Raw genomic sequence first — 367,923 nt, forward strand, 5'->3', positions numbered from 1 at the left:
TCTCAAGGAGTTTTCCGTTTCGACTGCGCCGGAAGTGGGGCGAATTATAGAGACTCAGAATCTGCCGTCAACCCTTAATTTCGCTTTTCTTTCAATAACTTGCAGATAGGCCAAAAAACATCCAACTCCCTCTATATAGAAGAAAGATTCAGCATCCCCTCTATATAGAGAGAAACCATCAGAGCACTCCATCCTCTTTCATCGCAGCCACTGCTCCAGCCCCAAGACCCAGCACCCGCTGCAAAACGTCCAAGGTGTGTTCGCCCAACAAAGGAGGCGCAAGGCGATACTCGACAGGCGTCCGCGACAACCGGATCGGGCTGGCCACCTGCGGCACCATCCCCGCCAGCGCGTGAGGCAGCTCAATAGCCAACCCGCGAGATTTCACCTGCGGATCCTCGAACACCTGCGCCAGATCATTGATCGGCCCACACGGCACACCTGCCTGCTCCAGCTGAGCCACCCACTCTGCGGTCGTCTTGAAGACTGTCGCCTGACGGATCAGCGGAATCAGCACAGCCCGGTTCGCCACTCGCAGTTTATTAGTCGCGAAACGCGGATCGTCCGCCCACTGCGGCCGCCCCGCCACCTCGGCGAACTTGCGGAACTGCCCGTCATTACCCACCGTGAGAATGAAGTCACCGTCAGCCGTAGGAAAATCCTGATACGGCACGATGTTCGGATGCGCATTCCCCAGCCGCTTAGGCGCCGTGCCCGTCGTCAGGTAGTTCATCGCCTGGTTGGCCAGACACGCAACCTGTACATCCAGCAGCGCCATATCGATATGCTGCCCACCACCATCGTGATCACGATGAGCAAGCGCTGCCAGGATCGCCACGGTCGAATACAGGCCAGTCAGGATATCCGTAAGCGCCACACCCACCTTTACCGGCCCGGCACCCTCATCACCTTCCGGTCGCCCGGTCAGGCTCATCAGCCCGCCAAGACCCTGGATCATGAAGTCATAACCCGCACGCTTGGCATACGGCCCGGTCTGACCGAAACCGGTGATCGAGCAATAGATCAGATCCGGATTGATCGCCTTCAGCGACTCGTAATCCAGGCCATAAGCCGCCAGACCACCCACCTTGAAGTTCTCGATCAGGATGTCGGACTTGGCTGCCAACTCCCTTACCAGCTTCTGACCCTCGGGACGCGTGAAGTCGATCGTCACCGATTGCTTGTTGCGGTTAGCCGACAGGTAATAAGCCGCCTCGCTGGTGTTCTCACCATAGGCGTCTTTCAGGAAGGGCGGCCCCCAGGCACGAGTGTCGTCACCATTACCCGGGCGCTCGACCTTGATCACTTCCGCCCCGAGATCGGCCAGGATCTGACCAGCCCATGGGCCGGCCAGCACTCGCGATAAATCCAGTACCCGCAGATGCGACAGCGCGCCCATGGTCGCTCTCCTATTAATAGAACGCCTGCAGGCCGGTCTGCGCACGACCGAGGATCAGCGCGTGAACGTCGTGAGTACCTTCATAGGTATTCACCACTTCCAGGTTGACCAGGTGACGGGCCACGCCGAATTCATCGGAGATCCCGTTGCCGCCCAACATGTCACGCGCCATGCGGGCGATCTCGAGAGACTTGCCGCAAGAGTTGCGCTTCATGATCGAAGTGATTTCAACCGCAGCAGTGCCTTCGTCCTTCATGCGGCCCAGACGCAGACAGCCTTGCAGTGCCAAAGTGATCTCGGTCTGCATGTCAGCCAGCTTCTTCTGGATCAACTGAGTGGCGGCCAGCGGACGACCGAACTGTTGACGATCCAGGGTGTACTGGCGAGCGGTGTGCCAGCAGAACTCGGCCGCGCCCAGCGCGCCCCAGGAGATGCCATAACGTGCGGAGTTGAGGCAGGTGAACGGACCTTTCAGACCACGCACGTCCGGGAAGATGTTCTCTTCCGGCACGAATACGTTGTCCATGACGATTTCGCCGGTGATCGAAGCCCGCAGGCCGACCTTGCCATGAATCGCCGGAGCGCTCAGGCCTTTCCAGCCCTTCTCCAGAACGAAACCACGGATGTCGCCGGCATCGTCCTTGGCCCAGACCACGAACACATCGGCGATCGGGCTGTTGGTGATCCACATCTTGGCACCGGTCAGGCTGTAGCCGCCGTCGACTTTGCGTGCACGCGTAATCATCGCGCCCGGGTCGGAGCCGTGGTTCGGTTCGGTCAGACCGAAGCAGCCGATCCACTCCCCGGAAGCCAGTTTCGGCAGGTACTTCTGCTTCTGCGCTTCAGTACCGAATTCGTTGATCGGCACCATCACCAGCGAAGACTGCACGCTCATCATCGAACGATAGCCAGAGTCGACACGCTCGACTTCACGGGCAATCAGGCCATAGCTGACGTAGTTGAGGCCACTGCCGCCGTACTGCTCGGGAATAGTCGCGCCCAACAGGCCTACCTCACCCATTTCACGGAAGATCGCCGGATCGGTCTTCTCATGGCGGAAGGCTTCCAGAACACGTGGCGCGAGGCTCTGCTGGGCAAACTGCTCGGCCGTGTCGCGGATCATGCGTTCTTCTTCAGTCAGCTGTTGATCCAGCAACAGGGGATCGATCCAGTTGAAGCTAGCTTTACCGCCCATGAGTGAGTCCTCGCAAATCGGGTGAATTAACGTGGCATTGATCCTAGGCCCGCTTCGCCATCCCGGCAAACGAGGATTTCGCATCCTGTTGTGCTAATTTCTCACTCCGAAACGTCGCGAAATGCCAATTAAGCGATGTATTAGTGAGGTTGACGTACATGCGCCGCAAGATACCCAGCACCACCGCCCTGATCAGCTTCGAGGCTGCCGCCCGTCACGAGAGCTTTACCAAGGCCGCCGAAGAACTTTCCCTGACACAGGGCGCCATTTGCCGACAGATCGCCAGCCTCGAGGACTTCCTCAGCGTCGAACTGTTCCGACGCTCCCGTCGCGGGGTGAAGCTGACCGAAGCGGGTCTTTCCTACAGCCGTCGAGTAGCGACCCAACTCGATGCCGTTGAGCGCGACACCCTGTCGGTGATGGGTCAGCAAGGCACCAATGTGATCGAGCTCGCCGTGGTACCCACCTTCGGCACGCAATGGCTGCTGCCAAGATTGAAGGACTTCCAGCTCAAGCACCCGGAAGTGACGGTCAACCTGACCAACCGCACCCGCCCGTTCCTGTTTGCCGACACTGACTTCGATGCCGCCATTTACTTTGGCGATGCCGACTGGTCCGGTACCGAATCCCACAGACTGATGGGCGAGAATCCGATGCCGGTATGCAGTCCCGCCCTGCTCGGCAACAAGACGCATCTGACACCCGATGAAATCGCCGATCTGCCGCTGCTCCAGCAAACCACCCGCCCCTATGCCTGGCGACAGTGGTTCAACTCGCAGCACCTGAACATCCCCCGCGACATGACAGGTCCGCGCTACGAGCTATTCTCCATGCTGGCCCAGGCGGCCATGCACGATATGGGCATCGCGCTGATCCCACCATTCCTCATTCAGCGCGAACTGGCCGAGAAACGTCTGGTGATTGCCAACCCGAACGCGCTCTCCAGCATCAAGGCGTATTACCTGATGATTCCGGAGCGAAAGGTCGAATCGGCGTCACTCAAGGCTTTTCGCGACTGGCTGGTTAACCAGGCACACAGCTACAACCTAGAAGGATGAAGGGTTACAGCGTTTGCTAACCCCGTAGTCAGGAAAATCAAAGCCCTACAGATATAACTATTTGTCGCAAATAGACAGACTGTATCCGAAAGTCGTACAGACGTCCCACAAGCGCCTGCCGACGTGGCTTTGAGCCCTCATTCGCGACTCATTGCGACCTATTCACGTCACCGATGAGAAAATTCTTCAAATTCATCCAGACTCCTTGAAAGGCACGGCCTGCAAGGGATTCAACTGGCCATCTGCGACATTCGGTCACGGGATGACTTGTAGTTAATTTTCCGTCACCCGTCATAATCCCTTGAAGGGCATAAACTTCGCCTGCAAAATGCCGCGCCCCGCCCTGATTTGGCGGGATCGTGCTGATCGGCCGCCCCAGTCGCACCATCCGTAGTGCATGGGTTTACTCAATAAGATCACGCAGGAGATTTGACGTGCACATTGGTGTTCCTCTCGAAACCCAGACCGGTGAAACACGGGTTGCTGCAACCCCGGAAACCATTAAAAAGCTGATCAGCCAAGGTCATAAGGTCACTGTGCAAACCGGCGCCGGCGTTAAAGCCAGCGTTGTCGACAGTGCCTATGAAGCGGCAGGCGCAACCATTGGCAGTGCCAATGACGCGTTTGGCGCCGAGCTGATTCTCAAAGTGGTCGCGCCAAGCGATGCCGAACTGACGCTGATCAAGCGCGGAACGGTGCTGGTGGGCATGCTCAACCCGTTCAACAACGACACCATCGCGAAGATGGCCGAGTGCGGGATTACCGCGTTCGCCCTGGAAGCGGCGCCACGCACCTCCCGGGCCCAGAGCCTCGACGTGCTGTCGTCCCAGGCGAACATTGCCGGCTATAAGGCGGTGCTGCTGGCCGCTCACTACTATCCGCGCTTCATGCCGATGCTGATGACCGCTGCGGGCACCGTGAAAGCGGCGCGTGTGCTGATTCTGGGTGCTGGTGTGGCCGGGTTGCAGGCAATTGCCACGGCGAAACGTCTGGGTGCCGTCATCGAAGCGTCCGACGTACGTCCGGCCGTGAAGGAACAGATCGAATCCCTCGGCGCCAAGTTCGTCGACGTGCCTTACGAGACCGATGAAGAACGCGAATGCGCGGTCGGCGTCGGTGGTTACGCGCGCCCGATGCCGGCGAGCTGGATGCAGCGTCAGGCCCAGGCCGTGCACGAGCGCGCCAAGCAGGCGGACATCGTCATCACCACCGCACTGATCCCGGGCCGCAAGGCACCGACGCTGCTGAGCGCGGACACCGTGGCGCAGATGAAACCCGGCTCGGTGGTCATCGACCTCGCTGCAGCCCAGGGTGGCAACTGCCCGCTGACCGTGGCCGATCAGGTCGTGATCGAGAACGGCGTGACCATCGTCGGCCCGACCAACCTTGCCGGTGAAGTCGCCGCAGACGCCTCGGCGCTGTACGCACGCAACCTGCTGGACTTCCTGAAGCTGGTCTTCACCAAAGAAGGCCAGTTCGAAGTGAACCTCGAAGACGACATCGTCGCCGCGTGCCTGATGTGCCGCGACGGCCAAGTCATCCGCAAAAACGCCTAAGCAGGGATTCAGACGATGGAAGAGCTTATCTCCCCCGGTATCTACAACCTGATCATCTTCGTGCTGGCGATTTATGTCGGTTACCACGTGGTCTGGAACGTTACACCCGCACTGCACACGCCGCTGATGGCGGTGACCAACGCCATTTCGGCGATCGTGATTGTCGGCGCCATGCTCGCCGCCGCGCTGACCGTCACTCCGCTGGGCAAGACCATGGGCACCCTCGCCGTGGCACTGGCCGCGGTCAACGTGTTCGGTGGCTTCCTGGTCACCCGCCGCATGCTTGAGATGTTCAAGAAGAAAGCCCCGAAAGCAAAAGAAGAGGCGCCTAAGTAATGAGCATGAACCTCGTCACGACGCTCTACCTGATCGCGTCGATCTGCTTCATCCAGGCCCTCAAGGGCCTTTCGCACCCGACCACGTCGCGCCGCGGCAACCTGTTCGGCATGCTCGGCATGGCGCTGGCAATCCTCACCACCGTCGGCCTCATCTATAAGCTCGGTGCTGAGCTGGCGACTGCTGGCATCGGTTACGTGATCGTCGGCCTGCTGATCGGCGGCACCGCCGGTTCGATCATGGCCAAACGCGTTGAAATGACCAAGATGCCGGAACTGGTTGCGTTCATGCACAGCATGATCGGTCTGGCAGCGGTGTTCATCGCCATTGCTGCCGTGGTTGAGCCGCAGTCGCTGGGGATCGTCAAGCAACTGGGCGACTCGATCCCGGCGGGTAACCGTCTGGAGCTGTTCCTCGGCGCAGCCATCGGTGCAATCACCTTCTCCGGTTCGGTGATTGCCTTCGGCAAGCTGTCGGGCAAGTACAAGTTCCGTCTGTTCCAGGGCGCACCAGTACAGTTCAGCGGTCAGCACAAGCTGAATGCGGTACTGGGTCTGGCGACGCTGATCCTCGGCGTCACCTTCATGCTGACCGGCAACCTCGCCGCGTTCGCACTGATGCTGGCCCTGGCGTTCGTCATGGGTGTGCTGATCATCATCCCGATCGGCGGCGCCGACATGCCGGTGGTGGTGTCGATGCTCAACAGCTATTCCGGCTGGGCAGCGGCGGGTATCGGCTTCTCGCTGAACAACTCGATGCTGATCATTGCCGGCTCCCTGGTGGGTTCAAGCGGTGCGATCCTCTCGTACATCATGTGCAAGGCGATGAACCGTTCCTTCTTTAATGTACTGCTCGGCGGTTTCGGCAATACAGTAGATGCCGGCCCTGCCGGTGAGAAGGAAGCCCGTCCGGTGAAATCCGGTTCGGCTGACGACGCGACCTTCCTGCTGACCAACGCTGACACAGTGATCATCGTTCCGGGTTACGGCCTGGCGGTGGCCCGTGCACAGCACGCGCTGAAAGAGCTGACCGAGAAGCTGACTCATCACGGCGTGACCGTGAAGTACGCGATCCACCCGGTGGCCGGTCGGATGCCTGGACACATGAACGTACTGCTGGCCGAGGCAGAAGTGCCGTACGACCAGGTGTTCGAGATGGAAGACATCAACTCCGAGTTCGGCCAGGCCGACGTGGTGCTGGTGCTCGGCGCCAACGACGTGGTCAACCCGGCCGCCAAGAACGATCCGAAATCGCCGATCGCCGGCATGCCGATCCTCGAAGCGTTCAAGGCCAAGACCATCATCGTCAACAAGCGCTCGATGGCCAGCGGCTATGCCGGTCTGGACAACGAACTGTTCTACCTGGACAAGACCATGATGGTGTTCGGCGACGCGAAAAAAGTCATCGAAGACATGGTCAAAGCGGTCGAGTAACCCTCGCCGGCAACACCGAACGCCCCGACTTGTCGGGGCGTTTTTGTTTGCGCAAAACGTCGGACAATTTGCCGCGTTGTTGCAGATCCGGTAACGGTGTTTTACTTGAAACCCGCTAAATAGACGCCTCGTTTGCGACCTTGGTAGCGGGACAGGCGCTCGCGAAATTCACTAGACTGCGCATCCTGCTACTCGCTGCCCGAGAAAATAATCCATGTACCGTGACCGTATTCGCCTGCCTTCGTTGTTGGATAAAGTGATGAGCGCCGCCGACGCCGCTGCGCTGATTGAGGACGGTATGACCGTCGGCATGAGCGGCTTCACCCGCGCCGGCGAAGCCAAGGCCGTGCCGCATGCGCTGGCCGAGCGAGCCAAGGTCACGCCGCTGAAGATCAGCCTGATGACCGGCGCCAGCCTGGGCAACGACCTCGACAAGCAACTGACCGAAGCCGGCGTGCTGTCGCGGCGTATGCCGTTCCAGGTCGACAGCACCTTGCGCAAGGCGATCAACGCCGGCGAAGTGATGTTCATCGACCAGCACCTGTCGGAAACCGTCGAACAACTGCGCAACCAGCAACTGAAGCTGCCGGACATCGCCGTGATCGAAGCCGTGGCCATCACCGAACAGGGCCACATCGTGCCGACCACCTCGGTGGGCAACTCGGCGAGCTTCGCGATCTTCGCCAAACACGTGATCGTCGAGATCAACCTGGCGCACAACGCCAACCTCGAAGGTCTGCATGACATCTATATTCCGACCTATCGTCCGACTCGCACACCAATTCCGCTGGTAAAGGTCGACGACCGCATCGGCAGCACCGCGATCCCGATCCCGCCGGAGAAGATCGTCGCCATCGTCATCACCCAGCAGTCGGACTCGCCGTCCACCGTGTCGTCGCCGGATGTCGATACCAAAGCCATCGCCGATCACTTGATCACTTTTCTCAAGCAGGAAGTCGACGCCGGGCGCATGACCAACAAGCTCGGACCGCTGCAGGCCGGGATCGGCAACATTGCCAACGCGGTGATGTGCGGGCTGATCGATTCGCCGTTCGAAGATCTGACCATGTACTCCGAAGTGCTGCAGGACTCGACCTTTGACCTGATCGACGCCGGCAAGCTGAGCTTCGCCTCCGGTAGCTCGATCACCCTGTCGGAGCGGCGCAACAGCGACGTGTTCGGCAACCTGGAGAAGTACAAGGACAAACTTGTTTTGCGTCCGCAGGAAATCTCCAACCACCCGGAAGTGGTGCGGCGCTTGGGCATCATCGGCATCAACACGGCCCTTGAGTTCGACATCTATGGCAACGTCAACTCCACCCATGTCTGCGGCACGCGGATGATGAACGGCATCGGCGGTTCGGGCGACTTCGCGCGCAACGCACACCTGGCGGTGTTCGTGACCAAATCGATCGCCAAGGGCGGCGCGATTTCCAGCGTGGTGCCGATGGTCAGCCACGTCGACCATACCGAGCATGACGTCGACATCCTGGTGACCGAGGTAGGCCTGGCCGACCTGCGCGGCTTGGCGCCACGGGAACGCGCCCGGGTCATCATCGATAACTGTGTGCACCCGGATTTCCGCCAGGCGCTGAACGACTACTTCGACAAAGCCTGCGCCATTGGCGGCCACACCCCGCACATCCTGCGTGATGCCCTGAGCTGGCACATCAATCTGGAAGAAACCGGACGCATGCTGGCGGTGTAATCCGCACAGATTTTCCGCTGGCGCAAACACAGTTTCGCCAGCGGGATTGTGAAAACCACCGCAACTGTCAAAAACTGTACTGCTGTACCGGTCTTTTCCTACGGCTTTTGCCTACTCGAATCATCGAATTGGGTAAAAATGCACCAAATAGGCGCAGACAGGTACAGTTTGCGCAATTTTGACCCGTACACCCCCTATAAACAGTTAACTGGTCACTCACAATACAGGTGAACTGTATCTAGAGAGTCTGGCCAAACGAGAGGATCATGGGCACCAGTTAAACCACTACCTAATCCCGCCACAAGCGGAAGGATGTCAACCATGGAACGTACACTCAGTTCCGAACTGTTCTTCGAAGACAAAGCTGTAAACACCCAGGCTTCCCTGCCTCTGCGCGTTATCGCCAACCTGATGCTGTGGCAGCGCCGCATCTCCAGCCGCCACCAACTGGCTCGTCTGGATTCGCGTCTGCTGGCTGACGCCGGGATTAGCGAAGCACAACGCTACGAAGAGCTGAGCAAGCCGTTCTGGCGCTAAGCAGCGTCGCTGGCTCTGGTCGCTAGACCCACCGCCAGCAACCCGAATTGAACACACAAGACCCGTCGCGGGAAACCGCGACGGGTCTTGTCGTTTCAGGGCCTGAAAATAGCCAATACAGCGGACCAACTGGGAGACAGGTACAGTTTCAATAAAAACCAAATTGAACCAGTACAATTATGTGCCGGTGTATCTGTTTCTGCATCTGCTTCCGGCTCAACATGACTTTCCGCCTCCACTGGAAAAGGAAATGGTCATGAATGACTTACAGGATGTTTCGGCAATTTCGAGCCCCGCCCCTGTTCGGCGTCCACTGCTGCGACGCCTTCTAAAGCTGCTCTGGGAGGGTCTTGAGCGCGCCAGGACGCGACGCCTGCTGGCTCAACTCGATGGACGGGATCTTGCAGACCTCGGTCTCAGCCATGCCGATCGATTGAATGAAATGGAAAAACCCTTCTGGCGCTAGCACTCTGCCCTCTGTGCGAATCTGGCGCGCGAGCCTAATATCCATGCAGAACGTGGCGAATGCTGTGCGACTGGCGTCTGACCTTCAGACACCGAGCCACCTCTCAATACGGTTTATCCACAGGAGTTCTCCCATGTCCCGTCTTCGTCTACTCAGCGCCGCCGCCCTGCTGGCCGTAGCTGCCAACGCCAGCGCCACCAGCTTTATCGTGACCACCGACGCCGTGGTTGGCGCGCTCAAGTCCTCCTCCGACGCCACTTCCGACGTCACCTCGTCCTTCCGTGACGACAAGATCGTGCTCGCCGCCCGTGACGACGCTGCCAGCTTCGTGGCCAGCGAAGGTGAAATCCGTGGCGTGAAACTGGAGAGCGCACTGGATCACATCCGTCATCAGGCTCCGCAACTGAACGCGACCGACGCACAGCTGGCTCAGGCCATTCTGACGATCTAAGCGACAGGGGCATCTCGGGACACGCCGCTAGTGTCCCGATGTTTCGGCGCTGGCTCTAGTCCGGGCATTGCGCTAGCCTTGGGACTCGCCAACAGCTGCCGAGTCCCATGCGTTTTCTTTCAAATCTGCTTATCCCTTCTGTACTGTTCACCGCCTGCTGGACTCCTCTGGCAGACGCCTTCGATGTGTCCACACAAAACACCGTTGTCAGCGTCTGGGCCACCGGCATGGTGTCTTCCGCGCCGTTCGACCGTAAACTGATCATCGCCGCGCACGACGATGCTGCAGCGTTCGTTGCCAGTGACGGCCAGATGCGCGGTGCACAGCTCGAATCCGCCCTGCATTACCTGCGCAAGAGCCGGCCAAAACTTCATGTCAGCGACCTTGAACTGGCACAGGCAATTCTCGTCCAATAGTCATCCCTGTCTTTTCGGAGTCGTTCCATGCGTAGCCCGCTGATTGCTGCCGCCCTTGGCCTGCTGTTGTTGGCCGATATGGCCCAGGCGCACACCCTGGTAGCCACCAGTAACATCATCGTCCGAGCGTCCCAGCGCACCATCGATTTCACCTCCGACACCACCACGTCGATTCGCGATTCGAAAATCATCCGCGAAGCCCACGACGACGCCGCCAGTTTCGTGGCCAGCGATGGTGATATCCGTGGTGCAAATCTGGAAGCCGCCTTCAATACCTTGCGCACCCGCGTGCCGGAAGCTCGCGACGCCAGTGATCAGGTACTCGCCGAAGCCATCCTCGCACTGTGAAGTCACTCGGCGCCTGGCTGCTGGCCGGGGCGTTGTTGCTGCTTGGCAACAGCGCCCACGCCGGCCTGCAATTGCGGCTCAAGACCGACGGCCTGAGCCCCGCCCAACAACAGGCCAGCCAGGCGCTGCTCGATGAAGCCATGCAGGCATTGCCGCCAAGCTTCATCGAACGCCTGGACCGGCGCATCGATGTCGGCTGGACCGACGACATGCCCGGCAACGCCTACGGCCAGGCGACGCTCGTCTCCGAGCTGGACCTGAACCGCAAACTGCTCGCCAGCCTCACGGATGGCAGCGCGGCCACTCAAAAAACCAATCGCCCCCACGGCACCGTTCGCCGGGAACTGCTGGCCACGGTGCTGCACGAAATCACCCATATTTACGATCGCGCGCGCTTGTGGCCAGCGGCCGAACGCACGTTGATCCAGCGCTGCACCCGGCGCAACAACAGCGCCGGGCTGATCGGCATTCCCGATGAATGCCGTGGCCAGAACGGTCGTCGCTTCACCCTCAGCGATGATCCACGCTTGCTCGACCTCGCCGGCTGGCAGCAATACGTCGGGCGCCGGGGTGAGCGAGAACAGCACAACCGGCAGATCGCCCGCAGCCCCGACCTCTACGAAATCTCCAGCCCGAAGGAGTTTGTCGCGGTCAACATGGAGTATTTCCTCCTCGACCCGAGCTACGCCTGCCGTCGCCCGGCGCTGTATCGCTATTACCAGGAGCACTTCGGCTGGGCACCGCCAGCAAAGGATGAATGCGCCAAAACCTTCGCTTTCCTCAATGCCGGCAACGACTTTGCCAAACAGCCCCTGGGCCAGGTCGATCCGGAGCGCGTGTACGCGGTGGACTACCTGTTGGCCGAAGCCAACCAGAACTGGGTCAGCCGTTGGGGCCACAGCATGTTGCGTCTGGTGATCTGTGCACCGGGCCGACCACGCGGGCCGGACTGCCGACTGGATCTGGATCAGCATCTGGTGCTGTCATACCGCGCCTTCGTCGGCGACGTGCAGCTGTCGAGCTGGGACGGCCTGGTCGGCAAGTACCCGTCGCGCCTATTTGTGTTGCCGCTGGCGCAGGTGATCGACGAATACACCAAGACCGAACTGCGCAGCCTGGCGTCGGTGCCGCTGAATCTCTCGCGCAGCGAAATCGAGGGCGTGGTCGAACACGCCGCCGAAATGCACTGGAGCTACGACGGCAATTACTTCTTCCTCTCCAACAACTGTGCGGTGGAAGGCCTGAAACTGCTGCGCAGCGGCAGCAACAACGCCCGGCTCACCGGCCTCGACAGCATCATGCCCAACGGTCTGCTGGAAGTGCTGAAAGGGCGAGGCCTGGCCGACACCAGCGTGCTCGATGATCCGAAAGAGGCATTGCGCCTGGGTTATCGCTTCGACTCGTTCCGTGATCGTTATCAAGCGATGTTCGACGTTTTGAAGAAGCAATTGCCGATCAAGCAGACAACCGTTGAAGAATGGCTTTCGCTGTCTGCCGAAGAGCGTCGTCCATGGTTCGAACGGGCCGACCTGCGCACCAGCGCCGCGCTGTTGTTGCTGGAGCAAGCCAGTTTCCGCCGCCAATTGCTGTTGGCTCAGGATGAGGTCAAGCAACGTTACCTCGGCGCCCGGGAGCTGGAAAACGGTGGCATGGACAAGGCCAACGCGACCTTGCAGCAAATTCTCGCCAACAGCGGCTTTCTCAGTCGACCGGCAGAATTGCTCGACTCCCGAGGTTATGGCCTGCCGCAACCGAGCGAATTCAGCCGACTGGAAGCAGAAAGCAGCCAGCGGCAGAAACAGTTGCTGGCCCTGACCGGCGATCTCGATAAGGAAGTGCGCGCATTGCTCGAGCCCAAACGAGCGGCCGAGATTGCGGCCAGCGAGGCCAACGTGAAGCAGATCGGCGAGCATCTGCGCAAACTGCACAAAGCCTCCGGCGGACTGGAATTGCCCTGAAAAACAACGGCCCTGAAAACAAAAGACCGCAGCCTGTGAAGGCTGCGGTCTTTTTTATTGCCTGACGATCAGTACAGAACGCCATCCAACACTTCGTAAACGACCCCGCTGCCCACTGCGATCAGCACGATGTCACCACCAGCCCGACGCCATTCATAACCCGGGTAATACGGCAGGCGACTCAACGCCCGGTTATCCAGCCGCTCGCCGTAATAGCCATGGGGCAGCGGCCGGCCACGGACCAGATGGATGCCTGGAGGCGGCGGCGCACCGCGCACGAAGTAGCCATGATTGTCGCGGATCACCTGACGCACCGGGCCGAAGTCCCGAGGTGGCGGGCCGCCGCGATGGTTGCTTTGCCAATCATGGTGATCACCACCGCGATTGTCGTAGTGGCCCTGCTGAGGGCCGCCGTGGTCGTGATCGTCGCGCGGATCGGCGCTGGCCAGCAGCGGCGTCGCGCTGATCATCAGTACGCCCAAACTGGCAATCAGACGTTTCGGCATTTTCATCGGGTCTTTCCTCACTGCACTGACAGCAAAAAGGGGCTCAGAACGTGGTTCTGAACCCCTCGGTCTTGCTTGGTTAGTCTGTGCCGCGAGGCTCTAATTCCTCTGTATCAGGAACTTTACCTTCAGCTGACGCGAGCCTTACGCACGCCTTCGGACAGCGCCGAACACAGGCTCAGTACGCCGTCGATGGCCTGGTCCGGTGTGGTCGCATTGGCGATGTGATCGATCAGCGCCGAGCCCACCACCACACCATCGGCCAGACGTGCGATGGACGCCGCCTGCTCCGGCGTGCGGATACCAAAACCGATGCTGATCGGCAGATCGGTATGACGACGCAGACGCGCCACCGCTTCCTCGACGTGTTCCAGCGTCGCCGCACCGGCACCGGTCACACCGGCAACCGACACGTAGTAAACGAAGCCGGAGCTGCCGTTCAACACTTTTGGCAGACGCGCATCATCGGTGGTCGGGGTGGTCAGGCGGATGAAGTCGATGCCTGCAGCCTGGGCCGGGTCGCACAGCTCCGAGTTGTGCTCCGGTGGCAAGTCGACCACGATCAGGCCGTCAACGCCAGCCTCTTTGGCTTCGGCAATGAAGCGCTCGACGCCGAACTTGTGGATCGGGTTGAAGTAACCCATCAGCACCAGCGGCGTGTCGCTGTTGTCCTTGCGGAACTCGCGGACCATTTGCAGGGTTTTGATCAGGTTCTGTTTGGCACCCAAGGCACGGATGTTCGCCAGCTGAATCGCCGGGCCATCGGCCATCGGGTCGGTGAACGGCATGCCCAATTCGATCACGTCGGCACCGGCTTTCGGCAGGCCTTTGAGGATAGCCAGCGAAGTGTCGTAGTCCGGATCACCGGCGGTAACGAAGGTCACCAGTGCAGCGCGATTCTGTTCTTTGAGTTCGGCAAAGCGGGTTTGCAGGCGGCTCATCAGTGTTTCTCCTGCTTGGATTGCTCTTGTTGAGAGTGTTCCATGTGGTGCATGACGGTCTGCATGTCTTTGTCGCCGCGGCCGGACAGGTTGACCACCATCAGGTGATCCTTCGGCAGTTTCGGTGCGCGTTTGAATACTTCAGCCAGGGCATGGGCGCTTTCCAGTGCCGGGATGATCCCTTCCAGACGGCAGCACTGGTGGAACGCAGCGAGGGCTTCGTCGTCGGTCACCGAGGTGTACTGGACGCGGCCGATGTCATGCAACCACGCGTGTTCAGGGCCGATGCCCGGATAGTCGAGGCCGGCGGAAATCGAGTGGGCGTCGATGATCTGGCCATCGTCGTCCTGCAGCAGGAAGGTACGGTTGCCGTGCAGCACACCCGGTACGCCGCCGTTGAGGCTGGCCGCGTGTTTGCCGGTCTCGATGCCGTAACCGGCGGCTTCGACGCCGATGATCTCGACGCTCTTGTCGTCGAGGAACGGGTGGAACAAGCCCATGGCGTTGGAACCGCCGCCGATGCACGCCACCAGGCTGTCCGGCAGGCGACCTTCCTGAGCTTGCAGCTGATCGCGGGTTTCCTTGCCGATCACCGCCTGGAAGTCGCGAACCATGGCTGGATAAGGGTGCGGACCAGCCACGGTGCCGATCAGGTAGAAGGTGCTGTCGACGTTGGTCACCCAGTCACGCAGCGCTTCGTTCATTGCGTCTTTCAGGGTACCGGTGCCGGCGACTACCGGGATCACCTCGGCGCCCAGCAGCTTCATGCGGAACACGTTGGCCTGCTGACGTTCGATGTCAGTGGTGCCCATGTAGATCACGCAGTCCAGACCGAAACGCGCAGCCACGGTGGCGGTAGCCACGCCGTGCATGCCGGCGCCGGTCTCGGCGATGATGCGTTTCTTGCCCATGCGCCGCGCCAGCAGGATCTGGCCGATGCAGTTGTTGATCTTGTGCGCGCCGGTGTGGTTCAGCTCTTCGCGCTTGAGGTAGATCTTGGCGCCACCGCAGAACTCGGTCAGGCGCTCGGCGAAATACAGTGGGCTCGGACGTCCGACGTAGTCGCGCTGGAAGTAGGCCAATTCCTCTTTGAACGCCGGATCTTCCTTGGCCGCTTCGTATTCGCGGGCCAGATCGAGGATCAACGGCATCAGGGTTTCGGCAACGTAACGGCCGCCGAACGAGCCAAACAGGCCGTTGGCGTCAGGGCCGTTACGCAGATCGGAGGTGTTCGAAGTCTGGGTCATGGTTCGCTCCAGCGGATTTCACGAGAAGACAATGGCGTTCACTCTACCCCTGACCTTCCAGGCTGAAAACCGATAAGATCGCCACAACCTGTCAGGAAAACTCACAGATATCATGAGCCATGACCTTCCCCCGCTGAACGCCCTGCGCGCCTTCGAAGCCACCGCCCGCCTGAACAGCGTCAGCCAGGCTGCGGAGCAACTGCACGTCACCCATGGCGCGGTCAGCCGCCAGCTCAAGGTGCTTGAAGAGCATCTCGGCGTCAGTCTTTTCGTCAAGGACGGTCGTGGCCTGAAACTCACAGATGCCGGCATTCGTCTGCGCGATGCCAGCGGCGAAGCGTTCGACCGCTTGCGCAGCGTTTGCGCCGAACTGACCCAAAGCACCGCCGATGCGCCGTTCGTGCTCGGTTGTTCCGGCAGTCTGCTGGCACGCTGGTTCATTCCGCGATTGGGGCGCTTGAACGCCGATCTTCCGGATTTGCGTCTGCACCTGTCGGCCGGGGAAGGCGATCTCGATCCACGACGCCCGGGGCTGGATGCATTGCTGCTGTTCGCCGAACCGCCATGGCCGGCAGACATGCAAGTGTACGAGCTGGCCAGCGAGCGCATCGGCCCGGTCATGAGCCCGCTGTTCAGCGGCTACCAGCGCCTGCAATCGGCACCGCCCATTGCCCTGCTCGACGAACCCTTGCTGCACACGACTTCACGCCCGCAAGCCTGGCCAATCTGGGCGCAGCAAAGCGGCCTCGACGCCAAGGCGTTGAAGTTGGGGCAAGGTTTCGAGCATTTGTATTACTTGCTGGAAGCGGCCGTCGCCGGGCTGGGTGTGGCGATCGCGCCGGAACCGCTGGTGACCGAAGACTTGAAGGCCGGGCGCCTGGTCGCGCCGTGGGGTTTCAGTGAAACCCCGGCGCAACTGGCATTGTGGCTACCCAAGCGCGCCGCAGACGGGCGCGCCCGGCAATTGGCGCAGTGGCTCAGGAACGAGCTGCGCCAGGCGGATCACTCGCCGCGCTTGAACAGCAAGTAAGCGGCCAGCAGACCCAGTGCACCGACCGCTACACCGGCGGTCGTCCACGGATGTTCCTGCGCGTAATCACGGGTGGCGATCCCGGTCTCGCGGGTTTTGACTTTGACTTCTTCGTAGGCATCGCTGAGCAGGCTGCGCGAGTGTTTCAGCGCGCTTTCAGCGTTGCTTTTGAGCGCCTTGAGGGTCTTGCGCGACTCGTCAGAAGCGTCGTCCTTCAGGCTTTCCAACGACTTGAGCAGACTCTCGATCTCCGCTTCCATGCTTTGCAACGAGGCTTTGCGTAACGAGGTGTTGGCCATGGTGGCTCTCCTGCATTGGTGATGAGTGGCGTGTGTTGTTTGGGACTTCACGGGTTCTGGAAAGTGCAGAAAATCTGAACTTACCGTCGTCCGGATCGCCGAAATCAACACGGCAAATCGCTGCTAGGCTCAATTGCACACTTCAAGGAGAACGCCATGAGTGACCATCACACCTACAAGAAAGTCGAGCTGGTCGGTTCGTCCACCAGCAGCATCGAAGACGCCATCAACAACGCATTGGCGGAAGCCAACAAGAGCATCAAGCATCTGGAATGGTTCGAAGTGACCGAAACCCGAGGCCACATCAAGGACGGCAAGGCGGCGCACTTTCAAGTGACCCTGAAAGTCGGGTTCCGGATTGCCAGCAGCTGAGTTTGGTCTACGCTTCTGAACTTGCGCGCTGGCCGAGTGCCATAGGAATGGCAAAGCGCTACAAGGTGAGCGCATCGGGCGAACGGCTCGATGCCTGCCTTTTTTAATCCGACCAGGGAGTGCGACCGATGAAGAAGTTCATGTTGGCGGTAGGTTTGTTGAGCCTTGCGGGTGGTGCGTTTGCTGCCGGCAAGCCCTGTGAAGAACTGAAGGCTGAAATTGCGGCCAAGCTGGATGCCAAGGGTGTATCCGGGTATTCGCTGGAGATCGTCGACAAGGGTGCGGCCAGTGGCGGCAAAGTCGTCGGCACCTGTGAAGGCGGAGCCAAACAGATCGTCTACACCCGCGGCTGATCACGCCGAAAAAACAAAAGCCGACGCAATGCGTCGGCTTTTTTGTGCACAGCTATCGGGGCTCAGCCCTTCATCACCTGCGCGAGCAGCTCGTAGGAATGCAGGCGATCGGCGTGTTCGTACAGGTCGCAGGTGAAGATCAATTCGTCAGCCTGGGTCTGTTCGATCAGCACTTCGAGTTTCGCGCGGATTTTCTGCGGACTGCCGACCATCGCCAGACCGAGGAAATCCCCCACCGCCTCACGCTCGTGGGGCAGCCACAGGCCGTCCATGGTTTTCACCGGCGGGCGCTGCACCAGACTTTGCCCACGCATCAGCGCGAGAATTCGCTGGTACACCGAGGTCGCCAGGTAATCGGCCTGCTCATCGGTATCGGCCGCCACCAGCGGCACGCCGAGCATCACGTACGGTTTGTCGAGTACCGCCGATGGTTTGAAGTGATTGCGGTAGACGCGAATCGCCTCGTGCATGAAGCGCGGTGCGAAATGCGAGGCGAAGGCGTAGGGCAAACCGCGCTCGCCGGCCAGTTGCGCACTGAACAGACTGGAACCGAGCAGCCAGATTGGCACATTGGTGCCGGTGCCCGGCATCGCGATCACGCGCTGATCCGGGGTGCGCGGGCCGAGGAAGCGCACCAGCTCAGCCACGTCTTCCGGGAAGTCATCGGCACTGCCGGAGCGCTCACGGCGCAAGGCACGGGCGGTCATCTGATCGGAACCCGGCGCACGACCCAGGCCGAGGTCGATGCGCCCCGGATATAGGCTTTCAAGGGTGCCGAACTGCTCGGCGATCACCAGCGGCGCGTGATTGGGCAGCATCACGCCACCGGAGCCGACCCGAATGGTCGACGTGCCGCCGGCCAGGTAGCCCAGCAATACCGAGGTGGCGGAACTGGCGATGCCGTCCATGTTGTGGTGCTCGGCGACCCAGAACCGCGTGTAGCCGAACTTCTCGACGTGCTGCGCCAGATCCAGCGAGTTGCGCAGCGACTGGGCCGGGCTGCCGTTCTCGCGCACCGGCACCAGGTCGAGGGTGGAAAACTTTACGTCGGACAGTTGCTTCATAAACCTGCATCTCCGATTGAGGGCGCAGGTTTGTTCTTGGCGAACGCAAACCTGCCCAATTCATAAGCGTGTTCTGTGCAATAAGGGCATATACCCGAGTTTCAATAGCCGATCCGAAATTTCCTACTAAAAAAGTCAACGATTCACTTGGGCTGAACTTTGTTCCGGCGTCTATCCTCAGAAGCCTTGCAGGCAAAAACCACGACGGCGCGGCGTTTCGCGCCCGAATTGAAGGAGGCACACATGGCTATCGTGAAGAAGGCATCCGCGCATTGGGAAGGTGACCTGAAAACCGGCATCGGCTCGATTTCCACCGAAACCGGTGTCCTGCGCGAAGCACCCTACGGCTTCAAGGCCCGCTTCGAAGGCGGCAAGGGCACCAATCCGGAAGAACTGATCGGCGCCGCCCATGCGGGCTGTTTCTCCATGGCGTTCTCGATGATTCTCGGCGACGCCGGGCTCAAGGCCGACAGCATCGACACCCAGGCCGAGGTCACGCTGGATCAGGTGGATGGCGGCTTTGCGATCACCGCGGTGAAACTGATCCTCAAGGCAAAAATTCCGGGAGCGACCCAGGCGCAGTTCGAAGAGCTGAGCAACAAGGCCAAGGAAGGTTGCCCGGTGTCCAAGGTGCTGAATGCGAAGATCAGTCTCGACGCGTCGCTGGTTGGCTGACGGATTGAGCCGGATCAGAACCCGCCAGGCAAAAATGTGGTCGAATAAATGACAGCAGCCTTCGCGCATCTTCGTGCGCGCTGCTTCGATGGAGCTTCAACCATGAAACGTTTTGCCTTGGCGGTTATCTGTGGCGTGCTGGCAACGTCGGCCTTCGCAGCGCCCAAAGACTGCGAAGAACTCAAGCAAGAGATCGAAATCAAGATTCAGGCGAACGCCGTGCCCTCCTACACCCTGGAGATAGTCTCGAAGGAAGAGGCTGAAAAACACGACATCGCCATGATCGTCGGCACGTGCGACAACGGCACCAAAGCCATCATCTATCAGAAGAACGACCGCTGATACGCCTCAAATGATGCAGTTGACTTCGCGGTCTTCGGCGACGATTTCCCGCTTGTCGTTGTACAGGCGGGCACTCGGGGTAAACGCCAGCGAACGGCCTTCGAGCAAGTAACGCTGGCCCGCCTCGAAATGATCGTAGCGGATGGTCAGATAGCACAGCCGCTCAACGGGGCCGGTCATCAGGCTGCCGCCTCCGCCGAACACTTCAAAGTCAAAGCGCACCCGCAGCTCGTGGCTGCCGGGCGTAACCTGGAAGAAGCGCCCGTCAGTCAGTCGCCGGTTGTCGAGACGTTCGGCCATCAGCAGTTTTCCGCCGGGGGTCGGCGTGGAGAATTCGACCCAGGCCATGTTCGGGTCGACGGGGGGCAACGGTGTCTGGCAACCGGCGAGTACGCCTGCGGCCAGCAACAGCATCAACGTGCGCATGATGGATGTCCGTGAGTTCGGACATCCAGCATAACGCCGATCAGGTTCGCTGGCAGCCTGCCGGCGTGCCCTGGCCCACTACGTTGCGTTGTTGGTCATAGAGCTTGGCCCACGGACGGAAACCGATGCTTCCCGCCTGCAACTGATAACGCTGGCCGGCGTTGAAATCCTTGAATTTCACGTTCAACTGACAATCGCGCCACAACGGCTCGGCATCCGGGCCGATGTTGGTCGCTTCGACCGGGAATTGATAACGCACCGTCAGCTCATGACTGCCGGGCTGCACTTCGAAGTAACGATGATCGACGGCCGCCTTTTTGTCGACCTCCAGCGCCTGCAACGCCGTGTCCTGTTGCCGGGCATCCAGATCGATCCAGGCTTGCGAGGGATCAGGGGACGGCATTCCGAATCCGGCACAACCGGCCAGCGTCAGCACGCTTCCTGTCAGTATCAACATGCGCATAGCGGAGCTCCAATGGGCGGGATAGTCTTGGGCAGACTTTCCGGGGGATTTCTTATTTTGATCAGGCCGCTTCCATGCCATGGGTTACTTGATCGCGTTTTGCGGGTTTTGTTTCCGGGTGTGATGATTTTGTTGCTCAACGGTTGCACAAGCCTGAGATATTACAGCCAGCTGGCCAGCGGTCAGTTGCAGCTTTTGCGGGCGCGGGAGCCGGTGGCCAAGGTGATTGCCGACCCGACTCGCGACGCCAAACTGCGCACTCACCTGGCCCAGTCCCAGAAAGCCCGGGCCTTCGCCAGCGAACACCTGCACCTGCCGGACAACCAAAGCTATCGCCTCTACGCCGATATCGGTCGGCCGTTTGTCGTGTGGAATGTGTTCGCCACCCCGGAGTTTTCCCTGAGCCCGCAGAACCATTGTTTCCCGATTGCCGGTTGCGTGGCCTACCGCGGCTATTACAGCCAGAGCGCGGCGCGGGGCGAAGCCGCGATTCAGCGCCTGCAAGGCATGGACGTGTCGATCGGCGGCGTCGAGGCCTATTCGACCCTGGGCTGGTTCAACGACCCGATCCTCAATTCGATGATGGGCTGGGGCGACGAGCGTCTGGCGACGCTGATCTTCCATGAACTGGCCCACCAGCGTTTCTATGTGAAGGACGACACCGAGTTCAACGAGTCCTTCGCGACCTTCGTCGAGCAGGAAGGTACGCGGCAGTGGCGAGCGTTTCGGGACTTGCCCCCGGAAAACGACTCGAAGCTCAAGCAGCGCGATCAATTCATTCAACTGATCCTCGATACCCGTTCACGTCTTGAAAAACTCTATGCACAACCGCTGGCGACGGCGCAGATGCGCGAGCGCAAGGCGGCGGAGTTCGAACGCTTTCGACACGATTATCGAGCAATGCGCGATCGCCAGTGGGCTGGAGACAAACGCTATGACGCCTGGGTCAATGCGCCGTTGAACAACGCACGGCTGTTGCCGTTCGGACTGTATGACCAGTGGGTGCCGGCGTTTGCGGCGTTGTTCAGGCAGGTCGGTGGGGATTGGGTCAGGTTTTACGCAGAGGTCGAGAAGTTGGGTGGTTTGCCAGTCGTTGAGCGTAAGTCGGCTCTGAGAGTGCTGGCAGGCTCTTAAACCTACAGCGGCTTTTTGTCCCCATCGCGAGCAAGCTAGCTCCCACAGGAAACCGGGTTCTAATACTGAAACGCGGTCACTGTGGGAGCGAGCTTGCTCGCGATGGCTGACTCATCAGCGCTGCAAAAACGCCTGATGCAGCTCGGCCAGCGTCTCGAAGTGATACGCCGGCGCTTCCGCGCTCAGCTCTTCATGACTGCCGAAACCGTAACCCACCGCCGCCGCGTCCAGCCCGTTGCTGCGAGCACCGATCAGGTCATGCTTGCGGTCACCGATCATCAGCGTATTGGCCGGATCCAGCCCTTCTTCGGCCATCAGGTGGGCAATCAGCTCGACCTTGTTGGTGCGGGTGCCGTCCAGTTCGCTGCCGTAAATCACCTTGAAGTGTCTGGCGAAATCAAAGTGCCGGGCAATTTCCCGGGCGAACACCCACGGCTTCGACGTCGCGATATACAGCTGCCGGCCTTGGCCGCTCAGGGTTTCCAGCAACGGCGTGACGCCGTCGAACACCCGATTCTCGTACAGGCCGGTGACTTTGAAGCGCTCGCGATAGAAATTCACCGCCTCCCAGGCTTTCGCTTCATCAAAACCATAAAACTGCATGAATGCCTGCAACAGCGGCGGGCCGATGAAGTGTTCCAGTTTGGTCAGGTCGGGCTCGTCGATGCCGAGCTTGCTCAAGGCGAACTGGATGGAACGGGTGATGCCCTCACGCGGGTCGGTGAGGGTGCCATCGAGGTCGAACAGTACGGTCTGGTAATGCATGAAAAATTCCGGGCAATAGAGAGAAAAATCAGAGCTGGTCGTAGCCTTCAGCCAGATGCAGGTCCTTGAGCTTCACGTAGTTCGCCGCGCTGTAGGTGAAAAAGGCGTTTTCCTTGTCGGTCAGCGGGCGAACCTGTTTCACCGGGCTGCCCACGTACAGAAAACCGCTTTCCAGACGCTTGCCCGGTGGCACCAGGCTGCCGGCGCCGATGATCACGTCGTCCGCGACCACCGCGCCGTCCATGACGATGCTGCCCATGCCGATCAGCACGCGACTGCCGACGGTGCAGCCATGCAGCATGACCTTGTGGGCGATGGTCACGTCATCGCCGATCAGCAGCGGAAAACCGTCCGGGTTGAACGGGCCGGCGTGGGTGATGTGCAACACACAACCATCCTGCACGCTGGTGCGCGCGCCGATGCGGATGCGGTGCATGTCGCCGCGGATCACGGTCAGCGGCCACACGGAGCTGTCTTCGCCGATTTCGACGTCGCCGATCACCACCGCCGAGCCGTCGACAAAAGCGCCTTTGCTCAAGCGTGGGGTGTGATTCTGGTACTTGCGAAGGGACACGATTAGTTCTCTCTCTGTCGCCGATAGCTGCGGTGGGTGTCGATTGTAATTAAGATGGGCGCATGTTTCTTCCAGCCAAGGTGCCAACCGTGAGCGTGAACAACCCTCTTCTGCAGTCCTACGACCTGCCGCCGTTCTCCGCGATCCGTGCCGAACACGTGCAGCCGGCCATCGAAACCATTCTGGCCGACAACCGCGCCGCCATTGCCGAAATCCTCAAGACCCAGGGCCAGAACCCGACCTGGGCCGGGCTGGTGCTGGCGATGGACGAACTCAATGATCGCCTGGGCGCTGCCTGGAGCCCGGTCAGCCACCTCAATGCCGTGTGCAACAGCGCCGAACTGCGTGAAGCCTACGAGTCGTGCCTGCCGGCATTGAGCGCCTACTCCACCGAAATGGGCCAGAACCGCGAGCTGTTCCAGGCCTATGAAGCCCTGGCCAACAGCCCGGAAGCCACCGGTTTCGACGTGGCGCAGAAAACCATTCTGGAACACGCCCTGCGCGATTTCCGCCTCTCGGGCATCGACCTGCCGGAAGCCGAACAGAAGCGCTACGCCGAAGTGCAGAGCAAGCTGTCCGAGCTGGGCAGCCGCTTCTCCAACCAGTTGCTCGACGCCACCCAGGCCTGGACCAAGCACCTGACCGACGAAGCCGCCCTCGCCGGCCTGACCGATTCGGCCAAGGCGCAAATGGCTGCCGCCGCGCAGGCCAAGGGCCTCGATGGCTGGCTGATCACCCTGGAATTCCCGAGCTACTACGCGGTGATGACCTACGCCCAGGACCGTGCGCTGCGTGAAGAAGTCTACGCTGCCTACTGCACCCGTGCGTCGGATCAAGGCCCGAACGCCGGCCAGAACGACAACGGCCCGGTGATGGGTGAAATCCTCGACCTGCGTCAGGAACTGGCCAAGCTGCTCGGTTTCTCCAGCTTCTCCGAGCTGAGCCTGGCCACCAAAATGGCCGAGTCCAGCGATCAGGTGCTGAGCTTCCTGCGCGACCTGGCCAAGCGCAGCAAACCGTTTGCCGCCCAGGATCTGCAACAGCTCAAGGCTTACGCCGCCGAGCAGGGCTGCGCCGATCTGCAAAGCTGGGACAGCGGTTTCTACGGTGAAAAACTCCGTGAACAACGCTACAGCGTCGCCCAGGAAACCCTGCGCGCGTACTTCCCGATCGACAAGGTGCTGGGCGGTCTGTTCGCTATCGTTCAGCGTCTGTACGGCATTGAAATCGCCGAACTGAAAGGCTTCGACACTTGGCACCCGGACGTGCGCCTGTTCGAAATCAAGGAAAACGGCCAGCACGTCGGCCGCTTCTTCTTCGACCTCTACGCTCGCGCCAACAAGCGCGGCGGCGCGTGGATGGACGGCGCTCGCGACCGTCGCCGCACCCTCGACGGCGTACTGCAAAGCCCGGTGGCCAATCTGGTGTGCAACTTCACCCCGGCCGACAGCGGCAAACCTGCGCTGCTGACCCACGATGAAGTGACCACCCTGTTCCACGAATTCGGCCATGGCCTGCATCACCTGCTGACCCGCGTCGAGCATGCCGGCGTGTCCGGTATCAACGGTGTGGCGTGGGACGCGGTCGAGCTGCCGAGCCAGTTCATGGAAAACTGGTGCTGGGAGCCGGAAGGCCTTGCGCTGATTTCCGGCCACTACGAAACCGGCGAGCCGCTGCCACAGGATCTGCTGGAAAAAATGCTCGCAGCGAAGAACTTCCAGTCCGGACTGATGATGGTGCGTCAGCTGGAGTTCTCGCTGTTCGACTTCGAACTGCACGCCACCCACGGTGATGGCCGCAGCGTTGCCCAAGTGCTGGAAGGCGTGCGCAACGAAGTCTCGGTAATGCGTCCTCCGGCCTACAACCGCTTCCCGAACAGCTTTGCGCACATCTTCGCCGGCGGTTACGCGGCGGGTTACTACAGCTACAAGTGGGCGGAAGTGCTGTCGGCGGATGCCTTCTCCAAGTTCGAAGAAGACGGCGTGCTGAATGCCGACACCGGCCGCGCCTTCCGAGAAGCGATCCTGGCCCGCGGCGGCTCGCAGGCGCCGATGGTGCTGTTCGTCGACTTCCGTGGCCGTGAGCCGTCGATTGACGCACTCTTGCGCCACAGCGGCCTGAGTGAGGACGCGGCAGCATGAGTGAGGCACCCGTGAAGACCAAAAAACGCTTTATCGCCGGGGCCGTCTGCCCGGCGTGCAGCGAGCCGGACAAGCTGATGATGTGGAGCGAGGACGATGTCCCGCACCGCGAATGCGTGGCGTGCGGCTACAGCGATACGCTGAATGCCCAAGGGCTGTCGGTGCCGAAAGAACTGGGCACGCGGGTCAACACCAGCGCGCTCAAGCCGGCACCGGACAAGACGGTTCAGGCGGTGCAGTTCTTCCCGAATCCGAAGCTGAAGAAAAAGCCCGACGAGCAGCACTGATCCAGAACCACCTTCTGCCGAATCCCGGTGGAAGGTGGTATTGGCTTAACACCTGTTCCCCGCACTTGCTTCGTAGGCTGGCCTTTTGCGCCACGCCTCGAAGGAAGCTGCCATGCCCGACACCAATCCCCTCCTGCAACACTGGACGCTGCCACCGTGGCCAGCGATTCGCGCCGAGCACCTGCTGCCGGCCGTCAACGGCATCATTGCCGACAACCAACGAATCATCGCCCAGGTGATCGCCAGTCAGACCGAACATCCCGGCTGGGATGATCTGGTGCTGAGCATCGACGAAGCCGACGCGCGCCTCGGCGAAGTCCGCTCGATTCTTGAAACGTTGTCGATGGTCAGATCCGACGATGCGGTCTGGCTCGTGGAAAGCGCCAAGGCGCATCTGGCGATCAATCAGTATCGGTCGGATAAAGCCCGCAATCGCCGGTTGTACGAGACCTATCAGCGTTTGGCGCAGAGTTCGATAACCGGCAGTTTCGATGAGGCGCGCAACATTGCACTGGCGCGGATTCTGCGCCGATTCAAGCAGTCGGGCATCGAGCTTCCTACTGAACAGCAACAGGAGCTGGCGCGGTTGAACCGCGAGATCGGCGGGTTGGAGTACGTGTTTCTGGACAACCTCGAGCGCTGGGCCGAGGCGTGGAGCAAGCGTGTCGACGATATTGCGCTGCTTGCGGGCCTGTCGCCGGCGATGAAGGATCGGCTGGCACTCGCCGCACGCCAGGCCGGCCATGACGGCTGGCTGATCCGCCTGGACCAGAACACCTGCCAGCATATTCTCAAATACGCCGAGAACCGTGCCTTGCGAGAGGAATGCTACGTTGCCTACATGACCCGCGCCTCCGATCGGGGCCCACTGGCCGGCCGCTTCGATAACGGCCCGGTGCTGAAGAAACTGCTCGCCCTGCGCCAGCAGAAAGCCCGTTTGCTCGGCCATGAAAACGCCGCGCAACTGAGCCTGGCCAAAAACAGCGCCGGGACGACCGCATGGGTCAGTGGCTTTCTCCAGCGTCAGGCGGCGCAACTGGCACCTGCCCTCGCGCAGGATATAGCGCAACTGGCAGCCTTCGCGCAGCAACGCGGGATCGACCGGGTTCAGCCGTGGGATGAAGATTTCCTCGCCGAACAATGGCGCCAGCAGCAGTTTCCCGGTGCGCTGGAAAACCTGCGGGATTACTTCCCGCTCGAAGGCACCCTGCGCAGGCTCTTTCTGTTCTGCGAACGGATGTTCGGGATCCGCATCGTTGAGCGGTCCGGCGGCGGCCACTGGCATGACGATGTGCGCCTGCTGGAGATCAGCGAGCATGAGCAGGTCATCGGCTACATCTACCTCGACCCGTTTCATCGCGACAACGCGGTGGACTTCCCCGGCACCTCTACGCTACGCAACCGCCGGATCAACGCCGAAGGTCGCCCGGCGCTGCCGATTGCCCTGCTCTACAGCAACTTCACACCGGCCACCGACACCCATCCGTGCCGGCTCGAACTCGACGATCTGCGGGTGCTGTTTCATGAATTCGGCCATTGCCTCCAGCACGTGCTGACGCGCTCGCCCCATCACAGCCTGTCCGGCATCCTGCAACTGGGCCATGAAGCGGCGGAGTTTTCCGGGCAGTTGTTCGAGCAGTGGTGTTTGTCGCGGGAGTTTGTGCTGTGGCTAGGCGCGCATTTTCAAACCGGCGAACGCCTTAGCACCGGACGGGTGGACGCGGCACTGTCAGTTGCTCAGGCCCACTCCAGCCGGCAACAGGCCTTGTTGCTGATGGGGGCGATGATCGATTTCGAGCTGCACCTGACCCACGGCGACGGACGGTCGGTCGAGGAGGTTTGCAACGATGTGCAGCGCAGCCTGGCTCCTCTGCAACTGCCGGGCGATCACCGGTTTGCCAATGGATTCGATTACATGGTGACCCAGTACGACGCTTCGGTTTACGCCTACGTCTGGTCGGGCGTGCTGGCTGAAGAAGCGTTCAAGCGCTTCAGCCGGGACTGGGTGTTCAACGCGCAAACCGGTCGTGAGTTTCGCGCAACGTTCTTTGCGCCCGGCGCGGGGCGTCCGTTGCTGGACGCCGTGGAAGCGTTCATCGGCCGGCCGGTAGCCGGCCTCGTTGACGGGGAGGCCGGACGAGTTACTTCAGATTGACCGTCTGAAACCAACTCTTCATCGAGCACGTGGCAAACGCGCTGGTGCTGCAATCGCCATTGGCCAGCGCGGTGCGCAACTTGTCGACATCGGCCTGCATCACGTAGCGCACGCTGTCCCGGAAGTGTCCACTCTCACCAAAGCCGCCCTGGGTCATTTCGTTCAGGGCGTCTTCCTTGCTCCAGCCCTGCACGACGATCCGGTACATCGCCGCCATCAGGCCGGTGCGATCGGAGCCGTGCTTGCAGTGCATCAACACCGGGCCGTCGGCTTCGGCGGACTGGATGGCACGCAGGGTCTTGAGCACATCACTGTCGTCCACGTGATTGGTGCGATAGGGCAACTGCACCTGATGGATACCGGGGGCTTTCAGCCAGCTGGAATCCGCTTCCGGCAGGAAGTTGATGACCGTGGCCACCTTCAGGTTGTTCAGCAACGGTACCGCGCCGCCATCCGGGAGCGCGCTGCGGTACAGCGTGGGCGACATCTGGAACAGGTTGTATTGCACCTCTACCGGCTGTGCCCACTCGACGGGACGGGAAGCCGGGGTGTCCGCAGCCTGAGCGGGAATCCAGCTGAACAGCGCAAGCAGCGACAAACAGAATGCGGAGGAAAAACGCGTCAGGAACATGCTTTACGGCGACCGTGTGGGTTTTGTCAGTGAAGGCCGCAGCTTGCGAGCCTCGCAGTCAAATCCCCGTGAGGCGCTTGTAAAAGAATCGTGAATACACCGGTTCCCTTGGTCGAAAAGCGGTCTTTTTTTGGCTGAATCGGTTCATCCGGTTGCTTAGCCTGCTACCATTTGTCACATCATGTTGCAGACGCGTCCCCCTTCTCCCGGTCATTCCGGCCACGTCGCAGCCCGAACATTCTTGAGCCGTTCGCAGAAACGGCTGACAACCATCAATGCCTGATGAGGTGCATCCCCATGTCTGATGAAGATCGAGACAACCCGCGGCGTGAGTTTTTGCGCAAATCCCTGACCCTGATTCCGGTCGTAACCCTCGCCGGCAGCGGTCTCGGCAGCACGGTGCTGCAAGCAGCGCCCGAAAGCGCGCCTGCCACAGCCCCGGCAAAATCGGCCGCCGTTGCAGCCAGCACTTATCAGCCGAACTACTTCACCGCCGAAGAGTGGGCGTTCATCAATGCCGCCGTTGCGCAGTTGATCCCCAACGATGCGCAAGGCCCAGGTGCACTCGAAGCTGGCGTGCCGGAATACATCGACCGTCAGATGAACACCCCGTACGCCGCCGGTGCTCTTTGGTACATGCAGGGCCCGTTCAATGCCGACGCCGCGCCAGAGATGGGCTGGCAGAGCAAACTGGTGCCAAAAGAGATCTATCGCCTCGGCATTGCCGCCACGGATCAGTGGGCAAAATCCCTCAACGGTAAAACATTTGCCGAGCAAGACAGCGCTACCCGAGACGATCTGCTCAAGCAGCTTGAAGCCGGAAAACCGCAATTCGACGCGGTTCCGGCGAAGATTTTCTTCAGTCTGCTGCTGCAAAACACCAAGGAAGGGTTCTTCTGCGACCCGATCCACGGCGGCAATAAAGGCATGGTCGGCTGGACCATGATCGGCTTCCCCGGCGCCCGCGCCGATTTCATGGATTGGGTGGAACGCAACGAGCAGTACCCCTTCCCGGCAGTTTCGATTCGCGGCGAGAGGGCGTGAGCATGGCAACGGTAATGAAGAAGGTCGACGCAGTGATCGTCGGTTTCGGCTGGACAGGCGCGATCATGGCCAAGGAGCTGACCGAAGCGGGACTCAACGTGCTGGCGCTGGAACGCGGGCCGATGCAGGACACCTACCCGGACGGCAACTATCCGCAGGTAATCGACGAACTCACCTACAGCGTGCGGAAAAAACTCTTCCAGGACGTTTCCAAGGAAACCGTCACCATCCGCCACAGCGTCAACGACATCGCCCTGCCGAATCGCCAACTGGGCGCGTTCCTGCCGGGCAACGGCGTGGGCGGCGCCGGGTTGCACTGGTCGGGTGTGCACTTTCGGGTCGACCCGATCGAACTGCGCATGCGCAGTCACTACGAAGAGCGCTACGGCAAAAGCTTCATCCCCAAGGACATGACCATCCAGGACTTCGGCGTCAGCTATGAAGAGCTGGAGCCGTTCTTCGATTTCGCCGAAAAAGTCTTCGGTACCTCCGGCCAGGCCTGGACCGTGAAAGGCCAACTGGTCGGCCAGGGCAAGGGCGGCAACCCGTACGCGCCGGATCGCTCGAACCCGTTCCCGCTGGAAGCGCAGAAGAACACCGTTTCCGCACAGCTGTTCGGCAAAGCGGCTACCGAAGTCGGTTACAAACCCTACAACCTGCCTTCCGCCAATACTTCAGGGCCGTACACCAACCCCTACGGCGCGCAGATGGGCCCGTGCAACTTCTGCGGTTTCTGCAGCGGTTATGTTTGCTACATGTATTCCAAGGCGTCGCCGAACGTGAACATTCTGCCGGCGCTGAAGCCGCTGCCGAATTTCGAACTGCGGCCCAATGCCCACGTCCTGCGGGTCAACCTCGACAGCACGAAAACCAAAGCCACCGGCGTCACCTACATCGACGGCCAGGGTCGCGAGATCGAGCAACCGGCGGATCTGGTGATCCTCGGCGCGTTCCAGTTGCACAACGTGCGCCTGATGCTGCTCTCCGGCATCGGCAAACCCTACGACCCGGTCAGCGGTGAGGGTGTGGTCGGGCGCAACTTCGCCTACCAGAACATGGCCACGATCAAGGCGTTCTTCGACAAGGACACCCACACCAACAACTTCATCGGTGCCGGCGGCAACGGCGTGGCGGTGGATGATTTCAACGCCGACAACTTCGATCACGGGCCGCATGGCTTCGTCGGTGGCTCGCCGATGTGGGTCAACCAGGCCGGCAGCCGACCGATCGCCGGCACCTCCAACCCGCCGGGCACTCCGGCCTGGGGCAGTGCGTGGAAACGCGCGACCGCCGATTACTACACCCATCAGGTGTCGATGGACGCCCACGGCGCGCATCAGTCCTACCGTGGCAACTACCTCGATCTGGACCCGGTGTACCGCGATGCCTACGGCATGCCGCTGCTGCGGATGACGTTCGACTGGCAGGAAAACGACATCAAGATGAACCGCTTCATGGTCGAGAAAATGGGCAAGATCGCCGAGGCCATGGGCCCGAAAGCCATCGCCGTGATCGGCAAGAAAGTCGGCGACCACTTCAACACCGCGTCGTACCAGACCACCCACCTCAACGGTGGCGCGATCATGGGCACCGATCCGAAGACCAGCGCGCTGAACCGCTATCTGCAGAGTTGGGACGTGCACAACGTGTTCGTCCCGGGTGCCTCGGCGTTCCCGCAAGGCCTGGGTTACAACCCGACCGGCCTGGTTGCCGCGCTGACCTACTGGTCGGCGAAAGCGATCCGCGAGCAATACCTGAAAAACCCCGGCCCGCTGGTTCAGGCTTAAGGAGCGATGACCATGAAGACTCTCGTTATCGCAACTCTGGCGCTGCTCGGCAGCACTGCCGCCCACGGCGCCGAAGTTGATCAATCCTTGATCAAACAAGGCGAATACCTTGCCCGCGCCGGTGACTGCGTGGCCTGCCACACGGCCAAGGACGGCAAGCCGTTCGCCGGCGGCCTGCCGATGGAAACCCCGATCGGCACGATCTACTCGACCAACATCACTCCGGATAAAACCGGCGTCGGTGACTACAGCTTCGAGGACTTCGACCAGGCCGTGCGGCATGGCGTGGCCAAAAACGGCAGTACCTTGTACCCGGCGATGCCGTACCCGTCCTACGCCCGTATCAGCGAAACCGACATGCAGGCGCTCTACGCCTACTTCATGCACGGCGTGGAACCGGTGGTGCAAGAGAACAAGGCCAGCAATATCCCGTGGCCATTGAGCATGCGCTGGCCGCTGATGGGCTGGCGCTGGCTGTTCGCGCCGAAGGTCGAGGACTACAAAGCCGCGTCGGACGATGCCGTCGTCAGCCGTGGGGCGTATCTGGTGGAAGGCCTCGGACATTGCGGCGCCTGTCATACGCCACGGGCCCTGACCATGCAGGAAAAATCCCTGAGCGCGGCCGAAGGCAGCAGCTTTCTGTCAGGCAGTGCGCCGCTGGAAGGCTGGATCGCCAAGAGCCTGCGCGGCGACCACAAGGACGGTCTCGGCAGCTGGAGCGAGGAACAACTGGTGCAGTTCCTCAAGACCGGTCGCAGCGACCGCAGCGCGGTATTCGGCGGCATGAGCGACGTAGTCACCCACAGCATGCAGTACATGACCGACGCCGACCTGACCGCGATTGCCCGTTACCTGAAATCGCTGCCGGCCAATGATCCTGCCGACCAGCCGCACCAGTACGACGAGAAAGCCGCCAAGGCCCTGTGGAACGGGGATGACAGCCAACGTGGCGCGTCGGTGTACATCGACAACTGCGCGGCGTGCCACCGCACCGACGGCCATGGCTACACCCGGGTGTTCCCGGCGCTGGCAGGCAATCCGGTGCTGCAATCGGACGACCCGACCTCGCTGATTCACATCGTGCTCAAGGGCGGCACCCTGCCTGCAACGCACACGGCGCCGTCCACCTTCACCATGCCGGGTTTCGCCTGGCGCCTGTCGGATCAGGAAGTGGCGGATGTGGTGAGCTTTATTCGTGGCAGTTGGGGCAACAAGGGCGCGCCCGTCAAGGCCGCTGATGTCGCCGAATTGCGCAAGGACGATATGAAGCAAACCTCGAACGATGACCTCGGCCAGGTGACACAGCACCACTGACTGTTCGCCCAACGGCACTAGTCAGATCGACAGCGCCTCGATACTGTATATGTACACAGTATCGAGGCGCTGCCATGTCCACCTCTCTTCCTCCGCGCGGTCGCGGCACCGCCACCAACCCGCACAACCGCTTCGCGCCGAATCGTTCGGTGGCCGAGGATGACGGCTGGTTTCAGGAAGTGCCTTTGACCCAGGGCACCGAAGTCAGCTTCGAGACCGCGAAGACCATCATCACCCGCAACACTTCGCCGGACCTGCCCTTCGACCGTTCGATCAATCCCTATCGCGGCTGCGAACATGGCTGCATTTATTGCTACGCACGGCCCAGCCACGCCTATTGGGACATGTCGCCAGGGCTGGATTTCGAAACCAAACTGATCGCCAAGACCAATGCCGCCCAGGTGCTGGAAGAACAGCTCGGGAAAAAAGGCTATCAATGCGCGCCGATCAACCTTGGCTCCAACACCGATCCCTATCAGCCGATCGAACGTGAACACCGGATCACCCGCCAGACCCTCGAAGTGCTGCTGCGCTACCGGCATCCGGTGACCATCGTCACCAAGGGCTCGCTGATCCTGCGTGATCTCGATCTGCTCACCGAACTGGCACAACAGCGGCTGGTGGCGGTGATGATCAGCCTCACCACCCTGGACGACGAACTCAAACGCATCCTCGAACCCCGCGCCGCCGCGCCCAAGGCCCGGTTGCGGGCAATCCGGGTGATGCGCGAGGCGGGGATTCCGGTGGGCGTGCTGTGTTCGCCGATGATTCCGATGATCAACGACAGCGAAATCGAAAGCCTGCTGACCGAAGCCCACGCGGCCGGCGCCCAGAGCGCGGCCTACATGATGCTGCGCCTGCCACTGGAAGTGGCGCCGCTGTTCGAGGAATGGCTTGAAGCGCACTACCCGCAACGCGCCGCCCATGTACTGAGCCTGATCCGCCAGAGCCGTGGCGGCGAGCTCTACGACAGCCGTTTCGGAGCCCGGATGCGCGGCGAGGGGCCGTTCGCCGACCTGCTCGCCCAGCGCTTCGCCAAAGCACTGAAACGCCTCGGGCTCAATCACCGCGAAGGCTTCAACCTCGATTGCACGGCCTTCTGTCCGCCGGGTCGCCAGATGGCGCTGATTTAGGGACAATTGGCCTATGGTTGAGAGGAAGGAATGCTTGGCCAGGTTTACGCCGGTCACGTTTTTTGTGACCTGGAACACACGTTCTAGAGCGCTTGATTCAGTTTGATTTAAGTTTCGGCGGTTACCTTGTTCATCGAGTGACTGAAGGGTCGGGATGACCCGGATGTTCTAAACAGCCACTGGCTTCACACCGGAATACACGGGAAAGACTCCCCGAATCCGCCAATGAGGATGAATCATGAGTGACAAGGATAAACAGCCGTTGGCTGCGTCGGCGCAAGCCGCCCCTGTGGCGGAATCCGCCGATGCAGCGTTGAAGCATATCGTTGACGGCTTTTTGCATTTTCATCATGAGGTCTTTCCGCAGCAGGAAGAACTCTTCAAGAAACTCGCCACGGCCCAGTCGCCACGGGCGATGTTCATCACCTGCGCCGACTCGCGCATCGTGCCCGAACTGATCACCCAGAGCTCGCCCGGCGATCTGTTCGTGACCCGTAACGTCGGCAACGTCGTTCCACCCTACGGCCAGATGAACGGCGGCGTTTCCACCGCCATCGAATACGCGGTACTGGCCCTTGGCGTGCAGCACATCATCATCTGCGGCCACTCCGATTGCGGCGCCATGCGTGCGGTGCTCAACCCGGACAGCCTGGAAAAGATGCCGACGGTCAAAGCCTGGCTGCGCCACGCCGAAGTCGCGAAAACCATGGTGCAGGACAACTGCAACTGCGCCAACGAAAAAGAAAGCATGCCGATCCTCACCGAGGAGAACGTCATCGCTCAACTGCAGCACTTGCGTACCCATCCTTCGGTAGCCTCGCGCATGGCGAACGGTCATCTGTTCATCCATGGCTGGGTCTACAACATCGAAACCAGCGAAATCAAAGCTTACGACGCGGATCAGGGTTGCTTCCTGCCACTCGACGGCAGCCATCCGATTCCGGTGGCGACGCCCAAAGCGCGCTTCTAAATCCTCCTAAAAATCTGTGTGGTTTGACGCCGGCCGCTGTTTCAGCGGCCCGGCCTTGCCATGCCTGAAGAAAACTTCGGGAGTATCGCCATGCGTGCGGCTCAATTGAAAGCTGTGTTGCCACGGGAGCTGCTCGCTTCAGTGGTTGTGTTTCTGGTCGCCCTGCCGCTGTGCATGGGCATCGCCATTGCGTCAGGGCTGCCACCGGCCAAAGGCCTGATCACCGGGATCATCGGCGGTCTGGTGGTGGGCTGGCTGGCGGGTTCGCCGTTGCAGGTCAGCGGGCCGGCGGCGGGTCTGGCGGTGCTGGTGTTCGAGCTGGTGCGCCAGCACGGCATCGAAATGCTCGGGCCGATCCTGCTGCTCGCCGGTTTTTTGCAACTGGTGGCTGGACGGCTGAAGCTCGGTTGCTGGTTCCGGGTCACGGCGCCAGCGGTGGTGTACGGCATGCTCGCGGGGATTGGCGTGCTGATTGTGCTGTCGCAAGTGCATGTGATGCTCGATGCTTCGCCGAAACCCTCTGGTCTGGACAACCTAACCGCATTCCCCGGCGCGGTGGCGCAGGCCTTGCCGTCCCTTGGCTGGCAGGCCGGGTTGCTCGGGCTCGCAACCATCGCCGTGATGTGGCTGTGGGAGAAATTCCGCCCGCATTCGCTGCGCTTCATTCCGGGTGCGCTGCTCGGCGTAGGATTGGCGACAGGCGCCAGCCTGTTATTGGCGCTGCAAGTGAAGCGGGTTGAAGTACCGGCGAATCTGGCCGAAGCCATCGACTGGCTGAAACCGGCGGACCTGCTCAGCCTGGCTGACCCGACGCTGCTGATCGCCGCGTTCGCCGTGGCTTTCATCGCCAGCGCCGAAACCCTGCTCTCCGCCGCCGCGGTGGATCGCATGCACAGCGGCCCGCGTTCGGACTTCGACCGTGAGCTGTCGGCGCAAGGCGTCGGCAACATGCTCTGCGGTCTGGTCGGCGCGCTGCCGATGACCGGGGTGATCGTACGCAGTTCGGCCAACGTCCAGGCCGGCGCCACCACACGCTACTCGACGATTTTCCATGGCCTGTGGCTGTTGGCGTTCGTGCTGTTGCTGTCGAGCGTGTTGCAGAGCATTCCGGTGGCGAGTCTGGCGGGCGTTCTGGTCTACACCGGTTTCAAACTGGTGGATCTGAAGGCGTTTCGTGGTCTGGGGCGGTATGGCCGGATGCCGATGTTCACCTACGCCGCCACGGCACTGGCGATCATTTTCACCGACTTGCTGACCGGCGTACTGATCGGTTTCGGCCTGACTCTGGTGAAACTGGCGTTCAAGGCCTCGCGCCTGAAAATCAGCCTGATCGATCTGCCGCAGGACGGGGAAATGGAGTTGCGTCTGGTGGGCGCGGCAACGTTCCTCAAAGTGCCGGCACTGACTCAGGTGCTGGGCAGCATTCCGCCGGGCACGACGGTGCACGTGCCGCTCAACAATCTGAGCTACATCGACCATTCATGTCTGGAACTGCTCGAAGAGTGGGGCCGGGCGAATGCGGCCAAGGGGGCGAAACTGTTGATCGAGTCGCGCGGGTTGAAGCGACGGCTCGAGGGGCGGATCCGCACCACCACCGGGATCGGTGCAGCAGGCTGAAAACATTTGGGGGAACAGAGCAATCTGTTCCCCCAATCGTTTGCGCACAGATCAAGCCGCAGGCTGATCCAGCTCCAGGCCCACGCCCAGACGACGGCTCATGCACGGCCAGCGTTTCCACGCCGCACCGGTGTCCGGGCTGCTGAGTTTCTCGCGGTAGGCTTCCACCGACTCCAGCGCAAAACTGTCGTCGTCGAGCATGCTGTCCACCGCGTGATGCACCACTTCGTCGAGTTGGTTGGCAAATTCCTCACCGATCAGCTGGTGAGCAATCAGATTGGCGACCGTCATGTCCAAGGGGATCAGTGGCTGGCCGAAATGCTTGATGTACAGGTCGTTGACCTCTTCGACAAAACGGTGCGCCAGATAGGCCTCGTCCAGCAGACTGTCCAGGCCCACGGGCGGCTGGATGAAGTACTGCTCGGCGATTTTCAGCACCGGTTTGATCTGCGACTCGATTCCCGCTTCCCTGGCGACTTCATTGGCTGCATCCAGCAGGTCTGGCACTTCGTCGATGTAGGCGGCGACAAATCGCGTCAGCACGCCGTTGGCGTCGGTTTCCGGCAACTGGATGGCCGGGTGCAGGTGTTGCAGTTGGGCTTCCAGCTGACGGGTCAGCTTTCCGGTTTCAATCTCGTGTTGTCGGGCTATGTGGATCTGCTCGCGCAATGCGGCGGTGTTCATGAAAACTCCAGGAAACAAGGCAATGAAATAGGGAAGACATAACTTAGCTGGCTTACGAAAAATGCTAAGACGCATTTGTCATAATTATTTCATCCTTGATGCAACGGCGTTATATCGGTTTGCCACCACTCGTCTGCATCCTTCTCCATTCGTGCCCTGGAACGCAAGTGCCAGCTGTTTCATTCGATTTACGTGCGCACATTGCATTTTTCAGCCGCTGTCTATACTCGCCAGTGAATGGAGTTAGCTGATGACGCCCGACTGCACCCGCAGCAAGGCCCGGCGATTCAAGTTCGTAGTCTGATGCAGCCGATCCCTTGCCGCAGGCGAAAGCCGGCGGGATAACAAGAACGATAAGGGGAACCCGCAATGATGCGACATCCACACGTCTGGATGGGCCTCCTGTTGTGGTCGATTTTCAGCCCGGTGCAAGCTGCCTGGACTGTGAATATGGCGCCTGGAGCGACTGAAATCAGTCACGCAGTATTCGACCTGCACATGACCATTTTCTGGATCTGTGTGGTGATCGGGATCATCGTCTTCGGCGCCATGTTCTGGTCGATGATGGTGCACCGCCGTTCTACCGGGCAGGTCGCCGCAAAATTCCACGAAAGCACCACCGTCGAAATTCTCTGGACCGTCGTCCCGCTGCTGATTCTGGTGGCGATGGCCGTTCCGGCGACCGCGACCCTGATCAAGATGTACGACACCAGTGAGCCGGATATCGATATCCAGATCACCGGTTATCAGTGGAAGTGGCACTACAAATACCTGGGCCAGGATGTCGAGTTCTTCAGCAACCTGGCCACGCCCGCCGAGCAGATCCACAACAAGGAAGCCAAGGGCGAGCACTACCTGCTCGAGGTCGACAAGCCGCTGGTGCTGCCGACCGGGGCCAAGGTGCGCTTTCTCGTGACCTCCGCCGACGTGATCCACTCCTGGTGGGTGCCGGCCTTCGCGGTCAAGCGCGATGCGATCCCCGGGTTCGTCAACGAAGCCTGGACCCGCATCGACAAGCCCGGCCTCTACCGTGGCCAGTGCGCCGAGCTGTGCGGCAAGGATCACGGCTTCATGCCGATCGTGGTCGACGTCAAGGAGAAGGCCGACTACGAAAAATGGCTCGCCGAGCGCAAGGCCGAAGCGATGCAACTCAAGGAGCTGACCAGCAAGGAATGGACCCTCGACGAACTCAAGGAACGTGGCGACAAGATCTACCACACCACCTGCGTCGCCTGTCACCAGGCTGAAGGCCAGGGCCTGCCGCCGATGTTCCCGGCCCTCAAGGGCTCGAAAATCGCCACTGGCCCGAAAGAGGCGCACCTGAGCCTGGTGTTCCACGGCAAACCGGGCACCGCAATGGCGGCGTTCGGCAAGCAGCTGTCGGAAGTCGATATCGCAGCGGTCGTGACCTACGAACGTAACGCCTGGGGCAACAACAAGGGCGACATGGTCACGCCAAAAGAAGTGCTGGAGCTGAAACAGGCGGAAAGCAAATGAGCCGGTCTATTGCGTACTTCGTGAACCGGTCGGGGCCCTGCGCCCCGGCCTGCCCAGTCCACTCACTTGAAGGAGACCGGCCATGAGCGCTGTCATCGATGACCACGGTCATGCCGACCACGACCACGCCCACGGCCCCGCCAAAGGCCTGATGCGCTGGGTGCTGACCACCAACCACAAGGACATCGGCACGCTGTACCTGTGGTTTGCATTCTGCATGTTCCTGCTCGGCGGCTCGTTCGCCATGGTGATCCGCGCCGAGCTGTTCCAGCCCGGCCTGCAGATCGTCGAACCGGCGTTCTTCAACCAGATGACCACCATGCACGGTCTGGTGATGGTGTTCGGTGCGGTGATGCCGGCATTCGTCGGCCTCGCCAACTGGATGATCCCGTTGATGGTCGGCGCGCCGGACATGGCCCTGCCGCGGATGAACAACTTCAGCTTCTGGCTGCTGCCGGCGGCGTTCCTGCTGCTGGTCTCGACCCTGTTCACCCCCGGTGGCGGGCCGAACTTCGGCTGGACGTTCTACGCGCCGCTGTCCACCACCTATGCCCCGGAAAGCGTGACGTTCTTCATCTTCGCCATTCACCTGATGGGGATCAGTTCGATCATGGGCGCGATCAACGTGATCGCCACCATCCTCAACCTGCGCGCCCCCGGCATGACCCTGATGAAAATGCCGCTGTTCGTCTGGACCTGGCTGATCACCGCGTTCCTGCTGATCGCGGTGATGCCGGTGCTGGCCGGGTGCGTGACGATGATGCTGATGGACATCCACTTCGGCACCAGCTTCTTCAGTGCCGCCGGCGGCGGTGACCCGGTGCTGTTCCAGCATGTGTTCTGGTTCTTCGGCCACCCCGAGGTGTACATCATGATCCTGCCGGCCTTCGGTGCCGTCAGCCAGATCATTCCGACCTTCTCGCGCAAGCCGCTGTTCGGCTACACCTCGATGGTCTACGCCACGGCGAGCATCGCGTTCCTGTCCTTCATCGTCTGGGCGCACCACATGTTCGTGGTGGGCATCCCGCTGGTGGGCGAGTTGTTCTTCATGTACGCGACGATGCTGATCGCGGTGCCGACCGGGGTGAAGGTGTTCAACTGGGCCAGCACCATGTGGCAAGGCTCGATGACCTTCGAGACACCGATGCTGTTTGCCGTGGCGTTCGTGATCCTGTTCTCCATCGGCGGTTTTTCCGGGCTGATGCTGGCCATCGCGCCGGCGGACTTCCAGTACCAGGACACCTACTTCGTGGTCGCGCACTTCCACTACGTGCTGGTGCCGGGGGCGATCTTCGGGATCTTCGCGTCGGCCTATTACTGGCTGCCGAAATGGACCGGCCACATGTACGACGAAACCCTGGGCAAGCTGCACTTCTGGCTGTCCTTCGTCGGCATGAACCTGACGTTCTTCCCGATGCACTTCGTGGGCCTGGCGGGCATGCCCCGGCGGATTCCGGACTACAACCTGCAGTTCGCCGACTTCAACATGGTGTCGTCGATCGGCGCGTTCATGTTCGGCGCCACGCAGATCTTCTTCCTGTTCATCGTGATCAAGACCATCCGTGGCGGCGAACCGGCTCCGGCCAAACCGTGGGATGGCGCCGAAGGTCTGGAATGGAGCGTGCCGTCACCGGCGCCGTATCACACCTTCACCACGCCGCCGGAAGTGAAATGAACCCTGTAGCCGTTGAGGACCGCCACCATGGCTGACTCGATCTCGATGAAGAAGCTGGTCACCCGACTGCTCGGCGTGGTGGTGGCGATGTTCGTCTTCGGCTTTGCCCTGGTGCCGATCTACGACGTGATGTGCAAGGCGTTCGGCATCAACGGCAAGACCGCCGGGCAGTACGAAGGCGAGCAGACCGTCGATGCTTCGCGGCAGGTGCGGGTGCAGTTTCTGTCGACCAACACCGCCGACATGCCGTGGGACTTCTACCCCAAGCATGACGAACTGACGGCCAACCCCGGCGCGGTGAACGAGATGATCTTCATCGCGCGCAATCCCACCGACAAACCGATGAGCGCGCAAGCGGTGCCGAGCATCGCGCCGAGCAATGCGGCGGCGTATTTCCACAAGACCGAATGCTTTTGCTTTACCCAGCAGGTGCTGCAGCCCGGTCAGCAGATCGAGATGCCGGTGCGTTTCATCGTTGACCGCGACATGCCCAAGGACGTGAAGCACCTGACGCTGTCCTACACGCTGTTCGATATCACCGCCCGACATCCTCCGGTGGCTGCAAACACTGGCGGTTAAGCGTGCCCGATAAGGAGAACAATAAATGGCAACTCATGAGCACTATTACGTCCCGGCCCAGAGCAAGTGGCCGATCGTGGCCACGGTGGGGATGTTCGTCACCGTGTACGGTCTGGCGACCTGGTTCAACGATCTGAAGGCAGCGCGTCCGGAATCCCACGGCCCGCTGATCTTTTTCGTCGGCGGGCTGTTGCTGGCGTACATGCTGTTCGGCTGGTTCGGCACGGTGATCAAGGAAAGCCGCGCGGGGTTGTACAGCCCGCAACTGGACCGCTCGTTCCGCTGGGGCATGAGCTGGTTCATCTTCTCCGAGGTGATGTTCTTCATCGCCTTCTTCGGCGCGCTGTTCTATGTACGGCACATCTCAGGCCCGGCACTCGGCGGCGAAGGCACCAAAGGCATCGCGCACATGCTCTGGCCGAACTTCCAGTTCACCTGGCCGCTGCTGCACACACCGGATCCGAAACTGTTCCCGCCGCCCAAGGAAGTCATCAGCCCCTGGGGCCTGCCGCTGATCAACACCATCCTGCTGGTGAGCTCCAGCGTGACCATCACCATCGCCCACCACGCGCTGAAGAAAGGTCATCGCGGCGCGCTGAAACTGTGGCTGGCGATCACCGTGCTGCTGGGCTGTGCGTTCCTCGGCTTCCAGGCCGAAGAATACATCCACGCCTACCACGAACTGGGGCTGACACTCGGTTCGGGCATCTACGGCGCGACGTTCTTCATGCTCACCGGTTTCCACGGCGCCCACGTGACCATCGGCACGATCATTCTGTTCGTGATGCTGATGCGCATCATGAAGGGCCACTTCGACAACGAACATCAGTTCGGCTTTGAAGCGGCGAGCTGGTACTGGCACTTCGTCGATGTGGTGTGGATCGGCTTGTTCATCTTCGTTTACGTGCTCTGAGGAACAGAGCTACCAAGGCGCGTGCGACACCAGTTGGCCGCTGTAGAAACCCCAGGCGATCAGGCCGACGGTGACGGCGGCCAATGCCACCCGAACACTCAAGGCGATCACCAGCCGATTCGAGCTGCTGTCGTCCTTGACCAGGAAAAACAGGCCGCTGAACAGGCTGACCACCGTGGCAATCAGCATCAGGACGATGGCTGCTTTGAGCATGGGAAGAACTCCGGGGGAACAAGCGATGCATCTGAGTATAGCGATCGCACTGACTGATTTTCTGGCGCGGCCATGAAGCGCTTCCGGCCGGGCGTGGTGCCGACACTGGTGGTCGGCCTGCTGCTGCCATTGCTGATTTCGCTGGGCTTCTGGCAACTGGGCCGGGGCGCGGAGAAAACCGCCCTGCTCGCCAGCTACGCCGAGCGCCGCGCCGCCGAACCGATGGCCAGTACCGAGTTGCTGCACAGCGCCGATCCGGCGTTTCGCCGGGTCCATCTGCACGGCCAGTTCGACGCCGCCCACAGCCTGTTGCTGGACAACCGTCAACGCAACGGCAAGGTTGGCGTCGAATTGCTGCAGCCGTTTCAGGATCAACGCAGCGGCCAGTGGCTGCTGGTCAATCGCGGCTGGCTGCCGTGGCCGGACCGGCGCACGGCACCGCAATTCAACACGCCGGCCGACGCCGTGAATGTCGATGCCTGGGTGTATGTCGCCCCCGGCGCCACCTTCCAGCTGCATGCCGATCCGGTCAGCAGCACCTGGCCGCAAACCGTCACCGCCGTCGAACCCGCGAAGCTGTGGAAAACCCTCGAACGCGACGGCTTCGCCTACGAATTACGCGCCGAACCCGGCCCGGCCAGCTATCAGGCCGACTGGCCGGTGGTTGCCATGGGCCCGGAAAAACACCTCGGTTACGCCGTGCAGTGGTTCGCCATGGCCACCGCCCTGCTCGGTCTTTACCTCTATCTCGGCTGGCACAACACAAAGGAGAAACACCATGGGAGCGGCCATGAATCCACCCAGCATGTCTGAAGCAAAAGCCCCGGCCAGTCGCCGGCGCGGACGCATCCAGCTGCTGCTGATCGTGCTCGGCGTGGTCGGTCCGATGATCCTCGCCACGGGCATGTACAAGTTGCAGTTCTGGGTGCCGGAAGGTCGCAGTTATCACGGCGAACTGATCGGCAACGGCCAGACCCGCGCCGACCTCGGCATTCAGGCTGACGAAACCCGCTGGCAGATGCTGGTCACCGCGCCGAAGGACTGCGCGGTGGACTGCCAGCAACTGGTGTACCTGGCGCGGCAGATCCAGATCGGCCTGGGCCGCGAAGCCGGGCGCGCCAGCCACGCCCTGGCCGCTGCGCAACCACTGGGCGCCGACTACGAAGCCAAGCTGACCCGCGAATACCCGCAGCTGCAACGCTACCCGCTGGACGCAGCCACCTTCAGCAAGGCCACGGGCGACAAGGCCACGCCGCAGCTGTGGATCATCGATCCCCACGGCAACCTCGTGCTGCGCTACGACCCGAGCGTCAAGGGCAAGGATCTGCTCAACGACCTGCGCCACCTGCTGAAACTGTCGAACATCGGATAAGGGCATCGTCATGGCCAAACCTGGATTTCGCCTCGCGCTGTTTGCCACCCTGCTGGCACTGATCGTGGTGCTGCTCGGCGCCTACACTCGCCTGACCCACGCCGGCCTCGGCTGTCCGGACTGGCCGGGCTGCTACGGCTTCATCAGCGTGCCGAAAAGCGAAGCCCAACTGGCCCATGCCGAACTGCATTACCCCGATTCACCGGTGGAAGCGCATAAAGGCTGGAACGAGATGATCCATCGATACTTCGCCGGCACCCTCGGCATGCTGATTTCGGTACTGGCCGGGCGCGCGTGGGTCAATCGTCGTCATCCGGGGCAACCGCTGAAGCTGCCGCTGTTTCTGTTGGCGGTGGTGTTCGCCCAGGCGGCGTTCGGCATGTGGACGGTGACGCTCAAGCTTTGGCCGCAAGTGGTGACCGGGCATTTGCTCGGTGGCTTTGCGACCCTGAGCCTGCTGTTTCTGCTGACGTTGAGACTGTCCGGCGTACTGCCGGCGCTGACCGTGCCCAAGCGCCTGCAATATTGGGCGACTGCCGGGTTGCTGCTGGTGATCGGCCAGATCGCGCTGGGTGGCTGGGTCAGTTCCAACTACGCGGCGGTGGCCTGCATCGACTTCCCGACCTGCCACGGCCAATGGCTGCCGCCGGCGGATTTCGCCAACGGCTTTCACCTGACCCAACATATCGGCCCCAACTACCTCGGCGGGCAACTCGACAGCGATGCACGCACGGCGATTCACCTGACCCACCGCATCGGCGCGTTGCTGGTGACGGTCGTCCTGCTCGGCCTGGCCTGGCAACTGAAAATCGTGGGTATGACCCGACTGGCCGGGCTGGTGCTGATCGCCCTCGGCGCGCAGATCACCCTCGGCATCAGCAACGTGCTGTTTCATCTGCCGCTGCCGGTGGCCGTGGCGCATAACGCTGGCGGCGCAGCGCTGCTGCTGACGATGGTGCTGGTCAACTACCACGCGCGGACCAGCCTGGTTCGGGTCAAGCAGCCGATGATCGCGCGCTGGCGCCTGAGCCCGCGCAAACACTCAGCGGCGCCCATCACTATTAAAGGAGAGACGCCATGGCGATTCTGATCGGCGAACGTCCGGCGCAGGCACTGTGGCGTGATTACCTCGAGCTGACCAAACCGAAAGTCGTGGTGCTGATGCTGATCACCTCGCTGGTGGGCATGTTTCTCGCGACCCGCGCAGGCGTGCCATGGACGGTGCTGGTGTTCGGCAATCTGGGGATCGCGCTGTGTGCCGGTGGCGCGGCGGCGGTCAATCATGTGGTGGACCGGCGCATCGATGCGGTCATGGCGCGCACCCATAAACGGCCGCTGGCCGAGGGCCGGGTTTCGCCCACGGCGGCGCTGACGTTTGCGCTGGTGCTGGCGTTGCTCGGCCAGGCCTTGTTGCTGACCTTCACCAATCCGCTGACTGCGTGGCTGACCCTGGCTTCGCTGCTCGGCTACGCGGTGATCTACACCGGTTTCCTCAAACGCGCGACGCCGCAGAACATCGTCATCGGCGGCCTTGCCGGCGCTGCCCCGCCGCTGCTCGGCTGGACCGCCGCGACCGGCCACGTCAGCGCCGAACCGTTGCTGCTGGTGCTGATCATCTTCGCCTGGACCCCGCCACACTTCTGGGCGCTGGCGATCCACCGCAAAGAGGAATACGCCAAGGCCGACATTCCGATGCTGCCGGTCACCCATGGCGAGCACTACACCAAGGTGCACATTCTGCTGTACACCTTCGCCCTGCTGGCGGTCAGTCTGCTGCCGTATGTGATCCACATGAGCGGCCTGCTGTACCTGATCTGCGCGCTCGGTCTGGGCGCCAGGTTTCTGCAATGGGCCGTGGTGCTGTACCGTGGCACTCGGCCGCACGCGGCGATCAACACCTTCAAGTACTCTATCTGGTACTTGTTTCTGCTGTTCATCGCCCTGCTCGTAGACCACTACTTACTGTTGAACCTATGACTCGAACCCAGAAAACCGTCTTCATCCTCGTCGCCGTGATCGCGCTGATCCTCGGCCTGACCGTCAACAAAGTGCTGAGCGGCAAGGGCCAGGGCGACCCGACCGCGCTGATCGACGCCGGCATCATCCTGCTGCCGCAGAGCCGCAACCTGCCGGACGTGACGATGACCAATCAGGACGGCCAACCGGTCACGGTCAACGAGCTCAAGGGCAAGTGGAGCCTGCTGTTCTTCGGCTACACCTTCTGCCCGGACATCTGCCCCACCACCCTCGCCCAGCTGCGCCAGATCAAAAGCGAACTGCCGAAGGATGCTGTGGATAAATTGCAGATCGTATTGGTCAGCGTCGACCCGAACCGCGACAACCCTGCGCAGTTGAAGCAGTACCTGGGCTACTTCGATCCACAGTTCATCGGCCTGACGCCGAAGTCGATCGATGAGCTGCAGAAGGTGGCGAACGCGGTGAGCATTCCGTTCATTCCGGCGGACACCAGCAAGCCGAATTACACGGTGGATCACAGTGGGAACCTGGCGGTGATCGGGCCTGATGGTACGCAGCGCGGGTTTATTCGGGCGCCGCTGAACAACGCCAAGCTGGTTGCGCAGTTGCCGGTAATGCTTAACCGCAAATAAGATCACCACAGTTCAATGTGGGAGCGAGCTTGCTCGCGAAGAGGCCAGCACATTCAACATCTGTATTGACTGACACATCGTTTTCGCGAGCAAGCTCGCTCCCACAGGGGACGGTGTTTCAAGCACAAAAAAGGGGCGCATTGAATGCGCCCCTTTTTTTGCAGCAAACCCGATCAGAACGCCGGCAACACCGCACCTTTGTACTTCTCGGTAATGAATTTCTTCACTTCCGGGCTGTGCAGGGCGGCGGCCAGTTTCTTCATGGCGTCGCTGTCCTTGTTGTCCGCGCGGGACACCAGGATGTTCACGTAAGGCGAGTCGCTGCCTTCGATGACCAGCGCATCCTTGGACGGATCGAGCTTGGCTTCCAGCGCGTAGTTGGTGTTGATCAGCGCCAGGTCGACCTGGGTCAGCACGCGCGGAATGGTCGCGGCTTCCAGTTCACGGATCTTCAGGTCTTTCGGGTTCTGGGCGATGTCCTTGACGGTCGACAGGATGTTGGTCGGATCCTTCAAGGTGATCACGCCGGCCTTGGCCAGCAGCAACAGCGCACGGCCGCCGTTGGTGGCGTCGTTCGGGATCACCACGTTGGCGCCGCTTGGCAGCTCTTCGATTTTCTTGAATTTGCTGGAGTAGGCGCCCAGCGGCTCCAGATGCACGCCGGTCACGGAAACCAGGCTGGTGCCCTTGGCCTTGTTGAATTCATCGAGGTACGGCTGGTGCTGGAAGAAGTTGGCGTCCAGACGCTTCTCGGCCACCTGTACGTTCGGCTGAACGTAGTCGGTGAAGACCTTGACCTTCAGATCCACGCCTTCTTTGGCCAGTACCGGCTTCACGAACTCGAGGATTTCCGCGTGCGGCACCGGGGTAGCCGCAACGGTCAGGGTTTCGTCGGCGTGGGCCGAGAACGCTGCAACGGCAGCCAGGGCAACGATCAGTTTTTTCATTCAGCTAACTCCTTTTTACGGCGCCCGTCTGGCGCCTGCCAGCGAATGGCCGGCTCATGTCATTACAAAACCGGTTATTTGCGCGAGAAGTGCACGACCAGTCGGTCGCCAACCATTTGCAGCACTTGCACCAGAATCAGCAGCAACACCACGGTCACGATCATCACGTCGGTCTGGAAACGCTGATAGCCGAAACGGATCGCCAGGTCACCCAGGCCACCGGCGCCAACTACACCAGCCATTGCCGTGTAGGAAACCAGTGTAATCGCCGTCACGGTAATCGCTGCGAAGATGCCCGGACGGGCCTCCGGCAGCAAGGCGTTCATGATGATCTGGCGGGTGGTCGCGCCCATCGACTGGGTCGCTTCGATGATGCCGCGATCGACTTCACGCAGGGCGGTTTCCACCAGCCGCGCGAAGAACGGGGTCGCACCCACTACCAGCGGCGGAATCGCACCGGCCACGCCCAGCGAGGTGCCGGTGATCAGCACGGTGAACGGGATCATCACGATCAACAGAATAATGAACGGCAGCGAACGCAGGATGTTCACCACCAGCGACAGCATCGCGTACACGCCTTTGGCTTCGAGCAACTGACGCGGGCTGCACAGGAACAGCAGCACGCCCAGCGGCAGGCCGAGCAGCACGGTGAACAACAGCGAACCGCCGAGCATCATCATGGTGTCGCCAGTGGCGAGCCAGATTTCGTACCAGTCGATATTGGTGAAGAAACTCATCAGGTCTTCCATTAGCGCAACACCTCCATGTGAACGTCAGCGGCGGTGAAGCGGGCGAAGGCCGCTTCCATGTCGCCACCGGTGACGGCGAGGGTCAATTGCCCGTAAGGAATGTCTTTGATGCGGTCGATACGACCGGCCAGGATGCTGTAGTCCACACCGGTTTCCCGGGCGACGGTACCGAGCAACGGCGCGTAGGTCGCTTCGCCCTGGAAGGTCAGACGCACGATGCGGCCCGGCACGTGAGCGAAGTCATCGCGCTGCTCGCTTTCGTCGATCTGCTCGCTTTCCTGAACAAAACGCTTGGTGGTCGGGTGCTTCGGATGCAGGAACACATCGGCCACCGAACCTTGCTCGACGATCACGCCGGCATCCATCACGCCGACCTGATCGCACACGCGGCGGATCACATCCATCTCGTGGGTGATCAGGACGATGGTCAGCTTCAGCTCGCGGTTGATCTCGGCCAGCAGTTGCAGGACCGACGCGGTGGTCTGCGGGTCAAGGGCGCTGGTGGCTTCGTCGCACAGCAGGATTTTCGGCTTGGTCGCCAGAGCGCGGGCGATGCCGACGCGCTGCTTCTGACCGCCGGACAGCTGGGCCGGGTACTTTTTGGCGTGATCGGACAGACCGACCCGCGCCAGCAACTCGGCCACACGCTGGTCGATCTCGGCGCGGGACAGTTCACCGGCCAGGGTCAGCGGCAGCGCGACGTTGTCGGCCACAGTCTTGGACGCCAGCAGGTTGAAGTGCTGGAAGATCATCCCGACCTGCTGACGGAAACGGCGCAGGCCGTTGGCGTCCAGCGCGGTGACTTCTTCGCCGTCGACGATGATCTTGCCGCCACTGGATTGCTCCAGGCGATTGATCAGACGCAGCAGGGTACTTTTTCCCGCACCGGAATGGCCAATCAGGCCGAACACCTGACCGTTCTCGATGGAGAAGCTGGTCGGGTGCAGCGCGGTGATGTCCTTACCGGCGACGCGGTAAGTCTTATGGACGTTTTGAAACTCGATCACGTAGCGAACCTTGTGGGGCGCGTTGGAAAAGGATCAGCGGTTAGCCGGGCGCGCATTTTAGCCTGTCCGTATAGAGGTTATTAGCATTTATTCCGCATTCAACCTTTCATTTGGCAATAACGCGATCAAAGGTCATAAAAAAGGAACGGCCAAAACCCTCATCAGTCACTAGTTAAGCGACTTGAAACTCCGGGCGCCGTGCCCGGGAACCACTCAAGAGCCTCGGCAACACCGGGGTCAAACGAGGAGTTTACGTCTGATGAGCAGCAAAAAACCTGTCCCTTCCAAAAGTGAGCTGGCCGGAACCGACACTCCGGATCGCGCCAACACCAACGCCAAACTCGACAGCCTGGAAAAATTTCGCTCCGACGCCACCGGCCAGGCCCTGCGCACCAATCAGGGCGTGAAGGTCGCGGACAACCAGAACACCCTCAAGGCCGGTGCTCGCGGGCCGTCGCTGCTGGAAGACTTCATCATGCGTGAAAAGATCACGCACTTTGACCATGAGCGGATTCCCGAGCGCATCGTCCACGCTCGCGGCACCGGCGCCCATGGTTTCTTTCAGAGCTACGAGAACCATTCGGCGCTGACCAAGGCCGGTTTCCTGCAGGATCCGGGGAAGAAAACCCCGGTGTTCGTGCGTTTTTCCACGGTGCAGGGGCCTCGCGGCTCCGGCGACACCGTGCGCGACGTGCGTGGTTTTGCCGTGAAGTTCTTCACCGACGAAGGCAACTTCGATCTGGTCGGCAACAACATGCCGGTATTTTTCATACAGGACGCGATCAAGTTTCCCGACTTCGTCCACGCCGTAAAACCCGAGCCGCATAACGAGATGCCCACTGGCGGCTCGGCTCACGACACTTTCTGGGACTTCGTGTCGCTGGTGCCGGAATCGGCGCACATGGTCATCTGGGCCATGTCCGACCGGGCCATCCCGAAAAGCCTGCGCAGCATGCAGGGCTTCGGCGTGCATACCTTCCGGCTGATCAACGCCGAGGGCAAATCGCGCTTCGTCAAATTCCACTGGCGCCCCACCGCCGGCACCTGTTCGCTGGTGTGGGACGAGGCGCAGAAGCTCGCCGGTAAAGACACCGACTACCATCGGCGCGATCTCTGGGAGGCCATCGAGACCGGGGACTACCCGGAATGGGAACTCGGCGTACAGGTCATCGAAGAGGAAAACGAGCACGACTTCGATTTCGACATCCTCGACCCGACCAAACTGATTCCCGAGGAAATTGTTCCGATCACGCCGTTGGGCAAGATGACCCTCAACCGCAATCCGGACAACTTCTTCGCCGAGACCGAACAGGTTGCGTTCTGCCCCGGCCATATCGTGCCCGGGATCGACTTCTCCAATGACCCGCTGCTGCAAGGCCGGCTGTTTTCCTACACCGACACGCAGATCAGCCGACTCGGCGGGCCGAACTTTCATGAGCTGCCGATCAACCGCCCGGTCGCACCGTTCCACAACGGACAGCGCGATGCACAGCACCGTACGGTGATCGACAAGGGCCGCGCGTCTTACGAACCGAATTCCATCGATGGCGGCTGGCCCAAAGAAACTCCGCCGGCCGCGCAGGACGGCGGGTTCGAGAGCTACCCGGAGCGTATCGACGCCAACAAGATCCGTCAGCGCAGCGAGTCGTTCAGCGACCACTTCTCCCAGGCGCGGCTGTTCTTCAAGAGCATGAGCAAGCACGAGCAGGAACACATCATCTCGGCCTACAGCTTCGAACTGGGCAAGGTTGAACGCGAGCACATTCGGGCGCGGCAGGTGAACGAGATCCTGGCCAACATCGATCTGGAACTGGCCAAGCGCGTGGCGCAGAACCTTGGCTTGCCGGCACCGGCCAAAGGCACGGTCGACGTGCCGAAAACATCACTGGATCACTCGCCATCGCTGAGTCAGGCCAACCTGTTGCCGGAGAACATCAAGACGCGAAAAGTCGCCATCCTTGCGGCCAACGGCGTCGATGGTGCGGCGATTGATGCTATGAAGAAGGCACTGGCGGCAGAAGGTGCGCACGCCAAACTGCTCGGCCCGACCTCGGCGCCAGTGAAGACTGCCGATGGCAAAAGCCTGGCGGTGGATGCGTCGATGGAAGGTTTGCCTTCGGTGGCGTTCGACGCGGTGTTCGTGCCGGGTGGCGCGGCGTCGGTCAAGGCGTTGAGCGGTGACGGCGTGGCGTTGCATTACCTGCTGGAGGCGTACAAACACCTGAAGGCGATTGCGCTGCATGGCGAGGCCAAACAGTTGCTGGATGTGCTGAAGCTGGAGGCGGACGCGGGGTTGATCGAGGGCAAGGATGTGAAGGCGTTGACCCAGCCGTTCTTTGCGGCGATCGGGCAGCATCGGGTCTGGGATCGTGAGGCGAAGGCCAAGGCGATTCCGGCCTGAAAAAAACCGCAGCCTGCTAAAAGCAGGCTGCGGTCAATTCAGGGTTTGCGCGGGCTCAGAACCATCTGCGCCGGCACCGTGCGCAGAATCTGTTTCTCGATCTTCAGATCGAAATCCGGATCGAGCTTCTTCACGCGCTTCGTGATCAACGTCGCCAGCCACGGGTAATCATTGGTGCGCGGGGCCTGGATGCTCACCGCACAGTCGTAATTCACCACATCGGCGGCGATCGCATCCAGTTGGCGGCGAAGTTTGCGGCTATCGGTGATGTTCAGCGCGACCGTGGTGCTCTCGGCGGTCGGATCGATCACCTTGGCTTTGGGCTTGGCTTCAGCGGCCTGGAGTGCTGCTTCGGCTTTCTCCAGTTCGGCCTTGCGCGCTTCAGTGATCGCGCCATTGACGCCACCGGTCAGCGCCGGGGCCTTGGGCATCAGCACGCGGGCACGGGCCAGCGCGGTTGCGGCCGCATTCACATCGCCCTTCTGCAGAACGATCTGGCTGCGACGCAGATAAGCCTCGGCCAACTGACGCTGGTATTGCTCAAGGGATTGATCGTTGGGTGTTTCGGCCTGCAAGGCTGCCAGTTGGTCTTCGGCAGTGGCCAGTTCGCTGCTGGCCAGGCTTTGCTCCAGCTGTGCGATGGCCGTGGCCCGCGCATCGGGGACTTCGGCCACCGGCGGCGTGCTTTGGCAGGCGCCCAGCAGCACTGAAAAGGCCACAAGGAGCAGATAACGGGAGGCGAACGGCTTCATTCCTGCGACTCTCTATTTGCGCAAAAAACGAGCAAGTCTACACCCCTCGACGGGGCAGAACAAAACTCAGCAGAAACAGTGCGGCCGCCGTCACAACGATTGACGGGCCGGCCGGGGTGTCCTTGAACCAGGACAGCGCCAGCCCGCCACACACGGCGAGCATGCCCAGCACGCTCGCGCCCAGTGCCATCTGCTCCGGCGAACGGGCGTGACGTTGTGCCGCAGCCGCCGGGATGATCAACAGCGAAGTAATCAGCAACACACCGACGATTTTCATCGCCACTGCGATCACCACTGCGATCAACAGCATCAGCGCCATGCGCAGACCGGCCACCGGCAGGCCTTCGACTTTGGCCAGTTCTTCGTGCACGGTGATCGCCAGCAACGGCCGCCACAGTGTCACCAGCAGCACCAGCACCGCCGCGCTGCCGCCGAGGATCCACGCCAGATCGGTCGGGCTGATCGCCAGCAGGTCGCCGAACAGATAGGCCATCAGGTCGATCCGCACTTCATGCATGAAGCTTAGTACCACCAGCCCGAGAGAGAGCGTGCTCGGCGCAAGAATGCCCAACAGCGTGTCAGACGCCAGTGGCTGACGCTGTTGCAAGGTCACCAGCAACACCGCCAGCAGCAGGCAGCCGACCGTGACCGCGACGGTCGGGCTGACATCCAGCAGAAAGCCCAGGGCTACGCCGAGCAGTGCGGCGTGGGACAGCGTATCGCCGAAATAGGCCATGCGCCGCCAGACCACGAACGAGCCCAGCGGCCCCGCGACCACCGCCAGCGCCAGACCTGCAAGCAGGGCGTAGAACAGAAAATCAGCCATGCTTGCAGCTATCTCCGTGAACGTGAGGTTGAGCCGACAGGGGCCCTTTGACCACCGAACCGTGCAGGTCGTGGGCGTGGTCATGATGGTGGTGATAGATCGCCAGGCTCGGCGCATTGTTGCCGAACAGCTCGACGAAGGCCGGATCGCCACTGACTTGCTCGGGATGCCCGGAGCAGCAAACGTGACGGTTGAGGCACACCACCTGATCGGTGGTGCTCATCACCAGATGCAGATCGTGGGACACCATCAGCACGCCGCAGCCGTGACGGTCACGGAGACGGGTGATCAGGCTGTACAGCTCGGCTTGCCCGGCGACATCGACGCCTTGCACCGGCTCGTCGAGCACCAGCAGTTCCGGCTCGCGCAACAAGGCACGGGCCAGCAGCACGCGCTGCATTTCACCGCCGGAAACGCTTTGCACCGGGCTGTCGATGACGTGCTCGGCACCGACTTCCTTGAGCGCCGCCAGCGCACGCGGGCGATCGACGCCCGGCACCAGCCGCAGGAAGCGCAGCACCGACAACGGCAAGGTCGGGTCGACGTGAAGTTTTTGCGGCATGTAGCCGACGCGCAGTTTCGGCTTGCGCCAGACGCTGCCGCTGTCAGGTTTCAGCAGCCCGAGCACGGCGCGCACCAGCGTGGTCTTGCCGGCGCCGTTGGGGCCGATCAGGGTGACGATCTGCCCCGGTTCGACGCTCAGGTGAATGTTGTCCAGCACGTTCTGCCCGGCAAACCGGACCGCCACCTGCTCCAGACGGATCAGCGCATCGCTCATCAAGCCCCCCGGCAACCGGAGCAGAGGCCGACCACTTCGACGGTCTGGGCCTCGACGATGAAGCCGACGTCCTTGGCGCTGTGGACGATGGCGTCGCTGATGGTTTTTTGCTCAAGTTCGATGGCGGCATGGCATTCGCGGCAGATCAGGAACTGGCCCTGGTGCGAATGTTTCGGGTGAACGCAGCCGACGAAGGCGTTGAGCGAAGAGATGCGGTGCACCAGACCGTTTTCCAAAAGGAAATCCAGCGCCCGATACACGGTTGGCGGCGCGGCACGGCGGCCGTCCTGCTCGCTGAGCACCGCCAGAATGTCGTAGGCACCCAGCGGCTTGTGACTCTGCCAGACCAGTTCCAACACCCGCCGGCGCAACGCGGTCAGGCGCAAGCCTTTTTGTGCACACAGGGCATCGGCCTCGGACAGCGCGCTGTGAACGCAGTGCGAGTGGTCGTGGGGACGGCTGGCAATCGGTGTAATAGGCATGAGCGGCGACGAGTTTGGTTAGAGACGTTATTATGTTACCCGTTCTCGCCTCATTGAGTGGTCATCGTGTCCCGACTTTTTTCTGTTTTTGTCGTATTCATCACCGGTTTTCTGCTGATCGGTCCGGCTCAGGCCGAGGTCAGAGTCCTCACCAGCATCAAGCCCCTGCAACTGATTGCCGCTGCGGTGCAGGACGGCGTGGCGATTCCGGAAGTGCTGCTGCCGCCGGGGGCTTCGCCGCATAACTACGCGTTGCGTCCGTCCGATGTACGCAAGGTGCAATCGGTGGACCTGCTGTACTGGATCGGCCCGGACATGGAAGGTTTCCTGCCTCGCGTGCTGAACGGTCGTACGCTGCCGAGCGTTGCCGTGCAGGACCTGCCGGGCATGAAGTTGCGCCGCTTCGCCGCAGACAGTCATTCCCACGCTGAAGAAGCCGACGAACACGATCACGACCATCGCCCGGGCAGCCTCGATGCGCATTTGTGGCTATCGCCAGTGAACGCGCGGGTTATTGCCGACAAGATGGCTGCGGACCTGAGTGCCGCCGACCCGGCCAATGCCGAGCGCTATCAGAGCAACGCCAAGGCGTTCGATGAGCGTCTGGATGCACTGGATCAGCGCTTGAAGAAACGTCTGGCCAGTATTGAAGGCAAACCCTACTTCGTCTTCCACGAAGCCTTCGACTACTTCGAAGATGCCTACGGCTTGAAACACACCGGCGTGTTCAGCGTTGCGGCAGAAGTACAGCCCGGCGCCCAGCATGTGGCGGCAATGCGCACGCGTTTGCAGGAAGTCGGCAAGACCTGCGTGTTCAGTGAGCCGCCGCTGCGTCCACGTCTGGCCGAGACCCTGGTGGCGGGCCTGCCGGTGAAGCTGGCGGAACTGGATGCGTTGGGCGGCTACACGCCTGCGACGGCTCAGGGTTATGAGCAAGTGCTGGAGAAGCTGGGGAATGATCTGGCGGGATGCCTGGAATCGCTCTGATACAAAAAAACCGCAGCCTGCACAGGCTGCGGTTTTTTCTTTTACAGGGCGAAAGGTAGCGGTGTGCTGACCGTCTGACGTTGGGCCAGACGCTGCTCGAACTCTTTCGGATCGTGGATCAGCACGTCCTGCCCGGCGAACGATTCCGCCGCGATCAACCGCGACAGCCAGAACCGCACGCACGCCACCCGCAGCATGGTCGGCCAAAGTTCAGCCTCGGCCGCCGTGAACGGACGCAGTGCCGCGTAGGCACCAAGGAACGCCCGCGCCCGAGGGCCGTCGATCAGGCCGTCGTCATCGGAACACCAGTCGTTCAGGGCAATCGCCACGTCATAGAGCATCGGGCCGGAGCAGGCGTTGTAGAAGTCGATCAGCCCGGTCAGGTGCGTGCCTTCGAACATCGCATTGTCGCGGAACAGGTCGGCGTGGATGTTCGCCCGTGGCAGCGCGAGAATTTTCTCTTTCTGTTGGGTGATTTCGTCCAGCGCGGCTTGCAGCAGAGCGCGCGGCTCGTCGCTCAGGTGCGAAAGAAACTGCGTGCCCTCTTCCAGCATCCAGTCCAGGCCACGATCGGTCTTGCGCTTGATCATGTTGTCGCCCTGGGTCGCCAGGTGTAGGTGCGCCTGCAACTCACCGACCTGCGCGCAATGCTGGGCGTTGGCCTGCTTGATGTGCTTGCCGGCCAGGCGCGGTTGCAGCAGTGCCGGTTTGCCTTTCAGCTCACGCAGGGCCACGCCATCAGTGGTGCGCAGCGCGTAAGGCACCGGCAGATCGGCTTCGTGCAACACGTCGAGCAGGTCGATGAAGAATGGCATTTCCTGCACCGGACCGCGCTCGACCAGGGTCAGGACGAACTCGCCCTTTTCCATGCTGATAAAGAAGTTGGTGTTTTCGCTACCGGCGGCGATCCCCTGGAAATCGAGCAGACGGCCGAGCCCGTAAGGGGCGAGAAAGGTTTCCAGCTCGGGCCGAGCCAGGGGGGTAAACACAGACATGGTTAAAAACTGCTCAGTTCTGGCGCCGCCATCAAACGGCGCCGATTAAAAGTCAGGAAACTTACTTCCAGGTAAAGATTTCCCACGACGGAATCAGCATATCCGGCTGGTCGGACCGGATGTAGTTCACGTCCGAACCATCGGCGCGCACCAGGAAATAGGGCTTGCCGCCCTTCGGTGTGACCTTGATCGCATACACGAATCCACTCCGGCTGTATTCCTGAATGACCTTGTCGCCTTCCGTGTGCGTGCTAATGGTAACTTCCGGCTCCGACGATGGCGCATCATCCGCCGCGATCGCGGCCAGCGGTGAGACAGCAATCAGACTGACCAGCAGCAAGCGATTTAACGTACGCATGATAACCTTGTCCCTTTGTCGTCAACGGTCCCGCTATTCTAGCGCCGGGCCCGCCGAAAAGGTTGATTCTGCTCATGAGCCAAGCCCCCCTCGTCCTGGTGGACGGTTCGTCTTACCTGTACCGCGCCTTTCACGCGCTGCCACCGCTGACCACCTCCAAAGGCCTGCCGACCGGTGCGGTCAAAGGCGTGCTGAACATGCTCAAGAGCCTGCGCAAGCAGTATCCGGACAGCCCGTTCGCCGTGGTGTTCGACGCGAAGGGTGGGACATTTCGCGATGAGATGTACGCCGAATACAAGGCCAACCGCCCAAGCATGCCCGACGACATGCGCGTGCAGATCGAGCCGCTGCACCAGAGCGTGATCGCCCTCGGTTTCCCGCTGCTGTGCGTCGAAGGCGTCGAGGCCGATGACGTGATCGGCACCCTGGCCCGCAGCAGCGCGGCCGCCGATCGCCCGGTAATCATTTCCACCGGCGACAAGGACATGGCGCAACTGGTCGACGGCCACATTACCTTGGTCAACACCATGTCCGGTAGTTCGATGGACGTGGAGGGCGTGAAGGAGAAATTCGGCGTCGCTCCCGAGCAGATCATCGATTATCTGGCCCTGATGGGCGATTCTTCCGACAACATCCCCGGCGTTCCCGGCATCGGTCCGAAGACCGCGTCCGGCCTGCTGATGGGCGTCAACGGTGGCCTGACCGAGCTGTATGCGCAGCTCGACATCGTGCCGACCCTGCCGATTCGCGGGGCCAAGACCCTCCCGGCCAAGCTCGAAGAGCACAAGGAGATGGCGTTCCTCTCCTATCAACTGGCGACCATCAAGGTCGACGTGCCGCTGGATATCGGCCTCGACGACCTGCAAATGGGCCCGGAAGATTCGGCCAAACTGCTTGAGCTCTACACCCTGCTGGAGTTCAAGAGCTGGATCAACGATCTGGAGCGGGACGCCAAGCGTCTGGAACTGAGCGCTGCCACCGAGCCTGCGCCGGCCGGCGATCTGTTCAGCGCGCCTGCGGAAGAAGCGCCTGCCGCTCCGGCTGAAGCTGCGTACGAAACCATCCTCGATCAGGCGCGATTCGACGTCTGGCTGGAAAAGCTGAAGAACGCCAAGCTGTTCGCCTTCGACACCGAAACCACCGGCATCGATGCGCAACAGGCGCAACTGGTCGGTCTGTCCTTCGCGGTGCAGGCCAACGAAGCGGCCTATATCCCGCTGACCCACTCTTACATCGGCGTGCCGGAGCAGCTGGATCGCGACACCGTGCTGCGCGCACTCAAGCCGATCCTCGAAGACCCGAACAAACTCAAGGTCGGCCAGCACGCCAAGTTCGACATGAACATCCTGGCCAACTGCGCCATCGGCGGTGATCAGAATGAAGGCATCACCGTTCGCGGAATCGCCTTCGACACGATGCTTGAGTCCTACGTGCTCAACTCCACCGCCACCCGTCACGACATGGACAGCCTGGCGCAGAAGTACCTGGATCACACCACCGTGAGCTTCCAGGACATCGCTGGCAAAGGCGCCAAACAGCTGACCTTCGACCAGATCGCCCTGGAACAGGCCGGGCCCTATGCTGCCGAAGATGCCGACGTGACCCTGCGCCTGCACCAGACGCTGTTCGAGAGGCTGAGCGCCATCCCGAGCTTGGCCAGCGTGCTGACCGATATCGAGATCCCGCTGGTGCCGGTGCTTGCTCGCATCGAGCGCCAGGGCGCGTTCGTCGACGCTGAATTGCTCGGCATCCAGAGCATTGAACTGGGCAACAAGATGGTCGCGCTGGAGCGTGAAGCCTTCGAGATCGCCGGTGAAGAATTCAACCTCGGCTCGCCTAAGCAACTGGGCGTGATCCTCTACGAAAAACTTGGCCTGCCGGTGCTGAAGAAGACCGCCAAGGGCCAGCCGTCCACCGCTGAAGAAGTGCTGGCGAAACTGGCCGAAGACGATCACCGCTTGCCGAAAGTGCTGATGGAACACCGTTCCATGAGCAAGCTGAAAAGCACCTACACCGATCGCCTGCCGGAGCAGATCAACCCGCGTACCGGGCGTATCCACACCTCATACCATCAGGCCGTCGCGTCGACCGGTCGCCTGTCGTCGAGCGATCCGAACCTGCAGAACATCCCGGTGCGCACTGCCGAAGGCCGACGCATCCGTCAGGCTTTCGTTGCGCCGAAAGGTTACAAACTGCTGGCGGCGGACTACTCGCAGATTGAACTGCGGATCATGGCCCACCTGTCTCGCGATGAAGGGCTGATGAATGCCTTCCGTAACAATCTGGACGTGCACACCGCCACCGCGGCCGAAGTGTTCAAGGTCGAGCTGAATGAAGTGAGCTCAGACCAGCGCCGTGGCGCCAAGGCGATCAACTTCGGCCTGATCTACGGCATGGGTGCGCAGAAGCTGGGCAAGGACATCGGCGTCGACACCAAGACCGCCAAGGCCTACATCGACACCTACTTCGCGCGCTACCCGGGCGTTCGCGAGTACATGGATCGCACCCGCGCCCAGGCTGCGGATCAGGGCTTCGTGGAAACGATCTTCGGTCGTCGCCTGTATCTGCCGGACATCAACTCCAATAAGCCGCAGGAGCGCGCTGCCGCCGAACGCACGGCGATCAACGCGCCGATGCAGGGCACCGCGGCGGACATCATCAAGAAAGCCATGGTGGCGGTGGATAACTGGCTGAGCGCTTCCGGGCTGGACGCCAAAGTCATCCTGCAGGTGCACGACGAACTGGTGCTGGAGGTTCGCGAGGATCTGGTCGATCAGGTTCGCGAAGAAATTCGCGTGCACATGAGCGAAGCGGCGAAATTGGACGTGCCGTTGCTGGTGGAAGTGGGGGTTGGCAACAACTGGGACGAGGCGCACTGAGGCCTCTGGGTCGGGGTTTTGCCGCGACCGAGCGTCGCGGCAAAGGCATCGAAAAGCGCTTAGGCCTGATCGTTCTTGAGCTTATTCCAAAGTTTTTTGAAAAGATTCTGAACTAATCTTGCGACAGGGCACTCAGAGATACTGAATGGCTGGTGAAGCCCTTCGATGCTCCTATGTTGTGTTAAGTGTTGGCAGATATCTGAACCCCGCCCTAGCGGTTCGGAACTTAAACCCCGGAACTTCTCCCTCCCCATATGAAGTCCGGGGCTTTTTTTGCCTCAAAACTGCCTGTGGCGCCGCCAGACTGCGTTAAAAGCGGGGCTAAAAATGCTCATTTAGGTCCCCTAAACTCCGCTTTTTAGCCCCGCTTTTGCCTTGCCTGGCAGCACCACAGACAGTTTTGAAATCCCCTTATTCTGCCTCGGTCGCTGCTTCCGCGCCTTTGTCTGGCAGTTCCATCCAGCCCGCCAACACAGTGTAGGCCTCTTCCAGGCCCATGCGTTTCGGGGCGGAGAACAGCTGGATCGTTACCTGATCGCCCCAACCCTTGCGGATTTCCGACTGCACCTTGAGCAGCGTGTTCTTGGCTGCGCCGTAGGTCAGTTTGTCGGCCTTGGTCAGCAGGATGTGCATCGGCATGCCCGCCGCAACGGCCCAGTCGAGCATCAGCAGGTCGAAGTCGGTCATTGGATGACGGATGTCCATCATCAGAATCAAACCCTTCAAACTCTCGCGGCCACCGAGGTAAGCCTCAAGGTGACGCTGCCAGTGTTGCTTGAGCGGGATCGGTACTTTTGCATAACCGTAGCCCGGGAGGTCGACCAGACGCCGTTCATCGTCTAGCTTGAAGAAGTTCAACAGCTGTGTGCGACCCGGGGTTTTCGAGGTACGCGCCAGGCTGGCGTGAGTCAGAGTGTTCAGCGCGCTGGATTTACCGGCGTTGGATCGACCGGCGAACGCCACTTCGAAGCCTTCGTCGTCGGGGCACTGATCGACTTTGGCGGCACTGAGCATGAACGTGGACTGTTGGCACAGGCCGAGGATGGGATTCTTGAGTTGCATGGGATTTCCGATGTGGGCGGCGCCGGGATTAGGCGCGGAACGCGGTGTCGCTTCCGTTTCAGTGACGCCAGTATATAATGCCGCAGATTTTGTGTGTGCTTTGTCCCAGCGAAGGATGAAGTTCACGAGAGCGACAGACCTTGATTGCGCATTAGAACGCAGAACGCTCTCAACCCTGAAAAGGTCGTTTTATGACGAAATGGCTGCTGGCTGCCGGAGTCTTGATGCCGCTTTACAGCGCACAGGCTACACAGGATCCGGAAGCCGTGTACAACCGTGTTTGTGGAGCCTGTCATTCCGGCCAACTACCCATGGCGCCCAGAAGAGGCGATCAGGAAGCTTGGACGCCGAGGTTGGCGAAAGGTATGGAGACGCTGGTGCAACACGTGACCCAGGGTTTCAAGGCGATGCCGCCGCGTGGTTTGTGCATGGACTGCAGTGCCGAGGATTACCAGGCCCTCATCCTCTGGATGAGCGAGAGTAAGCCCGGTCCATAACTCTTAACCCTTAGCCGTAGTTGGATTAGCTGATGAACAAACTGATCGTGAGTCTGCTGTTGACCGTGGGAATCTCAGGCTTCGCCCATGCTGCCGGTGATGCAGCCGCAGGCCAGGCAAAAGCCGCCGTATGCGGCGCCTGCCATGGCCCGGATGGCAACAGCATGGCGCCAAACTTTCCAAAGCTGGCCGGACAGGGTGAACGCTACCTGACCAAGCAATTGCACGACATCAAGTCGGGCAAGCGCACCGTTCTGGAAATGACCGGCCTGCTGACCAACCTGAGCGATCAGGACCTGGCCGACATCGCCGCTTACTTCGCCAGCCAGAAAGGCAGCGTCGGCGCTGCCGATCCGAAGATCGTCGCTCGCGGTGAAGCCCTGTTCCGTGGCGGCAACCTCGAGAAAGGCCTGCCAGCCTGCACCGGTTGCCACTCGCCGAACGGCGCCGGCAACGCAGCCGCCGGCTTCCCGCACCTGGGTGGCCAACACGCTCAGTACATCGCCAAGCAACTGACCGATTTCCGCAAGGAAGAAGCCGGCCGCAGCAACGACGGCGACGCGATGACCATGCGCACCATCGCCCGCAAGCTGAGCGACGAAGACATCGCGGCAGTCTCCAGCTACATTCAGGGCCTGCACTAAGACGCGTGATTCGAGCGTCGCGTGCGATGGCCAACGCCTGCCACGTTAACGCTCGATTAATCCGTCGCAGCAAGTATAAAAAGGGTGGCTTTGGCCGCCCTTTTTTGTGGCCGCTGCCGTTACACTACAGAACTCATGCCCGCCAAGATCTGTCTGAAAACAGGTCGCGCGAGGCGACCAAAATTGTCCAGGAGTAAAGCATGCGTAATCTGATCATCAGCGCCGCCCTCGTCGCTGCCAGCCTGTTCGGCGTGACGGCCCAGGCCGCCGAAGCCCCTGCTACCCCTTACGTCGAACTGAGCAACCCGGTACCGGTCGCCGTGCCTGGCAAGATCGAAGTGGTCGAGCTGTTCTGGTATGGCTGCCCGCACTGCTACGCGTTCGAGCCGGTGATCAATCCGTGGGTTGAAAAACTGCCGTCCGACGTCAACTTCGTACGCATTCCTGCGATGTTCGGCGGTCCGTGGGACGCTCACGGTCAGATGTTCCTGACTCTGGAAGCCATGGGCGTCGAGCACAACGTGCACGCTGCCGTATTCAACGCGATCCAGAAAGAACACAAGAAGCTGACCGACAAGAACGACATGGCCGACTTCCTCGCCACTCAAGGCGTGGACAAGGACAAGTTCCTGGCGACCTTCGATTCGTTCGCCATCAAGGGGCAGATCGTGAAAGCCCGCGAGCTGGCCAAGAAGTATGAAATCTCCGGTGTTCCAACCATGATCGTCAACGGCAAGTACCGCTTCGACATCGGCTCCGCTGGCGGCGCGGAACAGGCACTGAAACTGGCTGACCAACTGGTAGCCAAAGAGCGAGCGACCAACAAGGCAGCCGCCAACTAAGCGCGGCAATCGCCATGCGCCGCTGGGGAACCGAACGGGTCGTTGGCCTGCATGATCCGCAGGTCAACGAGCATCACCTGGAATCGACGGGCCTGCCCGCAGACAGCCGTCTGCGCTTGCTCAGCTTCAATATTCAGGTCGGCATCAGCACCGAGCGCTATCGGCACTACCTGACCCGCAGCTGGCAGCATCTGCTGCCGCACCCCGGGCGCTCCACCAATCTGCAAAAGATCGGCAATCTGCTCGGCGACTTCGATCTGGTCGCCCTGCAGGAAGCCGATGGCGGCAGCCTGCGTTCAGGCTACGTCAATCAGGTCGAACACCTGGCCCAGCTCGGTGCCTTCCCCTACTGGTATCAACAACTCAATCGCAACCTTGGCCGACTGGCCCAGCACAGCAATGGCGTGCTCAGTCGCCTGCGGCCGTGGGCGATCGAGGACCACCCGCTGCCGGGTCCGAAAGGACGCGGGGCAATTCTGGTGCGTTTTGGCGAAGGCCCGGAAGCGCTGGTGGTGGTGATGATGCACCTGGCGCTCGGCGCCCGGGTGCGCAGCATGCAGCTGGCCTACATCCGCGAGCTGATCGGCGGCTACAAGCACCAAGTGCTGATGGGCGACATGAACACCCACGCCAGCGATCTGCTGCAACACTCGCCGTTGCGCGACCTCGGCCTGCTGGCCCCGCAACTCGAAGCGACATTCCCCAGCTGGCGCCCGCAGCGCTGCCTGGACCATATTCTGCTCAGCCCGACCCTGACCCTGGAAAAGGTCGAAGTGCTGGCACAACCGATTTCCGATCACCTGCCGGTCGCGGTAGAGATTCGTCTGCCGGGTTCGCTCACGGCCGATGCATTGCCCGCGTTGAGCACTGCCCTTCGCGGAACCCCTGAATGAGCGACGAAGCCCAGCGCTGGAAAGAGAAATACCTCAAAAGCATCGAACAACAGGAAAAGCTCGAACGTCGATGGGACGCCCGGCTCGACCTGCTGCGCCGTGGCTTGGTGCGCAGCACCCTGGCGGCGGAAGGCACCGACCGCGTGGTCGATCAGTGCATGAAAGAAATGCGCGACGTGGTGCGCACCGATGACATGGACGCCGGCCTCGCCGCCCTGCTGCCGCGCCTGGAAAAAGCCGTGCTCGATTCCGAGCAGCGCCGGGAAACCCGGATAGAACAGGTCAGCACCGCACTGACTGCGCTGGTCACTCAGTTGCAATCCCTCCCGCTGCCCCGCGATGTGGCCCAGCCGCTGAAGAAATTCGCCAAGCAGCTGGACGGCCGGGTGAGTCAGGCAAGGGAAATGCCGCTGCTGCTCAGCGAACTCAGCGGCTTGCAGGGCAAGGCCCTGAGCCAGCTGGAAACGCCGGCAGAACCGGGACGCCCCGGATTGTTGCAGCGCCTGTTCGGCAGCCGCGACAACGAGGAAGTGCCTGCGACGGCGACCCTGCCTGCCATGGCCGCACCACCAGCACACACAGAGCAACCCCCCGTCACGCATCTAACCGCGCCCTTGCAGGAAGCGCCTGTCACGACCGCCGAACCGGTCGCCCCTGCGCCCGTCAGCCAAGCGCCGGTTGCCGCCCCCGTGGCCGAACCCGCGAAAACTCCAGCGCCAACCCCCGAGTATCATGCGGAGCCGGAGGTGGTGGCCTTCGAGCCGGCCAGAATCCTCACCGAATCTCCCTCCGCCCCCAGCGAACCAGAACCCGCCGAGCCAGAACCGGAGCCGCAGCCCTTCACGCCTCCACCGGTTTTCGCGCAGGCAGTGCCAACAGCCATCAACCCGGACGAACTGATCCACCCCGGCGATACCCCGCCGCCCGTGATCCTCGACAGCCTGCCCCTGCCCGAGCCCATCGCCCAGGCATTGGCCGCAATTGATCCGGAGCAATCCGAACACGACATCCTCTACGCCCTGCCGGACTCGCCGGAACCGTCCTACAGCTCGGTCGCCAAACACATCGAAGACACGCTGATCGGGTTGCTGGACGACCTGACCTTGCCGGAGCGCCACCGCCCGCAAGCCGAAGCGATGCGCGACCGGCTGAAAAATGGCTTGAACTGGTACGAACTGTTGCCGATCCTCGACGATCTGGCGACCTTGATGCTGGCCATTACCGACAGCGGCCAGCACGAATTCGAAACTTATTTGCAGCAACTCAATGAACGCCTCGAAGCCTTCCAGAGCAACTTGCAGGCCGCCAGCGAAGGCCACGCTGACAACAGCTCCGCGGCGCGGGCGATGGACACGCAGATCCGCGAACAGGTCGACGGCTTGCAGAACAGCGTGCAGGAAGCGGCCGATCTGGATGACCTTAAACAGGTGCTGGAAAACCACCTCGAAGGCCTGCTCGGCACGATGGATCAGCATCAGAAGCAGCGTGACGCCCGGGAGCAGGAAGTCGCCGGACGCCTGAAAAGCCTGGCCGAGCGCGTTGCGCACATGGAGCAGGAAGCGCTGGGCTATCGCGAACACCTTGAAGAGCAGCGCCAGAAAGCCCTGATCGATCCGCTCACCGGCCTGCCCAACCGCGCCGCCTGGACCGAACGGCTCGAACATGAAATCGCCCAGTGGCAGCAGCACGGCAACACCCTGAGCCTAGCCATGCTCGACCTCGATCACTTCAAACGTATCAACGATAACTACGGCCACCTGGCCGGCGACAAGGTGTTGAAGATCATTGCGACGGTGCTGCGCAAACGCCTGCGTGGCAGCGATTTCATCGCTCGTTTCGGCGGCGAAGAGTTTGTCCTGCTGCTTCCGGCGACCCCGCCGGCCGTCGGCGCCAAACTCCTGGAAACCCTGCGCGCCTCCATCGAAGCCTGCCCGTTTCACTTCAAGGGCGAGCGCGTCACGATCACCGTTTCCATGGGTCTTGCGGCGTTCCGGCCGGGAGAGCACAGCGATCTGGTACTTAAAAGAGCCGATCAGGCGCTTTACCGGGCGAAAAATGCAGGGCGTAACCGGGTGGAGCTGGGCTGACGCAAATGTTCCATATTGTTTAAATCAGCCCTTTAAGCGTCGAAGCGCAAGGCGATACGTTACACTGTTGCATTATCGTCTTGCGTGTACTGCCCTCTGCCATGAAATTTTTTACCCTCGTCGCGTCGCTGATCCTCCTGGCCGGTTGTGCCAGCGGCCCGCGTTTTGACACCAGCCATCCTTCGGTCAATCACGACAGTCGCGTGCAGTTCGTGATCGTGCACTACACCTCCGCCTCGCTCGAACGCTCGCTGCAGTTGCTGACCCACGGCGAAGTCAGCAGCCATTACCTGATTGGCGACGACAAAAACGGCACTATCTACAAGCTGATGGACGAGAACCTTCGCGCCTGGCACGCCGGCGAAAGCGAATGGCAAGGCCGTACCTGGCTCAACTCCAGCTCGATTGGCATCGAGATCGTCAATCCGGGCTTCAAGGACACACCGACCGGTCGCCTCTGGTATCCCTACAGCGAAGCCCAGGTGCAATCGCTGATCGTTCTGCTCAAGGACATCAGCAAGCGCCAGGGCATCAGCTCGCGCCACATCATCGGCCATAGCGACATCGCCCCGCTGCGCAAGCTCGACCCGGGGCCGCTGTTCCCCTGGAAGCGTCTGGCGGCCGAAGGATTGGGGCTCTGGCCCAACGAACAAGCCGTGGCACGCCAGCAGGCGCAGTTCGACGCCGAGCTGCCGAGCATCACCTGGTTCCAGAGCCAACTGACGCGCCTGGGCTACTCGACGCCGCAGACCGGCGAGCTGGATGTGGCGACCCGGCATGTGCTCGCGGCCTTCCAGATGCACTACCGCCCGACGCGCTTTGACGGCACGCCAGATGCGCAAACAGCGGCGTTGCTGCTGGTGTTGAATCAGACAAAATAATGACGCCCGCCCGACGGTCAGGGCGAAAACGCAATCAGCAGCTATAACTCATTGGTAATTCTTCGGATATCCATGATGGTTGCTACCCGAGAGACGCTGCGTAGCTGGTTTTATCGCCCCTGGTTTCTGGCGATGATCGCGGCTGTCCTCAGTGCGAGCCTGCTGATCACCGGCGGGCTGTTCGTGGCCATGCGCCAGGTCGAACAAAGCGAAAGCCAGGAAATGAACGCCCAGGGCGAGCGGTTCCTGGCGCGTCTGGAGCAACTGTTCGGCCAATTGCGCGAAAGCCTCGACGACCTCGAAGCCCAACCCTTGCGCAGCTGCGACGACGAAATGATCGCCACGTTGCAGCAAGTGACGTTCAACTATCGCTTCGTCTATGAAGCGGCCTACATGGACGCCACGCGGATCTGCTCCAACCGCCCCCGCCAGGAAGGCCTGTCGGTGATCCGCCCGCCGGACATCAAAGGCCCGACCTACAGCTACTGGCTGAATACCACCACCGAACCCGATGAAAACCGCGCAGCGCTGATGCTCGGGCGTGGCAACTTTCGCGTCGCTACTTCGCGCGGGCATTTGACCGACATGGTCGACCTGTCGCCCGGCAGCAGCCTGTTGGTGGTGCTGGATCACGGGTCCCGGGCGATTCCGGTACTCGGCGTTCCACAAGCCTGGCCACCCACTGAACCCTGGCCGCCGAAAACCCCGAACGCGCTGCAAGTCACCCAGTCGCACCTGATCTACCGCATGCCCACCGATAACCCGGAATACCAACTGGTGCTGATCAGCCCGCGGTCGGGCATGCACATTCCGGAGCTCTGGTGGTGGATGGTGCCGTTCTGTCTGGTGCTCGGTTCGCTAGTGGGCGTTCTGGTGTTCTGGATCGTGCGCCAGCGCCAGTCGCTGGACGCCGAGTTGCACGGCGCGATCCGCCGGGGCGAGTTGCAGGTGCTTTATCAGCCGATCTTCGATCTCGACAGCCGCAACTGCGTCGGCGCCGAAGCCCTGCTGCGCTGGCGCCGGCCGGACGGCACGCTGACCAGCCCCGACCTGTTCATCCCGATGGCCGAGAACACCGGGCAGATTCGCCAGATGACCGATTTCGTCCTGCAACGCTTGCTCGAGCAGTTGGGCCAGTTGCTGCGGGCCAATCCGCAGCTGTACATCTCGGTGAACCTGGCCGCCTGCGACGTGATGGTGCCGCGCATCGGCCAGGTCATGGCTCGACTGCTGACGTTGCACCGGGTCGCGGCACGGCAGATTGCTTTCGAGGTGACCGAACGGGGCCTGATCGATGTGGTGGTGGCCCGCGAAAATCTGCAGGCGCTGCGGGATGTCGGCCATCAGGTGCTGATCGACGATTTCGGCACCGGCTATTGCAGCCTCGCCTACCTGCAAACCCTGCCGGTGGACTGCCTGAAGATCGACAAGGCATTCATCGACGCCCTCGGCCATGACGCTGCCAGCAGCGGTGTCGCGCCGCACATCATTCACATGGCCCAGGCACTGGACCTGAAGGTGATCGCCGAAGGCATCGAATACGAATCCCAGGCCGAGCTGCTGAGCAGCGAAGGGGTGAAGTTCGGTCAGGGCTGGCTGTTCGCCCACGCCTTGAGCGCGGTGCAGTTCATCGAACTGATCACCCGTGGTCGTCGGCTCGCCGGCCGCCGGATCGACGACGAGGCCTAGACCGCCAGCGCCATGTAGAACTGCGTGCCCTGCCCCGGCCGCGAGTAAACGCCCATCCGCCCGCCGTGCAACTGGACGATTTCCTTGCACAACGCCAGTCCCAGCCCGGCCCCGCCCTTTTTCCTGCCGACCTGGACGAACGGTTCGAAGATCCGCCCTTGCTGACCGTAGGCAATCCCTTCGCCGTTGTCTTCGACGCTGATGATCACCCGCTCGCCATGGCGCCGGGCCTGCAAGCGGATGAGCCCGTCGCGCGCCGTGTGGCGCAAGGCGTTGTCGATCAGGTTGTCGAGGACTCGATCGAGCTGCGCCTGATCCGCCTGCAAACGAGGCAGCGGGCCCTGCGCTTCGACCTGCAGGGTAACGCCCTTCTGCGCCGCCGAATCGGCGAACCGCAAACGCGCCTGCTCCAGCAGATCCTCGATGGAACACGGCGCCAGCGTGAGCTTCTGCAAACCGCTCTGATAGCGCGAGAAATTCAGCAGATCGTTGATCAATTGCATCAGGCGCTGCATTTCTTCGTTAACCGTGTCGAGCAGGTCGGATTCACGCGACTCCTGAGGAAACTTCGCCCGCTCGCGAAACAGCCCGAACGCCATGTGCATGCCCGTAACCGGGGTGCGCAATTCGTGGGACGCACGCAGCACGAATTCGCTGCGCACCCGTTCGAAGGCGCGCTGTTCGGTGACGTCGTGCAAGACCATCACGGCGCCGAGGATATGCCCCTGGGTATGGCTGACCGGCGTCAGGCTGTAGGTCAGCAGGCGCGATTCGCCATCGACCTCGATGCTTAAATCTTCCGGTGCCCGCTCAAGCGTGCCGCCGCGCAACACCAGTTGCAGTTGTGCATCCAGCTCCGGACGCTGAAGCGCCGTGCCCAGGCCCTCGCCGAAACGGTCGCTGTCCCAGCCCAATTGCCGCTGGGCTACCGGGTTCAAGTGTTCCAGATGCCCCTGACGGTCGATCATCAGCAGGCCGTCATCGATGCTGTCGAGTACCGCCTGCAGGCGTTGCTGGCCGGCGAGCAATTCGTCGACGTTGGTCGCCTGGTGTTCGCGCAGGGCTTCAGCCATCAGCCCGAAGCGCCGGGTCAGCAGATTGATTTCCATCGCCGAGGACACCGGCAGCGTAACTTCGAAATTGCCCTGACCAATGTTGTCCGCCGCTTTGGCCAGCGCCTCGATCGGCGCACCAAAACGCCGGGCAATGCCTTGGGCGGTGATAAAACCGATGATCAGCACCGCCAGCCCCACCAGCCCGAGCAAGCCGGAAATCAGCAGCGCCCGGTCACGGGCAGCGTGCTGGACGGCGTTGATGTTATCCAGCGCGTGTTTGTGCTCGGAGATCAAACCGTTACGCAGGGTGTTGAATCGCTCGCGCAAGTCGCCACCGCCACTCAGGGCGGCGCCCGGATCGCGGGACAGGTCGAACGCCTCAAGGAAAGTCAGGTAATCGCTTTTAGCCTGACTGAACCCGTATTGGCGATTGTCGTTTTTCTGCTCCTGGGCGATGCCCTCGTCGAGCAATTCGAAATAACGTTGTTTGGACGCTTCGAACGCCACGGGATCGGGCTTTTCGGCAAGCATCATGATCAATTGATCGCCGAGGGTCTGGCGCAGCTTGAGTCCCAGATCGAGGGTGACGAAGTTGTTGCGGATCAGCGCCTCCTGAGTGCCGGCCATCTGCATCACGCTGACCAGCCCGAGCATCAGCCCGAGCAAGGCCACGGTGATCAGCGCGGAAATGCTCAGGAACAAGCGGGTCCGCAACTTCATCGCCAGTTTCATCGGCGGGTGCTCACAGGTTGTACTGCTTGCGCTTGCGATACAGGGTCGAGGCGTCGATGCCCAGAGTCTTGGCGGCCTGATCGAGAGTGCCGGCAGTCGCCAGTACTGCGCCGATGTGGGCTTTCTCCAGCTCATCGAGGCTCAACGCAGCGCCAACCCGTGGCGCGTTGTTGGCCGGTTGCTCGGCCATGCCGAGGTGGCTGATTTCCACCCGCTCCTGCGGGCAGATGATGCTCGCCCGCTCGACCACGTTGCGCAGCTCACGGATGTTGCCGGGCCAGCGGTAGCCCAACAGCGCTTCGCGAGCCTCGTCGCTGAAACCCCGGGCCGGACGCGCGTATTCCTTCACGAAGCGAGCGAGGAAACGGTCGGCCAGGGTCAGAATGTCCTCAGCCCGCTCGCGCAGCGGCGGCAGATGCAGGGTGATGACGTTCAGGCGATAGAGCAGGTCTTCACGGAAACGCCCGTCGCGCACCATGTCCTCAAGATTGAGGTTTGTGGCGGCGAGGATGCGCACATCGGCGCGGCGGGTGACCGGATCCCCTACCCGCTCGTATTCCTTGTCCTGAATGAAACGCAGCAACTTGGGTTGCAATGTCAGCGGAAAGTCGCCGATCTCGTCGAGAAAGAGCGTGCCGCCATCGGCCTGATTGACGCGGCCCAAGGTGCTTTCGCTGGCCCCGGTAAACGCGCCGCGACTGTGACCGAACAGCTCGCTCTCCATCAGCTCAGCCGTCAGCGACGGGCAATTGATGGTGACGCAGGATTTCTTCTCGCGCTTGCTCCAGCCGTGAATGGCTCGGGCCAGCTCACCTTTACCGGTTCCGGACTCGCCGAGGATCAGAATGTTGGCGTCGGTGCCCGCCACTTGCCGCGCGGTTTCCAGTACGACTTTCATCGCCGGGCTGTGGGAATCGAGACCGTCCTTGGGTTTGCGGATTTCACCTTCCAAGGCTTCCAGACGCGCCGATAGCTGGCGCACTTCTAGCTGCTTGGCAGTCGCCAGACGCAATTGATCCGGGCTGCACGGCTTGACCAGATAATCGGCAGCGCCGGCCTGAATCGCGTCCACCGCCGTGTCGACGGCCGAATGAGCGGTGACGATCACCACCCGCATCCATGGCGCTTGAATGCGCATCTGCGCCAATACATCGAGGCCGTTGTCTTCGCCCAGACGCAAATCGAGGAAGCACAGATCGAACACCTGACGTTGCAACAGCGCGTCAGCCTGGGCCGCACTGTTGGCGGTGGCGACGGTATAACCTTCGTCTTCTAAGCAGTAACGAAAGGTTCGCAGGATGGCGGATTCATCGTCCACCAGCAGAATGCGGCCTTGGTGCTCAGTGGCTGATTCCATTTTTCCTACGCTCCATAAGTGAATGTCTTGGGTTAGTCCCGGAAAAATCGGGCAAGTTGCATGGTTGATTCTGATCGATTCCGGTCATAGCAGGGTAGCTCTCTCCTGCCCTCACGGCTAATCCGCTGATTTTGTTGATTTTTTAAACATCGCACAGTTTCAAGGCGGTTTCCTGCCTCCTTTTCTGACATCCGCACCCTGCCCTCAATTCAAAAAGAATGATTTCTCCTACGAAATAATCGTGCATTACGCACGACCCTGCGCGGGTCATCGTGCAGGATGCGTCGTCAGGAATTTTCACACCATCTGTAACTATCTGATTTTATTGGATTTTTTCAAAAAAAAAAGCTGGCATGCAGGCTGCAATACCTCTCTCAGCCCGGGCAGAAATGCACTGCCCCAACCGAATAAGAGTGAGGAACCCAGGATGACTCGCCCACGTGCCGCCCAAATGCGTATCTCGCCACTGCACTTGCAGCAGGCCCTGTTTGGCGCACTTGCGCTGTTGATCACGCTGATTGCCTGCCAGCAATACCTGCGCTGGGAGCACAGTCAGCAACCTGAGCCCCTGATTTCCATGCAACACGCGACGCAGACGCACTTCAGCGCCGTCAGCAGCAGCCAGGCCGACAACGGCGCGATGCGCATGATGGACGTCGACCAGCCACAGCCACTGGGCGACATGCCCCGTGAAGAACGCTGGGTTTTCTGATCAACGAATCTGGGCGCCCCCGCGCCGAGACCGGCAACACCCCTAAATAGAAGCAAGGAGAATCACCATGTTGAGCTGGGCAATCACATTCCTGATCATTGCCATCATCGCTGCAGTACTGGGCTTCGGTGGTATCGCGGGCACCGCCACGGGTATCGCCAAGATTCTCTTTGTCGTGTTCCTGGTGATGTTCATCGCTTCCTTCTTCTTTGGCCGTCGCGGTCGAGGTTGAACATGAAGGGTTTAAAGACACTGGCAGCCGCCCTGCTCCTGGGCGGTAGTGCCATGGCGATGGCGGCCAATGACGGCCAGGCGCGGGTCAACGAACTGTTGAGTTCCGACCCGCAATACAGGGAAACCTGGGAAGGCGTGGTGAAGAAGGAAGAACGCCTGCCGGAATGGGTGATGAACCTCTCCGGCGCGCCGGACCAACAGATGAACGCCGTGACTGAAGATGGCGATCAGTATCTGGTGGGGCCGCTCTGTGAATCGCAGGACAAATGCCTCAACCACCGCCTGATCGTCGCCTTCAGCTTCGACAAGAAACACGCTTACGCCATGCTGGTCGATGTGCCCGAAGGACTGCCGGCCGACAAGTCGCCAACGCGACATGCCACCTACCGCTTCCTCGGCAAGCCCGACCAGGGCATGCAGGATCTGTTGATGGAAACGCTGAAGAAAGATCCGAACTGGTATTGAACATGAGGGCAGCTGAAAGGCTGTCCTCCATTGCACCCGCCCGAGGAAGGCCGGTGCATGACCAGGGGGCCGGGACGTTCTGACTGTTGCAGGGTCGGAGTGACCTACGGGTACAGGGAGTGCCTGCGATGAGGGCCGGGTCAGGGTAAAAGCTGCGACGCAAGTTCGCCAACCGGAGCGGTTCGACGGACTTGCGCTGAGCTTTCAACGTGACAAAACGTTGATCCAGAGCGTTCTGCTCGTCTTTTTTATCGCTCACACTGCGTGCGAAAGCATTTCGCGGTGTTTCTTCGCGACCGTATATCGAGAAAGAGTCGATCCAGTAAGTGGGACTTTTAGTTTCCTAACGTAGGCTTTTTCCTAAATTTTTCGTCGAAATCACTCGTTCAAAAAATAACCAACCTACGCTGTAATGGCCGGTTCACGGCACTTATGCCTGCCGAAATGTCGTATTCGAACCGGTTGGGACGCCAGTTTCATTTAAAAAAGCTCATGCCGATTCGGCATAGGGTAGGCGTTTACGGCATTAGACGGCGCAACCTTGCATCGGAATAGTTGCGCCTTTTTTCGCCTGCCGGAGAGCCGTAAACACACGGCCCGGGGCACCTTATACGGAGGCAGATGCACAAACTTTTCCGCTAAAGAGCGTTCCAGTTCCTGCATGTGCCTGAGTCAAACGCAAGTAAGGGTAAAGATAATGAAGAAGGCAAAGCTTAGCCTCGCCTGGCAGATCCTCATCGGTCTGGTGTTGGGGATTGCAATCGGTGCGTTGCTCAACCATTTCAGTGCCGAGAAGGCCTGGTGGATCAGCAACGTCCTGCAACCGGCAGGCGATATCTTTATCCGTCTGATCAAGATGATCGTGATCCCGATCGTCATTTCTTCCCTGATCGTCGGCATTGCCGGCGTGGGCGACGCCAAGAAGCTCGGGCGCATCGGCCTGAAGACCATCATCTACTTCGAAATCGTCACCACCATCGCCATCGTTGTCGGCCTGCTGCTGGCCAACCTGTTCCATCCGGGTGCCGGCATCGACATGAGCACCCTGGGGACTGTGGACATCTCCAAGTACCAGGCGACCGCCGCCGAAGTGCAGCATGAACACGCGTTCATCGAGACCATCCTCAACCTGATCCCGTCGAACATCTTCGCGGCCATGGCCCGCGGCGAAATGCTGCCGATCATCTTCTTCTCCGTACTGTTCGGTCTCGGTCTGTCGAGCCTGCAGTCGGACCTGCGCGAGCCGCTGGTGAAGATGTTCCAGGGCGTCTCGGAAAGCATGTTCAAAGTCACCCACATGATCATGAACTACGCGCCAATTGGTGTGTTCGCTCTGATCGCGGTGACCGTGGCCAACTTCGGTTTCGCTTCGCTGCTGCCGCTGGCCAAGCTGGTGATCCTGGTTTACGTCGCCATCGCCTTCTTCGCCTTCGTGATTCTGGGCCTGATCGCCAAGATGTTCGGCTTCTCGGTGATCAAGCTGATGCGCATCTTCAAGGATGAGCTGGTGCTGGCTTACTCCACCGCTTCCTCGGAAACCGTGCTGCCACGCGTGATCGAGAAGATGGAAGCCTACGGCGCACCGAAAGCCATCTGCAGCTTCGTAGTACCGACCGGCTACTCGTTCAACCTCGACGGTTCGACCCTGTACCAGTCCATCGCCGCCATCTTCATTGCCCAGCTGTACGGCATCGACCTGTCGATCAGCCAGCAACTGCTGCTGGTCCTGACCCTGATGGTGACCTCCAAAGGTATCGCCGGCGTGCCGGGCGTGTCCTTCGTGGTACTGCTGGCCACTCTGGGCAGCGTCGGTATTCCGCTGGAAGGTCTGGCCTTCATCGCCGGTGTCGACCGTGTGATGGACATGGCGCGTACTGCTCTGAACGTGATCGGCAACGCCTTGGCGGTACTGGTTATCGCGCGTTGGGAAGGCATGTACGACGACGCCAAGGGCCAGCGCTACTGGAACTCGCTGCCGCACTGGCGCAGCAAGGAAAAACTGCCGGCCGGTGACGTTTCCAACAACTGATCCCCGCCCGCCAGGCACCCTGACAAACCCCGGAGAAATCCGGGGTTTGTCGTTTCTGGCGACCCCGCTATCATTCGCCGCATCTTCCGGGGGATTTGACTGATGCTTAATGGCCTGTGGCTTGGCTTCTTCATCGTGGCAGCCGTTTCGGCGCTGGGGCAATGGCTGATCGGCGGCAACGCCGGGATCTTCGCGGCGATGGTGGAAAGCATTTTTGCCATGGCCAAGCTGTCGGTCGAAGTCATGGTGCTGCTGTTCGGCACGCTGACCCTGTGGCTGGGTTTCCTGCGGATCGCCGAGAAGGCCGGGATCGTCGAGTGGCTGGCCAAAGCGCTGGGCCCGCTGTTCCTGCGACTGATGCCTGAAGTGCCGGCGGGGCACCCGGCCATCGGCCTGATCACCCTTAACTTCGCCGCCAACGGTCTGGGCCTGGACAACGCCGCCACGCCGATCGGCCTCAAAGCCATGAAGGCGCTGCAAGAGCTCAACCCCAGCTCGACCATCGCCAGCAACGCGCAGATCCTGTTCCTGGTGCTCAACGCCTCGTCCCTGACCCTGCTGCCGGTGACGATCTTCATGTACCGCGCCCAGCAAGGCGCGCCGGACCCGACGCTGGTGTTCCTGCCGATCCTGCTGGCCACCAGTTGCTCGACCATCGTCGGCTTCCTGTCGGTGGCGTTCATGCAGCGCCTGCGGGTCTGGGACCCGGTGGTGCTGGCTTACCTGATTCCCGGCGCGCTGATCCTCGGCGGCTTTATGGCGTTGCTCGCGACGATGTCGGCCACTGCGCTGGCGGGCCTGTCGTCGATCCTCGGCAACCTGACGCTGTTCGGCCTGATCATGCTGTTTCTGGTGATCGGCGCGTTGCGCAAGGTGAAGGTCTACGAGGCGTTTGTCGAAGGTGCGAAGGAAGGTTTCGACGTCGCCAAGAACCTGCTGCCATATCTGGTGGCGATGCTCTGCGCGATCGGCGTATTGCGCGCATCCGGCGCGCTGGACTTCGGCCTCGACGGCATTCGCCATCTGGTGGAGTGGGCAGGGTGGGACACGCGTTTCGTCGATGCGCTGCCGACTGCTATGGTCAAACCGTTCTCCGGCAGCGCCGCCCGGGCGATGCTGATCGAAACGATGAAGACCTCGGGCGTGGACAGCTTCCCGGCGCTGGTGGCCGCAACCATTCAGGGCAGCACCGAAACCACGTTCTACGTGCTGGCGGTGTACTTCGGCGCGGTGGGCATCCAGCGCGCCCGGCATGCCGTCGGTTGCGCGCTGCTGGCCGAGCTGGCGGGCGTGCTCGGCGCTATCGGCGTCTGCTACTGGTTCTTCGGTTAAGGCTCAAGGCCGGGCAGGTGGGGCAACTTTCTGCCCTTGCTCCACCGCCCAAGCCACCACCTTCGCGGTGAGGCGATCACTGGCCTGACCGAAGCCGGCCACCACCGCAGGGACTTTCACATCATTGAGCGGCTGACGCTCTTCGAAGCGGCGGCTGGCGAGAATCCGCTGGTCGTATCCGCGCACCAGCAGCGCATCGACCCGCACCACCACGCTGGCCTGCGTGCCCTGATACTCGGTCTGAAACGCCTGCAGGCTGCCGCCCAGTTCAAGATCCGCCTGAAAGTTGCTGTCGTCGGTGCTCAACAGCGATACCCGGCCATCGCGCTGGAATCCATCAAGCAACCGGTTACGCATCAGCACCGGCGCCGGATCGCTCCAGCGCGAGGCCTTATACGTGCTGATCACGTCACCCTGGGGAATCACTGCGATGCCCGGCCGGTTCAGCGCTTCGCTGGCCTGCAGTTTGTTCAACCGTAGCGACCAGTGCTGCATAGATGCCGAACTGGCCGAGGCGGGCGCCTGTGCGGCTGGCAAACGGTAGACATCCAGCGGCTCGGACTTGGGCAGGATCGAGCACGCACTGATCAGCGTGAAGCCGGCGAGGAGGGCGAGGCGAGTCAGCTTCATGGCGTGAACTCCTTGTTCTTGTCACTGCCCAGCAGGTAACCGCTGGGGTTGGCCTCCAGGCGTTGGGAAATGGCGCGCAGCGAGTTCAGGGTTTCACGCAGTTCGCGGATCGCCGGGGCCAGACCGTTAAGGCCCTGCATGCCGCTGTCGAGGGAGTTCTGGTTCTTGCTCAACAGGCCGTTGATGGTGGCGCTGCTTTGCTCCAGGGACTTCATCGCCTGTTCGGCACTGCCCAGCGCCTGTTTGCCCTGATCGTTGAGCAAGCCATTGGCGTTGCGCATCAGCGCCGAAGTCTGTTCGAGCATGTTGCCGGCCTGTTTGCCCACCGTCGCCAGTTGCTGCATGGCCTGACGCAGATCGCCGCGCTGATCGTTGATCGAGCCGGTGGTCTGCTCCAGATGCTCGAGGGTTTTGCTCACGCGCTCGATGTTGTCGGCGGAGAACATCTGATTGGCGTTACTCAGCAGCGTGCTGACTCCGCTCATCAAGTCGTTGCTGTCATTGAGCAGCCGCGAGATCGGCGAGGGCGAGGCGACGATGGTTGGCAGATTTCCGTCATGGCCCTTGAGTTTCGGGCTCTCTGGCGTGCCACCGCTGAGCTGGATGATCGAGGTGCCGGTGATCCCGGCCAGGGCCAGTTTGGCTTGGGTGTCTTCCTTGACCGGCGTGTCGCCCGCCAGACGAATCCGCGCCAGCACCCGGCGCGGGTCCTGCGGGTCGAGGCGCAGGCTGACCACATCGCCGACCTTGATCCCGCTGTACTGCACCGGGCTGCCCCGGGACAGGCCACTGACCGCCTCGTTGAAGACGATTTCGTAATCCTTGAACTCGGTGTCGACGCTGGACTTGGCCAGCCACAGACCGAAGAGCAGGGCGCCCGCTACCACAATCACCGTGAACAGGCCGATCAATACATGATGGGCTCGGGTTTCCATGTCAGACCTCGTTGAGCTGTTTGGCGGCGTCCAGCGCCGAGCGGCCGCGAGGGCCGTGGAAGTATTCGTGAATCCACGCGTCGTCGGTTTCCGAGACCACGTCGATGGGACCGGCCACCAGCACTTTCTTCTGCGCCAGTACCGCGACGCGGTCGGTGATGGTGTAGAGCGTGTCGAGGTCGTGGGTCACCAGAAACACGCTCAGGCCCAGCGCATCGCGCAGGGTCAGGATCAATTGGTCGAACTGCGCGGCGCCAATCGGATCGAGGCCGGCGGTGGGTTCGTCGAGAAACAGGATGTCCGGGTCCAGCGCCAGCGCCCGGGCCAGTGCCGCGCGTTTGATCATGCCGCCGGACAGCGAGGCCGGGTACTTGTCCGCCGCCGACAGCGGCAGCCCGGCCAGCGCCAGCTTCACCGCCGCCAGATGCTCGGCGTCGTCGCGGCTCAGGCCGGCGTGTTCGATCAGGGGCAGGGCGACGTTCTCGGTGACGGTCAGCGACGAAAACAGCGCGCCTTTCTGGAACAACACACCGAAACGCCGCTCGATCAGCGAACGCTCATGCTCCGGCAGGCTCGGCAGGTTCTGGCCGAACACCTTGACCATGCCTTCGCTGGGCCGGCGCAAGCCGACGATGCTGCGCAGCAACACCGATTTACCGCTGCCGGAGCCGCCGACCACAGCCAGGATCTCGCCTTTGTACAAGTCGAGGTCGAGGTTCTCGTGCACGCTCTGGCTGCCGAAGCGATTGCACAGCCCACGGACTTCGATCACCGCCTCGGAGGGCGCGCGGGGTAGACGACTCACCAGCCCATCTCCATGAAAAACAGCGCGGCGACCGCATCGAGCACGATCACCACGAAAATCGATTGCACCACACTGGAGGTGGTGTGGGCGCCGACCGATTCGGCGCTGCCGCTGACCTTGAAGCCCTCCAGACAGCCGATGGCGGCGATCAGGAACGCGAAGATCGGGGCTTTGACCAGGCCCACCAGGAAATGTTGAATCCCTATGTCGCTTTGCAGCAGCGACAGGAACATCGCCGGCGAGATATCCAGCGACACCGCGCAGACCACCGCGCCGCCAACGATCCCGCAGATCATCGCCAGAAAAGTCAGCATCGGCAGCGCCACCAGCAACGCCAGCACCCGCGGCACCACCAGCAATTCCATGGGATCGAGGCCGAGGGTGCGAATCGCGTCGATTTCCTCGTTGGCCTTCATCGAGCCGATCTGCGCGGTGAAGGCACTGGCGGTGCGGCCGGCCATCAGGATCGCCGTGAGCAACACCCCGAATTCGCGCAGAAAGGCGAAGCCCACCAGGTCCACGGTGAACACGCTGGCACCGAAACTGGCCAGCACCGTCGCCCCGAGGAACGCCACCACCGCGCCCACCAGAAAGGTCAGCAACGCGACGATGGGCGCAGCGTCGAGGCCGGTCTGTTCGATGTGCGCGATCATCGGCGTGATCCGCCAGCGCTTGGGCCGGAACAGGCTACGAGCGATGGTTTCGAGGATCAGGCCGACGAAGCCGAGCAGCTGCAGGGTGTCCTTCCAGACCGTGTCGACGGCCCGGCCGATGCGCGTCAGCAATTGCACGCTGACGCTGATTTCCGGTTCCTTGATCGGTACGCAGAAGTCGGTCAGCGAGCGATACACGGTCTGCAGCAAGGCGCGGTCGGCGCTGGAAATCGTGCAGTCGGGGTGTTCGGCGGACTTGCCCAACCGCTCGGAGCCAAGCAGTTCCACCAGCAGCGACGCGCCGGCGGTGTCGAGGGCGCCGAGGCCGTTGAGGTCGATAGGGGTGTTGGCGTCGTACTGGCCGTGGAGCGTTTCGCTCAGTTGCTTGAGGTCGGCGTAGTGGGCAAGCGTCCAGTCCCCGGTCACCCGCAGGCGGGCAGGGGTGATCGAGGTGTCCAGGCGGGCACTGCCGGTCATTGGGCTGCTGGTCATAAGCTCCGTGCTTGTTCGGCTGAATACGCTGGCATACGTAATAGCACGAACACGGTTACTTTTCTTTGGTCGGTGTGCTGTCCGTGACCTCGAAGCGCAGCACGCCAATCACCTGACCGTCTTCGGTCAACACCCGCACCTGCCATTTGCCCGCCGGGTTACCGGGGAAGTTCTGCTTGTGCGTCCAGGCCCGGTAGCCTTCCTTGCGTCCGCCGTGGATGTCGAGGGCGATGCGGTCGACCTCTTTGCCGTTGAACTGCCAGACGTGATAAATCCGCTCATCGAGCCCGCGCGGCGCGTTGATCGCGGTGTAGGCGTAGAGCCCGCCGCCACGGATCTGCTCGGCGCTGACTTCCTTGAGGCTGGCCCCCGGAACCCGGTCCTGCACCTGGGTGCTGATCGCCACGTCGGTCATCCACAACGTCGCCGGCGGTACCCACGAACGCAGGACCCAGCCCACGCCGCCGATGCCGACCGTGATACACAGGATCGCCAGCGCGTTGCGCACGGTGCGGATCGGGAAGATCGACGCCAGGCTCGGGAACGACAACACCACCGCAATCCCCAGCGCCCATTTGAAGCTCTGCGAAGTGGTCAGGTGCATGATCACCGGCAGCGCGGTGAGCAGGGCGGCGAACAGGGTCAGGGTATGCAGCGCAAGGAACGCCCAGCGCCGTGGCGCCAGCCATTTGTAGTAGAGCGGGTCGACGATCGAGATCAGCGCCGCGATGCACAACAGCCCGGTGAAAAACAGCTGGCCGCTGTTCCAGGTGGTGGTGATGAAGAAGAACGGCAGGACGAAAAACAGACTTTCCTGGTGGATCATCTGCGTCGCGTAACGCAGCAGCGGCTGGGGGATTTCCCGTTTGAAGATCCGCGTGAACAGTCTGGTCAGGCTGTTTTCCAGCATCAGCCAGATCCAGCTCAGCAGCATGATCGTGGTGATCCAGCTCGCGAGCCCCTGTTGCCGGTCGACCAGAATGAAGCTGCCGACCCCGGAGATGAAACCGCCGAGCGCGATGACCCCGGGGTAGCGCTTCATCAGTTCGAGAATGCGCTGGATCAGGAGGGTCAATTTAGACATTTGGGCGGTTCACGACAGTCGAGGAAAAAACCCCGACAGAGTACCGCCCGCCGGGCCGCGTGGCGAGGCTGCCGGTCAGTCTGGATGCACGGATTTGCGCCGATGCAGGCGCCAGCCAAGCAGGGTCAGCACCACCACGCCCAATCCGCCTGCCAGCAGCCACAACACCTGATCGTCGCTGATCAGCGGTTTCTCGATCCGCAGATAACCCGGTTGCAGCAGCAACTCGCGCATGGCCTTGTTCGCAGCCTCCAGCGTCACGCCTTGCAGTTCCCGCGCAGGATCGGCAAAACGGCCATCCTCGTAGTCGCCCAAGGCGCTCCAGTAATAGTCGGCCATGGCGCTGGTGCCTTGTACGGCCCACGCCTGATGGGCGATGGCGGCTTGTTTCAAGCGATTGAAGGTGTCGGCGTCGAGGCCGTTTTTCAGCAGGTCGGCTTTGAGGTCTTCCAGCACTTGTTCGGCTTCGGCGATATCACCGCGATCCAGATCGGCGTTAAGGCTCATGAAACCCACGCCGCCGAACACCTCGCGCTCGGCCCACGGCCCGTAGGACAAACCGTGGTTCAGGCGCAATTGGCGGTACAGCGCCCACTCCAGGTACTCCTTGAGCAGGTCGAAGGTTTCGTCGTACTGATCGTCCAGCACCGGCTCCGGCACCAGCCAGTGCAACTTGGCGCTGTTGCCGATGAAGCCGCGAGTGATCGTGCGTTCGTGAGCGGCGCTGGCGCGGATGTCCGGCAGCGGACGGTGTTCGCTCGGGTCGACCGCTTCCAGCGCGCCCCATGCCCGCTCCAGATAGGCCGGCAGCAATTTATCGAGGTCACCGACGACGATCAGGGTCATGTTGTTCGGTGCGTACCAGGCCTTGCGCACCTTCTCCAGCTGCTCGCGGGTCAGGCCATCGACCTCGGCCCGCTGCGGGCATTTGAGGCCCAGTTCGACCGCCAGTTGATTGCTCGCGGTGTGGCCCAGATCCTGCCGGTCGAGGAAGCGTTGCAGCCGGGTGTAATGGCCGCCGTCCTCACGCTCGACCACCCGTTTGGCGGCGTTGATCGCGTTGTCGTCGAAGCGGGTCTGGGTCAGCAGGTCCAGCAGCAGGTCGAGGACCTTGCGCTGGTTTTTCGCCGGGGCTTCGATGACGAACGTGGTGTCGGCGTTGCTGGTGAAGGCGTTCCAGTCGCCGCCGAGGGCTTGCATGCGTTCTTCGAGACCACCTTCGCCGGTGGCGTCGATGCCGCTGAACAGCAAGTGCTCGAGCAGGTGCGGCAACTCTTTTTCATTGCAGTCGAAATCGTCCAGACCGACGCCGATCACCAGCCGGATCGCCACGTGCCCACGCTCGGTGCCGGGCTTGAGCAGCAATTGCAGACCGTTGGGCAGCGCATAACCTTCGACCTGAAAGCGATCCAGGGCGAAGGCGGGCAGGGAACCGAGCAACAGACAGGCGAACAACAGGCAACGCATAACGAGCTTCCATACGGCTGAATTGGAGATCCGTGTCGTCAGTCCGACCGCGAGGCCGAACCTTGAGTTACTGACTGACCACAACCCCAGACGTTCAAGGCGAATGCGTGATGTCCGCCATATCGTCCGCCGCCAGCGCGCCGGTATCGGAAGTTTCCAGCACTACATAGGCGCTGCTGCAGAACAGCGAGTTCAGGCGTTTCATGTCGGCAATCAACTCCAGGTGCAACGAACTGGTCTCGATACTCTGCACGATCTTACGTTGCAACCGGCTGACATGGGCATGGGCCAGACGTCGTTCCTGTGCGCGAAAGCGACGTTTCTCACGCAGCAACTGGCGGGCGCTTTCCTTGTCGCCGCTGAGGAACACCGACAGCCCGAGCCGCAGGTTGGCGATCAATTGCTGGTGCAGGCCGGCCAGCTCTTCCAGCCCGTCTTCGGAAAACGACCGACGCTGCGAAGTCTTCTGCTGCTGCACTTTGCGCAGCATGCGTTCGATCAGGTCGCTGGCCAGTTTGAGGTTGATCGCCAGTTCGATGATCTCCGCCCAGCGCCGACTGTCCTGCTCGCCTAAATCTTCGCGGGGCATCTGCGCGAGATACAGCTTGATCGCGCTGTACAGCGCTTCGACGTCATCGGTCAGCTTGCGCATTTCCTGGGTGACGGCGGTCTGCTTGCCGCGCAGTACGTCGAGGGTCGCGTCGAGCATGTTGTCGATCAGGTCGCCCATGCGCAGGGTTTCCCGGGCGGCGTTGGCCAGTGCCAGGCTCGGCGTGACCAGGGCGGTGGCGTCGAGGTGACGCGGCTTGGCGGTGCCGTTGACCTCCGGGCGCTCCGGCAGCAGCCAGGCGCACAGCCGCGCCATCGGCCCGACGCTCGGCAGCAGGATCAGACAGCGCGCGGTGTTGTAGAGCAGGTGGAAGCCAATGACCATTTCCTGCGGGCTGAAATCCAGGCTGTCGATCCAGTGCACCAGCGGGTCGAGCACCGGAATGATCAACAGCAGCCCGATCAGCTTGTACAGCAGGCTGCCCAGCGCCACCTGCCGGCCGGCGGCGTTCTGCATGCTGGTGCTCATGAACGCCAGCACGCCGCTGCCGATGTTGGCGCCGATCACCAGACCGATCGCCACCGGCAGACTGATCACCGCAGCGCCGGCGAGCGTGGCAGTCAACAACACGGCCGCCAGGCTGGAGTAGGAAATCATCGCGAACAGCGCGCCGACCAGGGCGTCGAGCAGGATATCGCCGGTCAGCGACGCGAAAATCACCTTCACCCCTTGGGCATGGGTGATCGGCGCGGCGGCCTCGACGATCAGTTGCAGCGCCAGGATGATCAGCCCCAACCCGATGGCCACACGGCCCATCTGCCCGAGCCGGGTCTGCTTGCGCGAGAGAAAGAAAATCACCCCGATGAAAATCAGCAGCGGCGACAACCACGACAGGTCGAACGTCAGCACCCGCGCCATCAGCGCCGTACCGACGTCGGCGCCAAGCATGGTGGCCAGGGCCGGGGTCAACGCCATCAGGCCCTGACCGACAAAGGACGTCACGAGCATGGCGGTGGCGTTGCTGCTCTGCACCATCGCGGTCACGAGGATGCCGGCGACAAAGGCCAGCCAGCGTCTGGACATGTTCTGGCCGATCACGTGGCGCAGATTGGTGCCGTACACCCGCAGGATGCCGGTTCGGACGATGTGCGTGCCCCAGATCAGCAGGGCCACGGCAGAGAGCAGATTGAGCAGGGTTAGCATGCAGACCCCCTGTAATAGCAGCGCCCCAGAGGGGCAAGTTGACGGTACCGCGCAATTTCTACGTTCTGATACTTAAGCTGTAGTTGGCTAACGGTCTGGGCGCCAGCATTGCACAGCTAAAGCGGGGATTGAAACAAAAGTGTCATGAAAACAGGTTCATGCAGCCATGAAAAAAGGGCCCGAAGGCCCTTTGATCTGTTGCGCAGCGTTCGGGTTACTGACCCGGAATATCCTTGCGCAGTTTCACCGGATCCTGTTGTTTGCGTTTTTTCGCGATGGCGGTGCGCATCTTGATGTTGATCGCTTCGACCGCCAGCGAGAACGCCATGGCGAAGTAGACGTAGCCTTTCGGTACGTGCACGTCGAACGATTCGGCAATCAGCACGGTGCCGACCACCAGCAGGAACGACAGCGCGAGCATTTTCAGCGACGGATGCTTGTCGATGAACTCGCTGATCTTGCCCGAAGCCAGCATCATCACCAGTACCGCAACGATGATCGCCGCGACCATGACCGGAACGTGGGACACCATGCCGACGGCGGTGATCACCGAGTCCAGCGAGAACACGATGTCGATGATCGCGATCTGGATGATGGTGTAGAGGAAGTTACCGCCCTTGCCGCCAGGCGTGTCGTCGCTTTCGTCTTCACCTTCCAGCGCGTGGTACATCTCCTGGGAGCTTTTCCACAGCAGGAACAGGCCACCGAAGAACAGGATCAGGTCGCGACCGGAAATGCCCTGGCCGAACACTTCGAACAGGTCGGCGGTGAGGCGCATGACCCAGGTGATCGACAGCAGCAACAGGATCCGCGTGATCATGGCCAGGCCAAGACCGAAGATCCGGGTGCGCTGCTGCATGTGTTTGGGCATGCGGCTGACCAGGATCGAAATCATGATGATGTTATCGATGCCCAGAACGATTTCCAGGGCGGTCAGGGTGAAGAAGGCAACCCAGATCTCAGGGTTGGTCAGCCATTCCATGTGTATTCCTTTGAGCGAGTGTTAAACCAGGACGCCAGCAATCAGCTGGCGTCCTGGTGAGTTTGGTACCGTTACAACGTGCTGAACAGCGGGAAAGTGCCCAAAAGCAAGGCAGCTACCAGTATGCACAGGCAGACCAGCACTGCCCACTTCAGGGTGAAACGCTGGTGATCGCCGAACTCGATGCCCGCCAGTGCGACCAGCAGGTACGTCGACGGCACCAGTGGGCTCAGCAGGTGAACCGGCTGACCGACGATCGAGGCACGGGCCATTTCCACCGCAGTGATGCCGTAATGGCTGGCCGCTTCGGACAACACCGGCAACACACCGTAGTAGAACGCGTCGTTCGACATGAAGAACGTGAACGGCATGCTCACCAGCGCCGTGATCACCGCCAGGTACGGGCCGAGGAAATCAGGGATCACCGCCAGCAGGCTTTTCGACATGGCATCGACCATGCCGGTGCCCGACAGGATACCGGTGAAAATGCCCGCCGCGAAGATCAGGCTGACCACCGACAGCACGCTGCCGGCATGGGCGGCGACGCGATCCTTCTGCATTTGCAGGCAAGGATAGTTGACGATCATGGCAATACTGAACGCCACCATGAACAGTACCGGCAGCGGCAGCAGGCCGGCGATCAGGGTGCACATCAGGGCCAGGGTCAGCAGGCCGTTGAACCAGATCAGTTTCGGACGGCGGGCATCCGGGAATTGCGAGACGCTGATTTCGCTGTGATCGATTTCGTCGCCGATCAGGTGCAGCTCACCCAGACGCGCACGCTCACGTTTGCCGTAGAAGTAGGCAATGATCAGGATCGCCACCACACCGGCAGCCATCGCCGGGATCATCGGTACGAAGATGTCCGACGGGTCCACGTGCAGCGCACTGGCGGCACGGGCAGTCGGGCCACCCCATGGGGTCATGTTCATCACGCCGCCGGCGAGGATGATCAGACCGGCCATGATTCGCGGGCTCATGCCGATGCGGCTGTACAGCGGCAGCATGGCGGCCACGCAGATCATGTAAGTGGTCGCGCCGTCACCATCGAGGGAAACGACGAGCGCCAGTACGGCGGTGCCGACCGAAACTTTCAGCGGGTCGCCCTTGACCAGTCTGAGGATCTTGCGCACGGCCGGGTCGAACAGGCCGGAGTCGATCATGAGGGCGAAATACAGAATCGCGAACATCAGCATCACGCCGGTCGGCGCAAGCTTGGTAATACCTTCGAGCATCATCGGGCCGATCTTCGGGGCGAAGCCACCGAACAGGGCGAACAGGATCGGGATGATGATCAGAGCGATCAGCGCAGACAGGCGCTTGGTCATGATCAGGAACATGAACGTGATGACCATGGCGAAGCCAAGGAAAGTCAGCATGGGAATACTCCAGGCGTAGCGCGGCTAGGTAAGTGAGCGGATCGGGCGGATCAGCGCAGAACGGGAAGCACGAGGCGTACGGGCGGAGTTGCAGCGAGGAGGCGGGTTGCAGAGGACATCAGAATCACCATTGTTGTTGTTAATTGGGCCTGTCGTGCGAGCGATCACACGCGTTGGCCAACCGGTCTGTTGCCGGCAGTGGGGGCGATCCTAATCGGGGAACCTTTCAGCTACCTTTCGCCCAAGAAAGCTTTGGGCGAACGGCCAACCGGCCGTCGGATGCGGGCTAGAGTCAATGAACACGGGAAGCGGAGGGCAGGACTATGACTGAGTTGCACAGCGGTGGCTGCCATTGCGGACATATCCGCTATCAGTTCAGCGGAGCGTTGCACGACATCGCCCACTGTCATTGTTCGATCTGTCGAAAGGTCAGCGGCGGCATCGTCACTACCTGGATCACTCTGCCGGCGGCGAACTTCCAGTGGCTTGCCGGGACGCCTTCGCGCTATGACTCGTCGACCAGTTGTGCACGGTTCTTCTGCCCGAACTGCGGCGCACAACTGGCGCTGGTGACGCTGCTCAGCCCCGAGAGCATCGATCTGACGGTAGCCACGCTGGATCATCCAGAGCAGGCCGCCGCCGAGCGGCACATCTGGACCGACAGCCAGTTGCCATGGCTGCACCTGGACGAGCATCTGCCGGGCGAGCCCGAAGAAACCATCTGATTAAAAAATAGACAGATCCAGCGGCCGCATCGCGCCCATCCAGATTGCGTGTTCGGTGTGATCGAGCAAGTCATCGCCGGTGTCCGGGTGCAGGAACACCACCAACCCTTTGCGATTGAGCGCCAACCACGGCAGCACGTCACCGATCAGCTCCGGGCCGAAGGCCAGCTGGCAGCTCCAGTCCGGATGCGGGCCGACCGGACGTTCATGCACGCGCCCCATCTTCAATGGAAACAGCGCTGCCGCCTGCTCACACAGCGCCCGCGCCTGTTCGATCGTGCTGGCGTCGTAATAAACGTGGGCGTGATAACCCTTGATCGTGTGCATCGCAAACCCTCTGAATCGGTTCGAACCCTCGGCGTTGCCCGTATGTCACACGCCATACAAGGGAAAACAAAAGGGACCTCAGCCATGAAAAATGCCGAAACCCCGGCGGTAAAAGTGGTGCTCTATGGTGCCATGAGTAGCCTGGGCAGTGCGTTGATGGCTGAACTGCTGCGCCGCCAGCACGAAGTCATCGCGATCCTCGACGATCTGACGGCGCTCGCGCCACGGCCGGGGCTGCGCACAAAAAGCGGCGACCTGCTCGATGCCGAGCGGGTCAATCAGAGCGTGGCCGGCAGCTCGGCGGTGATCTGCCTGCTCAATGCGCCGGGCTTGCCGCTGAGCAGCGATCATGTTGAAAAATCCGTGGTGCTCGGGCCGGTGGAACAAGTGCTGGCGGTGGATGCGTTGATCGATGGATTGCAAGCGGCGAACGTCTCACGGCTGTTTGTTATCGGCGAATTCGAATCATTGGACGATCCGGAAAACGCCGACCCACTGCAACGCCACGCCGCCGAAGAAGTGCGCGAAGCCCTGCAAAGCAGCCCGCTGCACTGGACGCTGGTGAATGCACCGCGCAGCGTCGCCGGGCTGACGATCGAACATTTCAGTCAGGTCGGCCGCACGCTTGAACCGGGTCTGGCCGAACCGCTGGAACGCCTGAACCGGGTGGCGGTGGGGATTGCCGATGAGCTGCGGCTGAATCTGCATCTGCGTCAGCACGTGGATTTTGTCGCCGCCTCTTGATCCGTTACACAGCAATCGAAGGCAACGGCAGCCCGGCCAGGGATTCGGCGCTGCTTGCCTGTTCGGCCATCAGCCAATCCACGAACGTCTGGATCAACGCGCCCCGGCGTTTGCGCTGCGGCAGCACTACGTAATAACCGAGGCGCGACAGGGTGGTTTCGGCGATCGGCCGGCACAACAGCCCTTGGGTGAGCAAGTTATCCACAAGGTGACGCCAGCCGATCGCCACACCCTGACCGCCAATCGCCGCTTGAATCAACAAGGTGTAATTGTCGAACCGCAACTGACCAGGCGCCGGGGGCGTGCTGATGTTCAGCGCGCGAAACAGACCGCTCCAGTCGAACCAGTTGCTGCTGTTTTCCCCGCGCAGGTGCAGCAGCGGAAATTCCATAAGTGCCTGGGCCGGCAAGGGCAGGGGACGATCCTTGAGCAGTTGCGGGCTGCACACCGGAAACACTTCTTCGCTGAACAGCCAGTGACTTTCGCCCTGTTTGAAGCGACCGTCGCCGAACAGCACGGCAACGTCGATATCCGGGCGCAGCATGTTGTGATTGCGCTCGCTGGTGACCAGGCTCACGTCCACCTGTGGATAAGCTTCATGGAAACGATGCAGCCGCGGCATCAGCCAATACGCAGCGAAGGCGAAATCGGTGGCGACCTGCAGCACCTCATGTTGCTGCTGCGTGCTGATCGCGCTCAATCCTGCGTCGATATTCTGCAAACCGAGGGTAACCTGCTCGAACAGGATCGAGCCGAACTCGGTCAGTTCGATGCCTCGGTAGATGCGGTCGAACAGCCGCGTTCCTAGCTGTTCCTCCAGCCGTTTGATCTGCTGACTGATCGCCGGTTGCGTCGTGCCGAGCTCAACCGCCGCAGCGGTAAAACTGCGATGACGGGCCGCGGCTTCGAAGGCGCGCAGCAGGTCCAGCGACAAATCACCGAGAGCTTCATACATAAGCTGTGCTTATCCTAGTCATTGTCCGGCGCGGGCTTTACCGGATATTGCGTGGAATCCATGCTCGATCGCAGCAATGTCGCATAAATATTCACTATGGAATGCCGCGATCACATGAAGCGCAAGAACATTCTTTTCATCATGGCCGATCAAATGGCCGCGCCAATGTTGCCGTTCTACGGCCCGTCGCCGATCAAACTGCCGAATCTCAGCCGCCTCGCCGAACAAGGCGTGGTGTTCGATGCCGCGTACTGCAACAGCCCGCTGTGCGCACCGTCGCGTTTCACCCTGGTCAGTGGCCAGTTGCCGAGCAAGATCGGCGCCTATGACAACGCCGCCGATTTCCCTGCCGACATTCCGACCTACGCTCACTACTTGCGCCGCCTCGGTTACCGCACCGCGCTGTCGGGCAAGATGCACTTCTGCGGGCCCGATCAACTGCACGGTTACGAAGAGCGCCTGACCAGTGACATTTATCCGGCCGACTACGGCTGGGCGGTGAACTGGGACGAACCGGATGTGCGGCCGACCTGGTATCACAACATGTCTTCGGTGTTGCAGGCCGGCCCGTGCGTGCGCACCAACCAGCTCGATTTCGACGAAGAGGTGGTGTTCAAGGCTCAGCAATATCTGTTCGACCATATTCGCGAGGACGGCGACCAGCCGTTCTGCCTGACCGTGTCGATGACTCACCCTCACGACCCGTACACGATTCCCAAGGCGTTCTGGGATTTGTACGACGATGCGGATATCCCGCTTCCGACGACGCCGGATCAACACTCACTCGATCCGCATTCCCAACGTTTGCTCAAGGTTTACGACCTGTGGGATAAGCCGCTGCCTGTGGATAAGATTCGCGATGCGCGACGCGCTTATTTCGGCGCCTGTAGCTATATCGACGCCAACGTCGGCAAACTCCTGCAAACCCTCGAAGATTGTGGGCTGATGGACGACACCGTCATCGTGTTTTCCGGTGACCATGGCGACATGCTCGGCGAGAAGGGCCTTTGGTACAAAATGCACTGGTACGAAATGGCCGCTCGCGTGCCCCTGTTGATAAGTGCACCCGATCAGTTCAAATCGGGCCGTGTCAGCTCTGCCGTCTCCACCGCCGACCTGTTGCCGACCTTTGTCGAACTGGCCGGGGGCAACCTGGAACCGAATCTGCCGCTGGACGGCCGTTCGTTGGTGCCGCATCTGCAAGGGCAGGGCGGTCACGACGAGGTGTTCGGCGAATACATGGCCGAAGGCACCGTCAGCCCGCTGATGATGATCCGCCGTGGCGCCTTCAAATTTATCTACAGCGAAACCGACCCTTGCCTACTCTTCGATGTGGATAACGACCCACGCGAGCAGGAAGAACTCAGCCAATCACCGCAACATCGCCAGCTGTTCGACGATTTTCTCGCCGAAGCACGTGCCAAGTGGGACATACCGGCAATCCACCGCGAAGTCCTCGAAAGCCAGCGTCGCCGGCGTTTCGTCGCCGAGGCACTGACGATCGGCAAGCTGAAGAGCTGGGATCACCAGCCGCTGGTGGACGCCAGTCAGCAATACATGCGCAACCACATCGACCTCGATGACCTGGAGCGCAAGGCCCGTTATCCACAACCCTGCCAAAACCAATAACGTTAAGGGGAAGTCCATGGTCAAGTTATCCACAGTCGTGACGATCAGTCTGCTGGCACTGGGCAGCGCATCCGCGTTCGCCGAGAGCTGCGACACGGTGAAAATGGCCGATCCCGGCTGGAGCGACATTGCCGCGACCAACGCCATCACCGGGTTTCTGCTGGATGGCATGGGCTACAAGGCCAAGGTCGACACCCTCGCCGTGCCGATCACCTTCGGCGGCTTGAAGGATGGCCAGGTCGACGTGTTCCTCGGCAACTGGATGCCGGCGCAGCAGGGCTTCTACGACAAGTTCGTGGCCAGGGGCGACGTCACCCAACTGGCGAAGAACCTCGACGGCACCGAATTCACCCTGGCCGTACCGGATTACGTGTGGGACGCGGGTGTGCATAACTTTGCCGACCTGAATAAGTACGCCGATAAATTCGAGAAGAAGATTTACGGCATCGGCTCCGGCGCGCCGGCGAACATTTCGCTGCAAGAGATCATCAAGAAGAACGACTTCGACCTCGGCCAGTGGAAGCTGATCGAGTCCAGCGAACAGGCGATGCTCGCCGAAGTGTCCCGGGCGGTGAAGAAGCAGAAATTCGTCACCTTCCTCGGCTGGACCCCGCACCCGATGAACGTGCAGCTGAAAATGCATTACCTCAAGGGCGGCGAGAAGTACTTTGGCGACACCGGCAGCGTCTACACCCTGACCCGCAAGGGCTACGCCGAGGCTTGTCCGAATGTGGGTAAATTGCTGACCAATCTTTCGTTCACTCAGGAGATGGAGAACAGCATCATGGCCGAGGTGGTGAACAAGAAGGTCAGCAATGCGGAGGCGGTGAAGGCCTGGATCAAGGCGAATCCGGCGGTGCTGGACAAGTGGCTTAATGGGGTGAAGACCGTGGACGGCAAAGATGCGTTGCCGGCCGTTAAAGCCAAACTGTAACTGCGCGGGCCGATCGTTCCCACGCTCTGCGTGGGAATGCCGCAATGGACGCTCCGCGTCCCGGGCTGCGTACAATGCGCAAAATTTCACCCGAGAGGATCCATGGCCCTCCCCAGCCGTCGCTCACTTTTCCCCTTCCTGACCTGGCTGCCCCGGCAGACCCGTGCCAGCGTCGGGCGGGACCTGGTCGTCGGCCTCAGCGGGGCGATTCTCGCGTTGCCCCAGTCGATTGCCTACGCGCTGATTGCCGGTCTCCCACCGGAATACGGGCTCTACGCCGCGATCGTTCCGGTATTGATCGCCTGCCTGTGGGGCTCGTCGTGGCATCTGATCTGCGGCCCGACCGCAGCGATTTCGATTGTGCTGTTCGCCAGTGTCAGTCCGCTGGCCGTGCCTGCGTCGCAGGACTACATCACCCTGATCCTGCTGCTGACCTTCCTCGCCGGGATTTTCCAGTGGCTGCTCGGCCTGTTGCGCTTCGGCGCGCTGGTGAATTTCGTCTCACACTCCGTGGTGCTGGGTTTCACCCTCGGCGCGGCTGTGGTGATTGCCATCGGTCAATTGCCGAATCTGCTGGGGCTGGATCTGCCGGCCAAGGCCACGGCGCTCGCAAGTCTGATGGATCTGCTGCGTCATCTCGGGGCTGTGGATAAACCGTCGCTGGTCCTTGGTGTGGCCACGGTGGTGGTCGGTGCGTTGCTCAAACAATGGTTACCGCGTTGGCCAACGCTGTTGATGACCTTGGTCCTCGGCAGTCTGGTGGTGTGGCTGTGGCCGGCGATGTTCGGTCATGTTCAATTGGTCAGCGCGTTTGTCGGGCGCTTGCCGCCGTTCAGTGGATTGCCGCTGGATATGGACCTGATCCTGCGCCTGCTGCCCAGTGCCGTGGCGGTGGGCATGCTCGGGCTGGTCACCAGCCTGTCGATTGCCCGTTCGATTTCCGCGCGCTCGCAACAGTTGCTCGATGCCAATCAGGAAGTCCGCGCGCAGGGCCTTTCGAACATTGTCGGGGCGTTCTTTTCAGGATCGTTGTCCGCCGGCTCGTTCACCCGTTCCGGGCTGAGCTACGAGGCCGGGGCCTGTTCGCCGCTCGCCGGAGTGTTTTCGGCATTGTGGGTGGCGTTGTTCGCGATTTTCGGTGCCGGGCTGATCGCGCACATTCCGATTCCGGCCATGGCCGGCAGCATTCTGCTGATCGCCTGGGGACTGGTGGATCATCGCGGCATTCGCGCGTTGCTGCGGGTCAGCCGGGCGGAATTCGTGGTGATGAGCCTGACCTGCGTCGCCACGTTGCTGCTTGAGTTGCAGACAGCGATCTATGCCGGCGTGCTGGCCTCGCTGTTTTTCTACCTCAAACGCACTTCGCAACCGAGGGTGCAGCACTGGCGCGATGGCGAAGACGATGTGCTGCGGGTCGGCGGGTCGATCTTTTTCGGCGCCAGCCACTACCTGCAAGTACGCCTGCAACGGATGCACGGCGCGCGAGTGGTGATCGAGGCGCAACAGATCAACTTCATCGACTATTCAGGCGTGGAAATGCTCCATCAGGAAGCGCGGCGCCTGCTGCGCCAGGATCGCAGCCTGACCTTGCGTCAGGCGCGACCGCAGGTGGTGGAGGAGTTGCGCAAGCTCGAAGGGCCGGAGAAATGTCCGATCCGCTTCGAAGATTGAATAATAAAACCATTGTGGGAGCGAGCTTGCTCGCGATGGCGTTCTGTCTGTCACATTGATGCTGGATCTGGCGACGTCATCGCGAGCAAGCTCGCTCCCACAGGGTTTATTCCGCCAACTGCCGACGCAATTCCGCCAGAACCGGCGCCGTGTCCGGGCGCACACCGCGCCACAGGAAGAAGGCTTCGGCCGCCTGCTCGGCCAACATGCCCAAGCCATCCATCACCACACCTGCGCCGTGCTCGCTGGCCCAGCGGCAGAACGCGGTCGGTTCCTTGCCGTACATCATGTCGTAGCACAGAGTCTTGCCAGGTTCGATCAGGCTTGGCGCAATCGGCGGCACGTCGCCGGTGAGGCTGGCGGAGGTGGCGTTGATGATCACGTCCACTGGCTCGCGCAACCAGTCGTAACCACTGGCCGACACCGGTCCCAGATCACAGAACAGTTCGGCCAGCAGCTCGGCCTTGTCCACTGTGCGGTTGGCGATGATCACCGAGGCCGGCTTTTTCGCCAGCAACGGCTCCAGCGCACCGCGCACCGCACCACCGGCGCCGAGCAGCAGAATGCGTTTGCCGGTGAGGCTGAAGCCGGCGTTGACCGTCAGATCCCGCACCAGCCCTGCGCCGTCGGTGTTATCGCCGAGCAGGCTGCCGTCGGCCAGTTTGCTCAGGGTGTTCACCGCACCCGCGCGTTCGGCGCGGGCGGTCAGGCTGTTGGCCAGGCGATAGGCATCTTCCTTGAACGGCACGGTCACGTTGGCGCCGCGACCTTCCTGGAAAAACGCCGTGGCGCAGCCGGAAAAGTCCTCGAGCGGCGCCAGCAGGGTGCTGTAGTCGAGGCTTTGCCCGGTCTGTTCGGCGAACAGTTTGTGAATCATCGGCGACTTGCTGTGGCCGATCGGGTTACCGAAAACAACGTAACGATCCATCGGAAATCCTCAGGCCTGGGCCAGCCAGTCGCGATCTTGCAGGAAGTACTCGGTCAGGCGCGCTTCTTCGCTGCCCGGCTCGGCTTTCCAGTCGTAGGCCCAGCGCACTTGCGGCGGCAGCGACATCAGGATCGACTCGGTGCGCCCGCCCGATTGCAGGCCGAACAGGGTGCCACGGTCGTAAACCAGGTTGAACTCGACGTAGCGGCCGCGACGGAATTCCTGGAACTCGCGCTGCTTGGCGGTGAAGGCGTCGTTCTTGCGGCGCTGCACGATCGGCAGGTAAGCGTCGATGTACGCATCGCCGATGGCGCGCATGAAGGCGAAACTGGTGTCGAAATCCCACTCGTTCAGGTCATCGAAGAACAGGCCACCGATGCCGCGCGGCTCGTGGCGATGCTTGATGTGGAAGTAGGTGTCGCACCAGGCCTTGTAGCGCGGGTAGACGTCCGGGCCGAACGGCGCGCAAGCCTGTTCGGCAACGCGGTGCCAGTGGATGCAGTCTTCTTCGTTGCCATAGTACGGGGTCAGGTCGAAGCCACCGCCGAACCACCAGACCGGTTCTTCACCTTCCTTCTCGGCGATGAAAAAGCGCACGTTGGCGTGGGACGTCGGCACATGCGGGTTGTGCGGGTGGATCACCAGCGACACGCCAAGGGCTTCGAAACCACGCCCGGCCAGTTCCGGCCGATGGGCGCTGGCAGACGGTGGCAGGCCACTGCCGAAGACGTGGGAAAAGTTGACGCCGCCCTTTTCGATCACCGTGCCGTTCTCGATCACCCGGGTCCGACCGCCACCGCCGGCCGGACGGGTCCAGGCGTCTTCGACGAAGCGCGTGCCGCCGTCTTCAGTTTCCAGCGCGGCGCAGATGCGGTCTTGCAGGTCGAGCAGATAGGCCTTTACGGCGTCGGTGCGGGTCGTCATGGCTTCACCTTGGATCGGGCGGAACTGCGCGGCGCCCCGCGCAAATGGGCGCGTAGCATACCATCGCAAACCGGCACGCCGCAGTTGACGAAGATCAAGCATGAGCGTTCGATAGGGACCTTCCCAAATGACCCAAGGAGTAGGCAGATGGCCAAGCGAATCCAGTTCCGCGCCCACGGCGGCCCCGAAGTGCTCGAGTACGTTGACTATCAACCGGCCGAACCCGGTCCGCAGCAGGTTCGCGTGAGCAACAAGGCCATCGGCCTGAACTTCATCGACACCTACTACCGCAGCGGCCTGTACGCGCCACCGGCGTTGCCGTCGGGCGTGGGTGCGGAAGGCGCCGGTATTGTCGAGGCCGTTGGCAGCGAGGTCACCCGGTTCAAGGTCGGTGACCGCGTAGCTTATGGCAGCGGTCCGCTGGGTGCATACAGCGACGTCCACGTCCTGCCGGAAGCGAATCTGGTGCACCTGCCGGACGCCATCAGCTTCGAAACCGCCGCCGGCGTGATGCTCAAGGGCCTGACCGTGCAGTACCTGCTGCGCCAGACCTACGAACTCAAGGGTGGCGAAACCATTCTGTTCCACGCAGCGGCCGGGGGCGTCGGTTTGCTCGCCTGCCAATGGGCCAGAGCCCTGGGCGTGAAGCTGATCGGCACCGTCAGCTCGAAAGCCAAAGCCGATCTGGCCAAGGCCCATGGCGCCTGGGAAACCATCGACTACAGCCACGAAAACGTCGCCCAACGGGTGCTGGAATTGACCGACGGGAAAAAAGTCCCGGTGGTCTACGACGGCGTCGGCAAGGACACCTGGCCGGCTTCGCTGGACAGCGTGGCACCCCGTGGCCTGCTGGTGAGCTTCGGCAATGCGTCGGGGGCGGTGGACGGCGTGAACCTGGGGATTCTGGCGGCGAAAGGTTCGCTCTACGTCACCCGGCCGACCCTGGCGACCTACGCCAACAACGCCGAAAACCTGCAGCGCATGGCCGACGAACTGTTCGGGATGATCACCAGCGGCAAGCTGAAAGTGGATATCAGCCAGCGTTATCCACTGGCTGACGCGGCGAAGGCGCAGACCGAGCTGTCGGCGCGGCGCACCACGGGCTCCACTGTCCTGCTGCCCTGACCACCGATGACCTCGGCCCATCTTCATGACGGTGCCGGGGTCTGTTCCAGCGTCACAAAAAACGGCGTCTTGCCGGTCAGGGTGGTTTCGAATTTCTGACGAGCAAGACGCTTCACTTCCAGCCCCAGCACACCGGGCAACCTGAGCAATGCGCTGGCCTGTCCTTCGAACTGCAACGCTTCTTCAATGACGCTTCGTGTGTCGGCTGTCAGTGCGTCCTCGGCGAGGACCAGACGCATGCGTGCCCCCTCGGGCCGTCGATCAATCTGCACCTGGACATCGGTGGCCTGCAATGGCGGCAAAAGCTGCCGGAGTACCTGCAATACCTGTGACTGTGTGATGAGCGCGCCACCCAGTTTGATCGATGTCTCGACCCGCCCCTCAAGCGCCAGCACCGGCATGGAACTGCCACAGGCACACTTCGTCACTGTGCGCAGGATTCGCCCACGATCCCCGATCCGGTAGCGCAACAGCGGCACGTGATCGGGCAGCAGTGGCGTCAGCAGGAACTCACCGGGTTGCTCTTCAGCCACAGCTTGGAGGGTCAGTGGATCAACCACTTCGAGCAGCATGGCGTCGGCATGCAGGTGATAAAAACCGTGCTCCAGATGGGCACATTGAAAACCGATGGGGCCGGTCTCCGTCGAGCTGTAGCCCAACGAGCGAATGTTGAGCATCGGCCAGTCCCGGGCCAACTGGCCGCGCAGCGTTTTGCTGCAGGGTTCTCCAATGTAATAAAGCCACTTCAGGCTGCCCAATTGCATGGCGCCGACTTCTTTATGGTTGAACAACGCGGCGGCGAAGGAGGGTGTGCATATCAACGCATCCACCTTGTGTGCCTCAATCAGCTCAGCAACGCGTTGCACGCCCATCTGTGAACCGGCAGGCAACAGGCGTGCGCCAATTTGCTGGACGATGGCCGACGCGTATTGAAAGGCACCCTGCATTTCCCCGGCCGTCAGGCAGTTGATGACCACCTCAGGGCGTTCGTCCGTCGCACCGAACATCCGTGCCCCCAAGGGCACGATTGCAGCGTTGAACGCCCAGGAATGGCTGATCTGTTTGCGATTGCCGGTGCTGCCTCCCGAGGTCAGGGTCAGTCCGCCGCCCGGCGCTCGATGTGAAGCTTCACCGAGCGCGGAAAACAGCCCGCCGCCGGAACCGTCTTCCACCGCCAGAACCGGCAGCCGATGCAGATCGGACAAGTTCTGTACTTCCAGGATTCGCGGATACAGCGCACGGAACCACGGCAGAGAACGGGCGTGAGCCAATTTTCGTACGAAGGCCTCGGCCGATACATCCGTGACGAGTTCATTGCTCATGGCCGCGCCCTCCCTGACGAATGCCCAGCTCATCGAATCCGCTACGGACGGCGTTCGCCAGAGACTCCAACTGGTGCTGACTGTGGCTCGCGCTGATGGCCAGACGCAAAATCGCCTCGCCCTTGGCCACCACCGGAAACAGCGCGGTAGTGACCGCCGTACCCTGCCGGCGCATATGCTGCGCCAGGCTGATCGCATCTCTCTCGGCCCCGACGCGGACAAAACGAATGGGGGACGCGACGTGATGATTGCCCAGCACTGGCCCCAGCAAACGGTCGATCGTGGCGATGTTTCGCCACAGCGCCACCTGCAATTGACCCAGCTCCGGCGACAAATGGATTTTCCCCGAAGCGACTGCCGCGCCCACCCCGCCAACGGACAATGGTCCGCCAAACGTGTAGGTCGATGCATGGCGCCTAATCATCTCGGCATCCGCTTCGGTGCGCACAGTGATCGCCCCGCCGGTTGCGCCGAACGCCTTGGACAACGACGACAGCAGGATCAGCCGGCCACGCTGTCGTTCTTCCGCCGCGTCCAGCGCGTAACCACCTCCGGCCACGCCATGGATCGAGGTACCGTGGGCGTCATCCGCATAGAGATAACCGTCGAAACGCTCCGCCAGTTGCAGCAGCCGGTTGATCGGGTAAACACCACGCATCGAACCAATGCTGTCGGTCAGGATGATGGGCGTATTACCCGCCGCGACCGCCGTTGAGCACGCTTCCTCCACCTGCTCTACATCGCTGCAATCGCGGCGCTGAATCGGGCCGAATTGCCAGAGAATGCCTTGCAGCACTTGCATCGAAGCATGAGCGGCACGATCGACAATCCAGCAGGGGCCACGACGCACGGGATACGAGGGCATCTCACCGGAGCCGAGCAGCGGCAGACAACCGAGGTGCGCACTGCCCACGGAGTTGAAGGTTACCGAATGCCCCTGAAATATCCGGTTCAGCAGTTCATCCAGCTCACGCATGGGTGGCAACAGCGCCCGGGTTCGTGCGGCGGCGAACTGCACGCCGAAAGACTCCGCGGCGCTCACCGCTCCTTGGATCAAGCGAGGATCACACTCCAGCCCCAGATAAGAACACGAGAGGAACTCGGTCAGCCGCTCGCCGCTTTCGAGTTCGATCTCTTTGCCTTCACGTTTAGCCAGTTTCAGACCATTGAGCCCGGCATCGAATAGCTGTTGCTGATCATCACGCGCTTGCCGGACACGGTTTTTGACCCAATTGACGGTCGGTTGAAAAGTGTTCATCGGGATACCTGCAAAGAGGGTGTGCGGCGATAAACCTGGACATGCCAGAGCTGGGTTTTTTCTCGCGCAATGTCTGCCTGGTAGTGCTGGGTGATATCGCAGAAACCTGCGCAATCGGGTCGCACCACATGCAAATGCCCCCGCATGACCACTTGTGCGTTTTCTGCCAGGGCCGGGGCCAGGCGCTGCAAAACGTTCTTGCCGGCAACTTCGGGCATGAAAGAAGGCACGTCCGACAGCGATACAAAATCGATGGCGGTTTCCCCGGCAGCGCAGTCGAGGATGTCGGTCTGCACCACGCGTAACTCGCACTGCTGAAGTCCCTCATGGGCCCGCTGGAAAATTGCCGGATCGCACTCCAGCGGAAAGCCTTGTGGATAACGCAGCTCACCGAAAAACAGCATTTGCAGGAAAAAGCTCTCGCGGACCACCTGAGTGGTGAACAACGTATGGAAAATTTCCAGATACGCCGCGCGGGAACTGATCCCCAGGTTGTTGGGTGGAAACGCGCCCTTGTACAACAGCGAATTGAGGACTGCTGCGTTTCCCAGCAAAGCGATCACGGCTTTCCAGCGCTTGAGGGGAAAGCGGTTTCGGTAATATTCCGTTTGTTCATCAAGCTGACTGAACTGAAAAATGCCCCGACCGGCCTTGCCGGTAAACAGTCCAGTGATCTTCGCCAACCGCTTCAGGGTCTGCTCGAATGCGCCCATGTAAATCGGCGCTTCCCAACGTCGGGACTGGAAGAACGCCGACAGCCACTGACGATCCGCCGACGGTAAAACCAGTTGCTGGAAAATGGTGCGGCGTCGCGCCCGCATACTTTCCATCCGATAGCCCATGAACGCCATGAACGACTCGTGATCGGTCTGTTCCAGCAGGGCAAAACGCAATCGGGTCAACGCCAGTTGCGGCGCGCTGATATCGGTACAGGTCATGCGTGCCGGGGCGGCGGCCAGCAGCGGCAAAAGCCGGCCGCCGCATCCGGCGATACCCAGCACGTGCCTGGCACTTCTGGGCAGGATCGCGTACTCAAGTGCGGTGTCCTCATCCCCCAGCGTGTAGTTGAGCCGGTCAAAATAATCAGCCATGTCTGCCCCCAGCCTTCTGATCTGGACATGGGCGGGCGGCCTTCATTGGTTGTCCAGCGCATGGAGGAAGTCATAACGGGGCGCTAGCCCGTTTTGCCAGGCCTCGAACTGCTCATAAACCGCCTCGAGCATGTTGCCGGTCAGGCGCAGGCTGGTTTCCATCACAGTGGCTATCGCATCCCAGTCTTCCTGACGCTTGCAGGTGCGCTGCAACATGACTTTGATTTCGTTGAAGTGCTCGATGTCTATGTCGGAATGCGCAATGAAGAAAGTCAGTTGAGCGGGTTTGAGCGCCAGTGTTTCACTCAGGCTATCAATGAGAGGAGTAATGAACTGGTAGGCATTTTCTGCCCAATAACTATAACCAAGCCGTTGTAGGGGGTTACCGGTAAAGGAAATCCAGTATAAGTACGCGATCAGCACATCGGTGGTCGGAAGTGCTGGCGGAATATCGAAAATTTCATTCTTTAAACCTAGACTCATGACATCATGCAGTGCCATTTTTTCATGACCGACTTCCTGTGCCGCATGTTCAAAACAGAACTTGGCATACACCGGATTATCCGCATGTCTAACACCCACCAGTCCTTGATTTCGCGCATTGTGCGCCGTGTAGTGAAAAGTCTGGATCATGTAGATCGCATATAAGGCTTTTGAAACGCTACCTTCGCGGATGGCATTCACCAGCCGCGAACTTTCCAGAATATCGGCCCATGACTTTTCGATTCGCTCATCGAGCAGGCTTAATTGTTGTTCAAAACTGAGAGGCGAGTTCATCTACTGGGTTCTCCAATGGGTTGGCGAGCAGGTGGGCAGACTGTTGAAGTGCTGTGAGGATTTGCTGCCATTGAGCCGAGAGCAGCCAGTAATCGCCGCGTTGGCGTTGTTCGATGCGCAGGGCGTCGGTGGTGATGGGCGTCAGGCCGAAGCGCTGGAACAGTCGCCGCTGTGGTGATCGGCAGAGCGCGGTAACGCCCTCATAACCCCGCGTGACCGCCCATTCCGTGGCAGCCGCCAGCAGGCCGTTGATCGACATGGGGAACTGATTCTGCGAGTGGCTGATCAAGCGGCTGAACTCGACATGGCGCGACAGCGTCGTGGCGGGAGACAGTTGCTGCTGCGCCAGTGAGGCCCATTCGAACGGCGCAGGGGTCACTCTCAATACGGCCGTGGGCCTGTCGTGCTGATACAACAAAAAGTGGGTACTGCGCGAAATAATCGCCAGGCGTGTTTCAAGAGACCTGGCTCTGGGTGTCAACATGTAGTGCTGCAATCGCAGCCGAAAATGACGGGAAACAAACCGTTCAAACTCTCGTGTGTCTGATCCTGCTTCAAGAATAACGACGCGATAGTTTTCATGACGCCTTTTAAAGGTCGTCTGAATCTCTTGCAGATAATCCGTTAATTGCGAATCCCTGATATCCATTTCTTCTCCGCAGCCGTTAACTTTTCGAAGTTTTCTGAGCGCATTGAAATAATGAATGGTTTTAGAAAAATCGCCACTGTGTGGCTTCTGAGAATAACGTCGGAAAAATTACAACAATTGAATACTTAAAGATTCATCTGACGTAGAAAGGAAAAATTCAAACAAAACGCGGGGCTATAAATTCAGCTAAATGAAGGAAAAGTCGCAGGCACGCGTAGTACTCCTCGCCATGAAAGCCGAGGAGTACTCACATGATTAACCAAGGGTGATATCAGGCCGGGCGCACGATATTGCCGGTGGCCAGATCCCGAATGAGGCTCGGGTTCTTGCGACCGCCAAGCGCTCCGCCGAGTACCAGATCGACCTGGCCTCGGAAATATTGCTCGACCCGCAAGCGACTCTTCGCCGCCGGCCGCCCCTGCGGATTGGCCGACGTGGAAATCAACGGCCCTACCAGCGAGCACAGATCCCGCACCTGCGGATGATCGCTGACCCGCAGCGCCACGGTGTCATGCACCCCGGTCACCCACTCCGGCAACAGGTTCTGATGCGGCACCAGCCAGGTGTTCGGCCCTGGCCAGGTGCTGGCCATGCGGTCGATCCAGTCCTGGGGGAAATCCTCGAACAGGAAATCGAACTGACGAATGTTGTCGGCGACCAGGATCAAGCCCTTGTCCACCGAACGGTTCTTGATCGCCAGCAGACGATCCACCGCTTCTTCATTCCAAGGATCGCACCCCAGCCCCCAGACGGCTTCGGTTGGATAGGCAATCACCGCCCCGGCGCGAATCTCTCGTGCGGCTTGTTGCACACGCCAACTGTTGACCATGAAAAACTCTCCGCAAACAGGTTTCGCGCAGTTTACCGATCTTCAATGTAAAACCTAGCTCACGCGCGCAAACCAGCGGCCGTTTTCGCACACCGCGCGGCCATCCATCTCCAGTTCTGTGAGTGCCGCCAGCACTTTGGGCAGCGCCCAGCCACTGCTGTCGGCCAGGCCCTCGCTGGTGTGCGGCGCCGCGTGCAGCAAGCTCAACAACGGGTTCTCCGGATTCGCTGCGGCGGTGGAAACCGGCAGATGCTGCCAGCCGCGCAGGGCTTCGAGAATGTGCTCGATGGTTTCCACCAGCACGGCGCCGTCACGGATCAACTGATGACAGCCCCGGGCGCCGGGGTGGTGGATCGAGCCCGGAATGGCGTACACCTCGCGCCCCTGTTCCGCCGCCAGCCGTGCAGTAATGAGCGAACCGCTGGCAACGCTGGCCTCGACCACCAACACGCCAAGGGACAAACCGCTGATGATCCGGTTGCGCCTGGGGAAGTTGCTCGCCGTCGGCCCGGTGTCCAGAGGGAACTCCGAAAGCACTGCACTGCCGGACGCAATCATCGCGTCCGCCAGCCGTCGGTTGCGCTGTGGATAAAAGTTTTCCAGACCGGTACCGAGCACGCCGACCGTTTGCCCGCCGACGTCCACAGCGGCTTGATGCGCCGCCGCATCGATGCCCAGCGCCAGGCCGCTGGTGATGACGAATCCGGCCCTCGCGAGGCTGCGGGAAAACGCAGCGGCAGTGTCCATGCCCGGGCGAGAGGCGCGGCGACTGCCGACCATTGCCAGTTGCGGTTTTTCCAGAATCCGTGGGTCGCCAGCGACGAACAGCAAGGGCGGCGGGTCGGGAATCTGCGCCAGCAAGGCCGGATAATCCGGGTGATCCCACATCAGCAAATGTTGACCCGGACGCTCTAGCCAGCGCAATGCGTGGCTGGCGCCGTCGCGAACTTCAGGGCAGCGTCTGGCCTCGGCGCTGGCCGCCGGCAATCCTAACGAGCGCCAGGCGCTGGCCGGTGCGCTGATCGCCTTCGAGGCGCAGCCGAAGGCTTCGAGCAGTTTGGTGAAACGCTTGGGACCGACTTCCGGCAAACGGTGCAGGCGCAGGCGCGCTTCCAGTTCCGCCGGGGAAACCGACGGAGAGACAGGCATCATCATGGATCATCCTTGATCGTTATAAGGCCCGAACCTTTCGGAACAAGCTGTGGATAACTCTGTTGGTAACTTGTGAAGCCAGCTAAGGATTTCGCACCTTGTCCAGCACCGCCAGCGAGCGCGATGCGTTCAGCACGAGGCCGTAACTGAGTTTGTCGTAGGTGCGGAACACCATCAGCAATCCGGCACGTTCATCCGGGATTTTCAGCGGCTGGCCGGTGATCCGGTCACGCACGGTTTCCCCGGTTTTCATCACCACAAGCACGTTGCCCTCGGCCAGGCCGTCGCGTTTGCCCTTGTTCAGGGTCACCACGTCCATCGCGCCGATCTGTGTGACGCCGCGCGGCACATCGATGATCAGGCCGTTGATGTCGGTGGTGGGAGCGCTGGGCATGAAGGTCGAGTTGATCGAACGCTCTTCGCCGCTGAACAAGCGGTCGCCGAGGCGCACTTCCTGGGTCGTGCGTTGCAGGGCGAGGGTGGCGACGTCACCTTCAGTGGCGACAATCTCACCGCCGCCGATGTCGTCGGCGTTAATCCCCAGAAACTCCTTGCTCTGCGGATCGGTGTAGACCTTGCCCTGGCGGAAGATGCCGTAGACCGGCTGGTTTGGGTCGAAATGGCCACGGGCGAAGATCCGGTCGCCGGTGCCACTGAGCACCCGTTCGGCATCGCCAGCGACGATGTACGGCGCCTTGTCGAAGTCCTCGACCTTGTCGACGATGCGGTTGCTCAGCAGAAAGCTGTTGATGGATTTGAGCGGAATGCTCGGAATCGCCTCGGCTACCGGACTGGTACGGATGCGTGGCGACAACTTGATGGTGCCGCGCGACTCGCCGCGATTGACGGTCAGGCGCGGCTGACCATTGACGTAACTGAGCGTCAGCGTGTCGCCGGGGTAGATCAGGTTGGGGTTTTCGATCTGCGGATTGGCCCGCCACAGCTGCGGCCACTGCCAGGGTTCGCGCAAATATTTACCGGAGATGTCCCAGAGCGTATCCCCCGAAACCACCGTGTATTGCTGTGGAAAACCTTCCTTGAGTTGCACTTGCCCGTGCGCGGCGCCGGCCGAGGCCAGAAACAGCAGGGCGAGTAGTGATTTCCTCATGCGGTGAATCCCTTTATTATGTGCGTTCGCGTGAAACGCCAGAGCCCCCGTGGCTCGCTCCCTGCTCTATGCTGAAAATCAAGGAGCTACGTTTCACAACGGTAGCCTGCATCTTCGGACCCGCCAGGCCATCGCCCGACTTTACCTCACACGTGCAGCAATCAAGCTTATGGCCATTTTGAACATCCTCGAATTTCCGGACCCGCGTCTGCGCACTATCGCCAAACCTGTGGCTGTAGTGGACGACGAAGTGCGTCAGCTGGTCGATGACATGTTTGAAACAATGTATGAAGCGCCGGGCATCGGCCTTGCCGCGACCCAGGTCAACGTGCACAAACGTATCGTCGTGATGGACCTTTCCGAAGACCGCACCGAACCGCGGGTGTTCATCAACCCCGAGTTCGAATCGCTGACCGACGAAATGGAGCAATACCAGGAAGGCTGCCTCTCGGTGCCGGGTTTCTACGAAAACGTCGACCGCCCGCAGAAGGTCAAGATCAAGGCTCTGGACCGTGACGGCAAGCCTTACGAACTGATCGCCGAAGGCCTGCTCGCGGTGTGCATCCAGCACGAATGCGACCACCTCAACGGCAAGTTGTTCGTCGATTACCTGTCCACGCTCAAACGCGACCGGATCAAGAAGAAACTGGAAAAGCAGCACCGCCAGAACGCTTGATGCCCCTCTCCAAAGGCTTGCTGCGGCAAGCCTTTTTCTTTTTATGAGACTCCCCCCATGACTGAGCCATTGCGCATCGTTTTTGCCGGCACCCCGGAATTCGCCGCCGAACACCTCAAGGCCCTGCTGGACAGCCCTTACGAGATCGTTGCGGTCTACACCCAACCGGATCGCCCGGCCGGTCGTGGGCAAAAACTGATGCCGAGCCCGGTCAAACAGCTCGCTCTGGAAAACAATATCCAGGTGTTGCAGCCGCCGACCCTGCGCAACGCTGACGCTCAGGCCGAGCTCGCTGCGCTGAAACCGGATTTGATGGTGGTGGTCGCCTACGGCCTGATCCTGCCGCAAGCGGTGCTGGATATTCCGCGCCTGGGTTGCATCAACAGTCACGCCTCGCTGCTGCCACGCTGGCGCGGTGCGGCGCCGATCCAGCGCGCCGTGGAAGCGGGCGACGCCGAGAGCGGCGTGACCGTGATGCGCATGGAAGCCGGCCTTGATACCGGGCCGATGCTGCTTAAAGTCGTGACCCCGATCAGCGCCGAAGACACCGGCGGCAGCCTCCACGATCGCCTCGCCGAAATGGGCCCGCCAGCCGTCGTGCAAGCGATTGCCGGCCTGGCCGCTGGCACCCTGGAAGGCGAAGTGCAGAACGACGAACTCGCCACCTACGCGCACAAACTGAACAAAGACGAAGCACGCATCGACTGGAGCCGTCCGGCCGTTGAGCTGGAACGTCTGGTCCGCGCTTTCAATCCATGGCCGATCACCCACAGCACGCTTAACGGCGAAGCGCTGAAAGTCCTGGCGGCGACACTGGCCGAAGGCAAAGGCGCACCGGGCACCATCCTCAGCGCCAGCAAGGACGGCCTGCTCGTCGCCTGTGGCGAACAGGCGCTGTGCCTGACTCGCCTGCAATTGCCCGGCGGCAAGGCGCTGAACTTCAGCGATCTGTTCAACAGCCGTCGTGAGAAATTCGCCACCGGCACCGTGCTGGGCGCAGCGGTGGACGCGCAATGAACCCGCGTCTGGCCGCCGCCAAGGCACTCGCCGCCGTCCTGAGCGGCAAGGCTTCGCTCAACAGCTCCCTGCCGACGCAACTGGACAAGGTCGAGGATCGCGACCGCGGTTTCACCCAGGACCTGGCGTTCGGCACCGCCCGTTGGCAGCCACGTTTGTCGGCGCTGGCGGAAAAACTGCTGCAGAAGCCGTTCAAGGCTGCGGACGCCGATGTCGAGGCATTGCTGCTGGTCGGTCTCTATCAACTGCTCTACACCCGCGTCCCGCCGCACGCCGCCATTGGCGAAACCGTCGGTTGCGCTGACAAGCTGAAAAAGCCGTGGGCCAAAGGCTTGCTCAACGCCGTGCTGCGCAATGCCCAGCGCGAACACGAGGCGATCTTCGCCGAACTGGAGCGCGATCCGGTGGTGCGCACCGCCCACCCGCGCTGGCTGCAAAAATCCCTGAAGGCCTTCTGGCCTGAGCAATGGGAAGCCATCTGCGAAGCCAACAACGCGCATCCGCCGATGATCCTGCGAGTCAACCGCCGTCATCACAGCCGCGATGCCTACCTCGGTCTGCTGACTGAAGCGGGAATCGCCGCGCAGCCGTGCACCTTCAGCCGCGACGGTATCGTGCTGGAGGCCGCTGCCGACGTGCGCAGCCTGCCGGGTTTCGCCGAAGGCTGGATCAGCGTGCAGGACGAAGCTGCGCAACTGGCCGCCGACTTGCTCGACCTCGCGCCGGGCCAGCGAGTGCTGGACGCCTGCTGTGCGCCGGGCGGCAAGACGTGCCACATCCTCGAAGCCGAACCGGCACTGGCCGGCGTGGTCGCGGTGGATCTGGAAGCCAAGCGTCTGGTGCGGGTGAAGGAAAACCTCGAACGCCTCGGTCTGAACGCCGAACTGATCGCCGCCGATGGTCGCGACACGACAGCGTGGTGGGACGGCAAACCGTTCCAGCGCATCCTGCTCGACGCGCCGTGCTCGGCCACCGGCGTGATCCGCCGTCACCCGGACATCAAGCTGACCCGTCAGGCCGACGACATCGTGGCCCTCGCGCAACTGCAAGGCGAGTTGCTCGACGCGATGTGGAAAACCCTCGAAGTGGGCGGCATTCTGCTCTACGCCACCTGCTCGACCTTGCCGACCGAGAACACCGAAGTGATCGCCGCGTTCCTTGAGCGTACACCGGGTGCCCGGGAGCTGGATCTGGCCACCGCCGCCGGGATCAAGCAGCCCCATGGTCGCCAATTGCTGGCCCAGCAGGGCGGGCATGACGGGTTCTACTACGCCAAGCTGATCAAGATCGCTGCCGCGCGCGGCTAAACGGATTCAATGGAGTGACTGGATGAAAATCATCATCCTCGGTGCGGGACAGGTCGGCGGTTCGCTGGCTGAACATCTGGCCAGCGAGGCCAACGACATCACGGTGGTCGACACTGACGGCGACCGTCTGCGCGATCTTGGCGACCGCCTCGACATTCGTACCGTGCAGGGCCGTGGCTCGTTGCCGAACATTCTGCGTCAGGCCGGTGCCGACGACGCCGACATGCTGGTGGCGGTGACCAACAGCGACGAGACCAACATGGTCGCCTGCCAGGTCGCCCACACTCTGTTCCACACCCCGACCAAGATTGCCCGGGTGCGCGAAGCGTCGTACCTGACCCGCGAGGAGCAACTGTTCCAGAACGAGGCAATTCCGGTCGACGTGCTGATCAGTCCCGAGCAGGTCGTCACCAACTACATCAAGCGTTTGATCCAGCATCCCGGCGCCTTGCAGGTGATCGATTTCGCCGAAGGCCAGGCACAACTCGTCGCGGTGCGCGCCTACTACGGTGGGCCACTGGTGGGTCAGCAACTGCGCCAGTTGCGCGAGCACATGCCGAATGTGGAAACCCGAGTGGCCGCGATTTTCCGTCGTGACCGACCGATTCTTCCCCAGGGCGATACGGTGATCGAGGCCGACGACGAAGTCTTCTTCATCGCCGCCCGTGAGAACATTCGCGCCGTCATGAGCGAAATGCGCCGTCTCGACGAAACCTACAAGCGCATCGTCATCGCTGGCGGCGGGCAGATCGGCGAGCGGCTGGCCGAGGCCATCGAAAGCCGCTATCAGGTGAAGATCATCGAGATGAACCCGGCGCGCTGCCGCTATCTCTCCGACACCCTCGACAGCACCGTGGTGCTGCAGGGCAGCGCGTCGGATCGCGACTTGCTGCTGGAAGAAAACATTGCAGACGCGGACATCTTCCTCGCGCTGACCAACGATGACGAAGCCAACATCATGTCGTCGCTGCTGGCCAAGCGTCTGGGCGCGAAGAAGGTGATGACGATCATCAATAACCCGGCCTACGTCGACCTGATCCAGGGCGGCGACATCGACATCGCCATCAGCCCGCAACTGGCGACCATCGGCACCTTGCTGGCCCACGTGCGGCGCGGCGATATCGTCAGCGTGCATTCATTGCGCCGGGGCGCGGCGGAGGCCATCGAAGCGGTGGCCCATGGCGATTCGAAGTCGAGCAAGGTGATCGGCAAGGCCATCGAAAACATTGCACTGCCGCCAGGCACCACCATCGGCGCGATCATCCGCGATGAAGAAGTAATCATTGCCCACGACGACACGGTGATCGCAGCAGGCGACCATGTGATCCTGTTCCTTGTGGATAAAAAGCATATTCGCGATGTGGAGAAGCTGTTCCACGTGGGCCTGAGTTTCTTCTGACCGACCAAGAGGCGAGACCGATGATCGAATCCCTGGAAAAAATGCTCGCCAAGGGTGTGGATAACTCGCTGCTGCGTTTCGGCCTCGGCAAGGGTTATCTGGATCTGGGGGAGAACGCGACGGCAGCCGAGCATTTGCAGCGGTGTGTCGGCTTCGATCCGAAATACTCGGCGGCGTGGAAACTGTTGGGCAAGGCGCATTTGGCGCTGGGTGACGTGGCGTCCGCACGGCAGGCGTGGGAGCAAGGGCTGGAAGCGGCCCGGGCCCATGGCGACAAGCAGGCGGAGAAGGAAATGACGGTGTTTCTGAAGAAGCTGGACCGGCAGAAGCCGTAACGACTGTGGATAACCCGTTTTGACAGGTTATCCACAATTGCACATCGCCGATCAGTACCAGCGCGCCTCACCCGGCGGACGCTTCTTGAAGCGCTTCATGCTCCACATGTACTGGCTCGGATAAGCCGCCACATAACGCTCGACCACCTGACTCATCGCTGCGCAGGAGGTTTCGGTGTCTGTGCTGTACATGGCTTCCGGCGCGGCTTCCAGTATCACCTTGTAGCCTGAACCGTCCGGTAGACGCAGCGCATGCAGGAACACCCCGACGGCTTTGCCACCGGCGAGCATGTTCGGCACGAACTTGCTGGTCAGGGCCTGAGTGGCGAAAAACGGCACGAAGATCCCGGCGGATTCGGCCGGTTCCGGGTCCGCTGGAATCCCCACCTGACCGCCCTTGCGCACTTCCTTGATGACACTGAGGATGCCTTCCTTGGTCGACGCGGCGACTTTGTTGCCCAGTTGCACGCGCTGTTTGCGCAGCAATTCATCCACAGCCTTGAGCTTTGGCGGCCGGTAGAAAATGATCGGTTTGCACTGGCTGCAATAGAAATGGTTGAGCACTTCCCAGTTGCCCAGGTGGCTGGTGATGCCGACCACGCCCTTGCCCGAAGCCAGCGCTTCTTTCAGCACCTCGAGCCCTTCGACTTCGCGCACCAGGTCGATGGAACGCTGAGCCGGCCAGATCCAGGCGCAGGCGCTTTCGGTCAGGGACTTGCCGATGTCTTTCAAGGTCTGGCCGACCAGACGTTCACGTTCGGCCGGGTCCATCTGTGGAAAACATTTGGCCAAGTTGATCCGCACCACGTCGCGGGAACGGTTGGGGGTTTTCCACATGATCCAGCCGATCGCCGAACCCACGGCCTGCACGGCCCGCCACGGAAGCAAGGCAAACAGCCGCAGAGCGCCAACCAGCATGGCGCCTTTAAACTTTTCCACAGGTCACTCCTGATCTTGTGCTGTGCGCGAGGCGGCCATTCTAACCGGCGTTGACCAGCTGCGCGTAGCGGTCGCAGTCCTGAGTGTGGTCCATGACCATGCCCGAAGCCTGCATCAGCGCGTAGCAGATGGTCGGGCCGACGAAGGTAAAACCGGCCTTTTTCAGGCCTTTGCTCATGGCCACGGCCTGCGGGGTGATGGCCGGGACTTCGCTGCGATCCTTGAAATGATTGATCACCGGCCGGTTATCCACAAACGACCAGAGGAAGGCCACCGGGTCTTCCAGCGCCAGCCACGCCTGGGCGTTGCGTCGGGCGGCATTGAGCTTGAGGCGGTTGCGTATGATCCCCGGATCGAGCATCAATTCATCGATTTCCGCGTCGCTCATCTGCGCCACGCGCTGTACATCGAAGCCGAACAACACCTCGCGATATCGCTCGCGCTTGCGCAGCACGGTGATCCATGAAAGCCCGGCCTGGAACCCTTCGAGCAAAAGCAACTCGAACAAACCCTGCGCATCGCGTAGCGGCGTACCCCACTCCTGATCGTGGTAAGCCATGTACAGCGGATCTTCGTTGCACCAAAAGCAGCGTGGCATAAGGCTCCAGGGGGTGGAGGTGCGACTGAATCGGGTATACTCCCGCTCTTTAAATCGCAGCCCAAGAAACAGGTGAATTTCGTGAGCCAGCCTACGCCAGCCGTGCGTACCTTCCAAGACTTGATCCTCGCGCTCCAGCAATACTGGGCCGAGCAAGGTTGTGTGGTACTTCAGCCCTACGATATGGAAGTAGGCGCCGGCACTTTCCACACCGCGACATTCCTGCGCGCCATCGGCCCGGAAACCTGGAACGCCGCTTACGTGCAGCCAAGCCGCCGTCCGACTGACGGCCGTTATGGCGAAAACCCGAACCGTCTGCAGCACTACTACCAGTTCCAGGTAGTCCTGAAGCCGAACCCGGACAACTTCCAGGAGCTGTACCTGGGCTCCCTCAAGCATGTCGGCCTAGACCCGCTGGTCCACGACATCCGCTTCGTCGAAGACAACTGGGAATCGCCGACCCTCGGCGCCTGGGGTCTGGGCTGGGAAGTCTGGCTGAACGGCATGGAAGTGACCCAGTTCACTTACTTCCAGCAGGCGGGCGGTATCGAGTGCTACCCGGTGACCGGCGAGATCACCTACGGTCTCGAGCGTCTGGCCATGTACCTGCAGGGCGTGGACTCGGTCTACGACCTGGTCTGGGCTGACGGTCCGTTCGGCAAAGTGACCTACGGCGACGTGTTCCACCAGAACGAAGTGGAGCAGTCCACCTACAACTTCGAACACGCCAACGTCGACAAGCTGTTCGAACTGTTCGACTTCTATGAAAGCGAAGCCAAGCGCCTGATCGAACTCGACCAGCCGCTGCCGTTGCCAAGCTACGAAATGGTCCTGAAGGCTTCGCACACCTTCAACCTGCTGGACGCGCGCCGGGCGATCTCGGTGACTGCACGTCAGCAATACATTCTGCGCGTTCGCACCCTGGCGCGTTCCGTCGCCCAAGCCTACCTGCTGGCCCGCGCCAAGCTGGGCTTCCCGATGGCAACCCCGGACCTGCGTGACGAAGTACTGGCCAAGCTGGAGGCTGCACAATGAGTGCTCAAGATTTTCTGGTTGAACTGGGCACCGAAGAACTGCCACCCAAAGCCCTGAACACCCTGGCCGAAGCGTTCCTGGCCGGTATCGACAAGGGCCTGCAAGCGGCCGGCCTGAATTACGAGACCAAAACCGTCTACGCCGCGCCGCGTCGTCTGGCTGTGCTGATCACCGCGCTGGCCACCCAGCAGCCGGATCGCAGCATCAACCTCGACGGCCCGCCACGTCAGGCCGCGTTCGACGCCGAAGGCAACCCGACTCAAGCGGCACTGGGCTTTGCCAAGAAGTGCGGCGTCGAGCTGAGCGAAATCGACCAGAGCGGTCCGAAACTGCGCTACAGCCAGAACATTGCCGGCAAGCCGACCGCCAGCCTGCTGCCGACCATCGTCGAAGACTCGCTGAACGACTTGCCGATCCCGAAACGCATGCGTTGGGGTGCGCGCAAGGAAGAGTTCGTGCGTCCGACCCAGTGGCTGGTGATGCTGCTCGGCGACCAGGTCATCGACTGCACGATCCTCGCGCAGAAGGCTGGCCGTGAATCCCGTGGCCACCGTTTCCACCACCCGGAAAGCGTGCGCATCGGTTCGCCATCGAGCTACCTGGCCGACCTGCGTGCCGCGTACGTGCTGGCCGACGCCAACGAGCGTCGCGAAATCATCAGCAAGCGCACCGAAGAGCTGGCGACCCGCCAGGAAGGCACCGCGATCGTGCCACCGGCGCTGCTCGACGAAGTGACTGCACTGGTCGAGTGGCCAGTGCCGCTGGTGTGCTCGTTCGAGGAGCGCTTCCTCGACGTGCCACAGGAAGCACTGATCACCACCATGCAGGAGAACCAGAAGTACTTCTGCCTGCTGGATGCCGACGGCAAGTTGCTGCCGCGTTTCATCACTGTGGCCAACATCGAATCCAAAGACCCGCAGCAGATCATCGCCGGTAACGAGAAAGTGGTTCGCCCACGTCTGACCGACGCCGAGTTCTTCTTCAAGCAAGACAAGAAGCAGAAGCTCGAAGCGTTCAACGATCGCCTGCAGAACGTGGTGTTCCAGGAAAAACTCGGCAGCGTCTACGACAAGGCCGAACGCGTATCGAAACTTGCCGCGTACATCGCCGCACGCATCGGCGGCAACGCTTCGTGGGCTGCCCGCGCAGGCCTGCTGTCCAAGTGCGACCTGGCCACCGAAATGGTCGGCGAGTTCCCGGAGATGCAAGGTGTCGCCGGTTACTACTACGCCCTCAATGACGGCGAGCCGGAAGACGTCGCCCTGGCGCTGAACGAGCAGTACATGCCGCGCGGTGCCGGCGCTGAACTGCCTGCCACTCTGACCGGTGCGGCCGTGGCCATCGCCGACAAGCTCGACACCCTGGTCGGCATCTTCGGCATCGGCATGCTGCCGACCGGCAGCAAAGACCCGTATGCCCTGCGCCGTGCGGCACTGGGCGTGCTGCGGATCCTGATCGAGAAACAATTGGATCTGGACCTCAACGACGCCGTTGCTTTCGCCGTGAATGCGTTCGGTGCCAAGGTCAAGGCTGCCGGCCTGAACGACGCGGTGCTGGAATTCATCTTCGACCGTCTGCGTGCGCGTTACGAAGATGAAGGCGTGGATGTCGCCACCTACCTGTCGGTGCGTGCCCTGAAGCCGGGTTCGGCGCTGGACTTCGACCAGCGTGTGCAAGCGGTTCAGGCCTTCCGCAAACTGCCGGAAGCGGCAGCGCTGGCGGCGGTGAACAAGCGTGTGTCGAACCTGCTGAGCAAGGTGGAAGGCTCGGTGCCGACCGACGTCCAGGCCAAGTACTTCGACAACGCCAACGAGTTCTCGCTGTACTCGGCGATCCAACAGGCGGACCAGGCTGTACAGCCAATGGCCGCGGCGCGTCAGTACAACGAATCGCTGGCACGTCTGGCCGCCCTGCGCGAGCCGGTGGACGCGTTCTTCGACGCGGTGATGGTCAATGCCGAAGACGCCAATGTACGGGCCAACCGTTACGCGCTGCTGGCGCGCCTGCGTGGCCTGTTCCTGGGCGTTGCCGACATTTCGCTGCTGGGTTGAGGGATTGCTGTTGAAACTGCTGATTCTCGATCGGGACGGAGTGATCAATTACGACTCCGACGCTTACATCAAGTCGGTGGAGGAGTGGATTCCGCTGCCCGGCTCGATCGAAGCGATTGCGCAGTTGAGCAAGGCCGGCTGGACGGTGGCGGTCGCCACCAACCAGTCGGGCATTGCTCGCGGCTACTACGACCTCGCCACCCTCGATGCCATGCACGCGCGCCTGCGCGAACTGGTGGCGGAGCAGGGCGGTGAAGTCGGGCTGATCGTGTATTGCCCGCATGGGCCGGACGAAGGTTGCGACTGCCGCAAGCCGAAACCGGGGATGTTGAAAACCATCGCGCAGCATTACAACGTCTCGCTGACGAATGTCTGGTTCGTCGGCGACAGCCTTGGTGACCTGGAGGCCGCCAAAGCCGTCGATTCACAGCCCGTTTTGGTAAAGACCGGGAAAGGCGAAAAGACTCAGGCCAAGACCTTGCCGGTGGGCACCCTGATTTTTGACGATCTCGCGGCGATTGCCGCAGAACTTATCCACAACTAGAGTGCTTCTGAAGTTCCTGACCAGGGATTGATCGGGAGTGCGCTTGAACAGTCGGGCATTGCCCGTAACGGTAAACGTCGCCATGTCGATACTGCAGGCCATCAGAATCTTCCTCTTTTACCTGCTGCTGGGCACCACGTCCTTGCTGTGGTGCAGCCTGAGCTTTTTTATCGCGCCCTTTCTGCCGTTCAAGGCGCGCTATCGCTTTATCAACGTGTACTGGTGCCGTTGCGCCTTGTGGTTGACCAAGGTGTTCCTCGGTATCCGTTACGAAATCAAAGGCGCGGAAAACGTGCCTGACCGGCCCTGCGTGATTCAATCGAACCACCAGAGCACCTGGGAGACGTTCTTTCTCTCCGCTTATTTCTCGCCCTTGAGCCAGGTGCTCAAGCGCGAATTGCTGTATGTGCCGTTCTTCGGCTGGGCGATGGCCATGCTGCGGCCGATCGCGATTGACCGCGACAACCCGAAAGCCGCCCTCAAGCAGGTTGCGGCGAAAGGTGACGAGCTGCTGAAGGACAATGTCTGGGTGCTGATCTTCCCTGAAGGGACTCGCGTGCCGCACGGCACCATTGGCAAGTTCTCCCGCAGTGGCAGCGCATTGGCGGTGAATGCGGCGCTCCCGGTGCTGCCGATTGCACACAATGCCGGCAAGTTCTGGCCGAAAATCGGTTGGGGTAAAAAGTCCGGCGTGATCACTGTGGTGATTGGTGAGCCGATGTACGCCGAGGGCAGTGGCCCCCGCGCCATCGCCGATCTGAATGATCGGGTGCAGGCGTGGAACGAGAAGACCCAACGGGAAATGGGTTCCCTGCCCCCAGCCCCAGAGACACCGGCTGCGAACGATCAGATCGCTGTCTGAGATTTGTGGATAACCTGTGTACGGTTTGTTCGCAAAGTCCCCAATTATCAAATTAAGTGACTGATTTACTTATATATTTCCGAAGCTGATAAAACACCGTAAAAGGTGCATAAGTTTTTTTCGGAAGTAAGGAAACCGGCTGATATAGCCGGTTTTTTTATGCCTGCTCTTCAGCGATCAGCGGCAGCTCCAGACGGAACGTTGTGCCTTGATCGACCACGCTCAGGCACTCGATCCGGCCACCATGGTGATCCACCACGGCTTTGACCATCGACAACCCCAGCCCCACGCCGTCGATGCCCTGTGCAGAAGAAAAGCGCCGGTACTGGCTGAACAGGTCGGGCAGTTCCTCTGCAGCGATGCCTTTGCCTTGATCGGTCAGTTCACAACGCATCCAGTCGTCGTGGCAACTGACTCGCATATCAACCGAGGATCCAGCAGGGCTGTACTTGATCGCATTTTCCAGCAGATTGAACAGTGCGCGGGTCAACAAGCCCTGATCGGCCAGAATCAGCCGCTCATGTGATTGTTCGTCCATGTCGCTCAAAAGCTCGATGCGTTTTTGCTGGGCGATGGGCAGCGCCTGATCCAGCACATCCATCACCAGCATCCCGAACAGGCTCGGTTGAAACTGATACGCCTCGGATTCAGCCCGGGCCAGCAGAACGAAGCCGTCGGTGAGCTCCAGCGCCCGACGTACCTGGCGCTCAATCTGTTCGAACAGCGGCGAATCCGTTCCCGTCTGATGCCGGTGTACCTCGAGCAGGGCAAGAATCGCCGAATGAGGGGCACGCAGGTCATGGGACAGAAAGCGCAGCAACACACCGCGCTGTTCCTCGGCGGCGCGCTCGGCGCTCAGGTCGGTGAGACTCAGGAGCCAGCCGATCGGCAGGTCGCCATCGACCGGTAACAACGCGGCGCGCTCCAGGCGCAGGCTACGTTCCTTGTGGTCACGAAACTCCAGCAGAGGCAGCTCGGATAGCGGCGGGCGTGACTCTGTGGACAACTCCGGATAGCCCAGGCTCGCCAGTTGATCGAGCACATCCTCACCCACCAGATTGTGATCGAACAGGCTCCGGGCCTTGCGATTGCCCAACAAGACTTGCCCCCGTGGATCGCTGATCAGCGTTGCGACCGGCAGATACTCCAGCCCGTCGGCAATGAATCGGCGGGTATCGCGGGTACGGCTCATGGCTTGCTCAAGCGCCATGATCTGCCCCTGCAAGCGATCGGCGCTGGGAAACTGCGCCCGGCGCCGTTCGGGAAAGACTTTCGGTTCACTGTCCAGCCGCGCCAGCTCCCAGCCGAAGTAGGTCAGCACCACACTCAGGCGGCGCCAGTTCCAGATCAGATAACCGAACAGCATGCCGAGCGCCGCAGGCGTCGGCGACCACCAACGCCGCATTTCAGCCAGGCCTGCACTGGTCAACAGCACGCAGGCAATTCCGCCCAATGTCAGCCAGAGCGCCAGACGCGGACGCCACAGCAGCAATCCAAGTACACACGCGACCATGGCTACCGAGAGTCCCGCGCCCATCAACGGCGCCGGGTCATGCAAATTGATCTGCGCGCGCCAGGAAAGCAGTGCAGTCAGCGGCAACAGCACTAGACTTATCCACACCCACTCGCGCACCAGTTGCCGGAACAATCGCTGAACCTGGCTGGGTACGCGGCTTTCGTGTCGGCGCTGGTTATTCATGGGAAACAGGGCAGGGCGGGTTGAATGGTTTCATAGGCGGCCGGTCTGAGGACGTAGACCCGAAGAATCATAGCGGCTCCCCCCACGGCGTGCCGCTTACTTTCACTGCATGGAGTGAGCCGATCCGGTCGGCACCCATTGCCCGAGCGACAAGGAACCACCGCGTATGCGCGTTGCGATACTGGACGATGAACCCGCCGAACTGCGCCGGGTCGAGCAGACCCTGCAACAAATGGCCGAGGCCGGAGGACAGCCCTGGTCACTGCACAGCTTCGAAAGCGGAGAAGACCTGCTGCGACAGCTGCGCCGCGAAACCTTCGACCTGCTGATCCTCGACTGGCAACTGCCCGACCTCACCGGCCTGGCGCTGCTGCGCTGGACCCGCGAACACATGGAAGCCCCGCCAGCGGCCATCATGCTCACCAGCCGCGACGGTGAAAGCGATATCGTCCAGGCCCTGAATGCCGGGGCCGACGATTACGTCAGCAAACCGTTTCGACCCAATGAATTGAAGGCCCGTGTAGCGGCGGTGCTGCGCCGACACAGCCTGCAACGTAACGCCCCGACCGAAGTCCTGCGTTTTAATGACCTGGTGTTCGACGATGCCGAACTGACCGTCACCCGCGACGGGAAACCGATCGTCATGACCGAGCGCGAGTATCGTCTCGCTCATTGCCTGTTCAGCAACCTTGGGCGGCCTCTGTCACGGGATTACCTGTACGAACGATTCTGGCCCCATGAGGAGATGTCGACATCGCGACCGCTGGACACTCATATCTATCGCCTGCGCAACAAGCTCGGGCTGACGGCGGATCGGGGTTGGCAGTTGTTGACGATTTATGGGTATGGGTATCGGTTGGAGAGTGTGGCGGCAGGGGAGTGAATCGCAGGCAATAAAAAAGGCCAACGCTTGTGCGTTGGCCTTTTCGTTGGCGCTAACCGGGATCAGAAATCCAGGTTAGACACCGCCAGAGCATTGCTCTCGATGAAGTCACGGCGAGGTTCGACCGCATCACCCATCAGGGTGTTGAAGATCTGGTCTGCGCCAATGGCGTCTTCGATGGTGACTTTCAGCATGCGGCGCACGCTTGGGTCCATGGTGGTTTCCCACAGCTGATCCGGGTTCATTTCGCCCAGACCTTTGTATCGCTGAATGGTGTGGCGCTTGGTACTTTCGGCCATCAACCAGTCCAGGGCTTCCTTGAACTCGGTGACCGCTTTCTTGCGCTCGCCACGCTGGATGTACGCGCCTTCGTCGAGCAGGGTGCTCAGTTGAGCGCCGAGGGTGACGACGGTCTTGTAGTCGTTGCTGCCGAAGAAGTCGCGGTTGAAGGTGACGTAGTTCGACAGGCCGTGGGAGATCAGTTCGACCTCTGGCAGCCAAACGCCACGTTCACGGTCTTCGCGCAGGCTGGCCTTGTAGACCAGGCCCGACTTCTCGACAGTGCGCAGACGGACTTCGTACTGGGCCAGCCAGTCTTGCATCTTCACGTGGTCGCCGAGCATTTCCAGGCTGACGGCCGGCAGGTAGATGAAGTGCTCGGTCAGCTCCTGCGGGTACAGGCGCGACAGACGCTTGAGGGTCTTCATCACCATGCGGAAGTCATTCACCAGACGCTCCAGCGCTTCGCCGGAAATGCCCGGGGCGTCTTCGTTCAGGTGCAGGCTCGCATCTTCCAGGGCCGACTGCGTCATGTACTCTTCCATGGCGTCGTCGTCTTTGATGTATTGCTCTTGCTTGCCTTTCTTGACCTTGTACAGCGGCGGCTGGGCAATGTAGATGTAGCCGCGCTCGATCAGCTCCGGCAGCTGACGGAAGAAGAAAGTCAGCAGCAGGGTACGGATGTGCGAACCGTCGACGTCAGCATCGGTCATGATGATGATGTTGTGATAGCGCAGCTTGTCGATGTTGTACTCTTCGCGACCGATACCGCAGCCCAGCGCGGTGATCAGGGTGCCCACTTCCTGGGACGAGATCATCTTGTCGAAACGTGCTTTCTCGACGTTGAGGATCTTGCCCTTCAGTGGCAGGATGGCCTGGGTCTTGCGGTTACGTCCCTGCTTGGCAGAGCCGCCCGCGGAGTCACCTTCCACGAGGTACAGTTCGGACAGCGCAGGATCTTTTTCCTGGCAGTCTGCGAGCTTGCCCGGCAGGCCGGCGATGTCCAGCGCGCCCTTGCGACGGGTCATCTCACGGGCCTTGCGCGCCGCTTCACGGGCACGGGCGGCGTCGATCATCTTGCCGACGACCAGTTTGGCTTCGTTCGGGTTTTCCAGCAGGAAGTCGGAGAAGTACTTGCCCATTTCCTGTTCGACAGCGGTCTTCACTTCGGAAGACACCAGCTTGTCTTTGGTCTGGGAGCTGAACTTCGGATCCGGCACCTTCACCGAGATGATCGCGGTCAGGCCTTCACGGGCATCGTCACCGGTGGTGGCGACTTTGTGCTTCTTCGCCAGACCTTCCTGCTCGATGTAGTTGTTCAGGTTACGCGTCAGTGCGGAACGGAAGCCCACCAGGTGGGTGCCGCCGTCGCGCTGCGGAATGTTGTTGGTGAAGCACAACAGGTTCTCGTTGAAGCTGTCGTTCCACTGCAGGGCGATTTCCACGCCGATGCCGTCTTCACGCTGGATGTTGAAATGGAACACCTGGTTGACCGCAGTCTTGTTGGTGTTCAGGTATTCAACGAACGCACGCAGGCCGCCTTCGTACTTGAACAGTTCTTCCTTGCCGCTGCGCTCATCCTTGAGGACGATGCCGACACCGGAGTTGAGGAAGGACAGTTCACGAATGCGCTTGGCCAGGATGTCCCAGCTGAAGTGAATGTTCTTGAAGGTTTCGCTGGAAGCCTTGAAGTGAATCTGGGTACCGGTGGTTTCGCTGTCACCAACGATCGCCATCGGTGCCTGAGGTACGCCGTGGACGTAGGTCTGTTCCCAGATCTTGCCGCTGCGACGAACAGTCAGGACCAGCTCTTCGGACAGCGCGTTCACAACCGAAACACCTACACCGTGCAGACCGCCGGATACCTTGTAGGAGTTGTCGTCGAACTTACCGCCAGCGTGGAGGACGGTCATGATGACCTCGGCAGCGGAAACGCCTTCCTCTTTGTGCACGTCTACCGGGATGCCACGGCCGTTGTCTTTAACGGTGATGGACTCATCCGGGTGGATGATGATGCTGATGTCGTCGCAGTGGCCGGCGAGGGCTTCGTCGATCGAGTTGTCGACCACCTCGAACACCATGTGGTGCAGACCGCTGCCATCGTCGGTGTCACCAATGTACATACCGGGACGTTTGCGCACGGCATCCAGGCCTTTCAGCACTTTAATGCTCGATGAGTCGTACGTATTTTCTTCGCTCAATGCCTTCACTCCCGATGGTCGTGGGTCTGGGTGATACGGCCCTGTTCCACGTGGAACAGAGCGACTGGCGTTTCCGTCTGCCAGCCTTCCCTCAATAATTCGTGATCTACACAGGTGATAAAAACCTGGCAGCGTAAGTCTTCCAGCAAGCGGCACAGCGCGCGACGGTGGCTCTCGTCCAGTTCGGACGGCAAGTCATCCACCAGATAAATACACTGGCCGCGTCGGGCCTGGCTCACCAGATGCCCCTGGGCAATCCGCAATGCACAGACCACCAACTTCTGCTGACCCCGAGACAAGATGTCCGCGGCGTTGTGTGCGCCCAATCTAAGACGCAAGTCAGCCCGTTGTGGCCCGGCCTGGGTATGACCCATTTGCTGGTCCCGTAGCACGGATCCGGCGAGTACAGCGCTCAATTCCCGGTCCTTGTCCCAGCCTCGGTAATAGCTGAGCGTCAAACCTTCGAGCTCAACCAGTTCGCTCAAGGTTTGTTCAAAGACTGGTTTCAAGGCTTTGATGTAAGCGCGGCGGTATTCATCGATTTCAGCGCTGGCCTGGCACAGTTCCCTGTCCCAAACCGCTTGCGAAACGGCGTCAAGTGTACCATGCCGCAGCCAGGAGTTTCTCTGGCGCAAGGCCTTCTGCAAACGCTGCCAGGTGGCCATGAACCGCGGCTCGACGTGGAACACACCCCAGTCGAGGAACTGCCGGCGAATCTTCGGCGCGCCTTCCAGCAGGCGAAAGCTGTCGGGGTTGATCAACTGCAGCGGCAGGATTTCCGCCAGTTGTGCGGCGCTGCGCGCATTCTGACCGTCAATGCGAATCTGGAACTCACCCTGACGGTCGCGGGAAATCCCCAATGCGCTGTGGCCACCCTCGGCGAGTTCGACCTGACCGAATACGGTGCAGGCAAGCTGCTCATACTGAATGACCGGCAACAGCCGCGTGCTACGAAACGAACGGGCAAGCCCCAGCAGGTGAATGGCTTCCAGAACACTGGTTTTGCCGCTGCCGTTGGCGCCGTAAAGAATGTTGATTCGGGGAGAGGGGGAGAAGGTCACCGGGTGCAGATTGCGCACCGCGGTGACCGAGACGCGACTTAGCGACATCCAGAGTCAGCTGATTACAGACGCATCGGCATGACAACGTAAGCCGAATCGTCATTGTCGGACTCTTGCACCAGCGCACTGCTGTTGGAGTCGGACAGGATCAGACGAACCTGCTCGGTGGTCATCACGCCCAGCACGTCGAGCAGATAGCTGACGTTGAAACCGATTTCCAGGGAGCCGCCGTTATATTCCACGCCTACTTCTTCTTCCGCTTCTTCCTGCTCCGGGTTGTTGGCCTGGATCTTCAACTGACCGCTGGCCAGTTGCAGACGGATACCGCGGTATTTCTCGTTGGACAGAATCGCGGTACGGCTGAACGCTTCGCGCAGCGCCTGACGATCGCCCAGTACCAGCTTGTCGCCACCTTTTGGCAGAACGCGCTCGTAGTCCGGGAACTTGCCGTCGACCAGTTTCGAGGTGAAGGTGAATTCACCAGTGGTGGCACGGATGTGGTGCTGACCCAGGACGATGCTGACGTTACCGTCCGGCTCGGTGAGCAGACGCGCCAGTTCGAGAATACCTTTACGCGGCACGATCACCTGATGGCGTTCCTGCTGACCGATGTCGGCCTGCATCGAGCACATGGCCAGACGGTGACCGTCAGTAGCCACGGCACGGATCACACCAGTCGAGACTTCCAGCAACATGCCGTTGAGGTAGTAACGCACGTCCTGCTGGGCCATGGCGAAACTGGTGCGTTCGATCAGGCGACGCAGCTTGCTCTGTTCCAGGCTGGTGGTCAGCGAACCCGGGCCTTCTTCCACAGTCGGGAAGTCGTTGGCCGGCAGGGTCGACAGGGTGAAGCGGCTACGGCCGGCTTTCACCACCAGCTTCTGCTCGTCGACCTTGATGTCGATCAGCGCATCGTTGGGCAGGCTCTTGCAGATGTCCATCAGCTTGCGCGCCGGCACGGTGATGGAACCTGTTTCAGCCGGCTCCTCGAGTTGCACGCGACCGACCAGCTCGACTTCCAGGTCGGTACCGGTCAGCGACAGTTGCTGGCCATCGACAACCAGCAGCACGTTGGACAGTACCGGCAAGGTCTGTCGGCGCTCGACGACGCCTGCGACCAGTTGCAGGGGTTTCAACAGGGCTTCGCGTTGAATGGTGAAATGCATGGTCTAGTCCCTTGCCTTAATAAGCTGCGCTGGTGTTCATCAAGTGGTCAGTGTACGCAGCAGGTTCTTGTAGTCCTCGCGGATGTCCGCGTCGGATTCCTTAAGTTCGTTGATCTTGCGGCAGGCGTGCAACACGGTCGTGTGGTCGCGGCCGCCAAACACATCGCCGATTTCCGGCAGGCTGTGGTTGGTCAGTTCCTTGGACAATGCCATGGCCACCTGACGCGGACGAGCGACCGAACGCGAACGGCGTTTGGACAGCAAGTCGGAGATCTTGATCTTGTAGTACTCGGCGACGGTGCGCTGAATGTTATCCACAGAGACCAGTTTGTCCTGCAGCGCCAACAGGTCTTTCAGGGATTCGCGAATCAACTCGATGGTGATGTCGCGGCCCATGAAGTGCGAGTGGGCGATCACGCGTTTCAGCGCGCCTTCCAGCTCACGGACGTTGGAGCGAATGCGCTGGGCAATGAAGAACGCCGCATCGTGTGGCAACTCGACTTTGGCCTGGTCGGCCTTCTTCATCAAGATCGCTACGCGGGTTTCCAGCTCCGGCGGCTCGACGGCAACCGTCAGGCCCCAGCCGAAGCGGGATTTGAGGCGCTCTTCAAGGCCTTCGATTTCTTTCGGGTAGCGGTCACTGGTGAGAATGACCTGCTGGCCACCTTCAAGCAGGGCGTTGAAGGTGTGGAAAAACTCTTCCTGAGAACGTTCCTTGCGGGCGAAGAACTGAATGTCGTCGATCAACAGGGCGTCCACCGAACGGTAGAAACGCTTGAACTCGTTGATCGCGTTCAGTTGCAGCGCCTTGACCATGTCGGCCACGAAACGCTCGGAATGCAGGTACACGACCTTGGCATTCGGGTTCTTCTTTAATAGATGGTTACCCACCGCATGCATCAAGTGCGTCTTACCCAGACCCACGCCACCATAAAGGAAGAGCGGGTTATAGCCATGCTTCGGGTTGTCTGCCACTTGCCAGGCCGCCGCACGGGCGAGCTGGTTGGATTTACCTTCAACGAAGTTTTCGAAGGTGAAGGTGCGGTTCAGGTAGCTGGTGTGCTTGAGCGCGCCTTCGACCTGCACGGTGCGCTGTTCGGCGCGCACCGGGGCCTGTTGCGAAGCGGCACCGGCCATCGGATCAAAGCTGTCGCGGGACGGCTCTTCACTGATTTCTTCGGTTTTCTGCGTCGAGCGCTTGGTCGGTGCAGGCGTCGGGGCTGGCGCTGGTGCGCTGGCCGGCGCGCTATTGGCCTGAGCCTGGGACACTTGTGCAGCAGCCAACGGCGCATTCGGCGCGGCACGCGGCGCCGAACTGCGTTTGCTGCCTATTAATAAGGAAAGCGACGGTGCCAGACCGTTGCCATGCTCATCCAGCAGTTCAAGGACGCGCCCCAGGTACTTTTCGTTGACCCAGTCCAGAACAAAACGGTTCGGTGCGTAGACGCGCAACTCGTCGCCTTCGGCTTCGACCTGTAGTGGACGGATCCAGGTGTTGAATTGTTGGGCAGGCAGCTCTTCGCGCAAAAGCTCCACGCACTGCTGCCAAAGTTCCACTGACACGGATATCCCCTAAGTTGAAAGCCGGTGAGGCAAAAACAAGCGGCCATTGTAGCGGCCAGTCGTCCACTTATCCACATGCAGGTTGCCCGGTGGACATGATTTATCAATGCGTTAAACGCAAAAAAGGCGACCGACGGTGTGTGCATAAGCTCTGTGGATAACCCTATCTGAGCACACTGGACAACTGGGGGCGAAAGTCAGTGGATAACCAGCCTGTGGATAACCAGCTATTCCACACACAGGTTATCCGATAGCGCAGCACAGGCTGAACACGGTTTTCCACTGTAGTTGTCATTCTCTGTACATCGCTTGAAACAAGGCCTTGAGCCAGTTATCCACAGAGAGCGGTGTGCCTAGCTTTTACAAGCTTTACAGAAAAGCTTTAAATAATTCCCTTCTTTATTTTTATCTTTGGCAGACGAGTAATCAGGTCCTGGCACCTCCGAAGATCTATTTATAAGGAAACGTTGGTTGGAAATTGACCTATTGGCTTGCTTTCTCTAGAATCCCCGGTCTCTTAAAACGGGGGCCATTCCGGCCCGTTGTGGACGAACCAGGTAACACGACATGAAACGTACTTTCCAACCAAGCACTATCAAACGCGCTCGTACCCACGGTTTCCGTGCTCGCATGGCTACCAAGAACGGTCGTGCCGTACTGTCGCGTCGTCGCGCCAAAGGCCGCGCACGTCTGGCAGTTTGATAATCCGGCACTGGAGGTGAGTCAGGACTTCAGTCGGGAAAAGCGTCTGCTTACTCCCCGGCATTTCAAGGCAGTCTTTGACTCCCCTACCGGCAAGGTTCCGGGGAAAAATCTCCTGCTCCTTGCGCGCAACAACGATCTCGATCACCCCCGTCTCGGGCTGGTTATCGGGAAAAAGAGCGTCAAGCTCTCCGTCGAGCGCAATCGCCTCAAACGTCTTATGCGCGAATCGTTTCGCCTGCACCAGGATTCACTGGTCGGCTGGGACATCGTTATCGTCGCGCGCAAAGGTTTGGGTGACGTAGAAAACCCCGAATTGATTCAGCATTTCGGCAAACTCTGGAAACGTCTGGCACGCAACAAGCCGGTACCAGCAGTCAAAACCGAAACTGTAGGGGTAGACAGTCCAGATGCGTAAACTGGCACTCGTTCCGATCCAGTTTTATCGCTACGCCATTAGTCCCCTGATGGCCAGTCACTGTCGTTTCTACCCCAGTTGTTCTTGCTACGCGTATGAAGCCATCGAAAATCATGGCCTTCTGCGCGGTGGCTGGCTGACCTTTCGTCGTTTAGGTCGCTGTCATCCGTGGAATCCCGGTGGTTATGACCCGGTTCCACCTATCCCTACCTCCCGTTCTTCTTCGATGGCCGAGTAATCATGGATATCAAACGCACGATCCTGATCGTCGCCCTGGCAATCGTGTCCTACGTCATGGTCCTTAAATGGAACCAGGACTATGGCCAGGCTGCCCTGCCGACTCAGAATGTTGCTTCCAGTACGACTACATCCGGTTTGCCGGACACCGCCACTGGCAATAATGCTGCTGCCAATGACGATATTCCGCGCGCCGCAAGCGATACCAGCGCACCTGCCGAAACGCCGGTCGCCGTCAGCAAGGATCTGATCCAGATCAAGACCGACGTGCTCGATCTCGCGATCGATCCACAAGGTGGCGATGTTGCCCAGCTGACCTTGCCGCTGTATCCACGTCGTCAGGATCGTCCGGACGTTCCGTTCCAGCTGTTCGACAACGGTGGTGAACGTACTTATCTGGCACAGAGCGGTCTGATTGGCACCAACGGTCCGGATGCAAACCCGGCCGGTCGTCCGATCTACTCCTCGGAGAAGAAGACTTATCAACTGGCTGACGGTCAGGACCAACTGGTCGTCGACCTGAAGTTCAGCAAGGACGGCGTCAATTACATCAAGCGTTTCACTTTGAAACGTGGCCTGTATGACGTGACCGTGACCTATCTGATCGACAACCAGAGCGCTCAGCCTTGGTCCGGTTCGATGTTTGCCCAGCTGAAACGCGATGCAAGCGCCGATCCTTCGTCGACCACTGCTACCGGTACCGCGACTTACCTGGGCGCCGCCCTGTGGACAAGTTCCGAGCCGTACAAGAAAGTGTCCATGAAAGATATGGACAAAGGTCAGCTCAAGGAAACCGTCACCGGTGGCTGGGTAGCATGGCTGCAACACTACTTCGTGACTGCATGGGTTGCTCCGAAGGGCGAAAACAACATCGTCCAAACCCGTAAAGACAGCAAAGGCAACTACATCATCGGTTACACCGGTCCTTCGTTGACCGCTGCACCGGGTGCGAAAGTCGAAACCAGCGCTGTTCTTTACGCCGGTCCGAAAAGCCAGGCGGTGCTGAAAGAGTTGTCCCCAGGTCTGGAACTGACTGTCGACTACGGCATTCTGTGGTTCATTGCCCAGCCAATCTTCTGGCTGCTGCAACATATCCACAGCATCGTCGGCAACTGGGGCTGGTCGATCATCTTCCTGACCATGCTGATCAAAGGGATCTTCTTCCCTCTGTCGGCCGCCAGCTACAAGTCGATGGCCCGCATGCGCGCCGTGGCTCCGAAACTGGCTGCACTAAAAGAGCAACATGGCGATGACCGGCAGAAAATGTCGCAAGCCATGATGGAGCTGTACAAGAAAGAGAAGATCAATCCGCTGGGTGGCTGCTTGCCGATCCTGGTGCAGATGCCGGTTTTCCTTTCGCTGTACTGGGTTCTACTGGAAAGCGTGGAAATGCGCCAGGCGCCGTTCATGCTGTGGATTACCGACCTGTCGATCAAGGATCCGTTCTTCATCCTGCCGATCATCATGGGCGCGACCATGTTCATCCAGCAGCGTCTGAACCCTACACCTCCGGATCCGATGCAGGCCAAGGTGATGAAAATGATGCCAATCATCTTCACCTTCTTCTTCCTGTGGTTCCCGGCGGGTCTGGTGCTGTACTGGGTTGTGAACAACTGCCTGTCGATTGCCCAACAGTGGTACATCACGCGTAAGATCGAAGCGGCGACGAAAAAAGCCGAGGCGTAACTTACTCTGTGGATAACACCACTCAAAACGCCCCCTAGTGGGGCGTTTTGCTATCTGCCATTTTTGTCTGGATACCGGTTTATGAGCGCACCTCGTGAAACCATCGCAGCCGTCGCTACCGCCCAGGGCCGTGGCGGCGTGGGCATCGTTCGAATTTCCGGGCCACTGGCCAGCGTTGCGGCCAAAGCCATCAGCGGCCGCGAGCTGAAGCCACGGTTTGCCCACTACGGCCCGTTCTTCAGTGACGATCAACAGGTGCTGGATGAGGGTCTGGCGCTGTATTTCCCCGGGCCGAACTCGTTCACCGGCGAAGACGTACTGGAACTGCAGGGCCACGGTGGCCCGATCGTCCTCGACATGTTGCTCAAGCGTTGCCTGGAACTGGGCTGCCGCCTGGCCCGTCCCGGTGAATTCAGTGAACGCGCCTTCCTCAATGACAAACTCGACCTGGCCCAGGCCGAGGCAATTGCGGACCTCATCGAAGCCAGTTCTGCACAGGCGGCCCGCAATGCCTTGCGCTCTTTGCAGGGTGCGTTTTCCCAGCGTGTGCATAGCCTAACCGAACAACTGATCGGCTTGAGGATTTACGTCGAGGCGGCCATCGACTTCCCGGAAGAAGAAATCGACTTCCTTGCCGATGGCCACGTCCTGAGCATGCTCGACAAGGTTCGTGACGAGTTATCCACCGTCTTGCGTGAAGCCGGGCAGGGTGCATTGCTGCGTGATGGCATGACTGTGGTGATTGCCGGTCGTCCGAATGCCGGCAAATCCAGCCTGCTAAACGCATTGGCCGGTCGTGAAGCCGCGATCGTGACCGAGATCGCCGGCACCACCCGGGATATCCTGCGCGAACATATCCACATCGACGGCATGCCGCTGCACGTTGTGGACACCGCTGGTCTGCGTGATACCGATGACCATGTGGAAAAGATCGGCGTTGAACGAGCGTTGAAAGCCATCGGCGAAGCTGATCGAGTGCTGCTGGTCGTCGATGCCACAGCGCCAGAGGCCGCCGATCCGTTCGCCCTGTGGCCGGAATTCCTTGAAACCCGGCCAGATCCGGCGAAGGTCACGCTCATCCGCAACAAAGCGGATCTCACCGGTGAACCCATTGCCCTGGAAGTCAGTGACGATGGCCATGTGACGATCAGCCTGAGCGCCAAGTCTGCCGGTGAGGGGCTGGACCTGCTACGAGATCACCTCAAGGCCTGCATGGGCTATGAACAAACATCGGAAAGCAGCTTCAGCGCACGTCGCCGGCACCTCGAAGCCCTGCGTCATGCCAGTGACGCCCTGGAACATGGACGTGCCCAACTGACGTTGGCGGGTGCTGGCGAGCTGCTGGCCGAAGACCTGCGTCAGGCCCAGCAGTCTCTCGGGGAAATCACCGGCGCCTTCAGCTCCGATGATCTGCTGGGACGGATCTTTTCCAGCTTCTGCATCGGTAAATAATCCTTCCGTTGTCCACAGACAGGTCCGTTCGCGACCTGTCTGTCCTTCCTCTTTGAATTCCCTTCCTCCAGTGCCGGACAGATTTCTGTACCTGAGCGGATTTTCCGTGTCCGAGATTCCTTCATTCATCCGATTTCTGTGGATTAAGCCCTGTGAATAACTGCCGCTGAGGGCAGTTGATAACAGGGCCTGAAAACTGAACATAACTGCCTCTGTGGATAACCACCTCATTCATCCACAGGCTTACACGGGTTATCCAAGGGCCTCATGGCGACATGGCCACAGGGTTTTGAATCTCTGTACACATTGAAAATAAAGGCCTGCAGAAATCTATCCACAGAAACCATGGGCAGTAAGAATAAGCTTTAAAACAAAGGTTTTATAAATTTCTCTCTTTTTTATTCTTTTAACCGCGAGCTCTCCACAGCTGGTTAAATTTTGTGCAAAGGGTTCTTTAGGAAGGGCGAAGTCCCTATACTTGCCGACCAGGTCCAGAAACCTGATCTCAAACTATTCCTGAATTACCTACTTAAGCAGGCACGAGGTGCGTGGTGGATTTCCCTTCCCGTTTTGAAGTGATCGTCATCGGCGGCGGTCATGCCGGTACCGAGGCAGCACTGGCCTCAGCACGCATGGGTGCAAAAACCCTTCTGCTGACGCATAACGTGGAAACCCTCGGGGCCATGAGTTGCAACCCGGCCATCGGTGGCATCGGCAAAAGCCATCTGGTCAAGGAAATCGACGCCCTCGGCGGCGCGATGGCCATGGCCACCGATCTGGGCGGTATCCAGTTTCGCGTATTGAACAGCCGCAAAGGCCCGGCCGTACGGGCAACCCGTGCGCAAGCCGACCGTATTCTTTACAAGGCCGCTGTCCGCGAAATTCTGGAAAACCAGCCGAACCTGTGGATATTTCAACAAGCCGCTGACGACCTGATCGTCGAGCAGGAACAAGTACGCGGTGTCGTTACGCAAATGGGTCTGCGTTTCTTCGCGGATTCCGTGGTGTTGACAACCGGTACGTTCCTGGGCGGACTTATCCACATCGGTTTGCAGAATTTTTCCGGCGGTCGTGCCGGTGATCCACCATCGATCGCCCTGGCGCATCGTCTGCGTGAACTACCGCTGCGGGTCGGTCGCCTGAAAACCGGCACGCCACCGCGTATCGACGGCAAATCTGTGGATTTCTCGGTGATGACCGAGCAGCCAGGCGATACGCCGATCCCGGTAATGTCGTTCATGGGCAACAAGGAACAACATCCACGGCAAGTCAGTTGCTGGATTACTCACACCAACGCCCGCACCCACGAAATCATTGCCGCGAACCTCGACCGTTCGCCGATGTATTCCGCAGCCGGCGAGATCGAAGGCATCGGTCCGCGTTATTGCCCGTCGATCGAAGACAAGATTCATCGCTTTGCCGACAAGGAAAGCCATCAGGTGTTCATCGAGCCGGAAGGCCTGACCACCCATGAGCTGTATCCGAACGGGATATCCACAAGCCTGCCGTTCGACGTGCAATTGCAGATCGTGCAATCGATTCGCGGCATGGAAAACGCGCACATCGTGCGTCCGGGATATGCGATCGAGTACGACTACTTCGATCCGCGCGACCTGAAGTACAGCCTGGAAACCAAAGTGATCGGCGGTCTGTTCTTTGCTGGCCAGATCAACGGCACCACCGGTTACGAAGAAGCCGGCGCCCAGGGTTTGCTGGCCGGCGCGAACGCTGCACTGCGTGCGAAAGGCAAAGAAGCCTGGTGCCCGCGTCGCGATGAGGCGTACATCGGGGTATTGGTCGACGACCTGATCACCCTCGGTACCCAAGAGCCGTACCGCATGTTCACTTCTCGTGCCGAGTACCGCCTGATCCTGCGTGAGGACAACGCCGACCTGCGTCTGACCGAAAAAGGTCGCGAACTGGGTCTGGTCGATGACGCGCGTTGGGCGGCGTTCTGCAAGAAACGCGAAAGCATCGAGCTCGAAGAGCAACGCCTGAAAAGCACCTGGGTTCGCCCGGGCACTCCGCAGGGCGATGCGATTGCCGAGAAATTCGGCACGCCGCTGACTCACGAATACAACCTGCTCAATCTCTTGAGCCGTCCGGAAATCGACTACGCTGGTCTGGTCGAAGTGACCGGGCAGGGCGCGGAAGATCCACAGGTCGCCGAACAGGTCGAGATCAAGACCAAATACGCCGGTTACATCGACCGTCAACAGGACGAAATCGCCCGTCTGCGTGCAAGTGAAGACACGAAACTGCCTGTGGATATCGATTACACCAACATTTCCGGTCTCTCCAAGGAGATCCAGAGCAAGCTTGGCGCGACTCGTCCCGAGACGCTTGGCCAGGCTTCGCGGATCCCGGGTGTAACCCCGGCAGCGATTTCGCTGTTGATGATTCATTTGAAAAAACGCGGCGCGGGCCGTCAGTTGGAGCAAAGCGCTTGAGTTCTAAGGTCACTTCGCAACACGCCGAAGAGTTATCCACAGGAGCCCGCGAGCTCGGTGTCAATCTCACTGAAAACCAGCACGAATTGCTGCTGGGTTATCTGGCCCTGTTGATCAAATGGAACCAGGCTTACAACCTGACCGCCGTTCGCGATCCGGACGAAATGGTTTCCCGTCACCTGCTAGATAGTCTCAGCGTGATGTCGTTCATCGAAAACGGTCGCTGGCTGGATGTCGGCAGCGGCGGCGGTATGCCGGGGATTCCTTTGGCGATCCTGTATCCGGACTCGCAAGTGACCTGTCTGGACAGCAACGGCAAGAAAACCCGCTTCCTGACCCAGGTCAAACTCGAACTCAAACTGGATAACCTCCAAGTTATCCACAGTCGCGTCGAAGCATTCCAGCCTGCACAGCCGTTCAACGGGATCATTTCCCGGGCCTTCAGCAGCATGGAGAACTTCACCAACTGGACTCGCCACCTCGGCGACGCCGATACGCGCTGGCTGGCAATGAAGGGCGTCCATCCGGCCGATGAGCTGGTAGCATTGCCGGCAGACTTCAAACTCGATAGCGAACACGCCCTGGCCGTACCCGGTTGCCAAGGCCAACGCCATCTGCTGATACTGCGCCGCACGGCATGATTGGGAACACAAGCAAGAATGGCTAAGGTATTCGCGATAGCGAACCAGAAGGGTGGTGTGGGCAAGACCACCACCTGCATCAACCTCGCAGCATCCCTGGTCGCGACCAAGCGACGGGTGCTGTTGATCGATCTCGATCCACAGGGCAACGCCACCATGGGTAGCGGTGTGGATAAACATGGCCTGGAAAACTCGGTCTACGACCTGCTGATCGGCGAGTGCGATCTGGCTCAGGCCATGCACTATTCGGAACACGGCGGTTATCAACTGCTGCCGGCCAACCGCGACCTGACGGCGGCCGAAGTGGTGCTGCTGGAAATGCAGATGAAGGAAAGCCGTCTGCGCAGCGCGCTGGCGCCGATCCGTGAAAACTACGATTACATTCTGATCGACTGCCCGCCGTCGCTGTCGATGCTCACATTGAACGCACTGGTCGCCGCTGACGGGGTCATTATCCCCATGCAGTGCGAGTACTTTGCGCTCGAAGGTTTGAGCGACCTTGTGGATAACATCAAGCGCATCGCCGAGCTGCTGAACCCGAACCTGAAAGTCGAAGGCCTGCTGCGGACCATGTACGACCCGCGCCTGAGCCTGATGAACGACGTCTCGGCCCAGCTCAAGGAACACTTTGGCGATCAGCTGTACGACACGGTGATCCCGCGCAACATCCGTCTGGCTGAAGCCCCGAGCTACGGCATGCCGGCGCTGGCCTACGACAAGCAATCGCGTGGCGCGCTGGCCTATCTGGCCCTGGCGGGCGAGATGGTTCGCCGTCAGCGCAAAAATTCACGCATCGCCGCTGCCCAGCCAACTTAAGGAATCCCCATGGCCGTCAAGAAACGAGGTCTCGGACGAGGACTGGATGCACTGCTGAGCGGTCCGACTGTCAGCTCGCTGGAAGAACAAGCGGCGCAGGCTGACAGCCGTGAGTTGCAGCACCTGCCGCTGGACCTGCTGCAGCGCGGCAAGTATCAGCCACGCCGGGACATGGATCCGCAGGCGCTGGAAGAGCTGGCGCAGTCGATCAAGGCCCAGGGCGTGATGCAGCCGATCGTGGTTCGCCCGATTGGCGGTGGTCGTTTTGAAATCATCGCCGGCGAACGTCGCTGGCGCGCCAGTCAGCAGGCCGGCCAGGAAACCATTCCTGCCATGGTCCGCGACGTGCCGGATGAAACCGCGATCGCCATTGCGCTGATCGAGAACATCCAGCGCGAAGATCTGAACCCGATTGAAGAAGCGGTGGCCCTGCAGCGCTTGCAGCAGGAATTCCAGCTCACCCAGCAACAGGTCGCCGAGGCTGTGGGTAAGTCCCGGGTCACGGTGGCCAACCTGTTGCGCCTGATTGCGCTGCCGGAAGTCATCAAGACCATGCTGTCCCACGGCGACCTGGAAATGGGTCACGCCCGTGCATTGCTCGGTCTGCCGGACAATCAGCAGGTGGAAGGGGCGCGACATGTTGTCGCACGCGGCCTCACCGTGCGCCAAACCGAGGCACTGGTTCGTCAGTGGTTGAGTGGCAAACCGGAGCCGGTCGAACCGTCCAAACCCGACCCGGATATCGCTCGTCTCGAGCAACGTCTGGCCGAGCGCCTAGGCTCTGCGGTGCAGATCCGCCACGGCAAGAAGGGAAAGGGTCAGTTGGTGATTGGTTACAACTCCCTCGACGAGCTTCAAGGTGTGCTCGCACACATCCGCTGAAACAATTCCTCTTGTAGCGCGCAGTCGGAAATCACTACCTGACAGTTGAATAGGGGCAGAACCGCCCCTATACTCTGCGCGCATTTTGTCGGCACAAATTATGCCAAGTTATTGAATTTCGGCAGCCGACCATTGGAGAGCAATAGTGATGGAAACCCGCAAGCCAAACCGCCTGCCGTTCCATCGCCTGGCGGTTTTTCCGGTGTTAATGGCTCAATTTGTCATTTTGCTCATTGCCGCTTTGGCGCTCTGGCAATGGCACGGAGTCGTTGCCGGATACTCGGGACTTTGCGGAGGCCTGATAGCCTTGCTGCCCAATGTTTATTTCGCTCACAAGGCATTTCGGTTTTCCGGCGCCCGAGCAGCCCAGTCCATCGTCCGGTCTTTCTATGCCGGCGAGGCAGGCAAACTGATTTTGACGGCAGTGCTGTTTGCACTGGTGTTTGCAGGTGTGAAGCCACTGGCGCCGATCGCTGTATTCGGCGCCTTCGTGCTGACTCAGTCGGTCAGCTGGTTCGCTCCCCTGCTGATGAGAACAAGACTTTCGAGACCTTAGGGCGTTTGAGGCAACCATGGCAGAAACAACCGCTTCGGGCTATATCCAGCACCACTTGCAGAACCTGACCTTCGGTCAGCTACCCAACGGCGGCTGGGGCTTTGCCCACACCGCAGCAGAAGCCAAGGAAATGGGCTTCTGGGCTTTCCACGTCGATACCCTCGGCTGGTCGGTCGCGCTGGGTCTGATTTTCGTTCTTCTTTTCCGCATGGCGGCCAAGAAGGCGACTTCCGGTCAGCCGGGTGCACTGCAGAACTTCGTTGAAGTCCTGGTCGAATTCGTCGATGGCAGCGTGAAAGACAGCTTCCATGGCCGTAGCCCGGTGATCGCACCGCTGGCACTGACCATCTTCGTCTGGGTGTTCCTGATGAACGCCGTCGACCTGGTACCGGTCGACTGGATTCCTCAGCTGGCCATCCTGATCTCCGGCGACCACCACATCCCGTTCCGCGCCGTGTCGACTACCGACCCGAACGCGACCCTGGGCATGGCGTTCTCGGTTTTCGCACTGATCATTTTCTATAGCATCAAGGTCAAGGGCCTCGGCGGCTTCATCGGCGAGCTGACCCTGCACCCGTTCGGCAGCAAGAACATCTTTGTTCAGGCCCTGCTGATCCCGGTGAACTTCCTGCTGGAATTCGTGACCCTGATCGCCAAACCGATCTCCCTGGCTCTGCGTCTGTTCGGCAACATGTATGCCGGCGAGCTGGTGTTCATCCTGATCGCTGTGATGTTCGGCAGCGGTCTGCTCTGGCTGAGCGGCCTGGGTGTTGTCCTGCAGTGGGCGTGGGCTGTGTTCCACATCCTGATCATCACCCTGCAGGCGTTCATCTTCATGATGCTGACCATCGTCTACCTGTCGATGGCGCACGAAGAAAACCATTAAGACCAGTCTCGACTAGTCTGATGTCCTTCCCGGTCAAACGGGAAGGGGCTCCTCACGGGGCGCCATGAAACGATTTGTTTTACCGCTTTAATCTAAAAAACCTAAACCATACGACGTAAAAGTCGGGAGGAAAGATGGAAACTGTAGTTGGTCTAACCGCTATCGCTGTTGCACTGTTGATCGGCCTGGGCGCACTGGGTACCGCAATTGGTTTCGGCCTGCTGGGCGGCAAGTTCCTGGAAGGCGCAGCGCGTCAGCCAGAAATGGTTCCAATGCTGCAAGTTAAAATGTTCATCGTTGCCGGTCTGCTCGACGCCGTAACCATGATCGGTGTTGGTATCGCTCTGTTCTTCACCTTTGCGAACCCGTTCGTTGGTCAAATCGCTGGCTAATCATTCGGATTTCCGAGTGATTTGGTGTGATGGACAACGTAACTGCGAGGTGTTGGCGTGAACATTAATGCGACCCTGATTGGCCAGTCCGTTGCGTTCCTGATTTTTGTACTGTTCTGCATGAAGTATGTATGGCCTCCGGTCATCGCTGCTCTGCACGAACGTCAAAAGAAGATCGCTGATGGTCTGGACGCTGCCAGCCGTGCAGCTCGCGACCTGGAGTTGGCCCAAGAGAAAGCGGGTCAGCAACTGCGCGAAGCGAAAGCTCAGGCAGCTGAAATCATCGAGCAAGCCAAGAAACGCGGTAACCAGATTGTCGAAGAGGCCGTTGAAAAGGCCCGTGTCGACGCTGACCGTGTGAAGGTTCAGGCTCAAGCCGAGATCGAACAGGAACTGAACAGTGTCAAAGACAAGCTGCGCGCCCAAGTGGGCTTGCTGGCTGTCGGCGGCGCCGAGAAGATCCTGGGTGCCACAATCGATCAAAACGCGCACGCAGAGCTGGTTAACCAACTGGCTGCTGAAATCTAAGCGAGGGCGATCATGGCAGAACTGACCACGTTGGCCCGACCTTACGCTAAGGCGGCCTTCGAGCACGCTCAGGCCCACCAGCAACTGGCCAATTGGTCAGCCATGCTCGGCCTGGCTGCAGCGGTGTCACAAGATGACACCATGCAGCGCGTGCTCAAGGCCCCGCGACTGACGAGCGCAGAAAAGGCCGCCACGTTCATTGACGTGTGCGGCGACAAGTTTGATGCCAAGGCACAGAACTTCATCAATGTCGTTGCCGAAAACGACCGTCTCCCGCTTCTGCCGGAGATCGCCGCTCTTTTCGACCTGTACAAGGCCGAACAAGAGAAATCGGTAGACGTTGAAGTGACCAGTGCTTTTGCATTGAACCAAGAACAGCAAGACAAACTCGCCAAGGTTCTCAGTGCACGACTCAACCGGGAAGTGCGCCTGCAAGTTGCGGAGGATGCTGCCCTTATAGGTGGTGTCGTTATCCGCGCCGGCGACCTGGTTATCGATGGCTCGATTCGCGGCAAAATCGCGAAACTTGCCGAAGCATTGAAATCTTGAGTTTGAAGGGGCAGCAGAGCAATGCAGCAACTCAATCCTTCCGAAATAAGTGAAATTATCAAGGGCCGCATCGAAAAGCTCGATGTGACCTCCCAAGCCCGTAACGAAGGCACTGTCGTCAGCGTATCTGACGGCATCGTGCGGATTCACGGTCTGGCCGACGTCATGTACGGCGAGATGATCGAGTTTCCGGGCGGCGTCTACGGTATGGCCCTCAACCTGGAGCAAGACTCCGTAGGTGCCGTTGTACTGGGCGCATACACGACTCTGGCTGAAGGCATGAGCGCCAAGTGCACCGGCCGCATCCTCGAAGTTCCGGTTGGTAAGGAACTGCTGGGTCGCGTTGTCGACGCACTGGGTAACCCTGTTGACGGCAAAGGTCCACTGGGCAACACCGAGACCGACGCGGTCGAGAAAGTTGCTCCGGGCGTGATCTGGCGTAAGTCGGTAGACCAGCCTGTACAGACTGGCTACAAGGCTGTCGATGCCATGATCCCTGTCGGCCGTGGCCAGCGTGAGCTGATCATCGGTGACCGTCAGATCGGTAAAACCGCTCTGGCGATCGACGCGATCATCAACCAGAAAGACAGCGGCATTTTCTGCGTCTACGTGGCAATCGGTCAGAAGCAATCGACCATCGCCAACGTGGTTCGCAAGCTGGAAGAAAACGGTGCACTGGCTAACACCATCATCGTTGCAGCGAGCGCTTCGGAATCTGCAGCACTGCAATTCCTGGCTCCGTACTCCGGTTGCACCATGGGTGAATTCTTCCGCGACCGCGGTGAAGACGCGCTGATCGTTTATGACGATCTGTCCAAGCAAGCAGTGGCTTACCGCCAGATTTCCCTGCTGCTGCGCCGTCCACCAGGCCGTGAAGCTTACCCAGGCGACGTGTTCTATCTCCACTCCCGTCTGCTGGAGCGCGCATCCCGCGTTTCGGAAGAGTACGTAGAGAAGTTCACCAACGGCGCAGTGACCGGCAAAACCGGTTCCCTGACCGCACTGCCGATCATCGAAACCCAGGCTGGCGACGTTTCCGCGTTCGTTCCGACCAACGTGATTTCCATCACCGACGGTCAGATCTTCCTGGAATCGGCCATGTTCAACTCGGGCATCCGCCCTGCAGTGAACGCCGGTGTTTCGGTATCCCGTGTGGGTGGTGCCGCTCAGACCAAGATCATCAAGAAGCTGTCCGGTGGTATCCGTACCGCTCTGGCTCAGTACCGTGAACTGGCGGCATTCGCCCAGTTCGCTTCTGACCTGGACGAAGCGACCCGCAAGCAACTTGAGCATGGTCAGCGCGTTACCGAGCTGATGAAGCAGAAGCAATACGCACCGATGTCGATCGCTGACATGGCGCTGTCGCTGTATGCCGCTGAGCGTGGGTTCCTGACTGACATTGAAATCGCCAAGATCGGCAGCTTCGAACAAGCGCTGATTGCTTTCTTCAACCGCGATCACGCCGACTTGATGGCGAAGATCAACGTTAAAGGTGACTTCAATGACGAAATCGACGCTGGCCTGAAGGCTGGTATCGAGAAGTTCAAGGCCACCCAAACCTGGTAAGCCGCAGCGGGAGCCGCAAGGCTCCCGCTTGCTAACCTGATAGGTGTTACATGGCAGGCGCAAAAGAGATTCGCAGTAAGATTGCGAGCATCAAAAGCACGCAAAAAATTACCAGCGCCATGGAAAAAGTGGCGGTCAGCAAAATGCGCAAGGCACAAATGCGCATGGCTGCTAGCCGTCCTTATGCGGAGCGTATCCGCCAGGTAATTGGGCATCTGGCCAACGCCAACCCGGAATACCGCCACCCGTTCATGATCGATCGCGAAGTAAAGCGCGTCGGTTATGTCGTCGTGAGCAGTGACCGTGGTCTGTGCGGCGGCTTGAACACCAACCTGTTCAAGGCCCTGGTCAAGGACATGGCGGTAAACCGCGAAAACGGCGTCGAGATCGATCTGTGTGTCGTTGGTAGCAAGGGTGCGGCCTTTTTCCGCAACTTCGGCGGTAACGTCGTTGCAGCTATCAGCCACCTGGGTGAAGAGCCGTCGATCAATGATCTGATCGGCAGCGTCAAGGTGATGCTGGATGCCTATCTGGACGGCCGTATTGACCGCCTGTCCGTGGTATCCAACAAGTTCATCAACACCATGACGCAACAGCCTACCGTGGAGCAGTTGATTCCACTGGTGGCGACCCCGGATCAAGAACTCAAGCACCACTGGGACTACCTCTACGAACCAGACGCCAAAGAGCTGCTTGACGGCTTGATGGTGCGTTACGTGGAGTCGCAGGTGTACCAGGCGGTGGTCGAGAACAACGCGGCTGAACAGGCTGCGCGGATGATCGCGATGAAGAACGCTACCGACAACGCCGGTGATTTGATCAGCGATTTGCAGCTGATCTACAACAAGGCGCGTCAGGCTGCGATCACCCAAGAGATCTCGGAAATCGTCGGCGGCGCTGCCGCGGTTTAACGGTTCAAATATTCAGAGGATCCAGCTATGAGTAGCGGACGTATCGTTCAAATCATCGGCGCCGTTATCGACGTGGAATTTCCACGCGACAGCGTACCGAGCATCTACGACGCCTTGAAGGTTCAAGGCGCCGAAACCACTCTGGAAGTTCAGCAGCAGCTGGGCGACGGCGTGGTTCGTACCATTGCGATGGGCTCCACCGAGGGCTTGAAGCGCGGTCTGGACGTCAACAACACTGGCGCAGCCATCTCCGTACCGGTCGGTAAAGCGACTCTGGGCCGGATCATGGACGTACTGGGCAACCCGATCGACGAAGCTGGCCCGATCGGCGAAGAAGAGCGCTGGGGTATCCACCGCGCCGCTCCTTCCTTCGCTGAACAAGCCGGTGGCAACGAGCTGCTGGAAACAGGCATCAAGGTTATCGACCTGGTTTGCCCGTTCGCCAAGGGCGGTAAAGTCGGTCTGTTCGGTGGTGCCGGTGTAGGCAAGACCGTAAACATGATGGAACTGATCCGTAACATCGCCATCGAGCACAGCGGTTATTCCGTGTTCGCCGGTGTGGGTGAGCGTACTCGTGAGGGTAACGACTTCTACCACGAGATGAAGGACTCCAACGTTCTCGACAAGGTAGCCCTGGTCTACGGTCAGATGAACGAGCCACCGGGAAACCGTCTGCGCGTAGCGCTGACCGGTCTGACCATGGCCGAGAAGTTCCGTGACGAAGGTAACGACGTTCTGCTGTTCGTCGACAACATCTATCGTTACACCCTGGCCGGTACCGAAGTATCCGCACTGCTGGGCCGTATGCCTTCGGCAGTAGGTTACCAGCCGACCCTGGCTGAAGAGATGGGCGTGCTGCAAGAGCGCATCACTTCGACCAAGCAAGGTTCGATTACTTCGATCCAGGCCGTATACGTACCAGCGGACGACTTGACTGACCCGTCGCCAGCGACCACGTTTGCTCACTTGGACGCCACCGTCGTTCTGTCCCGTGACATCGCTTCCCTGGGTATCTACCCGGCGGTAGACCCACTGGACTCGACTTCGCGTCAGCTGGACCCGAACGTGATCGGCAACGATCACTACGAGACCGCTCGTGGTGTTCAGTACGTGCTGCAGCGTTACAAAGAGCTGAAGGACATCATCGCGATCCTGGGTATGGACGAGCTGTCGGAAGCCGACAAGCAGTTGGTAAACCGTGCTCGTAAGATCCAGCGCTTCTTGTCGCAGCCGTTCTTCGTGGCTGAAGTCTTCACCGGTGCTTCGGGTAAATACGTTTCCCTGAAAGACACCATTGCTGGCTTCAAAGGCATCCTCAACGGTGACTACGACCACCTGCCAGAACAAGCGTTCTACATGGTCGGCGGCATCGAAGAAGCGATCGAGAAAGCCAAGAAACTGTAATCCAGGCGCCCGGCAACGGGCGCTAATTTAGGTTGAGGCAATCAGATGGCTATGACAGTCCATTGCGACATCGTCAGCGCGGAAGGAGAAATCTTTTCCGGCCTGGTCGAGATGGTGATTGCGCACGGTGCTCTGGGTGATCTTGGTATCGCTCTGGGCCACGCGCCGCTGATCACTAATCTGAAGCCAGGTCCGATCCGCCTGATCAAGCAAGGCGGGGAAGCCGAGGTGTTCTACATCTCCGGTGGTTTCCTCGAGGTTCAGCCGAACATGGTCAAGGTGCTTGCCGATACCGTGCAACGTGCCGCCGACCTGGATGAAGCTCAGGCTCAAGCAGCTCTCAAGGCTGCCGAAGCTGCTCTGCATGAGAAGAGCGCAGATTTCGACTACGGAGCTGCATCCGCACGTCTGGCCGAGGCTGCAGCTCAGCTGCGCACCGTCCAGCAGATCCGCAAGAAGTTTGGCGGTTAATCCGTCAGCCACTTGTTGTGCGATTGATAAAAAAGGGTAGCCTCGGCTACCCTTTTTTCTTTTCAGAATTCCCGAAACCCGGTCGCAGTTGCTGACCACCCAGGATTGGTAGCCAGTCATGTCTCTTGAAATCGTTATCCTCGCGGCCGGCCAAGGCACCCGCATGCGTTCCGCGCTGCCAAAAGTGCTGCACCCGATTGCCGGCGACTCCATGCTCGGTCATGTTATCCACAGTGCCCGTCAACTTGATCCACAGCGCATTCATGTCGTCATCGGCCATGGTGCCGATGTCGTGCGGGAACGTCTGGCCGCCGACGACCTGAACTTCGTGTTGCAGGACAAGCAACTGGGCACCGGTCACGCCACAGCGCAGGCGGTTCCGTTCATCACGGCCGATACCGTACTGATTCTCTACGGTGATGTACCGCTGATCGAGGTCGAGACTCTGCAACGGTTGCTCAAGCACGTAGTGCCAGGACAGATGGGTTTGCTCACCGTCGAACTGGACGACCCCACCGGGTACGGCCGTATCGTGCGCAACGCCGACGGCAAGGTTGCCGCCATCGTCGAGCACAAGGATGCCAGCGAAGCGCAACGGGCAATTACTGAAGGCAACACCGGCATTCTGGCGGTGCCTGCCAACCGCCTGGCGGACTGGATGAGTCGTCTGTCGAACAACAATGCTCAGGGTGAGTATTACCTGACCGACGTGATTGAAATGGCAGTCAGCGACGGCCTGACGGTCGCCACCGAACAACCTCAGGACCCGATGGAAGTGCAGGGCGCCAACGATCGCAAACAGCTGTCCGAGCTGGAGCGTCACTATCAGTTGCGCGCCGGTCGTCGTCTGATGGCTCAGGGTGTGACCCTGCGTGACCCGGCCCGTTTTGATGTGCGTGGTGAAGTGACTGTCGGTCGCGATGTGCTGATCGACATCAACGTCATCCTCGAAGGCAATGTGGTTATCGAAGACGACGTGGTGATCGGCCCTAACTGCGTGATCAAGGACAGCACCTTGCGCAAAGGCGTGGTGGTCAAGGCCAACAGCCACATCGAAGGTGCGGTGCTGGGTGAAGGAAGCGACGCCGGCCCGTTTGCCCGTCTGCGTCCTGGCACTGTGCTGGAGGCCCGCGCCCATGTGGGTAACTTTGTCGAACTGAAAAACGCGCGCATGGGCGAGGGTGCCAAAGCCGGACACCTGACCTATCTGGGCGATGCCGAGATCGGTGCGCGCACCAATATCGGCGCCGGCACCATCACCTGCAACTACGATGGCGCGAACAAGTGGAAAACCGTGTTGGGCGAGGATGTGTTCATCGGCTCCAACAACTCGTTGGTGGCGCCTGTGGATATCTCCGCCGGTGCAACCACCGCAGCCGGTTCGACTATCACCCAGAATGTGGATAACGCCCAATTGGCTGTCGGCCGCGCGCGGCAGAAGAACATCGATGGCTGGAAGCGGCCGGAGAAGATCAAGAAGAACTGAGTTATCCACAATGCTCGAATAAAAAAGACCGCAATCAGCGGTCTTTTTTATGGGCGCCGACTTGACGATTTGCAGCTGATAGGTTTTGATTGCGTCCGTTATCTTTCGAATCGAAACTTATTAGCCCATGTCGAAACGCAATACACCTCAGCGCCGTCATAACATTCTGGCTTTGCTCAATGAGCAGGGCGAAGTGAGTGTGGATGAACTGGCCAAGCGCTTCGAAACTTCGGAAGTTACGATTCGCAAGGATCTCGCCGCCCTGGAAAGTCATGGCCTGCTGCTGCGCCGTTATGGCGGAGCAGTCACCATGCCGCAGGAACTGGTGGCGGATACCAGTCTCAACGTTTCCAAATACAAACAGGCGATTGCCCGCGCTGCCGTCACACGCATCCGCGAGCACGCCCGCATCATCATCGACAGCGGCAGCACCACCGCCGCCATGATTCCCGAGCTTGGCCAGCAGCCAGGCCTGGTGGTGATGACCAATTCCCTGCACGTGGCCAACGCCCTGAGCGAGCTCGAACACGAGCCGGTACTGCTGATGACCGGCGGTACGTGGGATCCCCACTCGGAATCCTTTCAGGGTCAGGTCGCCGAGCAGGTACTACGCTCTTACGACTTTGATCAGTTGTTTATCGGTGCCGATGGCATCGACCTGGTGCGTGGTACCACCACTTTCAATGAATTACTCGGCCTGAGCCGGGTGATGGCAGAAGTGGCGCGGGAAGTGATCGTGATGGTCGAGGCCGACAAGATCGGCCGCAAGATTCCCAACCTGGAGCTGCCATGGAGCAGCGTCCATACCCTAATTACCGATGATCGCCTGCCCCTCGAGGCACGCGCTCAGATTCAGGCTCGCGGTATCAACTTGATTTGCGCGACTGTCAGTCAGGAGAAATAAGCATGTGTGGAATTGTCGGCGCGGTAGCTGAACGTAACATCACCGCCATTCTGGTCGAAGGCCTCAAACGCCTCGAATACCGGGGTTATGACAGTGCCGGTGTTGCGGTGTACACCAATGACGGCACCCTGGAACGCACTCGTCGTGTGGGCAAGGTCAGCGAACTCGATGGGGCTCTGGCCGAACATCCGCTGGTAGGCCGTCTCGGCATTGCCCACACCCGTTGGGCCACTCACGGTGCGCCAAGCGAGCGTAATGCCCACCCGCATTTCTCCGGCGACGTCGCTGTCGTGCACAACGGCATCATCGAAAACCATGAGGCGCTGCGTGAACAACTCAAGGCACTGGGCTACGTGTTCACCTCGGACACTGACACCGAAGTCATCGCCCACCTGTTGACTGAAAAACTCAAGGCGTTGCCCGACCTGACCGACGCTCTGAAGGCCGCGGTCAAGGAACTGCATGGCGCTTACGGTCTGGCGGTTATCCACGCACAGCAGCCGGATCGACTGGTTGCTGCCCGCAGCGGCAGCCCGCTGGTAATCGGTCTGGGCCTGGGCGAAAACTTCCTGGCTTCCGACCAGCTTGCCCTGCGTCAGGTCACCGACCGTTTCATGTATCTGGAAGAGGGCGATATCGCCGAAATCCAGCGTGACAAGGTGCAGATCTGGGATGTGACCGGCAAAGCCGTCGAGCGCCAGACTGTCCAGTACACCGATGGCGCCGAAGCCGCCGATAAAGGCGAATTCCGCCACTACATGCTCAAGGAAATCCACGAGCAGCCATCCGTGGTGCAGCGCACCCTGGAAGGTCGCCTCAGCCCGAACCAGGTGCTGGTGCAGGCGTTCGGCCCACAAGCTGCCGAACTGTTCGCCAAAGTGCGCAACGTGCAGATCGTTGCCTGCGGCACCAGTTACCACGCCGGTATGGTTGCCCGTTACTGGCTCGAAGAACTGGCCGGGATTCCATGCCAGGTCGAAGTCGCCAGTGAGTTCCGCTACCGCAAGGTGGTGGTGCAGCCGGACACGCTGTTCGTCACCATTTCCCAGTCCGGCGAAACCGCCGACACCCTGGCCGCCCTGCGCAACGCCAAGGAATTGGGCTTCCTCGGCAGCCTGGCGATTTGCAACGTCGGCATCAGTTCGCTGGTGCGCGAATCCGACCTGACCCTGCTGACCCAGGCCGGTCGCGAAATCGGCGTGGCTTCGACCAAGGCCTTCACTACGCAACTGGTCGGTCTGCTGCTGCTGACCCTTTCTCTGGGGCAGGTGCGCGGTACTTTGGGCAACGGCGTCGAAGCCACGCTGGTCGAAGAGCTGCGCCGTCTGCCAACCCGTCTGGGCGAAGCGCTGGCCATGGACAGCACTGTGGAAAAAATCGCAGAGCTGTTTGCCGAGAAGAACCACACTCTGTTCCTGGGCCGTGGCGCGCAATTCCCGGTGGCGATGGAGGGTGCCTTGAAGCTCAAGGAAATCTCTTACATACACGCCGAAGCCTACCCGGCTGGCGAACTGAAACACGGTCCGCTGGCGCTTGTGGATAACGACATGCCCGTAGTGACCGTCGCACCTAACAACGAGTTGCTGGAAAAGCTCAAGTCCAACCTGCAGGAAGTCCGCGCCCGCGGCGGCGAACTGATCGTGTTCGCCGACGAAAAAGCCGGGATGACCAACGGCGAAGGCACCCACGTGGTGCAGATGCCGCACATCCACGACATCCTGTCGCCGATCCTCTACACCATTCCGCTGCAACTGCTGTCGTACTACGTTGCTGTGCTCAAGGGCACTGATGTGGATCAGCCGCGCAACCTGGCGAAGTCGGTGACGGTGGAATAAGTTATCCACAGTTGATCACCCCATAAAATCGCAGCTTCGGCTGCGATTTTTTTATCCGGATCGAGGGCACCATGGATCGCTTCCAGGAAATGCAGGTCTTCGCCATCGTCGCCCAGGAGCAGGGTTTTTCCGCTGCCGCCCGACGTCTGGGTTTGTCGGCGGCCAGCGTGACCCGGGCGGTGGCGGCGCTGGAGCAGCGGATCGGTACGCAGTTGTTGATCCGTACGACCCGCAGAGTGCATTTGAGCGAAGCGGGTCTGCGTTATCTGGAAGACTGTCGGAGAATTCTCGCCGAGGTGCAGGAAGCGGAGGATTCCGCTGCCGGTAGTCATACCCAGCCCCGTGGGCAGTTGACGGTGACGGCGCCGGTTTTATTCGGCGAACAGTTCGTCACACCGGTGATGGCGCGTTATCTGACGCAATACCCCGACGTTTCCATCAATGCCCTGTTGCTCGACCGGGTGGTGAACATGGTCGAGGAGGGTGTCGACGTCGCTGTGCGTATCGGCGAGTTGCCGGACAGCAATCAGCATGCGATCCGGGTCGGTGAGGTGCGGCGGGTGATTTGCGGCTCGCCGGAGTACTTTGCGGTCCATGGCCGGCCGACCCATCCACAGGCCTTGGTCGGGGCGCCCGTGGTGGCGACGTCGGCGATCGGCCAGCAGCGCAGCTGGCCTTTCATGGAACACGGTGAACTGATTGGCGTAAAACCGGAGCCGCGTCTGGTGGTCACCGCCAATCAGGCTGCGATCACGGCAGCGTCGCTGGGTCTGGGCCTGACCAGGGTGCTGTCTTATCAAGTAGCCAGCAAGGTCGCTTCCGGCGAACTGGAAATCGTCCTCGACGAATTCGAACTGCCTGCGCTGCCGATCCATGTGGTGTATCAGGGCGGGCGCAAGGCGCCGGCGCGAGTGCGCAGTTTTGTCGACTTCATGGTGAAGGCATTGCGTGAACATCCCGCCCTGAAAAATGCGGCTTTATTTCATCCCAAGAAATAATGGATTGCGTTTGCTGGTGATTCTGTTGTTTTCGCGATAGGTGGAAGATGGCTGCCACGGCCGCCGTCCATCCTGAACGGCGCATTCGTTCAGCGGAGTCGACCATGCAAGCGATCAAACTCTACAACTTCCCGCGTTCCGGCCACGCCCATCGCGTCGAGCTGATGTTGTCCCTGCTGCAATTGCCGACCGAGCTGGTGTTTGTCGATCTCGCCAAAGGCGAGCACAAACAACCCGGTTACCTGGCCATCAACAGCTTCGGGCAAGTGCCGGCCATTGATGACAACGGCGTGGTGTTGGCCGACTCCAACGCGATTCTCGTCTACCTGGCCCAGAAATACGGCAATGGCCGTTGGCTGCCAAGCGACCCGCTCGGCGCGGCGCACGTACAGCGCTGGTTGTCGGCCGCTGCCGGGCCGATTGCCTTCGGACCCGCCGCTGCTCGCCTGATCACGGTGTTCGGGGCGAAGTTCAACGCCGAGGAAGTCATCACCCGTGCGCACAATTTTCTCAAGGTGATGGATCAGGAACTGGGAAAATCCCCGTATCTGGTGGGTAGCGAGCCGACCATTGCCGATGTCTCGGCCTACAGCTACATCGCCCATGCGCCGGAAGGCAATGTGTCGCTGGACGACTACGCCAACGTTCGCGCCTGGCTGGCGCGTATCGAAGCACTGCCCGGTTTTGTCGGCATGCCGCGCACCGTCGCCGGCCTGCAAACCACCGCCTGACTTTGATCATCCACACTGCGCCGCCGGTGCAGGGGAGAGGCCGAGATGGAACGTTCACCGTGGCACGCTGGCGAGCAACAATTGCAGGCCCATGTCGGCGTTGCCGAACGCATGGCGGAATTCGGGCGTAAGGTGATTCGCACCTGGATGCCGGATCAGCACCGTCAGTTTTATCAGCAATTGCCTTTCATGCTGTACGGCGCGGTGGATGCCGAGGGTCGTCCCTGGGCCAGTATGCTCGAGGGCGAACCGGGGTTCGCCCACTCTCCCGAGGCGACGCAACTGCAGTTCGCCAGTCTGCCGGCTGCCGATGATCCGGCGCAGTTGCAGGTCGGCGCCGCGATTGGCCTGCTTGGCATCGAGCTGCACACCCGCCGACGCAATCGGCTCAATGGTCACATCGGCAGCCTTGGGGCAGACGGTTTTGCCCTGACGGTGGATCAGTCGTTCGGTAACTGTCCGCAGTACATTCAGTTGCGCCAGTTCGAGCGGGTGCCGCTGACGGATCCACAGACCCGCAAAGCCGAACACCGTGACAGCCTCGATGACGCCGCCATCGCGCTGATCGAAAGCGCCGATACCTTCTTCGTCGCCAGTTACGTTGATGTCGACGGCGAACGTTCGGTGGATGTTTCCCACCGCGGCGGTCAGCCTGGTTTCGTACGGATCGAAGGCAATCACCTGACGATTCCGGATTTCGCCGGCAACCTGCATTTCAATACCCTTGGCAATCTGCTGCTCAATCCCCTGGCCGGGTTACTGTTTATCGACTTTTCCACAGGCGATGTGTTGCAGCTCAGCGGTCGCACCGAAGTGATTCTCGAAGGGCCGCAGATCGAAGCTTTCCAGGGCGCCGAACGGTTGTGGACTTTCGAGGTGGAGAAACTGGTTCGGCGTCCGGCGGCACTGGCTCTGCGCTGGCGCTTTGACGGTATGTCGCCCACCAGCCTGCTGACCGGCACCTGGGCCCAGGCGGATGCGCGGTTGCAGGCGCAGGCGCTGGGGGATGCCTGGCGTCCGATGCGTGTGACACGGATTGAAAAGGAAAGCCGCCACATCCGCTCGATCTATCTGGAGCCGGACGATGGCGCGGGGCTGCCGGTGTTTCTGGCCGGGCAGCACCTGCCGCTGCGGTTCAACCTCGATGGCGAGGTGCACATTCGCACTTACAGCCTGTCGGGCGCGCCATCCGATGATTTTTTCCGGATCAGCGTGAAACGCGAAGGGCGGGTGTCGACCCACCTTCACGAACAGATTCGCGTAGGTGATGTGCTTGAGGCGCGATCGCCCCAGGGGCATTTCACCGTCGCGGCGCTGGAGCGCAAGCCATTGGTGCTGCTCGCCGCCGGGGTCGGTATCACGCCGTTGCTGTCGATGCTGCGTGAGGTGGTGTATCAGGGCCTGAGGACACGGCGGATTCGCCCGACATTGTTTGTTCAGAGTTCCCGCAGCCTCGCCGACCAGCCGTTTCGCGCGGAGCTGGACCGGTTGCTGGAGGACGCCGGTGACGCCGTGAAGGTGCTGCGAGTGCTCAGCCAGCCCGAGGATGATCTGGTGCAAGGCGAGGATTTCGACGTCCGCGGCCGTATCGATGGCGATCTATTGCGCAATCTGCTGACCGACGAGGACTTTGATCAGGTCGACTTTGTGCTCTGTGGCCCCGGCGGTTTTACACAGGGGATCTACGACACTTTGCGTGAACTGGATGTTCGGGACGGGCAAATCCATGCCGAAACCTTCGGCCCTTCGACTCTCAAGCGCCAACCCGATCCGGATGCGATCGTGATCGAGCAATTGCCCGCTGCGACCACGTCGGTGCCGGTGGTGTTCGAGCGTTCGGCCAAGGAAGCGCGCTGGCAGCCTGATGGTGGCAGTTTGCTGGAACTGGCGGAAAGCCGCGGCCTGCGTCCGGAATTCAGTTGCCGCGGTGGCTCTTGCGGCACCTGCAAGACGCGGCTGATCAGCGGCGCAGTGAATTATCCACAGCCTCCGGCCGAGGTGCCGGAGGAGGGGCAAGTGCTGATCTGTTGTGCGGTGCCGGCGCAGAGTGCGCAGCCGCTGGTGCTGGATCTGTAACGGATCAGGCGTACGACAGCGCCTTTTCCGCCAGCAACTCTTGATACAGCTCGGTCCACCTGCGGCCCATCTCATCGGCTGTGAATAACTGCCGGTAGCGGGCTTCAGCCTTGAGACCCATCTCGGCGGCGCGGGCCGGGTTTTCCCACAGGGTGCGCATCGCTTCACGAAAGGCCTGTGGATGACGCGGTGGCACCACCAGTCCGGTTTCGTTGTGGATGTTGATGTAGCTGGTGCCGGTGCCGATCTCGCTGGAGATCATCGGCTTGCCGTACATCGCGCCTTCCAGCAGCGAAATGCCGAACGCTTCCGAGCGCAGGTGTGACGGGAAGACGATGGCATAGCTCAGTTGCAGCAGGGCGACCTTGTCTTCATCGCTCACACGGCCGAGAAAGTGGATGTTGCGCAGGCCCAGCGCGGCGGACTGAGCGTGCAGTTCCTGCTCAAGCGGGCCGGCACCGACGATCACCACCGGGTAGTCCACGTCTTTCAAGGCCTCAAGCAGGATGTGCAGGCCCTTGTAATAGCGCATCACTCCGACAAACAGGAAAAATTTATCCCCAAGCTGCTGGCGCCAGCGGTTCATGCGCTCGATGTCGGGCTGTGGATAACCCGCCTTGTTCAAGCCATAGGGGATGACACGGGTCTTGTCCTGGAATTGCTGCAACACATCGCTGGTGTGCAGATAGTTCGGCGAAGCCGCGATAATCCTGTCGGCGCTGGCGAGAAAACGATTCATCAGCGGTCGATAGAGTTTGAGCAGGTGCTTCTGGCGAATGATGTCCGAATGGTACGTCACCACCGTCGGTTTGTTCACGCCGCTGGCGAAATGCACCAGATCCATGAACGGCCACGGGAAGTGGTAGTTGATCACGTCGGCTTCGGCGGCCAGTTCGCGAAACTGTTTGAACACGCTCCAGGAAAAACCGGTGGAGGCGAACTGGATGTCGAGTCTGGCCCGATGCACCTCGTGCTCGCCGAGACGTACCACTGCCGGCTCGGGATTGGCGCTGAGGGTCAGGATCTGGCCGTCGATGCCGTGCTGGGCGCCACTCTCGCAGAGTTGAAAGATGACTTGTTCGATACCGCCGACCGAGTCAGGCAGGTACGTCTTGAAAAAATGCAGAACCCGCATTCAACCTCCCATGGCCTGGTGGTAGGCGCCGGCCGTGGCCTGCGCGCAACGCTTCCAGGAAAAAAGCCGAGCCTGCTGCAATCCGGCTTCCCGGCATGCCTGCCAGTGCGCTTGATCATCGATCAGTCGGCTCATCACATCGCGCAAGCCGTCTGCATCATCAGCTTCAATATAGTTACCGGCGTTCCCCGCCACTTCCGGCATGGCCGAAGAGCGGGTGAGCACCACCGGCGTGCCGCTGGCCATCGCTTCCAGTACCGGCAGGCCGAAACCTTCATACAGCGACGGAAAAATCAGCGCCCGGGCACCGGCCAGCAATTGCGCGACTTGCTCATCGGGCAAATAGCCGAGCAGGCACACGTGCCCGCAAGCCAGCGCCTGCCGCAATTCTTCACTGAATTGATCGCGCTGCCAGCCGGCCATGCCGACGATCAACAGTGGAAAACGCTGGCGCATCAGATCCGGCAAACGCGCGTGGGCGCGGAGGGCCAGGTTCAGGTTCTTGCGCGGCTCCAGAGTGCCGACACACAGGAAATATTCCCGGCACTCGACCGCATGGGCCTTGAGCACCGCATCGATGTCTTTCGGCTCGCGCGGATGGAAGCGCTCGGCGAAACCCAGCGGCGCGACCACAAAGCGCTCGGCAGGCAATCCGAAATGATCCCGGGCCTCGTCAGCGATGGCTTGAGAGTCGGTCAGAATGATCCGCGCCTGGCGTACGCCGTCGGTGAGCCTTCGCTCGATTTCCCGCAGTCGTGCCGGTGGCTGGGTTTCGGGGAAATGCAGGTGCGTGAGGTCATGCAGGGTCATCACGGTCGGGCCGTCGAAGGCCAGCGGCCACAGACTCGGTTCGTGATACAGATCGACGGGCTGCGCGGGGCCTTGATCGAAGCGTTTCTGTTCCAGCCAGCGGCGCGCCTGATAGGCACCGGGGATCTGCCGCAACAGCGGCGTCAGGCGCGAATAACCGGGCATCGCCGCTTCCGGCAGCTGCGAACTCCAGCCCCAGCCATGGAAGAGTGCCACTTCAACATCGGTTTCATCGTGCAAGGCATTCACGAGTTCAGCCACGTAATGGCCGATGCCGGTGCGCGGTGCCTGGAGGATTCGGGCGTTAAGGGCTATGCGCATGTTGCCTCGCTGGCACCTGAGGCGCCTCCAGCACATGGCACGCGGTACGCTCGACCAGTTGGGCGCTTGCTTCGCGCCAGCCGATCCATTGCCATTCGCTCACATCGCGGGTAGCCGGGAATCGACCGCTGCGCTCAAAGGATTGCACCAGATCGGCGAGGCTTTGCGGCGACTCCAGATCGAAATACGCCATGAACTCACCGCCGATCTCGCGAAACACCGGGATGTCGCTACCCATCGCCGGCAACCCGCGCTGCATGGCTTCCACCAGCGGCAGCCCAAAGCCTTCGACGAACGACGGAAACACCAGCGCGCTGGCATGGGCATAGGCGTGTTCGAGACTGGTGTCGCTCAAGTCGTTGAACATGAACAGGCGCCGGTTCAGCTCGGGATGATGGCGGATCCGGGCCAGCAGTGCGTCACACTTCCAGCCAATGCGCCCGGCGATGCACAGCCGGACTTTCGAGCCGTTCGCCCAGGCATGGTCGAAAGCGTCCAGCAGGTAGTCGTGGTTCTTGCGCGGCTCGATGGTGCTGACCATCAGGAACACCGGCTCCGGCGTGGCGAACAGCCGCTGCAGACGCGATTCGACGGCGGCTTCGACACTCTGCAGATCCAGCTCCGAACCGAGGTGAAAAAAGTCGAACCAGTGTTTCCCGGCCTGTGCCGATCCGAGGCGACGTTGCAGTTCTGCACGGACCTGATCGCGCACGGTGGCGGAAATGGCCATGAAACCGTCGGCGTTGCGGGCGATCCAGTTGAACCACTCGCTGTACACCTCGACCAACCGCGTGTCGTAAAACTGCGGGTGGGACAGTGGAATCAGGTCGTAGATCACCGCCACGATGCCCAGACCTTCATGCTTGAGGTGCTCGGCGTGGAGGAAAAAGTCCGAGTGCCAGGACGAATCCAGCAACACCAGATGATCGCCAGGCTGGTGGTGCAGCGGCTCACAGCGTCGATCCAGTTGATAGCGATTGATCTGCTCGACCAACCGCAGCGGTATCCCGAATGCACCGAACGAGGTGAGGCGATAGCCGACGTACAACAAGCGTCGTGCCAGCTTTGTGCGGCAACGTGTGTCCAGCCGCTGATGCAGTTGCCAGAAACGATGGGCCAGCCGTTCCAGACGTTCGCCAAGCGTTGCGATCGCATTGAACAGCGGTGAGTCCAGCGGCGCCAGGCGCGTCACACGGTACAGCTTGCCCTTGAGCAGGATCACCGGCACGCATTCGACCCCTTCGGCGCTCGGCGGCAGCTGTTTGATGACATTGCGCACCACCCGCTGAATCCCGGAATTGACCTTGGGGTGTTTGAACACATGGGTGCATTCGACCAGCAGCCGGGTCATGGTGCGCGCTCTGTCAGCACAGATCCGCTATGTCGGGTTATCGAGGCCTTGGCGTCGAGCCACGAGCAGCCGACAAAGTTTTCCTGCCGGCCGTTGATCACATGAAACACCAGGCCATAGTCGCGCCACTCGAAGTTCCGATCCATATGAGAGTCCAGGCGCGAAAGGCTCAGCGATACCGAGTAATTACCCTTGCCCAGCCCCATCACGAAGGCAAAGCGATAAGTGAAACGCTCTCCGGCGTGCAGATCCGTCAGGGCCTTGTCCAGGCGATGGGTATTGATGCCATACATCATCTGACCCAGGCGATCCTTGATAAGAAAGCCGAGCACCATTCGTTCGATGTCGGTGCGAACCTCGACCTGTACTTCCAGCACCACCGGCTGACCGACCTCCGCAGCTTCGATGGAGCGCTCCTGTTCATCCAGCAGGCGCACCCCGAGAATGACGGCCTCACCAGTGCCGGAAACAGTTCGCACCTCGCCGCCGGAGAGCATTTCCTGACGCACGACCTGGCCTTCGCGTTCGGCCATCAGGGCGTTGTAGTAATCGAGCACCACTTCCGGCTTGTCGTACATGGCCATCTGGCCATCCTTGAGCAGGATCGCCGAGTCGCAGATCGACTGGATCGCCGAGCGGTCGTGGGACACGATCAGCAATGTCGTGCCCGCCTTGCGGAAGCTGCGGATGCGATCGAAGCTCTTGTGCTGAAAGTAGGCGTCACCCACCGACAGCGCCTCGTCGACGATCAGGATGTCCGGTCGCCGTGCGGTTGCGACGCTGAAGGCCAGGCGCATCTGCATGCCGCTGGAGTAGGTGCGGACCGGATGGTCGATGGCCTCGCCGATTTCGGCGAAATGTTCGATGTCGGGCATCAGCGCTTCGATTTCGTCGACCTGCAGGCCCAGCAGTTGTCCGGCCATGATTGCGTTCTGGCGGCCGGTAAAGTCCGGGTGAAAGCCCATGCCCAATTCCAGCAATGCGGCGACGCGACCTTCAATTTCAATCTTGCCGCACGTGGGTTGAGTGGTGCCGGTGATCATCTTCAGCAAGGTGCTTTTACCCGCACCGTTGGCGCCGACGATGCCCACCGCCTCGCCGGAGGCGATTTCGAAGGCGACATCCTGCAGCACCCAATGCTGGTGGTGGCGCAGGGGCGAAAACGGGATCAGCCATTCTGCCAGGCGACTCCAGCGTGTCGGGTATTGCTTGTAGGCCTTGCCCAGGCCGGTGACGCGAATATGTCCCATCAGAGTTCATCCACCATTTCACCGACACGCCTGCGAAACAGCCGCAGGCCGATCAGGCACATCACCAGTGCGGTGATGAACACCGGCAGCAGCGAACTCCAGACGGGCCACTGCCCATACAGGAACAGGTTCTGATAGCTGGCGATCAGGTTGGTCAACGGGTTGAGTTGCAGCAGACGCTGAACCCACTCCGGCAGGATGCTCATCGGGTACACGATCGGCGTCAGCCAGAACCAGAACTGCAGGCAGATGGCGAAGAGCTGACCGACATCGCGAAAGAACACATTCAACACGCCGAGGATCATGCCCAGCCCGGCGCAGAACATCATTTGCAGCGCAATCAGGGGGATCAGCGCCAGCAGCGCCATGCCCGGCCAGCGCCCGGTGATCAGAAGAAACCCGAGGAACAGGCCGATGATGATGGCGAAGTTGATTGCCGCGTTGCAGAGCACAATCACCGGCAGGCAGATTCTGGGGAAGCTGATTTTCTTCAGCAGGTTGGCGTTGTCCAGAAACATGGTCTGGCTGCGCAGGGTGATTTCAGAGAACAGCCCCCATGCCAGCAGGCCGGCACAGAGGTAGACGCTGTAGGCCATGCTGTCATCCACACCCGGCAGGCGTGCGCGCATGATGTGGGAAAAGATCACGGTGTAGACGATGATCATCGACAGCGGGTTGAACACTGGCCACAAGGCACCGAGCAGTGAATTGCGATACCGCGATTGAAACTCTCGCTGCACGCTGCCGAGTATGAAACCTCGATAGTCATGCAGCGAGCGATACAGGGAAAGCAGCATTTAAACCGTCCTGCCGTACTGGTCTTCGAAGCGGACGATGTCGTCCTCTCCCAGGTATTCGCCACTTTGCACTTCGATGATCACCAGGTCGATCACGCCGGGGTTCTCCAGACGGTGCTTGTGACCGGCGGCGATGAACGTCGATTCGTTCTTCGCCACCAGGGTCGTGCCGCTGCCGTTGTTGGTGACCTTGGCCATGCCTTCGACCACCACCCAGTGTTCGTTGCGGTGATGGTGCATCTGCAATGACAGCTTGCCGCCGGGCTTGACCACGATGCGCTTGATCTTGAAGCGCGGGCCTTCCTCGAGCACGGTGTAGGTGCCCCACGGACGGCTGACCGTACGATGCAGGCGATAGGCTTCGTGGGATTTGTCCTTGAGCTGTTTGGCCACGCGCCGCACATCCTGAGCACGGTCGGCATGGGCTACCAGCACGGCGTCGGCGGTGTCGATGACGATAAGGTCCTCAACACCGACGGCGGCCACCAGCCGGCCTTCGCTTTGAACGAAGTTGTTGCGGCTGTCGATGAAAATCGCTTCGCCGCTGGCGCGATTGTTATCAGCATCGGCCGGAACCAGCGCCGCTACGGCACCCCACGAACCGATGTCGCTCCAGTCGAAACCGGCGGGTACCACCACGACTTTCTCCGAACGCTCCATCAAGGCGTAGTCGATGGAGATGTCGGTGATCTCGGCGAACAGCTGCGGCGACAGTTCCTGTTGCAGGCAGCCGACGGTTTCCACCGGTTCGCTGGCGGCCATGCAGGCGCGCGTCTGTTCCAGCAACTCGGGGGCGTGCAGCGCCAGCTCGGCGATCAGGGTCGCGGTGGTGAAACAGAACATCCCCGAATTCCACAGGAAGTTGCCGCTCTCCAGGTAATGGGTGGCGGTTTGCAGGTCGGGCTTTTCCACGAAGCGCTGCACTTTGGCTGAGCCTTTTGCATCCAGTGGGGCGCCGGTCTCGATGTAGCCGAAGCCGGTTTCCGGGGCGGTCGGCACCACGCCGAAGGTCACCAGATAACCGTCCTTCGCCAGGTTGACCGCGTGTTCGACCGCGCTTTTGAGCGCGTCTTCGTTGACGATCAAATGGTCGGCAGGCATCATCACCATTATCGCTGCATCACCGTGCAGGGCTTGCAGCGACAGCGCTGCCGCCGCGATGGCCGGCGCGGTGTTGCGCCCGGTGGGCTCGAGCAGAAAGTGCCCGCGATGGCGTGAAAGGCGCGCGGCCTGATAGTGATCCTTGCTCTGGAAGTAATACTCGCGGTTGGTCACCGTGACGATGTCGCCCCAGCCATCCAGCAGCGCAGCGGCGCGCCGGTAGGTCTTGCCCAGCAGCGACTGGCCGTCGGGCAGGGTCATGAACGGCTTCGGATGGCCCTCGCGGGACACCGGCCACAAACGGGTGCCGGCACCGCCGGACAGAATCACGGGGATCAGCATGGCCTACTCCTTGGCGACGCGTTTCATGTCCGCATCCATCATCATGCGGATCAGGGTGTCGAGGTCGGTCTTCGGTTTCCAGCCCAGCACGCGCTGGGCCTTGGCCGGGTTGCCGAGCAGCACTTCGACTTCGGCCGGGCGGAAGAACGCCGGGTCGATCTTCACGTAGTCGCGGTAGTTCAGGCCTACGTGATCGAAAGCAATCCGGCACATCTCGCGCACGGTGGTGGTGACGCCGGTGGCGACCACGAAGTCGTCGGGCTTGTCCTGCTGCAGCATCAGCCACATGGCCTCGACGTAGTCACCGGCGAAACCCCAGTCGCGCTTGGCGTCGATGTTGCCCAGGGCCAGCTCCTGCTGTTTGCCCTGCTTGATCCGGGCAGCTGCGTCGGTGACCTTGCGGGTCACAAACTCGATGCCGCGCAGTGGCGATTCATGATTGAACAGGATGCCGCTGCTGGCGTGCAGGTTGAAGCTTTCGCGGTAATTCACGGTGATCCAGTGGCCATAGAGTTTGGCCACGCCGTACGGGCTGCGCGGGTAGAACGGGGTGTTTTCGTCCTGCTGCTCGGCCTGGATCAGGCCAAACATTTCGCTGGTGGATGCCTGATAGAAACGCGTGTGCGGGCTGAACTGGCGGATCGCTTCGAGCAGGTGGGTCACGCCCAGACCATCGACGATCCCGGTGGTGACCGGTTGGTCCCAGGAGGCGGCGACGAAGCTCTGGGCCGCGAGGTTATACACCTCGTCCGGCGCCGACTTGATCACCGCGCGCTGCACCGAGCAGGCGTCGGCCATGTCGCCGTCCAGGTAAACGATGTCAGCCTCGACGCCCATCTCGCGCAGACGCCAGCGCGAATCGCTGCTGCGTCGCGCCACCAGGCCGTGAACCTTGTAACCCTTGTCGAGCAGCAGTCTGGCCAGATACGCGCCGTCCTGGCCGGTGATCCCTGTGATCAATGCACTTTTTGTCATTCTTGTCGTACTCGCGTCTCCCAGTCGGACAGGATCGCCCGCAGGGATTGTTGTGTAGTGATTTGCGGCGTCCATCCTGTGGTCCCGGCCAGCCGTTGGTGGCTGCCGCAGACGCGACGCTGATCCGCACGTCGCATGCGCGCCGGATCCTGAACCAGTTGCAGCTCGACCTCGGCCAGGTCGCCCATTTGCTCGATGAGGCTGCGGATACTTTGCTCATGACCCGAGCAAATGTTGTAGACCTGCCCCGGCGTGCCTTTTTCCAGCAGCGCAAAATAGGCCGAGATCACGTCGCCGACGTCGAGGAAATCGCGGGTGACATCGATGTCGCCGACTTCCAGTTGCGGCGCCTGCAGGCCTTGCTTGATGCGGTTGATCTGCCGTGCGGCGCTGGCGATGACGAAGCTGTCTTTCTGCCCGGTACCGATGTGATTGAACGGGCGCGCCACCAGCACCGGCCAGCCTTCGCTGAGGCCCCATTGCAGGCTGAGGAATTCGGCTGACAACTTGCTCACCGCATAAGGATTGCGCGGGCAGGGTGGTTGTAGTTCGGTGATCGGCAGCGCGGGTTCTTCAACCTGGCCGTAGACGTCGCCCGAACTGACATACAGGAACGTGCCGCTGAAGCCACGGGTCTTGAGTGCCTGCAACAGGTTCAAAGTGCCGAGCAGGTTGATGTCGAAGGTGCGTGCCGGGTCGCGGAAAGCTTCCGGGACAAAGGTCTGGCCAGCCAGGTGAATGACCGCATCGGGCAATTGCGGCCACAGATCGATGAGGCTGTCCGGTTTTGTCAGGTCATAGGCCGAGGCGGCAGGCAGCAGCTGCCACGACGCGCTTTCCCCTTGCAGACGTGACTGGATGTGTTGTCCCACGAACCCGCTCAGGCCCGTGATGAACAGACTTTTTTTCAAACAGCGACCCCTTGGTCTTTAACTTTCACCTCTTCCCACAGGCTTATGGGAAATGTACTGCCGGATTTCAGGAAAAGTTCGGCAGGATGTCAGGTGAAGTCATTGTTGTAGTTGTTTGGCTGCCAATCTGTGCCAATTGCGCGGCAATTTCAACCGGCCAAACCGTGACTGGTCAGTTCTCGTCAGCGTAGCCGGGTTTTTCTCGCCGGGCGGTTCCCGAATCCTCAACGGATGTGTTTAGAATGCCCCTCGTCGCGGTTCCCCGAACGCTGCCGGAATGGGTGTGCAACCGGGTGAATCTGACCACTAAAACAAGAACGAAGACGTGCCCCGGAACGCTGGACGAGCATCGGCCCTGCCGACTTGATCCAATGCCAGGCCGTCATAGCGTGAAGTTGCCGGGATGGCGGTTTCACCGTGGGATGCCATGAATTTCATTCTCTACTCGGACGTCAACGACCGCTCCATCAGCCAGAGTCTCGGGCGTCCCGAATACAGCTATTACTTCGTGCTCAAGGCCTATCGCCCGGTGCTCGAAAGCCTCGGGCAGGTGCATGTGGTGTCCACCACCGCCGAGGTCGATCCGCTCTATCGACAGCTGCTCGCCGCTGGTGAGCGCAGTGTGTTCCTGTCGTTTACTCCGCCGCAAAACACCCCGACCGATCTCGAGTGCCCGACGATCTGTGTGATCGCATGGGAGTTCGATTCGATCCCGGACGAGTCGTGGGACGACGATCCGCGTCACGACTGGACGCAAATGCTCGCACGACAAGGACGGGTCATCACGTTGTCGAGCCACACCGCCCGGGCGATCCGCCGCGCCATGGGCGAAGATTTTCCGGTACTCGTACTGCCGACGCCATTGTGGGAAAACTTCGCCGCCATTCGTGAGCAACATGTCAGTGCGCCGATCAATACCGGCGCGACCCTGGCGATCAAGGGCTGCATTTTCGACAGCCGCACGCTGGGCCTTTGCGCCGATGATCTGTTGCCCAAGCCTCTGACTGCCGAACAACTGGCTGAAATCGAGGCGCTGCGCCCGCCACCGCTGACGTTCAAACGACGCCTGGTCATTGCCCGCCACTATTTGCGTCTTTGGTGGCTGGGCGCGGGCGAAGAACGGGTGAAATTCCTGCATCACTGGTACTGGGAAGGTGTGCAGGATCTGCTGCCGGACAGCGCACATGCCTGGCTTGAAAAACGCCTGCCGGCGATCGCCGCTGCGCCTGCGGTGGCTGTGGCCGAGCCCCCCCCGCTGGATCTGCCGGACACCTCCTCCGTGGTCGAAACCACGGTAGACGGCGTGGTCTACGTCTCCGTGTTCAACCCCAAAGACGGTCGCAAGAACTGGCACCATCTCATCACCGCGTTCTGCTGGGCCTTTCGCGAAACGCCCGACGCGACGCTGGTGCTGAAGATCACCCAGAACGATCTGGCGTCCTACTACAGCGAACTGATGACCCTGCTCGCCCAACTGACACCGTTCGCCTGCCGGGTGCTGGTGATGCACGGTTACCTGGACGACGCGCAGTACGCGCGGCTCTACCAGGCCGCCAGTTTTTACGTCAACGCTTCACGCTGCGAGGGCCTGTGCCTGCCGCTGATGGAGTTCATGTCCAGCGGCAAACCGGTGATCGCACCGGACCACACGGCCATGGAAGACTACATCGACGACACAGTGGCCTTCGTCGTCCGGTCCAGCGAAGAGCTGACGATCTGGCCCCAGGACACCCGGATCATTTACCGCACGCTGCGCTATCGACCCGACTGGGCTTCGCTCAAAAGCGCCTACGAGAACAGCTACCGGATGGCCAAGGCGCAGCCGCAGGATTACGCGCGCATGTCCGCCGCCGCTGTCGAACGCATGCACGACTACTGCGCATTCGCCCCGGTGCAACGGCGCATGGCGGACTTTTTCGGCCTCGTGCCATTGGCCGCTGATGCCGCCCCCGTGACGGACAACGCCTCATGCTGATCATCATTCATTCGGAAACCAACCAGCACACCATCGCGCAAAACCTCGGCCGTTCGGAGTACAGCTATTACTTTGTGCTCAAGGAGTACCGCCCGGTGCTCGAACGCCTTGGGCGCGTGGTGGAAGTCGTCGACCCGGCGCGCGAAGTCGATGCGTTGTATCTGGAATGCCTGGCCCGTGGCGAGCCTTGTGTGTTTCTGTCGTTCTCGCCGCCGCACCGCACGCCGATCCACCTCGCGTGCCCGACGCTGCCGGTGTTCGCCTGGGAATTCAGCACCATCCCCAACGAACCCTTCGACAACGAGCCGCGCAACGACTGGCGCACGGTGCTTCGAGCCTGCGGGGCGGCGATCACCCATTCCAGCTACACGGTCAATGCCGTGCGCGAGGCCATGGGCGCCGATTACCCGATTGTCGCTGTCCCGGCGCCGGTGTGGGACCGTTTCGCAGCCCGAGGCGCGCAGCTTCAGGGTCAGCCCTCGACCGGACCGGTGCGCCTGACGATCAAGGGGCTGGTCGCTGATAGCCGGCAGCTCGATCTGGACGCCTTCGGACCAGAACATCTGCGCCGTGGCGCGGGCATCGATTTCCAGGCACCGGTGTGCGAGCAGGAGTTGCTGCTGGACGGGGTCGTCTACACGTCGGTGTTCAATCCCGGTGACGGGCGCAAGAACTGGGAAGACATGCTGAGCGCATTCTGCGTGACGTTTCGCGACGTCGAAGACGCGACGCTGGTACTCAAGCTCACGCACCACGATGCCGAAGAAGCGCTCGGCGACATTCTTCATCACCTGTACAAAAACCAGTCCTATCGCTGCCGCATCGTGCTGATTTATGGCTATCTCGCGGACGCGGACTACGAGCGACTGGTACAGGCCACCCGTTACGTGGTGAACACTTCCTACGGCGAAGGTCAGTGCCTGCCGCTGATGGAATTCATGTCCTGCGGCAAGCCGGCCGTGGCACCGCGTACCACGGCGATGATCGACTACCTGAGTGCCGACAACGCGTTCCTGGTCGAGTCCACCGATGAACTCACCGCCTGGCCTCACGACCCGCGCAGGGCATTCCGTACGCTGCGCTACATGACGAACTGGGCGTCGGTCTGCGTGGCTTACCGCGACAGCTACGAAGTGGCGAAACACAATCCGCAGCGTTACGCACAAATGGCTGCCCGGGCCGTCAGCAGCCTGCAGGGCTTTTGCAGCCAGGCGGTGGCCGAGCAGCGCCTGCAGGTTTTTCTCGCGCAGTTGTTCGAGCATCAGGCATCCGCGGGCACCGAGGTGCCCCAGGCATGAGCGACAAACGAATCCTGGACATCGAAGTGCTGCGGGCGATCGCGGTGCTCGGTGTGCTGTTTCATCATTTGCAGGGCAGCCTGTTCACCGACCCGGTGCCACTGCTGGAAAAAATCCACGCCTGGGCGCAGCCGTGGTGGGGCGTCGATCTGTTTTTCGCGATCTCCGGATTCGTCATCGCCCGCAGCCTGATCCCGGCGTTGCGAGGTTGCACGACCCGTCAGGAGTATTGGGAGCAGACGCGCAACTTCTGGTTGCGCCGGGTTTTTCGTCTGTTGCCGTCGGCGTGGTTGTGGCTGGCGCTGATGTTGCTCGCGTGCCTGTTTCTCAATCGCTCCGGAGCGTTTGGTACGCTGCACGCGAACCTGCAGGCGACACTGGCGGGCGTGTTGCAGTACGCCAACTTCCGTTTTGCCGACAGTTTCTTTCATTACGAGTACGGCAGCAGTTTCGTGTACTGGAGCCTGGCGCTGGAGGAGCAGTTCTATCTGCTGTTCCCGCTGTTGATTCTGGTGTGCCGCAAGCATCTGGTCTGGGTGCTGCTGGCGCTGGTTGCGGTGCAATTGTTCACCCTGCGCACGCCGATACTGATGGTGATCCGCACCGATGCGCTGGCCCTGGGTGTGTTGCTGGCGATGTGGAGCGTGCAGCCGGGCTATCGCCGGTGGGAGCCGACTTTCCTGCGCCGCCCGTGGGCCGGAGTGGGCGCGCTGTTCGTGCTGGGACTGCTGTTGAGTTACATGGCCACCGACCGTTTCACCTTCGTTTCTTACCGCATCGGCTCGATTGCCGTGCTCGGTGCGTTGCTGGTGTGGATCGCTTCGTACAACCGCGATTACCTGCTGCCTGCCGGCAGGCTGCAACGGTTGATGGCATGGGTCGGCAGCCGTTCCTACGGAATCTATCTGATCCACATTCCGGCCTATCAACTGGTGCGTGAGCTGATCTTCCGCTTGCAGGAGGCGGGAATGCCCAGCCCTGCCGGTCACCCGATCATCACGCTGTTGCTGGCGTTCGGTCTGATCGTGCTGCTCAGCGAGCTTAACTACCGTCTCATCGAAATGCCGATGCGCAATCGAGGCGCTGCCCTGGTGCGGCGCCTCGGTACATCGCGAATCGCCGTCCCATCCTCTGGAGCCACCTCATGCTGAGCCTTTTGAAGAAACTCACGGCGTCGACGCCGGCACCGATTCCTGAGCAGCCAGCTGCCGGGAAGGTCGATTCGTACATGCTCGGCCTGCACGACGCGATGCTCAGCGGCTGGTTCAACCAAGAAACCGGTGAGCTGTTCAAAGGCTTCCCGGTGACCGCCGACGACACTCTGCTGGACGTTGGCTGTGGCGACGGTGGCAACGTGCATTTCTGCGGCATGCGCGGGGCGAAGATCATCATTGCCGACATCGACGGCGCCAAGGTCCAGGCGACCCGCCAGCGTCTGAGCGATACGCCGGCGCGTGGCGTCGAATGCCATGTCACCGACTGCAATCCGTTGCCGATCGCCGATGGCACCGCCACTCGCGTGGTGTCCACTGAAGTCATCGAGCATGTCGAAGACCCGGCGCAGTTTCTCGCGGAACTGGTGCGTGTCGGCCAGTCGGGCGCGCTGTATCTGTTGAGCGTGCCGCACCCCAGCTCCGAAGACCTGCAAAAGGACATCGCCGCGCCGGAGTATTTTCAAAAGCCCAATCACATTCGCATCATCAGTGAGGAACAGTTCAAGGCGATGGTCAGCGAGGCGGGGCTCGAGATCATCAGCCACAGCCAGTACGGCTTTTACTGGTCGATGTGGATGTTGCTGTTCTGGGAAGCCAAGGTCGATTTCAGCAACCCGGATCACCCGCTGCTCAATCATTGGGCCGAGACCTGGCAAGCGGTGCTCGACTCGCCGCGCGGTGCGCAGATCAAGCAGGCGCTGGATGCGGTGGTGGCGAAAAGTCAGGTGATCATTGCCCGCAAGCCCTGAACGCTTTTGTGTAACCTTGCAGCCTGATGTCTCAGGGATCTGCAAGGTATGCGCTTTATCATCGGGTGGTCAGCCCTGGTGGCTGTGTTGTTGCTGTGTGCTTGTGAACGACAGGACGCAGTGCCGCTCGATCAGCAGCTTTACGTCTGGCAACGGCAATGGACGCCAGCCCATGAACTCGCCCTGAACGACAGTCGCAACGACTTTTCGACGTTGCGGGTGTTGGCGTTGCAGGCTTTCCCGAATGCCGGATGGAGTCGGGCGCGCGTCGATTCCGAGCTGCTGAAGCGCGATGCCCGGCCGTTGATTGCGGTGATTCGCCTCGACGGCCAGCTCAAGGCGCTCGATACGCAAGCGGTCACGGCGCAAATCCTTCAAGTGCTCGCTGACTGGCAAGGCCAGGGACTCACGCTTGCCGGGGTCGAGATCGACCATGACGCCGGCAATGCCCGACTGCCCGCTTACACCGAATTCCTTACTCACTTGCGCGGCGCATTGCCGGTCAACCTGCCCTTAAGTATTACTGCATTGCCGGCGTGGCTCGACAGTCCGCAATTGCCGGCGCTGCTGGCGACCGTCGACAGCAGTGTGCTGCAGGTGCATGCCGTCAGCGATCCGCGTCGCGGTCTGTTCGATCCCGAGCAGGCGCAGCACTGGGCCAAGGCCTGGGGGCGGGTGACCGAGAAACCGTTTTATCTGGCGCTGCCGGCCTATGGCGTGGCGTTGTTGGCGGATGCCGAGGGCGCCCCGGTGGTGGAAAGTGAGGTGCCGCTCGAGCGCGGTGGCCAGCGACGCGAATTGCTCGCCGATCCGCAGCAACTGGGCCGACTGGCCAATGAGTTGCGCGAGGATCGCCCGGAGCATCTGGCCGGTCTGATCTGGTTTCGTCTGCCGCTGGCCAGCGACCGCAGAGCCTGGAGCCTGAGCACGTTACGTGCGGTCGCCCGAGGTGATGCGTTGAGCAGCCAGCTCGGCCTGACGTTTACCGAACAGAACGGCCTGCAAGACATCGCCCTGCGTAACGTAGGCAACCTCGACAGCGCCTGGCCTGCTCGCATCACCATCAAGGCCCGGGGCTGCGAAGGCGCCGATGCGCTCGCCGGTTATGCGTTGCAACAGACGGCGGATCTGCTTACCTTCACCCGCCTGCGCGACGGCCGATTGCCGGCGGACGGGCAGCGTGCGATCGGTTGGGCACGCTGCGCAAATATTGATCAAGGAGGTTCGCATGTTGACCCGTAACTGGCCCCGCCATCTGCTTTGCCTGAGCCTCAGCCTGCCGCTGGGCTCGGCGCTGGCCTGCGGCCCGGATTTTCCGATGCGTCTTCTCGACGATCGCGGGCAATCGCTGGCGGAAATGCCGGAGGGCAACTTCAGGTTCGAGATCAGTCGCCTCGGCAAAACCATTGCCGGGCTGAAAAACGTCACCGCCGCTACCCACAATCCGGATGACATCTACGCCGAGGCGCCGGAACCCGCCGAGGTGCGCGACAAGGCCGAGCAGATCGGCCTGACGCCTGAACAGCAAGCGCTGGTCAAACAACTGCGCAGCCTGACCGATGCGCGTCAGGTTGAAGTGCAGGGCGCGAGCCTGCCGGCGGAACTGCGTCTGTATGTGGCGGGCGCTGTAGCGTTCGGTGCCGGTGACCATCAGTTGGCTGTCGAGTATTTCCGTCAGTTGCTGGCGTTGCCGGCTGATCAGCGCGCGTTGCGCAGCACCTGGGCAGCTTATTCGCTGGGCCGGGCGTTCTTTGCCATGAGCAGCGAAGCAGGCGATGCGCTTGAAGCGTTGGAAAACGCCATCGAAGCTTTCCGTCAGACGCGGCAGCTGAGCATCGACGGTTTCAGCGATCCGCTGGAACTCGGCGTGGCCAGCCTTGGCGAAGAAGCGCGAGCGCTGCGCACGGCGGGCAGTTGGGACAAGGCCATCGAACTCTATGCCACGCAAAACCTGCATGGCTCGAACGTCGGCTACACCTCGTTGAAGCTGTTGATGAACGATCTGGCGGAAGAGCCCGAAGACCGACTGGAAAAATTGCTGCGTGGCAAAGCCGTGCAGCAACTGGTGACCGCCTCGCTGATCAGCCGGATCGGCTGGTCGTTCGGCGATGAGCCGCCGAACGAGAAAAAACTGATCAAGGTGCTGCAAGCGAGCACGCGGGGCAGCCTCGATAATGCTGATCGCCTGGCGGCTATGAATTATCAACAGGGCGATTACGCCAGCGCCAAGGCGTTCCTCGAACACGCTGGCGACAGCGGCCTGGCGTGGTGGCTGCGGGCGAAACTGGCCGTGCGCGATGGCGACAAGAGCGCGGCGGCTGCGGCCTATGCGAAAGCTGCGCAGGCGTTCCCGCAGGACGAGTCCTGGGGCGAGCGGCGCACCGCCGACTGGAATCTCGAAACCGTGCAGCCGAAATGCCGGGTCGAGGGTGAAAGCGCGATTCTGGCGCTGCAACGTGGCGAGTATCTGCAGGCCTTCGACCAGTTGTATCGCAGCCAGAGCATTTACTGGTTCGACGCTGCGACCGTGGCCGAGCGAGTGCTGACGGTCGAAGAATTGAAAAACTATGTCGATACCAACGTCCCGGCACCGCCCGCGCTGAGCCAGCAGGATCGCGACAATTACGTGCCGCTGCCGGTGGCCGCAAGTCTGCGAAATCTGTTGGGGCGGCGTTTGTTGCGTGAGGGGCACTACGAAGAAGCGGTCGGTTATTTCGACAGCGCGGATCTGCAGAACAAGGCCCGGCTCTATGGTGAGCAACGCATCAAGGCCGATTCGGCATGGTGGCCGACCAAGCGTGCCAGCGCGCTGTTCAATGCCGCGTGGACGGCTCGTGAGTGGGGAATGGACATTCTGGGCTACGAAATGGCCCCGGATTACGCGACATTCGGTGGCAACTTCAGTCTGGAAAGCACTGAGCTGAAAGTCGGGCCGCTGGTCAGCGAGGCCGAAGTGCAACGTCAGAAGGCCAGTGAAGCGCAGCCGGATGAGCGTTATCACTATCGGTTTGTCGCCACGGCGCTGGCCAGTCGTGCGGCGGATAATCTGCCGCACACCAGTCAGGCGTTCGCCGCCGTGTTGTGCTCGGCGGCGGGCTGGAACAGCAGCCTGGAAGAGCAGAGCGCGTTGTACAAACGCTATGTCGATGAAGGGCCGTACGTACTGTGGGCCGTGGATTTCGGCCATCAGTGTCCTTACCCGGACTTCGAAAATGCCGACAAGCGCTACGTCACTCAGGTGACAGACTCGGTGCGTTCGACACTGCGGCCGTACAAGTGGCCGGTGCAGATCGGCGCGATCGTGGCCTTCACCGCGGTGGCGTTGTTGCTGATTACCCGCCGTCAGCGCAAGGCCCGCAAAACCTAAGCCTGCTGGACGAAGGTCAGGCGCACCGCAAAGCCGATCAACAGGCTGCCGAACAACCATTGCTGCACTCGTTGGGCCGTCGGGCTGTGTTTCAGCCAGCGGCCCAGCGCGGCGCCGGTCAGGGCGTAGGCGCTGTCGAACAGCAGGCCTGCGCCCACCAGCATCGCGCCGAGCAGCGCAAACTGCGTCAGCACCGGTGCGCCATCCGTCACGATGAACTGCGGCAGCAACACCGAACAGAACAGCAACGCTTTCGGGTTGAGCAGGTTGGTCAGCAAGCCGCGACGGATAGCTGCGTACCACTGCGCATGGCTGTCCGTTACGGTGTCGGCGTTCAAATCCGGCAACAGCGTGGTGCGCAGGCATTGAATGCCGATCCACAGCAAATACGCCGCACCGGCAATCCGCACGGCATCGAACGTCCACGGCGACGCCTTGAACAGCGCCGCCAACCCCAAAGCGGCTAACGCGACGTGGCAACCTCGGGCAATCGCCAGGCCCACTGCCGTGGCCAGCGCTGCGCCGCGACCCTGGCGCGCGCCGGTCTGCAACAGCAGGATCATGTCCGGGCCGGGGAGCAGATAGACCACCGCCAACGCCAGGAAAAACAGCCAGAGACTCGCCATGTCGCACCCCTTTCGTTGTCGATTCGGTCGCCTCAGTCTAGGGCCGAATGGCAGGGCAGGTGGTTGCGTAGTCAGCTTTTAAAGGCCTCTGAATTGGCATAATCTGCGCTATTTCACCGCGCAAACCATCGGGATCTGCCAACCATGAAACTGGATGCCTTCGATCGCAAGATTCTCGCCGCGCTGCAACGGGACGGGCGCCTGAGCAACGTGCAACTGGCCGACGAGATCGGTCTGTCGGCATCGCCCTGTCTGCGCCGGGTGCGGATGCTCGAAGAGGCCGGGGTGATTCGCGGTTATCAGGCCAATCTGGACCGTGATGAAGTGGGGTTGGGGCTGACGGTGTTTGTCGGGGTCAAGGTCGAGCGGCACAACGACGAACAGGCCGAGGCGTTTCACCGGGCGGTGACGGCGTTGCCGGAGGTGATATCGGCGTTTCTGGTGTCCGGGGAATCGGACTTTCTGCTGCAGGTGGTGGTGCCGGATCTGCGCGCCTATGACCGCTTTCTCACCGGCTGCCTGTTGAAGTTGCCGGGAGTGAGCGATATCCGCAGCAATTTTGCGATCCACACAGTGAAGACGCCCGGCGCATTGCCGCTGGGGCATCTGCCGTCCTGATACTTCCCGCATTGCGCGGGAAGTATTCGCACAGTGCTTACATCTGCGTTGCCATCCCATCGACATTCATCGCCGCCTGACGCAACGCTTCGGAGCGGGTTGGATGCGGGTGGCAGGTCAGCGCGATGTCCTCGGCCGAGGCGCTGAATTCCATGGCCACGCAGAACTCGCCGATCATCTCACTGACGCTCGGGCCAACCAGATGCACACCGAGGACCTCGTCGGTGCGCTCATCGGCGATGACTTTGGCAAAACCTTCGGTCTCGTGATTGATCTTCGCCCGGCTGTTGGCAGTGAACGGGAATTTGCCGACCTTGTACGCCCGGCCTTCGGCTTTCAGCTGCTCTTCGGTCTTGCCGACGCTGGCCAGCTCCGGGCGGGTGTAGATCACGTTGGGAATCAGGTCGTAATTGACCTCGCCGGCCTTGCCGACGATCTGCTCGATACAGGCCATGGCTTCGTCTTCGGCCTTGTGCGCGAGCATCGGCCCGGACGTCACGTCACCGATCACCCAAACGCCGGGCGCTTCGGTGCGATGCTGTTTGTTGGCGAGCATGCCGCGTTTGTCGGTGCTCAGGCCGACATTTTCCAGGCCCAGGCCCTGGGTGTACGGACGGCGACCGATGGCCACCAGCACGTAATCGGCTTCGAGGATTTCCGCGCTTCCGCCAGCGGCGGGTTCGACGCTGAGCTGCACGCCATTGGCCGAGGAGGTGGCGCTGGTCACTTTCGAGCTCAGCTTGAAGCTGATGCCCTGTTTGCTCAGCGAGCGTTGCAGGGTCTTGCCGGCTTCGCCGTCGACACCGGGGCAGATGCGGTCGAGGAATTCCACCACCGTCACCTGCGCGCCGAGCCGGCGCCAGACCGAACCGAGTTCGAGGCCGATCACGCCTGCGCCGATCACCACCAGATGCTTGGGCACTTCGCTCAAGGACAGCGCACCGGTCGAGTCAAGGATGCGCTTATTGTCGATCTCCACGCCGGGCAGGGGAGTGGGCTCGGAGCCGGTGGCGATGACGATGTCCTTCGCGGTGAGCTCGATCCTGCTGCCCTGATCGCCGGTCACGCTGACTTTTCCGGGGCCGTCGATGTAGCCCCAGCCCTTGATCCAGTCGACCTTGTTTTTGCGAAACAGAAACTCGATGCCTTTGGTCAGGCCGCTCACGCTTTCATCTTTCTGCTTCATCATCTGCGCAAGGTTGAGCGTGGGTTTGACCTCGATGCCGAGGTTGGCGAACTCCGCGCCCAGCGCCGCTTCGTAGAGCTCGGACGCATGCAAAAGCGCCTTGGACGGCATGCAGCCGACGTTCAGGCAGGTGCCACCCAGCGTGGCGCGGCCTTCGACGCACGCGGCCTTGAGGCCCAGCTGGCCGGCGCGGATCGCTGCGTTATAACCGCCGGGGCCACCGCCCAGAATCACCACGTCATAGTTGCTCATGCTCTTACTCCTGGCTGAAGGATGCGGATCGGTAAAAGTAGTTCGCACTGAAAATTACGAACGTAATATGTGCGTTTCCAGACATTTCGGTCAAGGCTTCAGGCAAGCGACAGGTTGCGCATCTTTGAATGGCGCAAATGAGTACAAATATTTCACGACTTTCGTCATATCGTAACGATATGTGCAGTGAGCCAAGGGTTTTGGGGGGATATGCAAGTCGATCTGGATGAAGGCACGCCGGTGACCGGATTGCCGCGCTTTCAGCAAGCGGCGACGCAGGGCCGGCGCTTGCGTCGCCTGGCGATCGGTCTGGGCGTGTTGGCCGGGGCAGGGTGGGTGCTGGCATTTTTTGTCGAGCTGTTTGCACCGCAATCGCTCTGGCCCGCGTTGCTGGTCAATCAGAGCGCGGCGTTGCTGGTGCTGGTGGCCGGGCTGCAATCGGCGTGGTGGGTGACGCAATGGCGGGCGCGGGTGATCAATCCCGTCGTGGCGGTTACGGCTGCCGAAGAACCTGCGCCGGAAGGCTGGTACGAACGGCTGCTGGATCGCATGAGCCAGCGCAGTCTGCACCTGCTCGGGCAAATCGGCGCGGCCACATTGTGGCTGGGCGGGTGGTCGTTGCTGGCGCTGTCAAGCATCGAGCAAATGTGGAATCTGACGCTGCCGGCGACGGGTGTGGGGTTGTCCGCCACGGTGGGCGCGGCCATCGCGATGCTGATGGCATTCGCTCTGTTGGTGCTGGAGCGACAGCTAGCGCAGGAAAACCCGGCGCAATGGCCCGAGGCCGGAGCGTTGGCGCAACTGACGCGGGTGGCAATCATCAGTCTTGTTCTGGGCGCGTTGTGCCTGTTGTTCGCCAGTGACAGTGCAATCTGGCCGGTGCGTCTGGCCGTATTGATCGGCATTCTGCCGGGGCTGGTTGCCCTGGAATTGCTGTTGCGTGCGCTGCTGTCGCTGTTCAGCCCGCGCCGCGAACAACTCGAACCGGTGTTGCTGGCCCGCAGTTTCGTCGCCGATCTGCTGCGCTGGCCGCCACAACCTCTGCTCGCGTTGCAGCATGAATTGCACAACCGCTTCGGCATCGATCTGCGTCAGATCTGGGCCTTCAGTTTCATGCGTCGCGCGTTCTTGCCGGTGTTGTTGCTGGTGGCGGCGGTGGGCTGGCTGCTTACCGGTCTTCACGAAATTCCGATGCAAAGCCGTGGGATTTACGAGTGCTTCGGCAAGCCGGTGCAGGTGTTCGGCCCGGGGTTGCACGCCGGTTTGCCTTGGCCGCTGGGGCGTGTGCTGAACGTTGAGAACGGCGTGGTACATGAACTGGCGACCAGCGTCGGTGAAAACCCGGCACCCGTGCAGTTGGACCCGGCAGAAGGCCCGGCGCCACTCACCGCGAATCGTTTGTGGGACGCCAGCCACGTCAATGACAAGTCCCAGGTAATCGCCAGCAGCCGTGGCGATCAGCAGAGCTTTCAGATCGTCAACATGGACGTGCGCTTCGTCTACCGCATCGGTCTGAGCGATCAAGCCGCGCTGGCCGCCACTTACAACAGCGCCGATGTGCCCACGCTGATCCGCAGCACCGCCAGCCGGATTCTGGTGCATGACTTTGCCTCGCGTACCCTCGACGGATTGCTCGGTGAGGACAGGACCGGGCTCGCCGAAGAAATCGGCCGCGCCGTGCAAAGCGATCTGCAGAAACTCGACAGCGGCGTGGAAATTCTCGCCACGGTAGTCGAAGCGATTCACCCGCCGGCAGGGGCGGCCAATGCCTATCACAGCGTGCAAGCGGCACAGATCGGCGCTCAGGCGTTGATCTCCCGCGAGCGCGGTGCCGCTGCCGAAGCGAGTAACCAGGCACAGTTGCAGGCCAGCCTCGCTCGGGATCAGGCCAGTGCCAACGCCCACGAAATCAACGCCACGGCCCGGGCGGCGGATCTGAAATTCAGCGCCGAACAAAAGGCCTACGCCAGCGCCGGCCAGGCCTTCGTGCTGGAGCAATACCTCAGCCAACTCAGCCAGGGTTTGAGCAAAGCCAAACTGCTGGTACTCGACCATCGCCTGGGCGGCAGCAGTAACGCACCGACCATCGACCTGCGTACGTTCACGCTGCCGGCAGATCCGGCGCGCAACACCGCTCAGCCAGGAGCCACCCATTGAGCCAGTCGCACACTCACGATCACCATGACCACAGCGGCCACGATCATGCTCATGGCGGCGGTCATCACCATCACGGGCATCATCACCATCACCACGGTGCGCCGGAGGAGGCGGGGCCTTTTCCATGGAAACGCATGGGCTGGGCAGCGTTGCTGGTGGCGTTCGCCATCGCAGCGGCGAGCCTGGTGCAAGTGCGCTCCGGTGAGGCCACGGTCATCACCCGGTTCGGCAATCCATCCCGTGTGTTGCTGGAACCGGGTCTGAGCTGGCGCTGGCCGGCACCGTTCGAAGCGGCGATTCCGGTGGATCTGCGTTTGCGCACGACCTCCAGCGGCTTGCAGGACGTCGGCACACGCGACGGTTTGCGCATCATCGTTCAGGCGTACGTGGCCTGGCAGGTGCAGGGCGATCCCGATAACGTGCAGCGCTTCATGCGCGCCGTGCAGAATCAGCCGGACGAAGCGGCGCGGCAGATCCGGACGTTTGTCGGCTCGGCACTTGAAACCACGGCCAGCAGTTTCGATCTGGCCAATCTGGTGAATACCGATGCGAGTCAGGTTCGCATCGCCGATTTTGAAGCGCAGTTGCGCCAGCAAATCGATCAGCAACTGCTCGCCACTTATGGCGTACGGGTGGTGCAGGTAGGTATCGAGCGTCTGACATTGCCATCGGTGACCCTCACTGCAACGGTCGACCGGATGCGCGCCGAGCGTGAAACCATCGCCACCGAACGCACGGCCATCGGCAAGCGTGAAGCGGCGCAAATCCGCTCCGCCGCCGAACGCGATGCGCGCATCGTGCAAGCCGATGCCACGGTGAAAGCCGCCGATATCGAAGCCCAATCGCGAGTGGAAGCGGCGCAGATTTACGGACGTGCTTACGCCGGTTCGCCGCAGCTGTACAACTTGCTGCGTTCGCTGGACACCCTCGGCACCATCGTTTCGCCAGACACCAAACTGATCCTTCGCACCGACGCCGCGCCATTCCGGGTGTTGGTAGACGGTCCGCCGAATCTCGACAGCAAAAGCGGATCGCAGCCATGAATGAAGTTCCACGTGGAACACATTCGCTGAACAGTCCGTGGATTCAAGCGGGACGTCTGGCGTTTTTCGCGCTGTACGCGGTAACCGTGCTGGCGGCATTGGCCTGGGCATTTTCCAATGTCCGGCAGATCGACCCGCAAAATCGCGCGGTGGTTCTGCATTTCGGAGCGCTGGATCGGATTCAGAATGCCGGGTTGTTATTGGCCTGGCCGCAGCCGTTCGAACAGGTGGTTTTGTTGCCGGCGGCGGATCGGGTCATCGAGCGACGGGTGGAAAATCTGCTGCGCAGCGATCAGGCCGTGCAGGCGGATCGCGTCGCCACCTTCGCCACACCGCTGAGTGATGCGCTGGCTGGTTCCGGCTATCTGCTCACGGGCGATGCCGGTGTGGTTCAACTGGATGTGCGGGTGTTCTACAAGGTCACCGATCCCTATGACTTCGTACTGCAAGGCGAACATGTGCTGCCGGCGCTGGATCGATTGGTGACGCGAAGCGCGGTGGCGCTGACGGCGGCGCGGGATCTGGACACCATTCTGGTGGCGCGGCCGGAGTTGATCGGCGCTGATAATCAGGCCGCCGAACGTCGCGAACGGTTGCGTGGCGATCTGGTGCAAGGCATCAACCGCCGTCTCGCCGAGTTGAAGGCGAGCGGGCAGGGCATCGGCATCGAAGTGGCTCGGGTCGATGTGCAATCGAGTCTGCCGGAGCCGGCAGTCAGTGCGTTCAACGCCGTCCTCACTGCCAGCCAGCAAGCCGACAAAACGGTCGCCAATGCCCGCACCGAGGCCGAGAAACTCACCCAGTCCGCCAACGAACAGGCCGACCGAACGCTGCAAGTCGCCCACGCTCAAGCCGGTGAGCGCCTGGCCAAAGCCTCCGCCGACACGGCGACGGTGTTGAGCCTGGCGAAGGCGCAACAGCAGGGCACTGACCCGCAAATGCTGTTGCGTCTGTACCGCGAGCGGATGCCGAAGATTCTCGGTCAGGCCGGTTCGGTCACCACGGTCGATCCAAAAGACGATTCACGCCTGATCATTCAGGGAGCCAGCAAATGACTGCCACCACCTCATCTCCGAGCCTGTTGTCCTCGGCCGAACAACGACGCGCCGCGCGCCAGTTGACCCTGGCGATGCTCGCTCTCGGCTTGCTCGGTCTGGGGCTGATCTGGCGCTGGTTGATGCCGGAACAGACGGGCGTGAGTCAGCTGTTGCTCGGATTTGCTTCTTTATTAGTCGCGGTCCCAGTGATGCGTTCTGCATGGTTCAGCCTGCGTTATCCGAGCCTGCACGGCATCACCGATCAGTTGATCGCCCTGGCGATGATCGGGGCCTGGGCCACGGGCGATCTGCTCACCGCTGCGCTGTTGCCGATCATCATGATCTTTGGCCACGTGCTGGAAGAGCGCAGTGTGATCGGTTCCCAGGAAGCGATTCATGCGCTCGGCCAACTGACGCGCAGTCATGCGCGCAAGGTGCAGGAGGACGGCTCGATCATCGAGGTCGACAACGGCACGCTCAAGGCCGGCGACAAAGTCGAAGTGCGCGCCGGGGATCGGGTGCCGGCGGACGGTCGGGTTTTATCCGGCCAGGCCAGCCTCGATACGGCGTCGATCACCGGTGAGTCGGTGCCGGTCGAGGCGGGCGTCGGCATGGCGGTGTTCGGCGGCGCGATCAACCTCGACGGGTTGCTGCGAATTGAAGTGACCCGTACCGGTGATGAATCGACTCTCGGCAAAGTCATCGCGCTGATGCAGAACGCCGAACGCTCCAAGCCACCGATCACTCGTTTGCTCGAACGCTATGCCGGCAGTTACATGGTGTTGGTTTTGTTGCTCGCGGCGGTGACCTGGTTCATCACCAACGATGCACAGGCGATGCTCGCGGTGCTGGTGGCGGCATGCCCATGCGCTCTGGTGTTGTCAGCGCCGGCCACGGCGATTGCCGGGGTGGCGGTGGCGGCGCGGCACGGGATTCTGATCCGCAGTTCGGCGTTCCTTGAGGAACTTGCCGATCTCACTTCGCTGGTCGTCGACAAGACCGGCACCCTGACGTACGGCACGCTGCGCTTGCAGTCGATCAACAGCCCGCGAGCAGATCACGGGTCGGTGATGGCGCTGGCTGCCAGCCTGGGTGCGGCGAGCAGCCATCCGGTCAGCCGCGCGCTGGCCGGACTGGTCAGCGCGGAACAGGTGCTGGTGCTGACCGATATTCATGAGCGGCAGGGGTTGGGCGTGGTCGCTGGGACGGAGCAGGGCGAGGCCGCGCTTGGGCGCCCGGAGCTGTTTGCGCAGTTGGGCATCCCGACCACGGCGATCCCGGAACACGACGGCCCGATTGCCGGGCTGGCATTGAACGGTGAGTTTCTTGCCTGGCTGTTGCTGGCCGACACCGTCAAACCGGAAGCGCGATTTGCGCTGAGTGAACTGCGCGACCTTGGATTGGGACGACAACTGCTGTTGACCGGTGACCGGCAAAGCGTTGCGCAAACCCTGGCCAAGGATGTCGGTCTGCACGAAGTCGAAGCCCAGGCGCTGCCCGAAGACAAACTCAACCGAGTGCTCAAGGAAATCGAAAACGGCTTCCGGCCGATGGTGGTCGGTGACGGGATCAACGATTCGCTGGCGCTCAAGGCGGGCGTCGTCGGGGTGGCGATGGGCGCGGGTGGCGCGGACATTGCGCTGGCGTCCGCCGACATCGTGCTGATCGGCAGTGACCTGCGCCGGCTCGGCACCTGCGTGCGTCTCAGTCGTCAGTGCCGACGGACCTTGCAGGTGAACGTGATCATCGGTCTGGGCTGGACGCTGGCCATCGTGGTGTTTGCCGCCTTCGGCTGGCTCGGTGCGGCGGGCGCGATGATCGCTGCGTTGCTGCACAACCTGAGCACGTTGCTGGTGCTGGGCAATGCCGGGCGCCTGCTGCGTTTTCAGGAACCGCTGCTGAAGCTGAAAGCGTCGGACTGATCATTTTTCGAACTGTGCGCCGCTCTCGCAGTCATTTGAGAAGGCGCACTGAAACAGGGATGACAGCGCGGTGACAGCCGATGTGGCTGATAGTCGGCGACTATCAAATCGATAGCCTGCTAATTTTCAAGGATGGTCTACCCTCAGATCAGACGTCTGAAACCAGGGGGATATTCCATGCTCGCGCAACTTCCACCGGCCTTACAGAATCTGCAGCTTCCGCTTCGCCTGCGACTCTGGGACGGCCATGAATTCAATCTGGGCCCGACGCCCAGCGTCACCATCGTGGTCAAGGACCCGCAGATGGTTACCCAGTTCACTCACCCAAGTCTCGATGCATTGGGTGCGGCCTTCGTCGAGGGCAAGCTCGAACTGGAGGGCTCGATCAGCGAAGTCATCCGGGTGTGCGATGAGTTGAGCACGGCGCTGCTCAATGAAGACGAAGACAGTCAGCCGGTGCGCACGCTCCACGACAAGGAAACCGACGCCAAGGCCATCTCCTATCACTACGACCTGTCCAACGCGTTCTACCAGCTGTGGCTGGACAGCGACATGGCGTATTCCTGCGCGTATTTCGAAACCGGCAGCGAATCCCTGGAGCAAGCCCAGCAAGCCAAGTTCCGGCATCTTTGTCGGAAGCTGCGTTTGCAGCCAGGCGATTATCTGTTGGACGTCGGTTGCGGCTGGGGCGGATTGGCGCGTTATGCCGCCCGCGAATTTGGCGCCAAGGTCTTCGGTATCACCCTGAGCAAAGAGCAACTGGCCCTGGCCCGCGAGCGAGTCAAAGCCGAGGGGCTGGAAGACCAGATCGAACTGCAACTGCTCGACTACCGCGATCTGCCCCAGGACGGGCGTTTCGACAAAGTGGTCAGCGTCGGCATGTTCGAACACGTCGGCCACGCCAATCTCGCCGAATACTGCAAAACCCTGTTCGGCGCAGTGAAAGAGGGCGGTCTGGTGATGAATCACGGCATTACCGCTAAGCACACCGATGGCCGTCCGGTGGGACGCGGCGCCGGGGATTTCATCGAGAAGTACGTATTCCCCAACGGTGAGCTGCCACACCTGGCGATGATCTCGGCCGAGATCAGCGAAGCGGGCCTGGAGATCGTCGACGTCGAGAGTCTGCGCCTGCATTACGCGCGCACGCTGGACCACTGGAGTGAACGGCTGGAGGACAACCTTGAAGCCGCCGCGAAACTGGTGCCGGATCAGGCGCTGCGCATCTGGCGTCTGTACCTGGCGGGCTGCGCTTACGCATTCGCGCGCGGCTGGATCAATCTGCACCAGATCCTCGCCGTGAAGGCCCATGCCGACGGCAGCCATGAACTGCCGTGGACGAGGGACGACATCTACAACCCTTGAGCCTAGAGAATCGGTGAAATAAGCCGGGCGATCCGCATGCCGACCTGTTGCAGGCGGTGGATCTCCCGGCTTTCTTCTTTGGCGACTTCGTAGGCCTGGGCGAAGTCATCGTTGAGCATCTGTTCTACGCTGGCGGCGAATTCGCTGTCGACGGTCAGCAGCATCACCTCGAAATTCAGCCGGAACGAACGGTTGTCCAGATTGGCGCTGCCGATGGCGCTGATTTCGCTGTCGATCAACACCACTTTCTGATGCAGGAAACCCGGCTCGTAGCGGAATACCCGCACGCCGGCGCGTACCGCTTCGAACGCATACAGGCTGGAGGCGGCGTAAACGATGCGGTGGTCGGGACGCGAAGGCAGCAGCAGACGCACGTCGACTCCGCGCAGAACTGCCAGGCGCAACGCCGCGAAAACGGCTTCGTCGGGAATGAAGTAGGGGCTGGTGATCCACACGCGCTCGGTGGCGGCGTGGATGGCTTCGACGAAGAACAGCGAGCAGGTTTCGTAGGCATCCGCCGGGCCGCTGGCGAGCAATTGGCAAAGCACGCCGTCCTCCGGGTACGCGTCTGGCAGGATCAGCGGCGGCAATGACCGCGCGGCCCAGAACCAGTCTTCGGCAAATGACTCCTGCATGCACGCCACCACCGGGCCGCGCACCTGGACGTGGGTGTCGCGCCACGGTGCCAGCGGTGGTTTTTCACCCATGTATTCGTCGCCGACGTTGTGACCGCCGACAAATCCGATCAGCCCGTCGACTACTACGATCTTGCGGTGGTTGCGGAAATTCACCTGGAAACGATTGAGCCAGCCGCTGCGGGTGGCGAACGCTTTGACCTCGACGCCGCCGTCGCGCAGCGCCTGCACGTAGCTGTGGGGCAGGGCGTGGCTGCCGATACGGTCGTAGAGCAAATGAATCACAACGCCTTCGGCCGCTTTCTTTAGCAGCAGGTCACGCAGGCGCTGGCCGAGACGATCATCGTGAATGATGAAAAACTGGATCAGCACCGCTTCACGTGCTTGGTCGATTGCGTGGAAAATCGCCTCGAAGGTGGCTGCGCCATTGATCAGCAATCGCACTTCATTGTTGGCCAGGCACGGCATGCGCCCCAGTTTCGGCATCGCGCGCAACGAGTCATAAGCATTCGAGGCGCGGGCGGTCAGGGCTTCTTCCACCCACGGCCGCCAGTTGAGTTCGGAAATCGCCTGGCGCATCTGTTCGTTGGCCTGGCGGCGGGCCTTGATGTAACCATCGAAGGTGCTGCGGCCGAACACCAGATAAGGGATGAGGGTGAGGTAGGGAATGAAGATCAGCGACAGCGCCCAGGCGATCGAGCCTTGGGCGGTGCGTACGGTCAATACGGCATGGATCGCGGCGATCGAGCCGAGTGTGTGTATCAGGGCGATCAGATAACCGAAAATGTGCGGTCCGAAATAATCCATGGGGCAACCTTGCTCCTGAAGATTCAATGCTTAACAGACCATGTTCCATGGCGATTGTCGCTATTTGTTTTCAAGCCGCCAGCGCCCGCCATGAACCGAAACAGGCGGCCGGCGTCTAACGGCCACTACTGATCAGGAGTTTTTCAATGAACGTTCGTCTGCTGGGTTTGGCGCTGGGCCTGGGTTTGGCCTTGCCGGTGGTTGCTCAGGCGCAAATGCTGCAGCCGGGGTTGTGGGAAATGACGTCGAGCAATGTGAAGGTCGATGATCAGGTGATGGATGTGCAATCGATCCTTGGCCAGATTCAGGGCCAGATCACCCCGCAACAACGGGCTGAACTGGAGAAGCAGGGGATCAACATCGGTGGCAAGGGTATCCGCGCCTGCCTGACGCCGCAGCAGGTGGCGACCAACGATATTCCGCTGGCGGATCCGCAGTCGGGCTGCAAACAGCAGATCACCGAGCGTGTCGGCAATCAGTGGAAATTCCGCTTCAGTTGCCCCAAAGCCCAGGGCACCGGCGTCGCGACGTTCCTCAGTGACCGCGAGTTCACCACCGTCGCCAATGGCACCTTCAATGCCATCGGGATCAACCAGAAGGGCAGTCTGGAAACACGGGCGGTCTGGCTGGGTCAGGATTGCGGCACGGTCAAACCGAGAGCGTAACGTCACCATCGAAACCGCCTCCACATCGAGTGGAGGCGGTTTTTTTTCAACGCATGAACCGCAGCGGCAATCCCTGGCAGTTGTCATGGATTCGTTGGTCATGCCATGCAATCTGCCCCGATACCATCGTCGTGCTGACCCGATGCCGGAAGCTGCGCTGAGCGAAGGGCGTCCAGCCGCATTGCGACAGAACCGGTTGGCGTGACACCGCGACACCCTTGGGCTCCGGTTGCACCAGCACCAGATCCGCCCAATACCCCTCACGCAAGTAACCGCGATCCGGAATGGCAAACAGATCCGCCACCCGGTGGCTGGTCTTCGCCACCAGCGTGGTGATCGGCAAGACGCCAACCGCCACCAGTTCCAGTAACGCTGGCAGTGCGTGCTGCACCAGTGGCAGTCCCGACGGTGCCTGTTCATACGCTTGCTGTTTTTCCGCCCAGGTGTGCGGTGCGTGATCGCTGCCGATCACGTCCAGTCGATTGCTCAGCAGTGCCTGGCGCAGGGCGTCGCGATCGCTCTGGGACTTGATCGCCGGATTGCATTTGATCAGGTTGCCGAGGTTCGGATAGTCACGGTCATCGAACAGTAAATGGTGCAGGCAAACTTCGGCGGTGATGCGTTTTTGCGTCAGCGGTTTGTCTTCGAACAGGGCCAGCTCGCGGGCCGTGGTCAAGTGCAGGACGTGCAGGCGGGTGCCATGACGTCGGGCCAGATCCACCGCCAGAGACGACGAGCGAAAACAGGTGTCGGCATTGCGGATCTGCGCATGGGCATCGGGTGGCAAATGGTTGCCGAAGCGTTCGCGCAGATTCGCTGCGTTCGCATCGATGCTCGGTGTGTGTTCACAGTGGGCCAGCAGAATCGTCGGCACTTCAGCGAACAGACGCTCGAGGGTGTGGGGGGCGTCCACCAGCATGTTGCCGGTGGACGCGCCCATGAACACTTTGACCCCGGCCACCTCGCTCGGATTTAGCGCTGCGACCGTGTCCAGATTGTCGTGACTGACACCAAAGTGAAAACCGTAGTTGGCCACCGAATTGATCGCTGCCCGGCGCTTTTTGTCGGCCAGCGCTTCGAGGGTCAGAGTGGCAGGGCTGGTGTTGGGCATGTCCATGAAACTGGTGATGCCACCGGCCACGGCTGCACGGGATTCGGTATGGATGCTGCCCTTGGCCGGCGCACCCGGCTCACGGAAATGCACCTGGTCGTCAATCATTCCCGGCAGCAGCCATTGGCCGCTGGCGTCGATTTCCCGGCTCGCGTTTTCACCTTCGATGCTGCCGGCGATCTTGACGATGCGCCCGTTGCTGACCAACAGATCGGCGTCGAATTCACGCCCCTCGTTCACCAGCCGCGCATTGCGAATCAGCACACTGCTCATGGTTCAGAACTCGTTCTGCAGGGCTTTGTAGCCGCGCACCAGGTCGACGTTGGTACGCGCCACGTCTTCGGAAAACTCCGAAGCGCTGACGCTCACCGGCGGGAATTGCGAGAGGTCGGTGCCCGGGCCGATGCGGGTGGTGGAGGGCACGTAGAACGCGTCCGGCAGATCCCGACCGTCGACCACCGAGTTGTGCCGCACCACGCAACCGTTGCCGACCACGCAGTTGAACAGCACGCTGTTGAAGCCGATGAACACCCGGTCGCCGACCGTGCACGGGCCGTGCACGATCGAGCGGTGGGCGATGGAGCTGAATTCGCCGATGGTCACCGCCGCGCCGGATTTGGAGTGGATCACCACGCCGTCCTGGATGTTCGAATTGGCGCCGATGGTGATCGGTTCCATATCGCCCGTGGCGTCCACTTCATCAGCGCGGATCACCGCGTATGGGCCGACGAATACGTTTTCACCGATCACCACTTTGCCGCAGATGATCGCGGTTTTATCGACGTAGGCAGACTCGGCAATCTGCGGCAAATCACCGGAAGGATTTTTACGGATCATGGTTGGCTCAGGGCTTCGTAAAGAGTGTTGAGGTTGTATTCGAACAGCCCGGTGAAGGTGCTGGCCGGACCGCTGGCGGCGAGGGCGTCGGAGTACAGCGTGCCGCCGATGTGTGCGCCGCTTTCGTCGGCGATCTGTTTCAGCAGGCGGGCGTCTTTGATGTTTTCCATGAACACCGCTTTGACTTTGGCTTGGCGAATCTGGGTGATCAGCGCGGCGACTTCGGCAGCGGAGGGTTCGCGTTCGGTGGACAGACCTTGTGGCGCTATGAAGTCGATGCCGTAGGCCTGACCGAGATAACCGAAGGCATCGTGGCTGGTAACGATCTTGCGGTTGTCCGGCGGCAGTGAACCGAGCTTGGCTTTCGCTTGGGCGAGGAGGGCGTAGATCTGTTTCAGGTAGGCCTGGCTGTTGCGCTCGTAGTCGGTTTTGTTTGCCGGGTCAGCAGCGATCAGCGCCTTGGTGATGTTGGCGACGTACAGCTCGGCGTTCGCCAGGTTGTGCCAGGCGTGAGGGTCGGGAACGGTTTCGCCGTCCTCATCCAGCGAGCGCGGAATCACGCCACGGCTGGCGCTGATCACGGTGGCCCTGGTATCGGTGCTGGCAACCAGCCGATCCAGCCAGGGTTCGAAACCCAACCCGTTCTTTACGATCAGTTTCGCCTTGAGCAGGGCCTTGGCGTCATCCGGCGTCGGTTCGTAAGTATGGGCATCGGCGTCAGGGCCGACCATGTTAGTGATCTGGATATGCTCGCCGCCGACCTGATGCACCATGTCGGCAAGGATGCTGAAGCTGGTGACCACCGGCAGTTTTTCCGCCGCCGATAATGACATCGACAGCATCAGGCTGAACAGCACGAGTAGAGCGCGCATCGGGAAACACCTCATTGGGATGTGAGCAAAGGCGGGCGGCGCAACAGACCGTGAACCGGTCCGAACACCACGGACAACAGGTAACCGCCACCGGCGACCAGCACGATGGCCGGACCGCTGGGCAGCGAGTAGTAGAACGACAGCAACAGGCCGAGCCCTACCGAGGCGCAACCGATGAGCGCGGCGATGGCGATCAGGATCGGCAGGCGCCGGCTCCAGAAGCGAGAGGCGGCGGCGGGCAGCATCATCAGGCCGACCACCATCAAGGCACCGATAGCCTGAAAACCGATCACCAGATTGAGCACCACCAGCGTCAGGAACACGCCATGGGCGACGGGGCCCAGTCGGCTTACCGTGCGCAGGAAAAACGGATCGAGCGTGTCGAGTAGCAACGGTTTGTAGATCAGCGCCATCGCCATCAAGCTGAGTGCCGATACCCACAACATGCCGTTGAGGGTCGGCCCGTCCACCGCCAAGGCTGAGCCGAACAGGAGGTGCAGCAAATCGAGTCGCTTGCCGGCGATGCCGAGAATCAGCACGCCGCTGGCCAGCGAGATGGGATAGATGGCCGCGAGGCTGGCGTCTTCGCGTAGGCCGGTGCGTCGGGTGATCCACGCGGCGAGTCCGGCCATGCTCAGGCCGGCACCGAGCCCGCCGAGGGTTAGCGCCGGCAGACTCAACCCGGCGAACCAGAACCCCAACGCGGCGCCGGGGAGGATGCCGTGGGCAACGGCGTCGCCGATCAGACTCATCCGGCGCAGGATCAGAAACACGCCCAGTGGTGCTGTGCTGCACGCCAGGACCAGACCGCCGAGCAGGGCCCGGCGCATGAAGACGAACTCGTGGAACGGTTGCCATAAATGGCTGAGCGTGAGCATCAGGCCACCTGCGTGTGAGGCGTTTGCTGGATGAGATCGACGCTGCTGCCGAATGCGCAGCCGCTCGGTTTGATCAGCAAGGTCTGTGGAATGTGTTGGCGCACGGCGGCGAGGTCATGGCAAACCACGACCAGGGTTCGCCCTTGTTCATGCCAGGCATGCAGGTGTTGCCACAACAATGTCTGACCCAGTTCGTCGAGCGCGGCATGGGGTTCGTCGAGCAGTAGTAGCGGTGTGTCGGCCAGACTCAATCGGGCGAGCAGGGCGCGTTGCAGTTCCCCGCCGGAGAGGGCCATCAGGGGACGATGTTCCAGTCCGCTCAGGTGCCAGTCTTCCAGTGCGGACTCGAGACGTTGGGCCCTGAGTTGCGATGACAGTCGGCGTCCCCAGAAACCGGCTGCCACCAACTCTTGAAGACTGATCGGGAACTGTCGATCCAGGTGCTGTTGCTGAGGCAGGAAGGACAAACCGCTTTGGCGTGGAACACCCAACTCGACCTTGCCGGCCAACGGTCGCTGTAATCCGGCGATGACTTTGAGCAGGCTGCTTTTGCCGCTGCCGTTGACGCCGATGATTGCCGTCAGGCTGCCGTTTTCCAATCGGAGGTCGAGGGGCGCAGTGAGCGGTTGGCCGGGTGTTCCCCAGCTCAGGTTGTGGCAGCGAATCATGGCTGCTCCCGGCGCCAATGACTCTCGGCGACGGCATCGTGAGCATGAAGGCTTTCGGCGTGGATGACTCGTACGTGGAATTCGCTGACACCGGGTGAGCGGCGCAGTGCGAGGTTCAGGCGTCGTGCAGCGTCTTCGCAGAACATCAGGTTCTGGCCATTGGCGAGGGCGAAGGCTTGTTCGTCGGCGCGTTTCACAGCGGTTTGCACGGCGGTGCCGAGGGCTGCTTCGGCGTCGTTGATGATGGACGTCAGGGGTAGTTCGTCGACGAATTCATCCAGGTGCAAATGCAACTGGGCAGTACTGCGTTGGCTGTGAGGTGTGGCCACGATGCCTCGGGTCGAGCCCAACCACGCCAACACATCGGCGTGTTGCAGCGGTTTGTTGGCGAAGTCGTCGACGAATTGTTGCTGGATCAACTGCCTCGCCAATGCGGCGGAACAAGGGCAAGTTGATGAATACGCGACGTCGATTTTCAGTTCCACGTGGAACACTTTGTTTTTTAGCTGGGCTGAAACAGTGACGGGATAAGTTTTCCATCCTGCCAAAGGACTGACCAGTGCCGGCCTTCTCAGCAGTAAATCGGTGTGGATATTGAGATAGGCGGCATCAGACAGATCTTCGTGGCTGTCGAGAAAACGCTGCAGAACTTGACGCAAAAGAGCGGGAGAAAGGTTCTGCTGTTCCAGCGCTTCCATCCCCAGATAGAGCCGTGACATGTGAATGCCGCGTGCGTCTCCATCATCCAGGCTGACGCCTGCATCCGCTTTGGCAGCCAGTCGTTGGCCTTCGATAAACACAGGTAATGCGATGCCGCACATCCCCACCCATTCGAGTGGCAGGGCCTGGCGGGCGGCTTGAGCCGCGACATCCGGCAAAGTCAGCGCGTTCATGAGCAGTTCCATCATGGTGATTGAATTTGATGTTACATTATAACAATTCAAACCACGATGCCTTTTTCATGAACAGGCTTTCATATGCACAGACGCCACTTGCTCAACCTGATGCTGGCCAGCGCGGCCTTTGTTTTGCCTTTCTCGGTGTCCGCTACGCAGATACGCAATGCGCGGCTCTGGCGTTCGGATGACAAGCTTCGGCTGGTGTTCGATCTGAGTGGTCCTGTGAGCTACAAGACGTTTACCTTGAGTGCGCCGGAGCGGTTGATCATCGATTTGAGTGGTGCCAGCCTGGATGGCGATTTCAGTCAATTGGCGTTAGCCGGCACTCCGATTCGCTCAGTTCGCTCCGGGCACTTTGGTCAAGGGAACACCCGGATCGTGCTGGATCTAAGCAGCCCGGTTCAGCTCAATTCATTCTTGCTGGCGCCTCAGGATGGGCAAGGACATCGCCTGGTTTTGGACTTGATGAGTGCATCATCGGGGCTGCCTGCGAGCGTTCCACGTGAAACACCCCAGGAAAAATCTCACCCCAAGCGCGACATCATGGTGGTGGTCGACCCAGGGCATGGCGGGAAAGATCCGGGTGCAATTGGCGCCAAGGGCGAGCGCGAAAAGGATGTGGTGCTGTCCATTGCGCAGATGCTCGCGCGTCGACTCAAGCGAGAGAAAGGCTTTGATGTGAAGCTGGTTCGTAACGACGATTTCTTCGTCCCGTTACGCAAGCGTGTGGAAATCGCGCGTCAGCACAAAGCCGACATGTTCATCTCGGTGCACGCCGATGCTGCGCCGCGTCTGACCGCCTCTGGCGCGTCGGTGTATTGCCTGTCCGAAGGCGGCGCAACATCTGCCACCGCGCGGTTCATGGCGCAGCGTGAGAACGGTGTGGATCTGCTCGGCGCGACCAGCCTGCTCAATCTCAAAGACAAGGATCCGATGCTCGCTGGCGTGATCCTCGACATGTCAATGAACGCAACCATCGCCGCCAGTTTGCAACTCGGAAGCACAGTGCTGGGCAGCCTGGCCGGCATCACCACGCTGCACCAAAAGCGCGTGGAACAGGCTGGATTTGCCGTTCTGAAATCGCCGGATGTGCCGTCAATCCTGGTGGAAACCGGGTTCATTTCCAACGCACGGGACAGTCAGCGCTTGGTGACTGCGCGTCATCAGCAGGCCGTGGCAGACGGTTTGTTTGAGGGATTGCAGCGCTATTTCCAGAAAAATCCCCCCGTCGACAGCTATATGGCCTGGCAACGAGAGCAGAAAGGATCGCGGGTTTAGCAGCCGGTGATCCGGCTGCAGGTGAACTTGGCGCTGCTGCCGCCGGAGCTGGAGAACCGATTGATCGTCGTCCAGCCCACGCGGCGATTGTAGCCAACCCAGGCTTCCCCATCCGATGCGATGCCAGTGAAGAACGTCAGTTGCCCGTAGCGGCTGTTGGTTTGTGCCCAGTAGCGGTTGCCTGCTTTCTCGAATCCGCGCAGGTAAATCGTGCTGCCGACCGTGTTGACGCTATAGGCGTTGCCGTTGCCATCGATGCACGCCAACAGGTTCGCGCTGCGCGTGCAATTGGCGAGCCCCGGCACTTGTGCTTCGGCAGTCAGCGTCAGCAATGCCAGGCAGATAAACGAGTATTTCAGCACGGTTTTCATGACGTAACTCGGCGACGACCTGATTGCAGCTTCCGGCCCTTTGTCACTTTGAGCAAGAAGAGAGTGGATTGATTTTGTTGTTATACTATAACATTAATCGGACAAGGCTTTCCGTGGCTTCCTTTTCAAGCGTCCGCTTCCCTGGTGATCTCATCGAAGCCCAAGAACGCTCGCCCCCGAGAGCCTCCAGCGCTGTTTAGCGACCGTCTGATGAGGTTTATCCAATGTCTTCCCGACTTCCCGTGACCGTTTTGTCCGGCTTTCTCGGTGCCGGAAAAAGTACACTTTTGAATTACGTACTACGTAACAGAGACGATCTGCGCGTCGCCGTTATCGTTAACGATATGAGCGAAATCAACATCGATGGCGGCGAAGTCCAGCGTGATGTCAGCCTGAACCGTGCTGAAGAGAAGCTTGTGGAAATGAGTAACGGCTGTATCTGCTGTACGTTACGCGAAGACCTGCTTGAAGAGGTCAGCCAGTTGGCCCGTGAAGGCCGCTTCGACTATCTGCTGATCGAATCGACGGGAATCTCCGAGCCGTTACCCGTGGCAGAGACATTCACCTTCCGTGATGAGCAGGGGCAAAGCCTTGCCGACATCGCACGCCTCGACACCATGGTCACTGTAGTCGACGGTATGAACTTCCTGCCGGACTACCAGGCTGCTGAGAATCTCGCCTCCCGTGGCGAATTCCTCGGTGAAGAAGATGAGCGCTCGATTACCGACCTGCTGATCGAACAGATCGAGTTCGCCGACGTCCTGTTGATCAGCAAGATCGACCTGATCAGCAGCCGCGAGCGGGAAGAGCTGATGGCCATTCTCAGACGCCTCAACGCTCAGGCCGAGATCATCCCGATGGTCATGGGTGAGGTACCGCTGGAGAAAATTCTCAATACCGGTCGCTTCGACTTCGAAAAGGCCGCCCAGGCCCCGGGCTGGTTGCAGGAACTGCGTGGGGAGCATGTGCCGGAAACCGAAGAATACGGCATCGCCTCCACGGCCTATCGGGCGCGCCGGCCCTTTCATCCGCAGCGTTTCTTCGACTTCATCGATCGTCCTTGGGTAAACGGCAAACTGCTGCGCTCCAAGGGCTTCTTCTGGCTGGCCAGCAAACCCACCGACGCCGGTAGCTGGTCTCAGGCAGGTGGTCTGATGCGCCACGGTTTCGCCGGGCGCTGGTGGCGCTTCGTGCCGAAAGAACAGTGGCCGCAGGATCAGGAAAGTACCGCCGCGATCATGGAAAACTGGATCGCCAGCGTAGGCGATTGTCGCCAGGAGCTGGTGTTTATCGGGCAGAACATCGATTTCGCACAGCTGTCGTCGGAACTTCATGATTGCCTGCTGACCGATGCGGAAATGGCGCTCGGTACTCAAGGCTGGCTACAACTGCCCGATCCGTTTGGCTCCTGGCACGACGAGGTCGCCTGATGCTCGCCCTGAAATCGCTGCCAGGCAGCACGCGCCATCAGTCTTTCGGCCAGACCCCGCAGGTACTGGCGGACATTCTTGACGACGAGACCAACCTCGCGGTCTGGCAGCGCCAGCTTCCGCTGCACATTGCCGAATTTGCAGACTTGTTGCTGTCTCTGAATGAGCCTTACGCCGAGGCGCTGTGCCTGGAATTGCCGGACGAAGAAGCAGAACCGGATCTCACCGGACTGGCCAGCGGCTTTCGCGATCTGGAGGGCTACGAAGGGTTTATCGCCGATCTGAAATGGTTGGTCAGTGCCTTCGCCTGCCTGCTGGGCGCGCGGCGGATCGGCTTACGCCTGCGGGTATTGGACAAAGCCATGTGTCCGCGTTTTCACGTCGATCATGTGCCGGTGCGATTGATCACGACGTACGCAGGTGTCGGCAGTGAATGGCTAAGGGAAGGGCAGATGGATCGTCGGCAACTGGGACAGCCGCAAGCCGAGCCGCAGGAAACGTCACGGATTCAGCAATTGAATCGGGGCGAAGTGGCATTGCTCAAGGGCGAAAAATGGCACGGCAACGAAGGTTTCGGGCTGATCCATCGCTCGCCGCAACCGGCGCCGGGTGGGCGGCGGCTGATGCTGACCCTCGACTGGCTCGGATAGCGCCTCAGGGCTTGAGCCATTTCCCCTGGCTCTGACCCTCGCAATAGGGCTGCAAATACGCCGCATCGGTGGCCACGCCGTAATAGTGGATATCCTGGCGATAAGGCATATTGGCGACTTGCGCGTTGCTGCACACGCCGAATGCGCCGGCGGGGCACTGGTCGACGTATTGAACCTCGACTTTCTGCCCGGCCAGGGTCGGCTGGCAGAAGCCGTCGTTGAACAGTTTTTCCGGGATGTTGCGGTTCTGCTGGCAGACTTTCACGTCGAGCCGCTCCGCCTGACTGTGTACCACGCAGGCCTGTGCCAATACCTCGCCCGACACCAGCGTCAGCAGCAACGACCATCCCATCCACCGCATCTTCGACCTCCAGAAAACCTTGATCATGTTGCAGAACATTCCCACCCACGTCATCGCCGGCCCGTTGGGCGCGGGCAAGACCAGCCTGATCCGCCAGCTCATGGCCCAGCGCCCGGCGGGCGAGCGCTGGGCGGTGCTGATCAACGAGTTCGGCCAGATCGGGCTCGACGCTGCGCTGTTGACCCGCGACGCCGATGGTATCGCACTGGGCGAAGTGGCCGGGGGCTGTTTGTGTTGCGTGAACGGTGCGCCGTTCCAGATTGGTCTGGGGCGTTTGTTGCGCAAAGCGCGGCCGGATCGCCTGTTCATCGAGCCCTCGGGGCTCGGGCATCCGGCGCAGTTGCTGAAGCAATTGAACGAGGCGCCGTGGCAAGGCGTACTCGCCGTACAACCTTGCGTGCTGGTGCTGGACGCCCAAACCCTCGCTGCGGGCAAACCGCTGCCGGACGCGCAGCAGGAAACCTTGTCCAGCGCAGGCCTGCTGCTGTTGAACAAGGCAGAAAGCCTCGACGAGCCCACGCGCGAGCGAATCACCCGACAGTTGCCGCCTGTCCGACTGATCTGGACGCAGCAGGCAATGTTGCCGCTCAGCGACTTACCGGGTCTGGCGGTACAGGCGCAAGCAGGTGTGGATAAGTTGATCGTGCCCCAAGGGCTGGCGCAGATGCCGGCCATCTGGAGCGATCCGGCGTTGCCGATCTGCCTGAGTCAGGCCCAGGAGGGTGGTTGGAGCATCGGTTGGCGCTGGCATCCGAGCCAGGTGTTCGATGTGTCGGGGATAACCCAATGGCTGAAAAGCCTGAACTGGCGCCGGGCCAAACTGGTGATTCACAGTTCGGACGGCTGGCAGTCAGCCAATGCGCTGGACAATGCCGAGCCCAGCTGGCTGCCCAGTGAATGGCGCAAGGATTCCCGGATCGAACTGATTTTCGACGAACCGCAGGCGGACGATGAATTACAGGCTGCGCTGGCCCGGTGTCGGCTTCAGGCGAGCTGATTCAAGGCTTCCACTTGGTGTGTTCCTGACGCCACTGGCTCAGCTCGATCACTTCACCACGCGGCTTGGTCACTTCCACCACGGGCGGCGTGTCATCAAATGGCGCCGGGTAGGGCGCCAGTTCGATCTGGGCGCTGTGCGCACCGAACTGGGTGATGGTGCCGTTGTGCCGGGTTTCGCCGGTCACGGTGAATTCGAAATTGTAGACCCGGGCCAGACGTCGCCGACCACTGGCGTCCTTGATCAAGCCGATCTTCTTCAGCGCCACGTTACCGTCGAGCAACTCGACGCCGACATTCACGCAATGCTGTTTGACCCGCTCCAGCGCTCGCTCGCGCAAGCCGTGGTTGTGCCAGAGCCACGCACCGGCGACGGCGAACAGCATCAGCACGAAAATGTTTTCCAGGGTGAGCATCAACACGAAACTCCAAATGATGGCGTCAGCTTAACTGCGTCGCCGGTCTGTCGTACAGGCTGCGTTTCGTCGCATACTGCGCGGCTTGAATTTCAATCGTTTTACGGAAAAACCCGAATGAAACGTACGCCTCATCTGCTCGTCATCCAGTCCCATGTGGTGTTCGGCCACGCCGGCAACAGCGCTGCGGTTTTTCCGATGCAGCGGGTCGGGGTGAATGTCTGGCCGCTCAATACGGTGCAGTTTTCCAACCACACGCAGTACGGCCAGTGGGCCGGCGAAGTGCTGGCGCCGCACCGGATCCCCGAACTGGTCGAAGGCATCGCCGCCATCGGTGAGCTCGGTAATTGCGACGCGGTGCTGTCAGGTTATCTCGGCAGCGCGGCGCAGGGCCGGGCGATTCTCAGTGGTATTGAGCGGATCAAAGCGGTCAACCCGAAAGCCCTTTATCTGTGTGACCCGGTGATGGGGCATCCGGAAAAGGGTTGCAGCGTTCCCGCCGAGGTCAGTGATTTCCTGCTGGAAGAGGCCGCTGCCGTTGCGGATTTCATGTGCCCGAACCAGTTGGAGCTGGACAGCTTCTCCGGGCGCAAGCCGCAGTCTCTGTTCGATTGCCTGGCGATGGCGCGGGCGCTGCTGGCACGCGGGCCGAAAGCGGTGCTGGTCAAACATCTGGATTATCCGGGCAAACCGGCGGATGGTTTTGAAATGTTGCTGGTGACGGCCGAGGGCAGCTGGCACCTGCGGCGTCCGCTGTTGGCGTTTCCGCGTCAGCCGGTCGGTGTGGGCGATCTGACGTCCGGTCTGTTCCTGGCGCGCGTGCTGCTCGGGGATAGCCTGGTGGCGGCGTTTGAATTCACCGCAGCAGCGGTGCATGAAGTGCTGCTGGAAACCCAGGCCTGCGCCAGTTACGAGCTGCAACTGGTGCGGGCGCAGGACCGGATTGCGCATCCGCGGGTGAAATTCGAGGCCACGCCGATCAGCCTCTGATACCGCGTCGGCTTCAATCGCGAGCAGGCTCGCTCCCACGGATAAAACATCACCTGTGGGAGCGAGCCTGCTCGCGATAGCGGTCGTCAGATCGCTAAAAATCTCAGGCGTCGCCCTTGATTTCCTGATAGCGCTTTTCCAGCTCCTGACGGATCTGCCGGCGTTGCTGCGCCTGCATGTAGCGGCGTTTGTCTTCACTGTTCTGCGGTTGCAGCGGCGGTACGGCAGCGGGTTTGCGCTGATCGTCCACCGCGACCATGGTGAAGAAGCAGCTGTTGGTGTGGCGCACCGAGCGCTCGCGGATGTTCTCGGTCACCACTTTGATGCCGACTTCCATCGAGGTGTTTCCGGTGTAGTTCACCGACGCGAGGAAGGTCACCAGTTCGCCGACATGGATCGGCTCGCGGAAAATCACCTGATCCACCGACAGGGTCACCACGTAGCGGCCGGCATAGCGGCTGGCGCAGGCGTAGGCCACTTCGTCGAGGTATTTGAGCAGGGTGCCGCCGTGGACATTGCCAGAGAAGTTGGCCATGTCGGGGGTCATCAGTACCGTCATCGACAGCTGGGCGTTTCCGGGTTCCATAACGTTCTCACGGGTCAAGGCAGGGTTGCTGGAAAAAACACCTCTGCGGGTGCCTGGTCGCTTTTCAAAAGCACCGTTATCGGGACGCCAGGCAACTGGCCGCCGTCACGCCCGAATCGATCTGTTTCCATATATTGCACCGCCTTTCAGCCGGAAGTCGCGGTGTTACCCTGCAAAAGCGCCTCCCCAAGGGCGTTTCCTACACCCAAAGCGGATTTTTACTCAGCTCGCCCAGACATTTCCCATGCCTGCGTGAGCCTCGTCATTCAAGGAGCCCACACCATGCATGCCATCAGCTTTATTCAGGATCTGGCGGTGATCATGTTGGTCGCAGGTGTGGTGACCGTGCTGTTCCACCGCTTCAAGCAGCCGGTAGTGCTCGGCTACATCGTTGCCGGTTTCATCATCGGCCCGCACACGCCGCCGTTCGGCCTGATCCACGACGAAGAAACCATCAAGACCCTCGCCGAGCTGGGGGTGATTTTCCTGATGTTCTGCCTGGGCCTGGAGTTCAGCCTGCGCAAGCTGTTCAAGGTCGGCGCCACGGCCTTCATCGCGGCGTTCCTCGAAATTGTCCTGATGATCTGGATCGGCTACGAAATCGGCCGCTGGTTCGACTGGAACACCATGGATTCGCTGTTCCTCGGCGCGATACTGGCGATTTCCTCGACCACCATCATCGTCAAGGCGCTCAACGACCTGAAGATGAAGAACGAACGCTTCGCGCAGCTGATCTTCGGCGTGCTGATCGTCGAGGACATTCTCGGCATCGGCATCATCGCCTTGTTGTCGAGCATCGCGGTCAGCGGCACGGTGAGCTCCGGCGAAGTGTTTTCCACGGTCGGCAAGCTTTCGCTGTTCATGATCGTCGCGCTGGTAATCGGCATTCTGCTGGTGCCGCGACTGTTGGCCTACGTGGCGAAATTCGAAAGCAACGAGATGCTGCTGATCACCGTGCTGGGCCTGTGTTTCGGCTTCTGCCTGCTGGTGGTCAAACTTGAGTACAGCATGGTGCTCGGGGCGTTCCTGATCGGCGCAATCATGGCCGAGTCGCGGCAACTGCTGAAAATCGAGCGCCTGATCGAGCCGGTTCGCGACCTGTTCAGCGCGATCTTCTTCGTCGCCATCGGCCTGATGCTCGATCCGATGATCCTTCTGCAATACGCGTGGCCGATTGCGGTGATCACGGTCGCCGTGGTGCTGGGCAAGATGCTGTCCTGCGGCCTCGGGGCGTTTATCGCCGGGAATGACGGACGCACCTCACTGCGGGTCGGGATGGGGCTTTCGCAGATTGGCGAATTCTCTTTCATCATCGCGGCGCTGGGGATGACGCTCCAGGTCACCAGCAACTTCCTGTATCCGGTGGCCGTGGCGGTTTCGGTGATTACCACGTTGCTGACGCCGTACCTGATCCGGGCTGCCGATCCGCTGTCGATCAAGCTGTCTGCCGCCATGCCGCAGCGCCTCGGTCGAGTGTTCGGGATGTACGGCGAATGGTTGCGCAGCATTCAGCCGCAGGGTGAGGGCGCGATGCTGGCCTCGATGATCCGGCGGATCCTGCTGCAGGTCGGGGTCAATCTGGCGCTGGTGATCGCGATCTTCTTTGCCGGCGCTTTCTTTGCCGGACGTCTCTCGATCTGGATGCAGGACTGGATCAGCGATCCGAGCTGGCAGAAGGCGTTGATCTGGGGCGGGGCGCTGCTGGTGTCGTTGCCGTTCCTGATTGCGGCCTATCGCAAGCTCAAGGCGCTGTCGATGCTGTTGGCGGAGATGGGCGTGAAGCCGGAAATGGCCGGGCGTCACACACAGCGAGTGCGCCGGGTGATCTCCGAAGTGATCCCGATTATCTCGCTGCTGGTGATTTTCCTGCTGTTGGCAGCCTTGTCGGCCAGTATCTTGCCGACCAACAAGTTGCTGGTGCTGATCACCGTGGTCGCGGCCGCCGTGGCGGCGCTGCTCTGGCGCTGGTTCATCCGGGTGCACACGCGGATGCAGGTGGCCCTGCTGGAAACCCTCGACAACCACAAGGAGCCGTCGGGGCACTGACCACCCAATGGGAGTGGGGCGTTTCAGCTTTCCAGCCAGACGTCCCGCGCCCAGTGCCAGACCGATTCCCAGGACTCTTCGGTGATCAGTTCTTCTTCGCCCGACCACAGCACCACGGTGCCGTCTTCTTCGACGCAGTAGTAGTCGTCACCGTCCTGGCAGATCGGGATCAGGTCGCGCGGCACGCCGGCATCCCAGGCATTGGCGGCAACGTCCGGCAGGTAGGTGTGGGATTGCGGGTCGGTGACGGTCACCGGCTCCAGGCTGCCGTAAACCACGTCGCTGACGGTCAGCAGAAACTCTTTGAAGACGAACGGGATGTTGATGAAGAGTTCTTCTTCGATTTCCACCAACTGGTCTTCGTCGGGCAACTCCAGGGGAACCGGTACGGGTTCGTTGGCTTCGCGCAGTTGTTCGATGATTTCTTCCACGTCCGGGATCCTCTTGCTTGAATGGCGCGGTTTATATGGGGCGGTTTATACAGTAGCTCGCTATAGATGCAACCGCGAAATAGAAAACCCCGGCCGAGGCCGGGGTTTTCATTACTGCGGGTAAAACGTCGGAGGTGATCAGCCGTTCTGGCGGATACCGGCGACCAGCCAAGGCTGGTTGTCGCCCTGAGGACGTTCCATGTTCCAGCTTTCGCTGAACACTTCGCCCTGCTGGTCGAAACGCGAGGTCTTCGACACGCCGTTGAAGGTCAGGGTAGCGATGGTCTTGTCCGCACGGTCATCCACGCCATCCAGTTGTACCTGGAGGTTATCGATGAAGGTGGACTGGAAGGCATCGCCCAGTTCCGCGCGCTCGCGCTTGAGGAACTCGAACATTTGCGGGGTCACGAACTCGGCGATCTTGTCCATTTCGTTGGCGTCCCAGTGCTGCTGCAACGCCTGGAAGTGGCTGCGGGCGGCTTCGAGGAAGCGCTGTTCGTTGAACCAGGCCGGCGCGTTGATCACCGGACGGGCGGCAGCAGGCGCGGCCGAACCACCGAAGATCGAACCCATGGCTGCTGGTTTCTGTTCGAACACTTCACGCTGCATCGGTGCGCCGGCCGGAGCGAACTGCTCCTGCTGCTTGCGACGACGGGCGGCGATGAAGCGGAAGATCACGAACGCGATCACGGCCATGATCAGGATGTCGAAGAACTGCATGCCTTCGAAACCGCCGCCCATGAACATGGAAGCGAGCAGGCCACCGGCCGCGATGCCGGCCAGAGGGCCGAGCCATTTCGAAGCACCGCCGGCCTTGGCCGCAGCGCCCGCGGCACCGGCAGCACCAGCGGTCGCCGCAGCGCCGCCCATGCCTGGGGAAGAAGGAGCCATCTGGCTGGTCTGGTGCGTCGGCGCAGCGCCGGCGCTTTTGCCACCACCAAAGCGCTTGGCGTTGGCGTCGAGGCTCATCGTCAGGCCGATGCACAACGCCATGGCGATGCTAAGAAAACGTTTCATAAAGGGAATTCCCGTTTGTGGAGACACGCGCGCCATGTTGCACAGCTGAAGTGTTACTGGCTAGCGAGAGAGTGTTTCGGGCTTTTGCCTGACAGGTTACGTTCAGCTCGGTCGGGGCAATAAGGCCATGTACTTTTGTCTGTAGGAAAAGGAGATAGGTTCAGCAGGAAATGGATCAGCGCCGCAAGGCCAGCATCACCACACCGGCGGTGATCAGGCCGATACCGCCCCACTGGCGCAGGTCGAGTTTCTCACCCAGCAAGATCACACCGAGCACCGCCACGAAGACCACACTGAGCTTGTCCACCGGGGCGACCAGCGATGCCGGTCCGACTTTCAACGCGCGGAAGTAGCACAGCCACGAAGCACCGGTGCCCAGGCCCGACAACAGCAGGAACAGGTAGCTCTTGGCGGAGATCGATCCCAGGGACTGATATTGGCCCGTGGCGTACAAAATCAAGGCCAGACTGACCAATACGACGATTGTACGCAGTAAGGTAGCGAAGTCGGAGTTGACGTTTTCGATGCCGATCTTGGCGAAGATGGCCGTCAGCGCGGCAAAGGTGGCCGAGAGCAGGGCCCAGAACGTCCAGGAAGAAAAGAAGCCCGAGCCCATGGATGTTGCCTCCAGTGTTCGCTCCCGCGCCGGGCGCGGGAACGAACGGTGACTTATATGGCTTCCAGCTTCGCGTACCCGAGCATCAGCCACTTGCTGCCTTCGGCGAAGTTCACCTGCACCCGTGCCTGGGCGCCGGCGCCTTCGAAGTTGAGAATCACACCATCGCCGAAGATCGAGTGACGGACGGCCTGGCCAAGGCTCAGGCCGGTTTCCGGAATCTCGCTGCCGCTGAACAGGTTGCTGCCGCCCATCGACTGGTTGCCGCCGAACGGTCGGCTGACGCTGTTGGACAGGCGCACTTCCTGAATCAAACCTTTCGGTACTTCCCGTACAAAACGCGACACCTTGTTGTAGGTTTCGCTGCCGTACAGGCGTCGGGTTTCAGCATAGGTCATCACCAGATTCTGCATCGCCCGGGTAATGCCGACATAGGCCAGACGCCGCTCTTCCTCAAGGCGTCCCGGCTCTTCCAGGCTCATCTTGTGCGGGAACAGGCCTTCTTCCATGCCCACCAGGAACACGTAAGGGAATTCCAGACCCTTGGCGCTGTGCAGGGTCATCAACTGAATGCTGTCTTCGTGCTCGTCGGCCTGAGTGTCGCCGGCCTCCAGCGAAGCGTGACCGAGGAACGCCGCCAGTGGCGTCAGCTCTTCGTCTTCTTCGGTGTTCTCGAAGTTGCGCGCGGCGCTGACCAGTTCCTCAAGGTTTTCCACCCGGGCCTGGCCTTTCTCGCCTTTTTCCGCTTCGTGGTAGGCGATCAGTCCCGATTGCTCGATGACGGTCTGGGTCATCAGGTGCAACGGCATCTCGGCGCACTTGGCGGCGAGGTTTTCGATCAGTTCGATAAACGCGCCCAGCGCACCGGCGGCGCGACCGGTCAGGCCCTTGTTGGCCACCAGCTGGCGCATGGCTTCCCACATCGACACATCGCTGTGGCGCGCATGGTCGCGGATCGCTTCGACGGTTTTCTCGCCGATGCCGCGAGCCGGGACGTTGATGACCCGTTCCAGCGCCGCATCGTTGCCACGACCTTCCAGCAAGCGCAGGTAAGCCATGGCGTTCTTGATTTCCGCCCGCTCGAAGAAGCGCTGGCCGCCATAGATGCGGTACGGAATGCGTTCGCGCAGCAAGGCTTCTTCCAGAACGCGCGATTGGGCGTTGGAGCGGTAGAGAATCGCGATATCGCTGCGAGCCAGGCCGGTTTTCAGCGCGCTTTCGATGGTTTCGACAACGTAGCGTGCTTCATCGTGTTCGTTGAACGCGGCGTAAAGGTTGATCGCTTCGCCATCGCCGCCGTCGGTCCACAGCTCTTTGCCCAGACGCCCGGTGTTGTTGGCGATCAGGGCGTTGGCGGCCTTGAGGATGCCGGCCGTGGAGCGGTAGTTCTGCTCCAGACGGATGGTCACCGAGTCCGGGAAGTCGGAAGAGTACTGGTGGATGTTCTCGATTTTCGCGCCGCGCCAGCCGTAGATCGACTGGTCGTCGTCACCGACCACCATCAGGCTGTCGCCGCCCTTGCCCAGCAGACGCAACCAGGCGTACTGCACGGCGTTGGTGTCCTGGAATTCGTCCACCAGAATGTGTCGGAAACGCTTCTGGTAGTGCGCCAGCAGGCCCGGGTGGTCGCGCCACAGGTCGAGGGCGCGCAGCAGCAGTTCGGAGAAATCGATGACGCCGGCACGCTGGCAAGCCGCCTCGTACGCTTCATAAATGCCGCGCATGGTGGCCAGGAACAGATCGCCGCTGGCCTGAATGTGTTGCGGACGCAGACCTTCGTCTTTCTGCCCGTTGATGAACCACTGGGCCTGACGGGCCGGCCAGCGTTGCTCGTCCAGCCCCAGCTCGCGGATCACCCGCTTGACCAGTCGTTGCTGGTCGTCGCTGTCGAGAATCTGGAAAGTCTGGCTCAGCCCGGCTTCCTGCCAGTGCGCCCGCAACAGGCGGTGCGCCAGGCCGTGGAAGGTGCCGACCCACATGCCGGCCGGGTTGATGCCCAGCAATTGCTCGATGCGGTGACGCATCTCGGCAGCGGCTTTATTGGTGAAGGTCACCGACAGAATCGAGTGGGGCGAGGCGTTCTCGACCTGGATCAACCAGGCGATACGGTGCACCAGCACTCGGGTTTTGCCGGAGCCGGCACCGGCCAGGACCAATTGACGACCAACGGGAGCCGCTACGGCCTGGCGTTGGGCATCGTTGAGGGAGTTCAGCAGAAGGGAGAGATCATCGCGCATCGGGGCATTCTAGGGTGCGCCGCAGGCCCGGGCAAACCGAGCTTTGCATTAGCCGATGAAAGTGCCGCCCGTGACGACCGGTCGGTCACCGGCTACAGGCGTTGGCCCGCCTGGCGTCGGGGCTTTGGAGGGTGACGAGCGGTGGAAAAGTTTCGGTGAAATTATGATCTGGAGCAGTTTGGCAAGTGGTTCGGCTTGTGTATGCTCCGTCCACGTTTCCGGGCGCATGCTCACACTTATAAGAACAAGAACGTTGCCTATGACCCTCAGCTTCGACCTGTCGGGCCCCTCCGTGGAGCCTCGGGTGATCCGCAAGCATTACGCCACCCAGATGGCGGTCGAGCGCACGCGCCTTCTTTATCAGGGTTCGCTGTTGCCCACCCTGTTCATGTTGATCAATGGTCTGGTCTGCGCCGGTCTGCTCTGGAGCCCGCAGCGTTACTTCGTGGTCAGCGTCTGGCTGGTGTGGCTGCTGTCGCTGGTGGCGTTGCGAGTAATTCAGGTCGCCGCGTTCGATTCGGCGATTCCCGATCGCCAGGCCCAGCCGATCTGGGGCCGGATGTTCCTGCTCGGCTCGACCATGACCGGCCTGACCCTGGCCGGCGCCGGCATCGCTCTGGTCCCCGCCGACAATTTCATGCAGCAGGCCTGGGTGTTCGGCCTGATCGGCGCCGCGACCCTGTCGGCCAGCGTGGCCTACGCCGTGAGTATTCCGGCCTTCCTTTCCTTTACCTTGCCGTGCCTGCTGCCGGCCATCGGCTACCTGTTCTGGGGCGGTGACGAACTGGCGCGCGGCTGGGGCTGGCTCGGGCTGATCCTGCTCGGCTCGCTGAGCGTGGTGGCGTGGCAGGTCAATCGGCTGATCGATCGTGGTTTGCTGCGGCGCTTTCAGAACCAGCACCTGATTGAACACCTGCAACAAGCGCAAACCCGCAGCGAACAGCTCAATCAGGAGCTGGCGAAGGAAATCGAGCACCGGCGCTGCGCCGAGGGCAAGCTGCGTGAAGCACAGGTCGAGCTGGAAGACCGGGTCGCCCAGCGCAGCCGGGAACTGGACGTCGCCAACCAGGCCCTGAGCAAGAGCGAGGCGCGCCTGGCCCTGGCGTTGAAAGCCAGTGAGCTGGGGCTGTGGGACTGGAATCTGCAGACTGACGAAGTTCACCACACGCAGATTCAGGAACTGTTCGGCCTGGACCCGGAATACGTCACCGGGCTGCTCAGGCATCTGCGGCCACGCTTGCACCCGGAAGATGTGCCGCCACTCAAACGGGCGTTGATCGAGCATCTGAAGGGGCGCACCGAGGATTATCAGATCGAGTACCGCGTGCGCCATGGCGACGGCCACTGGGTCTGGATCGAAGACCGTGGGCGAGCGGTGGAGCGCGACGAGAACGGGCGGGTCATCCGCATGGTCGGCACCCGCCGCGACATCAGTGTCAGCAAAAGCCTGGAAGCCCAGCAGCAACTGGCGGCGACGGTGTTCGAGGCTGCCAGCGAAGGCATTGTGATCCTCGACCCGAATTATTCGCTGATCGCCATCAACCAGGCCTTCAGCCGGGTTACCGGTTACGACATTGATGACATGCTCGGGCGCAACGTCGTCGAACTGCCGTGCAGCCGCGATGCCCGCCGGCACTACGTCGCGATCCGCCACGCGCTGGAGCAACACGGCAGCTGGCAGGGCGAACTGGTGGAAACCCGCAAGAACGGCGAGCTGTATCCGCAATGGCTGCAATTGAATGCCGTACGCGACAGTCGGGGAAATGTGAGCCATATCGTCGGCTTCTTCGCCGATCTGTCGGCGCGCCGTGAATCCGAAGAGCGCATGCGCTACCTGACCCACTACGACGAGCTCACTGGCCTGGCCAACCGCTCGCTGTTCCGCGAACGCCTGCACGAAGCCCATCAGCGCGTGCGCCAGGGCGGGCGCCGGAGTCTGGCGCTGCTGCATATCAATCTGGATCGCTTCAAGCTGCTCAATGACAGCCTCGGCCACGAGATCGCCGACCAGTTGCTGCAAAAAATGTCCCGTCGTCTGGTCAACGCCTTGCCGGAGGCCGACACCATCGCCCGGCTGTCCGGCGACGAGTTCGCGGTGCTGTTTGACGCCTATGGCAACCTGTCGAGCCTGGCGCGGGTCGCTACGCGACTGTCGACCAAGCTGCGACTGCCGTTGACCGTGGAAGGACATGAACTGGTGGTCAGCGCCTCGATGGGCATCAGCATGCTGCCGGACAACGCCCGGGAGATTTCTGCGCTGGTCAGCCAGTCGAACATGGCCATGCAACATGCCAAGCACCTGGGCGGCAACAACTTCCAGTTCTACACCGACAGTCTGCAGGCCAGCACGCTGGAGCGGCTGCAACTGGAAAACCAGCTGCGCAAAGCCATCGAGGAAAAGCAGCTCAACGTCTTCTATCAACCGAAACTGTGCCTGGCGACCGGTCGTCTCAACGCGGCGGAAGCGCTGGTACGCTGGGATCACCCGACCATGGGCCGCGTACCGCCGGGGGATTTCATCGGTCTGGCGGAGGAGACGGGGCTGATCGGGCCGATCGGCGAATTCGTCCTGCGCCAGGCCTGCTGGCAGGCGTGCGAATGGCAGCGTCAGGGGCTGGCGCCAATCCGGGTTTCGGTGAACCTGTCAGTGCATCAATTGCGCCAGGGCAAACTGGTCAGTCTGGTGCGTCAGGTGCTGGAGGAAACCGGCCTGGCACCGCACTACCTCGAACTGGAACTGACCGAAAGCCAGCTGCTCGACAGCGTCGAACACATCATCGCCACGTTCCAGCAGTTGCGGGATCTGGGGGTGAAACTGGCGATCGACGATTTCGGCACTGGCTATTCATCGCTGAGCTATCTGAAGCGGATTCCGGTGGACTACGTGAAGATCGATCAGGCCTTTATTCGCGGGTTGGGCGAGGGCAGCGAAGACGCGGCGATTACCCGGGCGATCATTGCGATGGCTCACGGGCTGTCACTGAAAGTTGTCGCAGAAGGTGTCGAGCGATCCGAGCAACTGGCGTTTCTGAAAGCTGAAGGTTGCGATGAAGTGCAGGGCTATCTGATCAGTCGTCCGGTGGAGGCGGTCGGCCTTGCCGCGCTGCTGCGTGAACAGGAAAAACCGCTGTAAAGGGCTACATGCAGCGCATGTCGCCTGATCCGGGGGGATCGAGTTACGCATTGAGCAGGCAAAAAGCCGATTCATGTAGTATAACTACAAGCTTGCTACATCCCCGGCATCTGGCCAAAGCACATCTTTCCATAACAAGAGTCCAGCCCCTTGAATCTGCTGCAACACATCGCCCAGTCACGTCACCTGTTACGCAAGTCGGAGCTCAAGGTCGCCGACCACGTGCTGCTTGACCCTGCGGCAGTGATGCACAGTTCCATGGCCGACCTGGCTCACAGCGTCGGCATCAGCGAGCCGACCATCGTGCGCTTCTGCCGGGCCATCGGTTGTTCCGGTTTCCAGGATCTGAAGCTCAAGCTTGCGCAAAGCCTCGCGGCCGGCGCCAGCTTCGGACAGTTCGCGATCCATGAAGACGACTCCGTCGCCGACTACAGCCTGAAGATTTTCGACACTACGTTGCACACGCTGATGGAGGTTCGCGAAAAGCTCGATCCTCTGGAGCTGCAACGGGCGGTGACGCTGATGTCCCAGGCCCAGCGTGTCGAGTTCTACGGTTTTGGTGCGTCGGGCGCGGTGGCGGCGGATGCGCAGCACAAGTTCTTTCGTCTGCTGCTGACGGCGGCGGCGTATTCCGACCCGCACATGCAGGCGATGTCGGCGGTGACGCTGAAGCCCACCGACGTGGCGATCTGCATTTCCCAGTCCGGCCGCTCCAAAGACCTGCTGATCACCGCCAACCTCGTTCGCGAGAGTGGTGCGTCGCTCATTACCTTGTGCCCGAGCCAGACACCGCTGGCTGAGCTGTCGACCGTCAACCTGGCGATCGACGTTCACGAAGACACCGAAATCTATACACCGCTAACCTCGCGTATCGCCCACCTGGTGGTGATCGACGTACTGGCGATGGGCGTGGCCATGGCGCGCGGGCCGAGCCTGGTCAACCACCTCAAGAGCGTCAAGCGCAGCCTGCGCAGCTTGCGGCTGTCGCCAAAGTCGGTGAAAGCGCTGGATGACTGATTGTCGTCGGGTGACGGCAATCTTCATCTGCCTGTAACCCTGACGAAGCCAAACCGTCATCCCCCGGGCCTATCGTGAAACTCCCGTAATCGCCTTGGGAGACTCGAAATGGCTCAGCCTTACGAAGAACGCAACAGCGCCGCGAAAACCCGTCGTCAGCAGGAAGACCAGCGCCGCATGGAGTTTCGCCGCGCTATCGAAGATCGCTTCGAACTCCGCCAGCTTCAGGCCGAAATCGGCGATTTTCCCGAGGACATCAATCACTGGCAGGCAGCGCCGGCAGCTTCCCGTCGAAGCGCTCAACCAGCGCGCTGATCTGCACCCGTTCGCTGCGGATAAACGCCAGGAAGGCGTGGGCCACCGGTGACAGCCGCTTGGCTTTAGCTTGCACCAGGCACCAGCTGCGAAACAGCGGCAACTCTTCGACCGGCAGCTCCACCAGGCCGCCGGTCGCCAGCTCCAGGTTCAGGGCGTGGCGCGTCAACAGCGCCAGGCCCAGACCCGCCACCACGCATTCACGCTGGGCCTCGGCCGACGACACTTCCTGGGTCTGGGTGAAGTGCACGCGCTTCTCCTTGAAATACTCTTCGCAGGCCAGTCGTGTACCCGAACCGGGTTCGCGGATCAGCAGGGTGTACGGTTCAAGATCCTGCAAGCGCAGCGGGCCCATGTGTGCCAGCGGATGATCCGGACGTGCCACGGCGACGATAGGGTTGTTCAGAAACGGCAGGAACTCCAGGCCCATGTCCTGCGGCACCATCGACATGATCACCAGATCGTCGCGGTTGTCGGAGAGGCGGCGAATCACCTGGCCACGGTTGACCACCGTCAGTTGCAGGTTCACTTCCGGGTGCTGGCGCTTGAACGCTGCGAACAGGTGCGGCACGAAGTATTTGGCGCTGGATTCCACCGCCAGCTTCAACTGGCCCTGCAGCGAGCCCTGCATGTCCGACAGCTGCATGTCGAGGTTTTCCAGCCGGCCAAAAATGTCCCGGCTGGCGCGCTGAAGTGCTTCCGCCGCTTCGGTCATGTAGAGTTTTTTGCCCACGTAATCGAATAATGGCTGCCCGATCAGCTCTTCGAGCTGACGAATCTGTAGGCTGACGGCCGGTTGTGTGAGCGACATTTCCTCGGCGGCGCGGCTGTAGGAGCGTAAATCACACACTTCGTTGAAGATCTGCAATTGACGTAATGTCATACGCATCAAGGACTTACGCATTTTCTACCGACTCTGGCCGCGGACTGATGCGCTGACTATAAGTCTTTACTTATGCCTGACCCAATTTTTATTCATTTTTGTTAATCCCTTGTCAGCGCTAGTGTGGAGCCGAGACCAGATTGAAACATTTGGTCACGTGCCGACCTGGGTCTAGCAGGTCGTGGTGCCACCGGCTCAAGGGAACCTCCAAGTGATAACAAAGATCCTGATCGCCAACCGTGGTGAGATTGCCGTACGAATCGTGCGTGCCTGCGCCGAGATGGGCATCCGCTCGGTCGCGATCTACTCCGACGCCGACCGGCATGCCTTGCATGTGAAGCGTGCGGACGAGGCCCACAGCATTGGTGCCGAGCCGCTGGCCGGTTACCTGAACCCGCGCAAGCTGGTGAACCTGGCCGTGGAAACCGGCTGCGATGCACTGCACCCCGGCTACGGTTTCCTCTCGGAAAACGCCGAGCTGGCAGACATCTGCGCCGAACGCGGTATCAAATTCATTGGCCCGTCGGCGGAAGTCATCCGCCGCATGGGCGACAAGACCGAAGCGCGCCGCAGCATGATCAAGGCCGGTGTGCCGGTCACGCCGGGCACCGAAGGCAACGTCTCGGGCATCGAGGAAGCATTGAGCGAGGGCGACCGCATCGGTTACCCGGTGATGCTCAAGGCCACTTCCGGTGGCGGCGGTCGCGGTATCCGTCGCTGCAACAGCCGCGAAGAACTCGAACAGAACTTCCCTCGAGTGATTTCCGAAGCCACCAAGGCCTTCGGTTCGGCGGAAGTGTTCCTGGAAAAATGTATCGTCAATCCGAAACACATCGAAGCGCAGATCCTCGGCGACAGCTTCGGCAACGTCGTGCATCTGTTCGAACGTGACTGCTCGATCCAGCGTCGCAACCAGAAGCTGATCGAAATCGCCCCGAGCCCGCAACTGACCCCGGAACAGCGCGCCTACATCGGCGACCTGTCGGTGCGTGCGGCCAAGGCCGTGGGCTACGAGAACGCCGGCACCGTGGAGTTCCTGCTCGCCGAGGGCGAGGTGTACTTCATGGAGATGAACACCCGGGTGCAGGTGGAACACACCATCACCGAAGAAATCACCGGGATCGACATCGTCCGCGAACAGATTCGCATCGCCTCCGGCCTGCCGCTGTCGGTGAAACAGGAAGACATTCAGCATCGCGGTTTTGCCCTGCAATTCCGGATCAACGCCGAAGACCCGAAAAACAACTTCCTGCCGAGCTTCGGCAAGATCACGCGCTACTACGCCCCCGGCGGCCCTGGCGTGCGCACCGACACGGCGATCTACACCGGCTACACCATTCCGCCGTTCTATGACTCGATGTGCCTGAAACTGGTGGTCTGGGCGCTGACCTGGGAAGAGGCGATGGACCGTGGTCTGCGCGCCCTCGACGACATGCGTCTGCAAGGCGTGAAGACCACCGCCGCGTATTACCAGGAAATCCTGCGCAACCCGGAATTCCGTAGCGGCCAGTTCAATACCAGCTTCGTTGAAAGCCACCCTGAACTGACCAACTACTCGATCAAGCGCAAACCCGAAGAGCTGGCCCTGGCCATCGCCGCCGCCATCGCCGCCCACGCAGGCCTGTGAGGAATAGAACAATGACTAAAAAGATTTTCGTAACCGACACCATCCTGCGCGACGCTCACCAATCGCTGCTTGCCACCCGCATGCGCACCGAAGACATGCTGCCGATCTGCGACAAGCTCGACAAAGTCGGCTACTGGTCGCTGGAATGCTGGGGCGGCGCGACCTTCGACGCCTGCGTGCGTTTCCTGAAGGAAGACCCATGGGAGCGTCTGCGCCAACTGCGCGCCGCGCTGCCCAACACCCGTCTGCAGATGCTCCTGCGCGGCCAGAATCTGTTGGGCTATCGCCATTACAGCGATGACGTGGTCAAAGCGTTCGTCGCCAAGGCCGCGGTCAACGGCATCGACGTGTTCCGCATCTTCGACGCGATGAACGACGTGCGTAACCTGCGCGTGGCGATCGAAGCGGTGAAGGCTGCCGGCAAGCACGCCCAGGGCACCATCGCCTACACCACCAGCCCGGTGCACACCATCGACGCGTTCGTCGCTCAGGCCAAGCAAATGGAAGCCATGGGTTGCGACTCGGTGGCGATCAAGGACATGGCCGGCCTGCTGACCCCGTACGCGACCGGTGAGCTGGTGCGTGCACTGAAAGCCGAGCAGTCGCTGCCAGTGTTCATCCACTCCCACGACACCGCCGGCCTGGCAACCATGTGCCAGCTCAAGGCCATTGAAAACGGTGCCGACCACATCGACACCGCGATCTCCAGCTTCGCTTCGGGCACCAGTCACCCTGGCACCGAATCCATGGTCGCTGCGCTCAAGGGCACCGAGTTCGATACCGGTCTGAACCTGGAGCTGCTGCAGGAAATCGGCCTGTACTTCTACGCCGTGCGCAAGAAGTACCACCAGTTCGAAAGCGAATTCACCGCCGTCGACACCCGTGTTCAAGTCAACCAGGTGCCGGGCGGAATGATTTCCAACCTGGCCAACCAGTTGAAAGAGCAGGGCGCTCTCAACCGCATGGGCGAAGTGCTGGCGGAGATCCCGCGCGTACGTGAAGACCTCGGCTTCCCGCCGCTGGTGACCCCGACTTCGCAGATCGTCGGCACCCAGGCGTTCTTCAACGTGCTGGCCGGCGAGCGTTACAAAACCATCACCAACGAGGTGAAGCTCTACCTGCAAGGCGGCTACGGCAAGGCGCCGGGCACCGTGAACGAGAAGCTGCGTCGTCAGGCCATCGGCAGTGAAGAGGTGATCGACGTACGTCCGGCCGATCTGCTCAAGCCGGAAATGACCAAACTGCGTGCCGATATCGGCGCACTGGCCAAGTCCGAAGAAGACGTGCTGACCTTCGCCATGTTCCCGGACATCGGTCGCAAGTTCCTCGAAGAGCGTGCCGCCGGCACCCTCACCCCGGAAGTGCTGCTGCCGATCCCGGAAGCGGGCAAGGTGGCTTCGGCCGGTGGCGAAGGCGTACCGACCGAGTTCGTCATCGACGTCCACGGCGAAACCTACCGTGTGGACATCACCGGTGTCGGCGTGAAGGCCGAAGGCAAGCGTCACTTCTACCTGTCCATCGACGGCATGCCGGAAGAAGTGGTGTTCGAACCGCTCAACGAATTCGTCGGCGGCGGCAGCAGCAAGCGTAAGCAAGCCTCTGCACCGGGTCACGTCAGCACCACCATGCCGGGCAACATCGTCGATGTGCTGGTCAAGGAAGGCGACACCGTCAAGGCCGGCCAGGCCGTGCTGATCACCGAAGCGATGAAGATGGAGACCGAAGTCCAGGCGGCGATTGCCGGCAAGGTCACCGCCATCCACGTTGCCAAGGGCGACCGGGTGAACCCGGGCGAAATCCTGATCGAGATCGAAGGTTGAGATAACGGCCTCGATACAACGCTTTAAACCTCGGGGGAGCATGTGCTCCCCTTTTTTTTGCTCTCAAAGTGCTGCCGCAACTTGCGGCAGCAGCCCGTTCGGACTCAGAACGCCATTCGCCACTGCCCCGATACGCCGTGGTTTCGGCTGTCGGTACCGATCTCACCCGACAAGCCAACACCGAGTGTGTGATTGGCCGAGACGGCCAGATCAAGCCCGGTATCCAGCGTCAGGCTGTTGCGATCCAGCTCTGCGCCGTAAACGGTGTAGTCATGGCCGCCGGTGACCAGACGTTGCCGGGTGCTGGTGTAGGTCTCGCCATAAACGTGTTTCCACCCCGCGCTGAGTCGTGGCGTGAGGCGCATGCCGTTATCCAGCGTGCTGACTTTCGCCATGCGCAGGCCGACGGTGGTGTTGAAGTTGCCTTGGGATTGAGCGTGAACCTTGAGCGCCGCCGCTCCGCCTTTTTCGGTGTAGCCGTCGCGCTGGTAGCGTTGGTAACCGAGGCTGGCAAATGGCTCGATGCTGACGTTGGCCCGACCCAGGTTGTATCCCGACTCGATGAACGCTTGCTGGGTAGTGGCCTGGTAGTTGCCTTTCAGTCGGTCATGGAAGCGGCCGAACGCGACTTCGCGGCGGGTACTGCCTTCATGGTTGCTCCAGGCTGCGCCGAACCGAAGTGATAACGGGCCGGTCTGGCGCAAGGCGTAGGCGCCGAGGTGCCAACTGTCGAGGTCGCCGTCCAGTTCCTTGCTGTCCATGCGCGTGTCGGAGGTGCCGCCCATCAAGCCCAGTCGCCATTCTTCGTCGAGGCGCCAGTCCGCACCGAGCAGCAACCCTTTGGTGGAATGCTGCATGGGCTCTACATCGCGATCCAGTTTCCCGCTATGGCCGAGGGCCTGCAGCCAGACCCTGCCGCTCTCGGCGTTTCCGGCTGCGTGGCGGGGTGCGTTTGGTTGATTGTCATGCAGGTTATCGAGCTGGTGCATGGCCGACAGCAGGCTGGCGCTGACTGGTGTGACGCTGCTCAGGGTGGCCTTGGCGAGGTTGGCGTTGCTGCCGCCGGCCAGTTGATCGAGGGCGAGGGCAGCCGTGGTTTCGTCGGCAGCGAGCAGGGCCGCAACGGCTGCGTTGCCCGGTGGTGAAGGGGTGTCCGTTGGCGGCTGGTCAACCACTTGGGTTTGTTGTGCTGCGGGCGTTTCGGCCAGAACCGGTTCCGGTAAGGGCACTGGCTTTTCCAGGCTTTCTTCGAGCGCGCTGCCGCTTTGCGTCGTGGCGACTTTCTCGCCGGGAATGTCATCGGGTGCAGGAAGGGGTGAAGCTGGAATCTCAGTGCTGACCGGAAATGTTTCTGGCGTCGGAGCGATACTTTCTGCAAGCAGTGGCTCTGGAGCGAGGCTGGGCGGAGCAGGTGTTTCTTTCTTCTTGCGCGCAGGCTTGGGTTTCACTTCGTTCACGACGGGCGCGTCGGGCTCCGACTGCTCCGCCAGCGAAAACTCTACGCAACCGACTGCCAGCGCAACCGCGAGGACAAGATGTTGGAGCTTGTATTTGCATTGAATGGGCATTCAGTTCGTCTCATGTGAAAAGAGAACAAACTGTAAAAGTCGATGCCGGTCCACCGATGCCGGGCAATTCCGAACCGTGTGCAGGCGATGACGTCTGCTTTTGTAGCCCGGGCGCTGGCAGGTAATGAACCCGCCATGATTACCCGATCGACCAGACGCCTTTACCTACAACTCCCGCTGAAATCCGGATTGGCGAAATTTCAAAAACTCATCTGCCACTGCCCGATCAATCCGTGATTACGGCTGTTACTGCCAATCTCGCCGCTGTATCCCAGCCCCAACGTATGCCGCGCGGAAATGCCCAGATCCAGCCCCGCTTCCAGCACCAGGCTGTCTCGATCCAGCGAGCTGCCATCGACGCTGAACGCCGTGCCGCCGACCACAAATGCCTGACGGGTCGAGCTGCTGACATCGCCATAGGTGTGCTTCCAGCCGGCGGCCATGCGCGGGGTCAGGCTCATGCCATTGTCCAGCGAGCTGAGGTGCGCCAGGCGCAGGCCGAAGGTGCTGCTGAAGTTGTCCTGAGTCTGGCTGTCGACCTGCAACGCCGCCGCGCCGCCCTTTTCCTGATAGCGGTCGCGGTGATAGCGCTGGTAGCCGAGGCTGGCGAACGGTTCGGCGCTCAGCCGGCCAGTGCCCATGGCGTAGCCGAGTTCGGCGAAGGCTTGCTGGCTGTCGGCGTCGTAATCGCCCTTGGGACGATCGCTGAAACCATTGAACGCGATGGTGCGCTTGCTTTCGCCCTGATGGCCGCTGTACGCCGCGCCCAGGCGCAGGGCCAGCGGGCCGTTTTGATGCAGCGCATAAACGCCGGCATGCCAGCTCTCGACATTGCCGTCGACGCCGGTGGCGTCCAGGTCGGTCTTCGAATAGCCGCCGAGCACGCCCAGACGCCACTGCGGATTGAGTGCCCAGTCGGCACCGAGCACGCTGCCCTTGGTGCGTTGTTCCAGACCGCTGCTGCCGTGTTCGCCATCCAGTTTGCCGTAGCCGCCGATGGCCTGCAGCCAGAGCCGGCCCCGGGCGTTCGGATCATTCAGGTTTCGCGCTTCGGACGGTACGCCGTTGGCGGCGAGGATCGGTGTCTCACGCTGATCGAGGCCGACCCTCAAGCCTGGACTGCCACCCATTTGCTGCATCGCCGAGAGCATGCTGCTGCCGACCTGGCTGCTGGCGCCGAGGGTGGCGCTGGTCAGGTTGGCATTGCTGGCGCCGGCCAGTTGCTCGATGGCTGCACCGGCACTGCTTTGAGTGGTGTTGAGCAAGGCGTTGTACAGCGCATTGTTCTTGCCGATCGAGGCCAGGCTGTTGGCGGCGCTGCTGCCGTTGCCGGTGGCGGCGAATTCATTGAACGCCACGTCATTGCGGGTGTAGGTCAGATCGACCTGAGTCGGTGTGTAAGCGAGGGTCGGCGTGAGGAACGCGTAGTCACTGGTCACCGCGCCGAACGTGCCGTTGACCCGCGCAGCCTGCAGCACAGTGTAATGGCTCTGCCACGGATAAGTGCCGCTGCCGGGATTGACCGCCAGCGTTGCGCCGTTGAGGTTGGCCGTGCCGCCGATCTGGACCGGCGCGCTGCTGCCATCGGCGTTGACGCCATAGGCGAGGGTGGATGCGCTGCCCATGTTCAAGTCGTGCACGATGGTTGCGGTGCCGAGGCGGGTGTCGGTGCGCAACGTGCCATTGACGTTGAGGTTGCCCACCGAGCCACCGCCGGCATACACACCGCCGGCGTCCACGGTCAGGTTGCCGGCGATACCGCCCTGGTTAATCAGGGTCGCACCATTGCGCACGGCACCGCCGTCGCTGAAGTCGCCGCTGCCGGTCAGTGTCCAGGCGCCTTGCTTGACCTCCAGCCATTCAAAGTTGCGGCTGGCACCGAAGCTGCCGCCCGCCGCATCGTCCATCACTACGCGGTCATAACCGCTGCCGCCATCGACCACGCCGACAAAGCGGCTGCCGTTGCGCAGTGTCAGGCTGTCATTGCCGCCACCCAGGTCCAGCGCCAGGCCGTTGCTGCCGCTGATGGTGCCGCCGTTGATCACGTTGTCGGCGAACTCACCGACGAATTTCACGCCGAAACCGTCGAGACCCTGGATGGTGCCGAAGTTCTCCAGCGTGGTGGCCGCCAGCCCCGAACCGCCGCTGCCGTCGTCCACCAGAATGGCGCTGTTGGCACCGCTGATCAGGGCGTCTTTGGCGTTGAGGATGTAGCCGCCGCCCAGCGCAATGCCTTCGCTGCCATTGGCGAAACCACCCTTGTCCACACCACCGGCGCCGACGCCCTGAATGGTGCCGTAGTTTTCGATGTGGGCGATCTTGTCGATGTCCACACCGTCGCCGTCGCCGTTGGGTTGCAACCCGGAATAGGCGCCAGTGATGATGCCGTGGTTGATCACCGTGCCGTCGCCATCGGAACCGAAACCGGAGCCGTTGCGCCCGGTGATCTGCCCGTAGTTGACCAGCGTCGCCCCCAGGTCGGTGGTGATGCCATGACGACCACCGGAAATCACGCCGTAGTTGGTCACGCTGACACCCGTCGCGGTGTCGATATCGATGCCGTCGAACTTCTGATCGGCGTTGTGCGAGTCGCCAGTGGAGATCTCGCCGTAGTTGCTGATGGTCGCGTTGGCGCCGGTTTTCATGCCGTCGCTGGCATCGCCACGAATCAGCCCGCCCGCGCGGTTGATAATCGTAGTTTTGGCCCCGTTGCTGCGCAACGCATCCAGATCCAGGCCTTGGCCGGTGGTCGAGCGAATGGTGCCGCTGTTGTCGATCAGCAGGCTGCCGCTGACGAAGTTGCTGTCGATGCGAATCGCATCGTTGGAGCCGAGAATCTGCCCGCCGCTGCGGTTATAGATGGCGTAGTTGCGTGCCTGGGTCAGGTCGCCGCTGCTGTCGATGGCCCGGCCGCCCGTGGAGATGATCTTCCCCGAATTGTCGATGATCACGCCTGCACCGCTTGTGCCGTCCTTGAGGCTCACAGCCTTGCCGCTGTTGGTGATGCTGCCCGGCGCCGAAATCGTCAGCGTGTCGTTACCGCCCAATGTCTGCGACGCGGTGGTGGCGGTGTCGATCTGCACGGTCTTGCCGTGGGCGGCACTGGTGGCGATCAGCAGGGCAATGGCAAACGACAGGCGCTGGGGCGGGAAGGGCATGGAAGAACGTCCTTTTTGTTATAAGCGGGGCGTTCTGTATAGCGGAGGGTTTTTACAGAATGATGTACGGCCTATGTGCATTCTTTTGCAGTTCAGGCCTCAGATTTGGACGTTCGTCTGCAATTCATTGCAGATCTGATGGTGGTGCAGAGTCGAAATCGCAGCCTTGGACATCGCTTGAATGAGATGCCACAGGCTGCGCTCTTTTACGTTCACTGGCTCAACCGCGGCACTCAACCAACCCCTTCACCTGCCCATCCGCCGTCTGATTCTCATCGCTCAACCAGCGTTCGAACCCCGCCGCAATCGCCGGCCATTCCGAGTCCAGAATCGAGTACCACGCGGTATCGCGGTTCTGGCCTTTCACAACCATGTGCTGGCGGAACACACCTTCGAAGCTGAAGCCCAACCGCTCGGCCGCGTATTTGGAGCGGGCGTTGCCGTTGTTGCATTTCCATTCGAGGCGGCGGTAGCCGAGGGCGAAGGATTCCTTGGCCAGCAGGTAGACCGCCTCGGTGCTTTTCGGCGAGCGCTGCATCGGGGCGCCAAAGGTGACGTGGCCGATTTCGATACGGCCTTGGGCCGGGACAATCGACATCAGGCTGAGGATGCCTTGCACCTGGCCGCTGACGCGGTCGATGACGCTGAAGAAATATGGGTCGCTGTGGGCGGCGTGGTTGTTCAGCCAGTCATTGAAGGCGCTGCGCTCCGGAAACGGGCCGTAGGGCAAGTAATCCCAGAGTTTTGGATCGGCGCCGGGGCCTTGCAGGGCATTGAACAGGTCGTCGCCGTGGCGTGCCGGGTCGAGTTTTTCCAGGCGGATGAAGCGGCCTTCGATCAGGGTGGTGGAGGGCGGCGGCACGCCTTTCCAGTCGGCGAGAGAAATCGTCATGCGCGTGGCTCCTTAAATGGCTTTGCGAAACTGGATGAAACCCGGGCGCTCGGCGATGCGCTCGTAGAGCTGGATCGCGGTGGCGTTGGTTTCGTGGGTCAGCCAGTGCACCTTGCAGCAACCGTCGGCCTTGGCCGTGGCGTACACATGTTCGATCAGCAGACGACCGACGCCGGTGCCACGGGTTTGCGGCTCCACCAGCAGGTCTTGCAGGTAGCAGGAGTTTTCGATGCTCCAGTTCGAACGATGGTAGATGAAGTGCACCATGCCCACCGCTTTGCCGTCGGCCCAGGCGAGGGCGGCGTGGGTCGGTTCGTTCGGGTCGAGAAAACGCTGCCAGGTGCTTTGGCTGACGGCGTCCGGCAACTCGGTGTTGTAGAAGCGCAGGTAGGCCTGCCACAGCGGCAGCCACGCCGCGTGATCGGCGGCGCTGACCGGACGGATGTCGATCTGACTCATGGTGATTTCCTTAACGCATCAAGTGAGCGAGGGTTTGATCGTTGATGTCGGGGCTGGCGGCCAGGCCTTCGCGCACGCCGGCGATATCTTCGGCGCTACGGTTCTGGCTGAGCTTGCGCTTGCCTTCGAGCCGGTCGATCGGAATGGCGAACCCGACGATGGCCTTGAGCATGCCGTCGATGTAATCGGCCGGGGCATCGTCGACCGACCAGGGCTGGGCGCGGCCCGCCTCATGGCGATTGGTGAGGGTGCTGACGATGTCCAGCAGGCGACCACCATCGCTGAAGGTTTCTGCATGACCGTAGGCGTGTACGGCAACGTAGTTCCAGGTCGGCACGACTTTGCCGTGTTCGGCTTTGCTCGGGTAAAAGCCCGGGCTGACGTAGGCATCGGCACCGGGGAAAATCACCATCGCTTCGGCGCCGTCACGCAGGTCTTTCCACTGCGGATTGGCCTTGGCCAGATGCCCGTACAGCGTGCCGTTCGGACCTTGTTCGCGATGCAGCAACACCGGCACATGACTGGCCTGCAAGCCTTGTTCGCCATGGGTGACCAATATGGCGAGGCGGGTGGCGAGGATCAGTTCGTGCAGTTGGGGCAAGTCGTCGATGGCGAAAGCGCGGGGCGTGTACATGGAGAAAATTTCCTTGGCGAATGCCTGCATCGTAGGCAGGCTATTGGTCTGTTGTAAGAGCCATTGATGACCAATTTCATAGGTCCATTGCCATGCCCGATTCGACAACGCTGTCGCTGCCGTTCAACCCTGCCGGTATCGAACTCGACCGCCGCAAAGGCCTCAGTCGTCAGCTCTACCAGGCCTTGCGCCTGCGGGTGCTCGACGGGCGCCTGGCCAGCGGCACGCGACTGCCTGCCAGTCGCGATCTGGCGGCTGCGTTGGGGATTTCCCGTAACAGCGTGGTACGTGCCTACGATCAACTGTACGCCGAAGGTTTCATTGAAGGCCGGGTCGGGGACGGCACTTATGTGGCGCAGTTGCCGCAATCGGTGGCGCCGGCGAAAAAATTATCCACAAAAGTATCCACAGGGTTTTCAACAGGCTTACCCACAACCTTATCCACAATTTCGGACAATTCCACTGGGTATTTATCCAGCAAAGTTATCCACAGCGGCGCGTTGCAGCGGCTTGGGCAGAACCATTTACCGACGCCACCGAGCGGTCCGCCGCGAGCATTCCGGGTCGGTGTTCCGGCGTTCGATCTGTTCCCGTTCGACGTCTGGGCCAAGCTGAACGCGGCGTTTTGGCGCAAACCCGATTTGCAGCAACTGTGTTACGGCGACCCGGCGGGCGATGCGCGCTTGCGTGGTCTGATCGCCGCTTATTTGCGCAGTTCGCGCGGTATGCAGTGTTCGGCTGAGCAAATTGTGATCACCAGTGGCGCGCAACAGGGAATCAGCCTTTGTGCACAGTTGCTGGTGGAGCCGGGCGCCGGCGTAGGCATTGAGAATCCCGGCTATCGCGCTGCGGGTCATGCGTTCGCGCTGGCCGGTGGTCGATTGCACGGTATTGCCGTGGACGAAGAGGGGATCGACTGCGCGGCTTTGGCGGCTGCCGAAGATTGCCGAGTGGCTTATGTCACGCCGTCTCATCAATACCCGACCGGGGTGGTGATGAGCCTGGCGCGCCGTCTGGAACTGCTGGCCTGGGCCGAGCGCACCGGCGGCTGGATCGTCGAGGACGACTACGACGGCGAATATCGCTACACCGGCGCGCCCTTGGCCCCGCTGGCTGCGCTCGACCGCCAGGGGCGCGTGTTGTACGTCGGCACTTTCGGTAAAGTCGCGTTCCCGGCGCTGCGCCTGGGTTATCTGGTGTTGCCGCCGGGGCTGGTGGAAGCCTTTGCCCAGCGACGCGCGGTGGATGTCCGGCACTCCGAAGTGAGCACTCAAGCGGTGATGGCCGAATTCATGGCGGCCGGGCACTTCCAGCGGCACATTCGGCGGATGCGTCGGGCAGCCCTGAGTCGGCGTAACGCCCTGATCAACGGTTGGCCGCACGGATTGGCGGGTGTTGGCGATCTGCCGGCGGTGTCGGCCGGGCTGCATCTCACCGTGGCGGTCGACAGCGTGGCCCGCGAACAACAGCTGATCGAGCAGGCCGCCAGCGTGGAAGTGGAGGTCCACGGCCTGAGTAAATACTGGCTGCCGGACTCGACGACCCCGATCGATCAGCGCGCCGGACTGGTGCTGGGTTTTGCGGCGGTACCGGAGCCGGCGATCGAGTCGGCACTGGCCCGTTTGCGCGAAGTCTGGCGCCCTTAACCGTCTTTCGGTTGAGCCTCCGCCTGCGATTTCAGGAACAGATCGCGCACTTGCGGATCGACGATACGCCGTAGTGCGTTGTCGACGGCATCGAAGGTGTTGAGTGCCTGCCGGGTTTTGTCATCGAGCGTCTGCAGATAGGCATCGGCCGGTTTCAGGTGGGCGGTGGTGTACAGCTCATCCGCATCCCCGAGCTGGTCGTAGTGGAAATGCGCCACCCACAGCGGCTTGTCAGCGTTGTTCCTGTCGAGAATCCGGTACTCCTGAAAGTAGTCCCCGCGATAACGGGTACGAATGCGCCCGCGAGGGTCTTTGCTGACCTTGACCTGCCCGTTGTCGTTCAACCAGTGGAAATAGGTTTCCCTAGGTTTGCGGTGTTTAAGCATGGCCGCATAGACCGCAATGCCTTCGGCCTGTGTGCGGATGGCACCCGCGCGCAGGTTCGGGATGAGGGAGGCCACGGGCCAGGGATCCTTCCTGGCGTTTTTTCTTCGGGTAATGGCGCTGTCGACGTCATTGGCCGCTTGCTTGAGCCGCGCGACTTGCTGTTCGAACATGTCGCGGATGTCGGCGGGAATGCGCCCTGGTCGCTTGGCATCCTCGCGGGTCTTGCTGTTGAACCGGTCGATGTCCGCTTCAAGCTGGATGGCCGATGAAAGAAGGTCCTCGTCATCCTTGGGCACCTTCGGGTCAGGCCGTCGAGTGGAAAGTTTGACGAACGCGACCTCTGCGCTGGAGTCGCTGCCCGGGGCAGTGGAAGCCTGCTCGTCCACCTCTGGGCGGGGGCGGCTCTTGGAGACCTTCACTTTGGACTGTGATGTGGAGGGCTGGGGTCTGGACTTGACGGGTGCCGGTCGTTCCTCAGGTTCAGGCAGTTCCGTGGTCAGTCGATTGCGAGCCAGCAGGTGGAACTCGCCGATCAGCTCGCGAACCCTTTCGAGTCGGGCCTGGACGAACTGGCCGGGATGGTCGGCTGGCAGCCGTTCGACACGTTCACCGAGGCTGGCGAAGAGGTCGTTCCATTGCGACAGGCGTTCGATACGCGCTGGCTGCCCGTCTGCGGTGATCGCTGTCTTGTTCAGCAGGATCAATTCGTGACCGGCGTCGGCAGCCGTGGCCGTGATGATCCCGATGGCAGCACGGGCGGCATTCATGGCGGCCCCCGGCTGTTCCACGACACAGCGTTCGTAGGACATGCCGATTTCATTGGCTTTGAGATCGAGCGGGCTGAAATCCGGCAGCAGCAATTCCAGTCGGGTGGCCACTTCTCTGGCCTTGGCCGAGTGGCTGTTCAAGACCTGCAGCGAACGGTCCAGGGTCTGCAGGCTGACAATCATTTCGTCGCTCATCGCGGTGGCGACGGTGGCTATTTCGATCTGTTTGTTTCGCGGTATCGCTGTCTGGTTGATTGCGCTGTCGACGAATATTTGCGTGGTCTTGGCATAAGTCCGCATCTTCACTCGCAGCCACGAGCCCAAACAGCGGTGCTGACCCAATGTAAGGCTCATCAGTTTGGCCTGGTGTACCGAGCCGCCGCCCCCCGCCTCGCGCCAGATTTCGAGTTGTTCCAGGGCCTTGGTGTAGTCATTGCCCAGCTTCGTGGCCCGGTCCAGATAAATGGACGCGGAGTGCTCGAATCCGGCTTCGCTGATATCCCGTGGAAGGGCGACCAGCGCTCGCAGCAGCTGTGTTTTCGCTTCGGTTTCGCCTGCTTCAAATTGCTCAAGCTCAGTCCACGCTGCGTCCATGATCTGTTTTTTGGATCGACGGAATGCCTCGATCCGGCTTTTCGGCATGCCGCCGCGCAAGCGCAGTTTCGGGTCCCAGTGCCATTGTCCGGCAGTCTCGTCGTATTTCAGCGCCATGCCGATACGCTTTGGGTCGGCCGGGTCAACGATGTGAACCGGCTCGTCTGGCCGGGCGACCACTTCAAACCAGCGCGTGCCGACCTGGGCGCACGTCTTGCCGTCGAGGGTGTAGAGGTGAGTGACCGACGAGGCTCGTTTACCGTTCAAGTCAGGTGCAGCGATCCTGAAACGGTCGAGCATCGCGATGAAGCGTGCGCTGGTGCCAGGTCGCAACAGCGTCCCCTGTTCGAGCTGAGTGAAATGCCCGACAGGGACTTCGCCGGTGACAACCAGCGGATCGAGGGTGACGGACGGCGCGACCGCTGGCGCAGGTTGCGGCGTCCTCGCGGACTCCACGCTCTCCGACGCCGCTTGCTCGAACTCGTACGATTCACTCCGGCGCGGCGACCAAGAGCGGTTGCGTCGTACCACGGCGTGCTGAGTCATGATGATGCCGAGGGTGAGCAGGACATCGGCGGTGGATTGCCAGGCCACCAGATTGTCGTCGCGTTCATGAGCATCAATCGCCTGCTGAATCTGCGTGATGGTCTGCCAGACCCAGACAGCCGTACCAGCTGCGCCGCTCATGAAGTTCGCGGCGACGCTGAAAATGGCCCAGCCGCTGTCCGCCAGAAGTGCCCAGCGGCGCTCACGGTTGGACTGTGACTGACGGTTCGCAAGCTCGACCAGTGCCTGACTGTTCGCCGTATACAGCGAAGCCAGGATGTCGCCGTCGAGCGGCGCATTTTCCAGTTCGATCGGGCCGGTCAGATCCAGATGCATGAACGGTTCCGTGGCGAGTTGGGTGACGATCCACGGCGAGGGCAGACCTACCGGGAAGGCGTATTGCGAGTACTCGAAACTCTGGGCCGCGCTGCCCAGCCAGGCGAGTACCGAATTGCGCAGTTCGCCCGCCTGATACAGTGCATACATCAGGTTCTGCAACGAAGCGAACTGCATCAATGGGGTGTCCAGCAGCGGTCGGTACAAAAGACAGGGACCGTGTGCGTGATCTCGCGGACAAATGATGAACATGTTGGCGACCACGTCCGAGCGCCGGCTCAAGCGGCGACGCGGGACGAACGCCAGAGGCCGGATGGTCACCGGATGTTCGGCCACCGGCAGTTTGCGGTTGATGGCATCCATCAACTGGCAGACATAGGCATAGCCACGCTCATCGACTGCACCCTGGCGCCTGAGTTTGCACTCCAGCGCGAGCATCGGCAGAAGCGTCGGCAGCTGGCGCAGATAGCGGGTCCGGTGCGCGGCCGAACGGATCGGGTCATCGATCAGTGCGCGTTTGATCAATTGCGGATAGTCACCGCCGATGTCGATCTTTTCCGCGATGGCGCTCAGAAAGTCCACCGTCAGCCAGTCAGGTAAGGTTCGGCCATCGTCGAAGGCGATCGTGGCCTGATAGGGCGCGGTATTTTGCAGGGCGAATTCGCCGAGGGTTTCGTGTACCCGGTCAAACGGGTTGGGCAGCGTGAAGCCGCCGGTTTCGAGGCTGTTCGTCACCGTGATTCGCAGCTGTTCCAGAGGCAGGTCGGCGGCGCCTTCAGCGCTTTCGTCGGCAATGATCGCTTCACGCATCCGGCGTTCGGCGTAGGGTCTGATCAGGGGAATGTCGTCTTCCCTGAACGCGCCATTCCCGGCTTCGTTGCGCAACGTGCCGAGCTCGGCGACGTAGCGACTGTAGTCCTGAAGGTCATGCGCCGATCCATCGAGCAACCAGTCGGGAATGGCCTCTTCCAGCTGGTCGAGTCGAGCCCGCTCAAGTGGGCTGAATCGACTGCGGCGCTGGCGCCCGGAACCGGCGTGGGCACTGATCGACCGGCTGGCGGGATCCAGTGCCTCGATCGCGCCGAGCTGGTTGCTGATCTGCGCCTGTGCAACGGCATCGAAGATGTTTCCTTCGGGCTCGATCAGGCGCCATTTCAAGGAGCGATCGGACAGCTGGGGATCGAGTCGCTGCGGCAATGTTTCTCCCAGCGCGGTCAGCGAGTCGAATGATTCATAGCCATCGGCAACGGTGTACATCAGGATCCGGTTTCGTTTTTTGACGGTGGCGGTCAGCACGAGAGCCCCGGCGACAAGCAGGTGTGTGCTGTCCTCACCGTCGACGAGTTCGATGTCCATCAGGCAGGCTTTCAGTCCGACGAAATCGTTGGCTGCGGTCGAGCGTTCACTCCGGTCCGGATGCTGCGCGACAAATCGTGCCAATGCGCATGCATCGGCGTCCCAGCCGCTGGCCGACTGCACATTCGCCGCTGAGCACAACTGATCGGACAGCTCTTGCCAGCGTGGCTGGCCATTGGCGGACTCGTTCCAGTAATCGAGCTGGCGCTGCTGATACTCGAGGAACAGAAAAGGTGCGAGGTCGTTCACCAGCGCAGTGATGTCGTCCATGCTCACCGGCAGAAGAGTGGGAGGAACTGCGTTGGGTGTTCGGGTCAGGAAGTGCTCGCCTTCGATGTAATCGGCCGTGGTCTTGTGCAGGCAGTGCTGGATGAAGGCATGGGTCAGCGACTCGAAGGCGAAGACCCTGGCGGTGTTCTGTGAAGTGTCGGTCTCGCGCAGAGGCGTCGCGAGCATGCAGCGATCCGGATCGATGTGTTGGTCGGGATAGCTTTTGTTCAGTCCTTCGCGCAACAACGTCGAGGCGACTTGATGCAGCGAGTAGCCCTGGCCGGTCAGTTCGACCAGCCGGCTCTGTTTCAGCAAAGGAGGGGAAACGTCTGGGGCGGCGGCAGATTCAGTCATGTTCATGTCCACGGGAAAAAACCGGACACTAGAATCCTGGCCGCGCTGCGATGCGGTACATAGATCTTGCAGGCAAAAAAAGACCCGCGGCTGCGGGTCTGGTCGGGTTGCAGCGCTTCAGGTACCGGACTTGATCTTGGTCCACGCCCGGGTCCGCGCCCGTTCCGCATCGCGCGGCAACGGTTGCAGGGTGTAGAGCGTGTTCATCGCCGCATCGGTCGGGTACAGATTCGGGTTGTTGCGAATCGCCGGGTCGACCTGCGCGGTGGCGTCCTTGTTCGGGTTCGGATACCCGACAAAATCGCTGACCGGCGCAATCACCTGCGGTTGCAGCAGGTAGTTGACGAAGGTGTAGGCGTCCTGCGGGTTCTTCGCCCCTTTCGGGATGGCGAGCATGTCGAACCAGATCGGCGCGCCTTCCTTCGGCAGGCGCATGTCCACCACCACGCCGTTCTTCGCTTCCTTGGCGCGGTTGGCGGCCTGGGAGAAACTGCCCGAATAGCCGACGGCGACGCAGATGTCACCGTTGGCGATATCGGCCATGTACTTGGACGAATGGAAGTAGGTCACGTACGGGCGAATCTTCATCAGCAGCGCTTCAGCCTTGGCGTAGTCCGCCGGGTTCTTGCTGTTGGGATCGAGGCCGAGGTGTTGCAGAGCCAGCGGCAGGATCTCCGACGGCGAGTCGAGAAGGGCCACGCCGCATTGCTTGAGCTTGCTGATGTTCTCTTCCTTGAAGATCAGGTCCCAGCTGTCCACCGGCGCGTTGTCGCCCAGCGCGGCCTTGACCTTGGCCGGGTTGAAGCCGATCAGGATGGTGCCGTACATGTAGGGCACGGCGAACTGGTTGCCCGGGTCGTTGGCTTCGATCAGCTTCATCAGTTTCGGATCGAGGTGGTCCCAGTTCGGCAACTGGCTGCGATCCAGCGGCTGGAACACCCCGGCCTCGATCTGCTTGGCGAGGAACACGTTGGACGGCACCACCACGTCGTAGCCGGAGTTGCCGGTCAGCAGCTTTGCCTCCAGCGCTTCGTTGGTGTCGAAGATGTCGTAGACCAGTCTGGTCTGGCTGTTCTGCGCCTTGAAGTCTTCCAGTGCCTTGGGAGTGATGTAGTCGAACCAGTTGTAGACGCGCAGGGTGCGTTCTTCCGCGTGTGCGGCGCCGCTCAGCAGCGCCGCGCACAACGCTGGCGCGATGAGGTGCTTGAGTTTGCTCATTGTTCGAAACCTTCAAGCACGTTCACCGCGTTGATGCCGATTTCTTCCACCGCGTAGCCACCTTCCATGACGAACAGGGTCGGTTTGCCGAGGGCCGCGATGCGTTTGCCCATCGCCAGGTAATCCGGACTGTCGAGCTTGAACTGCGAGATCGGGTCGTCCTTGAAGGTGTCGACACCCAGCGATACGACGATGATGTCGGCACCGTAGTTGTCGATCTCCTGGCAGGCCTGATCCAGCGCCGCGCTCCAGACGTCCCAGCCGGAACCGGCCGGCAGCGGATAGTTGAAGTTGAACCCTTCACCGGCGCCTTCGCCGCGCTCATCCTCGTAGCCGAGGAAGAACGGGAATTCCGCTTCCGGGTGGCCGTGGATCGAGGTGAACAGCACGTCGCTCCGCTCGTAGAAAATCGATTGGGTGCCGTTGCCGTGGTGGTAGTCGACGTCGAGGATCGCGACCTTCTTGTGGCCCTGATCGAGGAATGCCTGCGCAGCGATGGCGGCGTTGTTGAGGTAGCAATAACCGCCCATCAAATCGCCTGCCGCGTGGTGTCCCGGCGGACGGCACAGAGCGAAAGCGCCACGGGCGCCACGCTGGATTTCGGCTTGTGCGGTCAGCGCCACTTGCGCCGCGCTGTACGCCGCTTGCCAGGTGCCGGCGGTGATCGGCGCGCCGCCGTCAAAGCTGTAATAACCGAGCTGGCCGTGCAGGCTGGTCGGTTTGACCTGACGCAAGGTGCGCGCCGGCCAAGTGTAGGGCAGCAAATCGCCGTCGGTGTTGAATTCGGTCCAGCGCGCCCAGGCACCTTTGAAGAAGTCGAGGTAGTCGCGGCTGTGAATGCGCTCGATCGGCCCGAGGCCGAAATCCTTCGGCGCCTCGACCGGGCCGAGGTTTTGGTTTTTCACCCGTTGCAGTACGTGGTCGGCGCGCGACGGCATCTCGAAGCAAGGCTTGAGCTGCCCGTCGATCAATTCACAGCGGCCATGGTGCAGGTGGTGATCGTCAGAGTAGATCGTCAGCATTTGTTGTTCTCCGCAGGGGCTGATTCGGTTGATCACAGTGTTGCGGCGTGGGCCGAATCGGAGAACGGCCAGAGAGGCCAAAAGGGGATCGATGTGGCCAAAAATACTGACCTGATATCGCCCCTCGACGGTTTAACCGTGTGGCCGGAACTGACTCGGCGCCACGCCGCTCCAGCGCACGAAGGCATGGCGGAAGCTCGCGGTCTCGCTGAAACCCAGGGTTTCGGCGATGCGGTAGATCGGTAGCTGATCCTCGCAAAGCATCTGCTTGGCCCGCTCGAAACGCAGTTCGTCGAGCAGCTCCTGATAGCTGCAGCCCATGTCCTTCAGATGCCGGCGCAGCGTGCGCGGTGAACAGTTCATCTGCTGCGCCAGACCTTCCAGCCCCGGTGCGGCATTGAGTTGCGCACTGAGCAACTGGCGGATCCGCCCCAGCCACGCCTGACGGCCAGTGAACTCGGTGTTCTGTTTGCGGCAACGCTCGGCCATGGCCTGGTGGGTGATGATGTCGGCCAGCGGCAGCGGTTGATCGAGCCAGCGCCGGTCGAAGGCGAAGGCGTTGTCCTTGGCGCCGAAGTGCAGGGGGGCCTTGAAGTGTTCGGCGTAGCTGTCGCGATAGTCTGGCGCGGCGTGTTCGAAGCGGGTGGCGAGCAGAGGCAGCGGATGGCCGAGCAGGTCATCGCAGATGACTTTCAGCGACACCAGACAGAACTCGGCATTGAACACCGCCATTGCCGGGCTCTCGCGATAATCGGCGGCGACGAACCAGACACGCTCGCCGTCGTCTTCCAGGCTCAGTTCGAAAAGTGTTCCCAGCAGCGCCGGATACCGGATCGCCAGCCGCAAAGCGTCACCGAAGGTGGCACAGGTCAGCAGCGCGTAACCGAGGATGCCGTAGCAGGAAACGTGCATGCGCCGGCCCAGTTCCAGACCGATGTCATGCTTGAGCGCGACCGCGTTGGCGCAGACCTGCATCTCCTGATTGGTGGTGATGCGGGTGTCGGCCCGGCTCAGATCCGCCGCGCTGATGCCGCTGCCGGCCAGCAGCGCTTCGCTGGACAGGCCTTGATCCCTGAAGGTGTTGAGCACCAGGGAGACGGCGTTGAGGGTGGTGAGGTGGGAGTGGAGCATGGGGGCGTCCCGAGCGAAATACATATCCTTGAAAGCAAATTACATACCAGAAATTGATCTCGATTGTTTGTGGTAGTTAATGTTTATGGAGACGGCCACTTTTTTGTTCGTCATATATAGGGTCATGGCTCCCGCCTGTTTAACTTAATGCGAAATAGTTGTTTTGGCGACTGTCAGAAGTAACAGGTTTTTAAGTATGTGGGTGCCGTTTGTCGATTAGTTGCTAATTATCTTTATTTAAGTCTTTTTGTTTGATTTGTGTTTGTCTGGGTCTACGCTAAGTTTGTAGTCGTAATGTGTGGAATATTTCACAAAGGAGAGTGAGGAAATGAATTCGAAAAACAAAGAAGTCGAAGATCGTCGTACTTATATTGAAAACGTATTGGAAAAATACGGAAAAGGAAGGAATCCTGTAGGTGAGGGGAGCATGAAAGGGACGCTGGATGACCAGCCTTTTGAATCTGAGGCCGACTCATGGGTGGAGCATGCAGACAAAAACGGAAAGAGGTTACTGCTCCTGTTCAAGAGCAATCACTCCGGTATTAATCTGGAGGTCGATCAATCAGCTTTATCCTCGGTTGTGTATGATTTTCGTACGGGTTATGGCGATTTTTTTAATTTTCTTCTTGGTAATGATCCCAGTCGTTGGGATGCGGACACAGCAAAGCTTTCTAATGTGTCCTTTGACGCCAGCACAGGAAGGCTTCAGTGCGACGTTGATGCGACTCTTTGGCGCGGTGATCCTCCGAATCAGGAAACAGCAAAATTAAAGGCAAAACTCCTTGTGGTTAAACCCGTGAAATAGTCGATACCCCTCCATCGCAGTACGGGGTGGTATTGCTGATCATCATTGGTCCAGGCGCTGATTCACTGTAACAGCAGCACAGCAACCTTGGTCAATTGCACGGTGGGTTGTAGTTAAACGCGGCCGGCAGGGAAGTAGCTTTCACGACGCCGCCCTGATGCTCCAGACGTTTGAACGGATGACGGCGGAAAACTGCGCACTTTCGCGCAACGGGTCGGCGCCAGCAGGTATTTGTTTTATAAGCTCTATATATAAACTCACTTCTATTAGGGATTGCATAATGGAAAACTCAAAGGGAACAAAAATTACACTTGATGATTTCAAAGAACTGAAGGCCGGTACTGCAGTTGGAAGCCTTTCTGTTCAAGTTGATGATGTCAAGGTCTCCATGCAGGCGCGCGCAGGCAGGGATGGAGAAACTATATTTTTAGAGTTTAAAGATTCCAGGGGAACGAACGTCATCATGATCGGTGTCAGCCGAAGTTATTTAGGGCAGTCTATCGAGGTTCCTAAATTTTTTCTTTACTATAAAGGCAATGGCACCGGCTGGACAGCGGACAAAGGCAGTTTGTCCATACGTGAAGAAAACAGTTCGAAATACAGTATTCGCTTTGATGCTACCGCAACGGCGCAATCGGTTCGGCTGATTTACGGCGAGGCCGAGGTAGAGTTTCGGTAGGATTTTATTGTGGCTGCTGAGTTATGGAGAGGAACGGTTTTTCCGATAACAAGTGTTGCGCATTTTCGATAAAAATGGTGTTTCGATATGGGTGTAAATCTACTTTACTTCTTCCGGATGTATTTTATTCCTCCCGTCGCGATACGACGGGGGGAATTATTTGAAGGTTTAAATCAGCTCGCCGCACAGGTCTAGCTCGACCAGTCGCCGCACTTCAGCTGTCTCAAGACCCGCACCGAGCAATCCGTTCAACTTGCCGAACGCTGCTTCGCGAGTCATGCCGCCACCGGACAGCACGCCTACACCACGCAAGCGGCTGCCGGCTTCATACACATCCAGTTCCACACCACCTTCATGGCACTGCGTAACCGCAACCACGACCACGCCGTTGTCCCGCGCCCGGCCAAGGCTGGCGAGGAACTCCGGGTTGTCGCTTGGCCCGGTGCCGCTGCCGTAGCACTCCAGCACCAGACCCTGAATGCCGCTGTCGAGCAGGCTGTCGATGATCTCGGCGCCGATTCCCGGGAACAGCGGCAACACCGCCACCTTGGCCAGTTGTTTGGGCTGGTTGTAGTTCAGCGCGGCCGGCAGGGAGGTGGCTTTCACGCCGCCGCCCTGACGCTCCAGGCGTTTGAACGGATGACGGCCGAAGCTGCGCACTTTCGCGCAACGGGTCGGGGCCAACAGTTCGCCGTGGAAATACAGATGCACGCCCGGCGCCAGACCGTGGCCGAGGGCGACCAGTGCGCCGCTGAGGTTTTCCCAGGCGTCGCTGTCGGTGACGCCGGCCGGCAGCATCGAACCGGTGAAGCACACGCGGGCATGCAGGCCGAGCAGCTGAAAGCTCATGGCGGCGGCGCTGTAGGCCAGGGTGTCGGTGCCGTGCAGGATCAGCACGCTGTCGCAGCCTTGCACATCGACGGCGTCGACCACCGCTTCACGCAGTTGCTGCCAGTAGGCCGGGGTCATGTTGGCGCTGTCGATCAGCGGCGACATCTCGCGAAAGCGCCACTGCGGCACCACCAGCTCAGGCTGACTGTGCAGGTACTCGCGCATCCGCGCTTCGAAACCGGAGGCCGGGGCCAGGCCGTTGGCGCTGGCCTGCATACCGATGGTGCCACCGGTGTACAGCACCATGACGTGCTGGGCGGCAGGGTAGGTCGAGGAATTCATGGGGAGTTCTCCTGAACGAGGACAGCATGCGGTCGAGCATGACGCCGACCGCCGCTTGTGTCACGCCGGGCGCAAGACCTGCGCCCGGTTTTTACCCGATCAGCGTTGCGCTGCAGGGATGCCTTGCGGCTGAGCGTTGGCCTGAGTGTCGGCCGACGGATTGGCAGGCCAGGCGTTCAGGTCCAGGTCCAGGTCGCTGAACTTGCTGGAGTCGAACACCGGCTGGCTGACGCCGGCACGGCGCTGCGCGTCATAGTCGCGCATCACGCGCATGCCGACCTTGAACAGCATGGCCAGGGCCACCAGGTTGACGAAGGCCAGGCAGGTCATGGTGATGTCGGCGAAGGCGAACACGGTCGACAGGTCTTGCATCGAACCCCAGACCACCAGCGCCAGCACCAGGCCGCGGAACGTCATCAGTGCAGCGCGGTTGCGGGTGAGGAACTGCAGGCTGTTTTCGCCCAGGTAGTAGTTGTAGAGGATGCAAGTGAAGACGAACAGCGACAGCGCGACGCTGACGAACATGCGGCCCCAGTCACCGACCACGGCGGCCAGCGAGTTCTGGGTCAGGACGATGCCGTCACCTTCGAAGCCCGGGGTGTAGAAGCCCGACAGCAGGATCAGCAGCGCGGTGCAGGTGCAGATCACGAAGGTGTCGAGGAACACGCTGAAAGCCTGAACCACGCCTTGAGCGCCCGGGTGCTTCACGGCAGCCACCGCGGCGACGTTCGGCGCACTGCCCAGGCCCGCTTCGTTGGCGAACACGCCACGCTTCACGCCCATCACGATTGCGCTGCCGAGCAGGCCGCCGAAGGCCGGATCGAGACCGAAGGCGCTCTTGAAGATGGTTTCCAGCATGGCTGGCACGTGTTCGATCTGGGTGCCGATCACGTACAGGGTCACGCCGATGTAGGCCAGGGTCTTGATCGGTACCAGCAGGTCGGACACCGAAGCGATGCGCTTGATGCCGCCGATGAAGGTAATGGCCAGCAGCACCGCCAGGACGATACCGGTGTGTTGCGGATCAAAGGCAAAGGCGTTTTGCAGCGAGTGGGTCACGGTGTAAGACTGCAAGCCGATGAAGGCGAAGCCGTAGGTCACCAGCAGCAGAATCGAGAACACCACCGCCATGCCTTTGAGTTTCAGGCCGTGCTGGATGTAGTAAGCCGGACCGCCACGGTACAGGCCGTCGCCATCGGCGCGCTTGTAGACCTGGGCCAGCGTACATTCGAAGAAGCTGCTGGACATGCCGACCAGAGCGGTCACCCACATCCAGAACACTGCACCCGGACCACCGAGGGTCACGGCGATGCCGACACCGGCGATGTTGCCTGCACCGACGCGGCCGGCGAGGCTGAGCATCAGGGCCTGGAACGAGCTGAGTTGCCCGGCGCTGCCTTTGAGGCTGTCGCGGAACACCGCGAACATGTGGAAGAAATGGCGCAATTGAACGAAACGCGAGCGAATCGTGAAGTAGCTACCGAGCCCGACAATGAGCACGATCAGTACTTTCCCTGAGAGGAAGTCGTTGATGACTTCGAGCATGGATTTTTCCTCGCTGTTTATTGTGTAAGCAAATGCTGGATGGTCGGAAACATCGCGTTACACCGGTGTGCGCGCGGCACAACAGGCGAGGCGAGGGTTTCGTCCCGGATCCATATCGCGGGTTTGTTATTAGTTCGGGTTTCGCATGGGTTATGGCCTCGTTACCGACGACCGCTCACGCGAAGAGGGGCGGCACTATACCGATCAGTGCGGCGCCCGTCTGCACGGTTGTGGTGCAAGCGACGAAACGAAGCTTTGAAACACCCGACGTTACCGGCGTCGGGTTTGTGTGAAAGCTGATTTGCGGTCAGCTTCCATACATACGGTTCTCAGGTTCAAACAGTTAAAAAAAAGGGCTTGAGGAATGATCCCCAAGCCCTCAAAAGGTGAGAGGTGTCTAGTCCCTCGACCTGGTGAGCGGTGCTACAAGTAACGCGTCGGATCAGGCCTTCAGAGGCACCAGACGCGGAGCAATCATGTTTTCCGGGCGCAGGATGTCGGCGAGCATGGCTTCGTCGAGCAGACCTTCTTCGCGCACCAGTTCCAGCACGCCGCGGCCGCTTTCAAGTGCGATACGGGCGATGCGGGTGGCGTTTTTGTAGCCAATGTACGGGTTCAGTGCGGTGACCAGACCGATCGAGTGTTCGACCAGTTCGCGGCAGCGCGCTTCGTTGGCGGTGATGCCGACGATGCAGTGCTCGCGCAGCATGTCCATGGCGCGTTGCAGCAGACGGATCGAGTCGAGGATCTTGAAGGCGATCAGCGGCTCCATCACGTTCAGTTGCAGTTGGCCGCCTTCGGCTGCCATGGTCAGCGCCAGATCGTTACCGATGACCTGGAATGCCACCTGGTTCACGGCTTCCGGGATAACCGGGTTGACCTTGCCTGGCATGATCGAGCTGCCTGGCTGACGCGCCGGCAGGTTGATTTCGTTGATGCCGGTGCGCGGGCCGCTGGACAGCAGGCGCAGGTCGTTGCAGATCTTCGACAGCTTGACCGCGGTGCGCTTGAGCATGCCGGAGAACAGCACGAAGGCGCCCATGTCGGAGGTGGCTTCGATCAGGTCGGCTGCAGGAACCAGCGGCTGACCGCTGATCAGCGCCAGACGCTGTACGGCCAGGGCCTGATAGCGCGGGTCGGCGTTGATGCCGGTACCAATCGCGGTGCCGCCCAGGTTCACTTCGGTCAGCAGTTCCGGGGCCAGCGTCTTCAGACGGGCCAGGTCTTCACCCATGGTGGTGGCGAAAGCACGGAATTCCTGACCCAGGGTCATCGGCACGGCGTCTTGCAGCTGGGTACGACCCATCTTCAGGACGTGGTTGAATTCTTCACCCTTGGCCGCGAATGCCTGAATCAGGCTGTCGAGGCTGGCCAACAGCGCGTCGTGACCCAGCAGCAGACCCAAACGGATCGCGGTCGGGTAGGCGTCGTTGGTCGACTGCGCCATGTTCACGTCGTCGTTCGGGTGCAGGTACTGGTACTCGCCTTTCTGGTGACCCATCGCTTCCAGAGCAATGTTGGCGATCACTTCGTTGGCGTTCATGTTGGTGGAGGTACCGGCGCCACCTTGAATCATGTCGACCACGAACTCTTCGTGGAAGTCGCCGCGGATCAGACGTGCACAGGCTTCGCTGATGGCAGCGTGCTTGGCTTCGCTCAGGTGACCCAACTCGCGGTTGGCGTCAGCGGCGGCCTGTTTGACCATTGCCAGACCGACAACCAGCTTCGGGTAGTGCGAAATCGGAACGCCCGAGAGGCGGAAGTTGTTCACCGCTCGCAGGGTCTGGATGCCGTAATACGCTTGAGCAGGGACTTCGAGGGCGCCAAGCAGGTCGTTTTCTGTGCGGAATGATGCAGCGGAGGACATGATAGAAATCATCTCGATATGGACCCGGTCTGTGCCGGAACGCTGCGAATGCTAGGCTTGTGGGAATTTTTGGGCCAATGCTGTTAAACACTGCCCTATGCACATTCGGCATAATGCCCGTGTGACGCCGCGTGCGCGGCAGACGTGTGACCTGTTTTGGTGCGTGTCCGGGAGGACGTGATGAATCTGGAAAGCAAATGGCTCGAGGACTTCAGTGCTCTGGCCGCCACCCGCAGCTTCTCGCAGGCGGCCGAACGACGCTTCGTGACCCAGCCGGCTTTCAGTCGGCGGATCCGCAGCCTGGAAGCGGCGCTGGGCCTGACGCTGGTCAACCGCTCGCGTACGCCGATCGAACTGACGGCGGCGGGGCAACTGTTCCTGGTGACCGCGCGCACGGTGGTCGAACAGCTCGGTGAAGTGCTGCGCCATCTTCATCATCTGGAAGGCGGGCAGGGCGAAGTGATCCAGGTCGCGGCGGCGCACTCGCTGGCACTCGGCTTCTTTCCGCGCTGGATCGCGCAACTACGCAACGAGGGCCTGAACATCGCTACCCGGCTGGTGGCAACCAACGTCGGCGACGCGGTGCACGCGCTGCGTGAGGGCGGTTGCGATCTGATGCTGGCGTTCTATGACCCGGACGCAGCCATGCAGATGGACCCGGAAATCTTCCCGTCGCTGCACCTGGGCCAGACCGAGATGCTTCCGGTGTGTGCGGCGGACGCCAACGGTAAGCCGCTGTTCGATCTGGAAGGCGAGGGCAGTGTGCCGTTACTGGCCTACAGCGCCGGGGCGTTTCTCGGGCGCTCGGTGAACGGGTTGCTGCGCCAGCGTCAGCTGCGCTTCACCACGATTTATGAAACCGCCATGGCCGACAGCCTGAAAAGCATGGCGCTGGAAGGCCTCGGCATTGCCTGGGTGCCGCAACTGAGCGTGCGTGCCGAATTGGCCCGGGGCGAACTGGTAGTCTGCGGCGGCCCGCAATGGCATGTGCCGCTGGAAATTCGCCTGTACCGCTGCGCGTTGGTACGCAAGGCCAATGTGCGGTTGTTGTGGCGCAAGCTGGAAGGCGGAGCGGCGAGCAGTAATACCTGATTGAAAGAAGCAGAGGCGCAAGTTGTCTTGCGCCTCTGTCTGGGGCTTGTAATTTCTACAGGACGATCAGAAGTGCCACGGGTGTGAATCAATCCCAGTCATTATCATCATCGGGACGTGGCGTACTTTTTCTGATGATCGGCGCGTTTAGATAGTTACGAATGTTCTCTCGGTTTTTATCGCTAAAACGGTTGGCATTGCTACGTAATGGTGAGGATGCAGCGCTCATGATCGTTTCGCTCCACCAACCGTTGTAAAGAATCTCGCTGTCTTCATGGGTTGCACCGAACATGTGGCCTGTTTCGTGAGCAGGGGTCATGTCACTTGTTGTTGAAGCTATACCGGCGTAGCCTTGGGATTGGGAAATTCCCAGTACGCTGCTGGTTATATCATTACGGGTCAGCAATAAATATTTGTTGAATCGTGTATGCGATTCGTCCAGGAGGAGAGCGCCGAAATGTGTTTTTAACTTTTCTTTCCAGGCGTCCAGAGAAACAGCGGCGGAGATGTTTTTATAATAAAAGTCACTCAGGGTCTTTGCTTCTGACGGGCTGAACATATTGACCGTTATCTTACGGCCGGAGAGGTTCTGGATTTCATCGGAAAACCAGGAGAAATGGGTTTCGTACAGTTTGTATCTGCTGTAGCTCGACAAGTCCTCATGGATGAAGACATTCAGTGTTAAAGGCTGGTTGATCATGTTCAAATCCTTTTGATGTTTTTAATTGCTTGATAGTTGTGAGCGGGTGGGATGGTTTCAGCTATTCTGCTATTAGGGTTTTGCACGTGTTTTCAATATGCATTTGTTGTTGTGCAATATCCGTGTTTTTTGTCTTTGGTTATTTTTTCTTTGATTTTTAAGTGTGTGGTGGGCTGTATATCATTTAATTTCTATTGTGGCTTTTAGGAAAGTTTTGAATTTTATTGCATGAGGTCATGAGGAAGTTTAAGTGCGCTCTCCATTCAATCTATTGATCCTGCTTCACGCATGAAAATCGAAGAAATATTCTTGAATCTCGAGTCAGCAAAATGTGTGGTTCCGGGCAGATGACAGATGGTCGCCACGGGGGCTGTTTATTGCTTTCTTTGCGGTATACTGCGCGGCCTTCGGCCGGTTCGTCCGGCCATTTTTCCTACAACAAGCCACGCATCCTGCGTGGCTTGTTGTTTTTGACGCGCCTGCGGGCGCCCAGAGAGAAGAGGCGCGACGATGAGTGCACTGGTTGGCGTGATCATGGGCTCCAAGTCCGATTGGTCCACCCTTAGCCACACCGCCGATATGCTGGAAAAGCTCGGCATCCCTTACGAGGTCAAGGTGGTTTCCGCCCATCGCACCCCGGATCTGCTGTTCCAGTACGCCGAAGAGGCTGAAGGCCGCGGCATCGAGGTGATCATCGCCGGTGCCGGTGGCGCAGCCCACCTGCCAGGCATGTGTGCGGCCAAGACCCACCTGCCGGTCCTGGGCGTACCGGTGCAGTCGGCGATGCTTTCGGGCGTCGACTCGCTGCTGTCGATCGTGCAGATGCCGGCCGGCATTCCGGTTGCCACCCTGGCCATCGGCAAGGCGGGCGCGATCAACGCAGCGCTGCTGTCGGCGAGCATCCTGGGCGCCAAGCATCCACAATTCCACGCGGTACTGAAAACCTTCCGTGCCGAGCAGACAGACAGCGTCCTGGACAATCCAGACCCACGTATTGCCTGAGGTTGTTGAGATGAAGATCGGTGTAATCGGTGGCGGCCAGTTGGGTCGCATGTTGGCCCTGGCGGGCACCCCGCTGGGCATGAACTTCGCTTTCCTCGACCCTGCGCCGGACGCTTGCGCCGCTGCGCTGGGCGAACACCTGCGGGCCGATTACGGCGATCAGGATCACCTGCGTCAGTTGGCCGATGAAGTCGATCTGGTGACTTTCGAGTTCGAAAGCGTCCCGGCTGAAACCGTGGCCTTCCTGTCGCAATTCGTGCCGGTCTACCCGAGCGCCGAAGCCCTGCGCATCGCTCGCGACCGCTGGTTCGAGAAGAGCATGTTCAAGGATCTGGGGATTCCGACTCCGGCGTTCGCCGACATCCAGTCGCAAGCCGACCTGGACACCGCCGTCGCATCGATCGGCCTGCCGGCCGTGCTGAAGACCCGCACCCTGGGTTACGACGGCAAGGGCCAGAAAGTCCTGCGCAAGCCGGAAGACGTGGTCGGTACGTTCGCCGAGCTGGGCAGCGTTGCCTGCCTGCTGGAAGGCTTCGTACCGTTCACCGGCGAAGTGTCGCTGATCGCCGTGCGTGCCCGTGATGGTGAGACGAAGTTCTATCCATTGGTGCACAACACCCACGACAGCGGCATCCTCAAGCTGTCCGTTGCCAGTACCGATCACCCGTTGCAGGCCCTGGCCGAAGACTATTCCAGCCGCGTGCTCAAGCAGCTGAACTACGTCGGCGTGATGGCGTTCGAGTTCTTCGAAGTCGACGGTGGCCTCAAGGCCAACGAAATCGCCCCGCGCGTGCACAACTCCGGGCACTGGACCACCGAAGGCGCCGAGTGCAGCCAGTTCGAAAACCACCTGCGGGCCGTTGCCGGTCTGCCGTTGGGTTCGACCGCCAAAGTCGGCGAGAGCGCGATGCTCAACTTCATCGGCGTTGTACCGCCGGTCGAGAAGGTCATCGCCATCGACGATTGCCATCTGCATCACTACGGCAAGGCCTTCAAGGCCGGGCGCAAGGTCGGTCACGCCAACCTGCGCTGCAAGGACAAGGCGACCCTCGAGCAGCAGATCCTCAAGGTCGAAGCGCTGATCGCCGAGTAACGACAGTTTCATCTGGCAGCGGCGGAACAATTAAGGGGCCGCCGTTCTCTCATGGCAGGATGCCAAAGTCTGACTAGGCTTTGGCATATCTATTATTCAGAGGGAAATGCCATGGGAATTATCGGAACCATCTTTATCGGCCTCATCGTCGGCCTGCTGGCGCGGTTCCTGAAACCGGGCGATGACAGCATGGGCTGGATCATGACCATCCTGCTCGGTATCGGCGGTTCGCTGGCAGCCACTTACGGCGGTCAGGCCCTGGGCATTTATCAGCCGGGTGAAACAGCAAGCTTCATCGGCGCGCTGGTCGGCGCGATCGTGCTGCTGGTGATCTACAGCCTGATTAAAAAGAACTGATCCAAAGCGACAAAGCCCTCTCTGCCAATCCGGCGGGGAGGGCTAGAATGCTCGGCGATTTAGCGTTCCCTCCCTATTCGAGCATCCTTTACCGAGCACCTTCATGCGCCGTCTTTTGTTGACTCTCCTTTTGCTGGGCAGCGGTCTGGCCCACGCCGGCGAACTGCCGGAAACCGACTGGCTGGAACTGATGCCCAAGTCGGACCAGAAAGCCCTCGAGGCCATGCCTGAAATCGACCACAACTCGCCGGAAGCCACCGGCACCTTCACCGAGAAGGGCGGGATGAAGCAGGCCAAGGGTTTGCCGGCGGTGATGTATTCGACCAAGACCGTGGCGTCGATGAACGATAAGCACATCCGCATCGGTGGTTATCCAGTGCCGCTGGAATCCGACGCCAAGGGCCGCAGCACGCTGTTCTTCCTCGTGCCGTACCCGGGCGCATGCATCCATGTGCCGCCACCGCCGCCGAATCAACTGGTGCTGGTGCGTTATCCAAAGGGCTTGAAGCTGGATGACATCTACACGCCGCTGTGGGTGACCGGCACGCTGAAGATCGAGAAGGTCAGCAATGATCTCGCCGACGCGGCGTATGCGCTGGAGGCGGACAAGGTGCGGGTGGTGCAGGAATCGGATCTGTAATTCAGACCCGCAAAAAAACGCAGCCTCAGGGCTGCGTTTTTTGTTTTCAGAGCGGCTGGCTGCCGACGCTGACGCCCATGGTGTGGCTGGCATCCGGTGCCAGGTTCACCACATCGTCCATCACATTCGCGGTTTCGATGCAGAGCATGCGCTGCCAGCCGTCGTTGTCCATGTCGCTGAACGCGGCGGCGCGGTCGATCCACGGGTTCCAGATCACCGCCGTGCGTGAGCCGGTAGCGGTCAGCACGATGCGCCGTTCCCAGGCCGGATCGACGATGCTCAGTTGCGGCGGAGCGTCGAGGTAGATGCGGTCGGTTTCCCCGGCAAAACGCAGGTCGCCTTGCTGGGTGTGAGTCTTCCAGTCGTCCAGGGTCTCGATGTAATCCAGGCCATCCACGCCTTCGACGCGCACGTTGCGCACATCGCTGACCGCGAAATAGCTGTGCAGCGCCTGGCTGATGCTGACGGTGTCTGCACCACGGTTGTGGCTGGTCAGGCTGATGTGCAACTGATCGTCGAGACGCAGGGTCAGGGTCAGGTCGACCTGATGCGGCCAGCCCGGAAAACCGCCTTCGGGGTAGGGCAGCTTGAACTCTACCTTGAGGCTTTCACCTTCGGTTTCGATACCGCCCAGTTCCCAATCCATCGCCCGGACAAATCCGTGGGCGGCGGCCGGTTCTTCGCTGACGCGCATCGCCTGCACGCTCTGCGGGTTGCGGGCGAAGACGCCGAACCACGGCCAGCACACCGGCACGCCGGCGCGGATGCTCTTGCCGGTCTTGAACACGGCCTTGTCGTTCAGCCAGATCAGCGGCGGCTGGCCGTCCACCTGATAACTGAGGATGTGCGCGCCTTGCTGGGCCACCAGCACTTCGGCCTGACCGTGGCGGATGCGCCAGCAGTTCAGTTCATCCAGTTTCACGGCTTCAACGTTGGGCGTGTTCATGGGACAACTCTCGATCAGCAACTTGGACGACTATCGACCGTGAAACGGCCGCGAGGTTTAACGTGCGCGTGGCGGAACCGAACGGGTGCGGCCACTGCCATCGATGGCAACGAACACGAACACCGCTTCGGTCACTTTACGCCACTCGCTGGACAGTGGATCGTCGCTCCACACCTCGACCATCATCTGGATCGAGCTGCGGCCGATTTCCAGGGTCTGGGTATAAAAGGACAATTGCGCGCCGACAGCCACCGGCACCAGAAACGCCATGCGATCGATGGCCACGGTCGCGACACGGCCGCCGGCAACACGGCTGGCCATGGCAGTGCCGGCCAGGTCCATCTGCGCCACCAGCCAGCCGCCGAAAATATCGCCGAAGCCGTTGGTTTCGCGGGGAAGCGCGGTGATTTGCAGGGCCAGGTCGCCTTGCGGGATCGGATCTTCTTGTTCGAGCTCTATCATGCCGGGGGTGCCTCTGACCCGTGACTCTTCGTTGGGTATTGCTGGTGGTAGCCGTCTTCGGGAAAAACGATTCAGCACCGAACATACTACGTTCGTCACGTTTTCCATCAGGCGCCTAAGGAGAAACTCTGCGAAACCGGCTAATCCCGAGCAAGGGTCGGGCCAACGACGTTTTCGCACAGCAACCCCTTACAAACCGGAGCAAGGTTGCGAGTATATCGGTCGGTAGACTCCGCGACGACCGTCCGGTTCTGATTTCGACCGGCAAATACGCGCCTCTATGTGCTTTTTCGAACAATTTGCTATGGTGCCGAACCTGCCCGAGCCACAGCCAGCGTTGTTGTGGCGGCAGATCCGACTATAAGAGAAGACCTTGCCATGACCACAGCGCCCTCGAGCCTCGCGCAGCCCGACCAACCCGCACGACCGTTGACCCGCAATGACTACAAGACTCTGTCGCTATCGGCCCTGGGGGGCGCGCTGGAGTTCTACGATTTCATCATCTTCGTGTTCTTTGCCACCGTGGTCGGCAAATTGTTCTTCCCGGCCGACATGCCCGAGTGGCTGCGCCTGATGCAGACCTTCGGCATCTTCGCCGCCGGTTATCTCGCACGGCCGCTGGGCGGGATCGTGATGGCGCACTTCGGCGACCTGCTGGGGCGCAAGAAGATGTTCACCCTGAGCATTTTCATGATGGCCGTGCCGACCCTGATCATGGGCCTGCTGCCAACTTACGCGCAGATCGGCATGTGGGCGCCGATCCTGCTGCTGTTGATGCGCGTCATTCAGGGCGCGGCCATTGGCGGTGAGGTTCCGGGGGCATGGGTCTTCGTTTCCGAACACGTACCCGGCAAGCACATCGGCTACGCCTGCGGCACCCTGACCAGCGGCCTGACGGCGGGCATCCTCCTCGGTTCGCTGGTCGCCACGGCGATCAACAGCATTTATACGCCAACGGAAGTTTCGGATTACGCCTGGCGGATCCCGTTCCTGCTGGGTGGCGTGTTCGGTCTGTTCTCGGTCTACCTGCGCCGCTGGCTGCACGAAACTCCGGTGTTCGCCGAACTGCAACAGCGCAAGGCCCTGGCCGAAGAAGTGCCGCTGCGCGCCGTGCTGCGTGACCATCGTGGGGCAATCGCGGTGTCGATGCTGCTGACCTGGCTGCTGTCCGCCGGCATCGTCGTGGTGATCCTGATGACCCCGACCGTGCTGCAAACGGTCTATCACTTCTCGCCGACCACCGCGCTGCAATCCAACAGCCTGGCGATCGTATTCCTGAGCCTGGGCTGCATCATTTCCGGCGCACTGGCAGATCGCTTCGGTGCCGGTCGGGTGTTCGTGTTCGGCTGCCTGGGCTTGCTGGCCAGTTCCTGGACCTTCTATCACAGCCTCGCCGATCACCCGGACTGGCTGTTCCCGCTGTATGCGCTGACCGGTTTCCTGGTCGGCACCATCGGCGCGGTGCCATACGTGATGGTGAAAGCGTTCCCGCCGGTGGTGCGCTTCAGCGGTCTGTCCTTCTCTTATAACGTCGCCTACGCCATCTTCGGTGGCCTGACGCCGATGGTGGTCAGCCTGCTGCTGAAAGAAAGCGCTATGGGGCCTGCCTACTATGTGGCGGTGCTGTGCGGGATGGGGATCCTGGTCGGCGCGTGGCTGTGGAGCAAAGGTCGCTAAGCCAACTTCACACGTTCGGTTACAACTGAAAGGCCAGCCTTCCGACAGGGATGCTGGCCTTTCATCCAATTGTCATATTTCAGCCATAGAGTGTTCACACGGCCTGCTGATACTTGGCCCCGACTTAACACACCCTATCTGCTAGGAGTAAGGCATGAAACTGAAGCGTTTGATGGCGGCAATGACTTTTGTCGCTGCTGGCGTTGCGACTGCCAACGCGGTTGCCGCTGTTGACCCTGCTATCCCGAGCTACACCAAGACCACTGGTGTGTCGGGCAACCTGTCCAGCGTCGGCTCCGATACCCTGGCCAACCTCATGACCCTCTGGGCTGAGAACTACAAAAAAGAATACCCGAACGTAAACATCCAGATTCAGGCCGCTGGCTCCGCCACCGCGCCACCTGCGCTGACTGAAGGCACCTCCAACCTGGGCCCGATGAGCCGCAAGATGAAGGACACCGAACTGGCTGCCTTCGAACAGAAATACGGCTACAAGCCAACCGCTATCCCGGTTGCCGTGGACGCCCTGGCTGTTTTCGTTCACAAGGACAACCCGATCCAGCACCTGACCATGGAACAGGTTGACGCGATCTTCTCGTCCACCCGTCTGTGCGGCGCCAAGACCGACGTGAAAACCTGGGGTGACCTGGGCGTGACCGGCGACCTGGCCAACAAGCCGGTTCAACTGTTCGGTCGCAACTCGGTATCCGGCACCTACGGCTACTTCAAGGAAGAAGCCCTGTGCAAAGGCGACTACAAGCCTAACGTCAACGAACAACCAGGCTCGGCTTCGGTCGTGCAGTCGATCAGCTCCTCGCTGAACGGCATCGGTTACTCGGGCATCGGCTACAAGACCGCCAGCGTGAAAACCGTTGCTCTGTCGAAGAAAGGCAGCACTGACTTCATCGAAGACACCGAAGAAAACGCCCTGAACGGCAAGTACCCGCTGTCGCGTTTCCTGTACGTGTACGTCAACAAAGCCCCGAACAAGCCTCTGGCCCCGCTGGAAGCCGAATTCGTGAAACTGGTTCTGTCGAAACAGGGCCAGGAAGTGGTAGTGAAAGACGGCTACATCCCGCTGCCAGCCAAGGTTGCTGCAAAAGCACTGGCTGACCTGGGTCTGCAGGAAGGCGGCGCTGAAGTCGCAAAAAAGTAACAAACTGAGTCAGGGGTGAACCCCGCCTGACTCACGTGTGGGGCCCGGCCCGCAAGCGGCCCGGCCCCCACACTCCCCGAATTCTTCTATCCACTGCCAGTGCCCTGCTGGCGGCGGATTTGGTGCGTCACTGCATTGTCATCTTTCTGTCATACAGGATCGCTAGGGTGTGCGCATGAATGATCTGGCCAATTCCAAAATGACTACGAACCCTCCCAAGCGCATTGATTTCAATACGCCTGAGTTGCAACGCAAGCGCCGCATTCGCGCGCTCAAGGATCGCTTCACCCGCTGGTACGTCCTCGTCGGCGGTCTGGCGGTGCTGGCAGCCATCACCCTGATCTTCTTCTTCCTCGCCTACGTGGTCGCGCCGCTGTTCAAAGGTGCTGACCTGAGCGCGAAAGACGCAATCACCCCAGCCTGGATGCAGGACGCCGGCAAGCCGCTGATGATTTCGCTCGAAGAGCAGAATCAGGTGGCCATGCGCGTTTCCGACAAGGGCCAGGCGCTGTTCTTCGACATCGACAGTGGCGCTGAATTGAAGCGCGTCGATCTGCCTTTGCCGGCAGGCGCCAGTGTGACCTCCATCGGCGAAGACCAGCCGGGCCATCCTCTGGTGGCCGTGGGCCTGTCCAACGGTCAGGCGCTGGTGTTCCGTCACACTTATAAAGTCAGCTACCCCGACGGCAAGAAAACCATCACCCCGGCCATCGAGTATCCGTATGGCGATGCACCGATCGCGCTGAACGAAAGCGGCGGTGCGCTGGAGCACGTCAGCCTCAACGCCACCGATTCGACCCTGATGCTGGTCGGTTCTACCGGTTCGCAACTCAATGTGCTGTCGCTGACCAGCGAAGAAAACATGATGACCGGCGAAGTCACCAACGAGCAGAAGCGTATCGATCTGCCGCAGATGACCGAGCCTGTGAAAAACATCTTCGTCGACCCGCGTCAGCAGTGGCTGTACGTGGTCAACGGGCGTGCCCAGGCCGATGTGTTCAGCCTGCGCGACAAGAGCCTCAACGGTCGTTACAAACTGCTGGAAAACGGCGAAGCCGAAGTCACCGCCGCCACGCAACTGGTCGGTGGTATCTCGCTGATCGTCGGTGACTCCAAGGGTGGTCTGGCCCAGTGGTTCATGGCCCGCGACACCGATGGGGAGCTGCGCCTGAAGCAGATCCGCACCTTCCAGATGGGCACCACGCCAATCGTTGAAATTTCCGCCGAAGAACGTCGCAAAGGCTTCCTGGCCCTGGATGCCAGCGGCAAGCTCGGCGTGTTCCACAGCACCGCGCACCGCACCTTGCTGGTCGATCAGGTGGTTGAAGGCCAGGGCCTGTTCGGCCTGTCGCCACGCGCCAACCGCGTAATCGTCGAAGCCGGCGGCAAGCTGCAACCGTTGCTGCTCGACAACCCGCACCCGGAAGTCTCGTGGAGCGCGCTGTGGAGCAAGGTCTGGTACGAGAACTACGACGAGCCTAAATACGTCTGGCAATCGACCGCCGCCAACACCGATTTCGAACCGAAACTGAGCCTTTCGCCACTGACCTTCGGCACCCTGAAAGCCGCGTTCTACGCGATGCTGCTGGCTGCACCGCTGGCCGTCGCCGCTGCGATCTACACCGCGTACTTCATGGCGCCGGGCATGCGCCGCAAGGTCAAACCGGTGATCGAGCTGATGGAAGCGATGCCGACGGTGATCCTCGGTTTCTTCGCCGGCCTGTTCCTCGCACCGTATGTGGAAGGGCACCTGCCGGGCATTTTCAGCCTGCTGATGCTGCTGCCGATTGGCATTCTGATCGCCGGTTTCACCTTCAGTCGTCTGCCTGAATCGATCCGCCTGAAAGTCCCGGACGGCTGGGAAAGTGCGCTGCTGATTCCGGTGATCCTGTTCGTGGGCTGGCTGTCGCTGTACATGAGCCCGTTCATGGAGAACTGGTTCTTCGGCGGTGACATGCGCATGTGGATCTCCCACGACCTGGGCATCACCTACGACCAGCGCAACGCTCTGGTGGTCGGTCTGGCCATGGGCTTTGCGGTGATCCCGAACATCTACTCGATCGCCGAAGACGCTGTGTTCAGCGTGCCGCGCGGCCTGACCCTGGGCTCGCTGGCCCTCGGTGCCACGCCGTGGCAGACCATGACTCGCGTGGTGATCCTGACCGCCAGCCCGGGCATCTTCTCGGCGCTGATGATCGGCATGGGCCGTGCGGTCGGCGAAACCATGATTGTGCTGATGGCCACCGGCAACACCCCGGTCATGGAAATGAACCTGTTCGAAGGCCTGCGCACCCTGGCCGCCAACGTCGCGGTGGAAATGCCGGAGTCGGAAGTCGGCGGCAGCCACTACCGCGTGCTGTTCCTTTCGGCGCTGGTGCTGCTGTTGTTCACCTTCGTCATGAACACCCTCGCGGAACTGATTCGTCAGCGTCTGCGCAAGAAATACTCGTCGCTTTAAGCAAAGGTAGAAGTCTGTGAAACAGAACTCCCTGAAAGGATGGTTCAAGAGCGGCGCCCCTGGCGTCTGGATCAGCGGCGGCGCGGTGTCCATCGCGGTCATCATGACCATTGGCCTGCTGGCGGTGATCGCCGTGCGCGGTCTGGGTCACTTCTGGCCGGCGGATCTGATCCACGCCAGCTATGACGTACCGGGCCAGGGCCAGCATCTGGTCGTGGGCGAAGTGGTGCAGAAAGAAGAAGTGCCACGCGCCCGTCTGAAGAGCGCCGGCCTGCCGGTGCCGGACGAAGGTCCGGAATTCATGACTCGCGAGCTGATCAAGGTCGGCAACCGTGACCTGAACGGCAACGACTTCACCTGGATCGTCGGCGAGTGGCTGACCAACCAGACCACGCCGGTGGAACTGATGGCGCTGGAGCGTCGTGAGTGGGGCAACTTCTACGGCTACCTGGTCAACGTCAAACAGGACGGCAAGGTGATCGCCGAAGGCGAAGCGGCCTGGCCTGAACTGCAAGCGCGGATCAACCGTGTGAACGGCCTCGCCTCGCAGCTCAAGTCGCTGGAAAAAACCGACATCGGCGCGATCAACGCCGGCCTCGAGCGCATCCGTCTGCACGGTCGCAAGCTGGAGCTGGAAGGCAAGCTCGACGCCACCGCGCAAGCGGACATGGAATCCGAGCGCGCCGAGCTGAACGCCCGTTATCAGGACATCGAAGCCCGTCTGGCCGACCTGCACGCGCAGTTCAACCGTGACGCTTTGACCGCTCGTGATGCCAACGGCAAGGAAATCGAAATCGGCCTGGGCAAAGTGGTTCACGCCTATCAGCCGAACGCCATGGGCACGATGACCAAGATCGGTTTCTACTTCAGCAAGGCCTGGGAATTCCTGTCCGATGACCCGCGTGAAGCGAACACCGAAGGCGGGATTTTCCCGGCGATCTTCGGCACCGTGATGATGACCCTGATCATGGCGATGATCGTGACCCCGTTCGGCGTGCTGGCGGCGGTGTACCTGCGTGAATACGCCAAGCAGAACACCCTGACCCGGGTGATCCGGATCGCGGTGAACAACCTGGCGGGTGTTCCGGCGATTGTTTACGGCGTGTTCGGTCTGGGCTTCTTCGTCTACGTGCTCGGTGGCTCGCTCGACCGTCTGTTCTTCCCTGAAGCGCTGCCGGCACCGACCTTCGGTACGCCGGGTCTGCTCTGGGCTTCGTTGACCCTGGCGCTGCTGGCGGTGCCGGTGGTGATCGTGGCAACAGAAGAAGGTCTGGCGCGTATCCCGCGCACCGTGCGTGAAGGCTCGCTGGCCCTCGGCGCGACCAAGGCTGAAACCCTGTGGAAGATCGTTCTGCCGATGGCCAGCCCGGCCATGATGACCGGCATGATCCTCGCCGTGGCTCGCGCCGCCGGTGAAGTGGCGCCGCTGATGCTGGTGGGTGTGGTGAAACTGGCGCCGTCGCTGCCGGTGGACGGCAACTACCCGTATCTGCACCTGGATCAGAAGATCATGCACCTGGGCTTCCACATCTACGACGTCGGCTTCCAGAGCCCGAACGTCGAGGCCGCGCGGCCGCTGGTGTACGCCACGGCGCTGCTGCTGGTGCTGGTGATCGCCACCCTGAACCTGTCGGCGGTGTACATCCGTAACCACCTGCGCGAGAAGTACAAGGCGCTGGACAGCTGATCGCCGTCACAAGAATTGAAGGGCTGCCGGCCTGTATACCGGCAGCCAACCGAACCGAATTTGTTAGCACAGGGGATCTCCCATGCAGCACGAAACACATACCCACGGCATCAACATGTCTGCCCTGGGCCGCGACAAGCAGAGCCTGAACCTCGAGCAGGAAACCGTGGCCATCGAAGTGCCGGGCCTGAGCCTGTTCTACGGCGAGAAACAAGCGCTGTACGACGTCAGCATGAACATCCCGAAACAGCGCGTGACCGCCTTCATCGGCCCGTCCGGCTGCGGCAAGTCCACGCTGCTGCGCACCTTCAACCGCATGAACGACCTGGTGGACGGCTGCCGCGTCGAAGGCGCGATCAACCTGTACGGCAACAACATCTACCGCAAGGGCGAAGACGTGGCCGAGCTGCGTCGCCGGGTCGGCATGGTGTTCCAGAAGCCTAACCCGTTCCCGAAAACCATCTACGAAAACGTGGTCTACGGCCTGCGCATCCAGGGCATCAACAAGAAGCGCATCCTCGACGAAGCCGTCGAGTGGGCACTGAAAGGCGCGGCCCTGTGGGACGAAGTGAAAGACCGTCTGCATGACTCGGCCCTCGGCCTGTCCGGTGGTCAGCAACAGCGTCTGGTGATCGCCCGGACCATCGCCGTGGAGCCGGAAGTGCTGCTGCTCGACGAACCGTGCTCGGCCCTCGACCCGATCTCGACCCTGAAAGTCGAAGAGCTGATCTATGAGCTCAAATCCAAGTTCACCATCGTCATCGTGACCCACAACATGCAGCAGGCGGCGCGGGTGTCCGACTACACGGCGTTCATGTACATGGGCAAACTGGTGGAATTCGGCGACACCGATACCCTGTTCACCAATCCGGCCAAGAAGCAGACCGAAGACTACATCACCGGTCGTTACGGCTGACAGTTGCGGGTTATTCACAGAATTGACGCTGCGGCCCGCCGCACCTTACCGGACGCTCCAAGGACGCCAACATGATTAGTAAAGAAGGCCTTACCCATCACATTTCCGCGCAGTTCAACGCCGAACTGGAAGAAGTGCGCAGCCACCTGCTGGCCATGGGCGGGCTGGTCGAGAAGCAGGTCAACGACGCGGTCACCGCGCTGATCGAGGCCGACTCGGGCCTGGCCCAGCAAGTGCGCGAGATCGACGACCAGATCAACCAGATGGAACGCAACATCGACGAAGAATGCCTGCGCATTCTGGCCCGTCGTCAGCCGGCGGCGTCCGACCTGCGTCTGATCATCAGCATCTCCAAGTCGGTGATCGACCTGGAGCGCATCGGCGACGAAGCGACCAAGATCGCCCGTCGTGCGATTCAGTTGTGCGAAGAAGGCGAAGCGCCGCGCGGTTACGTCGAGGTTCGCCACATCGGCGACCAGGTGCGCAACATGGTCCGCGATGCGCTGGATGCGTTTGCCCGTTTCGACGCCGATCTGGCTCTGTCAGTGGCGCAGTACGACAAGATCATCGACCGCGAATACAAGACCGCCCTGCGTGAGCTGGCGACCTACATGATGGAAGACCCGCGCTCTATCTCGCGGGTCTTGAGCATTATCTGGGTGCTGCGTTCGCTGGAGCGGATCGGCGACCACGCGCGCAACATCTCGGAGCTGGTGATTTACCTGGTGCGCGGCACCGATGTGCGCCACATGGGCCTCAAGCGCATGAAGGAAGAAGTTGAAGGGACAAGTGGCGAAACCGCTAATGTTCCGGGCGATGCTGACGATAAGTAAGATTGCCTGAGAAAAGCGCCCGGCCCTTTGGCCGGGCGTTTTTGTTTCTGCTTTTCATAGGCAGAAGCGAATTAAAAAGCAGCACCCGCGAACGAAAAGTCCCGGCGTGACTGAAGAGTTTTGGCAATGTGCCATCAGCCAGCGTTATGCTTGCCGGGATTTTAATAGGGGTGTTGGATGAGCAAGATCAGTGTGTTGGTCGTGGACGATGCATCGTTCATTCGTGACCTGGTGAAAAAGTGCCTGCGTAATTACTTCCCGGGGATCCGCACCGAGGACGCCATCAACGGCAAGAAGGCCCAGGCCATGCTGGCCAAGGAAGCCTTCGACCTGGTGCTGTGCGACTGGGAAATGCCGGAAATGTCCGGCCTCGAACTGCTGACCTGGTGCCGTGAGCAGGACAACCTCAAGACCATGCCATTCATCATGGTCACCAGCCGGGGCGACAAGGAAAACGTCGTGCAGGCGATCCAGGCCGGTGTCACCGGTTACGTCAGCAAGCCGTTCACCAACGAGCAACTGCTGACCAAGGTCAAGCAGGCCCTGAACAAGGTCGGCAAGCTCGACACCCTGATGAACAGTGCCCCGACCAAGATGAACTCGGCATTCGGCAACGACTCCCTGAGCGCATTGACCGGTGGCAAGGCCGCGGTCTTCGGTTCCGCACCGACTGCTGCGGCAGCCAATCCGTTTGCCAAGCCTGCCGCTGCGGCCCCGGCACCTGCCGCCGCGCCACAGCGTGGCCTGCTCAACAGCCCGCCCGTGAAAGCCCCAGCCTCCAGCGCTCCGACCGGCGGTCGCGGTCAAGGCCAACTGCGCCTGCCAAGCGGCACCCAGCAATGCGTGATCAAGGCCCTGAGCATCAAGGAAGCGCTGCTGGTGGTGAAACGCACCGACACCCTGCCGCAGATCCTCGACAGCGCCGTGCTGGACTTGGAGCAGGGCGACAACGCCGAAATCGCCCGCCTCAACGGCTACCTGCACGCCGTCGTCGCTCACGAGCCGAAACCCGACAGCGACTGGTTGCAACTGACCTTCCGCTTCGTCGACCAGGACGCGCAGAAGCTCGACTACATCTCCCGCCTGATCGCCCGCGGCACGGCGCAGAAGCACTTCGTTCCGGGCGCTTGATCTTCGTCGCCTGACATTGATCGTTCCCACGCTCCGCGTGGGAATGCCTCAAGGGACGCTCTGCGTCCTCACGCATGGGACGCAGAGCGTCCCGGGCTGCATCCCCACGCAGAGCGTGGGGACGATCATCTCCTGCACCTGCCAATTTGAAACATCTGTCGACTAGCCTGGTCTGCTTCAGCTGCTAGGCTCATTCCCAGGCCTTACTCGACAGAACTTTTGCCCATGCCCCTGCGCCTGCTGTTTTTCTGTGGTCTGTTCATGGCCTCCACCTCGACTGTGGCCATGACGATCTACAAATCCACCGATGCCAACGGAGTGGTTTCGTACAGCGACCGTCCGAGCAAAGGCTCCCAGGTGTTCGTGTTTCAGGACCGGATGGTCGAGCGCCTCGAGCGCCAGGTCTATCTCGACATCAAGAAGCAGAAGGGCGCGGACGTGGTGTTCGTGCGCAACGACCTGTACGCGCCGGTCGAGGTTGCACTGGCGTTTACCGGGATGAGCAACGTGCGCGGCGCACCGGCGCAAACGATCCGTCGGGTGCTGCCGGCGCGCAGCAATACGCGGCTGGCGTTGCTGACGGCGGTGTCCGGTGGCAAGCCGCTGGTGTATACGCCGATGTTCCAGTATTCCCTCGGTGACCCAGCTGGCGCGGCTCAGGGCTATCGCTATCCGTTTCCGTGGCGTGGCGGGCCGTTCCGTCTCAGTCAGGGCGCCAATGGCGATTACAGCCACTTCGGGCCGAAGAACAAGTACGCGATGGACATCGCCATGCCGGTCGGCACGCCGATCATTGCGGCGCGGGCCGGGGTAGTGGTGAAGACCGAGAATGCCCAGAATGGGCGCGGCACCGATCCGTCCGGCAACTTCGTGCGGATCCTGCACGACGACGGCACGATGGGCGTGTACCTGCATCTCAAGCAAGGATCGGTAAGTGTGCGCGAAGGGCAGCGAGTGACGGTGGGCAGTCCGCTGGCGCTGTCCGGCAACACCGGCAACAGCAGCGGCCCGCATCTGCACTTTGTGGTGCAGCGCAACACCGGGATGGGGCTGGTGTCGATTCCGTATCAGTTCAACCGGCCGCTGGGGGCGTTGCCCAACTTTGCGTTGGGCAAGCAGTAAACCCCGTCAGTCGAGCATCAGCACCTTGGCTAGAATGATCTTCGGACCTTTCATCTTCTTGATGATGATCCGCAGGCCTTCGACTTCCAGCACTTCCTCCTCTTCCGGCACCCGCTTCAGGGTTTCGTAGATCAGCCCGGCGAGGGTTTCGGCTTCGATGTGGTCCAGGTCGATCCCCAGCAGGCGCTCGACCTTGAACAGCGGCGTATCGCCTCGTACCAGCAACTTGCCTGGCTGGTAGGCGAGGATGCCGCGCTCGGCCTTGCGGTGTTCGTCCTGGATATCGCCGACCAGCACTTCCAGCACGTCTTCCATGGTCAGGTAGCCGATGATATTGCCGTCGGCCTCTTCGACCACAGCGAAGTGCGAGCCGCCCTTGCGGAACTGCTCCAGCAGCTGCGACAGCGGCATGTGCCGCGATACGCGTTCCAGCGGGCGGGTCAGTTCGGCGAGGTTGAACGACTCGGGAATGTGATCCAGCGCTGCCAGTTCCAGCAGCAGGTCCTTGATGTGCAGCAGGCCGACGAATTCCTTGCGCTCGCTGTCGTACACCGGATAACGGCTGAACTTGTGGCGACGAAACATCGCCAGGATTTCTTTCAGCGGGGCGTTGAATTCGAGGGTGATCAAGTCTTCCCGGGAGTTGGCCCAGTCGACCACTTCCAGCTCGCCCATTTCCACCGCCGAGGCAAGCACACGCATGCCCTGGTCGCTCGGATCCTGGCCACGGCTCGAGTGCAGGATCAGTTTCAGTTCTTCGCGGCTGTAATGGTGCTCGTGATGCGGGCCGGGTTCACCTTGCCCCGCAATGCGCAGGATGGTGTTGGCGCTGGCGTTGAGCAGGTAGATCGCCGGGTACATGGCCCAGTAGAACAGGTACAGCGGCACCGCCGTCCACAGCGACAGCAGCTCGGGTTTGCGGATCGCCCAGGATTTGGGTGCGAGTTCGCCGACCACAATGTGCAGGTAGGAAATGATGAAGAACGCGGTGAAGAACGAGATGCCTTTGACGACTTCGGCCGACTGCACACCCACCGCGCTCAGCAGCGGTTCGAGGATGTGCGCGAACGCCGGCTCACCGACCCAGCCCAGGCCCAGGGAGGCGAGGGTGATACCGAGCTGGCACGCCGAGAGGTACGCATCGAGCTGACTGTGCACCGTGCGCAGGATGTGTCCGCGCCAGCCGTGCTGCTCAGCGATGGCTTCGACCCGGGTCGAGCGCAGTTTGACCATGGCGAATTCCGCCGCAACGAAGAAGCCGTTGAGCAAAACCAGGATCAGAGCGAAAAGAATCATGCCGAAATCGGCGAATATTGTTGCGAGGGACAAGCCAGGGGAAGGGTCCATGATGGAGTTTTGCGGGTTCCGTGTGATTCGAAAGAAAGAAAAATCCGCACCTGAAAGGCAGGCGCAAGTCAGCCAATGTAGCGGCTGACCTGGCGATTGCCTAGTCCGGCATTACTCAGCGGCGCTGATGACCCGTGCCTGAGCGACCTGCGCCGGGGCGAAATGGCAGGTGAACGTGCTGCCATGACCGGGCACGCTGCTGATCTCCATCCGTGCGCGATGGCGCAGCAGCACGTGTTTGACGATGGCCAGGCCCAGGCCCGTGCCGCCGGTGTTGGAGTTGCGGCTGGAGTCGACGCGGTAGAAGCGTTCGGTCAGGCGCGGCAGGTGTTTGCTGTCGATGCCGATCCCGGAATCCTGCACGCTGAGATGCGCGCCCTGATCGTCGCCCCACCAGCGGATGCGGATGTTGCCTTCGGCCGGGGTGTATTTGACGGCGTTGAACACCAGATTGGAAAACGCACTGCGCAGTTCCGCCTCGCTGCCCTTGAGCAGAATGCTGGTGTCGGCTTCCAGGGTGATGCGCTGATTTTTCGAGCCGGACAACTGCTGCGCGTCGCTCTTGATCGACTGCAGCAGAGTGTCGATGTGCACCGGCTGGTTGTCCGACGGGTAATCGGTGGCTTCCAGTTTGGCCAGCAGCAGCAAGTCGTTGAGCAGGGTCTGCATGCGCCCGCCCTGTTGCTGCATCTGCTGCAGGGCACGGCTCCAGCGCGGATTCACTTCCTCGACGTTGTCGAGCAGGGTTTCCAGGTAGCCGCAGATCACCGTCAGCGGGGTGCGCAGCTCATGGGAGACGTTGGCGATGAAGTCTTTGCGCATCTGTTCCAGCTGATGGATGCGCGTGACGTCGCGCACCAGCATCAAGTGTTCGTTGTTGCCGTAGCGCGTGAGGTACAGCTGGATGCGCACGCGATCGTTGGTCGGCGAGGGGATTTCCAGCGGTTCGGCGTAGCTTTCCTGCTCGAAGTATTCCTTGAAGCGCGGATGGCGAACCAGGTTGGTCACCGGTTGGCCGCTGTCCTGCGGAGTCTTGAGGCCGAGCAGGGTTTCGGCGGCGCGGTTCCACCATTCCAGGTTGCCGTCGCTGTCGAGCATGATCACCGCGTCTTTCAGCGCAGCGGTGGACTCCTGAACGCGGTCGATCACCGCTTGCAGACGCCCGCGTACCCTTTGATCGCGGCGTTGCAGATGGTAGATGCTGTCGAACACCTCGCCCCACAGACCGTAGCCGTCGGGCGGAGCTTCATCGGGTTGGTGCAGGCGCAGCCATTCGTGCAGGCGCAGCAGTTGCTTGAGCGTCCAGGCCAGGTACAGGCCCAGTCCCGCCGCCAGACTCCAGCCGTAGTAGCCGGTGATCAGGCCGATCACCAGGCAGCCGGTGACCAGCAACAGCATGTGGCGAATCAGGGTGCCATGCCAGTTTTGGTTCACGGAAAATGCGGTCCTTGTCTACGGTGAGGGCTCGGCTCAGGCCTTGGTGGAGAACCGGTAGCCGGTGCCGCGCACGGTTTGTACCAGATTTTCGTAGGCGTCGCCGAGGGCTTTGCGCAGGCGCCGGATGTGCACGTCGACGGTGCGCTCTTCAACATAGACGTTGCCGCCCCAGACCTGGTCCAGCAACTGGCCACGGGTGTAGGCGCGTTCCTGGTGGGTCATGAAGAATTGCAGCAGACGGTATTCGGTCGGGCCCATCTCGGCCGGACGGCCATCGATGGTCACGCGGTGGCTGATCGGGTCGAGCAGCAGGCCGCCGACTTCGATCGGCGCTTCGCCATCGGTCGGGCCGGCGCGACGCAGCACCGCCTTGAGGCGTGCCACCAGTTCGCGTGGGGAAAACGGTTTGGTGATGTAGTCGTCGGCGCCGACTTCCAGGCCCTGGATCTTGTTGTCCTCTTCGCCCTTGGCGGTGAGCATGATGATCGGGATGTCCCCGGTCAGCTCGTCACGCTTGAGGCGGCGGGCCAGCTCGATGCCGGAGGTGCCGGGCAGCATCCAGTCGAGCAGGATCAGGTCCGGTTTACGGTCGACGATGATGGCGTGGGCCTGCTGCGAGTTCTCTGCCTCGAGGCAGTCATAGCCGGCCATTTCCAACGCAACGGCGATCATTTCGCGAATGGGCGCTTCGTCGTCGACGATCAGAATGCTCCTGCCAACCATGCCTTAATCCTCTTGTCATTTAACTGTCTTGCGCCGCATTAGATAACGGAATTATTGCAGTCGTGTGACAGTATTTTAGTCCAGCGGCGATTGTGCAAATCCTGAACTAAGCTCTAAGTCCGAATCCTGACAACCACAAGAGAAGGTTTCCATGACTCAAATGACTGCTTCCTTTAAGGCTTTGCTGATGGCTGCCGCCCTGACTCTGCCTGGACTGGCAATGGCGGCCGAGCCGGCCATGATGAAAGACGGCATGATGGTCGATCACAAAGGCATGACGCTTTACACGTTCGACAAGGACAGTGGCGGCAAGTCGATGTGCAACGGCGATTGCGCCAAGAACTGGCCGCCACTGATGGCGCCGGCAGATGCCAAGGCTGAAGGTAAATGGACGGTCATCAAACGTGATGACGGCATGATGCAGTACGCCTACGACGGCAAGCCGCTGTACACCTTCGTGAAAGATGCCAAGCCGGGCGATATGACCGGTGACAAGATGAAGGACGTGTGGCACGTGGTTCACGAGCACAAGTAAGCCACTGGCAGTGAAGCTGGATCGCGGCCCGCAGGCATTGCCTCGGGCCGCGATTCCTTGAGATCAGCGCAACGCGTAATCCAGCACGATCCCGACGAAAATCGCCAACCCGGCCCAGTGGTTGTGCAGGAACGCCTTGAAGCAGCGCATCCGGTCCCGGTCGCGGGTGTACCAGAATTCCCAGGCGTAGCACCCGGCCGCTACCAGCAGGCCGAGGTGGAACCAGATCCCCAACTCGAATTTCGACCCGGCCAGCACCAGACAGCCCAGCGACAGCGCCTGCAAGGTCAGGATGATCACCCGGTCCGCCTCGCCGAACAGGATCGCCGTGGATTTCACGCCGATCTTCAGGTCATCGTCGCGGTCGGTCATTGCGTAATAAGTGTCGTAGCCCACCGTCCACAGCAGATTGGCGATCCACAGCAGCCAGGCGGTTGCCGGCAGCTCACCGGTTTCGGCGGTGAACGCCATCGGCATCCCCCAGGAAAACGCCGCGCCCAGCACCACTTGCGGGTAATAGGTGTAGCGCTTCATGAATGGATAAGTGAAGGCCAGCGCCAGACCGCCCAGCGACAGCCAGATCGTTGCGGCGTTGGTGCACAGCACCAGCAGGAAACTCACGCCCATCAGCAGGGCGAAGAACACCAGCGCCTCTTTCGAGCTGATCTTGCCGGCAGCAATGGGCCGCTGCGCGGTGCGTTTGACGTGGCCGTCGACCTTGCGGTCGGCCCAGTCGTTGATCACGCAGCCGCCGGCACGGGTCAGCACGACGCCGAGGACGAAAATCACGATGTTGGCCAGGGATGGCGAGCCTTTGCCGGCAATCCACAGCGCCCAGAGCGTCGGCCACAGCAGCAGGTAAATGCCGATCGGCTTGTCCATCCGCGTCAGCTGGATGAAGTCCCAGGCGCGCGGGTTCAAGCGATTCAGGGATTTGAGCAGGCTTTGGTACATCAGCAGTTCTCCGGACGGGCGCGGACGGCTTCCCACAGCTTAGGCAGGAAAATCTCCGCCACCAGTACGCTCAAGGCACCACGGTCGAAACGCGAACGCCGTCCCCACAGGCCGGCAGCCCGGGAACCTTCGGGCAGCCAGTGTTCCGGGTAGTGGCAGACTTCGATGGCGCGACGCTGGAAGGCGTGATCGCAGAACAGCAGTTCGCCCAGCGAGCGGCTGCCCAGCTCATCCATGTGCAAGCCGTCGCCCTGCAAGGCACTGCGCGACGCCACGCTGCGGGCGAACACCCAGGCCTCGCCATGCCCGCGCAGATACACCTCGCGCACCCAGCCTTCGCTGCCTTCGGCCAGATCCAGGGCGGCGCATTCGTCGTCGCGCAGGGTCTGCCAGCCTTCGAACAGCGGGGTCACGCTGAAGCCGTCATCGGACAGACGAGTCAGTCGGCGGGTCAGTGAGCCTTCGTCGAACAGCCAGTCGAGCGTGGATGTGTCGGGGAGGGGGGTCAGTTCGCTTTGCGGGCGCCACAGCGGAGCGTTTGTGTGTTGCACAATGAGTCATTATTGGCAGCAAATGAGGCGGCGAGCTTACCATGCCGCACCGCGTGTTTGATTGATCCGGGTCGCCGCTGCGCCGAACAGGCTTGCATCTGCCCGGCCCGATCAGTACAAAACGCCCTGAGCCGGACGGCAGCGCTGCACCATCGACCGTCCGCGCCGGCTAAAGCCTGAACCCTGAGGAAGTACCTGAATGAAAAAGTGGCAATGTGTGGTCTGCGGCCTGATCTACAACGAAGCCGACGGCTGGCCGGATGACGGCATTGCGCCGGGCACCCTGTGGCAGGACGTGCCGGAAGACTGGCTGTGTCCGGACTGCGGCGTCGGCAAAATGGACTTCGAAATGATCGAAATCAACTGAGAAAACACTGAGGAGTAGGGCATGAGCGCACCTGTCGTAATCGTTGGCACCGGGCTTGCGGGTTACAACCTGGCCCGCGAGTTTCGCAAACTCGATGGCGAAACCCCGTTGCTGCTGATTACCGCCGATGACGGTCGCTCCTACTCCAAGCCGATGCTGTCCACCGGCTTCGGCAAGAACAAGGACGCGGACGGCCTGAGCATGGCCGAACCGGGCGCCATGGCCGAGCAATTGAAGGCCGAAATACGCACGCACACCCGTATCAGCGGCATCGATCCGGGCCACAAGCGTTTGTGGATCGGTGAGGAAGCGGTGAGCTATCGCGACCTGATCCTCGCCTGGGGCGCCGAAACCGTGCGTGTGCCGATCGAAGGCGATGGCGGGGATCTGGTGTTCCCGATCAACGATCTCGAAGACTACGCGCGCTTTCGTGCCGCAGCCGCCGGCAAGCGCCGGGTGTTGCTGCTCGGCGCCGGGCTGATCGGCTGCGAGTTCGCCAATGACCTGATTCTCGGTGGCTACGAAGTGCAACTGGTTGCACCGTGCGAACAGGTGATGCCAACCCTGCTGCATCCCGCGGCGGCGGCAGCGGTGCAGGCCGGGCTGGAAAGCCTCGGCGCGCGTTTCCACCTCGGCCCGGTGCTGACCCGCCTGCAAAAAGTCGCTGACGGGCTGGAAGCGCACCTGTCCGACGGTCAGGTTGTCCCGTGCGATGTGGTGGTCTCGGCCATCGGCCTGCGCCCGCGGATCGATCTGGCAGCGGCAGCCGGCATCCAGACCAATCGCGGCGTGGTGGTCGATCGTCATCTGCAAACCTCTCACGCCAACATTTACGCTCTGGGCGACTGCGCCGAGGTCGACGGGCTGAATCTTCTGTACGTCATGCCCCTCATGAGTTGTGCGCGAGCGCTGGCACAGACTCTGGCCGGCAACCCGACCGTGGTGAACTACGGGCCGATGCCGATCACCGTGAAAACCCCGGTCTGCCCGTTGGTGGTTTCCCCGCCGCCACGGGGCCGCGAGGGTGTCTGGACGGTCGAAGGGCAGGGCGCCGACATCAAGGTGCTGTGCCACGACGCCGAAGGACAATTGCTCGGTTACGCCCTGACCGGCGCGGCGGTGATGGAAAAACTCGCGCTGAACAAACAGCTTCCGGCCTTGCTGGCGTAAATACCGGTCGTTCTGTCGGAATCACCCCGCTTTTGCCCCCACAAAGGTCTCGGGGAGACTGGCGCAGCCCTTAACCGCGTGCCATCCTCACTCCCGTCTGCCGCAGAGTAGAGCCTGCGGCGCCTTGGGCGCTGTTCCAACGAGAACAGCACGGACATAACAACAAAAAACCGTCAAAGGGGCTTCACTAATGCGTAAACCAGAACTCGCCGCTGCAATCGCTGAAAAAGCGGATCTGACCAAAGAGCAGGCCAACCGCGTTCTCAACGCCGTTCTCGAAGAAATCACCGGCGCCCTGCACCGCAAGGACAGCGTCACGCTGGTGGGCTTCGGCACCTTCCTGCAACGCCACCGCGGTGCCCGCACCGGCAAAAACCCGCAAACCGGTGAACCGGTGAAGATCAAGGCCAGCAACACCGTTGCGTTCAAGCCAGGCAAATCGTTGAAAGACAGCGTCAATCCATAATCGCGGCGCACTCCCTGAACAGCGGGGAGAGCTGTAGTGAAAAAATGGGCACTCCGATTGCGGTCGGGTGCCCATTTTTTGTGCCCGATGATTTCGTCCGGATCAGGCCGAAAAGAAGTACCGGGTCAGGTGAAAGAAGATCGGCGCTGCGAAACAGATCGAATCCATCCGGTCGAGCATCCCGCCGTGGCCCTTGATCATCGTGCCCCAGTCCTTGGCGCTCAGGCTGCGCTTGATCGCCGACATGACCAGGCCGCCGAGGAAGCCCATCACCACGATGACCAGCGACATCAGCAGCGATTGCCAGAAGCTGAACGGTGTCATCCAGAACATGCAGCCACCGATCAGCGTGGCGGACAGGCCGCCGCCGACCAGCCCTTCCACGGTTTTTGACGGGCTCACCAGCGGCGCAACCTTGCGTTTGCCGAAGAGCTTGCCGAACACGTACTGCAGCACGTCGCTCATCTGCACCACGAACACCAGGTAGAACAGCAGCAGGGCGTTCTGGCCCTGAAACCCCTGCAGGTCGAGCAACAACAGCGCCGGCGCATGACTGATGCAGTAAATGCAGATCATCACGCCCCACTGAATCTTCGCCGTGCGCTCCAGAAAGCCCTCGGTGTCCTGGCTCAACACGGCAATCGCCGGCAGCAGCAGAAACGCGTACACCGGCACCAGCAGCGTGAACATCGAATACCAATGGGTGCCGATCAGCAGGTATTGCAGCGGGATCAGAATGAAAAACGCCGAGAACAGCGCGTTGTGGTCACCGCGCGCGGTGGGCGTCAGGGTGATGAACTCGCGCAGCGCAAACAGCGAAATGAAACCGAACAGCACCACCGTCGCGTTGGGGCCGAGCAGCCAGGACACGAAGAAAATAATCACCATCCCCCACCACGCGTTCACGCGCTGGTTGAGGTTTTCGATGGTCGCGATCGAGCTTTCGCTTTTGGCGCGTCTGGCGAGTACGCCGCCAACCAGCGAAGCCACCGCCAGCAGTGCAGCGATGGCCGCGAAGAACCACAGGAACTTGGTTTCCAGACTCATTTCGACAACCTCACGATGGCGTCACGCGCCCGTTCCAGAAACGCCTGTTTTTCCTCGCCGGCAATTCTTTGCAGCGGATCGCCGATGCGGATCGTGCAGATGATCGGCAGCGGCACATGTTTGCCTTTTGGCATCGAGCGATGCAGGTTTTCCAGGTAGATCGGCACCAGATCGACCTCGGGAAAGGTCTCGGCCAGACGGAAGATTCCAGACTTGAATTCCCCCGGCAGCGCCTGCGTGGAGCGCGTGCCTTCAGGGAAAATGATGATCGAATGACCGGCCCGCACCACATCGAAGATGGGCTCCAGTACATTGGTGCCCGGCGCCGGATTACGCTCGATCAGCACCGCGTTCAGGCCTTTCTGCGAGATGTACGACAGGAAGCGGTTCTTGCCCCAGTAGTCGGCGGCCGCCACCGGTTTCACGTTCAACCGCGCTTCCGGCGGCAGTGCGGCGATGATCGCCAGGGTGTCCATGTGGCTGGTGTGGTTGGCGTAGTAGATACGCTGGCGCGTGAGGTCCGGCGGGCTTTCCCAGCGGGCGGTCACACCGATCAGGAAACGCAGCACCGAAATCAGCGCATTACTGATCCACATGGGCATTCCCCTTCAGTTGTCTGGCGATGGCCAGGGTGCGCGTCACGCAGGTGGCGACGGAGCCAAGGGCGACGATCACCAGCGCAATCAGCAAAGCGTAGTGGGTCGCGTAGTAAATGGTTTCGAACACGTTCAACAGCAACGCCACGGTCATCACCGCCATCCGGTGCTGCTTGGCCATCGGCCCCATGAAGTTCTGCGTGAGCCCGAGTGAACCGCCGAACACCCGGACATACGCTGTCAGCGCAGCGGCCAGTGCGGCAAACCAGCCGAGGTCGGACTGGCCGATGGCAAAACCCAGCCCGACGATCAGCAGGCTGTCGGCGACCCGGTCTGGAAACTCGTTGTACAGACTGCCAACGGCTGATTGCTTGCCGCCTTCAATTGCCACCATCCCGTCGAACAGATTGCACAGCAGCCGCAACTGAATGCCGACGATGCAGCAGAGCGAACCGGCCACGCCGTTGTCGATGTTCAGCGTCACCGCGCCGAACAGCGCGAAGAGCATGCTGATGACGGAGATCTGGTTGGGGGAGATGTCCCGCTTGACCAACTCATCCGTGAAGCGTCTCGCCCAGCCCGCCGAGCGGGTCTTGATGGGTCGTCTGTTTTCATCCATTTGCCAATGTCCGTATCAGTGGTAAGCCGTCAATTGATGACTGAGGCTGGCAATATAAAGGCACGTTCGCAGCATGAAATATATTGATGTAAGAACAGTCCGTGACATTTGTCAGAACAATCCACATCGAAAGTGTGTGCTTAAGCAGGGCGATGGCTTGATGAATTGACGGCGACTTGCGTGAAGTCCTGCAATTGTGCGGGCAAAGAAGTCTTGTGAAGTATGCAAAGTGTCGGATGACATCAGATTGATGGCACTTTTATTGTTACCTGTTGTCCTCCGGGATTTGTTTAAAGATGCACGTCTGTTTTCGGAAGATTCCTACTTTATTTTCTTTCCAGTGTTGTCATGCTTTCGTCGGTATTTTGGAACGCGCGTTCAGGGAGGCGTCGGCGGGTTTCAGGCAACCGCTCTGGGACGCCGGTTACGCCGCGGTTTCAAAGGGTTTGGCGATATAAGCGGATATCAGGGAAACCCCTGACACATATAGGGCGATCTCCTACAGCGCCCAATGAACAGTTCGTCTTGTTGTTTAATCAGATGCTTGCTAGTGGCCATCATAGTGATTACGATGCGCCCACTTGAAAGAGCACACACTCAATTGGATGAGTCTTCTCACTGCTCTTCGATACTGTCCCCGCGCCGCTGCAACTCCAATAGGCGCACGACCGTAATCCAAACAAAGGCCATGGATGTCCTACTCAAGCAAACTTTCCGCCCATTACCTCGAACTCGCTAAAGTCTCTGTTTCCAAAGAGAATTTTGCGGGCGAAGACGTTCGCTTTTCGAGCGAATTCGAGGCGCTGGAAAGCGAGCTGGCCAAAGCCTCGTCGATGCACGAAAGCGGGCAGATCGACTGGCTGAAAATTCGCGAAAACAGCGAAAACCTCCTGCGTACCCAATCCAAGGATTTGCGGGTCGGCGCCTGGCTGACGTGGTCGCTGTACCAGCGTGAATCCTTCCCCGGCCTGCTCGCCGGCCTCGGTTTGCTGCACCACTTGTCGGAAAACAACTGGGCCGAGGTTCACCCGCTCAAACCCCGCACCCGGGCCGCCGCCATTGGCTGGCTGGTGCCGCGCCTTGAGCAGGTGATTACCGAGAACATCGCGATCAAGGAACAGCTGCCGATGTTCCGGCAACTGTCCGAGCACCTGTCAGGTCTCGACGCCGCCTGCACCGAGCATCTGGGCGATGACGCGCCGCTGTTGCTGCCGCTTTCCCGCCGCCTGAAAACCATGATCCAGCGCGCCGCCGACAACCAGCCGGCACCCGGCGTGGTGGGCGCGGCGGTGGCGCAGGTCAAGCAGGCCGCCAGCCAGTTGCTGGCCCCCGGGGCGCCGATCGACAACGAAAAAGAAGCCCACAAGGCGCTGCGAGCCCAGCAGGAAAGCGCCCGCCCGTTGTGCGCCTGGTGGCTCAAGCAGAAAGCCACCGACCTGCGCGCCCTGCGCCTCAACCGCACCTTGCTGTGGATGACGATCGACGCGGTCCCCGAGCGTAACGCCGAGCAGATCACCGTGCTGCGCGGGTTGCCGGTCGACAAGCTCAAGCAGTATCAGGACCGTTTCGATCAGGGCAAATACGCCGACCTGCTGGTGGAACTGGAGGCGAGCCTGGCGAAGGCGCCGTTCTGGTTCGATGGCCAGCGAATGGTCTGGGAATGTCTCCAGAACCTCAACGCCGAGCTGGCCATGCGCGAAGTGGAAATCCACTTCGCGCTTTTGATTCAGCGCCTGCCCGGCATCATCGAGCTGCGTTTCCATGACGGCGCGCCGTTCGCCGATCCGTCCACCCGGGCGTGGATCGCCGGCAACGTCATGCCGCACCTGCAAAGCGCGAGTGCGCCGCGCAAGGTCGAGACCGAGAACGTCGAAACCCAGCCAGCCTGGGAAAAGGCCCTCGAAGAAGTTCAGCCGATCCTGCGCAAGGAAGGCCTCAAACCGGCGGTGCAGATCCTCAAGCAGGGCCTGCAATCGGCGCACGGCGGGCGCGAGCGCTTCTTCTGGCAGTTCGCCCTCGCGCGGCTGTGCTTCCTGGCCAAGAAATACGAACTCGCCAAGAACCAGCTCGAAACCCTCGATCAGACATTACAGGACTCAGGCCTGCACGCCTGGGAGCCCGATCTTGCATTGGAAGTGCTGCACCTGCTGCACAGTTGCTGCGAGTTGTTACCGCAGAACCATGCCGTACGTGAACGCAAGGAAGAGATTTATCGCAGGCTGTGCCACCTCGATCTCGAAGTGGTACTCGAATAGGCCCCAGGGCCACAACCGCAAGGAGAAAAGCCATGGCCAAAGAAGGCTCGGTAGCCCCCAAGGAACGCATCAACGTCACCTTCAAACCCGCCACCGGCGGTGCTCAGGAAGAGATTGAACTGCCGCTGAAGCTGCTGGCAATCGGTGACTACACCCACCGCAAGGACGATCGCAAGATCGAGGATCGCAAGCCGATCAGCATCGACAAGATGACCTTCGACGAAGTGCTGGCCAAGCAAGAGCTGGGTCTGACGCTGAGCGTGCCGAACCGTCTGCAGGAAGATGGCGAGGCCGACGAGCTGGCTGTGCAACTGCGCGTCAACTCCATGAAGGACTTCAACCCGGCCAGCCTGGTCGAGCAAGTGCCTGAGCTGAAAAAACTGATGGAACTGCGCGACGCGCTGGTGGCCCTCAAAGGCCCGCTGGGTAACGCACCTGCGTTCCGTAAAGCCATCGAAGGCGTGCTCGCCGACGACGAATCCCGCGGTCGCGTACTCGGTGAGCTGGGCCTGAACGCCGCAGCCCCGGACGCTTGAGACTCCAGCAGCCAAGGAAGCCAACACAATGAGCACTAGCGCAGCACAACAGAACGCCGCAGAAAACGGCGAGTACAGCATCCTCGACAGCATCATCGCCGAAACCCGCCTGACGCCGGACGACGAAGCCTACGACATCGCCAAGCGCGGTGTGTCGGCGTTCATCGAAGAGCTGCTCAAGCCGCAGAACAACGGTGAGCCGGTCAAGAAAGCCATGGTTGACCGCATGATCGCCGAGATCGATGCCAAGCTCAGCCGTCAGATGGACGAAATCCTGCACCACCCGGACTTCCAGGCGCTGGAATCGTCGTGGCGTGGCCTGCAACTGCTGGTCGACCGCACCAACTTCCGCGAAAACATCAAGATCGAAATCCTCAACGTCTCCAAGGACGACCTGCTGGACGACTTCGAAGATTCGCCGGAAGTGATGCAGTCGGGCCTGTACAAGCACATCTACACCGCTGAATACGGCCAGTTCGGTGGTCAGCCGGTTGGCGCGATCATTGCCAACTACTACCTGTCCCCAAGCTCGCCGGACGTGAAACTGATGCAGTACGTTTCCAGCGTAGCCTGCATGTCCCACGCACCGTTCATCGCCGCTGCCGGCCCGAAATTCTTCGGCCTGGAAAGCTTCACCGGTCTGCCGGACCTGAAGGATCTGAAAGATCACTTCGAAGGCCCGCAATTCACCAAATGGCAGAGCTTCCGTACCTCGGAAGACTCCCGCTACGTTGGCCTGACCGTTCCGCGTTTCCTGCTGCGTAACCCGTACGACCCGGAAGAGAACCCGGTCAAATCGTTCGTGTACAAGGAAAACGTTGCCAACAGCCACGAGCACTACCTGTGGGGCAACACCGCTTACGCGTTCGGCACCAAGCTGACCGACAGCTTCGCCAAATTCCGCTGGTGCCCGAACATCATCGGCCCACAGAGCGGCGGCGCCGTTGAAGACCTGCCTCTGCACCACTTCGAAAGCATGGGCGAAATCGAAACCAAGATTCCTACCGAGGTTCTGGTTTCCGACCGTCGTGAATACGAACTGGCCGAGGAAGGCTTCATCTCCCTGACCATGCGTAAAGGCTCCGACAACGCGGCGTTCTTCTCCGCAAGCTCGGTGCAGAAGCCGAAGTTCTTCGGCATCAGCGCAGAAGGCAAGGCTGCAGAGCTGAACTACAAGCTCGGCACCCAACTGCCGTACATGATGATCGTCAACCGCCTGGCTCACTACCTGAAAGTGCTGCAGCGCGAGCAACTCGGTTCGTGGAAAGAGCGTACCGACCTCGAGCTGGAACTGAACAAGTGGATCCGCCAGTACGTGGCCGACCAGGAAAACCCGAGCGCCGAAGTACGTGGCCGTCGTCCGCTGCGCGCTGCGCAAGTGATCGTCAGCGACGTTGAAGGCGAGCCGGGCTGGTACCGCGTCAGCCTGAACGTGCGTCCGCACTTCAAGTACATGGGTGCCGATTTCACCCTGTCGCTGGTTGGCAAGCTGGACAAAGAGTAAGAGCGACTCATGGACGGATACGGCAGCCTTTTCGAACGCCTCAACGGCGACGCGGAACTACGCAAGGGCAGGAGCCTCGAGGCTTCGGCCATGGCGTCGGTGGCTGCCCATCTGGCCAAAATGCTCAGCACCCGGGCCGGCAGCGTGCAAACGCTGTCCGACTACGGGTTGCCCGATCTCAATGACATGCGCCTGAGCCTGCACGACTCCCTGAGTCAGGCCCGCCTGGCCATCGAAAGCTTCATCGAAGCCTACGAGCCGCGCCTGAGCAACGTGCGTGTCATTTCCCTGCCGCGTGACCACGATCAGCTTCGCCTGGCCTTCAGCATCGAAGGCCTGCTGGAAGTCGAGGGTTTCAAGCGTCAGGTCAGTTTCGCCGCGCGCCTGGATGGCAGCGGTCAAGTGAAGGTCAACTAAGGAGAACCCCGATGTCTGGCAAACCAGCAGCACGCGTATCCGACCCCACCGCTTGCCCGCTCCCCGGCCACGGCACCAACCCGATCGCCGCCGGTTCCGGCGACGTGTTCTTCGACGGCCTCCCGGCGGCCCGCCAGGGCGATGCCTCGGCGTGTGGCAGTGCATTGGTCGGCGACCTTGCGACCACCGTTCTGATCAACGGCAAACCGGCCGCAACCGTAGGGTCGGTCGGAGCCCATGGCAACAAGGTCACTGCCGGGTCCGGGACGGTAATCATCGGCAATTCGCATTCGCCTGCACCGTTTTCGGGGCTTGTCGCCCTTGCGGTCGCCGCTGCTCTGGATTACCGACTGGGTCTCAAGTCGGGTGGCAACTCGGTTCTGACGCCGCTGGAGATACCGGACTTCGATGAGCTGAAATCCGGACCATCGAAAAACCGTGAGCTGGTCGACTTCGTCGTCGAGAACCGCATGGATGCGGCAGACAGTGTGAAGCTGGAAGTGCTGGACGGCGAAAAGCCGGTCTACACCGAAGCCAATACCACCCCGTTCCTGCCCCCTGGCAAGCATCTGTGGCAATGGGATGGGTACGATACTGCCGGCATCCTCGACACCAAAACCCTGAAAAGCCCGAACCTCAAACTTCGTCTGACCGCGACCGGAGCGGGCAAGCAGCAAGTCACCGAAGTTAAGCTCGCGTGTTCGGCTGAAGAGGTGAAGTGGGTCGACGTGCGTATTGATCGCAATGCCAAGACCGTGGAAGTGACGCTGCGCCCGAGCTTCTCGGAGGGTGGCAGCAGTGGTTCTACGCCTGGCCTGGTGCCTACGCCGTTCAGCACTTTGCTGGATTGGGCGAAGGAAGGCATCGAATTGTATTGGTCACGCAATGGTACGCGCGGTGGTGGCATTGCCGAAGGAATCACGACCAGCAAAGGGGTCTACAAAGTCACGGTCAAGGCCGAGGTCAATGTCGAGCCCAAGGCCGGGAACTTCCCGTTGATTGACTCGTTGTCCAAGGATTTTGGTCGTTCGACCAGTCTGGCAATTGCCCGGAAGGTTTACCACAACGCTGGCTATGCCTTTGACCAACTCGTCAAGCGTCAAGGCCTTGCGGCTGCGGATGCTGCCAACTATGCGCAGGAAGAGTTCAAAGAGACCTCAGCCCATGAATTCGGGCATCTGATTCTCAACGAATACGGTGGTGGGCTGATCCCGAACTACTCGTGGACACACAAAGAAACCTCAACGTTGATGCAAAACCCCAAGGCAAACCACCCGACACCGAGCACGGGTGAGGTGGATGTCATGCATTACTTCAGCAGCTACACCCAGACGTCCACCAACCTGCAGAAGCGCATGGCTGCTTCTGAACAGGACGTGAAAAGCCTGCTTTGGCTGGCCAGGGTTGAATTCGATGACTAGGTTCGCCGGTTTCATCCTGCTGTTTGTTTCCTTGTACGGCTGCGCGGCGCAGCAGGTCTACAACAACCATGTGTACATGGAGAACCGTTGTGGCCAGCCACTCGAGATGAAGGTTTCCAATAGCTCAAACATGCACTCACTGGATCGCAACCTGACAGTTGCAGCAGGCGCTCGTGCGCTCGTGGCGAGTTTTGCCTCGTACGGTGAAGACGTGATCGAACAGATCCCGAGCAACTATCAGCTGACCATCGACGACGCTGCGGGCAGTAAATCCATTGACGCCACTCAGTTGAAACAGCGCCTGGCAGTTGTCGAGAAAGTTACTGAAGGAACCCAGCGCGAGTGGACGATCCGTGAGGCTTCGATCTGCCCATGAAGCTGTCAGGAATCATGTGCATGTTGGGCTGGTCCGGGCCTTTCGCGTTTTTGGCCACGTTGACTGCCTGCGCTGCTCAACGGGTCTATCGCAATGACGTGTACCTGCAGAACACTTGTGGAGTACCGCTGGAGCTGACGTTGGCAAACGACTCCAACTACGACGATCAACCACGCAGCTTCACGTTGGCTCCGAATGAGCGCAGCTCCGTCGCCAACTATCAATCCTTCGGCGAAGACGTATCAGGTCAGATCAGCGACCGATACAGCCTGAAGCTTAAAAGTCCGGCCGCGACTAAAACCATCGACGCGCAGACATTACGAAAAGCCTTGGCGAGCATAGAAAAAATAGAAGAAAGGGGTGTTCGCTCATGGACGGTCGATAACGGGGCTTTCTGCCCATGAAGCGCTTTTTTCGGATCGGCTCCAAGAAGCTCAGTGCCTGGCAATGCCTTGTAGCTTTTCTCAGCTCGGTCGGTTTGCTGACGATTCTGGTCGGCCTTGCGTTGTTGTTGCGAATGGAGCGCTCCACCGGGCCCAAGCTGTTCGCCCATCCCAATGCGCTGTGGATTGGGGCCGAGGATGGCGGGGTATTCGTTGAAATTACCAGGAACGAAGCGCCGGATTATTACGTGGAGATTCGTCACGAGAGTGGCGGTATGTGGACTGAAGGCTGGGTTCGGTACGGCACCCGAGACAGTTATCCGCTCAGCGCCGCAGCTGTCGGCGGCTACGATGGCGTCGAGCTCTATCTGTACACGGGCGTCGCGATCACGCCGCAAAAACAGGGAATTGCGCAGCGATGAATATCTACGTGCGCCTTGCTCTGTGTCTGGTGATTCACGCGGTGGGATGCGTGGCCTACGTATTTCTGAACAACGCAGTCGTTGTGGCCTACAAGGCGTTTAACGGCGGATTTACTACCCGTGGGGTGGCGATCGGTATTGCTCACTACATGTTCATTTACATCTTTTTCGGGGTGAACGCGCTGGCCGCGATTATCCCGAAACTGTGGGCCAAGCTGGGCCTGCTCGCACTAATGGTTGCCTGGATTCTATTCATGATGGTGCCCGACAACCCGTTGCGGGCGCTGTTCTACACCGTGGCTCAGGGCGGGGTGACGTTGCTGGCGATTCTGGCCACGCAGGTCATTGAGCTGCGCCTGGAAAAGCGCGCGTTGATGCGGCAGGCATTGCCTGCGATTGCTTCGCAGGACGTGGTTTCGAAGATGAGGGCCTGCCCGTGATCGGTGTATCGAACGAGATGCCCATTCTCAGCCGCGCGCAGCTGGGTTTTTTCATGGGTGCCTTGTGGACGCCATTCTTGGCCATGCTGGCGTTTTCATCCTATGGCCTGTGGATTGGCGATTATTCGACATTCGATTCGTCCGAGACCCACTGGGTGTATCTGTTGTGGTTCGGCATGCCCGGACTGTTGTTGTTTGCGCTGTGGGTATCGCGGGCCGCGAAGAGCCGCAATGAGCAGCAGGCGCTGCGGATGGTCTGGTTGGCGCCGTTGAAGTTCATCCCTTTCTACGCGGTGCCATGGATGCTTTATGGCTTGTGCAGCCTGGTCGTCGGGCCGTTCGACAATGCTTTCATGGCCTACGGATGGATCCTGCTCGTGCCGTACCTCCTGATCGGCGGTTACGTGTGTGCCGGCGTGACGGTTGCGCTCTACAGGATATTTTTTTGATGAGTTCCACTACCAGGCAGGTAACCCGTGTCCTTTAACCACTACTACCAAAGCGAACTCACCGCACTGCGCCAACTGGGCCGCCGTTTCGCCGAGCGTAGTCCGGCGTTGGCGCCGTTCCTGGGGCAGGCCGGGCGGGATCCGGATGTGGAGCGGTTGCTGGAAGGCTTTGCGTTTCTGACCGGGCGGCTGCGCCAGAAGCTCGATGACGAGCTGCCGGAGCTCAGCCATTCCCTGATGCAGCTGCTGTGGCCGAACTACATGCGCCCGCTGCCGGCGTTCAGCATTCTGCAGTTCGATCCGCTCAAGCGTTCGGGGCCGGCGCTGAAGGTCGAGCGGGATACGCCGATTGAAAGCGTGCCGATCGAAGACGTGCGTTGCCGCTTCCGCACCTGCTACCCGACCGAAGTCATGGCGCTGGATCTGGCCGCGCTGAACTACTCGGTGAAGGGCGACGGTTCGCTGCTCAGCTTGCGCCTGGAGATGAGTGCCGACGGCCACCTCGGCGAGCTGGAACTGAGCAAGCTGCGCCTGCACTTTGCCGGCGAGCGTTACATCAGCCAGATGCTCTACCTGAGCCTGCTGCGCAACCTCGACGGCATCGAACTGATCCCGCTCGACGGCGCTGGCAAGCCTATCGATGGCGTGAGCGGCAAGCCGATGGCGTTCAAGATTCCGGGCGACCGCGTCAAGCCAGTGGGCTTTGCCGAAGAAGAAGCGTTGATCCCGTATCCGCTGAACACCTTCCGCGGCTATCGCTACCTGCAGGAATACTTCGCCTTCCAGGACAAATTCCTGTTCGTCGATGTCCACGGTCTGGACATCCTCAAGGCGCTGCCGGAAGACACGCTCAAGCAGATGCGCGGCCTGGAATTGCGCTTCGACATCCGCAAGAGCGGCATCATGCGCATGCGTCCGACGACGGATAACGTGAAGCTGTTCTGCACGCCGATCGTCAACCTGTTCAAGCACGACGCACTGCCGATTCGCCTCGACGGCAAGCAGGACGAGTACCTGCTGTTGCCGGCGGAATTCGATCTGGAAAACTGCGGTGTGTTCTCGGTGGAAACCGTGACTGGCTGGAAGCCCGGCGGCCTCGGCTATCAGGAATACGTGCCGTTCGAATCCTTCGAGCACGACCCGAGCTTCGACGTGCCCAACAGCCGTCCGCATTACAGCATCCGCCAGCGTTCGTCGCTGCTGCACGACGGCCTCGACACCTACCTGAGCTTCGGTATCCGCCACACCGAAGCCCATGAAACCCTGTCGATCGAACTGGTCTGCACCAACCAGAACCTGCCGCGCAAACTCAAGCTCGGGCAGATCTGCATGGCCTGCGAAGAGACCCCCGAGTTCCTGAGTTTCCGCAACATCACCCCGGCCACTTCCAGTTTTGCGCCGCCGCTGAACCGTGACTTCCTGTGGAAGCTGATCAGCAACATGTCGCTTAACTATCTGTCGCTGGCCGACGTCAATGCACTGAAGGTGATTCTCGAAACCTACGACCTGCCGCGCTACTACGACCAGCACGCGGAGAAGGTCAGCAAACGCCTATTGGGCGGTCTGAAACTGATCAAGCATCACCACGTGGACCGGTTGCACCGTGGCCTGCCGGTGCGCGGTTTGCGCACCGAACTGACCATCGACCCGGAAGGGTATATCGGTGAGGGCGACCTGTTCGTCTTCGCCTCGGTTCTCAACGAGTTTTTCGCGCTTTACGCCAGTCTCAATTCATTCCACGAGCTGCGGGTAAAAAGCACACAGGGAGAGGTGTACCAATGGACACCACGTATGGGCCTGCAGCCCCTGCTTTAAGCGGGCTGACGAAGGTAATACGCGAGTACTCGCTGTTTCAGGCCGTGCTGCTGGTGATCGACCGGCTGCGCGATGCGCACCCGTACCTGAGCGAAGACGACCTGTACGACCAGCTGGAATTCCAGGCCAACCCGAGCCTCGGATTTCCGCGCAGCGATGTCGATCGTGTCGAGTTTTTCGAAGAGCACGGGCAGATGCGCGCGCGTCTGCGCTTCAACCTGATCGGCCTGGTCGGTTCCGGCTCGCCGCTGCCGGCGTTCTATGGCGAGCAAGCCCTGGGCGACAGCGAAGACGGCAACCCGACGCGCAATTTCCTCGACCTGTTCCACCATCGCCTGCAACGGCTGATGCTGCCGATCTGGCGCAAGTACCGCTATCGCGCGAGCTTCCAGAGTGGCGCGGTCGACCCGTTCTCGTCGCAGCTGTTCGCCCTGATCGGCCTCGGCGGTGACGAGATCCGCAAGGCCAAGGAACTGAACTGGAAGCGCCTGCTGCCGTACCTCGGCCTGCTCAGCTTGCGGGCGCACTCGGCGGCGCTGATCGAAGCGGTGCTGCGGTACTACTTCAAGCACGAAGACCTGGTCATCGAGCAGTGCATCGAGCGCCGCGTGGAGATCCTCGAAGAACAGCGCAACCGCCTCGGCTTCGCCAACAGCGTACTGGGTGAAGACCTGGTGCTGGGCGAACACGTGCGCGACCGCAGCGGCAAGTTCCGCATTCACATCACCGAACTCGACTGGGAGCGATTCCACGAATTCCTGCCCATCGGTTTCGGTTACCAGCCGCTCTGCGCGCTGGTGCGGTTCACCTTGCGTGACCCGCTCGATTACGACATTCGCCTGGTGCTGCGCCCGGAAGAAATCCGCGAGCTGCGCATTGGCGAGAAGAACGACTGTCGCCTGGGGTGGACCAGTTGGCTGGGCTGCGAAAAAGCAGACGGCGTGGTGACCCTGGGCAGCAAAATTCATTAAGGACGTGAGCCATGATCAACGTAGACCTGCAACAACTCATCCAGGCGCTGGACGCCGAAACCCGTCGCGATCTGGAGCGTTCGGCCGAGCGCTGCGTGGCCCGTGGCGGCAGCAAGATTCTGGTCGAAGACTTGCTGCTCGGCCTGCTGGAGCGCCCGAACGGTCTGCTCGCGCGCGCATTGCAGGATGCCGACGTTGATGCCGGCGAACTGAGCGCCGCCCTGCAATCGCGGGTCGAGCACAGCGCTTCGCGCAACCCGGTGTTCGCTCCGGAGCTGGTGCAGTGGCTGCAAGACGCGCTGCTGGTGGCCAACCTTGAACTGGGCCAGACCTCGGTCGAAGACGCGGCGCTGATCCTCGCGCTGCTGCGCAACCCGATGCGTTACGCCGGCAGCCGCTACCAGCCGTTGCTCGCCAAACTGAACATCGATCGCCTGAAAGAATTTGCCCTGTCGCAACAGCCTCAGGCAGCGGCCAACGGCAAACCGGCCGCCCAGGGCGAATCGCTGCTGGAGCGCTTCACCCACAACCTGACCCAACAGGCCCGCGACGGCAAACTCGACCCGGTGCTGTGCCGCGATGGCGCGATCCGCCAGATGGTCGACATCCTCGCCCGTCGCCGCAAGAACAACCCGATCGTGGTCGGTGAAGCCGGTGTCGGTAAAACCGCCATCGTCGAAGGCCTGGCCTCGCGCATCGCTGCCGGCGAAGTGCCGCAAGTGCTCAAGGGCGTCGAGCTGCTGTCGCTGGACATGGGCCTGTTGCAGGCCGGCGCCAGCGTCAAAGGTGAATTCGAGCGTCGTCTGAAAGGCGTGATCGACGAGGTCAAAGCCTCGCCGAAACCGATCATCCTGTTCATCGACGAAGCCCACACCCTGATCGGCGCGGGCGGCAATGCCGGCGGTTCCGACGCGGCCAACCTGCTGAAACCGGCACTGGCGCGCGGTGAACTGCGCACCATCGCCGCGACCACCTGGGCCGAGTACAAGAAATACTTCGAGAAAGACCCGGCGCTGGCCCGTCGTTTCCAGCCGGTTCAGTTGCACGAACCGACCGTGAGCGAAGCGGTGACCATCCTGCGTGGCCTGGCTCAGGTCTACGAGAAGAGCCACGGCATCTACCTGCGCGATGACGCGGTGGTTTCAGCAGCGGAACTGTCCGCCCGTTACCTGGCCGGTCGGCAACTGCCGGACAAGGCTGTCGATGTGCTCGACACAGCATGCGCCCGCGTGCGCATCAGCCTCGCCGCTGCCCCGGAAAGCCTGGAACGCCTGCGCGGCGAAATGGCTGAAGGTGGCCGTCAGCGTCAGGCCCTGCGCCGCGATGCCGAAGCCGGTCTGCTGATCGACCACGAAGCGCTGGATGCACTGGAAGCGCGCCTGGACGAAGCCGAAGCGGAAATGGTCGCACTGGAAACTCTGTGGACCGAGCAGAAACAACTGGCCGAGCGCCTGCTGGAACTGCGTCAGCAACTGGCCAAGGCCCGTGAAGCTGCGGCGGTCGAGCCGGTGGTCACCGTTGAAGAAGACGCCGAAGGCACGGTGATCGAAACCGTTGCTGCTGAAGTTGAAGAAGGCCAAAGCGTCGAAGCGCTGGAAGCGCAACTCAACGAAACCCACAGCGCCCTGACCGCCGCTCAGGTCAAGGAGCGTCTGGTCAGCTTCGAAGTCTGCCCGCGTCTGGTGGCCGAAGTGATCAGCGCCTGGACCGGCGTGCCGCTGGCGCAACTGGCCCGCGAACACAACGCCAAGGTCGCCAGCTTCGCCACCGACCTGCGCACCCGCATCCGTGGTCAGGAACAAGCCGTGCACGCACTGGATCGCTCGATGCGCGCCACCGCTGCCGGCCTGAACAAGCCTGACGCACCGGTCGGCGTGTTCCTGCTGGTCGGCCCGAGCGGCGTCGGCAAGACCGAAACCGCCCTGACGCTCGCTGACCTGCTGTACGGCGGCGACCGTTTCATCACCACCATCAACATGTCCGAGTTCCAGGAGAAGCACACGGTTTCCCGCCTGATCGGTGCACCGCCAGGCTACGTCGGTTACGGCGAGGGCGGCATGCTCACCGAAGCCGTGCGCCAGAAACCGTACTCGGTGGTGCTGCTCGATGAAGTCGAGAAGGCCGACCCGGACGTGCTCAACCTGTTCTACCAAATCTTCGACAAAGGCGTGGCCAACGACGGCGAAGGTCGCGAGATCGATTTCCGCAATACGTTGATCCTGATGACCTCGAACCTAGGCAGCGACAAGATCAGCGACCTCTGCGAAGACGGCGCGCGTCCGACCGCCGAAGTGCTGGAAGAAACCATTCGCCCGGTGCTCAGCAAACACTTCAAACCGGCCTTGCTGGCGCGAATGAAAGTGGTGCCGTACTACCCGGTCGGTGGCCCGGTGCTGCGCGAGCTGATCGAGATCAAACTCGGTCGTCTGGGCGAGCGCCTGAACCGTCGTCAGCTGGACTTCAGCTGGTGCCAGAACCTCGTCGATCACCTGTCCGAGCGCTGCACCCAGAGCGAAAGCGGTGCGCGCCTGATCGACCACTTGCTCGACCAGCACGTACTGCCGCTGGTGGCCGACCGCTTGCTCGACGCCATGGCCACCGGTGAAAGCCTCAAGCGCGTGCATGCGACGCTCGACGGTGAAGCCAGCGTGACCTGCGAGTTCGCCTGAGGTGAGTGTGATGTTCACTCAAGTGCCGCAGCCACTGCTCTATGCCGAAGCCTTGCTGGCGCAGTTCGCCAGCCTGTCGCGCGCGGCGGACGGTGCTGCGCTGCTGGGTGACTTCGTGCGCGGTCTGGCCGGGCTGAGCGGTTGCGAACTGACGCAGCTGTACTTGCTGGACGCCACGCACACGTCGCTGGGAATGAACGCCGAATGCCTCGACGGCGTGCTGCAACCGCGCAGCGCGGCGAGCCTGCCGGCGGATTACAACGGCGAGCAACTGTTGCAGTTCGCCCTGTGCCAGAACCGCGTGGTGAGCTTCGACGACCTGGGCGGCAGCCTGCAAGAAACCAGTTTTCTGCCGGCGTCGTCCACGCCGTGGCAGTCGCTGTTGTGCGTGCCGCTGGTCAATCAGCAGAAGGCTGTCGAAGGCCTGCTGCTGTGCGCCAGCCGTCGCCACATCAACTTGCAAGGATTCGCTGATTCCCTCGGCCAGCTCGGCTCGTTCGTGCTTGGTCAGCTGCATCTGCTGCAGCGTCTGCGCCAGCCAGTGGATGCGGCGGCGCCGGTCGTGCGCAGCCTGCCGAGTGCCAGCGGCTACGGCCTGATCGGCAAGAGCGCGGCGATGCGCCAGACCTATTCGCTGATCAGCAAAGTCCTGCACAGCCCGTACACCGTGCTGTTGCGTGGCGAGACCGGCACCGGCAAGGAAGTGGTCGCGCGGGCGATCCACGATTGCGGCCCGCGCCGGTCCCAGGCCTTCATCGTGCAGAACTGCGCGGCGTTCCCGGAAAACCTGCTGGAAAGCGAGCTGTTCGGCTACCGCAAAGGTGCGTTCACCGGTGCCGATCGCGACCGCGCTGGGCTGTTCGATGCGGCTAATGGCGGCACCCTGTTGCTCGATGAAATCGGCGACATGCCGCTGTCGCTGCAAGCCAAGTTGCTGCGCGTGTTGCAGGAAGGCGAGATCCGTCCGCTGGGTTCCAACGACACCCACAAGATCGATGTGCGCATCATCGCCGCGACGCACCGCGATCTGTCGGTGCTGGTCAGCGAAGGCAAATTCCGTGAGGACCTGTACTACCGCCTCGCGCAATTCCCGATCGAGTTGCCGGCCCTGCGCCAGCGCGAAGGCGACATCCTCGACCTGGCCAAACACTTCGCCGACAAGGCCTGCACCTTCCTGCAACGTGATCCGGTGCGCTGGTCGGACGCGGCGCTGGAACACCTGTCCGGTTACACCTTTCCCGGCAACGTGCGTGAACTCAAAGGCCTGGTCGAGCGCGCGGTGCTGTTGTGCGAGGGCGGCGAGTTGCTCGCCGAGCATTTCTCGCTGCGCCTGGAATCGGCGCCGGCGCCGGAAGACCACTGCGGCCTCAATCTGCGCGAACGACTGGAAGCGGTCGAACGCAATCTGTTGCTCGATTGCCTGCGCAAGAACGACGGTAACCAGACGCTCGCCGCCCGCGAACTGGGCCTGCCGCGCCGCACGCTGCTGTACCGGCTCGGCCGCTTGAACATCAATCTGGGTGATTTCGATGGGTAGGCGAAAGTCCGTCGGATTCACCTCGAACACCTATTTCAGCGCCGCCCGAGAGGGTCGGCGCTTTGTGCTTTGTCTACACCTGGAGACCCTCTGATGTCTGTTCGTCACTGGCACGCTGTCCTGCTGACCCTCGTCGTTCTATGCGGCCTCGGCGGTTGCAGCGGCAATTACAAATTCAACGATAACGATTACCGCCCGTTGGGTGATCCGCAGGCGGTCAATCGCGGCAAGTGACCGCAAGGAGCATCAAACATGGAATTGGTTTTCGAAATGCTGAACACCAAGCAGTTCGTGCCCACCGAGCTGTGCCAGCGGACCTTCAAACAGGCCGGTGGCGTGATCGGGCGGGGCGAGGACTGCGACTGGATCATCCCTGACCGCAAGCGTCACTTGTCCAATCATCACGCGATCGTCAGCTATCGCGAGGGCACCTTTTTCCTGACCGACACCAGCAGCAACGGTGTTCAGGACGGTGACAGCGGCGCACGCCTGCACAAGGGCGAACCGGTGCGCATCGAGCACGGCAGCACCTACGTGTTGGGCGACTTCGAGATTCGCGCGCGCCTGGTGCGCGACCCGGCGACGTTCGACGGTGAAGTCGGCCTGCCACGTGCCGCCGGCAGCATCATTCCGGACGACGCGTTCCTCGACCTCGACCCGCTGAAGTCGCTGGAGCAGCAGGAGCGCGTGTACTCGGAATTCGAGGAAATGCTCGCACCGGTCACCGACCCTGAAGACTCCCGTCAGCGCGCCGATTACGCGCGCATCGACATGGAAAGCCTGATGGTGCCGGAGCTGATCGTCGAGCCCACACCTGAGCCAGCACCGGCACCGAAAGTGGTCGAGCGTCAGAGCGAAACCTTCTGGGATAAATTCGGCGCGGCCCTCGGCGTGAACGTGAAGAACCTCAGCCACGACGAGCGTGAAGCCCTGGCGCTGAATGCTGCACGTCTGCTGCGCCAGAGCGTCGGCGGTCTGCAACAGAGCCTGCGCACCCGTTCCGAGCTGAAGAACGAGTTGCGTCTGGCCCAGACCACCGTGCAAGGCACCAACAAGAATCCGCTGAAATTCGCCGTCGACCCGAGCGAAGCGCTGGACATCCTGTTGCAGCCGAACAAGCCGGGCCACTTGCCGGCCGAGCAGGCGATCTCCCGTGCGTTCCGCGACTTGCAGGCGCATCAGGTGGCGCTGCTGACCGCCAGCCGCGCAGCGGTGCGCGGCACTCTGGAGCATTTCTCGCCGGAGCAACTGACCCTGCGTTTCGAGCGCGACAACAAGCCGTTGCTCGCCACCGCTGGCGGGCGCTGGAGAGCGTTCAACCGTTACCACCATGCGCTGCGTCAGGACGACGACTGGAGCGAGCGCCTGCTGGCCCGCGACTTCGCCCAGGCCTACGAAGAACAGATCCGCCTGATCTCCACCCTCCACACCGACCACCAAGGATGATGCGCATGTCTCGCCGCTCGACCGCTTTTTTCAAGACGCTGACCGCGCTCACCCTGTTGGTGCTGCTCGCCGGTTGCTCGTCGCTGTCGCCGTATTCGAAAGTGACCAAGATCAACCTGAAGTTGACCGGTAGCGATCAGCTGAACCCGGACCTCAACGGGCGCCCGTCGCCGATCGTGGTGCGCCTGTTCGAACTCAAGCACCCGGTGACGTTTGAGAACGCCGATTTCTTCAGCCTCTACGAGCGCGCCAAGGAATCCCTCAACCCGGATCTGGTGGCCAGCGAAGAACTCGAACTGCGCCCGGGTGAAACCGTGGAGCTGAAACTCAGCGTGGAGGAGGGCAGCCGCTTCATCGGCATCCTCGCCGCCTACCGCGACCTGCCGGAAACCAAATGGCGCCACACGTTCCCGATCACGCCGCTGGAAGTCACCGAAGCCGATCTGACCCTGGATCAGGCCGGTATCCGCAAGACCAACGAAGTGCTCGCCAAGGCGGATGACTGATCATGAATACCCATAAAGTCATCTGGCAGGAAGGCATGCTGCTGCGTCCGCAGCACTTCCAGCACAACGACCGCTACTACGATCACCAGATGAAGACCCGCACGCAGTTGCTGGGCGGCTACACCTGGGGTTTCCTGAACCTTGAGATCGACTTGCAGTTCCTCAACATGGGCAAACTGGTGATCAGTGAAGCCTCGGGGATCCTGCCGGACGGCAGTCTGTTCGAACTCGGCGGCAACACCGAACCGCTGGCGCTGGACGTGCCGCCGAACACCGGCAACATGCCGATCTACCTGGCGCTGCCGCTGGTCACCGGTAACCACATCGAGGCCCGTCGCCCGGAGCAGTCCGATGTGCTGGCGCGCTACACCGCGTATGACGCCGAAGTCGCCGACTCCAACGCCGGTGACGATTCCGCCAGCCAGGTCAGTTGCGGCCGCCCGGACTTCAAGCTGTTGCTCGGCGAGCAGCAGAGCGACCAGGCTTACGTGAAGCTGAAGATCTGCGACGTGCTCGATACCACGCCGGACGGCGTGATCAGTCTCGACCCGGACTTCGTGCCTACCTACATTCAGGCCCACGCCTCCAGCTACCTGCTGTCGTGCCTGAAAGAAGTGATCAGCATGCTCGGTCACCGGGGCGACACCATTGCCGAGCGGATTCGTTCGAACGGCAAGGTCGGCGGCGCGGAGATCGGCGACTTCATGATGCTGCAACTGATCAACCGCACCGAACTGCTGCTGCGCCACTACCTGGGCCTGGAGCAGGTTCACCCGGAAGAGTTGTACCGCACGCTGCTGACCATGCTCGGCGATCTGGCGACCTTCTCCAGCGACAGCAAACGACCGCGCCTGGACAGCCGTTACTCCCACGCCGACCAGGGTGCGAGTTTCCGCAAACTGATGGAGTCGATCCGTCAGGTGCTGTCGATGGTGCTGGAACAGCACGCCATCGAACTGATCCTGCAAGCGCGTCAGTACGGGATCATCGTGTCGCCGTTGCACGACCACAAACTGCTGGGCTCGGCGTCGTTCGTGCTGGCAGCCAGTGCCAACTGCGACTCCGAAGAACTGCGCAACCGCTTGCCTGCGCACCTCAAGGTCGGCCCGGTGGAGCGCATCCGCCAACTGGTCAACCTGCACCTGCCGGGGATCAAGGTCAAACCGTTGCCGGTGGCCCCGCGGCAGATCGCGTTCCACTCCAACAAAACCTATTTCATCCTCGAACTCAGTTCCGAAGACCTGGCGCAACTCGAGCGCTCCGGCGGCTTCGCGTTCCACGTGTCCGGCGAATTCGCCGAGCTTGAACTGAAATTCTGGGCCATCAGGAACTGACCGACATGATCAAGGACATGGAACACAACCAGGACGACAAAACCGTCCTGCTCGACCGTCAGGGCCATGGCCCGGCGGCGAGTCCGCTGACCGACTTCGCTGCGCCACCGCGCTTCGAACAACTAGAAGAACGGATGATCTACGCCGCGCGCCTGCGCCCGGCGGAGGCCTTCAACATCAGCCTCAATTCGCTGGTGGCGGCGTCGTCCGAACTGCTGTCGGAAGTGGTGCGCCTCAAGCACAGCGAAACCCGCGAAGATCTCTACGCGCTCAACGAGCGTCTGACCGCCGGGCTCAAGCTGTTTGAAGTGCGCGCCCTGCACAACGGCGCCGAAAGCAGCCAGGTGATGGCTGCCCGTTACGTGCTCTGCACCGTGGTCGACGAAGCCGTCGTGACCACGCCTTGGGGCAACGAAAGCGAGTGGTCGCAGATGAGCCTGCTCAGCAGCTTCCACAACGAAACCTTCGGTGGCGAGAAGTTCTTCCAGCTGCTCGATCGGCTGTCGAAAAACCCGGTCAAGCACCTGCCGATGCTGGAGCTGATGTACCTGTGCCTGTCCCTCGGTTTCGAGGGCAAGTACCGCGTGCAGGCGCGCGGCATGCTGGAACTCGAAGGCATCCGCGACGCCCTGTACCGGCAGATCCGTCAGTTGCGTGGCGACGTGCCGCGTGAGTTGTCGCCGCAGTGGGAAGGCCTCAACGATCAGCGCCGCAACCTGGTGCGCATCGTGCCGGCGTGGATGGTGGTGCTGTTCACTTTCGTCTGCCTGGTGATGATGTATTCGGGCTTCGCCTGGGTCTTGGGCGAGCAGCGCGACACCGTTCTGCAACCTTATCAGCCGCTTGATCCGGCCGCGGTCCAGCCGCAGTCGCAGCCGTAAACAGGGACGTGTGATGAAAAAGTTTTTCAAGAAAGTCGGCGCCTTCCTGCGCCAGACCTGGGTCTGGACCCTGCTGCTGGTGCTGTTTGTGGCGCTGCTGGTGTGGTTCGTCGGCCCGCTGTTGGCGGTGGATGACTACAAGTTCTGGGAAGGCTCGACCTCCCGGTTGCTGACCATCAGCGTGCTGTTCCTGATCTGGGGCCTGACCATGGTCTTCGTCAGCTGGCGCGCCGGTATCCGCAAGAAAGCCGTCGAAGAAACCGAAGACGGCCAGGACCGTATCCGTCGTGACGATCTGATCGAAGAAGAGCAGAAAGAGTTGAAGGAGCGTTTCAAGGACGCCCTGAAAACCCTCAAGACTTCGAGCCTGTATCGCGGCCGCAGCGAGCGCTGGCGCAGTGACCTGCCGTGGTACTTGCTGATCGGCCCGCAGGCCAGCGGCAAGACCAGCCTGCTGGACTTCTCCGGGCTGGAATTCCCGATCAACAAGATCGACCGCAAGCTGACCCGCGACACCCACGGCACCCGTCATTGCGATTGGTACTTCGCCGATCACGGTGTACTGATCGACACCGCCGGACGCTACCTGACACAGCCGGATTCGGAAGTCGACGGCAGCGCCTGGACCACCTTGCTGGAACTGCTGCGCAAGCGTCGTCGCGGCCGACCGCTGAACGGCGTGCTGGTGACCATTCCGGTGGAAACCCTGACCAGTGGCAGCGAGCAGGACATCGACACCCTGGCTCGCCAGGTGCGTGCGCGTCTGCAAGACGTCTATCAGAAGCTGCACGTCGATGTGCCGGTGTATCTGGTGCTGAGCAAGGCTGACAAGCTGCTGGGCTTCGACGAGTTCTTCGACCAATTGACCCGCGAAGAAAGCGATCAGGTGCTGGGTACCAGTTTCCGCAAGGATCAGGTCGGCACCGACGTGGCTGTGCTGCGCGGCGAGTTCGAAGAGCTGCTGCGTCGTCTCAACAGCCAGGTGATCATGCGCATGCACTCCGAGCGCGACACCCAGCGCCGTGGCCGCATCCTCGACTTCCCGCACCAGATGGGCCAGATCGGCGAGCGCCTGTGCCTGTTCGTCGACATGGCGTTCACCGGCAACCGCTACCAGCGTGCGACGCAACTGCGTGGGTTCTACCTGACCAGCGCACCGCACCTGACCCACGAAATGGATTCGACCACCGCCGGTATCGGCGCGAGTCTGGGCATGAGCGCCGGCGTGTTGCCGACGCTGCGCAGCGGTCGTTCGCGTTTCATCCATCACCTGCTCAGCCGGGTGATTTTCCCGGAGGCCGATCTGGCCGGTCTGGATAAGCGCGAGCGCAGCCGCATCCATTGGGGCCAGCGTGCGTTGTACGTCGGTGCACTGGGCGCGCTGGTGCTGTTTGGCATGCTCTGGGCCGGCGGTTTCTCGGCCAACTACGAGCGTCTGGAAAACCTGCGCAACCTGGCGCAGAACTGGACCCAGCAACGCACGGCGCTGTCGCCACGCGATGACGCGATGGGCGCGCTGAAAACCCTCGACACCAGCTACGCCGCCACCCGGGTGTTCCCGAACAAGAGTGACGTGTCTTACCACGAGCGTGTCGGTCTGTATCAAGGCCAGGACGTCAGTCCAGTGGTCAAGGAAGCTTACGAGCGCGAGCTTGAAAAGCAACTGCTGCCACGCGTTGCCACCCTGCTCGAAAGCCAGATCCGCGCCAACATGAAGGACCGCGAAAAGCTGATCAACAGCCTGCGCGCGTACCTGATGCTGAACATGAAGGATCGTCGTGACGCGGCGTGGCTCAAGGACTGGATCGCGGCTGACTGGTCGCAGCGCTACACCGGAAACACTGCGGTGCAGAACGGTCTGAACACGCACCTTGAGCGTCTGCTGCAGCAGCCGTTTATCTATCCGCTCAACGAGCAACTGGTGACCCAGGCGCGTCAGGTGCTGCGCAGCGAATCGCTGGCGACCGTGGTTTACCGCATGCTCCGCGAGCAGGCTCGCAACCTGCCGGATTACCGTTTCAGCCAGCACCTCGGGCCGCAGGGCTCGCTGTTCATCGGCACCGAATACGTGATTCCGGGCTTCTACACCCAGACCGGTTATCAGCAGTATTTCTCGGTACAGGGTTCGGCGCTGGTCACCGACATCCTGCGTGACAACTGGGTACTGGGCGAAGGGGCGGGCATCAGCGACATGGATCTGCGTCGCCTGATGGTCGAGCTGGAGCAACTGTACTTCCGCGACTACGCCAACTACTGGAGCGAGGCCGTTGGCCAGGTGGCGCTGCCGCCTATCAGTGATGCCGGTGAAGGCGCCGAACAACTGGCGGGCCTGACTTCGGCCAACTCGCCGGTGCTGGCGCTGCTGACCGAAGTGCGCGAGAACACCCGCTTCCCTGCTGCTCCTGAGCCGGTGGATGAAGCCGGTGACGCCGCCGATGCGTTGGCGGGGCAGAAGGGCAAACTGGGCAAGGTCGGCAAACTCGCTTCCGCTGTTGCGGACAAGGCTTCGACCATGAACGTGGCGAAGAACCTGCCGGACACCGCCAAGAAGTCCCTGCAACGTCGCTTCGAGCCGCTGCACAAGCTGCTCGACGACAACAACGGCCCGGCTGCTGACCTGACCCCGGCATTCACCGCGCTCAACGACCTGCAACTGCAACTGGCGGGCCTTGCCCGTTCCAGCACGCCGGAGCAGGCCGCGTTCGAACTGGCCAAGACCCGCATGAGCGGTCAGCGTGATGCGCTGACCAACCTGCGCAATGCGTCGGGTCGTCTGCCGCGTCCGCTGAGCGTGTGGTTCAACGTGCTGGCCGAAGACTCGTGGCGCCTGGTGCTCAACGATGCCTACCAATACCTGAACGGCCGTTATCAGAACGAGCTGTACAGCGTGTATGGCAAAACCATCAGCAAGCGTTACCCGTTCAGTGCGTCGAGCACCAGCGACGTGGCGATCAGTGATTTCCGCGAGTTCTTCCGGGCTCAAGGCACCATCGACCGCTTCTTCGACAACTACATGCGTCCGTTCGTCAGCGGTGATCCGGGCAACTACCGGATGCGCAGCATCGACGGTCGCAGCCTGCCGGTGTCCAAGGTCTTCCTAGACCAGATGGCGGCGGCACTGAACATTCGTCAGAGCTTCTTCTCGATCAACCCGGCCGAACCGACCGTGCAGTTCAAGCTGGAGCCGTACACCCTCGATCCGGCGGTCAGCCGTTCCGAGTTCAAGTTCGGCGACAAGACCATGGAATACCGCCACGGTCCGATCCTGCCAATGACCTTCAAGTGGCCGACCGATGCTGAAGACGGCCGCACCAGTCTGGTCATGGACAAGATGGCCGGGCGCCCGATCGGCATCGAGAAGAACTCCGGCCCGTGGTCGCTGTTCCGTCTGTTCGACCTGATGCAGACCGAGTACCTGACCGGTCGCGACGTGCTGGTGCTGAAAGCCGATGTGGGTGGCCTGCGCGCCAACTACCTGCTGACCAGCCAGCGCACGCCGAACCCGTTCGACATGGGCGTGATGCGCACCTTCCGTATGCCGGTGCAGCTCTGATGCTGGTGGCCAGTCCCTGGCGCAGCGCGGCGCGAACCGACCCGGGCAAGGTGCGGTCGCGCAACGAAGATGCCTTCCTCGACACCCCGCAGCATGGGCTGTGGGTGGTCGCGGACGGCATGGGCGGTCATCAGGGTGGCGACATCGCCAGCCAGTTGATCGTCGCCAGCCTGGCTGAACTGCCGCAGCACGAAGACTTCGACAAACGCCTCAAAGCCATCCGCCAGTGCCTGCACTGGCTGAACCGGCGCCTGGGGCAAGAGTTGACCGTCACCGCCGGGCGTCACGACAGCATCATGGGCAGCACCGTCGTGGCGCTGCTGGTGGACGGCAATCGCGCGGCCTGCATCTGGGCCGGCGACAGCCGTTGCTACCTGTGGCGCGGGCAGCGGTTGTATCAGCTGTCGAAGGATCATTCGCTGCAGCAGCAACTGATCGACGAGCAACAGATGAGCGTCGAACAGGCTGCGGCGCACCCGGCAGCCCAGGCCTTGACCCGGGCGGTGGGTGCGGCGGAACAACTGACCCTGGATGTGCTGGAACTCGAAGTCTATCCGGGCGATGTGTTCCTGCTGTGCAGCGATGGTTTGTATCAAGGCCTGAGCAGCGATGCCCTCGGCAACGCCCTCAGCCTGGCGGCGCCGCATGTGGCGCTGGAACGTCTGTTCGACGGCGCCCTGCGGGGCGCCGCTCGCGACAATCTGACTGCCGTGGTGATCCGCCAATGACTGAAATCGAATCCTCAGTCGACGACTTGCTGATGAGCGAAGAGCAGGCCAACAACCTGACCTATTTCGCTTTTGCAAAGCAGCACAACGCCGAACCCGCGCTGGCGCCTACACGGGCCAGCGTCGGCGAACTGCCGGATGTTCTGGCAGGCCGCTACCACCTCGAGCGTCTGCTCGGGGCCGGTGGCATGGGTGCGGTTTACCGGGCACGGGATCTGCTGCACGAACAGTTCGGCGATCCCGATCCTTACATTGCGCTGAAAATCCTCAGCGAAGAATTTGCCGAGTCGCCGGACGCCAGTGCCTTGCTCTACAGCGAGTTCGCCCTGACCCGACGCCTGCGTCACGACAACGTGCTGCGACCGCACACGTTCGAAGTCGACACCGATTGCCAGCGGGCCTTCATCACCATGGAACTCATGCGTGGCCTGACCCTGGACAAACTGCTCTGCGAGCGGCCGCTGGGCCTGCCGTGGAAAGAACTGCGCGACATCGCGCTGCCGTTGCTCGACGCGCTGGCCTACGCCCACCGTCGCGGCGTGCTGCACGGTGACATGAAACCGAGCAACGTCATGCTCTGCGAAGACGGCGTGCGCCTGTTCGACTTCGGTCTCGGGCAAGCCGAGGAGGGCGTCCTGCCTGGCCTGCCGCACCTGAGTCGCGAGCGCTTCAACGCCTGGACCCCGGGCTACGCCGCCCCCGAACTGCTTGAGGGACAACCGCTGTCGGCCAGCGCGGACGTGTACGGCGTGGCCTGCGTGATCTATGAACTGGCGGGCGGCAAACACCCGTTCCGCCGCTTGCCGTCGACTCAGGCCCGTGACGAACACCTGGATCGCGAACTGCAAGCCCCGGCAAATCTGCCAACACACTGCTGGCCAGCGCTGCGCACCGCGCTGGCCTTTGACGCGGCAGAGCGCACCATTACTGCCGACCAATTGCGTGACGCCTTGGGCGCCACTTCGTCCTGGTTGCAGCGTTTGCGACTGCGGGCGTAACGGATGACATTCGAACAGGGAGCACACTATGTTCAATCCAGCTAACGAAACGCACTTCAGCCTGACCGTTGAAGATTACGTAGGCGACCTGCAAGTGCTGTCGTTCACCGGCACCGAAGGCATCAGCCAGCCGTTTCGCTTCGACCTGGAACTGGTCAGCGAAAACCCGGACCTGGACCTGGAAAAACTTCTGCACAAACAGGCCTTCCTCGCCCTCGATCCACAAGGCTCGGGCATCCACGGCCAGATCTACCGCGTTGCCCAGGGCGATGCCGGCAAGCGCCTGACTCGCTACAAAGTCTCCTTGGTGCCGCAGCTGCAATACCTGCATCACCGCACCAACCAGCGCATATACCAGCAGATGTCGGCGCCGAAAATCATCGCGCTGATCCTCGACGAGCACGGCATCAAGGGCAACGCCTACAGTTTCCAGCTGAGCCAGCCGTGCCCGGATCGCGACTACTGCGTGCAGTACGACGAAACCGATCTGCACTTCGTCCAGCGTCTGTGCGAAGAGGAAGGCATTCACTACCACTTCCAGCACAGCCAGAAAGGCCATCTGCTGGTGTTCGGTGACGACCAGACCGTGTTCCCGAACCTCGGCCAACCGACCGCGTACGTACAGGGCAGCGGCATGGTCGCCGAAGAACCGGTGATCAAAGGCTTCAAGCTGCGTCTGGAAACCCGCACCAGCCGCACCACCCGCCGTGACTACGATTTCGAAAAGCCACGCCTGCAAATGGAAGCGGCGTACAAACCGGACGGCGCTCTTGATAGCAAAGACGCCGAACCGGATCTGGAAGACTACGACTACCCCGGCCGCTTCATCGACCGCGCCCGCGGCAAATTCCTCAGCCAGCGCGCCCTCGAACGCCATCGCGCCGACTACCGTCAGGCCGAAGGTCGCGGCGACCAGACGAAACTGGTCAGCGGCCACTTCATGGAAATGTCCGACCACCCGCGCAGCGAGTGGAACGACTTGTGGCTGCTCACCGAAATCTTCCACGAAGGCAAACAGCCGCAAGTCCTCGAAGAATCGGTGACCAGCGACACCACCGACAACAAGGACGACTTCCACCAGGGCTACCGCAACACCTTCCTCGCCACCCCGTGGGACGTGTTCTACCGCCCCGCCCTCGAACACCCGAAACCCCGCGTCCTCGGCAGCCAGTCCGCCATGGTCACCGGCCCCAAAGGCGAAGAAATCCACTGCGACCAGTACGGCCGCATCAAGGTGCAATTCCACTGGGACCGCGAAGGCCTGGCCGACGACAAAACCAGCTGCTGGCTGCGCGTCTCCAGCTCCTGGGCCGGCGACCGCTACGGCGCCATCTCCATCCCGCGCATCGGCATGGAAGTCCTCGTCACCTTCCTCGAAGGCGACCCCGACCAGCCCCTCGTCACCGGCTGCCTGTACCACAAGGAAAACCCGGTGCCCTACGCCCTGCCGGCGAACAAAACCCGCAGCGTCTTCAAAACCCTCAGCTCCCCGGGCGGCGGTGGCTACAACGAACTGCGCATCGAAGACAAAAAAGGCGCCGAACAAATCTTCATCCACGCCCAGCGCGACTGGGATGAAAACGTTGAGCACGACCAGAAGATTCGGGTCGGGAATGAACGTCACGACACCGTGGTGAAGAACAGCTACACCGAGCTGAAGGCTGAAGAACATCGCACCACCATTAGCGACCGCAAGATCGAAGCGAAAGCCGACGATCACCTGACGGTAGGAGAAAGCCAGCACATCAAACTCGGTACCGCCCAGTTGACCAGTGTGGGGAAAGAGATCCACCTGAAGTCTGGCGACAAGATGGTGATTGAGGCCGGCACCGAACTGACGATTCTGGGCGGTGGGAGCTTTATCAAGCTCGATGGCGGTGGTGTGACGGTGGTTGGGCCGGTGGTGAAGATCAATGCCGGAGGCTCGGCGGGAAGCGGTACGGGAATTGGCATTCTGGCACCGGTCATTCCGCTGATTGCGGATCAGGCTAGGGCGGGGAACACACTGAAGTCCGGTACTGCCAATAGTCCGAAGTATGACGAACAAATCCGTTTTGTGACCGGGCTCGGTCAACCCATAAAGTCTGTGAAGGCAGCGATTATTGTCCCTTCGTCGGTCGCTCCTAAAATCTCCAAAAGCAACACAGATGGTCTGCATCCGCGTGTGGTGACTGACAGCGAGGAAACCGCTGAGGTCCATCTGATGTGGGACGAACTCATCGTGCCGGAAGGCTCCGACGATTACGAAGCGAGTAGAAATAAATGAGCGCACCCGTTGCTACATTCAAAACCAATAACCAAAGCTGCTCCGTTCAAGACATCACGTTGAAATGCGACAAGCTGTGGACGATGGGGCAGCAAGAGGCTATCAGCCGACTGAGTGTCTCAGAAAAGAGCTGGTTTTCTTCGTCGAGCAAAATGGTATTGGTGGGTGACTTCAGCGCACGAGCCGCGCGCATTGCAGCAGCCTATGCTGAGTTTTACCTAGAGCGTGGTGAGGACGGCAAACCTGACTTGAAGGGACGCTTTTACTGGATGGGATTGGCAGCTTTCGCGAGCAAGCAAGTCATGTGTGGTCTCGATTACATTCCTTCGGAACCGTACCTGACAGGCATAGTGCCGTTGCCATTTCAGATCCCCTACAAAATAGGCAAAAATGGCCTCGGCATGGGCAACTTTTGGCTGTTTCAGGATATTTTTGTCTGGCATTGGTTCTATAAAAAATATCCGGAGCAATTTAATGACTGTGCCCCGAAGCGAAACGCGAAGAGCTGCGATGCGCAAGTTCAGATGAATATCGATGAGTTGCCTTGGGCGGATAAAGCACTACCTGTTCTGAAAAATCTGGGACTGACTCCTGACATCACTGCAGGCTTCAACCTTATAAAAAAATCCGAGACGACATCTGATCCGGTTGCGAAACGAAATATTCAACAGCAATCACTATTGGCAATTGCTGATCATGAACAAAGAAGAATTCTTCAACCGCTTATCTATAACGGCTTTTTGTTTCAGAAAGTTCTGCAGACACAAGCTGCCGCTGAGGGTGCACCGTTTGTACCGTTGCGGGTTGCTTCTTTCAGTTCTGCCTGCGATGTAAATAATAAGGAGTTGCGGGTTCAGATGACTAAAGGGGACTTGTTTAACGAGTCTGATCGAATGGAGTTTATTCTGGAAATTGCAAAGCAATACCATAAAATGATGGGACAAAAGAAAGATTATATGGAGCAGCAAATAGAGACGATTTCTACCTGGAAAAGCCGAAAATGAAATTTTACGGGTTGTTGTTTTTTTTATTGCTCGCTGCATGCGGTGACTCAGACAAAGTAGGGACTGTTTCCATGGCAAACAAAACCCAGTTAATCAGTGTTGAGATTGGTGAGGAGATAAGCAATCTACTTTCTAGTTCTCCTGTGTCTTTTTCAAAAGAGTGCATTTCTGATGTGGATATGTGCTGGTATAAAGTTAAAAAGTCATTCGGTGATGAAGACCTTCCATCAGTCGAGGTGAATAAATCTCTGCGTCTAGACCAGGTTGCGAGTGTCAGTACTGCAGTAGATGGTGAGGTAGGCACTACTGTGGAGAACCTCGACTTATCAGTTCGGAGTCTCCTGGATGGAAGCAAGCATGATGAGTATCGAGCGTTTCTATACGATCTCATAAAAGATATAAAGAAGGCGGGCTGGGTACACTATTACGCACCTTCTGATCCTAGAATTTCCGGTAGTCAAATTGGCAAGATTAATTCAGCTGATGAAGTCATGGGTGATAGCGTATTAAGTCATCCGTGGCTGGATCCGAACTATAATCTGGATCATGAGCGATGGTTGAAAGTCGGTAAATTCTACAATTGGCATTTTTATAAGGATGGCAATCATCTTACGTTGCAAGCATGGCGGCGAGACTCTGATGATGCTCCTGATGAGCGCGGAACGTATTTGGTAAGTTTGAGCTTCACCACCGAGCGTGAATACTGGAGTGCTGCTTTCACCGAGGCTGAAGATAAAAAGCGTTGGAAAGAGCTGCTGCCAGCCAAGATGAAAGAATATGCTGCTATTCGGAAGTCCCGAGAAGACAAGGCGGAAAAGGCGGGTATTGAAATTGACTCAAGCTATCAAGATCCAACCATCAAAGCATTGAAGTAAGTTGGAAGGAGACGGGCTGTATTCTTCCTGTCTCCTTTAAACTCCCCGCCCTCAAGGAACGCGCTCAGGACCCGGAATGCCAGCCCCCTCTTTCTCTCTTCGCCCCGCGATGGTGCTTTGGCTGTATGCCGCCGCGATCGTGCATGTGCTCGCCGGCCTCACGTTGACCTGGGCCGGTCATTCCGGATTACTCGACGGCTATCTTCATACCCTCGAACTCGCATTCTGGGGCGCCGATGCGGTTCCTGCCGCCGGTCACGAGCAGCAGGTGTGGTGGCTCGCACTGTTCGGCGCGACGCTGCAAAGTTATTCGCTGTACATGCTCGCGTTGGTGCACCTCGGCAACCGTCTTAAAGCTCCCGCAATTTGGGGGTGGTTGTTGGCTGGCGTGCTGTTATGGGCGCCGCAGGACATGTGGCTTTCAGCGCAAAAACAGGTCTGGTCGCATCTGTGGCTCGACGGTTTCGCGCTGCTGGTGCTGTTGCCGCCGCTGATCTGGTTGCTGCGCCATGATCGTCGGAAATCCCCACCAAAAAGAACCGTGAGCAAGTCCAACCCCTTTGCCGGCGGCGCCTACAAACGTGTGCTGATCACCGGGGGCACCGGGTTTATCGGTGAAGCCGTAGTCAATCAATTACTCGACGCCGGTCATACGGTCAGCGTGTTGGCGCGGGATCCGTTGAAAGCGGCAAACCTGTTCGACGGTCGCGTCCGCTGTGTGCGGTCGTTGAGCGAACTTGGCCGCGACGAACCCTTCGACGTGGTGATCAACCTCGCCGGCGCACCGGTCGCCGGCCCGCGCTGGAGCCCCGAGCGTCAAGCGCAACTGCTCGCCAGTCGAGTCGATACCACTGAAGCCTTGATGACTTGGCTGAAGCACACAAGCCACAAGCCGGCGCTGTGGATTCAGGCCTCGGCCATAGGTTTCTACGGCGTGCGCGATGCCAGCGAATGCCTCGATGAACAGGCCAGCAAGGGTGACGGTTTCATGGCCGAGCTCTGTGCACGTTGGGAGGCTTCGGCGCAACCCGCGACGCAGTTTGGCGTGCGCCAGGTGGTGCTGCGCCTCGGCGTGGTGTTCGGGCCGGGCGGTGCGTTGTTGCCATTGCTGATCCCGTTCCGTCTGGGTTTCGGCGGTCGCATGGGCGACGGTCAGCAGATCATGAGCTGGGTGCACCGCGACGATGTGATTCAGGTAATCGCTCGATCATTCCACGATGAAAATTTGCGCGGCACCTACAACATGGTCGCGCCGGAAACGGTCAGTCAGGCAGCGTTCGCCGAGAACGTTGGCAAGGTCCTCAAGCGCCCTGTGTGGTTCCACATTCCAGCCGCGCCGGTGCGTGCGTTGGCCGGGGAGATGGCTCAGTTGTTCTTCGACGGTCAGCGTGTAGCGCCGCAGCGTTTGAGCGAGGCGGGCTACACGTTCCGCTATCCGACCCTCGACGCCGCGCTGCGCGATCTGGCCTGAGGATCGCCCATGAGCAAGCCCCTGATGTACCTGTTGGCCGGCAACGGCAGCGCCGCCAATTGGTGGGATGACGCGCTGCCGCATTTTCAGCGTTACGACGTGGTGCCGCTGGAGCTGCCGGGCTTCGGCGCCAACCCGCAGCCGCCCTGCGAGGATCTGGCGGCTTATGCGCAGACCTTGTTGGCGATGACGCAAAAGGGCAGCGCGATCATGGCCGTCGGGGTCAACGCGTTGCTGGTGCTGCATGCGCTGCAACGTCGGCCCGGGCACTTTTCTCGCAGTGTTTTGCTGGCGCCGGTGGGCGCCTTTTTGTGGCAGCGCCGATTGCCGGCGCTGATGTCACCGCTGCCAATCCGCAGGTCCATTCATTGGCTACTGTCGAACAAACCCACGCTGTTTGCGCGCAAGTTCTCCAACCAGACCTGGACGCCCGCGCAGTATCAGCGCATGGGCGCCGGTTATGCGCGTTGCCGTGCGTTTGTGCCGCACTGGGATCTGATCCGTGCCGACACCGCGCTGCCATTGCTGGAGTGGATCACCGACCCGGTCGAGCTGGTCTGGGGCGATCAGGACAAGGTGCTCGGCATCGAGCAAGCGGCGGCATGGTCGGCGATTCTTGCGCGCGCAGATCTGACCATCAGCCTGAAACCCGGTTGGGGCCATTACCCGTGGATCGACGCGCCCGCGCAGTTTGCGCAGTGGCTGGAGTCGGGCGAGCGCGGCTTCGTCGCGCACACCAAGGGCGGGCGTTTGCGTCTGGCGGAACTGGCCCGGCAAGCGGTGCCGGCGGCGCTGACACTCAACGATTGCAACGACCCGCGACTACCGACCTTCCTCGCCAGCCAACCACAGGCGACCTGGGCGGTGCGTTCCTCCAGTTACGGCGAAGATCAGGCCGACTCGGCGAATGCGGGTTTGAGCACGACCTATCTGCACGAGCCGGCCGCCAACGTGCCGGCGCGCATTGCCGCGCTGACTGCCGAAGGTGTCGAGGAAGTGGTGGTGCAGCGCTTCATCACGCCGCAGGTGTCGGGCATCGCGTTTGTGCGTCATCTGTCGGTGGAACTCGAATGGGTTGAAGGTCATCTTGAGTCCCTTGCCGACGGCCAGATCAGCCCGGACCGAGCGACGCTTTCGCGGCTCGGCGATGCCTGGCGCAGCGGCACGTTCACGGCCGCCCACGGTTTGACCGAAGACGTGCTGTGGCGCTTTCTCCAGGACATCTTGCGGGTGTTCCACTACGTGCCCGGCGATGTCGAATGGGCCTGGGACGGTACGCAACTGTGGCTGCTGCAATACCGGCCGATCAGCGATTACGGCTGGCGCCGACACCTGACGGCCGCCAACATCGCCGAGATCCTGCCGCCGCAACCCAGTGTGCTGGTGGAGTACGCCCAGCGCCGGGCCGCTGCGAGCATTCCGGCGATCATGGCCCGTTGGGATGCGCGGGTGTTGCAGGACAACGAACCGTTCACGGCTGTATTTGGCGGCGCGTCCTACATCAACAACGACCTGTTTCTCGCACGGTTGGCCGACTGGGGCATCAGCGCCAGCAACTATGCCGGTGAAGTCGGCGGTGCGACCCCGCATCTGCCGTGGCGACCACTGCGGATGTTGCGTTCGCTGCCGTTGTTCCTGCGCATGCAGCGTATCGCACGCGGACATTTGCTGAGCCTTGAACATGGCTTGCAGCGCTTCGACCGGGAGCTGACCGACCTCGTCGCCCAAGGTGCTGACGGTCAGCAACTGGCCGACTGGTTCACGCGGTTTTATGTGTTCGTGGTGCAGGGCAATCTGTGCATCGCCACGGCGCTGGCCAGCAGCGGCGGGGACTGGCTGGGCCGACCACCCACCGCTTACGACAACCTGGAAAACAGCCCTCATCGGCTGCCGTGGGAGACCGATCCGGCCACACCTCGACCCGCGTCGAACGCGCTGCCCTTACAGGCCTTCCCGCAATGGTCAGGGCTGATTCGCCTCGCGCATTCAACCGGCCTGCCGGGCCTGCGTGGTTACTACCTGCAAGTGCGCGAGTGGTATCGCGACAACCTTATGCGCATCTTCTTCCGCCTGCATCACGCCATGCCTTTGGTGGATCGCGAACACTGGTTTGCACCGCACCCGGACATCCGCACGCGCGACGGCAGCTTCTGGCAGGACGGCCGCGAAGGTGCCGAACAGGCCACCGGGTTCATGATTTACCCGGGGCAGGTGCGCGGCATTCTTGGCGAAGACATCTTGCTGGAAGACACCCTCGATCCCGGGCGTCACGCGCACTATCAGGCAGCGCGGGCAGTGATTGCGCGGATGGGTGGGCGGTTGTCGCATGGTTCGACGTTGTTGCGGGAACTGCGCAAGCCTTCGGCGGTGATGCCGCAGGTGGATCTGGCGTGGATCGGGTGCGAAGTGTTGTATCGGGATGGTGAATTGGAATTGATGAATTCGAAGGATGTGAAGTGAAACGACTGTCGTTGATGTGTATGGCCTGGTTGCCGATGGCGAGCATGGCGATGGATGTGTGCAATTCCGAGTCTGATACCAAGCACTTTCTCTCTCAGTGGTCAGAGAGTCGAGATAACAAGCCTGACGACATACTTTCCGGCCTCCACAAGGACCAATTTTCTGTGGAGTACGGCAAGGTTGTGTACCGCGGTGATCTCAATGACGACGGTCAGGAAGACTTCATTTTCACCTCCTACTCAAGTCGCGGATCAGCGGGTGACTCAACCTTCGCCTTCCTGATCCAGTGCCATGGTTACTTGAAGCATGTCGGTGGAGATTATTTCGCCAGAGTGAAGGTCTTGGATGGTCCGCCCAAGAACGGCGGAGACTTCAAAGACATCGCAATCTATTCCTACGTCAGGGATAAGCGCGACCAGATCAGTTACATGGGAAAAGACGCATTGACTCGGCGTCATCTATGGCAATTCAACCCGCAGACACAGCGTTATGAAGGTCAGTCCGAGTAAGCCAACGGTTTTCACTGCAGTTATGGAGTTAGTACTTGAAAGGATTTTCGATTGTTCTCGGCAGCTTGCTGTCAGCTGCCAATTCCATGGCATTCGCCGCCGGTCCCGACTTCAAGGATTACGCCGTCACCCCCGTTTTCAGCGGCCCCAACCATGAACCGGTGCAGCAGGAACAAAGCAACCCGGTCATGGACAGCACCCGGGCGAAGATCCTGCAAGGCAAGGTCAACTTCGCCGGCCATTACATCCTGTACAGGTTCGGCTGTGGCGGCGGCGCCATTTGCGGCGAAGTGCTGGACGCCCAGACCGGTGATGTAGTTGGCGGTCTTCCGAATGCCTATGACGGCAGCACTTTCGACACGACGTATTTGCCCGATAGTCGCTTGATCATCATTTCAGGCGTCACGCTCGATGGCGAAGAAGACGCCCAGGGAAACCGCCTGGAAAACCGTAACCGGGATCGGTACTACGAATTTGTGAACAACGAGTTCCGGCTGCTTGGCATGACCGACGTGGAATCGCCGTCAATTGATGAGGAATGAGTGGATGAACCGACTACTCGCGGGCAGCCTTTCGCTGCTGCTCTCGCTTCCAGCTTTCGCCGCTCCCAAGGACGCCTACACCCAACGCGATGTCATGCAATGTGGCGGTGTTGAAGTGGTGATGGTTTCGACCTGCCGATCGGTGACGGTGGATGACGAAGAAACGCACCTCATCCCGGTCTGCTCCGATCAGACGATCAACATTGGCAGCAAAGTGTTGCGGCGCAATATCGACAAGGTTTCACAGCTCACGTCTGACGGTAAGAAAGCGAAGATGCTGAGTAATGTTGTCGTGGCGATGGATTGTGTGAAAGGCACCAAGGGCAGTCTTGTTTCGATAGGTGGCTACGGCGGTTGCGGTGCCTGTCCTGAATGGCGCGGCTATTACTCGACGGCGGGGCGATTGGAGCAATACAGCTTCGATAATGCCCAGCGCTCATTTGGTTCGAAGGGTTCCTGGGAAGAACTGATCAAGGTTTATGGCGTGACGAAGAGGCAGCTGCAGTCGGAAAGCCCCTCGGTGAAAAGGATCGACTATGGGCAGCCTTAAGTGGGTATTGATGATCGGCTGTCTTTTCGGAGCTATGAGCGCCTTTGCCGAGGACCCGCCAATAGTCGGCGTCAACGGGAACACGGTGTCATTTCGGGCTACAGAATGGACGATGCCTGGTGTGGATTCGGCGACTGCGTGGTTCACCGCCAATGGGAAAACCTTTCCGCTCTTTGGCGTCGATATTGGCGCCGATTCACATCCGGAGTGGCTCAGTCCTGACAAGAAAACTCTATTGCTCGACCCGGTGGTCTTCGGGATGTTGACGGAGGAGGACGGTAAAGAAACGCTGCATTCGCAACAGCATTGCGATGTGATTTCAATGGAAACAGGTTGCGTGCTGGCTGAGCGTTCTCCTCGCTTTTGTCTCGGCAAGTGGTTGGGCAATCAGTGGGTTTCCGAAGACGGCGAAGTGTTCACACCCGCCCTGGAGACCGAGTCTCCAAAGAACTTGTTGAAGTATGTCGTGGGCATCAAGTCAGCGCAGTCCCGCGCACAATCGATCGAATCGAACCTGAACTTTCTAAGTCCGGATTCCTACATGGCGTGCCATCCACCGGCACGTAATGTTCAAGCGTTCAACGACTGGGGTTTTTACCTGGCCGAGGGCGGTAACGATGAACTTGCGTTGAAGTTTTATCGCGGCGTTGAGGCCGTCGGAAAACGCACAGTACTGATGTTGAACATCGCCGATTCTCTCTGGCGCCTTGATCGCAAAGACGAAGCGCAGCGTTATTACAGCCAGTACCGCGACGCGATGAGCGCCAACGGCAAGGCGCAGAAAATACCTCAACGTGTAGTTGAGCGATCCGTCATTCAGGGAATGAAACATTGAACATATTTGTGCGCTTTATTGCGTTGTCCTTAGGCCTGCTGTCCGCTTCAATCGCGCTCGCTGAGGACACTTGCAAAGTCATCACTGTGAGCTGGCAATACGACGAATGTGTGGAAGCCGACCGCAAGAGTGCCGATGCAAAACTCAATGCCAGCTACAAACTATTGATGACTCGATTCGAGTCTCAATGGAAGCGTCAGCCAGAACAAGCGAAGGCATACATGGCCATGGCCAGAGACTCGCAACGCGCGTGGATCAAGTTGCGCGACACCACATGCCCTCTAGAAGCCATAGAGACTGAAACCGGATCCAAGGCATACACCACGCTGACCAATAACTGCATCGCCAGAATGAGTCTGGAGCGAGCCGCTTATCTGGACGCCGTCGCACCGGATGGTCCGAGTGAAGTGGTCGATGTCGCCAAGGTTTCCAACTCTGCTTCTCAACGCTTTGGTGATGTTGTTGCTCGTTACGTCACCACGTTTGGTAGTCCGTGCCTCGATGTGCAAATCCTTGCGCCAGAGGGTAATTGGAGGGTGTTGGCGTCCAAGCGCTTTTGCAGTTTTGACGGTAAGTCGTTCAGGTCGGGTTATAGCTATGCCGGGTTTGAAGATCACGTATTTGCGGACGACGGTTTGCACGTGACGCTTAGCCTGACAGATCTACGTCCTACCGGCGAAAAGCGCCTCGCCTATGTGATTCCGATTCAGAACGAGCAGATCAAAGAGCTGAAATGCGGTGCACCTGAATCATCGTGAGGCCACTCGCGCTGGTTTTTGAAGATTGATCAATTTGTCGATCAACAAGGAAGTAATGGAAGTGACCCGGTTCTCAAGTTGTGTGTGCATGCTCGTATCGATCATCGGTTTTACAGCACAACCGGCAGCAGCTGATGACCTGCAAACCATCAAGCAAATGCATCCGCCGGTGGTGGCATCGGTGGGCGAGCAGAAGATCACCGTGTTGTTCTTGAAGAACACGCTCAAGGGGCAGACGACAGGCGCCTACGTTCCCGGTGGCGAGGTTTTTTACACGACGATGAGTGCCACGAAGCCGGAACTCTCGTTTGTGGCGCCGCTCATGGGTGATGAAATCGCGTCGGTGTTTTTCTTTGAACGCAAATTTCCTGAGCGAGCGGGGAAATCCCTGTACGTGCTCACGAAGCTAAAAGAGTCATACAGTAACTTTGAAGGCTACACCTATTGGACGCTGGAATTGCCGCTCATCAGGCAGGGTGAGCAGTTGTCTTTGCGGTTTTTCCGAGGTGACCCGCCAGACCCCGAATTGCAGGACTGTCGCGACGGTCGAGACCTTGAAAACGGTGTCGATGTCGTGTGTGCCTACAAGGATGCAGCGAGTATCAAAAAGCGTCTGGCAGACCTTGATGCAAAGATCATTGCCGATTCGAAACTGCAACAGGAGATCCGCCAGAAAGCGTTAAAGACCGACGGTGACGTGACCAGTGCTGCGTGTCCCTCATCCGACTTCTCAACGTTCCTCTCAGCTTTCTCTGAACGCATAGATGTGCAGAAAGCATTCGTCCAGCAGCCGCTGAAAATGGTCACGACCGTGGCCGGTGATCCCGAGCCCGAAATGCAAAAAAGCAGCCTCAGCGGCGATCAGCTCAAGTTCCCGATCATTCCGGATCTGGCGAAGCGAGAGGCACAAGGCCTGACGTTGACCGTCAAGGAAGAGCAGCGTGATCACGCCGTCGCCATCCTGCAGAAACCGGATACCGATTATGTCTTCGAGTATCGGTTTGTTCGAGGGGCGTGCTGGGGGCTTGAAGAGGTTTTGGACTCTTCGCTCTAGCGCTTCGTAATCATCTGAACGGTTGCCATGCAGTTTTGTGGTTATCACCTACCGCTTAAGGAGCGACCAGTTTGAAGTATTTGTCTGTGATGCCTTTGGTTGCGCTATCGCTCTGTCCATTAGCTGCCTATGGGGAACTCACAACCGAGGTTCGCTGTTTTCGTTCGTTAGAAGGCAAGAACATCAATTTTGAGTTCAGGACGTATCACGACTCCGTGTCCACATGGGGCGGGGTGGGTGTCCGGTATAGGCAGTCCAAGCGATTTATTACGCTTGTGCATCGGAACACCGAGCAAGAAATCCTGGCAGAGGATCGACCCTATGAATTCACGACGACTTGGGTGGAGGTCTCCGAAGGTGCTCTGACAGGTGAGTATGAGATGGTCAGTCAGGGTGCCCGTGTCTACAGCATGGTCTACACGAACTACAAGTCTGGGAAGAAGTACTCATTCGAGGAAGATTTCGGGATAGATTTTTCACCTGAGACGGGTTGCCAGTGGTGATCCCGAAATCATGAGAAAAGGGGACTCAACGTCCCCTTTTTTCCGCCCGCGATTCAGCTACGGCTTGGTCTGATACTCCCGAAACTCAATGTGATCGAGCGTGCCTTCCACCATCAAGCGCACGCCGTCCGCCATTCTGCTCAGGCCCAGTGCCATCGAGCGGCGGGGGCCGTCGAGGTCGTCGGCCAGGTTGGCGGCGATGGCGCTGATGGACAGGAGGTCTTCGGAGGCGTTGGCCATGAGGGCTTCGGCGTCAGCGTTGGGGCAGAGGGCGAACAGGCCACCCAGGCGTTTGGGGCGTGGGGCGGTGGGTTTGAAATGGTGGTCGAGGGCGCGTTCGGCGGCTTCGTGGAGTTTCTTTGAATCGGGGGATTCGTAGGGGGAGGTTTCTGGGATTTCAGGAGGGTTGGGTGTTGGTTTGATCATTGGAATTTACCGATTGATGGAGCTAACAACCTCTCGCTTGCACTTCGAATGAGGTGGCAGCTGTGTATAGGTGTGCAAGACCGGTAATCGATGAACCCGGCAGACCCGAAGATCTCCCACACACAGCCGCCATAACGATTCGCGAGCATAAGAAAACACTCGGTGAATGGCTATAACTGATGTGCATCGATTCCGAACCTGCACGTTCGAGTCACCGATTTTGCGGTGACGGAAAGAGGTTATCGATGAACCCCAAGCTCGCCTAGTTCATGGACAGCGCCGTAGTTTGAAGGACATTTCCCAAGGATTTGCGGGGTAGAGGAACAAGAAACCACAGCCTTCGGCAGCTCCTACAGGAATGTGTTTCTTCAGGTGTAGGACGGGGGATGGTGTGACGCGGAGCGTCACGGGATGCATTCCCACGCAGAGCGTGGGAACGATCAGGTTCGAGGTCTGGAAATCGTGACTTGGTAGTCATCTGGCAGGAAAATCGCTGCATCGTCTTCTATCAGTCTTGGATAGTGGCGAATCCGCCCGAATCCCTTACACTCCCCCGGCCGTTCATTTTCCTTTTGAGGCTGTGCGCATGAAATTTCGTTTTCTTCTGTGGATGCTGGGTCTGTTGATGGGTAAGGCCAGTCGGACAAATCCTGCGTTTCAGCAGCAGTTGGGTGACAAGGATCTGGTGTTTCAGCTGCAGACTCTGGACGGGAAAGTGGCGCGGCATTTCGTGGTGAAAGACCAGCGCATTACCAGCAAGTCCGGGGTGGTGGCGGAGCCGGCGTTTGCGATTGCCTTTAAAGACGCGGCGTTCGGGTTTGCGACGATGCAGGCGAAGAACAAGCAGTTGGCGTTCATGCAGGGGATTCAGGATAAGTCGATCCAGCTCAAGGGCAACCCGGCGCTGGTGATGTGGTTTCAGGGGTTGATGAAGTATTTGAAGCCGTGGAAGGCCAAGCCGAAGGCATAGGTCTTTCAGGTAGCTTGCCGGCACAGTTCAGCGTTTTCAGCTGTCCGGTTCAGGGGGTTCGGTATCCAGTGGCTGGCCCCGGTATGTCTTGTATATCTGCTGGACTTTCGGGTTGTCCAGCTTCTCGTAAGTGATGTCTTCCTTGTCCAGACCATCCAGGCCTCTGATGCCGCTGATGGTCTCCGGCCACTCGTCACGACTGGATATGTCGACTACGAACGGGTTGAGGTAGTTATCGAGATGCCTTTCGCGAGGCTCCCGGATCTCGTCGCTGAGGGCCCGCAAGTAGTCGTCTTTGCTTGTCCTTGACCAGTCGATGGCGAACCCGGCTCGATAACAGAGTTCCATGAAGACCAATAGAATCGCGCGTCCATTGCCGTCCAGGAAGGGGTGTGCGAAAGCCAGCTGGCCCATCACTCCACCGGGATGGTCTCTGAAGCGTTTCTTGTCTGCTGCGAGCTTGAGCGCATAGTCGACAGACATTTTGATGGAGTCCGGGCGCTCGAAGACTGTGCTGCGAGGGTCGTCGAAAGAGCCCTTGAAGACCGCCAGATGGGGGACAAGCTCGTTCCGGTCTTTTCCTGCCCAGTGATAGAAGCCGGAGAACAGGATTTCGTGAACATTGAGTACAGTCTGGTAATCGATGGGCTTTTTCTTGGCCAGATAGGCAAGTGCCTCTTCGATACTCAATTCGAACGAAAGATGCTCTGACTCTTTTACTTCAACGGGATCTTTCAGTTGCAGCGAGTTTTGAAGATATCCAGCCGTCTCGAAGTCGCCGAATGGATCGAAAGTCATGCGCTACGTTTCTGTGCGCGCCTTTCCTGAAGATAGCGCCCTTGGAGCGCAAGGATTTCGGATTTGCTCAGAACGCCTTTTCTCTTGAGGTTGACGAGCAACTGTTCGATGCCATCCAGCTCGACGACATCGCCAGCCAAACGAGTAATCCCCACGGCCATACGACTCATGCCGTCACGTCTGGCCGTAACCTTGTTGTCTTTGGCTAGCTTGCGAACTTCGCTTGCAACGCTGACAGCATCTGTTTGGGTCATCGGAAATTCCTCTGTTTGCCGTCAAATCATAGCAGGGCGCTAGTTTGCTGTCGTTGCTGGCAAAGTGACCGAAATCGGTGGAACCAGGGCCATATCTGCAATCAAAAAAGGCCCTGGTTGGCGTTCCGAAGAGTGCTTTAAGCCTGGCTGAACTGCGAAGCCAGTTCACGCAACAGCACTTCTGCCTCAAGCACTTTGCTGACCACATCATTGGCCTTGTCGCGCGTCAGGCCAACGCGTTCCAGCAGCGCATCCGGAATGTCTTCATCCGGCCCGGAGCCAATCCCGCGACTGCGCAGCAGGCGCACGGCCAGGCAGACGAGGTTCGGGTATTCGGCGTAGGCACCGTCGTAGTTCGGGTCGTGCTGGAAGCGCAGGGCGGTGGCCAGTTCGTCCGGCATGTCCCAGTAGCGCATCAGCCAAGAGCCGATCTGTTCGCGGCTGATGCCCAGCAGGTGTTGCTCGACATAGCTGTGGCACAGGTGCGGATTGACCTCCAGGTGGCGGCAGATCAGCGAGAAGTGCGGCGGGAACACGTGGGCCAGCAGCAGGTAGCCGAAGTTGTGCAGCAGGCCGGCGAGGTAGGTTAGCCCTGCTTCCGGGCGCTGGGCGCGCGGCATGGCGCGGGTCAGGCCTTCGATGACAGCGGCGGTGTAGATCGACTGCTGCCAGTACGGCGTGGTGTGTTGCGGATGGTCTTTTGGCAGGCTCAGGGTCTTGCCGAGGGCCAAGCCCAGCGCCAGGTTGATCACCAGGTCGAAACCCAGCACGCGGACGATCGCGTCTTCCACCGAACGGATCTTGCCCGGCGAAGCGTAGTACGGCGACGCCGCCCAGCTCACCACTTGCGCGGCCAGCGCCGGGTCGGTTTCGACCACGCCGGTGATGTCGTCGATGGTGGCGTTCGGGTCGACGCGCAGCTTGATGATTTTTTGCGCGGTTTCGGCCAGCGGCGGAATCTCGATGGTCGCTTCCAGACGTTGCTGGATGCGCCGCGCGGTGAACGCCTGCACGGCCTGGGTGATTTCCTCGCGGTCATCGTCCGGGCGGTCGAGGTTCGGGCGGATGCTGCTCAGGGCTTCGCCGAAGTTGGCGGCGCTGGCCTTGGTCAGCATGGTCTTGAAGTCTTCGCTGGCGATTTCCAGCAGCAGGCCCGGCTCGCCGGAGTTGATCAGCAGCTTCGGCTCGCGCAGCAGGCTTTCTTCGTAGAGGCACGGCGAGCTGGTCAGCGCCGGCAGGCCCGGCAGCAGGCTCAGGCTGTGTTTGCCGAGCATCTTTTCCAGGCGCTCGGTGGACACGGCGGTCAGGCGACGGCCCGTCAGCTCGGCGAGGCGGTTGAGATCCAGCAACTGACTCTGTGGAAACAGCACCATCAGCGCACCGACCGCGTCGTCCAGCAACACGGCCTGCACTTTGCGCGAGGCATTGAGGCCGTGGTGGTCGAGCACTTCTTCGTAGGCGACGCCCAGCTTGTTGAGCAGCAGCCGAATAACAGACGGAGCGTGCGGGGATTCGGGGGCGAGAGCAGCTTCGGTCATGGTCTGTATCCGTTTTTGAAACAATTGCTGGAGTATAACCAGCTTGGTTGGAACGAGCTTTGAGAAACTGCGACGGTGCTCACACTTGGCCGTATTGCTGCCCGTGTCTCAGCCATCGGTCGAGCAGCGGGCTGACGTGGGTGGGCCAGCGTTCGAGCAAGGCCTGGGCGGCATCGCGCACGGCGGGCAGCAGATCGGCGTCGCGCATCAGGTCGGCGACCTTGAATTGCAGCAGGCCGGTCTGGCGGGTGCCGAGCATTTCGCCGGGGCCGCGCAGTTCGAGGTCTTTTTCGGCGATGACGAAACCGTCGTTGGTCTCGCGCATGATGCCCAGACGCTGGCGGCCGATCTGTGACAACGGCGGATGGTAGAGCAGCACGCAATGACTGACCGCGCTGCCCCGGCCGACGCGGCCGCGCAACTGGTGCAGTTGCGCCAGACCGAGGCGTTCGGGGTTTTCGATGATCATCAGGCTGGCGTTGGGTACGTCGACACCGACTTCGATCACGGTGGTGGCGACCAGCAATTGCAGGTTGCCGGCCTTGAATTCGGCCATGACGGCGGCTTTCTCGGCGGGTTTCATGCGGCCATGGATCAGCCCGACCTTCAACTCGCCGAGGGCGGCGGTCAGGTCTTCAAAAGTGGTTTCGGCGGCCTGACAGGTCAGCTCTTCGGATTCTTCGATCAGCGTGCACACCCAATAGGCCTGACGGCCCTCGGCGCAGGCGCTGCGCACCCGTTCGATGACTTCGACGCGGCGGGTGTCGGTGACCAGCACAGTGTTGACCGGGGTTCGGCCGGGCGGCAGTTCATCGAGGATCGAGGTGTCGAGGTCGGCGTAGGCGCTCATCGCCAGCGTCCGGGGAATCGGCGTGGCGGTCATGATCAGCTGGTGCGGGCACATGCGCCCGCCGACGCCTTTCTGCCGCAGCGCCAGACGCTGTTGCACGCCGAAGCGGTGTTGTTCGTCGATGATCACCAGCGCGAGGTTCTTGAACTGCACTTCGTCCTGGAACAGCGCGTGGGTGCCGACCACCATCGGCGTGCCGCTGGCGATCTGCTCCAGCGCAGCGACGCGGTTCTTGCCCTTGAGCTTGCCGGCCAGCCACGCCACGTCGATGCCCAGCGGTTCGAGCCAGCGCTTGAAGGTGATGAAATGCTGTTCGGCGAGGATCTCGGTCGGCGCCATCAGTGCGACCTGATAACCCGCCTCCAGCGCTTGCAGCGCAGCGAGGGCGGCGACCACGGTTTTACCCGCGCCGACGTCGCCCTGAATCAGCCGCAGCATCGGTTCGTGCTGGCTGAGGTCGTAGGCGATTTCGTTGCCGACTCGCTGTTGCGCACCGGTCGGGTTGAAGCCGAGGTTGGCCAGGTATTTCGCCGGCAGCTTGGTGGCTTTCGGCATCGCCGGCGCACGAAGGGAACGCATGCTTTCGCGCAGGCGTTGCTGGGACAGTTGGTGAGTCAGCAGTTCTTCGAAGGCCAGACGATGCTGGGCCCAGTGATGGCCGAGGGCGAGTTCGTCGACGTCGGCATCGGCGGGCGGGTTGTGCAGGTAGCGGATCGCGTCGGCCAGCGGCGCCAGTTGATAGTCGCGGGCCAGTTCGGTCGGCAGCCAGTCGGGCAGGGTGGCCGGCTTGAGCAGGGTTAGCGTCTGCATGCACAACTGGCGCAGACGGGCCTGGGTCAGGCCTTCGGTCAGCGGGTAGACCGGGGTCAGGGTTTCATCCACCGGTGGCGGTTCGTCGCCGTTGATGGCGCGGTATTCCGGGTGGTAGATCTCCAGCCCCGAAGCGCCGGGCCGTGCTTCGCCATAGCAGCGAATCCGCGTGCCGCGCTTGAGGCCTTCTTTCTGCGCGTTGCTGAAGTGGTAGAAGCGCAGGCTCAGTCCGCCGGTGCCGTCTTGCAAACGTACGACCAGGCTGCGACGACGGCCCATCACCACGTCGGCGCCGCTGACGGTGCCTTCGACCACGGCGTCCTGCCCCGGCCGCAACGCGCCGATCGGCACCACGCGGGTGCGATCCTGATAACGCAGCGGCAGGTGGAACAGCACGTCCTGGAGATTTTCCAGGCCGACCTTGGCCAGTTTCTCGGCCATGGCTTCACCGACACCCTTGAGTGCGGTGACCGAGACCTGCGACAGCTCCGTCATGACGCTGACTTAACCGGCCGTGACCGGCGCGGCGGGTTTGGCGACCGAGCACAGGCGAATGGAGTCGGCGAGGATCTCGATGGCTTTCGGTCGTGGGAAGCTGGCGCGCCAGGCGATGGCCACGGTGCGGAACGGCACCGGTGCCGACAACGGACGCACTTCGATCACGCCCGGGGCGTAGTGATGGCTGTCCACCGCCGACAGCGGCAGGATCGAGATGCCCAGGCCGGACGCGACCATGTGGCGGATGGTTTCCAGCGAGCTGGATTCGACCGTGGTGTGCTTGGCGCCGTCGTTGCCCTTGGTCAGGGTCGGGCAGGCTTCCAGAACCTGATCGCGGAAGCAGTGACCCTCGCCGAGCAGCAGCAGGCTCTTGTCGTTGAGCAGGGCTGCGTCGATGGATTCTTTCTGGGTCCACGGGTGCTGGGCCGGCATCAGGACGTAGAACGGCTCGTCGTAGAGTTGCAGGGTCAGCACGTCGGCTTCGTTGAACGGCAGGGCGATGATGATCGCGTCCAGCTCGCCGTTGCGCAGTTTGTCGCGCAGCACGTGGGTGAAGTTTTCTTCGATGTACAACGGCATCTGCGGGGCGACCCGGTGCAGTTGCGGAATCAGATGCGGGAACAGGTATGGGCCGACGGTGTAGATCGCGCCGACTTTCAGCGGGGCGGTCAGCTGATTCTTGCCGGCCTGGGCCAGCTCGCGGATGCCCTGGGCCTGCTCCAGCACTTTCTGCGCCTGGGCGACAATGCCTTCACCGACCGGGGTCAGGCGCACGGCGCTTTTGCTGCGCTCGAAAATCAGCACACCGAGTTCGTCTTCAAGCTTTTTCACGCCCACCGACAGGGTCGGCTGGCTGACGTGGCAACGCTCGGCCGCGTGGCCGAAATGCTGCTCTTGGGCGAGGGTAACGATGTAGCGTAATTCTGTGAGGGTCATAGCAAGCGTCCATGAAGATGCGGGCCAAGCATACCGGCTGCAATCGATAGACGCACGTTATCAGACTGAGTGATGAATGCGACACCGGGCAATGCCGGTTTGCCGTGGATGGATAAGCAAAAGGCACCTTTCGGTGCCTTTTTGGCTGGATTCTTCCGGCTGGCGCTGAACCCTGTGGGAGCGAGCTTGCTCGCGAAAGCGGCGTATCAGTCGAAGCAGCCCTGTCTGACAAGGCCCCTTCGCGAGCAAGCTCGCTCCCACAGGTTTTGCGGTGTTTCTTAGCGGCGGCGTTCCAGCGAGTACACAAACGGCGCAACGATTTCGATCGCGCCATTGGTCAGCATGTCGGCCGGTGGCTTGGGCAGCGGTTGGGCGCGGCGGATCATTTCCAGGGTGGCCCGGTCCAGATCGGCGTTGCCGGAACGGCCCACCAGTTCGAACGACAGCACATTGCCTTCGCCATCGACCACGAAGCGCAACCGGTTCAAGCCTTCCTTGCCCCGCGCCTGAGCGCTGGCCGGGTACTTCTTGTACTTGGCCAGGTGCGCGAGCAGGGTGCCTTGCCAGCTGGCCTTGGCGGCCATTTGTGCAGGCGACGGGCCCGGTGCAGGCTGGGCGGATTTCTCCGTCGGGGCCTGAGTCGGCTGGGTATCGGCCGGCTTCTCTTCCGACGGTTTCTCCTTCGGCGGATCGGGCAGTTTCTTCTCGATCGGCTTCGGCGGTTTGGGTTTTGGCTTGGGTTTCGGTTTCTGCACCGCGATCTCGGCTTTTGGCGCTTCGGCCAGTTTCGGGATCGGCAGTTCTTCAACCGGAGCCGGTGGCTGCGGTGGCGTGACGACTTTCGGCGGTGCGGGCGGTGGCGGGGCCGGAACCGGTGCCAGCTCGACCATCATTGCCTGCGGCGGCAATTCGATGGGCGGGCGGGCGGTCCAGTTCAGCGCCAGCGCGATGGCCAGCGCGTGAACACCCAGCACCACGGCCAGGCTACCGCTGTAACGCGTCAGCTTATGGCGCGTCGTGATCATTTCTTGACTGCGCTCTCGAGTCCGACCAGACCGACCTTCAGGTAACCGGCGGCGCGCAGGTTATCCATCACGCTCATCAGGTCGCCGTAATCCACGCCTTTGTCGGCCTGGAAGAAGATCGTCGTGTCTTTCTTGCCCTGGGTCTTGGCGTCGAGTGCGGCGCCGAGGGTTTCGGCTTTCACTTCGTCTTCGCCCAGGAACAGGCGCTGGTCAGCCTTCACGCTGAGGAACACCGGTTTCTCCGGCCGCGGCGCCGGTTTGGCGGTCGAAGCAGGCAGGTCAACCTTGATGTCCACGGTGGCCAATGGAGCGGCCACCATGAAGATGATCAACAGCACCAGCATCACGTCGATGAACGGCGTGACGTTGATTTCGTGGTTCTCGGCCAGATCGTCGTCTGCGCCTTCTTTCAAATGCAGGCCCATGGCCGATTACCCCACTTTCACCATGTGCGGTTGCGAGCTGTTGCGCTCAGGCTGGTGGTCGAGGTCGCGGCTGACCAGCAGCAGCACCTGAGCCGACGCATCGGACACCTGAGCCTTGTAACCGGCGATGGAGCGGGCAAAGACGTTGTAGATGACCACGGCAGGAATCGCGGCAACCAGACCCAGTGCGGTAGCCAGCAGCGCTTCAGCGATACCCGGTGCTACGACGGCAAGGTTGGTGGTCTGGGTTTTGGCGATGCCGATGAAGCTGTTCATGATGCCCCACACGGTACCGAACAGACCGACGAACGGTGCGGTGGAACCAATGGTGGCGAGGACGCCGGTGCCGCTGCTCATGTTGCGGCCACAGGCGGCAACCAGGCGCTCGAGGCGGAAGCTGACGCGTTCCTTGATGCCTTCTTTCTCGCGGGCGTTGGTCGACAGGCGCATTTCTTCCAGCGCGTCGTGAACCAGCAGGTTGGCGAGGGTGCCTTCCTTCGCGGCGGTGGCGCTGGCTTCTTTGAGGGTGGCGGCTTTTTTCAGGGCGGCGATCTCGCCACGCAGGCGGCGTTTGGCGCCCATCAGCTCGAAGCCCTTGGCGATCCAGATGGTCCAGGTGATGATCGAGGCGATGGCCAGGCCGATCATCACGGCTTTAACGATGACGTCGGCGTTCTGGTACATGCCCCATGGCGACAGGTCGTGGGCCATGCCCAGGGTGTTGTCGGCTTCGAGGACTTCCGGCGCGTCGGCGGCACTGGCCTCTACGGCTTGCACCGGGTCGGTCGCGGCAGGTGCGGCGGCCGGAGCGCTTAGCTCGGTGGCGGCTGGCGCGGCCGGGGCCTGGGCGTCAGCGAATGCGGCGACTGGCGCCAGCATCAGGCTGAGCAGCAGGGCAGCCACGGCGCTCCAGGCGCGAGGTCGGTTGGTTGGCGAAGCGGAGTTTTGAATGCGTGTCATGCTGGCCGGACCTGAGATAGAAAAACGGTAATGCTCTTCCAGGCCTCGTGAGGCCGAGAACAAAAGTGGCGTGCATTATTGCAAGTAATTCTTGTTAACAGAAGTAATAGAGTTGCTTTTTTTCCTTCATTGCTAGCCGCTCGTCCCTTGCCGAGGCTAGTCTGTCGCTTTCCGATGGGAGATTTTTGATGTCCGCGCCTTCTGTTTTGATCGCCGGTTGCGGTGATGTCGGCAGCCGTCTGGCCACGCAATTGCTGGCTGCCGGCTTCCAGGTCTACGGCCTGCGCCGTGATATTTCGCGTTTGCCGGACGGCGTTATCGGTGTGGCCGGTGACTTGTTCAAAGAGGATTGCCCCGCGACCTGGCCGGTGGGCGCCGTGGATTACCTGGTGTATTGCGCGGCCGCGACCGAGCACGATGAGGCCGGTTATCGCGCGGCTTATGTGCAGGGTTTGCAGCATGTATTGGAGTGGTTGAACGACTACGGCCAAGTGCCAGATCGGCTGCTGTTCGTCTCCAGCAGCAGTGTTTATGGGCAGAAGGACGGCGAATGGGTCGATGAAAAATCCGAAACCGTTGCCACCGGTTTTTCCGGGCGGTTGATGCTGGAGGCCGAGCAGGTCGCGCTCAACAGCGGTATTCCGGCGAGTATCGTGCGTCTGACCGGTATTTACGGTCCGGGCCGCGAACGGTTATTGACGCAGGTGCGTGAGGGGTATCACGTTGCGATCGATCCACCGTTGTATGGCAATCGCATACATGCTGATGACGCGGCAGGCTTGATGGCGTTTCTGCTGGAGGCGGATCGCAAGGGGGGGGCGCTGGATGATATCTACATCGGCGTGGACGACGCGCCAGCGCCGCTGGCCGAAGTGGTGGCGTGGCTGCGTGAGTATCTGGGTGTCACCGAATGGTCGGAAGACGAGAGCGTGCGTCGCACCGGCAGCAAGCGTTGCAGCAATGCCCGGGCGAAGGCGCTGGGTTGGGTGCCGAAGTATCCGAGTTATCGCGAGGGGTATGCCGCGATTCTTGAGGGGCGCTGCTGATCTTCGGGCGTAAAAAAGGCGGGAGCAAACATTTGCTCCCGCCTTTTTGTCTCAAGCGCCGATCACTGCTTCTCGAGCAACCACTTGCGCTCACCCGGGGTGAACTGCGGTTGTTCGTCCGCCAGCGCCGTATTCACGGCCTGCAGGATTTCCAGCTCTTTGCCCTTGCGCACAAAGATCCAGTTGTTGCCCTGACCGTTCTGCTGCAACCACATGCTGTCGTTGCCGCTGCTCATCGATGCGCAATCGCCTGCGAGGCACAGCGCATAGCGGTCGGCACCCGGCAGGCCGGAGACTTGACCGTCCGCCTGGAATTGCACGGTGGCGCCTTCGCCCTGGCCGCTGGTGATCGTCCAGTTGCCGCCCAGATAAGCGGAATACAGTGCGCGTTCGAAGCTGGCGCCGATCGGTGCGCCTTCCGGCACCGGAATCTGTGCGCGGTCGAAGACCTGTTCCGGCTCGTTTTCGTTGGCGGCTTGTTGCAGTTGGCCGCCGTCACGTTTCAGCTCGCTGGCGGAACTGCCATAGAAATCGACTTTCCAGGCACCGGACTGTTCGCCGAGCAAGCGACCTTCGACGTTTTCGAAACCGTTGGTGTAGCGAGCCTGACCGGCCTTGGTGTTGACGTCCCACTCCAGGTTCGGGCCGTAAGCCTGAAGCGCTTCGCGCAGGGGGCCGCCCTTGGCAGCGGCATCGATGGCGACCTGATTGATCCAGGTGCCGCTGATGTCACGGTCGGCAGGGTTGCTGGCGCAACCGCCGAGGAAAATGGCGAGCAGCGAGAGAGCAAGCGCTTTGCGCATGGTGGAATCCTTTCAAAACCTTTTCTTTACCGCAGAGCAGTCGGCGCGGCGTCTGAGGCCGCGCCGTGCGCATTACTCGATGACCAGAATGGCATCCATTTCAACCTGCGAACCCTTTGGTAGGGCTGCCACGCCGATGGCGGCGCGCGCCGGGTACGGCTGGTCGAAGTACTTGCCCATGATCTCGTTGACCTTGGCGAAGTGGCTCAGGTCGGTGAGGAAGATGTTCAGCTTGACGATGTCCTTGAACGAACCGCCGGCGGCTTCGGCCACGGCTTTCAGGTTCTCGAACACCTGGACGGTCTGGGCTTCGAAGCCTTCGACCAGTTCCATGGTTTTTGGATCGAGGGGAATCTGACCCGACATGTAAACGGTATTGCCGGCCTTGATCGCCTGGGAGTAAGTACCGATGGCGGCCGGGGCCTTGTCGCTGGTGATAACAGTCTTGGTCATGTATGACTCCTTGTAATGTTTGAGTTATGCACGCATGCGGGTGATGCGGATCACCCCGGTCAGGGCGCGCAGTTTCTTGATCACGCGGGCCAGGTGCACACGGTCGTGGACGCTGACCACCAACTGGACAACGCTGATGCGACCATCGCGTTCGTCCATGCTGATTTTCTCGATATTGCCGTCCGCTGCGTTGACGCTGCTGGCCAGCAGGGCGATCAGGCCGCGCTGGTGTTCCAGCTCGACGCGCAGTTCGACGTTGAATTCGCCGGTGACATCCTTGGCCCATGAAAGCTGGATGCATTTTTCCGGGTTGTGGCGGATTTCGCTGATGTTGCGGCAGTTGTCCAGGTGCACGACCATGCCTTTGCCCGCCGACAGGTGACCGACAATCGGGTCGCCCGGGATCGGCGTACAGCATTTGGCGTAGCTGAGGACCAGGCCTTCGGTGCCGCGAATCGCCAGCGGGCCTTCCGGGCTCGGCAGTTGTTCGCCTTCGCCAAGCAGGCGGCGCGCCACGACGTAGGCCATGCGGTTGCCCAGGCCAATGTCTTCCAGCAAGTCTTCGATCAGTTCGAGGCGGTACTCGGTGAGCATCGCCTTCACGCGTTCGGCCGGAATCTGTTCCAGCGCGCTGTCAAAACCGTTGAGCACCTTGTTCAGCAGGCGTTCGCCGAGGCTGATGGATTCGGAGCGGCGTTGCAGCTTCAACGCATGGCGGATGTGCGTGCGCGCCTTGCCGGTGACCACGAAGTTGAGCCACGCCGGGTTCGGCCGCGCGCCGGGAGCGCTGACGATCTCGACCGTGGAGCCGCTTTGCAGCGGTTCGGACAGCGGTGCGAGACGACGGTTGATTCGGCAGGCGATGCAGCTGTTGCCGACGTCGGTGTGCACCGCGTAGGCAAAGTCGACCGCCGTGGAGCCTTTGGGCAGCTCCATGATCCGGCCTTTGGGCGTGAACACGTAGACCTCGTCCGGGAACAGGTCGATCTTCACGCTCTCGATGAATTCCAGCGAGTTGCCGGCGCGTTGCTGCATCTCCAGCACGCCCTTGACCCACTGACGGGCGCGGGCGTGAGTGCCTTTTGGCTGCTCGTCGCCGCTGGATTTGTACAGCCAATGGGCGGCGATGCCGTTGTTGGCCATCTCTTCCATTTCACGGGTGCGGATCTGGATCTCGATCGGTACACCGTGCATGCCGAACAGCGTGGTGTGCAGCGACTGATAGCCGTTGGCCTTGGGGATCGCGATGTAATCCTTGAAGCGCCCCGGCAACGGTTTGTACAAATTATGTACAGCACCCAGCACGCGGTAGCAGGTATCGACCTTGTCGACGATGATCCGGAACGCGTAGACGTCCATGATCTCGTTGAAGGCCCGACGCTTGCCGCGCATTTTCTTATAGATGCCGTAGAGGTGTTTCTGGCGACCGCTGACTTCACCCTGGATGCCGTCGATGGCGAGGCAGTGACCAAGGGATTCTTCGATCTTGTTAACGATTTCCTTGCGGTTGCCCCGGGCACGTTTGACGGCCTGGTAGATCCGCGCGGAACGCATCGGGTGCATCGCCTTGAAGCCGAGGTCTTCGAACTCGATGCGGATCGCATGCATGCCCAATCGGTTGGCGATGGGTGCGTAGATCTCGAGGGTTTCCTTGGCGATGCGCCGGCGTTTTTCGCCGGACAGCACTTCCAGCGTGCGCATGTTGTGCAGACGGTCGGCGAGCTTGACCAGGATCACGCGAATGTCGCGTGCCATGGCCATGGCCATTTTCTGGAAGTTTTCCGCCTGGGCTTCGGCCTTGGTCTCGAAGTTCATCTGGGTCAGTTTGCTGACCCCGTCGACCAGTTCGGCCACGGTTTCACCGAACTGCGCTTGCAGCGCTTCCTTGGCGATACCGGTGTCTTCGATCACGTCATGCAGCATCGCGGCCATCAGGCTCTGATGGTCCATGTGCATGTCGGCAAGAATATTCGCCACCGCAAGAGGATGCGTGACGTACGCCTCGCCGCTGCGGCGGCGTTGGCCGTCGTGGGCTTGTTCGGCGTAGAAATACGCTCGGCGGACCAGATTGACCTGGTCGTTGCCGAGGTAGGTCGATAAGCGATCGGCGAGGGCGTCTATGCTCGGCATGATGTCTCCTGCCGTAGGCTGTGATCCCGCGCCGTGCTACGTCGACCAGGCATAGGCTTAGACGGCCTCGTTGGACTCGTCCTCGAACGCAGCGAAGACCGGGTCTTCGTGGACGATTTCCTGCTCGGCGATGAACTCGTAGCTCATCAGGCCTTCAGCGATTTCACGCAGCGCAACTACGGTCGGTTTGTCGTTTTCCCACTGAACCAGGGGCTCTTTGCCGCCGGTGGCCAGTTGACGGGCACGCTTGGTAGAGAGCATGACCAGCTCAAAGCGGTTTTCCACGTGTTCTAGGCAGTCTTCAACGGTTACGCGGGCCATGGTATTCCTCGGAGCGAATGCAATATGCGCGCTGCCCGGTTGGGCGAGCGGACTCAACAGTTTAAAAAATCACCAGCGATTAGGGAAGCGCTGATTTTTTGACCAGACCCTTCAACGCGCTGCAAGTGCCAATGTAAAGCCCTTGCAGCGGTTTTGGGAAGTGCTGTTTCAGCCCAGCAATTCCGCCAGCAATTTGCCGAAACGGACTTGTTGGCGTTTCTGTTGCAGCTGATTGGCGCGGAAAATCGCCTTCAGATCGTCCAGCGCATGGGCGAAATCGTCGTTGATGATCAGGTAGTCGTACTCGACGTAGTGGCTCATCTCGCTGACGGCTTCACGCATCCGGCCGTCGATGATCTCGTCGCTGTCCTGGCCACGGTTGGTCAGGCGCTGGTGCAGGGCCTGCAGCGAAGGCGGCAGAATGAAGATCGAACGTGCCTGCGGCATCAGCTTGCGCACTTGCTCGGCGCCTTGCCAGTCGATTTCCAGAATCAGGTCGTGGCCTTCGTCCAGGGTCTGCTGCAGACGGCTTTGCGAGGTGCCGTAGAAGTTGCCGAAGACTTCGGCGCGTTCGAGGAAATCGCCGTGCTCGCCCATCTTCACGAACTCTTCGCGGGTCACGAAGTGATAGTTCACGCCGTCTACTTCGCCCGGGCGCATGGCGCGGGTGGTGTGGGAAATCGAGACGCGGATTTCCGGGTTGGCGTCGGTCAGGGCCTTGACCAGGCTGCTCTTGCCCGCGCCCGAGGGGGCGGAAATGATGTACAGGGTGCCGGTGCTGTGGGTCATGTCGGGGTAGCCTTACTCAATATTCTGCACTTGTTCGCGCATCTGCTCGATCAACACCTTGAGGTTGACCGCCGCCTGGGTGCTGCGCGGGTCGAAGGCCTTGGAGCCCAGTGTGTTGGCTTCGCGGTTGAGTTCCTGCATCAGGAAGTCCAGGCGCCGACCGGCGGCACCGCCGGATTTCAGCACCCGGCGAACTTCGATGATGTGGGTGCTCAGGCGATCCAGTTCTTCGGCCACGTCGCTCTTTTGCGCGAGCATGACCATTTCCTGTTCCAGGCGCTGCGGGTCCATCTCGGCCTTCATGTCGGCGAAGCGGTCGAGGACTTTCTGGCGCTGGGTGGCGAGCATCTGCGGAACCAGTTCGCGCAGGGTCACCACGTCTTCCTCGATGGAGGTCAGGCGATCGTTGATCAGGCGGGCCAGCTCCGCGCCTTCGCGCTCGCGACCGGCCTTGAGGTCTTTCAGGCCTTGGTTGAACAGGGCCAGCGCCTCGGCGTTCAACGCCTGCGGGTCGGTGGCGTCGGCCACCAGTACGCCCGGCCAGGCCAGTACTTCCAGCGGGTTCAGCGCCGCCGGGTTCTTGATCAGGCCAGCGACGGTTTCGGCCGCGGCGACCAGTTGTGCAGCGCGCTCGCGATCCACCTGCAGCGGCTTGCCGGTGCTTTCCTCGGTGAACCGCAGGGTGCATTCCAGTTTGCCGCGCGACAGGCCCTGGCGCAGGGCTTCGCGGACGGCGCCTTCGAGGTCGCGAAACGACTCCGGCAGGCGCAGGTGGGGTTCCAGGTAGCGGCTGTTGACCGAGCGCAGCTCCCAGCTCAGGGTGCCCTGAACGCCGGCTTTTTCGACGCGGGCGAAGGCGGTCATGCTGTGCACCATGGGGTGACCTCGCGATACAGATCGGCGCGAATTGAAGCTCCGCAGCTCGATATCAATGAATTTAAGCCGACTGGCAGCAAAGGCGCAGGATTGTAGCGCAGTGCGGCAGATGCGCCCAAACACACGGTGTGACAAAGGGCTGCAGGCCGTCGGCGAAGCGCGTTTCAGGGCCTTCGGTCGTCGGCCGGATTTTTTAACGAGTGCCCAGGCGCGGTGCGCGGCTCTATAATGCTCCGCAGTTTTCCGTCCCCAGTACAGGTATCTCCTATGAAACGTCCAAGTGGTCGCGCTGCCGATCAGCTCCGCTCGATCCGCATTACCCGCAACTACACCAAACACGCCGAGGGATCCGTACTGGTCGAATTTGGTGATACCAAAGTCATCTGCACCGTCAGCGTCGAAAACGGCGTACCGCGTTTCCTCAAAGGCCAGGGCCAGGGTTGGCTGACCGCCGAGTACGGCATGCTGCCGCGCGCCACCGGCGAGCGTAACCAGCGTGAAGCCAGCCGTGGCAAGCAGGGCGGCCGCACCCTGGAAATCCAGCGTCTGATCGGCCGTTCCCTGCGGGCCGCGCTGGATATGTCCAAGCTGGGCGACGTCACCCTGTACGTCGACTGCGACGTGATCCAGGCCGATGGCGGTACCCGCACCGCGTCGATCACCGGCGCCATGGTTGCGCTGGTCGATGCACTGAAAGTGATCAAAAAGCGTGGCGGCCTGAAAGGCGGCGACCCGCTCAAGCAAATGATCGGCGCCGTTTCCGTGGGCATGTACCAGGGCGAGCCGGTGCTGGATCTGGACTATCTTGAAGATTCCGCTGCCGAAACCGACCTCAACGTGGTGATGACCAGCACCGGTGGCTTCATCGAAGTGCAGGGCACCGCCGAAGGCGCGCCGTTCCAGCCTGAAGAGCTGAACGCGATGCTGGAGCTGGCCAAGAAAGGCATGAACGAGATCTTCGAACTGCAAAAGGCTGCACTGGCCGACTGAGCAGGTTCGTAACCCGCAAGGAGGACGCGATGAGTGATGAGCAAGAGTTGCTGCCCAAACCGAGCCAGGAGGTTCGCCAATGGGCCATGTTCTGTCACTTGTCCGCCTTGCTGGGGATATGGATTCCGTTCGGCACGCTGATCGGGCCGCTGGTCCTGTGGCAGATGAAGCGCGAGACCGATCCGTTCATCGACGCCCAGGGCAAGGAAGCGTTGAATTTTCAGATCACCGTGGCGATTGCCTCGATGGTCTGCTTTGTCTTGATGCTGTTGCTTATCGGGTTCGTGCTGTTTGGCTTGCTGGCCATTGCGGCGCTTGTGTTGACGATTATCGGCGGGGTGAAAGCCAACGAAGGTTTCCCGTACCGTTATCCGTTCACCTGGCGGTTGATCAAATAACGAACGATCGCCCACAAAAAAACCGACAGAGATGTCGGTTTTTTTGTGTCTGCGAAAGGCCGCTTAGATGGTCAGCGTCCAGTCGTAGTCGACGATCAGCGGCGCGTGCTGCGAGAACCGAGGCTGACGCGGCAGGCGTGCACTGCGCACGAAGCGCCGCAGGCCCGGAGTCAGGATCTGGTAGTCGAAGCGCCAGCCCAGATTGAGCATCTCGGCCTGTTCGTTGTCCGGCCACCAGCTGTACTGGTCGCCTTCGCGGCTGACTTCGCGCAGGGCATCTACGTAGCCCATGTTACCGACAATCTCGTCCATCCAGGCGCGTTCTGGCGCCAGGAAACCCGGGGATTGCTGGCTGTCGCGCCAGTTCTTGATGTCGAGCTTCTGCTGCGCGACGTACAGCGAGCCACAATAAATGTACTCGCGACGTTTGCGCCGCTGTTTGTCCAGGTACTTGCCGAAGTCGTCCATGAGCTTGAACTTCTGGTTCAAGTCCTCATCGCCGTTCATCCCCGAAGGAAGCAGCAAGGTGGCAATACTGACTTTGTCGAAATCTGCTTGCAGGTAGCGCCCGTAGCGGTCGGCCGTCTCGAATCCGAGACCGCTGATGACAGCCTTCGGTTGCAACCGCGAATACAAAGCCACGCCGCCTTGGGCAGGGACTTCAGCATCGCAGGCATAAAGGAAGTAGCCATCCAGTTGGAAGGCTGGGTCGTCCAGTTCAAAGGCGGAGGCACGGGTGTCCTGCAGGCAGATGACGTCGGCATTCTGTGCCTGCAGCCAACTGAGCAAACCGCGCTCGACTGCAGCCTGAATACCATTGACGTTCACACTGATGATCCGCATAAATGGCCCCAAAAATCGCGTGCGTGTATGATACACGGCGTCAAGCTAATTAGCTAAATCCGTGGTATTTGGGGTTTTTTTCATGCAAGCGTATCAGCGCGATTTCATTCGTTTTGCCATCGATCGCGGCGTTTTGCGCTTCGGTGAGTTCACCCTGAAGTCCGGGCGCACCAGTCCTTACTTCTTCAATGCCGGCCTGTTCAACTCGGGTTCCGCGCTGGCGCAGCTGGGTCGTTTCTACGCCGCAGCCATCGCCGAGAGCGGCATTCCGTTCGACGTGCTGTTCGGCCCGGCCTACAAAGGCATCCCGCTGGCGGCAACCACTGCCGTGGCGCTGGCAGAGCACCACAACCGTGATTTGCCATGGTGCTTCAACCGCAAGGAAGCCAAGGCTCACGGCGAAGGTGGCAGCCTGGTCGGCGCACCGTTGACCGGTGAAGTGCTGATCATCGACGACGTGATCACCGCCGGCACCGCGATCCGTGAAGTGATGCAGATCATCGCTTCCCAGGACGGCGCCAAGGCCGCCGGCGTGCTGATTGCCCTGAACCGTCAGGAGCGCGGCAACGGCGAGCTGTCGGCGATTCAGGAAGTCGAGCGTGATTTCGGCATCCCGGTCATCAGCATCGTGTCGCTGAACCAGGTACTGGAATTCCTGGCTGACGATCCGCAACTCAAGCAGCACCTGCCAGCCGTTGAAGCCTATCGCGCCCAGTTCGGCGTCTGATCGCTTCTTCAGGGCAAAAAAAGACCCCGCTCAGCCAGGCTGAGCGGGGTCTTTTTGTTTGCACGAGCGCTTACGGACGCTTGCGATTGCTGATCAGCGTACCGACACCGGTGTCGGTGAAGATTTCCAGCAGGATTGCGTTCGGCACACGGCCGTCGATGATCAGCGAGCTGCCGACACCGCCCTGAACCGCTTCCAGTGCGCAACGGATCTTCGGCAGCATGCCGCCGTAGATGGTGCCGTCGGCGATCAGGTCGTCGACCTGCTGGGTGCTCAGGCCGGTCAGTACGGTGCCCGACTTGTCCATCAGGCCGGCGATGTTGGTCAGCAGCATCAGCTTCTCGGCTTTCAGCGCTTCGGCAACCTTGCCCGCCACCAGGTCAGCGTTGATGTTGTACGACTCGCCGTTTTCACCCACGCCGATCGGCGCGATCACCGGGATGAAGTTGCCTTTGACCAGCAGGTTCAGCAGTTCGGTGTTGATCCCGACCACTTCGCCCACATGGCCGATGTCGATGATTTCCGGCTGGGTCATCTCCGGGGTCTGGCGGGTGACGGTGAGCTTCTTCGCGCGAATAAGCCCGGCGTCTTTACCGGTCAGGCCGATGGCGCTGCCGCCGTGACGGTTGATCAGGTTGACGATGCTTTTGTTGACCTGGCCGCCGAGGACCATTTCCACCACGTCCATGGTCGCGGCGTCGGTAACGCGCATGCCGTCGACGAAATGGCTTTCGATCGACAGGCGCTTGAGCAGATCACCGATCTGCGGGCCGCCGCCGTGAACCACGACCGGGTTGATGCCCACGGCCTTCATCAGCACGATGTCGCGGGCGAAGCCGGTTTTCAGCTCCTCGCTTTCCATCGCGTTGCCGCCGTATTTGATCACCAGGGTCTTGCCGACGTATCGGCGGATGTAAGGCAGCGCTTCGGACAGGACCTTGGCAGTGTTGGCGGCGGCATCGCGTTCGAGGGTCATTCAGGGCTCCGGGTGAATCAGCAATCAGAACGGTAGTTGGAGATCAGGTGCAACGCGTTTCAGTTGGGCATGGAACACAGCCTTGATGCGCTGCAGTTCCGCCTCGTCATCGGCCTCGAAACGCAGCACCAGCACCGGTGTGGTGTTGGACGCGCGCACCAGGCCCCAGCCTTTGGCGTAGTCGACCCGCACGCCGTCAATGGTGGTCAGGTCGGCGCCTGGGCCCCACTGGGCATCGTGCAGTGCATCAATGATGCTGAATTTGCTCTCTTCGGTCACATGGATATTGATTTCCGGCGTGGAAATATCGTTCGGGAAGGTCGCGAACAGCTCCTCGGCCGAAGATTTTTCCTTGCTGAGGATTTCCAGCAGCCGTGCGGCGCTGTAAATGCCGTCGTCGAAACCGAACCAGCGTTCCTTGAAGAAAATGTGCCCGCTCATTTCACCGGCCAACAACGCGCCGGACTGTTTCATTTTCTTTTTGATCAACGAGTGACCGGTCTTCCACATTAGCGGCCGACCGCCATATTCCTTGATCAGCGGGATCAGGCGACGGGTGCATTTGACGTCGAAGATGATTTCCGCGTCCGGGTTGCGCGCCACCACGTCACGGGCGAACAGCATCAGCAGACGGTCCGGGAACACGATGGTGCCGGTGTTGGTCACCACGCCGACGCGGTCGCCGTCGCCGTCGAAGGCCAGGCCGATGTCAGCCTTGGTTTCCTTGACCTTGGCGATCAGGTCGACGAGGTTTTCAGGCTTGCCCGGATCCGGGTGATGGTTCGGGAAGTTGCCGTCGACTTCGCAGAACAGCGGGATGACTTCGCAGTTCAGCGCTTCGATCAGTTGCGGGGCGATCACGCCGGCCGCGCCGTTGCCGCAATCCACCACGACTTTCAGGCGCCGGGCCAGTTTGATGTCCTGGACGATCTCGGTGTTGTAGCGGTCGAGAATTTCGACCTGGGTCACGCTGCCCGTGCCGCTGCTCAGGTTGCCGGTCTTGAGGCGCTCGTGCAGGGCCTGGATCTGTTCGTTGGCGAGGGTGTCGCCGGCGATCACGATCTTGAAGCCGTTGTAGTTCGACGGGTTGTGGCTGCCGGTGAGCATCACGCCGGATTTGCCGGCCAGCACGTTGGCGGCGTAATACAGCGCAGGCGTCGGCACCAGGCCGACATCGCTGACGTGGCAGCCGCTTTCGGCGATGCCGCGAATCAGTTCGGCAACCAGTTCAGGACCGGACAGGCGGCCATCACGGCCGACAGACACGTTCGGTTCGCCCTGGGCCAGGCTCTGGGAGCCGATGGCGCGACCGATCCAGTAGGCGGTTTCGGCATTGAGGAATTCCGGCACGGTGCCGCGAATGTCATAGGCGCGGAAGATGCTGTCGGGAAGCTTGGGGGCGACTTGGGCGGGGGTGCTCATCTGCGAAAATGCTCCATCTCGAAAGTGGCTGGACACACCGACGACTCATTCGACGGCAAGCTCAAACTGAAGGGTATGACGGCGGTTTTCACAGAGAGTTCGTGGTGTGAAAGGGCCATGACGCCTTGTGCGGCGTGGCTTTGGCCTGCCAATGCCTTGATTTTCGGCGCTAAACCTTGCAGATGACAATTTGAAATTCGTGGCGAGGAAAAGGCCCCCGCCACGATGATTTTCTAGCCGATCATTTGGTACCGGAATGACCGAAACCGCCAGCGCCACGCTCGGTCTCGACGAACTCTTCAACCATCTCGAAGTGCGCCTGCACCACTGGCACCAGCACCAGCTGCGCCAGGCGCTCGCCGACCGGCATGGTGAATTCGGTCTGGCCACGGTTCCAGCAGGACACCATCAGCGGGCCCTGGTAGTCGGAGTCGATCAGGCCGACGAGGTTGCCCAGCACGATGCCGTGCTTATGGCCCATGCCCGAGCGCGGCAGGATCAGCGCGGCGAGGTTCGGATCGCCGATGTAGACCGACAGACCGGTCGGGATCAGCACGGTTTCACCCGGTTTGATCACGATGTCCTCTTGCAGCATGGCGCGCAGGTCGAGGCCGGCGGAGCCCGGTGTGGCGTATTGCGGCAGCGGGAATTCGGTACCGATGCGTGGGTCGAGGATCTTGGCTTGCAAAGCGTGCATGTAAATTAAACCTGGTTCAGACGTTCGGCGATAAAAGTGACCAGCTGGCGAGCGATCTTGCTCTTGCTGGTCTGGGCGAAAACCGTGGCGTGCAGCGCACGGTCGATGACGCTGCAGGCGTTTTCTTCGCTGTTGAAACCGATGCTCGGGTTGGCGACGTCGTTGGCGACGATCAGATCGAGATTCTTGTCCTTCAGCTTGCGTGCAGCGTAGTCGAGCAGGTGTTCGGTCTCGGCGGCGAAGCCGACACTGAACGGACGGTCGGGACGGGTCGCGATGGTGGCCAGGATGTCCGGGTTGCGCACCATTTGCAGGACGAAGCCGTCACCGCTCGTAGGATCTTTCTTGAGTTTTTGCGGGGCGACGACTTCCGGACGGTAGTCCGCGACCGCCGCAGAGGCGATGAAGATGTCGCAAGGGATCGCGGCTTCACACGCGGCGAGCATGTCGCGGGCGCTGACCACGTCGATGCGGGTGACGCGATCCGGCGTCGGCAGGTGCACCGGGCCGCTGATCAGGGTCACGCGGGCGCCGGCTTCCACCGCCGCTTCAGCCAGGGCGAAGCCCATTTTGCCGGAGCTGTGGTTGGTGATGTAGCGCACCGGGTCGATGTTTTCCTGGGTCGGGCCGGCGGTAATCACCACGTGCTTGCCGGTCAGCGCCTGACGCTGGAAGCAGTCCGCCGCGAGCTGGGCCAGATCGGTGGCTTCCATCATGCGGCCCATGCCAACGTCGCCGCAGGCCTGGCTGCCCGAGGCCGGGCCGAAGGTCTTGAGGCCTCGGCTTTCAAGGAGTTGCAGGTTGGCCTGGGTCGCCGGGTCACGCCACATGGCCTGGTTCATGGCCGGGGCGACCGCGACGATGGCGTCGGTGGCCAGCACCAGCGTGGTCAGCAGGTCGTTGGCGATGCCTTGGGCCAGGCGGGCCAGCAGGTCGGCGGTGGCCGGGGCAATCAGCACCAGATCGGCCCATTTGGCCAGTTCGATGTGGCCCATCGCCGCTTCGGCGGCCGGGTCGAGCAGGTCCAGATGAACCGGGTGGCCGGACAGCGCCTGCATGGTCAGCGGGGTGATGAATTCGCTGCCGCCACGGGTCATGACCACGCGCACTTCGGCGCCCTGATCGATCAGGCGGCGCACAAGGTCGGCGCTCTTGTAGGCAGCAATGCCGCCGCCGACGCCCAGAACGATGCGTTTCCGATACAGCCGCTGCATAGGTCTGCCTTTCATTTCGTTGGTGACATACGTGGCGAAACCCCCTCCCCAGGGTGAATTCGCCCGCAAAAAAGATGGGCTACGATATCACAGCGACCGCTACGGAACAGCGGCGCCCACAGACAAGGAAGGTGTATGAGTATTCGCGATTGGCCGGCGGCGGAAAGGCCGCGGGAGAAGCTGTTGGAACAGGGCTCGGGAAGTCTTTCCGATGCCGAATTGCTGGCGATTTTTCTGCGCACGGGTGTATCCGGCAAAAGCGCGGTGGATGTCGCGAGACACCTGTTGGGTGAGTTCGGCAGCTTGCGAGCCTTGCTTGAGGCCGATCTCGCAACGTTCAGTGAGCAATTGGGCCTGGGCCCGGCGAAGTTCGCCCAATTGCAGGCCGTGCTGGAAATGGGCCGGCGACACCTGGCCGAGCGCATGCGCCAGAAAACGGCGCTGGAAAACCCGCAGGTCGTGCGTGATTACCTCAAGGCCATGCTGCGCCACGAGCCGCACGAGGTGTTCGGTTGCCTGTTTCTCGACTCCAAGCATCAGGTGCTGACTTTCGAGACGCTGTTTCGCGGCTCGATCGACAACACTGCCGTGCATCCACGAGAGGTGGTGAAACGTTCACTGGCCAACAACGCGGCGGCGGTGATCCTGTGCCACAACCATCCGTCGGGGAACAGCGATCCGAGTCAGGCTGATCGATTATTGACCAAGCGTTTGCAGAAGGCTTTGGATTTGATCGATGTGCGGGTGCTCGATCACTTCATCGTGGGCGATGGTGAGCCGCTGTCGATGGCGGAGTGTGGCTGGATGTGAGGGTTACGCCGTATCCCTGTGGGAGCGAGCTTGCTCGCGATTGCGTTGTGTCAGCCGCCTCATCCGGTAACTGACAGACTGCATTCGCGAGCAAGCTCGCTCCCACAGGTTTTGGGTTGTTGCGGGCTACTTCAGGGTGACTTTGGAATAGTCCTGACGGCCGAACGGGGAGACCGAGTAACCCTGCACGTCTTTACGCGTCAGGGCGTAGGCGGTCGGATGTGCCAGCGGCAGCCACAGTGCCTGCTGCTGGATCTGCGCCTGTGCCTGCTCATACAGCTTGGTACGCACGCCTTGCTCGCTGGTGGTCTTGCCGGCGCTGATCAGCTTGTCCAGGTCGGCGTTGCAGTAGCGGGCGAAGTTGGTGCCGGACTTCAGCGCCGCGCAGGAAAACTGCGGGGTCAGGAAATTGTCCGGGTCGCCGTTGTCGCCGGCCCAGCCCATGAACAGCAGGTCATGCTCGCCAGCCTTGGCTCGACGGATCAGCTCGCCCCACTCGATCACGCGGATTTCCGCCTGAATGCCGATTTCCGCCAGATCCGATTGCAGCAGTTGCGCACCGAGGCTCGGGTTCGGATTCAGCAGGCTGCCGGACGGGCGCGTCCAGATGGTGGTCTGGAAACCGTCCTTCAGTCCGGCCTTGGCCAGCAATGCCTTGGCCTTGTTCACGTCGTGGGCGTAACCCGGCAGGTTCTTCGCGTAGCTCCAGGTATTCGGCGGATACGGGCCGTTGGCGGCTTCGGCGGTGTCCTCGAACACGGCTTTAAGGTAGTTGGCCTTGTCGAACGCGAGGTTGATCGCTTGACGCACTTCCGGTTTGTCCAGTGGCGGATGCTGACTGTTGATGCCGACGAATGCGGTCATGAACGCGTCAGTCTTTTCGACTTTCAGCGTCGGCTCCTGCTTCGCTGCCTGTACGTCCAGTGGTTTTGGCGACAAGGCAATCTGGCACTCGTTACGCCGCAGCTTTTGCAGACGCACGTTGGCGTCCGGGGTGATGGCGAAGATCAGCGGGTCCACCGCAGGCTTGCCGCGGAAGTAGTCCGGGTTGGCCTTGTAGCGGATCGAGGCGTCTTTCTGGAACCGGGTGAACACGAACGGACCGGTGCCGACCGGCTGGCTGTTGAGCTTGTCGGTAGCATCGGCCTTCAGCAGCTTGTCGGCGTATTCAGCAGAATAAATGGAGGCGAAACCCATGCTCAGGGTCGCGAGGAACGTCGAGTCCGGGTGGTCGAGGGTGAAACGAACGGTCAGCGGGTCCAGTGCGTCGATCTTTTTGATCAGGCTCGGCAGCTGCATCGACTGGGCGTGCGGAAAGCCGCTCTGGGCAACCTTGTGCCACGGGTTGGCCGGATCGAGCATGCGGTCGAAGCTGAATTTGACGTCTTCGGCGGTCAGTTCGCGGGTCGGTTTGAAGTAGTCGGTGGTGTGGAACTTCACCTGCGGGTGCAGCTTGAACACGTAGGTCAGGCCGTCGGTGCTGACTTCCCAGCTGTCGGCCAGGCTCGGGACGACCTTGCCGCTGGCGGTGTCGAAGTCCACCAGGCGATTCATCAGCACGTCCGCCGAGGCGTTGGTGGTGGTCAGCGAGTTGTACTGCACCACGTCGAAGCCTTCGGGACTGGCCTCGGTGCAGACGCTCAGGGCGGCGGCCTGGGCCAGGGGGCTCAGCAATAGCGGGGCGAGCAGCAGGGGGAGGGCAGCGAGGCGCATGGTCGGCTTCCTTTACAGATCGAAGGCCCATCTGCAAGTGCAGTCTGGAAAAGGCCTACCCTAGTGGTCGCGATTGCAAATGACTATCCCCTTTTTGCATTTTCGAGGCCTGATGGCTGAGGATTTGTCGGAAGTGGCGGCGGGAAAAGTCTTGATCACGGGTATGATCGGTTTTCTTCGACGAATGGTAAAAATTGCTTCCAGCCTTTGTCCAAGGCGCTTGCGGCCGGAAAAAGCGGCTTTTTAGCCATTCTTTGCACACGGAAAGTTGTTGCTCCGTGGTCTTTCTGGTATAAAGCAGCGCTCTTTTCTAGGGGCCCGGTTCCTTCGCTTGTAGGTGTAGCCGGTAAGACCTCTAAAGAATCGCGGCGCCTGGCGCCACAATGACTAGAGATTAAGCGGCCAACCCATGCCGGGTTGGGCATGTGGTTTTAGAGGGCTGAGGCATGTCTAGAGTATGTCAAGTTACCGGTAAGGGTCCGGTGACTGGGAACAACATTTCCCACGCAAACAACAAAACCCGTCGTCGTTTCCTGCCGAACCTGCAGCATCACCGCTTCTGGGTTGAAGAAGAGAAACGTTTCGTACGCCTGCGCGTTTCCGCCAAAGGCATGCGTATCATCGACAAGCGTGGCATCAGCGTTGTGCTGGCCGAGCTGCGTCGCGACGGCAAGGTTTAAGGGAGCTAATCATGCGTGAATTGATTCGTTTGATCTCGAGCGCCGGTACTGGTCACTTCTACACTACCGACAAGAACAAGCGTACTACCCCGGACAAAATCGAGATCAAGAAATATGATCCGGTTGTTCGCAAGCACGTGATCTACAAGGAAGGCAAAATCAAGTAATTGATTTTTCCCGACTTACGAAAAAGGCCCGTATCTCACGATACGGGCCTTTTTTGTTGCCTGGCGAAAAAGCCTCAGGCCTTCTGTTCGAAGATCACATAGACCTTGCGGCAAGCCTCCAGCACTTCCCAGGTGCCACGGAAACCGGCCGGAATCACGAAGCGGTCACCGACGCGCAGTGTCTTGGTATTGCCTTCGCCGTCACGCAGCACTGAAACGCCTTGCAGGATTTCGCAGTATTCGTGCTCGGTGTAATTCACCGTCCACTGACCCACCGCACCTTCCCACACGCCGACACCCATCTGCCCGCAAGGGCTGTCGTATTGATTGAACACCGCTTGCTCGGGATCGCCCTTGAGCACTTTGGCCGGGTCCGGGCGATAGCGTTCGGCTTCGGTTGTGGTCAGGCTGATGTCGACGACGTTCTGGATGTTCATTGTTGTTTTCTCCCGTGATGACGGCGCGATGGCGTGAAAGGGCCAAAGTCTATGTTGATTAAATTGAACGCCGCAAGGCCGTATGGCGAGCTTATGTCAAATATATTGAAACAACCCCGGCCGCTGGTTTAGGGTGGCGGATGCCTTGGGCCGAAAAGCAGGCTGGCCGGGCAGTATTCCTGAGGACGACCGCGACGATCGCGGCGCTCGTATTGAACAAGAGGAGGACACTCGAATGACCACCCTGACTCGTGCCGACTGGGAACAACGCGCCCGCGACCTGAAGATCGAAGGCCGCGCCTACCTTAATGGCGAGTACACCGATGCCGTCTCCGGCGAGACCTTCGAGTGCATCAGCCCGGTCGATGGCCGTCTGCTGGGCAAGATTGCCAGCTGTGACGCCGCCGACGCCCAGCGCGCCGTGGAAAACGCCCGCGCCACCTTCAATTCCGGCGTCTGGTCGCGTCTGGCGCCGACCAAACGCAAAGCCACCATGATCCGTTTCGCCGGCCTGCTCAAGCAGCACGCCGAAGAACTGGCCCTGCTCGAAACCCTCGACATGGGCAAGCCGATCAGCGATTCGCTGTACATCGACGTGCCGGGCGCTGCGCAGGCCCTGAGCTGGAGCGGTGAGGCGATCGACAAGATCTACGACGAAGTCGCCGCTACGCCGCACGATCAACTGGGTCTGGTGACCCGTGAGCCAGTCGGCGTGGTCGGGGCCATCGTGCCGTGGAACTTCCCGCTGATGATGGCCTGCTGGAAACTCGGCCCGGCCCTGTCGACCGGTAACTCGGTGATCCTCAAGCCGTCGGAAAAGTCCCCGCTGACCGCCATCCGCATCGCCGAACTGGCAGTCGAGGCCGGCATTCCGAAAGGCGTGCTGAACGTGCTGCCGGGCTACGGCCACACCGTCGGCAAGGCGCTGGCGCTGCACAATGACGTCGACACCTTGGTGTTCACCGGTTCGACCAAGATCGCCAAGCAATTGATGATCTATTCCGGCGAATCGAACATGAAGCGCGTCTGGCTGGAAGCCGGCGGCAAGAGCCCGAACATCGTGTTTGCCGATGCGCCGGATCTGCAAGCCGCCGCCGAGTCCGCCGCCAGCGCCATCGCCTTCAACCAGGGCGAAGTCTGCACCGCCGGTTCGCGTCTGCTGGTCGAGCGTTCGATCAAGGACAAATTCCTGCCGATGGTGATCGAAGCGCTGAAAACCTGGAAACCGGGCAACCCGCTGGACCCGGCCACCAACGTCGGTGCGCTGGTCGACACCCAGCAGATGAACACCGTGCTGTCCTACATCGAGTCGGGCCACACCGACGGCGCCAAACTGGTGGCCGGCGGCAAGCGCATTCTTCAGGAAACCGGTGGCACCTACGTCGAGCCGACGATTTTCGACGGCGTGAGCAACGCGATGAAGATCGCGCAGGAAGAGATCTTCGGCCCGGTGCTGTCGGTCATTGCTTTCGACACGGCCGAGGAAGCGATCAACATCGCCAACGACACGCCTTACGGCCTGGCGGCAGCGGTGTGGACTCAGGACATTTCCAAGGCACATCTGACCGCCAAGGCCCTGCGTGCCGGCAGCGTGTGGGTCAACCAGTACGACGGCGGCGACATGACCGCACCGTTCGGCGGCTTCAAGCAGTCGGGCAACGGTCGCGACAAGTCGCTGCACGCGTTCGACAAATACACCGAGCTGAAGGCGACCTGGATCAAGCTGTAAATCGCTGAGGGAGCCTGCCGAGGCGGGCTCCCGAACGATACAAAGATCCCTGTGGGAGCGAGCTTGCTCGCGAAAGCGGTGTATCAGTCAGCACATTTGCTGAATGTGAAACCGTTATCGCGAGCAAGCTCGCTCCCACAGTGTTTTGTGGTGCATATAAAAATTATCCACAGGAGCGTGGACCATGCGTTGGGCGACGTATTTCGCCGTGTTGGCGTCTGTCTTGAGTGTTGGCCTGGCCCTTGGTGTCAGCATGCCGCTGGTGTCGTTGCGCCTGGAGGGCTGGGGTTACGGCTCGTTCGCCATTGGTGTGATGGCGGCGATGCCGGCCATTGGCGTGTTGCTGGGGGCGAAGATTTCCAGTCATCTGGCGGCGCGTTTCGGCACCGCGAACCTGATGCGCCTGTGCCTGTGGGCCGGGGCATTGTCCATCGGTTTGCTGGCGCTGCTTCCGAGCTACCCGATCTGGCTGGTGCTGCGCTTGATGATCGGGGTGATCCTGACCATCGTGTTCATCCTCGGCGAGAGCTGGATCAATCAACTGGTGGTCGAGCAGTGGCGCGGGCGGTTGGTGGCGCTGTATGGCAGCAGTTATGCGCTCAGCCAACTGTCGGGCCCGTTGCTGCTGGGCGCACTCGGCACTGAGCATGATTACGGATTCTGGGTGGGTGTCGCGCTGCTGATTGCCTCGCCGTTGTTGCTGCTGGGTCGCAGCGGTGCACCGAGCAGCGAGGCCAGTAGCGTGACCTTCGGCGATCTGTGGGGTTTCAGTCGTGAGCTGCCGGCAATCGCCTGGGCGGTGTCGCTGTTCGCCGCGTTCGAAGCGATGATCCTGACGCTGTTGCCGGTGTATTGCCTGCAACAGGGATTCACCGCCGAAATCGCGCTGGCGATGGTCAGCACCGTGGTGGTGGGTGATGCGCTGCTGCAATTGCCCATCGGCGCATTGGCCGATTATCTGTCACGGCGGACCCTGTTCACCGGCTGCGCTGTGGTGCTGATGCTGTCGAGTCTGGCGATCCCGATGCTGCTCGACACTTTGCTGATCTGGCCGTTGTGGGTGTTGTTCGGCGCCAGTGCCGGGGGCTTGTTCACCCTGTCGCTGATCTTGATCGGCGAGCGCTACCGCGACGACGCGCTGGTACGGGCCAACGCGCATGTCGCGCAGCTGTGGGGCGTCGGTTGCCTGATTGGCCCGTTGGCGGCGGGAGCGGGCAGTCAATGGATCAGCGGGCACGCGTTGCCTTGGTTTATGGCGGCCGGCGCGTTCGGGCTGGTGATTCTTCTGTCGCGGCAAGGGGCGTTCGGCAAGGTGCCGGAGCCCGCTTGATATGCCGGCTGGAGCGGGCTGCTACAGCATCCGCTCCAGTCCCACGGTGGTGCTGAACCACGCATTGAAGCGCCTCCACCAACTGCCCGGTTCCTTGGTCAACGTGTGCATCTGGCCGTTGTCCTCGGTGACCCACACCACTTTTCCGTCCTGCAGTTTCGCTTCGTAGCTGAGCGCCGGCGCCATGCCTTGCAAGGCCAGTTCGCGCACGTGAGCCGCCAGTTCAGGGCTGTCCACCAGCACCCCGACTTCGGTGTTCCACAGCACCGAGCGCGGGTCGAAGTTGAACGAGCCGATGAACGATTTTTTGCCGTCGAAGATCATCGCCTTGCTGTGCAGGCTCGAGTCCGAGCCGCGGTAGGACTTGCTGTAAAACAGGTGCGGGCCGCTGCCGTAGTTATCCCCGGGCTGACGCCGCAGCTCAAACAGCTTCACGCCATGTTCCAGCAGCGCCTTGCGATATGGCGCATAACCGCCATGCACCGCCGGCACGTCGGTGGCTTCCAGCGAGTTGGTCAGCAGGCTCACCGACACGCCGGCATCAGCGCGGCCGGTCAAGTAGACCAGCCCCGGCTGCCCCGGCACGAAGTAGGCAGAAATCATCACCAGTTCTTTGCTGACGCCGGTCAGCTCCGGCGCCAATTGGGTCGTCAGCAGCAGTTGCGGATCGGGTTCGCCCTTGGCCAGCACTTTGCTCGGTGCATCCCACAGCGCCTGGTTCCAGGCCCAGATCAACTCCTTGCGCCAGATATCCATGCGCGGGTCGGTGCGGAAAGTCATCAACTGCTGATACAGCGCGTGATTCTGTTTGCGGGTTTCTTCGAGGGATTCTTCCAGGCGTGTGCGGGTGTTCTGCAGGTCTTTGGACGTGGGTTTGCTGGAGAGAAACTCGTCGATCGGCTTGCTCAGGGCGCTGTTCCAGTACTGATCGAAACTGTGCCCGAGCTGCTCGGCAACCGGCCCGACACTGAGCATGTCGATATCGGTGAAATTCAGGTTGGGCTCGGCATCGAAATATTCGTCACCCAGATTGCGCCCGCCAACGATGGCCGCGCTGTTGTCCGCCAGCCACAGCTTGTTGTGCATCCGCCGGTGTTGCAGCGACAGATTGAACAACCGCCCGGCCGCCCGGGTCACGCCGGTGCTGCGCCCCAGGTGCAGCGGATTGAACAGGCGAATCTGGATCTGCGGATGCGCCGCCAGGGTAGCAATGATCAGGTCGAGGCCGTCGCTGGTGGTGTCGTCCAGCAGGATCCGCACTCGCACGCCGCGATCGGCGGCCTTCAACACTTCCTCCACCAGCATTCGCGTACTGATGCCGTCATGGACGATGTAGTACTGCAAGTCGAGGCTGCGTTGCGCGTTGCGGATCAGCTCGGCGCGGGCGGTGAAGGCTTCGGTGCTGTTGGACAGCAGGCGAAAACCAGACTGGCCCTTGTAGGGCGCCGCCTGGGCCTGGATCGAACGACCGAACGCGGAGTCGGACGCCGGCAGCGCCTGGCTCGGTTCGCGCGGGACATCCAGCGAGGCGCACCCGGCGAGCAGCAGGACGAACATCAGTGCAGGCGGCAGGAAGTGTCTGGAGCTCAAGTCGGATGGTTCCGGGTGTGGGCGAGGTCTGGAGTATGGCACGGCGCACGCCGCCTGTTATCGGCTTAACCGTCAGGCCTTCCGATCTCTGAAAAAGAGCGGCTTCGTAGTTTATGGCTGTGGGCTTTCAGGCGCACTGAAACTCGGACTCTGAAGACATGGCGGTTCAAAGCATCCGGCCACGGTAGCGTAGGATCCCGCCACCAAGCTCAAATTACCTATTAAACCAGTCGTGATTTCGCTGTTTAAGCGCTCCCGTTTCCTACAGATTTATCTCTCATAAGCCGCAATCATCAGCCCGCTTACTTACATACCAGGTTTGTAGGGACTGAACTGTCAATCAAATGGAAGATTACGGCTTATGAAAAAGACATACCGTCTTGCAGTACTGGCGGCGGCACTGTTGCCAACAATGGCAACGGCAGAAAGCGTTGACCTGAATGTCATCGGCACCATTATTCCAACCTCCTGCATTCCGGCCTTTGCGGGTGGCAGCACGGTGGATCTACGTAAGATTTCGGCGGCGACGCTGAATCCAACCACTCAGACTCTGTTGGCCGGTCGCGACGTATCTCTGCACATCAATTGCGATGCACCGGCTCCGGTGGAAGTGTCGGTGCGTGACAACCGCGCCGGCACCAAGCTGCCGGGCATCAGTGATGGCGCCGGGCAGAGTGATCCGGCGCTGTTTTACGGGCTGGGCGAAATTGGTGGTACACGTATTGGTGGTTTCGCTTTGCGTCACGGCATTCCGGAGACTGACGGCAATGCCCAGACACTGCTGACCCGGACGCTGGCGGTCCCGACATGGCGTGTGCCGACCAGTACGCTGGTCAGCAATGCACCGCAGTTGTACTCGTGGGGCGCCAGCGCCGCGACCGGTCCGGTTGCCGCCCGTCACCACGGTTTCCCGATGCACCTGCTGCCGATCATCGGTCCAAGCAACGCTCTACCGATTGCCAACGAAATCCCCCTGGACGGCTCCGTGACGTTCGACATGTTCTACCTCTGACGGCGGCGTCCCGGTGCCCCATGCACCGTGACTGGCTGACGCACGCGAGCGCGGTCCGGCATCTGCCGGACCGTATCCAGGATTTCACGGATTATCCCGATGCTCATTTCTTTCAAGTCTGCTCTCAAGACGGCACCACTGTGCCTGTCCGCATGGTTTTCAATGCCGCTGGCCCACGCCGCTGGAATGGTCCCGCAGACGCCAGTGCTGTTGGTGGAGGAGGGCATGGGTGAAGCGGTGATGAACGTGCGCAATACCGACACGCATCCCGCATTGCTGCACACCACCGTTGAGAACGTCGAGGTCAGTGACGACGTACTGCTGATCTTCACCCCACCCATTGCCCGGGTCGAACCGGGCGGCATTCAGCAAGTGCGATTCATTCTGCAAAACCGGCAACCGTTGAAAACCGAACGCCTCAAGCGGGTGATCTTCGAGGGCATCAGCCCGGCCAGTGACGCCGCCGGAGCGCGGGTGACCCTCGGTGTACGTCAGAACCTGCCGGTGATTCTGCGTCCCGCCGGGTTGCCGGTCGAGCGCGAGCCGTGGAAGCGGCTGACCTGGTCAATGGATGCCTCTGGTGTGCAGGTCGTCAATCCTAGCCCCTATGTTGTGCGGTTGGCGAAAACCATTGTGCCTCTGCCGGGCACCCGCTCGGTGAACCTGCCCAAGACTTACATCTTGCCCGGCGAGCGAATGCACGCTGATTTGCCCTTGCACACTTCGGCACAGACGATGGCGGTGAGGATTTTTCCGGCCACCACCTACGGCTTTGCGGTCGACCATTACGATGCGCCGGTTACCCGCTGATGAAGTTCTGCGTTCGTTTGGGCGTGATGCTGCTCGCAGCCAACGGCACCGTGCTAGCGGCCGAAACATTGGAATTCGACGCCCGTGTGTTGAGAGACCGCGGCATCGATCCTGCGCTGGCGGCGTATTTTCGTGAGGCGCCGCGCTTCACCCAAGGCGAGCACTCCGTGGCGCTTGAGGTCAACGGACAGACCCGAGGCCGTGTGCGGGTGGCGTTCAACGAACGCGGTGAATTGTGTCTGCACCCCCAATGGCTGAACGCTGCCGGAGTACGCCCACCACCCTCGATGTCCAAACTGCGACCGGAGCAGTGCATGACATCGGCGGAGGGATTTCCCGAAGCTGTTGTGCAACTGGACCCGGGACGCGAACGGATTGACCTGCTGGTACCGACCGACAGTCTGATGCTGGCGGAACGTGCGCCCAACAACTTCGCTCATGGCGGGACGGCCGGCGTTTTCAACTACGACGCGTTGATGGTCGGCAGTCAGCATGAAGGCCGGCACGACAGGTTTCAGAGCCTGGGCTCGGAGGTCGGCCTGAATGCCGGGGACTGGGTATTGCGCAGCCGGCAGTCCTACACGTCGACCGCCGGCAACTCGCGGTTCGAGCATCTGTATGCCTACGGTGCGCGAACCCTGGAGGACGCCGAAGCCAGTCTGCAGGTCGGGCAGTTGAATCTCGCGTCGACCTTGTTTGCCGGGGAATCCTTCAACGGCGTGCAGATCGTGCCGGAAGCGGCATTCACCCGGTTGCGCGCGGCGCAGGACGGCGCGCGCGGGCAGGTGGAAGGTGTCGCGTATTCGCCTGCCCGCATCGAAGTCCGGCAGAACGGCGTGATGATCTATACCACCATGGTGCCGAGTGGGCCGTTCACGCTGCTAGCGCTGCCGCTGCTGAGCAATCAGATTGATCTGGATGTGACCGTCCACGAACAGGATGGGCAGGCGAGGCGCTTACGGGTGCCGGCGGCCAGTCTCCACGAAGCGCAATGGGCCGGGCCGAGCGGGTTCAACTTTGCGCTGGGCGCGGTGCGACGGCTGGGCTCGGACGACCGACAGACACCTTCTTTCACCACATTCAACAAGGATTGGGATTGGGGGCAGGCCACCCGACTGACCGCCGGTTTGCTCGCGGCAAACGACTACCTGTCGGCAGGCTGGGGCCTGCAACAACAGTGGGCCGGAGGCTACGCGCTGGGCGTGAAACAGTTGCTGTCCGATGACCGCTCCAGTGGCGCGGGAGGTAGCCAGACACAACTGACGCTGAGTGCGCCGCTGTCCGAACACCTGTCGACGAGTCTGGTTGCGGCGCGCCAGAGCCGGAATTTTCGCACGCTGTCAGACACCGGCTGGGATCAAGACCTTCACCGGGCCGAATCCCCCGGTCGCGATCACCTGGTGTTTTCTCTCACCGGATCGGTGGATCAGTGGGGTGCATTCGGGGCGACCTGGTCGCGGTATTCGACCCAGGGTGAAACGTCGCAATCGCGCCTTGGCCTGTCGTGGTCGCGCACATTGCCTGAGCGCGTCAGCCTGTCGTTGAACCTGGAGCGTGCCATCGGCGATACGGAGTCCGATCGCCTGGGCAACTCCGCTTATCTGACACTGGGAATGGCGCTGGGTGGCCAGCGAAGGTTGCGCGGCTATTTGCGCCGTGATGATCGATCCGGCCTGCGTCGGGGCGTGGCCGTCAGCGATGTACTGGGTGAAAACCTGGCCTACAGCGCCAACGCTGAATACCGCGACGAGGCGGCAGCGAGCTACGGCGTTCGCTTCAATGCGCTGCCGCGCTACACCAGCCTCGACGTTGGCGTCGGCCAGCGATCCGGGGCGACCGATTACGACGTGGGGCTGCGCGGTGGTGTGGCGCTGCATCGCGATGGCGCAACGTTGTCGCCTTATCCCTTGCGCGACACCTTCGGCGTACTCAAGGCCGGTGATCGATCAGGCGTAAAACTGAACACGCCCCAAGGACCGGTCTGGACCGATGGTTCGGGTCACGCAGTTGCGGCGAGCCTGCCGGCCTGGTCGACGGCACGGTTGGAAGTCGACCCGCTCAGCCTGTCGCGCAACGTCGAAGTGCTCGACGGGGTGAAGGAGGTGCAGCCGGCCCGCGGGTCGGTGCAGCATCTGGATTTCTCGCTCGTCACGGTCCGGCGATTGTTGCTCAACGCCATGACCGTCGACCGGCAATGGCTGGCCAAAGGATTGAGTGTTCACGATGAGCAGGGCCGCTACCTGACAACGGTCCAGGACGCCGGAACGATTTTTCTGCCCGACGCAAAAGCCGGTCAGCGCCTGCATGTGCAGCTTCCTGACAACACGCGGTGCGTGCTGCGTTTCCGGCTTTCCGAATCCCCTGAAGACAGCGCGCTCATCGAGCGGGTCGATGCCACCTGCGCGCCGGCCGAGCTGTCCTGAACGAGTGCATCTGATGAAATTTCTGCCGGTTTGGATCGCGCTGCTGTGCCGGGTATTTCAACCGGCGTCGGGCGCCGAGACGTGTCAGTTGAGCCTGTCGCCCGCGAGCGTGAACCTGGGTAGCGCAACGCGCGCCGACCTGCTGCAACGCACGGCGCTTGATGGCCGGGGGCCGGGCTTTGGCCTGCGCAGCGTGCACTTGCGGGTGCAGTGTCCCGATGTGCGCGTGATGAGGTGGGCATTTGTCGCGCCTTCGGCCGATCCGCAGCGTTTCCGTTGGGCGGCGGGCACGTTGCAACTGCGCATCGTGGCTGTTCGTGTCGACGGTGCGGCGGTGCATTGGCGGCTGGACAGCGGCCAGCCGGTCGAAGGTGATTTCCTGCGCCCGGGCATGCACGTCGTCCCTTGGCGGGCGGACGCCGGTGCCCGGGGCAGCCTGCTGGAAGTGGAGATGGAACTGGATGCGCGGGTCGATGACGCCTCAAGCCGCCCCGTCGATCCGGAGCGGTTTGAAGGTCAGAGCGCATTTACGGTGGACTAATCGGCCTCGGCCAACAGCTTGATCGCGGTCGCGCCGACCTTGCGCACTGCCTCTTCGATCAGTGCTGTCGGTTTGGCCGCGTAGTTCATGCGCAGGCAGTTGCGGTACTTGCCCGAGGCGGAAAAGATGCTGCCGACGGCAATCTGTACGCCCTGATCGTGCAGCGCACGATTCAGTTTCAGCGTATCGAAACCTTCCGGCAGCTCGACCCAGAGCATGAAGCTGCCTTGCGGACGGCTGGCGCGGGTGCCGGCCGGGAAGTAACGCGTCACCCAGTCGATCATCACGTCGCGATTGCGCTGGTATTGCGTGCGCATCCGCCGCAAATGCGGTTCGAAGTGCCCGGCCTTGAGAAATTCGGCGATGGCGATCTGCGGCTGGGGCGCGGTGGATCCGGTGCTGATGTATTTCATGTGCAGCACGCGTTCGAGGTAGCGACCGGGCGCGACCCAGCCGATGCGCAATCCCGGTGCGAGAGTCTTGGAGAACGAACTGCACAGCAGGACGCGGCCATCCTCGTCGAAGGACTTGATCGTGCGCGGACGCGGGTAGGTGTAGGCCAGTTCGCCATACACGTCGTCCTCGATGATCGCCACATCGAAGCGTTGGGCCAGCGTCAACAACGCGCGTTTGCGCGACTCCGGCATGATGTAGCCGAGCGGGTTGTTGCAGTTGGGGGTGAGCTGGATGACCTTGATCGGCCATTGTTCCAGCGCCAGTTCCAGGGCTTCGAGGCTGATGCCGGTGAGGGGGTCGGTGGGGATTTCCAGGGCTTTCATGCCCAGCCCTTTGAGGGTCTGCATGGCGCCGTGAAAGCTCGGCGAATCCACCGCGACGATGTCACCGGGCTCGCAGATTGCGTGGATGCTCGTAGACAGCGCTTCATGGCAACCGGTGGTGACCACCAGATCGCTGGCGCTCAACTGGCAGCCGGAATCGAGCATCAGCCGGGCGATCTGTTCGCGCAGTTCGAGGGTGCCGTGGATGTTGTCGTAATACAGACCGGGCATGTCCTGACGGCGGCTGATACGGGCCAGCCCGCGCAGCAGCGGTTTCATCGTCGGCGACGAGATGTCCGGCATGCCGCGCCCGAGCTGCACCACGTCCTTGCGCGGCACGGCGCGAATCAGTTCCAGCACCTGATCCCACTGGGAAATTTCCACCGGCCGCTGCGCGGGACGCCCGACTGCCGGCAGTTCCGGTAACTCCCGACCCACTGGCACGAAGTACCCGGACTTGGGTTTCGGCGTGGCCAGGCCGCTGTCTTCCAGCATGCGATAGGCCTGCTGCACCGTGCTCAGGCTCACCCCGTGTTCTACGCTCAAGGCGCGCACCGACGGCAGGCGATCACCAGGACGGTAGAAGCCTTGTTCGATGCGGGTGCCGAGCAATTCGGCGAGATTCACATAGAGCGTCATGGCACTGCCTCGATGCAGATGATTCGTTAAACCAGTACAGATGCGGCGTAAATCGACAATTCAGTCTCAGAGACAGCAAATCTGTATGGAAATAATACAGATGTGTTGAATCTGTAATGCTTTTGCTTGCCCGCGCATCATGGAATCTCTGGCTACCCAAGTAAACAGGAGCAATGAAAATGAACGGTTTGAGCGATGTGCGGCTGACGTTACACAGTCAGGAACTGGAGGCAGGGCAACAGGACAACGCGCGCAACGAGATCATGCGCAACGCGCCGTCCGGCCTGAGTCGCTGGGGCCTGTTCTGGCATCGTCTGCACACGCGAAAGGCGTTGCTGCGCCTGACGCCGGAACAGCTCAAGGACATTGGGCTGACCCGGGAGCAGGCGCTGGAGGAGGGGTTGAAGCCGTTCTGGCGAATTTAGAGGGATCGTTCCCACGCTCTGCGTGGGGACGCCGCCCCGGACGCTCCGCGTCCGCTGTGACGCAGAGCGTCACTGGATGCATTCCCACGCAGGAGCGTGGGAACGAGCTCACACCAACTCTTTAAGCCGATGCCACAACATCCCCAACGCCAACAGCGGCGAGCGCAGATGCTTGCCGCCGGGGAAGGTGATGTGTGGCACTTTGGCGAACAGGTCGAAGCCGCCGCTGTGCTGACCACTGATGGCCTCGGCCAGTAGCTTGCCCGCCAGGTGCGTGGCATTCACGCCGTGACCGGAATAAGCCTGGGCGTAATACACATTCGGCTGATCCGCGAGCCGGCCAATCTGCGGCAGACGGTTGGCACCGATGCCGATCATCCCGCCCCACTGATAATCGATCTTCGCTGAAGCGAGCTGCGGAAACACTTCGAGCATCTTTGGCCGCATGTACGCGCCGATGTCATTCGGATCGCGCCCCGAATAATGGCAGGCGCCGCCGAACAGCAGACGGCGATCCGCCGAGAGCCGGTAGTAATCGAGCGCCACCCGCTGGTCGCAGACCGCCATGTTCTGCGGCAGCAGGGCGTGGGCCTGTTCTTCGCTCAGGGGTTCGGTGGCGATGATGTAGCTGCCGGCCGGCAGCACCTTGCCGCTGAGTTGCGGATTCAGATTGTTGAGATAGGCATTGCAGCCCAGCACCAGGGTCTTCGCCCGCACCGAACCTTGTGCTGTATGCACCCGGACTTCAGGACCGTAGTCGATGCGGGTGACCGCCGATTGCTCGAACAGCTTCACCCCGAGCTGCTGCGCTGCTGCGGCTTCGCCGAGTGCCAGGTTCAGCGGGTGCAGATGCCCGGAACCCATGTCGATCAGGCCACCGACGTAGCGTTTGGAGCCGACCACAGTGTGCATTTCGTTCGCTTGCAGCAGGCGAGTTTCGTAACGGTAACCGAGGCCGCGCAGTTCTTCAGCGTCTTCGGCAAATCCTTCAAGGTCGGAAGGTTTGTTCGCGAGATCGCAGTAACCCCAGGTCAGGTCGCAAGGGATCTGAAATTTTTCCACGCGCTGGCGGACGATTTCCACCGCTTCCAGCCCCATGAGTTTCATCTGACGCACGCCGTCGGTGCCGATCACGTTGGCGAACTGATCGAGGCCGTGACCGACCCCGCGAATCAACTGCCCGCCGTTGCGGCCGCTGGCGCCCCAGCCGATCCGGTGCGCTTCCAGCAGCACTACGCTCAAGCCCCGTTCAGCCAGTTCCAGCGCGGTGTTCAGCCCGGAGAAGCCGCCGCCGACCACGCACACGTCCGCGATCAGTTCACCTTGCAGCACCGGATGGTCGGGTTGCGGCAGGCTGCTGGCGGCGTAATAAGAGGCAACGTGGGGTTGGCTCGCGGTGGCTTGGGCGCGGGCATTCATGGGCGTCATCCTGAGCGGGTGTCGAGAAAATTTGACGGAGCATAAGCCGCAGGCCCGAGGCCGGGCAACATTGGTCGGCCCGTGGTGTCTGGATCACGGCTTTTGCGGCACAATTGCCGCCTATTTCGCTCCGGTTACCGCTGCAATGAGCTGCAACAGTCAGAAAATCCGCACCCTGCGTCAGCAGATTCCCACGTTCGAATGCGTGCCGGGCTGCCATGACTGCTGCGGACCGGTGACCACCTCGCCCGAGGAAATGTCCCGCCTGCCGCGCAAGACCCGCGCCGAGCAGGACGCAGCCATGGAAGAGCTCAACTGTGTGCACCTGGGGCCAAATGGCTGCACGGTGTATGACGAGCGGCCGCTGATCTGCCGGTTGTTCGGCACCACCCAGACCTTGCCGTGCCCCAACGGTCGGCGACCGGTGGAGCTGATTCACCCACGGGTCGAGAAGCAGGTGTTCGAGTACATGGCCGAAAACCGCCAGGTGCTGGTCTGAGCGATCAGTCCGGAATCGGCAGGCTCAGGCTCTCTTTCACTTCTTCCATCACGATGTAGCTCTTGGACTCGCGCACATGCGGCAGCTTGAGCAGGATGTCGCCCAGCAGCTTGCGGTACGAGGCCATCTCGGAAATCCGCGCCTTCACCAGATAGTCGAAATCCCCTGACACCAGATGGCATTCCAATACGTGGGGCAATTTCAGCACCGCACGTCGGAACTCTTCGAAAGTATCGCCGGATTTGTAGTCGAGGCTGATCTCGACGAACACCAGCAGACTACCCTTCAAGTGCTGCGGATTCAGGCGGGCGTTGTAGCCCATGATGATCCCCTCGCGCTCCAGGCGCCGCACCCGCTCGGTACACGGTGTGGTGGAGAGCCCGACCTTCTCGCCCAGCTCGGTGAATGAAATCCGCCCGTCCGCCTGCAGGATCCGCAAGATGTTGCGGTCGATCTTGTCCAGCTCACGTTTGGTCTGAGTGTTGGTACGCATAGGGGATGCGCCTCCGTGAAAAGGGTTTTTGCCGAGAATTGTCGCCAAATATAGGCGCTTATACAGTGAAAAGCACTGGCAAATCTTTTTTACACTGCGCGCATCATTGCTCTAACAACAGACGTACGCGGCACGCCGCGATGAGGGATACAAAATGCGCGTTATGGTCTTGGGTAGCGGCGTCATCGGTACCGCCAGTGCTTACTATCTGGCCCGTGCCGGGTTTGAAGTGGTGGTGGTCGACCGGCAGCCCGCCGCGGCCATGGAGACCAGTTTCGCCAACGCCGGCCAGGTCTCGCCGGGCTACGCATCGCCGTGGGCCGCGCCGGGCGTCCCGCTCAAGGCCATCAAGTGGCTGTTGCAACGCCACGCGCCGCTGGCGATCAAGGCCACCGCCGACATCGACCAGTACCTGTGGATGGCGCAGATGCTGCGCAACTGCACCGCCAACCGTTACGCGGTGAACAAGGAGCGCATGGTGCGCCTGTCCGAGTACAGCCGCGACTGCCTCGACGAATTGCGCGCCGAAACCGGCATTGCCTACGAAGGCCGCAGCCTCGGTACGACCCAGTTGTTCCGTACCCAGGCGCAACTGGATAACGCCGCCAAGGACATCGCCGTATTGAAAGAGTCCGGCGTGCCGTTCGAAGTGCTCGATCGTGCCGGCATTGCCCGCGTCGAACCGGCGCTGGCCGGTGTCACCGACATCCTCGCCGGTGCCCTGCGCCTGCCGAACGACCAGACCGGCGACTGCCAGATCTTCACCACCCGCCTCGCCGAAATGGCCACCAAACTGGGTGTGGAATTCCGCTTCGGCCAGGACATCCAGCGCCTCGACTTCGCCGGTGACCGCATCAACGGCGTGTGGATCGACGGCAAGCTGGAAACCGCCGACCGCTACGTGCTCGCCCTCGGCAGCTACTCGCCGCAACTGCTCAAGCCGCTCGGCATCAAGGCCCCGGTGTATCCGTTGAAGGGTTACTCGCTGACCGTGCCGATCACCAACCCGGCCATGGCCCCGACTTCGACCATTCTCGACGAGACCTACAAGGTCGCGATCACCCGTTTCGACAACCGCATCCGCGTGGGCGGCATGGCGGAGATCGCCGGTTTTGACCTGTCGCTGAACCCGCGTCGGCGTGAAACCCTGGAGATGATCGTCAACGACCTTTATCCTCAGGGCGGCAATCTGGCCGAAGCGAGTTTCTGGACCGGCCTGCGTCCAACCACCCCGGATGGCACGCCGATCGTCGGCGCCACCCCGTTCAAGAACCTGTTCCTGAACACCGGTCACGGCACCCTCGGCTGGACCATGGCGTGCGGCTCCGGTCGTTTGCTGGCTGACCTGATGGCGAAGAAAAAGCCGCAGATCAGCGCCGAAGGCCTCGATATTTCCCGTTATGGCAACACCACCCAGGAGTCCGCAAAGCATGGCAATCCAGCGCCAGCTCACCAATGAGCGAATGAGTCAGATCGTCAGCCACAACGGTACGGTGTATCTGTCCGGGCAGGTCGGCGATGACTTCAACGCCGGTGTCGAACAGCAGACCCGCGACGTACTCGCCAACATCGAGCGTTTGCTCGATCTGGCCGGCACCGACAAACAGCATCTGCTGTCGGCGACGATCTACCTGAACGACATCGAAGCGCACTTTGCCGGCATGAATTCGGTGTGGGATCAGTGGCTGCCCAAGGGCGCCGCCCCGGCCCGTGCCACGGTTGAAGCGAAGATGGCCAAGCCGAGCATCCTGGTCGAAATCTCCATCGTCGCCGCGTTGCCGTAACCCGTTGTAAAGATCCCTCTCCCGGTGCTGTTGGCGGTTCACGCCGTCAGCCAGCGCCGGTTTTTATTCCCATGACCGCCAAGAAGTCTGCTGCCATGCGTCCTGCCCGTGCCCTGATCGACCTTCAAGCCCTGCGTCACAACTACCGTATCGCCCGTGAAGTCACCGGTGCCAAGGCACTGGCGGTGATCAAGGCCGATGCCTACGGCCATGGCGCAGTGCGTTGCGCCCAGGCGCTGGAGGCTGAAGCGGACGGCTTCGCGGTGGCGTGTATCGAAGAAGCCCTGGAGCTGCGTGCCGCCGGCATCCGCGCGTCGGTGCTGTTGCTCGAAGGCTTTTTCGAGGCCGACGAGCTGGCGCTGATCGTCGAGCACGATTTCTGGTGTGTGGTGCATTCGCTGTGGCAGCTCGAAGCGATCGAGCAGGCGGCGTTGAGCAAACCGATCACCGTGTGGCTGAAGCTCGATTCGGGCATGCACCGTGTGGGCCTGCATCCGAAGGATTACCCGGCGGCTTACCAGCGTTTGCTGGCCAGCGGCAACGTGGCGAAAGTCGTGCTGATGAGCCACTTCGCCCGGGCCGATGAGCTGCACGAGCAGAGCAGCGCCGATCAGGTCGCGGTATTCGAAGCCGCGCGTCAGGGCCTGGCCGCCGAAGTCAGCCTGCGCAACTCGCCGGCGGTGCTGGGCTGGCCGCAGATTCACAGCGACTGGGTGCGCCCGGGCATCATGCTCTACGGCGCCACCCCGTTCGAAGAAGCCAACGCCGTGGCCGAGCGCCTGCAACCGGTGATGACGCTGGAGTCGAAAGTCATCAGCGTGCGCGAACTGCCGGCCGGCGAGCCGGTGGGTTACGGCGCGAAATTCATCACCGACAAACCGATGCGCATCGGCGTGGTCGCCATGGGTTACGCCGACGGTTACCCGCGTCAGGCCCCGACCGGCACCCCGGTGCTGGTGGCCGGCCAGCGCAGCCGCATTCTTGGCCGGGTGTCGATGGACATGCTGTGCATCGACCTGACTGACGTGCCGCAAGCCGGCCTCGGTTCGACCGTCGAGTTGTGGGGCAAGAACATCCTCGCCAGCGACGTGGCGAAGTGGGCGGACACCATTCCGTACCAGATCTTCTGCAACCTGCGCCGGGTGCCAAGGCTCTATTCCGAGGGTTGAAGCGCAAGCGGGGCCCAAGTGTTGTAAATACTGAACGCTGTCGCCATGATAACGCTCAATATTTCTACAGCATCAGGAGGCTCCAGCCTTGGACGTCGGTGAACGACTGCAATCGATCCGCAAGCTCAAAGGGCTTTCCCAGCGTGAACTCGCCAAGCGCGCGGGCGTCACCAACAGCACCATTTCGATGATCGAAAAGAACAGCGTCAGCCCTTCGATCAGTTCGCTGAGGAAAGTTCTGGGCGGGATTCCCATGTCCATGGTCGAGTTCTTTTCCGAAGAGATCCTGCAGGAAAAACCGACCCAGATCGTCTACAAGGCCAACGAGCTGATCGACATTTCCGACGGCGCCGTGACCATGAAACTGGTCGGCCGCGCGCACCCGAGCCGGGCCATCGCGTTCCTCAATGAAATCTACCCGCCGGGCGCCGACACCGGTGAAGAAATGCTCACCCACGAAGGCGAGGAAACCGGGATTCTGGTGGAAGGCCGCCTGGAGCTGGTGGTGGGTCTTGAAACTTTTATCCTCGAAGCCGGCGACAGCTACTACTTTGAAAGTACCAAGCCGCATCGTTTCCGTAATCCGTTCGATGCACCGGCGCGACTAATCAGCGCAGCCACGCCGGCGAATTTTTAAACAAAGAGGCGCCAGGCCATACCGGCGAAGGCACCCGAAACGTTTTTCCACAGCGCGATATAACCCCTTCGACTTTGGGGTTGTTTCAGTGACGCGGGCTAACCGCTATACTTGCGCCCGCCTGCGAACCGTGGCCGCAGGCGTGAATAGCCACCATTGAGGGTGAACGCGTGAACCTAATTATGAAAATGCTGGCTGCACCAGCAACCGTACTGGCCCTCTGGGCTGTCAGCGCTCAAGCTGCGACGAATGACGACATTGCCAAACGCCTCGAGCCCGTCGGCCAGGTGTGTGTTCAAGGGCAAGAGTGCAAGGGGATGGAAGTCGCTGCTTCGGCAGGCGGCGGTGGCGGCGCCAAGACGCCGGACGAAGTGATTGCCAAACATTGCAACGCTTGCCACGGCTCCGGCCTGTTGGGCGCACCGAAAATCGGTGACGCGGCAGCCTGGAAAGAGCGCGCCGATCACCAGGGCGGCCTCGACGGCATCCTGGCCAAGGCCATCACCGGCATCAACGCCATGCCGCCGAAAGGCACCTGCGCCGATTGCTCGGATGACGAGCTGAAGGGCGCGATCCAGAAGATGTCCGGCCTGAAATAAGCCGCGCTTCTGACGAAAAAAACCGTCTCCGGACGGTTTTTTTGTGCCCGCGATTTGGGCCTGAGGCTGTTCTTTGCAGCAAACAACCGGCAATCTCGGTCGTACCTCTATTCACGGAACGGGCAGGAGGCTTCAGATGGTGCAGTTGTGTTCGATCGAACAGGCAGTGGACGACGTGCTGGCGCGGTTGCCGGCGCACATCCACATGGGCCTGCCGCTGGGGCTGGGCAAACCCAATCCCTTCGTCAACGCGCTGTACCGGCGGGTTGCCGGATTGCCCGAACGGCAACTGACGATCTACACCGCCCTGTGCCTCGGCCGTCCGGCCCTGGGCGATGGTTTGCAGAAGCGCTTCATCGAACCCTTTGTCGAGCGGGTGTTCGGTGATTACCCGGAGCTGGAATTTCTCGCCGACCTGCACCGCGACAGCCTGCCGTCCAACATCCGAATCGAGCAATTCTTCATGCAGCCCGGCAGTCTGCTCAACAGCGCGCCGGCCCAGCAGGATTACGTCAGCAGCAACTACAGCCACGCCGCCCGTGACATCAACGCCGCCGGCCTGAACCTGGTGGCGCAGTTGCTCGCCAGCAGCAGCGAACACCCGGACCGTCTGAGCCTGAGCTGCAACCCGGACATCACTCTCGACCTGTTCCCGATGATCGCCAAACGCCGGGCAGCGGGGGAGACCATTCTGCTGGTCGGCCAGGTGCACACGGAGTTGCCGTACATGCCGGGCGATGCCGAAGTCGACATCGACACCTTCGACCTGTTGATCGACGAGAAGGACAGCAGCACACTGTTTTCCACGCCGAACATGCCAGTCGGCTTTCAGGATCACTTCATCGGATTGCACGCCAGTACCTTGGTACGCGATGGCGGCACCTTGCAGATCGGCATCGGCTCGATGGGCGATGCGCTGACCGCCGCGTTGCTGGCGCGTCAGGCCGACAACGCCGGATACCAGGACCTGCTGGCCGATGTGAACCTCAGCCAGTGGGCGCAGTTGATCGAACGCGAGGGCGGCATCGAGCCATTCGCCAAAGGCCTGTACGGTTGCAGCGAAATGTTCGTCAACGGCCTGCTGGTGCTGGCCGAAGCCGGGATCATCCGGCGCAAGGTTTACCCGGATGTGCAGACCCAGGAGCAGGCCAACGCCGGGACTCTCGACGAGGCGGCGCAAACCGATGGCCTGTCGATCCACGGCGGTTTCTTCCTCGGGCCGCGCAGTTTTTATGAGCGCTTGCGTGAGTTACCGCTGAGCAAACGCCTTGAATTCAACATGACCCGCATCAGCTACATCAACGAGCTGTACGGTCAGGAAGAACTCAAGCGCCTGCAGCGTCTGGATGCGCGATTCATCAACACCGTGTTCACCATGACCCTGCTGGGTGCCGGGGTGGCGGATCAACTGGAAGACGGGCGGGTGCTCAGCGGCGTCGGCGGGCAGTACAACTTCGTTGCCCAGGGCCATGCGCTGCACGATGCGCGCTCGATCCTGCTGCTGCGCAGCTGGCGCGAGTCCGGTGGCGATGTCAGTTCGAACATTGTCTGGGAGTACGGCCACTGCACCATTCCACGGCACCTGCGCGATATCGTGGTGACTGAGTACGGCATCGCCGATCTGCGCGGCAAGTCGGATGCGGTGGTGATAGAGGCGCTGTTGAACATCAGCGACTCACGCTTCCAGCAGGGCCTGATCGAACAGGCGCAAAAAGTCGGCAAGCTGCCGAAGGATTTCCGTCTCGATCCGCGCTTTACCGACAACACCCCGCAACGCTTGCAGGCGATTGCCGCGCGGCATCCGAACCTGTTTCCGGAGTATCCGCTGGGCTGTGATTTCACTGAGGTCGAGAAGGATCTGTTGCGAGCGCTGAACTGGCTGAAGAGCAAATTCAAGCTGACCGAGATTCTGGAGCTGGGCAAGGCAGCGCTGGACGCGCCTGAGGCTTCGCTGTATCCGGAGCATCTGGCGCGCATGCAGCTCACCGATCCGGAAGGTCTGAAGGAGGACCTGTTTCAGCGTTTGCTCCTCACCGGCCTCAAAGCTACCGTGCAATAACTCCCGGCACAAAACCACTGTGGGAGCGAGCTTGCTCGCGATAGCGGTTAGTCAGACACCGAAGATGGAGACTGAACTGACGCATTCGCGAGCAAGCTCGCTCCCACAGTTATTGCGGCAAGCTTGCGCCTTTCAGCGATTACTCGATGAAAGTAACCACGCCATCCTTCAGCGACTTCACGCGAGCCAGCGACTCGACGCGGTAACCCTGCGAATCCAGCTCCGCACGGCCGCCCTGGAACGATTTCTCGATCACGATGCCCAGGCCCGCGACGGTGGCGCCGGCCTGCTTGATGATCGAGATCAGCGCCTGGGACGCCTTACCGTTGGCCAGGAAGTCGTCGATGATCAGCACGCGGTCGCTGCTGGTCAGGTGGCGCGGGGATATGGCCACGGTGCTTTCGGTCTTCTTGGTGAACGAGTAGACGGTCGCCGACAGCAGGTTTTCAGTCAGGGTCAGGGACTGTTGCTTGCGGGCGAAGATCACCGGCACGCCGAGGTTCAGACCGGTCATGATCGCCGGGGCGATGCCCGAGGCTTCGATGGTGACGATCTTGGTGATGCCGGAATCCTTGAACAGCGTGGCGAATTCGTCGCCGATCAGCTTCATCAGGGCCGGGTCGATCTGGTGGTTCAGGAAGGCGTCGACCTTCAGGACCTGGTCGGAAAGCACGATGCCTAGTTCGCGGATTTTCTGGTGCAATGCTTCCATGAAGCTGTCCTCATTTGGCGCTTGGTGCGCCGAAGGTCTAGTAAAAAGTGGTCAATTCTAGCGCTTTAACATCGCGCGTATATCAGCCAATGCGCTGTTGCCCCGCACGGCTTTGACTTCGGTCGGTGTGTCGTCGTTGCCTTCCCAGGCCAGGTCGTCCGGCGGCAGTTCATCGAGGAAGCGGCTTGGCGCGCAGTCGATGATCTCGCCGTACTGTTTGCGCTTGGCGGCGAAGGTAAACGCGAGGGTCTGGCGCGCGCGGGTGATGCCCACGTAGGCCAGGCGGCGTTCTTCTTCGATGGTGTCGGCTTCGATGCTGGAACGGTGCGGGAGGATTTCCTCTTCCATGCCCATGATGAACACGTAGGGGAATTCCAGACCCTTGGACGCATGCAGGGTCATCATCTGCACGCCTTCGGCGCCGTCTTCCTCTTCCTGCTGACGTTCCAGCATGTCACGCAGGACGAGTTTGCCGATGGCGTCCTCGACGGTCATTTCGCCGTCTTCGTCTTTTTCCAGGGTGTTCTTCAAGGCTTCGATCAGGAACCAGACGTTGCTCATCCGGTAGTCCGCAGCCTTGTCGCTGGAACTGTTGGTGCGCAGCCAGTTCTCGTAGTCGATGTCCATGACCATGCTGCGCAGGGCGGAGATCGGGTCTTCGCCGGCGCACTGCTCGCGCACCTTGTCCATGAAGCGCTTGAAGCGCGACAGGCGATCGGTGAAGCGGCTGTCCAGATGTTCGCCCAGACCGAGTTCGTCGGTGGCGGCGTACATCGAGATCTTGCGTTCGGTGGCGTAGTTGCCGAGTTTTTCCAGGGTCGTCGAGCCGATTTCCCGGCGCGGCACGTTGATCACCCGCAGGAAGGCGTTGTCGTCGTCCGGGTTCACGATCAGGCGGAAGTAGGCCATCAGGTCTTTCACTTCCTGACGGCCGAAGAAGCTGTTGCCGCCGCTCAAACGGTACGGCACCTGGTGGTGCTGCAGTTTCAGCTCGATCAGCTTGGCCTGGTAGTTGCCGCGATAGAGGATCGCGAAATCGCTGTACGGGCGGTCGGTGCGCAAGTGCAGGCTGAGGATTTCCATGGCCACGCGCTCGGCTTCGGCGTCCTCGTTGCGGCAGCGGATCACGCGGATCTCGTCGCCGTGGCCCATCTCACTCCACAGCTGCTTCTCGAATTCGTGGGGGTTGTTCGAGATCAGGACGTTGGCACAGCGCAGGATGCGGCTGGTGGAGCGGTAGTTCTGCTCCAGCATCACCACTTTCAGGGACGGATAGTCGTCCTTGAGCAGCATCAGGTTTTCCGGCCGCGCGCCGCGCCAGGCGTAGATCGACTGGTCGTCGTCACCCACCACGGTGAACTGGTTGCGCTTGCCGATGAGCATTTTCACCAGCAAATACTGGCTGGCGTTGGTGTCCTGGTATTCGTCCACCAGCAGGTAACGCACCTTGTTCTGCCACTTTTCGAGGATGTCGGCGTGCTCTTCGAAGAGTTTCACCGGCAGCAGGATCAGGTCGTCGAAGTCCACCGCGTTGAACGCCTTGAGCGTGCGCTGGTAGTGGGTGTAGACGATGGCGGCGGTCTGTTCCTTGGGGTTGCGGGCGTTTTCCAGGGCCTGGGCCGGCAGGATCAGGTCGTTTTTCCAGGCGCCGATCATGTTCTTGATCTCGTCGACGCCGTCGTCGCCTGCGTATTCCTTCTGCATGATGTCGGTCATCAGCGACTTGACGTCGGTTTCGTCGAAGATCGAGAAACCGGGTTTGTAGCCCAGCCGTTCATGTTCCTTGCGGATGATGTTCAGGCCCAGGTTGTGGAAGGTGCAGACCGTCAGGCCGCGGCCTTCGCCGGCACGCAGCAGGGTGCCGACCCGTTCCTTCATCTCGCGCGCGGCCTTGTTGGTGAAGGTCATGGCGACGATGTACTGGGCACGGATGCCGCAGTTCTGGATCAGGTGCGCAATCTTGCGCGTGATCACGCTGGTCTTGCCGGAGCCAGCACCGGCGAGCACCAATAGAGGGCCGCCGACGTAGTTCACGGCTTCTTGCTGCCGGGGATTGAGTCGGGACATACGAAAATTCGGGAGTCGTTGACGAAATGGGCCGGCATTTTAACAGGCTCAGCGATTTGTGCTGCTCTCTCCGACTTGTGACGCAGCACGCGATTCAAATTTGCCGGTTTTGTTACTTTCACGCAGGATGCGCGGTGATTTTGCGGCTAATGTTCTCATTCGTGACACAAAATAACGTTTTGATAACCGTTGTCGTTTGGTCATTGGTAGCCGCAACGGCATAATGCCCGCCGCCCACATCATTGCAGAGTCTAGGGAGTCAGCTTGACTACGCCTGTCGAACCCTTGCGTTTGCTGCTACTGGCCGAAGAGCCAGCGTGGACAGCGTTATTGCGCGAGTGTCTGGCTCCGTTGGGGAGTGCGGCGGTGCTGATCAGCGCGCCGAACTGGGAGTCGGTCAGCAGTCTGTTCGAAGACAACCGCCACGCGGTGTTGTTGACCGTTCCCGCGTTGCAGCCGGCGCCCGGCCGTTGCAGCCTGCCGACGGTATTGCTTCTGGAACACGAGCCGGCAACCGCACCCGATGGCGTCAGCGACTGGCTGGTATTCGATGCCCTCGATGCCGGCATGCTCCGGCGTTGCCTGCGCCATGTACGCGAACGCGGCGTGCTGGAAAACACCCTGCAACGTCTGGCCGAGCAGGATCCGCTGACCGGCATCGCCAACCGTCAGGGCTTCCAGACCCTGCTCACGGCGCGCCTCGCCGAAAATGACGGCCGCGGCCTGGCCCTCGGGCACCTTGATCTCGACAACTTTCGCCACGCCAACGACGCCCTCGGCCACCAGGCCGGCGATCGCCTGATCCTGCAAGTCGTCGCAAGGCTGAAAAGCCAGCTGGAAGTCGGCGATCAACTGGCGCGCCTCGGCAGCGATGAGTTCGCCCTGCTGATCGACACCCGCCGCGCCCCGCAACGGGCCGAGTGGATGGCCGAACGGATCACCGAAGCCTTGGCCGAACCCTACTGGGTCGACGGCGAAAGCCTGTTGATCGGCTCCAGCCTCGGTATCGCCCATGCCCGGGCCCAGGGCGGCGCCGATCCGCTGATGTGGCACGCGCACATCGCCATGCAGCAGGCCAAGAGCACTCAGGGCTGCACCTTTCACATCTTCAACGAACGAATCAACCGCAACGCGCGAAGCATGGCCGACCTCGAAAGCGAGCTGCGCCGGGCCTTGCGTCGCGATGAGCTGGAGCTGCATTACCAGCCGCGCCTGAACCTGCAGGACGGCCAGATCGTCGGCCTCGAAGCGCTGGTGCGCTGGCGCCACAGTGAGCGCGGCCTGTTGCCACCGAGTGAGTTCGTGCCGCTGGCCGAGCAGAGCGGTCTGATCGTGCCGCTGGGTTACTGGGTGATTTCCCGGGCCCTGCGTGACATGCAGGCATTGCGCGAGCGCGGTCTGCCGGCGCTGCACATGGCGATCAACCTGTCGTTCCGCCAGTTTCAGGACAGTCAGTTGTTGCCGACGCTCAGCCGTTTGATCGCCGAGCGCGGTGTCGAGGCGCAGTGGCTGGAATTCGAACTCACCGAAACCGCCGTGATGCGCCGCAGTGATCTGGTCAAGCAGACCATGGACGCTCTCGGTCGCCTCGGCGTGCGTTTCTCGCTGGATGATTTCGGCACCGGGTTCTCGTCGTTTGTGCACCTCAATAGCCTGCCGATCACCTTGCTGAAGATCGACAAGAGCTTCGTCGGTGGCATGGAACAACGCGAAGAGAACCGCAAACTGGTGCACGCGATGATCAACCTCGCGCATAACCTGCACCTGGAAGTGGTGGCCGAGGGGGTGGAAACGCGGGAGCAACTGGATCTGCTTCGCGGGTTCGGCTGCGATCAGGTGCAGGGTTACCTGATCAGCAAGCCGTTGCCGTTGACGGAACTGGTTGATTACCTGGTGGCTGATGCCAGTCAGCCTCCGCTGGGAATCGTGGTTTAGCCTCAAGACCCTGTGGGAGCGAGCTTGCTCGCGATGGCGGAGTATCAGTCGAACGATTAGTCACTGACACACCCTTATCGCGAGCAAGCTCGCTCCCACAGTGAAACTCACTCGGGCTGAGCGATCTTGAAGCCTTGAGCTTGCGGTTCGAGTCGAATCATTCGCTTCATCTTCCATTCGAACGCCAGCGTCAGGCTCACCGCCGCACAGGCCAGCCCCAGCGCCAGACCCCACCAGACGCCGGTCGGCCCCCAGTGCAGATGGAACGCCATCAGCCACGCCGCCGGCGCACCGATCAGCCAGTAGCAACCGAGCCCGACCAGAAACGTGGTCTTGGCATCCTTGAGTCCCCGAATACAGCCCATGGCAATCGTCTGCGTGCCGTCGAACAGCTCGAACCACGCTGCCACGGCGAGCAGGCTCACCGCCAAACGAATCACCTCGGCAAACGCCGGGTCGTTATGGTCGAGGAACAAACCGACCAGTTGATTCGGCAGCAGCCAGAACACCATCGCAAACCCCAGCATTACCACTGCACCGAAGACGATGCCGACCCGCCCGGACATCCGCGCATCGCTCAATTGCCCGGCGCCGTAATGCTGGCCGACGCGCATGGTGATCGCATACGACATCCCCGCCGGAACCATGAATGCCACCGAGACGATTTGCAGGGCGATCTGGTGCGCCGCCAGTTGCGTGCTGCCCATGGTGCCCATGCACAGCGCCGCGAAGGCGAACAGCCCGACTTCCACTGCGTAGGCGCCGCCGATCGGCAGGCCCAAACGCCAGAGTTCTTTGAGGTACTGCCGGTTCGGCCGCGACAGGCCTTCGCGCAACGGGTACGCGTCGTAGGCCGGATGCCGGCGAATGTGCCATGCCAGCGCCAGTGCCATGCAGTTGGCGACAATCGCCGTGACCAGGCCGATACCGGTCAGCCCGAGTTTCGGCAGGCCGAACATGCCGGTGATCAGCGCGTAATTGAGCAGGAAGTTGGCCACCGTGCCGGCGAGGCTGATGACCATCACCGGTGTTGCCCGGCCGATGGCGCTGGTGAAACCGCGCAGGGCCATGAAGCTCAGGTATCCGGGCAGGGCGAACGGCAAGGCGATCAGAAATTGCCCGGCGGCGTTGACGTTGGTCTCGGTCTGGCCGAACAGCAGCAACACCGGTTTCAGATTCCACAACAGCAAACCGGCACCGAGCGCCATCAGCCACGCCAGCCACAGCCCGGCCTGAGTCAGGCGGGCGGCGCCGATGATGTCGCCGGCGCCCTGACGAATCGCCACCAGGGTGCCGACCGCCGCGATCACGCCGATGCAGAAGATCGACACGAACGAATAACTCGCTGCGCCCAGACCGCCACCGGCCAGCGCTTCGGGGCTGAGGCGGGCCATCATCAGGGTGTCGGTCAGCACCATCAACATGTGCGCCAACTGCGAGGCGATCAACGGCCCCGCCAGCCGCAGGATGGCCCAGAGTTCGGTACGCACAGGACGCTGCATGTTTTCACATCCTTATAAAAGAGAGAGCAAGTGACCGTCGATTCTCAGGGTTTGGCGCGGGTTGCACAAAGGGATAAAAAGGATGGGTGGCATGATTAAAACTCATCCTGCCGCGATTCTGCTAAGTTGGCTCAATCCCGCCATTGGAGCGTTGTGCATGTCCCGTCGTCTTCCACCCTTGTATGCCCTGCGCGCATTCGAAGCGGCGGCACGCCACAGTTCGTTCACCCGGGCCGCCGAGGAATTGTCGATCACTCAAAGTGCGGTTAGCCGACATATCCGTACGCTGGAAGAGCACTTCGCCTGCCGCTTGTTCCATCGCAGTGGGCGCAACCTGCAACTGACCGAGTCGGCACGCTTGCTGCTGCCGGGCATCCGTGATGGCTTTGCCGCGCTGGAACGGGCCTGCAATACCTTGCGCGCCGAAGATGACATCCTGCGCATGAAAGCCCCGTCGACCCTGACGATGCGCTGGTTGCTGGCGCGGCTCAGTCGCTTCCGCCATCTGCAGCCAGGCAACGAGGTACAACTGACCAGCGCCTGGATGGACGTGGACTCGGTGGATTTCAACAACGAACCGTTCGATTGCGCGGTGTTGCTCAGTGACGGGCATTTCCCGCCGGACTGGGAAGCCAGCCTGCTGTTTCCAGAAGAGCTGATTCCGGTCGGCGCGCCGAACCTGCTCAACGATCAGCCGTGGGACGTGGCGCGGCTGGCCAGCGCCGAGCTGCTGCACCCGACGCCGGATCGCCGCGACTGGCGCAGCTGGCTGGAACACATGGGGCTGTCGGATCAGGTATCGCTCAAGGGCGGGCAGGTGTTCGATACCCTGGAACTCGGGATGATTGCGGCGGCTCGGGGCTATGGGGTTTCCATGGGCGATCTGCTGATGGTGGCCGAAGACGTTGCCCAGGGACGCCTGAGTCTGCCGTGGCCGACGGCGGTCGCCAGCGGACTGAATTATTACCTGGTGTGGCCAAAGACCCGTCCAGGAGGTGAACGTTTGCGCCGCCTCAGCGACTTCCTGCAAGGCGAAGTCCGCGCCATGGCGCTGCCGGCGGTCACGCGCTTGAGCTGAAACGTTCGAGCCTGCACAATGCCGGCCTTTCGCTATACCCCTGCTGATCGCTCAAGTATTCGGTTTTACCGCCGAATACGTGCATGTGGAACCGTCGTGCCGGTCTCCACGATTCACCCCCACTATTAGAAAATTTCCGAGTCGGGATCAAGGAGGATCCCGTGGCTCGGCCAGGAGCTGTCCATGTCTCAACCTCGCGCTCGGATCGCCTCGCAGCTGGGCCTCGCGCTCGCCGTGATACTGGCGATAGTCATCAGCGGCAGTACGGTGTTCGCCCTGCGTTCGCTGGACACCGCCAACCTCGCCACCCGTGAAGAACACCTGGCCAGCGAGGCACGCCTGCTCGCCGATCAGCTGAGCACTTTTCACGGCACGCTGCGTGAAAGCACCCAGCGCCTGAGCGGGTTGTTCGAGAAGCGCTTCAGCGCGGGCCTGAGCATTCACCCGAGCGAGCCGGTCAATGTCGCGGGCACCCAGACTCCGGGCCTGCACCTGGGCAGCGAAGTGTTGAACAACAACTTCAAGGAAGTCGACGAGTTCAAGCAGATGACGGCGGGTGTTGCCACGCTGTTCGTGCGTAGCGGCGAAGACTTTATTCGCGTCAGCACCTCTCTGAGCAAACAAGACGGCACCCGCGCCATCGGCACCGTGCTCGACCACGCCCACCCGGCCTATGCGAAATTGATGGCGGGGCAGGGTTACGTCGGTCGCGCCTTGCTGTTCGATCGCTCCTACATGACTCAGTACACCCCGGTGCGTGACAGCGGCGGCAAGGTGATCGCGGTGTTGTTCGTCGGTTTCGATTACACCGATGCGCAGAACGCCCAGTTCGCCAATCTCAAGCGCTTCCGCATCGGCCAGACCGGCTCGCTGGCGCTGCTGGACGAAAAGAACCAGTGGCTGGTGGCGCCGGCCGGCGTGCAGGCGCTGGATCAAGCGGTTCCAGTGATCAATGGCCTGGCGAAAGCGCCGGGTAAAGGACAGTTCTGGAGCGACAAGTCCGAAGACTTCTACAGCATCGCCGTGCCGTTCGAAGGCGGCCCGTGGTCGGTGGTGGCGAGCATGCCGAAGGCCGAGATCCGCGCGGTGACCTGGAGCGTCGGCACTCAGCTGGCCATCGGCAGTCTGCTGGCGATGTTGCTGGCGGTCGGCTCCGTGGTCTGGTTGCTGCGCAGCAAACTGGCGCCGCTGGGTGATCTGGTGCGTCAGGCCGAAGCCTTGGGCGCCGGTGATCTGAGTGTGCGTCTGAGCGTGTCGAGCAATGACGAGATCGGCCAGTTGGCTCGCGCGTTCAACCAGATGAGCCAGGCCCTGTCGACCATGGTCGAGCACATTCGCCGCGCCTCGGAAGAGGTCAACCGTCGGGCTCAAGCCCTGTCCGGGCTGTCCGGTGGCGCGTATGAAGGCATGGAGCAACAGTCTGGCGAAATCACCAGCATGGCCGGCGCGGTTGAAGAGTTCTCCGCTACGTCGCTGAACATTGCCGACAACATGGGCAACACCCAGCGTCTGGCCCAGGAAAACGCCCAGCAGACCCAGATCGGTCGCACGTCGATGGAAGAAGCGTCTTCCTCGCTGGAGCAGATTGCTGGCGCGCTGAACACCACCGCGACTGTGATCAACACGCTCGGTCAGCGCTCCCAGGAAATCGGCGGCATCGTCAGCGTGATCACCTCGATTGCCGAACAGACCAACCTGCTGGCGCTCAATGCGGCCATCGAAGCGGCCCGTGCCGGTGAGCAAGGTCGCGGGTTTGCCGTGGTGGCCGACGAAGTACGTAATCTGGCCTCTCGCACTCGTCAGGCGACCGATGAAATCTCCGGCATGATCCACAGCATCCAGCAGGAAACCGGCAACGCCATCAGCACCATGGAACAAGGCAACGTGCTGATGCAGGAAGGCCTGTCGCGTAACGCCAACGTGGCGTCGGCGCTGGCGCGGATCGATGAGCAGAGCCGTTCGGCGGGTCAGCAGTTTGCGGCGATCACCACCGCGACCCAGGAACAGAGCAGCACCGCGACGCTGTTGAGCAGCAACCTGCAGAGCATCGCGATGGCCAACAGCGAGCAGCGCGAAGTGGTGTCGAACCTGGCAATCACCGCCAAGGAGCTGGAGGGCTTGGCAGCCGACCTGCGCCAAGAGGTCGACCGCTTCCGTTGAGGTCTCTCTGAAACAGCTATCGCGAGCAAGCTCGCTCTCACAGGGTTTTTGTTGGACCTGTGAGAGCGAGCCTGCTTGCGTTTGGGCCCACCACAATCTCGGCACTTACTGAGTCGCCGGCCGATATTGCAACGCTTCGGCCAGATGTTCGCGACTGATATCCGCGCGCTTCTCCAGATCCGCCAACGTCCGCGCGACCTTGAGCAGCCGGTGCGCCGAGCGCAGCGACAAGGTCAGTCTTTCGCATGCCGTCTCCAGCCAGGTTTCATCGGCTGTGGATAACTTGCAGTGCTTCTTCAGTCCCGGCAAATCGAGAAATGCATTGGCGCAACCCTGGCGTTTTTGCTGACGCTCGCGGGCCTCTGCGACCAAGGTGGCCGCGCTGGCGCTGTCCTCTCCCGGTTTTACCGCAGGGTTCAACGCTGTCGCCTCCCGCGCCACCGTCAGGTGCAAATCGATCCGGTCCAGCAACGGCCCCGACAGTTTGTTGCGATAGCGCTGCACCATGTCCGGCGTGCATGAGCACTTGCCGCTCGGTTCGCCAAGATATCCACAGGGACAGGGATTCATCGCCGCCACCAGCTGGAATCTCGCGGGAAACCGCACCCGTTCCTTGGCTCGGGCGATCACGATGCAGCCGGATTCCAGCGGTTCGCGCAGAACCTCGAGCACCTTGCGATCAAACTCGGGCAGTTCATCGAGGAACAGCACGCCGTGATGGGCGAGGGTGATTTCGCCGGGTTGCGGTTTTGAGCTGCCACCGACCAGTGCCGGCCCGGAGGCCGAGTGATGTGGTTGGCGAAACGGGCGCTGCGGCCAGTGCGTCAACGGTGCGCCGCTGGCAACCGATTGAATCGCGGCCACTTCCAGCGCTTCGCTCTCGGCCAGCGGTGGCAGCAACCCCGGTAATCGACTGGCCAGCAACGTCTTGCCCGTTCCCGGTGGCCCGCTGAACAGCAGGTTGTGGGCACCGGCGGCGGCAATCAGCAGCGCCCGTTTGGCGGCCAGTTGGCCCTGGACTTCATTCAGGTCGGGATAGGGTTTCGCGGCATGGATCAACCCGTCCGAGACATAAGGTTCGACCGGTGTATGTCCATTGAAATGCGCCACGGCCTCTAGCAGATGATCCACCGCAATCACCCTCAGTCCGGACGCCAGACAAGCCTCCTCGGCATTCGCCCGCGGCACCACCAGCGTCCGCCCGGCCTTGCGCGCCGCCAGTGCCGCTGGCAACACCCCACGCACCGCTCGCACTGCGCCGGATAACGCCAGCTCGCCGAGGCATTCCACATCATCGAGCGTCAACGTCGGCACCTGCACACTCGCCGACAGGATCCCCAGCGCAATCGCCAGATCGAACCGCCCCCCATCCTTGGGCAAATCCGCCGGCGCCAGATTCAACGTGATCCGCCGCGCCGGAAACTGCAGCCCGGAATTGATGATCGCACTGCGCACCCGGTCCTTGCTCTCCTTCACTGCGCTTAGATGTTGTATTCTCAAACTAGATTATCGACTTTTGAGATAGGCGTTCATGAAGAAAAAAGTTTTTTGCTACGTCCGATTCAGCTCGAAAAAACAGGAGCATGGGGACTCTATCGAGCGGCAGCAAAGGCTGATCAATGATTACCTTGAAAAAAACAACGCCGAGGTCGTTGAGCAATTCAACGATTTGGGGGTGTCGGCATTTCGAGGAAAAAACGTAAAAGCCGGGCAATTGAGCAGATTTCTTGATCGTGTAAAAAAAGGCGAAATTGGGACTGGAGACACTCTTATCGTTGAATCACTTGACCGAATCTCCCGACAAAAAGAGCTAGATACGATCTCAATTCTTGCCTCCATCCTGAACGCTGGCGTTGTCATTTTTACTCTTGCTGACCAGCGAGTTTACAACGCTCAAGACGAAGATCATGCGAATCTAATTTTTCAGATAAATTTCATTATTAGTCGGGCGCATGACGAAAGTTTAACCAAACAACGCAGATCTATTTCAGCGTGGTCACGTAAGCACGAAGAAGCTCGAAGCGGAAAAGCCGTGATGACGAGAAAACTTCCGTACTGGTTAAGAACTATCGAAGATAACGGCACTACGAAAATAGTAGTAATTGAAGAGAGGGCAAAAGAGGTTAGACGGGCATTTGAGCTTGCCTCATATAAGCTTGGAGCGCAGGCGATAGCGACAAAAATTAACAGCGAGGGGGCCGAAAAGAGATGGACACTCATTGCTATAAGGCACCTCTTAAGCTCGAAGTCAGTTTACGGTAGCTTTGAGGCTTTCAAAACAAAATCACTAAGCGGAACCTTGGAAAAAAACCAAACATATGAAGAGATTGAGGGGTATTTTCCTCCGGTAATTGAGAAAAGCGAATTTTACAAAGTGCAGGCATCTCTAGAGAAAAACAAAGAGATTTACGCCACAAGAGGACGCACCCCAAAAGGCTTCCGTAACGTATTCAAAGGACTGATTAAGTGTCTCGACTGCGACTCCTATCTTCATCAGAGCTTTATGAAGAGAAAAGGAAAGGAGTACATGTATCTTATTTGTCATAAAAGCTTGGTGAACGCATGCCCAAGTGGCAAAAAAGTGATAATTCCTTATCGGCACGTGCTTGAGCCATTTCTTCTGTTTTTCAAGAATTATGGAGTAGAAAAATTACTTTCAAGCTCCAACTCCCAGGAGCTGAAAAATAAGTTGTCAGCGGTAAATCAAGAAAGGATTAGCAAAAATGCGTCCCTCCTTAGGATTTCTAGTGATATCGAAAAAAACAATGGGGAAATCCCCAAAACCTTGATGTCACTTATGACAAAGATCGAAGGTCAGCTGTCAAAACTAGAGGAAGAATTTAACTTGCTTTTGGGGCAGCTTGAAAACCTAGAGGCGTCCGATGTAATAAAGAATGAGATTACCCGCAAAGAACTTCACGAGCTGTTAGATAGCGAAGAAGGCAGATTGAAATTCAACTCCTTGCTATCTATTCAAAAGATCGAAGTACTCATTAGCAGGAACTTCGGCGAAGAGTACAGCAGCATGTTTATTTTCTTTCATGAGAAAGGGTTTTCTGAGAATATAAGATTCAACCGAAAGGAAGCAATACTACCTTTCACGGGGCGCTACAATTTTTACACAAGAACATATAGCGATGGTTTCGTAGGCGAACCAACTCCAATCGAAGATGTTGATCATAAGAACTTCAAAATCGATTGGTCACTGTAATTGTCAATTTAAGATAAGTTGCCACACCGACTAACAATAACCTAGAGGTAAAAGGGTACAAAAACCAAATGGAAAATCTAAAACTGCAATCGTTTAACGAAGAAAGACTACCTCGCGCCCCTTATTGCACGGATGATCGTCAACATGGTTTAGTTATAAGGCCGCTGCGATCAGCAATTAAAAAGCGCTACATACAATTCAATCCACCTCATGCGCTTTACTGGATAGTACTTGACATCGACATGCCAATTATAGGCAGTCTTACAATGACTAAAATACTTGAAGGTGAAATCCCCCAACCCAATTTCCTAGTCGAAAATCGGGAGAATGGCCATGCGCATGCTTTCTTTGGATTAAAAACACCGGTAGCGAAAGGTGATCATGCGAGCCGATCGGCTTTAAACTATGCCGCTGCTATTGAAGCGGCGTTAATTCGAGCATTTGGTGCTGATGCGCTCTACACAAATCTCATCAGCAAAAACCCGCTGAATTCTCACTGGAATCTGATCGACCTAAGATCAGAGCTTTACACATTGGGTGAGTTGAATGAAAAATTGGATCTCAGCGGCCCGTCTAAAAATGTAATGCGCCGCGTCACCCTAGAAAAAGCTAAAGCGCAAGGCATTGGGCGCAATTGCCAGATGTTTAACCGTATTCGATCCTACGCTTATCGAACTGTCATCGAACATCGTCAGTCAGCATCGTTCAATGAGTGGCAGCGCCTATTAATTTCAAAAGCCGAAGCTTACAACGACTTTCCCGATCCCCTTTTACCTAAAGAGCTGAGTCATATCGTAAAGTCGGTAGCGCGATGGACATGGTCAAAGTACACCGCTAAAAGCGCGGCTGAGTTTTCTCGAATGCAAGCGGAACGAGGTGCCAAGGGCGGTAGGGCTAGCGCTCAGAAGCGCTTGGCTGATGCTGGTGACGGTTTTAATGAGCACATGCGGCAGCTAGGCAAGAGAAATGGTAAAGGGGTCTCAGCTGCTCAACCCTGGATCGAGCAGGGTATAAGCCGTAGTCAGTGGTATCGGGACAAGAAAAAATTGGCCCTCTCTGAATCAGCTGGCTCGAACCCTGTGCTGGAGGCACCGATTCAGACAAAGCAAGTCAAAATAGGATTTTTGGGGATCAACCCCGAGTACCCAACACCGAGTTGGAACCTACCGATTGCTATTGCTCCGACGGCGAACCTACATCACACATTCTCAAGCGATCTTGACGAAGAGGTGCATCCGATCTGTCTCTGAGAGTTTCACCAGCCAAAAAGAGCCGATAATTTTCGCCCCTATAAATGATAACGACTCTCATATGTGGCACAAAGCGAAGCCTTATCAGATAACAGTGCCTTTAGGGGGGGGTAGCTCTTGATCTTAGCTGTGTAGGGACTCATTACTAACACTCTATTCGACCTATTGAGGGTGAAGGTGAGTATTCGGTTGTATGCACGTAACAGCTATCAAAAAAACCATTCTAAAATGCCCCACAATCCATTGTGAGGTGTTTTGACACACATGTCAGCATAGATGGCTCTTTCTATAAAACTCTTCTTAAAAGTGATCTGGAGGCTCTCTAACAGCAATTCGCATGAAATTAGAGGTTGTAACAAAATTCACCCGACCCGATTATTAGACTTTCAGCCTCCAAAAATGTAAACCCCTTGAGCTAACGACCTGAATTGAAAGCCATTGACGCAACATAATGCCCGACAATATCTTTGGCGTCAGAGTAAACCAAAGCGCTGGCGAATTGTGTATCGCTCAAGCCGGACCGTTCAATGAATGATTCGAATAAGTTAGTGATTGCTTGATCTGACGCAACAAAAGAATCATCGGCTTCAATACGCGCTATTGCATACCCCGCAAGAAGTGCCCCACATTTAACCGTTCGTTTAAGAGCAGTTTGTCGATCCAGCACTGTCTGTAACTCAGAAGGATCCATAGCGTCAATTGCTGCCGTAGCGGCGAGATCAGGAACACTCAAATCACCCAATACATGCCTAGCCTTTAACTTGTTGATTCTTACATCCACATCCATCTCATTCATCTCATTCATCTACAACTCTCCTATGATTTTTAATAGCTTACAGCACCAGACTTTAACTGCCACCACTAATACATAATCCACATACCAGATTGATGCAAAAATCTTCGGAATTGAAAATTCCTAAATTTTTCCATCTCTAGAAAAAGCACCTATGCCGGTTATGCGGATCCAACTTGGGTTAATTCGACACCGTCGGTAATTTTTTCCTTATCGACGTCAAGGCAAGATTAGTTAGCAATCACTTGGAAGACCAACGTTCTATATTCCCGTCGTGGAATCCCGCAAAAAAAACGCGCCGATGCTCTGGGAAGTCATGTCCGTTATCCCAAAATATAATATCTTCTAGATGCGATACCCCAGACGCCCCAGCTTTCATACCGCGCATATAGATCGCTATCAACGGTCGGATTAAAGCTTTCCCGCGATTTGAATCGTGCAATCGCTCTCTCGGCTTAAAAAGTAGAATTTTTTCTGACATAAACTTATCCATTAATCTCTATAACGGCTTATCCGCTAGTTGAACTATAGGATTCGTTTTTCGATATGCCCAATAAATTATCAATATCCAGAAGCCGGTATTCGATAGCTTCCGCCTATGTCAATGTCATTGACAATAGCCTGTAACTATTTACGCTGTTTTTCCTGATATAATGCATGTAGGGATCGAGCTGGGAACAAGGCTACTCACGGCCCGTACTGCGTACGGGACCATGATGCCTTGCTAGGGTTTCACCCTAGGACCCTTATAAAACGGGGACTTCCCTGCCCTCTATAAAAATAATAACAATGGGTGAGCCATGAAAATTGATAGCTGCAATACGTCTGAACGAATTGAGATCCGAGTAACGTCTGAGCTGAAGCAGGCATTGAAGGAAAAGGCGAGGGAGGCATATATGTCCCTCTCTCAGCTGCTGATACAGGGCGCACTGAACTCAAAGATTAGAATTACGGTTTCGTCAAAACCGGAAAAAACTACAGAAATTTTGAAGCTTACGGCTGCCTTAAATAAGCTTGGCTCGCAGCTAAACATGATCGCGAAGCACTGCAATTATCACAAGGGCGCATCTGAGACTGCTTTCATTCTTCAGGGGCTGTCTACGATCGAAAGCGAAATGCTGAAGCTCAGTCGTACCATATTTGGGGAGCCTGTAGATGCTACACGGCTTCAGTAAATACGGCACCGGCGCCGGCGCAGGCCCCGTTGACTACTTCTTGGACGATAAGGCGTATGACAGGCAGCTCGAAGAGTGGTATCAGCGAGACCCGCTGCCGGAGGTCATCGAGGGCGATCCGCAGACGATGGTCAGGATGATTGACGCTCTTCCATATGTTCACAAGTACACGAGCGGGGTCCTGTCATTCACGGAAGCTGATACCGCGCGTCTGCATACCCTTGAGGGAACGCATTTTCACGAAGCTGTTTATGATATCACCTCACGTTTCAAGGACATGCTCTTCGCGGGCATCAAGGAAGAACACCGTCACATTCTGATTGTTGCCCAAATGCACCTCGATCGCCTGGAGTTGCATTACGTAACCCCGCGCCGCAATTACGAGACCGATCGAGCTTGGAACCCGGCGCCACCGGGTAAGAAGAAATTCCAACAAATGGACGCCTTCGTTGATTTGGTGAATGTGAAATACGGTCTTGATGACCCTCGATCCCCCCTAAGAGCTAGAGCGATCCACAGCCCTGATTGGTTGCCAGATGGCGAGAAATACACCCGGGAAAAGCTGCACGACATCTTCACACGAGCAGTTATAGATGGAGTTATCGAAAGCCGAGCAGGACTACTGGACTTATCAAGAAAAGCCGGATTTGAGATTACACGTGTTGGTAGAGATTACGTCTCAATGAAGCCGCCTGGGAGCGAAAAAGCATTTAAATTCAAAGGTGCCCTATATGACGCAGGATTCACTAGCAGTGCTCAGTTTGAGAATACAGAAAGAAAAATCATTGATCGAGAAGCGTACCTTACAAAACCTAAGGTTGCTGCAAGATATAAACAAGCAGTCAGCGAACGTAGAGCGTTTGTCGAAAAGCGCTTCAAGAAAATACTCGCAACTGTTAGAGACGAAGAAGGCAATAAACCGTTACAGCCAGATCAGCCTAAAACACGCACAGCTATCAAAAATATGTCTGATCTTGAACGTAGCCATTTCGACAATCTGCCTCGCAATGTTTCTGTTCATAGTGGTGGCAATAAAGTAACCAACGATAAATATCATGACTTGCGGTCTAGCTCTCCGGCAATAGCTTCCTCTTCAGATTATTTTTTAATTCCGTCGACACCCGCCGACATTGGAAGCAGCGGAGGTGGAAGTATGGATAGCGGCGATTTTGAAGCTGACAGAATAGTTAATAAAAAGCGATCTGAATTTGGGCTCCTAACCAATAAACTGCGTCAAATAGAGAATACAAAGAAGAAAGATGGAAGCGGTTATTCTTTGACCTAGCAGTTTTAATTTCAATATAATAATAAAAAGGTTTAATCATGAAAAATAATTCGCTGGAATTTGATGTCGCTGAATACGTTAAGACCGTTGATGATATTTTTGAGCGACAACTGAAACTCATGCTAGAGCTACGAGAGTCGTTTAGGCTCATCGCAGAAGCTGTGCTACTGGACTCTTACAAGGAGCTACCCCCATTAGAGACAATTGGAGTTAACCACAATTTTGGGCCTGGAGAAGCCTCTCATTCGGACGTTCGTAAAACAACCCCAACTATATTTCCAACTCATCCTTGATGTTAGAGTTTTCAAAAACTTTTAATGGCTGAAATCTGATCACAACTCGCAGTGAAAGCTTGGAAATGGGTAATTGAGGTAATCCTTTCGATCACATAAAGGCCCCGTCTATAAGACAGGGCCATGCACTTCACGGATTACTGTAAGAGCTATCGAGCACGTGCAGCCATTTTGTTACGGAGGTCGGTAGCGATGGCTTTGTTCGCCGGGTCAGGCTCATCGGCAGCGGCATACGCTTGTGCGGCGCTGATCGGGTGACTAGAACAACCAGCCAAAGAAAATATTGCCAAGCTCAGAGAGGTGATCACCAGCAGCGTCTTGGTATCTTTCAATTGATTTACCTTTTTCTTAGTTTGGATCTTGAAGCATCAACGGGCTTGATGAAGTTTGAGACTATTAGCTTAAGGGCCTACCAAACGCCAGTCGCGCCTTAAAGTGATCTTTTAATATTAAATATGCTGAGCCGAGCCCAATCAAAATAAATATAATCAATGAAGTTAATATCGAGTGTGTAATTTTTAACGCCACCACAAAGAAAGGGCTCAACAGCAAAGAAATGGCGAGTCCAAACATGCAAACCATAAATATTGGCCATGCTCTGCTTCTGTTGACAACTTCGCCACTTTCAAGCTGAACCGCATAAAGAATATGAGTCCCAAACAGTCTTCGAACGAGTGCCAGCCTCAACTTCGATCCAATCTTTAAAAAAGACCTTATGTAATCATCGCAGCTAACGTTCTTAATGCGCTTGCCGTTTATTTTTACAAACGACAGCACACGTTCACCGTTGACATAAGACGCGAGCCCAAGCTCCTCGACCAGTCCATCCAGAATTATCAACGCCATGATGCCTCCAACAGTTTAAAGAGTTAAAATCAGAGCGACTTTGTTAACAATGTCATATGGTTTTTTGTATCAACGACATCAATTCTCTGTGGGGCAATCAACACGTACCGTTGCGGGCCTAGATTTCCACCTAGTTTCTCCCGCTGAATCTCTTTGACGTATCCAAAAATTGAAATTTGTATAGTTTCACGCGTTGCCTCAATTTTTTTTGCCAACACTTCATCAGAAACTTCAAAAAAAATACTAGATCCGCCGGTGAATCCTAAGTAGTAATTGTTAGGCCCCGGATTCATATAACAGCGGATCTTTTCTGCTTTAGCTAATAACGTGGGATCGCGCTCTTCATCTTCTGTATATTCAAGCTTGTCAGAAAGCAGGCAGCTATCGATTGAGAATCCCTTTCTTTCAAAGTCATAATTACTGAGCGGCAATTTAATCCATTCGTCGGACGTGAACTGAATAAGACTTTTATTCTTGAATCTGGCTGCGTCGGTCAGCGTTAGTGCATGAAGCTTTTCAGTCAGTTCGCGCTTTTTGAAAGCGTCCGGTGTCGAGATACGCTCCAGCGCAAGACGGTAGAATTCTGGGCTATCGCTCTGAGTTTTGATCGGATCTTGAACGGACTCCGCTATCTCGTCAGCGCTCTCATTCCAATTTCGCTTCGCATTATAGAAATAAAAGGGAATCATCGAATTCCGAGCGTTCAGATACTCGTCCAACGTCCCCATTCCGGGGTTACTGAACGTAACCGAGAGGGGTCTATTCTCATCTTCCAGTTGCTTTCTTACCGCATCGTTAGCGGCTGTCTGCGCATCCTTCATCCGCTGAGCTGAGTTACTTGCAGCATCACTCGCAGGTTTCGCTTCATCGGAACAACCACTGAGCAAGGCGAGGCTTAGGGGCGCTGCCAGGGCAACAGCTCGTAAGGGCAAACCACAAAGGTTAATCATGCAGGGTCCTTATGCGCGAAGGCGCGTAGGAGCGCCGTGGTCGGTTGTGGACGGCCAATCGATCGTAGTGGCCATGCGGAATCATCGCATAAAAACCCGTTTTGGGATAAACCTTTTTTAGGTTTATTAAGGATGTCGGCCCATTTTCTGGCGACTCCTCGTGACGTCTATTTATTCGAATTCCTACCAGTTGGTAATTGATCTATTGCGGAAGGCGCGTAAGAACGCAAAGCTGACTCAATTTCAGCTCGCAGAGCTTCTGAAAAAACCACAGTCATTCGTATCAAAGTACGAACGTGGTGAGCGTCGATTAGACGTGATCGAGTTCATAGAGGTTTGCAGATGGTTGAAAACCGACCCTCACGATATAATTCGTGAAATCGAGAAAGTCTGAGTTTTGAGTTTACAAAGTGAGCGTTAATATTCTTAAAAGCATAACTACGCGCCCTCAGTCGTGATCCATCATAACCTGGGCGCGCTGTAGTTTTACATTACCTAACACGCTACGCTTCCATAACCGAAAAATTGGGGAAGTAGCGATACATTCTGCAAAATTTTTCCGCATCAGAAGCAGGGATAGACCCCAAAGCAAGCTCCCGCCCATCCAAGTTTGGTAATTGCTGTTCAATCTTACGAAGCTCTCTAACTGTGAGCTTAGGCATTTCTATTCGGATTGCTTTGTTATCCGCAGGAATGAAATCAATTCTGCTGAATGAACACGATTCATAGCGATTCATTTCTTCAGGCGAAACGAAAATCCCTACTATTGTAGTCATGCGAGCATCATCCTGATACTCAATCTCGCAAATAGGAAGAAATTGAATGGCAGTTTCTGGGCTGGTGTTTCTGTCCGAAAGAGCCTGCTCAATCTCTGTAACTAATATCTTCCGACATAAGGCGCCATAACGCCAACCTGCTAAATCGTCGTCCTGCGCGCCATCGGGAACTCGCTCGCGACCAAATGTTTGTCGGAATCGTTCAATTGCACTTGCTTTTGAAGGATCGTTCTCTTCATGATACTCAATTAGTGCTTTGGCTTTCATGCACTGAACTGATACCGCTAGAACAGATCCAGATACAGCTCTTGAAGCAATAGCCCTTACATCTTGTAGCATGGGCGTTACAAGGGTGTCGTCATAATCTAACCAAGTAATGGTACGTTTAGTCCAATCAAGTCGAGGTAATGCTACGGATGAGTTTGCGAATTCTATTCTTATCTGGAAAGGTCGATTCTCTTCAAATCTATCGCGGGCACTGTCAGACTGTTCTATTGATACCATATCTTTTATTCCAAGTGTCTTATGGAATAATATGAAATCTGAAAACCAGACAGAACCGAATCCGACGTAATTGTAGTCTTCGATTGGTTGAAAAGGTGTGAGGCGGCGGAAGACATCAACAAGCATTTTACGCTCTGCATACTTGGCAGGACGCAAGGAATAGTCGATTTTTCGAAAGCTGGCAGTCATTAGTCACGCTGCCTCTTCAGAACTATATCAAAACACGCTTCGCCAACAGCTTTCGCGGAGCCTAGCCCAAGAGCATCTTGGAGGAAATCTACATCGTCAACTGTGCGCGAGTACTGAATTTTTACCATCTTCGGACCTTTAACTATCGATCCTCTCGCAGGCGCTTGGAAAGTTGCTTTTATTAAAAAAGACTCGGGTCTCCGTGGCGTTGCTTTTGTCACGAAATCTAGCAAAGCACTTTTTTCACGAGTATTTTCGTCGATATCTGCATCTAATTCGTTCAGAAAGTCAATTACCGGTCGCATCATTTCAAGCATGCGCTGGAAAGTTTTTCTCCATACGATGCTGTCCTGATCAACGTCGGTTTTTGTCGTGTTCCAAGGAATTCTAGAAGAGTCATCCGAATCAAAAGAGACAATGCCACGGAATCGAGCGAACTGATTGTGGAAGCTAGGTATGAGAGTTCTACCTGCTTCTTCTTCGAGCAAACCCCAACCAGTAACAGGGCGTCTATCAGCTTCCAAAATAACGCGACCGTTACAGATCACGTTCCAGCCCGCTTCTTTCGGGGATGATGGGCCGACACCTACAATTATTTTTGCGACTACTGGAGCACCATCATCACTCGGGAACTCCAGTATATCGGTCCCAGGAGCGAATCCATCGCCGACTAATAGATAGATATTAGTCGCATCGATTCGGGTGCTGTTGACTGATATCTGTAGTCCGTCCGATATGAATTGACGATGCTTCGACTTTATAAGTCCTATAATTGAGTTTACAAAAAAGGTAGTACCAAATTTCAGCGCAACCTCAGGCCGCAAATTGGTCACCTTTATATCGGTGCCGGGGTCATCGGTAGAAATTTTGTCACTATTAAATTCTGACCACGGGAAACTCCATCCCGATTCTGCCTCCCATTCCTCGACGTTTACATCAACAGCCCAAGATTCCTCCGGAGTAGCTGATTGAACGTTGAAGTGCCGACCAAACTTGAAGAGGGCACGCTTCATGCCTACGCCAAATTGGCCGATTGAATGGGCCGTCGCTTTCGCTCCGGCTGGCCGACCAAACCGAAAAGCATACTCGCGAGCAGTTTCTATATCGAAGCCGCCGCAGTTGTCCTGAATGCGAAATTGCTTTTGATCGATGGTAATTTCAACATAGCAACCCTCGTAAGGCCGCTCTGTCTTACTAGCCAGTCTTTTCGCACCATCGACACAATTGTCTACGAGATCGAGCACCGCCTGCTCAAGAGGGATGTCCCGCACGAGCATGTCTACGAAGAAAGCCTTAGTCGGTTCTGCGCTGATGTTCTCTCTAACCTCAGAGTCCGTTTCCGTCATAAATACCTCCCTAGAATGCGTCTGATGATGCCGATTTGATGGCGCTTATACTAGCCCGTCGATCGACAAAACGTCTCGCATCCTGTATCGTCCGCGTACTCACACGGACTCATCGAATGCCTACTCTTCTTGATTTATTTAGCGGTTGTGGCGGCCTAGCTTTAGGTTCAAAAAACGCCGGGTTCACAACGGCTCTAGCTGTTGACATCGATCCTATTCTCTCCAGCTCATTTCCGGTTAATTTTCCGACCACGAAATTTCTGCATGCAGACGTAGGCGTTCTGACTCAGAGCACGCTCCACGAATATCTGCCCTCTGGGGTTGATGGGATAGTAGGGGGCCCCCCCTGCCAAGCTTTCAGCGGAATAGGAAAGCGCTTACCTGATGATCCTCGAAGGTCACTGGTAGGTGAGTTTTTCAGGCTGGTTCAAGAGATCCAACCAGCGTTTTTTATTATGGAAAACGTACCGGGTCTGGCCTTCCCAGAGAATCGACCGATCTTGGATGAAGGGCTGGCACGCCTCGGAAGCGAATGGCATGTCCTAGGTCCAGTCTTGCTTGACGCATCCCACTACGGTGCACCTACAAGGCGAAAGCGTGTTTTCGTCTTTGGGTTTAATCCGAAAAAAATGCAGGTGCCGACACTTGATCAGATCATTGCCACAGACGCGCCACAGGTATGCGTCAAAGATGCTATAGCCGATTTAGTCTCTGCGTTTCAATCAAGCAATGACCCAGGCTTATGGCACTACGGCGCTTATCCTATGGCGTCCCCCTATGCTCTTCGCATGCGCACTCCAAACGGGCTTTTCACTGGACATCAGCGAACCACTCACAGACCTGAAACCATCCGGCGATTTTCGACCGTGCCGCAAGGCGGTGTGGATCAGGTAGGCAAGCATAAAAGGCTAGCGTGGGACGGACTGTGCCCAACCTTGCGAGCAGGTACAGGTAGCGACAGAGGCTCATACCAATCTGTTAGACCATTGCACCCCGATGAGAATCGAGTAATCACCCCACGCGAAGCTGCACGGCTTCAAGGCTTTCCTGATTCATTCATTTTCAACCCAACCATATGGCATAGCTTCAGGATGATTGGGAATAGCGTTTCGCCGATCATTGCAGAGGCTTTGTTGCGCAACATTCGCCCATTCCTCCCTCCAGACATCAAAACTACTAAGCGGAAAAATGCGGCGATTGCCTGAGATTCAAAGCCCTCAAAAGAGGGCTTTTTTATTTGTTAAATCGCTAGCTAAGTGCCGCTTCGGGCAGGCCGACCATGGTCAGCGAGGGCAAGCCGTTGGCGAGGTGAACTTCAACGGTGACGGCGGGAGCATCCACGCCAATCTGGGCGCGGCTATGGACGATGGCGAGGGACATGGTCGTTCCTTGAGTTGAATCGAGGGGCCGCTTCCTGCGGGTTGTTGAAGGGTAGTTGAGCGGGGTTCTAGCGTTTGAGTAGAGGTTTACAAGACGTATCAGAAAGCGGTTGTGCGGGCCTATGCACTCACGCTGAAGCGTTGACTCTCGAGAAGTATTAAAGGATTCTCGCGCTCGAGGACTGCAGTTGCGCATCTGTCGGGACTGGGCACCAGCAAGGCTCCCTCGCATTTTTGGCAGTAGAGAAGCTGGTTTCTCTGAAGTAGTGACGACGGGTCAGTCCGTCGGATTCTGAACCCAAGGCTGTAAAGCCAGGAGCTAAAGAATCGCTGCGACTACTCCTCCAAATACAAAAAAGGCGTCCTGTCGGACGCCTTTTTCTTTTTCTGATTCAGTATCTTCTGCCTGCCAACAGACCACTTGGCTCAAGCTCAGGTCCGCACGTAACGGCGACTTCAATATACCTCCGTTGATTGGCTGACATATTTCCAGCAAGTCGGAGTACGTCGAGGTGTAGTTCAACAATCAGAAGTAGCTTTGTCTTCCTCTTTTTATCCTTCACAGAGACCTCCAGCCTGATGGGTGTCGCTAATGTAATGACAGGCGTAAGGAATGCATAACCAGGCGCAGACGCTGATTTTTGTAGGGGCATGCCCTAATAGTTGTAGGACGCCAGCGAAAGCGACTCGATGGTCTTGTATCGCAAAGTCGGATGCTCCAGTTTGGCCGCTCAATGCAGCCTCTGGAGGCGAAAAATGGACCGCAATGGTATGCGCCCGATTCATCCGGGTGAGGTTCTGAATAAGGAATTCATGGAGCCGTTGGGCATGACTGTCATGGACTTGGCCATGCCCACGAACTGGCCTGAACCCGAGATCGAGAAGCTTGTGAAATGCCAGCTCAGGATCTGCGCCGCTCTGGCAATAAGGCTTGCCATTCACCTCAACACCACGCCTGAGTTCTGGATGAATCTTCAGTCGAATTACGATTTGCGAAAAGCTGAAATTTAGAGTCCGTGATCAAGTGGAGCGGCTGGCGCATTGCGCTTGATCTGAATCCAAGGTCGTACGGCGGGGAGCTGAACAGTTGCTGTGACTACTCCTCAAAAAACCGATTGTTGTAGATATATCGAGGCGAAAAAAAACCGCCTTGAGGAGACGGTTTTTAGTTGCAGGCTTCGGTGAGGCCAAGGCCTGCGCATCCTTAGTGGACACACTCGCGTGTCCCGAGGTTATGCATGTTTGATCGTTGGCGCAAGCATCAGGGAAATTTTCGCCAACCCATTGTGAGCTGGAATGAGACATAACCCTCTCTTTGCCAGCACTCGATTAATGACTTGATACAACTTGTTTAAATTGCTTTTCAAGGTCTGCCATACCATCCGCTGCGACGATGCCCACTCATCGAGTGTTCGCAAAGTGTGGTCGGGACATAACGATTTTCATGTTCCTCGACACGGTGTGAGACCCGTGCCGGTGTTGTTTTGGGGGATCCACACCCGGCCGCCTTGGTGGGCACACTCGTGTGTAGTCCCGAAGGTGTTCGTACGCCGGAAAGAGCATCGGAGGTTTGGCCCCACGCAAGGAGGGCCAAAATATGTCTAAGTTTCTTAAACATATGTGGCGCCTCGTCAGGATCGCGCTATGGGCATTTCGCCTGTATGAGATTCTGCGAGACCGTTGGAATAATTCGCTGTAGGAATTGATCCGACGGAAACCGCTCCTGCCTCGGCAGGAGCGGTTTTAGCTTCTCGATATTCACTCAGCCGGCGGCGTCAGCTTCGCTTCCATCTCCGCCACCTTCGCCTCAAGGCTCTCAAGCCGGGCGCGAGTGCGCGCCAGCACTACCATCTGACTGTCAAATTCTTCCCGGCTCACCAGGTCCAGTTTGCTGAACGCACTTTGCAGCAGCATCTTGAACTGGCTTTCGATTTCGGCTTTTGGCAAGGGCGTGTCGCCGCTGAACAGGCGGGAGGCGGTGCCGCTCAGGGCGTCGAGGAAGTCTTTGGGCGCGAGCATGGGATATGTCCTGGAAACAATGGCCGGCAGTGTATCACGCAGTGTCTATAGTCATTGGCGCAGGCACGGATGCACGCTTTTCGCGCAACTGGATGCACGGCCACGCACCGTTGTTGTGCGTATCCCGAGTGCCATTTGGGTGATGGCATCTGCGGCAGCGGCCAAGGGATTGAAATCAGTGGTTTTTGGCGAGATGGCAAGCTTTCTGCTTAGTCACCTTCGACCCATGCACTGATGCAGTCGCTGTGACGAATGCAGTGCGGCAGACGGAGCGGGGAGTTTCGTCTGGAGCGGTTAGCTGGCGTCGACAACGAAGCGTTACAAAGCCAGGCACTGCGCTTAGACTTGAGTCGGGTTTGTTTTCCTGGGGCAAGTCCACCAATTCGGGAGAGAGTTTCATGAAGCTAGTCACTGCCATCATCAAGCCGTTCAAGTTGGACGACGTGCGCGAGTCGCTGTCCGAAATCGGCGTGCAGGGCATTACCGTTACTGAAGTCAAAGGCTTCGGTCGGCAGAAGGGTCACACCGAGCTGTATCGCGGCGCGGAGTATGTGGTCGATTTTCTGCCCAAGGTGAAAATCGACGTTGCCATCGACGACAAGGATCTGGATCGGGTTATCGAGGCGATAACCAAGGCTGCCAACACCGGCAAGATCGGTGACGGCAAGATCTTCGTGGTCAATCTGGAACAGGCGATCCGCATCCGTACCGGCGAAACCGATACCGACGCGATCTAAACGCCGCCACAAACCCAACGCCCCAGGAGAAAACAATATGACTCTGCGTAAATTCGCAGGGCTAGGAGCCCTGTTGTCTATCGTAATGCCCGGCCTGGCCATGGCGGCAGACGAAGTGGCAGCTCCAGTCCTGAACTCCGGCGACACCGCCTGGATGCTCACCTCCACAGCCCTCGTGCTGTTCATGACCATTCCTGGCCTCGCGCTGTTCTATGGCGGCATGGTTCGGTCGAAAAATATTCTTTCCGTGATGATGCAGTGCTTCGCCATTACCGGTCTGATCAGCGTCCTGTGGGTCATTTATGGCTACAGCATCGCGTTCGACACCACCGGCATGGAGCAGGGCGTCGTCAACTTCAACTCGTTCGTGGGCGGTTTCGGCAAGGCGTTCCTGGCCGGCGTCACCCCAGCGAGCCTGACCGGCCCGGCGGCGCTGTTCCCCGAGGCGGTCTTCATCACCTTCCAGATGACCTTCGCGATCATCACCCCGGCGCTGATCGTCGGTGCGTTCGCCGAGCGGATGAAGTTCTCCGCGATGCTGATCTTCATGGGCATCTGGTTCACCCTGGTCTATGCACCGATCGCGCACATGGTCTGGTCCGGCAACGGCGGCCTGATGTGGGACTGGGGCGTACTCGACTTCGCCGGCGGCACCGTGGTGCACATCAACGCTGGTGTGGCCGGCCTGATTGCCTGCCTGGTACTGGGTAAACGCAAAGGCTTCCCGACCACCCCGATGGCGCCACACAATCTGGGTTATACCCTGATGGGCGCGGCGATGCTGTGGGTTGGCTGGTTCGGCTTCAACGCCGGTTCCGCTGCGGCCGCCAACGGCACCGCCGGCATGGCGATGCTGGTCACTCAGATCGCGACCGCCGCTGCTGCACTGGGCTGGATGTTCGCCGAGTGGATCACCCACGGCAAACCAAGCGCACTGGGTATCGCATCCGGCGTCGTTGCAGGTCTGGTTGCGATCACTCCGGCCGCCGGCACCGTGGGCCCGATGGGCGCACTGGTCATCGGTCTGGCGGCAGGCGTGGTCTGCTTCTTCTGCGCCACCACCCTGAAACGCAAACTCGGTTATGACGACTCCCTGGACGCCTTCGGCGTGCACGGTATCGGCGGTATCCTCGGCGCGATCCTGACCGGTGTGTTCGCCGCACCGTCGCTGGGTGGCTTCGGCACCGTTACCGACATCGCCGCACAAGTCTGGATTCAGTGCAAAGGCGTCGGCTTCACCGTGATCTACACCGCGATCGTCACCTTCATCATCCTCAAGGTGCTGGATGCCGTGATGGGTCTGCGCGTGACCGAGGAAGAAGAATCGGTCGGCCTGGATCTGGCACAACACAACGAGCGCGGCTACAACCTGTAAGCACGCGCCGCAAAAAACTTGCCCGGCTCGCCGGGCATTTTTTTGTCTGGAATTTGTCTTCCCTGATACAGCTGAAAGGATTTTTCGTACTGCTTTGGTCGTGTTTACGACGAGTGTTTTTCTGCGGCCAAAGGCTTACACCATTGAAGGAATATTAGGGCCTTTGTTTTTTTCCAGAGCGCGCTAGAATGCGCCCCGAACGTGCGGAGAACTGTATGTGGCAACAGACTCTGATAACCCTGCGGGCACGGCCCAGGGGCTTTCATCTGGTGACGGACGAGTTGCTCGCCGGCCTGCCCGAACTCAAGGCATGCCGGGTCGGTCTGTTGCATTTGTGGCTGCAGCATACCTCGGCGTCGTTGACCATCAACGAGAACGCCGATCCGGCGGTACGTCGCGACTTCGAACGATTTTTCAATCGTCTGATCCCACAAGGAGCAGACGGCTATGAGCATAACGACGAAGGCCTGGACGACCTCCCGGCGCACTTCAAGGCCAGCGTGCTGGGCTGTCAGATCAGTTTGCCGGTAACGGCGGGCCGACTGGCACTGGGCACCTGGCAAGGCGTTTACCTGGGCGAGCACCGTGATCATGGCGGTGCCCGTAAAGTCCTCGCCACCTTGCACGGTGAAGGGGCATAAACCGTTGGTCACCAATGGTTACCGATTTTTTTCCGGCGACTTTCGACAGTCGCCAAAGCTGGTCTATAACTAATCTGCTTTTCGCAAGTCATGAGGTAGAACATGAGCGACGATGATCTGGAAAACGACGACCTCGAAGTAGGCGACGAAGACGAGGCCGAAGACGGTCTGGAAGCAGCAGCGGAAGACGTTGCTGAAGACGATGGCGGTGACGATACGCCGGCCCCGGCTGCCAAAGGCAAGGCCAAGGCTGCGGTGTCGGTAGACGAGTTGCCGAGCATCGAAGCCAAGAACAAGGAGCGCGATGCCCTGGCCAAGGCCATGGAAGAGTTCCTTGCGCGCGGCGGCAAGGTGCAGGAAGTGGAGGCCAACGTGGTCGCCGATCCGCCCAAGAAGCCGGACAACAAGTACGGTAGCCGCCCTATCTGAGGCGTGTCGCTTGCTTGCTGAAAAAGCCCGCCGTCGCTGCGGGCTTTTTCATGGGCGATGTCTCGTCCTGAATAAGGTTTACACCTTCTGGCTTCTTATCAGGAGGGTGCAATGGATTCGGGCACAAAACGCAG

The 367,923-nt window shown here is 60.3% G+C and carries 340 protein-coding genes and 5 pseudogenes; 204 read left to right on the forward strand and 141 right to left on the reverse strand.

The features are described 5' to 3' along the window. Positions 1–178 precede the first annotated feature (178 nt). Complete coding sequence (locus AC1Q9F_RS14860) at positions 179–1,399, reverse strand: CaiB/BaiF CoA transferase family protein (RefSeq protein ID WP_492620345.1); 1,221 nt, start codon at positions 1,397–1,399, stop codon at positions 179–181. A 13-nt stretch (positions 1,400–1,412) separates the two neighbouring features. Continuing rightward, complete coding sequence (locus AC1Q9F_RS14865; protein ID WP_011331834.1) at positions 1,413–2,594, reverse strand: acyl-CoA dehydrogenase; 1,182 nt, start codon at positions 2,592–2,594, stop codon at positions 1,413–1,415. A gap of 158 nt (positions 2,595–2,752) precedes the next feature. Here AC1Q9F_RS14865 and AC1Q9F_RS14870 point away from each other — a divergent pair, with 158 nt between their 5' ends. The 11 genes from AC1Q9F_RS14870 to AC1Q9F_RS14920 all read left to right on the forward strand — a co-directional run bounded on the left by AC1Q9F_RS14870 (position 2,753) and on the right by AC1Q9F_RS14920 (position 12,861). Continuing rightward, positions 2,753–3,652 (forward strand): LysR family transcriptional regulator, encoded by a 900-nt coding sequence (locus AC1Q9F_RS14870; RefSeq protein WP_007953904.1) that lies wholly within the window; start codon positions 2,753–2,755, stop codon positions 3,650–3,652. A gap of 434 nt (positions 3,653–4,086) precedes the next feature. Continuing rightward, a complete protein-coding gene (locus AC1Q9F_RS14875) occupies positions 4,087–5,208 on the forward strand; it encodes a Re/Si-specific NAD(P)(+) transhydrogenase subunit alpha (protein WP_011331831.1) in 1,122 nt (373 codons plus the stop codon). 15 nt (positions 5,209–5,223) lie between these two features. Continuing rightward, entirely contained in the window at positions 5,224–5,544 is a 321-nt protein-coding gene (locus tag AC1Q9F_RS14880; protein WP_003220416.1) for an NAD(P) transhydrogenase subunit alpha part 2, read from the forward strand. After that, positions 5,544–6,977, forward strand: coding sequence for an NAD(P)(+) transhydrogenase (Re/Si-specific) subunit beta (locus AC1Q9F_RS14885; protein WP_492620344.1), 1,434 nt, complete (start codon positions 5,544–5,546; stop codon positions 6,975–6,977). Before AC1Q9F_RS14880 ends, AC1Q9F_RS14885 begins: the two co-directional genes overlap by 1 nt. Positions 6,978–7,191: 214 nt before the next feature. Next, positions 7,192–8,685 (forward strand): succinyl-CoA:acetate CoA-transferase ScpC, encoded by a 1,494-nt coding sequence (gene scpC, locus AC1Q9F_RS14890; RefSeq protein WP_064592552.1) that lies wholly within the window; start codon positions 7,192–7,194, stop codon positions 8,683–8,685. A 321-nt stretch (positions 8,686–9,006) separates the two neighbouring features. Beyond that, the gene (locus tag AC1Q9F_RS14895; RefSeq protein ID WP_007911656.1) at positions 9,007–9,222 is read left to right on the forward strand and encodes a DUF1127 domain-containing protein; all 216 of its coding nucleotides are present in this window, start codon (positions 9,007–9,009) and stop codon (positions 9,220–9,222) included. Between the two features lie 163 nt (positions 9,223–9,385). Beyond that, positions 9,386–9,688 carry a DUF1127 domain-containing protein gene (locus AC1Q9F_RS14900; RefSeq protein WP_431768088.1) on the forward strand — a complete coding sequence of 101 codons (303 nt, stop codon included), beginning with the start codon at positions 9,386–9,388 and terminating at the stop codon, positions 9,686–9,688. A 133-nt stretch (positions 9,689–9,821) separates the two neighbouring features. Further along, complete coding sequence (locus tag AC1Q9F_RS14905) at positions 9,822–10,139, forward strand: DUF2388 domain-containing protein (RefSeq protein WP_007953908.1); 318 nt, start codon at positions 9,822–9,824, stop codon at positions 10,137–10,139. A gap of 107 nt (positions 10,140–10,246) precedes the next feature. Next, positions 10,247–10,555, forward strand: a complete 309-nt coding sequence (locus AC1Q9F_RS14910; RefSeq protein WP_207984584.1) for a DUF2388 domain-containing protein — start codon at positions 10,247–10,249, stop codon at positions 10,553–10,555. 27 nt (positions 10,556–10,582) lie between these two features. Continuing rightward, a complete protein-coding gene (locus tag AC1Q9F_RS14915) occupies positions 10,583–10,903 on the forward strand; it encodes a DUF2388 domain-containing protein (protein ID WP_007953910.1) in 321 nt (106 codons plus the stop codon). Next, a complete protein-coding gene (locus tag AC1Q9F_RS14920; RefSeq protein ID WP_492620343.1) occupies positions 10,900–12,861 on the forward strand; it encodes a DUF7844 domain-containing protein in 1,962 nt (653 codons plus the stop codon). The genes AC1Q9F_RS14915 and AC1Q9F_RS14920 overlap by 4 nt, the downstream gene beginning before the upstream one ends. 68 nt (positions 12,862–12,929) lie before the next feature. Here the strand turns inward: AC1Q9F_RS14920 and AC1Q9F_RS14925 are convergent, their stop codons facing one another. The 3 genes from AC1Q9F_RS14925 to trpB all read right to left on the reverse strand — a co-directional run bounded on the left by AC1Q9F_RS14925 (position 12,930) and on the right by trpB (position 15,555). Then, the gene (locus tag AC1Q9F_RS14925) at positions 12,930–13,373 is read right to left on the reverse strand and encodes an anti-virulence regulator CigR family protein (RefSeq protein WP_007953914.1); all 444 of its coding nucleotides are present in this window, start codon (positions 13,371–13,373) and stop codon (positions 12,930–12,932) included. Between the two features lie 122 nt (positions 13,374–13,495). Continuing rightward, entirely contained in the window at positions 13,496–14,308 is an 813-nt protein-coding gene (gene trpA / locus AC1Q9F_RS14930) for a tryptophan synthase subunit alpha (protein WP_492620342.1), read from the reverse strand. After that, positions 14,308–15,555, reverse strand: coding sequence for a tryptophan synthase subunit beta (gene trpB, locus AC1Q9F_RS14935; RefSeq protein ID WP_064379337.1), 1,248 nt, complete (start codon positions 15,553–15,555; stop codon positions 14,308–14,310). The genes trpA and trpB overlap by 1 nt, the downstream gene beginning before the upstream one ends. Positions 15,556–15,667: 112 nt before the next feature. Between trpB and AC1Q9F_RS14940 the strand changes: the two genes are divergently transcribed. Continuing rightward, a complete protein-coding gene (locus tag AC1Q9F_RS14940) occupies positions 15,668–16,585 on the forward strand; it encodes a LysR family transcriptional regulator (protein ID WP_492620341.1) in 918 nt (305 codons plus the stop codon). Here the strand turns inward: AC1Q9F_RS14940 and AC1Q9F_RS14945 are convergent. Further along, entirely contained in the window at positions 16,558–16,884 is a 327-nt protein-coding gene (locus AC1Q9F_RS14945; RefSeq protein ID WP_011331820.1) for an ElaB/YgaM/YqjD family protein, read from the reverse strand. The genes AC1Q9F_RS14940 and AC1Q9F_RS14945 overlap by 28 nt on opposite strands. A 156-nt stretch (positions 16,885–17,040) precedes the next feature. On the opposite strand from AC1Q9F_RS14945, the gene AC1Q9F_RS14950 reads away from it, so the two are divergent. Both AC1Q9F_RS14950 and AC1Q9F_RS14955 read left to right on the forward strand, forming a co-directional pair. Further along, positions 17,041–17,256, forward strand: coding sequence for a dodecin (locus AC1Q9F_RS14950; protein ID WP_007953919.1), 216 nt, complete (start codon positions 17,041–17,043; stop codon positions 17,254–17,256). Positions 17,257–17,384: 128 nt separating this feature from the next. Beyond that, positions 17,385–17,609 carry a DUF1161 domain-containing protein gene (locus AC1Q9F_RS14955; RefSeq protein ID WP_102718502.1) on the forward strand — a complete coding sequence of 75 codons (225 nt, stop codon included), beginning with the start codon at positions 17,385–17,387 and terminating at the stop codon, positions 17,607–17,609. 62 nt (positions 17,610–17,671) lie between these two features. Here the strand turns inward: AC1Q9F_RS14955 and AC1Q9F_RS14960 are convergent, their stop codons facing one another. Continuing rightward, positions 17,672–18,673 carry an LLM class flavin-dependent oxidoreductase gene (locus AC1Q9F_RS14960; RefSeq protein ID WP_065260633.1) on the reverse strand — a complete coding sequence of 334 codons (1,002 nt, stop codon included), beginning with the start codon at positions 18,671–18,673 and terminating at the stop codon, positions 17,672–17,674. Positions 18,674–18,916: 243 nt separating this feature from the next. On the opposite strand from AC1Q9F_RS14960, the gene AC1Q9F_RS14965 reads away from it, so the two are divergent. Then, the gene (locus tag AC1Q9F_RS14965; protein ID WP_007953923.1) at positions 18,917–19,348 is read left to right on the forward strand and encodes an OsmC family protein; all 432 of its coding nucleotides are present in this window, start codon (positions 18,917–18,919) and stop codon (positions 19,346–19,348) included. Positions 19,349–19,450: 102 nt separating this feature from the next. Next, entirely contained in the window at positions 19,451–19,690 is a 240-nt protein-coding gene (locus AC1Q9F_RS14970; protein WP_007953935.1) for a DUF1161 domain-containing protein, read from the forward strand. A gap of 6 nt (positions 19,691–19,696) precedes the next feature. Here AC1Q9F_RS14970 and AC1Q9F_RS14975 read toward each other — a convergent pair whose 3' ends face one another. Together AC1Q9F_RS14975 and AC1Q9F_RS14980 are read right to left on the reverse strand one after the other, a co-directional pair. Beyond that, complete coding sequence (locus AC1Q9F_RS14975) at positions 19,697–20,116, reverse strand: PA0061/PA0062 family lipoprotein (RefSeq protein ID WP_007953944.1); 420 nt, start codon at positions 20,114–20,116, stop codon at positions 19,697–19,699. 40 nt (positions 20,117–20,156) lie between these two features. Next, positions 20,157–20,579, reverse strand: a complete 423-nt coding sequence (locus AC1Q9F_RS14980) for a PA0061/PA0062 family lipoprotein (protein ID WP_085606435.1) — start codon at positions 20,577–20,579, stop codon at positions 20,157–20,159. Positions 20,580–20,636: 57 nt separating this feature from the next. Here AC1Q9F_RS14980 and AC1Q9F_RS14985 point away from each other — a divergent pair, with 57 nt between their 5' ends. Next, complete coding sequence (locus AC1Q9F_RS14985; protein WP_492620340.1) at positions 20,637–21,713, forward strand: aminopeptidase; 1,077 nt, start codon at positions 20,637–20,639, stop codon at positions 21,711–21,713. 114 nt (positions 21,714–21,827) lie between these two features. Here AC1Q9F_RS14985 and AC1Q9F_RS14990 read toward each other — a convergent pair whose 3' ends face one another. Both AC1Q9F_RS14990 and AC1Q9F_RS14995 read right to left on the reverse strand, forming a co-directional pair. Beyond that, positions 21,828–22,478 carry an HAD family hydrolase gene (locus AC1Q9F_RS14990; protein ID WP_207984562.1) on the reverse strand — a complete coding sequence of 217 codons (651 nt, stop codon included), beginning with the start codon at positions 22,476–22,478 and terminating at the stop codon, positions 21,828–21,830. A 28-nt stretch (positions 22,479–22,506) separates the two neighbouring features. Further along, complete coding sequence (locus AC1Q9F_RS14995; RefSeq protein ID WP_492620339.1) at positions 22,507–23,052, reverse strand: gamma carbonic anhydrase family protein; 546 nt, start codon at positions 23,050–23,052, stop codon at positions 22,507–22,509. A 62-nt stretch (positions 23,053–23,114) separates the two neighbouring features. Between AC1Q9F_RS14995 and prlC the strand changes: the two genes are divergently transcribed. The 3 genes from prlC (at position 23,115) to AC1Q9F_RS15010 (ending at position 27,635) form a co-directional block, all read left to right on the forward strand. Continuing rightward, positions 23,115–25,193 carry an oligopeptidase A gene (gene prlC, locus AC1Q9F_RS15000; protein WP_492634783.1) on the forward strand — a complete coding sequence of 693 codons (2,079 nt, stop codon included), beginning with the start codon at positions 23,115–23,117 and terminating at the stop codon, positions 25,191–25,193. Then, entirely contained in the window at positions 25,190–25,480 is a 291-nt protein-coding gene (locus tag AC1Q9F_RS15005; RefSeq protein WP_007953955.1) for a YheV family putative zinc ribbon protein, read from the forward strand. Before prlC ends, AC1Q9F_RS15005 begins: the two co-directional genes overlap by 4 nt. Positions 25,481–25,592: 112 nt before the next feature. Further along, positions 25,593–27,635, forward strand: coding sequence for a M3 family metallopeptidase (locus tag AC1Q9F_RS15010; protein WP_492620337.1), 2,043 nt, complete (start codon positions 25,593–25,595; stop codon positions 27,633–27,635). Here AC1Q9F_RS15010 and AC1Q9F_RS15015 read toward each other — a convergent pair. Next, positions 27,622–28,266 (reverse strand): phosphatase domain-containing protein, encoded by a 645-nt coding sequence (locus AC1Q9F_RS15015; RefSeq protein ID WP_207984556.1) that lies wholly within the window; start codon positions 28,264–28,266, stop codon positions 27,622–27,624. The two genes, AC1Q9F_RS15010 and AC1Q9F_RS15015, sit on opposite strands and share 14 nt — an antisense overlap. A 297-nt stretch (positions 28,267–28,563) precedes the next feature. Here AC1Q9F_RS15015 and AC1Q9F_RS15020 point away from each other — a divergent pair, with 297 nt between their 5' ends. From AC1Q9F_RS15020 to AC1Q9F_RS15045, 6 genes are all read left to right on the forward strand, one after another. Then, positions 28,564–29,310: a gluconate 2-dehydrogenase subunit 3 family protein gene (locus tag AC1Q9F_RS15020; RefSeq protein ID WP_492620336.1), complete on the forward strand. Its 747-nt coding sequence runs from the start codon at positions 28,564–28,566 to the stop codon at positions 29,308–29,310. Between the two features lie 2 nt (positions 29,311–29,312). Then, a complete protein-coding gene (locus tag AC1Q9F_RS15025) occupies positions 29,313–31,097 on the forward strand; it encodes a GMC family oxidoreductase (protein WP_007953975.1) in 1,785 nt (594 codons plus the stop codon). 12 nt (positions 31,098–31,109) lie between these two features. Further along, the gene (locus tag AC1Q9F_RS15030; RefSeq protein ID WP_492620335.1) at positions 31,110–32,411 is read left to right on the forward strand and encodes a c-type cytochrome; all 1,302 of its coding nucleotides are present in this window, start codon (positions 31,110–31,112) and stop codon (positions 32,409–32,411) included. Between the two features lie 74 nt (positions 32,412–32,485). Then, positions 32,486–33,544, forward strand: coding sequence for a PA0069 family radical SAM protein (locus AC1Q9F_RS15035; protein WP_492620334.1), 1,059 nt, complete (start codon positions 32,486–32,488; stop codon positions 33,542–33,544). A gap of 238 nt (positions 33,545–33,782) precedes the next feature. Beyond that, positions 33,783–34,514, forward strand: a complete 732-nt coding sequence (locus AC1Q9F_RS15040; RefSeq protein ID WP_007953979.1) for a carbonic anhydrase — start codon at positions 33,783–33,785, stop codon at positions 34,512–34,514. 90 nt (positions 34,515–34,604) lie between these two features. Beyond that, a complete protein-coding gene (locus AC1Q9F_RS15045) occupies positions 34,605–36,131 on the forward strand; it encodes a SulP family inorganic anion transporter (RefSeq protein ID WP_207984547.1) in 1,527 nt (508 codons plus the stop codon). 51 nt (positions 36,132–36,182) lie between these two features. Here the strand turns inward: AC1Q9F_RS15045 and AC1Q9F_RS15050 are convergent, their stop codons facing one another. Next, complete coding sequence (locus tag AC1Q9F_RS15050; protein WP_007953981.1) at positions 36,183–36,815, reverse strand: hypothetical protein; 633 nt, start codon at positions 36,813–36,815, stop codon at positions 36,183–36,185. A 369-nt stretch (positions 36,816–37,184) separates the two neighbouring features. Here AC1Q9F_RS15050 and coxB point away from each other — a divergent pair, with 369 nt between their 5' ends. The 4 genes from coxB to AC1Q9F_RS15070 all read left to right on the forward strand — a co-directional run bounded on the left by coxB (position 37,185) and on the right by AC1Q9F_RS15070 (position 41,479). Continuing rightward, entirely contained in the window at positions 37,185–38,312 is a 1,128-nt protein-coding gene (gene coxB / locus AC1Q9F_RS15055; protein WP_492620333.1) for a cytochrome c oxidase subunit II, read from the forward strand. Between the two features lie 82 nt (positions 38,313–38,394). Then, on the forward strand, positions 38,395–39,987 hold the full coding sequence (gene ctaD, locus AC1Q9F_RS15060) for a cytochrome c oxidase subunit I (protein ID WP_007953983.1): 1,593 nt from the start codon (positions 38,395–38,397) through the stop codon (positions 39,985–39,987). Between the two features lie 27 nt (positions 39,988–40,014). Next, positions 40,015–40,566, forward strand: coding sequence for a cytochrome c oxidase assembly protein (locus tag AC1Q9F_RS15065; RefSeq protein ID WP_011331799.1), 552 nt, complete (start codon positions 40,015–40,017; stop codon positions 40,564–40,566). A gap of 25 nt (positions 40,567–40,591) precedes the next feature. Next, positions 40,592–41,479 (forward strand): cytochrome c oxidase subunit 3, encoded by an 888-nt coding sequence (locus AC1Q9F_RS15070; protein ID WP_011331798.1) that lies wholly within the window; start codon positions 40,592–40,594, stop codon positions 41,477–41,479. Between the two features lie 9 nt (positions 41,480–41,488). Here AC1Q9F_RS15070 and AC1Q9F_RS15075 read toward each other — a convergent pair whose 3' ends face one another. Then, the gene (locus AC1Q9F_RS15075) at positions 41,489–41,692 is read right to left on the reverse strand and encodes a twin transmembrane helix small protein (RefSeq protein ID WP_007953986.1); all 204 of its coding nucleotides are present in this window, start codon (positions 41,690–41,692) and stop codon (positions 41,489–41,491) included. 72 nt (positions 41,693–41,764) lie between these two features. Here AC1Q9F_RS15075 and AC1Q9F_RS15080 point away from each other — a divergent pair, with 72 nt between their 5' ends. From AC1Q9F_RS15080 to AC1Q9F_RS15100, 5 genes are read left to right on the forward strand one after another with little or no spacing between them, the layout of a single operon-like run. Continuing rightward, positions 41,765–42,505: an SURF1 family protein gene (locus AC1Q9F_RS15080; RefSeq protein ID WP_492620332.1), complete on the forward strand. Its 741-nt coding sequence runs from the start codon at positions 41,765–41,767 to the stop codon at positions 42,503–42,505. After that, on the forward strand, positions 42,471–43,064 hold the full coding sequence (locus AC1Q9F_RS15085; RefSeq protein WP_007953988.1) for a PA_0111/PP_0108 family redox-active disulfide protein: 594 nt from the start codon (positions 42,471–42,473) through the stop codon (positions 43,062–43,064). Before AC1Q9F_RS15080 ends, AC1Q9F_RS15085 begins: the two co-directional genes overlap by 35 nt. A 10-nt stretch (positions 43,065–43,074) precedes the next feature. Next, positions 43,075–44,154, forward strand: coding sequence for a COX15/CtaA family protein (locus tag AC1Q9F_RS15090; protein WP_207984539.1), 1,080 nt, complete (start codon positions 43,075–43,077; stop codon positions 44,152–44,154). Further along, positions 44,142–45,041, forward strand: a complete 900-nt coding sequence (gene cyoE / locus AC1Q9F_RS15095; protein ID WP_085606403.1) for a heme o synthase — start codon at positions 44,142–44,144, stop codon at positions 45,039–45,041. Before AC1Q9F_RS15090 ends, cyoE begins: the two co-directional genes overlap by 13 nt. Beyond that, positions 45,038–45,673 (forward strand): SCO family protein, encoded by a 636-nt coding sequence (locus tag AC1Q9F_RS15100; RefSeq protein ID WP_007953994.1) that lies wholly within the window; start codon positions 45,038–45,040, stop codon positions 45,671–45,673. Before cyoE ends, AC1Q9F_RS15100 begins: the two co-directional genes overlap by 4 nt. Positions 45,674–45,846: 173 nt before the next feature. Here the strand turns inward: AC1Q9F_RS15100 and AC1Q9F_RS15105 are convergent, their stop codons facing one another. The 3 genes from AC1Q9F_RS15105 to AC1Q9F_RS15115 form a co-directional block, all read right to left on the reverse strand. Beyond that, entirely contained in the window at positions 45,847–46,620 is a 774-nt protein-coding gene (locus AC1Q9F_RS15105) for a MetQ/NlpA family ABC transporter substrate-binding protein (protein WP_007953996.1), read from the reverse strand. Between the two features lie 74 nt (positions 46,621–46,694). Then, on the reverse strand, positions 46,695–47,369 hold the full coding sequence (locus tag AC1Q9F_RS15110) for a methionine ABC transporter permease (RefSeq protein WP_433898811.1): 675 nt from the start codon (positions 47,367–47,369) through the stop codon (positions 46,695–46,697). After that, complete coding sequence (locus AC1Q9F_RS15115; protein WP_007953999.1) at positions 47,369–48,376, reverse strand: methionine ABC transporter ATP-binding protein; 1,008 nt, start codon at positions 48,374–48,376, stop codon at positions 47,369–47,371. Before AC1Q9F_RS15115 ends, AC1Q9F_RS15110 begins: the two co-directional genes overlap by 1 nt. Positions 48,377–48,635: 259 nt before the next feature. Between AC1Q9F_RS15115 and katE the strand changes: the two genes are divergently transcribed. Continuing rightward, complete coding sequence (katE, locus tag AC1Q9F_RS15120; protein WP_492620331.1) at positions 48,636–50,777, forward strand: catalase HPII; 2,142 nt, start codon at positions 48,636–48,638, stop codon at positions 50,775–50,777. A gap of 38 nt (positions 50,778–50,815) precedes the next feature. Here the strand turns inward: katE and AC1Q9F_RS15125 are convergent, their stop codons facing one another. From AC1Q9F_RS15125 to zur, 4 genes are read right to left on the reverse strand one after another with little or no spacing between them, the layout of a single operon-like run. After that, positions 50,816–51,529, reverse strand: a complete 714-nt coding sequence (locus tag AC1Q9F_RS15125; RefSeq protein ID WP_011331786.1) for a PA5502 family lipoprotein — start codon at positions 51,527–51,529, stop codon at positions 50,816–50,818. A 37-nt stretch (positions 51,530–51,566) separates the two neighbouring features. Beyond that, positions 51,567–52,355, reverse strand: a complete 789-nt coding sequence (znuB, locus tag AC1Q9F_RS15130) for a zinc ABC transporter permease subunit ZnuB (protein ID WP_007954005.1) — start codon at positions 52,353–52,355, stop codon at positions 51,567–51,569. Continuing rightward, complete coding sequence (gene znuC, locus AC1Q9F_RS15135; protein WP_085690422.1) at positions 52,348–53,133, reverse strand: zinc ABC transporter ATP-binding protein ZnuC; 786 nt, start codon at positions 53,131–53,133, stop codon at positions 52,348–52,350. Before znuC ends, znuB begins: the two co-directional genes overlap by 8 nt. Next, a complete protein-coding gene (gene zur, locus AC1Q9F_RS15140) occupies positions 53,133–53,615 on the reverse strand; it encodes a zinc uptake transcriptional repressor Zur (RefSeq protein WP_011331783.1) in 483 nt (160 codons plus the stop codon). The genes znuC and zur overlap by 1 nt, the downstream gene beginning before the upstream one ends. A gap of 57 nt (positions 53,616–53,672) precedes the next feature. Between zur and AC1Q9F_RS15145 the strand changes: the two genes are divergently transcribed. Further along, on the forward strand, positions 53,673–54,602 hold the full coding sequence (locus AC1Q9F_RS15145; protein ID WP_492620330.1) for a zinc ABC transporter substrate-binding protein: 930 nt from the start codon (positions 53,673–53,675) through the stop codon (positions 54,600–54,602). A 41-nt stretch (positions 54,603–54,643) separates the two neighbouring features. Here the strand turns inward: AC1Q9F_RS15145 and AC1Q9F_RS15150 are convergent, their stop codons facing one another. Together AC1Q9F_RS15150 and AC1Q9F_RS15155 are read right to left on the reverse strand one after the other, a co-directional pair. Continuing rightward, positions 54,644–55,597, reverse strand: coding sequence for a homoserine kinase (locus AC1Q9F_RS15150; protein ID WP_492620329.1), 954 nt, complete (start codon positions 55,595–55,597; stop codon positions 54,644–54,646). A gap of 61 nt (positions 55,598–55,658) precedes the next feature. Next, on the reverse strand, positions 55,659–55,955 hold the full coding sequence (locus AC1Q9F_RS15155; RefSeq protein ID WP_192562988.1) for a DUF2782 domain-containing protein: 297 nt from the start codon (positions 55,953–55,955) through the stop codon (positions 55,659–55,661). Positions 55,956–56,029: 74 nt separating this feature from the next. On the opposite strand from AC1Q9F_RS15155, the gene polA reads away from it, so the two are divergent. Continuing rightward, positions 56,030–58,834 (forward strand): DNA polymerase I, encoded by a 2,805-nt coding sequence (gene polA / locus AC1Q9F_RS15160; protein WP_492620328.1) that lies wholly within the window; start codon positions 56,030–56,032, stop codon positions 58,832–58,834. A 411-nt stretch (positions 58,835–59,245) separates the two neighbouring features. Here the strand turns inward: polA and yihA are convergent, their stop codons facing one another. Next, a complete protein-coding gene (yihA, locus tag AC1Q9F_RS15165; protein ID WP_492620327.1) occupies positions 59,246–59,896 on the reverse strand; it encodes a ribosome biogenesis GTP-binding protein YihA/YsxC in 651 nt (216 codons plus the stop codon). Positions 59,897–60,087: 191 nt separating this feature from the next. On the opposite strand from yihA, the gene AC1Q9F_RS15170 reads away from it, so the two are divergent. From AC1Q9F_RS15170 to AC1Q9F_RS15200, 7 genes are all read left to right on the forward strand, one after another. After that, positions 60,088–60,393, forward strand: coding sequence for a c-type cytochrome (locus AC1Q9F_RS15170; RefSeq protein ID WP_045121721.1), 306 nt, complete (start codon positions 60,088–60,090; stop codon positions 60,391–60,393). 32 nt (positions 60,394–60,425) lie between these two features. Further along, positions 60,426–61,037 (forward strand): c-type cytochrome, encoded by a 612-nt coding sequence (locus tag AC1Q9F_RS15175; RefSeq protein WP_085606391.1) that lies wholly within the window; start codon positions 60,426–60,428, stop codon positions 61,035–61,037. Between the two features lie 200 nt (positions 61,038–61,237). Further along, positions 61,238–61,879 carry a thiol:disulfide interchange protein DsbA gene (dsbA, locus tag AC1Q9F_RS15180; protein WP_492620326.1) on the forward strand — a complete coding sequence of 214 codons (642 nt, stop codon included), beginning with the start codon at positions 61,238–61,240 and terminating at the stop codon, positions 61,877–61,879. Positions 61,880–61,893: 14 nt separating this feature from the next. Continuing rightward, positions 61,894–62,772 (forward strand): endonuclease/exonuclease/phosphatase family protein, encoded by an 879-nt coding sequence (locus tag AC1Q9F_RS15185; protein ID WP_007954044.1) that lies wholly within the window; start codon positions 61,894–61,896, stop codon positions 62,770–62,772. Next, a complete protein-coding gene (locus tag AC1Q9F_RS15190) occupies positions 62,769–64,859 on the forward strand; it encodes a GGDEF domain-containing protein (protein WP_492620325.1) in 2,091 nt (696 codons plus the stop codon). Before AC1Q9F_RS15185 ends, AC1Q9F_RS15190 begins: the two co-directional genes overlap by 4 nt. Positions 64,860–64,960: 101 nt before the next feature. Continuing rightward, positions 64,961–65,740: an N-acetylmuramoyl-L-alanine amidase gene (locus AC1Q9F_RS15195; RefSeq protein WP_492620324.1), complete on the forward strand. Its 780-nt coding sequence runs from the start codon at positions 64,961–64,963 to the stop codon at positions 65,738–65,740. A gap of 75 nt (positions 65,741–65,815) precedes the next feature. Further along, complete coding sequence (locus AC1Q9F_RS15200) at positions 65,816–67,429, forward strand: EAL domain-containing protein (protein ID WP_492620323.1); 1,614 nt, start codon at positions 65,816–65,818, stop codon at positions 67,427–67,429. On the opposite strand, the gene AC1Q9F_RS15205 is transcribed toward AC1Q9F_RS15200, so the two are convergent. Together AC1Q9F_RS15205 and algB are read right to left on the reverse strand one after the other, a co-directional pair. Then, positions 67,426–69,216, reverse strand: coding sequence for a KinB sensor domain-containing domain (locus tag AC1Q9F_RS15205; protein WP_492620322.1), 1,791 nt, complete (start codon positions 69,214–69,216; stop codon positions 67,426–67,428). The genes AC1Q9F_RS15200 and AC1Q9F_RS15205 overlap by 4 nt on opposite strands. A 10-nt stretch (positions 69,217–69,226) precedes the next feature. After that, positions 69,227–70,573 carry a sigma-54-dependent response regulator transcription factor AlgB gene (gene algB / locus AC1Q9F_RS15210; RefSeq protein ID WP_007954049.1) on the reverse strand — a complete coding sequence of 449 codons (1,347 nt, stop codon included), beginning with the start codon at positions 70,571–70,573 and terminating at the stop codon, positions 69,227–69,229. A gap of 427 nt (positions 70,574–71,000) precedes the next feature. Between algB and AC1Q9F_RS15215 the strand changes: the two genes are divergently transcribed. The 5 genes from AC1Q9F_RS15215 (at position 71,001) to AC1Q9F_RS15235 (ending at position 75,345) form a co-directional block, all read left to right on the forward strand. Then, complete coding sequence (locus tag AC1Q9F_RS15215; protein WP_011331770.1) at positions 71,001–71,285, forward strand: hypothetical protein; 285 nt, start codon at positions 71,001–71,003, stop codon at positions 71,283–71,285. 67 nt (positions 71,286–71,352) lie between these two features. Then, positions 71,353–71,517 (forward strand): DUF1328 domain-containing protein, encoded by a 165-nt coding sequence (locus AC1Q9F_RS15220; RefSeq protein WP_003177151.1) that lies wholly within the window; start codon positions 71,353–71,355, stop codon positions 71,515–71,517. Between the two features lie 2 nt (positions 71,518–71,519). Next, positions 71,520–71,984, forward strand: coding sequence for an inhibitor of vertebrate lysozyme family protein (locus AC1Q9F_RS15225; RefSeq protein WP_007954053.1), 465 nt, complete (start codon positions 71,520–71,522; stop codon positions 71,982–71,984). A gap of 697 nt (positions 71,985–72,681) precedes the next feature. Continuing rightward, the gene (gene gltP / locus AC1Q9F_RS15230; RefSeq protein ID WP_007954055.1) at positions 72,682–74,013 is read left to right on the forward strand and encodes a glutamate/aspartate:proton symporter GltP; all 1,332 of its coding nucleotides are present in this window, start codon (positions 72,682–72,684) and stop codon (positions 74,011–74,013) included. A gap of 102 nt (positions 74,014–74,115) precedes the next feature. After that, complete coding sequence (locus AC1Q9F_RS15235; protein ID WP_007954056.1) at positions 74,116–75,345, forward strand: nucleoside recognition domain-containing protein; 1,230 nt, start codon at positions 74,116–74,118, stop codon at positions 75,343–75,345. A 3-nt stretch (positions 75,346–75,348) separates the two neighbouring features. On the opposite strand, the gene AC1Q9F_RS15240 is transcribed toward AC1Q9F_RS15235, so the two are convergent. The 9 genes from AC1Q9F_RS15240 to AC1Q9F_RS15280 form a co-directional block, all read right to left on the reverse strand. After that, positions 75,349–75,975 carry an ABC-type transport auxiliary lipoprotein family protein gene (locus AC1Q9F_RS15240; protein WP_492620321.1) on the reverse strand — a complete coding sequence of 209 codons (627 nt, stop codon included), beginning with the start codon at positions 75,973–75,975 and terminating at the stop codon, positions 75,349–75,351. Further along, the gene (locus tag AC1Q9F_RS15245; protein ID WP_492620320.1) at positions 75,972–76,910 is read right to left on the reverse strand and encodes an MlaD family protein; all 939 of its coding nucleotides are present in this window, start codon (positions 76,908–76,910) and stop codon (positions 75,972–75,974) included. Before AC1Q9F_RS15245 ends, AC1Q9F_RS15240 begins: the two co-directional genes overlap by 4 nt. A 1-nt stretch (position 76,911) precedes the next feature. After that, on the reverse strand, positions 76,912–77,715 hold the full coding sequence (locus AC1Q9F_RS15250; protein WP_007954063.1) for an ABC transporter ATP-binding protein: 804 nt from the start codon (positions 77,713–77,715) through the stop codon (positions 76,912–76,914). Further along, positions 77,712–78,860, reverse strand: a complete 1,149-nt coding sequence (locus tag AC1Q9F_RS15255; protein ID WP_492620319.1) for an ABC transporter permease — start codon at positions 78,858–78,860, stop codon at positions 77,712–77,714. The genes AC1Q9F_RS15250 and AC1Q9F_RS15255 overlap by 4 nt, the downstream gene beginning before the upstream one ends. Positions 78,861–78,915: 55 nt before the next feature. After that, positions 78,916–79,944 (reverse strand): DUF5924 family protein, encoded by a 1,029-nt coding sequence (locus AC1Q9F_RS15260; RefSeq protein WP_007954065.1) that lies wholly within the window; start codon positions 79,942–79,944, stop codon positions 78,916–78,918. Positions 79,945–80,019: 75 nt separating this feature from the next. Continuing rightward, positions 80,020–81,411, reverse strand: a complete 1,392-nt coding sequence (locus AC1Q9F_RS15265) for a M16 family metallopeptidase (protein WP_492620318.1) — start codon at positions 81,409–81,411, stop codon at positions 80,020–80,022. Between the two features lie 94 nt (positions 81,412–81,505). Then, the gene (locus tag AC1Q9F_RS15270) at positions 81,506–83,164 is read right to left on the reverse strand and encodes a Na/Pi cotransporter family protein (protein WP_492620317.1); all 1,659 of its coding nucleotides are present in this window, start codon (positions 83,162–83,164) and stop codon (positions 81,506–81,508) included. A 214-nt stretch (positions 83,165–83,378) separates the two neighbouring features. Next, positions 83,379–84,146, reverse strand: coding sequence for a TerC family protein (locus tag AC1Q9F_RS15275; RefSeq protein ID WP_492620316.1), 768 nt, complete (start codon positions 84,144–84,146; stop codon positions 83,379–83,381). A 71-nt stretch (positions 84,147–84,217) separates the two neighbouring features. After that, positions 84,218–85,525, reverse strand: a complete 1,308-nt coding sequence (locus AC1Q9F_RS15280) for a CitMHS family transporter (RefSeq protein ID WP_492620315.1) — start codon at positions 85,523–85,525, stop codon at positions 84,218–84,220. 323 nt (positions 85,526–85,848) lie between these two features. Between AC1Q9F_RS15280 and AC1Q9F_RS15285 the strand changes: the two genes are divergently transcribed. Then, a complete protein-coding gene (locus AC1Q9F_RS15285) occupies positions 85,849–86,250 on the forward strand; it encodes a GFA family protein (protein WP_492620314.1) in 402 nt (133 codons plus the stop codon). Here AC1Q9F_RS15285 and AC1Q9F_RS15290 read toward each other — a convergent pair whose 3' ends face one another. Continuing rightward, positions 86,251–86,577, reverse strand: coding sequence for a DOPA 4,5-dioxygenase family protein (locus AC1Q9F_RS15290; protein WP_262193003.1), 327 nt, complete (start codon positions 86,575–86,577; stop codon positions 86,251–86,253). It abuts the gene before it with no gap. A gap of 84 nt (positions 86,578–86,661) precedes the next feature. Here AC1Q9F_RS15290 and AC1Q9F_RS15295 point away from each other — a divergent pair, with 84 nt between their 5' ends. After that, entirely contained in the window at positions 86,662–87,321 is a 660-nt protein-coding gene (locus AC1Q9F_RS15295; protein WP_492620313.1) for an NAD(P)-dependent oxidoreductase, read from the forward strand. A 4-nt stretch (positions 87,322–87,325) separates the two neighbouring features. Here AC1Q9F_RS15295 and AC1Q9F_RS15300 read toward each other — a convergent pair whose 3' ends face one another. Beyond that, on the reverse strand, positions 87,326–88,276 hold the full coding sequence (locus AC1Q9F_RS15300) for a choline sulfate utilization transcriptional regulator (protein ID WP_492620312.1): 951 nt from the start codon (positions 88,274–88,276) through the stop codon (positions 87,326–87,328). Positions 88,277–88,390: 114 nt separating this feature from the next. Between AC1Q9F_RS15300 and betC the strand changes: the two genes are divergently transcribed. The 3 genes from betC to AC1Q9F_RS15315 all read left to right on the forward strand — a co-directional run bounded on the left by betC (position 88,391) and on the right by AC1Q9F_RS15315 (position 92,510). Then, the gene (gene betC / locus AC1Q9F_RS15305) at positions 88,391–89,905 is read left to right on the forward strand and encodes a choline-sulfatase (protein ID WP_492620311.1); all 1,515 of its coding nucleotides are present in this window, start codon (positions 88,391–88,393) and stop codon (positions 89,903–89,905) included. A 16-nt stretch (positions 89,906–89,921) separates the two neighbouring features. Continuing rightward, entirely contained in the window at positions 89,922–90,839 is a 918-nt protein-coding gene (choX, locus tag AC1Q9F_RS15310; RefSeq protein ID WP_492620310.1) for a choline ABC transporter substrate-binding protein, read from the forward strand. 102 nt (positions 90,840–90,941) lie between these two features. Further along, positions 90,942–92,510 carry a SulP family inorganic anion transporter gene (locus tag AC1Q9F_RS15315; RefSeq protein ID WP_192562967.1) on the forward strand — a complete coding sequence of 523 codons (1,569 nt, stop codon included), beginning with the start codon at positions 90,942–90,944 and terminating at the stop codon, positions 92,508–92,510. Positions 92,511–92,616: 106 nt separating this feature from the next. On the opposite strand, the gene aroE is transcribed toward AC1Q9F_RS15315, so the two are convergent. Together aroE and hemF are read right to left on the reverse strand one after the other, a co-directional pair. Then, positions 92,617–93,438 carry a shikimate dehydrogenase gene (gene aroE, locus AC1Q9F_RS15320; RefSeq protein WP_492620309.1) on the reverse strand — a complete coding sequence of 274 codons (822 nt, stop codon included), beginning with the start codon at positions 93,436–93,438 and terminating at the stop codon, positions 92,617–92,619. A 9-nt stretch (positions 93,439–93,447) separates the two neighbouring features. Next, on the reverse strand, positions 93,448–94,362 hold the full coding sequence (hemF, locus tag AC1Q9F_RS15325) for an oxygen-dependent coproporphyrinogen oxidase (RefSeq protein ID WP_007954079.1): 915 nt from the start codon (positions 94,360–94,362) through the stop codon (positions 93,448–93,450). Positions 94,363–94,509: 147 nt separating this feature from the next. On the opposite strand from hemF, the gene AC1Q9F_RS15330 reads away from it, so the two are divergent. Then, entirely contained in the window at positions 94,510–95,487 is a 978-nt protein-coding gene (locus AC1Q9F_RS15330) for an NADPH:quinone reductase (protein WP_433898796.1), read from the forward strand. A 23-nt stretch (positions 95,488–95,510) separates the two neighbouring features. Here the strand turns inward: AC1Q9F_RS15330 and AC1Q9F_RS15335 are convergent, their stop codons facing one another. From AC1Q9F_RS15335 to AC1Q9F_RS15370, 8 genes are all read right to left on the reverse strand, one after another. After that, complete coding sequence (locus AC1Q9F_RS15335) at positions 95,511–96,842, reverse strand: phenylacetate--CoA ligase family protein (RefSeq protein WP_492634784.1); 1,332 nt, start codon at positions 96,840–96,842, stop codon at positions 95,511–95,513. Beyond that, the gene (locus AC1Q9F_RS15340; RefSeq protein WP_492620307.1) at positions 96,799–98,067 is read right to left on the reverse strand and encodes an aminotransferase class I/II-fold pyridoxal phosphate-dependent enzyme; all 1,269 of its coding nucleotides are present in this window, start codon (positions 98,065–98,067) and stop codon (positions 96,799–96,801) included. The genes AC1Q9F_RS15335 and AC1Q9F_RS15340 overlap by 44 nt, the downstream gene beginning before the upstream one ends. After that, positions 98,064–99,158 (reverse strand): DUF3419 family protein, encoded by a 1,095-nt coding sequence (locus AC1Q9F_RS15345; protein WP_492620306.1) that lies wholly within the window; start codon positions 99,156–99,158, stop codon positions 98,064–98,066. The genes AC1Q9F_RS15340 and AC1Q9F_RS15345 overlap by 4 nt, the downstream gene beginning before the upstream one ends. Before the next feature lie 42 nt (positions 99,159–99,200). After that, positions 99,201–99,935, reverse strand: a complete 735-nt coding sequence (locus tag AC1Q9F_RS15350) for an iron-containing redox enzyme family protein (protein ID WP_492620305.1) — start codon at positions 99,933–99,935, stop codon at positions 99,201–99,203. Continuing rightward, on the reverse strand, positions 99,913–100,584 hold the full coding sequence (locus AC1Q9F_RS15355) for a hypothetical protein (RefSeq protein ID WP_492620304.1): 672 nt from the start codon (positions 100,582–100,584) through the stop codon (positions 99,913–99,915). Before AC1Q9F_RS15355 ends, AC1Q9F_RS15350 begins: the two co-directional genes overlap by 23 nt. Before the next feature lie 271 nt (positions 100,585–100,855). Further along, on the reverse strand, positions 100,856–101,413 hold the full coding sequence (gene tsaC / locus AC1Q9F_RS15360; protein ID WP_007954101.1) for an L-threonylcarbamoyladenylate synthase type 1 TsaC: 558 nt from the start codon (positions 101,411–101,413) through the stop codon (positions 100,856–100,858). 54 nt (positions 101,414–101,467) lie between these two features. After that, a complete protein-coding gene (gene dprA, locus AC1Q9F_RS15365; RefSeq protein ID WP_492620303.1) occupies positions 101,468–102,568 on the reverse strand; it encodes a DNA-processing protein DprA in 1,101 nt (366 codons plus the stop codon). Positions 102,569–102,647: 79 nt separating this feature from the next. Continuing rightward, positions 102,648–103,673 carry a LysM peptidoglycan-binding domain-containing protein gene (locus AC1Q9F_RS15370; RefSeq protein WP_007954103.1) on the reverse strand — a complete coding sequence of 342 codons (1,026 nt, stop codon included), beginning with the start codon at positions 103,671–103,673 and terminating at the stop codon, positions 102,648–102,650. Positions 103,674–103,842: 169 nt separating this feature from the next. On the opposite strand from AC1Q9F_RS15370, the gene def reads away from it, so the two are divergent. Genes def through AC1Q9F_RS15395 form a run of 5 tightly spaced genes read left to right on the forward strand, consistent with a single transcriptional unit; the run spans position 103,843 to position 108,407 of the window. Continuing rightward, complete coding sequence (gene def / locus AC1Q9F_RS15375; protein WP_007954104.1) at positions 103,843–104,349, forward strand: peptide deformylase; 507 nt, start codon at positions 103,843–103,845, stop codon at positions 104,347–104,349. A gap of 57 nt (positions 104,350–104,406) precedes the next feature. Next, the gene (gene fmt / locus AC1Q9F_RS15380) at positions 104,407–105,366 is read left to right on the forward strand and encodes a methionyl-tRNA formyltransferase (protein ID WP_492620302.1); all 960 of its coding nucleotides are present in this window, start codon (positions 104,407–104,409) and stop codon (positions 105,364–105,366) included. Continuing rightward, positions 105,363–106,673 carry a 16S rRNA (cytosine(967)-C(5))-methyltransferase RsmB gene (rsmB, locus tag AC1Q9F_RS15385; protein WP_492620301.1) on the forward strand — a complete coding sequence of 437 codons (1,311 nt, stop codon included), beginning with the start codon at positions 105,363–105,365 and terminating at the stop codon, positions 106,671–106,673. The genes fmt and rsmB overlap by 4 nt, the downstream gene beginning before the upstream one ends. Before the next feature lie 22 nt (positions 106,674–106,695). Beyond that, positions 106,696–108,072: a Trk system potassium transporter TrkA gene (gene trkA / locus AC1Q9F_RS15390; RefSeq protein WP_007954108.1), complete on the forward strand. Its 1,377-nt coding sequence runs from the start codon at positions 106,696–106,698 to the stop codon at positions 108,070–108,072. 20 nt (positions 108,073–108,092) lie between these two features. Beyond that, the gene (locus AC1Q9F_RS15395; protein WP_492620300.1) at positions 108,093–108,407 is read left to right on the forward strand and encodes a tetratricopeptide repeat protein; all 315 of its coding nucleotides are present in this window, start codon (positions 108,093–108,095) and stop codon (positions 108,405–108,407) included. 51 nt (positions 108,408–108,458) lie between these two features. Here the strand turns inward: AC1Q9F_RS15395 and AC1Q9F_RS15400 are convergent, their stop codons facing one another. Next, on the reverse strand, positions 108,459–109,346 hold the full coding sequence (locus AC1Q9F_RS15400; protein WP_064379631.1) for a lysophospholipid acyltransferase: 888 nt from the start codon (positions 109,344–109,346) through the stop codon (positions 108,459–108,461). Between the two features lie 40 nt (positions 109,347–109,386). After that, positions 109,387–109,944 (reverse strand): DNA-3-methyladenine glycosylase I, encoded by a 558-nt coding sequence (tag, locus tag AC1Q9F_RS15405; protein ID WP_007954111.1) that lies wholly within the window; start codon positions 109,942–109,944, stop codon positions 109,387–109,389. A gap of 81 nt (positions 109,945–110,025) precedes the next feature. Between tag and glyQ the strand changes: the two genes are divergently transcribed. The 4 genes from glyQ to AC1Q9F_RS15425 all read left to right on the forward strand — a co-directional run bounded on the left by glyQ (position 110,026) and on the right by AC1Q9F_RS15425 (position 114,436). After that, positions 110,026–110,979, forward strand: coding sequence for a glycine--tRNA ligase subunit alpha (gene glyQ, locus AC1Q9F_RS15410; RefSeq protein WP_003187265.1), 954 nt, complete (start codon positions 110,026–110,028; stop codon positions 110,977–110,979). Next, complete coding sequence (gene glyS / locus AC1Q9F_RS15415; RefSeq protein ID WP_492620299.1) at positions 110,976–113,030, forward strand: glycine--tRNA ligase subunit beta; 2,055 nt, start codon at positions 110,976–110,978, stop codon at positions 113,028–113,030. Before glyQ ends, glyS begins: the two co-directional genes overlap by 4 nt. A gap of 4 nt (positions 113,031–113,034) precedes the next feature. After that, the gene (gene gmhB / locus AC1Q9F_RS15420; protein WP_162831792.1) at positions 113,035–113,574 is read left to right on the forward strand and encodes a D-glycero-beta-D-manno-heptose 1,7-bisphosphate 7-phosphatase; all 540 of its coding nucleotides are present in this window, start codon (positions 113,035–113,037) and stop codon (positions 113,572–113,574) included. An 82-nt stretch (positions 113,575–113,656) separates the two neighbouring features. Continuing rightward, positions 113,657–114,436 carry a lysophospholipid acyltransferase family protein gene (locus tag AC1Q9F_RS15425; RefSeq protein WP_492620298.1) on the forward strand — a complete coding sequence of 260 codons (780 nt, stop codon included), beginning with the start codon at positions 113,657–113,659 and terminating at the stop codon, positions 114,434–114,436. A 157-nt stretch (positions 114,437–114,593) separates the two neighbouring features. Here AC1Q9F_RS15425 and AC1Q9F_RS15430 read toward each other — a convergent pair whose 3' ends face one another. Continuing rightward, a complete protein-coding gene (locus AC1Q9F_RS15430; RefSeq protein ID WP_492620297.1) occupies positions 114,594–116,135 on the reverse strand; it encodes a sensor histidine kinase in 1,542 nt (513 codons plus the stop codon). Between the two features lie 166 nt (positions 116,136–116,301). Here AC1Q9F_RS15430 and AC1Q9F_RS15435 point away from each other — a divergent pair, with 166 nt between their 5' ends. Beyond that, positions 116,302–117,018, forward strand: a complete 717-nt coding sequence (locus AC1Q9F_RS15435; RefSeq protein ID WP_492620296.1) for a response regulator transcription factor — start codon at positions 116,302–116,304, stop codon at positions 117,016–117,018. Positions 117,019–117,080: 62 nt separating this feature from the next. Here AC1Q9F_RS15435 and gyrB read toward each other — a convergent pair whose 3' ends face one another. The 4 genes from gyrB to dnaA are packed head-to-tail and all read right to left on the reverse strand — an operon-like array spanning position 117,081 to position 123,288. Beyond that, the gene (gene gyrB / locus AC1Q9F_RS15440) at positions 117,081–119,498 is read right to left on the reverse strand and encodes a DNA topoisomerase (ATP-hydrolyzing) subunit B (protein ID WP_492620295.1); all 2,418 of its coding nucleotides are present in this window, start codon (positions 119,496–119,498) and stop codon (positions 117,081–117,083) included. Positions 119,499–119,503: 5 nt separating this feature from the next. Further along, positions 119,504–120,607, reverse strand: a complete 1,104-nt coding sequence (gene recF, locus AC1Q9F_RS15445) for a DNA replication/repair protein RecF (RefSeq protein ID WP_492620294.1) — start codon at positions 120,605–120,607, stop codon at positions 119,504–119,506. Between the two features lie 14 nt (positions 120,608–120,621). After that, a complete protein-coding gene (gene dnaN / locus AC1Q9F_RS15450; protein WP_007954131.1) occupies positions 120,622–121,725 on the reverse strand; it encodes a DNA polymerase III subunit beta in 1,104 nt (367 codons plus the stop codon). Between the two features lie 39 nt (positions 121,726–121,764). Further along, positions 121,765–123,288, reverse strand: coding sequence for a chromosomal replication initiator protein DnaA (dnaA, locus tag AC1Q9F_RS15455; RefSeq protein ID WP_207984449.1), 1,524 nt, complete (start codon positions 123,286–123,288; stop codon positions 121,765–121,767). Positions 123,289–123,855: 567 nt separating this feature from the next. On the opposite strand from dnaA, the gene rpmH reads away from it, so the two are divergent. From rpmH to AC1Q9F_RS15575, 24 genes are all read left to right on the forward strand, one after another. Further along, positions 123,856–123,990, forward strand: coding sequence for a 50S ribosomal protein L34 (rpmH, locus tag AC1Q9F_RS15460; protein ID WP_003213577.1), 135 nt, complete (start codon positions 123,856–123,858; stop codon positions 123,988–123,990). 16 nt (positions 123,991–124,006) lie between these two features. Further along, positions 124,007–124,408: a ribonuclease P protein component gene (gene rnpA, locus AC1Q9F_RS15465; protein WP_011336726.1), complete on the forward strand. Its 402-nt coding sequence runs from the start codon at positions 124,007–124,009 to the stop codon at positions 124,406–124,408. Continuing rightward, the gene (yidD, locus tag AC1Q9F_RS15470) at positions 124,401–124,646 is read left to right on the forward strand and encodes a membrane protein insertion efficiency factor YidD (protein WP_010465488.1); all 246 of its coding nucleotides are present in this window, start codon (positions 124,401–124,403) and stop codon (positions 124,644–124,646) included. The genes rnpA and yidD overlap by 8 nt, the downstream gene beginning before the upstream one ends. 2 nt (positions 124,647–124,648) lie before the next feature. Further along, a complete protein-coding gene (gene yidC, locus AC1Q9F_RS15475) occupies positions 124,649–126,331 on the forward strand; it encodes a membrane protein insertase YidC (protein ID WP_492620293.1) in 1,683 nt (560 codons plus the stop codon). A gap of 81 nt (positions 126,332–126,412) precedes the next feature. After that, a complete protein-coding gene (gene mnmE / locus AC1Q9F_RS15480; protein ID WP_492620292.1) occupies positions 126,413–127,783 on the forward strand; it encodes a tRNA uridine-5-carboxymethylaminomethyl(34) synthesis GTPase MnmE in 1,371 nt (456 codons plus the stop codon). A gap of 551 nt (positions 127,784–128,334) precedes the next feature. Beyond that, on the forward strand, positions 128,335–130,233 hold the full coding sequence (gene mnmG, locus AC1Q9F_RS15485) for a tRNA uridine-5-carboxymethylaminomethyl(34) synthesis enzyme MnmG (protein WP_007954140.1): 1,899 nt from the start codon (positions 128,335–128,337) through the stop codon (positions 130,231–130,233). Then, positions 130,230–130,874, forward strand: a complete 645-nt coding sequence (gene rsmG / locus AC1Q9F_RS15490; RefSeq protein ID WP_212620712.1) for a 16S rRNA (guanine(527)-N(7))-methyltransferase RsmG — start codon at positions 130,230–130,232, stop codon at positions 130,872–130,874. The genes mnmG and rsmG overlap by 4 nt, the downstream gene beginning before the upstream one ends. 18 nt (positions 130,875–130,892) lie before the next feature. After that, a complete protein-coding gene (locus AC1Q9F_RS15495; protein WP_007954142.1) occupies positions 130,893–131,690 on the forward strand; it encodes a ParA family protein in 798 nt (265 codons plus the stop codon). A gap of 9 nt (positions 131,691–131,699) precedes the next feature. Further along, the gene (locus tag AC1Q9F_RS15500) at positions 131,700–132,572 is read left to right on the forward strand and encodes a ParB/RepB/Spo0J family partition protein (protein ID WP_064600630.1); all 873 of its coding nucleotides are present in this window, start codon (positions 131,700–131,702) and stop codon (positions 132,570–132,572) included. 148 nt (positions 132,573–132,720) lie between these two features. Continuing rightward, positions 132,721–133,128: a F0F1 ATP synthase subunit I gene (locus AC1Q9F_RS15505; RefSeq protein ID WP_003229783.1), complete on the forward strand. Its 408-nt coding sequence runs from the start codon at positions 132,721–132,723 to the stop codon at positions 133,126–133,128. Positions 133,129–133,144: 16 nt separating this feature from the next. Beyond that, positions 133,145–134,014: a F0F1 ATP synthase subunit A gene (atpB, locus tag AC1Q9F_RS15510; protein ID WP_007954148.1), complete on the forward strand. Its 870-nt coding sequence runs from the start codon at positions 133,145–133,147 to the stop codon at positions 134,012–134,014. A 134-nt stretch (positions 134,015–134,148) separates the two neighbouring features. Beyond that, positions 134,149–134,406, forward strand: a complete 258-nt coding sequence (gene atpE / locus AC1Q9F_RS15515) for a F0F1 ATP synthase subunit C (RefSeq protein WP_003097235.1) — start codon at positions 134,149–134,151, stop codon at positions 134,404–134,406. Positions 134,407–134,463: 57 nt separating this feature from the next. Continuing rightward, positions 134,464–134,934 (forward strand): F0F1 ATP synthase subunit B, encoded by a 471-nt coding sequence (locus AC1Q9F_RS15520; protein WP_003229781.1) that lies wholly within the window; start codon positions 134,464–134,466, stop codon positions 134,932–134,934. 12 nt (positions 134,935–134,946) lie between these two features. After that, positions 134,947–135,483 (forward strand): F0F1 ATP synthase subunit delta, encoded by a 537-nt coding sequence (locus tag AC1Q9F_RS15525; RefSeq protein ID WP_007911956.1) that lies wholly within the window; start codon positions 134,947–134,949, stop codon positions 135,481–135,483. A gap of 21 nt (positions 135,484–135,504) precedes the next feature. Further along, positions 135,505–137,049: a F0F1 ATP synthase subunit alpha gene (gene atpA, locus AC1Q9F_RS15530; RefSeq protein WP_085606310.1), complete on the forward strand. Its 1,545-nt coding sequence runs from the start codon at positions 135,505–135,507 to the stop codon at positions 137,047–137,049. A 50-nt stretch (positions 137,050–137,099) separates the two neighbouring features. Next, on the forward strand, positions 137,100–137,960 hold the full coding sequence (gene atpG, locus AC1Q9F_RS15535; RefSeq protein ID WP_007954161.1) for a F0F1 ATP synthase subunit gamma: 861 nt from the start codon (positions 137,100–137,102) through the stop codon (positions 137,958–137,960). Positions 137,961–137,987: 27 nt separating this feature from the next. Further along, positions 137,988–139,364: a F0F1 ATP synthase subunit beta gene (atpD, locus tag AC1Q9F_RS15540; protein ID WP_007954162.1), complete on the forward strand. Its 1,377-nt coding sequence runs from the start codon at positions 137,988–137,990 to the stop codon at positions 139,362–139,364. A 45-nt stretch (positions 139,365–139,409) separates the two neighbouring features. Next, positions 139,410–139,835, forward strand: a complete 426-nt coding sequence (locus AC1Q9F_RS15545) for a F0F1 ATP synthase subunit epsilon (RefSeq protein ID WP_007954164.1) — start codon at positions 139,410–139,412, stop codon at positions 139,833–139,835. Positions 139,836–139,953: 118 nt separating this feature from the next. Beyond that, positions 139,954–141,321: a bifunctional UDP-N-acetylglucosamine diphosphorylase/glucosamine-1-phosphate N-acetyltransferase GlmU gene (gene glmU / locus AC1Q9F_RS15550; RefSeq protein ID WP_207984443.1), complete on the forward strand. Its 1,368-nt coding sequence runs from the start codon at positions 139,954–139,956 to the stop codon at positions 141,319–141,321. Positions 141,322–141,448: 127 nt separating this feature from the next. After that, a complete protein-coding gene (locus AC1Q9F_RS15555; RefSeq protein ID WP_179693176.1) occupies positions 141,449–142,225 on the forward strand; it encodes a DeoR/GlpR family DNA-binding transcription regulator in 777 nt (258 codons plus the stop codon). Between the two features lie 2 nt (positions 142,226–142,227). Beyond that, positions 142,228–144,060 carry a glutamine--fructose-6-phosphate transaminase (isomerizing) gene (gene glmS, locus AC1Q9F_RS15560; protein ID WP_492620291.1) on the forward strand — a complete coding sequence of 611 codons (1,833 nt, stop codon included), beginning with the start codon at positions 142,228–142,230 and terminating at the stop codon, positions 144,058–144,060. 71 nt (positions 144,061–144,131) lie between these two features. Beyond that, a complete protein-coding gene (locus AC1Q9F_RS15565; protein WP_492620290.1) occupies positions 144,132–145,058 on the forward strand; it encodes a LysR family transcriptional regulator in 927 nt (308 codons plus the stop codon). Positions 145,059–145,162: 104 nt separating this feature from the next. After that, on the forward strand, positions 145,163–145,789 hold the full coding sequence (locus AC1Q9F_RS15570) for a glutathione S-transferase family protein (RefSeq protein ID WP_207984437.1): 627 nt from the start codon (positions 145,163–145,165) through the stop codon (positions 145,787–145,789). A gap of 45 nt (positions 145,790–145,834) precedes the next feature. Then, on the forward strand, positions 145,835–147,865 hold the full coding sequence (locus AC1Q9F_RS15575) for a 2Fe-2S iron-sulfur cluster-binding protein (protein ID WP_492620289.1): 2,031 nt from the start codon (positions 145,835–145,837) through the stop codon (positions 147,863–147,865). Positions 147,866–147,869: 4 nt separating this feature from the next. Here AC1Q9F_RS15575 and AC1Q9F_RS15580 read toward each other — a convergent pair whose 3' ends face one another. Genes AC1Q9F_RS15580 through AC1Q9F_RS15615 form a run of 8 tightly spaced genes read right to left on the reverse strand, consistent with a single transcriptional unit; the run spans position 147,870 to position 156,858 of the window. After that, positions 147,870–149,000 (reverse strand): glycosyltransferase family 4 protein, encoded by a 1,131-nt coding sequence (locus AC1Q9F_RS15580; RefSeq protein WP_207984433.1) that lies wholly within the window; start codon positions 148,998–149,000, stop codon positions 147,870–147,872. Then, on the reverse strand, positions 149,001–150,131 hold the full coding sequence (locus AC1Q9F_RS15585; RefSeq protein ID WP_492620288.1) for a glycosyltransferase family 4 protein: 1,131 nt from the start codon (positions 150,129–150,131) through the stop codon (positions 149,001–149,003). Next, complete coding sequence (locus AC1Q9F_RS15590) at positions 150,115–151,482, reverse strand: glycosyltransferase family 4 protein (RefSeq protein ID WP_492620287.1); 1,368 nt, start codon at positions 151,480–151,482, stop codon at positions 150,115–150,117. Before AC1Q9F_RS15590 ends, AC1Q9F_RS15585 begins: the two co-directional genes overlap by 17 nt. Beyond that, complete coding sequence (locus AC1Q9F_RS15595; protein WP_492620286.1) at positions 151,479–152,732, reverse strand: ABC transporter ATP-binding protein; 1,254 nt, start codon at positions 152,730–152,732, stop codon at positions 151,479–151,481. The genes AC1Q9F_RS15590 and AC1Q9F_RS15595 overlap by 4 nt, the downstream gene beginning before the upstream one ends. After that, entirely contained in the window at positions 152,732–153,529 is a 798-nt protein-coding gene (locus AC1Q9F_RS15600) for an ABC transporter permease (protein ID WP_207984425.1), read from the reverse strand. The genes AC1Q9F_RS15595 and AC1Q9F_RS15600 overlap by 1 nt, the downstream gene beginning before the upstream one ends. Continuing rightward, entirely contained in the window at positions 153,530–154,972 is a 1,443-nt protein-coding gene (locus AC1Q9F_RS15605; protein WP_492620285.1) for a mannose-1-phosphate guanylyltransferase/mannose-6-phosphate isomerase, read from the reverse strand. Between the two features lie 3 nt (positions 154,973–154,975). Then, positions 154,976–155,947, reverse strand: coding sequence for a GDP-mannose 4,6-dehydratase (gene gmd, locus AC1Q9F_RS15610; protein WP_007954189.1), 972 nt, complete (start codon positions 155,945–155,947; stop codon positions 154,976–154,978). Beyond that, positions 155,944–156,858 (reverse strand): GDP-mannose 4,6-dehydratase, encoded by a 915-nt coding sequence (locus tag AC1Q9F_RS15615; protein WP_492620284.1) that lies wholly within the window; start codon positions 156,856–156,858, stop codon positions 155,944–155,946. The genes gmd and AC1Q9F_RS15615 overlap by 4 nt, the downstream gene beginning before the upstream one ends. 427 nt (positions 156,859–157,285) lie before the next feature. Between AC1Q9F_RS15615 and AC1Q9F_RS15620 the strand changes: the two genes are divergently transcribed. From AC1Q9F_RS15620 to AC1Q9F_RS15645, 6 genes are read left to right on the forward strand one after another with little or no spacing between them, the layout of a single operon-like run. Beyond that, complete coding sequence (locus AC1Q9F_RS15620; protein WP_492620283.1) at positions 157,286–158,833, forward strand: glycosyltransferase; 1,548 nt, start codon at positions 157,286–157,288, stop codon at positions 158,831–158,833. Continuing rightward, a complete protein-coding gene (locus AC1Q9F_RS15625; protein WP_207984418.1) occupies positions 158,827–160,131 on the forward strand; it encodes a glycosyltransferase in 1,305 nt (434 codons plus the stop codon). Before AC1Q9F_RS15620 ends, AC1Q9F_RS15625 begins: the two co-directional genes overlap by 7 nt. After that, entirely contained in the window at positions 160,128–161,282 is a 1,155-nt protein-coding gene (locus tag AC1Q9F_RS15630; RefSeq protein ID WP_207984416.1) for an acyltransferase family protein, read from the forward strand. Before AC1Q9F_RS15625 ends, AC1Q9F_RS15630 begins: the two co-directional genes overlap by 4 nt. Continuing rightward, entirely contained in the window at positions 161,276–162,094 is an 819-nt protein-coding gene (locus tag AC1Q9F_RS15635; protein WP_207984414.1) for a class I SAM-dependent methyltransferase, read from the forward strand. The genes AC1Q9F_RS15630 and AC1Q9F_RS15635 overlap by 7 nt, the downstream gene beginning before the upstream one ends. Before the next feature lie 48 nt (positions 162,095–162,142). Continuing rightward, positions 162,143–163,336: a DUF3142 domain-containing protein gene (locus tag AC1Q9F_RS15640; RefSeq protein WP_492620282.1), complete on the forward strand. Its 1,194-nt coding sequence runs from the start codon at positions 162,143–162,145 to the stop codon at positions 163,334–163,336. Further along, a complete protein-coding gene (locus tag AC1Q9F_RS15645; RefSeq protein ID WP_207984410.1) occupies positions 163,323–165,461 on the forward strand; it encodes a tetratricopeptide repeat protein in 2,139 nt (712 codons plus the stop codon). Before AC1Q9F_RS15640 ends, AC1Q9F_RS15645 begins: the two co-directional genes overlap by 14 nt. Here AC1Q9F_RS15645 and AC1Q9F_RS15650 read toward each other — a convergent pair. Further along, entirely contained in the window at positions 165,458–166,087 is a 630-nt protein-coding gene (locus tag AC1Q9F_RS15650) for a LysE family translocator (protein WP_492620281.1), read from the reverse strand. The two genes, AC1Q9F_RS15645 and AC1Q9F_RS15650, sit on opposite strands and share 4 nt — an antisense overlap. 144 nt (positions 166,088–166,231) lie before the next feature. On the opposite strand from AC1Q9F_RS15650, the gene AC1Q9F_RS15655 reads away from it, so the two are divergent. Further along, complete coding sequence (locus AC1Q9F_RS15655) at positions 166,232–166,705, forward strand: Lrp/AsnC family transcriptional regulator (protein WP_007954205.1); 474 nt, start codon at positions 166,232–166,234, stop codon at positions 166,703–166,705. A gap of 37 nt (positions 166,706–166,742) precedes the next feature. Here the strand turns inward: AC1Q9F_RS15655 and lpdA are convergent, their stop codons facing one another. After that, positions 166,743–168,143, reverse strand: a complete 1,401-nt coding sequence (gene lpdA / locus AC1Q9F_RS15660) for a dihydrolipoyl dehydrogenase (protein ID WP_492620280.1) — start codon at positions 168,141–168,143, stop codon at positions 166,743–166,745. 210 nt (positions 168,144–168,353) lie between these two features. On the opposite strand from lpdA, the gene hflK (AC1Q9F_RS15665) reads away from it, so the two are divergent. The 5 genes from hflK (AC1Q9F_RS15665) to cfaB all read left to right on the forward strand — a co-directional run bounded on the left by hflK (AC1Q9F_RS15665) (position 168,354) and on the right by cfaB (position 175,667). Beyond that, positions 168,354–170,300 carry a protease modulator HflK gene (gene hflK, locus AC1Q9F_RS15665; RefSeq protein WP_492620349.1) on the forward strand — a complete coding sequence of 649 codons (1,947 nt, stop codon included), beginning with the start codon at positions 168,354–168,356 and terminating at the stop codon, positions 170,298–170,300. Beyond that, complete coding sequence (gene hflC, locus AC1Q9F_RS15670) at positions 170,297–171,343, forward strand: protease modulator HflC (protein ID WP_045121726.1); 1,047 nt, start codon at positions 170,297–170,299, stop codon at positions 171,341–171,343. Before hflK (AC1Q9F_RS15665) ends, hflC begins: the two co-directional genes overlap by 4 nt. Beyond that, positions 171,340–172,398 (forward strand): protease modulator HflK, encoded by a 1,059-nt coding sequence (gene hflK, locus AC1Q9F_RS15675; RefSeq protein ID WP_207984402.1) that lies wholly within the window; start codon positions 171,340–171,342, stop codon positions 172,396–172,398. Before hflC ends, hflK (AC1Q9F_RS15675) begins: the two co-directional genes overlap by 4 nt. Next, a complete protein-coding gene (locus tag AC1Q9F_RS15680) occupies positions 172,395–174,302 on the forward strand; it encodes a heavy metal translocating P-type ATPase (RefSeq protein WP_492620279.1) in 1,908 nt (635 codons plus the stop codon). Before hflK (AC1Q9F_RS15675) ends, AC1Q9F_RS15680 begins: the two co-directional genes overlap by 4 nt. Before the next feature lie 177 nt (positions 174,303–174,479). Continuing rightward, on the forward strand, positions 174,480–175,667 hold the full coding sequence (cfaB, locus tag AC1Q9F_RS15685) for a C17 cyclopropane fatty acid synthase CfaB (RefSeq protein WP_179693198.1): 1,188 nt from the start codon (positions 174,480–174,482) through the stop codon (positions 175,665–175,667). 2 nt (positions 175,668–175,669) lie between these two features. Here the strand turns inward: cfaB and cls are convergent, their stop codons facing one another. After that, a complete protein-coding gene (gene cls / locus AC1Q9F_RS15690; protein WP_011336657.1) occupies positions 175,670–177,109 on the reverse strand; it encodes a cardiolipin synthase in 1,440 nt (479 codons plus the stop codon). 146 nt (positions 177,110–177,255) lie between these two features. Here cls and AC1Q9F_RS15695 point away from each other — a divergent pair, with 146 nt between their 5' ends. After that, positions 177,256–177,774 carry a DUF3617 domain-containing protein gene (locus AC1Q9F_RS15695; protein ID WP_007954220.1) on the forward strand — a complete coding sequence of 173 codons (519 nt, stop codon included), beginning with the start codon at positions 177,256–177,258 and terminating at the stop codon, positions 177,772–177,774. Positions 177,775–177,820: 46 nt separating this feature from the next. On the opposite strand, the gene AC1Q9F_RS15700 is transcribed toward AC1Q9F_RS15695, so the two are convergent. The 6 genes from AC1Q9F_RS15700 to folE2 are packed head-to-tail and all read right to left on the reverse strand — an operon-like array spanning position 177,821 to position 183,033. After that, on the reverse strand, positions 177,821–179,158 hold the full coding sequence (locus AC1Q9F_RS15700; RefSeq protein WP_492620278.1) for a dihydroorotase: 1,338 nt from the start codon (positions 179,156–179,158) through the stop codon (positions 177,821–177,823). Between the two features lie 3 nt (positions 179,159–179,161). After that, positions 179,162–179,722, reverse strand: a complete 561-nt coding sequence (locus tag AC1Q9F_RS15705; protein ID WP_074689871.1) for a gamma carbonic anhydrase family protein — start codon at positions 179,720–179,722, stop codon at positions 179,162–179,164. Then, positions 179,719–180,594, reverse strand: coding sequence for a metal ABC transporter substrate-binding protein (locus AC1Q9F_RS15710; RefSeq protein ID WP_492620277.1), 876 nt, complete (start codon positions 180,592–180,594; stop codon positions 179,719–179,721). Before AC1Q9F_RS15710 ends, AC1Q9F_RS15705 begins: the two co-directional genes overlap by 4 nt. A gap of 11 nt (positions 180,595–180,605) precedes the next feature. Then, complete coding sequence (locus tag AC1Q9F_RS15715) at positions 180,606–181,472, reverse strand: metal ABC transporter permease (RefSeq protein ID WP_492620276.1); 867 nt, start codon at positions 181,470–181,472, stop codon at positions 180,606–180,608. Continuing rightward, positions 181,472–182,140 (reverse strand): metal ABC transporter ATP-binding protein, encoded by a 669-nt coding sequence (locus tag AC1Q9F_RS15720; protein WP_492620275.1) that lies wholly within the window; start codon positions 182,138–182,140, stop codon positions 181,472–181,474. Before AC1Q9F_RS15720 ends, AC1Q9F_RS15715 begins: the two co-directional genes overlap by 1 nt. Next, positions 182,137–183,033 (reverse strand): GTP cyclohydrolase FolE2, encoded by an 897-nt coding sequence (folE2, locus tag AC1Q9F_RS15725; protein WP_207984387.1) that lies wholly within the window; start codon positions 183,031–183,033, stop codon positions 182,137–182,139. The genes AC1Q9F_RS15720 and folE2 overlap by 4 nt, the downstream gene beginning before the upstream one ends. 84 nt (positions 183,034–183,117) lie before the next feature. Between folE2 and AC1Q9F_RS15730 the strand changes: the two genes are divergently transcribed. Next, positions 183,118–184,317: an N-acetylmuramoyl-L-alanine amidase gene (locus tag AC1Q9F_RS15730; RefSeq protein ID WP_492620274.1), complete on the forward strand. Its 1,200-nt coding sequence runs from the start codon at positions 183,118–183,120 to the stop codon at positions 184,315–184,317. On the opposite strand, the gene AC1Q9F_RS15735 is transcribed toward AC1Q9F_RS15730, so the two are convergent. Then, positions 184,314–184,688, reverse strand: a complete 375-nt coding sequence (locus AC1Q9F_RS15735) for a glutamine synthetase (protein WP_492620273.1) — start codon at positions 184,686–184,688, stop codon at positions 184,314–184,316. The genes AC1Q9F_RS15730 and AC1Q9F_RS15735 overlap by 4 nt on opposite strands. Positions 184,689–184,912: 224 nt before the next feature. Between AC1Q9F_RS15735 and zigA the strand changes: the two genes are divergently transcribed. Together zigA and AC1Q9F_RS15745 are read left to right on the forward strand one after the other, a co-directional pair. Then, positions 184,913–186,118 (forward strand): zinc metallochaperone GTPase ZigA, encoded by a 1,206-nt coding sequence (zigA, locus tag AC1Q9F_RS15740; RefSeq protein WP_492620272.1) that lies wholly within the window; start codon positions 184,913–184,915, stop codon positions 186,116–186,118. Then, positions 186,118–186,768 (forward strand): DUF1826 domain-containing protein, encoded by a 651-nt coding sequence (locus AC1Q9F_RS15745; protein WP_492620271.1) that lies wholly within the window; start codon positions 186,118–186,120, stop codon positions 186,766–186,768. The genes zigA and AC1Q9F_RS15745 overlap by 1 nt, the downstream gene beginning before the upstream one ends. Positions 186,769–186,772: 4 nt before the next feature. On the opposite strand, the gene AC1Q9F_RS15750 is transcribed toward AC1Q9F_RS15745, so the two are convergent. Further along, a complete protein-coding gene (locus AC1Q9F_RS15750) occupies positions 186,773–187,129 on the reverse strand; it encodes an NADH:ubiquinone oxidoreductase (RefSeq protein ID WP_207984375.1) in 357 nt (118 codons plus the stop codon). A gap of 25 nt (positions 187,130–187,154) precedes the next feature. Between AC1Q9F_RS15750 and AC1Q9F_RS15755 the strand changes: the two genes are divergently transcribed. Further along, on the forward strand, positions 187,155–188,126 hold the full coding sequence (locus AC1Q9F_RS15755) for a CobW family GTP-binding protein (RefSeq protein WP_492620270.1): 972 nt from the start codon (positions 187,155–187,157) through the stop codon (positions 188,124–188,126). Position 188,127: 1 nt separating this feature from the next. On the opposite strand, the gene AC1Q9F_RS15760 is transcribed toward AC1Q9F_RS15755, so the two are convergent. Beyond that, a complete protein-coding gene (locus AC1Q9F_RS15760) occupies positions 188,128–188,541 on the reverse strand; it encodes a DUF3301 domain-containing protein (protein WP_007954242.1) in 414 nt (137 codons plus the stop codon). Between the two features lie 117 nt (positions 188,542–188,658). Between AC1Q9F_RS15760 and pdxY the strand changes: the two genes are divergently transcribed. Beyond that, complete coding sequence (gene pdxY, locus AC1Q9F_RS15765; protein WP_492620269.1) at positions 188,659–189,531, forward strand: pyridoxal kinase PdxY; 873 nt, start codon at positions 188,659–188,661, stop codon at positions 189,529–189,531. A 103-nt stretch (positions 189,532–189,634) separates the two neighbouring features. On the opposite strand, the gene AC1Q9F_RS15770 is transcribed toward pdxY, so the two are convergent. Then, the gene (locus tag AC1Q9F_RS15770) at positions 189,635–190,117 is read right to left on the reverse strand and encodes an acyl-CoA thioesterase (protein WP_003229693.1); all 483 of its coding nucleotides are present in this window, start codon (positions 190,115–190,117) and stop codon (positions 189,635–189,637) included. A 282-nt stretch (positions 190,118–190,399) separates the two neighbouring features. Here AC1Q9F_RS15770 and AC1Q9F_RS15775 point away from each other — a divergent pair, with 282 nt between their 5' ends. Continuing rightward, positions 190,400–192,163, forward strand: coding sequence for a cation:proton antiporter (locus tag AC1Q9F_RS15775; protein WP_492620268.1), 1,764 nt, complete (start codon positions 190,400–190,402; stop codon positions 192,161–192,163). 23 nt (positions 192,164–192,186) lie between these two features. Here AC1Q9F_RS15775 and AC1Q9F_RS15780 read toward each other — a convergent pair whose 3' ends face one another. The 4 genes from AC1Q9F_RS15780 to uvrD form a co-directional block, all read right to left on the reverse strand. Continuing rightward, positions 192,187–192,594, reverse strand: a complete 408-nt coding sequence (locus AC1Q9F_RS15780; protein ID WP_007954245.1) for an SMI1/KNR4 family protein — start codon at positions 192,592–192,594, stop codon at positions 192,187–192,189. Positions 192,595–192,732: 138 nt separating this feature from the next. Further along, complete coding sequence (locus AC1Q9F_RS15785; protein ID WP_039765060.1) at positions 192,733–193,611, reverse strand: Tim44 domain-containing protein; 879 nt, start codon at positions 193,609–193,611, stop codon at positions 192,733–192,735. Between the two features lie 175 nt (positions 193,612–193,786). Beyond that, positions 193,787–194,227 carry an EamA family transporter gene (locus AC1Q9F_RS15790; protein WP_064379739.1) on the reverse strand — a complete coding sequence of 147 codons (441 nt, stop codon included), beginning with the start codon at positions 194,225–194,227 and terminating at the stop codon, positions 193,787–193,789. 53 nt (positions 194,228–194,280) lie between these two features. Further along, positions 194,281–196,464, reverse strand: a complete 2,184-nt coding sequence (gene uvrD, locus AC1Q9F_RS15795) for a DNA helicase II (protein WP_007954248.1) — start codon at positions 196,462–196,464, stop codon at positions 194,281–194,283. A gap of 259 nt (positions 196,465–196,723) precedes the next feature. On the opposite strand from uvrD, the gene AC1Q9F_RS15800 reads away from it, so the two are divergent. The 3 genes from AC1Q9F_RS15800 to AC1Q9F_RS15810 all read left to right on the forward strand — a co-directional run bounded on the left by AC1Q9F_RS15800 (position 196,724) and on the right by AC1Q9F_RS15810 (position 200,929). Then, on the forward strand, positions 196,724–199,597 hold the full coding sequence (locus AC1Q9F_RS15800) for a putative bifunctional diguanylate cyclase/phosphodiesterase (RefSeq protein ID WP_492620267.1): 2,874 nt from the start codon (positions 196,724–196,726) through the stop codon (positions 199,595–199,597). Between the two features lie 150 nt (positions 199,598–199,747). After that, on the forward strand, positions 199,748–200,614 hold the full coding sequence (gene hexR, locus AC1Q9F_RS15805) for a transcriptional regulator HexR (RefSeq protein ID WP_007954250.1): 867 nt from the start codon (positions 199,748–199,750) through the stop codon (positions 200,612–200,614). Positions 200,615–200,722: 108 nt separating this feature from the next. Continuing rightward, positions 200,723–200,929: a PA3496 family putative envelope integrity protein gene (locus tag AC1Q9F_RS15810; RefSeq protein WP_007954251.1), complete on the forward strand. Its 207-nt coding sequence runs from the start codon at positions 200,723–200,725 to the stop codon at positions 200,927–200,929. On the opposite strand, the gene AC1Q9F_RS15815 is transcribed toward AC1Q9F_RS15810, so the two are convergent. After that, positions 200,871–201,833, reverse strand: a complete 963-nt coding sequence (locus AC1Q9F_RS15815) for a LysR family transcriptional regulator (protein ID WP_179693212.1) — start codon at positions 201,831–201,833, stop codon at positions 200,871–200,873. The genes AC1Q9F_RS15810 and AC1Q9F_RS15815 overlap by 59 nt on opposite strands. A gap of 190 nt (positions 201,834–202,023) precedes the next feature. On the opposite strand from AC1Q9F_RS15815, the gene AC1Q9F_RS15820 reads away from it, so the two are divergent. Then, complete coding sequence (locus AC1Q9F_RS15820) at positions 202,024–203,439, forward strand: acetyl-CoA carboxylase biotin carboxylase subunit (RefSeq protein WP_007954255.1); 1,416 nt, start codon at positions 202,024–202,026, stop codon at positions 203,437–203,439. 11 nt (positions 203,440–203,450) lie between these two features. Beyond that, positions 203,451–205,259 carry a sodium-extruding oxaloacetate decarboxylase subunit alpha gene (gene oadA, locus AC1Q9F_RS15825; protein ID WP_007954260.1) on the forward strand — a complete coding sequence of 603 codons (1,809 nt, stop codon included), beginning with the start codon at positions 203,451–203,453 and terminating at the stop codon, positions 205,257–205,259. Between the two features lie 104 nt (positions 205,260–205,363). Here oadA and AC1Q9F_RS15830 read toward each other — a convergent pair whose 3' ends face one another. The 5 genes from AC1Q9F_RS15830 to AC1Q9F_RS15850 all read right to left on the reverse strand — a co-directional run bounded on the left by AC1Q9F_RS15830 (position 205,364) and on the right by AC1Q9F_RS15850 (position 211,970). After that, complete coding sequence (locus AC1Q9F_RS15830) at positions 205,364–206,827, reverse strand: autotransporter outer membrane beta-barrel domain-containing protein (RefSeq protein WP_492620266.1); 1,464 nt, start codon at positions 206,825–206,827, stop codon at positions 205,364–205,366. A 200-nt stretch (positions 206,828–207,027) separates the two neighbouring features. Further along, complete coding sequence (locus AC1Q9F_RS15835; RefSeq protein WP_492620265.1) at positions 207,028–209,985, reverse strand: autotransporter outer membrane beta-barrel domain-containing protein; 2,958 nt, start codon at positions 209,983–209,985, stop codon at positions 207,028–207,030. A 220-nt stretch (positions 209,986–210,205) separates the two neighbouring features. Next, positions 210,206–210,877 carry a GNAT family N-acetyltransferase gene (locus tag AC1Q9F_RS15840; RefSeq protein WP_492620264.1) on the reverse strand — a complete coding sequence of 224 codons (672 nt, stop codon included), beginning with the start codon at positions 210,875–210,877 and terminating at the stop codon, positions 210,206–210,208. A gap of 12 nt (positions 210,878–210,889) precedes the next feature. Next, on the reverse strand, positions 210,890–211,336 hold the full coding sequence (locus AC1Q9F_RS15845) for a GNAT family N-acetyltransferase (protein WP_011336633.1): 447 nt from the start codon (positions 211,334–211,336) through the stop codon (positions 210,890–210,892). 10 nt (positions 211,337–211,346) lie between these two features. Then, positions 211,347–211,970, reverse strand: a complete 624-nt coding sequence (locus AC1Q9F_RS15850; RefSeq protein ID WP_207984368.1) for an FMN-binding negative transcriptional regulator — start codon at positions 211,968–211,970, stop codon at positions 211,347–211,349. A gap of 92 nt (positions 211,971–212,062) precedes the next feature. On the opposite strand from AC1Q9F_RS15850, the gene pdxR reads away from it, so the two are divergent. Then, positions 212,063–213,616, forward strand: coding sequence for a MocR-like pyridoxine biosynthesis transcription factor PdxR (pdxR, locus tag AC1Q9F_RS15855; RefSeq protein ID WP_492620263.1), 1,554 nt, complete (start codon positions 212,063–212,065; stop codon positions 213,614–213,616). On the opposite strand, the gene AC1Q9F_RS15860 is transcribed toward pdxR, so the two are convergent. The 4 genes from AC1Q9F_RS15860 to AC1Q9F_RS15875 form a co-directional block, all read right to left on the reverse strand. After that, positions 213,613–218,226, reverse strand: coding sequence for a dermonecrotic toxin domain-containing protein (locus AC1Q9F_RS15860; protein ID WP_492620262.1), 4,614 nt, complete (start codon positions 218,224–218,226; stop codon positions 213,613–213,615). The two genes, pdxR and AC1Q9F_RS15860, sit on opposite strands and share 4 nt — an antisense overlap. 117 nt (positions 218,227–218,343) lie before the next feature. Further along, positions 218,344–219,444, reverse strand: a complete 1,101-nt coding sequence (locus tag AC1Q9F_RS15865; RefSeq protein WP_492620261.1) for a polyamine ABC transporter substrate-binding protein — start codon at positions 219,442–219,444, stop codon at positions 218,344–218,346. Further along, positions 219,441–220,466: a histone deacetylase family protein gene (locus AC1Q9F_RS15870; RefSeq protein ID WP_007954279.1), complete on the reverse strand. Its 1,026-nt coding sequence runs from the start codon at positions 220,464–220,466 to the stop codon at positions 219,441–219,443. Before AC1Q9F_RS15870 ends, AC1Q9F_RS15865 begins: the two co-directional genes overlap by 4 nt. Positions 220,467–220,598: 132 nt before the next feature. Further along, positions 220,599–221,597: an AraC family transcriptional regulator gene (locus AC1Q9F_RS15875; RefSeq protein WP_492620260.1), complete on the reverse strand. Its 999-nt coding sequence runs from the start codon at positions 221,595–221,597 to the stop codon at positions 220,599–220,601. A gap of 328 nt (positions 221,598–221,925) precedes the next feature. On the opposite strand from AC1Q9F_RS15875, the gene AC1Q9F_RS15880 reads away from it, so the two are divergent. Beyond that, a complete protein-coding gene (locus AC1Q9F_RS15880; RefSeq protein WP_492620259.1) occupies positions 221,926–222,402 on the forward strand; it encodes a hypothetical protein in 477 nt (158 codons plus the stop codon). A gap of 68 nt (positions 222,403–222,470) precedes the next feature. Here AC1Q9F_RS15880 and AC1Q9F_RS15885 read toward each other — a convergent pair. Continuing rightward, positions 222,471–222,629, reverse strand: a pseudogene (locus AC1Q9F_RS15885) (asparaginase); the annotation flags it as partial. Between the two features lie 53 nt (positions 222,630–222,682). Between AC1Q9F_RS15885 and AC1Q9F_RS15890 the strand changes: the two are divergent. Further along, positions 222,683–223,081, forward strand: a complete 399-nt coding sequence (locus AC1Q9F_RS15890; RefSeq protein ID WP_492620258.1) for a hypothetical protein — start codon at positions 222,683–222,685, stop codon at positions 223,079–223,081. 168 nt (positions 223,082–223,249) lie between these two features. Here AC1Q9F_RS15890 and AC1Q9F_RS15895 read toward each other — a convergent pair whose 3' ends face one another. The 3 genes from AC1Q9F_RS15895 to aspA all read right to left on the reverse strand — a co-directional run bounded on the left by AC1Q9F_RS15895 (position 223,250) and on the right by aspA (position 227,666). Then, positions 223,250–224,254: an asparaginase gene (locus tag AC1Q9F_RS15895; RefSeq protein WP_492620257.1), complete on the reverse strand. Its 1,005-nt coding sequence runs from the start codon at positions 224,252–224,254 to the stop codon at positions 223,250–223,252. 99 nt (positions 224,255–224,353) lie between these two features. After that, the gene (locus tag AC1Q9F_RS15900) at positions 224,354–225,799 is read right to left on the reverse strand and encodes an alanine/glycine:cation symporter family protein (RefSeq protein WP_492620256.1); all 1,446 of its coding nucleotides are present in this window, start codon (positions 225,797–225,799) and stop codon (positions 224,354–224,356) included. 442 nt (positions 225,800–226,241) lie between these two features. Continuing rightward, on the reverse strand, positions 226,242–227,666 hold the full coding sequence (gene aspA, locus AC1Q9F_RS15905; protein ID WP_003229645.1) for an aspartate ammonia-lyase: 1,425 nt from the start codon (positions 227,664–227,666) through the stop codon (positions 226,242–226,244). Positions 227,667–227,846: 180 nt separating this feature from the next. Between aspA and AC1Q9F_RS15910 the strand changes: the two genes are divergently transcribed. Next, on the forward strand, positions 227,847–228,758 hold the full coding sequence (locus AC1Q9F_RS15910) for a LysR substrate-binding domain-containing protein (protein WP_207984360.1): 912 nt from the start codon (positions 227,847–227,849) through the stop codon (positions 228,756–228,758). 88 nt (positions 228,759–228,846) lie between these two features. On the opposite strand, the gene AC1Q9F_RS15915 is transcribed toward AC1Q9F_RS15910, so the two are convergent. After that, positions 228,847–229,458 (reverse strand): zinc metalloprotease, encoded by a 612-nt coding sequence (locus AC1Q9F_RS15915; RefSeq protein ID WP_492620255.1) that lies wholly within the window; start codon positions 229,456–229,458, stop codon positions 228,847–228,849. Positions 229,459–229,968: 510 nt separating this feature from the next. On the opposite strand from AC1Q9F_RS15915, the gene purE reads away from it, so the two are divergent. From purE to AC1Q9F_RS15935, 4 genes are all read left to right on the forward strand, one after another. After that, entirely contained in the window at positions 229,969–230,460 is a 492-nt protein-coding gene (gene purE / locus AC1Q9F_RS15920) for a 5-(carboxyamino)imidazole ribonucleotide mutase (protein WP_007954291.1), read from the forward strand. Positions 230,461–230,470: 10 nt separating this feature from the next. Further along, the gene (locus AC1Q9F_RS15925; RefSeq protein ID WP_492620254.1) at positions 230,471–231,553 is read left to right on the forward strand and encodes a 5-(carboxyamino)imidazole ribonucleotide synthase; all 1,083 of its coding nucleotides are present in this window, start codon (positions 230,471–230,473) and stop codon (positions 231,551–231,553) included. Between the two features lie 111 nt (positions 231,554–231,664). Then, a complete protein-coding gene (locus AC1Q9F_RS15930) occupies positions 231,665–231,910 on the forward strand; it encodes a GlsB/YeaQ/YmgE family stress response membrane protein (RefSeq protein WP_492620253.1) in 246 nt (81 codons plus the stop codon). A gap of 103 nt (positions 231,911–232,013) precedes the next feature. Further along, complete coding sequence (locus AC1Q9F_RS15935) at positions 232,014–232,550, forward strand: DUF3299 domain-containing protein (protein WP_027610367.1); 537 nt, start codon at positions 232,014–232,016, stop codon at positions 232,548–232,550. A gap of 46 nt (positions 232,551–232,596) precedes the next feature. Here AC1Q9F_RS15935 and AC1Q9F_RS15940 read toward each other — a convergent pair whose 3' ends face one another. Together AC1Q9F_RS15940 and AC1Q9F_RS15945 are read right to left on the reverse strand one after the other, a co-directional pair. Beyond that, complete coding sequence (locus AC1Q9F_RS15940) at positions 232,597–233,496, reverse strand: D-hexose-6-phosphate mutarotase (RefSeq protein ID WP_492620252.1); 900 nt, start codon at positions 233,494–233,496, stop codon at positions 232,597–232,599. A gap of 57 nt (positions 233,497–233,553) precedes the next feature. After that, complete coding sequence (locus tag AC1Q9F_RS15945) at positions 233,554–233,958, reverse strand: acyl-CoA thioesterase (protein WP_003229628.1); 405 nt, start codon at positions 233,956–233,958, stop codon at positions 233,554–233,556. 378 nt (positions 233,959–234,336) lie between these two features. Between AC1Q9F_RS15945 and AC1Q9F_RS15950 the strand changes: the two genes are divergently transcribed. The 8 genes from AC1Q9F_RS15950 to AC1Q9F_RS15985 all read left to right on the forward strand — a co-directional run bounded on the left by AC1Q9F_RS15950 (position 234,337) and on the right by AC1Q9F_RS15985 (position 244,938). Beyond that, positions 234,337–235,635, forward strand: a complete 1,299-nt coding sequence (locus tag AC1Q9F_RS15950) for an MFS transporter (protein WP_492620251.1) — start codon at positions 234,337–234,339, stop codon at positions 235,633–235,635. Positions 235,636–235,789: 154 nt separating this feature from the next. Next, a complete protein-coding gene (locus AC1Q9F_RS15955) occupies positions 235,790–236,791 on the forward strand; it encodes a phosphate ABC transporter substrate-binding protein PstS (protein WP_007954316.1) in 1,002 nt (333 codons plus the stop codon). 424 nt (positions 236,792–237,215) lie between these two features. Then, a complete protein-coding gene (locus tag AC1Q9F_RS15960) occupies positions 237,216–239,249 on the forward strand; it encodes an ABC transporter permease subunit (protein ID WP_230737782.1) in 2,034 nt (677 codons plus the stop codon). Between the two features lie 16 nt (positions 239,250–239,265). After that, positions 239,266–240,936 carry a phosphate ABC transporter permease PstA gene (gene pstA / locus AC1Q9F_RS15965; protein ID WP_492620250.1) on the forward strand — a complete coding sequence of 557 codons (1,671 nt, stop codon included), beginning with the start codon at positions 239,266–239,268 and terminating at the stop codon, positions 240,934–240,936. An 82-nt stretch (positions 240,937–241,018) separates the two neighbouring features. Further along, on the forward strand, positions 241,019–241,852 hold the full coding sequence (gene pstB, locus AC1Q9F_RS15970; protein ID WP_065258233.1) for a phosphate ABC transporter ATP-binding protein PstB: 834 nt from the start codon (positions 241,019–241,021) through the stop codon (positions 241,850–241,852). Between the two features lie 71 nt (positions 241,853–241,923). Continuing rightward, positions 241,924–242,685, forward strand: a complete 762-nt coding sequence (phoU, locus tag AC1Q9F_RS15975) for a phosphate signaling complex protein PhoU (RefSeq protein WP_007954334.1) — start codon at positions 241,924–241,926, stop codon at positions 242,683–242,685. 177 nt (positions 242,686–242,862) lie between these two features. Next, on the forward strand, positions 242,863–243,816 hold the full coding sequence (locus tag AC1Q9F_RS15980) for a response regulator (RefSeq protein ID WP_492620249.1): 954 nt from the start codon (positions 242,863–242,865) through the stop codon (positions 243,814–243,816). A 225-nt stretch (positions 243,817–244,041) separates the two neighbouring features. Next, positions 244,042–244,938: a peptidoglycan DD-metalloendopeptidase family protein gene (locus AC1Q9F_RS15985; protein ID WP_492620248.1), complete on the forward strand. Its 897-nt coding sequence runs from the start codon at positions 244,042–244,044 to the stop codon at positions 244,936–244,938. 6 nt (positions 244,939–244,944) lie between these two features. On the opposite strand, the gene AC1Q9F_RS15990 is transcribed toward AC1Q9F_RS15985, so the two are convergent. The 3 genes from AC1Q9F_RS15990 to phoB form a co-directional block, all read right to left on the reverse strand. Beyond that, positions 244,945–246,285 (reverse strand): hemolysin family protein, encoded by a 1,341-nt coding sequence (locus tag AC1Q9F_RS15990; RefSeq protein WP_007954342.1) that lies wholly within the window; start codon positions 246,283–246,285, stop codon positions 244,945–244,947. 111 nt (positions 246,286–246,396) lie between these two features. Further along, positions 246,397–247,683, reverse strand: a complete 1,287-nt coding sequence (gene phoR / locus AC1Q9F_RS15995) for a phosphate regulon sensor histidine kinase PhoR (RefSeq protein ID WP_218887987.1) — start codon at positions 247,681–247,683, stop codon at positions 246,397–246,399. Between the two features lie 72 nt (positions 247,684–247,755). Beyond that, positions 247,756–248,445 (reverse strand): phosphate regulon transcriptional regulator PhoB, encoded by a 690-nt coding sequence (phoB, locus tag AC1Q9F_RS16000; protein WP_003229608.1) that lies wholly within the window; start codon positions 248,443–248,445, stop codon positions 247,756–247,758. A 151-nt stretch (positions 248,446–248,596) separates the two neighbouring features. On the opposite strand from phoB, the gene AC1Q9F_RS16005 reads away from it, so the two are divergent. Then, on the forward strand, positions 248,597–248,980 hold the full coding sequence (locus AC1Q9F_RS16005; RefSeq protein WP_007954346.1) for a COG4315 family predicted lipoprotein: 384 nt from the start codon (positions 248,597–248,599) through the stop codon (positions 248,978–248,980). A 63-nt stretch (positions 248,981–249,043) separates the two neighbouring features. On the opposite strand, the gene ubiA is transcribed toward AC1Q9F_RS16005, so the two are convergent. Both ubiA and AC1Q9F_RS16015 read right to left on the reverse strand, forming a co-directional pair. Further along, entirely contained in the window at positions 249,044–249,934 is an 891-nt protein-coding gene (gene ubiA / locus AC1Q9F_RS16010) for a 4-hydroxybenzoate octaprenyltransferase (protein WP_492620247.1), read from the reverse strand. Continuing rightward, a complete protein-coding gene (locus tag AC1Q9F_RS16015) occupies positions 249,934–250,485 on the reverse strand; it encodes a chorismate--pyruvate lyase family protein (RefSeq protein ID WP_492620246.1) in 552 nt (183 codons plus the stop codon). The genes ubiA and AC1Q9F_RS16015 overlap by 1 nt, the downstream gene beginning before the upstream one ends. Before the next feature lie 199 nt (positions 250,486–250,684). Here AC1Q9F_RS16015 and AC1Q9F_RS16020 point away from each other — a divergent pair, with 199 nt between their 5' ends. The 3 genes from AC1Q9F_RS16020 to AC1Q9F_RS16030 all read left to right on the forward strand — a co-directional run bounded on the left by AC1Q9F_RS16020 (position 250,685) and on the right by AC1Q9F_RS16030 (position 252,488). Then, positions 250,685–250,852, forward strand: a complete 168-nt coding sequence (locus AC1Q9F_RS16020; protein ID WP_007954349.1) for a rubredoxin — start codon at positions 250,685–250,687, stop codon at positions 250,850–250,852. A 21-nt stretch (positions 250,853–250,873) separates the two neighbouring features. Beyond that, positions 250,874–252,022 carry an NAD(P)/FAD-dependent oxidoreductase gene (locus tag AC1Q9F_RS16025; RefSeq protein WP_011336605.1) on the forward strand — a complete coding sequence of 383 codons (1,149 nt, stop codon included), beginning with the start codon at positions 250,874–250,876 and terminating at the stop codon, positions 252,020–252,022. 190 nt (positions 252,023–252,212) lie between these two features. Further along, complete coding sequence (locus tag AC1Q9F_RS16030; protein ID WP_003213368.1) at positions 252,213–252,488, forward strand: HU family DNA-binding protein; 276 nt, start codon at positions 252,213–252,215, stop codon at positions 252,486–252,488. A 102-nt stretch (positions 252,489–252,590) separates the two neighbouring features. Here the strand turns inward: AC1Q9F_RS16030 and AC1Q9F_RS16035 are convergent, their stop codons facing one another. From AC1Q9F_RS16035 to AC1Q9F_RS16045, 3 genes are read right to left on the reverse strand one after another with little or no spacing between them, the layout of a single operon-like run. Then, positions 252,591–253,535 carry a phosphatidate cytidylyltransferase gene (locus AC1Q9F_RS16035; RefSeq protein ID WP_492620245.1) on the reverse strand — a complete coding sequence of 315 codons (945 nt, stop codon included), beginning with the start codon at positions 253,533–253,535 and terminating at the stop codon, positions 252,591–252,593. Next, positions 253,532–254,131 carry a lysophospholipid acyltransferase family protein gene (locus AC1Q9F_RS16040; RefSeq protein WP_207984349.1) on the reverse strand — a complete coding sequence of 200 codons (600 nt, stop codon included), beginning with the start codon at positions 254,129–254,131 and terminating at the stop codon, positions 253,532–253,534. The genes AC1Q9F_RS16035 and AC1Q9F_RS16040 overlap by 4 nt, the downstream gene beginning before the upstream one ends. Further along, positions 254,118–254,750: a CDP-alcohol phosphatidyltransferase family protein gene (locus AC1Q9F_RS16045; protein ID WP_492620244.1), complete on the reverse strand. Its 633-nt coding sequence runs from the start codon at positions 254,748–254,750 to the stop codon at positions 254,118–254,120. The genes AC1Q9F_RS16040 and AC1Q9F_RS16045 overlap by 14 nt, the downstream gene beginning before the upstream one ends. 692 nt (positions 254,751–255,442) lie before the next feature. On the opposite strand from AC1Q9F_RS16045, the gene tssA reads away from it, so the two are divergent. From tssA to AC1Q9F_RS16210, 33 genes and pseudogenes are all read left to right on the forward strand, one after another. Beyond that, a complete protein-coding gene (gene tssA, locus AC1Q9F_RS16050; RefSeq protein WP_007954369.1) occupies positions 255,443–257,005 on the forward strand; it encodes a type VI secretion system protein TssA in 1,563 nt (520 codons plus the stop codon). 32 nt (positions 257,006–257,037) lie between these two features. Continuing rightward, entirely contained in the window at positions 257,038–257,541 is a 504-nt protein-coding gene (gene tssB, locus AC1Q9F_RS16055; RefSeq protein ID WP_003229587.1) for a type VI secretion system contractile sheath small subunit, read from the forward strand. 28 nt (positions 257,542–257,569) lie between these two features. Next, positions 257,570–259,045, forward strand: a complete 1,476-nt coding sequence (gene tssC / locus AC1Q9F_RS16060; protein WP_007954371.1) for a type VI secretion system contractile sheath large subunit — start codon at positions 257,570–257,572, stop codon at positions 259,043–259,045. Positions 259,046–259,054: 9 nt separating this feature from the next. Continuing rightward, positions 259,055–259,462, forward strand: a complete 408-nt coding sequence (gene tssE / locus AC1Q9F_RS16065) for a type VI secretion system baseplate subunit TssE (protein ID WP_007954373.1) — start codon at positions 259,055–259,057, stop codon at positions 259,460–259,462. Positions 259,463–259,473: 11 nt separating this feature from the next. After that, positions 259,474–259,767: pseudogene (locus AC1Q9F_RS16070) on the forward strand (PAAR domain-containing protein); the annotation flags it as partial. A gap of 1,108 nt (positions 259,768–260,875) precedes the next feature. Beyond that, complete coding sequence (locus AC1Q9F_RS16075; RefSeq protein WP_221615819.1) at positions 260,876–261,259, forward strand: hypothetical protein; 384 nt, start codon at positions 260,876–260,878, stop codon at positions 261,257–261,259. A gap of 20 nt (positions 261,260–261,279) precedes the next feature. Then, positions 261,280–261,663, forward strand: a complete 384-nt coding sequence (locus AC1Q9F_RS16080; RefSeq protein ID WP_323159678.1) for a hypothetical protein — start codon at positions 261,280–261,282, stop codon at positions 261,661–261,663. Then, positions 261,660–262,064 (forward strand): hypothetical protein, encoded by a 405-nt coding sequence (locus AC1Q9F_RS16085; RefSeq protein WP_492620243.1) that lies wholly within the window; start codon positions 261,660–261,662, stop codon positions 262,062–262,064. Before AC1Q9F_RS16080 ends, AC1Q9F_RS16085 begins: the two co-directional genes overlap by 4 nt. Further along, positions 262,061–262,504 carry a hypothetical protein gene (locus AC1Q9F_RS16090; RefSeq protein WP_179693247.1) on the forward strand — a complete coding sequence of 148 codons (444 nt, stop codon included), beginning with the start codon at positions 262,061–262,063 and terminating at the stop codon, positions 262,502–262,504. Before AC1Q9F_RS16085 ends, AC1Q9F_RS16090 begins: the two co-directional genes overlap by 4 nt. A 17-nt stretch (positions 262,505–262,521) precedes the next feature. Next, positions 262,522–262,953: a hypothetical protein gene (locus AC1Q9F_RS16095; RefSeq protein WP_492620348.1), complete on the forward strand. Its 432-nt coding sequence runs from the start codon at positions 262,522–262,524 to the stop codon at positions 262,951–262,953. 27 nt (positions 262,954–262,980) lie between these two features. After that, positions 262,981–264,768 (forward strand): type VI secretion system baseplate subunit TssF, encoded by a 1,788-nt coding sequence (gene tssF, locus AC1Q9F_RS16100; protein WP_007954380.1) that lies wholly within the window; start codon positions 262,981–262,983, stop codon positions 264,766–264,768. Beyond that, positions 264,732–265,739 (forward strand): type VI secretion system baseplate subunit TssG, encoded by a 1,008-nt coding sequence (gene tssG / locus AC1Q9F_RS16105; protein ID WP_007954381.1) that lies wholly within the window; start codon positions 264,732–264,734, stop codon positions 265,737–265,739. Before tssF ends, tssG begins: the two co-directional genes overlap by 37 nt. Positions 265,740–265,750: 11 nt before the next feature. Further along, complete coding sequence (gene tssH / locus AC1Q9F_RS16110) at positions 265,751–268,408, forward strand: type VI secretion system ATPase TssH (protein WP_492620242.1); 2,658 nt, start codon at positions 265,751–265,753, stop codon at positions 268,406–268,408. A gap of 10 nt (positions 268,409–268,418) precedes the next feature. Beyond that, positions 268,419–269,945, forward strand: a complete 1,527-nt coding sequence (locus AC1Q9F_RS16115) for a sigma-54 interaction domain-containing protein (RefSeq protein ID WP_492620241.1) — start codon at positions 268,419–268,421, stop codon at positions 269,943–269,945. Between the two features lie 93 nt (positions 269,946–270,038). Further along, entirely contained in the window at positions 270,039–270,179 is a 141-nt protein-coding gene (locus AC1Q9F_RS16120; RefSeq protein ID WP_003229566.1) for a hypothetical protein, read from the forward strand. An 18-nt stretch (positions 270,180–270,197) separates the two neighbouring features. After that, on the forward strand, positions 270,198–271,391 hold the full coding sequence (tagH, locus tag AC1Q9F_RS16125; protein ID WP_492620240.1) for a type VI secretion system-associated FHA domain protein TagH: 1,194 nt from the start codon (positions 270,198–270,200) through the stop codon (positions 271,389–271,391). A 5-nt stretch (positions 271,392–271,396) separates the two neighbouring features. Continuing rightward, the gene (gene tssJ, locus AC1Q9F_RS16130) at positions 271,397–271,897 is read left to right on the forward strand and encodes a type VI secretion system lipoprotein TssJ (RefSeq protein ID WP_011336587.1); all 501 of its coding nucleotides are present in this window, start codon (positions 271,397–271,399) and stop codon (positions 271,895–271,897) included. A gap of 2 nt (positions 271,898–271,899) precedes the next feature. Next, positions 271,900–273,231, forward strand: a complete 1,332-nt coding sequence (gene tssK / locus AC1Q9F_RS16135) for a type VI secretion system baseplate subunit TssK (RefSeq protein ID WP_011336586.1) — start codon at positions 271,900–271,902, stop codon at positions 273,229–273,231. Positions 273,232–273,236: 5 nt separating this feature from the next. Then, on the forward strand, positions 273,237–274,112 hold the full coding sequence (icmH, locus tag AC1Q9F_RS16140) for a type IVB secretion system protein IcmH/DotU (RefSeq protein ID WP_007954389.1): 876 nt from the start codon (positions 273,237–273,239) through the stop codon (positions 274,110–274,112). A gap of 13 nt (positions 274,113–274,125) precedes the next feature. Further along, positions 274,126–277,665 (forward strand): type VI secretion system membrane subunit TssM, encoded by a 3,540-nt coding sequence (tssM, locus tag AC1Q9F_RS16145; protein ID WP_492620239.1) that lies wholly within the window; start codon positions 274,126–274,128, stop codon positions 277,663–277,665. Then, a complete protein-coding gene (locus tag AC1Q9F_RS16150) occupies positions 277,665–278,393 on the forward strand; it encodes a PP2C family protein-serine/threonine phosphatase (protein WP_492620238.1) in 729 nt (242 codons plus the stop codon). Before tssM ends, AC1Q9F_RS16150 begins: the two co-directional genes overlap by 1 nt. Beyond that, a complete protein-coding gene (locus AC1Q9F_RS16155) occupies positions 278,390–279,391 on the forward strand; it encodes a serine/threonine-protein kinase (protein ID WP_492620237.1) in 1,002 nt (333 codons plus the stop codon). The genes AC1Q9F_RS16150 and AC1Q9F_RS16155 overlap by 4 nt, the downstream gene beginning before the upstream one ends. 28 nt (positions 279,392–279,419) lie before the next feature. After that, entirely contained in the window at positions 279,420–281,657 is a 2,238-nt protein-coding gene (locus tag AC1Q9F_RS16160) for a type VI secretion system Vgr family protein (RefSeq protein WP_492620236.1), read from the forward strand. Then, positions 281,654–282,661, forward strand: coding sequence for a DUF2515 family protein (locus AC1Q9F_RS16165; RefSeq protein ID WP_011336580.1), 1,008 nt, complete (start codon positions 281,654–281,656; stop codon positions 282,659–282,661). The genes AC1Q9F_RS16160 and AC1Q9F_RS16165 overlap by 4 nt, the downstream gene beginning before the upstream one ends. Positions 282,662–282,732: 71 nt before the next feature. Then, complete coding sequence (locus tag AC1Q9F_RS16170; RefSeq protein ID WP_492620235.1) at positions 282,733–283,536, forward strand: hypothetical protein; 804 nt, start codon at positions 282,733–282,735, stop codon at positions 283,534–283,536. Positions 283,537–283,612: 76 nt separating this feature from the next. Beyond that, positions 283,613–285,007, forward strand: a complete 1,395-nt coding sequence (locus AC1Q9F_RS16175; RefSeq protein WP_492620234.1) for a TIGR01777 family oxidoreductase — start codon at positions 283,613–283,615, stop codon at positions 285,005–285,007. 9 nt (positions 285,008–285,016) lie between these two features. After that, positions 285,017–287,467 (forward strand): PEP-utilizing enzyme, encoded by a 2,451-nt coding sequence (locus AC1Q9F_RS16180; protein ID WP_492620233.1) that lies wholly within the window; start codon positions 285,017–285,019, stop codon positions 287,465–287,467. Continuing rightward, positions 287,464–287,976 carry a hypothetical protein gene (locus tag AC1Q9F_RS16185; protein ID WP_256580563.1) on the forward strand — a complete coding sequence of 171 codons (513 nt, stop codon included), beginning with the start codon at positions 287,464–287,466 and terminating at the stop codon, positions 287,974–287,976. The genes AC1Q9F_RS16180 and AC1Q9F_RS16185 overlap by 4 nt, the downstream gene beginning before the upstream one ends. Before the next feature lie 86 nt (positions 287,977–288,062). Next, on the forward strand, positions 288,063–288,518 hold the full coding sequence (locus tag AC1Q9F_RS16190; RefSeq protein WP_492620347.1) for a hypothetical protein: 456 nt from the start codon (positions 288,063–288,065) through the stop codon (positions 288,516–288,518). A gap of 4 nt (positions 288,519–288,522) precedes the next feature. Next, positions 288,523–289,068, forward strand: coding sequence for a hypothetical protein (locus AC1Q9F_RS16195; RefSeq protein WP_492620232.1), 546 nt, complete (start codon positions 288,523–288,525; stop codon positions 289,066–289,068). Continuing rightward, positions 289,055–289,903 carry a tetratricopeptide repeat protein gene (locus AC1Q9F_RS16200; protein WP_492620231.1) on the forward strand — a complete coding sequence of 283 codons (849 nt, stop codon included), beginning with the start codon at positions 289,055–289,057 and terminating at the stop codon, positions 289,901–289,903. Before AC1Q9F_RS16195 ends, AC1Q9F_RS16200 begins: the two co-directional genes overlap by 14 nt. 2 nt (positions 289,904–289,905) lie before the next feature. Continuing rightward, complete coding sequence (locus AC1Q9F_RS16205; protein ID WP_492620346.1) at positions 289,906–290,661, forward strand: lysozyme inhibitor LprI family protein; 756 nt, start codon at positions 289,906–289,908, stop codon at positions 290,659–290,661. A gap of 34 nt (positions 290,662–290,695) precedes the next feature. Beyond that, complete coding sequence (locus AC1Q9F_RS16210) at positions 290,696–291,715, forward strand: hypothetical protein (RefSeq protein ID WP_492620230.1); 1,020 nt, start codon at positions 290,696–290,698, stop codon at positions 291,713–291,715. A gap of 560 nt (positions 291,716–292,275) precedes the next feature. Here AC1Q9F_RS16210 and AC1Q9F_RS16215 read toward each other — a convergent pair. Next, a complete protein-coding gene (locus tag AC1Q9F_RS16215) occupies positions 292,276–292,644 on the reverse strand; it encodes a DUF6124 family protein (protein ID WP_492620229.1) in 369 nt (122 codons plus the stop codon). 586 nt (positions 292,645–293,230) lie between these two features. On the opposite strand from AC1Q9F_RS16215, the gene AC1Q9F_RS16220 reads away from it, so the two are divergent. Then, complete coding sequence (locus AC1Q9F_RS16220; protein WP_492620228.1) at positions 293,231–293,614, forward strand: SCP2 sterol-binding domain-containing protein; 384 nt, start codon at positions 293,231–293,233, stop codon at positions 293,612–293,614. Positions 293,615–293,650: 36 nt separating this feature from the next. On the opposite strand, the gene AC1Q9F_RS16225 is transcribed toward AC1Q9F_RS16220, so the two are convergent. From AC1Q9F_RS16225 to exbB, 8 genes are all read right to left on the reverse strand, one after another. After that, positions 293,651–294,412 carry a Fic/DOC family protein gene (locus AC1Q9F_RS16225; RefSeq protein WP_492620227.1) on the reverse strand — a complete coding sequence of 254 codons (762 nt, stop codon included), beginning with the start codon at positions 294,410–294,412 and terminating at the stop codon, positions 293,651–293,653. After that, positions 294,409–294,666, reverse strand: a complete 258-nt coding sequence (locus AC1Q9F_RS16230; RefSeq protein ID WP_085731368.1) for a hypothetical protein — start codon at positions 294,664–294,666, stop codon at positions 294,409–294,411. Before AC1Q9F_RS16230 ends, AC1Q9F_RS16225 begins: the two co-directional genes overlap by 4 nt. Before the next feature lie 137 nt (positions 294,667–294,803). Next, entirely contained in the window at positions 294,804–296,204 is a 1,401-nt protein-coding gene (locus tag AC1Q9F_RS16235; protein ID WP_114886341.1) for an aminoacyl-tRNA deacylase and HDOD domain-containing protein, read from the reverse strand. A 79-nt stretch (positions 296,205–296,283) separates the two neighbouring features. Then, positions 296,284–298,359 carry an ATP-dependent DNA helicase RecG gene (recG, locus tag AC1Q9F_RS16240; RefSeq protein WP_011336566.1) on the reverse strand — a complete coding sequence of 692 codons (2,076 nt, stop codon included), beginning with the start codon at positions 298,357–298,359 and terminating at the stop codon, positions 296,284–296,286. Between the two features lie 9 nt (positions 298,360–298,368). After that, positions 298,369–299,298: a hydrogen peroxide-inducible genes activator gene (locus AC1Q9F_RS16245; protein WP_007954418.1), complete on the reverse strand. Its 930-nt coding sequence runs from the start codon at positions 299,296–299,298 to the stop codon at positions 298,369–298,371. Positions 299,299–299,576: 278 nt separating this feature from the next. After that, on the reverse strand, positions 299,577–300,323 hold the full coding sequence (locus tag AC1Q9F_RS16250) for a TonB family protein (protein WP_007954422.1): 747 nt from the start codon (positions 300,321–300,323) through the stop codon (positions 299,577–299,579). Next, entirely contained in the window at positions 300,320–300,748 is a 429-nt protein-coding gene (gene exbD / locus AC1Q9F_RS16255; RefSeq protein WP_007954431.1) for a TonB system transport protein ExbD, read from the reverse strand. Before exbD ends, AC1Q9F_RS16250 begins: the two co-directional genes overlap by 4 nt. Before the next feature lie 6 nt (positions 300,749–300,754). After that, positions 300,755–301,708, reverse strand: a complete 954-nt coding sequence (gene exbB, locus AC1Q9F_RS16260; protein ID WP_492620226.1) for a tonB-system energizer ExbB — start codon at positions 301,706–301,708, stop codon at positions 300,755–300,757. Between the two features lie 188 nt (positions 301,709–301,896). Here exbB and AC1Q9F_RS16265 point away from each other — a divergent pair, with 188 nt between their 5' ends. Continuing rightward, a complete protein-coding gene (locus tag AC1Q9F_RS16265; protein WP_207984330.1) occupies positions 301,897–302,754 on the forward strand; it encodes an SDR family oxidoreductase in 858 nt (285 codons plus the stop codon). A 62-nt stretch (positions 302,755–302,816) separates the two neighbouring features. Here AC1Q9F_RS16265 and AC1Q9F_RS16270 read toward each other — a convergent pair whose 3' ends face one another. The 6 genes from AC1Q9F_RS16270 to AC1Q9F_RS16295 form a co-directional block, all read right to left on the reverse strand. After that, positions 302,817–303,557 (reverse strand): putative periplasmic lipoprotein, encoded by a 741-nt coding sequence (locus AC1Q9F_RS16270; RefSeq protein ID WP_007954437.1) that lies wholly within the window; start codon positions 303,555–303,557, stop codon positions 302,817–302,819. Between the two features lie 72 nt (positions 303,558–303,629). Continuing rightward, complete coding sequence (locus AC1Q9F_RS16275) at positions 303,630–304,010, reverse strand: RidA family protein (protein WP_003229509.1); 381 nt, start codon at positions 304,008–304,010, stop codon at positions 303,630–303,632. A 24-nt stretch (positions 304,011–304,034) separates the two neighbouring features. After that, positions 304,035–306,140: a bifunctional GTP diphosphokinase/guanosine-3',5'-bis pyrophosphate 3'-pyrophosphohydrolase gene (gene spoT, locus AC1Q9F_RS16280; protein WP_007954439.1), complete on the reverse strand. Its 2,106-nt coding sequence runs from the start codon at positions 306,138–306,140 to the stop codon at positions 304,035–304,037. Between the two features lie 57 nt (positions 306,141–306,197). Next, positions 306,198–306,461, reverse strand: a complete 264-nt coding sequence (rpoZ, locus tag AC1Q9F_RS16285) for a DNA-directed RNA polymerase subunit omega (protein WP_003229503.1) — start codon at positions 306,459–306,461, stop codon at positions 306,198–306,200. 168 nt (positions 306,462–306,629) lie between these two features. Beyond that, positions 306,630–307,250 carry a guanylate kinase gene (gene gmk / locus AC1Q9F_RS16290; protein ID WP_003229498.1) on the reverse strand — a complete coding sequence of 207 codons (621 nt, stop codon included), beginning with the start codon at positions 307,248–307,250 and terminating at the stop codon, positions 306,630–306,632. 12 nt (positions 307,251–307,262) lie between these two features. Continuing rightward, positions 307,263–308,126: a YicC/YloC family endoribonuclease gene (locus AC1Q9F_RS16295; RefSeq protein ID WP_007954440.1), complete on the reverse strand. Its 864-nt coding sequence runs from the start codon at positions 308,124–308,126 to the stop codon at positions 307,263–307,265. A 267-nt stretch (positions 308,127–308,393) separates the two neighbouring features. Here AC1Q9F_RS16295 and rph point away from each other — a divergent pair, with 267 nt between their 5' ends. After that, complete coding sequence (gene rph / locus AC1Q9F_RS16300; RefSeq protein ID WP_003229494.1) at positions 308,394–309,116, forward strand: ribonuclease PH; 723 nt, start codon at positions 308,394–308,396, stop codon at positions 309,114–309,116. Between the two features lie 29 nt (positions 309,117–309,145). After that, positions 309,146–309,514 (forward strand): DUF4870 domain-containing protein, encoded by a 369-nt coding sequence (locus AC1Q9F_RS16305; RefSeq protein ID WP_039765199.1) that lies wholly within the window; start codon positions 309,146–309,148, stop codon positions 309,512–309,514. Between the two features lie 63 nt (positions 309,515–309,577). On the opposite strand, the gene crc is transcribed toward AC1Q9F_RS16305, so the two are convergent. Continuing rightward, a complete protein-coding gene (gene crc / locus AC1Q9F_RS16310) occupies positions 309,578–310,357 on the reverse strand; it encodes a catabolite repression control protein Crc (protein WP_007920349.1) in 780 nt (259 codons plus the stop codon). An 82-nt stretch (positions 310,358–310,439) separates the two neighbouring features. Between crc and pyrE the strand changes: the two genes are divergently transcribed. Continuing rightward, complete coding sequence (gene pyrE / locus AC1Q9F_RS16315) at positions 310,440–311,084, forward strand: orotate phosphoribosyltransferase (RefSeq protein WP_007954442.1); 645 nt, start codon at positions 310,440–310,442, stop codon at positions 311,082–311,084. 70 nt (positions 311,085–311,154) lie between these two features. Here pyrE and argB read toward each other — a convergent pair whose 3' ends face one another. The 4 genes and pseudogenes from argB to coaBC form a co-directional block, all read right to left on the reverse strand. Then, entirely contained in the window at positions 311,155–312,060 is a 906-nt protein-coding gene (argB, locus tag AC1Q9F_RS16320; protein ID WP_007954443.1) for an acetylglutamate kinase, read from the reverse strand. 24 nt (positions 312,061–312,084) lie between these two features. Continuing rightward, positions 312,085–313,461, reverse strand: a pseudogene (locus tag AC1Q9F_RS16325) (phosphomannomutase/phosphoglucomutase); the annotation flags it as partial. A gap of 262 nt (positions 313,462–313,723) precedes the next feature. After that, on the reverse strand, positions 313,724–314,179 hold the full coding sequence (gene dut, locus AC1Q9F_RS16330) for a dUTP diphosphatase (RefSeq protein ID WP_007954445.1): 456 nt from the start codon (positions 314,177–314,179) through the stop codon (positions 313,724–313,726). A gap of 5 nt (positions 314,180–314,184) precedes the next feature. Next, positions 314,185–315,393, reverse strand: a complete 1,209-nt coding sequence (gene coaBC, locus AC1Q9F_RS16335; protein WP_085606127.1) for a bifunctional phosphopantothenoylcysteine decarboxylase/phosphopantothenate--cysteine ligase CoaBC — start codon at positions 315,391–315,393, stop codon at positions 314,185–314,187. A 135-nt stretch (positions 315,394–315,528) separates the two neighbouring features. On the opposite strand from coaBC, the gene radC reads away from it, so the two are divergent. Beyond that, the gene (radC, locus tag AC1Q9F_RS16340; protein WP_492620225.1) at positions 315,529–316,203 is read left to right on the forward strand and encodes a RadC family protein; all 675 of its coding nucleotides are present in this window, start codon (positions 315,529–315,531) and stop codon (positions 316,201–316,203) included. Positions 316,204–316,329: 126 nt separating this feature from the next. Here radC and AC1Q9F_RS16345 read toward each other — a convergent pair whose 3' ends face one another. Continuing rightward, a complete protein-coding gene (locus tag AC1Q9F_RS16345) occupies positions 316,330–317,916 on the reverse strand; it encodes an ABC transporter substrate-binding protein (RefSeq protein WP_492620224.1) in 1,587 nt (528 codons plus the stop codon). Positions 317,917–318,362: 446 nt separating this feature from the next. Between AC1Q9F_RS16345 and rpmB the strand changes: the two genes are divergently transcribed. Next, positions 318,363–318,596, forward strand: coding sequence for a 50S ribosomal protein L28 (rpmB, locus tag AC1Q9F_RS16350; protein WP_003177273.1), 234 nt, complete (start codon positions 318,363–318,365; stop codon positions 318,594–318,596). Between the two features lie 11 nt (positions 318,597–318,607). Further along, positions 318,608–318,763 carry a 50S ribosomal protein L33 gene (gene rpmG, locus AC1Q9F_RS16355; RefSeq protein ID WP_003177274.1) on the forward strand — a complete coding sequence of 52 codons (156 nt, stop codon included), beginning with the start codon at positions 318,608–318,610 and terminating at the stop codon, positions 318,761–318,763. A gap of 74 nt (positions 318,764–318,837) precedes the next feature. Here rpmG and AC1Q9F_RS16360 read toward each other — a convergent pair whose 3' ends face one another. Continuing rightward, the gene (locus AC1Q9F_RS16360) at positions 318,838–319,200 is read right to left on the reverse strand and encodes a cupin domain-containing protein (protein ID WP_207984326.1); all 363 of its coding nucleotides are present in this window, start codon (positions 319,198–319,200) and stop codon (positions 318,838–318,840) included. Between the two features lie 235 nt (positions 319,201–319,435). Here AC1Q9F_RS16360 and AC1Q9F_RS16365 point away from each other — a divergent pair, with 235 nt between their 5' ends. Both AC1Q9F_RS16365 and AC1Q9F_RS16370 read left to right on the forward strand, forming a co-directional pair. After that, positions 319,436–320,929, forward strand: a complete 1,494-nt coding sequence (locus AC1Q9F_RS16365) for an aldehyde dehydrogenase (RefSeq protein ID WP_007954454.1) — start codon at positions 319,436–319,438, stop codon at positions 320,927–320,929. A gap of 184 nt (positions 320,930–321,113) precedes the next feature. Further along, entirely contained in the window at positions 321,114–322,259 is a 1,146-nt protein-coding gene (locus AC1Q9F_RS16370; RefSeq protein ID WP_207984325.1) for an MFS transporter, read from the forward strand. Between the two features lie 21 nt (positions 322,260–322,280). Here AC1Q9F_RS16370 and AC1Q9F_RS16375 read toward each other — a convergent pair whose 3' ends face one another. Continuing rightward, on the reverse strand, positions 322,281–323,816 hold the full coding sequence (locus AC1Q9F_RS16375) for a phospholipase D family protein (RefSeq protein ID WP_207986161.1): 1,536 nt from the start codon (positions 323,814–323,816) through the stop codon (positions 322,281–322,283). A gap of 394 nt (positions 323,817–324,210) precedes the next feature. Between AC1Q9F_RS16375 and AC1Q9F_RS16380 the strand changes: the two genes are divergently transcribed. The 4 genes from AC1Q9F_RS16380 (at position 324,211) to AC1Q9F_RS16395 (ending at position 328,635) form a co-directional block, all read left to right on the forward strand. After that, positions 324,211–324,861 carry a DUF1120 domain-containing protein gene (locus tag AC1Q9F_RS16380; protein ID WP_492620223.1) on the forward strand — a complete coding sequence of 217 codons (651 nt, stop codon included), beginning with the start codon at positions 324,211–324,213 and terminating at the stop codon, positions 324,859–324,861. 99 nt (positions 324,862–324,960) lie between these two features. Further along, positions 324,961–325,671: a fimbria/pilus chaperone family protein gene (locus AC1Q9F_RS16385; RefSeq protein WP_492620222.1), complete on the forward strand. Its 711-nt coding sequence runs from the start codon at positions 324,961–324,963 to the stop codon at positions 325,669–325,671. Further along, positions 325,671–328,094, forward strand: a complete 2,424-nt coding sequence (locus AC1Q9F_RS16390) for a fimbria/pilus outer membrane usher protein (protein ID WP_492620221.1) — start codon at positions 325,671–325,673, stop codon at positions 328,092–328,094. The genes AC1Q9F_RS16385 and AC1Q9F_RS16390 overlap by 1 nt, the downstream gene beginning before the upstream one ends. A 13-nt stretch (positions 328,095–328,107) precedes the next feature. Continuing rightward, positions 328,108–328,635, forward strand: coding sequence for a DUF1120 domain-containing protein (locus AC1Q9F_RS16395; RefSeq protein WP_207984321.1), 528 nt, complete (start codon positions 328,108–328,110; stop codon positions 328,633–328,635). Here AC1Q9F_RS16395 and AC1Q9F_RS16400 read toward each other — a convergent pair. Continuing rightward, entirely contained in the window at positions 328,632–330,053 is a 1,422-nt protein-coding gene (locus AC1Q9F_RS16400) for an aminotransferase-like domain-containing protein (RefSeq protein WP_207984320.1), read from the reverse strand. The genes AC1Q9F_RS16395 and AC1Q9F_RS16400 overlap by 4 nt on opposite strands. Positions 330,054–330,232: 179 nt before the next feature. Between AC1Q9F_RS16400 and AC1Q9F_RS16405 the strand changes: the two genes are divergently transcribed. Next, positions 330,233–330,478: a DUF1127 domain-containing protein gene (locus AC1Q9F_RS16405; RefSeq protein WP_007954481.1), complete on the forward strand. Its 246-nt coding sequence runs from the start codon at positions 330,233–330,235 to the stop codon at positions 330,476–330,478. A 108-nt stretch (positions 330,479–330,586) separates the two neighbouring features. On the opposite strand, the gene AC1Q9F_RS16410 is transcribed toward AC1Q9F_RS16405, so the two are convergent. Continuing rightward, positions 330,587–331,897: an NAD(P)/FAD-dependent oxidoreductase gene (locus AC1Q9F_RS16410; RefSeq protein ID WP_492620220.1), complete on the reverse strand. Its 1,311-nt coding sequence runs from the start codon at positions 331,895–331,897 to the stop codon at positions 330,587–330,589. Between the two features lie 145 nt (positions 331,898–332,042). Here AC1Q9F_RS16410 and AC1Q9F_RS16415 point away from each other — a divergent pair, with 145 nt between their 5' ends. Continuing rightward, positions 332,043–332,396 (forward strand): YkgJ family cysteine cluster protein, encoded by a 354-nt coding sequence (locus AC1Q9F_RS16415; RefSeq protein WP_007954485.1) that lies wholly within the window; start codon positions 332,043–332,045, stop codon positions 332,394–332,396. A 4-nt stretch (positions 332,397–332,400) separates the two neighbouring features. On the opposite strand, the gene AC1Q9F_RS16420 is transcribed toward AC1Q9F_RS16415, so the two are convergent. After that, on the reverse strand, positions 332,401–332,889 hold the full coding sequence (locus AC1Q9F_RS16420) for an Lrp/AsnC ligand binding domain-containing protein (protein WP_003177284.1): 489 nt from the start codon (positions 332,887–332,889) through the stop codon (positions 332,401–332,403). Positions 332,890–333,043: 154 nt separating this feature from the next. Here AC1Q9F_RS16420 and dadA point away from each other — a divergent pair, with 154 nt between their 5' ends. The 6 genes from dadA (at position 333,044) to AC1Q9F_RS16450 (ending at position 339,137) form a co-directional block, all read left to right on the forward strand. After that, on the forward strand, positions 333,044–334,348 hold the full coding sequence (gene dadA, locus AC1Q9F_RS16425) for a D-amino acid dehydrogenase (protein ID WP_007954487.1): 1,305 nt from the start codon (positions 333,044–333,046) through the stop codon (positions 334,346–334,348). Then, the gene (locus AC1Q9F_RS16430) at positions 334,320–334,673 is read left to right on the forward strand and encodes a RidA family protein (RefSeq protein WP_039765240.1); all 354 of its coding nucleotides are present in this window, start codon (positions 334,320–334,322) and stop codon (positions 334,671–334,673) included. Before dadA ends, AC1Q9F_RS16430 begins: the two co-directional genes overlap by 29 nt. 95 nt (positions 334,674–334,768) lie before the next feature. Further along, positions 334,769–335,842, forward strand: coding sequence for an alanine racemase (gene alr, locus AC1Q9F_RS16435; RefSeq protein WP_492620219.1), 1,074 nt, complete (start codon positions 334,769–334,771; stop codon positions 335,840–335,842). Positions 335,843–335,930: 88 nt separating this feature from the next. Then, positions 335,931–336,479: a cupin domain-containing protein gene (locus tag AC1Q9F_RS16440; RefSeq protein ID WP_003229444.1), complete on the forward strand. Its 549-nt coding sequence runs from the start codon at positions 335,931–335,933 to the stop codon at positions 336,477–336,479. A gap of 182 nt (positions 336,480–336,661) precedes the next feature. Then, positions 336,662–337,078: a c-type cytochrome gene (locus AC1Q9F_RS16445; RefSeq protein ID WP_045121730.1), complete on the forward strand. Its 417-nt coding sequence runs from the start codon at positions 336,662–336,664 to the stop codon at positions 337,076–337,078. Positions 337,079–337,214: 136 nt separating this feature from the next. Next, the gene (locus tag AC1Q9F_RS16450; protein ID WP_492620218.1) at positions 337,215–339,137 is read left to right on the forward strand and encodes an acetyl-CoA hydrolase/transferase C-terminal domain-containing protein; all 1,923 of its coding nucleotides are present in this window, start codon (positions 337,215–337,217) and stop codon (positions 339,135–339,137) included. A gap of 139 nt (positions 339,138–339,276) precedes the next feature. On the opposite strand, the gene AC1Q9F_RS16455 is transcribed toward AC1Q9F_RS16450, so the two are convergent. Both AC1Q9F_RS16455 and rep read right to left on the reverse strand, forming a co-directional pair. Then, a complete protein-coding gene (locus AC1Q9F_RS16455) occupies positions 339,277–339,849 on the reverse strand; it encodes a xanthine phosphoribosyltransferase (RefSeq protein ID WP_007954497.1) in 573 nt (190 codons plus the stop codon). 57 nt (positions 339,850–339,906) lie between these two features. Further along, complete coding sequence (gene rep / locus AC1Q9F_RS16460) at positions 339,907–341,916, reverse strand: DNA helicase Rep (protein WP_007954499.1); 2,010 nt, start codon at positions 341,914–341,916, stop codon at positions 339,907–339,909. A 264-nt stretch (positions 341,917–342,180) separates the two neighbouring features. On the opposite strand from rep, the gene AC1Q9F_RS16465 reads away from it, so the two are divergent. Continuing rightward, complete coding sequence (locus AC1Q9F_RS16465) at positions 342,181–343,851, forward strand: putative bifunctional diguanylate cyclase/phosphodiesterase (protein WP_179693290.1); 1,671 nt, start codon at positions 342,181–342,183, stop codon at positions 343,849–343,851. Between the two features lie 107 nt (positions 343,852–343,958). Here the strand turns inward: AC1Q9F_RS16465 and AC1Q9F_RS16470 are convergent, their stop codons facing one another. Beyond that, positions 343,959–345,353: a NorM family multidrug efflux MATE transporter gene (locus AC1Q9F_RS16470; RefSeq protein ID WP_492620217.1), complete on the reverse strand. Its 1,395-nt coding sequence runs from the start codon at positions 345,351–345,353 to the stop codon at positions 343,959–343,961. Between the two features lie 157 nt (positions 345,354–345,510). Here AC1Q9F_RS16470 and AC1Q9F_RS16475 point away from each other — a divergent pair, with 157 nt between their 5' ends. Beyond that, entirely contained in the window at positions 345,511–346,431 is a 921-nt protein-coding gene (locus AC1Q9F_RS16475) for a LysR substrate-binding domain-containing protein (RefSeq protein ID WP_085746790.1), read from the forward strand. 183 nt (positions 346,432–346,614) lie between these two features. Then, positions 346,615–348,591: a methyl-accepting chemotaxis protein gene (locus tag AC1Q9F_RS16480; protein WP_492620216.1), complete on the forward strand. Its 1,977-nt coding sequence runs from the start codon at positions 346,615–346,617 to the stop codon at positions 348,589–348,591. 105 nt (positions 348,592–348,696) lie between these two features. Here the strand turns inward: AC1Q9F_RS16480 and AC1Q9F_RS16485 are convergent. Beyond that, positions 348,697–350,073 (reverse strand): annotated as a pseudogene (locus tag AC1Q9F_RS16485) (YifB family Mg chelatase-like AAA ATPase); the annotation flags it as partial. 49 nt (positions 350,074–350,122) lie between these two features. On the opposite strand from AC1Q9F_RS16485, the gene AC1Q9F_RS16490 reads away from it, so the two are divergent. Together AC1Q9F_RS16490 and AC1Q9F_RS16495 are read left to right on the forward strand one after the other, a co-directional pair. Next, positions 350,123–351,802, forward strand: coding sequence for a recombinase family protein (locus tag AC1Q9F_RS16490; protein ID WP_492620215.1), 1,680 nt, complete (start codon positions 350,123–350,125; stop codon positions 351,800–351,802). A 68-nt stretch (positions 351,803–351,870) separates the two neighbouring features. Next, positions 351,871–353,052, forward strand: coding sequence for a replication initiation protein (locus AC1Q9F_RS16495; RefSeq protein ID WP_492620214.1), 1,182 nt, complete (start codon positions 351,871–351,873; stop codon positions 353,050–353,052). 415 nt (positions 353,053–353,467) lie between these two features. On the opposite strand, the gene AC1Q9F_RS16500 is transcribed toward AC1Q9F_RS16495, so the two are convergent. Beyond that, on the reverse strand, positions 353,468–353,857 hold the full coding sequence (locus AC1Q9F_RS16500; protein WP_492620213.1) for a hypothetical protein: 390 nt from the start codon (positions 353,855–353,857) through the stop codon (positions 353,468–353,470). 788 nt (positions 353,858–354,645) lie between these two features. Here AC1Q9F_RS16500 and AC1Q9F_RS16505 point away from each other — a divergent pair. Genes AC1Q9F_RS16505 through AC1Q9F_RS16515 form a run of 3 tightly spaced genes read left to right on the forward strand, consistent with a single transcriptional unit; the run spans position 354,646 to position 356,598 of the window. After that, positions 354,646–355,020 carry a plasmid mobilization protein gene (locus tag AC1Q9F_RS16505; protein ID WP_492620212.1) on the forward strand — a complete coding sequence of 125 codons (375 nt, stop codon included), beginning with the start codon at positions 354,646–354,648 and terminating at the stop codon, positions 355,018–355,020. Then, entirely contained in the window at positions 355,001–356,305 is a 1,305-nt protein-coding gene (locus tag AC1Q9F_RS16510; protein WP_492620211.1) for a hypothetical protein, read from the forward strand. Before AC1Q9F_RS16505 ends, AC1Q9F_RS16510 begins: the two co-directional genes overlap by 20 nt. Before the next feature lie 38 nt (positions 356,306–356,343). Beyond that, complete coding sequence (locus AC1Q9F_RS16515) at positions 356,344–356,598, forward strand: hypothetical protein (RefSeq protein WP_492620210.1); 255 nt, start codon at positions 356,344–356,346, stop codon at positions 356,596–356,598. A 396-nt stretch (positions 356,599–356,994) separates the two neighbouring features. On the opposite strand, the gene AC1Q9F_RS16520 is transcribed toward AC1Q9F_RS16515, so the two are convergent. Next, positions 356,995–357,444, reverse strand: coding sequence for a hypothetical protein (locus AC1Q9F_RS16520; protein WP_492620209.1), 450 nt, complete (start codon positions 357,442–357,444; stop codon positions 356,995–356,997). Between the two features lie 29 nt (positions 357,445–357,473). Then, the gene (locus tag AC1Q9F_RS16525; protein WP_492620208.1) at positions 357,474–358,394 is read right to left on the reverse strand and encodes a hypothetical protein; all 921 of its coding nucleotides are present in this window, start codon (positions 358,392–358,394) and stop codon (positions 357,474–357,476) included. Between the two features lie 160 nt (positions 358,395–358,554). Here AC1Q9F_RS16525 and AC1Q9F_RS16530 point away from each other — a divergent pair, with 160 nt between their 5' ends. After that, positions 358,555–358,788: a helix-turn-helix domain-containing protein gene (locus tag AC1Q9F_RS16530; RefSeq protein WP_492620207.1), complete on the forward strand. Its 234-nt coding sequence runs from the start codon at positions 358,555–358,557 to the stop codon at positions 358,786–358,788. Positions 358,789–358,897: 109 nt separating this feature from the next. On the opposite strand, the gene AC1Q9F_RS16535 is transcribed toward AC1Q9F_RS16530, so the two are convergent. Together AC1Q9F_RS16535 and AC1Q9F_RS16540 are read right to left on the reverse strand one after the other, a co-directional pair. Beyond that, entirely contained in the window at positions 358,898–359,863 is a 966-nt protein-coding gene (locus AC1Q9F_RS16535) for an O-methyltransferase (protein ID WP_492620206.1), read from the reverse strand. Then, positions 359,863–361,209, reverse strand: coding sequence for an ATP-binding protein (locus AC1Q9F_RS16540; protein WP_492620205.1), 1,347 nt, complete (start codon positions 361,207–361,209; stop codon positions 359,863–359,865). The genes AC1Q9F_RS16535 and AC1Q9F_RS16540 overlap by 1 nt, the downstream gene beginning before the upstream one ends. A gap of 116 nt (positions 361,210–361,325) precedes the next feature. Between AC1Q9F_RS16540 and AC1Q9F_RS16545 the strand changes: the two genes are divergently transcribed. Then, positions 361,326–362,414, forward strand: a complete 1,089-nt coding sequence (locus AC1Q9F_RS16545; RefSeq protein ID WP_492620204.1) for a DNA cytosine methyltransferase — start codon at positions 361,326–361,328, stop codon at positions 362,412–362,414. A gap of 49 nt (positions 362,415–362,463) precedes the next feature. Here the strand turns inward: AC1Q9F_RS16545 and AC1Q9F_RS16550 are convergent. Continuing rightward, positions 362,464–362,589, reverse strand: a pseudogene (locus AC1Q9F_RS16550) (magnesium chelatase domain-containing protein); the annotation flags it as partial. Positions 362,590–363,344: 755 nt separating this feature from the next. On the opposite strand from AC1Q9F_RS16550, the gene AC1Q9F_RS16555 reads away from it, so the two are divergent. After that, on the forward strand, positions 363,345–363,599 hold the full coding sequence (locus AC1Q9F_RS16555) for a HigA family addiction module antitoxin (RefSeq protein WP_492620203.1): 255 nt from the start codon (positions 363,345–363,347) through the stop codon (positions 363,597–363,599). A 747-nt stretch (positions 363,600–364,346) separates the two neighbouring features. Here the strand turns inward: AC1Q9F_RS16555 and AC1Q9F_RS16560 are convergent. Beyond that, positions 364,347–364,607, reverse strand: coding sequence for an accessory factor UbiK family protein (locus AC1Q9F_RS16560; protein WP_007920416.1), 261 nt, complete (start codon positions 364,605–364,607; stop codon positions 364,347–364,349). 398 nt (positions 364,608–365,005) lie between these two features. Here AC1Q9F_RS16560 and glnK point away from each other — a divergent pair, with 398 nt between their 5' ends. The 4 genes from glnK to sutA all read left to right on the forward strand — a co-directional run bounded on the left by glnK (position 365,006) and on the right by sutA (position 367,789). Continuing rightward, the gene (glnK, locus tag AC1Q9F_RS16565; RefSeq protein ID WP_002555808.1) at positions 365,006–365,344 is read left to right on the forward strand and encodes a P-II family nitrogen regulator; all 339 of its coding nucleotides are present in this window, start codon (positions 365,006–365,008) and stop codon (positions 365,342–365,344) included. A gap of 37 nt (positions 365,345–365,381) precedes the next feature. Further along, on the forward strand, positions 365,382–366,719 hold the full coding sequence (locus tag AC1Q9F_RS16570) for an ammonium transporter (protein WP_007951904.1): 1,338 nt from the start codon (positions 365,382–365,384) through the stop codon (positions 366,717–366,719). A 215-nt stretch (positions 366,720–366,934) separates the two neighbouring features. Continuing rightward, positions 366,935–367,360: a secondary thiamine-phosphate synthase enzyme YjbQ gene (locus tag AC1Q9F_RS16575; protein ID WP_011336526.1), complete on the forward strand. Its 426-nt coding sequence runs from the start codon at positions 366,935–366,937 to the stop codon at positions 367,358–367,360. A 102-nt stretch (positions 367,361–367,462) separates the two neighbouring features. Then, a complete protein-coding gene (gene sutA / locus AC1Q9F_RS16580; RefSeq protein ID WP_007951900.1) occupies positions 367,463–367,789 on the forward strand; it encodes a dormancy-specific transcriptional regulator SutA in 327 nt (108 codons plus the stop codon). Positions 367,790–367,923: the final 134 nt, after the last annotated feature.

This window comes from Pseudomonas sp. GW823-FHT04A03 (assembly GCF_058796615.1).

Coding starts and splice junctions, on each gene's coding strand:
- znuC (WP_085690422.1), bottom strand. CDS start 53,133: ATGAGCGATGCGCTGATCCGTCTGGAGCAGGTGGCGGTCCGGTTTGCC.
- AC1Q9F_RS15085 (WP_007953988.1), top strand. CDS start 42,471: ATGGGAGCGGCCATGAATCCACCCAGCATGTCTGAAGCAAAAGCCCCG.
- AC1Q9F_RS15270 (WP_492620317.1), bottom strand. CDS start 83,164: ATGCTAACCCTGCTCAATCTGCTCTCTGCCGTGGCCCTGCTGATCTGG.
- AC1Q9F_RS15770 (WP_003229693.1), bottom strand. CDS start 190,117: ATGGAACCCGGAAACGCCCAGCTGTCGATGACGGTACTGATGACCCCC.
- AC1Q9F_RS16365 (WP_007954454.1), top strand. CDS start 319,436: ATGACCACCCTGACTCGTGCCGACTGGGAACAACGCGCCCGCGACCTG.
- AC1Q9F_RS16490 (WP_492620215.1), top strand. CDS start 350,123: ATGAAGAAAAAAGTTTTTTGCTACGTCCGATTCAGCTCGAAAAAACAG.
- AC1Q9F_RS16345 (WP_492620224.1), bottom strand. CDS start 317,916: ATGCGCCTCGCTGCCCTCCCCCTGCTGCTCGCCCCGCTATTGCTGAGC.
- AC1Q9F_RS15495 (WP_007954142.1), top strand. CDS start 130,893: ATGGCTAAGGTATTCGCGATAGCGAACCAGAAGGGTGGTGTGGGCAAG.
- AC1Q9F_RS16480 (WP_492620216.1), top strand. CDS start 346,615: ATGTCTCAACCTCGCGCTCGGATCGCCTCGCAGCTGGGCCTCGCGCTC.
- tssC (WP_007954371.1), top strand. CDS start 257,570: ATGAGCACTAGCGCAGCACAACAGAACGCCGCAGAAAACGGCGAGTAC.
- AC1Q9F_RS15275 (WP_492620316.1), bottom strand. CDS start 84,146: ATGGAATGGCTGACCAACCCTGAGATCTGGGTTGCCTTCTTCACCCTG.
- AC1Q9F_RS15080 (WP_492620332.1), top strand. CDS start 41,765: ATGAAGCGCTTCCGGCCGGGCGTGGTGCCGACACTGGTGGTCGGCCTG.
- lpdA (WP_492620280.1), bottom strand. CDS start 168,143: ATGAGCAACTATGACGTGGTGATTCTGGGCGGTGGCCCCGGCGGTTAT.
- scpC (WP_064592552.1), top strand. CDS start 7,192: ATGTACCGTGACCGTATTCGCCTGCCTTCGTTGTTGGATAAAGTGATG.
- AC1Q9F_RS15555 (WP_179693176.1), top strand. CDS start 141,449: ATGTCGAAACGCAATACACCTCAGCGCCGTCATAACATTCTGGCTTTG.
- AC1Q9F_RS15565 (WP_492620290.1), top strand. CDS start 144,132: ATGGATCGCTTCCAGGAAATGCAGGTCTTCGCCATCGTCGCCCAGGAG.
- rpoZ (WP_003229503.1), bottom strand. CDS start 306,461: ATGGCCCGCGTAACCGTTGAAGACTGCCTAGAACACGTGGAAAACCGC.
- AC1Q9F_RS16165 (WP_011336580.1), top strand. CDS start 281,654: ATGAGCGCACCCGTTGCTACATTCAAAACCAATAACCAAAGCTGCTCC.
- dut (WP_007954445.1), bottom strand. CDS start 314,179: ATGCACGCTTTGCAAGCCAAGATCCTCGACCCACGCATCGGTACCGAA.
- AC1Q9F_RS15800 (WP_492620267.1), top strand. CDS start 196,724: ATGACCCTCAGCTTCGACCTGTCGGGCCCCTCCGTGGAGCCTCGGGTG.
- AC1Q9F_RS15790 (WP_064379739.1), bottom strand. CDS start 194,227: ATGGGCTCGGGCTTCTTTTCTTCCTGGACGTTCTGGGCCCTGCTCTCG.
- AC1Q9F_RS16420 (WP_003177284.1), bottom strand. CDS start 332,889: ATGCGTACCAACACTCAGACCAAACGTGAGCTGGACAAGATCGACCGC.
- AC1Q9F_RS15315 (WP_192562967.1), top strand. CDS start 90,942: ATGGCCCTCCCCAGCCGTCGCTCACTTTTCCCCTTCCTGACCTGGCTG.
- AC1Q9F_RS16375 (WP_207986161.1), bottom strand. CDS start 323,816: ATGTTCGTCCTGCTGCTCGCCGGGTGCGCCTCGCTGGATGTCCCGCGC.
- ubiA (WP_492620247.1), bottom strand. CDS start 249,934: ATGTACCAAAGCCTGCTCAAATCCCTGAATCGCTTGAACCCGCGCGCC.
- mnmE (WP_492620292.1), top strand. CDS start 126,413: ATGAGCGCACCTCGTGAAACCATCGCAGCCGTCGCTACCGCCCAGGGC.
- AC1Q9F_RS15335 (WP_492634784.1), bottom strand. CDS start 96,842: ATGAGCTGGGCATTCGTCAGGGAGGGCGCGGCCATGAGCAATGAACTC.
- coxB (WP_492620333.1), top strand. CDS start 37,185: ATGATGCGACATCCACACGTCTGGATGGGCCTCCTGTTGTGGTCGATT.
- hflK (WP_492620349.1), top strand. CDS start 168,354: ATGCAAGTCGATCTGGATGAAGGCACGCCGGTGACCGGATTGCCGCGC.
- dnaN (WP_007954131.1), bottom strand. CDS start 121,725: ATGCATTTCACCATTCAACGCGAAGCCCTGTTGAAACCCCTGCAACTG.
- AC1Q9F_RS15635 (WP_207984414.1), top strand. CDS start 161,276: ATGCTGAGCCTTTTGAAGAAACTCACGGCGTCGACGCCGGCACCGATT.
- rsmB (WP_492620301.1), top strand. CDS start 105,363: ATGAACCCGCGTCTGGCCGCCGCCAAGGCACTCGCCGCCGTCCTGAGC.
- AC1Q9F_RS15835 (WP_492620265.1), bottom strand. CDS start 209,985: ATGCCCTTCCCGCCCCAGCGCCTGTCGTTTGCCATTGCCCTGCTGATC.
- AC1Q9F_RS15900 (WP_492620256.1), bottom strand. CDS start 225,799: ATGCTCGAAGTCATCAACGACTTCCTCTCAGGGAAAGTACTGATCGTG.
- AC1Q9F_RS15590 (WP_492620287.1), bottom strand. CDS start 151,482: ATGACCCGGCTGCTGGTCGAATGCACCCATGTGTTCAAACACCCCAAG.
- AC1Q9F_RS15215 (WP_011331770.1), top strand. CDS start 71,001: ATGACTCGCCCACGTGCCGCCCAAATGCGTATCTCGCCACTGCACTTG.
- AC1Q9F_RS16560 (WP_007920416.1), bottom strand. CDS start 364,607: ATGCTCGCGCCCAAAGACTTCCTCGACGCCCTGAGCGGCACCGCCTCC.
- AC1Q9F_RS15580 (WP_207984433.1), bottom strand. CDS start 149,000: ATGCGGGTTCTGCATTTTTTCAAGACGTACCTGCCTGACTCGGTCGGC.
- AC1Q9F_RS15845 (WP_011336633.1), bottom strand. CDS start 211,336: ATGAGTCAGATCGACATCCGTCCGGTCAGCGCCGCCGATCACGCGGCG.
- AC1Q9F_RS15945 (WP_003229628.1), bottom strand. CDS start 233,958: ATGATAGAGCTCGAACAAGAAGATCCGATCCCGCAAGGCGACCTGGCC.
- AC1Q9F_RS16555 (WP_492620203.1), top strand. CDS start 363,345: ATGGACCGCAATGGTATGCGCCCGATTCATCCGGGTGAGGTTCTGAAT.
- choX (WP_492620310.1), top strand. CDS start 89,922: ATGGTCAAGTTATCCACAGTCGTGACGATCAGTCTGCTGGCACTGGGC.
- AC1Q9F_RS15225 (WP_007954053.1), top strand. CDS start 71,520: ATGAAGGGTTTAAAGACACTGGCAGCCGCCCTGCTCCTGGGCGGTAGT.
- atpD (WP_007954162.1), top strand. CDS start 137,988: ATGAGTAGCGGACGTATCGTTCAAATCATCGGCGCCGTTATCGACGTG.
- AC1Q9F_RS15950 (WP_492620251.1), top strand. CDS start 234,337: ATGACCACAGCGCCCTCGAGCCTCGCGCAGCCCGACCAACCCGCACGA.
- AC1Q9F_RS16430 (WP_039765240.1), top strand. CDS start 334,320: ATGGCAATCCAGCGCCAGCTCACCAATGAGCGAATGAGTCAGATCGTC.
- pdxR (WP_492620263.1), top strand. CDS start 212,063: ATGCCCGATTCGACAACGCTGTCGCTGCCGTTCAACCCTGCCGGTATC.
- AC1Q9F_RS14970 (WP_007953935.1), top strand. CDS start 19,451: ATGAAACGTTTTGCCTTGGCGGTTATCTGTGGCGTGCTGGCAACGTCG.
- AC1Q9F_RS15035 (WP_492620334.1), top strand. CDS start 32,486: ATGTCCACCTCTCTTCCTCCGCGCGGTCGCGGCACCGCCACCAACCCG.
- AC1Q9F_RS16230 (WP_085731368.1), bottom strand. CDS start 294,666: ATGACCCAAACAGATGCTGTCAGCGTTGCAAGCGAAGTTCGCAAGCTA.
- AC1Q9F_RS15295 (WP_492620313.1), top strand. CDS start 86,662: ATGAAAAATGCCGAAACCCCGGCGGTAAAAGTGGTGCTCTATGGTGCC.
- AC1Q9F_RS16410 (WP_492620220.1), bottom strand. CDS start 331,897: ATGAATGCCCGCGCCCAAGCCACCGCGAGCCAACCCCACGTTGCCTCT.
- tssK (WP_011336586.1), top strand. CDS start 271,900: ATGAATACCCATAAAGTCATCTGGCAGGAAGGCATGCTGCTGCGTCCG.
- dprA (WP_492620303.1), bottom strand. CDS start 102,568: ATGATGATGCCTGTCTCTCCGTCGGTTTCCCCGGCGGAACTGGAAGCG.
- tagH (WP_492620240.1), top strand. CDS start 270,198: ATGGAATTGGTTTTCGAAATGCTGAACACCAAGCAGTTCGTGCCCACC.
- AC1Q9F_RS15185 (WP_007954044.1), top strand. CDS start 61,894: ATGCGCCGCTGGGGAACCGAACGGGTCGTTGGCCTGCATGATCCGCAG.
- AC1Q9F_RS16475 (WP_085746790.1), top strand. CDS start 345,511: ATGTCCCGTCGTCTTCCACCCTTGTATGCCCTGCGCGCATTCGAAGCG.
- AC1Q9F_RS16540 (WP_492620205.1), bottom strand. CDS start 361,209: ATGACGGAAACGGACTCTGAGGTTAGAGAGAACATCAGCGCAGAACCG.
- AC1Q9F_RS15895 (WP_492620257.1), bottom strand. CDS start 224,254: ATGAATTCCTCGACCTACCCTGCCGCCCAGCACGTCATGGTGCTGTAC.
- tssB (WP_003229587.1), top strand. CDS start 257,038: ATGGCCAAAGAAGGCTCGGTAGCCCCCAAGGAACGCATCAACGTCACC.
- AC1Q9F_RS15005 (WP_007953955.1), top strand. CDS start 25,190: ATGAGTGAGGCACCCGTGAAGACCAAAAAACGCTTTATCGCCGGGGCC.
- purE (WP_007954291.1), top strand. CDS start 229,969: ATGAGTGCACTGGTTGGCGTGATCATGGGCTCCAAGTCCGATTGGTCC.
- oadA (WP_007954260.1), top strand. CDS start 203,451: ATGACTAAAAAGATTTTCGTAACCGACACCATCCTGCGCGACGCTCAC.
- pstB (WP_065258233.1), top strand. CDS start 241,019: ATGCAGCACGAAACACATACCCACGGCATCAACATGTCTGCCCTGGGC.
- AC1Q9F_RS16360 (WP_207984326.1), bottom strand. CDS start 319,200: ATGAACATCCAGAACGTCGTCGACATCAGCCTGACCACAACCGAAGCC.
- AC1Q9F_RS16160 (WP_492620236.1), top strand. CDS start 279,420: ATGTTCAATCCAGCTAACGAAACGCACTTCAGCCTGACCGTTGAAGAT.
- AC1Q9F_RS15260 (WP_007954065.1), bottom strand. CDS start 79,944: ATGTCTAAATTGACCCTCCTGATCCAGCGCATTCTCGAACTGATGAAG.
- def (WP_007954104.1), top strand. CDS start 103,843: ATGGCCATTTTGAACATCCTCGAATTTCCGGACCCGCGTCTGCGCACT.
- yidC (WP_492620293.1), top strand. CDS start 124,649: ATGGATATCAAACGCACGATCCTGATCGTCGCCCTGGCAATCGTGTCC.
- sutA (WP_007951900.1), top strand. CDS start 367,463: ATGAGCGACGATGATCTGGAAAACGACGACCTCGAAGTAGGCGACGAA.
- AC1Q9F_RS15500 (WP_064600630.1), top strand. CDS start 131,700: ATGGCCGTCAAGAAACGAGGTCTCGGACGAGGACTGGATGCACTGCTG.
- AC1Q9F_RS16120 (WP_003229566.1), top strand. CDS start 270,039: ATGTCTGTTCGTCACTGGCACGCTGTCCTGCTGACCCTCGTCGTTCTA.
- AC1Q9F_RS15175 (WP_085606391.1), top strand. CDS start 60,426: ATGAACAAACTGATCGTGAGTCTGCTGTTGACCGTGGGAATCTCAGGC.
- AC1Q9F_RS14880 (WP_003220416.1), top strand. CDS start 5,224: ATGGAAGAGCTTATCTCCCCCGGTATCTACAACCTGATCATCTTCGTG.
- AC1Q9F_RS15840 (WP_492620264.1), bottom strand. CDS start 210,877: ATGACGATTTCTCTCGCCGACTGGAAAGGCGTGCCGCCGCCCTCCACC.
- AC1Q9F_RS15430 (WP_492620297.1), bottom strand. CDS start 116,135: ATGAATAACCAGCGCCGACACGAAAGCCGCGTACCCAGCCAGGTTCAG.
- AC1Q9F_RS14860 (WP_492620345.1), bottom strand. CDS start 1,399: ATGGGCGCGCTGTCGCATCTGCGGGTACTGGATTTATCGCGAGTGCTG.
- zur (WP_011331783.1), bottom strand. CDS start 53,615: ATGCCTATTACACCGATTGCCAGCCGTCCCCACGACCACTCGCACTGC.
- recG (WP_011336566.1), bottom strand. CDS start 298,359: ATGACGGAGCTGTCGCAGGTCTCGGTCACCGCACTCAAGGGTGTCGGT.
- AC1Q9F_RS15960 (WP_230737782.1), top strand. CDS start 237,216: ATGCAGGACGCCGGCAAGCCGCTGATGATTTCGCTCGAAGAGCAGAAT.
- hflK (WP_207984402.1), top strand. CDS start 171,340: ATGAATGAAGTTCCACGTGGAACACATTCGCTGAACAGTCCGTGGATT.
- AC1Q9F_RS15720 (WP_492620275.1), bottom strand. CDS start 182,140: ATGATTCGCTGCCACAACCTGAGCTGGGGAACACCCGGCCAACCGCTC.
- trpA (WP_492620342.1), bottom strand. CDS start 14,308: ATGAGCCGCCTGCAAACCCGCTTTGCCGAACTCAAAGAACAGAATCGC.
- AC1Q9F_RS15235 (WP_007954056.1), top strand. CDS start 74,116: ATGCTTAATGGCCTGTGGCTTGGCTTCTTCATCGTGGCAGCCGTTTCG.
- AC1Q9F_RS15645 (WP_207984410.1), top strand. CDS start 163,323: ATGTTGACCCGTAACTGGCCCCGCCATCTGCTTTGCCTGAGCCTCAGC.
- AC1Q9F_RS15620 (WP_492620283.1), top strand. CDS start 157,286: ATGAATTTCATTCTCTACTCGGACGTCAACGACCGCTCCATCAGCCAG.
- rpmB (WP_003177273.1), top strand. CDS start 318,363: ATGTCTAGAGTATGTCAAGTTACCGGTAAGGGTCCGGTGACTGGGAAC.
- AC1Q9F_RS14965 (WP_007953923.1), top strand. CDS start 18,917: ATGGCTATCGTGAAGAAGGCATCCGCGCATTGGGAAGGTGACCTGAAA.
- AC1Q9F_RS15065 (WP_011331799.1), top strand. CDS start 40,015: ATGGCTGACTCGATCTCGATGAAGAAGCTGGTCACCCGACTGCTCGGC.
- AC1Q9F_RS15370 (WP_007954103.1), bottom strand. CDS start 103,673: ATGAGGAAATCACTACTCGCCCTGCTGTTTCTGGCCTCGGCCGGCGCC.
- AC1Q9F_RS15815 (WP_179693212.1), bottom strand. CDS start 201,833: ATGCGTAAGTCCTTGATGCGTATGACATTACGTCAATTGCAGATCTTC.
- AC1Q9F_RS16025 (WP_011336605.1), top strand. CDS start 250,874: ATGAGCGCACCTGTCGTAATCGTTGGCACCGGGCTTGCGGGTTACAAC.
- AC1Q9F_RS15865 (WP_492620261.1), bottom strand. CDS start 219,444: ATGAGCAAACTCAAGCACCTCATCGCGCCAGCGTTGTGCGCGGCGCTG.
- AC1Q9F_RS15205 (WP_492620322.1), bottom strand. CDS start 69,216: ATGAAACTGGCGATGAAGTTGCGGACCCGCTTGTTCCTGAGCATTTCC.
- AC1Q9F_RS15525 (WP_007911956.1), top strand. CDS start 134,947: ATGGCAGAACTGACCACGTTGGCCCGACCTTACGCTAAGGCGGCCTTC.
- AC1Q9F_RS15890 (WP_492620258.1), top strand. CDS start 222,683: ATGGAAAACTCAAAGGGAACAAAAATTACACTTGATGATTTCAAAGAA.
- AC1Q9F_RS16510 (WP_492620211.1), top strand. CDS start 355,001: ATGCTACACGGCTTCAGTAAATACGGCACCGGCGCCGGCGCAGGCCCC.
- AC1Q9F_RS16235 (WP_114886341.1), bottom strand. CDS start 296,204: ATGACCGAAGCTGCTCTCGCCCCCGAATCCCCGCACGCTCCGTCTGTT.
- AC1Q9F_RS14895 (WP_007911656.1), top strand. CDS start 9,007: ATGGAACGTACACTCAGTTCCGAACTGTTCTTCGAAGACAAAGCTGTA.
- AC1Q9F_RS14870 (WP_007953904.1), top strand. CDS start 2,753: ATGCGCCGCAAGATACCCAGCACCACCGCCCTGATCAGCTTCGAGGCT.
- AC1Q9F_RS16155 (WP_492620237.1), top strand. CDS start 278,390: ATGACTGAAATCGAATCCTCAGTCGACGACTTGCTGATGAGCGAAGAG.
- AC1Q9F_RS15010 (WP_492620337.1), top strand. CDS start 25,593: ATGCCCGACACCAATCCCCTCCTGCAACACTGGACGCTGCCACCGTGG.
- AC1Q9F_RS15655 (WP_007954205.1), top strand. CDS start 166,232: ATGAAACTGGATGCCTTCGATCGCAAGATTCTCGCCGCGCTGCAACGG.
- AC1Q9F_RS15025 (WP_007953975.1), top strand. CDS start 29,313: ATGGCAACGGTAATGAAGAAGGTCGACGCAGTGATCGTCGGTTTCGGC.
- argB (WP_007954443.1), bottom strand. CDS start 312,060: ATGACCCTCGAACGCGATGCCGCCGCCAACACTGCCAAGGTCCTGTCC.
- yidD (WP_010465488.1), top strand. CDS start 124,401: ATGCGTAAACTGGCACTCGTTCCGATCCAGTTTTATCGCTACGCCATT.
- cls (WP_011336657.1), bottom strand. CDS start 177,109: ATGGATTATTTCGGACCGCACATTTTCGGTTATCTGATCGCCCTGATA.
- algB (WP_007954049.1), bottom strand. CDS start 70,573: ATGGAATCAGCCACTGAGCACCAAGGCCGCATTCTGCTGGTGGACGAT.
- znuB (WP_007954005.1), bottom strand. CDS start 52,355: ATGGCTGATTTTCTGTTCTACGCCCTGCTTGCAGGTCTGGCGCTGGCG.
- exbB (WP_492620226.1), bottom strand. CDS start 301,708: ATGACACGCATTCAAAACTCCGCTTCGCCAACCAACCGACCTCGCGCC.
- AC1Q9F_RS15570 (WP_207984437.1), top strand. CDS start 145,163: ATGCAAGCGATCAAACTCTACAACTTCCCGCGTTCCGGCCACGCCCAT.
- AC1Q9F_RS16500 (WP_492620213.1), bottom strand. CDS start 353,857: ATGAATGAGATGAATGAGATGGATGTGGATGTAAGAATCAACAAGTTA.
- AC1Q9F_RS15735 (WP_492620273.1), bottom strand. CDS start 184,688: ATGAAAACCGTGCTGAAATACTCGTTTATCTGCCTGGCATTGCTGACG.
- AC1Q9F_RS15850 (WP_207984368.1), bottom strand. CDS start 211,970: ATGTACACGCCCCGCGCTTTCGCCATCGACGACTTGCCCCAACTGCAC.
- AC1Q9F_RS15195 (WP_492620324.1), top strand. CDS start 64,961: ATGAAATTTTTTACCCTCGTCGCGTCGCTGATCCTCCTGGCCGGTTGT.
- AC1Q9F_RS15150 (WP_492620329.1), bottom strand. CDS start 55,597: ATGTCTGTGTTTACCCCCCTGGCTCGGCCCGAGCTGGAAACCTTTCTC.
- ctaD (WP_007953983.1), top strand. CDS start 38,395: ATGAGCGCTGTCATCGATGACCACGGTCATGCCGACCACGACCACGCC.
- hemF (WP_007954079.1), bottom strand. CDS start 94,362: ATGACGACCCGCACCGACGCCGTAAAGGCCTATCTGCTCGACCTGCAA.
- AC1Q9F_RS15715 (WP_492620276.1), bottom strand. CDS start 181,472: ATGCTCACGCTCAGCCATTTATGGCAACCGTTCCACGAGTTCGTCTTC.
- AC1Q9F_RS16175 (WP_492620234.1), top strand. CDS start 283,613: ATGCCAGCCCCCTCTTTCTCTCTTCGCCCCGCGATGGTGCTTTGGCTG.
- radC (WP_492620225.1), top strand. CDS start 315,529: ATGAGTATTCGCGATTGGCCGGCGGCGGAAAGGCCGCGGGAGAAGCTG.
- AC1Q9F_RS15940 (WP_492620252.1), bottom strand. CDS start 233,496: ATGAACACGCCCAACGTTGAAGCCGTGAAACTGGATGAACTGAACTGC.
- trpB (WP_064379337.1), bottom strand. CDS start 15,555: ATGACCCAGACTTCGAACACCTCCGATCTGCGTAACGGCCCTGACGCC.
- crc (WP_007920349.1), bottom strand. CDS start 310,357: ATGCGGATCATCAGTGTGAACGTCAATGGTATTCAGGCTGCAGTCGAG.
- cyoE (WP_085606403.1), top strand. CDS start 44,142: ATGGCGATTCTGATCGGCGAACGTCCGGCGCAGGCACTGTGGCGTGAT.
- AC1Q9F_RS16200 (WP_492620231.1), top strand. CDS start 289,055: ATGGGCAGCCTTAAGTGGGTATTGATGATCGGCTGTCTTTTCGGAGCT.
- betC (WP_492620311.1), top strand. CDS start 88,391: ATGAAGCGCAAGAACATTCTTTTCATCATGGCCGATCAAATGGCCGCG.
- dsbA (WP_492620326.1), top strand. CDS start 61,238: ATGCGTAATCTGATCATCAGCGCCGCCCTCGTCGCTGCCAGCCTGTTC.
- pdxY (WP_492620269.1), top strand. CDS start 188,659: ATGAAACGTACGCCTCATCTGCTCGTCATCCAGTCCCATGTGGTGTTC.
- AC1Q9F_RS16220 (WP_492620228.1), top strand. CDS start 293,231: ATGAAATTTCGTTTTCTTCTGTGGATGCTGGGTCTGTTGATGGGTAAG.
- AC1Q9F_RS15870 (WP_007954279.1), bottom strand. CDS start 220,466: ATGCTGACGATCTACTCTGACGATCACCACCTGCACCATGGCCGCTGT.
- AC1Q9F_RS15290 (WP_262193003.1), bottom strand. CDS start 86,577: ATGCACACGATCAAGGGTTATCACGCCCACGTTTATTACGACGCCAGC.
- AC1Q9F_RS14910 (WP_207984584.1), top strand. CDS start 10,247: ATGCGTTTTCTTTCAAATCTGCTTATCCCTTCTGTACTGTTCACCGCC.
- AC1Q9F_RS15505 (WP_003229783.1), top strand. CDS start 132,721: ATGGAAACCCGCAAGCCAAACCGCCTGCCGTTCCATCGCCTGGCGGTT.
- cfaB (WP_179693198.1), top strand. CDS start 174,480: ATGCTCGCGCAACTTCCACCGGCCTTACAGAATCTGCAGCTTCCGCTT.
- AC1Q9F_RS15040 (WP_007953979.1), top strand. CDS start 33,783: ATGAGTGACAAGGATAAACAGCCGTTGGCTGCGTCGGCGCAAGCCGCC.
- AC1Q9F_RS15680 (WP_492620279.1), top strand. CDS start 172,395: ATGACTGCCACCACCTCATCTCCGAGCCTGTTGTCCTCGGCCGAACAA.
- AC1Q9F_RS15220 (WP_003177151.1), top strand. CDS start 71,353: ATGTTGAGCTGGGCAATCACATTCCTGATCATTGCCATCATCGCTGCA.
- fmt (WP_492620302.1), top strand. CDS start 104,407: ATGACTGAGCCATTGCGCATCGTTTTTGCCGGCACCCCGGAATTCGCC.
- atpA (WP_085606310.1), top strand. CDS start 135,505: ATGCAGCAACTCAATCCTTCCGAAATAAGTGAAATTATCAAGGGCCGC.
- AC1Q9F_RS14975 (WP_007953944.1), bottom strand. CDS start 20,116: ATGCGCACGTTGATGCTGTTGCTGGCCGCAGGCGTACTCGCCGGTTGC.
- AC1Q9F_RS16080 (WP_323159678.1), top strand. CDS start 261,280: ATGTTGGGCTGGTCCGGGCCTTTCGCGTTTTTGGCCACGTTGACTGCC.
- AC1Q9F_RS15075 (WP_007953986.1), bottom strand. CDS start 41,692: ATGCTCAAAGCAGCCATCGTCCTGATGCTGATTGCCACGGTGGTCAGC.
- AC1Q9F_RS15240 (WP_492620321.1), bottom strand. CDS start 75,975: ATGAAGCTGACTCGCCTCGCCCTCCTCGCCGGCTTCACGCTGATCAGT.
- aspA (WP_003229645.1), bottom strand. CDS start 227,666: ATGTCCTCCGCTGCATCATTCCGCACAGAAAACGACCTGCTTGGCGCC.
- AC1Q9F_RS15985 (WP_492620248.1), top strand. CDS start 244,042: ATGCCCCTGCGCCTGCTGTTTTTCTGTGGTCTGTTCATGGCCTCCACC.
- AC1Q9F_RS15810 (WP_007954251.1), top strand. CDS start 200,723: ATGGCTCAGCCTTACGAAGAACGCAACAGCGCCGCGAAAACCCGTCGT.
- AC1Q9F_RS16415 (WP_007954485.1), top strand. CDS start 332,043: ATGAGCTGCAACAGTCAGAAAATCCGCACCCTGCGTCAGCAGATTCCC.
- AC1Q9F_RS16545 (WP_492620204.1), top strand. CDS start 361,326: ATGCCTACTCTTCTTGATTTATTTAGCGGTTGTGGCGGCCTAGCTTTA.
- AC1Q9F_RS15020 (WP_492620336.1), top strand. CDS start 28,564: ATGTCTGATGAAGATCGAGACAACCCGCGGCGTGAGTTTTTGCGCAAA.
- AC1Q9F_RS16305 (WP_039765199.1), top strand. CDS start 309,146: ATGAGTGATGAGCAAGAGTTGCTGCCCAAACCGAGCCAGGAGGTTCGC.
- AC1Q9F_RS14865 (WP_011331834.1), bottom strand. CDS start 2,594: ATGGGCGGTAAAGCTAGCTTCAACTGGATCGATCCCCTGTTGCTGGAT.
- AC1Q9F_RS15595 (WP_492620286.1), bottom strand. CDS start 152,732: ATGGGACATATTCGCGTCACCGGCCTGGGCAAGGCCTACAAGCAATAC.
- AC1Q9F_RS16225 (WP_492620227.1), bottom strand. CDS start 294,412: ATGACTTTCGATCCATTCGGCGACTTCGAGACGGCTGGATATCTTCAA.
- AC1Q9F_RS16150 (WP_492620238.1), top strand. CDS start 277,665: ATGCTGGTGGCCAGTCCCTGGCGCAGCGCGGCGCGAACCGACCCGGGC.
- AC1Q9F_RS16250 (WP_007954422.1), bottom strand. CDS start 300,323: ATGATCACGACGCGCCATAAGCTGACGCGTTACAGCGGTAGCCTGGCC.
- folE2 (WP_207984387.1), bottom strand. CDS start 183,033: ATGAACGCGCTGACTTTGCCGGATGTCGCGGCTCAAGCCGCCCGCCAG.
- AC1Q9F_RS14980 (WP_085606435.1), bottom strand. CDS start 20,579: ATGCGCATGTTGATACTGACAGGAAGCGTGCTGACGCTGGCCGGTTGT.
- AC1Q9F_RS15045 (WP_207984547.1), top strand. CDS start 34,605: ATGCGTGCGGCTCAATTGAAAGCTGTGTTGCCACGGGAGCTGCTCGCT.
- atpG (WP_007954161.1), top strand. CDS start 137,100: ATGGCAGGCGCAAAAGAGATTCGCAGTAAGATTGCGAGCATCAAAAGC.
- AC1Q9F_RS15255 (WP_492620319.1), bottom strand. CDS start 78,860: ATGACCAGCAGCCCAATGACCGGCAGTGCCCGCCTGGACACCTCGATC.
- atpE (WP_003097235.1), top strand. CDS start 134,149: ATGGAAACTGTAGTTGGTCTAACCGCTATCGCTGTTGCACTGTTGATC.
- coaBC (WP_085606127.1), bottom strand. CDS start 315,393: ATGCAGCGGCTGTATCGGAAACGCATCGTTCTGGGCGTCGGCGGCGGC.
- AC1Q9F_RS16515 (WP_492620210.1), top strand. CDS start 356,344: ATGAAAAATAATTCGCTGGAATTTGATGTCGCTGAATACGTTAAGACC.
- icmH (WP_007954389.1), top strand. CDS start 273,237: ATGATCAAGGACATGGAACACAACCAGGACGACAAAACCGTCCTGCTC.
- AC1Q9F_RS15345 (WP_492620306.1), bottom strand. CDS start 99,158: ATGGCTGATTATTTTGACCGGCTCAACTACACGCTGGGGGATGAGGAC.
- AC1Q9F_RS16195 (WP_492620232.1), top strand. CDS start 288,523: ATGAACCGACTACTCGCGGGCAGCCTTTCGCTGCTGCTCTCGCTTCCA.
- AC1Q9F_RS16045 (WP_492620244.1), bottom strand. CDS start 254,750: ATGGATGAAAACAGACGACCCATCAAGACCCGCTCGGCGGGCTGGGCG.
- tssA (WP_007954369.1), top strand. CDS start 255,443: ATGTCCTACTCAAGCAAACTTTCCGCCCATTACCTCGAACTCGCTAAA.
- AC1Q9F_RS16215 (WP_492620229.1), bottom strand. CDS start 292,644: ATGATCAAACCAACACCCAACCCTCCTGAAATCCCAGAAACCTCCCCC.
- AC1Q9F_RS14925 (WP_007953914.1), bottom strand. CDS start 13,373: ATGAAAATGCCGAAACGTCTGATTGCCAGTTTGGGCGTACTGATGATC.
- AC1Q9F_RS16390 (WP_492620221.1), top strand. CDS start 325,671: ATGAAGTTCTGCGTTCGTTTGGGCGTGATGCTGCTCGCAGCCAACGGC.
- AC1Q9F_RS16295 (WP_007954440.1), bottom strand. CDS start 308,126: ATGGTGCACAGCATGACCGCCTTCGCCCGCGTCGAAAAAGCCGGCGTT.
- AC1Q9F_RS16245 (WP_007954418.1), bottom strand. CDS start 299,298: ATGACCCTCACAGAATTACGCTACATCGTTACCCTCGCCCAAGAGCAG.
- AC1Q9F_RS15340 (WP_492620307.1), bottom strand. CDS start 98,067: ATGAACACTTTTCAACCGACCGTCAATTGGGTCAAAAACCGTGTCCGG.
- AC1Q9F_RS15830 (WP_492620266.1), bottom strand. CDS start 206,827: ATGCCCATTCAATGCAAATACAAGCTCCAACATCTTGTCCTCGCGGTT.
- AC1Q9F_RS15350 (WP_492620305.1), bottom strand. CDS start 99,935: ATGAACTCGCCTCTCAGTTTTGAACAACAATTAAGCCTGCTCGATGAG.
- AC1Q9F_RS15650 (WP_492620281.1), bottom strand. CDS start 166,087: ATGGCGAGTCTCTGGCTGTTTTTCCTGGCGTTGGCGGTGGTCTATCTG.
- AC1Q9F_RS16115 (WP_492620241.1), top strand. CDS start 268,419: ATGTTCACTCAAGTGCCGCAGCCACTGCTCTATGCCGAAGCCTTGCTG.
- AC1Q9F_RS15750 (WP_207984375.1), bottom strand. CDS start 187,129: ATGCGGTGGATGGGATGGTCGTTGCTGCTGACGCTGGTGTCGGGCGAG.
- AC1Q9F_RS16270 (WP_007954437.1), bottom strand. CDS start 303,557: ATGCGCAAAGCGCTTGCTCTCTCGCTGCTCGCCATTTTCCTCGGCGGT.
- AC1Q9F_RS15990 (WP_007954342.1), bottom strand. CDS start 246,285: ATGGACCCTTCCCCTGGCTTGTCCCTCGCAACAATATTCGCCGATTTC.
- rep (WP_007954499.1), bottom strand. CDS start 341,916: ATGTCCCGACTCAATCCCCGGCAGCAAGAAGCCGTGAACTACGTCGGC.
- AC1Q9F_RS15245 (WP_492620320.1), bottom strand. CDS start 76,910: ATGGAAACCCGAGCCCATCATGTATTGATCGGCCTGTTCACGGTGATT.
- AC1Q9F_RS16470 (WP_492620217.1), bottom strand. CDS start 345,353: ATGCAGCGTCCTGTGCGTACCGAACTCTGGGCCATCCTGCGGCTGGCG.
- AC1Q9F_RS16575 (WP_011336526.1), top strand. CDS start 366,935: ATGTGGCAACAGACTCTGATAACCCTGCGGGCACGGCCCAGGGGCTTT.
- AC1Q9F_RS15880 (WP_492620259.1), top strand. CDS start 221,926: ATGAATTCGAAAAACAAAGAAGTCGAAGATCGTCGTACTTATATTGAA.
- uvrD (WP_007954248.1), bottom strand. CDS start 196,464: ATGCGCGATGATCTCTCCCTTCTGCTGAACTCCCTCAACGATGCCCAA.
- AC1Q9F_RS16505 (WP_492620212.1), top strand. CDS start 354,646: ATGAAAATTGATAGCTGCAATACGTCTGAACGAATTGAGATCCGAGTA.
- AC1Q9F_RS14990 (WP_207984562.1), bottom strand. CDS start 22,478: ATGCATTACCAGACCGTACTGTTCGACCTCGATGGCACCCTCACCGAC.
- AC1Q9F_RS15640 (WP_492620282.1), top strand. CDS start 162,143: ATGCGCTTTATCATCGGGTGGTCAGCCCTGGTGGCTGTGTTGTTGCTG.
- rph (WP_003229494.1), top strand. CDS start 308,394: ATGAAACGTCCAAGTGGTCGCGCTGCCGATCAGCTCCGCTCGATCCGC.
- AC1Q9F_RS15110 (WP_433898811.1), bottom strand. CDS start 47,369: ATGGAAGACCTGATGAGTTTCTTCACCAATATCGACTGGTACGAAATC.
- trkA (WP_007954108.1), top strand. CDS start 106,696: ATGAAAATCATCATCCTCGGTGCGGGACAGGTCGGCGGTTCGCTGGCT.
- atpB (WP_007954148.1), top strand. CDS start 133,145: ATGGCAGAAACAACCGCTTCGGGCTATATCCAGCACCACTTGCAGAAC.
- AC1Q9F_RS16495 (WP_492620214.1), top strand. CDS start 351,871: ATGGAAAATCTAAAACTGCAATCGTTTAACGAAGAAAGACTACCTCGC.
- AC1Q9F_RS16405 (WP_007954481.1), top strand. CDS start 330,233: ATGAACGGTTTGAGCGATGTGCGGCTGACGTTACACAGTCAGGAACTG.
- AC1Q9F_RS15070 (WP_011331798.1), top strand. CDS start 40,592: ATGGCAACTCATGAGCACTATTACGTCCCGGCCCAGAGCAAGTGGCCG.
- gltP (WP_007954055.1), top strand. CDS start 72,682: ATGAAGAAGGCAAAGCTTAGCCTCGCCTGGCAGATCCTCATCGGTCTG.
- AC1Q9F_RS15730 (WP_492620274.1), top strand. CDS start 183,118: ATGCACAGACGCCACTTGCTCAACCTGATGCTGGCCAGCGCGGCCTTT.
- AC1Q9F_RS14950 (WP_007953919.1), top strand. CDS start 17,041: ATGAGTGACCATCACACCTACAAGAAAGTCGAGCTGGTCGGTTCGTCC.
- AC1Q9F_RS15925 (WP_492620254.1), top strand. CDS start 230,471: ATGAAGATCGGTGTAATCGGTGGCGGCCAGTTGGGTCGCATGTTGGCC.
- AC1Q9F_RS15330 (WP_433898796.1), top strand. CDS start 94,510: ATGGCCAAGCGAATCCAGTTCCGCGCCCACGGCGGCCCCGAAGTGCTC.
- AC1Q9F_RS16170 (WP_492620235.1), top strand. CDS start 282,733: ATGGCAAACAAAACCCAGTTAATCAGTGTTGAGATTGGTGAGGAGATA.
- tssG (WP_007954381.1), top strand. CDS start 264,732: ATGGACACCACGTATGGGCCTGCAGCCCCTGCTTTAAGCGGGCTGACG.
- AC1Q9F_RS15955 (WP_007954316.1), top strand. CDS start 235,790: ATGAAACTGAAGCGTTTGATGGCGGCAATGACTTTTGTCGCTGCTGGC.
- AC1Q9F_RS15090 (WP_207984539.1), top strand. CDS start 43,075: ATGGCCAAACCTGGATTTCGCCTCGCGCTGTTTGCCACCCTGCTGGCA.
- AC1Q9F_RS16520 (WP_492620209.1), bottom strand. CDS start 357,444: ATGGCGTTGATAATTCTGGATGGACTGGTCGAGGAGCTTGGGCTCGCG.
- AC1Q9F_RS16190 (WP_492620347.1), top strand. CDS start 288,063: ATGGCATTCGCCGCCGGTCCCGACTTCAAGGATTACGCCGTCACCCCC.
- polA (WP_492620328.1), top strand. CDS start 56,030: ATGAGCCAAGCCCCCCTCGTCCTGGTGGACGGTTCGTCTTACCTGTAC.
- aroE (WP_492620309.1), bottom strand. CDS start 93,438: ATGGATCGTTACGTTGTTTTCGGTAACCCGATCGGCCACAGCAAGTCG.
- AC1Q9F_RS15875 (WP_492620260.1), bottom strand. CDS start 221,597: ATGCTCCACTCCCACCTCACCACCCTCAACGCCGTCTCCCTGGTGCTC.
- exbD (WP_007954431.1), bottom strand. CDS start 300,748: ATGGGCCTGCATTTGAAAGAAGGCGCAGACGACGATCTGGCCGAGAAC.
- AC1Q9F_RS16040 (WP_207984349.1), bottom strand. CDS start 254,131: ATGTGGATCAGTAATGCGCTGATTTCGGTGCTGCGTTTCCTGATCGGT.
- AC1Q9F_RS15910 (WP_207984360.1), top strand. CDS start 227,847: ATGAATCTGGAAAGCAAATGGCTCGAGGACTTCAGTGCTCTGGCCGCC.
- AC1Q9F_RS16370 (WP_207984325.1), top strand. CDS start 321,114: ATGCGTTGGGCGACGTATTTCGCCGTGTTGGCGTCTGTCTTGAGTGTT.
- AC1Q9F_RS15980 (WP_492620249.1), top strand. CDS start 242,863: ATGAGCAAGATCAGTGTGTTGGTCGTGGACGATGCATCGTTCATTCGT.
- phoU (WP_007954334.1), top strand. CDS start 241,924: ATGATTAGTAAAGAAGGCCTTACCCATCACATTTCCGCGCAGTTCAAC.
- AC1Q9F_RS15630 (WP_207984416.1), top strand. CDS start 160,128: ATGAGCGACAAACGAATCCTGGACATCGAAGTGCTGCGGGCGATCGCG.
- glnK (WP_002555808.1), top strand. CDS start 365,006: ATGAAGCTAGTCACTGCCATCATCAAGCCGTTCAAGTTGGACGACGTG.
- gmd (WP_007954189.1), bottom strand. CDS start 155,947: ATGACAAAAAGTGCATTGATCACAGGGATCACCGGCCAGGACGGCGCG.
- AC1Q9F_RS16180 (WP_492620233.1), top strand. CDS start 285,017: ATGAGCAAGCCCCTGATGTACCTGTTGGCCGGCAACGGCAGCGCCGCC.
- yihA (WP_492620327.1), bottom strand. CDS start 59,896: ATGCAACTCAAGAATCCCATCCTCGGCCTGTGCCAACAGTCCACGTTC.
- AC1Q9F_RS15585 (WP_492620288.1), bottom strand. CDS start 150,131: ATGCGCATAGCCCTTAACGCCCGAATCCTCCAGGCACCGCGCACCGGC.
- glyS (WP_492620299.1), top strand. CDS start 110,976: ATGAGTGCTCAAGATTTTCTGGTTGAACTGGGCACCGAAGAACTGCCA.
- AC1Q9F_RS14940 (WP_492620341.1), top strand. CDS start 15,668: ATGAGCCATGACCTTCCCCCGCTGAACGCCCTGCGCGCCTTCGAAGCC.
- AC1Q9F_RS15200 (WP_492620323.1), top strand. CDS start 65,816: ATGGTTGCTACCCGAGAGACGCTGCGTAGCTGGTTTTATCGCCCCTGG.
- recF (WP_492620294.1), bottom strand. CDS start 120,607: ATGTCGCTAAGTCGCGTCTCGGTCACCGCGGTGCGCAATCTGCACCCG.
- tssJ (WP_011336587.1), top strand. CDS start 271,397: ATGTCTCGCCGCTCGACCGCTTTTTTCAAGACGCTGACCGCGCTCACC.
- spoT (WP_007954439.1), bottom strand. CDS start 306,140: ATGCCGAGCATAGACGCCCTCGCCGATCGCTTATCGACCTACCTCGGC.
- AC1Q9F_RS15155 (WP_192562988.1), bottom strand. CDS start 55,955: ATGCGTACGTTAAATCGCTTGCTGCTGGTCAGTCTGATTGCTGTCTCA.
- AC1Q9F_RS14915 (WP_007953910.1), top strand. CDS start 10,583: ATGCGTAGCCCGCTGATTGCTGCCGCCCTTGGCCTGCTGTTGTTGGCC.
- AC1Q9F_RS15695 (WP_007954220.1), top strand. CDS start 177,256: ATGAACGTTCGTCTGCTGGGTTTGGCGCTGGGCCTGGGTTTGGCCTTG.
- AC1Q9F_RS15760 (WP_007954242.1), bottom strand. CDS start 188,541: ATGCTCACCCTGGAAAACATTTTCGTGCTGATGCTGTTCGCCGTCGCC.
- AC1Q9F_RS15280 (WP_492620315.1), bottom strand. CDS start 85,525: ATGCTGACTTTCCTTGGCTTCGCCATGGTCATCACGTTCATGTTCCTG.
- AC1Q9F_RS15625 (WP_207984418.1), top strand. CDS start 158,827: ATGCTGATCATCATTCATTCGGAAACCAACCAGCACACCATCGCGCAA.
- AC1Q9F_RS15030 (WP_492620335.1), top strand. CDS start 31,110: ATGAAGACTCTCGTTATCGCAACTCTGGCGCTGCTCGGCAGCACTGCC.
- phoR (WP_218887987.1), bottom strand. CDS start 247,683: ATGCTGTTGCTGGTCACCGGCTGCCTGGTGATCGGCCTGATCACCGGC.
- AC1Q9F_RS15300 (WP_492620312.1), bottom strand. CDS start 88,276: ATGTATGAAGCTCTCGGTGATTTGTCGCTGGACCTGCTGCGCGCCTTC.
- AC1Q9F_RS14905 (WP_007953908.1), top strand. CDS start 9,822: ATGTCCCGTCTTCGTCTACTCAGCGCCGCCGCCCTGCTGGCCGTAGCT.
- AC1Q9F_RS15860 (WP_492620262.1), bottom strand. CDS start 218,226: ATGACTGAATCTGCCGCCGCCCCAGACGTTTCCCCTCCTTTGCTGAAA.
- AC1Q9F_RS16450 (WP_492620218.1), top strand. CDS start 337,215: ATGGTGCAGTTGTGTTCGATCGAACAGGCAGTGGACGACGTGCTGGCG.
- rpmG (WP_003177274.1), top strand. CDS start 318,608: ATGCGTGAATTGATTCGTTTGATCTCGAGCGCCGGTACTGGTCACTTC.
- AC1Q9F_RS16445 (WP_045121730.1), top strand. CDS start 336,662: ATGAAAATGCTGGCTGCACCAGCAACCGTACTGGCCCTCTGGGCTGTC.
- AC1Q9F_RS15100 (WP_007953994.1), top strand. CDS start 45,038: ATGACTCGAACCCAGAAAACCGTCTTCATCCTCGTCGCCGTGATCGCG.
- gmk (WP_003229498.1), bottom strand. CDS start 307,250: ATGACCCACAGCACCGGCACCCTGTACATCATTTCCGCCCCCTCGGGC.
- AC1Q9F_RS16085 (WP_492620243.1), top strand. CDS start 261,660: ATGAAGCGCTTTTTTCGGATCGGCTCCAAGAAGCTCAGTGCCTGGCAA.
- dadA (WP_007954487.1), top strand. CDS start 333,044: ATGCGCGTTATGGTCTTGGGTAGCGGCGTCATCGGTACCGCCAGTGCT.
- AC1Q9F_RS15105 (WP_007953996.1), bottom strand. CDS start 46,620: ATGAAAAAACTGATCGTTGCCCTGGCTGCCGTTGCAGCGTTCTCGGCC.
- AC1Q9F_RS16075 (WP_221615819.1), top strand. CDS start 260,876: ATGACTAGGTTCGCCGGTTTCATCCTGCTGTTTGTTTCCTTGTACGGC.
- AC1Q9F_RS14945 (WP_011331820.1), bottom strand. CDS start 16,884: ATGGCCAACACCTCGTTACGCAAAGCCTCGTTGCAAAGCATGGAAGCG.
- AC1Q9F_RS16020 (WP_007954349.1), top strand. CDS start 250,685: ATGAAAAAGTGGCAATGTGTGGTCTGCGGCCTGATCTACAACGAAGCC.
- zigA (WP_492620272.1), top strand. CDS start 184,913: ATGTCTTCCCGACTTCCCGTGACCGTTTTGTCCGGCTTTCTCGGTGCC.
- AC1Q9F_RS16275 (WP_003229509.1), bottom strand. CDS start 304,010: ATGACCAAGACTGTTATCACCAGCGACAAGGCCCCGGCCGCCATCGGT.
- AC1Q9F_RS16380 (WP_492620223.1), top strand. CDS start 324,211: ATGAAAAAGACATACCGTCTTGCAGTACTGGCGGCGGCACTGTTGCCA.
- AC1Q9F_RS15700 (WP_492620278.1), bottom strand. CDS start 179,158: ATGAGCAGTGTGCTGATTCGCAATGCGCGGCTGGTGAACGAGGGGCGT.
- AC1Q9F_RS16570 (WP_007951904.1), top strand. CDS start 365,382: ATGACTCTGCGTAAATTCGCAGGGCTAGGAGCCCTGTTGTCTATCGTA.
- katE (WP_492620331.1), top strand. CDS start 48,636: ATGAGCAGCAAAAAACCTGTCCCTTCCAAAAGTGAGCTGGCCGGAACC.
- prlC (WP_492634783.1), top strand. CDS start 23,115: ATGTTTCTTCCAGCCAAGGTGCCAACCGTGAGCGTGAACAACCCTCTT.
- AC1Q9F_RS15545 (WP_007954164.1), top strand. CDS start 139,410: ATGGCTATGACAGTCCATTGCGACATCGTCAGCGCGGAAGGAGAAATC.
- AC1Q9F_RS15125 (WP_011331786.1), bottom strand. CDS start 51,529: ATGAAGCCGTTCGCCTCCCGTTATCTGCTCCTTGTGGCCTTTTCAGTG.
- AC1Q9F_RS15395 (WP_492620300.1), top strand. CDS start 108,093: ATGATCGAATCCCTGGAAAAAATGCTCGCCAAGGGTGTGGATAACTCG.
- AC1Q9F_RS15605 (WP_492620285.1), bottom strand. CDS start 154,972: ATGCTGATCCCCGTGATTCTGTCCGGCGGTGCCGGCACCCGTTTGTGG.
- AC1Q9F_RS16385 (WP_492620222.1), top strand. CDS start 324,961: ATGCTCATTTCTTTCAAGTCTGCTCTCAAGACGGCACCACTGTGCCTG.
- AC1Q9F_RS14885 (WP_492620344.1), top strand. CDS start 5,544: ATGAGCATGAACCTCGTCACGACGCTCTACCTGATCGCGTCGATCTGC.
- AC1Q9F_RS16455 (WP_007954497.1), bottom strand. CDS start 339,849: ATGGAAGCATTGCACCAGAAAATCCGCGAACTAGGCATCGTGCTTTCC.
- glmU (WP_207984443.1), top strand. CDS start 139,954: ATGTCTCTTGAAATCGTTATCCTCGCGGCCGGCCAAGGCACCCGCATG.
- glmS (WP_492620291.1), top strand. CDS start 142,228: ATGTGTGGAATTGTCGGCGCGGTAGCTGAACGTAACATCACCGCCATT.
- AC1Q9F_RS16030 (WP_003213368.1), top strand. CDS start 252,213: ATGCGTAAACCAGAACTCGCCGCTGCAATCGCTGAAAAAGCGGATCTG.
- AC1Q9F_RS15745 (WP_492620271.1), top strand. CDS start 186,118: ATGCTCGCCCTGAAATCGCTGCCAGGCAGCACGCGCCATCAGTCTTTC.
- AC1Q9F_RS15935 (WP_027610367.1), top strand. CDS start 232,014: ATGCGCCGTCTTTTGTTGACTCTCCTTTTGCTGGGCAGCGGTCTGGCC.
- AC1Q9F_RS15600 (WP_207984425.1), bottom strand. CDS start 153,529: ATGCTGCTTTCCCTGTATCGCTCGCTGCATGACTATCGAGGTTTCATA.
- AC1Q9F_RS15710 (WP_492620277.1), bottom strand. CDS start 180,594: ATGCGCGCTCTACTCGTGCTGTTCAGCCTGATGCTGTCGATGTCATTA.
- AC1Q9F_RS16525 (WP_492620208.1), bottom strand. CDS start 358,394: ATGATTAACCTTTGTGGTTTGCCCTTACGAGCTGTTGCCCTGGCAGCG.
- AC1Q9F_RS15930 (WP_492620253.1), top strand. CDS start 231,665: ATGGGAATTATCGGAACCATCTTTATCGGCCTCATCGTCGGCCTGCTG.
- tsaC (WP_007954101.1), bottom strand. CDS start 101,413: ATGGTCAACAGTTGGCGTGTGCAACAAGCCGCACGAGAGATTCGCGCC.
- AC1Q9F_RS15705 (WP_074689871.1), bottom strand. CDS start 179,722: ATGATCCGTAAAAATCCTTCCGGTGATTTGCCGCAGATTGCCGAGTCT.
- AC1Q9F_RS15050 (WP_007953981.1), bottom strand. CDS start 36,815: ATGAACACCGCCGCATTGCGCGAGCAGATCCACATAGCCCGACAACAC.
- AC1Q9F_RS15755 (WP_492620270.1), top strand. CDS start 187,155: ATGTTGCAGAACATTCCCACCCACGTCATCGCCGGCCCGTTGGGCGCG.
- AC1Q9F_RS16035 (WP_492620245.1), bottom strand. CDS start 253,535: ATGAGTCTGGAAACCAAGTTCCTGTGGTTCTTCGCGGCCATCGCTGCA.
- AC1Q9F_RS15425 (WP_492620298.1), top strand. CDS start 113,657: ATGTCGATACTGCAGGCCATCAGAATCTTCCTCTTTTACCTGCTGCTG.
- AC1Q9F_RS15015 (WP_207984556.1), bottom strand. CDS start 28,266: ATGTTCCTGACGCGTTTTTCCTCCGCATTCTGTTTGTCGCTGCTTGCG.
- AC1Q9F_RS16090 (WP_179693247.1), top strand. CDS start 262,061: ATGAATATCTACGTGCGCCTTGCTCTGTGTCTGGTGATTCACGCGGTG.
- AC1Q9F_RS16535 (WP_492620206.1), bottom strand. CDS start 359,863: ATGACTGCCAGCTTTCGAAAAATCGACTATTCCTTGCGTCCTGCCAAG.
- AC1Q9F_RS15355 (WP_492620304.1), bottom strand. CDS start 100,584: ATGGATATCAGGGATTCGCAATTAACGGATTATCTGCAAGAGATTCAG.
- AC1Q9F_RS15775 (WP_492620268.1), top strand. CDS start 190,400: ATGCATGCCATCAGCTTTATTCAGGATCTGGCGGTGATCATGTTGGTC.
- AC1Q9F_RS15915 (WP_492620255.1), bottom strand. CDS start 229,458: ATGATCAACCAGCCTTTAACACTGAATGTCTTCATCCATGAGGACTTG.
- AC1Q9F_RS15575 (WP_492620289.1), top strand. CDS start 145,835: ATGGAACGTTCACCGTGGCACGCTGGCGAGCAACAATTGCAGGCCCAT.
- AC1Q9F_RS15170 (WP_045121721.1), top strand. CDS start 60,088: ATGACGAAATGGCTGCTGGCTGCCGGAGTCTTGATGCCGCTTTACAGC.
- AC1Q9F_RS15265 (WP_492620318.1), bottom strand. CDS start 81,411: ATGCGTTGCCTGTTGTTCGCCTGTCTGTTGCTCGGTTCCCTGCCCGCC.
- tssE (WP_007954373.1), top strand. CDS start 259,055: ATGGACGGATACGGCAGCCTTTTCGAACGCCTCAACGGCGACGCGGAA.
- AC1Q9F_RS14960 (WP_065260633.1), bottom strand. CDS start 18,673: ATGAAGCAACTGTCCGACGTAAAGTTTTCCACCCTCGACCTGGTGCCG.
- AC1Q9F_RS15435 (WP_492620296.1), top strand. CDS start 116,302: ATGCGCGTTGCGATACTGGACGATGAACCCGCCGAACTGCGCCGGGTC.
- phoB (WP_003229608.1), bottom strand. CDS start 248,445: ATGGTTGGCAGGAGCATTCTGATCGTCGACGACGAAGCGCCCATTCGC.
- tssH (WP_492620242.1), top strand. CDS start 265,751: ATGATCAACGTAGACCTGCAACAACTCATCCAGGCGCTGGACGCCGAA.
- AC1Q9F_RS15785 (WP_039765060.1), bottom strand. CDS start 193,611: ATGAAACGTTTTCTTAGCATCGCCATGGCGTTGTGCATCGGCCTGACG.
- AC1Q9F_RS16400 (WP_207984320.1), bottom strand. CDS start 330,053: ATGACGCTCTATGTGAATCTCGCCGAATTGCTCGGCACCCGCATCGAA.
- AC1Q9F_RS16005 (WP_007954346.1), top strand. CDS start 248,597: ATGACTCAAATGACTGCTTCCTTTAAGGCTTTGCTGATGGCTGCCGCC.
- AC1Q9F_RS16265 (WP_207984330.1), top strand. CDS start 301,897: ATGTCCGCGCCTTCTGTTTTGATCGCCGGTTGCGGTGATGTCGGCAGC.
- tssM (WP_492620239.1), top strand. CDS start 274,126: ATGAAAAAGTTTTTCAAGAAAGTCGGCGCCTTCCTGCGCCAGACCTGG.
- tag (WP_007954111.1), bottom strand. CDS start 109,944: ATGCCACGCTGCTTTTGGTGCAACGAAGATCCGCTGTACATGGCTTAC.
- AC1Q9F_RS15190 (WP_492620325.1), top strand. CDS start 62,769: ATGAGCGACGAAGCCCAGCGCTGGAAAGAGAAATACCTCAAAAGCATC.
- pyrE (WP_007954442.1), top strand. CDS start 310,440: ATGCAAGCGTATCAGCGCGATTTCATTCGTTTTGCCATCGATCGCGGC.
- AC1Q9F_RS14955 (WP_102718502.1), top strand. CDS start 17,385: ATGAAGAAGTTCATGTTGGCGGTAGGTTTGTTGAGCCTTGCGGGTGGT.
- alr (WP_492620219.1), top strand. CDS start 334,769: ATGCGTCCTGCCCGTGCCCTGATCGACCTTCAAGCCCTGCGTCACAAC.
- rpmH (WP_003213577.1), top strand. CDS start 123,856: ATGAAACGTACTTTCCAACCAAGCACTATCAAACGCGCTCGTACCCAC.
- AC1Q9F_RS16395 (WP_207984321.1), top strand. CDS start 328,108: ATGAAATTTCTGCCGGTTTGGATCGCGCTGCTGTGCCGGGTATTTCAA.
- AC1Q9F_RS15285 (WP_492620314.1), top strand. CDS start 85,849: ATGACTGAGTTGCACAGCGGTGGCTGCCATTGCGGACATATCCGCTAT.
- AC1Q9F_RS16095 (WP_492620348.1), top strand. CDS start 262,522: ATGCCCATTCTCAGCCGCGCGCAGCTGGGTTTTTTCATGGGTGCCTTG.